Raw genomic sequence first — 461,373 nt, 5'->3', positions numbered from 1 at the left:
GCTGCACAGCCTCAGGTAGATGAAATACAATCACGGTATTTATTACAACAACAATTAACTCAATTACCTAATCGACGTATTGTTGTTACTGGCTTTATCTCCCGTAACCAGCAAGGCGAAACCGTATTACTCGGGCGCAATGGTAGCGACTATTCAGCCACACAGGTTGGTGCGCTCGCCGATGTTGATAAAGTCACCATTTGGAGTGATGTTGCAGGGGTGTACAGTGCAGACCCTCGTAAGGTTAAAGATGCGTGTTTATTGCCTTTATTACGTCTTGATGAAGCTAGCGAATTGGCGCGTTTAGCGGCGCCAGTTTTACATACTCGTACCTTGCAGCCCGTTTCTGTCAGTAACATTGATTTGCAATTAAGGTGTAGTTACCAACCAGAGCAAGGCTCAACCAAGATAGAGCGTGTATTAGCATCAGGAGCTGGGGCTAAAATTGTCACAAGTCACGATGATGTTTGCTTAATTGAACTACGTATTGCTGCAGGGCGGGATTTCAAACAAATCTGTAAGGATGTGGACTTACTATTAAAACGGGTCCAATTACGTCCATTAGCTCTTGGTATTCACCATGACCGTGCATTACTTCAATTATGTTATACCTCAGAACTTGTTGAAAGTGCGTTGAATGTCTTAGAGGAAGCCGGGTTACCGGGGTCATTATCACTGCGTGAAGGTTTTTCTTTGGTTGCTTTAGTGGGGGCGGGTGTTGGCAAAAAACCCCTGCATAGCCACCGTTTTTATGAGGAGTTGAAGGGGCAGCCTGTTGAATTTATTTGGCATTCTGAAGATGCGATTAGCTTGGTTGCCGTATTGCGTACAAACCAAACTGAACATTTAATCCAAGGTATGCACCAAAGCTTGTTCCGTGCGGAAAAACGTATAGGGTTAGTACTCTTTGGTAAAGGGAATATTGGCGCGCGTTGGTTGGAACTTTTTGCAGCGGAGCAACCTAATATTTCTGCTCGTAGTGACTTTGACTTCGTGTTGGCTGGTGTGGTGGATAGCCGCCGTAGTTTATTAAATTATCAGGGGATCGACCCTAGTCGCGCTTTGGCATTTTTTGATGACGAGGCGGTGGAACATGAAGATGACAACTTGTTTTTATGGATGCGTTCTCACCCTTATGATGATTTAGTTGTCTTAGATGTTACCGCCAGTGAAACTTTGGCTGATAGCTATGTTGATTTTGCCAGCTATGGTTTTCATGTTATTAGTGCTAACAAAATTGCAGGGGCCGCACAAACAGCTCAGTATCGCCAAATTCGAGATGCATTTTCAAAAACAGGTCGTCACTGGCTTTATAATGCGACAGTTGGAGCTGGGTTGCCGATTAACTATACGGTGCGAGATTTAAAAGAAAGTGGTGATGCCATCCTGACGATTAGCGGTATTTTTTCAGGGACATTATCATGGCTATTTTTGCAATTCGATGGCTCGGTTCCGTTCAGTGAGTTAGTTGAGCAAGCGTGGCAACAAGGTTTAACAGAACCTGATCCACGTATTGACCTTTCTGGGCAAGATGTGATGCGCAAGTTAATTATTTTAGCCCGTGAAGCTGGTTACGATATAGAACCTAATGACGTACGTGTTGAGTCATTAGTCCCTAAACAAGCTCAAACCGGCTCATTAGATGAGTTTTTTGAAAATAGTGCTGTGATCAATGAACAGATGCAACAGCGCTTAGAAGCGGCACAGGAAATGGGGTTAGTACTTCGTTATGTTGCGCGGTTTGATGCAGTAAAAGGTAAAGCTAAAGTGGGTGTTGAGGCAGTACAACCGAATCACCCATTGGCTTCATTATTACCGGGTGACAATGTATTTGCGATAGAAAGTCGCTGGTATCGAGATAACCCATTAGTAATAAGAGGTCCTGGGGCAGGGCGAGATGTGACTGCTGGGGCTATTCAATCTGATTTAAACCGCCTTTCTCAATTGTTGTAATCATTGTTTAAATGTATTGGTGCTTTAAATGTAAATTTGGCACCAATACATCATGAAAATTTTTAATCTACAGCCTTCTTTTCTGTCTTTTTATTCTGATGATTTAATTCTTAAGCATTATTCATGTCTTAAAAGTGCTGAATCGACGATATATTGCGCTGAAACAATACTTAAATAAGAAAAATTAATAAAAATGAATCTGTAATTAAATTTCAGAAAAATCCCCCAAAGTCATTTTTTTCTGATATGAATATACATTGAAGGGTAAATTTAGCGGTCTGCATCACAAAATGATAATTCTAACGCAGCCGACTGAAATTTTGTTACAGGAAACAGGTAGCAGTCTGTTAACCGTGAGTCATGCGGGATGCATTCTGCCAGAAGCACAAGGTCAGGAGTCTCATGAATCAGCAATATTCCGCAATGCGCAGTAATGTCAGTATGCTAGGTAAGTTACTCGGCGATACCATCAAGGAAGCTTTAGGCGAAGACATACTCGATAAAGTAGAGTCCATTCGTAAGCTTTCTAAATCTTCCCGTGCAGGTAATGAAGTTCAGCGCCAAAAACTGCTGATGACATTACAAAACCTCTCTAATGATGAGTTGCTACCCGTCGCAAGGGCATTTAACCAATTCTTAAACCTAACAAACGTCGCTGAGCAATACCACAGTATTTCACCTCATGGTGAAGCGGCAAGTAACCCTGTCGCATTGAAAAATCTGTTTGGCCGCTTAAAAGAAAAAAGCTTTACTGATACAGACATTCAAAAAGCAGTTGAACAGCTTTCTATCGAATTAGTTTTAACCGCTCACCCCACTGAGATCGCACGTCGGACGTTGATCCACAAACTGGTTGAAGTAAACACCTGTTTATCTCAGCTTGATCATGATGATATTGCGGACTATGAGCGCAATAATATTATGCGGCGCCTACGCCAATTAGTCGCTCAATCATGGCATACCGATGAAATTCGTAAAATTCGTCCAACGCCAATTGATGAAGCGAAGTGGGGTTTCGCAGTGGTCGAAAATTCACTGTGGGAAGGGGTTCCTGCATTTTTACGTGAATTTAACGAACAACTTGAAGACTCGATTGGCGCTGTTTTACCTGTCGAAGCCAATCCAATCCGTTTCACGTCATGGATGGGCGGTGACCGTGACGGTAACCCAAATGTGACGGCGGATGTTACTCGTCAAGTTTTACTGCTAAGTCGCTGGAAAGCAGCAGATTTATTCCTAAAAGACATTCAGGTTTTAGTTTCTGAACTGTCCATGACGGAGGCAACCCCAGAGTTACGTGCATTAGCTGGAGGCGATGATGTGGATGAACCGTATCGCCAAATTGCTAAAAATTTGCGTAGCCAATTATTCTCAACATTAGAATATTTAGAGCGCCGTGTAAAAGGTGAGCAAGCCTTGCCTCCCGCCGATTTATTGACAGATAATGCCCAGTTATGGGACCCGTTATATGCCTGTTATCAATCGTTAATTGCCTGCAATATGAAAATTATTGCCAATGGGCAACTGCTGGATACCTTACGTCGTATTCGTAGTTTTGGCTTACAGTTGGTACGTATTGATGTCCGCCAAGAAAGTACTCGCCATACAGAGGCTATTGCAGAACTCACACAATATTTAGGGCTGGGGGATTACTCACAGTGGTCGGAAGAGGAAAAACAGCAATTTTTACTGTCCGAGCTGCAATCACGCCGCCCATTAATTCCACAAGATTGGCAGCCTAGCCCAGAAACACAAGAGGTATTTGAAACCTGCCGTGTTATTGCGAATGCGAAGAATGATTCGATTGCGGCTTATGTAATTTCAATGGCTAAAGTACCTTCAGATGTCTTAGCGGTTAAATTATTGCTTAATGAAACTGGCGCTTCAGTTCGTTTACCTGTCGCACCATTATTTGAGACCTTAGAAGACTTAAATAATGCTGAAAGCGTAATGCAAAAACTGCTCAGTATTGAATGGTACCGCGAGCTGATCGATGACCGCCAAATGGTGATGATTGGGTATTCAGATTCAGCTAAAGATGCAGGGGTAATGGCAGCATCGTGGGCACAATACAGGGCACAAGATGCGTTAATTAAACTGTGTGAAAAAGAAGGTGTGACACTGACCCTGTTCCACGGACGTGGTGGCACTATCGGTCGTGGGGGGGCTCCGGCTCATTCTGCATTGCTGTCTCAGCCTCCGGGGAGTTTAAAAGGTGGCTTGCGTGTTACAGAACAAGGGGAAATGATCCGCTTTAAATTCGGGTTACCACAAGTCACTATCAGTAGTTTAGCAATGTATACAAGCGCAATCCTAGAAGCTAATCTCTTACCGCCACCAGAACCGAAAAACGAGTGGAAATCGGTGATGGATTCATTATCGGATGTTTCTTGTGCAATGTACCGTGACTATGTACGTGAACAGCCTGATTTTGTTCCGTACTTTCGTGCTGCTACGCCTGAATTAGAACTAGGCAAGTTGCCACTAGGGTCAAGGCCAGCGAAACGTCGACCTACTGGTGGTGTTGAAACATTACGTGCTATTCCTTGGATTTTTGCATGGACACAAAACCGCTTGATGCTTCCTGCTTGGTTGGGTGCGGGCGCAGCACTGAAACATGTTATTGAACAAGAAGGCAAACAAAACATTCTTGATGAAATGTGGCAGCAATGGCCATTCTTTAATACACGTATAGCTATGTTAGAGATGGTTTATGCGAAAGCAGACCTATGGCTGGCGGAGTACTATGATCATCGTTTAGTGGAAGAACGTTTATGGCCGTTGGGGCAAAAACTACGTGATCAGCTGTCGGAGGATATAAAAAGTGTGCTAGCGGTTTCGAAAGACGAAGCGTTAATGGCGGACTTACCGTGGATTGCTGAATCTATTGCACTACGTAATGTTTACACTGACCCGTTAAACGTTTTACAAGCCGAATTATTACACCGGTCTCGCCAACAAGAACACCCAGACCCACGCGTAGAACAAGCGCTGATGGTCACTATTGCAGGGGTTGCAGCTGGGATGCGTAATACGGGCTAGGGGTATTACAGCCGTATTTAAGAAAAAAGCTGCCAATTCATTCGGCAGCTTTTTTTTATCTTTATTTCATCTTACTTAGGGGAGTCACTATCTTGCTTATCATCATGCACTAGATGATAGGTAGAACGCGCTCTAGGGTGAATAAAGAAGTGGTTAACTGGTGCATTATGCGTTTTGATATGTACCATCGCCACATTGGTTTTCTTACCTTGCTTGCTATGGAATGCATAAATTACAAATGGCAGTAAGAAGATAATTATAAAGCTGACGGCAAGTAGCGTGACGTAAGTATTATCACTTGCTCCGCCGGGTAATGAGCTTGGTGGGAAGAATGAAACAATAAACGCTAAGATAGAAATAATAAACCCAGCGGAGGCAACAAGTAATTTAACACCTTTGCCACCAGGGATATTAAACGCTCGTTTCTTCTCAGGTTGCTTGCAGACTAAATGCATATAACCAAGGAATAACATAAAGTAGCTACAGAGATAAATAACGACCGTCAGTGCCAATGCAATAAGGAATGACATATTCCCGCCGCCGCCAGTATTGGTGAGGACGATAATCGCGACAGTTGTAATTAATAATTGAGAGACAACCAGTGTGACTGGGACGCCATTTTTATTCACTTTGGCGAAACTTTGCGGCAAAATTCCTTTCTGTGCCGCAACGTACATTCCTCGCGAAGGCCCTACAATCCATGAGGCTATTTCCGCTAAGACACCAAGCAATAATAAAGCTGCAATAATTCGCACTGCCCATTCAAGGGAAGAATTAAAGTGTGTAACAAGTACGTTGAATGTCTGAACTACACCAGCAGACAGGTTAATTTCACTATTTGGGATAGCAACAGCAACAGATAACCCGCCAATAGAGCTTAAACAAATGGCTGCTATCATCAGTAAAAACATGGCTGCTGGGTAGTCTCTACCTGGGTTTTTCATTTCGTTAACGTGGGTTGCGGAAGCCTCAACTCCCATATAACTCAAAATAAACGCAACAAAAACGACCAATGTCCCTATTTGGGTAAAATCAGGAATAAAGGTTTTTTCACTGATTTCAATGGCTAAAGGGGCACCGCTGGATAAATAACTAATGGCTAAAAACACTAAAATGAGTGCAGGAAGTAAAATACCTAAAAAGAAACCTACTTTAGCAATGGTCGCAGTATATTTGGTCCCGCCAAATTGAGTGAAAGCTAGCACCCATAAAATGACTAATGCCCCGATAGTTTTGGTTACAGGGTCCGTATTCAATTCTGGCCAATTTAGAATATAAGATAGGGCCCCTAGCACAAAGTACAGCATTGGGATAAAGCCAATAGCAATCTGTAGGTAACCAAATGAAATTGCAGCAAATCCCCAGCGCTCACCTAGTGTATTAGAAACCCATGCGAACACACCGCCTTCTTCCCAACCTTCCACTGTCGCCATTTCTGCGGCACATAATGCGACAGGAATGAACCATAACAATCCGCCTAACAATAGGAAAAAAACTAAACTAAAACCAGATGTTGCAAACGTTGGGTATTCATATACAGCCATTACCATTGAGGCTGTAATGGCAAAAAAACCCAGTAATGTGAGCTGTTTTGCGGCTGGAGCTGTCGTTGTTGTCGCCATACGAGTTCTCCTAAAGTCTATAAACAATCAGTCTTACAGGACTGATCCCAATAGAAGCCAAAGAACATGACATTCTTTGGCTAATAAATAATAGAGCTAATGACTAGCTAATTAACTGTGGTTAAAACCGCCGCCTTCATCTTCTGTTAGCGGTTTATTGACTGGATGTTTTTCGAAATAATCTAGCGTGCGTTTAAAATCTTCAATTAACAATGCGGCTAAGTCTAAACTTACTCCGTGACGAACTAAGATACGTTGAACAACGAGGTCTTCACGGTTTGCTGGCATTGAATATGCAGGGACTTGCCATCCACGACTACGTAGTTTATCTGCTATGTCATAGAGGGAATAATTGCTGGTGGTCTCGCCTTTTTTCAACTTCCAAGCCAGCGCTGGGATACCTTTTTGGCTATCACCATCGAAAATCATTTCAAATGGACCTAACTTTTCGATTTCGCGGGCTAGGAATTGCGCAGTTGCGTAGCAAGAATTATGAATTTTTGCATAGCCTTCACGACCGAGCCTCAGGAAGTTATAGTACTGAGCGATAATTTGACCACCTGGGCGAGAGAAGTTAAGCGCGAAGGTTGGCATATTGCCACCTAAATAGTTTACATTGAAAATTAATTCTTCAGGTAAGTCTTGCGCTTCACGCCAGACTACCCAGCCTGCGCCTAATGGAGCTAAACCAAATTTATGTCCGGAAGAGTTAATCGATTTTACGCGAGGTAAACGGAAGTCCCATTCTAAATCTGGCGCACAAAATGGTGCTAGGAACCCACCGCTTGCACCATCGACATGGATAGGAATATCTAAGCCCGTTTCTTTTTGTAACTTATCTAATGCATCATGAACTGCTTTAACAGGTTCATATTGGCAAGTAAATGTCACGCCTAACGTTGGTACTACACCAATCGTATTTTCATCTACACGTTTAAGCACTTCCTCAGGGTTCATAATCAGGCGATCGCCTTCAAGTGGGATCTCCCTGAGTTCAACATCAAAGTAGCGGGCAAATTTATGCCAACATACTTGAACAGGGCCACAGATCATGTTTGGTTTGTCTGTTGGCTTTCCTGCTGCTGCACGTTTTTTACGCCATTGCCACTTTAAGGCTAGCCCTCCAAGCATTGCTGCTTCAGAAGAACCGATGGTCGAGCAGCCAAGGGTATTTTCTGCATCTGGCGAATGCCAAAGATCCGCTAGCATATGTACACAACGGTTTTCAATTTCGGCAGTTTGTGGATATTCATCTTTATCGATCATATTTTTATCGATAGATAAGTCCATTAAGTCACGAATTTCATCATCTACCCAAGTTTGGCAGAATGTTGCTAAATTTTGACGTGAATTACCATCTAACATTAATTCATCTCGCACTGCACTAAATACATTGCGAGGTTCTTGTTCTTTTGATGGAAATTTAGTTTTTGGTAATGATTTTGATAACTCTAATGACGCATAAACGTCATCCATCCCATTATATTTTGGATTCAATGAACGATTACTCATATTTTAATTTCCTCAATAACCAAGTGGTAATTATGTGATATTTAATATTGAGAGCAATATTAAATATACGCGCTCTTCTTTAAATATCCAAAGATTTAAACTAAAAAAAATTAATTGAATAGCCATTATCTTAATTAGAATGAAATTAAGGTTATAACTATGGCAGATGGGGGGAAGTAATATATTTAATATTGGTTAGGTGTCTTTTTAAGTCATGTTTACTCTGAGATTTTAGCTGCTTAACTCATCATGAGTGAAAATTTTGGGGTTAACTTCTGTAAATTTATTCTTTATGAGTTAGTTTGTCGTTATCTGATGATGCTAATTAGTGTTGGGTTTTTATAACATATTAAATGGATTACATATTTCATAATTGTGATGATTATTAACGAATAATTCAAATTTAGTTTTCATTAAATTTAAATTTAATGTGATGCTCTAAAAAAGATTTAACGCTAAATTCCCCCTTTCTGCTTTATTTTTATATTCATTTTGTTGGATATAAACGCCAGAATGTATTATACCTTAAATAAGTCAGGTTAATTTATTAAATATCATGGGTTTTATTCATCGTAATTATGGTAATAGGCAAATATATTATTTGATAAGGCTGCTAACATGTTAGAAAAAAACACAAATCCTCGCGCGTTTGCTTGTACATCTCTGGCAATCACAGATAAAAATAATTACGTTTATCACGGTAGAACATTAGAGTTCTCTTCAGATGAACCTGAGTCAATTTTAACTTATTACCCGAAGAACCATATTTTTCAGCGTAAAGCCCCTGATGGCTCTTTAGGACTAAAGTATAAAGTGAAGTATCCTTTTATCGCAATTACTGCACCAGTGAGTATTTTAGGGGAAAGGGATGTGCTTGAGGGCGTTAACTCCGGAGGGTTAGCTTTTAGTTTAAATATGATCACAGATTCTGAATTAGCCCCCCTTAACCCCAAAAAATATACTAAAGCAGTACCGATTGCATCAATTGGTGAGTGGGCATTATCTCAATACGCCACAGTCGCTGAGTTGAAAAAAGCGATCCCTAAAACGGCATTTTGGTCACAAAAATTATTACTGCTGCGTAATATGCCAAGCCCTTTTCATTATGCTTTTTATGACAGAACGGGGGCGTGTATCGTGGTTGAAGTATCAAAGGGGGTTTTGCACGTTTATGACAACCCAACTCGCTGTATGACGAATGGCCCTGAATTTCCTTGGCATCTCACTAACCTTAATAACTATACCCAACTCTCAAATGTTGATGTGTCATCAAGCACGTTAGGTAATATGAAACTCTCCCAGCCTGATAGTGGTATCGCTCTTGCTGCAGTGCCAAATGCTGACACCTCTGTTGGGCGGTTTGTTCGGGCAGTTTATTATTCAACTTACTATCATAAAGTATCAGACCCCAATGTTCAGCTCGTAGAATTAGGGCACGTCATGAATAAATTTGACCGGCCTAAAAATGCCTCTGTTGATCCATTATTAGGGGAAGATGATATCTTCAAGCTTTACCTAACCGAGTTTTCAGTTTGGACAGTATTGACTGATTTGCAGCGGGGGATACTCTTATTTAGAGGGTATAACAATTTAAATTATCAAAAATTTACGATAGAACAATTTGAGAATGAGCAACAACCCGTATTCATTCACGTTAATGTTCCTAACCCAGCCTTGGTTTAGTCTATTTATAGGGTGAGGGGCAACTAGCCCCTTTAATGAACTTATGTGCTGTAAACTCGCCCTTTAAGGCCTAACTCCTAACGTATGACAGATTGCATAAGTAAGTTCAGAGCGGTTAAGGGTATAAAAATGGAAATCTTTCACGCCTTCTCTGCTCAAAATTTTGACCATATCCATGGCGATTGAGGCACCAACAAGGTTACGGCTTTCAGGGTCGTTGTCTAACCCTTCATACATTTTGCTCATCCATGCGGGAATGCGTACATTGGTTAATTTGGCAAAACGCTCTAACTGACGGAAATTAGAAACGGGTAAAATACCTGGGACGATTTCAACGTCGATACCTGTTGCAACGCAGCGATCGCGAAAACGGAGGTAGCTTTCAACATCAAAGAAAAATTGGGTGATTGCACGGCTAGCACCTGCATCAATTTTCTTTTTAAGGCTAATTAAATCTGCTTGGGCACTTTTCGCTTCAGGGTGAACCTCTGGATAAGCAGCGACTGAAATATCAAAGTCGGCTTCACCTTTTAATAGTTCAACCAAATCAGTTGCATACATATCGGGTTTATTGCTGTTATCGGGTAGGTCGCCACGTAGAGCTACGATATGGCGTATACCATTATTCCAGTAGTCACGTGCAATGCCTTTTAATTCATCACGGCTCGCATCGATACAGGTTAAATGAGGGGCTGCAATTAAACCTGTTTTATCTTTGATATCTTTAATAATGCTATGGGTTCGATCGCGTTCACCTGAGTTAGCACCATAGGTCACTGATACAAATTTAGGTTTTAAGGTTTTGAGTCTATCGATAGATTTCCAAAGTGTTTGCTCCATCTCTTCACTGCGAGGTGGGAAAAACTCAAATGAAACATTAATTTGGCCATCTAATTCAGCTAAGTTTTGATTTAGCGCTTCGCGCTGGTTTGCGTGAAAAAAACTCATACCCTGTAACCTCGCAATTTGCAGACTCATTATTATCTTTGTGAGTTATGATCTTTATAAATAATCACATCCATGTACGCGTCTATACGTTTAGACGGCTAAATAGAGATTACCGGATATTGGTCGATAGTCAACCCTTAAATTAAATATAGACGCTGAGGTTTTTTCAAAGGTAACAGGAAAAAAATTCATGATAAAAACGCATGGCGCTAAATATAGCCATGCGTTTTTAAGGCAATCATTGATTTTGTTTAGTAAAACAGAAGTGTTCTATCATTTGGCTAATTAGCTGACGAGTCGGTTCTATAAAACGCATATCAATAAACTCATCAGGTTGGTGTGCTTGCTCAATCGAACCTGGGCCAAGTACTAAGGTCGGGCACAGTTCTTGAATGAATGGCGCTTCAGTACAGTAATTTACGGTATCTGCTTTTTGCCCTAGTAACTGTTCAATCACAGCAACCATTTTGTGATCTGTTGGGCATTCATAGCCAGGAATTGGTGGATGCATTGATTCTATTGCTATACGGCCTGGCCATTTGGTGCTGACAGGCTCAAGGGCATGATTTAACATTTCATCCAGATCTTGCAATGTCAGCCCTGGTAGTGGGCGAATATCCATATGCAACTCACAACAGCCGCAGATACGGTTTGCCGCGTCCCCTCCATGAATGTGCCCAAAGTTCATAGTTGGGTATGGAATAACAAAAGCAGGGTTATTAAAACGCTCTTTCAATGTATTTCTGAGCGTCATCAAATGAGAAATCGATTCATGCATTAATTCAATCGCATTAACACCACGCTCTGGGTCACTGGAATGCCCTGATTGCCCAGTAATGCGAATGGCGTTCGATATATGCCCTTTATGTGCTCGTATAGGTTGTAAAGACGTAGGTTCACCAATAATAGCAAAATCAGGGCGTAGTGCTGTGTTAGCCGCAAAATAACGTGCACCTGCCATTGACGTTTCTTCATCAGCAGTTGCTAAGATATGCAGTGGGCGTTGGAGTTTTGTTAAATCCATATCTCTTAACGCATCAACAATAAAGGCGAAAAAACCTTTCATATCTGCGGTACCAAGCCCATATAACTTACCATCGTGCTCAGTCAGCTCGAATGGGTTTTTACTCCAACGGCCCTCATCGAATGGTACTGTGTCGGTATGGCCACATAACATTAGCCCACCGTTACCCTCACCGATAGAAGCGAGTAAGTTGTATTTATCACGTGTTTCCGGCACAGGTTGGATGTTAACCGAAAAGCCGAGAGTTTCTAACCAACCACCTAAAAGTTCCACAAGGGCTTTATTGCTTTGATCCAAATGAGAATCAGTCGCACTAATCGATGGAGTGGCAATTAATTGACGATAAATCTCAATAAATGCAGGTAATTTAATATTCACTGTTGACAGCCTTTATCCATAATAGTATCAATATTCATGCACTTTATTTGAATAAAAATACACATTAAACTGTTTGGGTCACGAGTACAAGGTAGAAAGCATATGTTGAACACACTCATTATCGGGGCCAGTGGCTATACTGGAGCAGAATTAGCCGCTTATTTGCAGCGTCACCCTGAAATAAATCTTCAGGGATTAATGGTTTCCGCGCAAAGCGCAGATGCAAATAAACGTTTTTCTGATTTGCATCCTCAGTATAAGGGTATTATTGACCTTCCGGTACAGCCATTAACTGATGTTGCAGAGGCTGCGAAAGGTATTGATGTTGTTTTTCTCGCTACTGCACATGAAGTGAGCCATGACATCGCGCCTCAATTTCTTGAGGCGGGTTGTGTGGTGTTTGACTTATCCGGTGCTTATCGCGTTCAAGACCCTGCGTTTTATACGCAGTACTATGGCTTTGAACATACAAATACCGAATGGTTAATGCAAGCAGTTTACGGTTTAGCTGAATGGCAGACGGATAAAATTCGACAAGCTCAGTTAATTGCTGTTCCGGGGTGTTATCCGACGGTGTCTCAGTTAGCGCTGAAGCCATTAATTGATGCGCAATTACTGGATGACGCAATGTGGCCAGTAATTAATGCAACTAGCGGTGTTTCAGGTGCGGGCCGTAAGGCATCGATGACCAACAGTTTTTGTGAAGTTAGCTTACAGCCATATGGCATCTTTACGCATCGTCATCAGCCAGAAATTGCGACTCATTTAGGTCGGGATGTCATTTTCACTCCTCATCTGGGCAATTTTTCACGAGGAATATTGGCGACTATCACCTGCAAAGTAAAAGCCGGTGTGACCGCAGAGCAGGTTGGTAAAACTTTTAAAGAGGCATATCAAGGCAAACCGTTAGTCCGTTTGTATGAAAAAGGTGTTCCAGCATTGAAATCAGTTGTTGGTACGCCATTTTGTGATATCGGCTATGTATTGAAAGGGGAACACCTGATTTTAGTCGGTACAGAAGATAACCTGCTTAAAGGTGCTGCTGCACAAGCCGTTCAGTGCATGAATATTCGTTTTGGTTTTAATGAAACTCAGTCATTATTTTAATAAGGATCAAACCCATGCAACCCTTAGTGATTAAATTGGGCGGAGTGTTACTTGATAGCACCGAGGCACTTGAAAAGTTGTTTACGGCAATCCAAAGCTATCGCCAGCGACATCAACGTGAGCTAGTGATTGTTCATGGTGGTGGGTGCTTAGTAGATGAACTAATGCAAAAACTACAATTACCTGTCGTGAAAAAACAAGGGCTGCGTGTCACGCCTGCAGACCAAATCGATATTATTACGGGTGCCTTAGCGGGAACAGCTAATAAAACCTTGCTAGCGTGGGCGATAAAATATCAGTTACCTGCGGTAGGTTTGTCGCTGGGTGACGGTCAAAGTGCCATAGTGACTCAATTAAATGAAGAGCTAGGGCATGTTGGAAACGCAAAGCCAGGTAACTCTAATTTATTGAAATTACTTTTGAATTCAGGTTATTTACCAATTGTTAGCTCGATAGGGATCACCCCAGAGGGTGAATTGATGAATGTGAATGCTGACCAAGCAGCCACCGCTATCGCGCAAGCATTAAATGCAGATCTGGTTTTACTGTCTGATGTGAGCGGTATTTTGGATGGTAAAGGCCAGAAAATTGATGAAATGACGACACAAAAAGCCCAAAAATTAATTGAGCAAGGCATCATCACTGATGGAATGATTGTTAAGGTGAATGCTGCACTTGATGCCGCAACGGCCTTACAGCGCTCGGTTGATATCGCAAGTTGGCGTCATGCAGAACAACTTCCTGAGCTGTTTAATGGGACAGCTATCGGAACTCGGATCTTGGCATCATAAATGAGCCATGGAAATAAATATTAATTGAGCGGAATAGGTACGTTATGAAAAAGGGCATTAAAAAAATCGTATTAGCATACTCAGGTGGTCTCGATACATCGGCAATTATTCCATGGTTGAAAGAAAACTATGATGACTGCGAAGTGGTTGCTTTCGTTGCTGACGTAGGGCAAGACAGAGAAGACTTAGTCGGTGTTGAGAAAAAGGCTCTGCAATCAGGCGCATCTGAGTGTTACGTTGTTGACCTGCGCGAAGAATTCGTTAAGGAATATATTTACCCAGTTCTTAAAACAGGTGCGTTATACGAAGGTAGTTATTTATTAGGTACCTCAATGGCTCGTCCTATTATTGCAAAAGCCCAAGTGGAAATTGCCTTAAAAGTAGGGGCTGATGCGGTTGCCCATGGCGCAACAGGTAAAGGGAATGACCAAGTACGCTTCGAAAGCACCTATACTGCGCTTGCGCCGCAATTACAGGTGGTTGCTCCATGGCGTGAGTGGGATCTTCGCTCACGTGAGGCGCTGCTCGATTATTTAAAAGAGCGCAATATCCCAACGACTGCTAGCCTTGAAAAAATTTATAGCCGTGATGAAAATGCGTGGCATATCTCTACAGAAGGTGGTGTATTAGAAAGCACATGGAATGCAGCAAACCAAGACTGCTGGGTATGGACAGTTGACCCACAAGATGCGCCAGATGAAGCTGAACTGGTGACCGTGGGCGTGAAACACGGCGAGGTAGTTTCAGTTAATGGTAAAACATTATCTGCACTAGGTTGCCTAGAAACACTGAATACGCTAGGGGCAAAACACGGTGTTGGCCGTATCGATATCGTTGAAAACCGTTTAGTCGGCATGAAATCTCGCGGTTGCTATGAAACCCCAGGGGGCACCATTATGATGGCGGCTCTGCGTGGTGTTGAGCAATTAGTTCTGGACCGCGATAGCTACAAATGGCGTGAGCAATTAGGCTTAGAAATGTCTTATGTGGTTTATGATGGGCGTTGGTTTGCGCCATTACGCCATTCGCTACAAGCTGCGGCAGAATCATTAGCACAAGATGTCACCGGTGAAGTTGTTCTGAAATTATATAAAGGGCAAGTCACGGCAATTCAGAAGAAAGCGGACAAGAGCCTATATTCTGAAGAATTCGCCACATTTGGTGAAGATGAGGTATATGACCATAGCCACGCAGGCGGGTTTATCCGTCTTTATTCCCTGTCTTCACGTATCCGTGCGTTGAAAGAACAGAATAAAGCTAAGTAACCTATACTCGTCATACTTCAAGTTGCACTGGCGTTGATTGTACACATTGACTTGTCGCTTAGCTGCACCTCGAATTATTGGGAATATAACAGGCTAGATCCCCGGCAGCGTTTAATGCTGTCGGGAGCAAAACTTATTTTATCAATCAGGTAGGGATTAGTTATGGCACTATGGGGTGGGCGTTTTAGCCAGCAAGCGGATCAACGGTTTAAACAGTTTAATGATTCACTGCGTTTTGATTATCGCTTGGCGCAACAAGATATTATTGGCTCAGTCGCATGGTCAAAATCATTAGTCACCGTTGGTGTACTGACTGAGAGCGAACAACAATCTTTAGAACAAGCGCTAAATGCATTGTTAAAAGAAGTGCAAGATAACCCTGAAATTATACTGCAAAGTGATGCAGAAGATATTCACAGCTGGGTTGAAGGTAAACTGATTGATAAAGTTGGTGATTTAGGTAAAAAATTACACACAGGTCGTAGTCGTAATGACCAAGTGGCGACAGATTTAAAATTATGGTGTAAAGACCAAGTCGCATTATTATTAGAAGCGGTCACTGAGCTACAAAAAGCATTAGTCATCACAGCCGAAAACAACCAAGACGCAGTGATGCCAGGCTATACTCATTTACAACGCGCTCAGCCCGTGACATTTGCCCACTGGTGTTTAGCTTATAGTGAAATGTTAGCGCGTGATGAAAGCCGCTTAAAAGACACACTAAAGCGTCTAGACGTTAGCCCATTAGGGTGTGGTGCATTGGCGGGGACAGCGTATGATATTGACCGAGAGCAACTTGCCTCTTGGCTTGGTTTCGCATCTGCGACACGCAATAGTTTAGACACCGTTTCAGACAGAGATCACGTACTCGAATTATTATCTGATGCCAGCATTGGCATGGTGCATTTATCGCGTTTTGCTGAAGATTTAATTTTCTTCAATAGTGGTGAGGCAGGCTTCGTTGAGTTATCTGACAAAGTAACCTCGGGCTCTTCATTAATGCCACAAAAGAAAAACCCAGATGCACTCGAATTGATCCGCGGTAAATGTGGGCGAGTTCAAGGCGCATTAACGGGTATGATGATGACGTTAAAAGGGTTACCGCTTGCTTATAACAAAGACATGCAAGAGGATAAAGAAGGCTTATTTGATGCATTAGACACATGGTTAGATTGTATGCATATGGCAGTGTTAGTCCTTGATGGTATTCAAATTCGTCGCCCACGTTGTGAAGATGCAGCAAAACAAGGCTATGCAAATGCGACTGAGCTGGCGGATTATTTAGTAGCGAAAGGCGTTCCATTCCGTGAAGCGCACCATATTGTGGGTGAAGCGGTTGTTACTGCTATTGCTCAAGGTAAAGCATTGGAAGAAATGGCATTAAGTGATCTGCAAAAATTCAGTGATACTATTCAATTGGATGTGTATGAAATTTTATCGCTGCAATCATGCTTAGATAAGCGGTTAGCAAAAGGTGGGGTATCTCAGAAGCAGGTGGCGAGTGCGATTGTGGAGGCAAAAACAAGGTTGGGGCTTTAATCGGTCATTGTCACCAGAAAATGGGGGGTAGCATGACTACCCCAATTCCCATAACACAGTTCTATTAAATATATTTAACGGTTAGCATGCCTAGTTGTTTCTCTTCGTTAACCCAATTGTATGAATATTCATTTCTGCCATCATTAATAACCTTCCAGCCACTTTTTTGAGTAATATTATTTAGCTCAATACTCTCGGTGGTTAATTCTGTATTATTATTCATACAATGTAATTTAATCTGTGTCTCACTGATATCATTTGTACAATTCGGATGGACAATTGCGCCATAGAAATTAATGGTGCCAGAATCTTGATTCTGAGCGGCATAAGCACTAAATATACTAGAGGCTGTCATTAATAATAAAGCTGTTATTGAACAATGAAATACTTTTTTCGCCATTGAATTTTTCATAATAGAATCCTATAATTTAATTTTGTTTAAAATCAGTTTGTTATATTATCTTGGTTATTTAATAAAAAAGTCGTTTAATGATTATGCATGTTGTACTGATAATAGTGCATGGCCTTTATCTTGATTAGTCCATTTAAATTGGTAAGTGCTATGGTTATTATCTAATTTTTTCTACTCTGTGGATTTTTGCTCTTTAGAGAAATTAATTTTGCTTGTTTCTGTTTTATTTTTTCATTATTAAAATAATTTAAATTTGTTTTATTATTGATGTCATAAGTACAGGGTGAAGCAAAAATAGCAGCTTTAAAATTAATTGTTGTTTGATTCTCTTTAGTTTATACATTTGCTGTGAATAATGAAGTAGCGACTAAAGTTAACGCTAATACTGAAGAGATATTTTTAATAGTCATGATATTAACTCCTAATTTAAAGTCTATATAGTTTGGTTGATTTTAATTTGCTCATGTCTTGCTATGGAAGAATTATAAAACGAAAAACGCGTTAAAGGTGTAAATGTGAAAATTCAAATGTGTGAAAATATAATAGAAATAGGGGATGTATAGAATCTATTCAGTTTAATGTTCTATAGTGGAATTTTTATCATCATCTATTAATTTGCCTTTTTAGGTTTTTAATGTTCTGAGTTTGTGGTTTTATCTCTCTTTTTGGTGGTTTAATCTGCTGTGGTTTTTTTGATAGTGACAGCGAGTAGAGCTCTATTTATATATAAAGTAGTCAGGTTACATTGAGATTTTGAATTAACTTTCAAACAGAAACTTACAAAGATTAATAATAAATGAAAACAAATATAACAAAATGTTTCTAAAAAAAGGCTAACCAAGCCCATTTTTAAACTTTTGGAGAGTAAAGCTACCTTGTTTTTCGAGTTATTTCGCTTAAAACTACATTGTGATTAATATAAATGTTTCAATATTACATCCAATTATATTGGAACTCTCCAAATTGATGTTTGACGTCTTTATTTTTGCTTGCTTGCCCTATTAGTTGTTGCTCATGTTAAGGCGTAATTCTTTTTTGTACTTACAAAAAGAGAAGGCTAAATGGGGTGTCTCTTTACTAAATTACATTGCTGATCTCTATTACGCCTTTTGTTGTTATTTGTTTTCAGCAGCTTCATTTGCTTACTTGGCCGTTTCAGCTCTCTTCAATACTCAGTTTTGTTATCATTAACATGCGGTATAGGGTATCGACAGTATGGCGACATTCTTTAATTATTTAATGAGGTATTTTTAACTTGTGAGGGGATAAAGTGTGGTAATAGTAGCATCCATAGTATTTTAGCTCCTCGTGTCATTATCACGGATGAAAGCTTTTTAGAAGCGACTAGACTGGATATAAACTATTATTTGGGGGAGGTTTGTTTATGTACTCATATAAAATTGAAGAAAGGTTTACTTTAATTTGATGTCATAAATACAATTTATAATTGTTTGATTCCTATTTTTTTTTGTGAAAAATGGAGGGAACAGAATTGAGTCATTTTATTTCTAAATGTTACTATTTATTTCAATGAGTGGGTTATTTATGCTGAAATGGGATGAAACACGGTGTTTTTTAATATATCAATAGATATAACAAACTAATATCGATATAGTGATTGGTATTATCTATCTTTGGTTTGGCAAAGAATTCACGAAAGGAAATAGGAATATGAATATTCGAGATTTGGAGTACCTTGTTGCACTAGCTGAACATAAACACTTTAGACGTGCCGCGGATTCTTGTCATGTTAGCCAACCAACATTGAGTGGACAAATTCGTAAGCTAGAAGAAGAGCTTGGTGTTATGCTACTAGAAAGAACTAGTCGTAAAGTTCTTTTTACTCAACAAGGTTTATTACTCGTTGAACAGGCTCGAACTATTTTGCGAGAAATAAAAGTACTGCAAGAAATGGCCGCGTTGCAAGGCGAGAGTATGTCTGGCCCATTGCATATCGGTTTGATACCTACAGTGGCACCGTACTTATTACCACATATCATTCCTCAATTGCACCAAGCACACCCTAAATTAGAAATTTACTTACATGAAGCACAAACTCAGCAATTACTGGCTCAGTTAGATAGTGGTAAATTAGACTGTGCAATTTTAGCGGAAGTGAAAGAAACAGATCCTTTTATTGTTGTCCCTTTATTTGAAGAACCCATGAAATTAGCTATCTATGAAAGCCATCCATGGCATGGGCGTGACACCATTGAAATGGGTGAATTATCAGGTGAAAAGCTATTAATGCTAGAAGATGGCCATTGTTTGCGTGACCAAGCTATGGGCTTTTGTTTCCAAGCGGGCGCTAAAGAGGATACACATTTTAGGGCGACTAGTTTAGAAACGTTACGCAACATGGTCGCCGCAGGAAGTGGGATTACACTATTACCTGATTTAGCGGTACCAAATGAAGTTTGCCGTGATGGCGTTTGCTATTTGAATTGTATTGAGCCAGAACCGAAACGTACGATTGTTTTAGTTTATCGTCCGGGGTCTCCATTAAGAGGTCGCTATGAGCAATTAGCAGAAACTATTTATAACTCGATGGATCACTATTATAAGAATCGAGTTTAGGAATAAAGCTCGCTAATTGTTTACATCTCAAAAAGATATGATGGTTGCCAGAAAAACAGGCAACCATAATTGCACATCATTAAAATAAGCGGTTTAAGCCATTTAATGCAGCGACACGGAAAGCTTCTGCCATAGTAGGGTAATTGAATGTGGTATTAACGAAATATTCAATGGTATTACCTTCACCTTTTTGTTCCATAATAGCTTGGCCGATATGAATAATCTCAGCCGCCCTTTCACCGAAACAGTGAATACCTAATATTTGTAGCGTTTCTCTATGAAATAGTATTTTTAAACTGCCGACATTCATCCCAGCAATTTGAGCTCGAGCTAAATGTTTAAATTGCGCTCGGCCAACTTCGTAAGGTACTTTCATTGCCGTCAGCTCTTGTTCTGTTTTACCAACAGAACTAATTTCAGGAATGGTATAAATCCCCGTTGGAATATCCTCAACTAAATGTGCATTACCTAAACTACCGCCGATTGCACGAGCTGCAATTCGCCCTTGGTCATAGGCAGCAGACGCTAGACTTGGGTAGCCAATCACATCACCAACAGCATAAATGTGTTCATTCGTTGTTCGGTAGGCTTTGTTGACTTTAACTAAACCACGGCCATCCGCTTCGATTCCTACATTGGCGAGACCTAAACCGTCAGTGTTACCTGTTCTTCCGTTCGCGTACAGTAAACAGTCAGCTTTGACTTTTTTACCTGATTTAAGGTGAACAATGACCCCGTCATCTAAACCCTCTATCTTTTCATATTCTTCATTATGGCGGATCACAATGCCACTATTCCAAAAATGATACGACAAGGCATCAGACATTTCTTGGTCAAGAAAAGCCAGTAGGTGATCGCGAGTGTTGATTAAATCAACTTTGACTCCCAATCCACGGAAAATAGATGCGTATTCGCAGCCGATAACCCCCGCACCATAAATAATGACATGGCGAGGTTCATGGGTTAGGTTGAGAATGGTATCGCTGTTATAAATTCGGGAATGGTTAAAATCTACGTCAGAAGGGCAGTATGGGCGAGACCCTGTTGCTATCACAATTTTATCTGCACTTAAAACATCGCAGCTTCCATCTGCATAGCGGACACTCACATGTTGCTCATCAATAAAAGTTGCTTCACCAGAAAACATTTGGCAACCATTACGCTCATAAAACCCTTGTCGCATACGCGTTTGTTGGCTAATAACTGTTTCGGCATGCCTGAGGATTTCAGAAAAAGAGGAGCTTAAGTTACGGGAATTATCACTATAAAGGGGGTTCTGGTTGAATTCGATAATACGGCTAACTGCATGGCGGAGGGCTTTTGAGGGAATGGTTCCCCAGTGGGTACAGCCTCCGCCGACATTATTATAACGTTCAATAACAGCAACGTTTTTTCCTTGTTTTACCAGTCCCATGGCAGCGCCTTCACCACCAGGGCCGGAACCAATGACTATTGCATCAAAATGGGTAAGTTGCATAAGGTAAGACCTGTTTTTAATACGAAGTGACTACATTATAGTAACATCAGTTGCTTCCTTAACCTAATTTCTCTTTTTCCATCGCCTTCTTTTGCATATTCAAAACACGGATTTATGTCTGTTTATTTAAACCCATTCGTTTGCCGTTTTGCGATAAATTAGAAATTCTGGGGGAACAATATCGAGTGCATTTTTGGTAAAACTATTTTTTCTTGTTCGGGTAGGGTGTAGTGGTGAAGATGATGGTTTCTATATAAGAAAACAGCAAAGATAGTAAGCGAAATTCTGAAAATGGCTAAATTGTAATAAAGAGTCGATTTTTCTCTCAACCAGATGAAGAAATTTCAGGTATGCTAGGGGGTGAATAGCACTCCTTATTTACATCTTTGATGTAATTATTAACGTTTAATGACATAGAAATTAGGATCACCGTGAGCAACACTATTGGCGTTAGAGCAAAACAAAAAGAAAAAACACGTCGTTCACTCGTCGAAGCTGCTTTTAGCCAATTAAGTGCTGAACGGAGCTTTACTAGCCTTAGTTTACGGGAAGTCGCTCGGGAAGCGGGTATTGCGCCAACTTCATTTTATCGCCATTTCAAAGACGTTGATGAACTTGGTCTGACAATGGTAGATGAGAGCGGTCTGATGTTGCGCCAGCTGATGCGTCAAGCACGGCAGCGTATTGCGAAAGGTGGGAGTGTGATCCGCACATCAGTCTCAACTTTTATGGAGTTTATTGGTAATAACCCAAACGCCTTTCGGTTATTATTGCGAGAGCGTTCCGGTACCTCGGCTGAGTTTCGTGCTGCAGTGGCAAGGGAAATTCAACATTTTATTGCTGAATTAGCGGATTACCTTGAATTAGAAAGCCATATGCCGCGTCATTTTACTGAGATGCAATCAGAAGCAATGGTGACAATTGTATTCAGTGCTGGTGCTGAAGCGCTTGATATAGATGAAGAAAAACGAAGAAAGCTTGAAGAACGGTTGGTATTGCAACTAAGAATGATCGCTAAAGGCGCCTACTATTGGTACCGCCGTGAACAAGAACGACAGAATCAAACTGACCCAGACCTAACCAAATAATAAGGAGAATCAATGACGGATCAAAAAAGTTACGAAAGAAGTACATTACTGCTGGCACTTGTAATTGGGCTTGCGACTCATGGGACTTTCTCTACGTTGTTTAACTCATTAGTCGATTTTTCTTTCTTTCCCATTTTAACATTAGTACTCGCTGTTTATTGTTTGCACCAACGTTATTTACACCAAGCTATGCCGATGGGGTTACCAAAATTTGTTGCTGGTAGTTTCTTTGTTGGGATATTTGGCTATGCCGCGATTTTACGTGTTCAAAATCCAGAGGTTGGCTCAAATTTTATTCCCTCGACTATCATTGTGATTTTAGCTTTATGGATGTATGTCAGTTGGAAAGCTCGTAAAAAAGAACAACAAGAATTAGCGTTAGAACAAGAAATTGAAAATTAAAGTGAATTAATAAACTAAAAAACGCCGTATTATACGGCGTTTTTTGTCGCTGCTATTTTCTAACGGCGGGTTAATAACACACCGCTTTCCATATGGTGGGTATAGGGGAATTGGTCAAATAACGCTAGTTTTTCAATTTTATGGGTTTGGGTCAGTTCATTGAGATTATCGCATAAGGTTTCAGGGTTACATGAGATATAGACAATGTGGTCATAACCTTGAACTAGTTTTACAGTTTCTTTATCTAACCCACTACGTGGCGGGTCAACAAAAATGGTATTGCATTGATAATCTGCAAGTGAAATTCCTTCAAGGCGTTTAAATTCACGCACACCTTGCATTGCTTGAGTAAAATCTTCAGCGGACATTCGGATAATCTGCACATTTTCAATATTATTTGCTTCTATATTATATTGAGCAGCAGCAACCGACGGTTTGGCAATTTCAGTCGCTAATACCTGTTTAAAATTTTGCGCTAAAGCCAATGAAAAGTTCCCATTACCACAATAAAGCTCTAATAAATCACCTGTTGAATTTTTTGTTGCACCAATAGCCCATTCCAACATTTTTATATTGACCTGTGCATTCGGTTGAGTGAAGCTATTTTCTACTTGGCGATAAACCATATTTTTACCATTTACAGGTAAAACTTCATCAACATAATCATTATCTAACATGATTTTTGTCTTTGATGCTCTACCGATAAGCTGTACATCAAATCCTTTTTTAGTCAGCGTTTCTTTTAACGCCTTAGCTTCAATGACCCACTCTTCACCTAATTTTTTATGATATAGCAGTGAAACAATCAGCTTATTACTCAGTGTGGATAAATAATCGATTTGGAATAACTTGTGGCGTAGCAACTCATTGGGCTGAATTAATGGTAACAGCGTTGCCATCATGTCATTAATTAGCTGACTTGCGACCGGAAATTGTTCGATACGAATGCGTTCTTTCGTCTCTTTATCAAACATAATATGAAACAGGTCATCGCCTTCGTGCCAAATTCTAAATTCTGCACGCATCCGGTAATGGGACGTCGGTGATGAAAAAATTTCAGGTTCGGGAGCATTAAAAGGAGCCATCATAGCTTTTAAGCGGTCAGTTTTCTCTGCGAGTTGCAGTTCGTAGTCTTCTGTATGCAACGTGTTTGGCATGTTTGGCCCCATAAAACAGTAAAAAATTCGTATCAGGGGCGAAATTGTAGGGCAAGCAGCGAAGATGTCCAGTTTTCATTATTCATCCGTAGACACTGATTGTTATTCCTCTTAGGATAATGCCTTGAGTGAGCAGGGAATTTGGTTGGAATCCAAAACTGACGCGCAACGGTAAAAGTCCGATACCTGCCACACATCTAATCGCTTCGTTGAATATTCGCGCGGATCTTATATTCAACCTCGCGGAATCTTAATTTAATTGATTTTCCGAGTGTAATCATAATGAATAATAAAAAGTTGCTGCCGTTATCGGCCGCTGCTCTGGCAGTGCTATGTAGTATTCCTTCTTTGGCAAGTGGAAATAGTCAATCTGATCAGCTAGTTGTGTCAGCAAACCGTTTTGAACAACCTATCTCTTCTATATTAGCTCCTGTCACGGTCGTGACCCGTGAAGATATTGACCATTGGCAATCTAATACCGTGATTGATGTATTAAGACGTTTGCCAGGTGTGGATATTGCGCAAAGTGGGGGAATGGGTCAACAAAGCTCACTATTTATTCGTGGAACTGAATCTCGCCATGTTTTGGTCTTAATTGATGGTGTTCGTTTGAATCAAGCGGGTATTTCAGGCTCATCTGATATGAGCCAAATTCCAATTTCTCTGGTACAGCGCATTGAATATATACGCGGAGCACGCTCAGCGGTTTATGGTTCTGATGCTGTTGGTGGTGTAGTGAATATTATTACTCGCCGTGATAACGATGGCACAACTTTAAATGCAGGTATTGGCTCACACAGTTACCAAAACTATAACGGTTCGACTCAGCAAAAGATTGGTAAAAATACAACCGTAACAGCTGCCGGAGCTTATACTCATACCAAAGGGTTTGATTTAGCGCCAAAAGATGTTAGCCCAAGACAATATGATAAAGATGGCTTCCTGAGTAAGTCATTATGGTTAGGCATTGAACATCAATTTTCTTCAGAAATATTAGCGTATGCAAGAGCGTATGGTTATGACAACCGTACAAATTATGACGTATCCGAGTATGCAGGATTAAGTGTGGATACCCGCAAGCTTTATAGCCGTACTTATGAAACCGGTTTGAAATATCATCAGGGTAAATATTCGTCATCATTGATGGGGAGTTATGGTTATTCAAAAGATTACAACTTTGATCCTAGAAAAGGACAATATAGTGAATCTGCAAATCTTGATGAGTCCAAACAGTACAATATTCAATGGGGTAATAGTTACCTATTAGATAAAGGTAATATTAGTGCGGGGGTTGATTATCAACGTCAAAGTATTGAGCCTAGCAGTTATGCGATGATCAGTGAAAAACAGACGTTAAATAACACCGGGATATACCTCACAGGGCAATATGCGATTATTGATTCTGTAACAGCAGAAGCCGCTATACGTTCTGACCATCACTCTGAATTTAATTGGCACACAACATGGCAATCGGGCCTTAGTTGGGAGTTTTATGAGGGTTATAAACTTATTGGTTCATATGCAACTGCCTATAAAGCACCTAATCTAACCCAATTATATGCGTATTCTTCATCGGCATACGGAACAACGCTAGGTAATCCGAACTTAAAACCTGAAGAAAGTAAGCAGTGGGAGATAGGGGTTGAAGGAACGACAGGACCACTCTTTTGGCAGGTCAATGCATACCATAATGATATTGATAACCTGATTGCATATAAATCAGGTTATCCGACTAGCACTTATGAGAACATTGGCGAAGCTGAAATTAAAGGTGTTGAATGGGTTGGTGAGTTCGAAACAGGTATCCTTCATCACCAAGTTACCTATCAATATGTTGACCCTCGTAACAAAAAGACGGATAAGGTTCTTGAGCGACGGGCTAAGCAGCAAGTTAAATACCAGCTAGATTGGGCTATTGATAAAGTAGATATGGGGCTAACCTACCAATATATAGGCTCTCGCTATGATAATGACTATAGCCAATTTCCTTCTAGACGTGTAAAACAAGGCGGTGTTAGCCTTTGGGATCTCACAGCTGCGTATCCAATCACTTCACATCTCACAATTCGTGGTAAAATAGCTAATATGTTCGATAAAGACTATGAGACCGCGTATGGTTATCGCACCGCTGGAAGAGAATATTTCCTCACTGGAAGCTACAACTTCTGATAACACCCTATCTGTTCGCCCGACCATTCTAGTGTTTGACTCTGGAGTGGGCGGGTTATCTGTCTATCGTGAAGTCAAAAAAATGATCCCGAATGCCCACTATATCTATGCATTCGACAATGAAGCCTTCCCTTATGGTGAAAAAAGTGAAGAGTTTATTATTGATAGGGTCTATCAAATCGTAAATGCAATTGCTGCAAAGCATCCTTTAACTATTGTGATTATTGCGTGTAATACCGCAAGTACGGTCAGCCTCCCTAATTTGAGAGCACATTTTACGTTCCCAGTTGTTGGGGTTGTTCCAGCCATTAAACCCGCAACTAAGTTAACGCGTAATGGCGTGGTGGGTTTATTGGCGACGAAAGGCACTGTAAACCGTGAATACACCAAAGAGCTGATCGAACGGTTTGCTACAGACTGCAAAGTGATTTCCCTCGGTTCTGCGGAATTAGTTCAACTCGCAGAAAGAAAGTTACATGGGGAAACCTTACCACTCGATGAAGTCGCTCAAACTGTTAGGCCATGGATTCGAATGCCAGAGCCGCCTGATACCGTTATTTTGGGTTGCACGCATTTTCCTTTATTAATAGAAGAACTCGAAAAAGTGCTACCAGATGGAACTCGATTCATTGATTCAGGTTCTGCAATCGCCAGAAGAACTATTTGGCTCATTAATAATCAAGCTGAAATCATCAATTCAGATGAGGAAAACTTCGCATATTGCTTATTAATGGATGACAACGTAAAAGGGTTACAACCAGTTCTCGAAGCCGAAGGGTTCAAAACGCTGCAAAAACTAGCTATTTAAGTTAAATTTGATGGAAAGCTGAGCGAACGAAAAAAAATATGAAAAAAAGGGTTGCCAGATTTTTCTGACTCCCTATAATGCGCCACCACTGACCGGGAACAAGACAACGCAAAGCGCGATGAACACTGAAACGGCAGCGAGAGATTCTGAAAAGAAAAAGCAAAAAATTGCTTGACTCTCACAGAGGAAAGCGTAATATACGCCACCTCGCGACAACGACCTAAGTTAATAAAAACTGAGTCGAATTTCCAAAAGAAATGTCGCAACGCTCTTTAACAATTTATCAGACAATCTGTGTGGGCACTCACAGGACACTATCAAAAAAATATTTGATTTTAAGTCTTGAAGAGTGACTAACACGTTAATTCATATATATGAACTAATAGGTAATCTGGTTTCTTCGGAAATCAGGCGACAGTAAACATTCTTTGAGCATCAAGCTACTTTTAATTGAAGAGTTTGATCATGGCTCAGATTGAACGCTGGCGGCAGGCCTAACACATGCAAGTCGAGCGGTAACAGGGGAAGCTTGCTTCTCGCTGACGAGCGGCGGACGGGTGAGTAATGTATGGGGATCTGCCCGATAGAGGGGGATAACCACTGGAAACGGTGGCTAATACCGCATAATCTCTTAGGAGCAAAGCAGGGGAACTTCGGTCCTTGCGCTATCGGATGAACCCATATGGGATTAGCTAGTAGGTGAGGTAATGGCTCACCTAGGCGACGATCCCTAGCTGGTCTGAGAGGATGATCAGCCACACTGGGACTGAGACACGGCCCAGACTCCTACGGGAGGCAGCAGTGGGGAATATTGCACAATGGGCGCAAGCCTGATGCAGCCATGCCGCGTGTATGAAGAAGGCCTTAGGGTTGTAAAGTACTTTCAGTCGGGAGGAAGGCGTTGATGCTAATATCATCAACGATTGACGTTACCGACAGAAGAAGCACCGGCTAACTCCGTGCCAGCAGCCGCGGTAATACGGAGGGTGCAAGCGTTAATCGGAATTACTGGGCGTAAAGCGCACGCAGGCGGTTGATTAAGTTAGATGTGAAATCCCCGGGCTTAACCTGGGAATGGCATCTAAGACTGGTCAGCTAGAGTCTTGTAGAGGGGGGTAGAATTCCATGTGTAGCGGTGAAATGCGTAGAGATGTGGAGGAATACCGGTGGCGAAGGCGGCCCCCTGGACAAAGACTGACGCTCAGGTGCGAAAGCGTGGGGAGCAAACAGGATTAGATACCCTGGTAGTCCACGCTGTAAACGATGTCGATTTGAAGGTTGTTCCCTTGAGGAGTGGCTTTCGGAGCTAACGCGTTAAATCGACCGCCTGGGGAGTACGGCCGCAAGGTTAAAACTCAAATGAATTGACGGGGGCCCGCACAAGCGGTGGAGCATGTGGTTTAATTCGATGCAACGCGAAGAACCTTACCTACTCTTGACATCCAGAGAATTTAGCAGAGATGCTTTAGTGCCTTCGGGAACTCTGAGACAGGTGCTGCATGGCTGTCGTCAGCTCGTGTTGTGAAATGTTGGGTTAAGTCCCGCAACGAGCGCAACCCTTATCCTTTGTTGCCAGCGATTCGGTCGGGAACTCAAAGGAGACTGCCGGTGATAAACCGGAGGAAGGTGGGGATGACGTCAAGTCATCATGGCCCTTACGAGTAGGGCTACACACGTGCTACAATGGCGTATACAAAGAGAAGCGACCTCGCGAGAGCAAGCGGAACTCATAAAGTACGTCGTAGTCCGGATTGGAGTCTGCAACTCGACTCCATGAAGTCGGAATCGCTAGTAATCGTAGATCAGAATGCTACGGTGAATACGTTCCCGGGCCTTGTACACACCGCCCGTCACACCATGGGAGTGGGTTGCAAAAGAAGTAGGTAGCTTAACCTTCGGGAGGGCGCTTACCACTTTGTGATTCATGACTGGGGTGAAGTCGTAACAAGGTAACCGTAGGGGAACCTGCGGTTGGATCACCTCCTTACCATTGAAGTGTTTTTGTGAAGTGCTCACACAGATTGTCTGATAGAAAGTAGAGCAATGGCTTTACGTGGGAGACTTATTCGAAAGGATAAGACTTACACGAAAATAGCAAAACGGTGTTTTGCAATTGAATTTTCGTGTCCCCTTCGTCTAGAGGCCTAGGACACCGCCCTTTCACGGCGGTAACAGGGGTTCGAATCCCCTAGGGGACGCCAATTGCGCCGATATCGAGTGAAAGACGATGTCCCCAATAATGATTAAGCCAATTACATTGTAGTTGGTTTAACAATTATGCTCTTTAACAATCTGGAACAAGCTGAAAATTGAAAACAACGCACATTGTTTATCGCTTAAACAATGTGAGAGTCTCTCAAAAATCTCAACTTGAAGTGTTTTTCAAACACACAAACGAGTGGCATGAGCGAGCAGTGTGAAATTCAAGGCGGCTAGCGCACAGCAAGCGCAGCGTACAATAGTACGTGAGCATTGCGAGCACTACCCAACGAAGAAGTTCACCACGCACAGCCATGACGTTAAGTGTTGTCTGATAAAAAGACACCTTCGGGTTGTGAGGTTAAGCGACTAAGCGTACACGGTGGATGCCTAGGCAATCAGAGGCGATGAAGGACGTGCTAATCTGCGATAAGCGTCGGTAAGGTGATATGAACCGTTATACCCGACGATTTCCGAATGGGGAAACCCAGTGCAATCCGTTGCACTATCGTTTGATGAATACATAGTCAAACGAAGCGAACCGGGGGAACTGAAACATCTCAGTACCCCGAGGAAAAGAAATCAACCGAGATTCCCCTAGTAGCGGCGAGCGAACGGGGAGCAGCCCAGAGTCTTAATCAGCATTAGTATCAGGAGAACGGTCTGGAAAGTCCGGCAGTAAAGGGTGATAGCCCCGTATCTGAAGATATTAGTGTTGTGAACTCGACGAGTAGGGCGGGACACGTGTTATCCTGTCTGAATATGGGGGGACCATCCTCCAAGGCTAAATACTCCTGATTGACCGATAGTGAACCAGTACCGTGAGGGAAAGGCGAAAAGAACCCCGGCGAGGGGAGTGAAATAGAACCTGAAACCGTGTACGTACAAGCAGTGGGAGCCTTGATTTATCAGGGTGACTGCGTACCTTTTGTATAATGGGTCAGCGACTTATATTCTGTAGCAAGGTTAACCGTATAGGGGAGCCGTAGGGAAACCGAGTCTTAACTGGGCGAATGAGTTGCAGGGTATAGACCCGAAACCCGGTGATCTAGCCATGGGCAGGTTGAAGGTTGGGTAACACTAACTGGAGGACCGAACCGACTAATGTTGAAAAATTAGCGGATGACTTGTGGCTGGGGGTGAAAGGCCAATCAAACCGGGAGATAGCTGGTTCTCCCCGAAAGCTATTTAGGTAGCGCCTCGTGAACTCATCTTCGGGGGTAGAGCACTGTTTCGACTAGGGGGTCATCCCGACTTACCAACTCGATGCAAACTACGAATACCGAAGAATGTTATCACGGGAGACACACGGCGGGTGCTAACGTTCGTCGTGAAGAGGGAAACAACCCAGACCGCCAGCTAAGGTCCCAAAGTCATAGTTAAGTGGGAAACGAAGTGGGAAGGCTCAGACAGCCAGGATGTTGGCTTAGAAGCAGCCATCATTTAAAGAAAGCGTAATAGCTCACTGGTCGAGTCGGCCTGCGCGGAAGATGTAACGGGGCTAAACTATGCACCGAAGCTGCGGCAGCGATATGTAAATATTGTTGGGTAGGGGAGCGTTCTGTAAGCCTGTGAAGGTGTGCTGTGAGGTATGCTGGAGGTATCAGAAGTGCGAATGCTGACATAAGTAACGATAATGCGGGTGAAAAACCCGCACGCCGGAAGACCAAGGGTTCCTGTCCAACGTTAATCGGGGCAGGGTGAGTCGACCCCTAAGGCGAGGCAGAAATGCGTAGTCGATGGGAAACGGGTTAATATTCCCGTACTGGTGATAATTGCGATGGGGGGACGGAGAAGGCTAGGCTGGCCGGGCGACGGTTGTCCCGGTTTAAGGATGTAGGCAGGTGAATTAGGCAAATCCGGTTCACTATATGCTGAGGTCTGATGACGAGTCACTACGGTGGCGAAGTAGCTCATGCCCCGCTTCCAGGAAAAGCCTCTAAGCTCTAGATTATCATTAATCGTACCCCAAACCGACACAGGTGGTCAGGTAGAGAATACTCAGGCGCTTGAGAGAACTCGGGTGAAGGAACTAGGCAAAATGGTGCCGTAACTTCGGGAGAAGGCACGCTGGCGCTAGGTGAAGTGGTTTACCCATGGAGCTGAAGCCAGTCGCAGATACCAGCTGGCTGCAACTGTTTATTAAAAACACAGCACTGTGCAAACACGAAAGTGGACGTATACGGTGTGACGCCTGCCCGGTGCTGGAAGGTTAATTGATGGGGTTATCCGTAAGGAGAAGCTCTTGATCGAAGCCCCAGTAAACGGCGGCCGTAACTATAACGGTCCTAAGGTAGCGAAATTCCTTGTCGGGTAAGTTCCGACCTGCACGAATGGCGTAATGATGGCCAGGCTGTCTCCACCCGAGACTCAGTGAAATTGAACTCGCTGTGAAGATGCAGTGTACCCGCGGCAAGACGGAAAGACCCCGTGAACCTTTACTATAGCTTGACACTGAACATTGAGCCTTGATGTGTAGGATAGGTGGGAGGCTTTGAAGTGTGGACGCCAGTCTGCATGGAGCCAACCTTGAAATACCACCCTTTAATGTTTGATGTTCTAACGTTGCCCCGTTATCCGGGGTGCGGACAGTGTCTGGTGGGTAGTTTGACTGGGGCGGTCTCCTCCCAAAGAGTAACGGAGGAGCACGAAGGTTGGCTAAGCATGGTCGGACATCATGCGGTTAGTGCAAAGGCATAAGCCAGCTTGACTGCGAGAGTGACGGCTCGAGCAGGTACGAAAGTAGGTCTTAGTGATCCGGTGGTTCTGAATGGAAGGGCCATCGCTCAACGGATAAAAGGTACTCCGGGGATAACAGGCTGATACCGCCCAAGAGTTCATATCGACGGCGGTGTTTGGCACCTCGATGTCGGCTCATCACATCCTGGGGCTGAAGTAGGTCCCAAGGGTACGGCTGTTCGCCGTTTAAAGTGGTACGCGAGCTGGGTTTAGAACGTCGTGAGACAGTTCGGTCCCTATCTGCCGTGGGCGTTGGAAGATTGAAAGGGGCTGCTCCTAGTACGAGAGGACCGGAGTGGACGCACCACTGGTGTTCGGGTTGTCATGCCAATGGCATTGCCCGGTAGCTAAGTGCGGAAGAGATAACCGCTGAAAGCATCTAAGCGGGAAACTTGCCTTGAGATGAGTCTTCCCTGACCCTTTAAGGGTCCTAAAGGAACGTTTAAGACTAAGACGTTGATAGGTTGGGTGTGTAAGCATAGCGATATGTTGAGCTAACCAATACTAATGAACCGTGAGGCTTAACCTGACAACACCGAAGGTGTTTTAGAGATTGAGAGATGAGGTTGATTCAATGAGCGTGAGAAGCCGAGAGGCGAGGGACACAGCAGCTTGTTCAAGATTGCAGTTCTGGTTTAGTGACGAAATGTACTAAACGGGAACAAACCGAATTTGTCTGGCGGCAATAGCGCGGTGGTCCCACCTGACCCCATGCCGAACTCAGCAGTGAAACGCCGTAGCGCCGATGGTAGTGTGGGGTCTCCCCATGTGAGAGTAGGGAACTGCCAGACATTAAATTTTAAGGTTGTGTCAGTACTGACTGACCGCACCATATTGCTGATATGGCTCAGTTGGTAGAGCACACCCTTGGTAAGGGTGAGGTCCCCAGTTCGAATCTGGGTATCAGCACCATATAATCGGCATTTAAAAAGAATTTACCTAGCGGCAATAGCGCGGTGGTCCCACCTGACCCCATGCCGAACTCAGTAGTGAAACGCCGTAGCGCCGATGGTAGTGTGGGGTCTCCCCATGTGAGAGTAGGGAACTGCTAGGTTTTAAATATAAAGAAGCCACCCAAAGGGTGGCTTTTTGCTATTTAAATTTTGCTAAAAAATAGCGGCCTCTATATAAAATATCTCAAATTATCTTATTTTATTATTCTAGCTACCCACGATTAAGTCTGACTGATAGACTTACTTTATTATCGTTATATTTTCCCTGAAGGTAGTAATGAATCCAACTTCTGAACTCAAGCCATTCAATAGCTTTGGTATTGATGCAAAAGCATTATCCGTTTTTATAGTAGAAAATAAACAATCGCTCCATCAGCAATGGCTCAAAGCGAAAAGTGATAATTTGCCTGTACTATTACTTGGAGGGGGAGCAATGTCTTATTTGTAGAGAATTTTGACGGTATTGTCATTATTAATCAATTAAAAGGCATTGAGATCGCAGAGTGTGGCGATTATTGGCACGTACATGTCCAAGCGGGTGAAAATTGGCATCAGCTATTGGAAACATTGTTGCAAAAAGGGGTTTACGGTGCAGAGAACCTTGCTTTAATTCCTGGGTGTGCAGGTTCCGCCCCAATACAAAACATCGGTGCTTATGGAGTTGAGTTAAAAGATATTTGTGATTACGTAGATATCTTGTCGCTTGAGACAAATCAAGAAACACGCATTACAGCCAGTGAGTGCCAATTTGGCTACCGTGATAGTATCTTTAAACATAAGTATCAATATGGCTATGCTATTGTCAGTATTGGGCTGAAATTCGCGAAAATGTGGGAACCTAAGTTGACTTACGGTGACTTGGCACAGTTTAACCCCGAAACGGTAACACCTAAGCAAGTCTTTGATGCCGTGTGCCAAACTCGTAGAAATAAATTACCTGACCCTAAAATTACCGGCAATGCAGGTAGTTTCTTTAAAAACCCTGTTGTTTCTGCTGAACAAGCTGCAAAAATTAAGCAACAAAACCCAAGTTGTCCTCAATATATTCAAGATGATGGTAGTGTAAAATTGGCAGCTGGCTGGCTTATTGACCAGTGTGGCTTAAAAGGGCATGAGATAGGAGGAGCAGCAGTTCATACTCAGCAGGCACTTGTTTTAATTAATAAACATCAAGCCACTGGGATGGATGTTGTTAACCTCGCAAAATACGTGAGTCAAAGTGTTGCTAAGCGTTTTGGTATTATCTTAGAACCGGAAGTTCGATTTATTGGTCGTCATGGCGAGGTTAACGCAATGGATTATATTCAATGAAAGAGGCATCAATCCCCTTACAGCTGATAGATATCTTAGCAGATGCTCAAATACACTCTGGTGAACAACTCGGTGATAAACTTGGAATGACGAGGGCTGCTATCAATAAGCATATTAAAACGTTGCGCTCTTGGGGCTTAAACATCGAAACTGTTACAGGAAAAGGTTATAAACTACCTCACCAAATTAATTTATTAAACCGAGCAGTCATTAAGCAGCAAATTAGTGATGTTAACATTATTGTTGAGCCTGTTATTAATTCAACAAACCAATATATGTTAGAGCGCATTCCAAGCCTAAAATCGGGAGATACTTGCTTAGCGGAGTATCAAAGTGCTGGGCGCGGTAGAAGAGGGCGGCAATGGGTATCGCCATTTGGCTGTAACCTTTATTTATCAATGTATTGGAAGTTGGACCAAGGTCCTGCTGCGGCAATAGGGCTAAGCCTAGTTGTGGGTATCGTAATTGCAGAAACATTAAATAAAATTAGCCAAGAAAAAGTAAAAGTGAAGTGGCCTAATGATCTGTACATGAATGATAAAAAACTGGCTGGGATTTTAGTTGAATTAACAGGTAAAACAGGGGATGCTGCTCATATTATTATTGGTATTGGAATTAATATTGGTATGAATAAAAACAATATTGAAAGTTCAAATACAATAACACAAGAATGGTCTTCATTAAGAGATGAAGTTGAAGATATAGAGCGTAATGAATTATCTGTAAATATAATTAAAGCATTAAGAGAGTCTTTGGTTATATTTGAAAACGAAGGGTTAAAACCATTTTTAGATAGGTGGTTTAAATTAGATAACTTTTTGAATAGGGATGTTAAGTTACTGATTGGTAATGATATAATTACGGGTGTTGAACGTGGGATTAATGAGCAAGGCGCATTATTATTACAAAAAAATAATGGTGAAATCATTCCTTATATTGGTGGTGAAATATCATTGAGGCCCAATGAGTAATATATTGGCCGGTAACAAACCGGCCAATATATTATTAACTATTTTCTTAGGCGGACATTTTGAATAGAATGGTTTTCGCCCTTAGTCATTATTAGGCTTGCTCTTTCTTTGGTGGGTAAAATATTTTCTTTAAGATTTAACCCATTAATTTCATCCCAAATTGACCCAGCAATATTAATAGCTTCATCTTCTGTTAATTTAGAGTAGCTATGGAAATAAGAATCTGGATCAGAGAATGCACCTTGTCTAAATTTCAAGAACCTACCGATATACCATTGTTTTAATAGCTCCGGTGCTGCATCAACATAGATTGAAAAATCAACAAAATCGGAGACAAATACGTGGTGTGGATCTTGTGGATAATCCATATCACTTTGTAAAACATTTAACCCTTCAAGAATTAAAATATCGGGTTGGTCAATTAGTTGTTCTTGATCAGGAACGATATCATAAGTCAGATGGGAGTACACAGGTGCCTTAACATTGCGCGCACCTGATTTTATTTGCGACACAAAGTTAACCAGTTTTCGCATATCATAAGACTGAGGAAACCCTTTTTTCTTCATGATATTTCTATCTTTCAAAACTTGGTTAGGGTGTAGAAAACCATCAGTGGTGATCAAATCAACCTTACGGTGTTCTGGCCAGCGCGTCAGCAATGCTTGCAATAGACGAGCCGTTGTACTCTTACCTACGGCAACACTGCCAGCAATACCAATAATGTATGGAACTTTTGCTCCGTTTGTTCCTAGAAACTGCTCTAAAACTGCTTGGCGTCGTAAATTTGAACTGATATAAAAATTCAATAGACGCGATAAAGGTAGATAAATTTCGATAACATCTTCCATAGAGAGCTCTTCATTAATCCCCTTTAATTCAAAAAGCTCGCTTGATGTCAGTGTCAAAGGAACTGAATCACGTAAAGTTGCCCAGTGTTCTCTATCAAACTCTAAGTATGGCGTAGTAATAAAATTTTCATTCTTTTTCATAAACCAACATCTGCCTATTTTATGCAGGTTGGACAGGTTGCCTAAACACCCGTATCCATAAAATTTGCTAGCATCATAGCGAGTGATAAAGGTGAGGCGTAGGTTTTTTTGTATTTTTTATGAGTTTTTTTTGAAGTGTGCAGAAAAAATGATACTGAATGATTAAAAAACGATCTGCTATTTGCTGGGATAAAACTGTGATTTTGAATAAAAAATAGCCCTTTGAAACTTTTTAAGTTTTTTTCCCCCTTTGCTGAACAAATAATAATGGATTATAGTTAATGGCTGCTGTTGATGTTTTAATCTTAAAAGAGCTAAAAAAACAGCAAAAATGCAAAAAGCGAACAAAATATAAGCAAATGAACAAAAAACTTAATTTTTTTGTTGCAACATGCGCTCACTCTTCCTAGAATGCGCAGCACTTGATGCCGGCATAGCTCAGTTGGTAGAGCAACTGACTTGTAATCAGTAGGTCCCGAGTTCGACTCTTGGTGCCGGCACCATTAAAAATTTGGATAGGTGGGATACCCAAGCGGCCAAAGGGAGCAGACTGTAAATCTGCCGTCACAGACTTCGAAGGTTCGAATCCTTCTCCCACCACCATCTCCAAGAAGTTTTCTTCCCAAAGAAAATTTTGAGGAACAGTTTAACAGCTGATAACTCAGGTAGCCGAGTTCATTGCGGGCATCGTATAATGGCTATTACCTCAGCCTTCCAAGCTGATGATGCGGGTTCGATTCCCGCTGCCCGCTCCAAGATGTGCTGATATAGCTCAGTTGGTAGAGCGCACCCTTGGTAAGGGTGAGGTCGGCAGTTCGAATCTGCCTATCAGCACCACTTCCCTTATGTTCTCAATTATCTCCCTGTTTTGTCTCCTGAAATAACAAGCGAAATTCTTGCTTGGTTGATGTGGTTTAACCACCGATTCCGTGTCTTAGAGGGACAATCTAATGTCTAAAGAAAAATTTGAACGTTCAAAACCGCACGTTAACGTTGGTACTATCGGCCACGTTGACCACGGTAAAACTACTCTGACAGCAGCTATCACTACTGTTCTGGCTAAAACTTACGGCGGCGCAGCGCGTGCATTCGATCAAATCGATAACGCACCAGAAGAAAAAGCGCGTGGTATCACCATCTCTACTTCTCACGTAGAGTACGATACTCCAACTCGCCACTACGCACACGTAGACTGCCCAGGACACGCCGACTATGTTAAAAACATGATCACTGGTGCTGCTCAGATGGACGGTGCAATTCTGGTTGTTGCTGCGACAGATGGCCCAATGCCACAAACTCGTGAGCACATCCTGTTAGGTCGTCAAGTTGGTGTTCCATACATCATCGTTTTCCTGAACAAATGTGACATGGTAGACGACGAAGAACTGCTAGAATTAGTTGAAATGGAAGTTCGTGAACTTCTGTCTCAATACGATTTCCCAGGCGACGACACTCCAGTTGTTCGTGGTTCAGCTCTGAAAGCGCTGGAAGGCAACCCAGAGTGGGAAGCGAAAATTGTTGAATTAGCAGAGCACTTGGATTCTTACATTCCAGAGCCAGAGCGTGCAATTGACAAGCCATTCCTGCTGCCAATCGAAGACGTATTCTCAATCTCAGGTCGTGGTACAGTAGTAACAGGCCGTGTTGAGCGTGGTATCATCAAAGTTGGTGAAGAAGTTGAAATCGTTGGTATCCAAGACACTGTAAAAACTACCTGTACTGGTGTTGAAATGTTCCGTAAACTGCTTGACGAAGGTCGTGCAGGTGAGAACGTTGGTGTTCTGTTACGTGGTACAAAACGTGAAGAAATTCAACGTGGTCAAGTATTGGCTAAACCAGGTTCAATCAAGCCACATACTCAGTTCGAATCAGAAGTTTATATTCTGAGCAAAGATGAAGGTGGTCGTCACACTCCATTCTTCAAAGGTTACCGTCCACAGTTCTACTTCCGTACAACTGACGTAACAGGTACTATCGAACTGCCAGAAGGCGTAGAAATGGTAATGCCAGGTGATAACATCAACATGATCGTTACCCTGATCCACCCAATCGCGATGGACGACGGTTTACGTTTCGCAATCCGTGAAGGTGGCCGTACTGTAGGTGCGGGTGTTGTTGCAAAAATTATTGCATAATACCTAACCACTAAAGGTTTTAATGAAAAGGCACCGTTAAGGTGCCTTTTTAGTTTTAGCACTCGTTAGGCTGAAAGAAATGCCTAGTGACCCCACAAGTCAATTCTAAATACGGCACTAAAGTATATTGTGTAAATAATTAGCAATGATAATTGAAATGCAAATCATTTTCATTTAAAATATTCGTATGTGATTTATACAGGTTAAGCATCATGTACGTATGCCTCTGTGAAGCAATTACTGATAAACAGATCAGAAATGTAGTAAGAAAATATCAGGTCACCTCCCTTAAAGGGTTACGCCAAATTTTACCTGTAGGCCTCGAATGCGGAAAATGTATTAGGCAGACGAAGGTAATCTTGCATGAAGAACAGGTTTTACTTGAAGAAATCTGTGCTGTCGAAGTTGCTTAGGTTGTAATCTAGTCACTCGTAAGAATTAAATTACTAACTTTTCATTTAAATCGTCGTATAAATATTACCCAGCTATCTATTTCAGTACTACACTTAAAATACTGGAAGCGATGGAGGGTACACATGAAAGGCGATAAAAAAATGATAGCCCATTTAAATAAATTATTGGGCAATGAACTAGTTGCAATTAACCAATATTTTTTACATGCCCGTATGTTCAAAAATTGGGGGCTAACTCGTCTCAATGAGATGGAATACCATGAATCAATTGATGAAATGAAACATGCCGATAAATACATCGAGCGTATTCTTTTCCTCGAAGGTATCCCTAATTTACAAGATCTTGGCAAGTTAAATATTGGTGAAGATGTTGAAGAGATGCTGAAATCAGACCTACAACTTGAGATAGACGGTGCAAAAAATCTAAAAGAAGCTATCAAATATGCGGACTCTGTTCATGATTACGTCAGTCGAGATTTAATGATTGAAATTTTAGCAGACGAAGAAAACCATATTGATTGGATTGAAACGCAACTTGAGTTGATCACTCGTATAGGACTACAGAACTACCTTCAAGCACAAATCAAAGAAGAGTAATGTTCAATAACATTGTTTAACTAAAAAATTATAGTTAATAAAAGCCCTCAATAATTGAGTTTTCAACATTGAGGGCTTTTTTAATACCAGCGCTCAGCGCCCACCTTAAAAAAATTCGCACATATTTTCCCCGATTGCTTGCGTTTAGCGATAATTTACGTATAATGCGCGGGCTTACTGATGAGTAAGCCCTATATTTTAGGACTGAAATCTCAGTATTGAGTTAACGATTTGTTACTCATTTAGACAATACTCCCGATTTGGGAGTTACATCAAGAACGATTACACTCTCCCATCAATCGAAATGGGTACGAGGAGTAATCATTTTACGTTTATAAATAGTTGGAGCTCTGGTCTCATGCAGAACCAAAGAATCCGTATCCGCCTGAAAGCTTTTGATCATCGTTTAATCGATCAATCAACTGCGGAAATCGTAGAGACTGCTAAGCGCACTGGTGCGCAAGTACGTGGTCCTATCCCGCTGCCGACACGTAAAGAGCGTTTTACCGTTCTGATCTCTCCGCACGTTAACAAAGATGCGCGTGATCAGTACGAAATTCGCACTCACAAGCGTCTGGTTGACATCGTTGAGCCAACCGAAAAGACCGTTGATGCTCTGATGCGTCTGGACCTGGCTGCCGGCGTTGACGTGCAGATCAGCCTGGGTTAATCAGGTCGTCGAACGATTGAGAGGTTGAAACAATGATTGGTTTAGTCGGTAAGAAAGTGGGAATGACGCGTATCTTCACTGAAGATGGTGTTTCTATCCCTGTAACTGTTATCGAAATTGAAAATAACCGTGTTACTCAGGTTAAAACTGCAGAAACTGACGGTTATAATGCAATTCAGGTTACTACTGGTAGCAAAAAAGCTAACCGTGTAACTAAACCTGAAGCAGGTCATTTCGCTAAAGCTGGCGTTGAAGCTGGCCGTATTCTGCGTGAATTCCGTACTGAAGAAGGTACTGAGTTTGCAGCAGGTCAAAGCATTAGCGTTGAAATTTTCGCTGACGTTAAAAAAGTCGACGTTACTGGTACATCTAAAGGTAAAGGTTTTGCCGGCACAGTTAAGCGCTGGAATTTCCGTACTCAAGATGCTACTCACGGTAACTCCTTGTCTCACCGTGTTCCGGGTTCTATCGGTCAGAACCAGACTCCGGGCAAAGTGTTTAAAGGCAAGAAAATGGCAGGCCAACTAGGTAATGAACGTGTAACTGTTCAAAGCTTAGATGTAGTACGTGTTGACGCTGAGCGCAACCTGCTGCTGGTCAAAGGTGCTGTTCCAGGAGCAACTGGTAGCAACCTGATCGTAAAACCGGCTGTCAAGGCTTAACGTCGAGGAGATAGGAATGGAATTGGTAATGAAAGACGCGCAAAGCGCGCTGACTGTTTCCGAAACTACCTTCGGGCGTGATTTCAATGAAGCGCTTGTTCACCAAGTAGTTGTTGCATATGCAGCTGGTGCTCGTCAAGGTACTCGTGCTCAGAAAACTCGTGCTGAAGTTTCTGGTTCAGGTAAAAAACCATGGCGTCAAAAAGGCACTGGTCGTGCACGTGCTGGTTCAGTAAAGAGCCCGATTTGGCGCTCTGGTGGTGTTAGCTTTGCAGCTAAACCACAGGACCACAGTCAAAAAGTTAATAAGAAGATGTACCGTGGTGCTTTAAAAAGCATCCTGTCTGAATTGGTACGTCAAGATCGTCTGATCGTTGTCGAGAAGTTCTCTGTAGAAGCGCCTAAAACTAAGCTGCTGGCACAGAAACTGAAAGATATGGCTCTGGAAGATGTGCTGATCATCACTGCTGAATTAGATGAAAATCTGTTTTTAGCAGCGCGCAACCTGTACAAGGTTGACGTTCGTGATGCAGCTGGTATCGACCCAGTAAGCCTGATCGCCTTCGACAAAGTGGTTATGACTGCTGATGCTGTGAAGCAAGTTGAGGAGATGCTGGCATGATCCGTGAAGAACGTCTGCTAAAAGTACTGCGCGCGCCGCATGTATCTGAAAAAGCTTCTACAGCGATGGAAAAAAGCAATACCATCGTTCTCAAAGTTGCGAAAGACGCGACTAAAGCAGAAATCAAAGCTGCTGTACAGAAACTGTTTGAAGTCGAAGTTGAAGGTGTTAACACTTTGCTGGTTAAAGGCAAAACTAAACGCCACGGTCAGCGTTCCGGTCGCCGCAGTGACTGGAAAAAAGCTTACGTTACGCTGAAAGAAGGCCAGAATCTGGACTTCGTTAGCGGCGCAGAGTAAGTCGGAGGAGTAAAGAACAATGGCAGTTGTTAAATGTAAACCTACGTCTCCGGGCCGTCGCCACGTTGTTAAAGTGGTTAACCCTGAGCTGCATAAGGGAAAACCTTATGCTCCGCTGTTAGAAAAAAACAGCAAATCCGGTGGTCGTAACAACAATGGCCGTATCACTACCCGTCATATCGGTGGTGGCCATAAGCAGCATTATCGTTTAGTTGATTTTAAACGCAACAAAGACGGTATCCCTGCGGTTGTTGAGCGTTTGGAATATGATCCAAATCGTTCTGCGAACATTGCACTGGTACTATATAAAGACGGTGAACGTCGTTATATTCTTGCACCAAAAGGCCTGAAAGCTGGCGACCAGATTCAATCTGGTGTTGATTCAGCAATCAAAGCTGGTAACGCACTGCCTATGCGCAACATCCCTGTTGGTTCTACAGTTCATAATATCGAACTGAAACCAGGTAAAGGTGGACAGTTAGCGCGTTCAGCAGGTACTTACGCTCAAATCGTTGCTCGTGATGGTGCTTATGTCACCTTACGTCTGCGTTCTGGTGAAATGCGTAAAGTTTTAGCTGATTGCCGTGCAACCTTAGGTGAAGTTGGTAACGCTGAACATATGTTACGTGTTCTCGGTAAAGCTGGTGCTAGTCGCTGGCGTGGTATTCGTCCTACCGTTCGCGGTACTGCGATGAACCCAGTAGACCATCCACATGGTGGTGGTGAAGGCCGTAACTTTGGTAAACACCCTGTAACACCTTGGGGCGTTCAAACCAAAGGTAAGAAAACTCGTAGCAACAAGCGTACTGATCAATTCATCGTACGTCATCGTTCTAAAAAATAATTAGAGGATAAGCCATGCCACGTTCTCTCAAGAAAGGTCCTTTTATTGACCTGCACTTGCTGAAGAAGGTAGAGAAAGCGGTGGAAAGCGGAGACAAGAAGCCTCTCAAGACTTGGTCCCGTCGTTCAACGATCTTTCCTAATATGATCGGATTGACCATCGCTGTCCATAATGGTCGTCAGCATGTTCCAGTTTTCGTAACCGACGAAATGGTTGGTCACAAACTGGGTGAATTCGCACCGACTCGCACTTATCGCGGCCACGCGGCAGATAAGAAAGCTAAGAAACGTTAAGGATAGGAGGAAGAGATGGAAACTTTAGCTATGCATCGCCACGCTCGTTCTTCTGCCCAGAAGGTTCGCTTAGTTGCCGACCTGATTCGCGGTAAGAAAGTGTCGCAAGCTCTGGAAATTCTGACCTACACCAACAAGAAAGCTGCTGGTTTAGTGAAGAAAGTACTTGAATCTGCAATTGCTAACGCAGAGCAAAACGATGGCGCTGACATTGATGACCTGAAAGTTGCGAAAATATTCGTAGACGAAGGTCCAACTATGAAACGCATCATGCCGCGTGCGAAAGGCCGTGCAGATCGTATTCTTAAGCGCACCAGCCACATTACAGTGGTTGTGTCCGATCGCTGAGACTCTGGAGACTAGCAATGGGTCAGAAAGTACATCCTAATGGTATTCGCCTGGGTATTGTCAAACCTTGGAACTCTACTTGGTATGCGAATACCAATGAATTCGCTGACAACCTAGACAGCGATTTTAAAGTACGCCAGTACTTAAATAAAGAATTGGCAAAAGCGTCAATCTCTCGCATCGTTATCGAACGTCCTGCGAAAAGCATCCGTGTGACTATTCACACTGCTCGCCCAGGTATCGTTATCGGTAAGAAAGGTGAAGACGTTGAAAAACTGCGTAAAACAGTAGCGGATATCGCTGGTGTTCCTGCGCAAATCAATATCGCCGAAGTTCGTAAACCAGAACTGGACGCAAAATTAGTTGCTGACAGCATTTCTTCACAGCTGGAACGTCGTGTTATGTTCCGTCGTGCTATGAAGCGTGCAGTACAGAACGCAATGCGTCTGGGCGCTAAAGGTATTAAAGTTGAAGTCAGTGGCCGTTTAGGCGGTGCTGAAATCGCTCGTACCGAGTGGTATCGTGAAGGCCGTGTGCCACTGCACACATTACGTGCTGATATCGATTACAACACTTCAGAAGCGCACACCACTTACGGTGTTCTCGGCGTTAAGGTATGGATCTTCAAAGGTGAGATTCTGGGTGGTATGGCTGCTGTTGAACAAGCTGAGAAACCAGCTGCTCAACCTAAAAAGCAGCAGCGTAAAGGCCGCAAGTAAGGAGAGTCGCTGATGTTACAACCAAAGCGTACAAAATTCCGTAAGGTGCACAAAGGCCGCAACCGTGGTCTAGCGCAAGGTACGGATGTTAGCTTCGGCACTTTCGGTCTTAAAGCTGTTGGCCGTGGTCGTCTGACTGCACGTCAGATCGAAGCGGCACGTCGTGCTATGACCCGTGCTATTAAGCGTCAAGGTAAAATCTGGATCCGTGTGTTCCCAGACAAACCAATCACTGAGAAACCACTCGAAGTTCGTATGGGTAAAGGTAAAGGTAACGTAGAATATTGGGTTGCCTTAATCCAGCCTGGTAAAGTTTTATACGAAATGGACGGTGTGCCTGAAGAGCTGGCTCGTGAGGCATTCTCTCTGGCAGCAGCGAAACTGCCTATCAAAACCACCTTTGTAACTAAGACGGTGATGTAATGAAAGCACAAGAGCTGCGCGAAAAAAGCGTTGAAGAGCTGAATGCTGAACTTTTGAACTTGTTACGTGAACAATTTAATTTACGTATGCAGGCTGCAAGTGGTCAGCTACAACAGTCTCATCTGTTGAAACAAGTGCGTCGTGATATCGCACGTGTGAAGACTTTACTGACTGAGAAGGCAGGTGCGTAATGAGCGATAAAATCCGTACTCTGCAAGGTCGTGTAGTTAGCGATAAAATGGAGAAATCTATTGTTGTTGCTATCGAGCGTATGGTGAAACACCCTCTGTATGGTAAATTCATCCGTCGTACGACTAAATTGCACGTACATGACGAGAACAATGAATGTGGAATCGGTGACGTGGTAGAAATCCGCGAAACTCGTCCACTGTCTAAGACTAAGTCTTGGGCCTTAGTTCGCGTTGTAGAAAAAGCTGTTCTGTAATAGAATAGACTTTTCTGATGAATAAACGGCTCTTATTTGATTGAGCCGTTTATTTTTTTCTGTCCAACTCGATGATGTGGTGTTATAATGCCGCGCCCTCGTAGTATGGGTATATTTGAACGGCCTCTTCATAATGAGGTGGCTCAGTAGTAGTTGACATTTAGCGGAGCACTAAAATGATCCAAGAACAGACTATGCTGAACGTGGCCGACAACTCCGGTGCACGTCGCGTAATGTGTATCAAGGTTCTAGGTGGCTCGCACCGTCGCTATGCACATGTCGGCGACATCATTAAAATTACCGTTAAAGAAGCAATTCCACGCGGTAAAGTTAAAAAGGGTGATGTCCTGAAAGCGGTAGTGGTGCGCACCAAGAAGGGTGTACGTCGCCCTGACGGTTCTGTCATTCGCTTCGATGGTAATGCTTGTGTGTTATTAAATAACAACAGCGAGCAAGTAATCGGTACGCGTATTTTTGGGCCGGTAACTCGTGAACTTCGTAACGAGAAGTTTATGAAAATTATCTCTCTGGCACCTGAAGTACTCTAAGGAGCGAACTATGGCAGCGAAAATCCGTCGTGATGACGAAGTTATCGTGCTAACTGGGAAAGACAAAGGTAAGCGCGGTAAAGTAAAGCAGGTTATTTCTTCTGGTAAAGTTATCGTTGAAGGTATCAATCTGGTTAAAAAACATCAGAAGCCTGTACCGGCTCTGAACCAACCAGGTGGCATCGTTGAAAAAGAAGCGGCTATTCAAGTTTCTAACGTTGCAATCTTTAACGCGGCAACCGGTAAGGCTGACCGTGTAGGCTTTAGATTCGAAGACGGCAAAAAAGTCCGTTTCTTCAAATCTAACAGTGAAACTATCAAGTAATTTTTGGAGTATACGATGGCGAAACTGCATGATTACTATAAAGACGAAGTAGTTAATAAACTCATGACTGAGTTTAACTACACTTCTGTCATGCAAGTCCCTCGGGTCGAGAAGATCACCCTGAATATGGGTGTTGGTGAAGCGATTGCTGATAAAAAACTGCTGGATAACGCAGCAGCTGATTTAACAGCGATCTCAGGTCAAAAACCTTTGATCACCAAAGCACGCAAATCTGTTGCAGGCTTCAAAATCCGTCAGGGCTATCCAATCGGCTGTAAAGTAACCCTGCGTGGCGAACGCATGTGGGAGTTCCTTGAGCGTCTGATTTCTATTGCTGTACCACGTATTCGTGACTTCCGTGGCTTGCCCGCTAAGTCTTTCGATGGTCGCGGTAACTACAGCATGGGTGTTCGTGAACAAATCATCTTCCCTGAAATCGATTACGATAAAGTGGATCGCGTACGTGGTTTAGATATTACTATCACCACTACTGCGAAATCAGATGACGAAGGTCGCGCACTGTTAGCAGCGTTCAACTTCCCGTTCCGCAAGTAAGGCAGGGTACTCATGGCTAAGAAATCTATGAAAGCGCGTGATGTTAAACGTGCTAAATTAGCTGAGAAGTTCTTCGCAAAACGCGTAGAATTGAAAGCTATCATCTCTGATGTTAAAGCATCCGATGAAGATCGCTGGGACGCTGTTCTCAAGCTGCAAACACTGCCACGTGATTCAAGTCCTTCTCGTCAGCGTAACCGCTGCCGTCAAACAGGGCGTCCGCATGGTTTCCTGCGGAAGTTTGGTCTGAGCCGTATTAAAGTCCGTGAAGCCGCAATGCGCGGTGAAATCCCGGGCCTTAAAAAGGCAAGTTGGTAATTCCATTTGAATCACGGGAGTAAAGACAGATGAGCATGCAAGATCCCATCGCGGATATGCTGACCCGTATCCGTAACGGTCAGGCCGCGAACAAAGTTGCGGTCACCATGCCTTCCTCCAAGCTGAAAGTGGCAATTGCCAAAGTGCTGAAGGAAGAAGGTTATATCGAAGATTTTAAAATTGAAGGCGACATCAAGCCAGAATTGGAACTGACTTTACGTTATTTCCAAGGTAAGGCTGTCGTAGAAAGCATTCAGCGTGTAAGCCGCCCAAGCCTGCGCATCTATAAGAAAAAAGATGAGCTACCACAAGTTATGGCTGGGTTAGGTATCGCTGTTATTTCTACCTCTAAAGGTGTCATGACTGATCGTGCAGCTCGCCAAGCTGGTCTTGGTGGCGAGATTCTCTGCTACGTAGCTTAATTCGGGAGGAAAGAATGTCTCGTGTGGCAAAAGCACCCGTCGTCATTCCTGCCGGCGTAGAGGTAAAACTCAACGGTCAGGTTATTTCGATTAAGGGTAAAAACGGCGAGCTTAGTCGTACTATCCATAATGCAGTTGAAGTTAAAAACGAAGACAATCAGCTGACTTTCGCACCACGCGAAGGTTTCGCGGATGCATGGGCACAAGCGGGTACTACTCGTTCACTGTGTAATGCAATGGTTGTTGGTGTTACCGATGGCTTCACTAAAAAGCTTCAACTGGTCGGTGTTGGTTACCGTGCAGCAATCAAAGGCAATGCTGTAAGCTTGTCTTTAGGTTTCTCGCATCCGGTTGAACACGCACTGCCAGCAGGCATTACTGCTGAATGTCCAACACAAACTGAAATCGTACTGAAAGGTGCGGATAAGCAAGTGATTGGCCAAGTTGCAGCAGAACTGCGTGCTTACCGTCGTCCTGAACCTTATAAAGGTAAAGGTGTTCGTTACGCCGATGAAATCGTGCGTACCAAAGAGGCTAAGAAGAAGTAAGGTAACACTATGGATAAGAAAGCAGCTCGTATCCGTCGTGCGACCCGCGCACGCCGTAAGATCCAAGAGTTGGGTGCGACTCGCCTGGTGGTACATCGTACTCCACGCCATATTTATGCGCAGGTTATCGCACCGAACGGTTCTGAAACATTGGTTGCAGCTTCTACTACAGAAAAAGCTATCAATGAACAAGTTAAGTTTACTGGAAACAAAGACGCAGCAGCAATTGTTGGTAAATTAGTTGCAGAACGCGCACTGGAAAAAGGCATCAAAGTTGTTGCTTTTGACCGTTCTGGTTTCCAATATCATGGTAGAGTCCAGGCACTGGCAGATGCTGCCCGTGAAGCTGGCCTTCAGTTCTAAGGTAGAGGTGTAAGATGGCTCACATCGAGAAACAAGCTGGCGAACTGCAGGAAAAGCTGATCGCGGTAAACCGCGTAGCAAAAACCGTTAAAGGTGGCCGTATTTTCAGCTTTACCGCACTAACTGTAGTTGGTGATGGTAACGGTCGCGTTGGTTTTGGCTACGGCAAAGCGCGCGAAGTTCCGGCAGCAATCCAGAAAGCGATGGAAAAAGCCCGTCGCAGTATGAAAACCGTTGCTCTAAACAACGGCACATTGTTCCACCCTGTGAAAGGTACACACACTGGTTCTCGTGTGTTTATGCAACCTGCTCACGAAGGTACCGGTATCATTGCCGGCGGTGCAATGCGTGCTGTTTTAGAAGTAGCTGGAGTTCGCAACGTACTGGCTAAAACCTACGGTTCCACAAACCCAATCAACGTGGTTCGTGCAACACTGGATGCTTTAGACAGCATGAAGTCTCCAGAAATGGTCGCAGCTAAGCGTGGAAAATCCGTCGAAGAAATTCTGGGGTAATCGGCCATGGCTAAGACTATTAAAATTACACAAGTTCGCAGTTCAATCGGTCGTCTGCCTAAGCATAAGGCAACACTGGTCGGTTTAGGTCTGCGTCGCATTGGTCATACAGTAGAGCGCGAGGATACTCCTGCTGTACGTGGTATGGTCAACTTGGTTTCCTACATGGTTAAAGTTGAGGAGTAAGAGATGCGTTTAAATACTCTGTCTCCGGCTGAAGGTGCCAAGCACGCGCCTAAACGCGTAGGTCGTGGTATCGGTTCTGGTCTGGGTAAAACCGGCGGCCGTGGTCACAAAGGTCAGAAATCTCGTTCTGGCGGTGGCGTACGTCGTGGTTTCGAAGGCGGCCAGATGCCTTTATATCGTCGTCTGCCGAAATTCGGCTTCACTTCACGTAAAGCAATGATCACTGCAGAGATTCGTCTGTCTGATTTTGCTGCTGTTGAAGGCGATGTTATTGATCTGAACGCACTGAAAGCCGCGAACGTTGTTGGCATCCAGATTGAATATGCGAAAGTTATTCTGTCTGGCGAAGTGAACCGTGCAGTTACTGTACGTGGCCTTCGTGTTACTAAAGGTGCTCGCGCTGCAATCGAAGCTGCCGGCGGTAAAATTGAGGAATAAGTGACAGATGGCTAAACAACCAGGATTAGATTTTCAAAGTGCCAAGGGTGGAACTGGCGAACTTAAACGCAGACTTTTGTTTGTAATTGGTGCGCTAATTGTATTCCGAATTGGTTCTTTTATTCCAATCCCTGGTATTGATGCCACTGTGCTTGCCAAATTGCTCGAACAGCAACAAGGCACCATCATTGAAATGTTTAACATGTTCTCTGGTGGTGCTCTTAGCCGTGCTTCTATCTTTGCTTTGGGGATCATGCCGTATATCTCGGCGTCGATCATCATCCAATTATTATCTGTGGTTAATCCACGATTAGCAGAGATTAAGAAGGAAGGAGAAGCAGGTCGTCGGAAGATAAGCCAATATACTCGTTGGGGTACTCTGGTATTAGCAATATTCCAATCTATTGGTATTGCAATGGGTCTACCGAATATGCCAGGGATGCAAGGATTGGTTATTGATCCGGGTCTTCCATTCTACTTTACGGCTGTTGTTAGCTTAGTCACAGGGACAATGTTCTTAATGTGGTTAGGTGAACAGATAACTGAAAGAGGTATTGGTAACGGTATCTCTATCATTATCTTCGCTGGTATTGTTGCGGGGTTACCGCCGGCTATTGGCCATACCATCGAGCAAGCTCGGCAAGGCGACCTGCACTTCCTCCTGTTGCTGTTGGTTGCAGTATTAGTATTCGCGGTTACTTTCTTTGTTGTGTTTATGGAACGTGGTCAACGTCGTATTGTCGTTAATTACGCTAAACGTCAGCAGGGGCGCCGTGTTTATGCAGCACAAAGTACACATTTACCGTTAAAAGTGAATATGGCGGGTGTAATTCCTGCAATTTTTGCTTCCAGTATCATACTATTCCCGGGTACAATAGCTTCTTGGTTTGGTGATGGAACTGGCTGGGACTGGCTGACGACTATTTCTATGTATTTGCAGCCTGGTCAACCGTTATATGTGTTGCTTTATGCATCTGCGATCATCTTCTTCTGTTTCTTCTATACGGCGTTGGTTTTCAACCCAAGAGAAACAGCAGATAACCTGAAGAAGTCCGGTGCATTTGTACCAGGAATTCGTCCGGGAGAGCAAACGGCCAAGTACATTGATAAGGTAATGACTCGCTTGACATTAGTTGGCGCATTATATATTACCTTCATCTGCCTAATCCCGGAGTTCATGCGTGACGCAATGAAAGTACCTTTTTACTTTGGTGGTACTTCCCTCTTAATCGTGGTTGTTGTTATCATGGACTTTATGGCTCAAGTGCAAACTCTGATGATGTCAAGTCAGTATGAGTCTGCATTGAAGAAAGCAAACCTGAAAGGTAAATAATCACTCTGTGTGATTATGGTTTGCTTAGAAGTTACGGAGAGTAAAAATGAAAGTTCGTGCTTCCGTCAAGAAATTATGCCGTAATTGCAAAGTTATCCGTCGCAATGGTAGCGTTCGTGTAATTTGCAGTGTTGAGCCAAGACATAAACAACGTCAAGGCTAAGAAAAAGCATTTTTTTCTTGCAAAGTTGGGTTGAGCTGGCTAAATTAGCCAGCCAATCTTTTTTATCTAAGATACATTATTGTTTGAGTATCCTGAAAACGGGCTTTTCAGCACAGTAATGTATATTTTAACTTAGGAGTGCATAGTGGCCCGTATAGCAGGCATTAACATTCCTGATCATAAACATACCGTAATCGCTTTAACATCGATTTTCGGAATCGGCAAAACACGTTCACAGGCTATCTGTGAAGCAACTGGTATTGCTGAAAATGTTAAGATCAGTGAACTGTCTGAAGAACAAATCGACAAGCTGCGTGACGAAGTTGCCAAGTATGTTGTAGAAGGTGACCTACGTCGTGAAATTACCCTGAGCATCAAGCGTCTAATGGACCTTGGTTGTTACCGTGGTTTACGTCATCGTCGTGGTCTTCCTGTGCGCGGACAGCGTACTAAGACTAACGCTCGTACCCGCAAGGGTCCGCGTAAGCCGATCAAGAAATAAGTCGGGGTACTGAATAATGGCAAAGGCACCAATTCGTGCACGTAAGCGTGTAAGAAAACAAGTCTCAGACGGTGTGGCTCATATCCATGCTTCTTTCAACAACACAATCGTTACTATTACTGATCGTCAAGGTAACGCATTAGGTTGGGCAACTGCCGGTGGTTCCGGTTTCCGTGGTTCTCGCAAATCCACTCCGTTTGCAGCTCAGGTTGCAGCAGAGCGTTGCGCAGAAGCTGTGAAAGAATACGGAATTAAAAACTTGGAAGTTATGGTTAAGGGACCGGGTCCGGGTCGCGAATCAACAATTCGTGCTCTGAACGCCGCAGGTTTTCGCATCACTAATATTACTGATGTGACTCCTATCCCTCATAACGGTTGTCGCCCACCGAAAAAACGTCGCGTTTAATACGTATCGTTTTTTAGGACTGTTGGAGAAAGAAAATGGCTAGATATTTGGGTCCTAAGCTCAAGCTGAGCCGTCGCGAAGGAACAGACCTCTTTCTGAAGTCTGGTGTTCGCGCGATTGACACCAAGTGTAAATTAGAACAGGCACCAGGCCAGCACGGAGCGCGTAAACCGCGTCTGTCTGACTATGGTGTTCAGTTACGTGAAAAACAAAAAGTTCGTCGTATCTACGGTGTTCTGGAGCGTCAATTCCGTAACTATTATAAAGAAGCAACACGTCTGAAAGGCAACACAGGTGAAAACCTGCTGACTTTGCTGGAAGGCCGTCTTGATAACGTAGTTTACCGTATGGGCTTTGGCGCAACTCGCGCAGAAGCACGTCAAATGGTTAGCCATAAGGCTATCATGGTAAATGGTCGCGTAGTTAATATCGCTTCTTATCAGGTTTCCCCGAATGACGTTATCAGCGTTCGTGAGAAAGCTAAAAAACAGTCTCGTATTAAGGCTGCTTTAGAGCTGGCTGAACAGCGTGAGAAGCCAACTTGGCTGGAAGTTGATGCTGCTAAAATGGAAGGTGTGTTCAAACGTATTCCTGAACGTACTGACTTGTCTGCGGACATTAACGAACACCTGATCGTCGAGCTTTACTCCAAGTAAAGCTTAGCACCAAAGAGAGGACACAATGCAGGGTTCTGTGACAGAGTTTCTAAAACCGCGCCTGGTAGATATCGAGCAAGTGAGTTCGACGCACGCTAAGGTGACCCTTGAGCCTTTAGAGCGTGGCTTTGGCCATACTCTTGGTAACGCACTGCGCCGTATTCTGCTTTCGTCTATGCCGGGTTGTGCGGTGACAGAGGTTGAGATTGATGGTGTACTGCATGAGTACAGCACCAAAGAAGGTGTACAGGAAGATATCCTGGAGATTCTCCTCAACCTGAAAGGGCTGGCGGTAAAAGTTCAGGGGAAAGATGAAGTTATTTTAACCTTGAATAAATCTGGCATTGGCCCTGTGACTGCAGCCGACATCATCCATGATGGTGATGTCGAAATCGTCAAGCCACAGCACATCATCTGCCACCTGACTGACGAAAGCGCATCTATTAATATGCGAATTAAAGTACAGCGTGGTCGTGGTTATGTGCCGGCTTCTGCCCGAGTTCATTCGGAAGAAGATGAGCGCCCAATCGGTCGTTTGTTAGTCGATGCTTGCTACAGCCCAGTAGAGCGTATTGCCTATAATGTTGAAGCAGCTCGTGTTGAGCAACGTACGGACTTGGATAAGTTAGTTATTGAAATGGAAACTAACGGTACAATCGATCCTGAAGAGGCGATTCGCCGTGCAGCGACCATTCTAGCTGAACAACTTGAAGCATTCGTTGATTTACGTGATGTACGTCAACCGGAAGTTAAAGAAGAGAAGCCAGAATTCGATCCTATCTTACTGCGCCCAGTTGACGATCTGGAATTGACTGTCCGCTCTGCTAACTGCCTCAAAGCAGAAGCTATCCACTACATCGGTGATCTGGTACAGCGTACAGAAGTTGAGTTGCTTAAAACGCCTAACCTCGGTAAGAAATCTCTTACTGAAATTAAGGACGTCTTGGCATCTCGTGGTCTTTCTCTGGGCATGCGCTTAGAAAATTGGCCACCAGCAAGTATTGCTGATGATTAAGATCACAGGTTAAGGTTTTACTGAGAAGGATAAGGTCATGCGCCATCGTAAGAGTGGTCGTCAATTGAACCGCAACAGCAGCCACCGCCAAGCTATGTTCCGTAACATGGCTGGTTCTTTAGTTCGTCATGAGATCATCAAGACGACTCTGCCTAAAGCGAAAGAACTGCGTCGCGTCGTTGAGCCGCTGATTACTCTTGCCAAGACCGACAGCGTAGCTAATCGTCGTCTGGCATTCGCACGTACTCGTGATAACGAGATCGTTGCAAAATTATTTAATGAACTGGGACCTCGTTTCGCAGCTCGTGCAGGTGGTTACACTCGTATTCTTAAGTGTGGCTACCGCACAGGTGACAATGCTCCGATGGCTTACATCGAGCTTGTTGACCGTGCTGTTGAGTCTCAAGAAGCAGCAGCAGAGTAATCTGTCGTCGCTTTCAAGAAAACCGGGTATATTGCCCGGTTTTTTTGTACCTGCTATTCTTACTTTTCCAAAGCAGATTTTGTGCTCTTGAATTTTTTGTTGTTAACCATTATTTATAGGTAAGCGTTCATGAGTATGTATAAGATTGGCGAAATAGCTAAATTAGCTGATGTCACTCCAGACACGATCCGTTTTTATGAGAAACAAGGTTTGATGGGACATAAAATAAGAACTGAAGGTGGCTATCGACTATTTACAGAACAGGATTTGCAGCGATTACGCTTTATTCGCTATGCAAAACAGTTAGGGTTTACTTTGGATGCTATTGCAGAGTTACTTTCAATAAGAGTTGATCCGGAACATCATACATGCCAAGAATCCAAGCAAATTGTTGATGTTAGGTTACTAGAAGTTGAAAAAAAAATACAAGAGCTTATTATTATGCGCGATTCACTGAAGATGCTTAGCTCAGCATGTTGTGGTGAGGAACATGCAACAACCTATTGTTCAATTATGGAGATTTTAGAAAAAGGTGCTTCTAAAGTTTATTAAGGATATAAAACCCACTAATTATATGAAGGTATATCATGAGTAAATATCAACATAAGCGTGGTGAGATTAAAGATAATGCAATTGTAGCATTACTTCATGACCCATTATTTCGTCAAAGAGTTGAGAAAAATAAAAAAGGTAAAGGAAGTTATACAAGAAAAGGGAAAAATAATAAGGCAGGTAACTGGGAGGCCAGTGGTAATAGGTTTATTTACTTATTACCACTGGCCTTTTAGTTATTTTTTATTCTGTTCTTTTAATAAATCACGAATTTCTGATAATAAGACTTCTTCAGTTGATGGTGGTGCAGGCTCAGCTGGAGCAGCTTCTTTTGCACGGCGAACTTTATTCATTGCTTTAATTGCCATAAAAATAGCAAAGGCGACAATAATAAAGTCAAATACAGTTTGTAAAAACATCCCATAATTAAGTACTACGGCTGGTAAGTCACCTTGCGCTTCTTTTAGAACAATACTAAATGATTTGAAATCAACACCTCCGATGATTAAACCTAGTGGAGGCATGATGACATCAGCAACTAGAGAAGATACAATTTTACCGAAAGCAGCACCAATAATAATACCGACAGCCATATCTACTACATTGCCTTTCATGGCAAATTCACGGAAATCTTTTAAAAAGCTCATTCGACGACCCCTTAATAAATACCTTAATTGAAACAAAATGTGTATTAGGTTAATAAATTATAGTCGCTAGAATTAATAAGCTACAAATATTTATACATTTTTATTTTTTATAAAAAGAATGGACTTGGCTGGAATAGTTTTTCAACATCAGGGACATGTTTTTTATCTGTAATAAACATGATGACATGGTCGCCTTGTTCAATAATATGGTAATCGCTAGCAATAATTACTTCTTCTTCGCGAACTATTGCCCCAATAATTGTACCTGGCGGAAGTTTAATCTCTGATATTTTTTTACCAACAACTTTAGATGTATTCTCATCGCCGTGTGCAATTGCTTCGATTGCTTCAGCAACACCTCTTCTTAATGATGAAACATTCACAATATCGGCTTTTCTCACATGACTTAATAAAGCTGAAATTGTCGCTTGCTGTGGTGAAATTGCAATATCAATAACCCCACCTTGCACAAGTTCAACATAAGCTGAGCGTTGAATAAGTACCATTGCTTTTTTAGCGCCCATCTTTTTTGCTAGCATGGCAGACATAATATTAGCTTCATCGTCATTTGTAAGAGCAATAAATACATCCATCTGTTCAATGTGTTCTTCCGTTAGTAACTCTTGATCAGATGCATCACCATAAAAAACGATAGTATCATGCAATAACTCAGCAAGTTCTGTTGCACGTTGTTGGTTTCGCTCAATTAATTTTACACTGTAGTCTTTTTCAAGCCTTCTAGCTAAACCTGCACCAACATTACCACCGCCAACAATCATTAAACGTTTATAAGGTTTTTCCAGTCTTTGTAGTTCACTCATGACTGCTCTGATATGTTGTGTTGAAGCGACGAAAAATACCTCATCACCCGCTTCAATAATAGTTGAGCCTTGTGGGCGGATTGGTCTGTCTTGACGAAATATTGCCACGACACGAGTATCGATATGAGGCATGTGTTCACGTAAACTGGATAAGGCGTTGCCTACAAGTGATCCCCCATAATAGGCTTTTACTGCCACAATGCTGACTTTACCTTCCGCAAAATTAACGACCTGGAGCGCACCTGGATATTGGATTAATTTATAAATGTAATCTATCACTAACTGCTCTGGCGATATCAAATAATCAATAGGGATCTGTTCAGGTAGAAAGAGCTTATCCGCTTCACGAATATATTCGGTTGCCCTAATACGAGCAATTTTATTAGGTGTATTAAATAGGCTATATGCAATTTGGCAAGCAATCATATTTGTTTCGTCAGAGTTAGTGACGGCAACTAGCATGTCTGCGTCTTCGGCTCCAGCATCACGAAGGACTCTAGGATGAGAACCATGGCCATTAACGACACGCAGATCAAACTGATCTTGTAGCTGACGTAGGCGATCTCCGTCTGTATCAACTACTGTAATATCATTGTTCTCATCAACTAAATTTTCAGCAAGAGTCCCACCAACTTGCCCAGCGCCTAGAATAATGATCTTCATTGCATATTCCTATATCAGGTAATTAACGACTTATTATTGTACTTTTTTTATTAAGCGTGCATAAAAAAAGCCATCACCACCATCGGTAGTTGGCAATATTTGTAACCCTAATTTGGTTCCATCATTTAGGCATGCATCAGTATGCTTAGTTAGGAAATTTTCTATTTGCTGGCTGTTTTCTTCAGGCATAATTGAACAAGTCGCATATAGCAAAGTCCCGCCTGGTTTTAAATAAGGCCAAATAGCTTCAAGTATTTGAGCCTGTAGCTGTGCAAGTTCATTGATATCAGTATCACGGCGTAGCCATTTAATATCAGGATGGCGCCTTATTACACCGGTTGCAGAGCAAGGTGCATCTAGTAAAATGCGGTCAAATTGCTGTTCTTTCGCCCATTTTTCTGGTTGAGTACCATCACCTTGAACAACTGTTGCATGTTGTTGTAGCCGTGTTAGATTTTCTTTTACCCTTTTAAGGCGAGCATCATCAATATCGACCGCGAGTACTTTCGCTTTTGGCGCTAACTCTAAAATATGTGTTGTTTTCCCACCAGGTGCTGCACATAAATCTAGGATGCTTTCACCATCTTGGGGTTGTAATAGTTCAGCACAACCTTGAGCGGACACATCTTGCACTGTACACCAACCTTCTTCAAAGCCCGGTAGTTTAGAAACTGCGGTTGGTTCATGCAAACGAATAGCACTGGTATGCGTGGCATGTACATCCGCAGCTATGTCAGCCTGTTTGAGTAAATCAAGATATTGAGTTGCGGTATGGTGCTGAGAGTTGACCCTTAACCACATAGGTGGGCGTTGGTTATTTGCATCTGTGATTGATTGCCATTCATCAGGATAGGCATTTTGTATGCGTTTCAATAACCAACTCGGATGTAAATACTGGCTATTGTTGTTAGCAATGCGTTCTTCTAATTGTGTTTGTTGGCGCTGGAATGAACGCAAAACCCCATTAACCAGCCCTTTTAGTTGTGGGCGTTTTAAGGCAACAGCGCCATTGACTGTTTCCGCCAATGCGGCATGCGCCGGAATTCGAGTATAAAGAAGTTGATAAATACCCACCATGATGAGGTAGTGAAGCGCTCTTTGCTTACCTGTTAATGGTTTTTCCATAAGCTGGCCAATGAGCCATTCTAGTTTAGGTAAGTAACGTAAGACACCAAAACAAATCTCTTGTAATAGTGCTTTATCTTTATCATTGATATTGCGTTGTAAATCGGGCAACACAGTATTTAAGGATTGTCCATTATCAAGAACTTGACTGATTGCTGTTGCTGCGATACTTCGCAAATTATATGTATTTTTCATAAAAGAAGATGAACTTTGTAGTTGCTAAAATAAAACTGCCTGATGATATCAGGCAGTTTACAGATTTATTAATCTAGAATTTGCTCTGGAGTAAACCATTCACGACGGGAATTTAGTATATCTTGCGCACTCATTGCTTTTTTGCCTGGTGGTTGTAACTGAGTGATATTCAGTATGCCATTACCCGTGGTAATGCTTATCCCTTTTTTATCGGCGCTAATGATTGTTCCTGGCTGTTTATTGTGAGTCCCAGAGATTACTTCAGCTTGCCATACTTTGATTAGCTGCTCTTCAACCGTAAAATGACTCATAGGCCAAGGGTTAAATGCGCGGATACAGCGTTCGATGTGGCTGGCATCTTGTTGCCAATCAATACGCGCTTCTTCCTTAGATAATTTTTCGGCATAATTAGCCAGCGAATCATTCTGCTTTTCTGGGACACATTGGCCTAACGACAACATATCTACGGTATGGATCAATGCTTGTGGGCCAGTTATCGCTAGCTTTTCATACAATGTAGCACTTGTATCGTGGGGGGTAATCGGGCAAATTGCCTTATAAAGCATATCACCTGTGTCTAAACCTGCATCCATTTGCATAATAGTGACGCCCGTTTCAGCATCGCCAGCCCAAATAGAACGTTGAATAGGAGCAGCTCCTCGCCAACGAGGTAGTAAAGAGCCGTGAACATTTAGGCAGCCTAAACGAGGAATATCTAAAACAGCTTGTGGCAGAATTAACCCATAGGCAACGACGATCATTAGGTCTGCATTTCTTTCTTTGATCCATTGTTGATTTTCAGCATCTCGAAGCGATACAGGTTGAAAAACAGGAAGTTGGTGCTCTTCAGCTAGAACTTTAACCGGACTTGGTGTTAGTTTTTTCCCTCTACCCGCAGGTTTATCGTGGCGAGTAAGTACACCAACAATTTGGTGATTCGTTTCTAAAAGCGCGGCTAAATGTTTAGCAGCAAAATCCGGAGTACCCGCAAAGATAATTTTTAATGGTTCTGACACGTTAATTTCCCTGTTTATAGTTACCAAACTAGCTATTTTTTAGCCTCTTTTGCTCTTTGTCTATCCAGTTTTTCAACTTTTTGGCGGATGCGTTGACGTTTTAAAGGGGATAAATAATCAACAAACAGCTTACCAACAAGGTGATCCATTTCATGTTGGATACAAATAGCTAATAAACCATCCGCTTCAAGCTCAAAAGATTCTCCGTTGTAATCTAAAGCCTTAACTTTTACTTGCTCTGCTCGCGGCACAAACCCATGCTGTTCAGGAATAGAAAGACAACCCTCTTCGATACCAGTTTCTCCTGATTTATCTAATAATTCAGGGTTAATAAGTACTAGACGTTCATCACGGGTTTCAGAAACATCAATAACAATAATACGCTGGTGGATATCGACTTGTGTTGCTGCGAGCCCAATACCTTCTTCTTCATACATGGTATCGAACATATCATCAATGATGCGCTGAATAGAGGCATCAACTTTTTCGACCGGCTTAGCAATTGTGCGTAAGCGTTCGTCTGGGTAATGTAACACGTTTAAGACTGACATAAATTTTTCGAGCAGTTTCCAAAAAGTGAATGGGAATTAATGACTATTCTAGACATTTCTCCGTCATATTGACAGTATTGGTTATCATTTGTTCACTGAAGAACCTATTTACTAATTTAGTCAGGATGACAAAATGAATACTCAAGAAATCTGGCTGAGAATGTCACAGGTAAAAAAGCTATTACCTCAGCGTGCAGTAAAAATAGTTAATGAGTTAACACTGTTAGATAAGGTTAGTCATCAAGCCTTACGAGACTGTGGTCTGAATGAGATGCAGCAATTGCAATTTCTTCATGTTCCAATGAATCGAATCGAAAAAGTACAAAAATGGCTCGCTAATCAAAATCATCAATTAATTACTTATCTTGACCCTAATTACCCACATCTCTTAAAGCAAATTTATCGTCCTCCCCTATTACTTTTTGTGGTGGGGCAAAGTGAATTGTTAGCAACGCCACAGGTTGCTTTAATTGGTAGCCGGCAAGCTAGCGAATATGGTCGAAAATGGACCAATATATTTACTAAAGACTTTGTGCAGCATGGGGTGACTATCACGAGTGGGCTTGCAATCGGTATTGATGGAATAAGCCACAAAGCTGCGCTTGACAATGATGGTAAAACCATCGCAGTTCTGGGAAGTGGTCTAGAAAATATTTATCCAAAACAACATTATGGGTTAGCTGAGCATATTAAAATGAATGGGGCACTAATTTCCGAATACTGGCCTAGCACTCCCCCATTACCCAAGCAGTTTCCGCAGCGAAATCGTATCATTAGCGGGTTAAGTAAAGCAGTTGTTGTGATAGAGGCAGGTATGAAAAGTGGTTCATTAATAACAGCGCGATATGCAATTGAACAAAATCGTGATCTTTTTACATTACCTGCTCCATTAGGTAACCCTGCGTTTGGAGGGAATCATTGGTTATTACAACAGGGGGCTTATTTATTAATAGAACCAAATGATGTTTTGCAGCATTTAGTTGATGGGTTAAATTGGATTCAAACGGAGTTACCTATAAATGAAAACCCACTTGAGTTTAATGTGGTAGAAAATAAAATTTTAGGTATGGTGGGGTACAAACCTACACCAGTAGATGTGATTGCAGAACAAACACAAGTCCCAATCACTCAAGTGATTTCTATTTTAACTGAAATGGAAATTAATGGAGTGATTTGCTCAAGTGCTGGTGGGTATATTAGATTAACTTAGCTTTATCGGCTAAAGAAAGTAGAGAATGATATGTCGAAACAGCTGCCTTTTGATACAGAAAAAAATGAATATTGCCCAGAATGTAACTCTATATTGGTGATCCGTAATAGTACACACGGCCCTTTTTTAGGTTGCTCAAGTTATCCTCAGTGCAATTATATGCGTCCACTTAGGGCAATGGTGGAAAGCCATATCATTAAAGTTTTAGACGGGCAATCTTGTCCGAAATGTGGTCATGATTTAGTGCTGAAACAAGGCCGATTTGGCATGTTCATAGGTTGTAGTAACTACCCTGAGTGTGAACATATTGAGCTAATTGATAAGCCGGATGAAACTAAAATTCCATGCCCACAATGCCAAAAAGGAAATTTATTGCAAAGAAAATCCCGTTTTGGGAAGACTTTTTATGCTTGTGATAATTACCCTAACTGTCAGTTTATATTAAATAATAAACCTGTGACTGGTAAATGTTTGTATTGTGAATATCCATTATTGATGGAAAAAAAGGGGGGACAAGGAGTAAGATTATTTTGTGCCAGCAAACGTTGCGGTAAGCAACAAGAAGAATAACGAGTTAAAACTATGCCAAATAAATCTACACCTGCAATTGAAAGTATTATTGTTTCATTACAAAAAGGGGAAGTTATTGCCTATCCAACGGAAGCTGTTTTTGGATTAGGTTGCGACCCTGATAACGAAAATGCAGTCAACAAGTTATTAGAACTAAAGCAACGCCCTTGGGAGAAAGGTTTAATTCTGATTGCTGATAGTTACGAACAATTAAAAGACTATGTTGATGATAAACAACTCACGGAAGAGCAAAAGCAAGCGATGTTCGCAACTTGGCCGGGCCCTGTAACCTGGGTGATACCCGCGAAAGCCTCTACACCAAAGTGGTTAACTGGCCAATTTGATACTTTAGCGGTGAGGGTTACTACTCACGAGTTAGTAAAAAAATTATGTCGTGAATATGGTAAACCGTTGGTGTCTACAAGCGCTAATTTAAGTGGGCTAGAGCCATGTAGAACAACAAATGAGGTTATTGCTCAATTCAACAAAAGTATTCCTGTTTTGGATGGGGTGGTTGGCGGTCGCCAAAACCCATCTGAAATTAGGGATGCTAAAACGGGTCAATTGTATCGTAAAGGGTAATGTTCATGGAAATGTTTGCGGTTTTTGGTAACCCGATTCAACACAGTAAATCACCATCTATACATAAAATGTTTGCGGAGCAAACAGGTATACTACTTGAATACGAAAAAATTTTAGCGCCTGTAGATAACTTTGAGCTCAGTTTAGCCGAATTTTTTTCTCAGGGGGGGAAAGGTGCAAACATTACTTTGCCATTTAAAGAAAGGGCATATCAGCTTGTTTCTGAGTTAACGGAAAGAGCCCAAGCCTGTGGCGCAGTTAATACTGTGATGAAGTTAGATGATAACCGCCTGCTTGGTGATAATACCGATGGCATGGGCCTATTGTTAGACCTCCAACGCTTAGAATTTATTCATCCGAATAGCAAGATACTAATGATCGGAGCTGGTGGGGCAACTCGGGGAGCGCTACTCCCCCTCTTGGAATATGGATGTAACATTACTCTAACGAATAGAACGTATGCCAAAGTAGAAACATTAGTTAATGAGTTTTCTTCACTAGGTAACATAAAAGGGATGCAGATCGAACAGATCACCTCTCCTGATTTTGATCTAATTATTAATGCAACTTCATCGGGTGTAAGTGGTGATATCCCGACAATAAACTCACTGATATTTACCAAAGAAGTTGCTTGTTACGATATGTTTTATCAATCTACATTGACGCCATTTTTATCTTTTGCATGTGAACATCAGGTGACAAAAATAGCGGATGGCCTTGGTATGCTTGTAGGGCAAGCTGCATTTTCTTTTAAGCTATGGCATGGTGTTCTCCCTGAAATTACGCCAGTTCTATCTGCTTTATATAAGGAATTGAAAGGGTGAACCAGCAAATTCAATTTCCTGATAGAGAAGAGTGGGATGAATTATCCAAGCAAGTACGTTTTCCTGTATTGATTAGCGGAATGCTTGCTGAATGTGCAGTTCCTCAGTCATTATTGTTTCAACGCTATGGTAAAGAAGAAACTCCTCTGAGGTTATTTCAGCAGCATCGATGGGATATAGAAGAAGAGTTTGAAGCCTTGATTGAACAAGGCCACGATGGCGCACATGGTCTTTACGTATTATCAGAGGCTAAATAGTTGTTTTTCCATTCGACATAGTTGTTTGCTGAATAACGTAAATGGCCTAACTCAGCATCAGTCAATTTTCGGATGGCTTTTGCTGGGCTTCCCGTATATAAGTAGCCAGATTCGAGTCTTTTCCCTTGAGTCACTAAACTGTTAGCACCAATAACGACATCATCTTCGATGATAGCCCCATCAATGATAATTGAGCCCATTCCAACTAGCGCTCTATTTCCTATAGTACAGCCATGTAGCATCACTTTATGACCTACGGTGACATCTTCGCCAATGATTAGCGGGTTACCAGTAGGATTGCTGCTTGATTTATGAGTAACATGCAAAACACAACCATCCTGAATGTTAGTCCTTGCGCCGATAGATATATAATTTACGTCACCACGTAAAACTGAAAGTGGCCAAATACTGACATCATTAGCTAAACGTACATCTCCAATCACAACTGCGGAAGGGTCAATAAAGACACTTGGTTCGACAGAAGGGGATATTCCTAGATAAGGGCGTAAAAGTTTGTTCATTTCTATGACCATTAAAAATATCAATATAAAGGTTAGAAACTAAAATAGTTAGTTCATCAACAATGGGAGTACCTAACAAGTTTCATTAAAGTAGAATTATAGGCAGAAATTAGCTTTTTTTATAACCATAATGAAGCTAAAAAACACAGAGTGATGATTTTATCCCCAAACGGCATTTTTTTTTAAAAAAAAGGTTGTGTAATTCTAATACCTCCCTATAATGCGCATCCGTTGTCACGATAAACCGGCTCGAAGAAAACCTCGAAGCCTTGTGATAACAGAGGTGAGAAAGAAAAAGTTGAAAATAAACGCTTGACTTTCTAAATAAAAAACGTAATATACGTCACCTCGCGACAACGACCTAAGTTAATAAAAACTGAGTCAAATTTCCAAAAGAAATGTCGCAACGCTCTTTAACAATTTATCAGACAATCTGTGTGGGCACTCACAGGACACTATCAAAAAAATATTTGATTTTAAGTCTTGAAGAGTGACTAACACGTTAATTCATATATATGAACTAATAGGTAATCTGGTTTCTTCGGAAATCAGGCGACAGTAAACATTCTTTGAGCATCAAGCTTTTTAATTGAAGAGTTTGATCATGGCTCAGATTGAACGCTGGCGGCAGGCCTAACACATGCAAGTCGAGCGGTAACAGGGGAAGCTTGCTTCTCGCTGACGAGCGGCGGACGGGTGAGTAATGTATGGGGATCTGCCCGATAGAGGGGGATAACCACTGGAAACGGTGGCTAATACCGCATAATCTCTTAGGAGCAAAGCAGGGGAACTTCGGTCCTTGCGCTATCGGATGAACCCATATGGGATTAGCTAGTAGGTGGGGTAATGGCTCACCTAGGCGACGATCCCTAGCTGGTCTGAGAGGATGATCAGCCACACTGGGACTGAGACACGGCCCAGACTCCTACGGGAGGCAGCAGTGGGGAATATTGCACAATGGGCGCAAGCCTGATGCAGCCATGCCGCGTGTATGAAGAAGGCCTTAGGGTTGTAAAGTACTTTCAGTCGGGAGGAAGGCGTTGATGCTAATATCATCAACGATTGACGTTACCGACAGAAGAAGCACCGGCTAACTCCGTGCCAGCAGCCGCGGTAATACGGAGGGTGCAAGCGTTAATCGGAATTACTGGGCGTAAAGCGCACGCAGGCGGTTGATTAAGTTAGATGTGAAATCCCCGGGCTTAACCTGGGAATGGCATCTAAGACTGGTCAGCTAGAGTCTTGTAGAGGGGGGTAGAATTCCATGTGTAGCGGTGAAATGCGTAGAGATGTGGAGGAATACCGGTGGCGAAGGCGGCCCCCTGGACAAAGACTGACGCTCAGGTGCGAAAGCGTGGGGAGCAAACAGGATTAGATACCCTGGTAGTCCACGCTGTAAACGATGTCGATTTGAAGGTTGTTCCCTTGAGGAGTGGCTTTCGGAGCTAACGCGTTAAATCGACCGCCTGGGGAGTACGGCCGCAAGGTTAAAACTCAAATGAATTGACGGGGGCCCGCACAAGCGGTGGAGCATGTGGTTTAATTCGATGCAACGCGAAGAACCTTACCTACTCTTGACATCCAGAGAATTTAGCAGAGATGCTTTAGTGCCTTCGGGAACTCTGAGACAGGTGCTGCATGGCTGTCGTCAGCTCGTGTTGTGAAATGTTGGGTTAAGTCCCGCAACGAGCGCAACCCTTATCCTTTGTTGCCAGCGATTCGGTCGGGAACTCAAAGGAGACTGCCGGTGATAAACCGGAGGAAGGTGGGGATGACGTCAAGTCATCATGGCCCTTACGAGTAGGGCTACACACGTGCTACAATGGCGTATACAAAGAGAAGCGACCTCGCGAGAGCAAGCGGAACTCATAAAGTACGTCGTAGTCCGGATTGGAGTCTGCAACTCGACTCCATGAAGTCGGAATCGCTAGTAATCGTAGATCAGAATGCTACGGTGAATACGTTCCCGGGCCTTGTACACACCGCCCGTCACACCATGGGAGTGGGTTGCAAAAGAAGTAGGTAGCTTAACCTTCGGGAGGGCGCTTACCACTTTGTGATTCATGACTGGGGTGAAGTCGTAACAAGGTAACCGTAGGGGAACCTGCGGTTGGATCACCTCCTTACCATTGAAGTGTTTTTGTGAAGTGCTCACACAGATTGTCTGATAGAAAGTAGAGCAATGGCTTTACGTGGGAGACTTATTCGAAAGGATAAGACTTACACGAAAATAGCAAAACGGTGTTTTGCAATTGAATTTTCGTGTCCCCTTCGTCTAGAGGCCTAGGACACCGCCCTTTCACGGCGGTAACAGGGGTTCGAATCCCCTAGGGGACGCCAATTGCGCCGATATCGAGTGAAAGACGATGTCCCCAATAATGATTAAGCCAATTACATTGTAGTTGGTTTAACAATTATGCTCTTTAACAATCTGGAACAAGCTGAAAATTGAAAACAACGCACATTGTTTATCGCTTAAACAATGTGAGAGTCTCTCAAAAATCTCAACTTGAAGTGTTTTTCAAACACACAAACGAGTGGCATGAGCGAGCAGTGTGAAATTCAAGGCGGCTAGCGCACAGCAAGCGCAGCGTACAATAGTACGTGAGCATTGCGAGCACTACCCAACGAAGAAGTTCACCACGCACAGCCATGACGTTAAGTGTTGTCTGATAAAAAGACACCTTCGGGTTGTGAGGTTAAGCGACTAAGCGTACACGGTGGATGCCTAGGCAATCAGAGGCGATGAAGGACGTGCTAATCTGCGATAAGCGTCGGTAAGGTGATATGAACCGTTATACCCGACGATTTCCGAATGGGGAAACCCAGTGCAATCCGTTGCACTATCGTTTGATGAATACATAGTCAAACGAAGCGAACCGGGGGAACTGAAACATCTCAGTACCCCGAGGAAAAGAAATCAACCGAGATTCCCCTAGTAGCGGCGAGCGAACGGGGAGCAGCCCAGAGTCTTAATCAGCATTAGTATCAGGAGAACGGTCTGGAAAGTCCGGCAGTAAAGGGTGATAGCCCCGTATCTGAAGATATTAGTGTTGTGAACTCGACGAGTAGGGCGGGACACGTGTTATCCTGTCTGAATATGGGGGGACCATCCTCCAAGGCTAAATACTCCTGATTGACCGATAGTGAACCAGTACCGTGAGGGAAAGGCGAAAAGAACCCCGGCGAGGGGAGTGAAATAGAACCTGAAACCGTGTACGTACAAGCAGTGGGAGCCTTGATTTATCAGGGTGACTGCGTACCTTTTGTATAATGGGTCAGCGACTTATATTCTGTAGCAAGGTTAACCGTATAGGGGAGCCGTAGGGAAACCGAGTCTTAACTGGGCGAATGAGTTGCAGGGTATAGACCCGAAACCCGGTGATCTAGCCATGGGCAGGTTGAAGGTTGGGTAACACTAACTGGAGGACCGAACCGACTAATGTTGAAAAATTAGCGGATGACTTGTGGCTGGGGGTGAAAGGCCAATCAAACCGGGAGATAGCTGGTTCTCCCCGAAAGCTATTTAGGTAGCGCCTCGTGAACTCATCTTCGGGGGTAGAGCACTGTTTCGACTAGGGGGTCATCCCGACTTACCAACTCGATGCAAACTACGAATACCGAAGAATGTTATCACGGGAGACACACGGCGGGTGCTAACGTTCGTCGTGAAGAGGGAAACAACCCAGACCGCCAGCTAAGGTCCCAAAGTCATAGTTAAGTGGGAAACGAAGTGGGAAGGCTCAGACAGCCAGGATGTTGGCTTAGAAGCAGCCATCATTTAAAGAAAGCGTAATAGCTCACTGGTCGAGTCGGCCTGCGCGGAAGATGTAACGGGGCTAAACTATGCACCGAAGCTGCGGCAGCGATATGTAAATATTGTTGGGTAGGGGAGCGTTCTGTAAGCCTGTGAAGGTGTGCTGTGAGGCATGCTGGAGGTATCAGAAGTGCGAATGCTGACATAAGTAACGATAATGCGGGTGAAAAACCCGCACGCCGGAAGACCAAGGGTTCCTGTCCAACGTTAATCGGGGCAGGGTGAGTCGACCCCTAAGGCGAGGCAGAAATGCGTAGTCGATGGGAAACGGGTTAATATTCCCGTACTGGTGATAATTGCGATGGGGGGACGGAGAAGGCTAGGCTGGCCGGGCGACGGTTGTCCCGGTTTAAGGATGTAGGCAGGTGAATTAGGCAAATCCGGTTCACTATATGCTGAGGTCTGATGACGAGTCACTACGGTGGCGAAGTAGCTCATGCCCCGCTTCCAGGAAAAGCCTCTAAGCTCTAGATTATCATTAATCGTACCCCAAACCGACACAGGTGGTCAGGTAGAGAATACTCAGGCGCTTGAGAGAACTCGGGTGAAGGAACTAGGCAAAATGGTGCCGTAACTTCGGGAGAAGGCACGCTGGCGCTAGGTGAAGTGGTTTACCCATGGAGCTGAAGCCAGTCGCAGATACCAGCTGGCTGCAACTGTTTATTAAAAACACAGCACTGTGCAAACACGAAAGTGGACGTATACGGTGTGACGCCTGCCCGGTGCTGGAAGGTTAATTGATGGGGTTATCCGTAAGGAGAAGCTCTTGATCGAAGCCCCAGTAAACGGCGGCCGTAACTATAACGGTCCTAAGGTAGCGAAATTCCTTGTCGGGTAAGTTCCGACCTGCACGAATGGCGTAATGATGGCCAGGCTGTCTCCACCCGAGACTCAGTGAAATTGAACTCGCTGTGAAGATGCAGTGTACCCGCGGCAAGACGGAAAGACCCCGTGAACCTTTACTATAGCTTGACACTGAACATTGAGCCTTGATGTGTAGGATAGGTGGGAGGCTTTGAAGTGTGGACGCCAGTCTGCATGGAGCCAACCTTGAAATACCACCCTTTAATGTTTGATGTTCTAACGTTGCCCCGTTATCCGGGGTGCGGACAGTGTCTGGTGGGTAGTTTGACTGGGGCGGTCTCCTCCCAAAGAGTAACGGAGGAGCACGAAGGTTGGCTAAGCATGGTCGGACATCATGCGGTTAGTGCAAAGGCATAAGCCAGCTTGACTGCGAGAGTGACGGCTCGAGCAGGTACGAAAGTAGGTCTTAGTGATCCGGTGGTTCTGAATGGAAGGGCCATCGCTCAACGGATAAAAGGTACTCCGGGGATAACAGGCTGATACCGCCCAAGAGTTCATATCGACGGCGGTGTTTGGCACCTCGATGTCGGCTCATCACATCCTGGGGCTGAAGTAGGTCCCAAGGGTACGGCTGTTCGCCGTTTAAAGTGGTACGCGAGCTGGGTTTAGAACGTCGTGAGACAGTTCGGTCCCTATCTGCCGTGGGCGTTGGAAGATTGAAAGGGGCTGCTCCTAGTACGAGAGGACCGGAGTGGACGCACCACTGGTGTTCGGGTTGTCATGCCAATGGCATTGCCCGGTAGCTAAGTGCGGAAGAGATAACCGCTGAAAGCATCTAAGCGGGAAACTTGCCTTGAGATGAGTCTTCCCTGACCCTTTAAGGGTCCTAAAGGAACGTTTAAGACTAAGACGTTGATAGGTTGGGTGTGTAAGCATAGCGATATGTTGAGCTAACCAATACTAATGAACCGTGAGGCTTAACCTGACAACACCGAAGGTGTTTTAGAGATTGAGAGATGAGGTTGATTCAATGAGCGTGAGAAGCCGAGAGGCGAGGGACACAGCAGCTTGTTCAAGATTGCAGTTCTGGTTTAGTGACGAAATGTACTAAACGGGAACAAACCGAATTTGTCTGGCGGCAATAGCGCGGTGGTCCCACCTGACCCCATGCCGAACTCAGCAGTGAAACGCCGTAGCGCCGATGGTAGTGTGGGGTCTCCCCATGTGAGAGTAGGGAACTGCCAGACATTAATTAAAAATTTATTGCTTATAAGAAGCAGTAAATTGCCGAAAGGCGAAAAGAATAAGTGGAGCGGTAGTTCAGTTGGTTAGAATACCTGCCTGTCACGCAGGGGGTCGCGGGTTCGAGTCCCGTCCGTTCCGCCACTTAATTTAGGGGCGTAGTTCAATTGGTAGAGCACCGGTCTCCAAAACCGGGTGTTGGGAGTTCGAGCCTCTCCGCCCCTGCCAGTTACCAATTAAGTAATAATAAAAGAAGTATCTATTGATAACCCGATTACCTTAATCGGGTTTTTCTTTATATACCATCCGGTTGCCACGTAATAACTCCTTTCCATTTATATTAATAATCCCCTTACTAATCTATGAATAGCTCAATACTTCTGCCTATTTATTTAATTTTTATTATTTAATTTTTAAACGCAAAAATTATCTACTTACCTATATCATTGTTTAATAATTGTGCTCTTTTGCTGTTTTAGTTAGCTAATCTATTAGTGGCTTAACTAATTATTTACTCTGAAATTTTTATACTGTGCTCACAGATAAAGGTTAAAGTTTCAGTTGAATAAAATCATAGTTATAAGACGGATAAGTTAGCTAAAGTAGAGGGATGCATGAGGTTTTTTGTTGTTTTAAGATAACTAGTAATCAATAGACTAAAAAAACGTTATAAACCATATGCTAATGGACGGTTACATTGCTTTTGGCTTTTGCCATTAATGACCAAGCGCTATTATTCTTAACTTTCATTGATGAGCTTTGACATAAATTTGTATTATTCACTAGAAGTGATTAAAGCAACGTTTATTCATATTAACCCTTTAGTTGATACCCGCTAGGCGTTATTAGTAAATACGGGCAGCTCAGCAATAGTATAGAGACGAGTAAAACTTACTCGTCTTTTGGGTTTTCTTCGGTCAATAGAGCGTTTTTTATTGGTGTTTTAATCAACTGATTAATAAGCGCTTGCTGATCATTTTTTTGTAACCAGACAGCATAGAGAGGTTTACTTATTGAAGTTTCTGAGAGAGTTTTTAAGCCTGGGTATTGATATACCCAATGTGCAGGTAAAAATGCAGCTGAAAGCGATACAGGAAGTAATTGACGGGTAATATGAGCAGAGGTGGTTATCATTACTGGCGTATCATCTTGCGTTAATATGGATTCACTTTTAGGCTGAAAATCGGCCCCCCACTCAAGCTTGATATAATTATATTTTGTTAATGCAACATTTTTTTGTGAAGCCATCAGTTGTAAGTCAATAGTACCAATAATGGTACTTTCGAACTCATCCATTTTGGGCGGTTCAGTTGCAATTAATAAATCTAATTCTCTTGAATGAAGCTGTTTGACTAATGATTGACGTGTAGAAACCCTTGCTTCAAGCCGTAACTCATCGTGTTGACTATAAAGAGCTTCTATCCAGTCTACTAAATAACCTTCCCAAAGAGATGCTGTTGCACCAATTGAAAGCTCTGTATGTTGTGATGCATGGGATATTTCTTTTTTGGCTTGTAACCATGTATTCATCAATGATTCAGCATATGGAACGAGTCTTTCACCTGCTGCGGTTAAGCGGATATTATTTCTATGGCGGGTAAAGAGACTTGTTCCGAGTTGAGTTTCTAATTGTCGAATACGAAAGCTGACTGCTGATTGTGTCAAATAGAGTGATTCTGCGGCTCTACCGAAGTGCCTAGTTTTACTAACTTCTAAAAAAGTTCTCAATAACTCGCTGTCCACACTCATCTCCAATTTTTTTTGTCGTGATGATTTAAATGTTTTGTTTTACAGATTGCTTATGCTGTCTAATACTCCGCGCCATATAGAGTTTGACTGTAATAAGTTAGGAGTGTGTCAGATGGCAGATAGCTTCATCACGACTAATCGTTTTTTTGATAACAAAAATTACCCACGTGGCTTTTCTCGTCATGGTGATTTCACCATCAAGGAAGCCCAGTTACTAGAACGCCTAGGCCAAGCTTTTAATGAGCTAGATACTGGTAAACGTGCGGCACAGACAGAAGAAGAAAAACTTTTCGTTGCTGTATGTCGCGGCGAGCGTGAACCAGCTACCCCTGAAGAAAAAGTTTGGGCAAAATATTCTAGTCGTATTAACCGTCCAAAACGTTTCCATACTTTATCAGGCGGCAAACCTCAGATAGACCCATCGGAAGACTACACCGATACAGATGATTAATATTGTCATCGTATGTTAAGAGGGACTTCGGTCCCTTTATTTTTATCCGATAATTAATATTCTCTTCTCTACCCCGCTCAGCTTACTTGTTTTTGCAAATGAAGCAATAACTTATCCATTGTCCTGTACCCAAGGGCTTCTAATAAATGTGCCCGTTCTATATGCTCAGATGCATTAAGATCGGCAATGGTCCTAGAAACCCTTAATACCCTGTGCCAAGCCCGAATAGAAAGCCCTAACTTATTTAACGCATGCTCTAAGAATAACGCATCTTTATCCTTTAGCGGGCAAAATTGTGTGGTTTCTCTCGACGTGAGTAAATTATTTATTTTTCCTGCACGCTCAAGTTGCCTATTTCTAGCCGTGATCACTCTTTGCCTGACTTGTTCACTAGTTTCACCTTGATAATTTTGATTGCTTAATGAGCCGATAGGTAATAATGGTATTTCAATCGAAATATCAAATCTATCTAGAAAAGGGCCTGATATATGCGAAAGATAGCGCAATATGCGGGCGGGAGATGAGCGGCTCATTTCACCTTGGTAGTGACCTGTTGGACTTGGATTAAGTGCAGCAATGAGTTGAAAGTTTGCAGGGTAGCAAACTTTTGCTTTTGCACGAGAAATACTCACTCTTTTTGACTCAAGAGGTTCTCTTAATGAATCAAGGACAGAACGACTGAATTCAGGTAATTCATCTAAAAATAAAATGCCATTATGAGCAAGAGAGATTTCGCCAGGTTTTGGAAGAGAACCCCCGCCGATTAATGCAGCTATTGATGTGCTGTGATGAGGCGTTCTAAAAGGCCTTATAGGCCAATTCACTTTATCACGAGTGGTTTCAGTCAGGCTATATAATGAAGCGACCTCTAGTGCCTCCTGAGGCGTTAATGGAGGCAATAAAGTCATTAACCTGCTGGCTAGCATTGTTTTTCCTGTACCAGGGGGGCCTAGTAGAAGTAAATTATGACCACCTGTGGCGCAAATTTCTAATGCACGTTTTCCTTGTTCTTGCCCAATAATATCATTGATATCACCTTCATATCGAGCCGATGAGGGGGCTTCGTGGATTTGTTGGTTACTGGCTAAGACCTGTTTACCATGTAAGAAGTGGCAAAGTTCTAACAAAGATGTTGCAAAATGGACGCTATTGTCAGCGAGTAAGCTTAATTGGTGCTGATTTTCAATTGAAAGTATTAATACTCGACGTTGTTCTAATGCTGATTGTGCTGCAGGAATGGCACTGTTGACGTAACGTATCAGACCAGATAATGCCAGTTCACCTAAAAACTCATGTTGATTTAATGTTTCATTAGGAATTTGTCCAGATGATGCAAGAATAGCAATTGCAATTGCAAGGTCGTAGCGCCCACTTTCTTTTGGTAAATCTGCAGGCGCTAAATTTACGGTCATTTTTTTAGCGGGATATTCAAACCCACTATTTAGTAAAGCACTTCTTACCCGATCCCTAGCTTCTTTGACGGCGGTTTCAGGGAGACCAACAAGTGTTAGGCCAGGAAGCCCATTACTAATATGAGCTTCAACAGTGACAAGTGGAGCTTCCATGCCAATCGATGCTCTAGTATAAACAATCGCCAATGTCATAAGCCCTCCAATATTATTTGAGTTAACAGAGTAATATTCTGTTGAGAATAAATTGATTTGTAGAGCTGTTTTGTTGTATTTGCGAAGCGGTTCGATAATTTAATTACTTAGTTTCATAGCTGTTTCAGTTTTTTAGAAAACGGCTCGAAATGTTGGTATAACAAAGGTTGCCGTTATTTAATAAAGAATTAAGAATGGAGATACCTTGGATAGGCATCAATAAAACTAATCAATGGGTAGGTGTATTTTTACCTGCTTTTATTTGTGGAGTCTGGATGATGTAGCTGATTGTGCTATCAATTACATTTAAAATTACTGTGAAATTACCTTTTTAATGGTTTTTTATTCTTATTTTTATTTAACATTATGATTTTAAAGTAGTTAAATATTTTGAAAATAAATAAATTAAATAAAAGTTGTCAAAGTGATTTTAAAATGATACCTCTTTAATAAAGATAATTAAGAATGTTGAAAAATTAAAACTCATGAACGCATTTATCCAAGCAGTTAGCCTAATTATTATTCGTGTGGTGGTGATTATTATCCCACCGTGCGGGGCTGCACTTGGACGACGAAGGCTAAAATAACAGCCAGATCTCACGAGAACCCCGCACCGAAAGGCGCGGGGTTTTTTTTGACACTAAAGTTTGTTAAAGCAAATAAAATAGATAAAACATAATAAATACAAATAGATAAAAAGTGGACGGACAGGAGATAAAGCATGAACGGAGCACAATGGTTAGTTCAAGCATTGCGAGCACAAGGTGTTGATACGGTATTTGGCTATCCTGGTGGTGCAATTATGCCAGTTTATGATGCGTTATATGACGGTGGTGTGGAACATCTGCTGTGTAGGCATGAACAAGGCGCAGTGATAGCAGCAATAGGTTATGCGCGCTCAACAGGTAAAACAGGTGTGTGTATCGCGACATCAGGGCCTGGGGCAACAAATGTTATTACAGGATTGGCGGATGCTTTGTTAGACTCGGTTCCGGTTGTTGCTATCACTGGTCAAGTTGCCTCTGAGTTTATCGGAACAGATGCTTTTCAGGAAATTGATGTCTTAGGGTTATCTTTGGCCTGTACTAAACATAGCTTTTTAGTTGAAGCGATAGAAGATTTACCTCGCATCCTTGCTGAAGCTTTCGCAATCGCAAATAGTGGACGTCCTGGACCTGTACTGATTGATATTCCGAAAGATATTCAACTACAACATGCTGAACTATCTCCATTCCTAATGCCTGTTGAACAAGAGACGACCTCTCCATTATCTGAAATCCAGCAAGCAAGAGCATTATTACAACAATCCGAAAAACCGATGTTGTACATTGGTGGCGGTGTTGGGATGTCTGGAGCTGTTAGTGAATTACGAAAATTTATTGAATTTACAGGTATTCCCTCTGTTGCAACATTGAAGGGCTTAGGTGCTGCACACCCATCTGATGAAAATTATTTGGGGATGTTGGGTATGCATGGCACTAAAGCAGCAAATATTTCCGTACAACGCTGTGATTTACTGATAGCTGTTGGTGCTCGCTTTGATGACCGAGTCACAGGTAAATTAAATACTTTTGCTCCGAATGCTAAAGTCATTCACCTTGACATCGACCACGTTGAGCTGGATAAGCTAAGGCAAACTCACGTTGCATTACATGGTGATGCGAAGGCTTTATTACCTGAACTGGCACTTAAAAAATCAATCGCTCCTTGGCAGCAGGAAGTTCAGCAACTGAAGAAAGAATTTGGTTGGCGTTATGATCACCCTGGAGAGCTCATCTATGCGCCACTCTTATTGAAACAACTATCAGATAAAATGAAGCCAAATACGGTGATTACGACGGATGTCGGACAACACCAAATGTGGTCTGCACAACATATCACCGTCGATGGCCCAGAGAATTTTTTAACATCAAGTGGCTTAGGCACGATGGGGTTTGGTATCCCAGCGGCAATTGGAGCCCAAGTTGCAAGACCTGAAGATGTTGTTGTCTGTGTATCTGGTGATGGTTCTTTTATGATGAATGTCCAAGAACTTGGAACCATTAAACGTAAACAGCTTCCCGTAAAAATTCTGTTAATTGATAACCAACGCTTAGGCATGGTTCGCCAATGGCAAGAACTGTTTTTTGAGCAGCGTTATAGTGAAACTATTTTGACAGATAACCCAGATTTTATCGCATTAGCTAGCGCATTTGGCATTAAAGGCCGACGTATTACTGACAAATCTGAAGTGAATGCTGCCCTTGATGAGCTGTTAAATAGTGAGGGCGCTTATTTATTACAAGTGTCCATTAATGAATTAGAAAATGTCTGGCCATTGGTTCCACCTGGGGCTAGTAATGAAAAAATGATGGAGAAACCATTATGATACAACATCAACTCTCAATATCGGCCCGTTTCCGTCCTGAGGTTTTAGAGCGTATATTAAGGGTCACCCGCCATCGCGGATTTCGTATTAGTGCCATGAATATGGGCCAGTCAATAGATGGCGATAATGTTAACATTAAACTGACCGTAAGTAGTCCGAGGCCGTTAACGCAACTTTGTGCTCAGTTAACTAAGCTCTCAGATATTACGGAAGTTGAAGTACTACAACAAGAATCACGACTATTAAGCACACAAAGTGCAATGTAAGGAATATACAAATGACTAAGAAAGCTGACTTTATTTGGTTTAACGGTGAAATGACGCCATGGGCTGATGCAAAGGTTCATGTAATGTCTCATGCTCTGCACTATGGTACATCTGTGTTTGAAGGCGTCCGTTGCTATGATTCACATAAAGGTCCTGTGGTCTTTCGCCATCGTGAACACATGCAACGTTTGCATGATTCAGCAAAAATTTACCGTATGCCTGTCAGCTATAGCGTTGAAGAATTAATGGAAGCATGCCGTGAGACGCTGCGTAAAAATAACTTAGTCAGTGCGTATATTCGTCCATTAGTATTTATTGGTGATGTCGGCATGGGTGTAAACCCACCAGAAGGCTACAACACCGATGTCATTTTAGCTGCTTTCCCATGGGGTGCCTATTTAGGTGAAGAAGCACTTGATCAAGGTATTGATGCAATGGTGTCTTCTTGGAATCGTGTCGCACCAAATACCATTCCTACAGGTGCAAAAGCGGGTGGTAACTACTTATCATCTTTGTTGGTTGGTAGCGAAGCACGTCGCCATGGCTATCAAGAAGGTATCGCACTAGATGTTCATGGCTATTTGTCAGAAGGTGCGGGTGAAAATATTTTTGAAGTGAAAGACGGTATCTTGTACACCCCACCATTTACCTCTTCAGCTTTACCGGGGATTACGCGTGATGCAATCCTAACACTAGCAAAAGATATGGGCATTGAAGTACGTGAACAGACACTGTCTCGCGAATCACTGTATTTAGCAGATGAAGTCTTTATGACAGGAACCGCAGCAGAAATCACCCCTGTTCGTAGTGTTGATGGCATTCAAGTAGGAATTGGCCGCTGTGGCCCTGTGACGAAAAAAATTCAGCAAGCATTCTTTGGCCTGTTCACTGGAGCAACTGAAGACAAATGGGGCTGGTTAGATCAAGTAAACCCTTAATAACTAAATTGAAATAGATGTTACAGGCGGACGTTCCCCGCCTGTTTTAAACACGGGAGTTAAAGATATGCCTAAGTACCGTTCAGCAACAACAACTCATGGTCGTAATATGGCTGGCGCTCGTGCATTATGGCGCGCGACAGGTATGACCGATGCTGATTTTGGAAAACCCATTATTGCAGTTGTTAACTCATTCACACAGTTTGTTCCTGGCCATGTGCATTTACGTGACTTAGGCAAACTAGTTGCAGAGCAAATCGAAAATGCGGGTGGCGTTGCGAAAGAGTTTAATACGATTGCCGTTGATGATGGGATTGCCATGGGGCATGGCGGAATGTTGTATTCCTTACCTTCCCGTGAATTAATTGCTGATTCAGTTGAATATATGGTGAATGCACACTGTGCGGACGCGATGGTGTGTATTTCAAACTGCGACAAAATTACTCCGGGTATGTTGATGGCGGCATTACGTCTAAATATTCCTGTTATTTTCGTTTCAGGTGGGCCGATGGAAGCTGGAAAAACCAAGCTTTCAGACCAAATTATCAAGCTCGATCTAGTCGATGCAATGATCCAAGGTGCTAACCCAAATGTTAGCGATGCAGATAGTGAACAAATCGAACGCTCTGCTTGCCCAACCTGTGGTTCATGTTCAGGGATGTTTACAGCAAACTCAATGAACTGTTTAACGGAAGCGCTGGGGCTTTCTCAGCCGGGTAATGGTTCATTATTAGCGACACATGCAGACCGCGAAACACTCTTTATTAATGCGGGTAAGCGTATTGTCGAATTAACTAAACGTTACTACGAACAAGACGATGAAAGTGCGTTACCACGCAATATCGCTAATAAATCTGCATTTGAAAACGCGATGACTCTTGATATTGCTATGGGAGGGTCAACGAATACGGTACTTCATTTGTTAGCAGCAGCACAGGAAGCCGATATTGACTTTACCATGGACGATATAGACCGATTATCACGTCAAGTTCCTCATTTGTGTAAGGTTGCACCAAGTACGCAAAAATATCATATGGAAGATGTTCACCGTGCTGGTGGTGTTATCGGTATTTTAGGTGAATTAAGCCGCGCAGGCTTGCTGCAAGAAAATGTAACGAATATTTTAGGGTTAACCTTCCAAGAGACATTGGCGCAGTATGATGTGATGTTAACCAAAGACGAAGGTGTGAAGTCGATGTTTTCCGCGGGCCCTGCCGGTATCCGCACGACAAAAGCGTTTTCACAGAACTGCCGCTGGCCGTCATTGGATACTGATCGTGAAAATGGGTGTATCCGTAGCATTGAACACGCCTATAGCTTAGATGGTGGCTTAGCCGTCTTGTCCGGTAATATTGCCGAAGATGGTTGTATTGTGAAAACAGCAGGGGTTGATGAAGGCAGCTTAACATTCCGTGGCCCAGCCAAAGTATTTGAAAGCCAAGATGACGCAGTAGAAGCCATTCTGGGTGGTAAAGTCGTTGAAGGGGATGTGGTTGTTATTCGCTATGAAGGGCCTAAAGGTGGTCCGGGTATGCAAGAAATGCTTTATCCAACCTCTTACTTAAAATCAATGGGATTAGGCAAAAGCTGTGCATTAATCACGGATGGCCGTTTTTCGGGGGGTAGCTCCGGTCTCTCTATCGGTCATATTTCACCAGAAGCGGCAAGCGGCGGGCTATTAGCATTAGTTCATGATGGCGATATTATTGATATTGATATTCCAAATCGGACAATGGTGCTTGATGTTAACGAAAGTGAATTGAACCAACGTCGTGAGGCTGAATTAGCTCGTGGTGATAAGGCCTTTACTCCACGTGGTCGTCAGCGTGAAGTTTCTTTTGCGTTACGTGCTTATGCTTCCCTCGCTACCAGTGCTGATAAAGGTGCGGTGCGTGATAAGTCGAAGTTGGGAGGCTAATTGTGGCTGCAGCAAAACCCTTACCCGCAACTCCAACTGGAGCGGATTACTTAAAAGCGGCGCTAAGTGCGCCGGTTTATGAAGCTGCGCAAGTTACGCCTCTTCAGCAAATGGATAAAATATCTTCGCGTTTAGGTAATACAATTTTAGTGAAACGTGAAGATAGACAACCCGTGCATAGCTTTAAGCTACGTGGTGCGTATGCCATGATCGCTAGCCTAACAGAAGAACAAAAAGCTAAAGGGGTAGTGACTGCTTCAGCAGGAAACCACGCCCAAGGTGTTGCATTATCAGCAAACCGTGTTGGTGTAAAAGCAAAAATTGTTATGCCTGTGGCAACGGCAGATATCAAAGTTGATGCAGTGCGCAGTTTTGGCGGTGAGGCTATTTTGCACGGTGCTAATTTTGATGAAGCCAAAGCTAAAGCTATTGCGATGGCGCAAGAAGAGGGTTATACCTTCGTCCCGCCTTTTGACCACCCTTCTGTGATTGCAGGCCAAGCGACCATTGCTCTGGAATTATTACAACAAGACGCGCACTTAGACCGTATTTTTATTCCTGTCGGTGGTGGTGGTTTGATTGCTGGTGTTGCTGTTTTAATCAAACAGTTGATGCCAGAAATTAAAATTATTGGTGTTGAATCGGAAGATGCTGCTTGCTTAAAAGCGGCATTGGAAGCTGGTCATCCTGTTGATTTACCTCGCGTTGGGTTATTCGCTGAGGGAGTTGCAGTAAAGCGTATTGGTGATGAAACTTTTAGGCTGTGCCAACAATATGTTGATGACGTCATAACTGTTGATAGTGATTCTATTTGCGCAGCCCTTAAAGATATTTTCGAAGATGTCCGCGCAATCGCAGAGCCTTCAGGCGCATTGGCTTTAGCTGGGTTGAAAAAGTATGTTCAGCAGCACAATATCAAAGGTGAGCGATTAGCGCATATTCTTTCTGGCGCGAATATGAATTTCCATGGCCTTCGTTATGTTTCTGAACGCTGCGAAATTGGTGAGCAACGCGAAGCCTTGTTAGCGGTGACTATCCCTGAGCAAAAAGGCAGTTTTTTACGTTTTTGTCAGTTACTCGGCCATCGGTCAATTACTGAGTTTAATTATCGCTATACGGATGCCGACCCAGAACGTGCTTGTATCTTCGTTGGGGTGCGTTTAAGCGGCCGTGAAGGGGAACGTGGTGAGATTATCCAAGAACTCAGAAATAATGGTTATGAAGTCGATGACTTATCTGATGATGAAATGGCAAAACTACACGTACGCTACATGATTGGTGGTCGTCCTTCTAAGCCACTAGATGAACGCTTATACAGTTTTGAGTTCCCTGAGTCTCCGGGGGCATTATTGAAGTTCTTAGAAACACTCGGAACATATTGGAACATAACGCTATTTCATTATCGTAGCCATGGTACGGACTACGGGCGTGTACTTGCCGCATTCGAACTTTCTGGGCCAGAAGTGCGCTTTGACCGGCACCTTGATGCGCTAGGTTATGAATATCATGATGAAACTGGAAATCCGTCTTTCCGCTTTTTCCTAGCGCCACAAGATAACCAAAAAGTTTTAGATTGATTGGTCTGGGAGCAGTTCCCAAAAGGCTTTAATCAATGGCTCGCTAAGGCGTTTGCTTAATAAACAGACGCCGAGCTCGAATGGTTCGACCATCGAGATATTATCGAGCTGTGAAATACGGCTACGGACTGGTTCAGGGCTGTTGTCGACAACCACACTGGGGATTAGGGCGATACCACAACCGAGAGCCACCATTGACACTATTGCTTCATGGCCAGAGACAGTTGCATAAATAACTGGGTTGTTTATGTTGTGGCGACGAAACCAGAGTTCAATACGTTTACGAGATGGCCCATGCTCGGGCAAGATAAACGGTACTGTTGACCAATCAGGTTCGGCTTCGGTTACCATCGTTCGTACGGCACATGGCAGTGATGGCGCAATCAATACCAGTGGGATTTCACCAATTTTAGTGAATCGGACGTTGTCAGGTAAGCGCTCTGGTTTCCCTGCAATACCAAGGTCGGCTTCATTTGTTTCGACCTTTTCGACTGCATCAGCGGCATCACCTGTTGTGAGTTTTATTTCCACTAGAGGGTGCAATGCTCGGAATTTATCGAGCACTTGAGGTAAGTGGCTATAAGCCGCGGTAACAGAACAAAATAGACGTAGTTCTCCACTCAGCGAGGGGCTTTGTTGGTTAAGGGCATGTCGAAGTTGTTGGTATTGCAATAATGTTTGTTGAGCAAACTGTTTCAGGTGCTCACCAGCCTGAGTTAGCTTTACGGAACGGTTATCCCTTACAAACAATGGATGGCCAAGCTGCTCTTCTAGGCGCTGTATTTGCCTAGAGAGAGTTGATGGGCTGACATGCATCGCTTTAGAGGTGCGCCCGAAATGTAAGCTCTCCGCCAAATGTAAAAATAGCTTTAAATCACGGATATCCATTTTGCCCTCGATGAAGTAATTAATGGTGTTGCAAATATCGCAACATTGTATTGTTAATATATCAATTTAAGCAATGCAAAACATCGCATATAGTAAATCCATAACCGCTCAAAATGAGCGACAGGCAAATAACTGCCTGACATAACGAACACAACAGAACAATGGAGTATGACAATGGCGAATTATTTTAATACATTGAATTTGCGTGAGCAGTTGGCTCAATTAGGCAAGTGTCGCTTTATGAAGCGCGAAGAATTTGCAGACGAAGCAGGTTATCTGAAAGGTAAAAAAATCGTCATCGTCGGTTGTGGTGCTCAAGGTCTGAACCAAGGCCTGAATATGCGTGATTCTGGTTTAGATATTGCTTATGCATTGCGCGCTGAAGCGATCAGTGAAAAGCGTGCTTCATGGCGTAAAGCAACGGAAAACGGCTTTAAAGTTGGGACTTATGAAGAACTTATCCCAACAGCAGATTTAGTTATTAACTTAACGCCAGACAAACAGCACTCTACTGTTGTTCGTGCTGTTCAGCCTATGATGAAACAAGGTGCGGCTCTGGGCTACTCTCACGGCTTTAACATTGTTGAAGTAGGTGAAGAGATCCGTAAAGATATTACTGTTGTGATGGTTGCTCCAAAATGCCCAGGTACAGAAGTTCGCGAAGAATACAAGCGTGGTTTCGGTGTTCCGACATTGATCGCTGTTCACCCAGAGAATGACCCTAAAGGTGAAGGTATGGCCATTGCTAAAGCATGGGCGGCAGCAACAGGTGGTCATCGTGCAGGGGTACTGGAATCTTCATTTGTTGCCGAAGTTAAATCTGACCTGATGGGCGAACAAACTATCCTGTGTGGTATGTTGCAAGCCGGTGCGTTATTAAGTTATGACAAAATGGTTGCAGATGGCGTAGAGCCGGGTTATGCAGGTAAATTGATTCAATTTGGTTGGGAAACTATCACTGAAGCGCTGAAGCAAGGTGGTATCACGTTGATGATGGACCGTTTATCGAATCCAGCAAAAATACGTGCGTATGCATTATCTGAGCAATTGAAAACCATTATGGCGCCATTGTTCCAAAAGCATATGGATGACATTATTTCAGGTAAATTCTCATCAGATATGATGGCAGACTGGGCAAATGATGATAAAAACTTGCTGACATGGCGTGAAGAGACCGGCAAAACACCATTTGAAAACTACCCTGAGTATGAAGGTAAAATTGCTGAGCAAGAATATTTTGACCATGGAGTTCTGTTAGTCGCGATGGTTAAAGCAGGCGTTGAGTTAGCATTTGATACGATGTTAGAAGCAGGTATCTATGAAGAATCAGCCTATTATGAGTCGCTGCATGAGTTGCCGTTGATTGCCAATACTATCGCACGTAAGCGTCTGTATGAAATGAACGTTGTTATTTCAGATACTGCAGAGTACGGTAACTATTTATTCTCATTTGCGGTTGTTCCAATGCTAAAAGATTTTATGACTAAATTGCAAGCAGGGGATTTAGCAAAACCAGTTGCTGATAATGGAACTGATAACGCGCAGTTACGTGATATCAATGAAGCAATCCGTAATCATCCTATTGAGAAAATCGGTAAGACATTACGTGGTTATATGACGGATATGAAGAAGATTGCGGTCGGCTAACTCATTTTTCGTCACTCTTCGCGTGATAGGCGCGTTGGCAGCACTCGGTTACCCAAGTCACATACTTAATATATGCTCCTTGGGATAACCTAATTTTTCGTCACTCTTCGCGTGATAGGTGCGTTGGCAGCACTCGGTTACCCAAGTCACATACTAATGTATGCTCCTTGGGCTAACCTCCTTTGCCGCCTTCCTCTAACACGAATAGTTTAGAAAAATGCATTATTGATATAACCACATTGTTCTAGTGAATAGTGTGGTTTTTTTGTTTTTTATAAATAGACGGGATCGTTGCTCAAGAGTTGGTTGGGTTTCTGCTACAATCTGTAGCGAGTTCCATTTTGAATAACTAGGTGATGTAGAAAAACCATGCGATTAAACCCAGGCCAGCAACAGGCAGTTGAATTTGTCGATGGCCCTTGCCTTGTATTGGCAGGGGCAGGATCAGGCAAAACACGTGTTATTACGAATAAAATTGCGCATTTAATTCGCCAGTGTGGCTATCAACCTCGGCAAATTGCAGCGGTGACTTTTACCAATAAAGCGGCTCGCGAAATGAAAGAGCGTGTTGCTCAAACATTAGGGAAAAAAGAAGCCCGTGGTTTGATCATTTCTACCTTTCATACATTAGGACTAGAAATTATTAAACGTGAATATAAGGCATTGGGTATTAAAGCCAATTTTTCATTGTTTGATGACCAAGACCAGCTAGCACTACTTAAAGAGCTGACTTTTGATTTGCTTGAAGAAGATAAGGATCTTTTACAACAGCTGATCTCTTCGATCTCTAATTGGAAAAATGATCTTCTTTCACCAGAAAAGGTGGTGGGGCAGGCTCGTAGTGAGAAAGAGCATCATTTTGCCGAGTGTTATCGCCGCTATGAGTTACATTTAAAAAGCTGTAATGTGCTGGATTTTGATGACCTTATCAGCAAACCCACTTTGTTGTTATATCATAATGAAGAAGTGCGTGAACGCTGGCAGCAAAAAATCCGTTACTTGCTGGTGGATGAGTATCAAGATACCAATACGAGTCAATATCAACTTGTTAAATTACTCGTAGGAAAGCGAGCAAGGTTTACCGTTGTGGGGGATGATGACCAATCAATCTACTCATGGCGTGGTGCTCGCCCACAAAACCTTGTTTTACTTAGCCAAGATTTCCCTAAGTTGAATGTCATTAAACTTGAGCAAAATTACCGTTCTTCAGAGCGAATTTTGAAAGCTGCGAATATTTTAATTGCGAATAACCCCCATGTGTTTGAGAAAAAGTTATTCTCTGAATTAGGATATGGCGCACCATTAAAAGTCTTAACTGCCAATAATGAAGACCATGAAGCGGAAAAAGTTATTGGGGAACTGATTGCTCATCATTTTATCAATAAAACAGAATATAAAGATTACGCTATTTTGTATCGTGGTAATCACCAATCACGTATTTTCGAAAAAATGTTGATGCAAAACCGCATCCCATATCGTATTTCCGGCGGGACATCATTCTTTTCACGCCCTGAAATCAAAGACTTATTAGCTTATTTGCGAGTACTAACTAACCCTGAGGATGATAGTGCATTTTTACGTATAGTGAATACACCGCGTCGGGAGATTGGCCCCAAGACAATTCAAAAACTAGGCGAATGGGCGAACCAACGAGGTAAAAGCTTATATCAAGCTAGCTTTGATTTGGGGCTAGAGCAAACACTAAAAGGTAAAGGCTTAGAAGCATTACAACGATTTACACATTGGATGGATGGAATTGTACAAACTTCGCAAAGAGAGCCTTTGATTGCTGTACGTGATTTATTGCGAGAAATGGATTACGAAAGCTGGTTATATGAAACATCCACGAGTACTAAAGCGGCTGAAATGCGAATGAAAAACGTCAACCAATTGTTCACATGGATGAGTGAAATGGTTGAAGGCGATGAACTTAATGACCCAATGACTTTGAGCCAAGTGGTAACACGTTTTACGCTACGTGACATGATGGAGCGTGGAGAAGACGATGAAGAATCCGATCAAGTTCAGCTTATGACATTGCATGCATCTAAAGGTCTTGAATTTCCATATGTTTTTCTTGTTGGTATGGAAGAGGGGTTACTGCCACATCAAAGTAGTATCGATGAAAATAATATTGATGAAGAGCGCCGTTTGGCTTATGTAGGGATCACTCGAGCACAAAAAGAGCTGTTTTTTTCTCATTGTCGTGAGCGTCGGCAATATGGCGAATTAATCCGCCCTGAACTGAGCCGATTTTTACTTGAGTTACCTCAGGATGATGTATTGTGGGAGCAGGAACGCAAAGTGGTTAGTGCGCAGGAGCGTATGCAAAAAGGGCAATCGGCATTAGCAGATATTAAAGCGCGCTTAGGGTTAAATAAGAAAACAGAAAATAACAATTAATTAGGTTCCACACTAGGTTTCCCCTAGTGTGGAAAGAACTCTCAATTTGAACTATTACGTTCTTCTAGCTCTAATAGCCAATTTACATAACCTTGCCATTGGACTTCTTGCTGTAAATTTTCTGCGCGCAAAGGGTGATCTGCTAACCAACGATAAGGCAGCATAATTGTTAACCCATTAGCATCCGTATTGAGTCTTAAAGCTGGCAATGTATCATCACGTCTACGGCTAGAAAAAATAATGGCTAGCCGCAGTAAACGGCATAAATAGTATGCCTGCTGTATGGGTAATGCATTTTGTTGGCTCAAAGATGCTAAGTCGACAGGGCCTTGTTGGTTTCTTAATAGTGCTGCGAGTAACCGTTTTTGCGCAGGGGTAAAACCGGGCAAATCAAGGTGTGTTATTAGATAGCTGGCGTGTTCAGGGCTTTTACGGAAATCAACGCTGAGGCCTATTTCGTGTAAAGCACAAGCACTTGATAATAAATCACGACAACGAGTATCTAACCCCCAATTTTTTGCCACTTGTAGGAAAAAGTACTCCGCAAGTTGACGAACTCGACTCGCTTGCTCAATGTCAACTTGGAAGCGGCGTTGAATATTACGAACAGTACGGGCTCGAATATCTTGCTCGATAGGTAATTGCAACATACCGTAGACGAGCCCTTCTCGAAGAGCGCCCCCAGCTAGTGTCATGTTATCAATCCCTAAAGCTTCGAAAATTGCGATTAGAATCGATAATCCACTTGGAAAAACAAGGGCTCGCTCAAAGGTTAAACCCTCAATTTCAAGTTCTTCAAGTTTTTGGCATTGAATTGCTTTACGCTTAAGCTGTTGTAACTTTGAGAGGGTGATTAATTCATCCATGCCTTGAGCAATCATAATTTCTTGAATTGCTTGGACTGTTCCTGATGCTCCAACACAAATTTTCCATCCATGGGTTTTTAAGGCGTCAGCAATTGGGGCGATGACTTCTTGTGCAGCGGTTTGGGCTGCAGAAAAATTTTCTTCTGTTAAACTTCGGTCGCTAAAATAGCGTTCAAGCCAAGTAACACAGCCCATTTCAAGGCTATAAAGTTGCTCCGCTTTAGCACCAGTCCCTGTGACTAGCTCAGTGCTGCCCCCGCCAATATCAACGACTAAACGTTGATCAGGGCCGCCTGTCGTATGTGCGACACCTTGGTAAATTAGGCGAGCTTCTTCTTCTCCTTGAATAACTTTAACGGGGTTTCCTAGGATATTACTGGCTTTCTCGATAAATAGGTCAGCATTTTTAGCTAAGCGTAATGTCGCTGTGGCGACGACTCGAATTTGCGTGTTCGGAATATCTTGTAGGTGTTCCGAAAATAGGCGCAGACACTGCCAGCCTCGTTCCATCGCTTGTTCAGAAAGAAGGTTGTTTTTATCTAACCCAGCCGCAAGCCGAACTTTGCGTTTAACCCTAGAAATAACCTGAATGCTGCCAGCAGTTTCGCGCACTACTAGCATATGAAAACTGTTTGAACCCAAATCGATGGCAGCATAAAGAGAAGAAGATTTCAGCATATCGTTTTTACTCAGCCTGGACGTTTATGGTTATTACGTGGGCCATTGTGGCGACGCGGCGAATTTGAATTGCGGCGAGGGCCCCCAGGGCGAGGACGATGACGGCGTTTTGGTGCCGGTAAATCATCCAATAGTGCTTCGCTATTATATTTACTCACAGGGATTGAGTGTTGAATATACTCTTCGATAGCCGGTAAGTTGAGTGCATATTCTTCACACGCGAGGCTGATTGAGCAACCACTTTCGCCAGCACGGCCAGTACGACCAATTCGGTGAACATAATCTTCACAATCGTCAGGTAAATCATAGTTAAAAACATGAGTTACAGATGGAATATGTAAACCCCGAGCAGCCACGTCAGTTGCGACGAGAATATCAAGGCTACCTTGTGTGAATTGCTCTAAAATACGTAGGCGTTTTTTCTGTGCGACATCCCCAGTAAGTAGCCCCACTCGGTGACCATCTGCAGCTAAATGAGCCCAAATATCATCACAACGATGCTTTGTATTAGCGAAAATGATACAACGTTCCGGCCATTCCTCTTCAAGTAAGGTTTGGAGTAAACGCATTTTTTCTTCATTAGAAGGGTAAAATAACTCTTCTTTGATACGATGACCTGTTTTTTGCAAAGGTTCTACCTCAACATATTCAGGGTTATTCATTTGTTCAAATGCTAATTCTTTGACGCGGTAAGATAGTGTTGCGGAGAACAGCAGGTTAAGCCTTTCTGTTGCAGCCGGAATACGGCGAAATAGCCAACGAATATCTTTAATAAACCCAAGGTCATACATGCGATCAGCTTCATCGAGAACAATGACTTGGATTGCGCTTAAATCGACGTAGTTTTGTTTGGCATAGTCGATAAGACGACCCGTTGTGCCAATTAAAATATCGACGCCATTTTGTAGAACTTTTAATTGTTCATCATAACCATCACCACCATAGGCTAGGCCCATTTTCAGGCCAGTATATTCAGCAAGCTCTTTAGCATCTGAGTATATCTGTACTGCCAGTTCACGAGTTGGTGCCATAATTAGCGCGCGAGGCTGGTTAGTTTTTTTCCCCTCAATAGCGGGATGAGTTAATAAATAATGAAATGTAGACGTTAAAAATGCTAACGTTTTACCTGTACCAGTTTGCGCTTGACCCGCTACGTCTTTGCCTTCGACAGTAAAAGGCAAAGTGGACGCCTGAATTGGCGTGCAATAATCGAAGCCTTTTTTATTAAGAGCTTCAATGACTTTAGGGTGCAATGCGAAGTCGGAAAACTTCTTTTCTGTCAAGTGTGCTTTACTCATAGTATGTTAGAATATCAGTTAACGGTTGGTTTACGAAAGTGTATCTTTTGAAATAAAGCATACTGCTGCCAATAATGTTACACTAAGTCTGCAAAAGATGAATTTTTGGAGTACAACATGAGCGATAAAATTATACATATAACTGATGCAAGTTTTGCAACTGAAGTTTTGAACGCAAGTTCACCTGTTCTCGTCGATTTCTGGGCAGCATGGTGTGGTCCTTGTAAAATGATCGCGCCTATTCTTGATGAAATTGCTGATGAATATACAGGCAAATTGACCATCGCAAAACTGAATATTGATGAAAACCCGGCTACCGCCCCAAAATATGGAATTCGTGGTATCCCGACACTTCTTTTATTCAAAAATGGTGAAGTTGCTGCAACCAAAGTGGGCGCATTATCAAAAACGCAACTGAAAGAATTTCTAGACGGAAATCTGTAAGTTATCGTTATATACAAGCCAAAACGTTTAGCGGTATATCTATTTTATCTAGAGAGCCGCTAGACGTCTTCACTTAAGCATGATAAGTTATCATTATTCCTCGTATAGCACCCATATGAATTACTTTGTATTCCATTGCTCTTATCTTATATATCTAGTTTGTTAGTTCTGTATTGTGATAATTGTTTCGTAATGATTGTTAATGATCAAAAACTGATGACACAATGATTTTAAATATGAAAATTGAGAATTTAGACGTTGAGTTCAAGCTACTGCTGCATTCAATATCATTTATTCCAATGTGTTTTTCATCTTAGTTAAAGATAGTGCATAAGCTACAGTAATGTAATCTAATGTTATTAGATCTTAGGGGATAGTAACAAACTGGGAAAAGTTAACGTTCAGTTCAAATGTGTTATTTAATGCGGTTCTGGCGTTAAATTTGCGATATTGGGATAGATGTTGTCCTAAATGTACAAAAAACTATTGCTAATGTTGTGTGTGTTTCTAATAATATACCGAACATCTTTCAGGTGAATCGTAGTCACATGTTAGAAAAATCATTAGTAATGACTAGCAAAAATTTTTATGCATTGTTGTGAGCGTATGATGAATCCGTTACCAACAGGGCTGTATAAAGTTAAACTGGCACTTAGTTATTAAGTTGCCGTCAATTTACGTTCATAGTTCGAGAATTACCCCGAGTTAAAGAACCCACCATTATGAATCTTACCGAATTAAAAAATACGCCAGTATCAGAATTGATTACGTTAGGCGAAAACATGGGGCTAGAGAACTTAGCCCGTATGAGAAAGCAGGATATTATTTTCTCTATTTTGAAGCAGCATGCAAAAAGTGGAGAAGATATTTTCGGCGACGGCGTACTGGAAATATTGCAGGATGGATTTGGTTTCCTCCGTTCAGCTGATAGTTCTTACCTCGCAGGTCCTGATGATATCTACGTTTCTCCTAGCCAAATCCGCCGTTTTAACCTACGTACAGGTGACACAATTTCAGGAAAAATTCGTCCTCCTAAAGAAGGTGAACGCTATTTTGCCCTCCTGAAAGTCAACGAAGTTAACTTCGACAAACCTGAAAATGCCCGCAGTAAAATCCTTTTTGAAAACTTAACACCATTACATGCCAATAGTCGTCTGCGTATGGAACGCGGTAACGGTTCTACGGAAGATTTAACTGCGCGTGTACTGGATTTAGCTGCACCAATCGGTCGTGGGCAACGTGGTTTGATCGTGGCTCCACCTAAAGCAGGTAAAACAATGTTACTGCAAAATATTGCAGCAAACATTGCACATAACCACCCTGATTGCGTTCTGATGGTACTGCTTATTGATGAGCGTCCAGAGGAAGTGACAGAGATGCAGCGTTTAGTTAAAGGTGAAGTTATTGCTTCGACTTTTGATGAGCCAGCTGCACGTCACGTTCAAGTTGCTGAAATGGTGATTGAAAAAGCTAAACGTCTGGTTGAACATAAAAAAGACGTTATTATCTTACTTGATTCCATTACGCGTCTTGCTCGTGCATATAACACCGTCGTTCCTTCATCCGGTAAAGTATTAACCGGTGGGGTTGATGCCAACGCATTACATCGCCCAAAACGCTTTTTTGGTGCTGCTCGTAACGTTGAGGAAGGTGGAAGCCTAACAATCATTGCGACTGCGTTAGTCGATACCGGCTCTAAAATGGATGAAGTTATCTATGAAGAGTTTAAAGGTACAGGTAACATGGAATTGCATCTTTCTCGTAAGATTGCAGAAAAACGTGTATTCCCTGCTATCGATTACAACCGCTCTGGTACCCGTAAAGAAGAGTTGCTGACGTCGCAAGATGAGCTACAAAAAATGTGGATCTTACGTAAGATTATTCATCCTATGGGTGAAATCGATGCGATGGAGTTCCTCATTAGTAAACTCGCAATGACTAAAACAAATGAAGAGTTTTTTGACTTCATGAAAAGAGCATAGCAGCTAAGATTTTCAAATCTTATAAATAGGTGCCATTATTGGCACCTATTTTTTTGCACCCATATCTTTGCTGAATACAAAAAATGAAGTTATAAAATAAGCTATAAATGATATTTATTGTTGTATGGTGTTAGTTTAGATAAATTAACCCTATGTTTTATTTCTTTATTTACACGCTGTATTAGTTAAACAAGTGTATATTCTCTACGCTACAATAATTAAAGACATACAAAACAATGGTTTTCTTTTAGTTCATTGAATTTAAAGAAATTAATTGGTTTTATATATTTTTGTGATTGAAATTAAATTTATTTAGGGCGTTTTATTATTTAATCTTTAAATGATTATTTAATGGTCAATTGATTAACTCTATTTTAGCGTATTGATTTTATGGCATGCATATTGCAGCTATAAAGTATAAACTTGGAAATGTTTCGTTATCGAATTAAAAACACACGTGTAGTGTGTATATTGATAATGTTATAGGAGTCTTTGTACGAATGAAGATTCGTCTTATAGCGGATTTTATTGCCAAGATGATAATGCATTGGCGCTTGCTTACTTATCGGCATTCACCAAAAAAAATTTAGTTTTGAAAGTTAAATATAAAGATTAAGAGAGTCGAACAGTGGACACCATACACTTTGTAACCAACCTCTTCTACGTTTTCTTGTTTTCGTTAGCCTTTATTTTTCTGGCCCGAGTTGTTGCGATAAAAATCGGGTTAGTTGATAAGCCTAACTTCAGGAAAAAGCACGTAGGATTAGTTCCTCTTGTTGGGGGAATTTCCGTTTTCTTTGGGATCTGTTTTGCGTTTTATATAACTGAAGAGTATATACCCCATAAATGGCTGTATATCAGTTGTGCAGGTTTATTGGTCTTTATCGGTGCGCTAGATGATAGGTTTGATATTAGTGTAAAATTAAGGGCAGGGATCCAAGCAATTGTTGCGGTTGTTATGATGACAGCAGCAGGGCTAAAACTTGAATCATTAGGCCATGCATTTGGGCCATGGGAACTCGTTCTTGGTCCATTTGGTTATATTGTCACTCTCTTTGCCGTATGGGCTGCAATCAATGCATTTAACATGGTTGATGGTATTGATGGGTTACTTGGGGGGTTATCTTCGGTTTCCTTTGGGGCACTCGGCTTTTTACTTTATCAAAATGGTAATTTTGCATTAGCCTTTTGGTGTTTTGCCTTTATTGCAGCTATCCTTCCTTATATTCTGTTAAATTTAGGCGTGTTAGGGCGTCGTTTTAAAGTATTTATGGGGGATGCAGGAAGTACTTTGATCGGTTTCACCATTATTTGGATCTTAGTCGCTTCAACTCAGGAAGAAGTTCACCCTATTAACCCAGTAACAGCTTTATGGATTATTGCGATCCCATTAATGGATATGGTTGCCATTATGTATCGCCGAATTCGTAAAGGTATGAGTCCATTCTCACCAGACCGCCAACATATTCATCATTTGATTATGCGTTCCGGTTTCACGCCAAAAGGTGCATTTGTATTGATTACTTTATCTGCAGCTATCTTGGCATGTATCGGAATTATTGGCGAAAGGTTAACATTTGTACCAGAGTGGGTAATGTTGGCATTATTTTTGCTTGTATTTATGATGTATGGTTATTGCATCAAACGAGCTTGGAAAGTCGCCCGTTTTATTAAACGAGTTAGACGTAGAGTCCGTCGAGGTGCAGTACGGTAACGACAAAACGAAAATAGAGGTTCTGTGCAGTGAATAACTCAGAAACACAACCGAGTCAGCATCAAACACCAATAGAGCCGGAATTGGATATCCGTGGTTTATGCCGCTCATTGTGGCAAGGCAAAATTTGGATCATTGCATTTGCAGTTATTTTTGCTGCAATTGCATTGGGAGCATCTTATTTTATGCAACCCAAGTGGAGCGCAACCGCAATCACGGATTTACCAACTGTAAATAATCTGGGAAGCTATTACTCTCAGCAGCAATTTCTGCGCAACCTCGATTCCCGTATAAATAATACCGGGCAAGAAGGGCAATTACCGACGATCGCAAAAGAAGCGTACCAAGAGTTTACAAAACAACTTGGTTCTTATGATACACGCCGTCAATTTTGGTTGAGTACTGATTACTATAAGCAACGCTTGGAAAATGACCCAAAAGCGGATGCTGCATTATTGGATGAACTCATCAATAATATTGAATTTACTCCCGCCGATGAAATCAAAAACCTAACAGATAGTATTAAGTTAGTGGCTGAAACATCAGCAGATGCGAATCAATTATTGCGCCAGTACACTCAGTTTGCGAATCAACGCGCAACAACGAACCTGAACGATGAAATTAAAGGTACTTGGGCAACTAAAATGCAATCCATGAAAGCCTTAGTTAAGCGTGAAGATATGGTTGCCAACGCGGCTTATGAAAGACGTCTGAATGTCTTAGAACAAGCACTTAAAGTCGCGGAAAAACAAGGTATTGTGCGTAATCAAAGTACAACACCAGTGGATGAACTCCCTGACTCTAAAATGTTCATGTTAGGTGCCCCATTATTACAGGCACAAATTGAAACATTGAAAGCTACAGGTCCTGATCATGATACCGATTATGATCAAAATATTGCCATGTTATCAACATTGAGCGTAGGACCAACTCTCCAAGATAATTTCCAAGCATATCGCTACCTGCGGACTCCTGAAGACCCCGTAAAACGCGATAGTCCTCGTCGAGCCTTTATGATGGTTCTTTGGGGAGCCATAGGGTTGTTAGTTGGTGCCGGAGTGGTACTTGCTCGCCGTCGCCCATCTTGATTTTGGGATATGCCACTGATGTTTTCATCAGTGGCATTATGAAGTCATTAAGATTACAAAAGCAGCACACTGCGAAAGATAAATATAAGAGAGTCACTGTGAAAGTATTGACTGTATTCGGCACACGGCCTGAAGCTATTAAAATGGCACCGTTGGTTCATGCACTTGCTGCGGATGAATTTTTTGAAGCAAAAGTATGTGTCACCGCTCAGCATCGTGAAATGCTAGATCAAGTACTGAAACTGTTTGAGATCACTCCCGATTATGATCTCAATATTATGAAACCTGGGCAAGATTTAACCGATATTACATGCCGTATTCTCGAGGGGTTAAAAGCTGTCTTTGCTGATTTCCAACCTGATGTTGTCTTGGTTCATGGAGATACAGCAACAACGATGGCGACTAGCCTCGCCGCATTTTATCATCGTATCCCAGTCGGGCATGTTGAAGCTGGGTTACGCACTGGTGATCTTTATTCACCGTGGCCTGAAGAAGCAAACCGTAAAATTGCAGGCCATTTGGCCATGTATCATTTTGCTCCAACTGAAAATTCGCGCCAAAATCTATTAAAAGAGTCAATCCCTGATAGCCATATTTTTGTCACGGGTAATACGGTTATTGATGCACTATTGTGGGTGCGCGATAAAGTGATGAGCGACCAGTATATGATGGAAAAATTGGCAGCTAATTATCCATTTATTGACCCAAACAAAAAAATGATTTTAGTTACAGGCCATCGTCGCGAAAGTTTTGGTGGTGGTTTTGAACGTATTTGCCATGCATTAGCAGAGATTGCCCAAGCACACCCAGATGTCCAAGTTGTTTACCCAGTTCACTTGAACCCTAATGTGGGTGAACCAGTTAAACGTATATTGCATGACATTGATAATATTATTTTAATTAGCCCTCAAGAATATTTACCGTTCGTTTACTTGATGAATCATTCCTATTTGATTTTGACGGATTCTGGCGGTATTCAAGAGGAAGCTCCTTCTCTCGGTAAGCCGGTTTTGGTTATGAGAGACACCACAGAACGCCCTGAAGCAGTTGATGCAGGTACAGTTCGCCTTGTGGGGACAGATACACAAAAAATTGTGGAAGAAGTTAATCGGTTACTGACAGATGACGCGGAATATCATGAAATGAGCCGCGCACATAACCCGTATGGGGATGGTCATGCATGTCAGCGTATTCTTGCAGCATTAAAAGGTAATCAGGTGAAATTATGAGTTTTGAAACTATTTCTGTTATTGGCCTTGGTTATATTGGTTTACCGACAGCAGCAGCCTTTGCATCACGTAAAAAGCAAGTGGTTGGTGTAGATGTTAATCAACACGCCGTTGACACCATTAATCAGGGGAAAATCCACATTGTCGAACCTGAGCTGGATGTTGTGGTGAAAAAAGCCGTTGAAGAAGGTCACCTGAAAGCCTTTACTACACCACAGCCTGCCGATGCTTATCTTATTGCTGTGCCAACACCGTTTAAAGGTGAGCATGAGCCTGACCTCACTTATGTTAGGGCTGCGGCAGAGTCGGTCGCTCCAGTGCTGAAAAAAGGCGATTTAGTGATCCTTGAGTCGACATCCCCAGTGGGAACGACTGAGCAAATGGCACAATGGATGGCAGAGGCTCGTCCTGATTTAACTTTCCCTCATCAAGCTGGTGAAGAGGCAGATATCGATGTTGCATATTGCCCTGAGCGTGTATTACCGGGGCAAGTCATGGTCGAATTGATTAAAAACGACCGTGTCGTGGGTGGAATGACGCCAAAATCTTCCCTACGAGCCAGTGAGTTGTATAACATTTTCCTTGAAGGTGAATGTGTTATTACCAACTCTAGAACAGCTGAAATGTGTAAACTAACGGAAAATAGCTTCCGTGATGTTAATATCGCTTTTGCAAACGAATTATCATTGATTTGTGCTGAACAAGATATCAATGTGTGGGAACTAATTAGCCTCGCTAATCGCCACCCTCGCGTTAATATTCTTCAGCCGGGACCGGGTGTTGGAGGGCACTGCATCGCAGTTGACCCATGGTTTATCGTATCGCAAAATCCAAAACAATCCCGCTTAATTCATACGGCGCGCTTGGTCAATGATGGCAAGCCTATTTGGGTAGTTGATCAAGTAAAAGCTGCGGTTGCAGATTGTTTAGTGGAAACGGGTAAAAAAGCCAACGAAGTGACGATTGCGTGCTTCGGTTTATCTTTTAAACCGAATATTGATGACTTACGTGAAAGCCCAGCGATGCACATTACTAAAATGGTGGCGAACTGGAACCCGGGTAAAACCTATGCGGTTGAGCCTCATATCCATGAATTACCAACCTCTTTAAAAGGTATTTCTGAATTAGTATCGATTGAACAAGCCGTTAATGAAGCGGATGTGATCCTCATGTTAGTTGATCACAATATGTTTAAAGGTATTCAAGGTTCAGCTATTCCACAAAAATGGGTTGTTGATACAAAAGGAGTGTGGCGTTGAAACGCATATTAATTACTGGGGGCGCAGGGTTTATCGGTTCTGCGGTTGTTCGTCACATCATTGAGAACACTGGCGACAGTGCGGTCGTGGTTGATTGTTTAACTTATGCTGGCAATTTAGAGTCCTTAGCGGCTGTTGCCAGTCACCCCCGCTATGCTTTTGAGCAAGTGAACATTTGTGATAGAACGGCACTAGACAAAGTATTTGAACAATATCAACCAGATGTAGTCATGCATCTGGCTGCTGAAAGCCATGTTGATCGCTCCATTGATGGCCCTGCTGCATTTATTGAAACCAATATAGTAGGGACTTACACACTGTTAGAAGCCGCGCGTTCCTACTGGTCTGCATTGGATGAAGAAAAAAAAGCTGCATTCCGCTTTCATCATATTTCCACTGATGAAGTGTATGGCGATTTAGAAGGCCCAGAAGGGTTCTTCACTGAAACAACACCTTATGCACCAAGTAGCCCATATTCTGCGTCTAAAGCATCGAGTGACCATTTGGTAAGGGCATGGGAAAGAACTTATGGTTTACCAACCATGGTCACTAATTGCTCGAATAATTATGGTCCATATCATTTCCCTGAGAAATTGATCCCATTAATTATTCTCAATGCATTAGCGGGCAAGCCATTACCTGTATACGGTAAGGGGGAGCAAATTCGTGATTGGTTATTTGTTGAGGACCATGCGCGTGCATTGCATTTAGTGGCAACAACAGCTGAACCGGGCACCACTTACAATATCGGCGGGCATAATGAGCGCCGTAATATCGAAGTGGTAGAAGCGATTTGTGAGTTATTGGAAGAGCTACAACCACAGAAACCACAAGGCGTTGCTCACTACCGTGATCTCATTACCTATGTAAAAGATAGGCCGGGCCACGATATGCGTTATGCGATTGATGCTGAAAAAATTGAGCGTGAATTGGGGTGGAAGCCCCAAGAAACATTTGAGTCTGGCATTCGCAAAACCGTGCAGTGGTATTTGAATAACGAAACCTGGTGGCGTCGTGTGCAAGATGGTTCCTATGCCGGCGAGCGCTTAGGTCTTGGCAATTAGGTGAAAGTATGAAAGGTATTATATTAGCAGGAGGGTCGGGGACGCGATTGCACCCAATCACTCGTGGCATTTCTAAACAGTTATTGCCTATCTACGATAAGCCCATGATTTATTACCCGCTATCAGTACTGATGCTAGCGGGGATCCGTGAGATTTTAATTATCTCGACACCTGACGATTTACCCATGTTCAAACGCTTATTAGGTGATGGACATGAATTTGGTATTGAGTTGAGCTATGCGGAGCAGCCATCACCGGATGGTTTAGCACAAGCCTTTATTATTGGTGAAGAATTTATCAATGGGGATTCATGTTGCTTAGTGCTGGGTGACAATATTTTCTTTGGTCATTCATTTAGCCCGAAATTAAAAACAGTCGCGCAAAGGCAGCAGGGGGCAACCGTATTTGGCTACCAAGTCATGGACCCTGAACGTTTTGGTGTGGTGGAGTTTACTGATGATTTTAAAGTGCTCTCCATCGAAGAAAAACCTAAAAAACCAAAATCTAATTGGGCTGTTACAGGGTTATACTTCTACGACCAACAAGTCGTTGAATTTGCTAAGCAAGTAAAACCTTCTGAGCGTGGTGAATTAGAAATTACTTCAATTAACCAAATGTATTTAGAACGCGGTGAGTTGAATGTTGAGCTATTAGGAAGAGGTTTTGCTTGGTTAGATACTGGTACGCATGACAGCTTAATTGAAGCGGGCACATTTGTACAAACTGTTGAAAAACGTCAAGGTTTTAAAGTTGCTTGTTTAGAAGAAATAGCATGGCGTAATGGCTGGCTTACTGATGAGCAAGTTCAGGCTTCAGCAGAGCAACTGAAAAAAACCGGTTATGGGCAATACTTAGAGGATTTATTACGTGTCCGTCCGCGCCAGTATTGATAGTTTGCAATGGGAGAGCGATTTTTTTCAGCGCTCGACCGCAAAATTAAATTTCACGGGGGAAAACGCCAATATTATTCTTGCTTATCAAATGGATAAGTTTGATATCGTACAGGCTAAAGTCATGGCGTCTGAAACGGGGCTAATCGATGACTTAACAAGTATGGGGTTTTCTTTTGTTGAAGGTGAAATTGACTTTGCACTCACTATTGGCACAGAAAATGCTTATCTTAAAGCAGGTTTAACAGCGGCAGATAATATTGTTACAGCGCAAGTGGATGATATCCCTGCACTGAAACAAGCTGCTGCTTCTGTCTTTAGCAAAAGTCGCTTCCGAGCACCTTGGTATAATGAAGGTGATAGCGGGCGGTTTTATGCTTTATGGATAGAAAAATCAGTACTTGGTACGTTTGATCACACTTGTTTATTAGTTAAAGACGCATCTGGCACAATTTTAGGGTTTGTGAGTTTACGCCATCTTGATGCAGACACAGCACGTATTGGGCTGTTAGCGAAAGTGCCAGAAGCGACAGGGCAAGGAGTGGGTCGTAAGTTGATGTCAGCCGCATTTGATTGGTGTGTGCAACACCAAAAAAGACAGTTAAATGTTGCCACTCAAATCAGTAATGTTGCTGCATTAAATCTTTATTCACGTAGTGGTGCTGCCATTGCAAGCACTGCATATTGGTTATACAGGGGACAACATGATTCCATTTAATAAACCGCCAATTGTAGGTACTGAATTAGAGTATATGAAACAAGCCATGGAAAGTGGCAAACTGTGTGGTGACGGTGGTTTTACTAAACGTTGTGAAGAGTGGATGGAAAAACGTTTTGACTGCCCGAAAGTTCAATTAACACCCTCTTGTACTGCTTCATTAGAGATGGCGGCGATTCTAATCGATATTAAGCCGGGCGATGAAGTGATCATGCCTAGTTTTACGTTTGTATCAACATCAAACGCATTTGTGCTGCGCGGCGCAAAAATTGTTTTTGTTGATATCCGTCCAGACACAATGAATATTGATGAAACTAAAATTGAAGCGGCGATTACAGAGCGTACGCGAGCAATCGTGCCAGTTCATTACGCAGGTGTAGCCTGTGAAATGGATACCATCATGGACATTGCCAAAAAGCATGATTTATTCGTTATTGAAGATGCCGCACAAGGTGTGATGTCAACCTACAAAGGTAAAGCGCTGGGTACCATTGGCCATATCGGTTGCTATAGTTTTCATGAAACCAAAAACTACTCTTCGGGTGGTGAGGGTGGGGCAACATTGATAAATGATAAAGATTTAATCAATCGTGCTGAAGTGATCCGTGAAAAAGGGACCAACCGTAGCCAATTTTTCCGTGGGCAAGTCGATAAATATACTTGGCGTGATATTGGCTCAAGCTATCTGTTATCCGACTTACAAGCTGCTTACTTGTGGGCTCAATTAGAAGAAGCTGACAAAATTAATGATCGCCGTTTACTGCTTTGGCAACGTTATTACGACGCGCTACGACCTCTGGCAGAAGCAGGGCGTTTAGTTTTAGCCACAGTACCGGAAGGTATGAAACATAATGCCCATATGTTCTACATTAAGCTTAAGGATGTGGAAGAGCGTACGGCGTTTAATGACTATATGAAATCTCACGGTATTTTGACTGTATTCCATTATGTGGCATTGCACACGAGCCCTGCGGGCTTGGAGTTTGGTCGTTTTCATGGTGAAGACCAATATACAACGTCTGAAAGTGACCGTTTAGTACGCTTACCGATGTTTTACAATATGACGGATGACGAGCAACAAGTCGTCATTGAGCGAATCAAAGCGTTCTTTGCCTAATGTCGTTAGCTAAAGCATCGGTTTGGACTGCTGGCTCTACCCTAATTAAAATTGGGGTAGGCCTGTTAATTGTCAAATTATTTGCTGTCTCGTTTGGTCCTAGTGGCGTCGGGCTGGCGGGGAATTTCCGTCAGTTAATTACGGTACTAGGGGTACTATCTGGTGCAGGGATCTTTAATGGTGTCACAAAATATGTGGCGGAACATCATCAAGACCCACAGAAACTGCGTGCAGTACTCGGGACGTCATCAACGATTATCCTTGGTTTTTCGACCTTATTGGCGATTGTTTTTTTACTTTGCAGTGTGCCAATTAGTGTAGCGCTATTTGATAGTGAGAAATATAGCTCTGTTATTCAAGTAGTTGCCTTGATTCAAATGGGGATAGGTTATTCAAATTATTTCTTGGCTATTCTAAAAGGCTATAGGGACGCATCTGCTAATGCATTAGCGATTATTTTAGGTAGCATAATTGGGGTTTTTGCCTATTATTTATGCTATTTAGTGGGTGGCTACGAAGGGGCACTCGCAGGGTTAGCATTGGTGCCAGCATTGGTCGTATTACCTGCGGCTGGTATGGTTATTAAACGCAAACAGTTTGCGTTGTCATCGCTAAAACCTGCATGGGACAAAGCGATTGCGACTAATTTGGGTAAATTTACCGTCATGGCAATGTTAACTGCGGTGACTTTGCCAGTTGCCTATATCATGATGCGAAATTTACTGGCCCAAACCTATAGTTGGGATGACGTTGGCTTATGGACAGGGGTTACTACTATCTCTGATGCCTATTTACAGTTTATTACCGCCACATTTTCGGTTTATTTGCTGCCAACATTATCTCGTTTGCAGCATAAAAGTGAAATCTCAGCAGAGATCATCAAAGCATTGAAGTTTGTCTTACCCGCAGTGGCCGCAGTGAGTTTCACTGTTTGGTTATTGCGTGACTTTGCGATTTGGTTGCTATTCTCTGAAAAATTTATAGGAATGAGAGACCTTTTTGCTTGGCAGTTAGTTGGAGATGTACTGAAAGTAGGGGCTTATGTATTCGGCTATCTAGTGATTGCCAAAGCCGCATTACGTTTTTATGTTTTAACTGAAGTGAGCCAGTTTGTGCTATTGATGGTTTTTGCACATTGGTTTATTCCAGAGCATGGCGCTGTTGGGGCCACGCAGGCATATATGGCCACCTATATTGTATATTTTACTCTCTGTTGTTGCGTATTTTTGATTTACCGTAGGCGAGCATGACAACCTTAATACATGTACTGGGATCAAACCTCCCACACCATAATCAGACGGTATTGACGTTTTTTAATAACGTAATTTGCCAAGAAATGGCACCGTCAACAAAACCGCATTTTATGGTCGTAAGTGATGATGCGCAGCTTGCTGACGCATATCCACAGCTCGAAATAGAAGTTTTTAGTAGTAAAAAGTCGGTTGCTAATTGCGTGATCCAGCGGGCAAAAGCTGAGCGCCGGACCCGGTTTTTCTTCCATGGGCAATTTAACGCACCAATTTGGCTAGCATTGCTATTTGGCCAAATTAAATCCCATCAGTTTTGGTGGCATATTTGGGGTGCTGATCTTTATGAGGAATCTAACTCATTAAAGTTTAAATTGTTTTATATTCTGCGCCGTTTGGCTCAGAAAAAAGTCGGCCATGTTGGGGCAACACGTGGCGATTTGTGTTATTTCCATCAATCGAATCCGAAAGTGCCTGCATCGGTCTTGTATTTTCCGACTCGAATGGACCCTGCATTGACGATTACTGAGCGTAAGCCCCGTGAAGGTGAGCAATTAACTATCTTACTCGGTAACTCAGGTGATCGTTCTAATCGCCATGTAGAGGCTCTGAGCGCGATTAAACAGCAATTTGGCGATAAGGTTAACGTTATTGTCCCAATGGGCTACCCAGCGAATAACCAAGGTTATATACAGCAAGTCGAACAAGCAGCAAACAGTGAGTTCACCGCAGGGCAAGTGCAAATTCTAAAAGACCGTATGGAATTTGATGATTACCTTAATTTGCTGAAGTCTTGTGACCTTGGCTATTTTATTTTTAATCGCCAACAAGGTGTGGGGACGGTCTGTTTACTTATCCAGTTTGGGGTTCCATTTGTGATAAGCAGGCAAAATACATTTTGGCAGGATTTAACTGCGCAGAATGTACCTGTATTTTTCTATGGTGATGAACTGACAACCTCGCTGGTGGATGAGGCTCAACGTCAAATGAGCTTACTTGATAAACAACATATTGAATTCTTTGCTCCTAATTTCACTGAGGGTTGGAAAGATGTTCTCAGTGCCGCGGAGGAGCGAGCATGACACATGCAGAATTAGGTGGCTTGGCGTTTGTCTACCTGATATCAATTATTTTTATTGGTACTTTGCTTTATAAAGAGTTTGTGCGTGTTCGCTTTAATTTCAATATTTTCTTTTCAATGTTGTATTTATTAACATTTTATTTTGGCTTTCCGCTAACTTGCGCTTTGGTATTCCAATTTGATGTCGCAGTGGTACCGGCGGATTATTTGCTTTATGCACAGTTAGCTGCGACCAGCTTTTATGCAATCTATTACGTTGCCTATAAAACGCGGATTTCGAAGCGTACAGAGGTATCAGGGCGTGCTCTGTTTAGCATGAACAAAGTTGAAACCAATCTAACGTGTATGCTGTTGATATTAATAGCTGTAGTAACAGTTGGTATCTTCTTCATGCAAAATGGTTTCTTATTGTTTAAGTTGAAATCTTATAGCCAAATCTTTTCTAGCCAAGTGTCCGGTGTCGCACTAAAACGCTTTTTCTATTTCTTTATTCCTGCGATGTTGATCGTTTATTTCTTACGACCAACCCAAAAGCGTTGGGTATTCTTCCTTGTGAGTACCGTTGCCTTTGGCTTTTTAACGTATGTTATCGTGGGTGGAACAAGAGCGAATATTATCATCGCTTTTGCTTTGTTTTTATTCATCGGTATCGTGCGTGGTTGGATCACCTTGTGGATGCTAGCTGCAGCAGGGGTAGCTAGTATTGTTGGTATGTTCTGGCTTGCTCTTAAACGTTATGGCCTTGATGTGAACGGAGCAGAAGCTTATTACACTTTTTTATATTTGACCCGAGATACTTTCTCACCGTGGGAAAACTTGGCTCTGCTACTCAGCCATTATGATGAAATGGATTTCCAAGGCCTTGCGCCAATTATCCGTGACTTCTATGTTTTTATCCCATCTTGGGTTTGGCCAGAACGGCCAGATACCGTTTTGAACTCTGCTAATTATTTTACGTGGGAAGTGCTAAATAATCACTCAGGACTGGCGATTTCACCGACGCTTATCGGCTCTTTGGTCGTGATGGGCGGTGTGATTTTTATTCCGTTGGGCGCGATAGCCGTTGGCTTAATTATAAAATGGTTTGACTGGATTTATGGCATGAGCCTAAAAGAACCGAACCGTTATAAAGCCGCCATTATGCAGGCCTTTTGCTTCGGCGCCATTTTTAACATTATTGTTTTAGCGCGAGAAGGGGTCGATTCTTTCGTCTCACGAGTGGTTTTCTTCTGCTTAATATTTGGACTTTGTCTGATTTTAGCAAAATTATTGTATTGGCTATTTGAAACTGCGGGGCTTATCCGCATAAAAACAGCTTCTCTTTTGAGAAGCCAACAGCGTGAAAGTCGCTAAAGGAGTATCATGGAACCGTTATCAACTCAGGCTTCATCCGTTCCACAATATTGCATTCGTGGTCATAATATTTGGGGCTTCAAAAATATGGCCCATTTTTTAGATTATTTGTTTGCAGATGGAGAAACCAAAACGGGAACGCTAGTTGCGATTAATGCGGAAAAAGTGATGATCGCTGAAAAAGATACCGCGTTAAATACCTTACTAGGCCAAGCAGAGTACTTGTATGCTGATGGTATTAGTATCGTACGTGCTATTCGCCGTAAATACCCACAAGCGGACGTTTCTCGTGTTGCAGGTGCCGATTTGTGGGAAGGCCTGATGGAAAGAGCAGGAAAAGAAGGCACTCCCGTTTTTTTAGTCGGTGGGAAACCTGAAATTTTAGAGCAGACAGAAAGTAAGCTTCGCGCTCAGTGGAACGTGAATATTGTCGGGTCTCAAAACGGTTATTTTACTGCAGAAGAAAGGGATGCGTTGTTTGAACGTATCCATGCGAGCGGTGCGAAAATAGTGACTGTTGCAATGGGCTCTCCAAAGCAAGAAATTTTCATGCGTGACTGCCGACAGGTACACCCTGAAGCTTTGTATATGGGCGTGGGAGGTACTTATGACGTGTTTACTGGTCATGTCAAACGCGCCCCTAAAGTATGGCAAAACTTAGGGTTAGAATGGTTATATCGTTTGTTATCGCAGCCATCACGGATCACTCGTCAATTTAAGCTGCTGAAATTTTTAGGCTACTATTACGGTGGTAAGTTGTAACTCTTCCAATAAAGAGACTTGCGTAATAGCTGGTCTCTTTCTTCAAATATTTCTATAATCCCTCAAAAATTAAAGCAATAACGTCGGTTTGTGCTCAATTTTCCTCACAATATGTTTTTAAAATTTGCCTAACTGACATTTTTCGACTGATTACAGTGGTGATGACTACTAAGCTTTAATTAACGCTGTAATTTAACCATGGTAATTTTTGACAGGGGTATTTATGGAAAATCCACAACAGGGACTTCAGCGTGGGCTAGAAGCTCGCCATATCGAGCTTATTGCACTTGGTGGAACCATTGGTGTTGGGCTGTTTATGGGCTCAGCCAGCACGTTAAAATGGGCAGGGCCTTCTGTTCTATTAGCCTATATCATCGCGGGTATTTTTGTTTTTTTCATCATGCGCTCGATGGGAGAGATGCTATTTCTTGAGCCTGTCACGGGGTCTTTTGCTTCTTTTGGTTATAAATACCTTAGCCCATTTTGGGGATGCCTGACTGCTTGGGGTTATTGGTTTATGTGGGTTGCCGTTGGGATCTCAGAAATCACCGCAATCGGTTTTTATGCGGAATACTGGTTTCCTGAGGTACCACAATGGGTTTTTGCTATTATTGCAGTGGTATTAGTTGCTTTAGCAAACTTAGCGGCTGTACGTTTGTATGGGGAATTAGAGTTTTGGTTTGCTATGATCAAGGTCACCACGATTGTGGTCATGATTTTGATTGGTTTAGGGCTAATATTCTTTGGTATTGGTAATAACTTTGAACCTATCGGTTTAGGGAACTTAACAGAGCATGGGGGCTTTTTTGCTGGCGGCTGGAAAGGTTTTCTATTTGCTTTGTGCATTGTTGTAGCTTCATATCAGGGTGTTGAATTAGTAGGGATTACAGCAGGGGAAGCGAAGAACCCCAAAGTCACGTTGAAAAAAGCCATTAATAATATCTTATGGCGTATTTTGATTTTTTATGTAGGGGCGATTTTTATCGTTGTTACGCTTTTTCCTTGGACTGAAGTGGGTCAACAAGGAAGCCCATTTGTTTTGACCTTTGCAAAAGTTGGTATTGTCTCTGCGGCAGCAGTCATCAATTTTGTGGTGTTGACCGCTGCGTTATCAGGTTGCAATAGCGGTATGTATAGCGGTGGGCGGATGCTATACGCATTGGCACAAAATAAACAATTACCAAGTTCATTTTTAAAACTCACAAAAAATGGCGTTCCTGGGCGTTGTGTGGGCTTTACTATCTTGTGTCTGGTTGCAGGCTCTAGTCTCAACTATATTATTCCAAACCCTGAGAAGGTATTTGTGTATGTATATAGTGCTAGTGTTTTGCCGGGGATGGTGCCATGGTTAGTGCTTCTTACTAGCCAGATCCGCTTTCGCCAGCAAAATAAAGAAAAGCTTGAGGGGCACACTTTCAAGTCGATACTATTTCCATGGGTGAATTATGCCACATTACTTTTTCTGGCTTGTGTGTTGATTGGAATGGCGATTAACCCAGATACACGCTTGTCATTAATCGTAGGGGCAATATTTTTATTGGTGGTTTCGGTTCTTTATTTTTTAATTCGCTGGGTGAATAGAGAAAATCAACAGGCCTAGCTAAAGTATTTTGGGGTATTTTTAGCGGAAATTGGTTGTCTGAGGGGGTGAATATGCTCTCTTTCTCAGCGAAATGGATAAAAGGCAAGCAATCGATATTTTTATTTCAAAAAGGACTAGACAGCGAGAGGATAAATCCGTACTATCCTCTCCCGCAACGGCGTTAAGCGCCCGTAGCTCAGCTGGATAGAGCGCTGCCCTCCGGAGGCAGAGGTCTCAGGTTCGAATCCTGTCGGGCGCACCATTTTTAGTACGCCGCTACGGTTGGCAAAATGACGTTGTATGTAGTAGAATAGCAACGCTTTGAAAAAAGTGAAGTTATGGTGGCTATAGCTCAGTTGGTAGAGCCCTGGATTGTGATTCCAGTTGTCGTGGGTTCGAGTCCCATTAGCCACCCCATTTTTTTGTGACATTGCGAGGGTGGCGGAATTGGTAGACGCGCTAGCTTCAGGTGTTAGTGTCCTATGGACGTGGGGGTTCAAGTCCCCCCTTTCGCACCACGAAAAAAGATAACTAATGCTATAAAAATCAGTACTACAAAAATTTCGGCGAGTAGCGCAGCTTGGTAGCGCAACTGGTTTGGGACCAGTGGGTCGGAGGTTCGAATCCTCTCTCGCCGACCAATTTAAAGAACCCCGCTTAATAGCGGGGTTTTTGCTTTTTATTGCCTGGTCTTTTTATTGGCTTCTTTGTCAAAACTTCTTTTCTTTCCCCTTCAGTTGGATCACTTTTGTTGATTGTGTTTTCACATAAGTTTTTTTAAAACAGGTAATATTTTGGAACTGTGAGAATTGCTATTTAACTTATTGTTTTTTCTTGAGAAGAAGATAAGTGTCGTGATCTTGATACAACCCTCTACTTACTTGTCTCCAAAAGGAGACATTTTAATCATTGATTTATAAGAAAAAATAAATAATGAATTTATGATGTCTCTAAATTGAGACAAGCAGGTGTAACGAAATATGAGAAGGGACACTCATAGAGAGAAATTATCTAGCTAGGTTGGATTGATGATTAAAAATAGCGAGTCAATCCGAGGGGTAGAGAGAAATAAAAAAAAATAGGCCCAAAAATATAGCTTTTATAAAAGTTGGCACGCATCCTGCATTATTATAGATGTAGATGCTCATCTCACTTCTTATGACAGCAAAGCTTCATAAACCCAGAGATGACGCAAAGCCGATTATCGGTGCCTATTGTCCAACTTAGATGATCAAGAGCTCATCCTCTTACCATCAACGAACGGGCGAAACGTTGAGTGAGGCACCATCCGTCTGTAGACCTGATTGTATTTTACACCTGCCTTGTGCAGGTGTTTTTTTTTCTGCAATACAAGCGACTTAGCCCCTTTACTGAAAACGTGAAAGAGGCTGTTAAACAAGATAAGAGACTATTTTTTGCCTTTACTAAACCATTTGCTGAACCAGCGAGTAATGTAGGTATAGCAGAGGATGATGAACGTAATAATAAAAATGTCTTTACTGAGGTCTTCTGTATTAAAGCCAATAAATAGGATAAAAACAAAAGGCGATAAAACTAGCAGAAGAAGATCAAAAAATATTTGTAAACGGTTTGGACTTGCAATAACCCAACGCCAAATAGTTTTAATTACATTCATATAGATATCCCACATTCATTCAAGCCAAGATGTATATTATGCTTTATACACTATGTATTTCCTTTATGACATAGTAATCACAAAATTTGTTTATACCTTGGCACATAAGTGGTTTTATTTTTTTATGATTATGTCACCTAGCGTGATATTTGTATTTTGTTTCTTTATTTTTGACAGTGTAAAACATTCGTTTGAATTAAAGTGAAACGCTGTTATTTTTCGCTTAAAAATACACATTACTAGTATTTAAATTAAACCTTAAATAAACAATTTCTTACTTTACCTTGTCAGTAAAAATAAATCATCTTTAACTGATGATTCATTTTCCCAAGGAAAGGTATTTAAAATGAAATTTTTATTTTTTGCATTGCTTTCTTTTTGTGCAGTCTCTTTTTCATCAACTAACCAGCCAAATTATTTATTAGATATGAGTGATGATTCTAAATTAGCATCGGATCAGATTATTCATAAAGTAATAATACCAAATCAAGGTCTACCCTATGGCAATCTTATTGATCAAGTTTCTAGTATTTTTCTGGGGATGCCGTATGTCGCCAACACATTAGTTGGTGGACCAAACGTCAGTGAAGTACTTGTTGTTAATTTAGAAGGTGTTGACTGTTTTACTTATCTGGATTATGTCGCGGCACTAAGCAAATCAAACAGTAGGAATACGTTTTTAAGCGCCCTTGTGAATACGCGTTATAAAGACAGTGATGTTACTTATTATAAAAGAAAACACTTTTTTACTGACTGGTATGCGGTATCACCACAAAATGCGACAGATGTGACAGCATTAATTAGCTCTGAGTCGGTTACAGTTGAAAAAAAATTAAATCAAAAAGCAGATGGTAGTGAGTTTATTAAAGGATTAGGTATTCACTCAAGAAAGGTAACCTATATTCCTACTCATGCAATTAATGAAATGGTTCTTAATAACTTAAAAACAGGCGATTATATTGGTATTTATTCACCAATTAAGGGGTTAGATGTTTCCCACACAGGTATTGTGATTAGAAAGGATAATCAGGTTTTGTACCGAAATGCATCATCACTTTCAAAGAATATGAAGGTTGTTGATACAAACTTCCTAGAATATATATCCTCCAAGACGGGTATTATCGTTCTTCGTCCTATTATCTAATTGGATATATGGGGCTAACAAATATGAATTAGCCCGTTATTTTACTTAACGATAAACTAACGGGTAGGTTTGTATACTAAATAAAATAGCCCCTAAGGTAACTTCTTGGGGGCTATTATAATTAATATAGCCTTTTATGAACGCTCTTGGTTCAATGAGTGTATTAAGGCCTCTTGGCGAATTTTTGCTGCTTCATTCGGTTTATGTAATTTGTCGAAAGCATCAGCTAACCATGATGCATCTTGTACATCAAAACGTTGAGCTAAGGCAGCTTTGAAATAAGTTTCTGCTTTATCCCATTGAGCATGCTGCAGTGACAAAACCCCCAATGTACTGTTTAGTAATGGCGTTGCCCCATTTTGCTTTTGCAGATGTAAAAGCGTTTTTTCAATAATTTCAGGGTGTTCGCTATTAAGCTTCGGCACTAACAATAACAAGCGCTCATCATATTGCTGCTTTAAGCCGTCAATGATCATTTTTTCAGCACTGTTAATGTCGCCACATTCAATTAAGTGTTCTGCTAAAAAAGCCTGCAATGCAGTTTCATGGCGGACGCGACGAGGCTGAGCTTTCCACCAAGCCTTCAAGCCATCACTCCCACCTTCAGCCATACATTGGTTCATTAACCCTTTGTAAGCTTTCAGTTTTAATGCGTCTAACTCGTCTTCAGTGTGTAATTGTACTTTGGCCATTACAGGTAATAATTCGATCAGTGCTTGGTAAGCCCCTGAACGTAAATAAGCTTGTTCGGCTAGGCGTAAAACCTCTGGGTGCCTCGGTGCTTTATCGAGAAGTTTATCAATGCCGTTACGAGCCGCGTGTACTTCGCCTTCAGCTAATTGGATGCGAACGCGACTAATATCAACAGGGAGTTGATCATTACCTGCGGCTTCTGCTGCCCTATCTAAGTATTGGTGGGTACGGTATTCATCACCGCGCTGTTGCGCCGCCTCTGCTGCCATTAAATAGTTGATTACAGGTTGTTGGGAAAAATCAGCATGCTTGCTCATCAATTTTTCAACCTGCTCAAAATCACCTTCAGCTAACTTGAGTAGGGCTTTTTGCGTTTGGGTGTGTGCTTTATGATATTTACGACCACTTACCCAACCTTTAGTCCGTGATGTGGTGCTCATAAAGCGGCGGTAACACCAACCAAGAAATAGCAACACGAATTGGAGTAAAATAAAGCCCAATATCAGGCTCGTTACACTGGTTGTAATGTCGTAGTTATCGGTGCGAATAAAAACATAGCCTTGGTGACCGGCTAATAGTGGCCCTAAGATGACACCTGCGATAAGAACAATAAATAGGAACAGTACCTTAATCATTGTTACCCCCTATTTCCAGCAGGCTCAGTTGACTCAAAAGGGTGTGGTGTATCTGCTGGTTCTGCTTTTTGTGTCTCAGTCGCGGGAACTGCGGCATCTGCTGCTGCATCAACAGCACCATCATTTGCCTTAGTATTGTCAGAGGATTGAGCAAGTAAGCTACGCACTCGCGTTTGCATAACTTTCTCTAGCTTTTCTTGGCTTTCTAAGGCGTCAGGCATTTCAACATCAATCGGTTGATTAATTAGCTCGTCAATGGTTGATAAGAACGCTTTCGTTTCCGGCGCTTCAGTATCAAAATAAGCTCTTACCCATGTTGAAGCCTGCTCAAGCGACTGTTTGTATGTTTCTTCTTGGAAGCGAGGAACGGCTTGAGCTGCGATTAGCAACTGTGAACGAATGTTTTCACGAAGGTAAATGTCTTGATTTGGGGCTAGTAGTGGTGCTTCAGAACCGTCACGAGCCCTGACGGTGATGAAATCGTTAGTGAAGCTTTTCCAACTACGAGATAAGTTTTGTTGCCAATCAGAAATGTCATCACTGACTTCGGCATTATCTTCATTTTTAGCATCACCACTGTTTAAGTCGGCTAAACGTAAGTTATCAACGTCGTTACTGAGTTGGTTTAGGCGTAAGATAATACCGTCATAGTCGACTTGATTGATGGCGGCTAATTTTGCCATGTCATTGTTAATTGACTTGCGAATATCGAGCAGACTTGGGTCGTTCATTTCAGCCAAACTAGAGTCTGCACTTTTTAATAGGACAGCTGCTGTGACAGGGTCGTGGTCGTTCCACAGTTTTCTTCCTGCCATTTTTACCATAAAGTCAGCTTGTGCAATCAGCCAGCTTTTAACATCACTACTGGAAAGGGCAGTCACGTGAGCTTGCAGTTCTTGCATGCGACGATTGAGCCTATCTTCATACTCGCGAGATTGGTTTTTCATCTCAGTATTTGCGGTAATTAGGGCATCTAAACGTTGTCTATCTGAATTTTGTTGTTCGATTAAATCACTCAATTGCTGTTTTAGTTCATTGTTTTCATTTACTAAAGTTGCATTGTTTTGTTGAGTGAAATAATAAAGACCACCACCAATGGCGATGATAATAGCGATAGCAATTACTCCGCCAATGAGACCAGAACGTTTTTGTTCCGAAGAGGTTTTTTTTTCGGAGTGCTGTTGTTTTGCACCTGTTTCTGGGGTAACCGTCTCGGTTGTTTTATCGTGTTCCGTCATAAATTAGCATCCCATGTCGGTTGAAATTAATGCTTCTAATAAAGCATTATTATCTGCACTATTAGCTACACAGACCCTCTGCCATCCAGCTTGGCGAGCTTGATCTGCAATCCGTTCACTGACAACGAGTAAGCGGCGGGTAAACCACCAATTTTGATACTCTTCAGCGATTAATTCTTCTAGTAAAGCTAACATTTGGCCACTGGTTATCACAATGTCAGTGATATCAACTTGAAACCATTTGCGATTAAATTCGTTTTTTTCGTAAGGGATTGGGTGCCTTGCATAACATTCACAATAGTCGACTTGCGCACCTCGAGCCCTTAATGTTGAAGCAAGAAGTTCTCGGCCACCATTTCCACGCAATAAAAGGGCGTGTTTCCCTTCGAGAAACTGGAGATCAGGAAGCGTGAGTAGCACTTCGCTGGTTTCCCCTTGTTCAGCCCAATGGGCTGGCTTCCCGGTTACTTTCTTGAAAAACTGGGCGGTAGAGCGACCAATACCATAGTAAGATAGCTTATCTGACCAGTTACGTCCCATTTGTTCAAGTGTTAAATTTGCGTACTCGACTGCATTTTTAGATAAAAGAAAGACTAAGTCGTTTGTATTGAGGTGATCAAGGCGTGAAACTAGCGTGTTTAATTCAGCGCCTGGTCCAATACTGATCAAAGGGGAAGAGTAGGCTTCTCCCCCTTTAGCGGTGATTGCCGTTATTAGCTCCGAACCTGTGGGTTCAGGGCGTGTAACAAGAACCCTCATGCAGGTGGGTTCCCGTTATAAACTTCGGCTAAAATTTCCCTTGCACCGCGTTCGAGGAGTTCTTCCGCGAGTGATACACCCGCTTGGCTTGCTTCATTTGGGGCGACAAGCCTTTCTCCACGAATAATAATACTCCCATCAGGTGCGCCAACAAGAGCACGTAGCCATATTTTGTCGTCTTGCCAAATAGCATAACTACCAATAGGGACTTGGCAGCCCCCTTCTAAACGCATATTCATTGCGCGTTCAGCAAGAACACAAATAGAAGTCGTATCATTATTAAGCTTAGCGAGCAGCTCTCGTGTAACACTATCGTTTAATCGACACTCAATGCCAACGGCCCCTTGACCAACAGCAGGGAGACATTGTTCCGGTGCAAGAGCTGTGCGTATACGTGCTTCTAACCCTAAACGTTTTAGCCCTGCTACCGCTAAGATAATGGCGTCATATTCACCATTATCGAGTTTAGATAACCGTGTGCCTACGTTACCGCGGAGATCCCGAATGACTAAATCCGGACGAAGTTCTCTTAATTGGCATTGGCGACGTAAGCTAGATGTCCCAACGATGCTGCCTTTTGGCAACGCATCAAGATTGTCATAGTGGTTTGAAACAAAGGCATCTCGAGGGTCTTCGCGTTCACAAATAGTGACTAGGCCCAAGCCTTCAGGAAATTCAACAGGAACATCTTTCATTGAATGAACGGCAATATCTGCACGCCCTTCTAATAAAGCCAGTTCAAGTTCTTTGACAAACAAGCCTTTTCCCCCCACCTTTGCGAGCGGAGTGTCAAGGATGATATCCCCTTTTGTCACCATCGGAACCAGCTCAACCTGCAAGTTAGGATGTAATTGCTCTAGCTTATCTTTGACAAAATGCGCTTGCCATAAGGCCAAAGGGCTTTTGCGCGTAGCAATGCGCACAATATTTGTTGATGTCATTTTACTGTTTTCTCTAGCGAAGAACGCCGTAGATTAACCATACAATTGACGTTAGTTTTAACATGTTAAGGATATTTTTTCCAGCTGAGCTCAAAGCCACCGCTGTGTGGCTATCTTAGTGTTTGCTGTTGTTTGGTTCATTCCACTACATTCTTTACCCACCTTCACTTACTCAACATGAAATTCGGCCCATACACTGACAAATCGTGATGTTACTTTTCGATGGTCTCTTGATAAATATTTTCCGGTGATGCGTGCTAACCAAAGAATTATTTTAGCTTTTCGTGCTGTTTTTTTTGTTGGGTTACCTGTAGGTTTCATCTGTTCATGTTGAAGCGTTCAAGCATAGATGCTGCATGTATTACGCTTACATGGCATTTTACATAGTGGTTTTGTTGTTCAATTTGCATCAAAAGTATTATTCCATTGAAAAACAAGGGATATTCTGATGCATTAAAAAATAAAAACCTTTTTATACAATATGTTGAAAAGCATTTAGTATCAAAAATAAGCACGTAAAATAATGTGATCTACTTTACCCTTTTGCTGCAAGGTGTTAAATTGATCACGTTTCCGACAATTCATTTGAAAACTTTTTTAAATCTATCTCTATCTGTTGGGTGCTGGGAAATTCCCAGATTTGTATTACATTCAGTCAGGCGTAACTCTTGTATCTCTATATTGAAACCTTAAAGCAAAGACTTGATGCGATAAACCAATTACGGTTAGAGCGCGCAACAGCATCTATGAGTGAAACCTTTTCGAAGGTTTATAACCTGCTGCCTGTCTTGTTTCATTATCATCATCCAATGATGCCTGGTTTTATTGAAGGTAATGTACCCCATGGCGTCTGCTTTTTCTCTCCAGATACAGAACAAATGAAGTGGTTGGGGCAATTTGAACGCTTCCTACCAATCGAAAAGCCCACTAATGGTGAATTACCCATAACTGGGATTTATTCAATGGGCAGTACCTCCTCTGTAGGGCAAAGCCATTGTTCAGATATCGATGTTTGGGTTTGTCACCCTTCTTGGTTAGATCACGAAGAAAAACGTTTTTTACAAAAGAAATGCACATTAATTGAACAGTGGGCAGCGTCTTTAGGCATTGATGTAACCGTTTTTCTAATCGATGAGAATCGTTTTCGCCATCATGCGAGTGGGCATATAGGCGGGGAAAACTGTGGTTCAACGCAACATATTCTATTGTTAGATGAGTTTTATCGTACTGCGGTTCGAATGGCCGGCAAACGCTTATTGTGGGCGATGGTACCTGTTGAAGAAGAACAACATTATGATGAATATGTTATGAGGTTATATGCACAAGGTGTATTAACGCCAAATGAGTGGTTGGATTTAGGCGGATTGAGTGAACTTTCAGCCGCAGAATACTTTGGTGCAAGCTTGTGGCAACTTTATAAAAGTGTTGATTCCCCTTATAAAGCAGTATTAAAAAGTATCTTATTAGAGTCTTATTCATGGGATTATCCTAATGGCAAACTACTGGCTATGGAGTTTAAGCGCCATTTACATGCCGGTGAAATCGTGTGTTATGGCTTGGATTCCTACTGTTTAATGCTTGAACGCGTCACAAGGTATCTTGTTGAAATTAACGACTTAACTCGTCTTGACCTTATACGTCGTTGTTTTTACCTTAAAGTTTGTGAAAAACTTTCTGAAGAAGATAGCAATGCTTTTTCTGGTTGGCGTCGAGATGTCTTATCCCAATTGGTGGCATCATGGGGCTGGGGAGCAGAACGTTTAACAGTACTAGATACACGCAGCCAATGGAAAATTGAGCGTGTCCGTGAAGCGCATAATGAGCTACTCGACACCATGATGCAAAGTTATCGTAATTTAATTCGCTTTGCGCGGCGAAATAATTTAAGCGTTAGTGCAAGCCCACAAGATATTGGGGTATTAACTCGTAAATTATACGCAGCCTTTGAAGCGCTTCCGGGTAAAGTGACGTTAGTTAACCCTCAGATTTCACCGGATTTAAGTGAAGAGCACCTCACTTTTATTTATGTGCCAGCAGGGCGTGCAAATCGTAGTGGTTGGTATTTGTACAACCAAGCCCCGAATATTGATGCGATTATTGGGCACCAGCCTCTGGAATATAACCGTTACTTAAATAAATTAGTGGCCTGGGCATATTTTAATGGCTTACTAACTGAAACGACACAAGTTTATATGCATAATGGGCAGTCGCAGTGTGACGAAAGAAAACTGCTTGAACTTATGCATGACGTCTCAAATCATTTCCCAATTAGGTTGCCGGCTCCAACACCAAAAGCGCTATATAGCCCCTGTGAAATTCGCCACCTTGCAATAATCGTTAACCTAGAAAAAGACCCGACTCAAGTTTATTCAGAGCAAGTGGTTCATGTCGATTTTAGGAAATTAGATATTTTCAGCTTTGGCGAGTCACAGCAGTGTCTCATTGGTAGTATTGATTTGTTGTATCGTAATTCATGGAATGAGGTAAGGACGCTCCATTTCAGCGGTGAGCAGTGTATGCTAGAAGCGTTAAAAACGATTTTAGGTAAAATGCACCAAGACGCTTCACCACCGGAAGCTGTTGAGGTCTTTTGTTATAGTGAGCACTTACGGGGGCTTATTCGTACTCGTGTACAGCAATTGATATCGGAATGCGTAGAACTGCGTTTATCAAGTAATAGTAATGACCCTGGGCGCTTTAAAGCGCTCCGCATAGCAGGGCAGACTTGGGGGCTGTTTTTTGAACGCCTGAATGTCTCAGTACAAAAACTAGAAAATGCGGTTGAATTCTATGGCGCAATTTCCCATAACAAGTTACATGGCTGGCCGGTCAAACTTCAGGCAAAAAGTGATAACCATTTGCCAGCTGTTGTTGATGGTTATGCGAGTGAAGGGATTGTACAGTTTTTCTTCGAAAATACGGCGGATAACACAGGTTTTAATATTTACGTATTAGATGAAGCTAACCGTGTGGAGATTTACTCTCACTGTGAAGGTTCCAAAGAAGACTTGGTGCGTGATGTCAGTAAGTTCTACTCCTCCTCCCATGACCGCTTTACCTATGGTGCTAATTTTATCAACTTCAATTTACCGCAATTTTACCAAATTATTAATCATGACGGTAAAAACCAAGTGGTTGCCTTTTCGGGCGCAACGTGGCCATTTACATCAGAGGATGATGACGAAGTGGGGCATGATATGCATTTAAGCCAATCAGGGCACCCACAAGCGCATTACTTTTAGTGATAGTTGTTTAAAACTAGAACGAAAATGGCTGTTGGCTTTGGAAAGCAATGGCTTCCGCTAACTGGTTTTTAAACTCATTGCCAGAACGGTCACAGACCCATTCCCCTTGTTTGTAATCATAATGGTATCCGCCTTGTTTGGTCGCTAGCCAAATTTGGTGAAATGCCTCTTGTTTGTTGATGATGATTTTGCTGCCATCTTCAAAACTGAGTGTCATAACACCGCCATTTATCTCACAATCGATATCGGCATCACCATCGTAATTGTCCAAATGCTCTTCAATAGAGCCCAGTAGCGCTTCTGCTAGCTGGTGAAATTCACTGTCATTCACGGTTAAAATCCTGTTTGCTCACAATTAGTTAATTAAAATTATAGGAGGGATCAAGCATTGGGGTCAATCTCAGTGCGCTGACTAAAAATTTCAGATTAAATTTAGCCTAGAGTATATAATATAAGCATGCTTGATAAACAGACGTGATTTGCTAGGTCACTCCTGTTATTGTGTAAAATATCAGATGTCAAAAGTTAGTATCACAGGCGAAAAAGAATGAAAAAAAGTTTATTTGGGCTTAGTGCACTTGTTATGTTATTTACCTTATCTGGTTGTGGCTTGAAAGGCCCTCTTTATTTCCCGCCGGAAGAAACTGTTGCTCCTGCTCAGGCGCCTGATGTGCAACCAACAGCGCCAAGCAGCTCAACCGAAGAGCCTGCTACAACAAATCATAACCAGTAAGTTGCCGCTATGGAGCGTGAAATGCAATTCTCTAAAATGCATGGCTTAGGCAATGACTTCATGGTTGTCGATGGTGTCACACAAAATGTGTATTTTTCGCCAGAACTTATTTGCCGGCTGGCAGATAGGCATACTGGTGTCGGTTTTGATCAGCTATTATTAGTTGAAGCCCCCTATGACCCTGACCTTGACTTTCATTATCGCATTTTTAATGCGGATGGCAGTGAGGTGTCACAATGTGGTAATGGGGCGCGTTGTTTTGCGCGTTTTGTTCGGCTTAAAGGTCTGACTAATAAGCAAAAAATTAAAGTTAGTACCCAATCAGGCCGGATGACATTAACCATAAATGAAAATGATGATGTCTGCGTTAATATGGGAGAGCCTGATTTTGAGCCTCAAAGGGTGCCATTTCGCGCTATTAAAGAAGAAAAAACCTATATTATTCGAGCTCAAGAACGTACAGTGTTATGTGGGGTTGTTTCAATGGGTAACCCACATTGCGTCATTCAGGTTGAAAGTATTCATACCGCAGAGGTTGAAATTTTAGGGCCAGCTTTAGAGAGCCATGAGCGCTTTCCCGAACGCGCTAATATTGGTTTCATGGAAATTATTAATGCTGAGCATATTCGCTTGCGCGTTTATGAGCGTGGTGCAGGTGAAACTCAAGCATGTGGTAGTGGAGCATGTGCCGCAGTGGCTGTTGGGATCACTCAAGGGTTATTGGCGAAACGAGTACGTGTTGATTTACCCGGCGGGTCGTTAAATATAACTTGGGAAGGCCCAGGGGCTCCGTTGTATATGACAGGCCCAGCAACTCATGTCTACGATGGGGTCATCCAGCTATAAAAGTCACACAGCGATAATTTTACCGAGTTGAAGAGGGGAATATGGATAAAACCGAAAAAGCACTGAAGAGAAAACATCAACTTGATGAATTCGATGTGGTGCAATATCTAAAGGAAAATCCTTACTTTTTTCTTCGTAATGCACAATTATTGGAGCAGTTGAAAGTTCCACATGTTGTACAAGGTGCTATCTCATTACCTGAATTAGTGATGAATCGCCAACGTTTGAAAATCAAAGAGCTTGAGCAAGATATCCGTTTTATGGTAGAGCAAGCGCATGAAAATATAGAGCTTTTTGATGAGTTATTGGTTCTGGTGATAGACATGTCATCAGCCAAAAGCTTACAAGAAATGTTACTTACTTTAAATCGCTGGGCAAAAAAATTAGGTTTATCAGGCGCATCGGTTCGTTTATTCAGTGATAGTTGGCATTTATCAGCCCCTTTAGATGCCCATCAACTGGTGATTTCGCGTCGTGTTTTTGAGCCTATCAGAATTCAACGATTTGGCGATAAACGTAACTATCTTGGTCGTTTAAATGGCCCTGAAATCCAATTGCTTTTACCAGATGCGCTCAATGTCGGCTCTGTGGCTATCTCATTATTTGGTCATCATGGTGAATCGGGCATGGTTATTTTTACTAGCCGCGACCGCGAGCATTATCAACATGGTATGGGGACGGTTATGTTGGAAAAAGTGGCTCAAATTCTCCCGAGGTTATTATGCCAATGGATAGAACGCCTGTAGAGTCTCAGCCGAAAGGGCTGATGATGCAAGTTGAGGCCTTCTTACGTTATCTGCGAGTTGAACGTCGGTTAAGCCCTGTCACTATTACTAATTATCATCGTCAATTGAGTGTTATTGTTGAAATGCTAACCTCATTGAAAATCACTGAATGGCAAAAAGTTGATACAGCTATCGTACGGAATATTGCGGCTAAAAGTCGCAAATCAGGCCTACAGGCTGCAAGTATGGCTTTACGATTATCGTCATTGAGAAGTTTTTTGGATTGGATGGTGCATCAAGAGGCGTTGCCTGCAAACCCAGCCAAAGCAATTCAAGCACCCAAATCCAAAAAACGTCTTCCTAAGAATATGGATGTAGATGAGGTCTCCCAACTGCTAAATATGGATAGCGGTGATCCACTAGTTGTGCGCGATCGTACTATGCTGGAAGTGATGTATGGTGCTGGATTGCGTTTATCTGAACTTGTTGGTCTTGATGTTCGTCACCTCGATTTAAGCACTGGTGAAGTTTGGGTGATGGGAAAAGGAAGTAAAGAGCGAAAAATTCCAATGGGAAAAACAGCGGTGAGCTGGCTACATCGTTGGTTAGAAATGCGTGAGTTATATGAGCCAGAAGATGATGCTGTTTTTATCTCAACCCAAAGTGGGAAACGAATTTCGAATCGAAATGTACAAAAACGTTTTGAACAATGGGGAATAAAACAGGGGGTTAATAGTCACATTAATCCTCATAAATTACGCCACTCCTTTGCGACACATCTCCTTGAATCAAGTGGTAATTTACGTGGGGTGCAAGAACTTCTTGGTCATGCGAACTTATCAACAACACAAATTTATACGCACCTTGATTTTCAGCACTTAGCCAACGTTTATGATGTGGCTCATCCGAGGGCAAAGAGGGAGAAACCTTAATGCATTTTTACCGCCCACTGTCACCAATTATGGCGATTACGTTTGATTTGGATGACACGCTTTATGATAACCACCCAGTTATTGATAAAACGGAAGAGGAAGTCTTACGTTTTGTTCGTGAATACGACCCTCGATTCAATCATTTTAGCAATGATGACCTCTATGCTTTTCGCCGCCTTGTGGAAGAACAAGAGCCTGAGATCTGCCATGATATTTCCCGTTGGCGCTGGCTTTCTTCAAAAATGATGTTTTGCCATTATGGCTATTCGCGAGAAGATGCACAAAAAGGGGCAGATGACATCATGGCACATTTCACTTACTGGCGTAATAAAATAGATATCCCTGAATCTACACACGCAACACTTGCCAAATTAGTTGAAAAATTACCGTTAGTTGCGATAACCAATGGTAATGCAGAACCTGAAGCGTGTGGGTTAGGCCAATACTTTCAGTTTGTTTTAAAAGCCGGGCCAGATGGCCGTTCAAAACCTTATTGTGATATGTACCGTTTAGCTGCACAGCGCCTTGATCTTGAACCGAAATTCATTCTTCATGTTGGGGATAATCTACTGACAGATGTTGAAGGCGCAATCAATAGTGGTATGCAAGCCTGCTGGATTAACCTTGACCAAAAAACCCTAATGGGGGAGAAAGACGTGCGTTTATTGCCGCATGTAGAAATTTCTCAGTTGGCTTCTCTTTTATCATTGGTATAATCATTTCTCTGTATAAAAACACAGTGGTATTTGCTATTGTCGTGCTGCTACCAAACCTATTAAGGTTGGTAGTAAGTCGAATAGGTCATTTAAAATAAATCAGGAAAATCAATTTATTGGTTTTTGATTGATAACACAAAGTGGGAAATTACGTTTTTATTCCCCTTTGTTAACAACCTCACAGTGGTATTTTCCACTGCTTTGCTTTGATGGTAATTATGGACGTCTCTTATCTGCTTGAAGGTCTCAATGACAAACAACGCGAAGCGGTTGCCGCACCGCGTACTAATTTACTTGTGCTCGCGGGGGCGGGCAGTGGTAAAACTCGCGTATTGGTACACCGAATTGCCTGGTTAATGTCGGTGGAAAATGCATCACCATTTTCTATTATGGCAGTGACGTTTACTAACAAAGCAGCGGCAGAAATGCGCCATCGAATCAATCAGTTGATTGGCAGTAGTGAAGGTGGGATGTGGATTGGCACATTCCATGGTTTAGCACACCGCTTGTTGCGCCAACATTATATGGATGCCAATTTACCGCAGGATTTTCAAATCTTAGATAGTGATGACCAATATCGCTTAATTCGACGTTTGCTTAAAGCAATGAATTTAGATGAAAAACAATGGCCCCCACGTCAAGGAATGTGGTACATCAACGGCAAAAAAGATGAAGGTTTACGGCCCCAACATATTGAAAGCTATGGTAACCCTGTTGAAGCGACGTGGTTGAAAGTATATCAGGCGTATCAAGAGGCTTGTGATAGAGCAGGTTTGGTCGATTTCGCTGAGCTGTTACTTCGAGCTCATGAATTGTGGTTGAATAAACCCCATGTATTACAACACTACCGTGAACGTTTTACTAATATTTTAGTGGATGAATTCCAAGATACTAATAATATTCAATATGCATGGATTCGAGTATTAGCAGGGGAAACAGGCAAGGTCATGATTGTTGGTGATGACGATCAATCAATTTATGGCTGGCGTGGTGCCCAAGTAGAGAATATCCAACGGTTTCTTAATGATTTCCCCGGTGCAGAAACAATTCGTCTTGAGCAAAACTATCGCTCGACAAATAATATATTAAAAGCGGCGAATGCTTTAATTGCGAATAACAGTGATCGGCTAGGCAAGAATTTATGGACAGAAGGAGGGGATGGTGAACCCATTTCACTCTACTGTGCATTTAATGAATTAGATGAAGCCCGCTATATTGTTGGGCGTATTAAACAATGGCAAGAAAATGGCGGGGCGTTAAAAGATTGTGCCATGTTATATCGTAGTAATGCCCAATCGCGTGTACTTGAAGAGGCGTTAATTCAAACTAACATGCCTTATCGCATATATGGCGGCCAACGGTTCTTTGAACGTCAGGAAATCAAAGATGCACTTTCTTATTTAAGACTGATAGCAAATCGTAATGATGATGCCTCGTTTGAACGCGTGGTCAACACGCCAACACGAGGAATAGGTGAACGTACTTTGGATACCGTTCGCCAAACAGCACGAGATCAACAATTAACTTTATGGGAAAGTTGTGAGTACTTACTTCGTGAGCAAGTACTTGGAGGGCGAGCTGCGGCAGCAATAGAGCGTTTTTTAGAGTTAGTTGAAGCGTTGGCGAAAGAAACGCAAGATATGCCATTGCATGTTCAAGCAGATAGGGTTATTCACGATTCTGGTTTGCGTGCAATGTATGAGCAGGAAAAAGGCGAAAAAGCCCAAGCGCGTATCGAAAACTTGGAAGAGTTGGTGAATGCAACGCGTGACTTTAGCTACCAAGAAGAAGACCAAGATTTAATGCCATTACAGGCATTTCTATCACATGCAGCTCTTGAATCAGGGGAAGGGCAAGCGGATGCCAACCAAGATGCTGTTCAATTGATGACTTTGCATTCAGCCAAAGGTTTGGAATTCCCAGTTGTATTCATTGTCGGAATGGAAGAAGGGATGTTTCCCAGCCAAATGTCAATGGATGAAAGCGGGCGTCTTGAAGAAGAGCGTCGGCTCGCTTATGTGGGGGTTACCCGAGCAATGGAAAAACTTACCATTACTTATGCAGAAAGTCGTCGGTTATACGGTAAAGAAGTCTATCACCGTCCATCACGCTTTATTGGTGAGCTACCGACTGAATGTGTCGAAGAAGTTCGCCTAAGAGCCACAGTTTCTCGTCCGGTTAGCCATCAACGCCTTGGTACACCAATCAGTCAAAATGATTCAGGTTATGCGCTAGGCCAGCGGGTAATGCACCCTAAATTTGGTGAGGGGACTATTATTAACCTAGAAGGCAGCGGTGAACATTGTCGTTTACAGATAGCCTTTCAAGGACAAGGGATTAAATGGCTAGTGGCTTCATATGCACGGCTAGAGAATTTATAGTTACCATAAATTTCAAATATAACACCACCGTTCTAGGTGGTGTTATATATAATATAATAATTATATTATGTATCTCTAAAACTATTTAGTTTATTTGTTTTGATTTTTTATATGATCTATTAATTTGTTTTTTTATTTTTATCTTTTAATATTAAATTGTAGTTCATGGCTAACGTAATGGTAATAAATGGAGCTTAATTATATGGATAGTAAACGTATTTCTGCACTAAATGAAAGATTGATAAATATAAAAAATAAAATTAAAGATATAAATGGCTTATTAAAGAGATATAAAAACAGTATAGATGAAATGTCAAATAATATGGAATTAGTAAAAATACAATTAGAGCAGTCTGAGCATCCTAATAGAGTCAAAATGAACAAAATTATGGATGAGGTTAAACAGAAAATAAAGGTCAGAGACAAAGAGCAGAGAGACAAGCTTAAATCACTAGGCGAGTTTTTTAACAGGAAAGAAAAAAATATAAAGACATTTATCAAACCAACAAGTACATATAAGGCAGTCAACTTCGTTAATATGGGTGGGTTAAAAAGTCGGATTTTTGATTTTATTGCAGTAGTTAATAGGAATAGTGAATTAGTGGAGAAGGAACTTAGTTCTCTTCAGATTGAACTGAGCGAAGTTAGCACGAAATATCCGGGTATTAAGGGTGATTGGTTAGAGGCGTTGCTGAAACCAGATGCACTTATTGGAACAGCGAAACCAGATGCACTTATTGAAATGACAGCGGCGCTAGAGCCGTCTCAGGAAATGACTTCATCTGTAGAGGCACTGGTTGAAACTCAACATAAACCTCTCGTTTTTGTTGCTAAACACAGTTGTTTTGGAAAGACGGCATGGTGTGGAATAACACACTGATAATATTGTTTGATTTTTAATCTGTAAAATAAATCAATCGAAATAATTTATTAGTGTAAGGTACTTATTTATATAGGTACCTTATTCAATCAAATGATTAAAAATACTTACATAATGAAAAATAAAGGGTTTTTAGTTAGAAAGATTGATTCGATAGTTTAATCAATAAGATTTAAGCTTTTAATTTTATTTTTTTGTTTTTTTAGCGTATAAAGTTTTACCGAATAACCTTTCTAGTATTTATCATGTCAATTAATAAACTTATTGATTCACTCTCTACACAGGGCTGGTATGTGTGGGACGGTTTCTTGATCCCGCCTAATATAAAAGCTATCAAGGATTGCATTCCAGAAACACTGCAAGATGCACGTATTGGTCACCGTAATTTGTTACAGGGGAATAAAGCAATTCGAGGTGACCAAACAGTTTGGTTAGAACCTGAAATGGGGGCTCCTATCTGTGATTATATGGAGAAAATGGAACAAATAAGACAGGAAATCAACCGTCAACTTTACCTAGGTTTACGCGGTTTTGAAACGCATTTTTGCCGATATTCACAGGGTGGTTTTTATAAGAGACATGTCGATAACCCTAGGGGTGTTGGGCGGCGTAAGGTCACGACGGTTTTATATATGAATGAATCATGGCAACCTAGTGATGGTGGTGAATTGGTGGTTTACGACCAAACAGGTAATCAACTGTTTACATTAGAGCCGATTGCGGGGCGTATGGTCTTTTTTATGTCAGAAGAGTTTCCCCATGAGGTTTTACCAACTAAATTGATACGTGAAAGTATAGCCGGTTGGTTTTTAACTGAAACAGTATCTTAATTAGTTTTTTCATATTCTAGATACTGTTAGATAGTAAGCTATCTTATCAAGATTTCAACAATAAACTTTTAAAACATACAAACTATAAATTTGTATTTTAACGTTAATAACGATATTTTATTTTACTACGTTAATAGTAGCTTAACTTTAAAAAGGAGTTTTATTATGAAATCTAATTATGGAACGCTTGATAACGTAAAAAATTTAATTCATGAATTAAGTGAATATAATGATGTTGCAGTAGATAAAAAGCTAATAAGTACGCTTGATAAGTTTCAGGAGGGGATAGGTAAAATATCGGATATAACATACACTCTACCTAAAATTTACGCCTCAAAACCGCCGCTTATTCAACATGCTTTTCTATCAAGCTTCAATAATAATATAGAAATGAAATATCTATTTAAAGAAATAAATAGTGAAGTCATTAAATATGTTGATTTCATCAAGAAAGACTACAATCCCCAAGAGCAAGTACAGATTTCATCGTTGATTAAAGCGAATCAAAGTAGCGCGTTTCTTCCCCAAAGCCCACCGCAAACTATAGAAGAGCAGGCTAAAGCCTATCGTAAAGCACTTGAGCCACAGAATTTAGCACCAGTTATCGAAGGGTTTAGAGAGGGTACACAAGAAACTTTATTATCGAACCACATGGCGGCACTAAAGCCAGTAGAAAGTCACTCTTTAGATAACAACCTGTCAGCAGATTTTACTATTCACGGCTGCCAGATCTTTATTCCACATCAATATCGTATGTAATAGGTCACGTTGGGGGGCCACCTTTCAGAGTGGGCCCCAATTAGTTAGTTAGTTCGCTTAAACTCTATTCCAACAAAAGTGATCGTAGCATTTCCCCTTTCTATTTGGTAATGGGAATGATGTCGCTGTTTGTCTAATGAGCTCAGTTGTTGTGAGTAATACTCACTGAGTTTCCACTGGATTAATTGCCTTGCGAGTCTCTTATTTGCGTGTTGGCTACGCTCAGACTGGACTTTAACCGCAATACCTGTGGCAATGTGTTTTGCTCTAACTGCAGAAGACGTTTTATTTACATGCTGCCCACCCGCGCCTTGGGCTTTAGTAAATTCAAACTCAATCTCACTTTCTTCAATAGGTTTGATCGCTGAAAAACGCGTGACATTGAGAAACCAATTTTTCCGTTTATGGCGAGGCCTGATGGGGCTTTGACATTGCCATTGAACAGTGCCACACCAAGTATTGGCTAATGTTTCTGTATTTTCACCTTCCAGGCAAACTAATGCAGATTTTAACCCTTGTTTCGATGGGACAGACTCTAACAAATTGACTGTAACTTGGTGTTTATTCGCTTCTTGTAGAAAACAGGCTAGTGCTTTTTCAACCGCAATACAGCATTCTTCAGGGCCTTGTGCAGAGGAAAATTGTAATAACATGATTAACACTCCCCACTGGTTTTGTAGGTAATGATAGGTTTAAGCCTAGCCACCACTTGGATTACTCCAATATTCACCATGCTTTCAATCACAGTATCAATTGATTTATACGATTGTGGGGCTTCTTCATAAATCAGTTGTTTATTGGCGCAAATGACACGACTACCTAGTTCTGTTCGAGATAATTGAACAGGTGTGTAGCGATGAGATAGGCGGCCTTTACACTCCCCTCGCATCCATTTGCGCCCAGCGCCGTGAGCGAGGGAATTCAGGCAAGCGTCATTTCCCTGTGGTGCGACTAAATAACTGTAATCGCCACGCGAACCAGGAATAATTACCAGCCCTCGGTCTGAAGGGGTTGCTCCTTTACGATGTAACCACCCAGTTATGCCATTAATTTGACATGCCTCGACTAAATTATGGTTAACATCTAGGCTTAGTTCACCAGTTGATTTAACCTGTTGCAGCATGCGTAGCCCTATAAGACGGCGATTTACCTGTGCAAAATGTAAAGCACCTTGATGAGCTTTAAGGTAATTATCAGCATCACGAGTGCCTGATAGAAGCCCATTGTGGTTATATTTTTCAACGTGTTGTCGAAGAATTGATTGGCCTAAACCACGCGAGCCGCTATGAACTAATAGCAGTAGCTGTTGCTTATTTAACCCACTCGTAGCAAATAATTCAGGGTGCAATACTTGGTCAATGGTTTGGAACTCTGCAAAATGATTCCCACCACCAATAGAGCCTAATGATGCCATAAATTCACATGTTCTCATTGTGTCTGGCACATGTTCTTCGAGCCATGCTAATGAGGCATGATCTGACATCTGAGATAGCTGTTTTTCTAATTTATCGAGGTTAACTTTTGATTGTTTAATATCTGTTTTAAACAGGCTCATACCGCAGCCGATATCATTACCAACTAATGCAGGATAGAAGCGTTTAGTAGAGAAAAATGCCGCACCAATTGGATATCCTCGGCCTGGATGAAGATCAGGCATACCAACAACAGATATCATATCTGGTAAGTTTGCCGTTGTTTGTAATTGTTGGATCGCTTTGCTTTCAATCCATGTATTTTTCGTTGCGATATAACTAACGTGTTCGCTAACGAAATGAAGGGTATTGCCCATAAGCTATTTACTCATTTAAATATTAAAAATAAGGTTATTTAGCGGGCCAATATGAATAGGATCTTTTTTTAAAGAATGGCTATTTTTGACAGTGCCCGCAAAGAGTTTGATTAATTTTTGACATTGTAAACCTCCTTGCAGTTAGTTGATGAATATAAAACGTTGTGAATACTAGCTATAACTTTTTTCTTTTGCAAGCGCTATTTTTACAAAGAAATATTTTTAGTCATTTTCTTATAATAATATATTCTCGTTAATATTTTTCGATAATTTATAACGAGATTGTTTATTGTTATATTATATGATTATTAATTTTAAAATATACTTTTTATTATCGTAATAACAGGTGTGAGGAATATAAAAGTTTGTTACGCTGTGATTCTGTGCTTGAGCCTTTCTGGTTCAAGCTTATTTTTTGGATCAGAAATGAAAAAGCCCCGTTAGTTATTATTAACCAACGGGGCTCGATCCAAACCTAGACAGTTAGGTTTGTGGTTTTAAGCACCTAATTAAAATACCCCAACGCTACTATTAGTATTGGGGTATTTATTCATTTAAATAATATAAAAGTATAATTAAGCGATATGAACGGTTTTTCCACCGATAATTGTGCGCAATACTTTTACATTTTCAATATCATCGGCTGGGATTTCAAATACATTGCGATCTAGCACTATCATATCGGCAAATTTGCCTGCTTCGAGTGAACCAAGTACATCTTCTCGGTGTTGCGCATAAGCAGAATCAATAGTTGCTGAGCGCAAAACTTCGATAACAGTAAGGTTGCGGTCATTATCCAGTCTTGGCGCTTTTTGACCATTAATATCACGCCCACGTCGTGTAGCTGCCACTTTTAAGTCATACCATTCGTCAAAATCATCAATTGGCCAGTCACTACCAAAAGCAACAACAGCACCTGCATCGACAAATTTAGCGATAGGTTCTAATTGTTCAAAACGTTCATCACCTAGCATTTTCTTTTCAAAAGCAGCGAGCTCAGGTGTTGGTGCTGCCCATTGGAAAGATAGGCAAGCGATGGTTTTCAAGCGGGCAAAGCGTGCATAATCATCTGCATGTACTAGTTCGTTATGGGCTAAGCCTGGGCGAATATCTTTTTCGGGGTGTGCCGCTCGCATTTTTTCAATCGCATCTAATACAATTGACACAGCACCTTCGCCGACAGTGTGTAAGTGTGGGTCATAACCTGCCGCTGCTATTTTTTCCATCAGTTCATCAAGGATTTCGGCAGTGAAGTAGAGGTCGCCATAGTTATTAGTTTCGACCCAATTAGGGGCATCATCAGTACCTTGATTAATACGATATGGTTGTAATAATGATGCGGTCATGGTTGGAAACTGCATCACGCCATCAACAAACATCTTAATATTATTCAATCCTATTCCTGGAGCCGGTGTCCAATCTGCTTGGTGCCATTTTTTGGCAAATGCAACGGCTTTATCCACCGCGCTAGCAACGGATGCCACATCAGGAGTTTCATCTGGGGTAATTTCACGAGCCGCTTGGAAACGGAGCGTTAAATCACCGCGTTGTTGTAATTGTGAAAATGCTTCGAGTTGTTGTTCAGAAACCCGAGCATCCATGACCATAGTCACGCCTTGTTGATTCAATACTTTTTGAACTAATTCAGCAACTTCAATAGCTTGGTCATCGCGAATAGAAGGAATGCTGTCGGCTGCACGCATGGCAGGGGCATCTTCTAAAATACCGTTTAACTCGCCATTTTCATATTTACCAATTTTACCATCAGGGGGCTCAGGGGTTTCTTTGGTAATGCCAAAGAGTTCGAGTGCACGGCTATTGGCGAGCAATGTATGGCAATCATTGGAAAACAGGACGACAGGGCGCTGAGTGTTCAGTTTATCCATGTCTTCACGGTACATATCAACCCCTGCAGGGAGCATTCCTTGGCGTAGCCAAGCGGTTACTTTTAGCCAATCATTTTCACCGGTACGAGGGTCTTTATCTAAATGGTCTTGAACGCGCTCTAAAATTTGATCGATAGTCAAAGATTCATAGTTCAAATGGCAGCCGAACAATTGAATGCCACCCCAAAATGGGTGCATATGGCCATCAATAATGCCAGGCATCATCATTTTGCCTTCTAAATCGATACTTTCTGTTTCAGGACCAACATATTGATGAAGTTCATCTGAGGTGCCTGTTGCGAGAATATAGCCGTCACGGAGCGCAATCGCATCAACTACGCGATTCTGGTTATCTGCGGTGTAGATATAACCGTTAAAATAAATAACATCAGCAAATGGATTATTCATAGTAAACCGTCTGTATCAGTAGTGCTTTAGAAGCAACAAAGCTAAAAAAACAACGGGGAAGGCAAATGCTCCCCCGTAATTATTTATAAAGTATGAAATGATTAGTTAATAATCATCTCAGTTTCGTCATCAGAAATTGCAGGAGGACGACGAGTGAAGCCATGGGTGAGCAGGGTGAGATAAACAGCACCAGCAGCTAACCACCATAAACCGACTTTAAAGGCTTCGCTATCAAGGCTTGTCCATAACCATAAGGTTAAGATAACACCAATGGACGGCATTATCAGGCATGTGACAATTTTTGTATTATCTAATGACGCTTTTCGGTCAATATAGAAATGTTTGATTACGGATAAATTCACGAAAGTGAAGGCAATCAAAGCACCAAAGCTTATCATCGATGCAACCATGCTTAGGGATAAAACTAACGAAAGCAGGGAAGCGATAGCCACAAAAATAATGGAATAAACAGGCGTATTGAGTTTTGGATGTAAATAAGCAAATAAAGAACGCGGCAGTACGCCCTCACGGCCCATCGCATAGAAAATCCGCACAATACTGGCCTGTGAGGTCATCGCTGAGGCAAATACACCAATAACATAGGCGGTGATAAAGCTCGATGCCATCATTGCGCCACCGACTTGTTTCATCACAGCAAGGCTAGCAACATCGGTATTAGGAATAAAGTCCTGCCACATTGGATAAACGAGGTGTGCGCCGTAGGAGATAACGACAAATAGCGTTCCAGCGATAAACACAGTGTATAGGATTGCTTTAGGTAATGCGCTGCGTGCATCTTTGGTTTCTTCTGCCATGGTTGAAATTGCATCAAAGCCAAGGAAGGCTAGGCACAGCACTGCGGCACCTGCAAACAGCCCAGAGGCTTGATCTGCCATAACCGTAATTGGCGCCAATAAGGCATCTGCATCTAATACAAATGATGTTTTAAAGCTTAGGTATAAAAATACAGCGATAAACACAAATTGCATTAAAATGATTAGCATATTCATTGAGGAAACTAATTTGATCCCCAATATATTCATAATGCTAACAATTGTGATGGTGCTACAAATAATCACATACATTGGAATATCAGGGAAAGCTTCATGAACGAAGATCCCAATCGCGATGTAGTTGATAATTGGTAGGAATAGGTAGTCGAGCAATTGTGCCCAACCAACTAAAAAGCCAAGTGTGCCGCCGAAAGTTTTTTGTACATATGAGTAGGCAGATCCAGAAAGTGGAAGTGCGCTTGTCATTTTGCAATAGCTCATGGCAGTAAAAAAGACAGCGGCTAATGTAATCAAATAAGCGACAGGCAAATGCCCTTCACTTAATACAGTAACTTGCCCATAGGTGGTGAAAATTCCGAGTGGTACCATATAGGCCAGCCCGAAAAAAACTAACGCAGGAGTGGTTAGTACGCGTTTCATTTGAACGGTATTCTGTTGCATTTTGAAGCCCTTCCCAAAAGCCCTTAACAACGTTAACTCTGTCTGAATACTCAGGGAGAGTGAACCTAAAATGCAGCCATATAGCTTGGTCTTTATAACATTGGCTATAGTACTACACTGTTTTTATTTAATACTTACGCGTCATATTCAATTTCAGAAAACCTCGCACCAGGACATTTTAATTAAATGTCATCGTGCGCACTTTAATGAAACGTCAGTGATGAATCGGACCATCACCATCCGCTGGGGTGAATACAAGCGGCGTACAATATAATTACCAAGTTCCTATTAAGCAATCATTAATTGAAAAAAATATAGAATTACTTTTATATCAATAAGTTGTTTATAGAAGAGTCAGTTAATTGATGAGAATTTAAGATAGGTTAAATGATAGCTATTTTTAGAATAAAATCAAGCCAAATGAGATTGTTGTAATTAATTGATTTATATGGTTATTTTTGATTTATTTATGGGGTGTGAGAATTAATCTATCTGGTTTTGATTAACTCTAAGTATTATTCATAATAAAAAATTAATATTCTTTTTATCATCATTGCATTAATTAAATTAATTATTTTTGTTCCATATAATGAAACACCGACTTTCTTTTTATATTAAAAACAAAGTCGGTGTTTGAAATTGGCACTGTTTATCCACTATGCAGCTTTATATAAATTGCGATAATTTATTTCTTCCTCAGCTTTTGTTGAGTATATAAAGCATCTAATGTAAACAAAACTAATGCAATCCAGATAAAGCCAAAAGTTACTAATAATTCAGTGGTCATGACTTCGCCATACACAAAGACCGCCAGCAAGAACATAATACTTGGCCCCATATATTGGAAAAACCCAAGGGTGGATAACCGTAAATGGTTTGCTGCCTCTGTGAATAATAATAATGGCACCGTCGTAATAACACCCGCGGCAATCAATAGAATATTCAAGTGCCAATCATTGACAGCCATGTTACTGGTCGGGCTATCTGCAAAAAATAATAAGAAAATAACGCCAACAGGTAGTAGCCATAATGTCTCGAATGTCATCCCTGTTTGAGCATCTACGCCAAGTTTTTTACGTAATAAACCATACGTTGCAAATGTTACAGCTAGACTTAAGCCGATAACGGGGACTGAACCGAATTGCCAAAGTTGGATTAATACCCCAGTTAAGGCAAGCGCGACGGCAAACCATTGCATAGGACGGAAGCGCTCTTGTAAAAATAACATACCAAACAATACGTTAACTAATGGGTTGATAAAGTAGCCTAAGCTTGCTTGTAACATATAACCATTATTAACAGACCAAATATAAATTAACCAGTTGCAAGCAATTGTTGTCGCTGTCACGCCGAGAAGTAATATTTTCTTGGGTTGCTTGAGTACTTGACGGACATAATTCCAATGTCGTGAAACGGTTAATAACAAAATCATAAAGAAAAATGACCAGATAATACGATGAGTCAGGATTTCTTCTGCGGGCACTTCTTGGATACTTTTAAAATAAATAGGTGCGACACCCCAAATAAAATAGGCGCCTAAGGCACATAATACGCCTTTGGTAGTATTTTGCTGGCTCATTGTTGGCTCTGAAATTGAATTAAAAACTAAAAGAAATTTATACAGAGATACCGAGCCGTTTTTTGTGCGGCTCGATTTTTGATGCCACTAATGTGACATTGCTCAGGTTTTTTTACAAGTTAATAGTTTACTAAGTGACTAATTATTTACAACACTAACTCAACCAACGAGATAAGTAGCGGTCGCAGTCGCAATATGTTGGTTATTTTCATTATGTAATTCACAACGGGTGACGGCTATTTTATTGCCGTCTCTTAATAAACTGGCACTCGCGGTAAATACTTCACCACGTCCAGGACGTAAATAATCCACGCGTAGATCAATTGTGCCCATTCGCGACATTTTATCCACAATTTCTGTATGTGATAGCGGGTCAATGCGCTGCAATATGCGGTTAATACACACCATTCCGCCAGCAACATCTAAAATAGAGGCAATCACACCACCATGTAGAATATTTTGAGTGAAGTTGCCAATGAGTTGTTGGCGGTTTTCAATTGTTAGCTGAACAAAATCATCATTCATATTGGCCAGTTTAATGCCGAGTAATTGGTTAAAAGGCATTTTGTAGATAAATGCATGGCTCATTAGCTCACTGGCTTCTTCTAAGGTATAGATACGGTCATTCATCATGTTCATCCTTTGAATAAAATGTAAATGATAAGTTAACATTATGTATAAAATATGTCTCTAACAAACGTATGAATAATCTTTCAACAGTCTGTGGGTTTTATGTGTAAAATAGGACAAACTTTTTTTTGACGATGTTGAAAATAGGAATGACTAATGCGTGCTTTAGCAGTGTTATTGAGTGCCGTGCTCTGTTTTTGGTCTGCTTCTCTATCTGCGACTGAAATTAATTCCCAGTCAAATCAGGATATAACGAGCAACACACCAATCAGAGGGAGCATTATTTCAGGGTTATTACAAAATTATGATAACCCTTTTGTGTTGTATCCGTATGAATCAAATTACATCATTTACACCTATACTTCCTCGATAAATAAAAATGCGATTTCGAGCTACAACTGGGGGGATGATGCATTAAAAGATGAAGTTAAATTTCAATTAAGTTTAGCCTTTCCTTTATGGGAGGGGATTGCAGGGGATGATTCCATTCTCGCGGTCTCGTATACACAACGTTCTTGGTGGCAACTGAGCAATAAAAAAGAATCTTCTCCTTTTCGTGAAACCAATTATGAGCCGCAGGTTTTTGTCGGCTGGCTAACCGATTATCAACTGGGTGGCTGGACTTTGCGTGAAATTGAAACTGGTTTTAACCATGAATCAAATGGTCGTTCCGACCCAACCTCACGTAGCTGGAATCGGGTATATGCAAGGATGATGGCACAAAATGGCAATTGGCAAGTTGACCTAAAACCTTGGTACCGTATTCATGAAAGCGAAGGTAGCGATGATAACTCAGATATCACAAAATATATGGGATATTACCGCCTGAAAGTCGGTTATGCACTGGGTGACAGTGTGTTTACAACCACGGGTCGTTATAACTGGAACACCGGTTATGGCGGTGCTGAATTAGGTTGGAGCTATCCAATTAGTAAACATGTGCGAATTTATACTCAGTTGTTTAGCGGATATGGCGAGTCAATGATAGACTACAACTATCGCCAAACTCGATTTGGTATCGGTGTTATGTTAAACGACATGTTGTAATCTAAGGTTAGCTCAACCTGATTTTGTTAGTTAGAGCTAAATATCTTTTGATGAATCAACAAATTCGCTGCTCAACTGGGCAGCGACTTGTTTTATAGATTGAGGAAGTTTGTGTCAACTGCTTGTGTCATTAACCAACTTTCGCTGGCTGAAAATGTGCTTAACAGTACATTTGGTTACCAGTCATTTCGCTCTGGGCAAGATGCAGTTATTGGGGCTATCCTTGATAATCGTGATTGCTTAGTGTTAATGCCAACAGGGGGCGGCAAGTCCTTATGTTACCAAGTGCCTGCTTTAGTAAAAGAAGGGGTTACCTTGGTGGTCTCTCCTCTTATTTCACTGATGAAAGACCAAGTAGACCAATTGCGGTTACACGGTGTCAGTGCGGCTTGTCTAAATTCATCGCAAACTTCCCAAGAACAGCGCCAAATCATGGAATTATGTAGCCGTGGTGACATTAAATTATTATATGTTGCCCCTGAGCGGTTACTGACTGATTATTTTCTGAGCCAATTATCGAATTGGAATATCAGTTTGCTGGCGGTTGATGAAGCGCACTGCATTTCACAATGGGGGCATGATTTTCGCCCTGAATATCGTTCATTAGGTCAGTTAAGGCAATCTTTGCCTGATATCCCCGTTATGGCATTAACGGCCACCGCAGATGAAACAACTCGAGCAGATATTATTCGCTTATTAGAGCTGCGTGATCCTTTGGTTCATGTGAGCAGTTTTGATAGACCAAATATTCGTTATACCCTAGTAGAGAAATATAAGCCTTTGGATCAACTTTGGTTTTTTATTAAAAGCCAAAAAGGGAAGGCGGGGATCGTTTATTGTAATAGCCGTAATAAAGTTGAGGAAACCACCGAGCGCCTGCAAAAACGAGGCTTGAGTGTTGCAGCTTACCATGCGGGGCTAGAGGCTTCACAACGAGAGTGGGTACAAGACGCCTTTTTAAAAGATAACTTACAAGTTGTGGTTGCAACAGTGGCTTTTGGAATGGGCATCAACAAATCCAATGTACGGTTTGTTGCTCACTTTGATATTCCTCGTAATATTGAAGCATATTATCAGGAAACGGGTCGTGCGGGGCGTGATGGCGTTGAAGCCGAAGCAATTCTATTTTATGACCCAGCAGATATGGCATGGCTGCGTCGTTGCCTTGAAGAAAAACCCGCAGGTATGCAGCAGGATATCGAGCGGCATAAACTGAATGCGATAGCCGCTTTTGCGGAGGCTCAGACCTGTCGTCGCTTAGTCTTACTGAACTACTTCGGCGAAAATCGACAGCAGCCTTGTGGTAATTGTGATATTTGTTTAGACCCACCGAAACAGTATGATGGGTTAATTGATGCACAAAAAGCGCTTTCTTGTATTTATCGTGTTGGTCAACGCTTTGGTATCGGCTATATTGTTGAGGTGTTGCGTGGTGCGAATAATCAACGGATACGGGATTTAGGGCACGACAAGCTGCCTGTTTATGGTATCGGTAAAGAACACAGTAATGAGCATTGGGTTAGTGTGATCCGCCAATTGGTACATTTAGGCATGATCACTCAGAACATTACGCACTTTTCTGCACTGCAACTCACCGAAGCCGCTAGGCCAATATTGCGAGGTGAAAGTGCATTACAACTCGCAGTTCCTCGTGTTTTAGTGGCAAAAAGCCGTAATCAACAAAACAAAATTTATCATGGTAATTATGATAAGAAGCTATTTGCGAAATTGCGTAAATTACGTAAATCGATAGCAGACGAAGAAAATATCCCACCATTTGTGGTATTTAATGATGCGACACTTATCGAAATGGCCGAACATACACCAACCTCTTCGGTTGAGTTACTGTTAATTAATGGCGTTGGTGAGCGTAAGCTTGAACGTTTTGGGGATGCATTTATGACGCTTATCCGAGACCATCTTGAAGGTTATGAATGAATAAATAAGGAAACTACCGGATGACGCCTGAAAGCCTAAAAGAAAGTTGGCTGAATCGAGAAACTCAATTTTCTGCCTTTACCAATGGCCCCCTTTTAGATTTCTGGCAGCACCGTGAAGAATTTAATTTCCTTGGTGTTGATGATATCCCTATTCATTATGTCCGGTTTATTCATCCTACCCACCATAAAGCGGTCGTCATTTCACCTGGTCGAAGTGAAAGTTATGTGAAGTATCCTGAAGTAGCATATGATTTTTATCATTTAGGCTATGACGTATTTATTATAGATCATCGTGGTCAAGGGCGTTCAGGCCGTATGCTGACAGACCCTCAAAAAGGGCATGTTGAAAAGTTCACTGACTATATTGATGATTTTGAAAAATTTATCGAATTAGAGGTTAAGTATCGCCATTACCCAAAATGTTACGCATTGGCGCATTCTATGGGGAGCGCAATTCTTGCAGGGTATTTATTGCGCGATAGCCTCACCTTTGATGCTGCGACTCTGTGCGCACCGATGATTGGTATCAATCTGCCAATGCCTCGTTGGATGGCGAGTTTTATTGTTGATAGGGCAGAATCACGTGAGAGTGTGCGTAATGATTATGCGGCATCAACAGGTAAGTGGCAGCCTTTACCTTATTTAATCAATGTATTAACACACAGCTCAGAGCGTTATCGGCGTTATTTGCGTTACTATGCGGATTACCCCGAATTACGTTTAGGTGGGCCAACATACCACTGGTTGCGTGAGAGTTTTGCGATGGGCGATGAGCTAATTGCGAAAGCGGGGGACATTGATGTACCACTGATGGTGTTGGAAGCCAGCGAAGAAAAAGTGGTCAGCAATAAAGAGCTACAAGCTTTTTGCCAAAGTCGGCAAAAAGCGCAAATAGGAAGAGAAGAAAAATTACCTCTCGTCATTGAAGGGGCACACCATGAAATCCTATTTGAAGTGGATGCGTTAAGAGCTATGGCACTCAACGCTATCTGTGATTTTTTTGAGCAGTATTAGTTAGGGTTTGAATATGAAATATCCAGTAGTTGCCTCCGATTTAGATGGGACATTACTATCTCCCAATCATGACTTAACGTCTTATACCAAAGACACATTAAAACAGTTAGTTGAAACACAAGATATTCATTTTGTGTTTGCTACTGGGCGCCATCACGTGGACGTTGCACAAATCCGCGATGGCTTAGGCATCGATGCTTATATGATCACTTCAAATGGTGCTCGTATTCATAACACACAGGGTGACTTGATTTTTGAGCACAATGTTGATGCCCAAATCGCCCATGAGCTTTGCCTAATGGAATTTGATAACCCAGAGCTCGTCACTAACTATTATCATGGTGATGATTGGTTTATTAACCGAGAAAGCCCAGAGCAAAAAGAGTTTTTCAAAGAATCGGTGTTTAATTATCAACTGTTTGATCGACATAACTTTAAAACCTCAGAAGTTTGCAAAGTTTATTACACCAGTGAAGATCATGATCTATTAGTGGATTTGCAGCAGCGAATTCAGGATCGCTGGAAAGATAAAGTGAATGTCACATTTTCTTTGCGTAGCTGTCTTGAAGTTATGGCTGGGGCGGTTTCTAAAGGTGAGGCCTTGAAGCAAGTTGCTGGGTTACATGGCTATGCTACAAATGATTGTATCGCATTTGGTGATGGCATGAATGACAAAGAGATGCTTACCATGGCTGGAAAGGGTTGTATTATGCAAAATGCCCACCAGTTACTGAAGGATGCGTTACCGACGATGGAAGTGATCGGTTCAAATAGTGATGATGCTGTTGCTCGTTATTTAAGAAACAAATACTTAAGTAACGTATAGTGTTGAGGTAAGCCCTTCAGTAATAAGTTGGGTAAGTATGGTATTTACCCAACTTATTTATACTTAATTTAGAAAGCTAGCCAGTTGGGACTGAAATTCGGCGAAACGTGCTTTTTAAGTCAATTAGGTCATTTTTCCTATTTTTTCTCACAAAGAGAAAATTTACACTAGGGGTCTAGGTGTTTGGGTCGATATTAATGGATATAGCACTGTTGAGGGTTTCTTAGGATGAAAAAAATTGCGTTAGCATTGTTGGTGAGTTCTGTTTTTTATAGCTCAGTATTAATTGCAACACCGAGTGCAGCTCCTACTGCTGCAACCACAGAGCAAGAACCCACGATAGAGCAGATTAAACAATTAGCGCAAAAAGGTGACCCTGAAGCTCAATTCCAACTTGGAGAACGTTATTTTAAAGGTAACGGGGTTTCTCAAGACTCGAAAGCCGCAGCGGATTGGTTTGTTCGGGCTGGGAACCAAGGGAATTCTGACGCACAGTTTAGGCTTGGCACCATGTTTGTGAATGGTTTTGGTGTTCGTCGTGACTATGATAAAGCGATGTTATGGTATGAGCAAGCGGCGGAAAATGGTGATACTCGCGCTGAAACCAATATGGCAATGATGTATGCCCAAGGCTTGGGTGTCCCGCAAAATTTAGAAAAGGCCGCTTTTTGGTTTAGAAAAGCCGCTCAAGGCGGTAATGTTATTGCCCAATTCCATATTGCTCAGATGTATTCGATTGGCAGTGGTGTTGATTTAGATGATGAAAAAGCTGTCTTTTGGTTTAGAAAAGCCGCCAAACAAAAAGATGCCAAATCCCAAGACCGTTTAGGGGTGATGTATTCAGAAGGGCGTGGTGTTAAGAAAAACTTACAGCAAGCTTATGCATGGTTATCTACCGCAGTTTATAGTGGCAATGCGGAGAGCCGCCGTTTGCAAAGTAAAATTGAAGAGCAATTAGAGAGCGCAGACTTACAACAAGCGCAGAAACTGGCTGAAAGTTATATTAAATCCTACGGGAAAAAAGCCAGTTGATTGTTAGTTTGATGGGCCGGAGATAATTCTGGCCCCTGCCATTATAAGTAGTGACAATATCAGGTAGCTCCAACTCAACCGATAAAAGCGGTTATAACCCCACCCCCGTCGGATACTCAGCTGTACCTCTTTAGAAGAAAGCGTCGCCGTCATCATGCGAAATATCACAATGTAGACTAAGCAATAAGCTTGCCATAGGTAGAGTGTATTAAATGCGAAACTTTTCCCAACGATTAATAAGATAATTAATGGGATCAAAAAGAATAAAATTGACCCAACTCGTTCAAGTTGGGCAATCCTCAGCTTAATTAGCTCATCTTGATGCTGTGGCTCTAGCGACATAATCGGTTTACAACTCCCCAGACTTACGAGCAGGATTACGCCCAGAGAGGTTGTTAGTTGCACTCTGCAGTGAGTTATCGCGCACATCGACCCTCGCTTGGAATGGTGGGAATGGTAAGGTAATCCCTTGTTCAGCAAAGGAAACTAAAATATTTTGGTGGATCTCATGACGAGCCGGTAAGCGGTGCCCCATCTCAGCTGCATAGACACGTAACTCAAATATTTGAATCCCTTGCTGTAAATCAACCAAATACACTTCTGGCGCTGGGTTATCTAAGATCATCGTAGAGCGATTCGCTGCACGTAAAATAGTGTTAGTCACTAACTCACTGTTGGCATCTGATGGTGCGGGGATGGTCATAACGATACGGGTGATAGTGTCAGAAAGTGACCAGTTAATAAATTGCTCGGTAATAAAAGCCTTGTTCGGCACAATAATTTCTTTTCTATCCCAATCTGTTAGGGTCGTTGCCCGGGTATTGATTTTGGTGATGCTACCCGTTAAGTTACGAATAGTCACGGTGTCCCCGATACGAATTGGTTTTTCAAATAAAATCATCAAACCAGAAATAATATTGGCAAAAATTTCTTGTAAACCGAAGCCAAGCCCAACCCCCATTGCCGCGATTAACCATTGAAGTTTTGACCAGTCAATCCCTAACATAGAGAAGCCGACAATGGTACCAATAAGGGTGATACCATACTTGGTTAGTGTACTGATAGCGTAGCCAGTACCTGGCGTTAAATCTAAATGCTGTAATACTGCAAGTTCCAATAAAGCTGGAAGGTTACGAACTAATTGAGCCGTTACAATAATCGTTAAAATGGCAATAAAGATAGAACCCATCGTGATAGGCTGAATAGTATCAACACCATTTACTGTGGAAGTCACATCCCATAAGCGAATATTTTCTAAGAAAGAAAATGCAGTGTGTAATTCTGACCACAGCCAAATAAGTGATACCAAGGCTATCATGGTTAAAATTGAGCGTACCAGCCCAACAGATTGGGTACTGATAGTATCAAGGTCAATGACCTGTTCTTCGATATCAATATTCCCTTCGCTACTGGCACTTGCTTGTTGGTTGTCATCTTCACCTTTGGCTCGTTGTGCCAAAATCTCTGCACGGCGCTGCTTAGCACGCTCAAACGCAAGCTTACGGCGTTGCATCGACATCCATCGACGAATGGTGTGATATATAATGAGGATCACAAACCAAATTGCCACGGAGGTTTCTAAGCGGGCGAGTAGGGCTTGTGATGTTGAAAAATAGCCTAAAATAGAGAAAAATGCGGCAATGATGGGGGCGAGTAATATCATCCACCATAGTGCTTTATTAACAATATTTTCCCCAGACCCATGTCTATCTATATACAGCGGAATTTGTGAGCGACGTAGGTTATTAGTAATTAGGCTTAATGCGATACACAAAAAGATGAAGCAGAAACGGCCAATACTTGCCGCAAATTCCCTATCACTATAATGTTCAAAGGTGATAATGGCCATAACGAGAGGGACGATAACAAAAATAGCCATACGGTAATAACGCATCGCTCGTTTGACAGCGTCTTTGTCCCAACCAAAGTGGGAAATAAATAACCCCGTTGGGCGAGAGAAGGTCTCACTGATCATAAACAGCCATAAAAGTGGTGTGGTTGCACTCACGCCAAAACCAATGGCAACGGCCATCGGATACTGCCATGCACTTTGTAACCCATAACCTATAGCGGACCACATCATTGGTAATGGCAGTGCCACAATAATCGACCAGAAAATAGTACGGATGGTTAAATAGAAGCGGTCTTGCGTCACTTTACCGATACGTAAACTGGAGCGATCAAGGAATGCTTGGTAATGTTTGCGAGTACTGATGCTAAAAATGACCAGTGCTATTGAACCTAAAAGATATAAAAAAGTATCTTGGGTTGTCACCATAACACTGAGTGCGCCAGCAAGCTGGGACAAGGTATCAAGTGACAGTAACTGGGTAATATCTGTGACTAGCAATACGGGATAACTGATGCTAATTGGCGGGACATCAGCTACCCAAAATAGGTAGCGGTTAGACGCATCTTTTACTTCTTTTAATGCATCTGTTAATTGCCCTGTCGCAACATTTAACTTTGTCAGTTCTAACATTTCAGCGTCAAGGCCTGAAATCAACGAGGTTAATAGCTCCCGACGTGTTTTGATTAAAGATTGATAAACCTGAATTTGGGCTGCATTTAGCTCATTAGCCGTTTCTTGTTCGCGGGTATCAATTTTAGTTAGTCTATCAAGGCTATCTTCGTAATTTAAGCGTTGGACTCGTAAATCAGCCATTTCACGGTCAAGTTGCTGGCTTTTAGGGATATCTGGCAAACGAGAAAGCTGTGTCCTCAATGCTTCCCCTAGAGTACTCGAACTACTGATCCATTGAGCTTGCTCGCGAATGGTTGTTAATGCTTGGCGAGCATCGCGAATACTGGTAGAGATTTCCGATTGGCTGGTGGTAATCGCACTCATACGTTGAGCTTGAGCCGTTAATTCTTGTGACATTTTACGGTTGACATCAAGCTGTTCTTTCAAAAAGGGCGTTAATTCACCTTGTTCAGCCAACATTTCTGTATGTTCTAAAGCTAAAATGGCTTTTTGTTGGCGTTGAGTATTTTGAAAGTCACGTAATTTTTGAAGCTCAAGCTCCATGCGTTGATAACGTTTTTTATATAACTCTAAAGTAATACGTGAAATTTCTTGGCGATTATTGGCGGACAACTGCGCCATTTCTAATTCATTAACGGCTGATTTGCGAGCACTTACTTCCGCTTGAGCTAAGGTATACTGGGCTTCAGCCAAAGGCGTTGATGGAGTACTAAGGGATTGAAAGCGTGATGTTGCTTCAGTGAGTATACGCCTTGCTTCAGAAAGTTGTTGTGGCAGTACATTTAATGACTCACTGATCTCTCGGCCTTTATCTTGCTCCTGTTGGGTTAGACGGCTTTGGTCCAGTAATTGGCTACTGAGTTGAATAATACGCTGGTCTAATTCCCCTAAACTAATCCCAACTGGGATAGGGGCAGGTTGATCACTTTCGTTAAGTAGCTTTTGTCTTAGCTCCTTAATAATATTAGGGAAATCATCAATAGCTTTTTGATAAGATTTTGCTTTAGCTTCAGAATCACGAGTTTCGTTTATCCAATTGAGTGCGCCTTGTAACGCTTGAGCTATTTCTGCATCTTTGGGGTTTTTACTCGAATCAAGTTGTTTGAGCTCCTGCTTAATCTGTGCTTCATCCTGCGCCGCCGTAGGCGCCGCAACGGAAGAAAAAACGATTAACAGACTAACAAAAAAACTGATAATCAAACGCACAGTAAGGAGCTCCTTTAAGGAATGAGTGATTTACTTAACTTCAGTTGGTTCTTCTGCTGGTTGATCTGCTACAGTTTCAGCGAGTAATTCACCCATACGTGTAGCATAACCAGGGATCAGCGATGGGTTAAAACTGATTTTATTGGCTTCAAATAAGTTAACCACCGTTGAACCAAGTTTAAAAAGCCCCATTTCTTCGCCTTTTCTCAGGAAAATAGCACCTTCAGAACCTAATTCAGGGTAAACCCAACGCTTGATTACACCTTCACGAGTCGCATTCACACAGCCGCTCCAGACTGTATCTATACTACCTACGATGGTTGCACCAACAAGAATTTGCACCATTAAACCAACTGGAGTGTCAAAAACGCAAATCAAGCGCTCATTACGCGCAAACAGATTCGGGACGTTTTGTGCCGTCAGTGGGTTCACAGAAAATAGGTCACCAGGGACATAAATCATTTCTTTGAGCAAACCATCACATGGCATGTGGACACGATGGTAATCACTTGGCGATAGATAAGTCGTAATAAATTGGCCACCGCGGAAATGCTCAGCTAATTGATATTGCCCAGCGAGTAATGCTTCAACGGTGTAATTGTGGCCTTTTGCTTGAAAAATAATGCCATCATTAATTGAACCAAGTTGACTCACCGCACCGTCTGCGGGCTGGGCAAGTTGATTATCTTTTTCAACGATTGGGCGTGCATCTTCTTTTAGCAGACGGATAAAAAACTCATTAAAGGTAGAATAAGCGGTCAATTCACTTTTTTGGGCTTCATTCATATCCACTTTATAGGCTTTTACAAACAGCTTAATTGCCCATTGTGTCAGAAACCCTGCATTTCGGCTCGCAAACCAGCCTGCGAATTCAGTAAGGCATTGTTTTGGAAGCATATATTGCAAGCGAATTTTAAATTTATCTAGCACGTTAACCTCTGGTTTTTAAAGGTATGTTAGCAAAAGGGCGGCTATTGTACACAGTTTACTCGCCATATTTCAAACGGTAGTAGGGGGTACCTAAGTGACAGGGAAATACATGTCTTTGGGGTTACCCAATTTTACTGCCGAACACTACTTAGAACTATTTAGAGCCGTAAACAACAAGGTTGTAAGCGCTCACTAACTTCACTTGTCTTTCGCTGTAAAGTTACCGCGGGGTTTGACCTGTTCCATACTCTCTAAGATGCGATGGTAGTTTTCAAAGCGTGATTCGGCAATTTTCCCTGTATCTACGGCTTCACGCAGCAAGCAACCAGGATCATCCAAATGTTTGCAATCACGGAATTTACAACCACCAAGGTATTCTTTAAATTCGACAAATCCTTTCGTCACTTGTTCCGTGGTTAAATGCCACAAACCAAATTCACGAACTCCGGGGGAGTCAATCACATCACCACCTAGCGGAAAATGATACAAACGCGCTGTTGTCGTTGTGTGCTGGCCTAACCCAGAGTTGTCTGAAACGTCATTAACGAGAATCGCCTCTTCATTATGCGGAAGTAACGTATTTAGTAAACTAGATTTACCGACACCGGATTGCCCTACAAATACCGACATTTTACCTGCTAGTATGTTAGTAAGTGCTTCCATTCCTTCATTAGTATGGCTAGAGACCTCGAGAACTTGGTAGCCAATATCACGATAAATAGCCATTAAATCGCTTATCCATTCGCGATTCTCTGTATCGAGTAAATCGACTTTGTTTAACACGATAATGGGTTGAATTCCGATGGTTTCACAAGCCACAAGATAGCGATCGATAATATTGAGAGACAGTTCAGGTAAAATCGCTGAAACCACCACGATTTGGTCAATATTTGCAGCGATTGGCTTTAAACCATCATAATAATCTGGACGAGTTAATACTGAGTGGCGGTCATGCACAGCTTCAACGATACCATTAACTTTAATGTCACTTTGTGTGTTTAAGGCAGGGCGCCATACCACTTTATCCCCAGTCACCAGAGATGAAATGGTCCTACGCAAGTTGCAGCGTTGTATTGTGCCGTCGAGAGCCTCAATATCTGCATGTTGCCCAAACCGGCTGATGACTAGGCCTTCTTGCGCTTCGCCTAATTGGCTATCATCAATCTCAACTGTTTTTTGCTTTTTAAGCCTTTTTTGATGATTTTCCTGAACGCGGCGCTGTTGGCCTTTGGAAAGTTTCTGTTTAGCCACCTGTCCTCTCTTCGCTATTGGTAGTCGTTTAGAATATCAATTATACAGTAAGTTGTTAGTAGAGCTTGCTAAGGCAATACCTGTCACTTAAGGCATGAACAGTGCTATCATACCTTAACTTCATAGAATGCAGTTAGGGTATATCATGCAAAAGAATGAGAATAATTTAATTTGGATCGATTTAGAAATGACTGGTCTCGACCCCGTTCGTGATCGCATTATTGAAATTGCCACTATTGTAACAGATAGTCATCTTAATATTTTAGCAGAAGGCCCCGTAATTGCAGTACATCAGACTGATGAGCAACTTGCGTTAATGGATGAATGGAACGTGAATACTCACACCAACAGTGGGTTAGTTGAGCGCGTACGTAAAAGTACAGTGAGTGAGCGTGAAGCGGAGTTAGCCACTATTGAGTTTTTAGAAAAATGGGTTCCTCAGGGGGCATCCCCAATTTGTGGCAATAGTGTTGGGCAAGATAGGCGTTTTCTGTTCAACTATATGCCTGAATTAGAACGCTATTTTCACTATCGTTACCTTGACGTTAGTACGCTAAAAGAGCTTGCTCGCCGTTGGAAGCCTGAGATTTTAGCGGGTTTCACTAAGAAAAATACTCACCAAGCCCTTGATGATATTCGTGAATCAGTCGCTGAGCTAGCTTATTATCGAGAGACATTTATTAAAGGATGAAAAGGTTTATAAATCTGCGGTCAATAGGCTGGTATAAGTATTATTGTTGAGTAAGTTACCAATGTTAATGTATTGAAATCAGATTTTTACAACGTTTGTTGATAAAATCACCATTGTGACTATTTTGTCGGCAAACGAATAAAAAAATTAAAAATTTGGGTCTAGGGGCTTGCTAGAATCTGAATTTTTCGTATAATGCGCTCCCCGTACCGATGAAGTTTTTGTAGTTAAGTCGGCACGTGGAATACCTAGAAATGGTGATGCGGGAATAGCTCAGTTGGTAGAGCACGACCTTGCCAAGGTCGGGGTCGCGAGTTCGAGTCTCGTTTCCCGCTCCAAATTTTCTTGGTGTTTTAGCTAAAGCACTATTTTCGTGATGCGGGAATAGCTCAGTTGGTAGAGCACGACCTTGCCAAGGTCGGGGTCGCGAGTTCGAGTCTCGTTTCCCGCTCCAAACTTTCTTAGTGTTTTAGTGATAGCAATACCCACCAAATGCGGGAATAGCTCAGTTGGTAGAGCACGACCTTGCCAAGGTCGGGGTCGCGAGTTCGAGTCTCGTTTCCCGCTCCAATATTTTCTTATCGTATTATTTTCTCTTATTACTCTTTCGTATTATTTACTCACACTTAAATCTAAGTGAAATCACGTATCGTTATAAATTCTGACGATCGGCTGCTTTTTGGTACATATAATTTCTACAAGCTAGGATCGACACGGCTTAAACGATCTTTTCCAGATCTTATTCCGATTTTTACTTGCATTCATCATCCGGTCGCCATAGAATAGCCACCCCTTGCTAATAGGGTGTTCTATTTGGTGTTTTATTTAAAAGTGGTTAGGTTAGCTTATTAGACAAAAAATTATTTTTTACCGGGTTTTACTCTTTTTTCATGGTAACTTGGTCTTTTAGTCACTTTATATCGATTAATCAACGTAAAATCAGTTTTTTTCTCTTATTACCTCATTGAAAAGTTATCCACAGCCTCGCCAATCTTAATGGACGATTATTGTCGTTTGAAATAACTTATTGCACAGAGTTATCCACAGAATGATAGGTTGTTTTTGTTTACATTATCAAGATATGACTTGTTAATTACTCTTTTGTAACCCATTGATTTTTAGTGGTGGGATATATTTTTCTAAAATGTGTTGAGCACGACTTGCAAATTCTTTACCTATTGGTAGCTAAGCCTTTTTTTATTTTATTCACATCTGTTTGACAATTCTTTTTTTTGAATATATAGCCGCGCTTTTTTTAGGCGTCTCTAGGCAAACCTTTAGTAATGGCGCGTACAAGACGCTTTTGTTGTGAAGTTTGAATTGTTACTTGATTTTCGTTGCGTCGATTGAGCTGCTGTTGGATTGCCCAGTGGAAGTGTTCATCCAGCATCCCGTTGATCCCTAAACGGTTTTGTAAGGCAAGTACAATGTTATCTTGGTAGGGGGCATTACCTAATGCTACGCTAATATTGCGTAACCATTTGATATAACCAATTCTGCGGATCGCCGATCCTTCTGTCAACGTTAAAAATTTATCTTCTGTCCATGAAAAAAGCTCAAGAAGTTCAGGGGTGTGCAACGCTCGTCTCGGGCTGAAATCTTCTTCATCGGTAAGCTGTGAAAAACGGTTCCATGGGCAAATCAATTGGCAGTCATCACAACCATAGATGCGATTTCCCATTAATGGCCTAAATTCTTCAGGAATAGCGCTATCTAACTCGATAGTAAGGTAAGAAATGCAACGCCTTGCATCTACGGTATAAGGTTCGACAATCGCGCCAGTGGGGCAGGTCGTCATACAAGCCACACAGCGCCCGCAACCCTCTTCGATAGGTTGATCAATAGGCACTGGTAAGTTAATCAATAACTCGCCTAGAAAAAACCAAGACCCTGCCTCACGATTTAATACGAGAGAATGTTTCCCTGTCCAGCCTAAGCCTGCTTTAACGGCAAGGGGACGCTCTAAGATAGGTGCTGAATCGACAAAAGGCCTAAAGTTAAGGTCGTCAACATGGATACCATTTGCTAGCATCATCCCATCAAATTCGCGACAATAGGCTAAAATACGGTCAGAAAGTACTTTTAAACGTTTTTTCAATAGCTTATGATAGTCACGGGCAAGAGCATAACGGCTAATATAGCCTAGCTCTGGGTTATTCAGTGTACTGGCAAATGCGGCTTTGGCTGGAAGGTAGTTCATGCGTACACTGATGACGCGTAATGTGCCGGGGTGTAATTCATGAGGTCTAGCACGCATCATACCGTGGCGGTTCATCCATTCCATTTCTCCATGGTATTGTTTGTCTAACCATGCTTGCAGCTTGGGTTCTTCTTCAGATAGATCTGTATCGCAGATCCCCACCTGTTGGAAGCCCGCTTCAATGCCCCATTGTTTGATATTCTGGGCCAGAAGATTGAGATCGAGGTATGTCGCCATAGATCCTATTATGGTAAAGGTTAAAACGGCAGGCACTCTATCATGTCCTGTGTTTTTCATCAAAATACAGGAAAAAAATGCCTCAATAATTTAGAACTATTATAGGATATTTCTGATCTCATCATTCAAGTCATGTTAATTAAGAAAAATGGCCCGGCTTGGGTTAAGATAAGCAGTAATAATGATATTAATTGTTATATCTGTTATCCATTATTGCGCTATGAACAATAATGCAAAAGATCTTAGGCCTAAACAGGCTAGATAGTTCACTAATGACGTAATCAAAGAACAATATGAAAGAACGTACAATACAACTTGCCAACGAAGAGCAAACTGTTGCGCTAGGTTGCACTATCGCTAAAGCTTGCCAGCAAAATACCGTGATCCACTTGTTTGGAGATCTTGGGGCAGGGAAAACAACCTTCAGCCGTGGTTTCTTGCAGGCTCTTGGTCATCAAGGTCATGTAAAAAGCCCAACTTATACATTGGTTGAGCCATATGAATTAGCGGGTCGTCAGGTTTTTCACTTTGACCTTTATCGCTTAGCCGATCCCGAAGAACTTGAATTCATGGGGATCCGTGATTATTTTTCTGAAAATTCGATCTGTTTGGTTGAATGGCCGCAGCAAGGTAAAGGTTTTTTGCCTGAAGCGGATCTTGAGCTCCATCTAACCTATCAAGGTGAAGGGCGTCAGGCTCACTTTATTGCTTTGTCTGCAAATGGGGAGTCGTTGTTAGAAGCATTATCCCTACTTTAAGGAAGCTATTGCTCATGTTGAATGCATCAATACATAAAATAACAAAAAAGGGTTTTTTTACTGTTTTCTTCCTGTTTATGTTATCGATAGTGTGGTTGTTTGTTGCGAAAGCACAGGCAGCGACGTTGTCTAATATTCAAGTCAGTAATAGCCCATCACAGGCAGAAGTGACCCTAAGCTTTACCGATGGTAAGCCTGATTACTCGTATTTTCCATTGCATTCACCTGAGCGCCTTGTTATTGATCTAAAACAACGGGGCGAGATCATTGGGCTCCCCCTTAAAGTCCCCGCGGGTGATTTAGTTAAATTGGTGCGCTCGAGCCAACCGTCAGATAATCAACATAAAAGAGTCGTCTTGGAGTTGTCTCGGGCTGCAAAAACTAAAGTGCAACTTAAGCAAGTTTCTGGCCAATACCAATTAATATTTACCATTTATACCGGTAATTCAGCAAATTCAGCATCACTAAATCGGACGAGTAGTGCAGCGGCTCCAGTGGCAAATAGTGCGTCGGATAAACCATTAAAAATGAATAAGCCAGCCCCTGTTGCAACACCTGTTCCCGTAAATAATAAGCAACTGCCAAAAGGCTCTAAACAAGTTGTAATTGCGATTGATGCAGGGCACGGAGGAAAGGACCCCGGGGCAATTGGTAAAAATGGTTACAGAGAGAAAGATGTTACGCTCAGTGTTGCACGCAAGTTATATCAGCGCCTTGAGGCGGACCCAATGTTCAAGCCCGCAATGACGCGTGATGGCGACTACTTTATTTCAGTCAGCGGTCGCTCTGAGGTTGCACGTAAAAAAAGCGCTAACATGTTAGTGTCTATACATGCGGATTCTGCGCCGAATAGCCGTGCTCGTGGGGCTTCTGTATGGGTATTATCTAACCGGCGTGCAAACAGTGAATTAGGTAGCTGGTTAGAGCAACGTGAGAAACAATCGGAACTATTAGGTGGGGCAGGTGATGCGCTTAGTGGTGCTGATCCTTACTTAAGCCAAGCGGTTTTAGACCTGCAATTTGGTCATTCCCAACGAGTTGGTTATGATGTTGCGGTTAAAGTTATCGAACAACTACGGAAAGTTGGCAATATTCATAAAAAAACACCAGAACATGCAAGCCTTGGTGTACTTCGCTCTCCTGACATTCCATCAATTTTAGTTGAGACAGGGTTTATCAGTAATACAGCTGAAGAGCAATTGTTGAAATCCAATGAATATCAAGACAAAGTTGCTGAAGCTATTCATTTAGGGTTACGCCAATATTTCCTTGCGAATCCAATACAAGCGGCACCACGCTAAGGGGTTTTGGGTCATGGCAATACACATTCTCTCTCCTCAACTCGCAAACCAAATTGCCGCAGGTGAAGTGGTTGAAAGGCCTGCCTCAGTAGTGAAAGAGCTTGTTGAGAATAGCCTTGATGCTGGGGCTACACGGGTTGATATCGATATTGAACGTGGGGGAGAGAAACTGATCCGCATCCGTGATAATGGCTGTGGGATTAGCAAAGATGAGCTGATCCTCGCTTTAGCACGTCATGCAACCAGTAAAATCGCAACGTTAGATGACCTTGAAGCGATTATGAGTATGGGGTTCAGAGGGGAGGCTCTTGCCAGTATTAGCTCGGTTTCACGTTTGACCTTAACATCAAAACCAGCAGATCAAACAGAAGCATGGCAGTCTTACGCTGAAGGTCGGGATATGGAAGTGTTAGTTAAGCCCGCGGCCCACCCAAATGGCACAACCGTTGAGGTGTTAGATTTATTCTATAACACGCCAGCACGGCGCAAATTTATGCGTACAGAAAAAACGGAATTTGGCCATATCGATGAAGTTGTTCGTCGTATTGCGTTATCTCGCCCTGATGTTGCTATTAACCTGACGCACAATGGCAAATTGGTGAAGCAATATCGTGCTGCCCATGATGAAACTCAACAAGAAAGGCGGCTTGGTACCATCTGTGGTACCGCTTTTATGCAAGGCGCATTGAGCTTATCTTGGGAACATAGTGACCTTGCTATTAAAGGCTGGGTGGTTTCACCATCGAATATGCCAGTTAGTGAAGCACAATATTGTTATGTGAACGGTAGAATGATGCGTGACCGGCTGATTAATCATGCAATACGTCAAGCTTATGAAGGGCATTTAGAAGAAAACCAGCAGCCTGCCTATGTCCTTTATTTGACCATTGACCCGAAACAGGTTGATGTTAATGTGCATCCGGCAAAACATGAAGTGCGTTTCCATCAGGCTCGCTTAGTCCATGATTTTATTTATCAGGCTGTTCGTACTGTACTACTAGAAGCAGCATCAATTGGTGAATTGCCTGGTATTGAACCTGCAAATGCAGAATTTGAAAACCGTACCTCAGCAGGGGATAATTATTTTTCTTCTGTATCTTCTTCAACGAAGCCTGCTGAAACTGAACATGACGCTCGGGAGCCACTGAAACCGTCGTACGAGTCGTACGGAAAGGAGAGCAGGGAAAAGCAAGTTGCAGAGCCTTTGCTATCACAGCCAAAAGCGACATATTCAGGGGCCATAAAGACAGAATCAAAAAACCTCGCACCGGCCTACGACAAAAAAGCAGGTAGCCTTTACCAAAGCTTAATGTCGATCCCTGTTGCCCCTGAAGATAAAAAAACGCTATTTCCAGAACGGCAAACTATAGATAACCCGCAAGTTACGTCACAATCTGTAGCAAAAAATGCGGATGACTACCTTTTTGGCAAAGTATTGACAATTTACGCAAAAAACTTTGCATTAATTGAGTCTTCATTAGGGTTAATCCTGCTATCCTTAACGGAAGCTAATTATTTATTGAAACTTGCGCAATTGTCACCTGCGGAAGGTGGTTTAAAGCCTCAACCATTGTTAATCCCTCTAAAATTGTCACTTAAAAGTGATGAAATAGAGGTTTTACAGCGGTACAAGGAACAATTGACAATATTTGGTATCGAAGCCACGATATTTCATGGAAAAGTAACAATTCATACGGTATCGTTACCATTAAGAACACAAAATTTATCACAGCTTTTTTCTGACTTGCTCGGTTTTTTATCGACAAAAGAAAGCGTAACCGATGAAGATATCGCACAATGGCTCGCTAAAGCGATTTCACAGGTGAAACCAGATGAAAGCTGGAGTTTAGCTCAGGCTGTCCAGTTGCTGGCTGATGTTGAGCGGGTTTGTCCGCAGTGGGTGAGAAATCCTCCATCAACATTATTACAATTAATTAATTTACAATCCGTGGTAGCTACACTAACAAATGAGTGATTTAGTAACTCAGAAAAAACCTGATGCAATATTCTTAATGGGTCCAACGGCCTCAGGTAAAACCGCTTTAGCGATAGAACTTCGCAAGCATCTGCCTGTGGAAATAATTAGTGTCGATTCGGCATTAATTTACCGTGGAATGGATATTGGTACAGCAAAACCAACGGCAGAAGAACTCAGCCAAGCTCCCCACCGTTTGATTGATATTCTCGATCCAGCTCTCCCGTATAGTGCTGCCGACTTTCGCCGTGACGCATTAAATGTAATGGGGGAAATTACAGCACAAGGTAAAATCCCATTATTAGTAGGCGGTACGATGCTGTATTTCAAAGCATTGTTGGAAGGGCTTTCACCATTACCTTCTGCAGATCCTGCTATCCGCTCAGAAATCGAACAAATTGCACAAAAACAAGGGTGGGATGAAATTCACCGTCGTTTGGCTGAGGTGGACCCGGTTGCGGCAGCAAGGATCCACCCTAATGATCCACAAAGATTATCCCGTGCTTTAGAGGTATATCTCATTTCGGGGCAAACTTTGACTGAAATGACACAAACAGCCGGTGAAGAATTGCCTTATAATGTGTTTCAGTTTGCTATTGCGCCACAAGATCGTAAAATTTTACATGAGCGTATAGAACAACGTTTTCATCAGATGATAAACGCGGGCTTTGAAGATGAAGTGCGAGCGCTTTATCAACGAGGTGACTTACATGTCGATCTCCCTTCAATTCGTTGTGTGGGGTACCGGCAAATGTGGTCATACTTAGATGGCGAAATTAGCCATGATGAAATGATTTATCGGGGGGTCTGTGCAACTCGCCAATTGGCAAAACGCCAGATTACCTGGTTAAGAGGCTGGGAAAATATTCACTGGTTAGATAGTGAACAACCTCAGCAAGCGCTTGACACAGTTATGCAGGTTGTATGTGCATAGGACTGATGTTTGTGTACAATTAGAACGTTAAGCGCAATTTTTGAGTAGTTAATTTTGGAATCTTAAAGATTCTCTTTTAAAAACAACAAAATAAGGAAAACATAGAATGGCTAAGGGGCAATCTTTGCAAGATCCGTTCCTGAACGCATTACGTCGTGAAAGGGTTCCGGTCTCTATTTATCTCGTTAATGGCATCAAATTGCAGGGGCAAATTGAATCTTTTGACCAATTTGTCATTTTATTAAAAAACACAGTTAGTCAGATGGTTTATAAACACGCTATCTCTACTGTTGTCCCTGCTCGCCCTGTCTCCCACCATAGCGGTACTGGTGGCAGCACTGGTACTGGTAATGGTAATTACCATTCAGGTGCTCCGGCAGCGCAAGATGGCGAAGTAACTGAGTAAGTTTGTACGCTAAAAGACAAGGAAAGCATGGGTAGGGAGACTATACCTATGTTTTTCCTTTGCAATTATTGTTTAGCCTAAGAGGTTACACCTTGTTTGATAGGTATGAAGGCGGTGAACTAGCGGTATTAGTCCATGTCTTTTTTTCTCAAGAAAAAGACGTTGATAATCTGGCAGAATTCGAGTCACTTGTGACATCTGCTGGGGTAAAGCCAGTACAAATAGTTACGGGCAGTCGTAAAGCTCCTCATCCAAAGTTTTTTGTTGGTGAAGGAAAAGCAGAAGAAATAGCCCAAGCCGTTGAGGAAAGTGGTGCAGATGTGGTGTTGTTTAATCATACTCTAAGCCCTGCTCAAGAACGTAATCTCGAAAGGATTTGCCAATGTAAGGTGGTTGACCGTACAGGGGTAATTTTAGATATTTTTGCTCAACGCGCACGCACGCACGAAGGTAAACTTCAAGTTGAATTGGCTCAATTACGGCATTTATCGACTCGTTTAGTGAGAGGATGGACGCATCTTGAGCGACAAAAAGGCGGGATTGGCTTACGTGGTCCCGGTGAAACTCAACTTGAGACAGACCGGCGGTTATTACGGGACAAAATCAAACAAATTTTATCTCGTCTTAGCCGGGTGGAAAAACAGCGTGAACAAGGGCGTCCAAGCGAGAAGCAAGGCGGATATTCCAACTATATCCCTTGTGGGTTATACCAACGCAGGTAAATCCAGCCTGTTTAACCGTATGACGGCCGCGGATGTTTATGCTGCTGATCAGCTATTTGCAACACTTGACCCAACGCTTCGCCGTATTGATGTAGAAGATGTTGGCGCCGTGGTTCTTGCAGATACTGTGGGTTTTATCCGTCATTTACCACATGATTTGGTTGCGGCATTTAAAGCAACCCTGCAAGAAACACGTGAAGCAACGTTATTGCTGCACGTTATCGATGCAGCAGATAATCGTTTGGATGAAAATATCCATGCAGTTGAAAGCGTGTTGGAAGAAATAGAAGCGGATGAAATACCCGTACTTTTAGTGATGAACAAAGTGGATATGCTGGAAGATTTTATCCCGCGTATCGACAGAGATGAGGATAACAAACCTGTTCGTGTCTGGGTCTCAGCACAAACGGGTGATGGTATCCCGTTGCTGTTACAAGCATTGACGGAACGTCTTTCAGGTGAGATCGCACATGTTGAATTGCGTTTACCACCTAATGAAGGTCGTTTGCGAAGCCGTTTTTATCAACTCCAATCTATCGAACGTGAGTGGTTGGAAGAGGACGGCTCAATCGGCCTTGAGGTGCGTATGCCAATGGTGGATTGGCGACGTCTGTGCAAACAAGAGCAGCAATTACCTGACTACGTTATATAATTGTATAGTTAGGCAATGGAATTGATATTAAGAGCCCTATCGCTCTTAGCCCTGAAAATCAATCATAAAGAATGGAGCTAAAACATGGCGTGGAATCAGCCCGGTAATGACGGACAAGACCGCGATCCGTGGGGAAGCGGCAATAAAGGCGGCAACTCTGGCGGGAACAAAGGTGGTCGGAAACGTGGGGCTTATGATCTCGACGATCTCTTTCGTAAACTAGGCAGTAAGCTTGGTGGAAATAAAGGCAGCGGTGGCGGTGATGGTGATAACAAACAATCATCACCAATTAGTGGCCGTTTAGGTATGTTAGCTCTTGCTGCCATCGTTGTTGTATGGGCCGGCTCAGGTTTCTACACCATTAAAGAAAGTGACCGTGGTGTAGTTTTACGTTTTGGTGAATATAGTGGCATTGTTGGGCCTGGTTTGAACTGGAAACCTACGTTTATTGATAGGGTTATACCTGTTAACGTAGAAACTGTTCGTGAACAAGCTACAAATGGCATGATGTTAACATCAGATGAAAACGTGATCCGCGTTGAAATGAACGTTCAGTATCGTGTTACCGACCCAGCACAATATTTATTTAGTGTAACGAACCCAGACAACAGTTTACGTCAGGCGTTAGATAGCGCAGTGCGTGGTGTTATTGGTCAGTCTGCGATGGAGCAAGTACTGACTACGAATCGTGCTTTTATCCGTGATGTCACACAAAAAGAGCTCGAAGCAACAATCGCACCATACAAAATGGGTATCACATTACTCGATGTCAACTTCCAAGCCGCGCGTCCACCAGAGGATGTTAAAGCAGCCTTTGATGACGTAATTGCAGCAAGGGAAGAAGAACAAAAAACAATTCGTGAAGCTCATGCTTATCGAAATGAAGTTCTTCCATTGGCAAAAGGTAATGCTCAAAAGCTGATTGAAGAAGCAGAAGCTTATAAAGCGAGTGTGGTCTTCAAAGCAGAGGGTGAGGTGGCAAGCTTTGCCAAAATGTTACCTGAATATCGTGCTGCGCCAGAGATAACTCGTGAGCGTCTCTATATTGATACGATGGAACGAGTTCTGAGCAATACACGTAAAATCATCGCGAATGATAAGAGCAACAGCATGCTAGTTCTGCCGCTTGATCAAATTATGCGTAATGGTAATGCAGCACAAGCACCAAAAGTGGCTCCATCAGCAAGAATGACGACACCAAGTAATAATTCGTCATCTTCAGGCGCAACTTCTACGCAGCCAAATAACGCTGTCCGTGGTGATGCAGTTAGAGTAGGGAGACAATAATCATGCGTAAATCGCTAATTGTTATCGTTATTGCCATTTTGGCAGTTGCATACGCATCTATCTTTATTGTGCCTCAAACGGATCGCGGTATTGTTTTGCGTTTTGGTAAGGTTCTGCGTGACTCCGAAAACAAGCCGATCATTTATGAGCCGGGTCTACATTTTAAAGTGCCATTTATTGAAACGGTTAAAATGTTAGACGCACGTATTCAGACGCTGGAAATTCAAGCTGACCGTTATTTGACGAGTGAAAACAAAGATTTAATGGTGGATTCATACCTGAAATGGCGCGTTACTGATTTCAGCCGTTACTATGTAGCGACGGGTGGCGGTAACCCATATCAAGCAGAAACACTATTAAAACGTAAGTTTAGTGACCGTTTACGTTCTGAGTTTGGTCGTTTAAGCGTTAAAGATATCATTACAGACTCTCGTGGTCGTTTAACTATTGATGTCCGTGATGCACTGAATAAAGGTTCTGCTACAGACGAAGCAACGAAAGATGCGGATGCAGCGATTGCTGATGCAGCAAAACGTGTAGAAGAAGAAACTAACCTGAAGCCACTGGTTGTTAATGCAAATAGTATGGCTGCATTAGGTATTGAAGTCGTTGACGTACGTATTAAACGTATTGAACTGCCAAATGAAGTTTCTGAAGCTATCTATGCTCGTATGCGTGCAGAGCGTGAAGCGGTAGCTCGTCAGCATCGTTCACAAGGCCAGGAAGAAGCGACTAAAATTCGTGCAGTTGCAGATAAAACTGTAACTGAAACCCTAGCAGAAGCTGAACGTACTGCTCTGACTTATCGAGGTGAAGGCGATGCAATGGCAACGAAACTGTTTGCTGATGCATTCAACCAAGACCCAGAGTTCTATGCATTTATTCGTAGCTTGCGTGCTTATGAGCAAAGCTTCAAGAGTGGTGAAGACGTGATGGTAATGAGTCCTGATACCGATTTCTTCCGCTTTATGAAAGCACCTACTAAGCTTCGCGCGACAGATTAATAAATAAGCTAAGTTGCGTGCAACCTAGCAAAATAACTGTTAAGCTATTAAAGAAAAGCCCGCTTCGGTGGGCTTTTTTTCGCCTGTCGTTTTAAGTGTAGGATTTTTCAGGGAAAATTTAAGCTGCTCAACTGATGATATTCACTTTGAGTTTACGGCAGAAATAAAAATACCATTTTACTTGCTTTCCAGAAAAAAATTTTTGTAATGCCAAAATATCACTGGAACAGTTCATTTTTGATGGTAGAATTCATTTTTAAGCAACCGAGTGTATTTCAAAATGGGTAAGAACGTTGTCGTACTGGGCACCCAATGGGGTGACGAAGGGAAGGGCAAGATCGTTGACTTGCTGACAGAGCGTGCTAAATATGTAGTTCGCTATCAGGGCGGCCATAATGCTGGCCATACTCTTGTTGTAAACGGTGAAAAAACCGTTCTCCACTTAATTCCATCCGGTATTCTTCGTGAAAATGTCATCAGTATTATTGCTAATGGTGTAGTTCTAGCGCCAGATGCATTAATGAAAGAAATGAAAGAATTGGAAGACCGCGGTGTTCCTGTTCGAGAACGCTTACGTCTTTCTGAAGCCTGCCCACTGATCCTGCCTTATCATATTGCATTAGATAATGCGCGCGAAAAAGCACGCGGTTCTAAAGCGATCGGTACAACGGGTCGTGGTATTGGTCCTGCTTATGAAGATAAAGTTGCACGTCGCGGTTTACGTGTTGGTGATTTGTTTGATAAAGCAACGTTTGCAGAAAAATTAAAAGAAATCGTTGAATATCATAATTTCCAACTGGTTCATTACTATAAAGAACCTGCTGTTGATTACCAGAAAACGTTAGATGATATTATGGCTGTTGCTGACATCTTGACTGGCATGGTAATTGATGTTTCTGATCTGCTCTATAAAGCCAATCAGAAGAATGAATTAGTGATGTTTGAAGGTGCGCAAGGTACATTACTGGATATCGACCACGGTACTTACCCTTATGTGACGTCTTCAAATACAACGGCTGGTGGTGTTGCGACAGGTTCAGGCTTAGGTCCGCGCTATGTTAACTACGTACTGGGTATCATTAAAGCTTACTCTACACGTGTTGGTGCTGGTCCATTCCCAACTGAACTATTTGATGAAGTGGGTGACTTCCTGCGTGAGAAAGGCCAAGAATTTGGTGCGACTACAGGTCGTAAACGTCGTACAGGTTGGTTAGATATCGTTGCTATTAACCGTGCGGTACAGATCAACTCATTGTCAGGCTTCTGTATGACTAAACTGGACGTGTTAGACGGTTTAGAAGAAGTTAAACTTTGTGTCGGTTACCGTCGTCCAGATGGCCAAATACTTGAAACTACGCCTTTGGCGGCAGACGAGTGGGATGGTTTAGAGCCAGTTTATGAATCAATGCCGGGTTGGAAAGAAACAACTTTTGGTGTGAAACAAAGAGAATTACTGCCACAAGCTGCTTTGAATTACATTAAACGTGTTGAAGACTTAACCGGTATTCCAGTTGATATTATTTCAACCGGTCCAGATCGTTCAGAAACAATGATCTTACGTGACCCATTTGACGTTGAGTAATAACACTGACAGCGCCTAATACAGGCGCTGTTTTTTTACTGCCTTATCCACATTTCCTGCCTTGTGATGTATCTTCTTTGATAAAGCATTCCAAATTTCACATAATATCCGCATAATGATTGATAAAATTGAATCTTCTGTATGTATTTTGTGCAATTAAGTGCATATTTGATTTGGGTAATACGCTAAACTGTATTTAAGTCTATATAATTTACTTACGTGCTCTATTTTATGCAGAAAGTAACGTTTCTGGGAGTAAAATAGAAAATATGCATTTTAAGGTAAGTCACATTTTTTAGGCCAAAAGCTTTTTTAGACTAATCGCTTTGTGGCCAAATGCGTTAAAGCCAAAATTTTGAGGTGATTGTGCAACTAACGAGTTTTACAGACTATGGATTACGAGCTCTGATTTATCTGGCTTCTCTCGGTGAGGGGAAGATGACCAGTATTACAGAGGTCACCGAAGTTTATGGTGTATCTCGTAACCATATGGTGAAAATTATTAATCAACTCAGTCACCTAGGTTATATAAAAGCCACCCGAGGTAAAAATGGCGGGATTACACTTGGGCAACCAGCTGAATCTATTCGTATAGGGGATGTGGTTAGGGCATTAGAGCCCCTAACACTTGTTAATTGTAGTGGTGAATTTTGCCACATAACACCTGCGTGTCGTTTGAAAGGTGTATTACACCAAGCAATACAGCAGTTTTTACAAGAACTTGATCAATATACGCTGGCGGACATGGTAAAAGATAACAGCCCGCTCTATCAATTACTGCTTGATTAATATTCGCAGTAGTTATGAATTCTGATGACAACGGAGGTAACGATGTCACAAGATCCTTTTCAGGAAAGAGAAGCAGAAAAATACGAGTCACCAATTCCAAGTCGAGAATATATTCTTGACCTTATCTCTAAACGTACAGCTCCTGCCAAACGCGAAGAAATCGCACAATTATTGAACTTATCAACTGAAGATGAACTAGAAGCTTTACGTCGCCGGTTAAGAGCGATGGAGCGTGATGGTCAACTGGTCTTTACACGCCGCCAGTGCTATGCGTTGCCAGAACGCCTAGATTTATTAAAAGGAAAGGTAATCGGCCACCGTGATGGTTATGGCTTCTTACGCGTTGATGGTAAAAAAGAAGACTATTATTTGTCTCAAGATGAAATGAAACGCGCTTTGCATGGCGATATCATTTTGGCTCAACCTTATGGGCAAGATCGCAAAGGGCGCACGGAAGTCCGTGTTGTCCGCGTGTTAGAACCCCGTAATAACCAAATTGTTGGCCGTTATTTTATTGAGTCAGGCATGGGGTTTGTTGTACCTGATGATAGCCGCCTTAGTTTTGATATTTTGGTCCCTAAAGACAAAATTAATGGCGCTCGTATGGGGAATGTTGTAGTTGTTGAGTTAGTCACTCGTCCACAACGCCGTTCTCAAGCTGTCGGTAATATTATTGAAGTACTGGGTGAAACGATGGGAACCGGAATGGCGGTTGAAATCGCATTACGCACCCATGAAATTCCACATTCTTGGCCACCTCAAGTTGAAAAACAAGTTGCTGACCTCAGTGAACATGTCCCTGAGTCAGCCAAAAAAGGGCGCGTTGATTTACGCGACTTGCCTTTAGTGACAATTGATGGTGAAGATGCCCGCGACTTTGATGATGCCGTTTATTGTGCACCGAAGAAAGGCGGAGGTTGGCGCTTATGGGTCGCAATTGCGGATGTTAGTTACTATGTTCGTCCGCAGACAGCTCTAGACACCGAAGCGCGTAGCCGCGGTAATTCGGTATACTTCCCATCTCAAGTAGTCCCTATGCTGCCTGAGGTGCTATCAAATGGTCTGTGCTCATTAAACCCAGGTGTTGACCGCTTGTGTATGGTGTGCGAAATGACGGTGTCTGCATCAGGAAAACTGTCTTCATACAAATTTTATGAAGCTGTTATGAGCTCTCATGCAAGGTTAACTTATACAAAAGTATGGAAAATCTTAGAAGGTGATGAAGAGCTACGTGAACACTATAAAGCACTTGTGCCACATATTGAGCATTTGCACCAACTATATAAAGCATTAGATTCCGCACGTATTGAGCGTGGTGCGATTTCTTTTGAATCTGAAGAAGCGAAATTTATTTTTAATGCTGAACGCCGCATTGAAAGTATCGAGCCGGTTGAGCGTAATGATGCACACAAATTGATTGAAGAGTGCATGATTTTAGCTAATATTGCGGCAGCTCGGTTTGTTGAGAAAAACGAAGAGCCCGCGTTATATCGCGTGCATGATCGCCCGAAAGAAGAGAGCGTGATGAATTTACGCTCTGTTTTCAGTGAATTAGGTTTAACTTTACCCGGCGGAATGAAACCTGAGCCAAAAGACTATGCTCAGGTCATGAATGAAGTGGCAGAGCGCCCTGATCATGAATTGCTGCAAACTATGATCCTGCGTTCAATGAAACAAGCTATTTATGACCCAGAAAATCGCGGTCACTTTGGTTTAGGTTTAAAATCGTACGCCCACTTTACGTCGCCAATACGCCGATACCCGGATTTAACATTACACCGTGGTATCAAGTATTTGCTGGCTAAAGAGCACGGTCATTCGGATAAACGTTGGACTGAAACGGGTGGCTGGCATTCTGATATGGACAGTATGCTACAATTAGGTGAGCATTGTTCAATGACTGAGCGCCGTGCTGATGAAGCAACTCGTGACGTCGCAGACTGGCTGAAATGTGACTTTATGCAGGATCAAGTTGGTCAAGTTTTCACAGGGTTAATTACCAGCGTGACCGGTTTTGGTTTCTTTGTTCGTCTGAATGATTTATTTATTGATGGCTTAGTGCATATTTCTACCTTGGATAACGATTACTATCGTTACGATGCTATTGGTCAACGTTTAATTGGTGAGTCATCGGGTACGACCTATCGTCTTGGTGATGAAGTGGAAATCCGTGTTGAAGCCGTGCACATGGATGAGCGTACAATTGATTTTGCTTTGATTTCAACAACTCGCAAGGCTAAAAACCCTGGTAAAACGACTCGGGACAGAATGAAGAAAGATGTCAAAAATGCGACGCGTTCAACCCGTAAAAAAGGGGATGCAAGCAAAGAGAAAAACTTCGAGCCTGATTCTGCATTCCGTCGTTCTGAGAAAAAAGCCAAAAAAGGTGATGCTAAGCCAGATGTGAAAGGTAAAGGAAAGAGTAAAAAACCTTCCGATAAAACCAAGAAAATTACGGCTAAATTAAAAGCAAAACGTGTTGCAAAGAAAATACCAAAACAAGATGGATAGGTCTTTCTTAGCTGTAATACTTTGTTAATTAACGAAAGTGGCGTAAACGCGCCACTTTTACATTTTTATCAATACATAAGAAATTTATGAGCGAAATGATTTATGGCATTCACTCTGTGAAAGCCTTACTTGAGCGTTCACCGCAACGCATTAAAGAAGTGTATATTCTGAAAGGCCGCGAAGACCGTCGATTAATGCCACTCGTGCGTGAAATCGAAGCCTTAGGTGTTGTCGTTCAAGTTGCCAATCGTCAGTGGATGGATGGGAAAACTGAAGGGGCGGTTCACCAAGGTATTATTGCGAAAGTGTTGCCGGGTAAGCAGTATCAAGAAGGTGACTTGCCCGACTTACTCGACAATACTGAGTCGCCATTCTTATTGGTACTCGATGGCGTGACAGACCCTCATAACTTAGGGGCTTGTTTACGTAGTGCGGATGCGGCTGGTGTTCATGCAGTTATTGTTCCGAAAGATAAGTCTGCTCAATTGAATGCAATAGCCAAAAAAGTTGCTTGTGGAGCGGCTGAAAATGTACCGCTTATCCGAGTTACAAATTTGGCAAGAACCTTGCGCTTGTTACAAGAGTACAATGTTTGGATTGTGGGGACAGCGGGAGAAACTGACCATAACTTGTATCAAAGCAAGCTAACGGGGGCTATTGCTCTAGTGATGGGAGCCGAGGGCGAAGGTATGCGCCGTTTAACTCGGGAACATTGTGATGAGCTAATCAGTATCCCGATGGCAGGTTCAGTTTCGTCACTGAATGTCTCCGTTGCAACAGGGGTTTGCTTGTTTGAAGCCGTTCGCCAACGTCTGGCGGGTGTTAGCAAATAAATATTATGGTAATAACTGCATCCATCACTTGAGTTTTATCTCAGGGATGGGTATAGTTACGCGTCAATTTTTTAGCCGCACTCAATAAGTTCCTTGCCTCCGCGGGCCGCGGTTAACCCAGACAGGAGGCTAATAATCCGTAAGGAGCAACTACTAATGCGTCATTACGAAATCGTTTTTATGGTCCATCCTGACCAAAGCGAACAGGTTCCGGGCATGATCGAGCGTTACAGTGCTGTTATCACTAACGCACAAGGTCAGATCCACCGTCTGGAAGACTGGGGCCGTCGTCAACTGGCTTACCCAATCAACAAACTGCACAAAGCTCACTATGTTCTTCTGAACGTAGAAGCTCCACAGGAAGCGATTGATGAGCTGGAAACTAACTTCCGCTTCAACGATGCCGTTATCCGCAGCATGGTTATGCGCTTAAAACACGCAGTAACAGAAGCTTCTCCAATGGTTAAAGCTAAAGACGAACGTCGTGGCCGTGACCTATCTGATGAATATCAGGAAGAAGAAGCTGAAGAAGCTGGGGATTCTGAAGAGTAATTGCGCAGGTGACCACCAATCGTTTAGTGCTCACAGGCATAGTCTGTAAAGCATTGATTCGAAAAGTGAGTCCGTCAGGCATTCCTCACTGCCAGTTTGTTTTAGAACATCGTTCGAAGCAACAGGAAGCGGGGTTGTCAAGGCAAGCATGGTGCAGAATGCCCATTATCGCCAGCGGACAAACCTTACAAGCCCATACTCACAGTATAACGGTCGGCAGTTGGATTACAGTAAGCGGTTTCATTAGCACTCATCAAGGGCGCAATGGAATTAGCAAGATAGTCCTCCATGCCGAGCAGATTGATTTGATAGATTCTGGAGACTAGCCATATGGCACGTTATTTCCGTCGTCGCAAGTTCTGCCGTTTCACAGCGGAAGGCGTTCAAGAGATCGACTATAAAGATATCGCAACGCTGAAAAACTACATCACTGAAAGTGGTAAAATTGTACCAAGCCGTATTACCGGTACTCGTGCAAAATATCAGCGTCAGCTCGCTCGTGCTATCAAGCGCGCTCGCTACCTGTCTCTGTTACCATATACTGATCGTCATCAGTAATTGGTACAGTCCATTAACGACTTAAGAGGATAAGGTAATGCAAGTTATTCTGCTTGATAAAGTAGCTAACCTAGGTAGCCTAGGTGATCAGGTTAACGTTAAATCGGGCTATGCTCGTAACTTCTTAGTTCCACAGGGCAAAGCTGTTCCTGCAACTAAGAAAAACATCGAATTCTTCGAAGCTCGCCGCGCTGAACTGGAAGCTAAATTAGCTGACGTTCTAGCAGCAGCACAGGCTCGTGCAGCAGCAGTTACTGCGCTGGGTTCTGTAACTTTAGCTTCTAAAGCTGGTGACGAAGGTAAACTGTTCGGTTCAATCGGTACTCGTGATATCGCTGATGCAGTTACTGCAGCTGGCGTTGCAATCGCGAAAAGCGAAGTTCGCCTACCAAACGGCGTTCTGCGTACTACTGGTGACCACGAAGTTCACTTCCAGTTACACAGCGATGTTTTCGCAGAGCTGAACGTTATCATCGTTGCTGAGTAATCAAAAATGATGGTATGCACTGTTGATTTATCAGTGGTGCAATAAAAAACACCGGCATAGCCCGGTGTTTTTTGCTTTCTAGGGGATCTATTTCCCTATAACCTATATTCTAAGTAATTCATTGGAATTAGCTTTAATGTATTTAAACGCTAAACTTTATTGATTTGCTAAACATTGGTAGTCGAGTATTTCCCCCGCTGAACCTAAATTCAACTCCGTGATATCCAACCGATTTGCTAGCAACACCTTTGAGCCATCTTTCAGCTGTACCATTGCTAAACCATAATTTCCCATCTCGTCGTGATGTTTCACAACATAATCATACAGTTGATTGAATGGATTTTTTGCATCGTTAAATTCAGATTGAAGTTTTTTTGCTAAGTAATGATGGCCAACGAGCTCAGTTGGTAGAAAAGCCCAGTCTGTTGTTATCGTTGACGAAAATTGGTTTAGTTTCTGGTGGACTTCTTGTTTTAAACAGGCAAGGTGAATATGTAATTGGTCTTGTGAACGCCCATATTGCGAATTAACGGCAATAGCTAATAAATCATCAGGGATCTCTTTTTTTGATTGTTGCAATAAACTGGCTCGTTCTTGCCAAGCTAAAGCGAAATAGTTAGGCACATTTACCGTTATTAATTGTTTTGCTTCAATCCCTTTAACCTTACTGGTAGGGATAACTAAGTTATGTAATGGCCCTTTTTTGTCTTTAAATAACACATACTGATTTTCCGTATCGACTTTTAGGCAAGGGGGAGTGATTGAGTGAGTTTGTTGTTGGGGAATGCATTGGCTATTAATGATATTCCAGAGTGCATTAGCATTGAGTTTAATCCAAGAAATATAACCAATAATGATGGCTAACAATAGGAAAAAAAGCCCCAAAAAAAGTTTAACCCATTTATTTTTTAGCATAATAATTTGTTAATGTGTATATTTTAGGTTGAAAGAACTTTAATTATACAGCAAAAGCAGGTAGGTTAGAGGGAAATAGTGGTTGGATGTCGCTTATCGGGCAGCTTAATGACAGTGAATTAAGCTGCCCATCGTTATTTACTATGGCGTACGGTAATAGCCACCGTCACTTAACCTAGCAAAGCTATAAGTTTTCCCATCAGATGCGGTAATTTCCAATAGTTGGACTTCGCCTTTTGCATTTGCTTTCAAACGAATTTTTTGCCCTTGGCGCAAATTACTTAATGGCTTTTCTGCGCCTTCAACGCGAGCCATGGTAAAGGCATCATTGGCTTGCAGGTTATTATCACGAAATAGTTGGGCGAGTGTTTTGCCTTTTTGTACGCGATAATTCTGCCATTTATTGGCTGATGGGCTCACCGTATTAGGTTCTTCACTTGGCGGTTGCGTGGTTGCCGTTGGTGGATCAACCGGTGCAGGGTCAATGGGTTCAGGCACTATTTCGGGCTCTGAGGGTAACGATTGTGGTGCGCTTTCTCCTTGGGTTTCAGGTTCTTGGGTTGGAGAGGGGATGACTGGGTCAGGTGTAATATCAGGTGTGGTTGGCGGTGGGACCACAATAGGTTGATTCTGTGCAGTTGTGTTTAACGGTTTATCTTCCGCGGGCCAAAGTAGGGCTACCACGACAATGAGAACTAAAGTAGCAATACCATAGCGGTGAAATTTTGAAAGTTTAAACATCACTCCTCCTTGATGAGGCAATGAGTAAATTTGTTCATATTTCCACGATATTAACACCATTTTATTGTATTTTAAGGGCCTGACTCGATTTTTCAGAGAACACTGAGTTAATTTATCGCTAATCAGCTGCTTTTATTATTTAGATCGATTGTTTGGGTTTACCCATAAGTGTCAGGCTGCTATCCTTGCTTTTTTCTCAAAACCATATGGGTGTTTTCATGGCAAACCAAAATTTCGATTCAGTAGAAGCACAAGCGAGTTATGGCATTGGTCTACAAGTTGGGCAGCAATTATTAGAGTCAGGCTTAGAAGGTTTAGTGCCAAATGCGATTTTGGCAGGGCTTGTTGATGCTTTAGAAGGCAATATGCCATCAGTGCCTGTTGAAACACTACATAAAGCACTGCGTGAAGTTCATGAACGCGCCGATGCTGTTCGTGTTGCACGTCAGGCTGCATTAGCAGAAGAAGGCCAACAGTTCCTTGATGAGAACCAAAAACGTGAGGGTGTTTCAACCACTGAATCTGGTTTGCAATTCTCAGTAATTAACCAAGGTGATGGTGCTATTCCTTCACGCACAGACCGTGTTCGTGTTCACTATACGGGTCGTTTAATTGATGGCTCAGTATTTGATAGTTCAGTTCAACGTGGTCAGCCAGCAGAATTCCCAGTGAGTGGCGTGATCCCTGGGTGGATTGAGGCATTAACACTGATGCCTGTAGGGTCTAAATGGGAGTTGTATATCCCTCATCAATTAGCATATGGTGAGCGCGGTGCGGGTGCTTCTATCCCTCCATTTAGCACATTAGTGTTTGAAGTAGAATTATTGGAAATCTTATAATTTAAGTAAATTTGCTTAATTTTTAGATAAATGCCTCATTGTTGGTTCAACGGTGAGGCTTTTTTTATAGCGTAAACTTTTCACGCTTGCTAATCTTGCTGTAAAGGGTGATTGAGAGGTGATTAAAATGCTACAACAAATTTGTGAACTAGCTCAAGAAGCAGGCTATGCCATTATGGAAACCTACAATGCACAAGAGCCTTTGCAGGTTGAACATAAAAGTGATAATTCCCCTGTAACAGAAGCGGATATTGCAGCTCATAAAGTCATTGCAGCAGGGCTCACTCGTATTGCTCCAGATATTCCACAACTTTCGGAAGAAGACCTTGTTGACTGGTCAGTTCGTCAACATTGGCAACGCTATTGGCTAATAGACCCACTTGATGGCACAAAAGAATTTATCAATCGCAATGGGGACTTTACCGTTAATATTGCATTGATTGAAAATGGAGTGCCTGTGATGGGGGTTGTGTATGCCCCCGCGAAAGGGCTGTTATATTACGCAGAGGGGAGCCAAGCATGGAAAGAAGAAGGTGGTCATAAACAGCGTATTCATGTTCAGGATATGAAACCCCCTGTCATTGTGATCAGCCGTTCCCATCAAGATAGCGAACTGATGGATTATTTAACCCAAATGGGCGAACACACTACGGTGGAAATTGGTTCCTCATTAAAGTTTTGTTTAGTTGCAGAAGGCAAGGCGCAGCTTTATCCACGCTTTGGGCCAACCAATATTTGGGATACTGCGGCAGGTCATGCTGTGGCTATTGGTGCGGGTGCGAAAGTGGTTGATTGGCATGGGAAAGTATTGGATTACACGCCAAGGGAATCATTTTTAAACCCAGGTTTTCGTGTTATTTTATTCTAGATAATTAAAACCAATAGTTGGCGCTTAAACATTCAAGTGCCAACTATTCGGAGTGCTAGTTGTCTAATTGCAGTACTTTAGCCGTTGCTGCCCGGATATCTAAACAGGCTTTTGCATCTTGTTTTAAATCAACCCCATAAGTTGGAATAATTTGTTTTAAGCGTGTTTCCCATCCCTCTGCTTTAAGTTGCTCATCGAAACAGGTTTTTAGTACGTTTATCGCAATAAAAGCAGCCGTTGACGCCCCCGGAGAAGCCCCCATTAATACAGAGAAGGATTTATCTGCACTGGTAATTAGTTCAGTACCGAATTCTAAAACCCCTTTCTTATCGTGATCTGGTTTTATAATTTGCACTCGTTGCCCTGCAACGACTTCTTTCCAATCTTCATGTTGAGCATCAGGGTAGAATTTTTGCAACATGGCAAACTGGTGAGCAGAAGTTTGTAGCACTTGCCCCACCAAATATTCAGCAAGTGACCAGTTATCTTTGGCGACCGCTAACATGGGTTCGATATTATTGAGATGAACCGATTCAAATAAATCGAGATAAGAACCATGTTTTAAAAACTTACTAGAAAAGCCTGCATAGGGCCCGAATAATAATGAACGTTTACCCCCAATTATACGGGTATCCAAATGAGGTACTGACATTGGTGGCGAGCCTTTATCCGCTTTCCCATAAACTTTAGCATGATGGCGCCCTGCAATTTGTTCGTTATCACAACGTAGCCAGATACCACTGACAGGGAAACCACCAAACCCTTTACCTTCGGGGATGCCTGATTTCTGTAATAATTCAATAGCACGCCCACCGGCTCCTACAAAAACAAATTTTGCCGAAGTAACTTGTTTTTCATGAGTAATTAAATTTTTTACTTCTACATTCCAGCGGCCATCTTTTGTTTGTTTAACATCAATGACTTCATGCTTATAGTGAAGAGAAAAACCGGTTTGTTCGCTAAGTTGTGCAATTAATAGGTGGGTGAGAGCGCCGTAATCGACATCGGCTCCTGTCGCGACACGAGTGACCGCAATTTTTTCATCGCCTTCACGCCCTTCCATTAATAATGGAGCCCAGTCATCGATCTGCTTGGGGTCATCACTGTACTCCATATTATGGTAGCAATGGTGAGCGGACATCTGGCGAAAGCGTTGCTGTAAAAATTTCACATTGTCTTCACCCCAAACGAAACTCATATGTGGGCAAGGGTGAATAAAATCGCGAGGGTTTTTTATTTTGCCTTTTGTGACAAGGTATGACCATAGTTGGCGCGATAAATCGAATTCGGTGTTAACCTCAAGTGCTTTACTTATATCTACAGTGCCATCAGGATTAGGTGGCGTATAGTTCATTTCGCAGTTTGCCGCATGGCCGGTTCCTGCGTTATTCCAAGGATGAGAGCTTTCCTGAGCACAATCGTTTAATCTTTCAAAAATAGAAATTGTTAACGAAGGCTCTAACTCTTTGAGAAATGTAGCGAGGGTTGCGCTCATAATACCAGCGCCGATGAGGGCTATATCGACATTCTCTACAATAGGTTTATCCATTATGACCTCTAATTTTTAGTCGGGGTGAAGCAAAGCTGAGTATCTTCTTGATAGACAACATAAGCACGACGCCATGGTTCATCACCAATAAGCCGCCACTTATGACCCGTCCCAGTATTATCTTGCGCTAACAGAATATCACCTGGGTTAATGACAAACTTAGAGCCATCTTTAGTTTCAAACTCTAAAGTACCGGTAAGAGTGATGACATAACGAGGAACGGGGTCCTTATGCCAATCGAAAGATCCGCCTGAAACGGTTTCACGAAAAGAAAGTTCACTAACAGCTATAGGAAGAGTTTGGTTATCACCATCTGCATTAGGAACACGACCAAGCTCTAGAGTTCCTTCTTCAAATAGAGAATTTCCATCTTCTCCCGTCCACATACGAACACAGCGTATCATTTTGTTTAGCTCCTTAATGACGTACAGAAATGTATCACAACTATTCGATATTCATTAGATATAACAAGCAAAGCTCTTAAAAAGATAATATTTAATTTTGATATAGTTTTAAATTTAAAGTGTTTTAGGCTTCAGGTCAAAAATATTATCTGATTATCTAAATATAGCTTAATAACAACAGTGAAACTTAGTTTTTTACCATTAATATTAAATAAATTTAATTTTTAAATCTTAATTTGATTGTCTTTTTAGGATTGTGTTAAATATATCTTGGATAGATTTTCTATGCTTAGAAAATATTTTTAAGTATATTTACTTTAGGTTTTTCTATGGTTGGGTTGTAGTTTGATTATACAAAATATAATATTTTTGATGTTTTATATAAGAATTTTTATATCCATAATGTATTGTAAAAACCAAATGTTAACTGATTTTTAAAAGTTAGATAATGGATAAAATATCATATAAACCCTCATTGCGAAGTAATGAAACTAGTATTTTTGATAAGATAACTAATGCAATTTCATCTTTTCCTTTAATAATTAAAAATATAACTAATACTACACATTTTCCTAACAGAATAAACTTAAATGGGAGAATAGTAAAAAAAGCCGAGAAGGTTGATGCTAATAAGGCATTAAAAGAAATTTTAGATATTGGGAAACATATCCATCGCGAAGCTATTGAGGTAACTCAACCTCCAATTCAAACTCAGCCTAATATTAATCATAAATTATCGTTGAAAGGTAACAAGGGGTTAATAGTTGGTAGCTTATTATTATTGGATCTGCAAAAAAATAATGCCATTCATCGTAGTGGTCATGAGGAGAATACAACAAATTTGATGGGGATGGAAAGGGGTGAAAGAAATTATAATGATACTATTCATTTTCATAGGAAAAGACGAAGTGTTTTCGAATCACTTAACCTAAAATTTGATATGAAAACAAATGCATACCTAGATCACTTAAGGGAAACAGAAACTGGTTTTATAGGTAAAAAAAGTTATATTGGCTCATTGGTTTTTAAGTTAGAGGCTAAAGGCTGGCCATTAGATTTTAACTTATTAAAAAATAGATTTGAAAAGGACAAGTCACGTAGAATAAAAATAATAAATAAGTCTAAAAATATGTTAAAAGAAGCAGAGGCTAAAGCTTTTAGCCATAGGTTTAAAGCATTATTTGGACAGCCAATAAACTATTTAGGTCGAGAAAATAGTAGGTTAGTAAACAATGAAGGTAAAATAAAAAAATTAAAGCAGCATATCGCTAGGGAGGAAGCAAGGTTAACCAAAGAAACTGAAAATTTGTCTGTGCTTAATTTATTACTTCACCCTGATAACCCCAATTTTTCTACAGCTTGGATGGGGTTCTATAAAAAAATAGATTACTTGTATGCAGAAAAAAATAAAATTGATTTAGAATGTAAGGAATATAGCCAGCATTTGGAATCATTGCCTAAAAATAGTAACCCAATTGCCTTTAGGTATATTAGCTCTGAAAAATATAGCACAGAAGTAAAGCTAGCTAATGCAAGAAAAGAATATAAATTGCTCACTGCTAAAATTAATTCTATGGAAGCAGCGGCAAGTATTGAGATGTCTCAAAATGATTTAAAATCGCAACTTAGTCTAGAGACTCAAATGGAAAGAATAGCTGCTGAATTAAAAGTAACGCAGGTAAATGAATTGGAGCTAGAAAATAATGTTAAGAATGCTAAAGAAGAGTTAGATAAGCTAATATTATCTGGTTTATTAGTTAATGGCATAAATATTGATTGTACTGATCTCGATAAAGTTTGGCAGGTTCATTTTTATCAGGGAGCTAACTTTAAAGGAAGTATTTCGTTTTCTAGTACAATAAAAGAATTTAGCTTAAGGGAGGTTCTGTTGGGGGAAGCAGATCGTTCTATTTTTATTCATGTGGGAGGCTCTCAAAGTATTTTAAAAATAAATAGTAAAAATAATGATGCGAAGAATGAAACATTACTCAAATTATTAAATGATAAAAAAAGCCGATTAAATATTGCGGACTCAGTTATGTCAGAAATTGAGAATTCTGCATTTAAAAAAATAGATGATATTGATTTTATTGATGATTTTAAATTCAGTGTACATGGTAAAATTTTGCATGTTTTATCAAAATCATCTCAACAATTATCAAAAGAACCTAAGATCTATCAACATATTATTGAAGGGTTTATTAGTGGATTAATCAAGCCTAGTGTCGTTTTATTTGAGGGTAAAGTTGTTCCTGGTTTACTTTCTCTTGGAAGTGAACATCATAACCTAATTTTTTCACTTCCAGATAATGACCTTATTATTTCTAGTACATTCCACGAAAATAAGAAGTTAGCTAAATTTATTCATAAGCATTTAACTAAAATTGACCAAGAGGGGTTTAGCAAAAATAATTTAGAAAATATTAAACATATAGATAACCGACTAAATCAGAAGTGGCAGCATAGGTTAACCTTTATTGAAAGAAGCCCCAATATTCAGTTTAAAACTGAGCCTGAGATTGACCCTTATCGATTGCTACTAAAAAGTGGAGTTGAAAAAAATTTTTCTGATCTAAACGGTGTTATTTATACATCATATGAAAAAACAGCAAAATTAAGTAATGACGTCAAGAAAATGTTGATTGAGTCTGCTGAAGTTATCATGATGTTAACAACTACAGGGGTATCATCACCTTGGATTATATCCGCTGAATTTATGGCGGGCATTTCTTTAAAATTAGCAAACATATATTTAGATATGCAGCTAATTGAAAACTCAGATCGTGGTGCCGATATAGAGCAGGCAAAGAAAAATTTGATGGTTGGAAAAATATATTTATCACTTAATCTTGCTAAAGCACCAAGGTTGATGGTGCAGGTTATCGGCAAATGGTTAGATTTAATTAATACATTAGAAGGTATTGCGGCAGAAAGATTATTCAATCCATTAGCTAAATATTCAAAGTTTAGGGTAAATCGAGGAGGAGACGATTTAGCAACAACCGCATTTCGATATGCTAAATTAGATCAATTTAGTTTCCCTAACCTATTAAAGAAAAAACACCCTGATGGCTTATGTCATGGGTTATCTTTAGAGATCTTGCAACGGTTAGAAGAAAGCGTTGACCCACAAAAACACTTATTTTCTGTTGTTGCTAGCTTAAAAGAGGATTTAAAAAAGCCTGCTTCTTTCTCAGGGAAGGTATTTGATAGTATAGAGAGAAAACAAACTCAGCCTTCTTTATTTAAAACCCAGAAATATCATAGAGAACCGACTGTAAGATATAGGGGAGAGCACCATGATTTAGTCAAAAAATTAGAGGATGATGTGATGGAGCTAAACCCGGGTGATACTGCACTAATAAGGGCGTATATAAGAAAGTCAGATGGTTCAATTCTTTCTGAAGGGCACATAATTATGGTTCAACGTATATCTAACCAACAATTTGAGTTGTTTGATTCTAATAATGGTGTTTTTTCATACTCGACAGAAACGGGGTTCAAAAAAGCATTAATGAATTATTTTAATTTGGCTTATCGTGACCACGGTTTGTTAATCCCTGGAAGTTTTACTCGTTTTATCTTATAGCTATAGTAATAAAGGCTTTTGGCACTTTATAAAAATTAATATTTTAGAATTGAATTCAATGCTAGGTGTTGTATTAACATAATAGTCTTACCATCAACAATTTCGCCAGTTTTGATAGCTTCTAACGCTTTAGGAAATGGCCATTCTAAGACTTCAATATCTTCACCTTCTTCAGCTAACCCGCCACCTGCATTGCTGCGGTTATTGTCGTTGTACTCAGCAATATAGAAATATAGCTTCTCGGTAACGGAACCGGGGCTCATAAATGCTTCGAAGACTTTTTCTATTTTGTCGACTTTAAAGCCAGTTTCTTCCTCTGCTTCGGCAATGATACGGGTTTCCGGTGAAGCATCGTCAAGCAAGCCTGCGGCAGCTTCAATCAGGAAATGCTGGTAACCATTTACGTACATAGGCATACGGAATTGGCGTATCAAGATAATGCTGTTTTTTATTTTATTATAGAGCAGAATGACTGCGCCATTGCCTCTATCATAGACTTCACGCTCTTGTTGTTGCCAGTTTCCATCTCTTCTTTGTAATTCATAGGTGTATTTTTTTAAGATATACCAATTATCGGAAAGTAGTTTTTCTTTGATATTACGTAGTTGGGGCTGTTTCAGTGACATTGGATGATCCAAAATAACAATTATATTTATGTCTAATCTAGCATTGTTAATATTGGTATAAAATAGGATTTTGGCGATGAAGTAATAGCATACTTCAGGTACAACCCTGAAGTATGCTAACGAAGGGATATGATGGGTTATTTAATGATCTGAATTTGTTTAACTTCAACTTCCCTTGAATTCCAATCTTTATCGATTTTACCGCGGATTTCGACTTTATCTTTTGGTGTGACATTAACACCATTCCAACGTTTTTCACTGATTTCAAGGTTGATGGTGCCTGTGCCATCAGTAAATTCATAATGTTTATAGTCAAGTTGTTTAACGATATTACCACGTAAAATAACCCAGCTATCATCAGACATCTCTAGTGCTTTTGCGACGGTTGTTTCTCCGCTATTAGGGCCAATAAAGCCCCCATTTTGATTGGTTTGCGTTGTATTATTAGTGACAGCACCCGGACCGTCAAAACCGCCATTTGCAGCAAAAACAGGGGCTGTTGCAAGAGCGGCAATTAATGTAATTAAAGGTAATTTTTTCATGATCAGTTTCTCCAAATAAGACGTAAACTTGTTTATATGGAAGTTATTAAAGCAGGTAAATCTTAACAGGATCTTAAGAAACTTAATTGATGCATTATATTTTTAATTTAATAAATAATAGCTAGTCATTTCATTACTGATGGGATAAATATAATAATATTCTGATACGGAGGGGTTATGCGTATTCTATTAATCGAAGATGACAGGCTAATTGGTGATGGGTTAAAAGTAGGGTTAACTCAACTGGGTTTTTCTGTTGATTGGTTTATGGATGGAAAACTGGGGCAACTTGCTCTTTTTGATGCTCCCTATGATGCCGTGGTACTTGACCTCTCATTACCCAATATTGATGGCATGGACATTTTGGCACATTGGCGCAAACAGGGGCGTGATGAACCGGTATTAATTTTGACAGCCAGAGATGCTCTGGAGCAGCGGGTACAAGGCTTACAACGTGGAGCGGATGATTATCTGTGCAAACCTTTTGCCTTAATGGAAGTTATGGCTCGTTTGCAGGCATTGATCCGCAGACGAAGTGGTCAGTTAACACCTAAATTGACTCATGGAGATGTGGAAATGGACCCGTCTGGGATGACGGTAACTGTTAAAGGGGAGCCTGTTCAACTTAAAGGGAAAGAATTGGCATTATTATCTCTATTTATGCATAACCCAAATAAAATTCTATCGCGAGGCTTAATAGAAGAGAAACTGTATAACTGGGAAGAGGAAGTATCGAGTAATTCAGTTGAGGTACATATTCACCATTTAAGACGCAAGTTAGGTAATACGTTTATTCGTACTGTTCATGGTGTCGGTTATCGATTAGGTGATGATGAATAATGAAAACATTTAGTCTTCGGCTAAAACTTACCTTAATGTTGCTGTTATTAGCATTGGTGACATGGGGTATCGCGAGTTCACTAGCTTGGTATCAAACGTATAAAACCATTAATGAGCTATTTGATACACAACAAATGGCATTTGCTAAACGTTTGTCTGTATTGCCTTCAGATCTTGAATTGTCTAAACCTTCATTAAAGAAAACAAAAAAATTATTACGGAAAAATCGAGGCGATCAAGATGATGATGCATTAGCTTTTGCTATTTTTACGCTTAAGGGGCAGATGGTTTTAAATGATGGTGATAATGGGAAAAAGATTGTATTTAACTTTGCAAGGGAAGGCTTTTCTGATGGGAGAGTTACAGGAAGCGATGACTCGTGGCGCTTTGTTTGGTTAAAATCTCAAGATGGGCAATATGTTATCGTGGTTGGCCAAGAGTGGGAATATCGGCAAGAAATGGCAACGGATATCATGGTGGCGCAATTTATGCCTTGGTTGGTGGCATTGCCGTTGATGCTAGTCGTATTTCTATGGCTTTTAACCCGTGCTTTGCGGCCTTTAAAAGAAGTTGCAAACCAATTACGCTATCGTCAGCCTGATGAATTAACACCTATTGAAGTATCACGTATTCCAACCGAAGCAAAGCCAATCATAGACTCAATGAATGGTTTGTTTGAGCGAATCAATAATATGTTTGCGCGTGAAAGGCAGTTTACATCTGATGCTGCCCACGAGCTGCGTAGTCCTCTCGCAGCCTTAAAAGTGCAAGCGGAGGTGGTACAAATTGCAGGGAATGACACTGATATTCGTCACCATGCAGTAGCAAACTTATCCGAAGGGATTGACCGTGCATCTCGTCTTGTTGACCAATTGCTCACATTATCGAGGTTAGAATCGATATCCCAACTTGAAGATATTACTGAATTATCTTGGTTATCTCTGATTGAAACTGCAATCAATGATATTCAGCCGGAGGCGCAGGCTCAAGGAACCACGGTGATCAGCATGATTAAAGGCGAACCGCCGACATTAAAAGGCCAAGCACTGTTATTGAGTGTACTGCTCAGAAACCTACTTCATAATGCAATACGCTATGGCAAAGCGAAAGGGCGAGTAACGCTAACGTTGTACGCAGACCACCTTGAAATTGAAGACGATGGTGATGGGGTGACCCCAGAAGTTTTACAACGCTTGGGAGAACGTTTTTATCGGCCTGCGGGGCAAGAAAAAACAGGGAGTGGTTTAGGGCTATCTATTGTTAAGCGAATTGCTCAATTGCATAACTTACAGGTTATTTTTGCTAACAGTGATAAAGGCGGTTTTTGCGTTAAAGTATATTGGTTGGTTTATTAAATTTATGTGAGTTACAGCGTCGCTAAGATATAACGCGTTAATATTAATTAGGTAGAATGGGGTAATGCAAAGAACACAACCACCTTGGTTATAAATTGTTTTTATTGGGAAGTTTTTAAAGCAATATGTGTTGGTTAATAAAACTATCAATAAACCATATAATAATGAGTAGTTATTAATGAAATAGTTATAATTATGCATATGGCATATTGAGGAATTTTAGAATAACTGACTATTTTTGTGTTCGCTGTTTTATGATTGGTAATGGGCTTATGTAGTGTGCACTTAAGGGACACTACATAAGATGTATGTCATGTTACTGATTTAAGCTGGAAACAAGTAAACTCATCACTTTTTCAATTTCTTGAGGGTTTAATTCACCATCTTTGAAAAATAATACTTTCCCTTGGTTATTCAATACGATAATTGCGGAGCTTTCAGGTTTTAACCCCCATGCATTTTTGACGACACCGTCACTATCAACAATAAATTGAGAGTAAGGAAACTCTTTTTTACTGTCTTCAACACTATTTTTAACAAATACACCTGTACCGAAAATAGCATCATCCGCATTCACGATAGTCGTGGTTTGATAGGCATCGTGAGGGAGTTTGGCTTGTTTGATAGCTTCTATTAACGGTGCATTAAGTTCTTTCGCTGAAGAGCGGCCTGCAATATGTTGGATAGTGCGTACCTTGCCAATTAATTGCTGGCTTTTCCATGGCTGATTATCCAGTTTCCCTTCATCGTTTATGATGAGCTCCCCCTTGTCAGATACAGAAACGGCAGGAACTGTTTGGTTTAACTGAATATTAGCAGCAGTGGCGGCGGTTGATATTCCGAGTAAAAAAATCGACACTAAAAGATTTTTAATCATATATACCCCTTAAATTTTGCTTTAGCCTTGTTAGAGAGGTGAACCTAAGTACCAATTCTATAATTGATACTTATAGCATAGCTCATCGGATGAGTTTCAAAAGAGAATTTAACATTTTTTTAAAATTCAGAATAAAGACAAGGTTTGTAAGGATTTAACAGTTATTTGACACTGTCATGTTATGTCAGCAAATTGAATAAAACTGCAATTTTAGAACCAAAATGGAAATTTCTGGTCTATGATTATTGTACGGTATGAGTTATTGAATATCGTAAGAACAAAGGGGAGGCTAAGTTCTAATGAAAATTTTTAACCGTTATAACCCATTTAAGATTGCTCTTTACGTCAAAACGTTATTCCGTGGCAGGCTCTATATTAAGGATTTTGGGGCATTTGAGTTTAATTATGGGAAAATTTTACCACCTAAAGTCAGTGATAAGCGCCATTACAATGTGATGAGTGAGGTTAACAAACAGGTATTATTATTACAGGTGGAGTTAGGGTAGCGTTAATCAAACTTAGGTTTGGTTAACAATAGCGCCACTCAAGGTGGCGCATTGAAATGAAACGGCTTTGCAACTAAATATTAGTGTTCAGTATCTTTGGTTTGTCGTTTTGCATCAGCCGTTTCAGTCGTGTTTTTTCCCGGTTGTACAATTACTGGTGCTGGTATTGCCGTGAGGCGAGTTACCAGTAGTTGGTCGATTTTGTAGTTATCAATATCGACAACTTCAAACTTATAACCCGCATATTTAACGTAATCTGTACGCTTTGGCATCCTTCTTAACCGGTACATCATAAAGCCTGCGATGGTTTCATAGTTACTAAAGTCAGGGAAATCATCGATATCTAAAATGCGCATGACATCTTCAATAGGGGTTCCCCCTTCAACTAACCAAGAGTTCTCATCACGTACCACAATTTGTTCTTCTTGCCCTGAGCCAACTAAATCGCCCATTAAAGTAATCATCACATCGTTGATAGTAATGATACCCATAACAAGCGCATATTCATTAAGAATAACGGCGAAATCGACAGCATTCGTTTTAAATGCTTCTAGTGTATCTGACAGGGAAAGGGTATCCGGTATCATTAGCGTATTACGAATATGTACACCGTCTTTTAAACTTAGACTTTGCCCATTCAATACGCGATTAAGTAGCTCTTTGGAATCAACGTAACCAATGACATGGTCAATACCCCCAGCACAAACGAGGAATTTAGAATGTGGTTGAGTTGAGATTTTATGTTTAATACTTTCTTCTGACTCGTCTTTATCAAAATAGATAATACTTTCACGTGGTGTCATCGCTGATGGCACAGTACGAGATTCAAGCTCAAAAACATTCTCAATTAATTCATGTTCTTGCTTACGTAATACCCCAGCGACCGCGCCTGCTTCAACGACGGCAAAGATATCATCAGAGGTGATATCTTCATTGCGCGATATAGGTAACTTGAATAGCTTGAAGATGAGGTTGGCAAGGCCATTAAAGAACCAGACAAAAGGGCTGAGAACCACCAAACAAAAGCGCATTGGATTGACAATACGGATGGCGATTGCTTCGGGTTTCACCATGCCAATACGTTTTGGTGTTAAATCCGCCACTAAAATAAATAAACTAGTCACAATGGTAAAAGAAATGATTGAAGCGATTTGTTGTGCCCAGTTAGGGGATAAAAACTGAATAAATACATCATACAATGCAGGTGAAAAAGCTGACTCGCCCACAATACCTGCAAGAATGGCAACGGCATTTAAGCCAATTTGCACGACGGTAAAAAACATACCAGGCATTTCTTGTAATTTGAGTACTCGGGCCGCGTTAATATTCCCTTCGTCTGCCATTAGCTTAAGTTTAATACGGCGGGAAGCCGCCAATGAAATTTCAGACAAAGAAAAGAATGCGCTAATTGCACATAATAAAAGAACGATCAATAAGCTGTTAATCATAGGTTTTCCTGACACCCTTCAACACTAAGATTGATTCATTTTTAATGATCTCAGTAGGTATCATCTCGGGTAGAAAATATATTCAATAAGTAAATATACAGTAGCGCACTATGCGCAAAATAATTGATATGTTCGATGAGTATAGCATCGGGTATATTTATCTGGCTAGATATTCATCATAAATCATGTTGTAGGGCGGTGTTTACTTTATTGCCTGAGCCGTGTACTCGATTATGCTCAGGTAATTTATTATCTATCTACAACATGATTTATCTAGAATGAAAAACAAATTAAAAACTAATAATTTATGTTTTAATTATTTAATGAGGGGGGTAAGCAAACACCAATACCCCCTAAGCCACAATAACCATTTGGGTTTTTGTATAAATACTGCTGGTGGTAATCCTCTGCGAAATAGAAGGTTTCCAATGGCGTAATCTCAGTTGTAATCTGACGTACATCATTTTGTGCTTTCATTGCTGCTTGGTATGCTTGCAAGGTCTTCATTGCTTGCTGGTCTTGTTCATCGGAAACCGTATAGATGGCTGAGCGGTATTGGCTGCCAATATCGCCACCTTGGCGCATCCCCTGAGCAGGGTCGTGATTTTCCCAAAATAAGGTTAATAATTGGGTGTAATCGATCGTTTGTGGGTCAAAAACGACCCGGACGGCTTCCGCATGCCCTGTTAACCCTGAACACACTTCCTCATAGGTTGGGTTTGGTGTTAACCCACCACAATATCCTGCTGAAGTGGAATAAACGCCAGATTGCTGCCAAAATAGACGCTCTACACCCCAGAAGCACCCCATAGCAAAATAAGCGATTTCCATATTCTTAGGAATAATCTCAATCGAATGATGGTTAACCGCATGATATGGTGAGTAAGTTATAGCGGTTGCTCTGCCGGGCAGAGGTTGTGCAATATTTGCAGAGTGAAATTTATTAAATGGCATAATGATTCCTATGTATATTGACCGCACAAAAAAACTAAAAATAGGGATAAAAACTTGTGTATCCGGCTAATTTTACTCAAAATAAATTGATATGAAGTATTTAGTCAATCGAATAACCACCTTAGGAGTAGGCGTGTCGAAATACCCACTAGCTTGTTTTCTCTGCCTAACTGCGGCACTACCAGTGGCACACGCAGCGAACCTTCGCCTTAATATTGAAGGGCTTGAAGGCCAACTTAATCAAAACGTGCGAGTACAACTTTCTAATATATCTCAAGATGAAGTTGTACCCAATGGTCGTTTTCGAGCCCGTGTTGAGAAAGCAATTCAAGAAGGTTTAAAGCCTTTAGGTTATTATCAACCTTCCGTTGAGTTTAGTTATGAAGAAAAAACCCCGCCTGCTCGTTCTGTATTGACTGCTAAAGTAACTCCTGGAGAACCCATTTTATTGAGAGGGGTGACAGTTGAATTACAAGGTGGTGCAAAAACCGACCCTGACTATGAAAAGATGGTTAAAAAATACACACCAAAACTGGGTATTATCCAAAATGATGGTGAATATGAAGATTTCAAAGGTCGTTTTAGCAGCCTAGCTATTCGTAAAGGTTATTTTGATGCAATGATGGAGAAAAGCCAATTAGGTATTTCTCTTGACCACCATGCTGCTTATTGGGATTTTGATTTTAATAGTGGGGAGCGTTATCGCTTTGGCGCCATTTCTTATCAAGGGTCGCAAATTCGTGAAGATTATTTGAATAATCTCGCTCCGTTTAAAAAAGGGGAATATTACACCTCCGAACAACTCGCTGAGTTTAACCGTCGGTTAGCAGAAACTGGCTGGTTCTCTTCTGCGATTGTCACTCCGGACATCGCAAAAGCGCGTGAGGCGGATTCCGATGTGTTACCTATGGAGGGTGTGATGGTCCCCCGCGCCAAAAACTTTATTGAACTTGGTGGCGGTTATGCAACTGATGTCGGCCCGCGCGTTAAAGCGACATGGAATAAACCTTGGGTCAATTCAAGGGGGCAAAGTTTTACATCAAGTATCAGCCTTTCTCAACCAGAGCAATTGATTGACGCTAGTTATAAAATTCCATTAAAAGCCAATCCTTTAGAGCAATACTATGCCGTTCAAGGCGGTTTTAAACGCACCGATTTAAATGATACACAATCAAATACTACGACTTTAAACGTATCTCGTAACTGGGACTACTCTTCCGGTTGGCAATATGGCGTGAATATGCGTTGGATGCTGAGTAACTTTACCCAAGCTGATGTCACTAATACGACAATGCTATTGTATCCAGGGGCTTATGTTAGTCGCATTCGTCAACGTGGTGGTGTGATGCCAAGTTGGGGGGATAGCCAACGTTATTCAATTGATTATTCGAATAAAATTTGGGGTTCAGATATCGACTTTGCTGTATTGCAAGCTAAAAATGTATGGATAAGAACCCCATGGGAGGGGCACCGTTTTGTGGTGCGAGGTAATATAGGTTGGATTGAAACCAATGATTTTGACAAAGTCCCGCCAGACTTGCGTTTCTTCGCTGGTGGTGATGGTAGTGTACGTGGATATGGATATCAAAAAATCTCCCCAGAAGACAGTAAAGGTAAACTGACAGGGGCATCTAAGCTGGCTGTTGGCTCTGTTGAATACCAATATAATTTCACGGGTAATTGGTGGGGCGCCACTTTTATTGATAGCGGCGAAGCAGTAAATGATATTAAAAAGAGTGATTTTAAAACTGGCGCAGGTATAGGTGTTCGCTGGGTTTCTCCAGTAGGACCGATTAAATTTGACCTTGCAACACCAATCGGTGATTCAAATAACGACAAAATACAATTTTATATCGGTTTGGGGACTGAATTATGAGGTGGTTGAAATGGCTAAAATGGATAAGTCTTTCCATTTTATTAATTCTAGTTCTTATTATTGCGGCATTAAGTTGGGTAATTGGCACCCAATCCGGTCTTCATTTTGCTTTAAATTCAGCGACTCGCTTTGTTCCTGAATTAACGATTGATAAAATAGATGGTGATATCAGTAATTTAACGTTGACTGGCGTGAAGTATCAAATGCCAGGCATTGATGTTAATGCAGGGGGATTACATTTAGCATTACGCCTAGGCTGCCTGAAAAGCCGTGAATTATGTATTGATAACCTTAGCACTGATAATGTAATGGTAAATGTTGATACGGCGCAGTTACCGCCATCAGAAGAAGCACCTGCTTCAGAGCCACTAACTGAACTCAAAGCACCGCTAACCATTCGTTTAAACCAGCTTTCGTTAGTTTCAACTCACGTCAATGTTGATGGTATGGATATTGATTTAGCTAAATTTACCACAGGGGTAACGTGGGAAGATAAAGCTATCACAATTATTCCGACAGATATTATTGACTTGGCAATTCATTTACCTGAAACGCAACAAGATCAGGTGACGGAAGACAAACAACCCGACCCTGTACCGATTAACGAGCAAAAATCGTTAGCAGATGAACTAAAAGAATTGTTCTCAAAACCGCTACTGGCTGAATTACCTGAAATAATTTTACCTGTTAATTTAAATGTTGAGGGGATTAATGCATCGAACTTTCAATTAACTGGTGGGGCTGACGTTAAGATTAACCAATTACATCTTAGCTTGTCTAATGAGGGGCAGCAGGTACTGGTTAAACAGTTAAAAGTTGATGCGCCACAAGGTAATGTGGCTTTATCTGGAACAGCAATGTTGAAAGATAAGTGGCCAGTATCTTTATCAATATTGGGAGAGAGCCGTTTAGAGGATTTAGATGGGCAAAAAATAGATTTGTCTTTAAAGGGCGGCTTAATTGATGAACTAAAATTGGCATTGAATCTGCAAGGCCCAATTAATGCGACGTTAGATGCAGAAACTGACTTATCACAAGCGGATTTGCCAATTTTATTAACACTAAAAAGCGATAAGCTGACATGGCCTTTAGTCGGTGATGCACAGTACCAGTTAGATGGCACACGCCTACGTTTAAATGGCCGCCCATCCGCTTATGATATGTCTTTGCGTTCTGCTATTACTGGGCAAGATCTTCCTCCATCAACCTTACTCTTAGACGCCAAAGGTAATGAAGAGCAAATTAACCTTACGCGTTTACGCTTATCCGCTTTACAAGGGAATGCGGACATCACAGGGGTGGCTGACTGGAGTAAAGCAATCAGTTGGAATGCGGTGCTAACCTTGTCAGGTATCAATACCGCTAAACAATATCCCGAGTGGCCAGCGAAGGTCGATGGTAAAATTGTTACGCGCGGTAGCCTATACGGTGGGAGCTGGCAATTGCAAGTCCCTGAAATTATGCTGGATGGTAATGTAAAAAATAACTTACTGAAAGCGCGTGGGCAGGCAAAAGGCAATGCAGCCGGTCAGTGGGACATCCCTAATTTTAATTTAGCACTAGGCAAAAATAATATTGATGTAAAAGGGACGCTTGCTGATAAATGGAATCTTGATGCAAAAATTAACGCACCTGGGCTCAATGGTCTACTACCCGGTTTAGGGGGGGTGATTGTTGGTGATGTGAAATTACGGGGTAATTTGCAAACGCCAGAAGCGTTAATTGACTTAACCGCTCGCGGTGTGAAATGGCAAAATGATCTCGCTATTGATAACGTGGTTATTAAGGGTAATGTTGCTACTGGTGAGCAGATAAAAGGCGATTTATCCGTTGTCTTACGCCAATTAAAGCAAGGTGATATGGTCATTAGTAACCTGAATCTTGACGCGAAAGGTAGTGAAAAGCAGCATACACTGAAGCTGAATGTTAAAGGTGAACCTGTCTCAGGGCAGTTATCACTCGCAGGGAGCTTTGACCGCCAAACAGAAGTGTGGAAAGGTAACCTGACCAATACGTTATTTGATACTGTTGTCGGTGAGTGGCGCTTGAATCAAGCCATGTCACTTAATTACGCTAATCAAACGCAAGAAGTGACAATTGGTCGTCATTGCTGGGTAAATCCAGATGCGCGTTTATGTGTGCCAAAACCAATTAAAGCAGGTAAAAGCGGCAGTGCTGACATTGTATTAGAACGCTTTGACTTAGCAATGATTAAACCGTTTATGCCTAAAGATACACGTGTTAGTGGTGTCTTTAGTGGCAAAGCAAACGCTATTTGGAAAGACGATGGTAGTATGCCGCAAGTGAAGTTAGATTTACGTGGCAATGACGTTAAAGCAACACAGTTTGTTGAAGGGACGCGCTTACCTATCGCATTTGATACCTTAACGTTAAGTGCAGGGCTCAAAAATGGTAAGGCAGACGTTAATTGGTTGTTTGGTTTGCAGAATAACGGCCAGATGCGTGGCAATATTCAAATTTCAGATATTGAAAAACGCCGTCTGTTAGCGGGTAATGTAGAAATCAATTCGATTACTTTAGATTTAATTAAACCGCTGCTTGGTCAAAAAGAAGTGGCTAATGGCCGCTTGAGTGCCAATTTACGGCTAGGGGGCTCAGCAAATAACCCATTATTAAATGGTAATTTATCGCTTTCTAGCTTAGAAGTTCGCTCAGCGATGATCCCATTTGATATTAAAAGTGGTCATTTAGGTATTAATTTTAATGGCACTAGCTCTGTGATGAATGGGCAAATCAATACACCGGAAGGTTATTTGAATATCGATGGTGATGCTGATTGGCGTAACATTGATGCGTGGCGAGCTAAAATAATGGCGCGTGGTAATAACTTACGGGTTTCTCTGCCACCAATGATTAAGATTGATGTACAGCCGGATATTGTGTTTGATGCATCGCCATCCTTATTAACCTTGAATGGTTCTGTGACAATCCCTTGGGCAAGAATTACTGTTCAGGAATTACCTGAATCTGCGGTTAGCGCATCATCTGATGTGGTTATGCTAGATAGTGATTTAAAACCAATAGAAGAAAAAGCGCCATCAATCCCAATTCAAACCAATCTAGATATTAAAATTGGTAATGATGTTCGGTTAGATGCGTTTGGTTTGAAAGCTCGTTTGACTGGCTTGTTGAAAGTTATTCAAAATAAGCATGGCCTCAGTTTGAATGGTCAAGTTGATATTCCTGCAGGGCGTTTCCGCGCTTATGGGCAAGACTTAATCGTCCGCAAAGGCCAAATACAGTTCTCTGGCCCTGCCGATCAGCCATTCTTAAATTTAGAAGCTATCCGTAACCCAGATAACACCGCTGATGATGTTATTGCGGGTGTTAAGGTAACAGGGCTTGCAGATAAGCCGAAGGTAGAAATATTCTCTGAACCTGCCAAAACGCAACAAGAAGCACTCTCTTATCTGTTAAGAGGGGAAGGGTTAGATAGTGGTGATGCAAATGGTTCACAAATGACATCAATGCTTATTGGCCTTGGTGTTGCACAAAGTGGGCAATTAGTTGGCAAGATTGGTGAAACATTTGGGGTATCTGATTTGGCTGTTGATACCCAAGGTGTGGGGGATAGCTCCCAAGTTGTGGTGAGTGGTAAGATCACTAATGATTTACAAGTGAAGTATGGTGTTGGTATCTTTGACTCATTGGCGACGTTAACGTTACGTTATCGATTGATGCCAAAACTGTATTTAGAAGCGGTGTCTGGTGTTAACCAGGCCTTGGATCTCCTTTACCAATTTGAGTTTTAGATTATGCGTGTAATTGTTTATGGCAGCTTAAGGCAAAAGCAAGGTAATCATCACTGGATGACTTATGCTCAACTGTTAGGGGAGCATAAGCTAGAAGGCTATGAACTGTATGATCTTGGGTTTTATCCTGCGGTGGTTAAGGGGGATGGGGTGATAGAGTGCGAGGTATATCGCATTAACCCATCTATCTTAACAGAGCTAGATGAGCTAAAGAAAAACTCCCAAGATTATGCGAGGGAGCTAATTTCGACGCCATATGGCAATGCTTGGATTTATCTATATAAACATTCTGTTGATGGTCTGCGCCGCATAAAAAGTGGTGACTGGCTTAAACGTAATGAAGAAGAATAAACGTTTAGCCATTTAGGCTTTGTAGTTTGTTAATAAAATAAAAAAGCTCTGGTATTTACCAGAGCTTTTAATAATGACCCTAAGGGAAAATTATTTTTTTGCAGCGCGTTCGAAAGAAGAAATAATTTCTGCTTTAGCGGCTTCTACGTTATCCCAACCGTCAACTTTAACCCATTTACCTTTTTCTAAATCTTTGTAGTGTTCAAAGAAATGGGTAATTTGTGCTTTCAGTAGTTCAGGGATATCGTTCACATCTTTAATGTGGTCGTATTCTTTGCTTAATTTAGTGTGTGGAACAGCAACTAATTTAGCGTCTTCACCTGATTCGTCAGTCATTTTTAAAACCCCAACTGGGCGACAACGAATAACTGAACCCGGCTGTAATGGGTATGGAGTAGGGACTAACACATCAACTGGGTCGCCATCTAAAGACAGAGTATTGTTGATGTAACCGTAGTTGCATGGATAGAACATTGCTGTTGACATAAAACGGTCTACAAACAGCGCGCCAGATTCTTTATCAACTTCATATTTGATAGGGTCTGCGTTAGCTGGAATTTCGATGATAACGTAGATATCTTCTGGCAGATCTTTACCTGCCGGTACATTGTTCAGGCCCATTTAAGTGTATCCTTTGTGTGAATAATGAATTTACCTACTGACTTTTAAGCTGCTGGTGGAAACGGTATTAATGACTTATTTCCATGCAAGTTAAATCTCAGGGTAGATAACGTGGGGACATTATAGCCGTAAAAGGGGGGAAAACTCACTAGTTGGAGAAAAAAAGGGGCAAAAAAGGCGGGAAGCCCCGCCTATTAGCTAGTTATATGAATTATTCGGTGTCAGGGAACTCACGCATGAATGATTCTGCTTTCTCCACCATTGACTCTGTTCCTACGAAGAAAGGAGCACGTTGGTGTAATTCACTAGGGATAATATCCAGGATGCGGTTAGCGCCATCGCTTGCTTTACCGCCGGCTTGTTCAGCTAAGAATGCAATAGGGTTGCACTCATACAGAAGACGCAGTTTACCATTTGGATGGCTTGCTGTACTTGGGTAAATATAAATCCCCCTTTAAGCAAGTTACGGTGGAAGTCTGCGACTAAAGAGCCAATATAGCGGGTGGTATAAGGACGGTTTGTCGCTTTATCTTCTTCTTGGCAGTATTTAATGTACTTTTTAACACCCATTGGGAACTTGATGTAGTTACCTTCGTTGATAGAGTACATTTTACCTTCTGATGGGAACATGACTTTCTCATGAGAAAGGCAGAAAACACCTAAAGAAGGGTCGTAGGTAAATGCATGGACGCCAACGCCAGTGGTGTATACCAACATAGTAGAAGAACCGTAAACAACATAACCGGCAGCAACTTGGCGATGACCTGGCTGTAGAAAATCCGCTTCAGTAACTGGTTGCCCAATTGGTGTAATACGGTGATAAATTGAGAAAATTGTCCCAACGGAAACGTTTACATCGATATTTGAAGAACCATCTAATGGGTCCATTAAAACGACATACTTTGCGTTTTCAGCACGATCTCCTTCGAAAATGACAATTTCGTCTTCTTCTTCAGAGGCGATACCGGCAACTTCTCCGCGGGCTTTTAAAGCCGCTTTCAGTTTTTCGTTTGCATACAGGTCTAGCTTCATCTGGACTTCGCCTTGAATATTCGAAACACCATTGGTGCCAAGAATATCTACCAGCCCAGCCTTGTTAATATCACGATGGATAATTTTAGCGCCCAGTTTGATTGCTGATAGTAATGATGTCAGCTCACCTGTTGCATGAGGAAAATCTTGTTGCTTTTCGACGATGAATTCGCCTAATGTTTTCATGACGAAGGTCCTGAATAAAATTGACAAAGGTTTTGCGGGGTATTGTACCCTCGCGCGCAGAGAGTTTAACTAAATAAAAAAAAGATTAATAGGTTAATGCATTTATAAACCTGCTATTGATGGGTAGAATAGTGACAAACCTCATGCTAATTGGATGAAAAAGAATGCACATACATATTTTAGGTATATGCGGTACCTTTATGGGTAGCTTAGCAATATTGGCTCGTTCTCTAGGCCATAAAGTCACGGGCTCTGATGCAAATGTGTATCCACCAATGAGCACTTTGCTTGAAAATCAAGGCATTGAACTCATTCAAGGTTATGACCCTTCACAACTCGACCCAGTACCGGATATGGTGGTTATTGGTAACGCCATGACGCGTGGTAACCCTTGTGTTGAAGCTGTATTAGAAAGAGGCTTACCTTACACTTCAGGTCCTCAGTGGCTACATGACCATGTATTACCAGAACGCTGGGTGCTCGCGGTGGCAGGGACGCATGGAAAAACCACTACCGCGGGTATGTTAGCGTGGGTGTTAGAAGATTGTGGTTATAAGCCTGGTTTCCTAATTGGTGGTGTCCCCGGTAACTTTGATGTGTCGGCAAAAATAGGGGAAAGCCCATTTTTTGTTATTGAGGCAGATGAATATGATTGTGCATTTTTTGATAAGCGTTCTAAATTTGTTCATTACAGCCCGAGAACGTTAGTCCTGAATAACCTTGAATTTGACCATGCGGATATTTTCGAAAGCCTTGAGGCGATACAAAAGCAATTCCACCATCTGGTTCGTATCGTTCCAGCCAGCGGCAAAATTTTCACACCAGATAATGACAATCACTTAAAACAAGTCATTGGTATGGGCTGTTGGAGTGAACAGGAGCTTGTTGGTGGTGAGCATGGTGAGTGGCAGGCAGTAAAATTGAATCATGATGGTAGCCATTTCGAGGTTTACTATCAACAAGAGAAAGTGGGTGAAGTCACTTGGTCACAAGTGGGCAATCACAATATTCAAAATGCATTGATGGCGATAGCCGCAGCACATCATGTCGGCGTCCCCGCCAAGGATGCTTGCCTTGCTTTGGATAAGTTTATCAATGCACGTCGGCGGTTAGAGCTGCGTGGTGTTGAGAATGGTGTGAGTGTTTATGATGATTTTGCTCATCACCCAACCGCTATCTTGGCAACATTAGAAGCATTACGTAGCAAAGTGGGGGGGACTTCACGCATTATCGCCGTACTCGAACCTCGTTCGAACACCATGAAAATGGGGATTAACAAAAATGATATTGCGCCAGCCTTGGGCCGTGCAGATGAAGTCTTTTTATTCCAACCTGCTAATATTCCGTGGATGGTAACGGATATTGCAGAGAAATGCGTGCAACCTGCTCGTTGGAGCGCTGATATTGACGCTTTGACAAATATGGTCATTGAGACGGCTCAACCTGGCGACTATATTCTCGTGATGAGCAATGGCGGGTTTGGTGGCATTCATGGCAAATTGCTTGCGGGTTTAAAGGCTAAAGCCGAAATAGAATTAGATGAGTAATGGTTTAAACCGTATTTATCTGTAAATAAGCCCCCTATCATAGTTTGTGAGATAGGGGCTTTTGGTTAATACTAACCTTCGTTAAAACCCTATTTTTTGCCGCCATTGTTGAACGCCGCGCATACTACGTTCATATTTCCTTAGCGGTGCCATAACAGTATTAAAAAACTGAAAATAGCCTTCACATAACTTGTTTTTCCCCATCGAATTGATATGCGCTGGGCATCCGCCTTGGCAAACCGCTTTTACCGTACAAGATTGGCATTCTCTGCGGGTGCTTTTATTTTGCCCAAAAGGTAGCTCTATAGAATTGAGGACGAGTTCACTCAAAGGTGTTTGTTCTAAGATGTTGCCAATGTGATGGCTACTATTGATTTGGTGGTCGCAGGCAAATATTTGCCCTTGAGCTTCCATGACCAAGTTAGTACCACAGCGTTCTGAGTGGACACAAGTCTGGCTAACATGGGTAAAATACTGGCTGTAAACGTGCTCAATGTTCATCACATGTACATTGCCAACGTGGCGTTGAGATTTCCAGTGTAAATAGATATCAGTTAAAAATTTTCCCCAATTAGGAGCCGTCAATGTAAATTGATGTTCAAGCGCACTACCTTCGGTCATTAATGGTTGGAATTGAATAAATTTTACACCAAGCTGAATAAAGTGCTCATAGATGGTTTGTGCTTGATTGGCTACGGCATCATGTACAACCGTCAAGATGTTGAATTCAATATCAAACTCTTGTAGAAGCCTTATGCCCTTTAGGACGGCGTTGTAACTACCTTGCTGGCCTTTTTTGTCTAAACGATAGCGGTCATGTATTTCTTTTGGTCCATCTAAACTCACACCAATAATAAAATTATGCTGCTTTAAAAAGCGGCACCATGCAGGGGTGAGCAAGGTACCATTGGTTTGTAGACTATTAGAGATTTTCACATGCTTTGGTGCATATTTTTGCTGCAAATCAATGGCTTTTTTATAAAAATCTAACCCAGCAAGTAGGGGCTCTCCACCTTGCCACACAAAATTAATTTCTTTGCTGTAGGTTGGTTGAGAAGCAATATAATTACGGATAAAAGGTTCTAACATCTCTTTTATCATGGGTTTAGGTCTAGGTAATTGGTCTTCTGGATAATAACAATAATCACATTTCAGGTTACAACCCGCCCCAACAGGTTTAAGCAAAATATGAAAAGGGACAACCGCCCTTGTGGGCGGTGAAAACGAAGAAAGGCTATCATAAAAGGCGATTTTCATATTATTCCCCTGATTGATTCACTGAGGGAATAATACGTTTATGCGTTTTGGGGTCGATACCAATATAGTTACCTGTTTTTTCATCATAACCAATATAATCAATGGCTTCTCCTTTGGCTTCAATCACCATGCCAGTTTTAGCAAATTGTTCATATTGCTGACGAAGTTTCTCAAGGATCTTCGGATGTTGTGTTGCAACGTTTTGCGTTTCTAGCGGATCATTTTTTAAATTAAACAGCTCCCATGGCGCCATTTCTGCTTTTGCCGAGTTTGGAACAAGGCGGCGTAGTTTCCAATCACCTTCAACCAAGGCTGCCTGATTATGTAATTCCATGGCAAATGAATAGCGGGTTTTAACGGGGATATCTTGGGTAAAATGTTGTTTAAAGCTAACTCCTCTAATGGGGACTGGGTTGATATTTTTAATTTTTTTATTGGGGTCAATATTGGCAAATTCATATAAGGTTGGCGCGATGTCATAAACGGCCATAGGGGTATTATCAATACTACCCGCTTTATGGATACCAAGGCCTTTGATAATGAAATTGGTATTAATGCCACCCTGTGCGCTAGTAGTTTTATGGTAATTGGCATACGGAGCATTGCTAACATTAGCCCAATGAGGGCCTGCTGAAATAAATGAATTTTTACGGCCTAAGTTTTCGTAGCTATTATCAAATTGCGTCCAAAATGCAGGGTCGCCCTCGTAATAAAAGCCTTGAGCAGGGTTAGCTCCATTATCAGTGGCAAAAATAATGATGGTGTTTTTATCTCGCCCAGTTTCTTTTAGCGTCTGGAATACATTGCCAATTTGCTCATCCATATTAGCTATCATGGCGGCGTAGACTTGCATGGTTTTAGCGGCATAGCGTTTTTCTTCGGGGGTGAGTTGTTCCCATTCTTTATCTAAATCAAGGTGAGGCATCGGCGTTTTATCTGTAATAATCCCGATTTCTTTTAATCGGTTGATTCTCTGCCGGTAAATTTTCCCATAGCCTTCATCATATTGACCGTCAAAACGCTGGGTCCAGTCATCTGGTGCTTGTAGGGGGTCATGGGGAGCCGTGAAGGCTAAATAAGCAAAAATGGGCTGTTCACTGGGTGTTTCTTTGATCCATTTTTCAAGTTGTTGTGCATAAGCTTCGCTGGAGTAAAAATTCGCAGGTAAAGCGGTTTTCTTACCATTTAACGTGTAATAGGTATGGAAACTTTCAACGGTACCAAGAGGAACTGCATCATCAAAATGGCTAGTGCCACCTCCCATAAAGGCAAAAGCTTGGTTAAAACCCCTATCGGTTGGCTTGGAGCCAGAACTGTAGCCTAAGTGCCATTTCCCTGACATCAGTGTGTTATAGCCAGCATCTTGGAAACGCTCGGCCATGGTAACAACGCGATCAGTTAGCCGTAATTCATAGCCTGGTTCACCGACTGTATTTTCGTACCACCACATTCCACCGATACCAGCTTGCTGATTGGTGGCGCCAGTGAGTAGCATGGAACGTGCAGGTGCAGACATTGGTGAGGTGTAATACTGGCTCATTCTGACACCTTGTTCTGCCATTGTTTGTAAATTAGGTGTCGGGATCTCACCGCCAAAAGGACTGATATCGGAATACCCCATATCGTCGGCGATAATGATTAAAATATTAGGTTTTTCAAGGGGGGCGCTGTAAGCAAAGTTTGATATTGCACTGCTTAATGCAACGGCTAATAGTGTTTTTTTGATCATTCCACGGCCTCAATTGTTAATAAATTGTTTCATTAACATTAAATATTGTTGCTATGGATGACTATCGTTCTTTGGGATTATATCTATGGTATAAATGAAAGCTTAATTAACACTCAAGGAAGGCACAGAAATAGGGCATTGTGTGACAGCTAAGCTCAACGTGATTGGGGCATTCATTTCTTTTTTGAGACTGCCCATATAACAATCTAATGAATCTGTAAAAAGATGGAATAAGCAACCTACAGCGACAGCCTTGAGCTTCCATGAAGGCATAAATAATAACACCACATAAGCAATAGCAGCCCAAAGGGAATGAAGAGGATGAAAGCCAATACCGCAACGCTCAGGGTCGAAAATTGGATCTGCTAATAGGTGGTCTAAATCGATAGCCATAGTCGCTATCATGATTAACGCTGCGATCTTCCAATTTTTTCGCCAAAATAAATAAGCAAATAGAATTGGCATCAAAAAATGGAAACCATAATGTACGAGGTTACGGAAAATGTCGAATAACACAGCGAAGTCCCAAAGCAGTTAGGGGGCAGAAAAAACAGAGGGAAATAAGACTTCCCTCTTCATATCAATGAATATCGATAAAATTATAATTCTTGTTCAAACAACGCTAAGATAGCTTCATACAGTTCTTGCGTTGTGAAGTTATTTGCAGGCGTAGAGAAAATCGTGTCATCTCCCGCGATACTGCCTAAAATCCCCTCCGCTTTCCCCAAAGAGTCTAGTAAACGTGCAATAAGTTGTGCGGCACCTGGGCTAGTTCTAATGACGACAACTGAAGGGTTATAGTCAATATCCAACACCAAATTTTTGAGAGGGCTGGTAGCAGTAGGAACACCGGGCTCTGTCGGTAGGCAATACACCATTTCCATTTTTGCATTACGGGTGCGAACCGCACCAAATTTTGTCAGCATTCTGGAAATTTTTGATTGATTGATGTTTTCGAAGCCTTCTTCTTGGAGAGCTGTGACAATTTCAGCTTGTGAGCTGAATTTCTCTTCTTTCAATAGGGCTTTAAAAGCCTTAACCAAGTCTTCTTGTTTAGACGGAGTGCGCATAATTAACCCATTCTTCGGCATTAAACTGAGTTGTATTATCCGTAAAAGTGCATTTTTATGCAACAAAATTGCGTTATGATGATTTTATAAACAGTATTCAATGTGCCCTTGAGTTAAAGAGCCATGGAGAGGTTAATGATAAACATTAATTTATCTTGTTTGCCCATAGTTAAGCGTCAGCATAATAGGCTAATGAACTTACGCAATAAATATTGTAAAATTATTGTTAATAAAAATGATTTTGTTTGAATAATAAACAGTAAAAACAACTTATTGTGCGAAAATCAATAGTAAGAAAAACTATTTGTTAAAAAAGTGCCCGTTATCTCATTAACAGATAAGGAATTTGTTTAGAATACTGGCAATTAGTAGACAAGTTCTCTAGCGTTAAACTCTCTCTCTATCTGTTAACAAATTGTTTTTTATACGTAATGTGTTAAGTGTATAACAAATAAAGTGATATCTTTTTAAAGTACAAATTAAGGAGTTTCAGAATGAAAGTTGCAGTCCTAGGTGCAGCAGGTGGTATCGGTCAGGCTCTAGCCCTTCTTCTCAAAAACCAGCTCCCAGCAGGTTCAGAACTCTCCCTCTACGACATCGCACCAGTAACGCCAGGTGTTGCTGCTGACTTAAGCCACATCCCTACTGATGTTAAAGTAACAGGTTTTGCTGGTGAAGATGCAAAACCGGCGCTAAAAGGTGCAGATATTGTTCTTATTTCAGCGGGTGTTGCGCGTAAACCAGGCATGGATCGCTCTGACCTGTTTAATATTAACGCGGGTATTGTTCGTAATCTGGTCCAACAAATCGCTGAAACTTGCCCGAAAGCGTTAATTGGTATTATTACTAACCCTGTGAATACTACAGTTGCAATTGCAGCAGAAGTACTGAAAAAAGCAGGTGTTTACGACAAGAATCGTTTATTCGGTGTGACAACACTGGATATTATTCGTTCTAATACTTTTGTTGCTGAATTAAAAGGCAAAAATGTCAATGACATCGAAGTTCCTGTAATCGGCGGCCACTCAGGTGTGACAATTCTTCCTTTATTATCACAAATTGAAGGTGTTAGCTTCACTGACGAAGAAGTTGCAGCTCTGACTAAGCGTATCCAAAATGCAGGTACAGAAGTTGTTGAAGCTAAAGCTGGTGGCGGGTCAGCGACTCTGTCTATGGGCCAAGCAGCAGCACGCTTAGGCTTATCTTTAATTCGCGGCCTACAAGGCGAAAGCAATATTGTTGAATGTGTTTACACCGAAGGTGATGGTGAGCACGCACGCTTCTTCGCACAACCAGTTGTTTTAGGTAAAAATGGTATCGAAAAACACTTACCAGTGGGTAAATTAAGTGCGTTTGAAGAAAATGCGCTAAAAGAAATGTTAAGTGTATTAAAAGCAGACATTGAGTTAGGCGAAAAATTTATTAACGGCTAATGCCAATTAATTTTTTCTAACTAAAAAAAGGTTGAGTTCAAGTCTATAGAACTCAACCTTTTTATTTTTTGTCACGCCACGCCAGGGTATTCTTCACCTCATGTACTGACTCCAATGAAGATCTATGAGTACTTATTTCCCATAGTAATGGATGCAAAATAGACGCCAGCCAATATTGTATAGGGGCTAATTGTTTTACTCATTTATAATCGATGATGTAAGCAAGTGGTTTTTGGCTGCTTAATGATATGGGGCATCTTATTGTTAGTTAATGGGCTGTAGGGGAAATATTGAGATTGCAAATCGAGTGAAGAAATATAGATGACTTAATATAACGCCCCATCAATAAGGTTTTTGGGTTTAGATAAAAATTGTCTCAACTTAATCAATTAGTATTAATCAGTTAGTATAAGAATATAAAGCCACCGATAATAACTCATAACAATGGCTTTATATTCATTATTTTTTTAGCTTTCTACTTGTGTTTTATCTCTGACTTTCCTTTCTAATAAGTTCCCCGAGATAGGGTCATAATACCGACTAGGCCAAATTTCAGAAGGATGGATACCTAAAAAATTGGCAATGATCCATTCCCCTTTAGGCCAAGGGCGTGATAGTGCATTCGCTAACGTAGAAGAGCTAAGACCTGCCTCTCTAGAAATAGCGGCCAGAGTTGTTCCACGCTTACGTAAAGCGGCGATGATGTCTGCTGGATGCCAGTCCGACTTCCGTAAAATCATTTTTTAGTCCTTTTTTCGCTCAGAATAATGTAGAGTTAATGGTACGAGTAACGGGAAACTGTGATACATTCAGTACAAACTCCCTGTTATTGGAAATAAAATAACAGAAATTTCCCAAAATAATTTCCAGTTTTTTCTAAAAACTTCATTTTATGAAACTGTCGGGGTTTTTGTGAAACTAAATAGAAAGTCAGTGTTAATAATTGTGAATTAGGATAAAACTTTGAAATTAAAACTAACTCTTTCGAGTTAGTAGTGGAAATGGCGTATTTAATGTTATCCGTTACTTGTATTAGTAATATATATAAATTACTCAATAAAATTAGTTAAATTATTAGCGAGTAAATCATTTAATTATCTGTTATTAAAAGAAATTAGAATACTAATAACAAATATTATTTGTATATTATTATTTGCAGTTATAAATAAAATGAATGAGTTAATGTTTTTAAGAAAATATAGATAGTTTTCAGCAACTAGAAATAAATTGTCATCATGACTAGGAGGGTCAGCATGTACAAGGAATGGCTAACTGCAAAGGAGTTGGTCGGGTTGCAAGGGCTTCCCATGACGACTCAAGGCATAAATGCGATGGCAAGGCGAGAAAATTGGGTCAGCCGTAAAAGGCGGGGGATTCAAGGAAAAGCGTTGGAATATCATATTAGTTCTTTGCCTATCGATATTTTTGAAAGCCAGTTTGTGAATGAAACTTCTGCACCTTATCAAGTCAAACGAAATGATAATTCGTTTATTTGGCAGGAGGCATATAACCAGCTTTCTAACGAGGAGCGTGACATTATTTTGACATTCATTATGCGTGAAGGGGCTTTAGCACTAATCGATTTAATTAATAATAAATAGTTTACAAATACTTAAGATGCAAATAATTAGTATATAAAAATAATATTATATTGAGTCTAAAATTTTTTTAACAGTTGACGATTTGGTAAAGCTGCAACAGCAGGTTTCATAATATAAGCGTGAAAGTGAAAATATGAAAAAATTGTGGTTCACTGCAAAAGAATTAGCAGGGCTAGAAGGTCTCCCTACATCGCCTCAGGGGGTAAACCTAATGGCAAGACGAGAAGGCTGGAAGCATCGTCGCAAACGGGGCGTTCAAGGTAAGGCTGTTGAATATTATGTAGAGAGCTTACCTGATGAAATTCAAGGGCAACTCAGTTTATGTGAGCCATCGGTGACTTACCAAAGCCAAAGAATAGATGCACTGCAAATTTGGTCAGAAGCCTATTACCAATTGACGGAGGCTGAACGCAATAAAATTGTCAAACATATCTTGCGTTACGGCTTATCATCACTTCTTGCTCAAATTGGTGAAGAAGAGAAAGAGGAAAAATAACTCCTCTTTCTCGCATCGCATGAGTGAATCTTAGGAATGGCGTTGTATGGCAATGTGCGCTAGGCCAATTAATGCTTCTTTATAGATAGAATCATCAATAACATCTAGCATATCAATGGCTTTTTGTGCCTCTTCTTGTGCGCGGGCATAGGTATACTCAAGGGAGCCACAACGTTTCATCGTTGCGAGGACGGTATCTAATAAGTGGCGTCCATTGCCTTGCTCGATCGCTTGGCGGATCAAAGCAGATTCTTCTTCATTACCATGTTGCATGGCGTGAAGAAGAGGGAGCGTTGGTTTACCCTCATCAAGATCGTCACCTGTATTTTTACCTAATTGCGCATTATCTGCATCGTAATCCAAAAGATCATCAATGAGTTGAAATGCCGTACCAATATAACGACCATAATCTTGCAAGGCTTTTTCTTGCTCTGGCGTCGCATTGGCTAAAATAGCAGAAGCATGAGCTGCAGCTTCAAATAAACGCGCCGTTTTACTGTAGATCACTTGCATGTAGTTTTCTTCAGTAATATTGGGATCGTTACAGTTCATCAACTGTAATACTTCCCCTTCGGCGATCACATTAGTCGCTTCAGACATCAGCTTTAACACCCGCATTGAATCAAGATCTGTCATCATCTGGAAGGATCGAGTGTAAATAAAATCACCGACAAGAACACTTGCCGCATTACCAAAAACGGCATTAGCGGTTTGTTTTCCACGACGCATATCGGATTCATCGACAACATCATCATGCAATAACGTTGCGGTATGAATGAACTCGATCAAGGCTGCGACTTGGGTATGCTTATGACCAGAATAGCCGAGTGCTCGCCCTGCAAGCACAGCGATCATTGGCCGGATCCTTTTGCCACCACCACTGACAATGTAATAACCAAGTTGGTTAATTAGCGCAACATCTGAATTCAATTGACTGAGAATAGCCTCGTTTACCGCAGACATATCTTCAGTTGTTAGTTCAATAATAGATTCTAAATTCATCGTAATTTATTCATATTATTAGTTTTTGGTTCATTCCCTGAATAAAAAATCGGGAGACCGATATAACAGTTATGGTATTAGCATAACATTATTAATAATAAGATTATCAGGTGTGATGCAAAAAATGTTTAAATAAGTAACAATTGAAGCAATAAGCGTGAAATCAATGCTCAAAAACGGTTATTGAGAAAAAAGTCGTATTTTTTGTCATCTAACCGCATTATAGGCTTGTGTTCTGATGCTTTTTTGCGTAGAATTCGCGCCCTATTGTGAATATTTTATAGCGTGCTCTGGAATTGAGATATTTAACGGGTACGCGGAAAGCGGAGTTAATATGTACGCGGTTTTCCAAAGTGGTGGTAAACAACACCGAGTTAGCGAAGGTCAAACTGTCCGCCTAGAAAAGCTGGACATCGCAACAGGTGAAACTGTTGAATTTGATCAAGTTCTGATGGTTGCTAATGGCGATGAGATCCAAATCGGCGCTCCTGTCGTTGAAGGCGTTAAAGTGAAAGCGGAAGTTGTTGCACACGGCCGTGGCGAAAAAGTAAAAATCGTCAAGTTCCGTCGTCGTAAACATAGCCGTAAACAACAGGGTCATCGTCAGTGGTTCACTGATGTTAAGATCACTGTCATCGCTTAAGATTTAGGAGAGCAGATTAATGGCACACAAAAAGGCTGGTGGTTCGACTCGTAACGGTCGTGACTCAGAAGCAAAACGTTTAGGTGTTAAACGTTTTGGTGGTGAAGCTGTATTAGCAGGTAGCATCATCGTTCGTCAACGTGGTACTAAGTTCCACGCAGGTAACAACGTAGGTTGTGGCCGTGACCACACTCTATTCGCATTAGCGGATGGTAAAGTTAAATTTGAAGTTAAAGGTCCAAACAATCGTAAATTTATCAGCATCGAAGCTGAATAAGTTTTCTGATCTTTAATTCAGAATTAAAGCCCTGCAAAAAACTTTTGCGGGGCTTTTTATATTCAGGCATTTTATTTCTAATGAAGTGCACTCGTATTAAAAAATACGCCATCTCTGAGTAAAACAGCCATCCAGCGTTATATGGCTCAGAAACGGAGAGAGAATTATGAAATTTGTAGATGAAGCCAAAATATTAGTCGTGGCAGGAGATGGTGGCAATGGTTGTGTCAGCTTCCGCCGTGAAAAATACATTCCGAAAGGGGGACCTGACGGAGGTGATGGTGGTGATGGTGGTGATGTTTACTTGCAAGCAGATGAAAACCTCAACACCCTGATCGACTATCGCTTTGAAAAATCATTTCGTGCAGAACGTGGGCAAAATGGTCAAAGTCGTGAGTGTACCGGTAAGCGTGGTCAAGATATCACGGTTAAAGTCCCTGTAGGAACGCGTGTACGCGATTTAGGCACTAATGAAATCCTTTGTGACATGACCCGCCATGAACAGCGCCATATGGTTGCTAAAGGCGGCTTTCATGGCCTTGGGAATACACGTTTTAAATCTTCAGTAAATCGAGCTCCACGTCAACGTACTATGGGGACGAAGGGCGAAACTCGCGAAATACTGTTAGAACTGATGCTATTAGCTGACGTAGGCATGTTGGGTATGCCAAACGCAGGTAAATCAACATTTATACGTTCTGTATCAGCCGCTAAGCCAAAGGTAGCTGATTATCCATTCACAACTTTAGTGCCAAGCCTAGGTGTGGTGCGTATGGATAACGAACAAAGTTTTGTGGTCGCGGATATTCCTGGGTTGATCGAAGGCGCTGCAGAAGGAGCAGGTCTTGGGATCCAATTCCTGAAACACTTAGAACGTTGTCGTGTTTTATTACACTTGATCGACATCTGTCCTATTGATGAATCAGATCCTGTCGAAAATGCCAAGATCATCATCAGTGAACTAGAAAAATACAGTGAAAAACTGGCTGCGAAGCCTCGCTGGTTAGTCTTTAATAAGATCGATATCTTAGGTGAAGAAGAATCCGCACAACGCGCAGCAGAAATTGCTAAAGCAATGGGTTGGGAAGATAAATATTACATGATATCAGCAGTTAACCATGAAGGTGTAAAAGCACTTTGTTGGGACATCATGGAATTTATGAATACTCAGCCACGCGATATGGCAACCACTGAAGATGCTCCGCAACCAGAAAAAGTCGAGTTCATGTGGGATGATTATCACAAAGAACAGCTTTCTGGTGCTGAAGATATTGATGATGACTGGGATGACGATTGGGATGAAGATGACGACGAAGGCGTCGAAATCATTTACCAGAAATAGTTATCGTTGAGACATAAAAAAGGCGCAAAGGCGCCTTTTTTAATTACCAAATTTTGATTGATCAATTTTTCTGGTACAGATCTTTATACAAACGGCTTTCGAAGCGCACTAACGGTACACGACGACTGCGTTGTTGGCTCTGTGGTACGGCATAAGCAGAAATAAACTGTACAAATGCTACGCGTTGCCCACTGGCTGTTGTAATAAAGCCGGCTAGGTTATAAACCCCCTGTAATGCACCTGTTTTGGCAGACACTTTCCCATTAACGCCCGCCTCATCAAAACCACCACGATAGCGTAATGTCCCATCATGACCTGCTAAGGGGAGCATAGAGATAAAATCGAGCTGTTGATCGTTTTTAGCGACAAACTGCAAAACTTCCATCATCGTTGCCGGGGTGATTAAATTATGGCGTGATAACCCTGAGCCATCGACCATGACAGTATTGCCAAGATCGATCCCCGCTTTTTGTTTCAAAACTTGCCTTACGGCATCAGACCCTGAGCGCCATGTTCCTGGAACACCATAATATTCGCGACCAATGGTACGAAAAACAGTGTCGGCAATCATGTTATCGGATTTCTTTAACATTACTTTCAATAAGTCATGTAAGGGCTTAGATTCTGTTTTGACTAACACTTGTGATTGAGCTGTTGGCTGAGTCCGTTTTTTTATATGACCGACTAATTCGATGCCTGCGGTAGTGAGCTCATTTTTGACAATTGCCCCTGAGTAGCTAGCTCCATTTTGCACCGCAAAAGCGAGAGGTAAGGGGTCACTACGTTGAGTAAGGCAACCTGTTAAAGTATAGCGATTTAACTCACCGGGTACGACGTCAAGTTCGCAATAACGGGCTTCGGGAGAGCCTTTTGCCAATGTTTTGACTTCACTGAACATGTTAACAGGATAAAAACTAGCTGTTTTGATAAAGGCAAAATCACCTGCTTTTTCAGCAGGGTATAGGGATACAGAAAAACAATTGCGGTCGATAATAGCCGCAGCAGGTGGCGCACTGAAGCATTGGGTCATATCATTCCATACCCAGCCAGGTGCTTTATCGTGGCTGGTAAATGCGGAAATATCGACGATCAAATCCCCATCAATTTTTTCGATCCCTAGCTGTTTTAACGCATTTGCCATGTTCCGAATTTGCTGGCGAGTTAACGTTGGGTCACCACTGAAGCGGATGACTAAGTCACCTGTCAGTGTATTGTTGCTCAGTTTTGCACTCGTTTCAAAATTGGTAACAAAACGGTAATCTGGCCCCAATTGCAACAATGCTGCAAGTGCCGTCACCACTTTTTGGGTGCTCGCTGGAAGAGCCATTTGCTGGGCGTTATAATCAATTAATGGGGTATTACTTCCCACCGTTTGCGCGACCAGAGCAAGGTTAGTGCCGTCAGGTAGATACTGCTTGTATTCATCAATTGGGATCGCCAAAGCTTGGCTACTGGCTAGGGTGATCCCTAAAGTGATTATCCATTTTCTGGTTAAAGTTAATAATGACATATATTTCACGCATTAGGGTGGACATACAGCACATACTAAAGTGTAATGCCTAATAAAGTAAACGGTGACCCGCTATTAAGTCTCAGTTAAAATAGCGTACATTATGATAAGATAAATGAGTACATAAGTCTGATTGAGTTTTTTTTACCTAGAACACCCCCCTGTTATACAGAGGTGTTCGGTGTGCTGTTGTTACAAAATCAGGAAGATACTTATTTTTAGATAGGATTGAACCGAGGTATTTATTAATGAAACAGATCCCGATGACAGTACTTGGTGCGGACAAACTAAGAGAGGAACTGGAGTTCCTGAAATCTGTTCGCCGCCCAGAAATTATCGCCGCAATTGCTGATGCGCGGGAGCACGGTGATTTAAAAGAAAATGCAGAATATCATGCGGCTCGTGAGCAGCAGGGCTTCTGTGAAGGCCGTATCCAAGAAATCGAAGGTAAACTTTCTCACGCACAAGTGATTGATGTAACCAAAATGGTTAATAACGGTCGAGTGATCTTTGGCGCAACAGTGACAGTATTAAATGTTGATACCGACGAAGAGCTAACGTATCGTATTGTTGGTGATGATGAGGCTGATATTAAAGTTAATCTGATTTCAGTCAATTCACCAATAGCACGTGGTTTAGTCGGTAAAGAGGTTGACGATGTCGTCTCAATCAAAACCCCAGGTGGGGATGTAGAGTTCGAAATTCTTAAAGTTGAGTATATCTGATTCCTATTTTACTGAATTGGTTATATTATTTCCCCGGATTTAAAGAAAAAGGCCGCAGGCGGCCTTTTTCAACATATAAAACATGCTTTCAATGGCATTTTTATATAAATGATGGGTTATTATTTAGGTAAAATGATTTTGCGATCCGCCGAAGGGCGGTAAATAACAAGAATTTTACCAATGATTTGTACATTTACTGCACCAGTTTCGCGAACAATCGCATCAGCGATCAAATTTTTAGTATCACGGTCTTCGCCTGCGATTTTGACTTTGATAAGCTCATGATGCGCTAGTGAGAGTTCAATCTCAGCTAAGACACCTTCGGTTAAACCGTTGTTGCCAATCATAACGACAGGGTTTAAGTGATGAGCGAGACTTTTTAGGTGCTGAATTTGTTTTTTATTAAGATTCATCGATTTTTTGCTTGGTTAGTATTGAAAATGGCTTATTCTACCGCCATCTGATATCTATCACCATCAATTATATCTGTTCGATGGTAAAGAAGCAGCAACATAGGTGTAGATCTTTTAGTATAGTTGGAAGACACAATGGCCAATAAAAAACGTTCGGCAAGCTCAAGTCGCTGGTTGCAAGAACATTTTAGTGATAAATATGTTCAGCAAGCACAAAAAAAAGGGCTACGCTCACGTGCATGGTTTAAACTGGAGGAAATCCAGCAAGGTGATAAAATATTTAAACCAGGTATGACCGTTGTTGATTTAGGAGCAGCCCCTGGTGGTTGGTCACAATATGTTGTCAGCCAAATAGGTCATAATGGGCGTGTTATTGCTTGTGACTTATTACCGATGGACCCAATCGTTGGCGTTGATTTCCTTCAAGGGGATTTTCGTGACGAGGCAGTGCTCGCCGCTTTGCTAGAACGAGTAGGCGACAAAAAAGTACAGGTGGTCATGTCAGATATGGCCCCAAATATGAGTGGGACACCTGCGGTCGATATTCCTCGCTCTATGTATCTGGTTGAATTAGCATTGGATATGTGCCGTGCTGTATTGGCGCCTGGGGGGAGTTTCATTGTTAAAGTGTTTCAGGGAGAAGGCTTTGACGATTACCTTAGGGATATCCGCTCCCTGTTTACGAAAGTAAAAGTTCGTAAACCTGAATCTTCGCGGGCACGGTCACGTGAAGTATACATTGTAGCGACAGGGCTAAAACTATAGTACCCTGAGCGTTATTTGTTAACACAGTTGTAATATGAGGTTAATCCCTTGAGTGACATGGCGAAAAACCTGATTCTCTGGTTAGTCATCGCAGTTGTTCTGATGTCCTTGTTCCAGAGTTTTGGCCCAAGCGATTCGAATAGTCGCAGAGTTGATTATTCTACGTTTATCAATGAGTTAGCCCAGGATCAGGTACGTGAAGTTCGTATCACAGGTCGTGAACTGAACGTCAGAAAGGCTGATAATAGCCGCTATACAACTTATCTTCCTATGCAGGATGAGAAGCTGTTAGACACCATGCTGAATAAGCATGTGACTGTCGTTGGTGAACCACCAGAAGAACCTAGCTTACTGACATCTATTTTCATTTCCTGGTTCCCAATGCTTCTGTTGATTGGTGTCTGGATTTTCTTTATGCGCCAGATGCAAGGTGGCGGCGGCAAGGGGGCAATGTCATTCGGCAAAAGTAAAGCCCGCATGTTGACGGAAGATCAGATAAAAACAACATTTGCAGACGTTGCAGGGTGTGATGAAGCGAAAGAAGAAGTCGGTGAAATCGTAGAGTTTTTACGTGAACCTGCTCGTTTCCAGAAACTTGGCGGTAAAATTCCTAAAGGCGTCCTGATGGTAGGGCCTCCTGGTACAGGTAAAACACTACTTGCAAAGGCTATTGCGGGTGAAGCAAAAGTCCCATTCTTTACTATTTCCGGTTCAGACTTCGTGGAAATGTTTGTGGGGGTTGGTGCTTCTCGTGTTCGTGATATGTTCGAACAAGCGAAAAAAGCTGCGCCTTGTATCATCTTTATTGATGAAATCGATGCTGTCGGTCGCCAACGTGGTGCAGGTTTAGGTGGTGGTCACGATGAACGTGAACAAACCCTGAACCAGATGCTAGTTGAAATGGATGGTTTCGAAGGTAACGAAGGTATTATTGTTATTGCCGCAACTAACCGTGCAGACGTACTTGACCCAGCGTTATTACGTCCAGGTCGTTTTGACCGTCAGGTTGTTGTTGGCTTGCCAGATGTTCGTGGCCGTGAGCAAATTCTGAGAGTGCATATGCGTCGTGTTCCTATCGACCCAAGTGTTGATACTTTCATCCTTGCTCGTGCAACCCCTGGTTTTTCTGGAGCAGAATTAGCCAACCTAGTGAACGAGGCGGCATTGTTCGCAGCTCGCGCAAATATGCGTGTCGTTTCTATGGTCGAATTTGAAAAAGCTCGTGATAAAATTTGGATGGGTGCTGAGCGTCGTTCTCTGATGATGACTGAAGAACAAAAAGAATCAACGGCTTACCATGAAGGTGGCCATATGATTATCGGTCATTTAATGCCAGAGCATGACCCTGTTCACAAAGTCACAATCGTTCCACGTGGTCAAGCGCTGGGTGTGGCATTCTTCTTACCAGAAGGTGATGAAGTTAGCCGTAGCCGCTTAAAACTGGAAGGGATGATTGCGACAGCATATGCGGGTCGTATCGCAGAAGAACTGATTTACGGGCGAGATAAAGTCACCACGGGTGCCTCTTCTGATATTCAGTTTGCAACGAATACAGCGCGTAACATGGTGACTCAGTGGGGCTTCTCAGACCGTTTAGGTCCAATGCAATACTCAAAAGAAGAAGGCCCTGCATTTTTAGGTCGTTCTGCGGGTAATGGTTCAGGTATTTCTGATGAAACAGCGCGTATTGTTGATGAAGAAATTAAGAAAATCTTAGACCACTGCTACCAATTGGCTTATAAAACACTGGAAGACAATATTGATATTCTGCATGCAACGAAAGACGCATTGTTGAAATACGAAACTATCGATATGCCAATGATTGATGATTTAATGAATCGTCGTCCAGTACGTGAACCAGCAGGTTGGGATGAGGACAAAAAAGTCAGTAACGTGACTGGAACATTTGGCAAAGGTGCGTCAAATAGCGATAAAGTTGCTGATAAACCTCAAACTGAAGAACCAAAAAATAATGCTGAAGAGCCAAGCAACAATACTGATGAATCAAACCCATCAGACAATAACGATAACAAGCCACAATAAGTTATCGGAAAAGTAAGGTAATCGAGAGCCCCAGTTCGCTGGGGTTTTTTTCGTTAAGGAAAATAACAATGCAAATCAAAGCGAGAGGCAGTGTCCTTGATTTATCCACACCGCAAGTGATGGGGATTCTGAATGTTACTCCTGATTCGTTCTCAGATGGTGGCACTCATAATCGTTATCATGATGCATTAGAGCATGTAGCTAGGATGGTGCAAGAAGGGGCAACCATTATCGATATTGGTGGTGAGTCAACTCGTCCTGGGGCAGCTGAAGTTTCTGTTAGCGAAGAACTTGATAGGGTGATCCCTGTAGTAGAGGCTATTGCCCAACGTTTTGATGTGTGGATTTCTGTTGACACTTCGAAAGCGCAAGTGATGTCTGAAGCGGCAAAGGCAGGGATGCATATGATTAATGATATTCGCTCACTTCATGAGCCGGAAGCATTAGATGTTGCTGCTCAAACTGGGTTACCTGTGTGTATTATGCACATGCAAGGCCAGCCACGAACAATGCAAGCCGCCCCAAATTATGAGAATGTTGTGCGCGAAGTTAAAGACTATCTAGAGGCCGAAATTGCACGTTGTGTGAATGCTGGAATCGATAGGCAGCAAATTATCCTTGATCCAGGCTTTGGGTTTGGTAAAAACTTGTCGCATAATTATCAATTATTGGCAAACTTAGAACAATTTCATAATTTCGGACTACCGCTATTGGCAGGTATGTCACGTAAATCTATGATTGGGCAATTATTGAATGTTCCACCTCAAGAGCGTCTCGCAGGCAGCCTTACTTGCGCAGTTATTGCTGCAATGCAAGGAGCGCACATCATTCGAGTTCATGATGTCAAAGAAACAGTGCAAGCGATGCAAGTGGTACAGATGACTCTGTCAGAAAAGGAAAAGTAAGCGTATGAGTGAGCGTAAATATTTTGGTACCGATGGTATCCGTGGCAAAGTGGGTGATAGCCCAATTACTCCTGACTTCGTTTTAAAATTAGGTTGGGCAGCAGGGAAAGTCCTTGCGCGTCATGGCTCACGTAAAATTATTATCGGTAAGGATACGCGTATTTCTGGTTATATGCTGGAGTCTTCTCTAGAAGCTGGGCTAGCGGCCGCTGGGCTATCAGCATCTTTTACAGGGCCAATGCCGACGCCAGCGGTGGCTTATTTAACACGTACTTTCCGCGCTGAAGCGGGGATCGTTATTTCCGCTTCCCATAACCCTTATTATGATAATGGCATCAAATTCTTTTCAATTGATGGGACTAAGTTACCTGATGAAGTCGAAGAAGCCATTGAAGCTGAAATGGAAAAACCGATCACTTGTGTCGAATCAGCAGAATTGGGTCGCGCTAATCGGATTGTAGACGCTGCTGGGCGTTATATTGAGTTCTGTAAAGGGACGTTCCCAAATGAGCAAAGCTTATCCAGCCTAAAAATCGTTATTGACTGTGCTAATGGTGCGACTTATCACATTGCCCCCAATGTATTTCGTGAGTTAGGTGCGGAAGTCATTACTATTGGTTGTGACCCGAATGGGATCAACATCAATGAAGAATGCGGCGCTACTGATGTTCGACAACTACAACAAAAAGTATTAGAAGAAAAAGCAGACGTCGGCCTAGCGTTTGATGGTGATGGTGACCGTATTATCATGGTTGACCATATGGGCGAAAAAGTGGATGGCGACCAAATCTTATTTATTGTCGCTAGAGAAGCTCTACGCCAAGGTCAATTAAAAGGCGGGGTAATCGGTACATTAATGAGCAATATGGGCTTAGAAATAGCCCTGAAACAGTTAGGCATTCCATTTGAACGAGCTAAAGTGGGTGACCGCTATGTGCTCGAAAAATTACAGGAAAAAGGCTGGCGCATGGGCGCGGAAAACTCAGGCCATGTAATTTTACTGGATAAAACCACCACGGGTGACGGTATTGTTGCTGGCCTACAAGTTTTGAGCGCTATGGTACGTAACCATATGAGTTTGCATGACTTATGTAGTGGTATGAAATTATTACCTCAAGTGCTGGTTAATGTTCGGTTCAAAGGCACACACGACCCTCTACAAAATGAGGGGGTTATTGCTGCTAATGAAGAAGTTGAAAAGCAACTGGCAGGTAAAGGCCGCGTGTTACTCAGAAAATCGGGTACAGAGCCGTTAATTCGTGTCATGGTTGAAGGCGAAAATGAAGCGGATGTAACTGCAATGGCGAATCGTATTGCGGATGCAGTTAAAGCCGCAGGTTGATTGTAATAAATAAAGCTGAGCAATATTTCGAATATTTGTTGTTTTTTTCCGCAAATAATCGATAGAGTTTAAAATAGACTTGCTTGTCGGCTCAGCTTTGGGTAGTATTCGCACCTGCTCAATCCTGTAAGAGTGTCCTTTTGCGGGGAATTGGGCGGGTGTGCAGTGATAAAGGTCATAGCATTAGGCTATGCACCGTAACTGAATAGGTAACTCAAATGTACATAGCTCTTTTAATTATTTTCCTGCTAGCAGCTATCGGGCTTATTGCTCTGATTATGTTACAGCAAGGTAAAGGTGCTGACATGGGTGCATCATTCGGTGCGGGTGCTTCTGCAACACTGTTTGGCTCATCGGGTTCAGGTAACTTCATGACTCGTATGACTGGAATCTTGGCTGCTGTGTTTTTCATCATCAGTTTAATACTTGGCAATATGACTGCAAATAAGTATGGAACTGGTAGTGGTAGTAAGTGGGAAAACATTAGTGAACCTGCGAAAGTCGAGCAACCAACAGACGTGCCGGCAGCACCAGCTACACCAACGAGCGATATTCCTCGTTAAGTGTTAAAGATTCCGAATGAAGGCAGTTATTGTCATCATTAAGTAGTAAGCTCAGAAATGAGCAAGAAGTTAAAAATTTGAGGTTATTGATTTTAAATTGATAACCTCGCCTCAGTGCCGAGGTGGTGAAATTGGTATACACGCTACCTTGAGGTGGTAGTGCCTACAAAACGGGCGTACGGGTTCAAGTCCCGTCCTCGGCACCATTATTTTGATAGCTTGTAGTTTACGAGTTATCAGTGTAGAATATGTCACGTTTTCGAACGCGGGATGGAGCAGCTTGGTAGCTCGTCGGGCTCATAACCCGAAGGTCGTCGGTTCAAATCCGGCTCCCGCAACCATTTCTTATTCAACATACCTTGTCAGTATCGTAGTCAGAGTTGTTGTCAGATGTAGCAATCAAGTGTAGTTATCTAATAGCTCCCAAAATTTCTCATCGATTTCTCTAGACTTTGCAGGTATAATAAGAATATGGTGAACCCGTGCACTACAGGGTCCAGTTGCATAAAGCCCCGAATTTCGGGGTTTTTTGTTATTTGACAATCGAATTAACTGGGCTTTTATAGCCCTTTTTTTATGTCTGGGGGTGGGCTTGTCCACATTAGAACAGCAATTAACAGAGATGATTTCAGCACCTGTGGAGGCGCTAGGCTTTGAATTTGTTGGCTTAGAGTTTGTCCGTGGTCGCACATCGACACTGCGTGTCTTCATTGATAGTGAAGAAGGCATCACTGTTGACGATTGTGCTGATGTCAGCCATCAGGTTAGTGCAGTATTGGATGTCGAAGATCCAATTTCTGTTATTTATAACCTTGAAATATCGTCACCTGGGCTTGAGCGCCCATTATTCACAGTCGCTCATTACGAGCGTTTTGTTGGTGAAGAGGTGGCGTTAACTTTGCGTATAGCAATGCAGAACCGCCGTAAATGGCAAGGAATTATCAAAGCCGTAGACGGTGAAATGATTACGGTTACTGTAGATGGTAAGGATGAGGTGTTCGCCCTCGGCAACATCCAGAAAGCTAACTTGGTACCCCACTTTTAATAAAGTTCAATGAGGCAACTAGGATGAATAAAGAAATTCTGGCTGTTGTAGAAGCGGTTTCTAACGAAAAATCCCTCCCTCGTGAAAAAATCTTCGAGGCTCTGGAAACGGCATTAGCGACGGCAACCAAAAAGAAATATGAGCAAGAAATCGATGTTCGTGTTGAGATTGACCGTAAATCCGGTGATTTTGATACGTTCCGTCGTTGGTTAATTGTCGATGAAGTGACAATGCCAACTCGCGAAATCACATTAGAAGCAGCGCAATACGAAGACCCTGCACTGCAACTAGGTGAGTATGTTGAAGATCAGATCGAATCTGTTGTGTTTGACCGCATTACAACACAAACTGCAAAACAAGTTATTGTTCAGAAAGTTCGTGAAGCTGAACGTGCTATGGTTGTTGACCAATTCCGTGAGCAACAAGGCGAAATTATCACTGCTCAAGTGAAGAAAGTTAACCGTGAAAACATCACGTTAGACTTAGGTAATAACGCTGAAGCGGTTATTCTGCGTGAAGATATGTTGCCACGTGAAAACTTCCGCCCAGGTGACCGCATACGCGGAGTCCTGTATGATGTCCGTCCTGAAGCTCGCGGCGCACAACTTTTTGTTACGCGTTCTCGCCCGGAAATGTTGGTTGAATTATTCCGCATTGAAGTGCCTGAAATTGGCGAAGAAATTATTGAAATTAAAGCCGCTGCGCGTGATCCAGGTTCTCGTGCAAAAATCGCTGTAAAAACTAACGATAAACGTATCGACCCAGTTGGTGCTTGTGTTGGTATGCGTGGTGCGCGAGTTCAAGCCGTTTCTAGTGAGTTAGGCGGCGAGAGAATCGATATTGTGTTATGGGATGATAACCCAGCTCAGTTCGTTATTAATGCAATGGCTCCGGCTGATGTTGCATCTATCGTCGTCGATGAAGACAAATGCACGATGGATGTTGCCGTAGAAAGCAGTAACTTGGCACAAGCAATAGGGCGTAACGGTCAAAACGTTCGTCTAGCTGCTCAGTTGCTGAAAAAACACCGTGGTGATGACAAATGGGAACTGAATGTCATGACCGCAGAAGAGCTAAATGCAAAACATCAGGCAGAAGCACATGCTTCTATTGATACATTCACCAAGCATCTTGATATTGATGAAGAGTTCGCCACTGCACTTGTTGAAGAAGGCTTCTCTACGTTAGAAGAACTGGCTTACGTGCCTATTAATGAACTTCTGGAAATTGACGGTCTTGATGAAGATACCGTTGAAGTTCTACGTGAAAGAGCGAAAGCTGCCCTCACCACAATTGAGTTGGCTCAAAAAGAGAGCCTAGGTGATAATCAGCCAGCAGAAGATTTGTTGAATCTTGACGGTATGGATCGTACTCTTGCCTATAACTTGGCTACTCGTGGAATCTGTACACTGGAAGATCTTGCTGAGCAGGGCATCGACGACCTGATTGATATTGAAGGTCTGGATGATGAGAAAGCAGGTACGCTCATCATGGCCGCACGTAATATTTGCTGGTTCGGTAACGATGCGTAAACACTGTAGCAGGAAGGAACGGCATGACAGAAACTGTAAAAACATTGGCAACGGAAATTCAAATCACAGTTGATCGCCTGGTACAGCAATTTGCTGAAGCAGGGATCAAAAAAAGTGAGAATGACTCTGTTAGCCAGTCAGAAAAAGAAGCTTTACTGAACCACCTAAACCGCGAACAAGGCGGGGCGGCGGGTCAGCCAAGTAAGTTAACACTACAACGTAAAACTCGTAGTACGTTGAGTGTTCCGGTCACCGGTGGCAAAAGCAAATCGGTAAATGTTGAAGTCCGCAAAAAACGCACTTATGTGAACCGTGACGCTGAAGAAGCGAAAGCGGAAGAGCAGGCACAGCGTGAAGCGGAAGAGCAGGCACAGCGCGAAGCTGAAGAACTGGCACAACGTGAAGCACAAGCTAAGCGATTAGCAGAAGAAGCTGCAAAACGCGAAGCAGAAGCAAACGCAAAACGTGATGCCGAAGATAAAGCAAAACGTGAAGCAGCAGATAAAGCTACGCGCGAAGCAGCGGAAAGAGAAAAAGTGAAACCAAGCGAAAATCATCAAAAAGCAGGCAAATCGTCTGAAACTAATGCCGACAAACAACGCCGTGAAGCTGAAGCTGCAGAGCTAAAACGCAAAGCTGAAGAAGAAACTCAACGTAAAGTTGAAGCAGAAGCGCGTCGTGTTGCTGAAGAAGCCCGTAAAATGGCTGAAGAAAATGGCGAAAAATGGACGGCTGAAACTAAAACTGAAGAAGACAGCGATTATCATACAACCACTTCTACGCACGCTCGTGCCGCTGAAGATGAAAATGATGCGAAAGAAGAAGGCCGTCGTTCTCGTAACCGTACCGCTAAAGCACCTCGCCAGAAAAAAGGTAACAAGCTTTCAGAGAAAGCTGATCGCGAAGAAGAGCGTGCAGCAGGTCGTTCAGGTCGTACTAAAGGTAAACAACGTAAAGGCAGTTCCTTACAGCAAAGCTTTACTAAGCCAGCTGCTGCGGTAAACCGCGATGTTATCATTGGTGAAACGATCACTGTAGGCGAACTTGCTAATAAAATGGCGGTTAAAGGCTCTCAAGTCATCAAAACAATGATGAAGATGGGCGCTATGGCGACTATCAACCAAGTGATTGACCAAGAAACTGCACAGCTTGTTGCAGAAGAAATGGGTCACAAAGTTATTCTGCGTCGTGAAAATGAGCTAGAAGAAGCGGTAATGAATGACCGTGATACAGGCTCTGCATTACAAGAACCACGCGCACCAGTTGTGACTATTATGGGTCACGTTGACCATGGTAAAACGTCTTTACTTGACTACATTCGTTCAACGAAAGTGGCATCAGGTGAAGCCGGTGGTATTACTCAGCATATCGGTGCGTACCACGTACAGACCGATAAAGGTATGATTACCTTCTTAGATACCCCAGGTCACGCCGCGTTTACCTCTATGCGTGCTCGTGGAGCACAAGCAACGGATATCGTAATCCTTGTTGTTGCTGCCGATGATGGTGTTATGCCACAAACAATTGAAGCTATTCAGCATGCGAAAGCAGCGGGTGTACCAATTGTGGTTGCAGTCAACAAAATCGATAAGCCAGAAGCTGATCCAGACCGCGTCAGAAATGAGTTATCTCAATACGGTGTTATTTCCGAAGATTGGGGTGGTGATACTCAGTTCATTAGCGTATCAGCTAAGAAAGGTACAGGTATTGATGACCTACTGGATGCTATCTTACTGCAAGCTGAGGTTTTAGAACTGAAAGCAGTTTATGCAGGAATGGCAAGCGGTGTTGTTGTTGAATCCTACTTAGACAAAGGTCGTGGCCCAGTGGCAACTATCTTAGTTCAAGAAGGTACACTGAACAAAGGCGATATCGTCTTATGTGGGTTTGAATATGGCCGTATTCGTGCAATGCGTAACGAATTAGGTAAAGAAGTTCAATCTGCAGGCCCTTCTATGCCAGTTGAAATTTTGGGGCTATCAAGCGTCCCATCTGCTGGTGATGAAGCGACAGTAGTTCGTGATGAGAAAAAAGCCCGTGAAGTTGCTCTATATCGTCAAGGTAAATTCCGCGATGTTAAATTAGCGCGCCAGCAGAAATCTAAACTGGAAAACATGTTTGCGAACATGGAAGAAGGTAAAGTTTCTGAACTGAATATCGTGCTGAAAACTGACGTTCAAGGTACTTGTGAAGCGATCACTGACTCTCTGATGAAACTGTCAACTGATGAAGTTAAAATTAAAATCATCGGTTCTGGCGTTGGTGGTATCACTGAGACAGATGCAACATTGGCAGCGGCATCAAATGCTATCATTCTTGGCTTTAACGTCCGTGCAGATGCATCTGCGCGTCGTGTCATTGAAAGTGAAAGCGTTGATTTACGTTACTATTCCGTTATCTATAGCTTGATTGATGAAATCAAACAAGCAATGAGCGGTATGTTGGCACCTGAATACAAACAACAAATCATTGGTCTTGCAGAAGTCCGCGATGTATTTAAATCACCGAAATTTGGTGCTGTTGCAGGTTGTATGGTTACAGAAGGTACCATCAAGCGTAATAACCCAATTCGTGTACTGCGTGACAACGTGGTTATCTACGAAGGTGAGTTAGAGTCTCTGCGTCGCTTTAAAGATGATGTTGCTGAAGTTCGTAACGGCATGGAATGTGGTATCGGTGTTAAGAACTACAACGATGTTCGTGTCGGCGATATGATTGAAGTCTTCGAAGTTATTGAAGTTAAGCGTTCGATCGACGGTTAATTTTATAGATACCCGTAATATCACTTTGTTATAAAGCGAAGCGGGTAAATATCTTCATACTTTATTTTCCATTGGGGGGCTTAGCCCCCAATTTGTCAGGAGATAGAACAATGGCAAGAGAATTCAGTCGTTCTCAGCGCGTTGCACAAGAAATGCAAAAAGAAATTGCAATCATTTTGCAACGTGAAGTGAAGGATCCTCGCATTGGTATGGCAACGGTTTCTGGTGTTGAACTGTCTAGGGACTTGGCATACGGTAAAGTATTCGTTACGTTTTTAAATATCTCTCATGAAGAACATGAGTCTGATATGGTAAAAGAAGGCATTAAAGCGCTGAATGAAGCTTCAGGTTTTATTCGTTCTTTATTAGGTAAAGCCATGCGCTTACGTGTTATTCCTGAACTGACATTCTCTTATGATAGTTCTTTGGTTGATGGTATGCGTATGTCTAACCTCGTTTCGAATGTCATTCGCGATGATGAAAAACGTCGTGCTGATGCAGATGATAAAGAGGAAAAATAATGGGGCGTCGTCGTAGCGGCCGTGATATCGACGGTGTAGTGCTGCTGGATAAACCTACGGATATTTCTTCTAATGATGCGCTGCAAAAAGTGCGGCGCTTTTTTAATGCTAATAAAGCTGGGCATACAGGGGCGCTTGATCCGTTAGCAACAGGTATGTTGCCCGTTTGCCTTGGTGAAGCAACGAAGTTTTCCCAATTTTTACTCGATTCAGATAAGCGTTATCGTGTAGTAGCTCGTTTAGGTCAACGTACTGATACATCGGATTCTCATGGCGAAATCATCAGCGAGCGTAACGTTGAGTTTACGCCGCAACAGTTAGATGACGCCTTAGCGTTTTTCCGAGGCGATACACTGCAAGTACCTTCGATGTATTCCGCATTAAAACACCAAGGTCGTCCATTGTATGAATATGCACGTAAAGGGATTACGGTTGAGCGTGAAGCCCGCCCAATTACTGTGTATGAACTACAGTTTATTCGTTTAGAAAATAATGAGTTAGAACTGGAAATTCATTGCTCGAAAGGGACTTATATTCGTACTATTGTTGATGATTTAGGCGAAATGTTAGGCTGTGGCGCTCATGTGATTTATCTACGGCGTATTCAAGTCGCTAATTACCCATATGAGCGCATGGTAACATTAGAGCAATTAGCCGCTTTGCGGGCACAAGTAGATGCAGGAGAAGGTTCTTTTGAATCATTACTGGATAGCTTGTTATTGCCAATGGATACCGCAGTTGTTCATTTTCCAGCTATCAATATAACTGAAGAAACAGCGGCTTACTTTAAACAGGGTCAACCTGTTAGGGCGAATGTTGAAGGTCTCATTGAAGGGGACATGGTCCGAGTGACTTGCGGTGAAGAGCAGCGTTTTATCGGTATTGCTCTGATTAGCGAAGATGGCCGTGTGGCACCAAAGCGTTTGGTTGTGGAAAATGAACAATCCGCATAGTGGCGCTTATTGCTTTGCTGTTATAAGCAGCGTAGAATAGCGGCGCTTAATCTTGAGATGCTAAATTAGAGATTGGCTCTCATCACTTACATTAATCATTTTGGAGTTTATTATGTCTCTAAGTAATGAAGCGAAAGCTAAAATCGTTGCTGAGTTCGGCCGCGGTGAAAATGACACTGGTTCAAGCGAAGTACAAATCGCTCTGCTGACTGCACAAATCAACCATCTGCAAAGCCACTTTGCAGAGCACAAAAAAGATCACCACAGCCGTCGTGGTCTGTTGCGTATGGTTGCACAACGCCGTCGCTTACAAGCTTACTTGAAAGGTAAAGATATCGCACGCTACACTGCTCTGATTGAGCGTTTAGGTCTGCGCCGCTAATCTTACTCTAGATAATTCCAGTTGCGGCTAGGCGACCAATGAGTGAGTGGCTAGGAATGTACATCAGTATGTGACTAGTACGAATGAGTGTAGTCAACAACGTTGCAACTTGAAGTATGACGAGTAGAGTCAGTTTCAGAGAAAAGGGGCCACAGGCCCCTTTTCTTCTAAAAGTTATTTTGAAAGTTGAAGTAATACTCGAATTGTTCTTAACTTAAATGTTAAGCTATGGTTTGTAATTAGTTGTTTTAATAATGCCTCTTCGCTACATCCGATTCGCGCGGCTAATGAGAACATTGATGACTTGAATATCAATCTTCTCATTAGTCGCGAGGCTGTAGGAAGAATAAGCCAATGCTATCCGAGATGCTCAGATAGCCTTACAAAAAGGGTAATATTGTGTTAAATCCTATTGTTCGTAAATTCCAATATGGTCAACATACCGTTACGATTGAAACGGGAATGATGGCGCGTCAAGCGACAGCCGCTGTTATGGTTAACATGGATGACACTGCGGTATTTGTTACTGCGGTTGCTCAGAAGAAAGTTAAAGAAGGTCAAGATTTCTTCCCTTTAACTGTTAACTATCAAGAACGTACATACGCAGCAGGCCGTATCCCAGGGAGTTTCTTCCGTCGTGAAGGTCGTCCTGGTGAAGGCGAAACGTTAATCGCACGCTTGATTGACCGTCCACTGCGCCCTCTGTTCCCAGAAGGTTTTTTAAACGAAATTCAAATCATTGCTACAGTTGTGTCTGTTAACCCACAAGTTAACCCTGACATCGTTGCGATGATCGGTGCATCTGCAGCTCTTGCGCTGTCTGGCACGCCATTTAATGGCCCAATCGGTGCTGCTCGTGTTGGTTTTATCAATGACCAATATGTTCTGAACCCAACAGCTGATGAGCTGAAAAACAGCCGTTTAGATTTAGTGGTTGCAGGTACCAATAACGCGGTCTTAATGGTTGAATCTGAAGCTGACTTGTTAAGCGAAGAACAAATGTTAGGTGCGGTCGTATTTGGCCACGACCAACAACAAATTGTTATTCAAAACATCAATGAGTTGGTCAAAGAAGCAGGTAAAGAAAAATGGGATTGGCATCCAGAGCCAGTTAACCAAGCATTAAATGACCGCATTGCGGCATTAGCAGAAAGCCGTATGGGTGATGCTTACCGCATTACTGAGAAACAAGAACGTTACGCGCAAGTTGATTTAATCAAAGATGAAGTCATTGCTACATTAGTCGCTGAAGATGAAAACGTTGATGTTTCTGAAGTTGCTGATATTTTAGGTAACTTAGAAAAACAAGTTGTACGTAGCCGTGTTATCCGTGGTGAACCTCGTATTGACGGTCGTGAAAAAGACATGGTTCGTGCACTTGATGTGCGTACCGGTGTTCTGCCACGTACTCATGGGTCTGCATTGTTCACACGTGGTGAAACTCAGGCACTGGTAACTGCAACTTTAGGTACAGAGCGTGATGCACAGGTTATCGACCAGTTAATGGGCGAATACACTGACCGTTTCTTATTCCATTATAACTTCCCTCCATACTCTGTTGGTGAAACTGGTATGGTAGGTTCACCGAAACGTCGTGAAATTGGTCATGGTCGTTTAGCGAAACGTGGTGTGTTAGCTGTAATGCCAGATCACGCAGATTTCCCATATACTGTCCGTGTTGTATCTGAAATTACTGAATCTAACGGTTCATCATCTATGGCTTCTGTCTGTGGCGCTTCACTCGCATTAATGGATGCAGGTGTGCCAATTAAAGCTGCTGTTGCTGGTATTGCAATGGGGCTGGTGAAAGAAGGTGACGATTTTGTTGTCCTATCTGACATTTTAGGTGATGAAGACCACTTAGGTGATATGGACTTTAAAGTTGCCGGTAGCCGTGATGGTATCAGTGCACTGCAAATGGATATCAAAATCGAAGGGATTACCAGCGAAATTATGCAGGTTGCTCTGAACCAAGCGAAAGGCGCACGTTTGCACATCTTGGGGACGATGGAACAAGCTATTAATGGTCCTCGCGAAGAAATCTCTGAATTTGCACCACGTATCTATACGATTCGTATCAATCCAGACAAAATTAAAGATGTCATCGGTAAAGGTGGTTCTGTCATCCGTGCATTAACGGAAGAAACAGGCACTACGATTGAAATCGAAGATGATGGTACAGTGAAAATTGCTGCAACTGATGGTATCAAGGCGAAAGAAGCCATTCGCCGTATTGAAGATATTACTGCTGAAGTTGAAGTTGGTCGTATTTACCCAGGTAAAGTGACTCGTATCGTTGACTTTGGTGCATTCGTTGCTATTGGTGGCGGTAAAGAAGGTCTAGTACACATTTCTCAAATCGCAGATAAGCGTGTTGAGAAAGTGACTGATTATCTGCAAATGGGTCAAGAAGTCCCAGTTAAGGTATTAGAAATCGACCGTCAAGGCCGTATCCGCCTTAGCATGAAAGAAGCGGTAGCAACTGAGGAACCAAGTTCGCAACCTCAGGACTCAGCAGAATAAGTTGACCTAGCTGCGCTCTATTTGTTTAGAGCGCTATCAGCCTAAATTTGCTGAAACCATAATTTGTTGTAAATGCGTGGTAATGTAAGGGCGGAGTATGTTGAACAGTATCTGTCTTCGGGTAAGAGATTATCGCACGTTACCGCGTGTGCTCTTGGCGCTTATCTTTTTTGTTATTATTGGATGTAGCAGCAAAGATTGGCGAAAGAACGAGGTTTTTGCCGTTCCACTTCAACCTTCATTGCAACAAGAAGTGATATTGGCTCGTATGGAACAAATCCTTGCGAGCCGGTCTTTAACCGATGACGAATACGCACAGCTTTTATATGAGCGCGGTGTGTTGTATGATAGTCTAGGTTTAAGGGCGCTGGCGCGTAATGATTTTTCAACTGCGTTAGCCATACGTCCTGATATTCCTGAAGTTTTTAATTTTTTAGGGATATATTTTACGCAGGCAGGGAACTATGATGCTGCCTATGAAGCGTTTGATTCTGTTTTAGAGCTTGATCCAACTTACAATTTCGCGCGGATGAATCGTGGCATCGCTTTATATTACGGTGAACGGTACAAACTAGCGCAGGATGATCTGCTGGCGTATTATCAGATAGATCCAAATGATCCTTTTCGTGTTTTATGGCTTTATCTTGTAGAAAAAGACATAGACCCGCGTACGGCACAAGATAATCTTGCTGCTCGTTACAACCAAGCGGAGAAAGGGCAATGGGGCTGGAATATCGTAGAATTCTATCTTGGCAATATCAATGAAACAACATTGATGGAGCGTTTGAAAGAAACGTCTACGGATAACACTTCGCTCGCTGAGCATCTCAGTGAAACTAACTTCTATTTAGGTAAGCATTACCTAAGTCTGGGGGATAAGAATAGCGCAGTTGCGTTATTCAAACTGACGGTAGCTAACAACGCTCACAGCTTTGTTGAACACCGCTATGCATTGTTGGAATTGGCGCTGTTAGGCCAAGAACAAGACGACCTTTTAGAATCGGGCCAGCAATAGCTGACGAACATTTCATGATTAATTTTTAAGTCATCATCCCTCGGGGTGACGGCCTATTTGTTCGTTTAATAAACACAATTTGAGCCAGTTCACATTTTAAATGAAAATGACCGAAATGATTTTCGCATGGTTATGTAAACTGGCTGCCATTATGTATGAGGCACCTTTACATGACTACTGAGACCGATATTTCTTTTGCTGATTTAGGTTTATCAGCATCTATTTTGACAGCACTGAACGACCTGGGATACGAAAAACCATCACCAATCCAGCAACAATGTATTCCATTGTTAATGGATGGTAACGATGTATTAGGTATGGCACAAACCGGTAGTGGTAAAACCGCTGCATTTAGTTTGCCATTACTGCAAAACATTGACCCAGATTTAAAAGCTCCGCAAATTTTAGTTCTGGCACCAACTCGTGAGTTGGCTGTTCAGGTAGCTGAAGCGATGAGCGATTTCTCTAAACATATGAGCCGCGTTAACGTCGTTGCTCTATACGGTGGACAACGTTATGACGTGCAATTGCGCGCGTTACGCCAAGGTCCACAAATCGTTGTGGGTACACCTGGCCGTCTTCTTGACCATCTGAAGCGTGGTACTTTAGATCTTTCTAAATTAAAAGGCTTAGTCTTAGACGAAGCTGATGAAATGCTACGAATGGGCTTTATTGAAGATGTTGAAAACATCATGGGCCAAATTCCAGCAGAGCACCAAACCGCATTGTTCTCTGCGACAATGCCTGAGCCAATTCGCCGTATTACGCGTCGCTTTATGAAAGAACCTAAAGAGATTCGTATTCAGGCAAGCATTACCACACGTCCTGACATTGCTCAAAGCTACTGGACTGTTTACGGTATGCGTAAAAATGAAGCGTTGGTTCGTTTCTTAGAAGCAGAAGATTTTGATGCGGCGATTATTTTCGTCCGTACTAAAAATGCAACATTAGAAGTCGCAGAAGCATTAGAGCGTAACGGCTATAACAGCGCAGCGCTGAATGGTGACATGAACCAAGCTCTGCGTGAGCAGACATTAGAGCGCCTGAAAGATGGTCGTTTAGATATCTTGATTGCGACTGACGTGGCAGCTCGTGGTTTAGACGTTGAGCGTATTAGCTTAGTCGTTAACTATGATATCCCTATGGATGCTGAGTCTTATGTTCACCGTATTGGTCGTACTGGCCGTGCAGGTCGTGCGGGCCGTGCCTTACTGTTCGTTGAGAACCGTGAGCGTCGCCTGTTACGTAACGTTGAACGTACGATGAAACTGACTATTCCTGAAGTTGAACTGCCAAATGCAGATTTGTTAAGTCAACGTCGTCAGGAAAAATTTGCTGAAAAAATCCAGCAACAATTAGAAAGCAGCGATTTAGACCAATATCGTTCACTGTTAGCGAAAATGTCTCCATCAGAAGATGTTGATATGGAAACTCTAGCAGCAGCGTTACTGAAAATGGCTCAAGGCGAACGCGCCCTGATCCTACCACCAGATGCACCTCGTCGTCCGCGTCGTGAATTCAACGACCGTGATGATCGCCGTGGTGACCGTCGTGACCGCAATAGCAATGGTAATGGTTTTGACCGTGCAGAGCGTGGGGAGCGTGGCGGTCGTCGTGAGCGCCGTGATGTTGGCGATATGGAAATGTATCGTATCGAAGTTGGTCGCGATGACGGTGTGGAAGTTCGTCATATTGTTGGTGCGATTGCTAACGAAGCGGACATCAGTAGCCGTTATATTGGTAATATCAAACTGTTTGGTACTCACTCAACCATCGAGTTACCAAAAGGTATGCCAAGCGAAGTGTTAACTCACTTAAGCCGTGCACGTGTATTAAATAAACCAATGCAAATGCAACTGATTGGTGATGCACAACCGTTTGAGCGTCGTGGCGGTGGTGAGCGTCGTGGTGGTCCTCGTCGTGAAGGTGGTAGCGAGGGAGGTTTCGGTGCAGGTCGTCGCAATGACCGTGGTGGTGAGCGTCGTAGCAACGGTGGTGGTGAACGCCGTGGCGGTGGTAACCGTGGCAATGCAGCACCTCGCCAAGATGGCACTAATGCGGTACCTCGTCGTCGTAGCAGCAGCCATAACGCGTAATAGCTAGGTTTTGGGGAGTTTAATCCCAATAAAACGAAACCCGTACTTTGAAGTGCGGGTTTTTTTATTAGTCATTTTTATTTAAGTATATAGTGGCGATAAAGCGTTTTTTCTAAATCTTGTGCTGTGCTAATAAAAAGTAGGATAACGACGTTATTTGTTTGCTTATCAAATTCATATAAACAGCGATATTGGCTAGTTATATCGATTCACTCTCGAATAAGTAGACCATTATTGGCTAACATTTGATTTGGGCGATAAGGTTTAGGATCTTCTGATATTGCTTTTACGGATGATAGAAGTAACTCATCAACAAACGCTGCAGCTTGAATACTACTCATAAAATTGATTTTTGAACGATTCTACATCCTGTAGTGACCATAATGCAGTTTCTGCGAGGGTGACCGTATATGGTTGTTCCATCACAATTTCCTTTCATTATTTTCTTGCTGCACGTAATTTTTCTAGCGCTTCTTCTGGTGATAAGGTTCTTTTATTTTTAACATCATCTTTTGCTGCCATCACCAATTTTAGCAGTGCATTTGCTTGGCGCTCTCTTTCTCTTTCTTTTAGCTCTATTTCACGTTCCACACTAGTTTGAATAAAAAGCTCAGACTGCCCATTTTTTGTTACAAAAACGCCCCCCTTAAAGAGCTCAGGGTTACCAAGGCCTTCACGTGCTGCTTTTTGCGACATTGTATTAGATATATTTTGTTCCTATAAATGGTGAACACACAACACGGAATACAGAATAACGTATTGTGTGTTTTTTGAACTTATGTTTCTGTTTATAGAAAAATTGTTTTGATGTACAAATTTATTATTAATTTATACACCAAGTGCATGTGTGAGAAGTCGAAGAGCCATTTAGACTAAACCCAATGCCTCTTTTAGTGGTTTGAGGTAACGGCGGCTAACGGGGATGCGTTCGCCAGAGCTAAGTACTAACTCGGCTTGCCCACTATCGCCAAATAAAATTTCATTTAATTGGGTCATATTGACTAAGTATTGGCGATGGCAGCGCACTAGCGGTGTACGAGTTTCTAAGGTGCGTAATGTGAGTTCAGTAAAGCCTTCTTGCCCTTGTGTACTCATGACGTAGACGCCACTCAAACGAGAAGTTGCATACAATACTTCATCGAGTTTCATCAAATAAATACGGCTATGACCAGTACACGGAATAAATTTAAGTGGTTCATTATTACCCAGTAGCTCAAGGTTTTGTTTTTGTTTACCTTGACGGAGCCGGCTTAATGTTTTCTCCAATCTTTCTGGTTCAAGGGGTTTTAATAAATAATCAAAAGCATGTTCTTCAAAAGCCTGAATAGCAAATTCATTAAAAGCGGTTAGAAAGACAATATAGGGGCGGTCTTCAGGATCTAACATGCGCACCATTTCAAGGCCAGTTAGGCGCGGCATTTGGATATCGAGAAAGACCACATCAGGCTTTTTTTTATGGATTATCCCAATAGCTTCTATCGCATTGGCACATTCGCCAATGATTTCAATATCATCGTGTTCTTCGAGGAGGCAACGGACGTTTTCCCGCGCAAGTGGTTCATCATCAACAATTAATACATTCATAGGGTTACATTATCATTATTATGGTGCCGCCAAATACGGTAGGCGGATTTTCATTCGTGTGAATTTTTCTGACTCATGCTCTACGCTAATGCCGTATTGTTCGCCATATTTTAAACGCAAACGTTTATCGACCAAGCCCATCCCTAAGCCATCACTTTGCTTCGTAGATTGGTAGAGCCCTGCGTTGTCTTCAATTTCAATATAGACGTGTTCGCTACCGATATAACTACGTATTGTAATATATCCCGTCTCTAATAACTGTGAGGTGCCGTGTTTAATTGCGTTTTCAACAAGAGGTTGTAAGGTAAATGCAGGGAGTTCAACATGTTTAACTTCCTCTGGAATGTCGATGTAAATCTGTAAGTTTTCTTGAAAACGAGCTTTTTCTATTTGTAAGTAAGCATTGATATGTTCAATTTCTTCTCCCAAAGTGGCATTTTGTTCCGGACGTTTTAAGTTATTACGGAAAAAGGTCGAAATATATTGCACTAATTGCCCCGCTTGTTGGCTGTCTTTGCGGATCACGGCCTGCAACGTGTTGAGTACATTAAATAAAAAATGAGGGTTTACTTGGGCATGGAGCAATTTTACTTCCGATTGTAGCAGCGATTGTTTATTGCGTTCGTATTGCCCTGCCAAAATTTGAGCTGAAAACAAGCTGGCAATCCCTTCACCTAATGTACGGTTGATTGAGCTAAATAGGCTATTTTTGGCTTCATAGAGTTTTATGGTCCCAATCACTCGGTCATTTTCGCCTCGTAGGGGAATGACGAGTGCCGAGCCAAGTTTACAAGTTGGGCTGAGGGAACATTTATACGGTGTTTCATTCCCATCGGCATAGACAACCTCATTATTATCAATGGCTTGTCTTGATTGTGTCGATGAGATTGGTGTTCCAGGTCGGTGGTGGTCTGCCCCAATACCAATAAAGGCGAGTATTTTTTCGCGATCGGTAATGGCAACAGCTCCAATTTCCAGTTCTTGGTAAATAATTTTGGCAACTTTCATGCTGTTATCCGCATTAAAGCCTTTACGTAGAATACCTTCGGTCGTTAAGGCAATTTTAAGGGCCTGTGCGGAAAAAGCGGTGGTGTATTTTTCAACAATTGCGCGTCGGTCAAGTAAAATACGAATAAACATGGCTGCACCAATGGTGTTAGCGACTAACATCGGTGCAACAATACTTCTCACCAGCTCAAGGGCTTCATCGAAAGGGCGCGCAAGTAATAGAATAATCAGCATTTGTAGGACTTCAGCTACAAAAGTCGCACAACTGGCAGTAACTGGGTTAAAAATTTTATTAATTTCGCCACGTTTCATATAGTAACGATGGACTAAGCCACCAATGAGCCCCTCGACAATGGTCGAAACCATGCAAGCAAATGCACTCATCCCTCCTAATGAATAACGGTGTATTCCGCCAGTAAAACCAACGGCAAACCCGACGGCAGGGCCGCCAAGTAGCCCACCTAATACCGCACCAATTGCCCGAGTATTGGCAATGGAATCATTGATATGTAAGCCAAAATATGTCCCGATAATACAAAATACGGAAAAAATCAGGTAGCACATCACCTTGTGGGGTAAGCGGATAGTGACTTTCAATAAGGGAATGACGAGTGGGGTGCGGCTGAGCGCCCATGCGATAACAAGGTAGACGCACATTTGCTGGAGTAGGAGTAATATTAAATCAAATTCGTACATGCTCGTCATATTTCACATTGTGGGGGTGTTGACTTTGTCATCTCGCCCTAGTCACATACTACTGTATGCTCCTAGGGTCTCGTTTCCTCGTCGCCTACCCACAATGCGAACTATTTAGAGCATGGCTCGTCATGTGCACGTTATGGGGTGTTGACTTTGTCATCTCACCCTAGTCACATACTACTGTATGCTCCTAGGGCCTCGTTTCCTCGTCGCCTACCCACAATGCGAACTATTTAGAGCATGGCTCGTCATGTGCACGTTATGGGGTGTTGACTTTGTCATCTCACCCTAGTCACATACTACTGTATGCTCCTAGGGTCTCGTTTCTTCGTCGGCCTACCCACAATGCGAATTATTTAGAGCATGGCTCGTCATGTGCACGTTATGGGATGTTGACTTTGTCATCTCACCCTAGTCACATACTACTGTGTGCTCCTAGGGTCTCGTTTCTTCGTCGCCTATCCACAATGTGAACTATTTAGAGCATGGCTCGTCATGTGCACGTTATGGGGTGTTGACTTTGTCATCTCACCCTAGTCACATACTACTGTATGCTCCTAGGGTCTCGTTTCCTCGTCGCCTACCCACAATGCGAACTATTTAGAGCATGGCTCGTCATGTGCACGTTATGGGGTGTTGACTTTGTCATCTCACCCTAGTCACATACTACTGTATGCTCCTAGGGTCTCGTTTCTTCGTCGCCTACCCACAATGCGAATTATTTAGAGCATGGCTCGTTATGTGCACGTTATGGGGTGTTGACTTTGTCATCTCACCCTAGTCACATACTACTGTATGCTCCTAGGGGCTCGTTTCCTTGTCGCCTACCCACAATGCGAATTATTTAGAGCATGGCTCGTCATGTGCACGTTATGGGAGGTTGACTACGTTCAGCTCTTTGGGTCATATACTGATGTATGCTCCCCAAGATGTCTTCTCTTGTCGCCTATCCACAATGTGAACTATTTAGAGCATGGCTCGTCATGTGCACGTTATGGGAGGTTGACTACGTTCAGCTCTTTGGGTCATATACTGATGTACGCTCCCCAAGATATCTTCTCTTGTCGCCTATCCACAATGTGAACTATTTAGAACATGGCTCGTCATGTGCACGTTATGGGGTATTGACTACGTTCAGCTCTTTGGGTCATATACTGATGTACGCTCCCCAAGATGTCTTCTCTTGTCGCCTATCCACAATGTGAACTATTTAGAACATGGCTCGTTATATTTTGCATTGCGGGAGTTATTCACTTTAGCGTCTATTTTTAGTCTTTATTTGGCGAGTGATTATACCGTAAGTCATTGGTTAAGTAATCGACATTTGAGTAAAGGACATTCATCATTATTTGACATAAGAAAAAAATCGATTCAATATTAGACAATGCCCTACCTTTTCGTGATCTTGCGCACGAATTTATTAACGCTGTATTTAATTTTCTTGTCATACTCTAGGGATGATAGTTTCCCCCGTTATTATTTAAGGTTCACATAAATAATGAAAAAAAGAACAATAGTACTGATTTTGCTGATGCTCATTTTAATAGCAGCAGCTGCACTTTTTCATTCCCATAATCAATATTTATTGTTGCAGGGAGAAGTGGATGCACCTGAAGTTATTGTCACCTCAAAAGCGAAGGGGCGAGTGGTTGAACGCCATGTCGAGCGTGGGGACGATGTCAAACAAGGGCAGCTTTTATTAACATTAGAAAGCCCTGAGTTGCAAGCGCAATACGAAGCCTCAAAAGCGGCAAGGGACCAAGCAAAAGCTCAGCTCGAACAATCGATTAACGGGACCCGAGCAGAGACTATTCGGGACCTTAAAGCCACATTAGCGCAAGCAAACTCACAATATCAAAATGCTTCTCGCGAATATGCGCGTTTGAGTAATTTAAAAAGCAAAGGGTATGTTTCAGCAAATGAACTTGATAATGCCCGTAAAGCTAAAGATGTTGCATATTCTCAAGTACAAGGTGCAAAAGCTCGGTTAGAAGAGGGGCAGAATGGGGATCGTGTTGAGTTACGAAAACAATACGAAGCAGCTCTGAATCAAGCAGAACAAAAACTTACAGAGCTACAAGTACAGGTTGATGACCTACAAGTCAGAGCGCCTGTTGATGGTGAAGTCGGCCCTATCCCAGCAGAAATAGGTGAACTATTCAATGCAGGCAGCCCGTTAATTTCATTAATTCGCTTACCTCAGGCTTATTTCATTTATAACTTGAGAGAAGATATTTTAGTCAATGTGAAAAAAGGCGATAAAGTTCAACTTGATGTGCCCGCATTAGGCAATAAGGTGATTGAGGCTGAGGTTCGTTATATTGCACCAAAAGGTGATTACGCAACAAAGCGTGCAACCCGTGCAACTGGTGACTTTGATTTAAAAACGTTTGAAATTCGTTTATATCCATTAGAGCCAATTGATGGGTTGCGGCCCGGTATGAGTGTGCTATGGCACTGGGATAAGTAAAAGGTGTTGCCATGAAATTAAAGTTCGCTTGGCAAGGCTTCGAGCATGCTTTTAGCCGTGAAACTAAAATGGCTATCCGTAGCCCTGTTTTTCACTGGTTGAGCTGGTTGTTTCCATTGATGTTGTTTACGTTGGTGAGTTCTAACTTTTCAGAAGGAACGCTGATGGATTTGCCTGTGTCAGTGGTAGATGACAACCATAGTCCAGTATCTCGGCAAATTATTCGCGACTTGAATTCAGGCCCTCACGCAGATGTAAAAACTATCGATGACAATCTGAATACATCCTTAAAAAGATTAGGCAGCTCAAAAGATTATGCATTACTGTACATCCCCCATGATTTTGAAGAGGATGTGTTAAGAGGGCGCCAACCTGAACTGCGTATGTACTACAACGCTTTATTTTACGCATCGGGAAGTTATGCAATTCAAGACTTTAGCGGCTTAGTTGCGGAGCTAAATGCAAAGTATCGCCAAGAACTGGCGAGGTCGATGGGAAAAGCACTACCGCCGTTGGCGCAAGTGACACTTTCTTATGACAGCTTGTTCAATCCGAGTGGTAGTTATATTTATTACCAGCAGTTTGCTGCGACTATTCATATGTTACAGCTGTTTGTCGTCACTGCGACTATTTATACTATGTCGCGAGGGAGCACTTTACAAAGCGTTAAACCTTTCGCTACTGCCCTATTAGGGAAGATGGCCCCGTATACGTTATTTTTCACGACATTGTTGGCAATTGAACTTGCTGCACTCGTGACCATTTTTGATGCTAAAGTGGTGGGTAACCCATTGTATATGCTGGTGGTAGGCTTCTTTTATGTGATAGCGGCACAAAGTATTGGGGTATTACTATTTAGCTTTACCTCTAGTGCTATTATGGCTTATAGCTTAATAGGGATGCTAGTGAGTATCGCTTTAGCGTTCTCAGGAATGGCTGTGCCTGAATTATCGATGATTTTACCCGCGCGAATTATTTCTAATATTGAACCCCTTACGCATACACTTAATGCAATGTTCGATATTTTCTTACGGGAAATTTCGTTTGGTCGAATTGTAGAAGTTTGTTTGTTTTTATTAATTTACCCTGTCGTAATTGCCTTTTTAGTTCGTAAACGCTTGGTTAAGCGGCTTGCAACTCAAGGAGGGGAAGTTTAATGGCGGTCTATTTTGCGACTTTCCGTAAAGTGCTACTGGGTATGTTAGAAAAGCCGATGTGGCTACTACTTTTAGTCTCATTGTGCGTGATGAGTTTGGTCTATGCAAAACCTGTTTTATGGGATTTGCCTGTTGCCGTGATCGATATGGACCATAGCACTGCTAGCCGCGAACTAATCCGTGATTTAGACGCGACGCCAAAAGTACAATTGCATGGTTATGATAACCTTGCGCAGGCTCGTCAGGATATGATTGCTAGAAAATTATTTGCGATAATTATCATTCCAACTGATTTTCAGCAGCATTTACTAAGTGGTAAAAGCATTACTGTCCCTGTCTATGGTGATGCGACTAACCGCCTCGCTAGCGGCCAAATTCAACAAGAGCTTTCAAAAGCATATCAAACTCTTTTAAACGCTTATAATACGCAATTACTAACAAAAGCAGGTTATAGCAAAGAACAAGCCAAAGTTATCATTACCCCAGTCCGCAGTGAAACTGAGCCGTTGTATAACCCGGGAGTCAGCTTTGCGGCCATTGTTTTCCCAGGTTTATTGGTGATGTTGTTACAGCACTCCTTGTTGATCGCTTGTGTGCGCGTCAGTATTGCGATCCGTTCAACACCGAAAGGTAAACCGCCTTTAGCCGTTTATTTGGGAGCATTATCTGCGTTAATACCCATTTGGTTGTTTTTATCTACGGTCTTTTTTGCACTTTGGCCATGGGTATTGGGCTTCCGGCAAGAAGCACCGCTGTACTTAATTTGGATATTTACCTTCCCGTTCCTATTAGCGGTTATTGGCCTAGGCAAGTTGGTAACAGAATGCTTGCGCAGTGTTGAAATGATCTATTTAACGTTAGCGTTTATCACTACGCCAGTGTTTTATATGTCAGGCACTATTTGGCCATTACAAGCGATGCCAGATTGGGTACGTATGATTGCTTCAGCATTGCCATCAACATGGGCCACAAACGCCATGGCAGGCCTTAACCAAATGGGATTGCCGTTTAGTGAGGTGTTGATGGATATCGTTATGATGCTAACACTTGGTGTAATTTATACGGTTATTGGTGTGTTTATTGGCATGCTAAGAGATGGAGAGTTACGCCATATTAGCTATATGTTTAACCGTTGGCGTAGGCATCGGCATTAATCGTTATTTTTGAGTAGGAAACCTATGGCTGAGTTAGGAACAACGGCTTTTGTTGCCATTTTTGCTTCTTGGCTTAAGGTTTCCCAGTCATCAGGAGGGCTTAGCATTGAGGCAAATACTTGATAGGCATCATTTTTGGAACTATATGAACGTAATGTACTGAAATCATTTACCCAACTAATAATGATGATTTTATCTTTTTCACTGCAACGAAAGAATAAACGGAACTGCTGTAAAAATTTAGCCCGAAACCAATGTTTGTGTTTCGTTCCTAAGGTATTACCTTGGTAAAAAATTGGGTCAAGTGGGTTGACTGCAATTCGTTCTGTTATCACTTTATTAATTGTAGCGAGTAATTTTGTGGGAGCTTTCTTTTTATAGCCTATTGGGGCAGATTTTTTTAAGGTTTGTACTGTACTGACTAATGCAACTAACTGTTCTAAGAAACATGAGTGAAAAAAATTTTCCATCCGTTAATTTCTAACATTCCCTGTGACTCCATGATTAACTATCAGTAAGTGGTGCATCTAAATCAATGTCGATATCCGCAGTAAGCTCATTGATCTTATTCCATAATGCTACAGGCACAGGATAAATGTATCGTGGATTTTCTTTCATATCTTTTTCTAGGAAATTGAGAAACTATAGGGTCCTCATGGGCGTTTGTTTGCCTAGAAATAATGACATTACCATCTGCTAATAGCGAATATTCAATTATTTCACTAGGTTGTAAGTGTAAAGCATCATGTATGGCCGCAGGGATAGTTGTTTGACTGCGTTCGGTAAGGCGGGATTTTGCACGTAAAGAAACAGTGCTTGGGTTTATATCAATCATTTTATTTACTTCAAAAATTTCCAGTCTATCCTCAGTGTAATGCAAATGCATTGTGCAATGCATTTGCATTACACTGAGGATAGGCGGTTATGAGGTGGGTAATAGGCTTAAGGCACCATCGACAACCCTGCAATTTGTCGCCAGTAACCATTGCAATTTTGGTTGATAATATTCAACGGGATCTCCCCATTTTCATTGGCTTTAAACTGCTTGATTACCTCAAGGGTCTCAATGCCTTCAGGTGAAATGCGCACAATATCCACAAGGTCATGCATTGAATACAGGTCATTGCCGAGGTTATAGCAAGCGCCACTGAGTGTTTGAATACCATTTAAGGTAAATACTTGCTGCTGTTCTTGAGAAAGAACCTTGCGCCCTTGGGGGTAGTTAATACAGCAAGTCTCACATTCGTCTTTTTGCCGATTTTCTGAACGAGCCGTAAAACAGCGGGCAGAGTAGGCCAGAGGTAAATGACCGTAGCTCATCACTTCCACCTCAAATTTACCGTGGATACCAATATCATCACATTGATTGAGCAAATTAATTAGCCAATCACGAGATAGCTCTACAGGCATACACCAGCGCGTCATACCTTGGCGTAATAAAATATTTAAAGTTTGTGCGTTATAGCAATTTAACCCGTGCCCAGCGACAAAAGGAAGGTTTTTTTCGACTAACATGTTGACCACACCAAAATCATGGGCTTCAACGAGAAACTCACCATTATCAACTAACTTGCTGATTTCTTTAAGTTCGGAAGGGGCTTGAAGAAGGGCAAGGGTACTCAGAACAATTTGTTTGCCGCTCTTGGCCAGTTGTTGGGCGAGCTCTATCCAATCATTGGGTTTCATTTCTCGGCGCTTACTGCAAACCGTTTCTCCAAGGTAGATAATATCGGCTTCACTTTCGATTGCGCACTGATAAAATTCACTTAATGTGTGTTTTGGCCAGTAATAAAGAACCGATCCTAATGAGTACTGCATAATATTTACCTTTTCAATTACTGCCACTTGCGATGATAAGCACCCAAAGTCGTCTGGCTGCCTTCTGAAAGCCCACCTAATACTTTTAGCCATTTAGGGTCGGTGGTGAAGTTATCAGGGTTGGCTTTGTAACGGTCAATCGCTTGGCGCCAAATCCGTGTTACCTCCGTGACATAAGCAGGGCTGCGCTGGCGGCCTTCAATCTTAACTGAAGCAATACTAGCGGCCATGAGTTCTGGTAACAGTTCAATCGTGTTGAGGCTAGTTGGTTCTTCTAGGACGTGGTATTTTTGACCATCGACAAGGTAACGCCCCTTACACAAAGTAGGGTAGCCTGCATTTTCATGTTCTTGGTAGCGGTCGATTAAGACGTCATTCAGGCGAGACTCCATACCATTTTCTGTTTGCTGCCAACGAACAAAACGAGCTGGTGAGCAAGCGCCTACGGTGTTTGGTGATTCGCCCGTTAAGTAGGAAGATAAATAACAACGGCCTTCAGCCATGATGCATAAACTACCAAAAGCAAACACTTCAAGCGGCACAGGGCTATTTCTAGCGAGTTGTTTTACTTGATGAATAGATAAAACGCGTGGAAGGACAACACGATGTACTTGAAAGTTTCGCTGATAGAAGCGGATCGCTTCTGTATTGGTGGCTGAAGCCTGAACCGATACGTGTCTTTCGATATGCGGGTACTTGTTTGCTGCATACTCTAACATCGCGATATCGGCTAAGATTAACGCATCAGCCCCTAAATCCGCAGCAAGATCGACGGAGTTTTGCCAACGTTCATAACCGGTAGGGTGTGCAAATGTGTTAATCGCAATATGCAATTTGCGATTATGGTTATGAATGTAGCGCTCTGCTTCATGCAGCTTTTTTTCAGTGAAATTGAGCCCTGCGAAGTGGCGCGCATTGGTATCGTTTTTTAACCCAATATAAACAGCATCTGCGCCGTTATCGACAGCGGCTTTCAACGCAGGCAAATTCCCTGCTGGGCAGAGTAATTCCATTGGCCTATCCCTGTATAAAATTTAACAACGGACATTCTAGTCAAGGGAACTGTTATAGATTTTGATTTAGAGCAGAGAAATTGTTAATGGATATCAGTATTCGTTAATTAAGGCTGTGGGTGACTGAATTAGTGAGTGACTTTTTTGTGAGTTAGGGCACTAAAGAATAAAATGAGACCCGTTTCATAAATCTGGATATTAAGTCATTTTTGGTTATTTATTGATCATGATTTGTGGTAAAAGCCACCAATAGAAACTATCCATTTTGTTAAAAATAAATATGGGTGACATGGGCAAAAATTGATATAGGATCAGACCAATAAGGTGTTTTTTTGGCAAGATAACTCATCGTGAGCTAAATAGTGTATTGATGATCTCAGTAATTGGGGTTATTAACTACAAATATTTTGTTTAACTAATTGAATATACAATATGTTACCCTAAATAATTCGAGCTGCTACTGTTGTTGAGTAGTTACCCGAAAACGGGCAGACAATTAAGACGGGAGTCAGTACTGTGCTAGGTAAAATTCGTTCTCAACTCATCACAAAAGGTCCTTCATTTTTGAAATTACCTTTAAAAGTGACCCCATTTGCTGTGCAACGCCATGTGCTTGAACAGCTACTAAGTTGGCAATTTCGTGAGTCAGTCAAAGAAGGGGAACTCGATTTTCTCGAGGATAAATGGCTAAAAGTTGAAGTTCGTGACTTATCATTGGTGTGGTTTATCAGTTTGCAAGATGGCCAATTAGCCGTTAAACAGAACGCACAAGCTGATGTCAGCGTTAGTGGTAATGCAAACGACCTTATTTTGATAGCAGCACGTAAAGAAGATCCCGATACTTTATTTTTCCAACGTCGCTTGGTGATTGAAGGGGACACCGAATTAGGTTTATACGTTAAAAACTTAATGGATGCTTTTGAATTGGAAAATATGCCGGCTCCGCTGCGTTTTGCTTTACTGCAATTGGCTGAGGTGATTAAAACGGTTCATGATAGCGAGGACGTAGAGCACAAATCGCCTGCGTTAACTTCATGTTAATTCGAGTTGAAATCCCAGTCGATGCAATGGGAATTGATAAGCTATTGCGTGAAACTTTTCCAACAGAAGCGGAAGCTAACCTTGTTCAGCACTTGCGAGAAGACGGCTTATTAACGCTTGGTGTTGTTGCGACCAATGACAACGGCGAAGTCATTGGTTATGTAGGCTTTACACCTGTTGATGTCAATGGTGAAGACGTACAATGGGTTGGGTTAGCTCCTTTAGCGGTTAGTAAAGCTCACCAAGGCCAAGGCGTTGGTGAAAAATTGGTTTATGAAGGGTTAGATAGCCTGAATGAATTTGGTTATGGTGCTGTCGTCGTTTTAGGGGATGAGCGTTACTATTCACGTTTTGGTTTTGAACCAGCCTCAAAACAAGGAGTGAATTGCCAATGGCCTGAACAACAACCCCATTTCCTGATATGTGGGCTCGAAAATGGCGAAATAGGGGCTCATCAAGGCCTAGTGACTTATTCTTCACACTTCAGTAATTTATAGTTAGCTAAGTAATCAATGAGATTATCAGGCTGGTCAATGACCAGCCTTTCTTTTACCTTTTTATTCAACTTCTTAATTTGATACTCCACTTGTGAGGCAGTTGATCGTGAACCGACAAAACACGAGAAAGCTAATATAAGTGGCGTTTTCCCTTTCAATGCTTTTGCGCCTGTACCCGCTTTATGTTGTTCAAAACGGCGTTGCACATCTGTCGTGATACCACAATACAAGGCATTATTTTTCTCTCTTACTAAGTAAAGATACCAATTACTTTGCTGATCTTCGCTTTTTTTGATGTGTTTTTTATCATTTTGTGCTGGCGTGTTGAGATAAAACAATAGGTTAACAACGAATATATTCGTTAAGAAAGATGTTTATAACATATTAAATTTTAAATGAAAAATGATATAAAACTGTCACAAATCCGTAACCTCAAGTTAGGTTTTGATTCAAATAATTTGAATAACTATAGCAAAATTAGCTAATTTTCATTCTGAGTTAAAGCGCATAATATGATCCATATCACAGAGGGACAGTAAAAATCCCAACTAAAAATCAAGTTTGTTAAAAGGAACATACCATGAAAAAATCAACATTATTCGCTGCTGCTTTAGCTTTAGGTGCTGTTTCATTTGGTTCAATGGCAGCTGATGAAGTTCAACATTCTAGCCAACCGGCTGCAGGTTATGTATCTGTAACAGGTGCTGTGAGCGTAAATGACCTTACCGCACAATTAGCCAAAAAAGCTGATGAAGCTGGTGCGACCTCATTCCGTGTCATTTCTGCTGGCGGTGAGAATTCAATGAGTGGTACAGCAGCTATCTATAAATAAATTTACTCGTCATACTTCGAGCCGTAGCGTTGTTGGCCGTGTTTATTCGCACTAGTCACATACTTATGTATGCCTCTAGCGCCTCGTTTACTTGCCGCCTAGCTACAACTTGAATTATTTAGAGTAAAGACTTAGGTGAGATAGCCTAAAAAGCCAAGTTAATTAGAACCATTTTCTAATTAGTTAGGCTATAGTAATAGCGAATTTACGCCTACGTTCAGAACATTTTAAGCAAGCTCACGGGGTTATCTCCAAGAGCTTGTTCTGAACGGGTTTATATGGAAACCGCTATGACCCCTGAACAAACCTTACAACACATCCAGCGCTATATCGCCCGCCAACACGTTTTTTCCTTATTTGCTCATCATCACAATGATATCTGGCCTGCCAGTTGTTATTATGCATTTGATGCGAAAACTATGTCGTTGATTTTAATGACTGATGCCAGTTCGAAGCATGGACAATTGATGGTAGCTAACCCACAAGTCGCTGGGACGATTTCGACACAATCGAAAACGGTCAATCAGATACAAGGTATTCAATTTATCGGCAAAATAGCAAGGTTGGAAAGTAAACCAGAACAACTAGCTAGAACAGAGTACTGCCGTCGTTTTCCTGTGGCATTGACAGCGAAACTGCCTATTTGGCAGCTTCACTTAGACAATGTCAAAATGGTGGATAATAAATTGGGATTTGGTACAAAATTACATTGGACCCGAGAAGCTTAGCGCAAATGGTGGATCACCTGATTTGCGCTGCCACGCCAAATTAAACGTGGGTCGTGCAAATTTTGCTCAAACTTACCGTCAATCAAGGTATTCACAAAACTGACCACCTTTTGTTGCTCAAGGGTAAGCTCATTCAATTTGTATCCCGTCCATACCCAAATGTCTTTATCTGGGCAGACTGTTTTTACTCGCTTCACTAGCTTGAGTATCGCTGGCAAATTGGCGGGATGTAGCGGGTCTCCACCGGACAGGGACAAGCCCTGCCGACGAATACGCGTGTCTTGCAAATCTTGAATGATTTGATCTTCCATTTCTTGGGTGAATGGTACGCCGGAATCCACCCGCCATGTGCTTTGGTTATAGCAACCGCGGCACTGATGCACACAGCCAGAAACAAACAGTGTACAGCGGGTACCTGGACCATTAACAACATCAACGGGGTAATATTGGTGGTAATTCATCATATTAACCTAATTGACCATTACCTAGATGCTTAATACGACGTTTCACCTCTTCTTGTTTCCCTGCATTGAAGGGCCTAGCATCTGGGCTACCTAAATAACCGCAAACTCGGCGAATAACAGAAACTCGGTTGGTGTCATGGTTTCCGCAAGCAGGGCAAGTAAACCCTTTACTGGTACAGGAAAACTCACCAGAGAAGCCGCATTCATAGCATTCATCTATTGGTGTGTTGGTTCCATAATAAGGGACGTGCTGATAGCTATAGTCCCACACATCTTCCAGCGCCCTAACATTATGTTGTAAGTTCGGGTATTCGCCGTAACAGATAAAACCGCCATTCGCGAGAGCAGGGTAAGGGGCTTCAAAGTCAATTTTGTCGTATGGGTTGACTTGTTTTTCAACATCTAAGTGGAAGCTGTTGGTGTAGTAGCCTTTATCTGTGACACCAGCAATAACCCCAAATTCAGCGGTGTCGATACGGCAAAAACGGTCACACAGGTTTTCACTTGGTGTGCTGTATAAGCTGAAACCGTAGCCTGTTTGAACTTTCCATTCATCAGTAGCTTGGCGTAAGCGGTTGACGATAGCCACTGCTTTTTCGCGCAGTTTTTCGCTGTCATACACATGCGTTTCTGAACCAAAGAGTGCATTGATTGTTTCATGTAACCCAATGTAACCTAAGGAAATTGATGCTCGTCCATGCTTAAATATTTCAGCAATATTATCATCAGCTTTTAACCTTACACCACAAGCACCTTCCATATAGAGGATTGGGGCAACGCGGGCTTTCACTGTTTCTAAGCGGGCAATACGAGTCATTAAGGCTTTTTTCGCGATAGCGAGGCGTTCATCCAGTAATGCCCAAAATGCATCTTCACTGCCTTGTGCTTCGATAGCAATACGAGGCAAGTTGAGGCTGATAACCCCTAAATTGTTGCGTCCATCATGAATTTGTTGCCCATTTTCTTCATATATACCCAGAAAACTGCGACAACCCATTGGTGTTTTAAATGAGCCAGTGACATCAACAACACGATCGTAATTAAGAATGTCGGGGTACATGCGCTTACTGGCGCATTCTAAAGCGAGTTGTTTGATATCGTAATTAGGGTCACTTAGCTTATGATTTAAGCCATCTTTAATCGCAAATACGAGTTTAGGGAAAACGGCTGTTTTACGGTTTTTACCTAACCCTGCAATACGATTTCTGAGGATAGATTGCTGAATTAATCGGGCTTCTTTTGATGTGCCAAGACCAAAACCAAAGGTGACAAATGGGGTTTGGCCATTCGCGGTGTGTAGTGTGTTAACTTCATATTCTAATGATTGGAAGGCGTCATAACATTCTTTATCGGTACGGCTTTGGGCATAGCCTTCTGCGTCTGCAATTCCCCATTCTTTGGCGACTTTTAGGTGTTTTTCGTAGCTGATTGCGACATATGGCGCTAAAATTTCGTCAATACGGTTAATTGTTGTACCGCCATAAATATGACTCGCAACTTGTGCAATGATTTGTGCTGTTACTGCTGTTGCGGTAGAAATAGATTTCGGGGGTTCTATTTCGGCATTTCCCATTTTAAAGCCGTTAGTTAACATGCCTTCAAGGTCAATTAACATACAGTTAAACATTGGAAAGAAAGGGGCATAGTCGAGGTCGTGATAGTGGATTTCGCCTTTTTCATGGGCAATCACGACATCACGAGGTAAAATATGTTGTTTAGCATAGTGCTTTGCGACGATCCCTGCGAGTAAATCACGCTGAGTTGGGATGACCTTACTGTCTTTATTTGCGTTTTCATTGAGTAACGAGACGTTGCTTTGTTCTATAAGGCCTCGAATATCATGAGTCAGCTGGCTACGTTTTTCGCGTTCGCTGTCCCTATCGTGGCGATATTCAATATAAGCGCGTGCTAAGTCCTTATACGGCCCAGCCATCAATTGGTTTTCTACGGCGTCTTGGATCTCGGCAATATCCACTTGGTTTCGGCTGCAAAGTTGCTCTTTAACTATAGTTGCAACTTGAAGACAGTAATCGTCATCCTTAACATTTACTGCGGCAGCAGCACGTTTAACGGCTTCCTGAATTCGTGGAAGGTCAAAGTTGACCTGACAACCATCTCTTTTAATCACAACCGTTCCCACTGTCATTCTCCTTGCTAAGTTATCCACAGCGTTAATCAAAGTATTTTTGATCTTGATTATTACGACTCTTCTGTGGATAAAATGTGAATAAATACTACATATTGTGCCAATTGATATAATTAAAGCACAATATGTAGGATATTGCTTTTTTTTAGCAGCAATAAGTTTGATCCAAAACAAGGAAAAAAATTAATTGTATGAATATCAAAAGCGGGGAAGTTAAAAATAAATACTTATCATCAGGGAGTGCTAATTTAACTTAAATTATAGTTTTGTTCGCTAGACTTAAGAAAGGATAAGCTGTATCGGTATTATCAAAATAACACCCCATATAAAGATGATGGGGTGTTTAAAGCAAATTAGCGGTTACTTACGAACAGCAATAGCTTCGATTTCAATTTTGACATCTTTAGGTAGGCGGGCTACCTCGACGCAAGAACGAGCAGGGAATGGCGCATTGTGTTGTTTGAAAAATTCTTCATAGGTGGCATTCACTGTCGCAAAGTCATTTAAATCTTTTACAAACACCGTTGTTTTCACGATATTAGCTGCACTTAAGCCCGCTTTTTCTAAAATAGCTTTGACGTTAGCTAGGGATTGACGTGTTTGTGCGGCAATATCTTCCGGGACTTCACCTGTTTTAGGGTCAACAGGAATTTGGCCTGATGTCATCACTATACTGCCCAAATCTACGCCTTGAACGTAAGGACCGATCGCTGCTGGTGCATTTTCTGTATTGATTTCGAATGACATAATTACTCCGTTTCATCACGTAAAGAGAAGATACTCATGTTATTTCAACCTGCGGCTATATGTGCGGATTTGAATATAATTTGAGTATAACTGTATGGGTCATCAGGCGCTATTATAAACATGGATCACGCCTGAACAACACCGCAGTCTACGCTGAAATATCCTATTGGTTATTGATCACAGCGTCTCTATCGAATTCTTTTTCGCAAAACTGGCAAGTCAGAGCCACTTCTTTGTCGATTTTTTTCACACGAAAACTGCTGGATACCGGCTCATTATGGCTAATACAGTTACTGTTTGGGCAAATCAGTACGTTATCGATATAGTCAGGCAAGGTGAGTTCTAATTTTTCCACCACTTGGTAGTCTTCAATACGATTGACAGTGGCTTCAGGGGCATACATTGCTAATTGGTTAGCTTGTTCTGGAGTTAAAAAGGTATTTTCAATTTTAATAATATCTTTTTTGCCCAGATTGCTAGAAGGCAGGTTTAAGCCAATAGTGATACGCTCATCGGTTTTTGTCAGTTTAAATAATTTCAGGAGCTTGAAACCAATTTGAGCAGGAATATGGTCGATAACGGTGCCGTGGCTGATCGCTTCAACTTGTAATTTATGGTCGTGTGTCATGGTGATTTCCTCCTCAGATAGCTAATTCTTTATTTAAAACCAGTGATAACAATGCTTGTCGTGCATAAATCCCATTGCCAGCTTGTTGGAAATAGTAAGCGTAAGGTGTGCTATCGACATCGACAGTGATCTCATCGATTCGTGGCAGAGGGTGTAATACTTTTAAGTTCGGTTTCGCACAATGTAAATCAGCAGCATGAAGAATAAATTGGGCTTTAACATTGGCGTATTCTGATGGGTCCAGACGCTCTTTTTGTACGCGTGTCATGTACAGAATATCGAGCTCTGGCATGACCTCATCAATATTATTATGCAGGCTATAAGTTGCGCCTTTCTCTTCTAATATATGCAAAATATGATTTGGCATAGACAGAGCTTCAGGTGCAATAAAATAGAAGTGGTTGCCTTCAAATTTTGATAACGCTTGGGTCAGAGAATGCACTGTTCTGCCATATTTGAGGTCACCAACCATGGCGACTTGTAGATTTTCTAACCTACCTTGTGTTTCTTGAATAGTGAACAGGTCGAGTAAGGTTTGAGTAGGATGTTGATTCGAGCCATCCCCTGCATTGATGACAGGGATATGCCCTGCAAACTGGCTGGCTAGTCGAGATGCCCCTTCCTGTGGGTGGCGCATTACAATTGCATCAACATATTGGCTAATCACCGAAATGGTATCTGCCAGCGTTTCGCCTTTCTTGCCTAATGATGTATTGGTACTGTCAGAAAAACCAACAACCGAAGCGCCTAAGCGGTGAATAGCGGTTTCAAATGATAAACGTGTCCGCGTTGAAGCCTCAAAAAAACAACTTGCGATGACTTTATGTTTTAGAAGTTCAGGTTGTGGCTGTTTTTTCAGTGAAGCGGCGACGTTGAGTACGAGTTCAAGGTCTGAACGATCTAAATCATTAATTGAAATGATATCGCGTTGGTATAAAGGGTTCGGCATTGTTGTTCTCCTGTGTCAGCAAGACATGTTAGGTCTATAGGCCAAAAAAAAGCCCCTCAATTGAGGGGCTTTCTTGGAAATACGAAGGGGAAAAACAGGCTGTCCAAACCGCCTGAAGGCAGTGTGTTGGAGGTGTTCTCTGTAAAAAATACAGCAGCAGCGTTCATAGTTTCTCCCGGCAAATTGTGGCGCATTATACGCATCTCATTCTTTGACGCAAGCGTTTGCATAAAGAAAAATAAATTTTTTTAATTTTTGCATTTAGAGCGAAAACTCGCCTACTGAATAAAAGCGGAAAAATCAGCGAGATGAGGGTGGAGTTACTGATTGTAGTTATTGTTTTTGTATTACGGGTAATCTACCGCTAAGTTCCCTGCAATGTTAAATGAGTGCTCACCGTAGTCGCCGGTACCATTAGGCGCAACCCTGATTATAGTGGCATCGATATAATAACTTTTTTGATTTTTTATCATCGTAATATCAACGCTTTTATTCGGGAGAATAGGTGCTCCTTGCCAACTTAATTTCACACCAAACGCATGACTTGAAGTTTGAAATAGTGTATTTGAATTGGCGGCCGGTGCTGCGTTAAACGATAGCTTCGCGTTGACGGTAGCATTACAGTCAATATTGAGTGCGATTTTATGTGGTGCGGTTTCTTCGCCTATACGATTACTATGGCTAACAGATAATGAGCGATGGCTTGCGACTGTGTTGTCAGAAATATGACATATAGTGGGTGTCATTGAAAATGAGCCATTAATATGGATAGGTACATTTTGCGTTGCCGCTTGTGAAATAGAAATAGCGCTAAGGAGTAGCCCAAAAGAGATGAAAACTTTAAAAAAAATAACGGAATTCATAATGTTTCTCAAATGATAAATCATGCATTTTATCTATTTTCATATAAATTATTATTACGTGGCTGAGTAATGAATTAACCCAGCCACAATCATATAGAGGAGTAATAAATATTACTGATAGGTAATTGCTAAGTTAGCCGTAATGTCAAAGGTATGATTACCAAAGTCATTGGGACCATTAGCGGTTAAACGGGTTAGGCTGGTAGAAAATGAAATACTGTTCCCACCTTTTACCACTTTAAAGTCATCACTTTGACCAGGTTTAACTATAATATTGTTATATTTTAATTTTACACCGAATGCATCACTTGATGTTTTAAATGTTTCAGGTGAATTTGGTGCGTTATTTGCGACAAAAGTGAGTTTAGCATTAGCAGGGAATTGGCATGTGAAGCTTAAATAGCCAGAACTATGGAATGCAGTTTCATCACCGACTTTTTCTAGTGTATTGATCGCACCAAAATCTGTTCTGTTTTCAAGCTTTGCATCATTACAAGGTTGGGTGACATTTGAGAAGGTGCCTTTAATATTAATTGGCATATTTTGAACAGCTGATAACGCAGGTAAAGAAACACACAGTAATAGCGCTAAACCACTTTTTTTTAGCAAGTGCATAATAAAAATCCTTTTATTGATTTTGAGAAGTATTTTATTTTAATGAAGTTATTAAAAATATTAAATAGACGATATTTAAATAAACATTTAATTTTGTTTTAAAAAATAAATCCCATTAAAAGACTCTTTTTAAACTGTAGTGGTTTATGTGTTTAATTATTTTAAGAGTAAATGCTTAGGTAATATTTTGATATAAATAATTTATACTTTAATAACTATGTTTGTTTACTTAAGTATTATATTTAATATTGCATTTGTATTTTTTAGTTAATAACCATTTTAATGTTAATGAATTTGTTATTAATGTTAATTTAAATGATGAACTGAATATATAATTATAATTTTGGTAATATCAAAATATTGAAAAATGAATAAAAGCTCATTGCGAGCTTTTATTGGGGGTTGCTCTTATTTTTGACTTAACTTAGTCGCTATTTTTTCTAGCTTGAACATTAATAATAAGGTGATGGCGACCAGTACAATGGTCAGTGCTGAGCCATCTGCGATATTACCACGGTCGGTTAAGCTAAAAATTGAGACGGGCAGGGTGGCCCAACCGGGGGGATATAACATCATCGTTGCGCCTAACTCCCCTAAAGATAGGGACAGGCTTAATGCTAATGCTGAGATCATCCAAGGCATCAAGAGTGGTAGAGTGACGTGACATAGTCGATACCAAGGTGAAGCACCTAAACTAAAGGCGACATTTTCAATATCAGGGGAAATGCGGGTTAGCCCAGTAGAAACATTGCTAAATGTGAAAGCTGAAATTAATACAAAGTGGGCACTGAATACAATCCAAAATGTCCCGTTCATTTGTAGATATCCTTGGCTAAATGCAACAAGGATACCAAGACCAATAGAGACTGAAGGTATTGCGCTTGGTAAGTAAAATGCGATACCGAGTAATTTTTGCCATTTCCCGCTCTGTCGTCTGAGCGCCAATGCGGCCCAAAGCCCACAAAATAGGGCAAATAGGCTGGCACAAAACCCAATAATTAAACTAGAAAGAATAGCATCCCAAGCTGGGCCACTGAATGCATTGACAAAATGCTCAAATGTAAACCCTGAAGGCAAGATACCATTCCATTGCTGGCTGAAACTCGACATTAAAATCATCACTAACGGTAGCAAAAATAATAATGAAAACAAGCTAATAGCAATCAAGGTTGCGACGGCTCGACCTTGTTTAGACCAAATCAACATAGTTAATTCCTTACTCCGAGGCGAGTTGTAGCCATTCTATAGAGAAAAAATAACCCGAGAGAAAGTAAGATGTTTACTAAAGCAATCATACAGGCAACCGCATAATCAGACTCTAGTATGGCTTTGCTGTACACCATCATAGGTAAGGTATTCACGCCTTTTGCGCCGATAAATAAAACGATCCCAAACTCATTGGTGGTTAATAGTAAGCAAAGACTGCCGCCAGCAAGTAAGGCGGGAAGTGCGGCTGGAAAAATCACTTGAGCAATAACACGAGCGGGGTGCGCACCTAAAATACTCGCAGCTTCTAATTGGCTTTTATCTATTTGCCGTAGAGCAGCCATCAATGGGCGCATAATTAACGGCGTGAATACGGTGATCTCGGCTAAAATGACCCCATTGATAGAATATAGGAAATCAACTGGCGGTAGTTCGAAATCAAATAATGCCATTAACGTGCCATTTAGTAGCCCAGCGGAACCATAAATAAAAGTAAACGCGAGAGTAATCAAAAAGGTGGGTAATGCAATAAATGTATCAATAACTTGGGTAATAAAACGGCTACCAGGAAAGGGGATAAACACTAATATCAGGGAAAGTATGCTCCCTACGATAAGGCAGCCTAAGGTAGCAAAAAACGCGATTTGCAGGGTGTTCCATAGACCATTAATGAAACGTTTAGATTCAATTAGTTGCCAGAGTGCATCTAGCCCCCAGACACCAGTTTCATTTTGTAGTGCTTGTTGGGCGATTAACAATAACGGATAGAAAAAGAGTGTGGCTAACACCAGCAATGGCGGTATTATCCAATAAATGGGTTTTAGAGAGATACTTGACCGTTTTGGCACACTGATATATGACATGTCATTCCTCAATCAATACGGTATCAGTAGGCGAAAACCATAAGGTGAGTTTATCGCCTACTTTGGGCTGTGAAGCTAAGTGCGTTACCGCAACACTGACTGTTTCGCCCGCAACATTACAGACTAAATGAGTCAAGTCCCCCTGCCAGCGAATTGATCGTAAAACAGCCTGCAATTGATTGCTCGTTTCGTTTCTTGGCGTTAGCGTAATATGTTGTGGGCGGATGCATACCCATTTGTGTGTGCTTGCTCGCATACCGGGGGTATAAGCTTCCAGCAATGTACCACTACAGCTCACATTGACAATTGCTGGGTTGGCTGAAAAACCGAGGGCGGTAGCATTTAAAATATTGGCACGGCCTAAAAACTCAGCGGAAAAACGGTTTGGTGGGCGGTGATATAAGGCATTCTTTTCACCATGGGCGACGAGATAGCCCTCCTTCATGATACCAATTTTGTCGCCTAGGGCGAGGGCTTCTGTTTGGTCGTGGGTGACATAAAGAATAGTTAATTCAGGTAGTTCACGGTGTAAGCGTGCAATTTCTTCTACCATATTATGGCGAATCTGTGCATCAAGCGCAGAGAGAGGTTCATCGAGTAATAAAACGCGAGGACGTACCGCAATCGCTCTAGCAATCGCCACCCGCTGTTGTTGCCCTCCCGATAATTGATGAGGGTAGCGAGTCGCATAATCTGTCATCCCAACAATCTTCAAAGCCTCGGTGACCCGTTCATTGATCAAGACTTTAGGTTGTTTCTGGGCGCGTAATCCAAACGCTACGTTATCCTCCACCTTCATATGAGGAAAGAGTGCATAGTTTTGTACCACCATCCCAAGCCCGCGTTGATAGGGAGGGAGATGAGTGATATCGGTATCACCTAATAATATCCTTCCACTATCGGGTTGAGCAAACCCTGCAATAGCACGCAATACAGTGGTTTTTCCTGACCCTGATGGGCCAATTAGTACTAATATTTCTCCGGGGTCAATGGTTAGGCTTAACGGCTTAAGCACGACATTGTTATGATAGGAAACACGCAAGGACTCTAGTGTGATCCCTGAGTGTTCTGTTTGCTGCATTGCGGCAGTGAGTTTACGTTTCATTAGCATCACAAATTACTCACCATCAGTGACTTTTTGCCAACGTGAAATATCGCTGGAAAGTGAAACTTCGACTTCATCCCAATTTGGTTGCCATGTTTTAACACCTTCAAGCATTTTCACAGCTGTACGGTATTGTTCATCGGAAGGCGTGATATCGGAACGAACAGGCATTCCCCATGACAACTCACTCACACGGCTTTGTGATTGTTTATCTAACAAAAAGTTAATTAATTTTTTGCCATTTTCTGTTTCAGGCCCGTTTTGTACTAGGCCAACAACATAAGGCAAAACGAGCGCACTACGCTCCCCATTATCATCTTTTGGCCAGAAAATTTGTACATTTGGGTTGCGCGCCATTTGGGATAAATTCATTTGTAAATCGCCATTGGCAATATAAAGCTCACCTTTGTTAACTAGTGCGGTCAGTTTACCGGTAGAGGCGGATGGGCCTACGTTATTAGCTTGTAATTTACCGAGGTAATCAAACCCTGCATCTTTGCCATTAAAACTATGAAAAACTTGCAGCATGACAGCCGTACCGTCACCGGCTTGCCCTGGCGTAGAGTATTGCAGCTTATTTTTAAAACGTGGGTCGAGAAGAGAAGCCCAATTTTCTGGTGGTGATTTTAGTAACTTAGCATTATAGATAAAGGTTAAATAATTATTGACCAATGGCGTGTAATAGTGATTTGAAGTTGGAATACTGGCCGCAGCCTCTGGAGTAAATTTTGCTAACAGTTGAGTTTTAGCGGCGCGTTGGATAAACGGAGGAACAGTGATTAGCACATCGGCTTGTGGGTTGGTACGTTCTTTCGCTAAGCGTTCAACTATTGCACCAGAGCCACTTTCAACATATTGCACTTTGATGCCTGTTTGTTTGGTGAAAGCTGCAAATTGGTTTTTATACCAACTATTATTACCGTCATGTAGGCCATCAGCTGAGTAAACCGTGACAACATTATCGGCAAATACTGCTGTTGAACAAAAGGTTGCCATCAATAGGCAGGCTAAGTGAGTTTGTTTCATTGTCTTCTCCTGTTAAGGTAAAATGCACTCTGGTATATACCAGATTCTTTTACGCTAACGGGTTTATATGACAAAAAGATGAAACAGAGCTAAATAGTGAAAATATTTTACTGATGTTGGTTTTACAATGTATCGACTTCAATTCTCAGGCTGTCATGACGCCAATATTCCACATCGTAATCTAGAACTCTTCCGTATTGATCATAGTTCAAACGCTGCAGTAGTAATGCGGGACGACCCACCGCGACCCCGAGTGCATAAGCGGCTTGAGGAGGCATGGCTGTTGGGTAGAATGACAAGTGCATACTGGTATATATCAACCCGAAATGGGTTTCATATACCTCGGTTAAACTGCCATTGAGATCATGGCGTAGTAACTCGGGGACTCGGGCTGGTAGGCAATGATTTTCACAATAACAAACAGGCCTTTCATCGGCAAAGCGTAGGCGTGTGAGTAAGTATATTTGCTCGAAAGGTTGGAGCTGCAACGGACTCATGGCGTCAAGGGGGACAGTGACAACTCGGCCATCTAACAAGGTCGTTTTAGGCTGGCGGTTTTGCTCAAGGCAAAGTTTATGAAAATTAGTATTTTGTGTTGGGTCTAACCAAAGGCGTTCAGGAGTGACAAACCAGCCACGGCGTTCAGAACGATAAATTGCGCCGCTTGATTCTAATTGCGCCAAACTTTCACGGATAGTGACCCTCGTGGTACCAAAAATAGCACAAAGCTCGCGCTCAGAAGGGAGCTTATCGCCACTTTTTAGTTCCCCATTCTGAATTCTTTTTTGTAATTGAGCCTTAATTAGCAGGTACTGAGGCATTTCATCCGTTGATAATTTCATTGTTATTTCCGCTGATTATTTCTTCCACATTATACATAGTTATATGAATTTTTTGTTGCACGGGCACTTTTCCTTTGACCTTTTGATCTCCCTAAGACCATTATAATAGAAATCTGGTATAGACCAATAGGTGAGTTGAATGACAACCAAAAATTATTTGCTGTTAACACCGGGTCCGCTAACTACCTCTAAAACGGTGAAGCAGGCCATGTTATTTGATAGTTGTACATGGGATGACGACTATAACTTAGAGGTAGTACAAAAGGTCCGCCAACAGCTAGTTGCCCTATCAACGGCGCAGTCAGGCTACTCATCGGTATTATTACAGGGCAGTGGCAGCTATGCGGTGGAAGCGGTTTTAGGAAGTGCGATACACCCAGAAGATAAATTATTGATTATCAGTAATGGTGCATACGGCGCACGGATGGCTGAAATGGCACAGCGTTTAGGGATTACACATCATCTCTATGATTGTGGTGAGGTGGTAAAGCCAGATATTGAATGGATAGAACAATTACTACAACAAGATAGCCAGATCACACACATTGCGATGGTACATTGTGAAACGACGACGGGGATTTTAAACCCGATAGAGCAAGTCGCCGCGCTAGCGAAGCAGTATCAAAAACGCTATATCGTTGATGCCATGAGTAGCTTTGGCGGTATCCCAATGGATATTGGGCAACTAAATATTGATTTCTTGATAAGTTCGGCAAACAAATGTATTCAAGGAGTACCGGGCTTTGCATTTGTGATAGCACGCACTGAAGCACTTGAAAATTGTAAGGGGCGCTCTCGCTCATTATCTCTCGATTTGTATGCCCAGTGGCGTTGTATGGAGGATTTCCATGGTAAATGGCGTTTTACCTCACCAACGCATACGGTATTAGCTTTTGCTCAGGCTCTTAAAGAGCTTGAAGCTGAAGGGGGCATTGCCGCTCGTTTCCAACGTTATCGGCAAAATCAGAGAAAACTAGTCGCAGGTATGCGAGCTCTCGGATTTAAAACATTATTAGATGATAGCAACCATTCACCGATTATCACCGCATTTTACTCACCAAGTTCAGTTAATTACCAATTTAAAGAGTTCTATCAGCGATTAAAATCGCAAGGTTTTGTTATTTACCCAGGTAAGGTGTCACAGAGTGATTGTTTCCGTATTGGAAACATTGGCGAAGTGTATGAAACAGATATTGACGCATTATTGTTAGCGATAGAAAAAGCCATTTACTGGAAACAATAAGGAAGAATTATGAACCGCATTCAGGCTGTTATTCTGGATTGGGCAGGTACTACGGTGGATTTTGGATCTTTTGCCCCCACACAAATTTTTATTGAAGCATTTAAGCGTGTGTTTGATATTGAGATCACCTTAGCACAAGCCCGTATTCCTATGGGGTTAGGTAAGTGGCAACATATTGAAGCACTTGGGAAATTACCTGAAATTGACACTTTATGGAAGGTGAAATTTGGGCGCTCAATGACCAGTGAAGATATCGATACAATCTATGCGGCATTTATGCCATTGCAGATTGCCAAAGTTGTCGACTTTGCAGCACCAATAGCTGGAGTTTCCGACACAATCACTACTTTACGCCAGCAAAATATTAAAATTGGTTCTTGTTCTGGTTACCCTCGCGCAGTAATGGAGAAATTAGTACCTGCAGCACAAAAACTCGGTTATCACCCTGATTACTGGGTCGCAAGTGATGATATCCCAGCGGGAGGGCGTCCGGGGCCTTGGATGGCATTGCAAAATGTGATTGAACTAGGCGTAGAAGCAGTATTTTCCTGTATAAAAGTTGATGACGCAGTGCCCGGTATTGAAGAAGGCCGCAATGCAGGAATGTGGAGTGTTGGGTTGTCTGTTTCAGGTAATGAATTTGGCAAAACATGGGAGGAGTACCAAAGTATGCCAGAAGAGGCAGTTAGCCAACTGAAACAGGAGGCGGCTGATAAACTTTTTGCCGCAGGAGCTCATTATGTTATTGATACTTTAAACGATTTACCTTCAGTTATCGATTCCATTAATCAGCGTTTAGCAAAAGGTGAGCGCCCTTAACGCTTGATTATGGCACCATCGGCATGATATTCGTGCCGATGGTGATTGCCAATCTTAGAAGATATTTACCGGTAGTTCAGGGGCTAATGTTGCGACCATTACGGCTTTGATAGTATGTAAGCGGTTTTCTGCTTGGTCAAAGACGATACTATAAGGGGATTCAAAGACTTCTTCCGTGACTTCTAGCCCACCATACATATTGAACTCTTTCGCTAGCTGAGCCCCAAGCGTGGTATCTTCATTATGGAAAGCGGGTAAGCAGTGCAGGAACTTCACATTCGGGTTGCCTGTAAGCTTAATCACATCCATATTCACTTGGTACGGCTTTAATAAATTAATACGCTGTGCCCAAGCCTCTTTGGCTTCTCCCATCGAGACCCAAACATCAGTATAGATAAAGTCAGCTCCTTTAACGCCTTCAGCCACATCTTCAGTGAGCGTAATTTTTGCACCTGTTTTTTTCGCTATCTCTTGGCAAGCATTGACCAGCTCTTCTTCCGGCCAGCAGCTTTTCGGGGCGACTAAACGCAAATCTAAACCTGTGAGAGCCGCAGCTTCTAACATCGAGTTGCCCATGTTATTGCGTGCATCGCCTAAATAGGCAAATTTAATTTCTGAGAATGGCGTATTTGGTCGGTGTTCTTGAATGGTCAGCAGATCGGCTAATAACTGTGTGGGATGGAATTCGTTGGTTAATCCATTCCATACAGGCACTCCCGAGTGCGCGGCTAATACTTCTACGGTTGATTGAGCAAATCCCCGATATTGAATGCCGTCGTACATCCGCCCTAGCACCCGTGCGGTATCTTTCATGGTTTCTTTATGACCGATTTGGCTACCAGAAGGCCCTAAATAGGTCACTCTAGCGCCTTGGTCGAACGCACCAACTTCGAATGCGCAACGTGTGCGAGTAGAGTCTTTTTCAAAAATGAGTGCAAAGTTTTTACCTGCGAGGAGAGGGTGTTCTGTACCGGCTTTTTTTTCTGATTTTAACCAAGCTGAGAGTTTTAACAGTGAATGAATTTCGCTAGATGTAAAATCAAGTAGCCTTAAAAAATGCTTGCTATATAAGGGGTTCATAAATTACGGCCTTTTTATGTTGAATTAATATTCAATTTATATCCATAAAAATTCAAAATCAACCCCAAGTGAAAAAGAAATTATTTTTAAATGTATGGTTTCACTGTCAACCCTATGGGAGAATGGGGCGAGACTAGCGATAATGGAACAAGGGGTGTGGATATGGTAGATAAAGCTGAACTCGATGCGCAGTATGAAGAAACTCGGTTAATTATCGAGGAACTGTTAGAAGATGGTAGCGATCCTGATGCATTGTATGCAATTGAGCATCATTTCTCTGCGGACAACTTTGCGTTATTAGAAAAAGCAGCAGTTGAAGCATTCAAGCTAGGTTATGAAGTGACGGATGCGGAAGAGTTAGAAATTGAAACAGGTGAAACGTTGATGTGTTGCGATGTGATCAGCGAAAGCGCATTAAACGCAGAACTTATTGACGCACAAGTTGAACAGCTAATGAAGCTGGCGGAAAAAATGGGTGTCAACTATGATGGTTGGGGCACTTATTTTGAAGACCCAGATGCAGAATATGATGACGAAGACGGTGATGATATCGAGCCCGAAGATCGCGTTCATTAATTCTAACATCTAAGACTGTGATAATGAGCCTGCCTTTGAAAAATGACCAAAAGCAGGCATTTTAAAATAAAATAGTTGAACTGGATGTACAAAAGGTTATTTCAACAAGGCGTTTGTTATTCATGCCCTTGAAGATTGACTAATATTCAATAACCTATTCGATTTTTCGCCAAACATAATATGTTTGTCTGCAGTCTGAAATATATTAGCTATTATTCCCTACTAAATTATTTAGGATCTGCCGGGTATCCCGCGGTGCTGAGCGCTGTACGGAAAATACTTTCATCTATATGGCTGGTAATTAGCACTTTTTTTGTCGTTGGGTCCGTTTCTACCTGTGCATTAGCATCAATATCTAACACAATTTTGGTAATTGATTTAGCGCAGCCACCACAAGCCATTTTAGGTATTGTAAGGTTAATCATTTTCTAACTCCTATTATTAACATTTTGATAAATATACAGCTTTACCCTATTGGAAGGTCAATCAGTTTTTTACTGAATAATTTGCGAGTTGTCCTTTTTTAGTGACTGGAGTTTCAAGGTATTCGGCTGGATTCACTAAGTTTTCAATGATAGGGCAGTCAGGATCACTATTACCGTGGCAATGTTTTGTCAGTACTTCGAGAGTATTTGCGATACCTTGTAGATCATTAATTTTTCTTTTTAATTCATGAAGATGAGTAAGTGCCATATTTTTAACATCAGCACTAGCACGTTCTCTATTGCGCCATAAGCATAGTAGAACTGAAATCTGTTCAGTCGGGAAACCTAGGGCTCGGGCGCGACGAATGAGGTTTAGGCTATCAATATCTGTTTGACTATAATAGCGATACCCTGCATTAGTCCGTTTTGCTTTGGGGATTAACCCAGTCTGCTCATAATAGCGGATCATTTTTGCTGAGATGCCAGAAAGTTTAGCGGCTTGACCGATATTCATAATCTTATCTCCTCAATAGAATAGGTATTTTAGAAATAAAATACCTAGCTATTTTCTTTAGGTAGTTTGAGTGCTGCTAATATGTTTGGTTTTTGCGATGAAAAAGTACCGTAAAAAATATGTTCCCCAATGATGATAATGGGAGCAACACGTACACCTGTTCGAGCTTTAGCTTCAGCCATAATTTTGGGGTCGGTAAGGTCTCGTTCTTCAAAAGAGAGCTGTTCTTTAGCTAACCAATCCTTAAGTTGTTGACAGTCAGGGCAAGTTGGCGTGGTGTAAATCAATATTTGTTCTTTTGATGAGAGTGTCATAGCTAACTCCTTTCTACGAGTAAAGCCAGACTTTATAAAGTCTGGCGATTAAGTCCTTTATTGAGTTTGAGCCATACTATCTTTCATAGGGGCTTGGAAGCGTTTTAGACGTAAGGCATTACCTAATACGAATACGCTAGAAAGTGCCATTGCGGCGGCTGCTAAAATAGGTGAAAGCAAAGTTCCGTTAATTGGGTATAGCAAGCCTGCGGCTACTGGGATCAATAGCGCATTGTAAGCGAATGCCCAGAACAGATTCTGTTTTATGTTACGAATAGTTGCTTGGCTTAATGCAATGGCATCAACAACACCGCGTAGATCTCCTGACATCAATACGACATCTGCGGCTTCAATAGCGACATCTGTTCCTGTACCAATTGCTAATCCAACATCTGCTTCGGCTAATGCTGGGGCATCGTTGATACCATCACCAACAAATGCGACTTTATTACCATTGTTACGGAACTGTTTTAGGGCTGAAACTTTACCATCTGGCAATACTTCTGCGGCAACTTCATCAATCCCAAGCTGTTTAGCGATAGCTGCGGCAGTCGCTGCATTATCACCAGTGATCATGGCAACTTTTAAACCTAATGCGTGTAACGCGTTAATAGCCTCTGGTGTTGTTTCTTTAATGGGATCAGCTACGGCGATAATTGCAGCTAAGCGACCATCAATAGCTGCGTACAATGGGCTTTTTCCTTGCTCTCCTAGTCGTAGCGCAGATTGCTGGAAGTGACTGACATCTAATCCGAGTTGTTTCATAAAGCGATCGGCGCCAACAGAGACTGCTCGACCATCTACTCTGGCTGAAATACCAAATCCTGGGACAGCTTCAAATTCTTCAATTGCCGCAAATGTCAGACCTTTTTCGTTTGCTGCGTTGACAATTGCTTCCGCAATCGGATGTTCAGAACGGGTTTCAATTGCAGCGACCAAGGATAAAACTTCATCATATTCAAAGCCATCTGCAGGGACTAGGTCAGTGAGCTCTGGACGTCCTTTTGTTAATGTCCCCGTCTTATCAAGAGCAACTACAGTGACATCGCGTAGAGCTTGCAATGCTTCGCCTTTGCGGAATAGAACACCTAATTCAGCCGCTCTTCCTGTTCCAACCATGATAGATGTCGGTGTTGCGAGGCCCATTGCACATGGACATGCGATAATGAGTACAGCAACAGCATTAATTAATGCGAAGGTCAGGGCTGGGTCTGGGCCAAATATTAGCCAAATAAAGAATGTGATCACGGCACCTGTCATAACGGCAGGTACAAACCACATCGTGACTTTATCAACTAACGCTTGAATAGGTAATTTTGACCCTTGTGCCTCTTCAACTAAACGAATTATCTGAGCTAATACAGTGTTTGAACCAATTTTAGTGACGCGAAAACTAAACGCGCCTGTTTTATTTATTGTGCCGCCAACAACTTCAGAACCTACTTCTTTAGATACAGGAACAGGTTCTCCTGTGATCATGCTTTCATCAACATAGGAAGCGCCTTCGATGACTTCACCATCTACAGGGATTTTTTCACCAGGGCGAACGAAAACAATATCATCCGTTATAACTTGATCCAGAGGGATCTCAATCATTTTTCCATCGCGTTCTACACGAGCCGTTTTAGCTTGTAACCCTACAAGGCGTTTAATCGCTTGGGAGGTTTTTCCTTTCGCTCGCGCTTCTAATGTGCGACCAAGTAGAATTAACGTTACGATAACGACAGCTGCTTCAAAATACACATTTGCGGTGCCAGCTGGGAGAACTTGGGGGATAAACGTTGCTACTACTGAATACCCATAAGCCGCGGCAGTACCTACAGCAACAAGTGAGTTCATATCAGGCGCAGCGCGTAATAGTGCTGGAACTCCTTTTTGGAAAAAGCGCAAACCAGGACCAAACAAAACAAGGGTTGCTAATATAAATTGGATATACCAATTGAGTTGCTGCCCAAGGTTTTCTGATACCCAGTGGTGAATACCTGGAATAAAGTGTGAACCCATTTCAATAATAAATACTGGTAAGGTAAATATAGCCGCAGTGAACAACGCACGACGTAGAGAGCGCTCTTCATTTTCACGGCGCTCATTGGCTTGGTCATTTGCATTGGTCGTTGTATCTGATAAACGGCGAGGTTTATAGCCAGCTTGAACAATGGCTTCTTCCAAAGTGGCGATAGTGACCACTTCAGATAAATGGCGAATACGGGCGCGTTCTGTTGCTAAGTTAACATTCGCTTCAATTACACCCGGTATTTGTAATAATGCTTTTTCAACGCGACCGACACACGATGCGCAGGTCATCTCTTCGATCGCCAGTTCGGTTGTTTCTTCCCGCACTTTATAACCTGAGCTTTCTATCGCGCGGATTGCTACGTCTGGATCAACATCACCTTTAAAGGTGATATCAGCACGTTCTGTTGCTAAATTCACCACAGCCGTATCAATATTTGTAACCGCTTTTAATGCCTTTTCAACACGACCAACGCAGGATGCACAGGTCATGCCTTCTACTGGCAAGCTTAGTCTATTGACTGAGGTATTAGAGATATTTGTTGTCATGGACCTACCCTCTTGAATGTCTTTATTGAGTAAAGACTAACGTTTACCTTAAGGGTAAGGTCAAGTGCTATTTTTTAATTTTTATTTATATTAATGATAATTTTCTTTATTTTTTTGTTTTATAATGAATTTTATTTGGTGATTAAATAGAAAACTCACCAAACTACTTGTGCTTAGTGAGCTTCCTTATCGGATAAAATATACGTTATGTTGATTTCTTGGACGTTAATCTCCGTATCGTCATATAAAATACAGGGGTTAGCAATAAGCCGAAGAAGGTGACGCCTAACATGCCGAAAAATACCGCGATCCCCACTGCTTGTCTCATTTCAGAGCCTGCTCCAGTGGCTAGTACCAGTGGAATAACTCCAGCAATAAAGGCGAAAGATGTCATCAAAATAGGGCGCAATCTTAGGTGCGAAGCCTCCAATACAGCGGTTAGTGGATCTTTTTCTTGCTTCTCTTGCACTATTGCGAATTCAACAATCAAGATAGCATTCTTCGCCGCAAGACCGACCAGTACAATAAAGGCAATTTGTGTGAAAATATTATTATCCCCGCCGAGCAACCAGACTCCCGTAATTGCTGACAGTAGTGCCATTGGGGCTATTAGTAATACTGAGAATGGTAACGACCAACTGTTATATTGGGCAGCTAATATTAAGAAGGCAAATAGTACTGCTAATGGGAAAATATAGAGAGCAGAATTACCCGCTAATTGTTCTTGGTAAGTTAAATCTGTCCATTCAAAATCCATTCCTTCAGGTAAGGTATCACGTAAGATTTTCTCCATTGCGTTAGTTGCTTGACCAGAGGTATAGCCTGGAGCTGCATTGCCAGTAATATCAACGGAAGGATAGCCGTTATAATGGATCACGCGGTCTGGGCCATTTGTACGAGTAATAGTCACTAATGCACTTAAAGGGATCATTTCGCCATGTTTATTACGCACTTTGATCAGTTCAATATCTTTTGGGTCCATTCTAAATGGAGTATCAGCTTGAACAACAACACGATAGGTACGACCGAAGCGATTGAAGTCATTGACGTAGAGAGAACCTAAATTGATTTGTAAAGCATCGAAGATATCGGTCAGTGTTATTCCTTGAGACTTGGTTTTCTCACGGTCAATATCTACATCTATTTGTGGGGAATTAGTCTGAAAACTAGCCATCATTCCTGTTAACTCGGGTGATTGCATCGCTTTCATAAGGATTTGTTCTTGCACTTGTGCTAATGCATCAAAACCTAGGTCAGCCCTATCTTCGATTTGTACTTTAAAACCCCCCATTGAACCAAGTCCAGGCACAGGAGGTGGAGGAAATATACCAACAAATCCGTCAGGTATCTGGCTGAATTTGCCCATTAAGCGCTCTGCAATCGCATTTGCAGACAAGGAGGGGTCAGTGCGCTCATCAAAAGGCTTGAGCATGGCAAACATGAGGGCAGAGTTAGGCAAATTAACAGGCCCATTCACTGAGAGGCCAGGGAAAGCCACTACATTTTCAACTCCTGGTTCCATCAATGCAAGGCGTGACATTTCTTTGACAACGGCTTCTGTTCTATCGAGAGATGAACCGGATGGTAATTGAGCAACGCCAATCAAATAGTATTTATCTTGTGCGGGAACAAAACCATTAGGCACTACTTTGAAGCCTAATGCGGTTAGCCCAACAAACCCCAGATATAGCACTAGAACAATTAAGCTTCCTCGAATACAACGGCGTACGATTAGAACGTATTTGTTAGATAATGTATTGAAAAAAATATTAAATTTTGTAAAGAAACGACCAAATATTGCATTGATAATACGAGTAAGCCAATCTAACTTTGTATTTTTATCATGGGATTTGAGCAAAATCGCGCTAAGGGCAGGGGATAACGTTAGCGAGTTAATTGCTGAAATAATTGTCGAAATAACAATGGTTAATGAAAACTGACGATAAAATTCTCCTTGTAGGCCAGACAAAAATGCGGTGGGAATAAAAACGGCGGCTAGAACTGAGGTAATCGCAAGGATTGGGCCTGTAACCTCCTCCATTGCCTTAAATGCGGCTTCTTTTGGGGCTAAGCCCTCTGAAATATGCCTTTCAACGTTTTCGACGACGACAATAGCATCATCGACAACTATTCCTATTGAGATAACTAAACCAAATAAAGATAACGTATTTAGAGAAAAACCAAACAGGTACATAAAGGCAAATGTGCCGATTAAGGATACTGGTACAGCGACTAATGGAATAATAGAAGCACGCCAACTTTGTAAAAACAAAACAACAACCAGGACAACTAATATGGTGGCTTCAAGCAGTGTGATGGCGACAGATTTTAAAGAAGCACTGACAAATATGGTTGGGTCATAGGCGATTTTATAATCGATTCCTTCGATAAAGTTAGCTTGTAAACGCGCCATAGTTTCTCTGACTGATTCGGCAACCTCTAATGCATTTGCCCCTGGGCTCATCACAATTTGTAGCCCGACTGCATTTTGCCCATTCAGCAAACTACGAAGTGAATAATTATCGGCACCTAGCTCTAGCCTAGCGACATCTTTTAAATAGGTGGCTTGTCCATCTTCTCCTGAGTGAATAATAATATTGCCAAATTGTTCTTCAGTTGTGAGTCGTCCAAGGGCGTTTATACTAACTTGAAATGATGATGTTGCATTCGGTTGTTGCCCAATAGAGCCTGTAGCAACTTGGACATTTTGTTCTCGAATAGCGGCAACGACATCATTTGCGGTTAGCCCTAATGAGGCTATTTTTGTTGGGTCAATCCATGCTCGCATCGCATATTCACCTTCACCCCATACTAATGCGCTTGCCACTCCAGGTAGTCTTGCGATTTCATCACGGACATTGAGTAATGCATAGTTAGAAACAAACAGAGGTTCGTAGACATTATTAGGCGAATACATATGGACAACCATTAGTACGTCCGGTGAAGTTTTCTCTGTGGTAACGCCAATTTGCTGAACTTCTTGGGGTAAACGGGGAATAACGCGTGATACTAAGTTTTGTACTTGGATCTGCGCGATATCGGGGTCAACATCTTGTCTAAACGAGATTGTGAGCACCATTTTTCCATCGGTTGACATCTGTGAGCTCATATAGAGCATGCCCTCGACGCCATTTACTGCTTGCTCAATGGGGGAGGCAACGGTGTCTGCAATCACTTTTGGGGTGGCACCAGGATAACTCGCAATAACTTGAACTGTCGGCGGTGTTACCGATGGATATTCGCTTAGGGGAAGCTTATAAAAGCTTAATACCCCAGCTATCACTATAAATATTGATAAAACCATAGCGAAAATAGGGCGCTGTATAAAGAAATGAGGAAACTTCATTATTGTTTCTCCTCGACTTCATTGACGGTCAGATGTTTGTTGTTCGTGGTTGACTGAGTTGCTTCTGCTGCTAATGAGGGATGCATAGGAATAGGATTAGGCATGACTTCCATACCGGGTCTAATAAGGCCTTTAATAATAATTTTCTCACCAGCAGTTAAACCGTGATTAATGACTCGGAGGCCGCCAATCATGGCGCCTAGTTCCACAGGGCGATATTCTGCCTTATTATTTTTATCTAGAACGAGGACGTAGTTCTGCCCTTGATTAGAAGCAATCGCTTGGTCATCAATTAAAATTGAAGGTGTTTTTTCTCCTATAGGCAGTTGTGCACGAATAAACGTACCGGGTATCAATTTGCCATCTTTATTGGCGATAACCGCTCTGACTTTTACTGTGCCAGTCGTTCTCTCGATTTGATTGCCAATAAAATTAAGGGTGCCAGTATATTGCGTATGTTTTTCATTTGGTAACCGTATGGTCACTGGAGGTAAAGCTGTCGCGCTATTTTTTATTGTTGACGGCTGTAAACTTGTTAGTTTATGAAAGGTAGTTTCATCAATATCAAAGTAAGCATATATTGGGTCAATAGAAACAATCGTGGTTAAGCGAGTCGCCTCATTCGTATCCCCACCAGTCACTAAATTACCTTCAGTAATAAATGCTCTATCAACTCGACCCGCAATCGGTGAACGGATTTGGGTATAAGATAAATTTAATTTAGCGGACTCTACGGCTGCTTTGGCGGATTTTACTTGCGCATTATTAGCCGAAAGTATAGAAAGGGCATCGTCATAGTCTTTACGGGAAATCGCCCCTTTATTGACTAATCCTTTGAGGCGCTGGTAATTTCGCTGAGCTTGTATGGCTAAAGCTTCTGCTTGGCTTAATTTTCCTTCTGCATCAAGTAGTGCTATTTGAAAGGGTCGCGGATCTATATGAAAGAGTAAATCCCCTTTTTCAACCAGTTTCCCCTCTGGAATTTCTATCGAATTAATGCGTCCACCAACCCGAGGGCGTAAATCCACGATTTTGGGAGACGCTAAATAGCCTGTAAATTCAGAGGAAGGGACAATTTCTTGTTGAATAACTTCTGCTACAGGCACTTTGGGAAGTATGGTGGAACTTGCTGTTTCTGATTTGTTATCATTATTTGCGTCTTGAGCAATAACTAGACCACTTATGCCCATGGCTACAACAAATGTAGCGTATATCCCGATTTTTATTTTCATAATAAACCTTACCTAATTAATTGATCTCATTGTTAGCTTAAAACTTGAATAAGAAATATTTGGGCAGGGTAAAGGTTACAGTAGTTGTAAGGTCAACCGTTTTAATATAATAAGGCTTTAATAGGATATTAAAAATCGAAAAGGAACCTTTAATTAATTCAATTATGATTAATTGACTAAAATATACTGTGCAAAAATAGAAATAAGCTATTGACCTTGTATCTACTTTAAGGTTTTTAATAATAATCATTAATTTAAATACATACTTAAATAAGGGTTAATGATGAAGAAGATGATAGTTTTATTAGCGTTAAGTTTATTTAGTTACCAGGGTTTGGCTTCCGGTAATAAGGTTAACTTTCAGCTGGTATCAAATAAAATAATTGAAAATAATTCCTCAACAGAACCTCACAGAAAAATATTAGTAACAAAGACTTTTGTTGGTGATGCTAGTTTGTCATCAATTGAAATGCAGGCTCAGCAAGAAGCTAAAAAGTTAGGAGCGAGCCGCTATAAAATTGTTGGCGCAAGCGGTGAAAATCAACTTCGAGGACATGTCACATTTTATCAGTAAAGCCATTCGGTTTTATTAAGGAGATGAGCGATGAGTCATCAAACCATTAGAGAAAATGTAATACAAGATATTCTTTTGTGGATCGATATGAATGTAGATAAACCACTACAGATAGCGGAAATCTCTGATAGAGCAGGATATTCAAAGTGGTATTTCCAACGTATTTTTAAAAATACGGTTGGTGTGAGTTTAGGACAATATCTTTTAATCAGCCGCTTGTTAAGGGTATCAACAGATTTGAAAGAAACCAATGATAAAATCATTGATATCGCTTTCAGGTATGGATTTGATGGTCAGCAAGGGCTAACACGAGCATTTAAGCGAGAATTGAAAGTGACCCCTGCTAAATATAGGAGAGAAACAATGCTAAGATATCATGCATAGTTTAGTGAATAGGTTTTAGAAGAAGGAATAGAATTAGCTAGTCATCTGGCTAATTCTATATACCAAAAGAACCAAAAAATACGATACTAATAAATTTAATTATATATTTTAATAATATAGTGGACAAATGAAAAAAATATGTTTTTTTCTTGACCTTACAATGATGGTAAGGATTAGTATTATTGAAAGTTTACAATGGGCTGTATCCGTTTTTAGGTGGTCAATAATGAAAATAGGTGAATTATCAAAACTATTCAACATTCCAAGGGAGACTATACGTTTCTATGAAAAAGAGGGGTTAATTATTCCTCCTAATAGAAATGATAATAACTATCGAAGCTATAGTGAAAATCACATTGAGAGACTAAGGTTTATTAAAAACTGCCGTAGTCTTAATATGTCTCATCGAGAAATAAAAAAACTATTAGACTTAGTGGATAATAATAGTAATGATTGCCAATTAGTTGAATCTGTTATTAATACGCATTTAATTAATGTGAGAGAAAATATTGAAAAATTAATTAACTTAGAGAAGGAACTAATTATTTTACAAGAACATAGTGATGAAATAGGTTCTCGATATAAATGTGGGATCATAAAAAATCTATTATCTAAAGAATATTAGATAAATAAGGATAGCATATTGACTACCCTTATAAGCTTTATAATTACAACGCTTTTAACATACGAATTTCACAGTCGCTATGGCCTGTATTACCTAAAGGGGCATCAATAAATTCAAAACCTAACTTTTCGTATAGCTTAATTGCGGCTTGTAAGTCTTTGGTGGTTTCTAAATAGCAACGGGTATAACCTTGTTGTTTCGCAAACTCCAGTGACATCTGCACAATTTTTTTGGCTAAGCCTTTGCCACGTAATACGGAAGATAAATACATTTTCTGTAATTCCGCTGTTTCGTTATCGCCGCCTGCCAGTTGTGAAACACCGCCGCCACCGACAATTTCCCCATCCATTTCTACCACCCAATAAGCGCTACGGGGTTTGTTGTATACCTCAAATAAGGTATCTAAGATGGGGTCTGCAACGGCAAAGCCTTTATCTGCAGTTAAACCATGTTCAGCAGAAACTTCACGGATCACCGCGGCAATCCCTGCATTATCTTGTTGTTCAATAAGTCGAACGTTATAGTTTTGTGTTGTCATGTGAAACTCTTGATTATTATTGTGTACAACTCAGTGTAGAGAGAACCAGAAGGGAACTTCAATCTGAGAACTGCGAACGCAGTCGTTTGATGATACTCGAATTATTCAGCAAGAAAAAGCCCTTATTAGTAAACCAATAAGGGCTTTCAAGTCGGCTAAATTAATGAACCGTTATAAAGAGGCAATTGTCACTTTTTGCGCTTCAATTTTCGCTTTCGCTTCAATATTAGCGGTTAAACGCTCACGCTCTTTTTCCACTACCGCAGCAGGTGCACGGCTTACAAAACCTTCATTTGCTAGTTTGTTTTCAATGGTTTCGATCTCTTTAACCACCTTTTCCAGCTCTTTATCTAAACGAGCCAGTTCGGCGTCTTTGTCTACTAGACCCGCCATTGGGATCAGTAACTCAGCACCACCAACTAGTTTGGTGACAGATATAGGCGCTTCTTCACCTTCAGTTAATACTGAGATGCTTTCTAAGCGAGCCATTGACTTGATAAAGTTCTGGTTTTCATCGACACGACGTTTCGCATCGGCAGAAGCACCACGCAGCATTACATCGAGCGGTTTACCTGGGGAAATATTCATTTCAGCACGAATATTACGCACGGCGATAATCGCTTCTTTGATCCACTCAAGGTCACTCAGCGCGAGTTGATCCACTTTAGCCGCATCGAACTCAGGGAACGCTTGTAGCATGATAGTATCAGCGTCGATACCTTTCACTACTTTGACGCGTTGCCAGATGGTTTCAGTGATAAACGGAATGATAGGGTGTGCAAGGCGCAGTAAGCCTTCTAATACCTCAATTAAAGTGAAACGAGCCGCACGAACTTGTGCTTCGTTACCTTTATGAACCGCAGGTTTAGACAGTTCTAAATACCAGTCACAGAACTCGTTCCATGTGAAATCATACAGAATACCCGCTGCGATATCGTAACGGTGAGTGTCTAACGCATCGCGGTAAGCTTTCACTGTCTGATTAAATTGTGCCATGATCCAGCGGTCAGCGAGTGAAAAGCTCATCTCTCCGCCGTTTTGGCCGCAATCTTGACCTTCCGTGTTCATCAACACGAAACGGCTCGCATTCCAGAGTTTATTACAGAAGTTACGGTAACCAGACAGGCGTTTCATATCCCAGTTGATATCACGACCTGTTGACGCTAATGCCGCTAAAGTAAAGCGCAGTGCATCGGTTCCGTGGGCTTCAATTCCTTCTGGATACTCTTTACGGGTGCGTTTAGCGATCTTTTCAGCCAATTGTGGCTGCATCATGTTGCCTGTGCGTTTTTCGAGTAAATCTTCCAGAGAAATACCGTCAATCATATCCAGTGGGTCAATAACGTTCCCTTTGGATTTCGACATTTTTTGGCCTTCTTCATCGCGGATCAGGCCTGTCATGTAAACAGTTTTAAATGGAACTTGTGGCTCGCCATTTTCATCTTTAATGAAATGCATGGTCATCATGATCATTCGGGCGATCCAGAAGAAAATAATATCAAACCCACTGACTAATACATCGGTTGGATGGAAAGTTTTCAGTGCATCTGTATTTTCTGGCCAGCCGAGGGTGGAGAATGTCCACAAGCCGGAAGAGAACCAAGTATCTAGAACGTCATCATCTTGACGTAGTGTGATATCTGCCCCTAGGTTGTTTTCACGGCGAACTTCGTCTTCGTCACGACCTACGTAGACGTTGCCTTTTTCGTCATACCACGCGGGGATGCGGTGACCCCACCACAATTGGCGAGAAATACACCAATCTTGGATATCACGCATCCACGAGAAATACATGTTTTCGTATTGGCGAGGAACGAACTGAATACGACCGTCTTCGACAGCTTTGATGGCATCACGGGCTAAAGGCTCAGTACGTACATACCATTGGTCAGTTAGCATTGGCTCAATAACGACACCACCACGATCGCCATAAGGGACGGTGAGGTCATGAGGTTTCACCTCAACGAGTAGGCCTAATTGCTCAAACTCTGCCACAATAGCTTTACGTGCTGCAAAGCGCTCCATGCCACGGTATGCTTCAGGCATTTCGCTGCTATAAGCGGTTGATGGGTTACCGTTAGTATCGAAAACTTCAGCTTCGCTACGTACGTTACCATCTAAATCCATCATGTTAATCATCGTTAACTGATGGCGCTTACCGACTTCGTAGTCATTAAAGTCATGAGCTGGGGTGATTTTCACGCAGCCCGTGCCTTTTTCCATATCTGCGTGCTCGTCACCAACAATAGGAATACGGCGGTTAACAATTGGTAGAATAATTTCTTTACCAATCAAATCTTTATAGCGAGGATCTTCTGGGTTAACAGCAACGCCAGTATCTCCCAACATGGTTTCAGGACGTGTAGTAGCAACGACTAAATAGTCTTTGCCTTCGGCGGTTTTTGCCCCGTCAGCTAATGGGTAACGCAGGTGCCACATAGAACCTTTAACTTCACGGTTTTCAACTTCTAAATCAGAAATTGCGGTGTGCAGTTTTGGGTCCCAGTTAACAAGGCGCTTACCACGGTAAATTAAGTTTTCTTTGTAGAGACGAACGAAAGCTTCTTTAACAGCTTTAGATAAGCCTTCATCCATGGTGAAGCGTTCGCGTTCCCAATCAACAGAGTCGCCTAAACGACGCATTTGTTGAGAAATAGTGCCGCCAGATTCTGCTTTCCATTCCCAAATTTTGTCAATAAACGCATCACGGCCGTAATCGTGACGGTTTTTGCCTTCTTCTGCCGCAATTTTACGCTCAACGACCATTTGAGTCGCGATACCTGCGTGGTCAGTACCTGTTTGCCATAAGGTATTTTTACCTTGCATACGTTGGTAACGGATCATGGTATCCATGATGGTTTGTTGGAAGGCATGCCCCATATGCAGGCTACCAGTGACGTTCGGTGGTGGAATGACGACACAGAAGCTATCTTGGGTGGTATCCCCATTAGGTTTGAAATAACCGCTTTTCTCCCAGTGAGCATACAGTGATTGCTCAATTTCTGCGGGGTTATAGGTTTTATCGAGCGAAGGCTCATTCATTGGGCTATCTGGTTTCTTTTCCATTATCTTTTGTATTCAGTAAGTTGGCGGCGCCGCCATAGTCAAATTGAAGCCGACGCTACGGTATATTTTGTACCGCTCACGCGCCAACTGTTTTAAAGTTTCATCAATAGGTACGAAGTCTATCACTTCATGGAAAGCCGTGGCAAAATCTGCGAACTGATTTTGTAAATTAATCAGTATATCACGTGGCGTATTTCCCCGTTTGGCAGGCCAACAAATTTCAATAGGCGCACCATAACGAGGGCCTTCACCCGCTAAATTATGGGGAACAAACTGATGTGGGTCACGCTGCCACAAGGTTTCATCTATTTTTTCTGCCTGTTGCTGCGTTTCGCAAGCAATCAGAACTCGCTTCCCATTACGCCACAATTGAGCAGCAAGCTCGCAAGCTAGCCATTCATGGGCTTCAAGATCAGGAAGCGGTGAGGCTTGTGTTAGTTGGTAAAATGTACCTTTTTTCATATACCCATTATACCCGTCATACTTCAGTTTGTAGGGGTGTTGGCTACGCTCTTTCGCCTTAGTCACATACTTAGGTATGCTCCTAAGGTCTCAGTCGCTTGCCGCCTACCTACAAACTGAATTATCTAGGGTATAGCTTAAATCGCTACCCTTCAATTTGCAGGGGTGTTAGCTATGTTTTTCGCCTTAGTCACCTACTTAGGTATGCTCCTAAGGTCTCAGTCGCTTGCCGCCTACCTACAAACTGAATTATCTAGGGTATAGCTTAAATCGCTACCCTTCAATTTGCAGGGGTGTTAGCTACGTTTTTTCGCCTTAGTCACCTACTTATGTATGCTCCTAAGGTCTCAGTCGCTTGCCGCCTACCTACAAACTGAATTATCTAGGGTATAGTTTAAATCGCTACCCTTCAATTTGCAGGGGTGTATTTTGGTAACCAAGCGCAGTATATATCTATGCTTAATTATATCCTTTTTTATAGCTGCCTCAAAATGGCTTTCTCAGTGCCTTGAAAACCAAAAAACAATATCCCGAATCACTATTGCTCATCGGGATATTTTTATGGACGAGATACAGCTAAATCATTTAAATGGGATTACTCATCACCATTTAAACCCGCGCGGTTTAGTAAAAACTGCGCTAGCATCGCAACCGGACGACCAGTAGCCCCTTTCGCGGCACCTGAACGCCAAGCGGTACCTGCAATATCAAGGTGTGCCCAGTTATATTTAGTGGCAAAGCGAGATAGGAAGCAGCCAGCGGTAATTGCACCTGCTGGACGACCACCTGTATTCGCTAAATCAGCAAAATTAGGGGTGATTTGGTCAAAATACTCATCCGCTAGTGGTAAGCGCCATGCACGGTCACCCGCTTGTTCCGAGGCATTTAACAGCTCATGAGCTAGTGGATTATGGTTTGACATCAACCCTGTATAATGGCTACCTAATGCAATTACACAAGCCCCTGTTAAGGTAGCGATATCAATAACCAGCTCAGGTTCAAAGCGTTCAACATAGGTGAGTGCATCACACAGAACTAACCGACCTTCCGCATCAGTATTAAGTACTTCAACGGTTTGCCCTGACATGGTAGTTAAAATATCGCCGGGACGATAAGCGCGACCACCAGGCATGTTTTCACAACCTGCTAGTACCCCAATCACATTGATTGGAAGTTGCAATTCAGTGATAAAACGCATCACGCCATACACACTTGCCGCACCACACATGTCGTATTTCATTTCATCCATGCCTTCGCCTGGTTTGATTGAAATACCACCTGAGTCAAAGGTTAACCCTTTACCGAGCAGAACAATTGGCTTGCTGTCCGCATCTGGGTTGCCTTTATATTCCATAATGGACATCAGTGATTCATTTTGTGAACCTTGACCCACTGCTAGATAGGCATTCATTCCCAGCTCTTTCATTTGCTCTTCACCAATCACACGAGTGGTTAGTTTGCTATCTGAAATATCTGCTAGTTGACGAGCTTGAGAGGCTAAGTAACCGGCATTACAAATGTTTGGTGGCATGTTACTTAAGTCTTTCGCAGCTTTAACCCCTGAAGCAATGGCTAAGCCATGGGAAATCGCGCGCTCACCACTGGTCAATTCACGGCGTGTTGGGACATTAAACACCAGTTTGCGTAGTGGGCGACGGTGCTCTGTTTTATTACTTTTTAGTTGGTCAAACACATACAGCGATTCTTTTGCTGTTTCGACTGCTTGACGTACTTTCCAGTAGTTATTGCGGCCTTTTACATGTAATTCAGTTAAGAAACATACGGCTTCCATTGAGCCTGTTTCATTCAGAGTACTAATTGTTTTCTGAATAATTTGTTTAAATTGGCGTTCATCTAATTCGCGCTCTTTACCACAACCGATAAGCAGAATGCGTTCAGACAGAACATTTGGTACATGATGGAGTAGCAGGGATTGCCCTACTTTACCCTCAAGTTCGCCGCGGCGCAGCAGGGCGCTGATATATCCGTCACTAATTTTGTCCAGCTGTTCAGCAATTGGGGACAGACGGCGTGGTTCAAAGACTCCGACAACAATACATGCACTGCGTTGTTTTTCCGGGCTACCACTTTTTACACTAAACTCCATGCGTTCTCCTGAATCTTAAAGACAAAGGCCGATGCTCCCGCTAGAATTAGCGTTTCGCATGATCTACCTCATAGAGAATGAACTCTTTATGTTAAACTGACCATCTATACGCGAAATAAACCAAGTTGTATGCTGTTTATCGCGATACAACTACGAAGTATGGCGAGTATATTTGGTTTCGCGAATATTAAGCATGTTCTGATATTTTAATCAGTATAGAGAATGCTTTTATATCATTCTAGCCATACAATAAACTAGAGTATATGTTAGTAAATGGCAGACATTGAACGAACTTAGCCATTTTCTACCCAAAAGACAAGTTTTCACAGGCGTAATAAGCGTGATCATTATTAGATATTTGGTACGGGAAACCCTGAAAAGTCAGTTAGCCATACTTTTTGTATTGATGCTAATCTTTTTTAGCCAGAAGTCGATAGATATTCTGGGCGCTGCCGTTCAGGGCAATATTCCATCAAACTTAGTACTTCCTTTACTGGGGTTAGGTGTGCCTGAAATGGCGCAACTTATCTTACCTTTAAGCCTATTTCTTGGGCTATTGATGACCTACAGTAAGCTTTATACTGAAAGTGAAATTACGGTAATGCACGCCTGCGGTTTAGGGAAAAGTGTTTTGGTCAAAGCGGCGTTAGTGCTGGCCATGATTACCGCCATGGTGGCAGTTGCCAATATTACGTGGATGCTACCGTGGTCATCTCAATATCAAGAACAAGTGTTAGCGGATGCTAAAGCTAACCCAGGTTTAGCCGCAATGGTGGAAGGGCAGTTTAAAACCACAAAAGACGGCAACTATGTTTTGTATATTGGTGATGTAAAAGGGAGTAATTTCAAAAATGTTTTCCTAGCGCAGTTACGTGCTGCGAATGAACAGCGCCCTTCTGTAGTGGTTGCCGAAAGTGGCTATATGAAGGAAGACCCTGATGGCCGTCAAGTGGTTATTCTTAATGAAGGGACCCGTTACGAGGGGACGGCATTATTACGTGATTTTCGTATCACTGACTTTGTCAATTACCAAGCCATAGTCGATCATCAAACAGGTGAGGCTCGTAATGACCGCGTTGAGCAAAAGAATATGCTGCAATTGTGGAATGAAAATACACCTGAAGTGAATGCAGAGTTTCATTGGCGTTTAACGATTGTTTTCTCGGTTATCGTCATGGCTTTAATGGTGGTACCTCTAAGTGAAGTGAACCCACGTCAAGGTCGGGTGCTAAGTATGTTACCTGCGCTGCTGTTGTACCTCATCTTCTTTTTGCTGCAAAGTACGTTACGCAATAGTGCAGATAAAGGTGATATTGACCCAAGGTATACCATGTGGGCAGTGAACTTAGGGTATTTAGTCTTAGCGGTGATCCTCAATGCATGGAACACTGTTCCTATGCGCCGTATGCGTCTTAAATTGAGTAAAGGGGTTGCCTGATGTTTGGTGTTTTAGATAGGTATATCGGTCGGACCATCCTAAATTCTATTTTGGTGACGCTTTTTTTATTGGTTTCACTCGCTGGGATTATTAAATTTGTCGAGCAACTGCGTAAAGTAGGTGATGGTGATTACACTGCGTTGAGCGCGGGGGTTTTTACTTTACTTACGGTACCAAAAGATATTGATGTTTTCTTCCCGATGGCGGCCTTATTAGGGGCGTTAATGGGCTTAGGTGCACTCGCTTCACGTAGTGAGCTGGTGGTCATGCAAGCTTCTGGTTTTACCCGTTTACAGATTGCCCTTGCGGTGATGAAAACGGCTATCCCTCTGGTTATCGTGGCGATGTTCATTGGTGAATGGATTGCACCAGCCGGTGAGCAATGGGCGAGAAACTACCGTGCAGAAAAAATCGTTGGTAATTCATTAGTGGTTACTGACGAGGGAATGTGGGCAAAAGATGGCCGCGACTTTATACACATTCAGCGTATTAATAACGCAACATCGATTCAAGATGTATCGATTTACCGTTTTGATAAGCAACAAAAACTTAACTCGGTGATGTTTGCTTCAAGTGGGGAGTATGACACGGCAAATAAACAGTGGGTGTTATCTCAAGTGGATGAGTCAATATTAAGCAGTGAGAAAAAAATTACGGGTTCACAGCGGTTGACGGTTGACTGGAAAACTAACCTTACCCCAGAAAAACTAGGGATAGTTTCTTTGAATGCGGATTCGTTATCTATTCGTGGCTTATATCAGTATGTTTCTTATTTGAAAGAAAGTGGTCAAGTTGCAGCTGTTTATGAATTAAGTATGTGGAAAAAAATATTGGCGCCACTCTCTGCCGCTGTCATGATGTTAATGGCCGTTTCGTTTATTTTCGGGCCATTACGCACCGTACCAATGGGGGTACGTGTTATTTCAGGTATTGTGGGCGGCTTCTTATTTTATGTGCTAAACCAAGGGTTTGGTAACTGGAGCCTTGTTTATTCAGTACCACCGATTATTGCAGCTATCTTGCCAAGCTTATTGTTCCTAATTGTCAGTATTGTTTTATTAGTGAAACGAAAATAGCGTTTTATAGGTCATTAAAGGCTGTGTATCTTCGGGTATCACAGCCTTTTTCTTTGTCGTCATTTACTTAGTAATAAGTTTCCTAACTTACTGATAATTCGTAATAGTTTATTCTGAGGACGGAATAAAACTTGTTGTTGCCTATTATCTGCAGATGTACTGATATATTCACCTTTAATCCCAATAACATTCAATCGACTTTTATTCGCTAACTGTTGAGCACAAGAAAAATACCGCCATTCGCCGTATATGACTGGCGAATAAGATAAGCTTTTTTCCATTCTTGCTCTGTGAATGCGATTTGTACTTCTTTTCGTGCTTCACTGACAAGTTTTTTATATTCAGGTGTTTGTTCTAATTTCTTTTGATTGTTTTTTAAAGGATGAGAATTGAGTGATCCAAGATTTATTTCTACTGATGTCGGTTTCTGCGGGGCAGGGAATATGTTTTGGTGGTTATGGATTCTTCTAAGTTGGAGAACCAACTCAGAAACGTTGCCCTGTTTAATGGTACAGGGCCGTGTTATATGATGTAAAAAAAATGGAGAAGTACGCATTTTAATTCCTATTCATCAAGTAGAAGAGGGATTAAGATTAGCCTTGAATCAGCTTACAACATTGCATAAAACGATTATAAATATAAGAAATAGCTTGAATAATAGGGCATTAATACTGTTATTATTAACCAACTATTGCGTAACCTAATGCACTGATAAAGGCGACTACCCTTGTTTGGGGTTGAAATAACTTTTTTCTGGCTCCTGAGATATGACTTTGGTTATCAATAGCTAAAATATTTTGGCGACTCCGGTTTGCTAATTGCTGAGCAAGTGAAAAAAATCCACCTTTCATACTATTTTGTCGTTTAAATTTAAAAGCCGTTTGGCACTTTTCCCGATATATTCGCCTTTCTTCTTGTCGGTAAGCTTTGATAGCTTGTAATTCTGAGCCATCTAAATATTTGTAGGGGTATTGAGTAGCAATAGACCTATTCTCTACGTACTCTGGTTTTTTAGTACAATGGCCTCTAATACTATTCAAAATTTCTATCAATTCAAATTGGCTAATTTTCGGGTATTGTGTAGCCTGACAACTTAATGTTATCGCGTGGTTTTTTGTTTTCATTTTAGCTCTGGATGTGTTAATGGAAGGCTAAAAGATTATCGGGAATTTGAATGAATTGATTTTAAAAATGGGTAGTAAAATTATCAAAAACAGCCTGAATATATCAGGCTGTTGTCGCAATTAATGCGATAATGCGGGTAAATCCACGTTTTAGGGTCGGGGTGTAACTCGCCATTGTTTGTAATGCTTTGGCGGTACTCCTTCAATGTTTCCCATATGCGTGGTTAGAAGATAGCGAAGCGACGAGTTCATTAACGCCAATAGTTAACTTACTAAATTTGCTGCTATCTTTTCGGGTCATGACGACAAATACCCCAATGTTTTGCTGTGGGATCATCGCCATATAGGTATTAAACCCACCGCCGCCGCCTGTTTTCTGGTAAATTCCTGGAGTGCCATTCTTCGGTTTCATATACACCCACCCAAGGCCTAACCCATCCGCATGGCCAGCGACGTCCATTCCTTTAATTTCTAACAATTTTTCGCGAGGGAAATAGATGCCTTGCTCACGAGCCGCGGTGACTTTCCTTAAGCTCTTATCTGTCGATAAAAATTGTTGCATCCACTTTTGCATATCTGCTGGGGTTGAATACACACCACCGCTTCCTGCTGCTGCAAGTGTATTATGGCAAGGGCTTGGTTTAGTGCCTTCCATTAAACGTGCACATTGAGCTTTATTGGGTGTATAGGTGGTATTGGTCATTTTGGCTGGGGAGGTGACATAATGACTAAACAATTGTGGGTAAGAATGACCTGATGCTTTCACCATGGCATCAGCTAATAAGTCATATGCAAGGTTAGAATAGGATGCCTCTGTGCCTGGCGTCGCATCTAATTTGCCTGTTTTTAACCATGTCCAGCGGTTATCTTGGGTTGGCCAAATAAATACAGGACGCCCCCATTTTCCGCCTGGTTGCTCACGAGGTAAGCCACTGGTGTGGCTTGCAAGGTGGTAGAGGCGAATCGGCTGCCCACTGGAGTTATCAGGCACAGTAACACCATGATAGGCATATTGTTGCAGCGGGTCAGTAATTAATAACTTTTTGTCTTGTTCAAGCTTGATTAATATTTCACTCGTCATCAATTTAGTAATTGATGCTATGCGAATGAGTGAATTTGGCCCCGGTTTTTTACCATTGCCGGGTGCTGTTTCGCCATAATAACGGGATAAAACTTGGTTATTATCAATAACAATTATTGCCATACCTCTGGCGTCGCTTTCGTTAAAAATACGATTGGCATATAAATCGACAATTTTAGCAACGCGTTCGTAGGTCCTTCTATCTCCTTCAAAAACCTGCCAGTCAGTAGATGCAATATCATTCGTTTGCAGAAATTTTGGTGTTTTTTTGGTCGTTGTTGAACATGCCATCAAGGCTAAAGACAACGCAGATACTGACAGAATTTTTAGTAATGATTTCTTCATGTTTGAAGCCAGCCGATATGATTGTTTGCAAATGGCTATTCAGCCAATCTTATTTTTTCTTAGCGAAAATTTTCATTACCACACCAATTAAGATGCCAATAAAGATCCCTGTCGCTATCCACCCAACAAAACCCATGATAAAGCCTTAATGTTTGTATTAGATTGCGGATAAACTAACAAAAATAATTGTCTATCGCCAGTGACCCAGCGTTGTGATAAGAAAAATAGTTAGGGAAAGCTACCATATCGGCTAATGAAGATATAAACAAAAGAAGCTTTCTTTCTCTTATCATGTGATTTTAGCAATATGCGTTTTTTTAATCGAACAGACTTGATCTTCAAGAATAAGTGTTGCCAGTAGACACAAGGCAAGTATAATGGCAGCGTTTTCCAAGAAACACATCACTTCAGTGCCGGAGTGGCGGAATTGGTAGACGCAGTTGATTCAAAATCAACCGCCTTCGGGTGTGCCGGTTCGAGTCCGGCCTTCGGCACCATAAGAACATCAAGAGACGTCAACTGACGTCTTTTTTTGTATCTGAAATCCCAGTTTTACAAGGCTTTTCCCCACTTTTCAGTCTTCCCAAGTATACTAAGGTCAACCCACATCAAGTACCTACTGTTGGTATATGTGTTGGTATCTCTCGATTCGATAATAGTTTGTACCAACGCAAGGAGATAAATCATGGCTCTTACTGATGCTAAAGTCAGGTCTGCCAAGCCTTTGGATAAATCGTATAAATTGACCGATGGTGATGGTATGCACTTGATGGTACATACCAACGGCTCAAAATATTGGCGTTTACAGTATCGTTTTGGCGGTAAGCAAAAAATGTTAGCTCTGGGTGTTTACCCTGATATTTCACTCGCAGAAGCCAGAGAGAAAAGAGATGCCGCCAGAAAGTTAATTGCTAATGGTTTTGATCCAAGCGAAAAACGCAAAGAAGTGAAAGAAGAACAACAAAAGGAATTTAATACCTTTGAGAAGGTTGCTCGCGATTGGCACGAGACTAATAAGAAGTGGTCTGAAGGCCATAGCCATCGAGTACTCAAAAGCCTTGAGGACAATATCTTTTCTACTATTGGTAAACGCAATATTGCCGAACTAAAAACTCGCGACCTACTTGAACCCATTAAAGCCGTAGAGATGTCTGGACGTCTTGAGGTGGCAGCACGTTTACAACAACGTGTGACAGCCATAATGCGTTATGCCGTACAAAGTGGTTTGATCGATTATAACCCGGCACAAGATATGGCGGGTGCTGTTGCCACAGGTAAACGAGTCCATAGAGCTGCATTAGAACTTAAACGCCTACCCGAGTTCTTACAACGCATCGATGATTATAAGGGAAGACCTTTAACTAAACTTGCAGTCAAACTTACCTTGTTAGTCTTCATTCGTTCCAGTGAATTGCGCTTCGCTCGTTGGGATGAAATCGATTTTGAAAATGCCATGTGGACGATCCCAGCTGAGCGCGAAGCGATAGAAGGGGTAAAACACTCTCATCGTGGATCAAAAATGCGTACTCCTCACCTAGTCCCTTTAAGCCGACAAGCTATTGAGATCTTAAAACAGATCTATCAATTCAGCGGCAATCACGAACTGATCTTTATCGGTGATCATAATCCAAGAAAACCAATGAGTGAAAACACGGTTAACAATGCGTTACGTGTGATGGGCTATGACACTAAGACGGAAGTCTGTGGACATGGTTTTAGAACGATGGCATGTAGCTCGTTGATTGAGTCAGGATTGTGGTCGAAGGATGCAGTAGAAAGGCAGATGAGCCACCAAGAACGCAACTCAGTGCGCGCGGCTTATATCCATAAGGCGGAGCATATAGAGGAAAGGCGATTGATGGTGCAATGGTGGGCGGATTATCTGGATGCGAACAGGGAGAGGGAGATTTCACCGTTTAGTTTTGCTAAGTTGGGTGACTCATTAAAGGAGATTTAAATTAGGTTATTGATTTATTAGAGTATAAAGAATGGTTTCCGCGGCATGATGAGTTGATATTGCATGAGAAGGAATTTAATTCAGTATGGATTGAAATTCAGCTCGTGCATATTGACAAGAATGTTATTCGTGGCGCGTATAACTATGCTCAGTATTTGGAGGGTGTAAAAATGATGCAATGGTATGTAGATTACATGGATGAGTTGGGGGAGGGGCGTAATTTGGGGGAACTTTTAACTAAAACTAGCTATCCTTATTTGTGGTAGTATACAGGTAAATATTTTAATCAAAATAAATTGTAATTAATTAGAAAAAATTAAGCTCAGATATATTTTAATTCTTTAATATATCACAAAATTAAATTCATCTTTAATGGACTAGTTTGAGGATATTGATATGAATGTGAGTGGTTTTACTATTAATTCTATTTTATGGCAAAGTCTTAGAAACTGTCAGAAAGAAAGTATTAGAACTGCACTTAGTTACTTGAGAAAACCATTAAATGAAGATATTAATTCTTGCTTAATTAGTTTACCTACAGGTGCTGGAAAATCTGGTGTAATCAGTATTTTATCACATAAGGCTACACAAAAAAGAGTCTTAGTACTATGTCATCGAAGAGCTGTATGTGATCAGCTTTTCAAGGAGATAAATGGAAAATTTTTTAACGATAGAGCAAAAAATGAAGAAATCACACTCAAGCCAGTATTTGATTGTGTAAATGATATTTCTAAAAATGGAATTTATGTTTCCACTTTCCAAAAATTGCAAACTTTTACCAGTGATCAACTTGAGCTGTTAAAGCAAAATATAGACCTTATTATTATTGATGAAGGACATGCTGAACCTTCACCAGTTTGGAGCACTTTAGTTCGAGGTTTTGATGCTCACAAAATTGTTATTACGGCAACTCCTTACCGTAATGATCTATTTCAATTCGATATTACGTCTGATGCTAGTTATATTTATACTTTTGAAAGAGCGCTGGCTGATAATGTTTTAAAAGATCCTACTTTTATATCTGTGGCCCCTGATAATTTAGTCTCAAATATTCGTCAGTTCTTAGATATAATGAAGGGATAAAATGCATAATAAAATGTGAAAAATTTGAAGATATAAGTCACTATTACCAGCTGTTAACTGATGAATTTAATGTTCTGGCAATTCATGAGCAGTTTATGAGAGACGAAAGGGAAAATGTAAAAGTTTCCGTTCCTGCAGATATTAAAAATTCTAGCTATGAAGTAATTATTCATCAGCGAAAACTTGATGAAGGTATCGATATCCCTCAAGCAAAATTGTTAGTATTGACTTATACGGTAAATAGTGGGAGAGAGTTAGTCCAAACTATTGGGCGGGTTGTTCGTTTATACGAGGAAGTGGAACCAATAGTTTTAGAAATAAATAATGATGCAAATGAAAAAATGTGGCAAAACTACAGACAATTTGATAGTTCACTTAATAGTTCAGCTGCGGTTAAAAAATTTATAGCCTCCTTAGATAGTAATAAACTGATTGAGCGGTATTTGGAAGCATTCCCTAATGCTAGCTATTATGGAAATCGTTTTGTAAGCAAGTTTGATTTAAACACATTTGATCCAATAAAATCATTAAATATTCCAACAGCTTCTATCTGTTTTCTAAACCAATCAACAGGTTTTTGTAGTCAGCTAATGTCTGATCAGCTTTATTGGCGTTGCAATAAAGAAGGTGAGCTTGCGAAAGAGTTTGATACTGAAATGGGTATTCGTGGCATTATATCTATTGCCTTTAATAAATCTAGATTTTTGACAGATCAGTTTTTCTTCGAACCATCGCTTGAGATTACATTGTTTAAACAACTATCAAATAATGTTGTTGCTATTTATGATAGCCGTGGACGTCGGTTTAGTGGCGATAAAGATTTAAATCTTGGTTCTGTATTGTCTCAAGATAAGTTATTTAATGTGATGTCATTGGGTGAGTCGTCATCAGCAAAGGAAACGAGCAGTAAATCAATCAGTTCTGCAAGAAAACGACCAGAGAGTATTGCTGTAAAAGGTCGTAATTTAGAGCAAATGATTGACATACAATCAAATGCATCATATAGGCTAGCGACTATGAGATGTGATACATATGATCAGTGGAAAAAAAAGAAAGGTAGTTATTACGTAGGTATTGATTCTGGTCGTATATCAGATCAAAAGGAATCATCATTTAGTTTAGCAGACTTGAATGACTGGCTTTTGGGTATTGATAATGTGATATCTGCGAATATAAATCTAAATAATGCATTGGTTCACTCATATGCAAAACCAATTCTAGTTGATGAAACTTTTGAAGTACAGAGTTTGATTTTTGATTTTTTAACTGATTTCAATTCACCTATTCATCTTTTGATAAATGGCAATAGATACTCTCTGGATAATTCATTTTTATATTTGGAATATAATGATGGTGCTTTACTTGTTGAGGGTATTGATGAGAGTAAAATATTAGTTAATTTACAAAGTGAAGAACCATTTTTAAATATAGTGCCAGAAACAGATATGCTTTATTCAATAGATGGTGAAAATTATCAAGAAATAAAAAATCTTCTCAATGAAAAATTATACAAAGCTTTGCTTGCTGATGGAATAGGATTTTCTCAAGGAAAATTTTATCAATTAAAGTTACCATTGGCGGAAACTTTTGAACTAGGTACTTCTAACCTTGCTAATGTAATTATAGGTCTTGATTCTTTGCTTGGAGATAATCTAGATGAGAAAGGCTATCAAAACAATAATTATCAAATTATAAATGAAGGTTTTTGTTCTGACTCTATTTTTTATTTGGTAGATCAATTGAAATCTAATGGTTTAGCTAATCCCACTCTACGTGATCTAGGTCCATTTGCTCCATATATCCCAGAAGCCGATTTATTAATTATTACTGACATGGGCACTGAACCTGCAGATTTTATTGTTTCATCTAAAAATAAGTTGGTTTTTGTTCATGTAAAATGCGGTAGTTCTGTTAATCCTCAATCATCTGCAGGCGCGCTTGCGGAAGTTGGTACTCAAGCTATTAAAAATATCGAAATGCTTATTAGCAGTGATGTCAACTTACGACCAAGTAATTGGGGAAGACTTAGTACTGCTTGGCCTTCATCAGGAGCGACTCAATGCATTCGTGAAAGGATTCGAATTTTTAACGGTAATTTGTTTAGTGCCCATAATGAACAGGATAGGCAAGAAAGACTCAACGAACTTTGGGATACTGTCGCTGCAAGAAGACGTTCTACTGCCGTTAAGAAAGAAATTTGGATTGTATCAGCAAATAGTTTTTCTGCTGATCATTTTGAAAATCAATTAAAACTTGGCCCAGAGGCAAATGGTGAAACATTACAAGCTTTTCAATTAATCAATAGTTGGTTAGCGACAGCTCATGACAATGATGTGGATCTTAAAATATTTGTTTCGCCATAGACGAATAACTATAAAAACAATATGTTATAAAATGATAATATAATTTATATATGTCACAAGTCATAACTATACTAGCCACTTTCGATTTGTGGCTATTTTTTATTGTGGCATTGTATTTTCTAACAATATTTTTTTATCCAATTGGATATGCTATTAATATCGAAAGCTCGCAGCCCGTATTCCTTGTTAAGTAATATTTCTGGTAAAAATTCATCATATTTTTCAAGGCATTTTTCTGAGATTTTTTCCGCTAAGACTGATTCTGTAGGTAATCCCTCTCGAAGAATGTTAGCTAGCATCTGTTTAACTTCAATAACTGTTGTTTTTTCAACTTCAATAACACCTGCGAATGAGCCTGCTTTAAAGCCATGTAGGATAAGCAATGCTGACAGAGTATTTACAGTTTGATCGCCCAACCAAGGGAAAATATAAACATGCTGTCCCTGTTGGATAAAATATTCCGAAGCTAGATTATTACTACGAAAACATTGTAGCCCCTCATCAAATAATGCTCTGGCTGTAGTATCAGCAAAATCAGCTTTACGATCATCAATAGCGATACGGTAGTCGCCTTCTTGATAAATCATAAACATTTCTTGGCGAACGATATCATGAATAGACATTCCTTCACCGCCAAAAATAGGTGGTTGCCCTCCCTTTGTTGTTTCGACATAAATAATTTTTTTTTCATCGTCGATATCAGTCACTTTCCAGCGTCGCCCACCAAAAATAATATGCTGTTCTGGCATTAGTGGTGAATCAACAGGAATGGAACCTAGTGTTTTATTTCCTGCAACAATACGAAACTCTTCTGGGGTATTGAATACGGCATAAAAAGTGTACTGATTAACGTGATATTCACCTTCTACTCCGAGAACTAATTCACCACTAGAAGTTTGCGTCAGAAATTGATGTTTCCCCATATGGTGTAACAGCATTTTAAAGTCATCGATGCAAACGTTTCGAAACGGTCCTTGTTGACATAACTGTAGCCAGAGTTGATCTGCTCGTACACCTCCCCATTGTGCAATAATCGCCAATATTTGGTGAAACAGCGTGGAATAATGCATTTGACGAATATCCGCTGGCTCAAACCATTTACTGCCAATAAGTAAGCGTATCATTGCCAATGACTGAACAAGCTGAAGCCTGAGTTGGTCAACTATACCTGATGTAGGCACCAGTTCATTCTCGGCAATTAACATTCTTAATATAGCGGGAGAACCACGTCGGCCTGAACGGCCCATTCGCTGGCGTAAACTAGTGACGGAGTGAGGGGCAGTAACTTGCACTACAGAGCTAACTTTACCAATATCAATACCGAGTTCTAAAGTCATTGTACAAATAGCGGTGGTAGGGATATTACCTTTCTGGAGCCGTTGTTCGAGCGTTTCTCGCAGTTCTTTTGATAATGAGCCATGATGAGGAAAGAACTCATTGGGGACGATATTCATTTCACTGAGATCGCTAAGTGTAGCTGCAATACTTTCTGTTCTCTTACGGCTATTAGCAAACACTAAATGGGAATCACCACGGCAAAATCGAAAAATATCGTGGCAGATTTGTATTTCGGCTGACATAGGGGGTTGCTTGCCTGAAATGACTAGAGGTTCCAAATAGCCCTTAACCTGTACCTTCAGTGTAGAGTGAGTTTGATTGTCAGTAACTATATCACAGGGCAAACTTTGATTCGGTCGGAGAGATAATGGTACTTGTTCCAGTTCACCTAGAGTGGCACTTAACGCGACTCTAGGTATCGGATTATTAATCCTTCCTAGAAGATGGTCGATACGGTTTAATAAAGAGAGAAGCTGCATACCTCGCTCGGATCCGATAAAGGCATGAAACTCGTCAATGACGATATAAGATAATGGAGTAAAAGCCTGTTTTAGCCATCCTGTATTACGGATAAGCATTGCTTCTAGTGATTCAGGCGTTATCAGTAAAATCCCAGAAGGATTTTTTTAATCTTTAATTTTTTGCTTTGTGTAACATCGCCGTGCCAAGGTGTGACTGGCATTTCTAGTGTATCACCTAAGCTTTCCAATCGTCGGTACTGGTCATTAATTAAGGCTTTTAACGGGCTAATATACAAAATTCCAAAGCCATTCCTAATGTTTGCAGTCACAGAGCAGGCTGGTAGAAAAAAAGCTTCAGTTTTACCCGCGGCGGTAGCCGCGCTGATTAACACATCTCTATCACTAGACAATATTGAAGGAATTGCTTTTTTTTGCAGCTCTCGGAGATCTGTCCAGCCTTGCCGATATATCCACTTTTGTATGCGTGGATCTAACAACTGATATTCAGCCGTCATAATTTGAAATCCGCGAGGCCGTCCTCATCAGTATTCCCTGTTGATATAATTTCATCCATATCACTCGGCTTCTCTTTCTCAATGGTGACATTTGAAATTAATTGAGTCCATTGAATGGAAGGGTTTTGTTCGAGTACAGCTAGCATGTCTAGGAAAGCTTTAATGGTGTTTCGTGGTGTACGAAAGTAAGCATCACCGATAGTATTACTACAATGGTGTAAAAATGCTGTTAATGCCTCATCAGGAACAAGATAGTTATCCATGTTTCCGCTGGAGTAAACGTGACGAAGATTTTTTAGCAAGATATATAATTCTTCGGGTGTCAGACTTGCTAAATGTAGTGATGGAGATGAATAATCAATAACCCCCGCTCGCTGAGCAAAACTATTTTCAGCTAATCGTGATTGGAGCGCTTCGTAACTGTATAATCCCTTACGTGGATCAAATAGGAACTCCGGTGTGCCGCCAAGTAAAAAACCAATATACTCAGCCGTTCCTTGTAGACAATCATTTAAAATACGAAGTATTTGCTCATAGTTAGCAACCCGGGCTTGGGTATTACTCAGTTTGTATAAATTAACTAGTTCATCCAAATTAATCAGCAAACCAGCATATCCAGCTTGTCGAACAAATAGACTCATTAGCTTTAGTGAGTCATAAAAGGAAGAGTCCGAAATAATGGAACGTACACCTAGGTCGATACGAGCGTCGGTTTTTGTCGTGTATTCACCCCTCAACCACCGGATAGCATTTGATCTTAATGTTTCATTATCTTGCTCATAACCCAGCCAGTAACTCTCAATAACTTTAGCAAAGTCATAGCCACCAACCATATCAGAGAGCTCAGAAAGTTTTTGATGAATGATTGTCGGAACTGAGGAGTTTTTACTATCGGCTTCCTTTCTAGCTTCGGTGATAAACCGCTCAACCACGGTTAATAAAGCATTGCCATCCGGTTTGCTTCGAGTGGATAGATTTTTCATTAGTTCTGAATAGAGGTTGCGTGCCTGCCCTCCTGTAGCATGAATACGGCGCTCTGGTGATAAATCAGCACTGACAGTTACTAGCTTTTTCTCTAATGCAATTGAACGAACGACACTTAGAAAAAATGTCTTACCTGAACCGTAATCTCCGATAATTAGTCGGAAACACGCACCGCCATCAACAATACGCTCGATATCTTGATACAAAGCTTTTATTTCGTTAACTCGACCAACTTGAATATACTGGATACCAATTTTAGGGGTCACGCCTGATTTCAATGAGTTAATAATGGCGTCTCGTTCTTTGAGTCGAATACGAATATCAGACATAAATTATCCTTTGAGTTCTTGTGCAATTTCTAAGTCGACGTAAATGCCATCATCGTCTTCATCAAGAAGAGGTGCATCAACCTGTTCGAAAGACCAATCATTAATAGCTTCGATTGCACCGATTAACATCAAATTAAGTTGCTGACATAGTTCAGCGACTTCATTTCTTTCCCAGCGATTTTTCTCTAACAAAAGTTGATAGAGTTGATGGTGTGTTTCATCAAGAGTAACTGTTGAATTTGATGGAATATCTTTTGGTCGCTCTTCTGTGGCACTATCTTCTTCAAAAATTGTGCTCAGCAACTGATGAACATTTGCTGTATCGGATTCATGACGGGCAAGAGCGTGTTCATCAAGTGAGAAAATATTATTTCTTTCCAATACTGTTTGTGTTCTGTGCTCTGAAGTTTTTCCTGTCATTGACAGATGATGGAGATCGTTAGTAACAGCTTTGCTGTCTAAGCCAAGGCTGGAGTAGATTTTTTCTAGTTGCTTAATTTCAGCTAAGTCAATTTTTCCATCAGCGCAAGCGACCCTAAGAATTACATTACCAATAGTAGATTTTTCTTTATCGTTCAGTTGTTCAATTTTATTTTTCAAGCCAGCCATATTGGCAGGTGTATTGAGTAACCATCTTAGGTAGGCATGTAGCGAGCGTTTTTCAGTTGGTGACAAGGTGCCATTATGATCAATCGTTTTTTCCAGTACAATCTGTTCAGTAATGTCTACATCTTGGTCCATTTGCGCAATCATTGCACCCAATCGAAGTGCTACAGACACTGACAAAAACTCTGTAGAGGGCGTGAAGAATTCACCATGACCCTCTAAAAATAAAACGATATTTCCGTCAGGCTCAGGTTTTACATGGTGATAACGTGTATCTGGTGCAACGCCGTAACCTGTGCGTTGAATAAAATTTTGTATCAATTCGGCTTCTTTTTTATTGATCTTATCTGGGGCAGGAATATCAAGTATTGCCCAAAAGCTAGCAACTTTTACTAATCCTGCATTTTCACTAATTTGTTCATCAGCCCAGCGTTTAAACTTCGTAAACGTATGTTCTGCATCTTCGTTTAGGACTTCATCAGGGAGAAGCATTATGGCGGCAATATCACTTCTTGACGCTTCTTTCTTACCGAGATAGCGGCTATAAGCATCCAAAGAATCGGTACAAGATTCTGCAATTTGTATTAATTTCTGTACCGGAGCTCTTAATACGCTAGGGTCAGGTAGATCAAGATGCTCAATGTTAATTCCACGTAGTGTACTGCTTGCTGGATAATAATTTAACTCCAAACGGGTCTTGTTTGGCTTGATGATAAGGCCATTGTTGAATTTATCTGCATAACGTTGTTTAAATAGAGCCGTAAATTCATTAACACAACGTCTTGCTGGAGTTCGTAGAGCATATTCGGCGTAATATTTTACCCAAGCCAAAGCCAGATCGACTGGCAATGGTTCCCCTTGTTCCACTACTGTAGCTAGGCGGAATCGGAACAAAAGTGAACTCCCTGATGCAAAGTAATCGCTCTCATTTTCAATTTTGATAACATCAGGTCGAAGAAGTAACATGGTTTCTATTAATTGAGTAGAATACCGATAGAAGGAGTTGTTTAATTTAAATATCGACCTTAAACGTGAAACTTCTCCAAATAATGATTTGAATTCATCGGCAGGTATTGCTTTCTGTGCTCCATCTACCAGTATGCGACGTTCAAGACCATAGAAATAGATAAAAACATAACCAATAGGGCAGCTTGCATCATTTCTATCGCTTGCTAACCAGCTAAGATAAGCCCCTCGAGAAAGTGGAGATAGTGTTGAAAAGCTAGGCCAGTATCCCAGTGATTCATCCTGATGATGTACCGAAGCATGTTGGATTGATAAAGCACTGTTAACTAGAGATGCATCGGAATTGTCGTTATAACGATAGTGATGCTCTCTTGATGAACCCGCTTTTAACTGTCCACCGAAATAAAAATAACCACCATTAATGACGATATTTTCAATTGTTACGCTTTCATCTGGTTTTATCCATCGTGCGGGTGTTGTATGGCGTTGGGATAAATTTTTTTGTGGTTGTTCTTGCCTAGCGTGAAAATCAACTACTTGCTCGTTAATGAAAGTAAAAGTTGCTAGTTCATCTTCGTCAGGTGCCCGAGAGTGTATATTTGATAAGTTGTTAGTTGATTTACCAGAAGATACTTTGTTAATTGGTTTTTTGTTATTCACCTTAGGAGCCACCGGTTTTTTCTTTTTGAAAAATAATGACCAAATAACGAACAGCGCAAAAATAAATATCCAGAAACTCATTTTCAATATCCTTAGCTGATAATGATGCTTTTCATTGCGCTTTATGAATAGTAAAGGCGGTAAGCATAATACGGCGAAACAAAGCATAAAATCATACCGTGTCAGTGAGGGAGTACAAGTATAAAAATTCACAATCTTGATTTGTGTCTCTCCGACAACATGGATAGATATTTAGATTATGTGTTCAATCATTTTTTTTCACATTTTTCTTTTGAATGTGAGTGCCATTATTTAATATCTATCCTGCTCTGCCATTCTAAAATAGATATGAACGATATTTTTTAATTCTTTCTGAATATAGGATTGTTTTTCGTGTACTTAGGTAACGCTGTTTTTAGTGTCTATTTTCCTAAAATTAAAGCCCTAATAATTTGTTTTAAATGTTTTTATTCCTAGTGAAGCTGTAGATTCATTGACGGACTAAGTTACTGTGGGGATATTCTAGGCGTTTTCTTTATCAACCAAACAACACATAATCATCCATTATCCTCGTCAGTCCCCAGTTCTCCATTTGCCTGCCAATTATCCGTTTCACCAACTGTTCTTCAGTTTTCATCTTCAGGGTATTCAGCCCATCATCTAAAGGAAAACCTAACATCAAATCATACCAGCACAACCACATCAGTTTGGGGCGTAGCTCAGGGTTATCGAACTGGTTAAACAGACTAATCAGTTTATTGGCAAATGAAAGTTGTCCAATCCTCACATATTCATTGAGCAGAATACCTTCCAGTATCTGATGGTAGCTTAGCAGGCGGTTATCGACGATTAAGCTGACATCCATATCAGTTTCGACAGATAACGGTCCAGGAAGCATTTTACAGTGTGTTAAACGGTACAAACATACGGGCACAACAGCAGGCACGTTGTCGGTGCCTAGAAAGCGTATATTCGCTACCATCAGTTTGTGGCTATTCTTGATATAGGGATGGCACATTCCCAGAGCAAGTGCGAGTTTGGTAAGGCTATCCAGTTAGTTCTAGTCGTGGCGTCACGATGCCTCATGAGAGTCATGATACTTTTTCATTGTTGAGTTTTTAGTGTGATTTAAATGTCGGTGTTATTAAAGCAGAATAGGGAGATGTGATGGTTAATCTCTGGATTCGGCAATGCGTGCCTGTACCCAATTCTCGACTTCGCTTTTTAACCAGCGAGAGCTACGCCCCAATTTTATTGGTTTCGGGAACTCTCCATCTTGGATCAATTTATAAAACCATTTATCAGTTAATCCGGTTAAGCGGGTTATAAATTTCATATCAACGAATTGGTCATCTAATAAGGGAATCGCATGAGTGCTCATTATTGAGCTCCTGTCTTTAAAGTTAAAAGGCAGAAGGGATATCGATAAATGTTTAGGGATATCTCTCTTCCAAAAGATATCCCCTTCATGTTTTTTATTGGTAGATTAACGGCTGCATCCAAAAGAACGCTCACCATCACCATAATATTTTGTATGTTCTTTGGCTAAGTAACGACAGCGTTGGTTTAATTCGAATATCGTACTTTCATTGTTGGCATTATTGTTATCTAGCCAAGTAACTGCATTGTCTGGGATATGAACTAAATAACGCTCGTCAGGGTGGTTAACACCTATGGCGTTACACCATGCCTGCTGTATGAATACATAGAGCGTCCCTTCGGTTTTAATAAAGTCGCCAAGACCCCAATAGATATCTTTATTTAATAGCAAAATTACATGGTAATGTTTTTTGTTGTTTATCTCACCAAACTCTCTGACCCATACATAAAACAAGGGGCATGAATGGTTACGTTTCCATGCTTTATTTTTACGTTTTAGGTCAGCATCTATTTTTGCTTTTAAGGATTCGAAGAATCGTGTGATAACTCTGGAGTCGCTAAAATAAAATATATCTTCTGATGGGAATCGCAAGTCAACGCGGATAGCTGTAATACGATTACATGTTAAGAGTGATTTACGAATAGTGTGGTTTATCTTCTGAATGTAATGCTCGTTGTGGGTGTTTCTAGACATGATTGATACCTTTGGTTAGTTTTATTTCATATCTAGAAAGGATGTTGTTAAAAATAAGAGTTCATCACTTTATAAAAATGATGAACATATGGATGAGTGAGTCAGTGACAGGGTAATGATTAATATTCTAGGTGTGGTTATGGGATAGGTTTTCTTTATTAATATAATACTATACCAACACGGCTGGGCTCTTCTCTATCTCATCACCGATACCGTGATAGAGCGCTTTTGAACAAAGGTGAACTGATGCTTTTTCAAGTAGATCAACTCTGATATTAATTTATCTAAAGATTATCCTTCATTCTAACTATAATTTTACTATTATAGTGATATTTAGCACGTAAATCCTGTTTCTTACATGATACAAGGTAACTATAAATGCTACGTAAAATACTGCGTTAATTGCTAGGTAAGGATAAAATTTTATGATAAAAATTGACGATGATTACTTAGGTTACAGGCAGATATATGCAATAGAGTTTTATTTGTTAAAAAATAAAATCGTAATAGATCAAAACTTTAATATTGGTCATTTTACTGATAATAGAAAAGGAAAGTCTAATCGTGATCTGTTAGATGAAATAAAATTGTATATGTCAGAAAGAAATACTTTTTTAAATTTTGCAAATTGCTTGTCTTGTTATAAAGAAAATTTAATTGAAATTGGAAAAATAAAATCTTTAAAGAGTGAACGGATTTTACTTATAGTAATGAATTATTTAATGATATTTTATAATGAAAAACTAAAAGAGAATGAAAACAATCACCAAATAATGACAATGAGTAGTTATTCTCCATTTGACCTTGATGAGATGATAGGGAACGATTCTTTATTAAAATATGTAATTTGTTTTATTGACTATATTTGTATGATGGTGAGTAAAAGCAATTTTGAATTTTTGTTTTTGGATTTTTTAAATAAAAGCATGTCATATGTTAATAAATATAAAGATGTATTTTCATTTATTAATAAAACCGATGATTCATTAGATTGGTTGATTAAGAGAATGGTGAAAGAAGATGTGGAGATTTCTCGCGACATAGCTCTTTTGATAAGGAATGAAAAATGGAAGGTAATTAACTCTTGCTTTGATTACTGGGCAATCACTTCAAATCCTAAACACGTGGATTATTTTCTTTCCAGAACAAGAAAAGCATGGAGTCAAAAGAAATTCCGTGATGGCGTTAAAGGTAAAGAGGTATTGAATACCTATATATCTAAAGAATCAAAGTTAAAATTAAAAAAAATAGCAAAGCTTCATAATAAAAATATTAATGAAATTATTGAAGCTATGATTGATCAAATTGACTTACCAGAGGAACCATTAAAAAAGCTAATATTGACAGCTAAAAAGGCAAATTAAAAAAACTACAGATATATATTATTAACTTGAATAGCCACAATGATTTTTCAAGGATGTAATATGAACCTACAACCCGAATTAGGAAGGGTGATATCCGCCTTTCCTGCTTCATTTAAAAATCTGTTTTTCAACCAACTCAATCACCTAATCAACTATTCCCCAACCATCGGCCTAATGGGTAAAACAGGTGCTGGAAAATCCAGCTTAATCAATGCCCTATTCCAATCCCAACTATCACCCGTCAGTAATGTCTCTGGCTGCACACGCCAAGCCCAGCATTTCAGTATGACGATGGGTAGCCATGCGATGACATTTATTGATTTACCCGGTATAGGGGAAAGCCTTGAGCGGGATCGTGAATATCACTCACTGTACCATAACTTATTACCAGAGCTGGATTTAATCATTTGGGTACTCAAAGCGGATGATAGAGCATGGTCTTCTGATGAACAGTGTTATCGCTTTCTCACTGAGCAATGTGGTTATCAACCAAGTCGCTTTCTATTTGTGCTGAACCAAGCCGACAAAATAGAGCCCTGTCGCCAGTGGGATGAACACAACCACCAGCCATCCCTTGAACAAGTGGCTAACTTAGAATTGAAGCAGCAAGCCGTGTTAACAACATTTAAACCGCATCATCCAGTGATGACGATTTCTGCGGCAGAAGGTTTTCAACTCACTGAATTAGCAGAGCAATTAATACAGGCGTTACCGGCACAAGCAAGTAGCGGGGTCGCTAGGCAACTGAACAACACTTATCGGACACAATCCGTAGAGAACTCTGCACGTAACGATTTTGGGCAATGTGTCAGTGATATCGTCGATACCATAATCGATATTATTCCATTACCCACATTGATAAAACATACGATCAGCACTGTCAAAAACAGCATCGTCTCCGTCGCTAAATCCCTGTGGAGCCTGTTCTTTTAGCTTATTAAATTAACGCAACATTGATGACATCTAGCGCCAGTCCTTAACGGGATTGGCGCTTTTTTATTTCTTTTTATTGGAGTATCAACTTATGAGCAACACAATTGAATCTACTATCACAATGGAATTAGTCCCTGATGAACAACGCCTTGATTTTTGGTTCAACCATTTTGGTGCAGTAAAAGGTTGGGCCACCTTTGAAGTAGTGATCTTCACCATGATGGGTCAATTCTGCGACGAGTATCATGGCGGTTACTGGGAGTACGGGATGTTAAGTAATGGCGGTGCCTTTATCTTCCCCGATATCAACGCAGACACCTTAACCTTATTCAACATGCACAACGGCAATGAAGCCACCGTGAGCCAAGAGGCGGCAGGCATTGCTGTGTGTCTGATCTTGTACAGCATCTGGTCATTCCAAACAGAAAGCGAAGTCATGGGCGACCGCTTTTATCAGTTGCGTGACTACGCTTCACAACATCCCGAATCCACTGCCATTTTCCACTTAATTGATTAATCAGGAATCTATCATGAGTTTATTAGCTTCGCGTTTTGGCTCTGCCAACAGTATTCGCCGTGACCGTCCACTGACCATTGAAGAATTATTCCGTACTGTACCGAGCGTATTTTCTGAAGAAAAACACGATTCACGCAGTGAACGCTATACTTACATTCCTACCATCAGCTTGTTAGACAGCCTGCAAAAAGAAGGCTTTTATCCATTCTTTGCTTGCCAAACTCGTGTACGCGATGCGAGCCGTCGAGAACACACCAAGCACATGTTGCGGTTACGTCGCCATGACCAAATTACAGGCGTACAAGTCCCTGAAATTATTTTGCTCAATAGCCATGATGGTTCAAGCAGCTATCAGATGTTGCCGGGACTCTTTAGAGCCGTGTGTTCCAATGGTTTGGTATGTGGTGATGTATTAGGGGAAGTGCGTGTCCCCCATAAAGGGGATGTGGTGGGGAAAGTGATTGAAGGGGCATATGAGGTACTCGATACGTTTGAGCAAGTGGCTGAAAAACGCGAAAGTATGCAGTCGTTATTGTTACCCCTACCAGCCCAGCAAGCCTTTGCTGAAGCGGCTTTGACCTACCGCTTTGGTGAAGAGTTCCAGCCCATCACGCGAGAGCAAATTCTACAGCCTCGACGCTTTGAAGATAAGAAAGAAGACCTTTGGACGGTGTACCAACGTTTACAAGAGAACTTGATTAAAGGGGGATTATCAGGCCGCACTGCAAAAGGTAAACGCGCTCGCACTCGTTCAGTGAATGGGATTGATGGCGATATCAAACTCAATAAAGCCCTGTGGGTGATGGCGGATACATTATTTAACCAACTCGCCCCTCGCCAGCCCAACTAATTTTCCCACCCTGACAGGTTATGTCGTTACGCGTTGCTTTCTTATCGTTTAAATAAAAAGCATAACGTTATTTATCAAATAATTAGATATAGTCATTTTTCACTAAAAAGCCCAATGAGAATTTTTCCCAACAGACATAACCTGTCAATTCACTAAGTTAAACTCCCTCACTTCTTAATTTCCTAACGTCTGTTATTGAGAGCAATACGTTATGTTTCAGATTAACCGAAAATATGACCGCATGGCTGTGCGACTCTCTGCGCTGATTGCCCGCTTAATGGCAGGAGAAAGCCTTGTGCTCTCGTGTTTAGCTCAAGAGTTCAACGTTTCTGAACGCACGTTACAACGGGATTTACGTGAACGCTTGGCTTATCTGGGGGTAGAAGGTCGGCAAGGTTGTTATCGTTTACCCATCAATACGCTAAAAGCTTACCGAGACAAAGATGTTCTAACTTTTGTGAAACAGATTGGGATGACTCGGTTGTTCCCGGGGCTAGACAGTCGCTTACTCGGGTTACTGTTAACCCAGCAGCCCCATGCACCTTGTTTGATTTGGCATCACGCCCATAAGATTTCGGCTTTGCATGCCGACCATTTCTATCAATTGGTGTATGCCATTACCAGTAAGCAATCTATTAGCCTACTTACGCCTGAACGTCGTTTTAATCCGCTACAACCCTATCAACTGATTTACCGTGAAGGCCAGTGGTATTTACTGGCGGAATACCACCAGCAAGTGCATGTCTTATTGTTAGATGATATCCAGCAAGTTCAACCACTCAATGCCCCCTTCACACCGAAACACGCAGTGATGCAATTGTCACAACAAAACAGTTTTATCGCAGCATTACCGCATTTTAGATTGATATCACAAGTACTTACCTCTCTTCCATCACACAAAGAAAGGAGCCGACCATGACGTTATTAGCCCCACTAGCATCGCATCCAACCCATTGCCCTCACTGTTCTTCTGGGCAAGACATCATTGCATGGGGCTCGGGGTGGATGTGCCGCGATTGCGGTCATGAATGGGCCATGCCTATTCAAAATCACCCTCATACCGTGAATTCATCATCACATAAGGAAGCTTAAAAATATGAATATCGTTTCACACTTACAACTGGGTTTAGAACGCATCGCTATCGTTATCAGTATCTTGTTATGCCTTTGGATCACAGGCGCATTGTTAACATATTTCCAGCTTATCGCCCTCATCATGAACCCATATGGGAGCACATTGATGTACTTCGTTTTATATCTTTTGGCTTTGGTTATCCCACAACTCTTGGCGCAATTGGGCTTATGGGTTTTGAGTGCCTTTAAGGGGATTGATTATAAAATCCATTTCAACCCCAAATTAATTGCCATTATCTCGTCCATCATTATCGGATTAGCCCTCTCTAGTCTACTGATTATCATGTCATCCGGTTGGCTATACGGTTTTACTGAAGGTATCGCCACTACGATATTGCTGGTTGATTTGCTTATCGCCACTGGTATTGCCTTTTATCTTCACCGACGAATTCGTCACTGGGTTTCAGTGCAACTAAACCGTCAGTCATCACATTAACCATGATCAGCAATTTTTGTTGTGAATGCCTTATTCACCCTTCATCAGATAACCATCGAATACGCCATATCAGGGAAAACCAAGCACCCATTAGACGGTGTTCATCAAGCGTTAATCTGACGTTTCTATTTATGTTGATAGGAATTTATAATGAAAAAATATGTAGTTGTAACTGTATTGGCCTCACTGTGGTTGATGACATCACCCGCCTCTGCCACCAGCCAGCCCCCTAAAAATACCATTTGGGAATATAAAGGGGATAGCGGTAAAACCTTATGGCAAGTGTGTGGGAGCCAAAATAGTAGCTGTAGGATTGTAGGCTCAACCAAGCATTATGTTGCTGTACTGAATCATAAATCTGCGTCAGGTTGCGCATTTGGTGATTTTTATATCGTGGCAAGAACTGACGGAAACTGGCAACAACGCGATACGGGCACTTGTAGCCCTAATGCCTATGTCCAAAAAGGGTACATTAATAACGGGCAATATTCGTCAGTTGATATTGGTGTCAACGGTACTATCGTCAAACGCTATCCGATAGGTTATTGGAACCAGCAAAAAGAATTATCAGGTAAAAAACGTCCACGCTGGAAAGAAAAAGACCGTACTAAAGGCGGGTTGCAAACCAATCAACAATAAATAATATTCTCGCTACCGTTACTTGCGGTAGCGAGGACAATAAAAGATAACAAAAGGTAACGTAATGAATAAGATAAAAAGTATATTTGCGATGAGTTTATTGGCAGCCAGTGCATTTAGTTTGGCTGAAGAACAACAGCGTTATGCGAGCATCACACATACCAGCTCAAATTTTATTAACCAAGGTTACTGTGGTTACTCATTTACTCTCGATAATGGCGGTAACCATATGGTTCTAGACCACGCAGAGTTTGGCGCGCTTGAGCTAACGCTGCGAATGAAAGATGGGCAAGGAAAAGTATTAGGGGATACGGTACTGGGAGTGGAACCTTTTGGCGATTCTAGTGCAACTCGTGCCACTTTTGCAGGATTGGAAATTCCGTGTGAGGATGTTGCTGAATTTGAAGTGGTTAAAGCGGTGGAAGATCAAAATGGTCGTAAGGTTGAATTGCCGCTATCGATCTTTGAGGCTAATAATCCAGAGCTGGCGAAGATGTCGGTGGTAGGGAGAAAATAATTGTAGTTGTATTCATTCTATCCTAAACGGAGATCACTACAATCAGCTTCTTATATTAAGTTGAGAGTCTGACTGGATAGTATCAATACTACCCAGTCAATTTTTGGTAGTGAAAACTAATATGTGTATTAGCTCAGATTTGCTCTGGCATAGTTGTAACGCAAAAATAAATTTAATCTGTCAGACCGCTTTGGGTCATGAGAAGTAGACTTTGCTTTTTTTTCGCTATATCAATCATAGGGAAATTAATGGGTACTATTAATTGTTAATCGGCATTACTATGTTTTGCTTATGCCTCATGAATCAAGTGACAGGAGTTATGACATGGATATCAATGAGTTTCCATCGGGAGTAATAGAACATCTTGGCTGGTATGTATACCGCCTAATTGATCCACGGGATGGAAGTACCTTCTACGTGGGGAAAGGGAAAGGGAATCGTGTATTTGCTCATATGCGTGGTGAGGTCGCCGCGGCTGACGATGATGAATTACTTAGCAACAAACTCAAGCAACTTCGAGAGATAAGATTGGCTGGTCTTGAGGTTATCCATGTAATCCATCGACACGGTATGGCTGATGAAAAGACAGCTTATGAGGTTGAAGCCGCACTTATAGACGCCTATCCCGGTTTAACTAACATCGTGAACGGTGCTGGCAGCAATGAATATGGTGCTGCGCACATCAAAGAGTTAATCGCAACATACCAACCTGAAACAGTCGTGTTCCAACATAAAGTCCTCATGATATCTGTGAACAGAAGTTCAAAGGATGTAGACCTATATGATGCCGTACGTTTTAGCTGGCGTGTAAGTGTTGAGCGTGCCCGTAAGGCTGAAGTTATACTGGCTACAGTTAGAGGAATCGTAAGGGGGGTATATGTGGCTGATGAGTGGCTCAAATCTACCCGTGAGAATTTTCCTGAGATATCTTCATGGGATGCAGATGATGAGTTTGAATCTACCCAAAGATCCCGTTTTGGGTTCCGCGGAAGAGTAGCATCTCCTGATATATTACAGCTATATCTAGGTAAAAAAATTCCGGATGATCTGAGGAAGAAAGGTGCTATATTTCCTGTGAAATATTCTCCTGGCTTTTGATTTCTGAATGGGGTGGATTTCTACTAATAGCCGCTTTTCGCCTTTGGTCGCTCATAGCAGTTTGTTCCGTGAAAAAAGCTGAAGTGTCGTAGTTTTAAAAGAATTCTCATGTAGTGGTCAACTTTTGTCGACCACTACCCATAACTATACCTCTTCAGAACCACGTCTCATGAGGATTTAGCACTAATCTTAACTCACTACCTGATCGAGTTGCTCAAGTGCTGAAATCATGGTTTCTACTGTTACTCGGTCAAATTCAGCCCTGCCATCTTCCTCATGCGTACCTTTATTAAGGTAGCGCCACTCACGTGATTCCCCACTAAGTCCGGTCAGAACATTAATTGGTACTAATACCGTATTTTTATTTTGATTATTAAAATCAGCTTTATTAATCTGCTTTTTTAACTGCTCAGACAGATTGCGCAACTCAATAGGCGCGGTTGCTGACCGTAGCTTTAGGCTTAGATTACCGTCACCATATTTATTTACATAGCGCCAAACTTTCCCCTTCATCAGCGATTCAAGTGACTGCCTGCATTTGGCAAGAGCCTCCCGAATTTCATTGCGCTCGTAATGTTCCCGCGCAGAAAGAATATAGTTCCTAGGTGCGCAGTGGAAATCCACGCGAATATGCAATTCGTCCTGACGTGGTAAGAAGCTGAAAGTTTTGGACTGAGCAGCAATCTGTGCTGGCAATAAATTCTGGATATCTTTGAAAAACTCCTCCCCATGGCAAGCCAGAATGATCTGCTTTTCGGCAAAGAAGGTGTCTTCAAATAGCGTTCTTCGAATAGATTCTCTGTGATCATCATCAATAGCATTAACTGGATCATCAAATATCAAAAGTGGGCATTTCTCATTAATGTTTTTTGCCAACAAAATTGCCAGCCCTATGCAGCGTACATGCCCTTCACTAAGAACGTGTAGGGCATCGAAATATCGCTCAGGATTATTTTGGAATGCCACCTCTAGCCGCTGATTTTGTATAAGGGGAAGTTTGATTCCCGATAGCTTTTCTCCAGGGGGATCATTACGGTTAAATGCATTATATAGAGTAACCACGATATCTCCGAGATTCTCTATCAATTGCTGAGGTAAACTCTCTTTATAGGAATTCAGTTGTAAAACAAACTGAGCATAAGCGATTGATATTGCATTGTTTTTCGTTACTATCACTCCCTCACTAACAACCTCATCAATAAGCTGCTTGTTTTCTGTTTCAAAATTATCAATCAACAACTGATCAGCTGCGATAGCCTTTTCTATCGTGCTTCTCTTTGTCTGTAATATAGTTATCTGCCGCTCTGATTCACGTAGCCTCTCGAGTTCTTGCTGTCGGGATTTTCGCAATTTTGCTGCTTCTTCTATTTCTTTATCACCTTCTTCCAGCTGTAATACCTGTTTTTCTAGAAGAGTCCAGGGAGAGATACCTTCTTCTGTTAACTGGTGCAGAGCACGCCATAAAGCAATGCCATTTTCTTCCCGGAATCTATCGAGAACATTTTCATGTGGAAGAAACTGGCAACAAGTACTAACAACTTGTGATACTCGGTACATTAGCTGGCTGATTGACTTTTCGAGTTTAGCTATTACGCCCTGTAAGACCGATAAAAACTCAAGCTTATGCAGTTCCTCGCCGGCATGGGTGTAAGGGTTTTTTACAGTTTGTTGGAGCGGGGTATTGCATGCAGGACACTGCTCAGGGCTGCTACTCTGTAGCTGGACGACTGCTTCAAATAAATTCTTAAACGAAACCTGCTGACTAGCTTCTACCAGTTGCTTTTGTTTCCCATCAAGATCTGTAAGTGCCATTTCAATAGAGTCTCTTAATTCCTTCAATATGACACTGGTCATGTGACTCTTGTTTGAAATGGGTGTCAGTAACTCTGTCTCAAGTTGCCGGATGACCCCGATAGTTTGATCAACTCCTTTTAATTCAGCTACCATTTGCTGAAATGATTGACCTTCTCGATAGCCAGAAGCCAGAGTTTGTTCTTCAGAAGTTAGTCCTTCCAGAGCTGCCTTACCCTTTTCCAATTGTTGGGTAGCCCCTTCGAGAGTGCGGCGTTTTTCTGCCAGCTGAGCGGCTTTTACACCAGTTAGATCGATATACCTGGCATCAATATCTGAAGTAAAATTTCGCACAAAATCATTAAATGCATCGAGTCCGAATAATGTTGAGATAAGTTCGGTCTGCTTTGCTGGGGCCAAAGCTGCAATTTTTGAGAAGCTATCGATTCTATTTTTTTCAACGAAGCAAAAACGGTACTGTGCTTCGTTAACTTCAATTGCAATATCTTTCCCTTGATCTCCTACACCAGTAATCACAGGAGCCGAAAACTGATTGACATGTGCATTTTTAAATAATCACTTTGATTACGAAAGCGCTTACTTTCAGCCTCAGCAACGCTGCCAAGTAATGTATATTCAAGCGCTTCGCAGAAACTAGACTTCCCAGTGCCATTGGGACCATATATCAGCACCAGACGTGAGTCCAGATCAAATTCTTCCTGCCTAGCAAATCCTCTAAACGGTCCAACTGACATTCTTCTGAGCCGACTAAAAGTGGAAAGATGTTCGGCGTTATGCTCAGGTAATGGCTGAACCTCTATACTGAGATTATCCCAGTTGGACTGTGCCAGATCGACAATGCGTCTAACTCGATGCCCCTGTGCCGTTCCCAGCGGCGTAATATCATCTAGATTATCCCACACAAGATTTGCCACTTTTCTGACGCCATCGGGTACATCTGCCGTGTTTAAGGTTTGAAAAAAGCGCAAAAATTCGCTGCTGATCATCATGAATCCTTTTTAACTTTTTGTTTTCTCGAATTGTTTTAAACAATAGAAGATACACTTTCAGCTTAAGGACTCAAGTGATCTGCAAAGCAAATTTTCAATATAGTCTGAATGGCTGGCGGATTTACATGGATATTGCATTAAAATACTTCAGGATTCCGCTAAAAGTATTATCTATTGATGAGCAAGAAAAATTGTATTAGCTACTGTCTCCTTTTATTTTTCTGAACTAACCACCAATAAAGGTCAGGTTAACCTTTTTAGTATTCGAGAAGGAGAGAATATATTGATGTTGCACAGACACTAATATCTGATAACTTATAAGCTTGTGCTGTTCTGCCAGCATCACGATTACTTGTATTAGATAGCCATCAGGAAAAGTAAGAATTTCATCTGTTGGTACATGCGTTGGTATAAATAAATTTATACTTTTTTATTTTAATTTAGATCATGAGGTTAAGTATTATGTGCGAGTCCGGCCTTCGCACCATAAGAACATCAAGAGGCATCAATCGACGTCTTTTTTGTATCTGAAATCCAGTGCTTGCAAGGCTTGTCCTTACTTTTGATGCTAAGATCAACTCAGATCGATTACCTGCATGCCCAATCATGTATCGGGTGATTTGGTGCTGAGTTTCAACAAAGCTTTGATAGCCTATTTATTATACCCATTCCGTTTTTAAGTGCCTAAAACGCGTTTGATTGGCGCATTGTCCCAGCAATTGCCTTGTTGAAATAAACTTTGCTTTAACTGGTTAACTTATTTATCCATAGTAAATTTACTAGCACTTATAGCGTTAGTAGCTTTGAGTACGGAATAGCTCTGGTCAAGGGAAAAACTAGTCTCAAATTAAATTCTGCACTGAAATTACGTCGAGTTTGCATTGTCATATAGGTCACCTTGAACTAATAACACCTCTATTCAGGTAGCCAATTGACTATGACACTTCAGTCCGTATATCTTCTCTCAATATGCTTTATTGATATCAGATAGGAGGCAACTCGTTTTCTTTTTGTTCCCCACAAATAAAGTAAGGGCCAAATGCACTGGAAAAGAGATACCTTCCAGGGGAGATTTGATTAATCTTCGAGTAACTGGTTGTACCAAAAGAAAATGCTTTTAAATAGTGATTGAATACTTCATCACTCACATTATCATTTTTTGCCTTTCTCACTAATGTAATTTTCGTTTTGATATTATCGATTTCATCAATAGTCGAGTTAGTATAGTGAACGACTCTATTCACGGAATAGGTTTTATCCGTGGAAATTGAACCAACCAACTTTATATAGCCGCTATTATCCTTTTGATGGACGATCCTTAAGTCAATTTCATATCCAGCTTTAGGGTATAAGGGAGACTCAAAATTTGAGTTAATTTGTGCACTACAGTATTTGTTGTCCTCTACAGTCACAGAATAAAAAAATAGGCCAACTGACAATAATGCAATGACACACAATAAAATAGTAATTTTTCTCATTCTTAACCTACCAATTTATTCGAGTTGAAATACATATTTTATTATCTTCGCACTTAGTCAGTAGGGTTTGTTTTTCTACTTGAGCATTACTATGGTTACTGTAGTAATAAAAAATGGCACTGTTATTACATTGTAAATTAAACTCTTTTACATGTTTATCAATATCTTTTGAATTACTTTTATCGTCAAAATTACTGTTAAATGAATAAACAGGGCATGACCCTATTGTACTGACAAGGTACGTATTAACTTTGTCAAAGCTTAATGCACCAAAAAATAAATTATACATTGAAGCCAGTGTTAAAATGACGCTTAAGCCAAGTATAATTTTCAATGAGAAATTACGCTTTAACGTATAACATACTCGGGGTTTAGCTATAACGGAAGATACCGCGACTTGATTATGTGTATTAAGCTCAATTAAAGGTAGTTTATCCCTTCCATCAAATTTTTCTGTATCTCCTTTTTCTTCACTATGGCGAACAAGCTCGGTGTTACGTTGTGTAATAATGAGTTCTGAAGATAAAATAACACCTTTTTTAGGAATATTTAAAATTGCATTATCTATCTCAAGGTGCTGATAAAGTAGTTTTCGCAGAGCACTGATATATTGGTTTAATGTATTAATTGAGGCAGTCAAACCATGCTCATCCCAAACTTTTTTTAAAAGTTCTTCTCTTGGGATGATCATGTTATTATTTTCGACTAATACTCTGAAAATACGATTTAAAATAGGTGTAAGCTTGGCCACTTCGCTGTTTGAGCCTAGCTGAATTATCTCACCAGTTTCAGAATCATATTCTATACAATTGTTCAATATATATATCATTGTTTATAATTTTTACTCTGTTAAAAATGATTTTTAAGTTTATAAATTTCACTTACAGTCAGTCTGTTAATTATATTAAGCACTACCTCACGATTTTACAACACATTGATTTGTGGTTTTCTTAATCTAAAGCATGAATGATTGATTTAACAATTAATATGAATAACAACCAAATTATTACACGAAAATGGAGTGATGTCAGTTAGAAAGGAAGGTTTTCAAAGAGGTGGGCTAGCTGTTTAGTCTAAAAAAATAAATTTTTTAGACTTATAGTCTTAAGTTTTAATAAAGTTTGGTTTTTTAATTCGATTTATAAGAAGTACTTTTTTACACCTAGAATACTATAGTCATATGATCCTACTCTGGGGAAAATTAAAGTTTAATAAACAATGGGTTACCTGTTTTCCGTGTTTGTATCTACTTTGAGTTACACTAAATAATCCCCTCTACATTCCAACATTTCTGTTGAAATGATTCATTTATTCCATTTCCTTGTTTTCTTTAGACAGAAAGAACGAGTAAGTAAAATCACCTTTATAGATGAGCTTTGTTAGGCTTTAAAATTTAGCTACGGTACTAATATGACAGAAAAGCAAAAGTCTTATTTACCCCTTCAGTTTCTTTGTAGGTAGTCTTAAAACAAATATCTATTTTATCAACTAAAACTAAAGGTAATATTTATTCTATAGTGTAATTGTCATATTTTGATTATCTATATAAGTTATTTTAATAAAGTTATCATATATCTTTTATTGAATAACTGTAACAAATTGCAAGTATGATAGGTGAAGATATGAGTACTAAATATTAAATCTGACAATGTTAACGAAAACATAATTTATAACGTGATTAACTAAATTTATTCAACCTATTGATATATAAGGTTATAATAACTTATAATTAATTTTAATAGGTTATAATATATATTTTTATATTTTTCAATAGGTCATACCTATCTAAAGGCTCGCTTTTCATTGCTTAAAACACTTTTACTCCAATATTGGATAAATCTATAGTAAGCGACATCAAATGAGTTGAGTTAAAAAATACTCCTCCGTTAAATGACTTATTATTATATTAGAATTTATTATTTAGAATCTGGCTATGGTTTTAAGCTAATCGATTATTGATTAAAATATATTTTTAGGAGACTTGGCTATGTTTGTAGAAAATGTAGATAAGATAAAAAGTGAAGTTAAATATATCAATGGATTAGATATTACAAAAGAAACAGGTAAGTTTTTAAAATCAGCTAGAATAGAAAAGTGTTTGTCTGGTACTGAAGTTGGAAAATTATTATACCTGAGTCAACAGCAAGTTTCTCGTTATGAGAATGGGTTGTGTAATATATCGATCGATATGCTAAATAACTATTTGCATGCACTTGGCAAGGATTGGTCTGATTATTATTACTACGTTATTGCAAATAATTTTTCGAACAAAATTTAATTGTCTAATTTTAAATTTTAAATTTTAAAATTGATTTCCTTAATTAGAGTAATTAAGGGTTTTACTCATGCCTATAAATAGGTATGAGCTTAGTGTCAATGTTAATAATCATTCGGTTATTAATTTATTTTAATTTATATAGGTAAATATATGAAAAAGTTAGTTATCGCAACAATGGTTTTTGGTGCAATGAGTGCGTCAGCATTAGCAGTTGATGCAGGTACTGGTAAAGTTCATTTCAGTGGTTCAATTATTACAGCGCCATGTTCAATTGCACCAGGTGATGAAAACCAAGAAGTACCATTAGGACAAATTTCTAATACAACACTTGAATCAGGTGGTATGTCTTCAGCTCAACCATTCGCAATTAAACTGGAAGGTTGTACTTTAAATGCAAAATATAAAGGTACAAATGAAGATGGTGAAGAAGTTGAATTAACTTACAATAATACTGTTAATGTAAAATTCACCGGTACTGAATGGGTTAATTCTGGTAATAATACTGGTTTAATTCAAATTACTGGTGATGGACAAGGTGCTGGTGTTAAATTAATGACAGTTTCAGGAAATAAAATTGACCTGAATAGCTCTACAACCCAAAATTTTGTTGCAGGAGATAATTCACTAAGATTCCAAGCTGCTTTGCAAGGTGTTTCAGGTGCACAAGTTAACCCAGGCAAATTTGAAGCAACTACAAACTTTGTTCTTTCTTATAACTAAGTTTCTGCAAAATATTAAGTGCTGACCTATCAGGAAAACACTAAATACTAAATAAAGGACATACCACCAATGATTGTTATCAGGAAAATCACGGGCTTCCTAATTTTATTAATTATAGGAGCCAATAACTCTTTGGCTGATAACAATACTATTATTGGTAAGGTAAATATGCAAGGAAGCATTTTAGAAACAGCATGTGCTATTTCAATGGACTCTTATGACCAATCAATAGATATGGGTGTAATTCCAATGAGTCTTATAAATCAATATGGTAATAGTCCAATAAAGTATTTTTCAATTAAATTAATTGGTTGCCATTTAGAAACGTTATCAGGAAAGCATTGGAATTATTTCACATTAACATTCGATGGACCAGCCAAAAATAATTTGTTCGAATTATTTGGTCACGCAAAAGGAATATCATTGTCTCTAGAAGATGAAAAAGGAAATTTAATATATCCCAGTATTCCTCTTAAAGAACACTCAATAATACCTGGGGAATCAAACTTAAAATATGGTGTGAAGCTTATGAGAAATGGTTTATCTCTAAAGTCAGGTGGATATAGAACAACAATAAAATTTAAAGTTGATTATCACTGAAGATATTTGAAATTTATTTTTGGGTAGTCAGGAAATTAATATGCCTATTAAGAAAAATAAAATACGACAATATATATTAAAAGGCTTGATCATATCAATGCTCTATAGCAGTATGCTGACTACCACATTTGCTAGGGTAATTGAATTTAATACTGATGTATTAGATGTAGAAGATAGAAACAATATTGATTTAGAACAATTTAATCGTATTGGATTTATTATGCCTGGTACGTATAACTTGAAAATTAATATTAATGGTCATTCATTATCTGAAATGTCAGTTATATTTAATGAAAGTGAAACTTCAGATTCAGGTAGTGTGGCTTGCCTTTCCCCAGATATTGTCGAAAGATTAGGGTTAACAAAAGAAGCCTTAAATAAAGCATTATGGGAACAGGGTGGCCAATGCTTAAATTTAAATAGTTTAGATGGTATGTCTGTTGAAGGGGATCTATCTACCTCTTCACTTAATATTAATGTCCCTCAGGCCTATTTAGAACAAATTTATGAAAACTGGGACCCTCCTAGTCGTTGGGATCATGGTATTTCGGCTTTATTATTTGACTACAATATAAATGGAGCAATTAACGATTCGCTTGAACAAGATCAAACATCATCATCTTTAAGTGGAAATGGTGTAGCGGGTGTTAATTTAGGAGCATGGAGATTCCGTGGTGAATGGCAATCTCAAATCAATCGTACAACTGGAGAACAAAAAACAACTCAACATAATTTTGATTGGAATCGTATCTATGCTTATCGAGCGATAGCCGCTTTGCAAGCAAAATTAACTCTAGGTGAGGATTTTTTAAATTCAGGTGTATTTGATGCATTTAAGTTTATTGGGCTTGGATTGCAATCTGATTTGAACATGCTGCCGCCTAACTTACGTGGTTATGCACCAGAAATAGTTGGAACAGCAAAGACAAATGCCACAATTACTATACGTCAGCAAGGAAGAGTGATTTATGAAACACAGGTCGCTCAAGGCCCATTTCGTATTCAAAACCTCAGTGATGCAATTACAGGAAAAATGAATGTTACAGTTGCTGAGCAAGATGGGACCACACAAACATTTGATGTTGATACCGCCAGTCTGCCCTTTTTAACACGGCCAGGTCAGGTTCAATATAAATTTGCAACGGGAAAACCTATTGATAACCAAGGCCACCGTCAAGGCGTGAGCTTCGGTATGGGAGAATTTTCATGGGGAGTCAGTAATGGCTGGTCATTATTTGGTGGAATATTAGGTAGTCAAGACTATAAATCAACATCTATTGGTATTGGTCGTGACCTGTTGGTTTTTGGCGCGCTTTCATTTGATATCACGCAGTCTATTGCAAATATTCCTAACGATGGTTCGTTAAAAGGTAAATCTTATCGTCTGAATTATTCAAAGCGTTTTGAGGAATATAACAGTCAAATTAACTTTGCTGGTTATCGTTTTTCAGAACGAGATTTTATGAATATGAGTGATTTTTTAGATTTTCGAGTAACAGGTATGCGTTATGGCTCTAGCAAAGAATTATATACGTTATCAATTAATAAGAACTTTATTGAAAGTGGTCTTTCTTTGTACTTTAACTATAACCACCAAACCTATTGGGACCGACCAGCCAATGATTATTACAGCTTAATGCTATCAAAATATTTTGATATAGGCAGTTGGAAAAATATTAGTGCAACTGTTTCCGCAAATAGGCAGCAAACAGACTCAAAAAGTGACGATAGCATTTATTTTTCAGTCTCTATACCTTGGGGAAGCTCTGCAAGCCTCGGTTATTCGATGGATATAAGTCATGACAATGTTTCAAATAATGCATCCTATTTCGATACATTAACAGAAAGAATGAATTATCAATTTAACATCGGAAACAATCGTAAAGGCGCGACAACAAGTGGGTACTTTTCATATCAAGGAAATGATGCTTGGCTTTCTACTAACGTTAGCTATGCGATGAATCAGTATCGTGCCGCTGGGTTTAGTGCAAATGGCGGATTAACAATAACACCAGAAGGTGGGGCATTCCATGGTTCTAGCCTTGCAGGGGGAACTCGGCTCTTGGTTGATACAGATGGTGTTCCTGATATTCCTATTCGTGGCTCAGGTATTGCAGTTAAAACGAATTTATTTGGTAAAGCAGTCATTAGCGACATGAGTAATTACAACCGAAATAATATACAAATTGATTTAAATAACTTACCCGATAATGCAGATGCGCAGCAGTCAGTGCAACAAGCAACATTAACGGAAGGAGCCGTCGGTTATAGACACTTTGATGTGTTATCAGGATTAAAAGGTATGGTCGTTATCAGGTTAGAAGATGGGACATATCCCGCTTTTGGTTCCCAAGTTAAAAATAGTAAAGGGCAAAACACCGGTATTGTCGGCGACGAAGGGAATACCTATTTGAGTGGAATTAATGCCGATGAAGTAATGCGAGTAAATTTATCTTCTAACCAAGAATGTAAAATTGTTTTTCCCAAAAAGTTGGATGACTTATCGGGAGGGTTATTGGCACTTTGTGTTCGAGAAAATCACCAATAATCTAATGTCTAAATAAAGAAAAAGTAAAGGTATATAAATTATGAAATATAAATTATCCCACAGTTTATTAATAGGGCTATCCAGCATTTTATTGGCAAACATGTCTTTCGCTGGTGTTTCTTTAGATCGCACTCGCATTATTTTTGACGGTAATCAAAAATCTGTCACTTTAAATATAAACAATAATAATCCTGAGCTACCTTACTTAGCTCAAGGTTGGTTAGAAAACCAAACTGGTGAGAAAATTACTAAGCCATTAGTTGCGTTGCCACCAATTCAACGTTTAGAGCCTAGTAAATCTAGCCAAATTAAAATTGATTTAATGCCAACGATAAACGAGTTACCACAAGATAGAGAAAGCCTATTCTATTTTAACTTGCGCGAAGTGCCACCTAAAAGTGATAAAGATAATGTATTGCAAATTGCGTTACAAACGCGAATAAAATTATTTTATCGCCCAGCAGCTATCGTTCCAAAAGATGATGAAAAACCATGGCAAGAAAAAATCACATTAGAGAAATCAGGACATGAGGTCATTGTCAAAAATCCAACGGCATATTACGTCACAATTTTAAATGCATTTTCAGACAGATTAAAAACCGATCCAAATGATTTTGCTCCAATAATGATCGCACCATTTGGTAGCGAAAAATTAGGTGTAAGTACAAGTGTTTTAGGTAATAACCCCGTACTGATTTATATCAACGATTACGGTGGTAGACCTGAATTACATTTCCGCTGTCAAGAAATGAACTGTCAAGTAGAAGAACAGAAATCCTGATACTCTTTAAGAAAAGGAATATAAGATGAATGTCTTTCAAAAAAAATGGAATCCTGTTCTATTACTATTTTCTATATCGGGAATGACATTTGCAGACAATCAATTTCCAATTAATCATTGGGATGTTGATGGGCAGCATGGGCAAGTGCATGTGAAAGGAATACTAACAGAAAGTCCGTGTCGTATTGCAATGCATTCAATGTATCAAGATATTGAAATTAGCGATTTAAAAACAGGAGATTTTCCCAGTATTCATTCTATGGGAAATGAGTATCCGTTTTATATTGAACTACTTGATTGCCTTGCAACACCCGTTAACATGCTAGATCCGTACTCTGGTAATATGACATGGAGTAATGACCAACCTGGGTTTTCAATAAGGTTCGTCACAACTAAAAGTGAAAATATGTCGAAGTATATCTCAATTAGAGGTATTGAAGGCTTAGGCTTAGTACTGAAAGATAAACAAGGAAATACTATTACTCTAGGGGAATATACAAAACCTAAATTAGTTCCACAAGGGCAAAGTATTTTAACTTACAGTGTGATTCCTGTTAGAACCTCGATGAATATGACGCCAGGTAAATTTTCATCGGTTATTAACTTCCAATTAAATTATGATTAACTCTGAGTAAAATTCATATGAAAGAGAGTATAAGTATTTTAATAATTTCGACACTAGTATCTATTTTGAGTATACAAATTCCATCTGCATTAGCAGCGAATTCTGTAAGGATTAATTTCAAAGGAAACTTAATTCAAAACCCACCTTGTGAAATTACAGGGTTAAATGGTAATGAAATTACTATTGACTTTCAAGATATGGTTATTAGAAATATAACTGGAATGAATTATATACAGGAGATTAAATATAAATTGACTTGTGATGCGCCAAATAATACAGGGCTTTCATTAAGTATAAAGGGGACTGCTGCTAGTTTTAATACAAATTTACTTACAACGAGCAATACAAATTTAGGTATTTCATTTTATAGTGGATCTACAAATTTATCTACAATTCGTGTAAATCTTGACCCTATAAAGTTTCCAAATAGCCGTCGAGACCCTATCTATGCTAATCCAGTAATTAATGCTAAAGCAGCTAATATTACAGCGGGTAGTTTTACTGCAACTGCAACGCTTTTAGCGGAGTATGAATAAGGTTAAAATTTATTATTCAGTGTATCTATAAAGGTTTTCCTATGATAAAAAAAGTTAACATTTTCGCTAAGATGATAAACTATTTCTTATTTATATTTTTAATATTAAATAGCCCTAATGTTTTTTCTAATAACTCTACGAGCTTATCATTTAAAGGAAATCTTATTGATACACCTCCATGCGATATTTATGGAACAGAAGGCATCAATAAACCAGTTAATATTCAATTTAGTAAGATAGCGATTCAACGTATTGATGGTAAACGGTTTCAAAAAAATTGGTCTTTAAATATTGACTGTGGAGCTAATTTAGGCAGTAACGTGTCTTTAGAGCTAAATTATATGGGGAACCCAGTATTATTTGATGAAAAAGCATTAGAAACTTCCCGAGCTGGTATAGGGATTCGTTTATATAACGCAACAGATAGTACCGTTATTGCTCCGAATGATAAGAAAAAACTTACTATGACAAATAATGGTAGATTACAGATTCCGCTATATTCTATACCCGTAAAAATAGCCAAGCCTATTACACCGATAATAGAAGGGAAATTTACAGCAACAGCAACAATTTCCATTAATTACCCATAAGGAAATTAATATGAAAAAAATAAACTCTGGCCTATTTTTGGGTTTTCTAATGATGCTATGCGCAGCCTCATTTGGAGATAATAATAATACAGTTCAGTATGAAGGCACGTTAATTTCATTACCTTGTACAATAGATGAGAGTACGCCAACTGTAGTTGAGTTTGGTGTTATTGTTGATAAACAGCTTTATTTACATGAAAAAACATCACTAAAACCATTTTCTATTATTTTACAAGATTGTGATGTATCTATTGCCAATACAATTTCACTATCAGTTCAGGGTACTGCTGGTAATGTAACTTCGGATGGCTATTTAATGCTAAATCCTAGTAGTACAGCGAAAGGTGTTGTCATAGGTTTAATGGATAGCTCTGGGAAAAAGATACCTATGAATTCAGTGTTATCTCCTATTGCCATTTCAAATGGAACAATGGCGATTCAATTAAATGCCTTTGTTAAAATTGAAAGTCAAAATGAAACAAAAATAATACCTGGTGAGTTTACGGCTATGCTCTATTACACCTTGGATTTCAATTAATATACAAGTAAATTTTAAAAATGTCGTATTTTAATTCTAATGAAAGACCAATAGGTGATTTAAATGAATAAATCTAGAAAATGTAAAAGGGGATTTGTAAATGGTATAACATCCATACTTATATTTCTTGTTAATTTTAACGTTAATGCTGCAATATTTAATACGAATGTTAGTGTGATTGTTTTACAGCAGACTTGTGATATCACATCATCGATAAATCCAAATCAACCTATTACTATTGATTTTGGTGATATTTCTGTACCTAAAATTAATGGTTTAGAATATCAAAGGGAAATTCCTTTTAATTTAAATTGTTCTGATGGTGCAAATAACCCTGCATTAAAGCTACGAATAGTTGGGAGTGATGGCATATATTCCACAATGTTAGGGACAAGTAGAGATAATTTATCAATTATATTCCGATTTGGAAATAATATATTAAATTTAAATGGCTGGGCTAATTTTAATTACAGCTTAAGACCCAAGTTGACAGCCGCGCCTTTTACAATGAGCCATAGCACATTGACTGGCGGCTCGTTTACTGCAAGCGCCACTTTGGTGGTTGAATACCAATAATAATTAAATGGTTATTGAAAATTGAAGGTAATATTTATTATGCCAAAAGTTATTTTTATTCTTATTTTTTTATTTTCGGGCATCGCTCACGCTGAGCGTACGATGCTTTCAAACGTCAGTCAATCAGCCGCTTTATTAGTTACCGCTTCGTGGTTTACAACTGGAAGCAATAATCCTGCTGAAAATACAGTAATACCTTGTGCAGGTTCTCTATGTAGCTATGGTGTGGTTTTATACTATGAAAATGGAAGTGTTACGGATTTTAATGGTCGAAGTATACCTGTTACAGCAGGAATGACCTGGAAGATGGCGAATGATGCGTTTATTCGTCGATTTGGTGCAACAGGAATAGCAGCATGGCAATGGAATTGGCAACCAAGCCAATGGGATGTTTGTATAGGCGCAATCCCTGCAAGGCCTGGTGGATTAGGACTAGGGAGGCCTTTTTCAATTTATAGTTCCCCTTGTACACCAGTACCGCCTGTTAATGTTCAATGTAATGTAAATGGTGATGCTAATATTACACACGGTACTTTAAATGCTGGGCAAGTTAATGGGCATACAGCAGAAGCAACTATTCAACTAAGCTGTAATCGAGCCGCAACAGTTTCAATTGAAGTCCCATCTCCAGATATTGATTTAGGTGGCGGTGTAAAATCTCGTGTTAGTGTCACAAACGGTAGTCGTATTTCGGTTGCCAATTCAGTGGCCTTAAAAATTAAATCGGTATTAAGCGGCACAGCTCCAACAGCAGGACAGCATTCAGGTAGCACAGTAATTGTATTCAATATTGTTTAGTTTAGAGAAAAAACACTATTTAGAAAATTGAATGCAATTCAAAACCAGCCCTACCTAAATATACCTACGATCCCCTCCTGATGAGGGGGGAATGTGAAATCCCTCATTAGGGAGGATGATGTATATCAGTACTTAATCATTTATTTTGGTGTGTATTTATGTAGCTAATGAATTTTCAATATGGGGAGATTTGTGGGTATAAAAATAATGACTAAAAATAGAGTATTTAAATAGCAAATACTCTGAATGAATATAGCTAAAAGCCCCTCTTTTTACTCTAATAACCTATATATACCTAGCCATGACCACCCCGCCTTAAAATCACATTCAGTTTTATCCTTAAAAATGAAGCGTTCGTAAATTAGATAAGAAATATTTAGCGCTCAATACTGAGAAAATTTAACCACTGTAGCAGTGAGGATTATCCTCTATATAACTATACAAATGAACTGTATATAAAACATAAGATAATCATGCTCAGGGTGGTTTTTATCGTCTTTAGGCTAAATCTTACCTGTTTCTCAATTTATTGGCTTTCAGAAAGTGAACATAGATCACATTAACTTTTACAATTGATAATGTATACTTTGCATATGTAAAGTATAAGGCGATTAAACAACAGTAAGGGGATTTGTTATGTTGGACTCAATTCCAGCAGGCTACAAGCCGCTGACGTGTGAAACACTACCAATTTATTTAGCTTCCAAACTGACTTCGTCATGCGAGTTAGGTGGAGAGCCTAATCAATGGAAAGTAAATGAAGTTGGTGATGGTAATTTGAATATGGTGTTTCTTGTTGAAGGGACACAAAAAACAATTGTGGTAAAACAGGCACTACCATGGGTCAGGGCTGGAGGGGAAAGCTGGCCATTGTCCCTGACTCGAGCAGGTTTTGAATACAATATTTTATCTCAAGAAGCTCGCTGTGCAGGCCATGAATTAGTTCCTGAAGTCTATTTTTATGACCAAGAAATGGCACTGTTTGCGATGGAGTACCTTTCACCTCATATCATCCTGCGTAAAGAAGTGATGGCAGGTAAAAAATTCCCAAAACTTGCTGAAGATATTGGGACATTTATTGCCAAAACTCTTTTTTATACCTCAGATATCGGTATGAAAGCCGATCAGAAAAAAGCGCTGACCGCTCAATTCTCTCTGAATCATGAGCTTTGTAAAATTACTGAAGATCTGATCTTCACTGAGCCATATTTCAATGCCGAACGTAATAATTGGCTATCCCCTGAGCTAGACCAAGCAGTAGAAAAGATGTGGCAAGATAAAGAAATGATCCAAGTTGCCATGCGTTATAAATATAAATTTATGACTGAAGCACAATCATTGTTACATGGTGACTTGCATTTAGGCTCAGTAATGGTCACCGAGAGTGATACAAAAGTTATCGACCCTGAATTTGGATTTATGGGACCAATGGCGTTTGATATTGGTAACTATATTGGCAATTTACTGATGGCTTTCTTTTCTAGACCAGCATGGGATGAAAATCCATCAAGTCGTGTTGAATATCAAAACTGGTTACTTGACCAAGTCGATTCAACTTGGTCTGTTTTTGTTCGAGAATTCCGCCAATTATGGAATACAAAAACACAAGGGGACGCGTGGCCTTCAGAACTCTATCAACATGAACTCGGCCGCCAAGCTTTACAGGAAGCCCAAAACCAATTCTTTGCCACACTACTTGAAGATTCCTTAGTCAATGCGGGAATGGAAATGAACCGCCGCATAATTGGGTTCGCAGGGGTGGCAGAGTTTAAACAAATTAAAGACATTGCTCTTCGTGCTGAATGCGAAAAACGCGCACTTACCATGGCTCGCGAGCTTATTGTCAATGCCAGTCTTTATAAAGAGATGGCTTCAGTTATTCAATTAGCTAAAAAACAGTAAGAGGAATTCATGAATATTGAAGGGAAACACTATCGTACAGTTTGGGTTTCTAAAGATGGAAAATCAGTAGAAATTATCGACCAAACTAAACTGCCTTTTAAATTTGAAGTACTCACGCTCGATTCCGCACAAAAAGTAGCAACTGCTATTCAAGAAATGTGGGTGCGTGGGGCGCCTTTGATTGGGGTTGTTGCTGCTTACGGAATGGCACTAGGTATGCAACAGGACCCGAGTGATAAAAATCTACAATCAAGTTATGACTTGTTAATCAAGACCCGACCTACTGCTATCAATTTAAAGTGGGCACTCGATAGAATGATGGAAAGCTTGAAGGATGCTCCTGAACAGACGCGTAGGGACATTGCTTGGGAGCTTGCCGGAAAACTGGCCGATGAAGATGTCGAGTTGTGTGAGCAAATTGGGCTCCATGGCGTAGAAATTATTCGGGAAATCGCGAGTAAAAAACCGGCAGGCAGTGTCGTAAATATATTGACTCACTGTAATGCAGGCTGGCTTGCCACGGTCGATTGGGGGACCGCACTTTCGCCAATTTATAAGGCTCATGAAGAAGGGATTCGTATTCACGTTTGGGTAGATGAAACTCGCCCGCGTAATCAAGGTGGCCTTACTGCATTTGAATTGGGTTCACACGGAGTTCCTCACACATTAATTGCTGATAATGCCGGTGGTCACCTGATGCAGCATGGCGAAGTGGACCTATGCATTGTTGGTACTGACCGAACCACAACGCAGGGGGATGTCTGTAATAAAATTGGAACATATCTAAAAGCGCTGGCGGCTTATGATAATCAAATTCCATTTTATGTTGCGCTCCCATCTCCAACTATCGACTGGACGCTTAAGGATGGGAAAACAATCCCCATAGAGCAACGCAATGGTGCTGAACAGTCACATGTATATGGGATCAACCCCGAGGGTGAACTAAGTTGGGTTAATACTGCGCCGGCAGGCACCACATGTGGTAATTACGCCTTTGATGTCACGCCTGCTAAATATATTACTGGATTGATCACGGAGCGTGGTGTTTGTGCAGCGAATGAACCTGCATTAACCAACATGTTCGCCGACCTAAAAAATTCGGTTATTTAATTGAGTGTGCATGGGGTATATGCACGCTTTCTAAGGAACTAAGATGGAAAGACTCAAATTAGCGGCAGATATTATCGTCACTTGCCAGGAAATGAATGCTTCTGGGTTGAATCAAGGGACGTCGGGTAATGTCAGCGTGAGGTATCTTGATGGAATGCTCATTACACCAAGTGGTATACCTTATTCGAAAATGACACCCGATATGATTGTTTTTGTTGATGGTCAGGGGGTATCAGAGTCTGGAAAAACACCATCAAGTGAATGGCTCTTTCATCTGGCTTGCTACCAAGCCAGACCTGAATTAAATGCGGTTATTCATACACATGCGGTGAACTGTACCGCGGTATCCATAATGAACCATGCGATCCCCGCAATTCATTATATGATAGCGGTGACAGGGACGGACCATATTCCTTGTATTCCATACCATACATTTGGTAGTGCTGAGCTTGCAAACAGTGTGTTTGAGGGAATTAAATCTAGCAAATCACTTTTGATGCAACACCACGGCATGATAGCGATGGAAACAACACTGGAAAAAGCGTTGTGGCTTGCTGGAGAAACAGAAACTCTAGCAGATCTCTACATCAAAATAGGCGGACTACACAGCAAAGTTCCCACTTTATCTAAAGAAGAAATGACAATAGTCATCGGTAAATTTAAAACGTACGGTTTAAAAACTGACGCTTAAATTCAACTTGTTCTCATCGATAGCAGCCATTTTATAAAATGGCTGCCAACCTCTACCTATAACGATTAATTATAATTATCCCAAGGAGTTATTCATGTTTATCGTGGAATCATATCCTATAGCAATAATTATGTGTTTTATCACGATGATTTGTTGGGGGTCATGGGCTAACACAACAAAACTAGTCAGTAATAAGAAATGGGAGTTCCCTCTCTTTTATTGGGACTATTCTCTCGGTGTTTTATTCTGTTCTCTATTATTTGCTTTTACTCTCGGGTCAATTGGTGAAGAAGGCCGTAGTTTTATTTCTGATATTCAGCAGGCGGATATCAATATTATCTTTCTTCCTATATTGGCAGGTATGATTTTTAATGTTTCAAATATTCTTCTTGTTGCTTCAATTAGTTTAGCTGGTATGGCTGTTGCATTCCCTGTCGGTGTTGGGCTTGCATTAGTTCTCGGTGTTATCACAACTTATATTGGTAGCCCTCAGGGGGACCCAACTATTTTGTTCTTAGGGGTTGCTTGTGTAGTCGCCGCAATCATCCTAACTGCGATTACTTACAGCCGTGTTACTCAATCATCGGATAAAAGTCGCCGTAATAAAGGCCTGATAACTGCTATTTTTGCCGGTATCATTATGGGGTCATTTTTCCGTTTCCTCGCTCAATCGATATCAGGTAATTTAAGTGAACCAGAAGCGGGGTTGATGACACCTTATTCTGCACTTGTATTATTTGCTTTAGGTTTGTTTTTATCTAACTTTGTCCTTAATACACTGGTAATGAAAAAACCAATCGTAGGAGAACCAGTTAAAGGGAAAATGTATTTCTCTGGTAGCTTAAGGGACCATCTCTGTGGTTGGTTGGGCGGAATCATCTGGTGTATTGGTTTAGGGCTGAGCCTAATCGCATCAGGGCAAGCAGGGTATGCAATATCCTATGGATTAGGGCAAGGAGCTACTATGATTGCCGTGATTTGGGGGGTATTTGTTTGGCGTGAATTCGCCAGCGCACCAGCTGGCACGAATAAGTTACTCTTAGCTATGTTTTTGCTGTATATCGCCGGTATTGTCCTTATCATAGCGGCAAATCAGTAAATATTTTGCCCCATTATGTCTATAGTGGGGTAAATATTCTTTTTTATTAGGTGAGCCGTAAAAAGTGCGGCACCTTGCTTTTTAGGATGGGGATGAATCAACGTTGGGCAGCTCGCAGGATAATAAAAACTCAGCTGTTCCCTCATCAACAATAAGGTCTGTGACATAACCGCCGAGTAATGCCCCTAAGGTTGCAGCATAGCCATTCTCGCCCCCAGCCAGAAATATTTTACGCTCAATTTGCCTTAATTGGGCAAGGCTTATTCCTAGTATCCGTTGGTCAACTTCAGCAATAACAGGTACTCCATTTTTGTCGTAGAACCGGCCACAAATGACGCCGACGGCCCCTGCATCTCGGTAGTTTTGCATTTCTTTTTTGCTTAGGACACCGACTTGAATTAACGGGTTTTCATCCAGTGCGCTTCCTACAACAAAGAAGGCTTTTGTGCAGTGAGTTAATACTTCAAAATTAGCACGAATGATGGGTTCAGCTTGTAATTCCATGGCTAACCTTGCACTGGAGACAACCGCTGGGACATGAAGAGAAGCCACTTTCCCTGACAGTTTAAACGCTATTTGTGACGACGATTCGAGGATTGTCAGGTCTGGCTGAGAAGGCATGGAACCTAGCATCTGGATCACGGTGACATTTTTACATGAATTTGGTGTCATCGTTTTGCTCATCTCATGGATGGTTCTTCCCCAAGCAACCCCAAGAACGTCATTGTTCTCGATAACTTGGTTTAAATACATCCCTCCAGCACGGGAAAGTCTGGAACGCATCAATTTTGAGTCTGTTCGTTTTCCGGCATGCTCGCCATCAGGCACAATGATAACTCGATACAAACCAAATTTATCACGAATACGTAAAGCGGCATCAATTGAGCCAAAGACATTGGTATCTAAATTGATCTGAACTAAACCATTTTCTCTAGCAGTTTGTAGATATTTGACGACGGTGACACGCGAAAGGCCCATTAGGGCAGCGACTTCAGTCTGGCTTTTGCCTTCCTGATAATATAGCCATGTTGCGTGTAATACAGGATCATCATTGAACAAGCTGCTGTTTACTTGCTCTTTACTCATTATTGTCTCCTGGCATCATTTGGAAAAGCCTAGTTTAAACTATAAGAATATTACAGCCAGTCTTTCTCAAGGTTGTTTGCTTTTTTGAGCGGGCAAATCATTATTGGGTTAATTCGTGAATAGAACAATAAAATTTATAAACGATGCTTTGTATTATAAGGAAAAAAATGGTGATGCCCTAACTTCTATTTAAATATAATTTCCACTATCCACTCTCAATGTAAAATACATAATAACCTAACAAATACTAACCTGTTGTCAGGAGCGGATTTTTTGCCATATTGAGCAAAATGTGGTGAATCAGCTAGGAAAGTAATTTGCATCAGACATAGGAGAGGTTTTTGTTTAATGGATTTGTAAAGCGCGACGGAGTGCCGCGCTCGATAAGAAGTTAGAGGTTAAAATAGTTTTTTCTGCGGGGGGCCCGAGAAATTCATTTTACCGATATGATTCATTAATACTTCAACGACAACTGGCCGCTTTAAAGCAACAGCTTGATGAAGTATAGGTTGGAATTCGCTGGGTTTATCTACCGTTAGGGCGGTGATCCCCATCGATTGTGCTAGTTGGCTAAATGATGGTGTTAATAATTCATTATAATATTGGCGACCTGAGAAATATTTTTCCTGAATACCACGCATGACACCATAACCTTGGTCATTCATGATTATCAACACAATCGGTAGTTGTTCTTGAGCCATAGTCGCAAGCTCACCGACCCCTAACATCAAGCCGCCATCCCCAACTAAGCCAATCACTGCGGTATTTGGGTTGGCTTTCGCACTACCAATGGCCATCGCAAGGCCTAAGCCAATGGCACCCGCTAAGGAATGAATATTGTGCATCGGCTGTGTAGCTTTTAATAAACGGCTGCCCCATAAGCTGCCTGATACAGTAATGTCCCGCACAAAAATACCATGTTCGGGTAAGGCTTGCTCGACAGCATCACTGAGTTCACTGTATGGCCCGCATTGTGCCCTTAATTGCTGTTCTGCCAACTGAACGGCTTGTTGTATTTGCTGTTTCCATGCAGAAGAAACTGGGCGGTTAGCTTGCTCAATTTTATCGGCAAGCGCATTAAGCAGGCCTTTACAATCCCCTGTGATATTGAGGTCGGCTAAGTAATTGCGGTTTGCCGCTAACGGGTTAATATCAATTTGGATGATGGGGTGAGGTAATGGTAATGACCAAGTTTTAGTCTCATTACTGCGTAACCGGGAGCCCGCGACCAGCGTCAAATCACATTCACGCATTAATGTATCAATTGAGTCCGCATTATGAAAAGCACGCAGGCTGAACGGGTGATCATCCGATAAAATACCTCTTCCATGGGTGCTGCTGATTACGGCGACACCTTGATTAGCCAAGCGTTTAACGGCTTCTACCGCCTGCAATGCACCGCCACCGACCCACAATAATGGGCGCTGTGCATGCTGAAGTTTGTCCCAAATGGCTTCTATCTGTGATGAGCAAATTGCGGGCAAAGTTGGCACAGAAAGCGGGGCACTTAATAAGGACAATGGCACTTGAGCACTTTGAATATCAATGGGGATTTCAATCGAAACAGGGCCACATGGGGCGGTTTGCGCAACTTGGATTGCTTTATGCAGTGTCGCCACCGCTTGTTCTGGTGTATGTACACGGAATGCTTGTTTAGAGCTTGAACGCAAGAAACCCAGTTGATCCGCTGTTTCATGAATAAACCCTGCATCCATATCTAAATAGGCTTTTTCAACCTGCCCAGTAATGTGGAGCATTGGTGAACAAGCATTCATAGCTTCAATCATTGACCCCACTGCATTTCCTGCTCCAGCCCCCGTACTCGTTAGCGCGACGCCTAAGCCACTAAAACGGCTGTGTGCATCGGCCATAGTTACTGCTCCGGCTTCTCCACGGCTTGGGGTAAAGTCAATTTTAGCACGACGGCCAATCGCATCGGCAATAGGTAAATTGTGAATAGAAATAACCCCGTAAACCGTTGTGACTTGGTATTGTTCAAGTGTTCTGGCGATAGCTTCGCCAACTGTAATCATTTCAGACATTGTATTCTCCTAAATGCAGCCGTAATCCTTTAACGGATAAGCTATTCACACCAACGGTTTGGTTGTGGGTTAAGTGCCAAAAAAAGGCTTTTTTGTTGCATATAGGCTTTTAGGCTTTCTAAGCCTTTTTCTCTGCCAATGCCACTTTCTTTAAAGCCCCCAAATGGGGTTGAGATGGAAAAAACTTTGTAGGTATTGACCCAAACTGTTCCTACATCAAGGGCATCCGCCAGTTTAAAGGCGCGAGTATAGTCGCGAGTCCAAATCCCCGCAGCCAGCCCATAAACGGAATCATTAGCTTCTTGGATCAATGTGGCTTCATCATCAAAGGGGATCACCACTAAGACGGGGCCGAAGATTTCTTCTTGGCAAACACTAGATTGATTACTGAGGCCTTCAATAATGGTCGGTAAGAAATAATTGCCATTTTGTAGTGCGGGGTCTGTGGGAACGGTACCGCCAAGGCGAATATGACCGCCTTGTTGGACGGCTTGTTCAACGTAGGTTTTGACGCTATCACGGTGAGCCGCTGAAATTAAAGGCCCCACATGGATGCGTTCTTGCCTTGGGTCGCCAATAATCAAGTTCTGGGTTAATTGGGTTAATTTTTCCATAAAAGGTTGGTAGATATCGCGGGCAACAAATAAGCGAGAACCTGCGATACAAGCTTGTCCCATTGAACTAAAAATACCGTAACAGACTCCATGAGCGGCAATGTCTAGGTCAGCATCTGCTAGCACAATTGTTGGGGATTTCCCACCCAGTTCGAGGGAGGTCGTGATCAGTTTATCAGCCGCAATATGAGCCAGTTGGCGACCCGTGTTTGTCCCCCCGGTGAAAGAGATTTTTCGCACTAACGGGTGGCGAACCAATGCATCACCCACAATAGAGCCTTTTCCCGGTAATACGCTGAGTAAGCCACTTGGTAACCCTGCTTGTTCAAAGAGTTCTGCCAATTTTAATGAAATTAGTGGCGTGGCTTCCGCAGGTTTTAAAATAACCGCATTACCTGCGGCAAGCGCCGGAGCAATTTTTTGCATATCGCTGGCAATGGGGGAGTTCCACGGTGTGATGGCGGCGATCACTCCGATGGGTTGGTAAGTGCTTATTGTCATCAAGTCTGGTTGGCGTCGAGGTGGAAGCTCCCCTCCAGAAACCTCACAAACGGCGGCAAAATAACGTGCGGTGGCGGCTGCGCTCATGACTAAACCACGCGCTTCAGCCCACGGCTTCCCGTTGTCCAAAGTTTGTAATTGCGTTAAGGTTTCACGCTGCTCATCAATCAATGCGCTGACGTTATATAAGATAGCCGCGCGTTGATGTGCAGGCATATTGCGCCAGGTAGGTTCTCGCCAAGCTTTGTCCGCCGCGTTTACGGCGTCTTGGACATCTTCAAGGCTGGCACTGTTGAGAGTAGCAACGACATGGTTATCACCCGGAAAACGTGATTGCATTTCAGGTCCACGACCTTGTTGCCATTTTCCCCCCACAAAAATATCCATTTTATTCATGATTAGGCTCCTATTAGCTTACCTGTTGCTCAGCAATACGGCGGCAAATTTCAACGGCACTTAGGGCTGCAAGCATAGATGTCTTTGGGTTTGAAGGTAGGGGGTTGCCATTTAACTCAATAGAAAAATGCCCGAAATCCCCTCTTACATCAATTTGATGCGAATTTTTGGTGGTGTCCGGATCAACGATGAGTTGTACCTGAGTTGCATCCATACCTATGCCATACAGTGCAACGGTAGCGGCAACATTAGCATTGGCTGGGAAGTTCAAGGCAGCTTCTCGCGCACTACCACTAAAAAAGGCGGTAGCTTCAGAGACACTCGATAAGTCGATATAACGCTCAGCAGCACCATTGCGCCAACTGGCAGGGCTTTTACGTGACTGATAAATGACGTGGGTAATGTTCGCCTCTTTGGCTGCTCGTAAACCATCAAGCCCAGCAACCGCGCCTGAGAGAGGAATTAGTTGGCTTTGATGACGCTTTGCTAATGTGGTTAGTGTGTTTTCGAAAGTGGCATCAGCCAGTACACCAGTGGAAATAATGGCAAGAGTCCAGCCCCTTTGTAAAATGGTTGGCGCATACTGCTGTACCGCTTGATGACCAGCACACTCCAACACTAAATCGGGGTGTTCGTTAAAGTCATCAAGTCTATCAATAGGGAGCACCGCGCCCTTGAAGCGTTCTTGTATTGCGTTATGGTGATGAGGGCGAGCCACAACCCAGCGAAGGGTTATTCCACTAGGTAAACGAGCAATCACTTCTTGTGCCATTGCACCATAACCAATCAACATTAATGTTTTCATAATTAACCCTTTAAATGTGATGGCTAAAGCCACCCGAAATATCTAAAGCGGCACCGGAGGTAAACGAAGCCATCGGTGAAGCTAAAAAAACTAAGGCACGGGCTGGTTCTTCTGGTTTCCCCAAACGTTGCATCGGGATCCCTCGCTTGTTAGCGATATCGCCAATCCATTGCTGCCAATCCAAGCTTTTATCACTCCGGTTTTCGAAACGACGCCGCCATTGGTCTGATTCGACCATACCGAGCAAAATTGAGTTAACGCGTATCCCTTTGGGTAGCAATGTTTTCGATAAATTTAATGTCATGTTCAACAGAGCAGCGCGTGCGGCAGATGTGGCGACCATATGGGGCTCGGGTTGTAACGCTAATAACGAATTAACACAGGTAATTGACGCAATATTGGATTGTTCTAAGAAAGGTAAAAAAGCATTTACTGGGTTAATGACACCAAATAATTTTAATTGTGCTTCATGTAACCAAGCGGCTTCAGGAGTGTCAGCATAGCTTGCAACATAGCCTTGACCCGCATTGTTAATCAGAAGATCAACTTGCCCATAGTGTTGATAAACATGTTGAGCGAAGTTTTCTGTTTGTGCCTTATCGAGGACATCACAGCGCTGTGCGATAAATTCCCCTTGAGGGTAGAGAGACCGTAATGTATTGAGAGCGTGTTGTAGTTTTTCAGTATCTCGACCACAAAAAGCAACTTTACAACCTTCGTCGAGTAACAGTTTGACTGTTGCAAAACCAATACCAGAGCTCCCTCCAGTCACGACAGCAATACGGTTATTTAACTGTAAATTCATAAGGATTCCTTTATTCGACTGGGTTGTATACCGTCTCTAAAAATTGTTTCAAATGGTGATTAAACTGTGTGGGGGTATCAAGGTAACTGGCATGTCCCGCTTGTTTAATCAACCAAAAAGGGCACTCTTGTTGTATCGCGAGCTGCTGTACTTGTTGTGGTGGCGTAATGGTGTCATCAGCGCCTGCCAGTATTTCGATTGGCCCGTTATAACCCTTTAAATACAAACTAATATCGTCATGGGCTAACATCCATGCTGCCGCAAGAAAGCCTTGGGGATTAAGTTTTTCCATATTTTGTTTCACCCAATCGATTTTTTCTGGGGTTGCATTGGGTGATAGTAGGGCGGCGGCTCGGTTTTCAGCATAGGCTTGTAACCCTGAATTAGTTACAATCATCTGCCGTTGTTGATACACGGAAGCTTGCTGTTCAGGGCTTTTAGAGGCATAGCCTTGAGCTGGATTAGCTAAAAATAACCCTTTTACTTGCTGAGAATATTGTGCGGCAAAAGCGCTAGCCATCAAGGCTCCGAGTGAATGCCCGACTAAAACGACCTGTTGTATTTTTAGGCTATCTAAAAAAGCTTTTAATGCTGTAGCATAGTCAACAGCAGTTGGTTTCGCTGTGTTGAGCATTGAGCTGCCCGAATAGCCGGGAGCATCCCAGCTATACAGTCGATAGTGGTCGGTCAGTGATGAAGAAGCCAGTTGGCTTACCCATGAGGCCGAGCCAGAGCTGATCCCGTGCAATAAAACGACGGCATGCCCATGACCTGAACAGCGCCAATTAAGGCGGTATTGGCCAAAATCAGCCAGTTGTTGTGCAGGAAGTTTTTCGATTGGCAAATTCATCACTGATAACTCCGGTTAGTTACGTTTCACTTTAGATAACGGGTGGTCTTCTGGGTAAGTCGGGATTGCAGGCTTTTGTGTGCCAATCATCACGCACATTAATGCCTCTTCCTCTCCATGATTAAATAGACCACGGTAAATCCCCGCTGGAACAGAAATTAGGTCACGTTCTTTGAGAACCGTTTCATACTCTTCGTCACCATCACGAACAAATAGCGTAATAGTGCCCTTCAGCATGAAAAACACTTCTTCAACATCAGGATGTAAATGTAAGGGGCCTTCACATTTGGCGGGTAATACCATGGTGGAGAAAGTGAAGTTCTCTGCGGGGACGGTATTCACGTCATTAGCAACACCTGTTGCACCAGTACCGATGTAGCGCATTTGGGCACGACGATATTTAGGGTCGTAATCAGCTTGGAATTTCAAGGCGTTCCAGTCATATTTACGGCCTTCAAGGCGAGCAATTCGTGATTCTATCCATTGTGCCATTGGGATATCTTGGGGTTTGATTTGAGGTTGTGACATAGCGTTATCTCCTACACAGAGTGATTAGTATTTTTTCAGTAGAGGCAGAAGTAGTAGGCTGCCGACTAAACCAATAATTACGATAAATAACAGCCCGCTATCCATAGTGTGAGTGGCGGTGATCAGCACCCCCATCAGCAGAGGTGCAGCCGCGCCAGCGAGGTTTCCTAGGCCATTGAATATGCCACCGGCCAATGCACTGACTTGTTTTTGTGTGACTTTAGCGAGTAGAGCGAAGATATTGGGAGCTCCTGCTCCCCACATAAACATGCTAAATGCCATCATGAGGATGATGCTGTAGGTATCAGTGAGGAATAGCACTCCAGCTAAGCCCAATACCGCACCTAAGAGAGATACAAAACACACTAAAGCTCTACGGTCATAGCGGTCAGACAACCATGCGCCTATTCCTTCGCCAAACAACATGGCGATAAAGGGGAGAGAGGATAAGACCCCTGCATGCTCTAAGTGGATTGATTTCCCTTTAATTAAATAGCTTGGTAACCAGCCATTCATCCCCCAAAGATAAACAAGAAAAGCGATGTTAAACAGGCAGATAATCCAAAAATGGCTGTTTTTGAATAAGCGTTTTTTATGGGCTTGTATGGTCGCGAGCTGTTCGACTGATCGTTTTTCACCCGCTGAGTTTTTGGTTTGAGCCTGACGATTTACTAAGTTAGGGTGACGGATACCAATCACGACTAGCCACCAAACGGGTACGGTAAAGGCCGCCATCACAAAGAAGGTACTTTGCCAGCCAAAATTATTCAGAAGATATAGGGCGATAGGGAAGCCTAGAGCCGCTCCAATTGGAGTTCCAAGTAACCACATCATAGTGGCGCGAGCCTGCATCTTAGGTGGAAATGTGCGGCGTACAATGGCGTAAGCAATGGCTAGTAGGGGGCCTTCAGCAATACCGAGCAAGATCCTCAGAAAAACCATCGTGCCGTAATGATGGGTAAACCCCATGAAAATCATTAAGAAGCACCAACTGCTAATCATAAACAGTAGCATTTTGGTTGGGTGGAATCGGTCGCCAATTCCACTAAGTAACATTGAGGAAACGCCATAAGCAAATAAAAATGCGCTCATCAGCAGACCTAAACGTGTTGGATCAAAGTCAATGCCAAGTGCCTGCTGAAACTTTTCATCTGAAAATAGAGCTGCAATACTGATTTTGTCGAAGAAAGCGAGCAATACACAGGAAAATAAGCCAATTGGGATTAACCAATTAATTTTTTCAGGGATGTCTTGGGCTTGTTGGTCATGTTCCTTGGCTTGTAAGGTAATGCTTTGATTAGCCATGTTATTTCTCCTTGCTGTACACTATTTCAGTGACATCAGTGAAAATGTTGGATCAGCAAGTTCAGAAGGATCCAGTTTGCGGTGACTTTGCATCCAACGCTTACCTAGCTTGATAGCGCGTGCATCATTGAAAGCAATCATTTGCACCAATTCATTAGTGTCATTCAGGGAAAAATGGACCTCTGAGTTTGGTGTATAGCGCTGGATGTGTTGTTGCGCTTGCGAAGTTGGTATGCCCAATATTTGAATATTATCTTGGTATTGATCCGACCATAGCCAAGCTGGCTCATCAAACCCTTCTGATTGCGGGTTTAACATGGCTTTTGCCGTCGTGATGGCTTGGTTTTGTGCGTAAGCCCAAGATTGCAGACATAAAGAAAGTGTTGGATGACAAGCCACGTCGCCAGCAGCGTAAATATCAGGGTGTGAGGTTTGCCCTTGGTCATTGATAACAATACCATGGGTGATATCAAGCCCAGCCTGTTTGGCGAGTTCAAGGTTTAATTCAACCCCAATCCCCATTACGGCTAGGTCGAATGTTTGCCATGGTTGCTTCTGGCAAGTGATTTGTAAGCGAGTCACTGACTCCCCAAGCTTAATGTCACCACAATCCGTAATGATATGTACGCCAGCTCGGGTATGGCGCTGTGCCAATGCTTCAGAGACATTTTGTGGAACGCTGCGTTCGCATAGGCGGCTTTGACGCTCAAAAATTGTGACATCTATTCCCATTTGACGTGCAGAGGCAGCGACCTCCAAGCCAATCCACCCGCCGCCAATGATGGCAATTTTCTTTGCCTCAAGGAGTGCTGAGCGTAGTTGTTGTGCATCGTTCCATGAGCGTAATGCGAAAACTTGTGGGTGTTTTTGCCAATCATTGGAGAGGTAACGGGGGCGTCCACCTGTGGCGAGTAACAGTTTTTCAAACGTTACAATACGACCATCATTGAGGTGAACATATTTTGTTTTTGTATCAATCTTAGTGGCTCGCACTGGGCGAAACCATTGCAAATGTAAGGCTTGGGTGGCTTCTTCACTAAATAACCGCGACAGCGCAAAGCTTTCTAGTGTGAGTGCGGCCTTTGATAGCGGTGGGCGTTCATAAAAGTCATGATCTTCATCGCTGATAACAGAGATTTGGCCTTGGTAACCTTCATCTCGTAAGGTTTTTGCCGCCCAGCCACCTGCTTGCCCACCGCCAATAATGACAATACCACCTTGGATTAAGGAATTCATAGGGTTACTCCTTTACCGGTTTGACTTGACGACGGGTTTCATAATCTAGACCGCCTTCCACCGCCCACTCGGTGAATGAAACCAGTGAATGTTCCAGTTCGCGAGGCTGCCATTTATCCGTCAAGAAATCGTCATTAGTGTAATATTCAAAGGCGCCACCGGTCGGGCTGTTAACGTACCAAAAATAAGCCGATGAAATCGGGTGGCGACCAGGACCAATAAAGGTGCTCCATTGCTGCCGGTTCATTGCTAAGCCACCGCCAATGACTTCATGGATATCACGTACGGTAAAGGCAACATGATTAAGGCCGCTGCCACGGTGTGGTAATTTGAGTAGGAATAAATTGTGATGACAACCATTAACTTGAGCACGTAAAAAGACAGCACGGTCGATATAACGGTCAGAGACTTGAAAACCCAGCTTTTGGCAATAAAAGGCTTCTGTGGACGGTAAGTCGTCGACAAAAAATACCACATGGCCCACATTAATTGGCGTTGCTTTTTCGTAAACAGGGCTAGGTTGATCAATACGGCGAATATCCCCCCATTGGTTGATTGGTGAGATTTCTATTTCGACGCTCTGTTGCTGAGTGACGGTAAAAGCCACTGTCATACCATTCGGGTCACGGCATTCGGCGCCATCTCCAGTAAGTTTGAAACCATCACAACCCTGAATGTTTTCGATGATTTTATTGAGTTCAGTGGCATTTTCCGTCCCCCAAGTTATTCGACGCAGGGTTGAGCCTGTTTCAAAAGCAGGTGGAAGTGTAGGGTCTTGATGGTCAAAAAGTTGTATTTTTGCCCCAGAGAGCGTCGAAAATAATGACGGGTTGACCGCGGTAACCTGTAGGCCAAAATCATGTAAAAATTTTTGGCAGTTAGGGATGTCTTCGACACCAAATTCTAATTTTTCTATTCCAATCACTGGCATAGCAAAGTCCTCTGTAGATTGGTGTTATTGCCAAAGGCACCTTTTGGGCAAAAGGAGTCTGAGGCTTATGGCAATAAACCTAAAAATGTAGGGTAGATAATTGCTTAACGCTAAACGGCTTTTGCTTGGTTCATACCACCAATAAATTCAGTCAATCTTTGCGCGGCATAACTCACTTCATTTTGTAATCGCTGGCGTTCCTGTGCCGGAATACTGTTCATCGGTACCATGATGCTAATCACCGCCTCTACGCCATTAGCTTGGTTGTAGACGGGGTAAACAATGGATGAAATCCCCCGACGATAAAATGATTCGCCGATCACGTAGCCACGCAATTTGTCGGCTTGGATCATTTGCCAGAATTCGTGTTTACTGCCTGCATTGTCGGGTAACTCATCGTGAGGGTAGAGTGCATCAAATTCCGCACGGTTCAGCCCACTAAGTAGCATGCGCCCAAGTGAGGTACGATGCGCGGATAAACGTGTTCCGACACTGACGTGGTTAATTTTTGATTCGGCACCACTAACCCGAGCGATATAAATAATATCTGTGCCATCGCGGATAACTAAATGGCTGTTACATTGGCTACGGTCTCTCAATTGTTCGATAATGGGTTGACCTAATTGAGTTAAATCTAACGATGCAATATAACCAAGACCAAGGCTTAATACTTTTCGCCCCAGAGAAAAGGCCCCTGTGCGTGGGTGTTGGACGAGAAAATCCAAATGCACCAATGTTTGGATAGCCCGATATGCCGTAGCCTTTGGCATATCGACTAAGCGCAAGATTTCAGCAAAAGTTAACTCACGATGTTGCTGAGCGAGGAGAAGAAGAAGTTGTAACCCTTTTTCCAAACCCGGTATTAAATATTTGCATGTTGAACTCATTGCCTTAACCCCTTAGCCAACTTGGTTAGTTAATTAAAAACAAAGCCACCATTAACGGGAATTAATTGCCCTGTGACAAAATTAGCCATTGGTGAAAGTAGATACAACGCGGTGCCTGTTACGTCTTCAGGGATTTGTTCACCTTGTAGTGCTCGGCCATTTTCATAAAGCTGGTGGCGCTCAGCAGGGACATATTCTGTTGCTTCAACTTTGGTAAGCCCCGGTGCAATAGCATTCACACAAATGCGGTGAGTACCAAGTTCGCGAGCCATTGAACGAGTCATACTGATAATGGCCCCTTTACTGGCGACATAAGCCATTAGCTTTGGTGCACCCCACAGTGCAGTATCGGAGGCAATATTGACGATTTTTCCATGGCCACTGAGTTTTAAAAATGGCAAAGCCGCTTTTGTGACTAGCCATGTTCCTCTGACATTGACGGTCATGACGTTATCCCACAGTGCTATGTCATACTCATCCAGTAACTTGCCGCCTACACCTGTTGCAAGAGCTGCGTTATTGATCAAACCATCAATAACCCCTTGCTGACCGATGATATCGAATGCATGCGCTATTGAATCAGGGGAAGCAAGGTCAAGCTGAACACCTTGTGCATCAAGGCCTTGGTTACGGAGTGTTTCAACGCTTTCTTGTAATCGTTGTTCTAGGATGTCACATAAGACAACATGAGCCCCTTGCTGTGCTGCGGCTTGGGCAAAACTAAAGCCAAGCCCTCTGGCTGCCCCAGTGATAACAATCCGTTTGCCCACTAATAAGTCACGCATTTTCAGCTACCTTGCTGTTTATTAGGTCAAATTGTTTTTTCGCTTCACGCTGCATTATCCGGCGTAGGCGCGATAGCCCCACATCATGTTGGTAGAGGAATTCTTTATTACGTGCGTTAGGCGCAAGGTTTTCTAAAATAATGCGGTCTTGTTCTAAGACATCCCAGTGCAACCCTTCTAGACGATTGCGGTACATAAAGCGCCATAAATCACGTTGCCAATCTTTGACTTTGCGGATGCGCCAGAAGAAGACCCGAGTATGATCACGGTCTTCAGGAACGACCATACCGATAATCCAAAAATGCCCACCCGGCCCAAAACGTTTTTGATAAGGAATGGATAAGCGCATCCAATTTGCGCCTGTGCTCGCAAATTCGACCCAATCGAAGTTGACGCCAATTTGGTCATTTTTACGGAAAATGAAACCATTTTTTGTCGCTTCAAGGATCATCTCTGACTGTTTGTCTCCTTCAGCCATTGAATGTGATGATGAATGGAGGTAGGTTCCGTGCATGGGGTCCATTACGTTTTCTAACGCATACTGGTAATTGCATTTCCATGAGGCAGTACATAGGAAATGACTGTGATTTTCGTCATCCGCTAATTCTTCAGGGAACTCAAGAGCGGGTGGGGTTTCACCTTCAATGACAGCAAAGTAGAGAAAAATAGCCCCATGAATTTCTTGAACTGGATAGGTCTTTAAGCATTTTTGCCCTTCAAGCGGACATTGGCTGACCGCTGGAACATCTTTAACGACACCGTCGCCACCGACTTCGACGCCGTGGTACCAGCAAGCAATGCGTTCACCTAGGTTCCACCCCATTGATAATCGAGCGCCACGATGTGGGCATCTATCTTCAAGTGCGTGAAGTTGGCCTTTATCATCTCGCCATAAAACGATTTGTTCTTCGAGCCGAGTGATGCCAATAGGGTTACTGCTTACTTCCCAACTGGATAATACGGGATACCATTGTCCACGTAACCCAACATCTAAATATTCTTGAGAGTTTTGAAGTTGTGTATTGGTTGTCATGATTTGCTTCCGTTTATCAAAGGCGTTTTAATTATATTTTCTGAGTAATGCCAAGGTGTTAATAACCATTGACGAGAAGAAATTCTCGGAAACTGCTGGAAGACCAAAGGTGACCTTGTCGGTCATATATTTGCAGCTGGTTTAATGCGCTAACTAATTCATCAAGGGTTTCAGTGCCTGCTGCAAATAGAGTCTCAAGTGCCGAAATTAGAGTGGTCTCATATTCATCAGGTATACGTGAACGGGTTTGCCAAACAATATTGGGGGCACTTCCCGGTGCTTGAATACTGCCTTTACCCCCTTCACGGGCAGGAATGATTTGGTTATTTGCAGGTAAATAAGGATTAAAATTCTGAATGGGTTCCATTTCTACTCCTCAATTAAACTGATTTCGATTTGGTTTTCGTGAACTCGCGTTTGGTAGGTTTTTAAGTCACGACCTCCTGGTTCACGTAAACATTTTCCGGTTTTGATATCGAAAATGGCTTCATGTAGTGGGCATTCAACTTTTCCATCTTCTACAAAACCTTGACTTAAAAGGGCATAAGCATGCGGGCAAACATCTTCCAAGGCGTAATATTGGTCCTCAACCAAGAAGATCCCAATCTCGGCATTATCAACTTTGGCGGAAAAAGGAAATTCTTCTTGAACCTGTGATACATCACATACCGCAATCCAGCTCATTGTTTTCTCCTTTTAAATGTGGGTAACATTTTGTTTCATATATAAAACATTGTTTATTATTTAAAACCAGATTAATTGTATGGACGATTATTAGTCAATCAAATGTTGGTTTTATGTAAAATAATCGTTTCAAAATGTGGGGTGTGTCTAGGTTATGGTGATGTTTTGTTTCATATAAGAAACCCAAGCTGACATACGCAGAGTAAAGTGCAGACTAAGCTGGTCGTGTTAGAAAAGGTGAGAGAATAGGGATGAGAGAAGAGGGGGAATAAAATTAAAATGGCGCCTTATTTAGACGCCACTAAAAAAGCGTTTCACGTATAGTTAAAACTGATTGAAGAAATAACTTAATGACGTTTAAGTACAAAACCACTTATATACAAAGTGGTTCTATACTTACTATTGTCAAAAATGAAGCGTTAACTTGCTACTGGGGTTTGATGGTTGTTATTTAATGGTGCATGGGTCGTAAAGAGTTGTAATATAACGCCTAATAATGCGCATGCAGCCATCGCAAAGAAGGTATAAATATAGCCTAAAGAACTATTCCAACCCCCGCCTAAATTGATTAACCAGCCCATTAATAACGGTGATAACGCACCGCCAATAAACATTGATGTGGTAATAATACCATTTGCTGTGGATATGGACTGGTCATTTGCATTATCTGATGCCATGGCATAGTAAATAGGCCAAACAGCATTTGCGACTAAGCCAAAAAACAGTTGTATTGCGATGATTTTTGGCATTGAGGTTGCGAAGTAAAATAAAGCAATCCCGATACTCATCCATAAACCACAGATGATCAATGTTCTTTTTCTGCCTAAGATATCCGATAACCATGGCCAAACAATTTGCCCAACCACGCCCGTCAATGTAAAAATAATACTCAAACCCGCAGAAGCCGCTAAAGATAACCCCGAAACATGATATAGATAAGAAGGTAATACCATGCTTATCCCCATATAGACGATTTGAGTTAATAGGGTATTCCCGGCGGTTAAGGCAATATTTCTATTTTTTAGTGTTTTCAGGAAAATTTTTAACCCTTCACCTTTTTGAACTTGAGTACTGCTATTCTCAGCAGGTTTTGTCATCCCTGACTTTTCAATATGTTGATATAATATTGAAATCCTTGCAGCGGTAGAATATTTTGCCCAAAAAATCATAATAGGCAGTGCGACGATTAATGGAATAAAGAAACTATAGCGCCAATTTGCTTCGCCAAATTCAGAAATAATAAAGCTTGCGACAACGCCACTTAATAAAGCCCCAATAGGATAGCCCGTATGGTGTACACCGAGAGCAAACCCTCTTTTTTCTTTAGGCCACCATTCAGCAGTATTACTGACGCCAACAGGTTCACCCCAGCCTGCACCTAAATTAACCCCAAAACGCAATAGAATAAAATAGGTTAAGTTATGGCTAATTGCTTTAAAACCTGAAACAAATGAAATTGCGGTATAACCTAAAACTAAAGGAACTTGAAAACGAGCTCGTTTCCAACCGGAGCCATATCGGTCACTTAATACAGAACCTGGTATGTCAAGAATAGCGAGAGCTATCATGATAATAGCAACAATATTACCCCACTCTTCAGGGCTTAAATTAAACTCTTGAGAAATAACCGGACCTAACCTTAAAATCATTTCTCTATCATAAGCATTCAATAACCAAATAAGCCAACATATGAATAATGAAACCCATGAATAGCGATGTATATTCTTAAAGGATATTTTATTATTTGAAACATTATTTTTAATCATAATTATAGCTCTTTTATAAGTATAATAATTTGAGGTTAATTGATATTAAATTTTGATTAGCAAATTGTTTATCTACCCACCAAATCTTTTTTCAGCTATGCCCTTTACACCAAGATTATGTATTGAGAATACGCTTCCTCTTAATTGACCATCTTCAGGGAAGCGAGGTAATGGTGGCCTTGCCATTGAAGTAACATATAAAATATCTAAATTTTCGCCGCCAAAAGCGACGCTGGTGACCTTTTTAACTGGCATTTCGATAATTCTGTCAATATCGCCGTCGGGGTTATATCTCACGATTTTCCCTGCATAAACGAGTGCATTCCAAAGGTAGCCTTCACTGTCAACAGTTGCTCCATCTGCAGCGCCTCCTGTTGATGTATCGACTTTGCAGAATGTCTGGCGATTATTAATATTACCTGTCGATACGTCATAATCATATTTCCATATTTCCCCTGTCCATGTATCAGCAAAATAAAAATATCACCGTTTGGTGACCAACAAGGTGCATTAGAAACAATAATGTTTTGTTCTATTTTATGGAGTGAGTGGTCTGTATTTAATCGATATAACGCCCCTGATGGGTTATCTTCTTGCATGTCCATAGAGCCGACAACAAAGCGTCCTTGTCTATCGACTTTTCCATCATTAAACCTATTGTTAGGTTTGTCACTTTCAGGTGCGTGCAGAAGATGAGTTTCACCTGTTATAAAGTCAAGAATATATATTCCTTTTTCTAGGGCGACTATAGCCGAATGACCGTCTTTGCATAAAGCCATTGAGCCTATTTTTTGCCTAACATCCCAACATTTAATTTCAGTTCCTTTTTCTGTACATGAAAATACTCGTCCATCTAAGCTATCAATCCAATATAAACGTTGTTGTTCTACATCCCATATAGGGCCTTCCCCTAAATTGTTTTTTAAATCCAATAATATATTTATTTTCATTTTTCAAATCCTACTAATGACATTATTTAAACTAGGGTTATTTAATGGGTTTCGGGAGTGTGATTACTTACACGATTGGGTTAATTAGTTATAGAGAATCTTAATAGTAGGGGAATAACGCTGGAATAATGTGAAGATGGCAATGTTTATTATATATTCAATTGTTAAATCATTTGTTCATTTGCACAATGAAATAAAATTTAATATTGAGGAGGGTTCTTATATTTTTTTATTCTAATAGTTATCTAAAATAAAATCAATTGACTTAAATTAAATGTATAGTTAGGCATATTAACTAATACTTCTTAATAAAGGTAATAGATTAATCGATATTAAATTAACTTTTTAACAGAAAGTGGATTAACTTTATAAATTTAACTTTAGTTATTTTTTGTGTCAATAAACCTTACATTTTGTAATGGATTATTGATCGCGCACAAGGCTCCATTCTGACCTGTCTATAGAATAACCATTGAAATTACATAACTTAGCTAAATACAAAAAAATTTTAATAAAGCTATTTAAACTTTAAGAAGCAATGTTAAGTGAGGCAGATATGGATAAAGCATTATCTGATAGGTTGCTCCAATCGGAAATCAGCCGTAGGAAATTAATGCAAACAGGTACTGCAGGTGGGCTAGCGCTTGCCAGTGGTGCATTAAGTTTACCCTTTTGCAGTGCCGCGAATACGAATGAAACTGCATCACAAACAATGACACCCAAGGAAAAAATTGTTTGGAGCGCATGTACGGTTAACTGTGGTAGCCGTTGCCCGTTACGGATGCATGTGGTCGACGGTGAAATTAAGTATGTCGAAACCGACAACACAGGCGATGATGTTTACGGAGACAAACATCAGGTAAAAGCGTGTTTACGTGGTCGCTCTATGCGCCGCCGTGTGTATAACCCTGACCGCTTGAAATACCCAATGTTGCGTGTTGGTGCGCGAGGTGAGGGGAAGTTTAAGCAAATTAGTTGGGAAGAGGCCTACGATTTAATCAGTGACAATCTAAAACGTATCATTGCCGATTACGGTAATGAAGCGGTCTATTTGAACTATGGTACGGGGACTCTAGGGGGGACGGTTGCTCGTTCGTGGCCGCCGGCCAACTCACCTATTGCACGCCTAATGAATTGTACAGGTGGTTATTTAAACCACTATGGCACATACAGTACGGCACAAATTAGCTGTGCGATGCCTTATACCTATGGCAGTGGGGCAGGAAACAGTGTTTCTGATATCGAAAACTCTAAGTTAGTGGTGCTATTTGGTAATAACCCAGCTGAAACGCGAATGAGCGGTGGTGGTATTACTTAATCAATTAGAGCAAGCGCGTGAGCGTTCGAATGCACGCATGATTGTTATTGACCCTCGCTATACTGATACGGCAGCAGGGCGCGAAGATGAATGGATACCGATCCGACCTGGTACTGATGCTGCATTGGTCGCGGGGCTTGCTCATGTGTTAATCACAGAAGACATGGTTGACCAACCTTTCTTAGATAAATACTGCGTTGGGTATGATGAGAAAACCCTCCCTGCGGATGCGCCGAAAAATGGCCACTATAAAGCGTATATTTTAGGTCAAGGGGATGATGGTGTAGAAAAAACACCACAATGGGCTGCGCAAATCACCGGTATTCCGGCTGATAAAATCATTAAACTCGCGCGTGAAATCGGTTCAGCAAAACCAGCTTATATTAGCCAAGGTTGGGGGCCTCAGCGCCATTCAAATGGTGAGCAGACAGCGAGAGCTATTGCGATGTTGCCGATTTTGACTGGCAATGTGGGAATTAGCGGGGGGAATACAGGGGCCCGCGAAGGGAATTACGATATTCCATTTGAACGCATGCCAACCCTTGAAAACCCAGTTAAAACCAGTATCTCTGTATTCTTATGGACAGATGCTATTGAACGCGGCCCTGAAATGACCGCAACTCGCGATGGTGTTCGGGGTAAAGACAAACTAGATGTGCCAATTAAATTTATTTGGAACTACGCGAGTAACAGTTTAATCAATCAACACTCAGATATTAATAAAACACATGAAATTCTTCAGGATGATAAAAAGTGTGAAATGATTGTTGTGATTGATAATCATATGACGGCTTCGGCAAAATACGCAGACTTAGTCCTGCCAGACTGTACGGCCTCGGAACAAATGGATTTTTGTTTAGATGGTGCTGCCAGTAATATGGGCTATGTCATTTTTGCCAGTCAGGCAATTGAACCTCGCTTTGAAAGTAAAACTGTGTACGAAATGTGTACGCAAATTGCACGTCGTATGGGGGTGGAAGAGAAATTTACCGAAGGGCGAACACAAGAAGAGTGGTTACGCCATTTATATGAAATTTCAAGAGAAAAACTGCCAGAACTCCCTGATTTTGAGACCTTCCAGCGACAAGGGATCTACAAAAAAATGAATCCGCAGGGACATGTGGTGGCACACCAAGCCTTCCGACAAGACCCTATTGCTAACCCACTAAATACGCCATCGGGCAAAATTGAGATCTATTCATCACGCTTAGCGGATATCGCGAAGACATGGACATTGGATGAAGGCGACCTGATTTCTCCTCTCCCAATGTATTCTCCTGGCTTTGAAAGCCATGATGACAAACTTACGGATAAGTATCCTTTGCAACTTAGTGGTTTTCACTATAAATCACGAGTTCACTCAACTTATGGCAACGTCGATGTGCTTAAGGCAGCTTGTTTACAAGAGATGTGGATTAACCCGATTGATGCAAAACGTCGCAACATCAAAAATGGCGATATGGTGCGTATTTTTAATGATAGGGGTGAGGTTCATATCAATGCCAAAGTAACACCAAGGATTATACCGGGGGTGGTGGCGATGGGGGAAGGGGCTTGGTATGCACCAGATGAAAACAAGATAGACCACGGTGGGAGCCTTAACGTATTGACCACGCAGCGTCCGTCACCGCTGGCAAAGGGTAACCCTCAGCACAGTAATCTTGTTGAAGTGGCTAGGGTATAGGGAGGAGATAAATCATGACAACCCAATATGGTTTTTATATTGACTCAGCCCGTTGTACGGGGTGTAAAACATGCGAATTAGCCTGTAAAGATTACAAAAATTTATCTCCTGAAGTGAATTTTCGACGTATTTACGAGTACACAGGGGGAGATTGGCAAGAAGATAACGGTGTATGGCATCAAAACGTCTTTAGTTACTACCTGTCAATCTCCTGCAACCACTGTGAAGACCCTGCGTGTGTCAAGGTGTGCCCGAGTGGTGCGATGCATAAACGTGAAGACGGCTTTGTGGTCGTAGATGAAAGTGTCTGTATTGGCTGCCGTTATTGCCATATGGCTTGTCCATATGGTGCACCACAGTTTAATGCGGAAAAAGGTCATATGACAAAATGTGATGGCTGTTATGAGCGAGTGGCAGAAGGGAAAAAACCGATTTGTGCAGAATCTTGCCCACTGCGAGCCCTCGATTTTGGTCCTATTGACGAGTTACGTAAAACTCACGGCAATTTGGCTGAGATAGCGCCATTACCTGAAGCGCATTATACCAAGCCAAATATTGTGATTAAACCTAACGCCAATAGTCGCCCTGTCAATGATACGACGGGTCATTTAGCCAATCCACGGGAGGTCTAAGATGGGCAACGGATTACATGAATGGCCGCTGATTTTATTCACCGTTTTAGGCCAAAGTATAGCAGGTGGTGCGATTGTGACCGGACTTGCATGGCTATCGACTGATGATAAACAGCAAAAACAGCGCATTGTTAATGCCATGCTAGTGCTATGGGTGCTAATGGGGCTAGGCTTCTTAGCCTCTATGATGCATATGGGGTCACCATTACGGGCCTTTAACTCGATGAACCGTGTATTTGCATCTTCATTAAGTAATGAAGTGCTGTTTGGTTCAATCTTTTTTGCCCTCGGGGGGCTTTGGTGGCTGCTATCTGCGCTGAAGAAAATGCCTGAGGGGTTAGGTAAAATTTGGTTGATCCTTACAATGCTAATGGGGTTAGTCTTTGTCTGGGCTATGACTCGCGTCTATATGATTAGTACTGTACCGACATGGGACACGCCACATACCACTATCGGCTTCTTTATGACGGTGTTTGTGGTGGGGCCTATCTTAGGGACATTGTTACTGCGAATCGCTAAATTTCCCCTTCATAGCGGTAAGTTAGCGGCAATCAGTATTATTGCCTATATTGTGACTATCGCATCGGTGTTACTACAAAGTGGTGAAATAGCGCTAATCGCTAGCTCAGTACAAAAAGTGAGTGATTTAGTCCCTGACTACGGCTTATTGCAAATGATCCGTTTAGTGGCTACAAGCCTTGGCTTGTTGTTGTGGATCTTGCCAATTTTCCGTCAAAGTCAACCTTCTGCGGTAAGTTTGTTGATCGGCACATTATTGGTGTTGTTTGGTGAATTGATTGGACGTGGACTATTCTATGGTTTACATATGACAGTCGGTATGGCTGTTGCTTAATAGTAAACTTTTCAGCGTAGGGGGGTCCCTACGCTGACCACCGCAGAGACAATGAATATGCAAGACACGCGATTTCTTGAACAGGTAGCAATTACTGGACGCGTTCTCGGTTCTTTATTTTATTTCGCCCCAGATAGTGAAAATAATACGGATATTGTTGCTATTTTGCAGGAACCGACATGGCATGAAGAATGGCCATTTGACTTACCGTCTTTAACTACCATAAGTCAATTTTTTCAGTCCAGTATTCACGATGAAGAACCCTTGAACGAAGCCTGGCAGCGTTTATTTATCGGGCCTTATGCTTTACCAGCTCCCCCTTGGGGCTCAGTTTGGTTAGATAAAGAAAATATTATTTTCGGTGATTCAACTGTTGAGCTTCGTCAATGGATGCGTACAAAAGGCATTGAACCTGTGACGACCCAAAAAGAGCCTGAAGACCATATTGGCTTGGTCTTGATGTTAGCGGCTTGGTTAGCAGAGCAAAATAGGCGAGACGATCTTGAAGAGCTACTCGCGTGGCATCTTTTACCTTGGTCTGAACATTTTTTGGATACTTTAGCGGATACAGCAGACAGTGCTTTTTATATTGCAGTAGCGAAATTGACCAAAGAGACGCTTGCTGGCTATCAGCAACAAATCACACAGCCTGTTTTAGCAAAAACAGTGTATTACAAGGAAAACGCCGAGTAAAAAAATAGCACCATCCAGTTATAGGGTTGGTGCTATTGGTTTCTATTAATTGTTATTGTAGCTTAGGGTGTTGTTTCGCCTTGTTGTACATAAGGTGTATACACACCCGTTAAACTTTTCAAGAAGGCCACAATATCATCGACATCTTTTTGTGGGAGTTCTTTACCCACTTGATAACGCAGCATCAGTTTAACGGCTTCGTCTAAGGTTGCCACATCACCACGGTGGAAATAAGGTGCGGTTAGCTCGACATTACGCAGTGTTGGGACTTTCTGACGTAGCTTATCGCGTTCATCGGAAGTCACATTCATACGGCCAATATCTTGTGCAGTTATTTCACCGAATTCATAATCTTTCTTCAAGCCTAGAGGTTCGAAAGAGCGACCGCCGAGAATAATTCCCCCATGGCAAGTTGCACATTTATTCTCTTTAAATAGTTGGTAGCCATGTAATTGTTGAGCGGTTAGTGCACCGTTATCACCTCTTAACCAATTATCGAATGGAGAATCTGGGGTAATTAATGTTTTCTCAAACTCGGCAATGGCATCGGTAATGGTATCGCCTGTAAAACCTTCAGGATAGACGGCATTGAAATCGCTTTTTAAAACAGGGTCCTGATCCAATTTAACAATGATTTCATCCCAAGATTTTGAGGCCATTTCAATTGGGTTTAATGGCGGCCCACCGGCTTGAGCTTGTAAGTCAGGTGCTCGTCCATCCCAGAATTGCTCAACGTTAAATACGGAGTTAAATACCGTTGGTGCATTGATAGGTCCTACTGCACCGCCAACACCAATTGATGTTTTACGACCATCAACCCCGCCGGCATTTAACGCATGGCAATGGGCACAAGAGATAGTACTATCGCCAGATAGACGCGCATCATGGTAGAGGCGGAAACCTAAAGCGACTTTTTTGTCATCGACTTCCAGTGATTTGGGAATAGGCTGGATTGGTTCATTACGATGTTCAGCAGCCATATCTTCACTTGCGTAATGTTCTGCTCGTTGCTTGGCTATCCAATCAAGAAGTTTAGTTCGTTCTTCATCACTGACACTGCTCGCCCAATGAAGTGCGACATAGCGAGTTGGCGGCATCGTGTGGTTCTGCATAACCCACTCAATTTTGTTTAATTCACTTTGTGGAACTGGTTCTCCAGCGATAAGAGCAGCGCGTGCGGCTTCGAGGTTAAATGATTTATAGCCGAGTTGAATATCATATTCCATCAATTGTTTTGCGATGGGGAATGATGCATAGGCGGGTAAATCAGCTGATGGAGTATGGCAGTAATCGCATCCTTTTTCGTCAAAAAAACGGAGGACTTGATTATTTTCTGCAATTTTAGATGTCTGAATGTCATTATTTTGTCTACGTTGATTATCGTGATACCAAACGTAACCAGATAACCCAAAATATCCGAGTAAAAGCAAAAATATGACAGCGACCGTAATGCGAGTAAGCTTTTTCATTACACTATCCTTGGAAGATTGCGGTCAAATATATTTAAATATTTTTAATTAATATAATTCTACAGCCGGACTATGATGGATAAATAAAGCTGAAAGGTTCTTGATTTTTATCAACGATGGCCATCGGTTTAAACGATTGCTGAAATAAGATTTGCCTATCAATCAAACTAAAAAGAAAAATAATCAATTTTAATTATTGTACTTGATTGAATTATATGTGAATTAATTTTTAGCTTACATCATGATGTGAGAAAGTCTAAATTTTAAAAACAAGTTACCTTTAATGATGGCTTCCCCTTTATTTTTAATTAATCTAAGTAAATGCAAGTAGAAAAATATATTTTTATGCTTTTTTGATATTGTTGTAAATTAAATGCATATTTTAATATTGAATATAATATGTAAATTTTTTCTAATTTTTAAAATAAATTCTATTTTCTCTCGTTATTGTTGTATCGGAATAATTGTAAAATATATTCATTAACCCCCACTGACATTATCTTTTTTTATCGCTTCATTATTTTGTCATAAAAAAGACATTTCATTGTCATGAGCCTGACTTAAGTTCCTTGTAACTAAGCTAGGAGATAGCATTATGTTTAGTGTCGATACCTTGCTCCACGATATTTACCCACAGCAGCTACCTTCAGTATGGAAGCGTCGTATATTGAAGCGCTTGCTTTTCGAAAAGGAATTTAATCAATTTGCGCTTAATTACCCACATTTAAAAGGTTTTGACCTGATAGAACAGGTTATGGAGTACTTTGATATTCGCAGTGAATTTGCCGAAAGAGATTTAGAAAATATCCCTACTCAGGGGCCAGTTGTTTTAGTGGCAAATCACCCGATTGGTTCTTTGGATGGCCTCGCGATATTACGAGCGGTGGCTACAGTTCGTCCCGACGTTAAAATCGTAGCTAACCAATTTCTGAGTTATATTGAGCCACTAAGTAGCTTGTTTATTCCTGTTGACAATATAAAGAGTAGAACTAGTCGCCAACAAGTTTCCAATATGCAACAACATTTGAATAACCAAGGGGCTTTGATTATTTTCCCTGCGGGGGAGGTTTCTAGGGTTAGCCGCAAAGGTATACGTGATGGACATTGGCGTAGTGGTTTTTTGCGTTTAGCAGCGAAAGCCCGAGCTGTTATTGTTCCCATTCATGTTCAAGGGCGTAATAGTTATTTATTTTATCTCACCTCGATGGTTTATCGCCCTTTATCAACGTTAATGTTAGTCAGGGAAATGTTTAAGCAACAAGGTAAACAAATAAAAATACGGATTGGTGGGCGTATACCATTTACACATTGGCATAATGGGCATATGAAGGCTCATGAATTAGCAGAACGATTTCGTCGTCATGTGTATTTACTGGGTAAGGGTAAAGCGGGATTATTTACTAGTGAATCAGCCATTGCACTACCTGAAGACCGTTCAGAATTAAAAAAAGCGTTAGTTGCTTGCGAGCATTTGGGGACATTGCCTGATGGCAAAATGATTTATCTTTATCAACGAAATCAAGATATCAGGTCGCCTATACTTCGTGAGTTAGGCCGATTACGGGAAATTGCTTTTCGTGCTGTCGGTGAAGGATCTGGAAAACGTCGTGATTTAGATAGCTACGATGATGACTATTGTCATCTGATCCTTTGGGATGAAGATGAGCTGGATATTGTGGGTGCCTATCGTTTTATCCCAACTGAGAAACAATTGGCTGTGAAAGGGTTAGCCGGTATTTACAGTTATAGCTTATTTCACTATGACCAAAAAATGTTACCTATTCTTGCTCAAGGGATTGAGTTAGGAAGAAGTTTTATTCAGCCTAAATATTGGGGCAAACGAGGTTTAGATTATTTATGGTTGGGAATAGGCGCCTATTTAGCCAAGTACCCACAATATCGTTATTTATTTGGTCCAGTGTCTATTTCTGGTGCGATGCCAGTAGCTGCAAGGGATTTATTAATTGCATTTTATCGGCTCTATTTTTCTGCAAAACAGACAATGGCACAATCACGCCAGCCTTATCCCGCTTCCTTACCGCAAGTGCTTGCCCAATTTGCGGGAGATAACTACCAAGAAGATTTAATTAAATTAAAGAGCTTACTCAATAATATCGGCTGTTCGATTCCGACACTTTATAAGCAATATACAGAACTGTGTGAGCCTGGGGGCGTACAGTTTATGGATTTTGGTTCAGACCCAGCTTTTAATGACTGTGTTTGATGGTTTGATATTAGTCGACTTAACTAAATTAAAGCCTACACGCTATCAACGGTATGTGGGGGGACATTTAACAGGGAAAAGAGTCGCCACATCATTGTAATGAATCATAATTAAATGAATCCGATTTGAGAGGGGGATTGGGGGAATAGTTCTCCCCCAATTGTGTTTATCTATTTAGTGAAATTATGGCCAATAAGGTAGATGAGCGAAGAAGATATTAACCCTGCAACCACGACTGATAACTCAGGAGCGTAGGCATTCACAATTAATGCAATTCCTGATGCTAATATCCAAGAGATAAAAGCTAAAGGTTGCCAATTTTTTGACTCATCATTTTTTCTTTTTAAGACTAATTGGTCCATGATAATAATTGCCGCAATAGGTGGAACAATCAATCCAAGTAAATTTAACCAAGTTTGGAATGCATTCCAAATCCCTGTCACCGCAACGATAATCCCAATCACACCAAGGATAATCGTTAAGGTTCTCATTTTTCCTTTTGTAATATGTGACCAACCAACAGCACCATTGTATAAACAATGAGTACAGCCCACGCCTAAGTTAACAAAAACAAAAATGATAGCCAAAATAGAAAGTAACGGGCTAGCATTGGCTAGGATCGTAATAAAATCTCCGCCAGTCACTTCTGGGTGCAATACCACTCCGGTGGCTACAATTATTGCGCCAATCACTTCTGCAAAGAACTTGGAAATTGGGAAGGCGGTAAATGCAGCTAAAAAACCTTGTTTACCATTTTTTGCCCAGCGGGTGAAATCTGCGGTCATGGTACCTGAATCGGTAAAGGTGGAGAAGATCATCGTTACAGCGACACCGAATGAAAGTACGCCAGCACCAACCGCAGGCTGATAATTAATAATATCTGATGAGCCATTTTTCATAGCAATAACAACAGAAATAATGCCGAGGATTAAATACATCGGGGCTGCAATATAGCCCAGAAAGGCTAATGCTTTTATGCCTATGAATGTGGCTCCAACATAAAGCACACCACCTAAGATAGTCATCAGTAATAGGTTCTGTCCAAATGAACGAAACATTGTGTCGCCAGTTAGGCCAACCATCAGAGCAAACCAACCTATAACGACGGTTGCCAGCAACCCTGAAACTGCAATATATCCACGCTGTCCAAATGTTTTTTTAGCCGAAATAGCAAAGTTTTCCCCGGTTTTTCCTGCTAAATAACTTAAGGAACCAATAACTAAACATAAAAGTAAATTACCCACGAGGATTGCAGTGACCCCCATTTTGAAACCGAGCATTGCTGTAACGACACCGCCAATCACTGCGCTGGTTAATACTAGAGGGAAGCTGTACCAAACGGCAGAAACGGAGGCAAAGCTTTTTCGATGTTCAATAGGGACTGGGACATGTTCATATTCGGAATCTAATAGAGCATTTTCTTTTTCTTTATTTGACATATTAGGTGAACCTCATTTTATTAAAAATAATTGGAGTACCTATAAAAATAAATTTTTAAATATTTATTGTTCTAATATTTATGGTTTATTAATAATGGCGAAATAGAATCTATTGTTAATAAATAAATTTATTAACTTGTAATAAAAATGTTTTTCTTGGTTTTTTTATGATAAATCAAGCATATCAATAGTCAGTAGTGAATAGAATCCATTTGAAATTAATTCATCAATAAGGTGGGTGATTGTTGATCTTTTTTCAATAAACAAGGTTTTATGTGATTGCTAACATCATTAAATAAGAAATTAATATTGTTTTTAGATGGTTTGTAAAAAATTCATTAGAGTTAATATTACTCTCATTAAATAATAATGTTTAAATTGTGATTAATATCAAATTGCGTGTTTTCTTATTGTTATTTAACTGTGTTTTTTATGTTTCTTTTAATTCGTAAAAAGTACTTTTATTCTGTCAAAATGGAATATTAATTTTTTATGATGCCATATGAAAATGCGATCTTTGCATGAATTAGGCTGTCATCATCCAATCATAAAATTGTCATCAATTTGACGTATTCAAGCCGTAGCATCATCCATAACGATTAAGTCCCAAAGAGGATACAAATAGTTATGCGACAAACTCTCTCTTCCTTGAGTGAGTCTCCCTGTCTTTTGCCATGTAGGCAGGAAACGGGGGGCTTACCGATGATCTCAATTCAACGTTTATCTCAGGCATTTTCACACCAATATGTACTAAATGGCATCGATTTATCTGTAGAAAAAGGCACGATCCTTGCGCTACTAGGGCCTTCTGGTTGCGGTAAAAGTACTTTGCTTAAATTATTAGCGGGTTTATTACAACCTTCTGGCGGTGCGATTTATTTTGGTGATCAACTGGTGGCGAATTCTCAACGCCTTGTTCCTCCTGAAAAGCGCAATCTTGGCATGGTATTTCAGGATTATGCGTTATGGCCGCATATGAGCGTATTTCAAAATGTGGCATTCCCTTTGCGTATGCGCGGTTTCAGTCGTCCAGAAATCGAAAATCATGTTATGGAAGCTTTAAAGCGTGTGGGGTTAGTGGATTTTGCTAAGCGGAAACCCGCTGATTTATCAGGGGGGCAGCAACAACGTGTTGCCTTAGCTCGCGCCATTATTGCTGAGCCTAAAATTTTGTTATTCGATGAGCCTTTGTCAAATCTTGATGTTGCATTACGCCAATCACTTTGTGCAGAAATGGCTCAATTACTAAGAGCATTAGGGACTACCGCTGTATACGTAACACATGACCCCGCAGAGGCTAATGCACTAGCACATCAAGTTGCACATATGCGCAATGGAAATATTGAAAGTTTGACCACATTATGAAGAGAGAGACCGCTATGCAAAATTTACTGTCAAAGAACCGATTTTCACTAAAGGGTATCACAATGAGTCTTGGCCTTTCCTGTGCATTATTTTCCATTCCTTCCCAAGCAATTACGGTTTATACCGCAGGGCCTGGCGCTATGGCGAAACAATTGGCGGCGGGGTTTGAAAAACAAACAGGCACTAAAGTGAATGTTTTTCAAGCTACAACCGGGAAAGTAATGGCAAGGCTTGAAGCTGAACAAGCGAATCCCCGTGCTGATGTGTTGATTTCTGCATCATGGGATACGGCAGAGGATTTGCAACAAAGAGGTTGGCTGTTGCCTTATGAAAGCGCAAATGCCCAGCAAGTGCCTGCACGTTTTAAAACACCTTATTATGTCGCCCAAGGTGTTTCTGCATTGGGTATTGTGTGGAATAGCCAAAGTGGCACACCAAAACCTACAGATTGGCAGGATCTTGCTCAACCTGCTTTTAAAGATAAAGTCACGATGCCTGACCCTGCACTTTCTGGTGCATCATTAGATTTAGTCTTAGGGTTACAAAATGCCAAACAACAGGCTGCTTGGACATTATTTTCTGAATTAAAAGCCAATGGAATGGTGATTTCTGGGCCGAATGCGCAGGCGCTTACTCCTGTATTGCAAGGGGCAAAAGCGGCAGTATTTGGTGCGGTAGACTATGTGGCATATAGCAGTATTGCCAATGGTGAGTCGATTGAAGTCATTTTCCCTAGTAGCGGTACGGTAATTGCGCCTCGCCCGATGATGATTTTAAACAGTACTAAGCAACCTGATGAAGCCAAAGCCTTCATTGATTATGTATTATCTCCAGAAGGGCAAACGATAGTCGCTAACGCTTGGTTAATGCCTGCTAGGGCTGATATTGAAGGGAAGCGGCCTGATTTTTCAACACTCAAATTATTACCAGAAGCAACAGTAGATAACGCAGAACGTAGTGAAGTGCTAACGCGTTTAAGCGCACTTTTCCGTTAAATAATGCAACAAGGTAATTTTAATTAGCAAACCGCTGGGTATGCATAATACCCGGCAGGAGTGTTGTTTCTAATGATAAAAATTCGTTTTTTACCTTTATTGGTGCTCATTGCATTAATCATTTTAGTCGTGATCCCTTTGAGCTTCATTATTTTACAGGCGGTTTTCCCCCAATTAGGGCAGGGAATATTTGAACAACCATTCGAACCAATTATTCATTTACTGAATGAGCCAGAGCTTCCACTGTTATTGCAAAATACTTTGTTGTTAGGTGGTGGGGTCGCTGTCATCAGCGCAATGATTGCTATCCCTTTAGGGGCACTACGAGGCTTATTTAATATCCCTTTCGCAAAAGGCTGGGATTTACTGTTTCTAATCCCTTTTTTGATACCACCTTATATTGCGGGGTTATCATGGATGTTAACTCTGCAACCCAATGGCTATTCTCAGCAGCTTTTTGGTCTGAGCCCAGGAAGTGCCATTTTCTCATTAGGTGGCATGATGGGGATTATGGCTTTAAATTTATTCCCCGTATTGTATTTTGCCGTATCGAGAAGCATGGCTGCGAATGGTAATAGACTTGCTGATGTGGCTCAGGTTCATGGCGCTACCCCTTGGCAGGCCTTTTTTAAAGTGACGTTGCCGTTATCATTACCATCGATTACCGCTGGGTTACTACTCATTTTTACTCTAGCGATTGAAGAATACGGTATCCCAGCAGCAATTGGTGCGCCTAATGGTATTCGAGTATTAACGACGGATATTGAACAACGCTTAGCGGATTGGCCAATTGATTTACCCGGTGCAGCATCGTTATCACTGGTGCTGGCGAGTATGGCAATTTTGGCTTATACCTTACAGCGTTCTATTGTTTCTGGGAAAAATGTTGTCACGACGACAGGAAAAGCGGCAGCACAAGTGACTCGCTCGTTAGGTGGCTGGCGTTGGCCAGTTGTTGGGATATTTACATTTACTGCTTTTTTGGCGGTGGGAATGCCTTTATTAGCGATGTTTGGTACTGCATTTTCCGCCACGGTTTCAGGTGGATTGGCTTGGGATAACCTGACGTTAAGGCATTTCTCAGGGCTAATTGACTCGCAAACAGAGGCTCTTTCAGCATTGTTGACCAGCGTTTCTTTAGCGACTGTAACAGCAATATTGACAGGGATATTAGGTTTCTTATCGGCTTGGATCGTTGTATCACAACGTATTCGTGGTGCTGCTGTTATCGATGCGCTTTCTTTACTGCCAATTTCTATTCCTGGCATTGTTATTGCGGTAGGGATGATTTTGGCTTGGAACCAGCCCTTTTGGCCTATAACACCCTATCATACATGGGGGATCTTACTACTTGCCTATAGTTGTTTGCTTCTTCCTTACCCTGTACGTTATTGCAGTGCCGCATTAACCCAAATCGGCGGAAGTTTAACGGATGCTGCAAGGGTACATGGTGCTTCAGCTATCACGACATTACGTTTGGTACTTTTCCCGTTGGTATTACCGAGTTTAGTCGCAGCCATGATGTTAGTTTTTGCCGTGGCTTCTCGAGAGTTAGTTTCTTCATTATTGCTAGCCCCAGCGGGTATGCAAACCGTATCTATTTTTGTTTGGCGTCAGTTTGAACAAGGCTCGATAGGTAGTGGGATGGCAATGGCCTGTTTGGCGGTATTAATTAGCTTAAGCTTAATGCTGTGCGCACAATGGGTAGAACAGCGATATAGCAGAAAGTCATAAAATAAAGCGCAATTAAGTTTGTGAGTACTTACTTGCGCGTAAGAGTCATTTAATACATTACTCGCTAATATCACTCGCATCGTGGCGTTCGCGGACTTGTTGTGCCGGGTCACCTTGTAGACGGTTCACTCGGCGTCCACGTTGCACGGCTGGGCGTGCATAAACTTCATCAGCCCAACGAATAACATTTTTATATTCATGGACAGATAAAAACTCAGCCGCATCGTATAACCAGCCTTTTACTAGAGCACCATACCATGGCCAAATTGCAATATCTGCAATCGTATAGCTGTCACCGGCGACATATTTATGGTTGGCTAAGCGCTTGTCTAATACATCGAGTTGGCGCTTGGTTTCCATCGCAAAACGGTTAATTGGGTATTCGAATTTTTCAGGAGCATAGGCATAGAAATGCCCAAAACCGCCACCTGCGAAAGGCGCTGAACCCATTTGCCAAAATAGCCATGAGAAGGTTTCGGCACGCTCTGGTTGGGTTGTCGGTAATAACGCAGAAAATTTTTCGGCTAAATACGTCAGAATCGAACCTGACTCAAATACTCTAATAGGTTCTTCGCCACTTCTATCTACTAATGCGGGAATTTTTGAGTTAGGGTTAACTTCAACAAAACCAGAACTAAATTGGTCGCCTTCACCAATATTAATTAGCCAAGCGTCGTATTCAGCCTCTTTAATGCCAAGGGCTAGTAGCTCCTCTAACATGATAGTGACTTTTTGTCCGTTCGGCGTTCCTAAGGAATATAGCTGTAGTGGGTGCTTACCTACAGGTAATGCCTTTTCGTGAGTAGCACCAGAAATTGGGCGGTTTATATTCGCGAATTTTCCACCATTGCCTTGTTCCCATTGCCAGACTTTAGGGGGAACATAAGGGGAGTTTGCCATGAGTTATCTCCTTAACCGTTTTAAAGGGGGCGATTTTTCTCTTCAATAATCTTATGTTGAATGATCTTCACTGTAGCAATCTGCGATGAATTCGCCACCTTTTTATCGTATTTTACTGCGGGAGGTGCTTGAACCGCACAGAATGCATGAAATAGCCACCTAAGAAAGTCAGTTAGTCATTTACACAAAGATTACCTTTAGGTGGGGGGATTGTTCATGCGCACAATAGCGAGTCAATAAATGGGATGAATATACTTAAGACTGAGGTTTGAAAATCATACCCAAAGTCAAATAGTTCAATTTATCATCATCTTTAACGCCAAAAAAGGCACTTAAGTAAAAAATAATTAACAAACCGATTGTGCAGATAGCTAACTTAAATAAAAAAAAGGTGTGAACAATATGTGAACATTGGCACTAATTTATGAGGTGGCATTTTATACATTGATAGTATATCAGCCATATTCAGTTGTGTTGGAGTGTCTCATGCTTGCATCAAATTCAAATATTTATCAAAGCTTATTAAATAGAGCAAAAATACAACCAGATGCTATAGCCATTGTATTTGAAGAGCAAAATTGGAGTTATCACCAGCTACTGGTTAAAGTAAACCAAACGATGCATTGGTTAACATCCAGTTTGCAATTGAATAAAGGTGACCGCATTGTATTAGGTTGGGGAAATACCATTGAATTCTGCCAATTATTTTATGCTGCTGTGGGGTTAGGGCTGCAAGTTATTCCTTTAAGTACTAAAATGAAAGAGTTTGAAGGAAAAGAACATGTACTGAATATCAATGCGAAGGCAATTTTTTGGGATGACAGTTATCAACCTTGGTTAGCTCCATTAAGTGTAAAAGGTATGAGCCTTTCACAATGGCGTGCCTTAACATTAACTGATGAAATTAACTTTATTAATCAGGTTGACAATGATGACCCTGCTGTAATTATTTTTACTTCAGGTACAACGGGTGCCCCTAAAGGTGCTGTTATTACCCATAAAAATATATTATCTGCAATATATGCATATCAGGAAACATTACAGTTATCTGAGAAAGATAAAACAATACTTGCTGTGCCTATTTACCACATTACAGGGCTTTCGGCTATTTTAGCCTTATTTATTCATATTGGTGGGACAATTTATCTACATAAAAAATTTAATGCACAAGAGATTATTTCCACAATTGCGAAGTCGAATATAACATTTTTACATGGTTCACCAACAGTATTTATATTATTAATTCAAAAAATAAAAGAAAATAAAAGTATCAATTTAGAAAGATTTAATACATTGCGAATGATTGCATGTGGTGCGGGCCATTTAAATGAAGGTACAATTAAAGAATTATCATATATTTTTTCAAAGACATCTATTCATTCTATATATGGCTTAACGGAAACATCGTCTCCTGCAACAGTTTACCGTGACGATATTCGTAGCAGTAATAAAAAAGCAAGTTCTGGTACGCCGGTACCGGGGATTCAAGTGGCGATCCGTAATGAAAAAGGTGATGATCAACCCGCAAATAGTACCGGTAATATCTGGGTTAAAGGGGATGTTGTGATCCAGCGTTATTGGCCTGATTGCCCTGCGAATAAATCTTCATTTAAAGATGGTTGGTTTTTTACTGGGGACATCGGTTATATGGATGATGAGGGCTACCTTTATATTCAAGATAGAATCAAAGATATGATTAACCGAGGTGGTGAAAAAATATATTCCATTGAAATGGAGGACCTTATTTCTAATTACCCTGGTGTCAATGAGGTTGCTGTTATCCCTATAGAAAGCGCAATTTATGGTGAAGAACCGATCGCATTTATTATTCCAGAAATGCAAGTGTGTTTAACCAGTAAAGAAGTTATTGAATGGCTAAAGGAGCGGGTTCCAAATTATAAAGTTCCTATAAAAATTATATTTACACGTAATTTCCCTAGAACTTGGAATGGGAAAATAAGTAAAAAAGATTTGAAAAAACGATATTACTCTTTAAATAACTAACATCTAAATTAGTTTTTAATTAATCAAATAAAAGGCTACGAAATATTAGCCTTTAGGCAGGTTTTTATCATGAATAATAAATTTATCTCTAAACAGGAAGCCGCTAAATTAATTAATGATGGCGATACAGTTTGTACTGTGGGAATGACCTTAACGAGTGCTGCTGAATCTATTTTATCGGCAATTGAGCAACGTTTTTTATCTGAAGGCTCTCCAAAACAATTAACTTTAGTCCATGCGGCAGGGCAATGTAACCGTATTCGGGGTAATCAACATTTTGCTCATCAAGGAATGGTGAAACGCATTATTGGTTCACATTGGGGGTTAGCCCCTCGCTGGATGCAGATGATCAACGATAATCAGGTTGAGGCTTACTGCCTTCCTCAAGGGCAGATGGTGCATTTATATGGTGCGATGGCGGCTGGTCTACCGGGGCGCTTGTCCAAAGTTGGGCTAGGGACTTTTATCGACCCTGACTTAGAGGGGGGAAGAATGAATGCGAAAACATTAGCGCTTCCGTCCCTTGTGGAGAAAGTTAATTTCAAAGGGGAAGCGTGGTTATGGTATCCCGAAATTCCATTGGATGTTGTCGTGATCCGCGGTACACATGCGGATACTAAAGGTAATTTGACCACAGATGAAGAAGCCATGTCGTTGGAGGTATTGCATGCTGTTTTAGCGGCAAAACGCTTTGGTGGGAAAGTCATTGCTCAGGTGAAGTATTGTGTTGAAGAGGGGACTTTGCACCCGAAGCGTGTCACTGTTCCAGCCAGTTTTATTGATCATATTGTGGTTTGTGATAACCCTGAAGAAGATCATCGTCAGTCCTCAAGTTGGTTCTTTGATCCCACATTGTGCGGCGATATTCGAACGCCAGTGCAGCAAACCACGCCGTTACCTCTTGATATTCGTAAGTTGATCGGGCGCATTGCTTGCCGTTATCTCACGGAAAACTGTGTGATCAACTTAGGAACAGGGATACCTAACGATGTGATCGGTTCAATTATCCAAGAAGAAAATGCGACCAAACGCGTAGATATCACTGTGGAATCTGGTATTTGGGGCGGTGTTCAAGCGGGGGGAATCGATTTTGGTATTGGCCGCAACCTTTCTGCCATGATCAGCCACCAAGACCAAATGTTGTATTACAACGGTGCAGGGGTAGATATCACCTATATGGGCGCGGGGGAAATGGATGCCAGTGGCCATGTTAATGCTACTTTGCTTGGCAATATTTGCCCGGGTGCAGGTGGGTTTATCGATATCACGCAGAATGCTCGTCACGTCGTTTTTTGCTCAACATTTACGGCTAAAGGGTTAGATATTCGTTGTGAAAATGGGCAGTTAAAGATTATTCGTGAAGGTGATATCCGCAAGTTGGTGGATAACGTTAGGCAGATTTCTTGGAACGCAGATGTGGCGCGTCAGATTAACCAAACTATGCATTTTGTCACGGAGCGTGCGGTATTTACCTTGGGTGAGAAAGTCCCTGTGTTAGTAGAAATCGCCCCGGGAATTGACCTTGAGCGTGACATTCTTGCTCATATGGATTTTGTACCAGAAATCTCCCCTGATTTAAAAGTGATGTGCTCTTCATTATTTAAAGAAGCGCCTTTTGATCTGATTTCATATTTATAGTCTCAATATTAAAGAGGGATTTACGCATGTTAGTCAAAAATAAAGTTGCCATTGTTACAGGATCAGCGAGAGGGATAGGGTTTGCCATTGCACAAGTATTGGCAGAAGAAGGTGCAAAAGTGGTGATATCTGACCTTTCGATGTCCTCTGGCGAAGAAAGTGCGAAGCAATTACAAGAAAAGGGTTATGAAGCTGTTTTCATCCCATGCGATATATCGAAGCGTGACCAGGTTAATGAGTTGTTTTCAAAGACAAAAGAACATTTTGGCACCATTGATGTATTGGTCAATAACGCAGGGATAAATCGTGATGGCATGCTGCATAAATTAACCGATGATGATTGGGATAAAGTTATCGATATCAATCTAAAAGGTACGTTTAATTGCATGCAAGAGGCTGCAAAACTCATGCGCGAACAAGGCAGCGGACGCATTGTAAATATTTCATCTGCAAGCTGGTTAGGGAATGTTGGGCAGGCAAATTATGCGGCATCGAAAGCAGGTGTCATTGGCCTAACGAAAACGGCCTGCCGCGAATTGGCACGTAAAGGGGTCACTGTGAATGCGATTTGCCCAGGGTTTATTGATACCGATATGACTCGTGGTGTTCCCGAAAAAGTGTGGGACATCATGATCAGTAAAATTCCAGCAGGCTTTGCAGGCGACCCGCGTGATGTCGGCCAATGTGTGGCATTTTTGGCTTCCGATAAAGCGCGTTATATCAATGGCGAAGTGATTAATGTTGGCGGCGGCATGGTGCTGTAGGAGGAAATATGAAACAAGCAAATGACATTGTGATTGTAAGTGGTGTGAGAACGGCAATTGGGACGATGGGTGGTAGCTTTGCGAACACTCACCAACATGATTTAGGTGCGTTAGTTATTCGTGAAGCGGTAAAGCGTGCAGGGATCGCCCCTGAAGATGTTAATGAAGTGATTGTGGGGAATGTGGGGCAAATCGCAGAAAGTGGGTTTATTGCTCGTATTTGCCAATTGCGAGCAGGCTTACCAAAAGAAACGACCGCGTATTCTGTTAATCGCCAATGTGGTTCAGGGTTACAAGCGTTAGCTGATGGCATGATGTTGTTACAAACTGGTCAATCAGATGTGGTTGTGGCTTGTGGTACAGAAAATATGACCATGCTGCCTTATTACCTGCGCAAAGCGCGTTACGGTTATCGCATGGGGAATGATGTTTTAGAAGATGGCTTAACGTCAATTCTTACTTGGCCTGAAGGCCCATATCATAATGGTATGACCGCAGAAAATGTGGCCGAACAATTTCATATTTCCCGTGAAGAAATGGATGATTTCGCATGGAACAGTCAGCAAAAAGCATTGAAAGCCATTGAAGAAGGCTATTTTCAAACGCAAATTTTGCCAGTTGAAATCGCAGAAGGGCGTAAGGGAACGCGTATTTTTGATACGGATGAACACCCGCGCGATACACCACGTGAGAAGCTTGCCAAATTACGTCCCGCATTTAAGGCAGATGGCGTGATTACAGCGGCTAATTCATCAGGGATTAATGATGGAGCCGCTGCGTTAGTCATGATGCGACGCGAAGAAGCTGAAAAACGGGGGTTGAAACCTAGAATGAAAGTGGTTGATTGGGCCGTTGCGGGCTGTGAGGCTGCCATTATGGGGTTTGGCCCAGCACCTGCAACACGCCGCTTGATGGATAAACTCAAGATGGACGTCAAAGATATTGACCTTATTGAGTTAAATGAAGCTTTTGCCGCACAAGCAATCGCAGTGATGAATGATTTGTCGTTAGACAGTTCTCGAGTCAATGTGAATGGCGGCGCAATTGCCCTTGGTCACCCTGTTGGCGCTAGTGGAGCAATCCTACCTGTAAAATTAATGTACGAAATGGAGCGTCGTCAGGTTTCTACTGGGCTAGTGACCATGTGTATCGGTGGTGGTCAAGGGATATCAATGTTGTTTGAAAAAGAATAAGAAATATTGCAAGCAGAAAGCCCGACGTGGGGCGTCGGGCTGTTGCTGAAGTAATAACAACAGGTAAGTCACTTATGACGAAGAACTATACCTGTTTCACCACAACATGAGGATCTTATCTATGTTTTCTACAAATGCAAATTTAGATTATGTTGCGCAGGGTAAAAAAACGAACGCAAAGATATATCGCAACCTGATGCCTTTACTGATCTTAGCTTATATTATTAGTTTTATTGACCGAACAAATATTGGGATGGCAAAGCACGCCATGTCAATTGACTTAGGGCTGTCAGCAACCGCATTCGGTATTGGTGCAGGGCTGTTCTTTCTGACCTACTCGATTCTTGAGATCCCAAGTAATTTGATTATGGAAAAAGTGGGAGCGCGGTTTTGGATCACACGGATCATGATCACTTGGGGGTTATTATCTGCTGCGATGGCATTTGTGACCGGGCCTACCTCATTTTATATTTTACGCTTATTACTTGGTGCGGCTGAAGCAGGGTTATATCCCGGTGTTATCTTGTATATGACATATTGGTTTAGCCAAGAAGAGCGTGCCAAAGCAACAGGGCTATTTTTACTTGGTGTCTGTTTAGCCAATATTATCGGTGCGCCGTTAAGTGGCTTATTATTAAGTATGGATGGCTTATTAGGTTTCCATGGTTGGCAATGGATGTTTGTTATTGAAGGTTTACCTGCGGTGATCTTAGCTTTTGTTGTCTGGTTTGTTTTACCCAATAAACCTGAAGATGCAAAATGGTTAGATGAGGATGATCGCAATTATATTAAATATAAACATGAACAAGATAAAAACAGTATTAGTGTGAGTAATAGTAAATTTTCACTGATGGCAGCATTTAAAAATAAAGCCTTCATGATGATTGTCGCAATTTATTTTACTCATCAATTTTCAGTTTATGGCTTAAGTTATTTCTTACCAACAATTATTGGAGAATATGGCAAGTTAACACCAATTCAAATTGGGTTATTAACAGCTATACCTTGGATCTCAGCAGCGATTGGTGGCATTTTTGTGGCAAGAAAAGCCAATACACCTCGTCGTTCATCGCGCATTTTAATTTCAGGTTATGCCGTTATGGCTATCGGGCTAGTGATTGGCGCTATGGGCGGGCCTGTTGTCGGTTTAATTGGATTCTGTTTAACCGCATTTATGTTTTTTGTTGTCCAATCTATTATTTTCTCGCTTCCACCAACCTATATGAGTGGCAGTATGCTGGCAGGTAGCTTGGCATTGTTAAATTGTCTGGGGTTATTTGGTGGTTTTCTTGGCCCATTTATTCTCGGATTTTTTGAGGACTATACTGGTACTGCTACATCTGGATTATGGTTTGGTGTTGGTTTACTTGTTATCGGCACCATTATCGCCTCACGGGTCAATACTGGTAGTATAGGGGATAGTGCAAAAGTGGAAGCTACTACCTCAATACAAGTAAAGTAATACAACATCGCCATTTACAATAGGAAAGTCTGCATGAAAATTGTTATCGCACTTGATTCCTTTAAAGGAAGTTGTTCAGCACAGCTTGCGTGTCAGGCTGTTGCAGAGGGTTTCGAGCGTGTATCCTCCGAGTTGGATGTGACGTTATTACCTATCTCTGATGGTGGAGAAGGTTTGTTGGAGTCACTAGAGCACAGCCCAGTATTATCAGGTGTCACACCTTATACTTTTAATTGTACTGGCCCATATGGAAGTAAGGTTGATGCACGATTATTAGTATTAGAAGGAAAGACGGCCTTTATTGAAATGGCGCAATGTTGTGGTTTAGAACTGGTTCAAGCAGAACATCGTCAAGTTGAAAAAGCGTCGACTTATGGCTTAGGTGAAATGGTAAAACATGCACTCGATTTAGGGTGCACACGCATTATTATCGGTATTGGTGGAAGTGCAACTAATGATGGTGGTGCGGGTTTTGCACAAGCTTTAGGCGCAGAGTTTTATGATAATGACCAACAGCTTATCGAATTTCCCATTAATGGCGAAAATTTGATAAATATCGCAAAGATTAACTTTGATAAATTCGATCCTCGTGTAGCGGATGTCGAATTTAATGTTTCTTGTGATGTTGAAAACCCGTTATTAGGTAAAAATGGCGCAACCTATATTTATGGCTCACAAAAAGGCGCTGATAAAGCGATGTTAGATAAGCTTGAGCTAGGCATGGCTCATTATGCTCAATTAATGACAAAAATTACAGGGAAGGATTTTTCATTGGATGCGGGGAGCGGCGCTGCTGGCGGATTAGGGGCTGGGCTACGTTGGTTTGTTTCCGCTAAGCTTGAGAAGGGGATCGACTTGGTGTTGGGGCTACTTGGTGCGGAGTCGTATATTCAGCAAGCCGACCTTGTTATCGTTGGGGAAGGGCGGCTTGATAGCCAAAGTGCCAATGGTAAAGCTCCTGTTGGTGTCGCTCGTATGGCAAGTCATTATGGGGTACCAACAATCGCACTATGTGGGGGGTACAGTGAAGATAGCCGTATTTTATATCAACATGGTATCACTGCCATGTGGTCACTTTGTCCGGGGCCAGTTTCCCTTGAGCAGGCAATGGTTAATGGAGAACGTTATTTAGCTGATACGGCTGAAAATTTGTTACGTACTGTATTATCTAGCCATAGTAAGCAAATAAAACATTAAGATGAGGCGGTAATATGCTACTGACTGAAAAATTAGCTAATGATATTGTCACTCGTGCAATGGGGATAATCCATCACAACGTCAATGTGATTAATAGTCAGGGTGTAATTATCGCCTCAGGTGAAAAAAAACGTATTGGTGAGACTCATGAAGTCGCGGTGGAAGTTATTCGCTGCGGTAAACGGATCACCATTTATAATGAAAATGAGGCGAGTCGCTATTCCAATGTCGCGCCTGGTATTAATCATCCAATTATGGTGGCAGATAACGTTGAATTAGTGATTGGTGTCAGTGGTGACCCGGTTATTATTCAACGTTATGCCGAATTAGCAATACTCACAGCAGAGTTATTAATTAAACAGGAAATTGAGCGGCGTAGTATTAATTGGCAACATCGTTTACGTGATATGCTATTTGTGCAATTTATTGAAAGCACTACGCCAATGCAAGGTCGTAGTGCTTTATTGAAATTACACAATTCGGGTTTTTCATTTTCGTTGCCTACAATCCCGGTCATTATTAATATAGAAGCGATTCAATATCGGCCAGAAATTCTGGATTCCATTATTACTGAATTGTCAGCAATGGAAAAAAGTGATGTATTACTATTAAATAGCCGTGAAATTTTGATGTTATTTCCATCAACATTTTATAAAAACGAATCCTTTATTTCTCATCTACATTTTATTTTAGATAGTCAACTTAGCCAGTACTATATTGGTGTTGGGGTTCAAGCTGATACGGAAGAACATGTGAGAGATGCTGTTCATTTCGCACGTTCAGTCATTGATGTAGGGCGGTTAACCGTTCCTGAGAAACAAGTGTTTTTATTTAAAGAAATGGCCTCTCTGTGTTTATTTAATGAGTTGGAGAATAGCTATTTATTTAATTTTTTCTTAGATATTTGCAATAAAATATTATTACATGACTCGGGGGATATCTTGCTTGAAACCCTAGAGTTATTTTTATCGCAAAATGGCGAGGTTGGCAGCACGGCGCAACAGTTAGGTATTCATAGAAATACATTAAGTTATCGATTACAACAAATTAAAAAGCAAACAGGCTTAGACCCGACAAAGTTTACTGACCTTATTCAACTGTCTGTTGCTATGCATGGCTATCGTCGGCGTTATCCGAAACAACAGCCATGGTTGGATGCGTTAACTTGATCTTAATGGGCATTATTTTTGCTGTAAAACAAATATTGCAGCTTCGACCCGTGACTTTAAATTTAGTTTTTTCAATAAATGTTTTACATGTACTTTTACTGTACTTTCTGTGATTTGCAATTTATTAGCGATCAGTTTATTTGAAAGGCCTTGTGCTATTAAGTTTAAAATACGGGTTTCTCTTGGGGTCAACGACGACAAATTATGGTCCGCAGAGGTTCGATTGTCTCTTAATGATTCAGCTAATACGGTGGCAAGAGTAGGGCTAACTACCATTTTACCGCTGGCGGCTTCTTTTAAGGCAACAATCAGTTTTTCAGGTTCCATATCTTTTAATAAGTAACCGTCCGCCCCCCGCTTTAAAGCATTAATTAAGTCTTCGCTGTAGTTTGAGACAGTAAACAATATAATTCGGCCAGAAAGTTCTCGGCTACGCAAATCATCAAGTACTTCAAAACCATTCATACCGGGCATATTGAGGTCTAATAAAATTAAGTCAGGGTCTTGTTCTTCGGCAATTTTAATACCTGTCACCCCGTCATCAGCTTCACCAATTACCCGTAATGTGGGCTCTAAACTGATTAATTGCTTAACTCCGTTACGTAGCATTGGGTGGTCATCAATAAGTAAAATGGTGGATTGCCCAATGGTGGTATTTTTATTTTTCATGAACGAGTTGCTCCAATTTGGTTAAGACACACTCACAGGGAATATGACATTAACAATGGTTCCCCCTTGAGCTCTTGGGGTAATAGAATATTCCCCGTTTAAGCTTAGGGCTCTTTCCCTCATAATAATCAGCCCATAATGATTATTTTTTGCAGGCTGAAGTTGAATGCCTTCCCCATTATCTTCAATCATTACCGTAATTAGCCCTGCATTTTCGACTAATGAAACCTGAGACCAATTAGCATTAGCGTGCTTTAGGATATTACTCAAGGCTTCTCGAATTATTTGTATAATATGGATAGCTTGATGTGGTGAAATACTTTTTGCTGGGATCTGATAATTTAAACCAATGTCAAAACCAATGCGTTGGCTAAATTCTTGAATGGTGCTCTCTAAAGAGGGCAGTAACCCAGGCTCTGTTAGTTTTAACCTAAAGGTTGTGAGTAATTCACGTAATTGGCTGTAAGCCGAGTTAATTTCATTGCGCATTTCATGAAGTAAATCTTGATGCTGTTTGGGGAGTGGTCCGGGTTGCATTTGCAGGTAGCTAATTTGCATTTTTAAACAAGATAATGATTGGGCAATAGAATCATGCAGTTCTCTTGCGATAGCGGAACGTTCATCCATAATGAGCAATTGTTGCTGTTGTTCTAGTTGGTGCTCCATCGCTAACATACCCGCGATTTGCTTTACTAGCATGAGAACTAAATTATTTTGTTCATCAGATAATTGCTGATCTATTGCGATCTCCGCCAATATCACACCGTAACGGTGTAAGTTATCGGAGATATCCCAAGACATTATTGTTGTGGGTTGTATGGTTTCTGGTGATAGAAGGCCGCCACAATGGAATTCATGAAAGCAACGGTCATTATCTTCTTCATATAATCGTAAACTAATATTTTGTAATGGTGTTAGGTTCTTGAGTTCAACCAAGACTTTTTCTAATCGGTTTGCTAATGGTTCAATGGAATGTAATATGCGATTAGATTGATACAAATACAGTAGTACTTTGTTTTTACTTTGGAGATCGGCGGTTTTTTCTTCGACACGTGATTCTAGCTGGTGGTAACTTTGTGCTAACTCGTCTGACATTTGGTTTAAAGTTTGCCCAAGGGAGCTTAATTCATCTTGTTTTTTACCCGCAGAAAAACGCTGACTAAAGTCCTTATGGCTAATGGCATTGACCATATTTAATAGTTTCAGCCAAGGGTAGTAAATTTTTTTTCTAAGATGGCATATGGTAAGCAAAAGTAGAAATGCGACGAGGGCAATAAAAACCATTTGTGTTATTGAGACATAAGTTATTTTTCTCTCTGTTTTTTCATCAATATTACGGACTAACTCGTCGAGTTTATTAACAAACGTAATGACTTCAAAGCGGGCATCATTTGGTGACGTTGCATTAATAAGTGCGGGTTTTAAATTTGTTTCCCAATAATGATAAAGCTGAGTAAATTGGTCTGTTAAATTTTCTACCTCGATCACTTGAGTTAATTCTTGGCTTAATAAGTTGTTTTCGAGTTCGTTTAAATAGGTATCGGAATATGGGGTTAATGGGGTGAGAGAAAGCAAATGGTAACTTTGCATTCGTAATGCGCCTGATTTATTAATTGCGTGAGCATTTCCTTGAACGCTGGTAATCATGCTATTAGAAATAGCCATGCCAATAATACCGAGTACGGCAATCAATAGCATTAACCCGATGACTTGGTTAATGATTGAAAATCGGTGATAAGTCGTTGGCATAAATAATTCGTTCCTTTTTATTTGGTTATTCATTCTTTTCTATAACGTGGGTATTGTTCCTCTATTGTGCAAAATTGAATATGCCACTTCGGTGTTACTCCTTAATATCCCGCTGAGTCATTTCGCCTAAATTCAAACAGTAAAAACGGCCATTTAACGAATTTTATTTATTTAATTCAAATGATTAAATGGTTGTACTCCCCATACTCCTCTGGTGGTTTATCCAAAAAACACACAAAATTTGATTTAAATCTGTCTTGATTTAGATCAGCTTCGCGGCGACATATTCGCCACACACTGCGATAAGAAATTGTGTTTATCGGGGTGATTTATGTCTCAATGAGATAATGTTAATAGTGGAGTTGCACAGCAAAATGCCAATAGTGTTATTCAGGACTGGCGTCCTGAAGAAACGCAATTTTGGCAGCAAACAGGAAAACGAATTGCAGAGCGTAATTTGTGGATTTCTATCCCTTGTTTGTTGCTCGCATTTTGCGTCTGGATGTTATTTAGTGCCGTTGCAGTGAATTTAAACAAAGTGGGTTTTAACTTTACCACTGACCAATTATTTTTATTAACAGCATTGCCTTCAGTGTCAGGGGCTTTATTACGAGTACCTTATTCTTTTGTTATTCCTATTTTTGGTGGGCGACGCTGGACAGCCATTAGTACGCTATTTTTGGTGATCCCTTGTATTTGGCTTGGCTACGCTATCCAAGACCCAACTACGCCTTATCAAATATTTGTCATTATTTCCCTTCTTTGTGGTTTTGCTGGGGCTAATTTCGCATCGAGCATGGCGAATATCAGTTTCTTTTTCCCAAAAGCGCGTCAAGGGGGAGCACTAGGTCTGAATGGGGGGTTAGGTAACTTAGGTGTAAGCGTAATGCAATTGGTAGCACCATTTATCGTCGGGGTGGGTGTTTTTGCCTTTGCGGGTGGAACTGGGGCATTACAGCCCGATGGTTCAACCTTATGGCTAGAAAATGCCGCTTGGGTTTGGGTGCCATTTTTATTGTTATTTACAGTGATGGCATGGTTTGGCATGAATGATTTAGCGGCGAATAAAGCGTCATTAAAACAGCAATTGCCAGTGCTTAAACGCGGCCATTTATGGATTTTGAGCCTGTTGTATCTTTCTACCTTCGGTTCATTTATCGGTTTTTCTGCTGGTTTTGCCATGCTTTCTAAAACCCAGTTTCCCGACATTATTATCCTCAAATTTGCCTTTTTTGGCCCTTTCCTTGGTGCATTAGCTCGTCCATTAGGCGGCATGCTGTCAGACCGCTTTGGTGGAGTCAAAGTGACTTTCCTTAACTTTATTGTGATGGCGATTTTCTCTGGCTTGCTATTTTTTACCCTACCTGAAAACGGACAAGGTGGTTCTTTTGGCGCTTTTTATGGGGTGTTTATGGTGCTGTTTTTAACCGCTGGGTTAGGCAGTGGCTCTACTTTTCAAATGATAGCCGTGGTCTTTCGTAAATTAACTATGGATAAAGCCATTGCCCGAGGTGCTTCAGAGCAAGAAGCACAAAAAGAAGCAGTAACAGAAAGTGCCGCAGCATTGGGTTTTATCTCAGCAATAGGTGCCATCGGTGGTTTCTTTATTCCAAAAGCGTTTGGGACCTCCTTAACGTTGACTGGGTCTCCCGCCGATGCAATGAAAGTGTTCTTTGTGTTTTATCTTTCCTGTGTGTTTATCACCTGGCTAGTTTATGGGCGTACACATAAATAATAACAAGCAATAAAGATTAATTTTAAGCAATGTACGGCGCGAGTCGCCGTCTCTTTGGAGGCAATCCGAATGAGCAAGTTTTTAGATAGATTTCGTTATTTCAAGCAATTAGGTGATACCTTCTCAGGTGAACACGGCCAAGAGTTAAACGTAAACCGTGACTGGGAAAATGGTTATCGTAGCCGTTGGCAGCACGATAAAGTGGTGCGCTCTACTCATGGCGTTAACTGCACAGGTTCTTGCAGTTGGAAAATTTACGTCAAAAATGGTCTTGTCACGTGGGAAACACAACAAACTGATTATCCTCGCACTCGCCCAGATCTACCCGACCATGAACCAAGAGGCTGCCCGCGTGGCGCGAGCTATTCATGGTATTTATATAGTGCTAATCGCGTGAAATATCCGATGATGCGTAAGCGCTTACTTAAACTGTGGCGCGAAGCAAAAGCTGAACATCAAGACCCTGTCAATGCATGGCTTTCTATCATCAGTGATCCGCAAAAGGCGCAAAGCTATAAGCAGGCGAGGGGACGCGGGGGCTTTGTGCGTTCAAGTTGGCAAGAGGTGAATGAACTGATTGCCGCAGCAAATGTGGCAACTATCAAGGAGTTTGGTCCCGATCGCATTGTCGGGTTCTCTCCAATACCTGCGATGTCAATGGTTTCTTATGCGTCGGGAGCACGCTATTTATCGTTGATCGGTGGTGCATGTTTGAGCTTCTACGACTGGTACTGTGACTTGCCGCCTGCATCACCCATGACGTGGGGTGAACAAACAGACGTACCAGAATCCGCTGACTGGTATAACTCGTCTTATATTATTGCTTGGGGATCTAATGTTCCGCAAACTCGGACCCCAGATGCCCATTTCTTTGCAGAAGTACGTTATAAAGGAACAAAAACGGTCGCAGTGACGCCAGACTACGCGGAAATTGCCAAATTATGTGACCATTGGTTGAACCCGAAACAAGGGACAGATAGCGCCATGGCAATGGCGATGGGGCATGTGATCCTCAATGAATTCCATGTCAAGCGTGAAGCCGAGTATTTCCGTGAATATATACGCACATATACGGATATGCCAATGCTGGTTATGCTCGATAAACGTGATGATGGCTCTTATGTGGCAGGCCGGATGCTGCGAGCATCTGACTTAGTTGATTCTTTGGGAGAAGAAAAAAACGCCGAATGGAAAACTATCGCCTTTGATGAAGAAACAGGCGAATTGTGTGCACCACAAGGGTCGATGGGGTTTCGTTGGGATGGTAGTCAGAAATGGAATCTAGAACCTAGGGCAGGGCAAGATGCTCATGACATTAAAATGAAACTTAGCCTTGCAGATATGCATGATGAGTTGGTGAATGTAGGGTTCCCGTATTTTGGTGGTTTAGAAAGTGAACATTTCCAAAGCGTTGAACTGAAAGACGTCTTACTGCACAAATTACCCGCGAAACGTATTCAGCTGTCCGATGGTCGTGAGTCTTTGGTGACCAGTGTCTATGATTTGATGCTTGCTAACTATGGTATCGACCGCGGGTTTGGTGATGAAAACTGTGCGGTTGATTACGATGATATGAAAGCCTATTCACCTGCTTGGGCGGAAAAAGTCACCGGTGTTAGCCGCCAAAACATTATTCGTATTGCCCGTGAATTTGCAGATACTGCTGAGAAAACCCATGGCCGTGCGATGGTGATTGTGGGGGCAGGGATTAACCATTGGTATCACATGGATATGACCTACCGTGCGATTATCAACATGTTGATCTTCTGTGGTTGTGTTGGGCAAAGCGGCGGCGGCTGGTCACATTATGTTGGGCAGGAAAAATTACGTCCACAAACAGGTTGGTTGCCATTAGCATTTGGACTTGATTGGCAGCGTCCACCACGCCATATGAACAGCACGTCATTTTTCTATAATCACTCAAGCCAATGGCGTTATGAAACGGTAAGTACTGAGGAATTATTATCGCCTTTAGCAGATAAAAAAGCCTTTAATGGTAGCTTGGTGGATATGAACGTACGTGCCGAACGTATGGGCTGGCTACCCTCAGCACCCCAGTTGAATGTGAACCCACTGAAGATTGCCAAACAAGCACAAGAAGCGGGGCTTTCTCCCGTTGATTTTACTGTTAACCAGTTGAAAGAAGGAAAGATCCGCTTTGCTTCGGAACAACCGGATGACTCACAAAATTTCCCTCGCAACTTGTTTATTTGGCGCTCTAACTTACTTGGTTCTGCTGGGAAAGGTCATGAATATTTATTGAAATATTTATTGGGAACTGAAAACGGTATTCAAGGCAAAGACTTAGGTCAACAAGGAGGCGTAAAACCACAAGAAGTTGAATGGCAAGATAAAGCAGCTGAAGGAAAAGTTGACCTTGTTGTGACATTAGATTTCAGAATGTCGAGTACTTGCTTATTTTCTGATGTCATTCTCCCTACAGCGACGTGGTATGAAAAAGACGATATGAATACATCAGATATGCATCCGTTTATTCATCCGTTGTCAGCTGCTGTTGACCCAGCTTGGGAATCAAAAAGCGATTGGGAAATCTATAAGGGTATTGCTAAAGCCTTCTCGGCGGTTAGTGAGGGGCATTTAGGTCAGGAAATCGATGTGGTGACTCTGCCTATTCAGCACGATAGTGCGGCAGAAATGGCCCAAGCTTTGGATGTTAAAGATTGGAAAAAAGGCCAGTGTGACCTGATCCCAGGTAAAACAGCACCGCATATTATGTGTGTTGAACGTGATTATCCAAGTACTTATGCACGCTTTACCTCTCTTGGCCCACTCATGGATAAATTGGGTAATGGGGGTAAAGGCATCAATTGGAATACACAAGATGAAATTGATTTCCTGAAAAAATTAAATAAAACCCAGCCAGAAGGTGCAAATCAAGGCCGCCCTAAAATTGAAACGGCAATTGATGCTGCAGAGGTCATTCTAACCTTAGCGCCGGAAACCAATGGGCAAGTTGCAGTGAAAGCGTGGGATGCGTTAGGTAAGGTGACTGGGCGTGACCACACCCATTTAGCGCGTTATAAAGAAGATGAAAAAATCCGTTTTCGCGATATTGTTGCACAGCCACGTAAAATTATTTCCAGCCCCACATGGTCAGGCTTAGAAGATGAACATGTGTCTTACAATGCTTGCTATACCAATGTTCATGAAATGATCCCTTGGCGTACGCTAAGTGGTCGCCAACAACTTTATCAAGACCATGAATGGATGCGTGCTTTCGGGGAAAGCCTCGTCGTGTATCGCCCACCAATTGATACGCGGGCGGCTCAGCCATTAATGGGCAAAAAGCCTAATGGCTTCCCTGAAAAAGCACTGAATTTCTTAACTCCGCACCAAAAATGGGGTATCCACTCAACTTATAGTGACAATTTATTGATGTTGACATTAGGGCGTGGTGGGCCAGTGGTTTGGCTTAGCGAAGAAGATGCTCTCGAACTGGGTGTTGAAGATAACGATTGGATTGAAGCGTTTAACAGTAATGGTGCATTAACCGCCAAAGCGATCGTTAGCCAACGTATTCCTGATGGCATGATCATGATGTATCACGCCCAAGAACGGTTGATCAACTTACCCGGGTCTGAAATTACGGCTCAACGTGGCGGAATTCATAACTCTGTCACGCGTGTTTGCCCGAAACCGACCCACATGATCGGCGGCTATGCGCACCTTGCTTATAGCTTTAATTACTACGGAACCGTGGGTTCTAATCGTGATGAATTTGTGGTTGTTCGTAAAATGAAACAGGTTGACTGGCTGGATGGTGAAGGTGATGACTACCAGCAGACCTTGAGCGGAAAGGAGAAAGCATAATGAAAATTCGTTCTCAAGTCGGCATGGTATTAAACCTTGATAAGTGTATTGGTTGTCACACTTGTTCAGTGACCTGTAAAAACGTGTGGACCAGCCGCGAAGGTGTTGAATACGCTTGGTTTAATAATGTCGAAACTAAACCGGGTATTGGTTATCCCCATAATTGGGAAGATCAGGACAAATGGAAAGGCGGTTGGATCCGTACTATCAAAGGTAAATTAGTGCCGCGAATGGGTAACAAAGTTGGGGTTTTATCCAAAATTTTTGCCAATCCCGATGTCCCTGCATTAGATGATTATTATGAGCCATTTGATTATGACTATGGCCATTTAAAAAATGCCAAAGAAGGTAAACATGTGCCAACGGCACGTCCGCGCTCTTTGATCACGGGCGAGCGAATGAGCAATGTAAAAATGGGCCCCAATTGGGAGGATGATCTGGGAGGCGAGTTTTCTAAACGTGCACAAGATAAAAACTTTGAGCACATTCAGAAGGAAATGTATGGGCAGTTTGAAAATACCTTCATGATGTATTTACCTCGTCTTTGTGAACACTGTTTGAACCCTGCTTGTGTGGCCACGTGCCCAAGCGGTGCCATTTATAAGCGTTCTGAGGATGGCATTGTACTGATTGATCAAGATAAATGCCGCGGCTGGCGTATGTGTTTAACTGGTTGCCCATATAAAAAAATCTATTTCAATTGGAAAAGCGGTAAGTCAGAAAAATGTATTTTTTGTTATCCACGCATTGAGTCTGGGATGCCAACTGTTTGCTCTGAAACCTGTGTTGGTCGCATCCGTTATTTAGGCGTGTTGTTATATGACGCAGATAAAATTGAGTCAGCAGCTAATGTGGAAAAAGAGACCGATCTTTATCAAAGCCAGTTGGATGTTTTCTTAGATCCCCATGATCCGCAAGTGATTGCCGAGGCGGAAAAACAAGGGATACCATTGAGCGTGATTGAAGCCGCACAAAAATCCCCAGTGTACAAAATGGCAATGGAATGGAAGTTGGCACTGCCATTACACCCTGAATATCGTACATTGCCGATGGTTTGGTATGTGCCGCCTTTGTCACCCATTCAATCTGTTGCAGATTCAGGGCTATTGGCAAGTAATGGGGTATTACCCGATGTAGAAAGCTTGCGCATTCCTGTGCAGTACCTTGCCAATTTATTAACGGCGGGGGACACCGAGCCGGTATTATTAGCACTGAAACGGATGTTGGCGATGCGCCATTATAAACGTGCAGAAACCGTTGAAAACCAATGTGATACTAGTGCACTAGAGCAAGTGGGTTTAACTGAATCACAGGCTCAAGAAATGTACCGTTATTTGGCGATTGCGAATTATGAAGACCGTTTTGTGATCCCATCTAGTCACCGTGAATTAGCACGTGAAGCTTTCCCTGAAGCTAAAGCTTGTGGTTTTAGCTTTGGTGACGGTTGCCATGGTAGTGATAGCAAAACAAATCTGTTTAACAGTAAACGTATTGATGCCATTGATATCACACCAAAAACAACACAGGAGAAAGCACTATGATGACGTTAAAAGTGATTTCTCGTTTATTAGAATACCCTTCAGAGGCGCTTTGGTTACATCGTGATGAACTGATTGAGGCATTAGAACAAGCAGATGAATTACCGATAACTCGGGCGATCCAATTGATGATGTTTGTACGTGAATATCTTAATGAAGAATTGTTGGATATGCAGGCACAATATTGTGAATTATTTGATAGAGGCCGGGCAACATCATTATTGTTATTTGAGCATGTTCATGGCGAGTCTCGTGACCGTGGCCAAGCTATGGTCGATTTAATGGCGCAATATCAACAATATGGTTTACAGATTGATTGCCGCGAACTTCCTGATCATTTACCTATTTATTTGGAGTATCTCACGGTCTTACCCACAACAGAGACCGTTGGCGGTTTACAGGATATCGCCCCTATTTTAGCGCTCCTTGGTGCAAGGCTGAAGCAACGTGAAAGTCGTTTTGCCACATTGTTTGAAGTATTACTCGAATTATCAAATAGTGAAATTGCCACCGAGCAATTAACCGAAAAAGTGGCTTTGGAAGCGCGTGATGATACTCCACAAGCACTGGATGCAGTTTGGGAAGAGGAGCAAGTGAAATTTTTTGCTGATGAAAAAAACTGTGGTGGGGAAGTTACTGCCCATCAACATCGTTTTGCCAATGCCGTCACCCCACAATACTTGGATCTCGGCTCTAGCAGCCATGTAGGAGTGCAAAAATGAATTTTCTCAATCAATTTTTCTTCGACATCTATCCATATATTGCTGGTACTGTGTTTATTGTGGGTAGTTGGTTGCGTTATGACTATGGGCAATATACGTGGCGAGCAGGTTCTAGCCAAATGCTCGATAAGAAAAACATGCGCTTAGCATCAAATTTATTCCACGTGGGTATTATTGGTATTTTCGCAGGGCACTTTTTAGGGATGTTAACCCCACATTGGATGTATGAATCTTTCTTGCCAATGCATATAAAGCAATTAATGGCGATGATTGGTGGGGGCGCTGCAGGTGTGATGATGTTAATTGGTGGCGCGATGCTATTGAAACGCCGATTGACTAACCCTCGTATTCGCGCAACATCTTCTTTTGGTGACATCATGATTATGGTGTTGCTAGTGGTACAAGTGTGTTTAGGGTTACTGACTATTCCATTTTCAGCGCAACATATGGATGGTAGCGAGATGTTGAAACTTGTGGGATGGGCGCAGTCCATTGTGACATTCCATTGGGGGGCTTCAAATTACCTTGAAGGCGTTGGTATCGTGTTCAAGCTGCATATTGTGTTGGGGATGACGATATTTTTACTCTTCCCATTCTGCCGTTTAGTGCACATTTGGAGTGCACCTATCGAATACCTGACTCGTCGGTATCAATTGGTGAGAAATCGCCATTAAGTTCAGGCTTCACAAGGATGTGAGCCAGTACATTGCTCTTGTGTAACTTGTTCTTATATCAACAACAAATGTGGCCATTTTGGCACCCCATCTCATATGAGATGGGGTTTTTTGTTTGTGTTTTATTTGCTCTCTACTTTAAATCCATTCAATCGTTAGCGTATTGATGATAATAGAGAAATCCTATTGAACAAGTAAGCCTCTTTATAATACTTATAATTACTTAATTTGATGTATATTAAAGGTTCAATGTGATTAGCTTATAATATGTGTTTAAGGTTAGGTAATGAAATAATCATGACTTATAAAGTAAGTTACGTGTTTTTTCTTAGTTGTGATAATATGTATTAATGATTTCTGATATTTTTATCATGTAACTATTAATTAATATATAAACATTACGCCTATCTGTTGTTTTATATATTATGTGGTAGTGAGATGAAACTAATTAAATTAAGTAATTTCATTATAAAATTTTAAGCTAAAATAGAGTATTTTAAATTTTCACTAATAAAGATATAGTAATAATGTATCATATATGATTGTGAGGAATTACTTTTAATTACTTTTTGATAAGCCTTGTAACATATTTAATTTATCTTAAATATTAATCCTATCCTTTAATTTGACATGGTGTTAATTTTTTGTTCTAAAGTTACATACCTAATAATCTATGTAATTTTATACTGAATTGTTTCCTGTTATATATTTTATTTAGTACTTGTTTTCTTTGTTGTTTGATTTAACTTGTTGATTTTATTTTTACTTTTTTTTGTTTTATTTGCGTTGGTAAATGTGACAAAAAGTAAAAATAGAAATATTATGAAATTATTTTATTTATGATTTTGAGATGTTTCTCATTAATTATTATGCGATATAAATATCGTTTTAATTTACTTAACTTCTCTATAATTTAACTTTTTCTTTAACAGCATTTTTTTCACTAATGAAAACCTGTTTTATGAGTATAAAAAACTTTATTAATAATATTTGGGTTTATTTTGTGTTTTTTTAATGAAAAAACTACGGTTCAATTAGATTTGTTATATCAATTTATCCTATTGCAGTGTATTAATTAGTGTGTTTTTTTTGAATATTATATATATATCACCAGCTTACGGGTAAAGTTATTAATTAAACCTGAAATTTGACATAACTAAAATGAGGTATAATAATGGCGACGTATTGATACGTTGCTTAATTATTCATTTTATTAATGGAGTTCGATAAAAGGGAATAATTCTCGGTATCAATTTTTTAATGTTTACTTATCAAACATATTTTAAGAAAAAATTAAAATAATCGGATTAATGATAACTCATTATTTTAATTTGTGTTGTCTTTTTATCTAATGGAAATGTATAAAATGAAATTAAATAAACTTGCTTTAGTATTAGGTTTAGGTATGGCTGTTGTTGCTGGTTCTGCAGCTGCAGACCAAGGCTCAGGTGTTATCAATTTTAAAGGTTCTGTCATTGATGCTCCTTGCTCAATCCCTAGTGAGTCTTTAAATTTAGAAGTTGGTTTAGGTGCTATCTCTACTGCTGCATTAAAAGATGGCGGTAAAGGTATTGCCAGCGATTTCAAAATTGAGTTAGAGCAGTGCGACATTTCAGTTATGAAATCTGTACAAACTACATTCACTGGTACTCCAAGTACATCTGTGCCTGATGGTTTAGCTATCGTTGGTACTGCGAAAAACGCAGGTATCGTTATTACTGATGCTAACGGTGACAAAATCAAGTTAGGTGAGAAATCTCCATCTCAAGTTTTATTCTCTGGTAAAAATACTCTGAACTTCCAAGCGTATTTACAAGGCGATGCAGACCAAGCTAAACCTGCAACACCAGGTGAGTTTACTGCAATTGCAACATTTGCACTGAGCTACCAGTAATAAGTATTGCCCGTACAAGGATGTATGGGCCTTAATTTTAATGAATTGTAATAGGTCATTAAGTTGAAATGGAGTCACTATGAATCACTTTGGCATATTTGTCATGGTGCTTTCAGGAATGATATTTGCCCCAATAGCAAGTGCGCAAAGTCAAATTTCTCGGGCACAAAACCAGTTTGAAGGAACTGTGACGATGGACGGCTCAATCATTGAAAGTCCTTGTGCAATTGATGCAGACAGCCGAGATCAATCAGTTAGCATAACGACTGTACCAGTTAGCCAAATAATTCATGACAGAGAAAGCCCCGCAAGTAATTTCTCTATTCATCTGATTAATTGTGTTCTAACGCCGGTAACGCCTGGAAGCTCCAATTGGCAAACTTTCAATATTACATTTGATGGCCCGACAGATAGTCGCAATTTTGATGTTTTCGGACATGCAAATGGGTTATCAATAAAAATTTCTGACATGGCTGGAAATATTGCTATACCTGGGAAACCTATGCCTAGCTTACCCATAACTGTGGGTGATTCTATTCTGCATTATAACGTTCGAGTCGTGCCAAATAATAAGCGTTTAAAACCAGGAAACTATCAGACTACTATCCGTTTTAAGATGGATTATTACTGAGTTATTACTAAGGGACTATTATGGCTCTGCTATTTAAAAGTAAAAATAAAGTATTTAATAACTCAGTAAGTTATTTTTTAACGCCAGTTGCTACTATGGTGTTTATAGCCATTGCTCAGCTAAATTTAGCTAATGCAAATAATGATAGTATTGAGTTTAATACGGATGTTTTAGATATTCAGGACAGAGAAAATATTTCCTTAAATGAATTCTCTCGTGTTGGTTATGTTATGCCAGGAACATATCCATTTAAGATTAACTTAAATGGCCGTGATCTATCGGAAACTTTTGATATTACTTATATTGCTGACCCTAATGACGAGAGTATTTCTAGACCTTGTTTAACACCTGATATCGTTAACCATATTGCTTTACGTAGTGAGTGGAAGAAAAAGATCCAGTTTGATAATAAGGGGAAATGTTTAATCTCAGAAAGTGTTCCAGGTATGACTATGCTTGGCTCTTTAGCAAAAGAAACTGTTTCGATTACTATACCTCAAGCATACCTTGAGTATACCTCTGATAACTGGGAGCCACCTTCTCGCTGGGATGAGGGAGTGCCTGCCCTAATTTTTGACTATAACTTGAATGCTAATGTGACAAGACCTGCTGATTCAGCAAATAGCCAGTCGTTAACAGGTAATGGTACGACTGGATTTAACCTCGGTGCTTGGCGTTTTAGGGGGGATTGGCAAGCAAGTTATAATCGTACTAATGGGCAGTCGACTAATCGTACATGGGATTGGAATCAATATTATGCTTATCGTGCAGTAAAGGAATTGAACGCTAAGCTGACGATGGGTGAGCAATTTTTACGTTCAGGGTTATTTGATTCATTCCGTTATCTAGGGGCAAGCTTGGTCTCTGATGAGAGAATGTTGCCGCCAAACTTACGTGGATATGCGCCTGAAGTAACTGGTGTGGCAAAAACGAACGCAAAAGTGATTATCACTCAGCAAGGGCGTGTTATTTATGAAACCCAAGTTGCTCCTGGGCCTTTTCGTATTCAGGATCTAAATGATGCTGTAAACGGTAAGTTAGATGTACGCGTTGAAGAGCAAGATGGTTCCATACAAGAATTCCAAATGAATACCGCCTCTATTCCTTATTTAACTCGTCCAGGCTCTGTGCTGTTTAAGATCGCAGGTGGTCGACCGAATAATATGGAGCATAAAACTGAGGGCCAAGGGTTTGTTACGGGGGAGTTTAGCTGGGGGGTTTCGAACGGTTGGTCATTATTTGGTGGTGCGCTTACTGCAGGTGATTATAACGCATTATCACTGGGGGTTGGTCGAGATTTACTCGCCTTTGGTGCAATCTCATTCGATATTACAGAATCACGCGCAAAACTAAAAACCGAAAACAAAATTTATACAGGTGCTTCTTATCGGTTAAGTTATTCAAAACGCTTTGAAGATTATGACAGTCAGGTCACATTCGCAGGGTATCGATTCTCTGAACGCGACTTTATGAGTATGAATCAATACTTGGATCGTCGCTATAGAGGTGTAGCACTCGATAACAGTAAAGAGTTGTATACGATTACCTTTAATAAGTATTTTACCTCGGCGGATTTGACTGCATATTTGAACTATAGCCATGAGACCTATTGGAATAAACCGGCAGCAAAACGTTATAACCTATCGATTGCTAAATATTTTGATCTTGGTCGTTTTAAAAATATTAACTTAAGTTTAACGGCATTCCGTAACAAGTTTGATAATAGAAATAACGATGATGGCGTCTACATGAATTTATCTATCCCTTGGGCAGATAGAGCTTCAATTAGTTATAACAATATGATTACGAAAGATGGCAACTCACATACTGTCAGTTATTTCGATTCAGTTGATGACAAGACGAACTATCGTGTTGGAACTGGGGTGAGCAGCCGAGGCCGTGGAACCGTTGATGGTTTCTACACTCGTTATGCTGATTTAGCAACGGTTACCGCCAGTACAAGTTATATCAATGGTGATACCTCTTCAGCAGCACTTTCTTTGCAAGGTGGGGCTACGGTTACAGGTCACGGTGCGGCATTACACCGTATTAGTACCCCTGGTGGAAGCCGTGTGATGGTAGGCACTGAAGGTGTCAGAAATGTTCCGGTCCAAGGTTTTGGGCCAAATACAGAAACCAATATTTTCGGTAAGGCGGTAGTAGCGGATATTAGTGATTACTATCGTACGAATACCAGAATTGATGTCACTAAATTACCTGAAAATGTAAATGCGATTCGAACATCTCAAACGGTTACGTTAACTGAAGGTGCAGTTGCCTATCGCGAGTTTGAAGTTTTATCTGGCGTGAAAACAATGGTGAGATTAGCTTTAGCGGATGGTAGCTATCCACCATTTGGTGCAACCGTAAGAAATGAGAAGAACAGAGAATTAGGTATCGTGACAGATAACGGCTCTGTTTATATCTCTGGTGTGAATCCAAATGAGGAACTCGATGTTTATTGGGATGGAAGCGTGCAATGTAAAGTCCAAATCCCAGAAAACATTATGAGGGCAGAATTTAACTCATTGTTATTACCTTGTACAAATAGCCCAAGCGTTGAACCCGGTTATCTGCCTGCAAAAACGGTTCCGGTTGGCCAATCGACGCCAGTTTATAAGCCAGTTTCAGCCCAACAAGGTGTGGAGCCTAGCCAGCGCTGGTTATTGAAGCCACCAGATATTGCTTACAGTACAGATTATACCGAGTAACCCGAGCTATTCGATTTTTAAACAGTTGGTACATATGAATATTAAAAAAATTGCATTTTTCACTACAACAATTGCGTTATCTACAGTGCTATGTGGCCAAGCAATAGCGGCCATTGCACTGGATAGAACTCGTATTATTTATAATGGTGCCGAAAAAACCATTAGCTTGACCATTAAGAATGAAAACACGGAGCTACCTTATTTAGCTCAAGGTTGGATTGAAGATATTAATGGTAAAAAAATTGAAAGTCCATTAACGGTATTACCCCCCGTTCAGCGCATAGAGGCTGGGGAAAGCAGCCAAGTTAAAATTCAGTCTCTTCCTGATGTTTCTACATTACCTCAGGATAGGGAGAGTGTTTATTATTTTAACCTGCGTGAAATTCCACCACGTAGTAAGGAACCAAACGTATTACAAATCGCTTTACAAACTCGGATTAAATTATTTTATCGTCCAAAAGCCTTGTATGCGACACGTACGGATTTAGAAAACCCATGGCAGGAAAAGATTACGTTAACCCGTAAAGGTGATACGTATGAGGTAACAAATCCAACCGCTTATTTCGTGACTATTATAGATGCAAGTTCAAAAGTTGGGGGCGATACGATCAAACAATTTGAACCATTAATGGTAGCACCAAAAAGTAACGGAACACTTAAAGGAAGTGCAAGTGCACTGGGTGTAAAGCCTGTTCTGACGTATATCAACGACTACGGTGGTAGGCCTAAGTTGACGTTTGGTTGCACAGGGAAAACTTGCAAAGTTGAGTCTGCAACTGACAGATAACGGGGAATAACGTATGAAAAGGACTCTCCTGTTTAGCGCTATCGTATTTAGCTTTGCACCAGTGATTGCATCTAGTCTTGATAGCTGGAATATCGATGGTTTACATGGAAAATTGACAGTCAATGGCATGATGACAGAAGCACCTTGCACGATGGATGTGACTAATTCAATGCGCCAAGAAGTGTCTCTAGGGGAGATCCCTTCTTACTCATTGCGTAAACCGGGGGATAGGGCGGAACCTGTTTCATTCAATTTAGAATTTAGAAACTGCATTCGTACCGAAAGCCGAATGCGAGATGTTAGAACTGATACACCACTTTGGGATGCGATGCAACCAGTGATTTCAGTTTCATTTATTGCGGTATCAGACGAACATTTTCCAGAGATGTTGAGTGTAAAAGGTGTTTCAGGATTGGCATTAGAAATTACTGACGCGCAAAGAGAAGATATTAGATTGGGAAGCCAAGGTCGTCCGCAGTTTCTAAACTCACCACAGGGCACGCTTCAGTATTTTGTTACACCAGTGAGAACTCCCGAAAAACTGACGGAAGGAAGTTTCAGCGCCGTAATGGACTTTAAGGTGGATTATGAGTGATTTAAATAAGCAACGATACCTGCTTGCACCATGTCTTGCTGGGATATTTTTTACGTCAATTTCATATGCAGGGTTGCCCGATTCGCGCATGAGTGGATTAGCAAGCGTAAGGAATACAATAACGCCAGGTATGGTAACCATACCCATTACAGGGGTTGTTTTAGCGCCACCACCTTGTGTGATTAATAACAATCAGATTATCAAAATCGATTTTAAAGAAGTGATGAGTACGCGAATCGATGGTTTAGCATACGCAAAACCAGTTAATTATAATATTGATTGTTCTAAAAGACCAACATCACAAATGAAAATGTCTTTAATAGGAAATCCCGCAATATTTGACGCAACGGGAGCAGTAGCAACGAATATTCCAGGGCTAGGGATTGGTTTTCGTTATAACGGGAATAAACTTCATTTAAATGAAGAGATTAAATTTGTTTATCCAAATGCCCCCCAATTTGAAGCGGTACCTGTTCGTGATTTATCGAAACCACTGACTCAAGGTGGAGCTTTTCAAGCTGGCGTTACTATTAAACTCGATTACCAGTGAGGAAAAATATGATGCAAAAAATAATGAAAAAAATTCCTCTGTTAATGAGTTTACTTACTATATCAGTAAGTCCAGCTATGGCTGATGATGTAGAGTTTACTGGCACGTTACTCATACCACCACCTTGTACTGTGTTTGAAAATAAAGTGCATATTATTGAATATAAAGATATTGGTTTACATAAAGTGGATGGTGTCAATTTTACGAAGCCAATTAACTACGCCTTAAAATGTGAAGACAACCTAAAAGGTTGGGATTTAGTGCTAACGATCATTGGGACGCCAACAGATTTTGATAAATCAGCATTACAAACCAATATACCGAATCTTGGCATGCGTATTACACAAAATGGTTTGGGCTTTGAAATAAACAAACCACTTAAAATCGACTATGGACAAGCGCCAATTCTTGAAGTTGTACCAGTAAAAAAATTAGGTATGACTTTGCCTGAAGGAGGCTTTACCGCAACAGGGACATTGCTAGCGGAGTACCAATAATAATGAACAAATTAATTCAATGTGCAGTAGCTGGTGCTCTACTTATTAATATCAGTAGCGCGTTCGCTATACCTGATAACCTAAGAATTATAGGTAATTTAGTGGAAGAACCTTGCACTATTTTGCCCGGTGATGAAAACATCACCATGGATTTTTTTGATACACCCGAGAAGAACTTTTATGCCTATGGTGAAACTCCAGGCAAAGAATTTATGGTTAAGTTAGCTGACTGTGATATCAGCATCGGGAAAACTGTGGAAGTGACTTTCTCTGGGACACCTAATCTTGCGCTTCCAGGGTTTTTGGCTTTATCGACTAGCAGTGTCGCTTCTGGTTTTGCCATTGGCCTACAAAGCTCAGATAGGACACCGTTAGCTCTCGAACAAAAGGGTTCGAAGATAAACCTACAAGATGGCTCTAATCAGTTACGGTTCTATGCATATTTAAAAGGTGAGCCAGATGCTATTACAAATAAGTCAATTAAAGTAGGCCCTTATAGCGCAGTGGCCACGTTTAAATTAGATTATGAATAATAAGGCTGTGACTAATATGAAAGTTTTGTTATCGCTATTAATTGGTGCAGTTATGTTTTTATCTACTGCATCAGCCTCTGTTTTTTCCTATATCACGGAATCAAGACCCGGTAATAGCCCAAGTAATGGGGATGCAGACTATAAGTATGTTATTGCTCGCTGGGACCCTGAATTGCCAACTACGCTTAATCCTTGTTATGGGTGGCCGACATGCTATCTCACCATAAGCCATAAGCATACAGCTGCTGGAACACCGGGGGCTGCAACAGTCGAGTTGGCCGAAATTTCTAAGTATCGGTATATGCGTGATGTTCAGAATATACCTGGTGTTTGGGCAAAGGCGACAGCTCCAGCAGCTCAGTGGGCTGTTCATACCGGAGTTAGGTTACAGAATAATCAAGAGTGTGTGGGGCTGTTTTACCAAGATCAAAAAGGGGTTACAGATAAGGGTGGGTTAATTCCCGGCTCATTATGTGGTATTGCGCCTCCACCGATTGGAGCTTGTAAGATCAACAATACGATCCCAGATATCAACTTTGGTTCCATTAGTGAAGCAGATCTTGCAGGTCAAACAAAACAAGTGAATATTGATGTGACATGCAATTTGGACATGGACGTTTTAGTTATTGCTACAGGGATTAACGTAACTAATGGTCATGTGAAGTTACGCCCAGATGGTAGTTTATATGCTGATTTATATCTGGGCTCAAATGATACTCCAGGAGAGAATGGTTACAAAATTCATATTCCCGCTGGTGGAGTAAGTACTGTCAACCTTAAAGCAGTATTAGGCACCAATGGCAGAGTTGAAGCCGGTAGGTTTGATGGTGCCGCAGCCCTTATTTTAACTGTACCTTAATAAATGGTGAAAATATGTATTCAGAAAACGGTAGTGAAAAAATCCATTATATGGTAGGTCAGAGGATCTTAGAAAAACGTCGGGAGTTAGGCTATACAGGCTTTCAGTTAGCTCAATTGTTAGGTGTCAGTCAGCAGCAGATCTCTCGCTATGAAAGAGGTAAAATTAAGATTGATTTATTTCATTTGTTTAAACTTTCATTTTTAATGAGGACACCCATTGATTGGTTTCTTGAAGATATCAGTTCTCAGCTCACTGAAAATGGTCAATTAGATGATATACAATAATGAGCATTTTAATGCTTGTTAATAGTAAATAGGTTGAAGTTGAGGTTTATGTGGTCTGCTGTAATCGAAATAGTTAAGCAACTACAGTCGAAAATTCAACCTATTTATTTTTATTTAATCATAAAAATCAATCTGTTATTAACTTAAACTTCCTCTGTAATATTTACCCTCGTGGACTTATTCTCTTCTTTTATGTGCAAAAAATATTGAAACAGTCAAATTGATGTTTTTGTGCGTTCTGACAATTTTTTAGTGAATGCAAATGCAAACTAATATCATTTGCGCTTGATTGTGTGTAATATACTTCCCATCTTTAAATCACCGAATTTTATCATCAGTATTTTTATAGACGGATGGAGAAAATCAGATGTTTGCAAAATCATTAGTTTCAGGTATTGCCTTGTTATCTGCTTTAGTATTAGTTGGTTGCGATAACGCTAAAGAAAAGACAGAAACAACTCAGGTTGCAGAACAACAAACTATCACAATTGAACATGCCCAAGGCAAAACTGAAATTCCTCGTCATCCGCAAAAAGTCATGGTGATGAACATGGAAACATTGGACATTATGGATGCACTCGGGGCACCAGTTGCCGGTGTTCCACAAACCAATGTTCATTTCCCAGATTTCCTAACCAAATATAGCGGTTCTGAGTTTGTTAATGGGGGAACATTATTTGAACCTGCCTATGAAACACTCAGTAATGCTAAACCTGACCTAATCTTAGGCGGTAGCCGTGCACGAGATGCGTATGACAAACTCAGCGGTGTAGCGCCAACTATTTCATTAGATATTGATAACAAAAACTTTATTGGTAGCTTAACTGAGCGTACTAATGAACTTGGTATGTTATTTGGTAAAGAAGATAAAGCCAAAGAACTGATTGCTAATTTCAATAATAAGATAGAGGGTATTAAAACTAAAGCACCAACAGCGGGTAAAGCGATGGTGATCTTGGTTAGCGGCGGTAAAATTTCTGCTTATGGTCCAGGTTCACGCTTTGGTTTTATCTTTGATGTGCTAGGTTTTGAACCTGCGTATGTGTTTACAGAAAATACGGGCCGCCATGGTAATATTGTGAATGCGGAATTACTGGTGAAACTAAACCCTGATTGGTTGTTTGTTATCGACCGTGATAGCGCGATTGGTAAAACAGACGCCCAACCTGCTGCTGAAGTATTAGATAACGCTTTAGTGAGAAAAACAGCAGCATGGCAAAAAGGCCAAATTACTTACCTTGACCCAACAGCGGTGTATATTTCAGGCGGAATTCAGACTTATTCTAAGTTAATGGATGACATCAATAACGCGTTAGAGAAGAGCCAAGCAAAATAACCCATGAAAACGCTTTATCTTTTTTGTGGAATTATCGCGTTATTGGTTTTAGCGGTATTAAGCTTGTTTATTGGAGCGGGTGACGTGTCACCCGTTTCGCTTTTCACCGACCCAGAGATGCAAGACATCTTTTTTATTAGCCGAATTCCTCGAACTCTCTCTTTAATTTTAGCGGGCAGTGCAATGAGTGTTGCAGGCCTCATCATGCAGTTACTCACACAAAACCGTTTTGTCGAGCCTTCTTTAGCCGGAACAACACAGTCAGCGAGCTTAGGTCTGTTGGTCGTGATGGTGTTATTTCCTGCTGCAAGTATTATGACCAAAATGGTGGTTGCTAGTGGGTTTGCGTTGATGGGGACGATGCTGTTTATGGTACTTTTACGCAGAATTATTTTAAAATCTGCATTAATTGTGCCGCTTGTCGGGATTATGCTTGGTGCAGTCATTAGTGCATTAACTATTTTTACGGCTTATTACTTTGATTTGTTGCAATCACTAGGCGCATGGATGAGCGGGGACTTCTCTAGCATTATCCAAGGTCGTTATGAATTGCTGTGGCTAGTAGGAATTCTTACGCTAATTGCTTGCTGGATTGCCGATAGTTTTACCGTTGCAGGTATGGGGCGTGAGTTTTCGATTAATGTTGGGTTAAATTATCGCAAAGTAATGACAATTGGCTTATCCATCATCGCATTAATTAGTGGTGTGGTTGTCGTCGTCGTTGGGGCTTTACCTTTCCTTGGTTTAATTATTCCAAATCTTGTCAGCTTAGTGATGGGGGATAACATTCGCAAAACTATCCCGTGGATCTGTATTGCGGGTGGGGGCTTAGTGCTACTGTGCGACATTATTGGGCGCTTAATCCGCTACCCATTTGAAATCCCCGCGAGTGTGATTTTAGGTGTTGTGGGTGCGGTGATTTTCTTATATTTATTGTTGAAGCAGCAACGTTATGCAAAAAGTTAACTCATCAATGGCATTACCCAAAAAAGGGGTAACACCATTGCAAAGAATATGGATATTACTGGCATTGTCGCTGTTATCTATCATTCTTTATATGACGGTAAATCTCGGCAGTAATCTTGCTTATATTTTACCGCACCGCGGGTATATTGTTCTAACCATGGTTGTGGTTGCTTTTGCCGCAGGGGTTTCGACGGTTCTGTTCCAAACCGTTGCAAACAATAAGATACTTACGCCCTCTATCATGGGGTTAGAGGCCTTATTTGTTTTATTACAAACCATTTTTATCTTTTATACAGATAGCTTTCCTGCCTCTTGGCTACTGAATATCGGTAAGTTTTTATTAGAGTCAACATTATTAGTGTTGTTCTCCGTCCTGCTTTATCGCTGGTTATTCGTGTCTGTTAAAATGAATATCAACCTAGTTTTAATGGTGGGTATTATCTTAGGGACTTTATTCCGTAGCGTGGCTACCTTGCTACAACGTTTGATGGACCCTAATGAATTCTCTATTTTACAGAGTCGTATGTTTGCAACCTTTACTAAAGGGACGCCGGAGCTGATTTTATTCACATTACTGATTACAGTCGTGGTGGGTATCTTACTATGGCGGATGCGCTATTGTTTTGATGTTATTGCATTAGGGCAAGCTAATGCGGTGAACCTTGGTATTAATTATCGTCAGCAAGTAACGGTTATTTTATTGCTAATCTCAATATTAGTTGCAGTTTCGACCGCACTGGTTGGGCCCCTGACCTTTTTAGGGTTAATGGTAGCAAACTTAGCTTACTTGGTGAGTGGTAGCAGCCAACATCGTTATTTACTTCCTGTTTCGTTTTTACTTGGGGTAATAGCGCTGATTGGTGGGCAATTAATCCTAGAGTATGGCCTTAATATGGCAGGGACATTATCGGTTGTTATCGAGTTTGTCGGTGGGATATTCTTTATTTATATGGTGTTAAGAAGGTTTTAGTATGATTGAAATTAGTCAGATATCGAAAAGTTATCAGGGTACTAAAGTCTTAGATGACGTGACAACATCAATTAAAAATAGCGGCATTACCTCAATTATCGGCCCTAATGGCGCGGGTAAGTCAACACTATTATCGATTATTGGGCGCTTATTGGTGCCAGACGATGGTGGCTATGTCAAAGTCAATGAGTTAGACGTATCGACAACGCCAAGTGATCAGCTAGCTAAATGTTTGTCAGTACTGCGCCAAGAAAATCAATTTGCCAGTCGGTTAACTGTTGAAGAGTTAGTTGGCTTTGGGCGCTATCCTTACACTAAAGGTCGTTTAAATATTGAGGATAAAAAGAAAATTGATGAGTCACTCTCTTTTCTTAATTTATCGAATTTACGCCATCGTTATTTAGATGAGTTATCGGGGGGCCAGCGCCAACGGGCTTATGTGGCAATGGTTTTATGTCAGGATACTGAATATGTTTTACTTGATGAGCCTTTAAATAACCTCGATATGAAACATGCGGTAATTATGATGAAGTTGCTGCGCAAAGCGGCTGATGAGCTGGGGAAAACTATTATTTTAGTTATCCACGATATTAACTTCGCTTCGGTATATTCTGACTATATTGTTGCCTTAAGAGACGGAAAACTGTCTTATCATGGTAAACCTGAGGATATTATGAAATCAGATATTATTGAGGATATTTTTGATACCCCAGTGGATATAAAGCGAGTTGATGATCAGTTCATTGCGCTGTACTACTAAATATTCGTCCTCATTTAGGCGGTAGTGGTTTAGCTACTCGGGTCACATACTGACCCGAGATATCGTCGCTATCCGCCTTGCTACAAGCTCAATTGGTTACAATATTCGCAGTGAAAATTACTGTGGTGTGATTTCAATATCTTCATCAGTCGCTAATAAATCCAAAGACTGTAATACTTCCAAGCGTTTAATCCCATCAGCATTTACTACCAAACGCGCCAGCTCATTGTAAGTTTTCTTGTTAATGGTGACGCGGCGGCAGAGATAAATATGGTAAACCTTTTCACCAATAATAGCGGGTTCATCTTCATTAACGGTTAATTCTTCATAGCTAATATCAATGTATTTCAAAAAGTCAGAAATATTAAAGCGGGTGATATCAGCAATAGAAGACTGGTTTTTCTCAAAAACAGAATGGCGGTTATGGAGTAATACGTCCTTTCGATAATATAGAATATCTTCCATACGCTGTACATTGACCAAATTCACCCAGTGAGATTGCTGGCGCATTTCACGAATATCTGGCGATAGCATGTTTTCGCTGATAAACCGAAAGGATTCCTTACATACCCCAACAGGGGCTTTAACGCCTTCGCGATAAATACGTAATTGCCTGTCAGGTATCCATTTTTGGAAGAGCCGGTACAATTGCTCCCTACCGATTTCTTTTAGCCTATCTTTAAAAATATAACCGATGACCATAGCCAAAAATAAGTTTGCACTTAATGCACCGTATTTGCCCTGCCAAAGAAAGGCAATTAGCGTGGCAAAAATCATCGAAATAGCCGCAGCAATACCATAAATAGAATGCAACAGTAGCGGTAAACCGCGCTTATGGCGGATTTCTAAGTAGAGATAGCGATTAATATATTTTTTTAATAGGTTGCGTCGGTAGGTAACCAATTCAGCATCTGTTTCGTCACTGGGAAAGCAATCAGGGTAGTGCTTCTTCAAGTAACGCATTTCTTGATACCAAAAATGGTGTATTTCTTCACGTATCGGTATTTGTTTATCAGCCAATAAACCACGTAAGTAATTGATGGTGTAATAAGTCATAAACTCATCGCAATAGGAAAATGCATTGGAGTGAATGGCTTCTTCTATATGAGCTGCAAGCGGTAACAAGGCACGGTAAGCGTTTAGGCATTTCCCAATATCAGCAACTAGCTCGGTTAGATATTCGGGAGTTTGTCGCTGCGGGTTTTTGCTGACCATTTTGATATTGAGACGCACGGTTTTCTTGATGGTGAGCGCATAGCGTTTTAGTTTATTTTCATACTCATCTAGCGATGGGGGATTCAGCGGGTCACATTGTTCTAACCAGCGCTTTAAATCGTTTAGCTCCCCGTTTTCATCTGGTGAGGCAGACAGTTTAATCGCAGGAGGGCTGAGGCGAATATAATTTTTGAGGCTACGTTGAAGGTTTGACGGTGTGTATAAGTCAGGGTTAACTTGCAATGAAGAAGGCAGAAAGAAAAATGTTTCAACTTGGTAGCGGATCTCTTTAGATTTGCGTGGAAATAAAACTTTTTGTTTTATTTCAAATTGCTTTTTCCCGTGGATCTTAAGAGACTCTCTGATCATATTGCGCCTTTATAAGTAACTTTTTATATTTTTTATTTTTCTATCAATCAGTGAAGCATAACATGGTTTGTCAAAACCCTAAAATAGCGGAAATTACGATGACAATCTGTGAAAGATAGTGAAAAAGTATGATGAAAGGAAAGGGGAAGGAACAAGAAAATATAACGAGGCATAAATAAGTTATGCCCCATTATCGTGTTGTTACTCGTTAGAATAACTTATTTTTTTGCAGCTGGACGAACTGCGGTAACTTCAATTTCAACTCTCCAAGCTGGGTTTGCTAGCTTAGCGACTTGGAAAGTAGAACGAGCTGGCAGATTAGTAATTTTCTCAGACTCATAGAACTTGTTATAACCCGCCATGAAACCAGCGAAGTCCATAGTGCCTTGAGTTTCTTCACCACCAACTAAGAATACTTGCATTTTAACAACATCATTCATTGTCAAACCCATGTCAGCTAGGTTTGCTTGAATTTGTTTTAGCACGTTGATTGTCTGTGCTTCGGTATTACCATAAGACTCTAAAACGCCTTCTTTAGCATCTGCAGAGATTTTTGAAGGGACTTTTCCGCTTAGGAAAATAAGGCTATTGCCCGCGCTGATTTCTACTGATTCAGAGATAGGAAATCCTTTCACTGGAACGCGTTTAACATCTTCAGCTGCATTTGCACTCGCTACCCCTAAAATTAACGGTAGAGAAAGCAATAAAGTTTTATAGCGCATGTAAACTCCTTAACATTATCAAAGTAAAAAGGATCTGTTAGTGTTATTTAAAACTAAATTTAAGTTTAGCTTAATTCCATTGACTCGCAGATCCCAGTAAAAAAAAGCGTATTCTCGGTTATTAATTAAAACGAGAAAGTTTATACGGCGTTGGGTCGATAAATGGTGTTTCGCCCATTAATAGTTCTGCCGTTAATCGACCAGATGCTGGGCTTTCAGTCATACCCCAACCTGTTGCGGTGTTGATGACCAGACCTGGGTACTGTTCGATTGTTGAAATAATTGGAATTTCATCATCCGTTGGTGCCACCGTACCACCCCAACGTTCAACCACTTTAGATTCTTTAAATACTGGGAATTCTTTTCTCAGTCTTTCTAGGACGCCATCTAAGTGATCATTGTTTGGTGTATTGGTCGCGGTACGGAATTCTTCAAATGGTGTTTTCTCATCTAAATTCCAAGACGTTGCCATCATGAACGAGTTAAATAAGTCTTTACCGATAGAGAATTCTAATGGTAATTCACCACCTTGCAACAGGTGCATAAATTTAGGACCTAACAGGAAGCTGTCTTTAACGATAGAGCTGGTAAAGATACGTGGTGCAACGGCATAGGTGCCATCAGCTTGTTCACGGAAGTGAATACCATTAGGTAAGTGGACGTTGCCTTTCGGTGCGCCCGGAACGCCGGTAATGCGTTGTTGTGACAGGTAAACGTTCAGCGTTGGAACGTCGATACCTAAGTTGCCCATAAATAGACGAGACCAAATACCACCAGTTAGAACTACACGAGAGGTTTTGATTGCGCCTTTTTCAGTGACAACATCAGAAATTTTGCCGCCTGCGGTTTCAATACCGCGTACTGCGCAGTTGGTATAGATGCGAATACCAATTGATTTAGCGTAGTTAGCCATGGTTGGGGTGACAACCTCAGGGTCTAGACTACCTGAGTCTTCTTCAAACCCACCAATTTTCCATGGTGTTTGAGCGTCGACTAGACGATTAGCTAACTCAGTACCTTCGATCATTCGGGTACGTAATGGCGTATCAAAACCTGGGTTTTCAGAAGCAGATTTAATCCATGCTCTTGAAATTTCTAAATCTTCTTCGCTTGAAGGAACTTCAACACGGCCTTGAACACGGTAGCTGGTATCAGCACCAATTTTTTCGTTCATACCGAGCCATTGAATTTTCCCATAGTGGTGTAAAGGGAAAATTGCTGGAGAGGTTTTGTAACTGATAATTTGGCTGTATGCGCGGCCTGATTGCTCACCACCGACAACACCTTTTTCACAGATAACAACATTAAGACCTTTTTCCGCAAGGTTTATTGCCGTCATGATCCCTTGAAGACCAGCACCGATAATAACTGCATCAGCAGATTCCGGTAGTTTGCCTTCGGTACCTGCAACCGCAGGTACTCGTGATTTAGTCGATTCGAAACGACCTTCACGATTGATCATAGGAACAACCGCAGCACCCCCTGCTAGAACCCCAGCAGCACCAACCCCTAATAATAGCTTTCTTCTCGAGATTTTCATCTATAACCTCAATAACAATCTTGTTTTTTATATAGTAAATAATTTCAAATTGAGATAATGATCTTATCATATATTTTGAAATTGTTAAGTAGGGTTAGCATTTGTTAATAATTGTCGATTAAATGAAAAGTGAAGTAAATTGATATAGTCAGTGCTGTAAAGGGTTTGTCGCGAGTAGCTCTATTTTATCTATACATCAATTCTTATTTTAAAAATGTAAATGTCATTAAAAGTGTACAGGTGTAAATATTGGTATTTTGCTTAAGTTGAATAATTAGTAATTAATTATCAGCGAGAGGTTAATTATTAATCGTAGATGAAAATGCTAAATATCATTTAAGTCCTAATAATCAAATATGATGTAAAAAAAGGCTTAGTTAAAAAGAATGAGCTATTTTTTGGTCAGTTGATTATTAATTAGTCTTTATGGTTACCTTTCAATCAATATATAGCTTTGTGGGACTGTTTTGTTTTTAAGTTTTAGTTAATTAATTGATATTTATGATTTTATTTTATGATGGGCGTGGTGAGTCTAATTTAATTTATTGTTGGTTTTTCTAAATGGAGAATAATATTTCATTTTAATAAGATAAAATTATTTTATAGATTAGACATTACCTTGTCGTATAAGTCAGATAGGCTAGTTAATAAAATATAATTCTAAATGTAGACAATAATTTATTTTAACTGGTTGATAAAAATAAACATATAATTGTACTAAATAATAATTGGCGATAATTTTGATGTCGTTGGGGGATTTATATTACGATGCAGATGTAATTAGAATATTAAATATACATTTAATTACTGGGTGTATATTATTAAGAATATTTACATTATTAGTTAATATACACCATCGTGATGTTAATTTTCAGTTTTATATTCATTCCCAGTTGGGATTTGAGCAAAGAAATTAGCATAATCCTCGGAACGAACCTGTTGAAGGACCAAATAAAGCTCAGTTAACGGGGTTTCTGACCAGTCACAGCGAATATCAATATCTGCATATTGCCGGTTATTCCATATTTTTAATGCAGCAGAGCGTATCCCACGGTAATCACCACCTTCATTTGCCCCTGCTTGCATGGCGAGTAATAGCCTGTCTGCAAGCTCAAGATGTGAGTTTTGCTGATAACTTTGGTGTATTGCTTGAAGAACCTGCTCACCGGTTAGCATATTCCCTGCTGTAGCGAAGTTTTTTTCAGACAAACTACCACACCAAGGTAAGCATTTACTTCCTGTCCAGTCTGCACTTTCCCCATATTTATCAATAATGATCAGTTGCCGTAATTCACTGTTGGTATCTTCCATCAGAAGGAAATCTAAGCTCTGTTTGGCGTGGTCACTAAGCCGTAAATGTTCAATACCTTTTAAACCTGCTATCGGGTTGGTCATGGCTTGGGTTGCGATAGCTCCCACTTGGCTTGCACCATGCAAAACAAGGGCACCGACAGCGGGCCCGCCTGTTGCTGTTGCTGCGCCAATTTTCCCTGTTTGCGGACAGTGAGCCACAATTGAAAATGTCATTTCACACCTCATAAATTAGACATCGATCAAATTTATCATTATAAATTGTTGCGTGAAACATAATTTATCATCATAAATAGGATAAAAGATAAAATAATTAACAAAATTGACACAAATCACATTTAAAAATCACATAGCAATGTCAACGCTCGGGGAGGGCCGTATGAGGATGCGTTTATGCAGGTGGATAGCCAGTTTTTGGTTTTTCTGCTTTATTTCTACACCGACATTGGCGGCAAACCATAGTGATGTACTATTGCTTGGGCAGGTTGCGGAGCCGCAATCACTCGACCCGCAAGTGGCGACTGCGGCCAATGATTCTCGGATACTCGTGAATATATACGAAGGGTTAGTTCGCAATGCCGATGGTACATTGACACTTGAACCTGCATTGGCAAAGTCATGGTCAGTCAGCGATGACGGTTTGACTTACACATTTCATTTACGTGAAAACATCAAGTTCCATGATGGTAGTGCGTTTGATGCGCAGGCAGTTAAATTTACGTTTGACCGCATGCTAGATAGCCAACATCCTTACTATCATACTGGTCCATTTCCTTTATCATTTTTTTTCTCTGCGATAGATAAAATTACCACCCCAGATAATTTAACGGTGGTATTTACCTTAAAAGAGCCATTTGCACCGTTCTTATCAAATTTAGCTACCCCCGCAGGGCTGATTGTGTCACCGGCAGCCGTCAAGCAATATGACAAGGACTTTAGTCGTCATCCAAGCGGGACAGGGCCGTTTAAATTTGACGAATGGACGGCAAACCAGCGCGTTGTGGTCTCGGCAAATGAGCAGTATTGGGATGGAAAACCACACTTAAAAAATGTGGTTTTCCGACCAATAACTGACGCCAATACACGGGTAGCAGAAATGCTATCAGGTGGGATTGACTCGATGGTTGAAGTGCCTGCGGATAACGTCCCTTTATTTATCAAGGATGAGCGTTTTAAGGTTTATGAAGCCGTAGGGCCACATGTGTGGTACGTGATGCTAAATGCATCACAACCTCCTTTCGATGATGTGCGTGTAAGGCAAGCGGTAAATTATGCGGTTAATAAGCAAAATATCGTTAAGTATATTCTCCAAGACTCAGCTGGTGTGGCTGAAGGGCCTATTCCATCTGCTTTTGACTGGGCGTTTGACCAAGAAACAGAGGCTTACCCTTATGACCCTGAAAAAGCGCGGCAATTAATTGCAGAAGCGGGAGCACAAGGGCAAAAAATTGTTTTTTATGTTACGGAAGGGGGCTCAGGTATGTTAGACCCTATCCCGATGGCAACCGCAATCCAAGCAGACCTCAAAGCTGTTGGGTTATCTGTTGAAATTCAAACCTTTGAGTGGAATACCTATTTATCTAAAGTTAATTCAGGCTTACAGCAAGCCCACATGGCTGAAATGGCATGGATGACGAATGACCCTGATACCTTGCCGTTCCTAACCTTACATTCTGCATCTTGGCCCGATAAAGGCGGCTTTAATTCCGGTTATTACAGTAATCAACAACTCGATAGGTTGTTAGATAAAGCGAGAGTCACGAATGACCTTGAAGAACGCGCTCAACTGTATAAACAAGTACAAAAAATTGTTCACCGAGATGCGCCTTGGCTGTTTGTTGCTAATTGGAAGCAAAATGCAGTCGCGAATGAGCATGTTAAACATTTTAAATTGCAGCCGAATTTTAATTTATTACTTAAAGATGTTCGCAAAGATTAATTAACGTGAATATTTTCAGTTGGTTAATAGATTTTATGGGGAAAAACTATGTGGTTATACTGCTTTAAACGCCTGTTAGCGACGATACCCATACTGATTGGTCTAACATTAATTGTCTTTTTTATCATGGCAATGATCCCTGGGGAGCCAGCTCAAGCATTGCTTGGGCCTTGGGCAACACCAGAGAACGTGGCTCGAGTGAAAACTGAGCTTGGTTTAGATAAACCGTTATATCAGCAGTATTTTATTTGGATGAATAATTTGATTTCAGGGGACTTAGGGCGTTCTTTTGTGCTGAATCGTCCTGTGGTTGATGAGGTCCTTGAGCGTTTTTCTGCCACCTTAATTTTGGGGGGAAGTGCGTTATTGCTCAGCTCAGTGCTGGGGCTATTAGCTGGGATTATTTCTGCGATCCGTCAATTTAGTTGGAGTGATAGGACGATCACATTGGCAGTTTTACTCGGTATTTCAATGCCATCCTTTTGGATTGGGTTGTTGATGATCATGCTTTTTTCGGTACAGCTACAATGGTTCCCCGCATCAGGAATGTATGATATTTGGCAGGGTGGCGGCTTTCGCGACTTATTGCATCACCTTGTTTTACCCGCAATAACCCTTTCGCTAGTTGCGACAGGCGTGATAGCGCGTTTGACGCGAACAGCAATGTTAGAGGTTCTACGCCTTGATTTTATTCGTACTGCACGCGCAAAAGGGTTGAGTGAACGCAAAGTCATTTTCCGCCATGCATTTCGTATGGCATTGGTATCGGTGATCCCTGTTATTGGTATTCAGGCAGGGTTTGTGTTTGGTGGTGCGGTTTATATTGAAACGGTTTTTCAATGGCCGGGCTTAGGGGCAATGTTGGTCAAAGCGGTAGCTACCCGTGATTTATTTTTAGTGCAAGGGGGCGTGTTAATTGCTGCTGCGTCCTATGTGTTTATCAATTTGCTGGCTGATGTGGTGCAAGCAATGTTAGATCCGAGGTTGAAATCATGAGTCATAATACCGCCCCAGTTATTCAACATCGTCATCGTCAATCAATAGGTTCTTTATTGCTCGCTAATCGCCTTGCGACACTAGGGCTGTTTATTTTAACCGTTATTATGCTACTTGCCTTGCTTGCGCCTTGGTTGCCTTTGGCTAATCCAGATGAAACGGACTTAGTGAACCGCTTGCTCCCAGCTTTTTCACCGGGGCATATATTAGGCACTGACCATTTAGGGCGGGATATCTTGTCTCGATTATTGTGGGGAACTCGTGTTTCGCTGATGGTGGGTATTTCAGCGACGTTAATCGCTGCAATACTTGGAACCCTAATTGGTTTAATCGCCGGCTATGTGGGCCACCGAACTGATACCTTATTGATGCGCTGTATTGATATGTTGATGGCATTTCCATATATCCTATTAGCGTTAGCGATTGTAGCTGTACTTGGCCCCGGTTTATTAAATGCGCTATATGCTATCGCATTAGTGAATATTCCTTTTTTTGCGAGAAATATCCGTGGGTTAACGGTTGGGCTGCGAGATAGAGACTTTATTCAGGCCGCAAGGTTATCAGGTAAAAACCATTTACAGGTCTTACTGACTGAGGTTTTACCGAATGTATTGCCAATCATTGTTGTCACAATGTCGACGACCATCGGGTGGATGATTTTAGAAACCGCTGGCTTGTCATTTTTAGGATTAGGAACCCAGCCACCGAATGCTGATTTAGGGTCGATGCTAGGTCAAGGGCGTGCTCAGATGTTTGTTGCACCACATGTTGCTCTGGTTCCTGGAATTATGATTTTCCTGATTGTGATTAGCTTTAACTTACTGGGGGATGGGGTACGTGACATCCTTGACCCTCGCCTAAAATCAGGTGCCTTACATCGTTCACAACCGATGACACAAACAGACCGTATAAATATTCCTGCCAAAACCGAGGGAAAACAGGCGATATTGGAAGTTAAAGACCTTTCTGTCGCCTTTCGTCAGGGGGGGCAATTACGGCCTACCGTTAAAGGTATTAGCTTTAATGTTGGTGCGGGGGAATGTTTGGGGTTAATTGGTGAAAGTGGTTCAGGGAAAAGTGTAACTGCATTATCTGTTATGGGGCTTTTGGCTTCGCCGCCCGCGGTGATCACCGCAGGTGGCATCTATGTTGAGCATGAAGAAATGTTGTCTTTACCTTTATCCGTTATGCAAAGACGCCGTGGTGCTAAGGTGTCATATATTTTCCAAGATCCTCTGACTACGTTACACCCCCAATTTACCGTGGGTGTACAGCTTCGTGAAGCGATCACGGCTCACCAAGCGTTATCGAGTTATGATGCCAAAATGAAAGCGATTGAACTACTTGATAGCGTCGGTATACCGGATGCAGCGGAGCGTTTTGATGCTTATCCTCATGAGTTATCCGGTGGGCAACGCCAACGAGTTGGTATTGCGATGGCATTAGCGAATGACCCTGTTTTGATTATTGCCGATGAACCGACAACCGCACTAGATGTCACCGTACAAGCGCGAATTTTAGAATTGCTCGATCAACTACGTCGTGAACGAGGGGTAGCATTGTTATTTATTACTCATGATTTTGCGGTGATTAACCAAATTTGTGACCGAGTGGCCGTTATGCAGCAGGGCGTTATCGTAGAAACCGGTAATACACAAGACGTGTTACAACAACCTCAGCACCCTTATACACAGCGGCTGATAGCCAGTGTTCCAAAATTGGGAGAGGGCAGAGCGTTTTTGACTCAGGTTGAGCAGCTTTATGGAAATAATTCCGCACAGGAGGCCTAATGAACAAGGTTATTGACGTTAATCAACTGGTGAAAACCTTTGGTCACCCTCGCAGCTTATTTCATCCCCGAGGGAGAGAAGTTCAGGCGCTGAAAAATATTTCATTGTCATTGTACGAAGGGGAAACGTTAGCCGTCGTAGGGGAAAGCGGCTCAGGGAAAAGCACTTTAGCCCGTATTCTAGTTGGGTTAGAGAAAGAAACCTCAGGCGACATTACGGTACTCGGGCAAACTCGTGCTCAGTGGCAAAAACAGGGGGCTCGTGCTTTCGGTCAAGCTATTCAATATGTATTCCAAGACCCTGTTGCTTCTTTAAATCCACGCAAAACCATCGGTGAAACATTGGCGGTGCCTTTAAAATATTTAAAGCATATGAATCAAACACAAAGACACGGGCGGTTGGCTGAATTGCTTGAGGCTGTCCATATGCCAATGGATGCATTAGCCTGTTACCCTCACGAGTTTTCAGGGGGGCAAGCTCAGCGCTTAGCGATTGCGCGAGCGCTTGCCGCAGATGCGCGAATCTTAGTTCTTGATGAGCCTGTGAGCGCATTGGATGTGTCAGTACAAGCCCAAGTTTTGTTGTTACTCGAAGAACTAAAGCAACAGTTTTCACTGTCTTACTTATTTATTAGCCATGATCTGGCGGTGGTAGAGTCTATAGCAGATAGGGTGGCCGTACTCTATTTAGGTGATTTGCTAGAATGTCGTGATACTTGTGACTTATTTGCGGCACCAGAACACGACTACACTCGTAACTTACTGGCGAGTGCGCCGCGTATTCGCGTTGAAGCTTAGAAATATATTTAAAATCAGTTGGGGTCCTAATATGAGCACGGATAAGACAGCGGCTATCGAGCCAGTTCGCATTAAACGTACTGATGAAATTGTTAATGCGATAAAAGAAACGATTATGGCGGATAACCTGATACCGGGTGACCGCTTACCCCAAGAAAAAGAGCTAATTGAGCGTTATAGCGCGAGTAAAAGCACGGTAAGAGAAGCCTTAAAATCATTGGAAGTGCAGGGGTTAATTAAAACCAAAACGGGCCCAGGCGGGGGGGCGTTTATTGATTCAATGACCGAATCCCGTGCGATGAGCTTGTTATCAAACTATTTATTCACGCGAGATATTTCCATTAAAGATATCTATACATTGCGTAAATTATTAGAGCCAGTTGTTGCAGTGAGTGCCATTGATAATATCGATAATGCGGGAATTCAAAAACTGTATGACACCATTGCGATTTACGACCATGAGCCTGCTAATGAAGAGGAACGCTGGCAACAGCGAATGGCAGAGTTGGATTTCCATGCCGTCGTTGCCAGTTACTCTGATAATGTTCTCTTAGTGTTTATCTGCCATTTTTTACAGCGTTTACTTAAAGATTTAGCGGTTTGTAAAGACATTTACCTGAAACCCGAACCAGTAGATAGATGCCAAGGCATTGAATATCAGTATCAATTAATAGAGGCATTACGCCGTAAAGATGCCGCTAAGGTACAGGCGGTGATGGAAGAGCACATGAATTATGCCGAGCAAGCAATGTTGGCTCTACAAGCCACACTGCAAGAACGTTTTTTAAGTGAAGATAGGTAACATAATGATAGATAAAGCATATCTAACCTCAGTATTAAAGACACTTTTATGTACACCTAGCCCGGTGGGTATGACTGAGAAAGCGGTCGCACAAACGCACCAATGGTTGACTGAGTTGGGTTTTATACCGCAGTATACACGCCGTGGAGTGTTATATATTACATTCGGTAATGATGAACCCAAACGGGCACTTGCAGCCCATTTGGATACCTTAGGGGCAATGGTTACTCAGCTCAAACCTAACGGGCGGTTAGCGTTACGTAATACGGGCACTTGGGCTGCGCGCTTTGCTGAAGGCGCTCGAGTCACCGTGTATGGTGATAATCACCAGTATCGCGGCACCATTCTACCGTTAAAAGCATCAGGTCACCGCTTTAATACCGAAGTGGATACTCAAGTGGCTGATTGGGATAACTTAGAAATTCGCCTTGATGCCCCATGTTATAGTGCGGAAGATCTACAATCTCATGGTCTGAATGTGGGGGATATGGTGGCAGTTGATGCCCAACCTGAATTTATTGACAATGGGTTTATTGTTTCTCGTCATTTAGATGACAAAGCAGGCTGTGCGGTGATGTTAGCGGCATTAAAATCGCTAGTGGACGATGGTGTGCTACCGGCTGTTTCTTGCCAATTGATGTTCACGATTTCTGAAGAGGTCGGGATTGGAGGGACTCATGGCTTTGGTGAGCAAGTTCAGGAATTATTAGCGATTGATAATTCTGTTTCAGCGCCTGATCAAACAACACGTGATGACGCATTAACATTGGCATTTCGTGATAGAACGGGGCCATTTGATTTAGCGATTACGCGCCACTTACTGCAATTATGCCAGCAATATAACATCCCTCATGTGCGCGATACATTTAAACATTACCGTTCTGATAGTGCGGCAGCTATTGATGCTGGGTGGGATATTCGGGTTGCATTAGCATGTTTTGCCTTAGATAGCTCCCATGGTTGGGAAAGAACGCATATTGATTCACTGGTTGCGTTAGCAACATTGGTACGACGTTATATTGAAAGTGATTTAGTGCCATTACCGGGGCAGTAATTTTAAAGCCATCTTCTGATAAAAAAAGAAGATGGCTTTAATCCTATGTATCACTAGCTTAGTTTGGCTTGCGATAAATATTTATCCATCTCATCTTGCGGTACCATACCGCCACCGGTCGCCCAGACAAGGTGGGTGGCATTGGCCATGACTTCTGGTGTCAGTGACTTAGACTGTAAATAGTCTGTGTTTTGGGTGACATGAACACTGCCGGTCATACCTGCTAGTGCGGAAGGCTCGAGCTTAATCGACTCCGTTTGATTAAGTAAGCTTAATAGGTTGTACATCTCGGTATCATCAATCGTGTAATAACCATCAATTAAACGTTCCATTGCACGCCCCACAAACCCTGACGCGCGGCCCACTGCAAGGCCATCAGCGGCCGTGATGTTATCAATGCCGATTTCTTGTACTGAAATGGCATCATGGAGCCCTGTATGCACGCCAAGCAACATGCAAGGTGAATGTGTGGGTTCGGCAAATAAGCAATGTACTGCATCACCAAAGGCTAACTTCAAGCCAAAGGCAACGCCACCCGGGCCTCCGCCGACACCACAAGGCAGATAAACAAACAGCGGGTGTTGGTTATCAACAATAATGCCTTGCTCTACAAATTGTTTTTTCAAACGTAAACCTGCAACCGCATAGCCTAAAAATAGTGTGGTTGAGTTTTCGTCATCAATAAAGAAGCAGCGCGGGTCTTTTTCAGCTTCTTTGCGGCCTTGTTCGACCGCAATGCTATAATCCTGTTGATATTCAACAACATTTACGCCGTGAGAACGTAACTTATCTTTTTTCCACTGACGTGCATCCGCCGACATATGTACACTGACACTAAAGCCTAATTTTGCACTCATAATGCCAATAGACATGCCTAAATTGCCGGTTGAGCCAACGGCGATACTATATTGGCTAAAGAATTGTCGAAACTTATCTGAGGATAGAATTTCATAATTATCATCAATTGATAATAAACCGGCTTCTAAAGCGAGTTTTTCCGCATGGGTCAAAACTTCATAGATACCGCCTCGCGCTTTTATTGAGCCCGAAATAGGTAGGTGGCTATCTTTTTTGAGTAACATTTCCCCAGTAATTGGCGTTTCATAACGTGTTTCAAGAGCACTTTGCATATTGGGAATAGCAACCACGTCGGATTCTATGATCCCTTGTGTGGTTTGCGTTTCAGGAAACGCTTTCATTAAATATGGGGCGAAACGTGTTAAACGTGCCTCGGCGTCTTGCACATCCTCGAGGGTCAACCCCACATAGGGTAAACCCGCTTGTGTGGTGGTTGAGTTTGGGTTAAACCAAGTAACTTGCTTTAAATCGATTAAGTCCTGAACTAAAGGGGTGTCAGCAATTAACTTATCAATATTTATCTGAGTCATAATTACTCTCTTTTAAATCACAAATGAAAGTGCAAAGGTGCCTGCCAGCGCAACGAGGGATGCGATAAGTGTGGCGACACTGTAAAAACGAAATGTTTCAGCCAAGGTGGCATTACAATATTGTTTGACCAGCCAGAACAAGGAGTCCGTCACGATGGTACAGCCAATTGCGCCTGAGCCGATGGCTAATGTCATGATCTCAGGGCTGATATGCGGGTACATTGGCATTAATGGGGCAACAATTGCAGTGGCGCCCATCATGGCAACGGTCGCAGAGCCTACCGCAGCATGTAGAATGATAGCCACTAACCAAGCCAATAGGATTGGGTGCATATCAATGCCTGAAAGAACCAGCGCAAGGGAATCGCTTAACCCACTTCCTTTTAAGATGCCATTAAACGCCCCTCCCGCACCAATGATTAATAAAATATTGGCGATGGAACTAAAGCTTTCTTCCGTTTTACTGAGTAGCACGCTCATGCCCATATTACGGCGAATGCCCAGTACGTAATAAGCGACAAATGCGGCAATAAACATGGCAGTGATTGGGTTACCAATAAACTGCAAAAGGGTAAATAATTGATTGTCTTTGCTCATGTTCAAATCTGCTGCGGTTTTGATCAACATGAGAATAATTGGCAGTAAAACGGTAAATAAAGTGGCACCTAGCGAGGGTAAATCTTTTTCTTCACGGACTTCTAAGTCAGAAAAGGCTTCTGGTACCGTTTTAAAAGGTAAGCGCTCACCTAAGAACTTTAGGAATAATGGCCCGCCGACCAGTGAGGCGACTAAACCAACGGCTAAGCCCGCAACAATCACAGTGCCAATATCTGCCCCAAGTTCATTAGTGACAAATAGTGCAGCAGGGTGTGGCGGAACGATACAGTGTACGGCCATCAGCGCAGTACATAGCGGGATAGCCAGTTTTAATAAAGAGGTATTGGTTTTTTTGGCGATGGAAAATGCCAGTGGGATCAACAAAACAACCCCCACCTCAACAAATAGAGTGATACCACAGATTAAACCAATTAGTACCATGGTGACGTCTGGAGTTAACCAACGGCTTTTCTGTAGGGTGATCCCGATGCGCTCTGCTGCACCTGAAATCTCCATCATTTTCCCTAGTATGGTGCCTAGTCCAATAATAGCGGCTAAAAAACCGAGTGTACCGCCAATCCCATTTTCGATAGCATTCACCATCTCTAACGGGTTCATTTTCATTGCAATACCGACAAAAAAGCTGGCGAGTAACAGGGCTAAAAAAGGGTGAAACTTAAATTTAATAATTGAGACTATGATCAGCAAGATACTAATAACCAGAGTACCGAGCATCCACATTGTAGAGTCCATATCCTACCCCTAATCATTTTGTTGTTGTACTTCTATTGGATAATAAATATGCAAGGGTGACAAACGATGAAACCTAAGCTTTAGATGAATTCAATTAACTCAAGTGCGTGATATGGGTCATATAAAATACCAATATTAGGATTTGCATCATATAAATTCACCTTAAAGGCGCTATATTGTTGATAGCGACGAGCTGGGTCATTTCTCAAATAAGGGGGGAAGAGGTTGGTGTCATCGAATTTGAATCAATTTGAACAATCCGGTTTTATTCAATGGAATAAGCGGTTATCGAGCTATCAATTATCCCGCCTACATACCTTTGAAGCTGCGGCGCGACATAGCTCTTTTGCCCTAGCGGCGCAGGAGCTTTCCCTCACACCCAGTGCGGTAAGTCATCGTATTAATACCTTAGAGGGGGAACTGGGTTTTAAATTATTTGAGCGTTTTCATCGGCGTATTGAGTTAACTTCCGATGGTGAGCGTATTTATTGGGCGTTACGTAAAAATCTGGATGATATTAACCAAGAAATTATTGATATCAAAAACCAAGAAATTTCTGGGGAATTAACGGTTTACTCACGCCCATCGATTGCCCAGTGCTGGCTGATCCCGAAAATTGCAGATTTTGCTAATCAATACCCATCGATTCAATTAAATTTATTAACAGGGAACGATGATGTTAATTTTCGCGGCTATGGTATTGATGTGGCAATTTATTATGATGATATGACAAGGTCTAATCTCTATTGTGAAGACCTGATGTCAGAGTCGATGGTTCCAGTGTGTAGTCCGAAATATGCCCAGCAATATGATTTGCTGAATAATATTCATCAACTAAAAAACTGTACGTTACTGCATGACCGGCAAGCATGGAGCAGCAATTCCGACTATGATGAGTGGAAAGCATGGAGCGAATACTATCAGCTACCCTTGTTTCCCCACCGCCGAAACCTGTGTTTTGACCGTTCAGACTTAGCTATTGTAGCCGCAATGAACCACGCAGGTGTAGCAATGGGGCGCAAGCAGTTGGTGGAAAAGCGGATTAAAAGCCGTGAGCTCGTGATGCCTTTTGGCGATACGCCATTAACCTGCCAACAGCGGTATTACTTTGCGATGCTTAATGATAAGCGGCACCCAAAAGCGGATATTTTTATTCAGTGGTTAAAACAGCAGGTTAGCTGAATATTGCAAGTAAAATAGCCTTTTTTCCGGTAAGATAACAGCAACAATTATTTCTTCGAGATGGGTAAACACTGGGTTATGGTTCCGAAAACACCAAAAGTTGCAACGATCAAAGATGTGGCTGCCAAAGCTCAGGCAGGGAAAACCAGCATCTCACGTTATTTGAATGGTGAATTTCATTTGCTTTCCGATAACCTTCGTCAACGTATTGAAACGGCGATTCGTGAATTAAATTATCGGCCTAATCAAATGGCGCGGAGCTTAAAACATGGTCGCACGGGGTTAATTGGTTTGATTATTGCGGATATCGGCAACCCGTTTTCTGTGGAAGTATTGAAAGGGGTTGAAGCTGAGTCCATCAAGCAAGGCTTTATGACAGTTGTCTGTAATGCGGATAATAGCATTGAGCGTGAATGCCAATTTATTCAGTTACTTAAAGGTTACCGTGTCGATGGGCTAATCATTAATTCAGCGGGTGTTAATGAACAATTCATTGATGTTCTTAAACAAACCACGTTGCCTTTTGTTTTATTAGATAGAAAAATTGATAACTTTCCCTGCGATATGGTGGGGTTAGACAATCCTGCTTCGGCTCAAATGGCTTTCAATCATTTACTTGAGCAAGGCTTTGAAGCGATTTGCTTTGTCACTGAACCCATCGTGTATAACAGCGCTCGCCAAGAACGCTTACAAACCTTTCAAGCGCTGTCACAGGATAACCCGCAAATCAAGAGTGAGTTCCATGAAGTCACGTTACCAAACCCTGAAAAATTAGCATCGATTGTTGCTGAGTTTTGTATTTCTCACCGAGGAATGCGTAAAGCCATTGTGGCAGCTAATGGGGTTTTAACTTTACAGTTAGCTTATGCGATGAATCAGCAAGGGTTGCGCTGGGGGGCAGATATCGGTTTTTTAAGTTTTGATAACCTTGAATGGGCTGCATTTGCTGGGCAGGGGGTGACGTCGGTTTCACAACCCACTGCCGAAATGGGGCATAAAGCAGTTACATGTTTACTTGAAAAACTCGAAAACCCAGAAAAAGAACCAACTCAGCATTTGTTTCATGGTGAGTTGATTATTCGAAATTCAACTACACTGTAGAAAGCTATTAGGGCTGTATGGCATTTAAATTAGCGCAGTTTTGGCTAAAATCGCCATTAAGACCTGCAATTAAATTATCGACGGCGCATTCCACCATAGCATAGCGAGTCTCATGGGTGGCAGAGCCGATATGCGGCAAGGCGACCACATTCGGTAATTTAAGTAACTTAGAGTCTACGGGTAAAGGCTCTACTTCAAAGACATCTAAACCTGCACCGCGGATCACGTGGTTTTCTAGTGCATCAATCAACGCTGCCTCATCGATAATTTTTCCTCTGGACCCATTAATCAAAAATGCACTGGGTTTCATTTTTTCGAGTTCATTTTTGCCAATTAGTTTTTCTGTTGATGGCACTAAGGGCAGCACGACACAAACAAAGTCAGACTCAGCAAGTATGGTATCTAAATCACAGCGACGAGCCTTGAGCAGGTTTTCCGCTTTAGAATGCGAATGGTTGCTGTAATAGAGAACAGACATCCCAAAACCAGCATAGGCTCGTGTTGCTACGGCATAACCAATTCGGCCCATACCTAAAATACCAATCGTTTTACCACTCACATTGCTACCGTACACATTTTCGCCAATACTTTTCGTCCACTGGCCATTTTTAACCATTTCAGCCATTTCAATAATGCGACGAGCGCTGCATAGCACTAAGGTAAAAATGGTATCTGCGGTAGTTTCGGTTAAGACATTCGGAGTGTGCATCAATGCAATTTTTCTTGCGTTCATTGCCTCCAGATCAAATTGATCGATACCCACAGAAATGGTGGAAGCTACCGTTAAATAAGGGGCGAGAGCAAGGTCGCTCGCAGTGATGGGGTAGCTGGCTCCGATAATACCGTTGGCCGTTGCAAGGGCTTGCCTAAAACTGGCGATATTGTCTGCTGTAATGCTATCAAATTGAGTGACGTTGAATTGCTGTTGTAAGCGCCCAAGTTGATCCGCAGGGATCGTTTTATACAAAATAATATTTTTTTTCATTATGTTCCCCATTATGCGTGTTTAGCGAGGGCAGTAGTGCCGTCTTGTTCTTGATTAGGTTTGACAATTAAGGTAAAGAAAACAGAAGCTAACAATGCGAGCCCCATAAACATATAGGATGCACTCGGGCTACCTGTTACACCATTTAAATAGCCTACAAACCATGACCCAAAGAACGAACCTAGTGCACCCATACTGTTGATTAATGCCATTGCACCTCCCGCAACGTTTTTGGGGAGCATCTCAGGGATGATGGCGAAGAATGGCCCATAAGGTGCATACATCGCGGCGCCGGCTATCACCAATAACATATAGGATAACCAGAAATTTGTACTACCTAACAGGTATGAACCAAGGAAACAAATAGCACCTAACAGAAGCATTGGCCAAACAAACAGTTTACGATTATGCATTTTATCCGATGCCCAAGATACCAACACCATCGCTAATGTCGCAGCAAGGTAAGGGACTGCAGAAAGCCAACCTGTCTCAACCATACCGAGATTTGATGCACCACGAATAATTGACGGTAACCACAGCACAAAGCCATATACCCCGATACTCCAGCAGAAATACTGTGCACACAGTAAAACTACATTACGTGATTTAAACGCTTCACGATAATTACGTATAGGTTTGATATTTTTCTGTTCGTCACTAAGAATTTTATCAAGGGTATCTTTTTCTTGTTGGCTTAACCAGTTTACTTGGTTAGGTTTATCACGTGCAGTTTTCCACCAGAAGAAAGCCCATAACACAGCGGGAACGCCTTCAATGATAAACATTTCGCGCCAACCAAATGCTTGAATTAGGTAGCCTGATAGTACAGACATCCATAGGACGGTCACCGGGTTACCTAAAATTAAGAAAGTATTCGCACGTGAACGCTCTGGTTGAGTGAACCAGTTACTGATGTAGATCAGCATTGCGGGCATGACTGCGGCTTCAACTACTCCTAAGCTGAAACGAATAATCACTAACATGGGAATATTGCTTACCATTCCCGTCAAGCTAGCGAATATTCCCCATAAGAAAATACAGGCAAAAACCAGTTTGCGAACGCTACGTTTTTCGGCATAGATAGCCCCAGGGATTTGGAAGAAAAAGTACCCTAAGAAAAACAACGAGCCCAACAGGGATGACATCCCTTTGGAAATACCTAAATCTGCGTTGATCCCTGCGGCAGCGGCAAAGCTATAGTTGGCTCTATCTAAGTAAGCAAGGCTGTATGTGATAAACACGATTGGCATAATGCGCCACCAACGTGACATTGCCGGAGTATTGATTGTCATAATATATTCCTTCTTAGCATGCCGCGTTGACGGTAGGTGAGGATAATAAAGCCATTTCTTGCTGTAATTGCACCTTAGTAGGCAAGCCTTCGCTATCACCAATGACTTGGATAGCCCTAGCACCAATAAAATTACCTCGTTTAATGGCTTGAGGGAGGGATTGCCCTTCTAATAATGCGCTGATCACCCCGACCGCGAAGCCATCACCTGCGCCGACGGTATCAACCACATTTTTGACAACTACTGCATCGACAACCCCTTGTTGATTAGTTGCTGTTTTATAGTAAGCCCCTTGTTCACCTGTTTTAATGATCACAGCATCGACACCATGGGCGAGATAAAAGTCAGCAATGGCTTCAGGTTTATCGAAACCAGTTAAAATCTTGCCTTCTTTTAAACCGGGTAATACCCAGTTTGCTTGGAATGCTAATTGGTTTAGCTGGGTGACCATCTGTTGTTCATTTTGCCAGAGTGAAGGGCGTAAATTTGGATCAAATGATAGGCTTTTCCCTGCATTTCGCATCCACTTTGCTGCGTATAGTGACAGTTGATAGCTGGTGGTAGAAAGCGCAGCAGCGACTCCGCTTAAATGTAAATGGCGAGCAGATAGAAAATAGTCTTCATTAAAATCAGTTAGGTCTAAATGACTTGCTGCTGACCCCTTACGGAAATATTCCACGATGGGATCGGTTCCATTTTGAGCTTTAGATTTTAACTGAAAACCAGTTGGGTAATTTGCATCAATAGTAACACATTGAGTATCCACCAATTCTTTATGTAAAGTCGATTGAATAAAGCGACCGAAGGAGTCATTACCAAGACGGCTAATCCAACCACTTTTTAAACCAAGACGAGCGAGGCCGATGGCTACGTTTAGCTCTGCTCCTGCCGCACGACGAATAAAACTTTCTACCTCGTGCAATGTCCCTGTTTGTGTTGCCACAAACATCATCATAGCTTCACCAAGGGTCACCACATCTAATTGATTTTTCATGATATTAAACCCCTTTTAATAGCGAAACATAGTGTTCAGTAATGGCACGTAAATCGTGACCTTCTAGTGGAAACTCAATGCCACGTGGTACATTATTAGGCAAAATCTGTAGCACTTCTTCCCATGAACCATCACTGTCATCAAGGGCGACCGCCACATGCTTATCAGTACGTAACTGACAGGCCTTGACGTGAATATAGGCCACTTGCTTAGTAAATATGTGGGCGGCTTTGAGAGGATCTTCGTGTTGCCAGTACCAGTTGGCCATATCGAAAGCCATCTTAATGGGGATGTTTTGTGCTGCAACACCCCTAAAAAAGCGCTCTAATGGGGCAATATGACCACCTGCTTCCGTCTGGTCATTCTCAATCACGAGTTGTGTTGTATATCGATTGATAACGTTAATGACTTCAGACAAGTCATAATTTTCAGGTGGTTCACCGAGTGACAGTTTTAAGAAACGTGCATTAAGTTGTTTGGCTTCGTCGAAATAACCTTGTAATTTGCTGATTATGATAGGTTCACGTTGCTGAAATAGGGTATCAGGAACGGAATAGACAGCGGTTAATTGCCTTGATTTCAGCTGATTGCTAATGTCAGCTAGCCTATCATTAGGCAGCAAAAGCTCTTGGCGGATCTCTACGCCATCAGCGCTAGCCCCTTGAATAATATTCAGCAAAGCTTGCTGCCCACCCAGCTGTTTTACTGCCTGTGTGCTATAGGCAGCAGTGACAACAATAATATCTTTGCTCATGATTTTCCTCTGCCTTATTTTAGGTAATGGTTTTAGTCTTTCTGAGAATAAATCATTATGGAACCGGTTCCATTTTGTTTTCTAGCAATGAAAGATAAAAATAAGAGCCACATCACTAATCAAACTCCGATGAATGCTTAATAACTGATCCCTATCACAGTTCATTATGTAAAGGATGTAACGTTTTTTAAGCTGTATCTGATGAAAATATATTGATATAACACTTTGTTTTTAAATACATTTATTTTTCACGGATAAGAAATTATAGGGAAGTATGAGATAACTGTGTGAATTCTCGTGTTTTATTATTGTTATCTGTATCCCAATTTCTTATTTATAGTCTTTCAATGAAATATTATTTCAATATATTAATATTTGAGTGAAATTTCAGTTCAATTATTAACTGATTTCACAAGCTCTGCCCTGACTACACCACAGCAACTCAAAAAATAATAAGTTATGAAGATGAGGTTCTGAACATGAAAGTAATTAAAATGACTGCACTTTATAGTGCACTTTTGTTAGCCAGCGTTTCGTTGGCTCAAGCGAATAACAGTGAAAACACAGGTGTGTATAAGAAAGCCTGTACTCCAGAATTAATACAAGGCGCAAAAACCAATGCGGACTTATGTTTTGGGGTGGAAACGGCTAGCGATATTCAGATCACCAAAAAAAATGACCCTAAATATAAAATCAAAGTGGTGATTATTGGCGAAAGTACCAATAAAAATTACATGAATACGTATGGCTACCCATTGGAAAATACGCCATTTTTATCTTCCGTGAATGGACGTTTCTTTAACAACTTTATCAGTGCAGCGTCCAATACGGTGCCCACATTAACCCGCGCTTTAGCGAAGAATGATTTAAATACCATTACAGAGCATCATGAAAAGCCTTACTACAATAATAATTCGATTGTCGATTTAGCCAATAAAGCGGGCTATGAAACTTATTATATTGGTAACAACGGTAGTTTTGGGGATGATGAGATAGGGTTTACTAACTATTTCTTAAAAGCTGACTATTTTTTACCTGTAAGAGACAATAAAACAGGGTTTGATAACCTATTTGTTCAAGAAAAATTTGTCGTTGATGATAGCGTAAATAAGCTGACCAATGATTTTAAAATGTTACCTGCATTTAAAGCTGCATTAAATAACCCTTCAGATAAAGAAAAAGTCATTTTTGTCCATATGTGGGGACCTCACCATGACGGCTGGCCAAAAGGAGCTTGCGAGCTAGTTAAAAATAACTACAACATTAATCCAGAACAATTCGATACAGGCTGGGGAAGTTTGGTGAATTGTTATGTTTCTGCCATCAAACTGAGCGATGATTTTATTGGCGATATTTATAAAACCTTGCAAGAAAATAATAAAAATGGCGAACATCCTTTCTCCATTCTTTATTTTGCCGACCATGGGCAAGGTTTGGTGAAAGCGAATAAGCAACACGTGGCTGCTCTAGAGGCGGAATATAACGGATTCATTAAAGAAGGGAACTTGTATTTGCGCCATGGCCAATTAGTCAAAGGAGCGTATCAAATTCCATTAGTGGTTATGAACTCTGATGATACTCAACGTGAGTTCCGTGATGAGACCTTGAGTGAATGGAATTTATTTGATTACTTCGCGTCTTGGTTAGGGGTTGAAACTAACCTGACATCCCCAGATAAAAGCATTGTAGCGGATACCATCACACCAGAAAAAGATATTGATGTATTTGTTTTTCCACGAGATGAATTTGTAAAATACGATAGCTTACCGCAGGACACAGTACTTTCCCCTGTAACCGTTAATACAAAAATTATTGCGGATTAACTAAACAAAAAAGGCAGGGCCTAATGTCAGCGCTGCCTTTTTATCGATATAAAACCTTAATTAGCGGCTCAGAGCATCCGCCACGGATTTAAAACGAGCAAATTTATCGCGTAATTGCTGATGCCCAACGGCATTGGGTTGGTAAGTTGTCATTTTCGCTGTACTGGCTGAAATGGCGACATCGAAGCCGGAATAATAACCTGTTCCAACGGCAGCACACAGCGCCGCCGCTTGGCAGCCAGACTGTTGTATGTTGACGACATCTAACGGTAAATTACTCGCATCACAGAACATTTGCATCCACAATGGGGAGTGGGTTGGGCCACCCGTAAAGCGAATGGACTCAGTGGTATTATCGAGCCCAACAATGCGGTCTTGATGCAGCAAGTGAGAGAACACAATACCTTGGTAAATCGCGTAAACAATATCTGCATCTGTATGGTGAGAACTTAAACCTAATAGGCCGCCATGCAGGTTACTATGGTAATTAGAGCCATATAGCCAAGGGAAAAATAGGATATCATTTTGCCTTGTTGCCCCTTCGGCTACGCAATGGTTAAGTACCTCATAGTCCTGTAAGCGTTGATTGAAGAAATGGCGCGTAAACCACGCGAGGTTACTGGCTGACGTTGGGCTTCCTTCATGGACAAAATAAGTACCTGGAATACAGTATTTGCTCCAAACATACGGGTAATCTGATGGGATAATTTCATCAAAAACACGGGTGGAGATTGTCCATGTCCCAGCAACTGCACTCAGTTTATCTTTTTGATTGACGCCCGAAGCCAAGGCTGCACCGACAACATCGAAGAAACCACCAAAGACAGGCGTCCCTTCTGTCAGGCCACATTCTGCTGCTGCTTTATGCGTTACAGTCCCCGCTAGTTGGGCTGAATTGATCACTGGTGCTAATTTGTCATTGACCTCGTCAATACCAAATAGTTTGCATAAGCTAGGGTCGTAACTTGATTTAGTTTGGTTAAATAACTGGCTACCTGAAATATTAGTTTCTTCACAGGCAATTTGGTCAGTAAGGCGATAGCGAATATAGTCATGTACCATTAAAACATGACCTGTACTCCGGTAGTTATCGGGTTCGTTTTCTTTTAACCAGCGTAGTAATGCGACAGGGTGAGAAGCCCAGAGCTGCTGTAAACTCAGCGGATAGGCTTTGTCTGCCGTGCCATTTTTATGCCATTCATCAACAATGGCCTGAGCGCGGGAATCCGAAGATACAATCCCATTTCTAACGGGTTTGCCGTGTTTATCGAGTAAATAGAGGCCCTTACCGTGCGAAGAAAAGCTAACGCCCGAAATTTGTGAAGCATTCAAGCGGCTATTTTTAATCGCTTCGCGGATCACGCTACAGGCTGCTTCCCATAGCACATCCATATTTCGTTCACTAAACCCTGCTTCAGGGCTCTCAGTGGGGAAAGGGTGCTCTGCAACAACAATTTCTTGGCCTTCAGGTGTGTAGACTCCCGCTTTAATAACAGTACCACCAAGGTCGACACCCATAAAAAATGCATTCATTGTGGGCTCCTTTAAGCGTTGTACCAACCAGCTTGTTGCATTTTATCTTCTATCCAATGACGAGCCTTAATGATTTCAATCAATGGTTCTTCTGCTTTTTCTGTCCACATTTCAATCAAAAAGGTACCGCGATAATTTAAACGCTTTAATAGTTTGAATAAATTCACAAAATCGACACAACCTTCCCCAAAAGGGACATCACGGAATTGGCCTTGGCAGGTTTCTGTTACCGCGTAGGTATCTTTCAAGTGAATAGCCGTGACGTGCTCAATGCCTTGTGTGAATTCCTGTTCGACATTATTCCCCCATGCGGTCAAGTTACCCACGTCAGGGTAAACAGAAAACCATGGAGAGCGAATTTTGTCAGATAGGGCTTGCCACTTAGTGATGGAATTCATAAATGGCGTATCCATGATCTCTACGGCACACATTACCTGAGCCGCTGCGGCAACTTCACTGACCCATTGCATCCCTTTTTCAAAATGGGCAATGGTCTGTGCATCTTGCTCTTCATAATAGACATCGTAACCTGCAAGTTGGATAGTCCGGATCCCAAGGTCTTGCGCTAATTTGATGGCTTTTTCCATCAAGGAATAAGCCATCATGCGAGTTGCTTCATCGTGGCTACCGAAAGGGAAACGGCGGTGACCAGATAAACACATTGTTGGAATACGCACGCCAGTTTGCTGGATGGCTTTGACAATGTCTAGGCGCTCAGCTTGGTTCCAGTCCAAGCGTGCAAGGCGTTCGTCGGTTTCATCCACTGACATTTCAACAAAATCAAATCCAGCGGCTTTAGCTAACGCTAATTTCTCTAACCAACTGCTATCTTTAGGTAATGCTTTTTCATAAATTCCAATTGGATGCTTGCGCATGGTGTTCTCCCTGAAAAATTTAACTTTGTGGTGATGTTTTATTAAGGCGCTGGTTGCGGGTCATGGCTCGTTTAGCACTCCATCTTTCTTTGAAGAATTTGAACGCCAGTGCCAAAATTAGGGTGATCCCCCAAACCGCAAGGTTAAAGTGCAGGCTGACTCCCAGTAGGCTTAAACCCGTTGCGATGACTTGTAAAACTAATAAAGCGCAGAATACACGGCTAACTTTCCCAACTCCGCCAAATGGGTTAGTCCCACCTAATACAATGGCAAGGATGGTGAGTAATAAATAAGAGTCACCATAGCCCATACGTGCAGAGTTAAAGCGTGCCATCATAATGAGGCCTGCAAGTACGCACAGAAGGCTAGAAATGGTATAGATGGCGATCATTACGCGGTCTGTACGAATACCGCTGAACCATGTGGCATTGATATTACTGCCACTCATGTAAATGTTTTTCCCTAAGCGTGTACAACCTAAAAATAGGGCTAACAATATAGCGGTGACAATAAAGATAATCATAGCAATAGGGACACCAAATACAGTGTCAGCACCAATAGCACGTACAATCGGTGGCATACCGCTGAGTGCGGCACCTTTAGTAAGGTAAACCCCAATACCACTGATAATGGTCATCGTACCAAGTGTGACTAGAATTGGGTGGGCACCGATATGGGAAATCATTAGCCCTGTGAGTGTGCCAATAATTACCGCGATGACCGTTGCACCGACTAATGCCAATAATAACCACATTAATTGCGTACCAGTTCCTGCCTCCACGGGTAGGTAATTAATAAAGACCCACGCCATAAATAAGCCCGTTAAGTTAGCGGTGCTGATAATCGCAAGGTTTAAACCACCGCTTAACATCGGGACAAACATGGCAAAAGTGAGTAAACCTAGCTCAGGTAATTGGAAGGTAATACTTAAAAAAGTATTTTGCGTAAAAAAATGCCCCGGCATAGCGATGCTGAATGCAGCAATCGCCAATAAGAAGATTGAAAGCAGTCCGATAACAGAGCCATCAATTTTAAAAAAAGCGTGTTTTTTCATGGTGATATTCCTGTTAAACAAAACCTACGTCCGTCTCTTTGCGTTTTTTGTAGTGAGTAATACAAATCGCAATGAGGATAACCATGCCGATGACGATATTGACGAAATAGTTAGAGACGCCAATCAAGTTGAGGCCATTCTTTAAGATACCGATCAGGAAAACCCCCATGAGCGTACCGATCACCGTACCGCGTCCCCCCGACAAACTTGCCCCTCCTAACACCGCCGCAGCAAGTACATCGAGTTCTCCTCCTACGAGGGCACTGGGTACCACTTCACTCATTCGGTAAGTTTGCAACATGCCACCAATGGCTGCCATAGCACCTAGATAGCCATAAGCGAACAAATAAATGACGGAAACTCGAATACCAATACGAGTCGCAGACTCTTGGCTGCCCCCAACCGCATATAACTGGCGGCCAATATGGGTTTTATTCATTAAAATCCAAGTCAGGAAGGCAATACCAAGCATCACTAAAAGAGGTAGGCCAACTTGGTAGTATTCCCCATCGACTTCGAACGGCAAGATAGTCACAGGGTCTACCCACCAATCGGGTAAATCATAAATACTATGGCCATTTGTTAACCACATCAGCATGCCAAATAACAATGATTGCATGCTGATGGTGATAATGATGGAAACCACATTGAGGGAGTAAATTAATATTGCATTGATTAAACCAAAAGCGATACCAATGACAATCGCCAATGTGATACTCAGGGCTGGGCTAGCAATAATTCCTTGTAATAACCATGTTGCTATGACGTATTGAACGACGGAAGCTACGGCCGCAAAAGAAATATCTATCCCACCAGTGACTAAGACGACAAATAACCCTAAAGCAAAGACACCTGTCACTGCATAGCTTTCACTTAGGTCGAGTAAGTTTTGAATAGTCAGAAATTGTGGGCTCATAGCAGTAAAGAAAACCACCATAATGATAATGACCCAAATTAACCAACCTTCAACTGATTGTGGTCGAAGTTTTTGCCAATTAGCCATTGATGATTTCCTCCAACTGTTGCTCATTGATGGAATCTGTCATGATTTCTTTGACGATAGTTCCTTGTTTCATATGTAAAATTCTGTCGCAGTTATAATAAGCTTCGGAGGCTTCATCGGTAATTAGAAGAATTGAAATACCCACACCAGATAAACGGTGAATTAATTTATAAATACTGTCTTTTGCACCAATATCGACACCCACAGTTGGGGAGTCTAAAATCAATACTTTTGGGCGAGTTAAAATCCATTTAGCAAGAACCACTTTTTGTTGGTTACCGCCAGATAGCGTGGAAAGGGGGTTATTGGGGTCAGTTACTTTAATATCTAAGTCAGCAATCCACTCTTGGACAATGTCTTGACATTGTTTTTCATCAATCAAATGCAATGGGGTTTTTAAACGATCAAGAATGGAAATGACCATATTATCGGCGATAGATTGCTGTAATATCGCACCTAACGTTAGGCGGTCTTCGGATACATAGCCAATACCGTGTTTAATCGCTTCGGTATTGTTCTTCAGCTTAACGGGTTTACCTTCAATACGTAACTCACCATTATCGGGGTGAGTAATACCAAATAAAGAGAGCGCTAGTTCAGTACGGCCGGAACCGAGCAAACCACATAAACCTAATACCTCACCGCGTTTTAAACTCAACGAAATATCTTGATATTGGCCTGAGCGGCTGAAGTTTTTAACTTCTAGAACCGTACGTCTATCTTCCGCATTGTTTGGGGGTTTGCGTTCATGAACGATGTCTAAACCGGTCATGAGTTCGGTAATTTTGCGGGTGGTTAAGCCTTCAGCAGGCCATGTGCCAATTTTTTGCCCATCACGGATCACCGTAATGCGGTCAGATATTTCCTTGACTTCTTCAAGTCGATGACTGACAAAAACGACGGTGATCCCTTTGTTTTTTAAGTAGTTCACTGTCGATAGTAATTGATTTACTTCGGTTCGAGTGAGGGACGCCGTTGGCTCATCCATAATTACTAGGCGAGCATCCGCGACTAAGGCACGGCAGATAGCGACTTGTTGGCGCTGAGCAATGGGTAAAAATTGAACTGGCGTATCTGGGTTAATGGAAAAAGCGAGTTCATTGAGTATTTCTAACGCTTTTTCGCGCAATTTCTTTTTTTGGAACCAACCAAAATACCCTTTGAGGTTCAGCTCAAAAGCGATATTTTCAGCCACCGTTAAGTTAGGGAATAGCGATAAGTCTTGATAGATAACCTGTACGCCTAATTCACGAGCTTTATCGGGTGTTAACCGGTGGTAACTTTTGCCATCAATCTCGATTTTACTGCCATTATCAGGAGCGTACACACCGCTGATAGTTTTGATCAGGGTACTTTTTCCACACCCATTGGTGCCTGCTAAACAGTGCACCTCACCTTTGTTTAGCGTCAAATCAATATTGCGTAATGCACGATGACCCCCAAAGCTTTTGGAAAGGTCTCGTAAGGTGATGAGTGGGTCGGATTTGTCAGCTTTTGAGGTGGTTGTCATAGGTATAATTCCTACTGCAAATAAATTGGTGTTGGCTTGTTTGTCATAGCGCAAGCTGTTGCGTTGTTGGCTACAACTCGCGCTATACAAAACAGTAAATTCAAAATGCTAATTAATATTGTATTTTTGTTTTAAATGTTATTTTGCTAGTGAAGAATTACAGGCCGACTTCAACCAATTTTTTGGTGTTTTCGATATTCAGATTGACAGGGTTATCACTTAAAATGGTATTGCCACTGACTTTAATTTCACCCATATCACCGATTGAAACGCCATCTTTAATTTCTTCACCGTTCATCATTGCAGTCGCAACTTGAACGAAGACTTGTCCTGCAACTTTAGGATTAGAAATGTAGCCACCATCAATAGCGCCTTTTTCTAGTAACTTAATGCCTTGGCCTGGGGTAAAGGTGCCGAATACACAGGTGGTATCATTTTTGCGGCGCTTATCAATAGCACGACCTGCACCGATAGGGCCTTGCGAGCCAAATGACATAATGCCTTTTAAGTCTTTGTGCTTAGATAACAGGTCATTAGCGGTACGCATTGAATCATCAACGGATTCTGCAACACCAAAACGGTCATCTACCATTTGCATTTTTGGGTAATTGGCTTTTTGATAAGCAATGGCAGCATCCGCCCACTCATTAACAAGAGGGACCGTTAAACTGCCGACGAACATGGCGTATTTACCTTCTTCACCCATACAAGCTGCCATATCTTTCATATGGTTAGCTCCCATGCTTTGGGTATCAAGTAATTCAAAGTCCCAGTCTGCGTTGGTTTGATTTGGAGATTCGTGAGTAATGACTTTAATACCAGCTTCTTGAGCGCGTTTTAATACAGGCTCAAGTACTTTTGCATCGTTAGGAACGACACCAATGACATCCACTTTTTTGGCGATTAAATCTTCGATGGCACGAACTTGTTCTGCTGGATCAGCCGTTGTAGGGCCAACTTGGAATGCGTTAACGCCCAGTTTTTTACCTTCTTCGGTGATCCCTTGTTCCATAACGTTAAACCAAGGAATACCACCGACTTTAACGACTACGCCCATCGTGAATGGCTTTTGTGCTTTTTGTGATTCGGCCATTGCGACATTGGAAAACAGTGCAACGCTCATTAAACAAGGTAAAACTAATTTTTTCATGTTCATAGTTGTATTCCTTAGTGTAGATGGATACTAAATCGAGATCTCTCATCAACATAGGGTCAATGTTATTATCTCATTTAGGTATGCCTATAATTAAGCGCTAAGGAATTATGGGTACATAATATCCCTGCACTTTTTAATACAGAAAATAAATGAATGATTATTATTTTACTTACATCACGGTTACGGACTTTTTATATTTTAATAAATTACTTATCACACTCGATAATATTTAAATTCGGGAATTGTTTTTGAAAATTAGTATCATTAAGCTTGTTAGTAATGAGTACGTTAATATCCTCAAAGGTACAAACTTGGCTAAAAGCATATTTTCCGAGTTTACTGTTGTCGGCGAGTAAAACTTTATTCTCTGAAACTTGCAACATAATATTTTTCAGCTTTGAATTTATTTCGCTACCATCACGAATACCATTTTCAATATTAAAACCTTGGCATGATAAAAATAAGGTTTTTATCTGAAAGCTACGAATAATACTTTCTGCAATAGGGCCATGAAAATCATCATGACGTTCTGAGTATTCACCACCAATCCCAATCACTCGTACACGATCACGGCAAGCCAGTGCTTGGATAATTTTGACCGAATTAGTGACAACAGTAATATCGATATCAGGTATTTGTCGTGCTAAAAACCAGCAAGTACTGCTGTTATCTAGCATAATACAGTCGCCGGGTTGGATAAACTTCAGTGCAGCCTTAGAAATTTTCATTTTCGCATCAGGGTGTTCTTCGGTTCTTTTGCGAAAGGATTCTGCACCATCGACCATTTGACTGAGTTTGACCGAAGAAGGTATTACATTGACCATTGGCATTTCTTCTTGGTCAATGGCAACGGCACCGCCGAAGCTACGAATAATTCGGTTTTCTCGCTCTAGTACTGTTAAATCACGACGGATTGTTTCTTGGGAAACAAGACATAACTGAGCTAATTCACGCACTAACGCCGAACCATTTTGTGAAACATGAGAACAAATTAATTTATGGCGTTCGGCTTGTAACATGTTTAACTCCTATTTTTTCCACGATATTTATTCTGCCTGTGTTGCTTTTTTTTTGTCGTGATTAGATTCAAGTATTCCATTCTTGAAAAAAACAAAGCCGTTTAAAGTGATCTTGTATAGCTATATTTGAAAGTAATATGTAATCGTTACATTTTAGTTGTGATGCATGGCGCATTATTTGCAGTATCTTTCTGTGTTACTCATAAGAAACAAAAAAAAATGGGCTAACTCGGTCATATTTCCACGCCTCGATATTGACTTAATATGACCGATTGTGACCGGTTATGACCGATTGACTGTGGTTTGTTGCGAGTTTGTAAATGTGACCGCTTTTTAAATCAGCAAAATCTGTTTACCTTAATAGGTAGAGACAGGTTATCAACACACAAAATATACCCAGAGAATAAATTTTTGTTGTTGATATTAAAGCAAATTTTATAGCTAGGGGATTATTATGTTAGAACAATTGAAGCAACAAGTCTTTGAAGCAAACCTCGCATTACCAAAACATAACCTAGTGACCTTTACTTGGGGAAATGTCAGTGGCATTGATCGCCAAGCAGGGTTAATGGTAATTAAGCCATCCGGTGTGGATTATGAAACCATGAAAGCAGAAGATATGGTGGTTGTCTCACTGGAAACGGGAAAAGTTGTTGAAGGTAATTTTCGACCATCTTCTGATACAGATACCCATCTGGCACTTTACAAGGCATTCCCTGAAATTGGCGGTATCGTGCATACTCATTCGCGTCATGCCACTATTTGGGCACAAGCGGGGCAGCCATTAAGTGCATTAGGCACCACACATGCAGATTATTTCTATGGTGAAATTCCGTGCACGCGTTTAATGACAGAAAATGAAATTGCTGGGGATTACGAAAGGGAAACGGGTAATGTCATCATTGAAACATTTAAAGAAAAAGGTATCACAGCCAAAGATGTTCCCGCAGTATTAGTTAACAGTCACGGCCCATTTGCATGGGGGACAAACCCTGATAATGCGGTGCATAATGCGGTTGTCTTAGAAGAAATCGCTTATATGAATTTATTTACTCGTCAATTACAGCCTGCTGTAGGGGCAATGCAGCAAGAACTGTTAGATAAACATTATTTACGTAAGCATGGTAAAAATGCCTATTATGGGCAAAAGTAAAGAATTAAATGTAGTGTAACTGACATAATAAATTGATTAAAAATAACAAATACTATTTCTTGATTTTTATTATAGTCAAGGAAGGGGTTATTATACAAATAACCACAAAGAAATGCAGTGTGGTTATTACTGTTATTAAAATAATACCCCTTAAAGAGATACCATCATAAAACTGTTCATTAAAGTTTAAACATAATGTTTATATACCCATATCCTAAAATAGAAAGTAGGCGGTAATTAATTATTATCTATAAGGAAATGAAATTAAGATAATAGAATAGGTTAGAAGCGCCCTTATTGTTTCCTAATAGCGAAAACAATAGGGGCAGTTTATTCTAAAGTGTGACGCCCATTTTAAAAATGGCTAATTCGCGGAAGTCATTCACTTCATTTTTGGTTTGCTCTCCATTTACGACCTTAACCACATGTTGAATAAAGTCAGCCAATAACTGATCCATGGATTTACCGGTTAATAAGGCACCTGCATTAAAATCAATCCAATGGGGTTTTTTGGCGGCCAGTTCATTATTAGTGGCAATTTTTAATGTTGGTACAAACCCACCATAAGGAGTTCCACGACCCGTAGTAAATAGCACTATATGGCAGCCTGCGGCACCTAATGCACTGGTTGCAATCGCATCGTTACCTGGAGCACTTAATAAGTTAAAGCCCGGTTTTGTTAGGCGCTCGCCGTATTTTAATACATCCATTACTTGGCTGGTTCCCGCTTTTTGAGTACAACCAAGGGATTTTTCTTCTAGCGTAGAGATACCGCCTGCTTTATTACCCGGAGAGGGGTTCTCATAGATAGGTTGATCATGAGCAATAAAATATTGTTTGAAGTCATTGATCATATTTACTGTTTTTTCGAAGGTTTGTTGGTCATGACAATGGTTCATTAAAATCTGCTCAGCACCAAACATTTCTGGCACTTCGGTTAAAACAGTCGTTCCATTATGGCTGACAAGGAAATCAGAAAAACAGCCTAATAGTGGGTTGGCGGTGATCCCTGATAACCCATCAGAGCCACCACACTCAAGGCCAAATTTCACTTCACTAAGCTTGCCTGACACACGTTTATCTTGTCTAACTAATTGATAAAGTTCATTAAGGTGTTCAACGCCCGCTTCAATTTCATCTTCCAATTGTTGACATACCATAAATTTAACGCGATCAGTATCGAAATCACCTAATGTTGCTTTAAACTCAGCCACTTGGTTATTTTCACATCCCAACCCAATCACCAGAACGCCCCCTGCATTAGGGTGTTTTACCATATCTTGCAAAATAGTACGGGTGGTTAAGTGGTCATCGCCTAATTGAGAGCAGCCTAAGGTATGGTTGTAAAGATAGACCCCGTCAATATCAGTCGCTTCATTGTGCTGTTTATTGAAGCGTTCGATCATTTTTCTTGCAAGGGCATTGACGCATCCAACTGTTGGGATCACCCAAATTTCATTACGGACGGCAATGTCACCGTTATTGCGGCGATAAATTTGTACTTCAGGGTCAGGGAGAGTTGCCGCAATTAGGTTACATTCTGGGTCATATTCATAGTCATTTAATGCACTTAAATTTGTTGCAATATTATGAGTATGCACATGTTCACCAGCACTAATTGCAGTGGTTGCATGACCAATTGGGGAACCGTATTTTAAGATATTGTGATCTTTTTCAATCGGCACTAATGCGATTTTATGACCGCGGGCGACATCCTGTTTTAGGGTGACGGAGTGGTTATCAATAGTGATAGTTTCTCCTACTTGCCTATCAGTTAGCGTAACAGCGACATTGTCATTGGCATGTATTTTAATTATATCTTTTATCATGTTTAGTTCCCTGGGCTGGAAATCGGATGTAATGGGATCAACCAATCATATCAAGGTGTGATCAATCATTTTATTGACTAAATTTCAGGCATTATACTATTTGGTTTATATCTTTTAAAGGTGTTATACCAATTTAACTGTAATTTCTTTTCTTAACATTTTCTATTTCACCCAGACATGGTAAATTTCGTTATACTTAGAGCGTTTAGATGCTGGTTACACAGGGTTGTATTGCGAAAGGAGAAAATGATGAGCTCACAAGAGAGTGAACCACGCTTATATCAGCAAGTTGCCGCTTTGGTTAAAGATAGAATTGAAAATGATGCGTACCCAATAGGGACAAAACTCCCCGCAGAACGCTTACTTGCAGACGAAATGAATGTCAGCCGTACGGTGATCCGTGAAGCCATTATTATGTTAGAAGTCGAAGGTTATGTGGATGTTCGCAAAGGCTCAGGTATACATGTTATTAGTAATCGGTCTAACAACTCGGTCAATACGGACAGCGGGCTCGAGTTTAGTCGTTGTGGCCCATTTGAATTACTACAAGCAAGGCAATTGATTGAAAGCCATATTGCAGAGTTTGCCGCGACTCAAGCAACTAAAGAAGATATTTTAAAACTGGTTGATATACAAAAAAATGCACGGAAAGAAGACCGCTTTCGTGATTCAACGTGGGATTTAGCATTCCATATGCAAATTGCAGCATCGACTCATAACAGCGCCATGGTAATTATTGTTGAGCAGATGTGGAGCCAGCGCTTGCGTAACCCATACTGGTTAAAACTTCATGAGCACATTGATAATAGGTCGATTGAAAGTTGGTGTGATGAACATGACCAAATTTTACAGGCACTTGCACGCCGTGATGCAAAGGGGGCAAGGCAAGCAATGTGGCAACACTTGGAAAACACTAAAAAAATGTTGTTTAATGCCACTAGTGATGACTTCGAATTTACCATGGATCGTTACTTTTTTGCGGATAGCCCAACCGTCGATCATAACGATTAGTTATTCCTCATCATCTTCAGAGATTTGCTTTAATGCGGGAAGATTCACTAAGATAATTTTCCCGTATTTTGCATCGATCCAACCTAATTTTTCCCAAGCAACCAAGCGCTTATTGATGGTTTGTCGAGTGGTATTAATGATCGTTGCTAGGTCATCTTGTGTTAGGTATAGGCTAAGTTGGATGCCTTTCTCATGGGGTTCTCCGTACCCTTCGGCTAAGCTAAGCAGCCGTTTAGCTAACCGAGCAGAAACTGACAATAAAGCGCTGTCATTGATAATGGTAAAAGCGTTGCGAATGACCTTACACAGTAAGATATTCAATGATTGATAAAAAACAGGGTATTTCTCTAAGATTGTAGCTAAGTCTTTTGGTGAAATCGTCAACAAAATTGTTGGGCTAATCGCTTTTGCATCGTGAGTACGGGCGGATTTATCTAACATGGCAATTTCGCCAAACCAGTTCCCGGGGGAAAGATAGCGGAATACACATTCACGCCCATCGGTAGAGATGGAACTCACTTTAACGGAGCCTTGAATGACGGCGTATAGCCCTCTAGCTGGGTCGCCTTGGTAGTGAACCATTTCGCCATCGTTATAAAAACGTAGCGTTGCGCATTCCATTAATATACTAATCAAATAGTCAGGTAAGTTATTAAACCAGCTATTGGTTTGTAAAATTTCAAGAATGTTTGCATGGGGCAAAACTAACTGGCTATTTTGTACTGCAATGTTCATCTGAATGCTCCCTGCATGAAATAAGCTGACTTTATCATGACATTTGGTAGGGGTATGTTCAATCCTGAACCACCGCAATATTTGATTAAACCTCTTTGTGTAATAAATGAAAGCTAATGTTGCCATTAATTAAGTAAAAACGAGCCACCGATGGTGGCCCGGGAACAAAGATTTAATCTTCGAATCGTTTTTCAATACCTAATCGTTTTAATGTCAGTATTAAAAGACCGCCAATAAAGGCAACGAGCGCGATAAAGTACAACCCAGCTCGCGCAGATTCAAACGTCGTTTCTGCCCAGACTCTTAAGTTTGGTGCCACAAAACCGCCTAAGTTGCCCACGGAGTTAATTAAGGCAATACCGGATGCCGCAGCGGTTCCACCTAAGTAAGCCGATGGGAAGCTCCAGTACAGAGGTTGCATCGCTAAGTGACCTGCTGCTGCCACACACAGTGCAATAATGGCAATGACTGGAATGCTATCGAACAAGCCGGATACAGCAATCCCCGCAGCCCCTAACATAAAGGTAATCGCAGCCACTTTACGACGCTCTTTTAGGCGTTCAGAAATGCGCGGGACATAGTAAACTGCGATAGCCGCACACAGAGGTGGAATTGCCGTCACGAAGCCGACTAATATTCCAACTTTACTGCCTAATAGCGTCCCGATTTGGGTTGGCAGGAAGAAATAAATACCGTAACCACATACTTGAACAGTGAACCAAATTAAGCATAAATAGAGAACTCGCATATCTAATAGCGCACTTAAAGCGCCTTTTGGACTATGCCCTGCTTTGGCATTTTCTTCTGTGGCTAATTTAGCGGAAAGCGCACTTTTTTCTTCTGCTGTCAGCCATTTTGCTTTTTCTGGACGGTCATCAAGGTAGAAAAATACCCAAATCCCGACGAGAGAGGCGAGTAACCCCTCGACAACAAACATTAACTGCCAGCCATATAAACCGAATGCGAATGATGAGCCTTCTAGTGCGAGTAATGAACCGGATAATGGTCCTCCAATAATAAAGGCTAATGGTGCACCAAATAAAAAATAGCCAGTGACACGGGCACGAATATTTTGTGGGAACCAGAAAGTTAAATACAGAATAACCCCTGGAAAGAAGCCCGCTTCACTCACGCCTAATAAGAAACGCAAGACAATAAAGGTAGTTTCATCGTGAGCGAACATCATTGCCGCTGAAACTAACCCCCATGTGACCATAATGCGTGATAGCCATACACGTGCACCTATACGGTACAGTAAGATATTGCTTGGTACTTCAAATAGTGCATAACCAATAAAAAAGATCCCTGCACCGAATGCATAGGCGGCGTCACTTAACCCTGTTGTTAATTGAAATTCTTGCTTTGCAAAACCGATATTTGAACGGTCTAAATACGCTAATATGAACATTAATACCACCATGGGTATTATTTTTCGTATTGCTTTGCTGGTAGCCGATGATAAATGATCAGTATTGGTGGACATGGTTCACCCCAGTTTTGTAAGGTAATAATGTTATCTATTCATTTTTATTACGTGTTTAGCCCACCGCTGAGTTATCAGCAGGGTAGAGTATAGAGCTAATGAATAAGTAACTTAAAATGAATAATTCTTGTTATTTATTTCCCTTTCTCGTGGTGTTAGTGATGAAATAGCGAAAAAGGGAATTATTATTATTTCACGTTAAATTTAGCCAATGCTTCCGGTCTTAACGTCGTACCGGCTCCCGGAGCCGTTGGGGTGGTATAAACACCATCAATGACTTCAACTGGGTCAACAAAGCAATCCAATGTCCATGGAATAAATTCCAGTAATGAACAGGCTGGATGTGCCATGACTAAGTGCAATTGTGCTTGCATCATATCGCCATGGTGCGGTGTTACTGGTAAGTTAAATGCCATACCTAAATCCGCAATTTCCCATACTGCAGTTAAACCACCACAACGGGTTGCATCTGGTTGTAGGTAATCAACCGCGCCAGCAAGGACAAATTCTTTAAATGAATCATTGTGATACAGTAATTCACCTAACGCGATTGGTGTATCCATGTAAGCTGCTAGCTGCTTGTGACTTGCCACGTCATCGTGCCACAGTGGCTCTTCAAACCATTTAATGTTGAAATCATTTAAACGGTGGCCATATTGTTTGGCGATGCTGATATCCCATTTACCGTTAGCATCGACCATTAGGTCAATATCATCGCCAATTGCATGGCGAACGGCTTCGATTCTTTGTAAATCTTCACGTGGATCTGGCTTGCCAATTTTCATTTTGATCGCTTTAAAACCTTCTTCGAAGATCATTTTTTTACAATCATCAACGAGATCGTCTTGGCTACGAACCAGCCAACCGCAGTCAGTATTATAAGCGTTCACTTTATTGTGTTTTGAACCGCCAAACAGTTGCCATAGTGGCTGATCGGCAGCTTTCGCTTTGAGATCCCACAAGGCAATATCAATGGCAGAGATAGCCATTTGCATCAAGCCACCACGACCTACCCAAATATTGGTCGAACTACGAGTGAGCTTACGATGTAAATAACGTACTTCAGTTGGGTCTTCACCCAGCAGCATGGGGCCAAAAACATCTTCAATGATGGTGGTAATTAAACGATCTGTAGTGATATCCGCATGTGTTCCTGTATGACCATAACCGACTAACCCACATTCAGTTTTGATCATGACACCCGGCATTCCCCAATGGGTAATGCTATGCGTCGAATCACCAATTAGATCATTAGTGACCGGAACGTGCATGATAAAGGTACTAATTTCTTTTATTTTCATTGTTATTCCCAGGTGTTGAAAGGTGGTTGATTGCCAATCTAACAGTGGGAAATGGAATTAACTGTCAAATGATTTACAGATCGTACCTTGAAAACGTTTTTTACTGATAAACATGAGCTAGATCTCTTTATTTTGTATGATACATCAAGGTTAAACTACCTAATTGGTATAATAACTTTTGTAAGAAATAAACACTGATTAAAATGAGTATTGGGGCTAAGCTGTAAGGGGGGTTAGTTGCTTGATAAAGAAAGTGAGGTAACAGGGGGGCGACCTCTCAATAAAAATTTTTCATGGGGTATAGGGTTAATTCTTGAGTAGGTTTAGAATAATTAATGCAAACTTTGTTGGTAATGGATAAAAAATGTGTAAACAATTACTTGTTTTATTTTTAGTCTTATTCATAAATTCTATTTCCCCATCTTTAGCCACAGTTGTTGAGCATAATACGCAGGATTGGCGGTTAGCCGATATTCCCCCTAAACTAATCCAAACCCAAAAAACAGAAATTATTTTTTCAAGGGTCGCGGGTGAAATGCGTGCGGTGGCTGAACTTAACCATAATCATGGGTTCTATGCTTATAACTCTTCAGGGGATTATAGCGCGATGCAATTTGGTAATGATTATGCGTTTGTAAAGGCAACAGCACTTGCGAATAAACCCCCTCGTTATATTCCAGATATTGATAGGTTAAATGACTTACAAAAACCCGTTTATGATTATCTAATCACACGGCAAAAAACGCCTGTTTATCAATCAGCTGATAGCAGTGGCCGGCAAATTGCCTCTTTATGGGCAAACTTACGTTATCCGGTCGTCGCTAGAATGATAAAAACCGATAAAATAGGTACAAAGACAGCTTGGCTGACAATTCGCTTAGGTGACAGACTAGGGTATGTTCATCTGGATGATGTTGCGTTGGATAAAGGTATTCCAATCTTAACTTATCACCATATTTTACAAGATAGTGAAAATAAACTGTTTCGTGAAACATCGACAGCCACTTCAGTGGAAGCATTCAGTGAACAAATGAATTACCTCAAGCAAGCGGGTTATCAAACCCTTTCTTTGCAGGATGTGGAAGATTATTTGAATAAATCAGCTAACTTGCCCGGCAAAGCCGTGGTATTGACTTTCGATGATGGTTTGAAATCCGTATACCGTTATGCGTTACCGATTTTAAGGCAAAATCATCAGCAAGCAACTTTGTTTGTTATTTCTTCAAGGGTCAAAACTCATCCAGAAAAGTGGTCTGCAGATTCGTTACAGTTTATGAGCAAACAAGAAATAAAAGATAGCCAAGATGTATTTAATATTCAATCACATACGCACTTTTTACATCGTTTGGATAACCATAACTCACCGATTATTTTTAGCCGTAAACAACACACGGCCATGTTGGATTTTAAACGCTCAATGAGGCTACTTAGCCATTTTGAGCCAGAGCAGCGCTATTTAGCCTACCCCTTTGGTGGCTATAACCAATCTGCAATGGATGCCGCAAAAGAAGCGGGCTTACACCTAGCTTTGACGACAATTCAAGGGAAAGTGAAGCTAGGGGATAACCCATATGCCTTAAAACGCTTGTATGCATTTCGTACCGATCCCCTCGACAAATTTTCTCAGATGGTTGGGAATAGCGAACAGAATGTGGTTAATCAAAATATTATTATCGACAGGTGATATCCCGTTTAATGCACTGAATTCCTTTCTATCGGTATTCAGTGCATATCGGCTTGTTTGCCAGTTCCCATTTCCTTTAAGAACCGCTGCTGGTAGATAAACAGTTCCTTGGCATTGATACAGTGATATTCCATTGAGAACTGCTTTGCCGTTTGTTCGATGATCTTTGCAAGGGCAGGGTAGTGGCGGTGATTCCAGTTGGGAAACAAATGATGAGTTAAGTGCAAGTTTAAACCACCTAGCCAATAGGTGAGCCAACGAGGCGTGGTATGCCAATCATAAGTGGTTGAAAATGTATGTGTATAAAACCCGTGGGGCATATTACCTTCTTGGGGTGGGGTGTAGAAGGTTGCCTTTGCCCAGTGTGTGCCGAGTATCAAAATAACAAATATGAGTGATGCAAACATTTGGCTAAGCAAATAAGTGAGCAGCAATGTACCTAAGCTGATATCACTAACAACTAAGATAGGGATAATAATAGCGATAAACAGATGGAGAAATTTTGCCAATAAAAAGGTACTAAGCCCTTTCTGCCCTTGATGGCGCATATGTGGGGCGACTCTCGTGAAGTGAAACCTATCTAACCAATCAAAAAACCAGATCAACGCCGGAAATGTCATGGCTGCAACCAAGGGCCAGTACAGATGTTGCGCCCGCATAAAAGGGTACCAGCGTTGGTATGGGGTCTGCCGTAGCACAAAATTTTCTTCAATGTCTAGGTCATAGTGACGAATATTCGTGTGGGCGTGATGAAAAATAATGTGTCTAACACGCCAACACTCAGGGTCTAGGCCAAGTGGGATAGTGACCCAGAAATTAAGCCAATAGTTGGCTTTCCCATGTTTAAAAATCGCATTATGGGAGGCATCGTGGACCAAATTAATCGCCAACAACAGGGCAAAACAGATAAAGAGCGGATAAAAAGTGAAAAAAGCCCATTGCGCATTCGCGCACAAGGCTACGATGTAACTGCCGAAACAGCACAATACTAAAACTAGGCTTTTTAAATAGAAGCGTAGATCTGCAAAACGGTGATCTGAACGGTCTTTTAAATACTGCATAGCAGCATTGTTTAATGCTTTTTGAAAAGCCTGATCATGGCGATGTTGATAACCTAATGGTCTTAGTGGCTCATTAGACATTGAGCACCTGCACTGGTTTACGACCAATGCCAATGAGCATCAGCAAACTATGTAACCACAGCGCACTGGTCGAAATTATCCAAAATGGGCTTGTCCATTGCCAAATAAATAGAATACAAATAAGTAATAAGCAGGCTATAAAAAACCAGCTTATTAAGCCACTTTTACGGCCATCTGATATCCCTGATAGGGCAATAGTTCCCAGTGCTAATAAAACAAATAAAATGACTTGTTGCAGTGTTGTACCTTGATAACCGTAGCCGTATAGGTAGACATAACCAATTACTAATATAAATAGCAGAAGTGTTCCTATCACAAGAGCAAATTGGTTGGTGCGAAATAACGGTGATGGTTTTTGGGTTGTCTGCCGGCGGCGATTAATAATTTTCCAAAAAGGTAAATTGCTATCAATAAATGGGTTCTCGGATGCTGGTGCACCCTTGATACCAAAATGGTGCTCTGTTTCTGGTAGCTTGGAAAAAGTGCCAAATAGCTTATCCCAAAAAATAAAACTACCTGCAAAATTACGGTTCGAGTAGTGCCCTTCCTTTACATGATGAACTCGGTGATGCTGTGGTGTCACCATAAACTTTTCTAACCAACCAAGGCGTGGGATCAACGCGCTATGGTTAAAAAATTGGATGGTATAGTGCAAAATGGAAACAGTAATAAAGACTTCTAAAGGCACCCCGATAAGAGCCAATAACATAAAAAATGGGATTGAGGTTAGAGATGAATACCATGAATTACGTACACCTAATGATAGGTTGTAGTGTTCTCCTTGGTGATGTACTACATGTACTGCCCATAATAGGCGGTAAGTATGGTGTAAGCGATGCAGCCAGTAAAAGCCAAAGTCCCACGCTAAAATAGCAAATATCCAAATTAAAGCTGTTGGCCAGTTTTCAACAAGGTTGAATGAGTAGTGTGTAACGACAAAGCCATAACAAAAAAGCTCTAACCCTCTAAATAGCCACAACATAATATGACCAGAGTTCAGGTTAAAAACCAATTCCTGCCAACTTACCGACCCCTTTTGTGTTTTGGCGATCACTAAGCCTTCAGCAATGACGACCGCTAACATAAAAATAATCGGAAAGGTTAATTCATTCATGAGCGTTTTCTCTCTAAGCCGTATTTTGCCATGTGGACAACCAACAGCACTCCACAAGCGGTTACTGCTCCAGTGATAACATCAATAAATAAGTGGCGTTTTAGTACCAACACAGACACACAAATGGCTGCGGCCCATAAAAAGTACAACAGTGTTCGAAATTTATATTTTACCGACCATAATGCATTCAGTACGACAAGAGTCAATGAGACATGTAGAGAAGGTAATAAATTTTGAGGGCTATCAATATTGATTAAAGCGGATAAAGCGTGAGCCGAAAATGAGGTTAAATCATAATCGTAATATTGCATTGTGGTTGGATACAGTAAATAAACAGCGCCAGAGACTAAGGCACATAATTGCATAGCAAACATTAATGACCGAGTTCGTTCTATTGGGCTGCAAAAATAGCCTAATGGGATAAACAAAAAGAAGGATAGATAAAACCAAACCGCACTAGGGGAGAACGGCACCGCGCTATCAACCGCACTTGGAGCCAGTAGATGGACATTATCTGTATTTTGACCAGTATAACTATACACAATGCCGACTGTTCCCCAGCCGATTAAACAATATAACGCCCTAATGAATAACGTTTTAGTATTCATTGCTCTTCCTTTCGAATAATCCGGCGTTTTTTAATAGAGAGAGCTTGTTGAATTGGCTCAGATGATAATTGCCAGCGTAACTGAGTGATATCGACTTGCTGACGAGTGAAATAGTTTTCGAGTTGCTGTTGGCAATCATTTAATTCAAGCTGTGTACATTCCGCTTGTAAAATTAATAACTGGCCTTGCTGGGTCAACCGAAAGTCAGCGGTAAGGGGAATGCTATTGGCAATGACTCGGGCGCAGGGGTCTGCAAAGATAGTCACCGTATTCCCTTTTTGGTCGGGGAGTTGGAGTAAGTCATCACAACGGCCTTCGATACGTTCAATCGCTAATTCAGGGGAACCGCAGGGGCAAGGTGTTTTTTTCACAACTAAAACATCATCGAGTTGATAACGGACAATCGGCTGAGTTTTCCGCGTGAAATCAGTGATAATCGGAGAGAATCGTTCATCATCGATCCAGTTAGGTTCAATATGAATAAAGGCTTCATTTAAATGTAGAGTTCCATGCGAACAAGTACAGCCTAAAAAACCTTCAGTGGCTTGGTAGACCTCACCAACACTCGGGAAGCAGTTCTGTAATTTTTGTTTATCATGTTGTTCAAGCACTTCCGCCACTGAAATGACTTTTTGTACTTTTAATTGAATTTGTTGGCGGCTAATCGCTTGGGCAATAGCGCACAGCACTTGAGCTGGGGCAACAATAATAGAAGGTTGATATCTTTCTAGTTCGATTAATTGTTGTTGAAAATCCGCGAAAAGGTCATAAAAACGCAGGGATATCCAGCGGTTATTGACGCTTTCATACAGGTTATTATTGGCTCTAAGAAATAACGCAATACGCTCACCGTTGAACAGCCCACTCGGTAACATTTTGGCTAACATACTGCCAGACCAGATATTTTGCTCCTCAGGGCTAACAACAAAAAGGCCGCGGCGACCTGATGTCCCAGAGGATAACCCAACACTATATTTCCCTACTTTAGGGGCAAAATCGCGAGATTGCTCACTTTTTTGTGCACAATCGAGTAATGTTTGGCGAGAAAGCCCTGCGGTATTCATCGTATCAAAATGACTCATCATGATGTGTTTATTCATGATGGGAAAATCATGGAGTGGTTGATGAATATACGGGGAAAAATAGCGGCTATTAGCCAATGTTTTTTGCTTGAATTGTGTTAAGCGCTTTTGCTGATAGGCTTTAAGTTGTTCACGGTTTTCAAATTTTAGACGGCGTGCTCGCCAATAGTGCCAAAGCATGGAAAAGATCACTGCAATTCACCCTCGTGACAAAGTTGGATGACAATATTTTGCTTATCAATTTCATGTAATTTATTCAGCGTTTCATAATACGCTTGCTTATCATCCATGATGATATTAGCAATCGCCATTGGCCCACGTAATTGTTTATAGTTGGTTGGTGACCACGCGGCATCCCCCGCAAGGAGCACCCAACCTGTATTCGTTAAAACGCATAAACCAATGTGACCTGCTGCATGACCAGGAAGCGGTACAATTAATAAGGTCTTTTGCTTATTTACGGCGTAACCTTCGCCTAATATTTGCAATTCATGAGGCAAAGAAACACGCTCAAACCCTTCATAAAACACAGTGCGTTGTTCAAAATCATCGGGTAATAACCCGCTGACAAAGGCATTTTTTAAGGCGGCAAAACCAGTTAAGTGACGTGTTTTTGCCCACCCATCACCAGAGCAAATAATGGGGATCTCAGGGAAGTCACGTAGCCCTGCGATATGGTCACCATGAAAGTGAGACAAAATAACGGCATTAATATCTGCGGGTTTTATTCCATCATCAGCCAGTTGATTAACTAATGCCTGTTTACTGTCGAAGTAAACTGGGGTAATGGCTCGATATAACCGCATAATTCCGTGGCGGGTATGATCATAAAAATGCGTCGCATAACCAGTATCAAATAACCAACGTTGGTTTTCATCGTTAATTAACCATGCTCTGGCAGGAAATTTACAGGATTTAAAGCTCGCACCTTTAAGGGCGACGCAACCTGGGTGTGTGCAATACCCCACTTCATACTGGTGGATGGTTAACATAAATTCTCCTGCTGTTTTAACCATTTCGCCGTTAATTTGACCCCTTGTTGCATCGTATATAAAGGGTAATAACCGAGTTCTTGTTGTGCTTTTTGGTTATCAAGTGTCATGGTGAAATAGGCGGCTCCAAGGCTATAACGCGTCAGTAAGGGTTCTTTTCCTGTTATATAGCCAATCGCTTCTAAAAGAGTTGCCAGACCATACAGTAACGGGTAAGGCGCAGAACGAATTTCACACTTTAAATTCAATTCACTAAACAATTGTTGAAGCGTTTGCTTTAGCGCTTGAGGCTGTTGATTAGTGATATTGTAGGCAGCTCCACTTTTAAGTCCATTTTTAACAGTCGCTAATTGCATACTGTGAACCACATTTCCCACATAAGTGAGGTCGAAATGGTTATTTCCCCCATTAGGTAATATCAATTTACCTTGGCGTGATTTTATTTGTGCTAATAACCTCGGTAAAAGTACACGGTCATGAGGTCCAAATAACCCCCTTGGACGTAAAATAGTGTAGCGTGTTGTTGGAAACTGGCTCACACACTGTTCGATAACGGTTTCTGCTAAATATTTTGTTCTTGCATATTGATTGGCAAAATGGGTATTAACCGTCGATTCACTAATATCTTGCTGGTGTGTGAAATTGAAATAAATTGCAGGGGTAGAAATATGAATAAAGCGCGAAACGTTAGCTTCAGCAGCGGCAGTTGCTAAGGTTTGAGTCGCATGTATATTTGTTTTTTCAAAGTCTTGGCGCTTTCCCCAAGGCGAAGAAAGTGCGGCACAGTGCCATATTGCATCACAGCCGGCCATTAGTTTTTTGGCATCTTGCTGGGTTAAATCGGCCAATTCTACTGAAATAAATTTAGCACCCATTTGGCTCAGTTGTTGACCTGCTTGTTGATTACGACCACAAGCAATGACTTCAATACCCCTTTGCAGTAAATATTCGCTAGCATTGCGTCCTAGCCCACTGGTTGCGCCGGTGACTAATATTTTCACGGGATAAGTACCATTGCACATAGTGCTAATCCTGCTGCTGTTCCGATTAACATTGCACTTTGCTTTTCATAAAACCGACCGCTAATAATCGCCTCATGTAATGCTGAGGGGATAGATGCTGCGACTTGGTTACCACGATATCGATAGATATCAATCAATTGGTCTGTTGTTACCCCGACACGTTGGCGCATATGCTCTAACGATAAATGACTAGCTTGGTGTGGAATAACTGTCTCTATTTGCTTGAGTTGTAAGCCTGATTCATGAAAAACCTGTTGCATAAAGTCTTCAATTAAAGAGGAGGCTAAGCGGAATAGTTTTTTACCTTGCATATGGAAAAGGAAATCATCCTCAGTCATACCTGAACGCGGATTACGCCTTGTACCGCCAGCTCGGATTTCACAAAAATCAATGCCAGCAGTATAAGTTGTATGGGTATAAGAAATAATACCGCTAGTTCCATCGCCTTTTTCAACGATCACACAAGCTGCACCATCCCCAAAAATCAATGATGATTCCTTGTCCTGCCAATCAATTCCCCGTGAAGCAATATCTGCAGAGACGATAGCAATTCGCTGATAAGCACTGGTTGCGAGTAAGCCCGCGGCAACTTGTAATGCGGTAATAAAACTAATACAACTGGCATTGACATCAAAGCATGCAATGCCTTCCCTTAAGTTTGATTGCTCCAGGATATGCGCTGCGGAGCAGGGTAACGCTTGAACAGGGATAGCAGAGGCATTTATTAGCATATCAATACTTTGAGGATTGATATGACTAGCGTCCAGTGTGTTTTGGATCGCCTGAGCTGCCAGCTCGGCTTGCGAATCAGTATTACTGGCATGATAGCGGTATTCAATGCCTGAATGTTTTTCAACAAACCCTATCGATTTATTGAGTTTTTCATCAAGCATTGAAGAAAAAATTTTATTCTTAGGCAGTGCTACACCAGAAGCTATGATTTTAAGTGGGGTGATTAAGCTATTACCAGACATATAAAGTAGTGCCTATCTAACAAAGATGGGGGTAATAAATATCAGAGTTCTACCATTTAATATATAGGAATTATGGAGTTATTGTTATCGGTAAACTCTTTATGAACCTCGTCAATTAGCGCGTAAATAACTGTTTGCCATGCTTTAGGTAATGACGATTGCCAAACAACGTCAATTTGCCATTGGGCTTGCTTGTGATGTTGAATAGGAATAAAGCAGATATCTTCCCGGCTAATATGCCTCGCACTGTATGGAACAAGGCTTACGCCTACTTTAGCGGCAACCAATGCAATAAGAGTCTGAATATCATTAGCTTCCTGCAATGGGGTAATTTTAACCCCCTCAGATTGCAGGTAGCGCTGAATTTGCTGATATAGACCTAAACCGCGTTGAGCTCGCAATGTGAGTAATGGATATTGCGCTAAGTAGTCATTTATTGTGCTTTTCTTCTGATGACCTTGGGCTATAGCAAGAGCGAGTACTTCCTGTTTTAATTTCTGGCTTGTAAGTGTTTTTGTAGCGGCTGTATCAAGGTGGCGAGTAAAGGCAATATGCAGTTGATGTTCTTGAAGCTGTTTTTCCATTTCATGGGAGGGCATATCATCTAGTTGAATCGCAATATTAGGTAATTTTTCACGAAGCCGTGCAACAAAAAAAGAAGCTTCCTGAAAAGTTGAAATCCCAAAGCCGACATTTAAGGACAATGGTGGTTTTTCTCCAAGAGCGATAGCTTGGTTAAGCAACTCCATTATTTGGCTAATAGCTTGTTTTGCATAAGGTAATAATGCTTGGCCCGATTCGGTGAGTACAGCACCGTGGCGACCACGCTGAAATAATATTATACCTAATTGGTTTTCTAATAATTTTATTTGCTTTGTTAAAGCCGGTTGGCTAATACAGAGGCGTGACGCGGCTTCACGATAGTTTGCCGTATCAGCGAGGGTAATAAATGCACGAAGAAGCCGAGTATCCATTATGGTTTGCTGCACACCTCTTAGTTGAAATGTATTAACTCTATAATATCCACCTTATTAATAAGATACTATAGAGTTTCCGGTCTTATGGTTTAGTGCTTTTACTTGGGTTAGGCACTGAAGGTGGTGTCTGGCAAGCAAAACGAACACGACGAATATCCGTTTCATTGCCTATTGTTTCATTGATCATTCGGTAAAGTTCTGGCCGTCTTCCCGTTAGCCAACGTCGACCACTTGATGTTGGCAGTAAGTTGAGGTCAAGATCCGCAATGACCATATCATCGTCAATGGCTAAGCTTTCGTTGATAATCCGCCCATAAGGGTCAATTATCATCGCATTTCCAGTACGAATTTCATCATCATCTAAACCTACGCCATTACTGAATAGGTAAAACACACCGTTATCATGGGCTCTAGCTGGTAGCCAGCGCATCAGCCATCCACGCCCATGTTCCCCTTGAAATGCATCAAATAATGCTTGTGGGTTATTTTGCCTATTTTCCCAAAGGTTCAGGTCGAGTGGTTTCATTCCATATGGGCTACTTGAATGAGTTCCTCCTGTTTGATGGGGAGCAAGAATAATATCAGCACCTAGCAGTGCGTTGATCCGCGGGTTTTCTATCAAATTATTATCCCAGCAAATTAAGATCCCCGCTTTAACCCCCCATGGGGTATCGAATACCGTATAGCTATCTCCACTATGGATAACGGGGTGTTCAAAGGCATGTAATTTTCGATGAGCATGGTATTGCCCATCCGGCATGCAGGCAACCCAAGTATTGTAGCATTGCCCATCTAAGCCTCTTTCAATTAACCCGACACCGATGAGCATATCTAATTCTTTAGCCCGCTGGCGGATTAGGGACAATGATGGGCTATCGTGTAGTGTTTCACTGAGCGCATAAACGGCAGGATCAGCTAGTTTAGGAACATGCCAGTAACCAGTTATGCACATTTCAGGCAAAACAAGTATTTTTACTTTTTGTTTTGCGGCTTGGGTAATGAAATGGTGAATACGCTCTAGGTTATAAGCTTTGTCGCCAGGTTTATGTTGGAATTGCACTGTTGCAACGCGAAGTAATGATTGTGTTTGCATAGAATCTCCTTGGTTAAGGAGATCAAAGCAGGTTATTCGCACAAAAAATAATGAGTTATTTTCTTGTTCAATTACTATTTGTTATCGGAAGGGTGTCCTTAGTTGTTATCAAATATATATATCGATAAATAAATATTTTTAAATATATTATTTCGTACAGTATTCAAAAAAAGACTTTTCTTGGTGTTGATATCTTTATAGCGTTATTGATCTTAGTTTAACCCATTGACTAATATATTTTCTGCCAAGCTATGAATTTTATAAATAAACGATGAAAGTGATAGCTATTCTAAGTATTGACTCACTGAATTTCCCCTAAAATGCATTGAGGAGCAGCCATATTCTGTGTTTTATGAATGGTTTTTACTGTTTAAGAGATATCTTACAAGAATAAACATCGATTTTATGCACTTTTTACCAGCTAAGGTGATAATTATTATGTTTTATTTTTGTTAAATTGTTTTTTTATAGCTCTTCTGGCAATAATATTTCTTATTTTGTTACATTTGGAAATAAATATAACCGATTGTTATTTAAAGGTTATTTTTTCAATATTAATTTATTAAATCTAAAAAATGGGGTATTTAACTATTTGATAATAGTATTACTCGCTAAATGAGAATTACACGGTTTTTATGAGTCAAAAATAGATGTTTTAACCTATTCTCTGATTTTTTATCTTTCGCACTCTTAATGGGAGTATGGAAAATTGACTATCAATTCCATTATAAAAAATGATAAAAATAAAAATACCACTGACAATGGTTTTTTTAAAATAAACTAAAACAATGTAAAAATTAAATTAATTTATAATTTTTTATATAAAAATACTTATTAATCAATGGCTATATTATTAAATACCTAAAAATCATCTGAAACTATCAAGTAAGGTTACTTGAGTCTCATTTTTATATATTACCATCATGGGTTGTAATATAGTCTAATTTTACTTAAATCAACGTGTTAGGATTATAAATATCATATGAATAATAAAGTGAAGTTGTATTATTTAGGTGATTTTCTTCTTAGTGATAAAGCTAAATTTAAATGAACAAATATTGATAGGTTTCACTGACTTGAATTGATTAAATTGATCGTTAGAAACAGTTTTACTTTTATATATTGAAATTTATAATTAACTCAAATTACGAGTTTTAATTAATTTGTTCTATTTTAATTTGCATTTGTAAGTACAAATTTTATTATACTAAAGGTTTTTGATCTGTTATATAGTTTAGCCGTTTAATATTTTAGGTTATCTTGGGCTATCGTTGATGACAAACGTTAATAGAATAGTAGGAAAAGAGATTAGAAAAAGAAGAAAGCACTTGGGGCTTTCTGGTTTTGAATTGGCAAATCTTGTTGGTGTTAGCCAGCAACAAATTTCACGCTATGAAAGGGGGGAATGTAACATTAATATCGAAAATTTACATGTTCTCGCTAATGCGCTGGAAACGGAGATGATTTGTTTTTTCATTGATGATGTATTTATAAATAAAGAAAATAATCATATATAAATATTAAAATTAGTCTAATTATAAATGCTAAAATAACCATCCATTAGTATGGATGTATTAAGATAAATTCACATTTCATAAAAATAATTATTTTTAATAACGGTGTATTACTATATTTATTGTATATAGTAAATGCCTGCTTTTTTATTACACTCTTAGCAAAAAAATATCAACTTAATAATTATCTTGATTATTAGGTGATTGGTACATCTGTCGTCTTTTTATAGGAAAATATAAATGAAATTAACCAAAATTGCATTAGCTACAATTATCGCATCTTCATTTGGCATTGCAAATGCAGCACCAGTAGACCAAGGTAGCGGTATTATTAACTTTACGGGTAAAGTTATCAATGCACCTTGCTCACTTCCTGGTGATGGCACAATCAATGTAGACCTCGGCCAAGTTGCAAATAAAGTATTAGAAACCGGTAATAAATTTAGCCAAAGCGTTCAGTACAATATTGCTTTAGAAAACTGTGACTTAGGTGAAGTTAAAGATTCTAACGACCAAGTTGTTTTCCCTGCGGTTAGCAAAGTTAAAGTCACTTTCACAGGTACTCCAGACACTACGGCTAAAGAATTATTAGCAAATACAGGTACTTCTAAAGGTGTTGGTGTTCGTTTAATCAACGCTGATGGTGCGACAATGAAAGTAGGTGATACAAGTGTTGAGATGCCATTAGCTGATGGTCCAAACAAACTGGCATTCAGTGCTCGTGTTGAAGCAAATGGTGACAAAGTTGAAACAGGTAGTATCATTTCTCAAGCAACTTACGCTTTAAACTACCTGTAATTTATATTTTTAATAACAGGCATGTATTTGCCTGTTATTTTTCCTTTGTTATTTGCTTTTTATTTTTTTGGCAGGGAACTCCATGTCTTTATTGCCTCATTTTAAAATGAATAAAATATTATTTTCTATTGTATTGGCATTTTCTATTTCAGAAATATCCAATGCTGTGGAATTTAATATGAATATTATTGATGCAAAGGACAGAGATAATATTGACTTGAGTCAGTTCTCAAACCCTGATTTTATTCCAGCCGGTGAATATCTGACTGATATTACGTTGAATGGCCGAAAGTTATCTGGTCAACACTTAATTAAGTTTATTGAAACGAGTAAAGATAATTCAACACTCTGCATTACACCAGAAATGGTAGATATTTTTGCACTAAAAAAGAAGGTTAAGGAAGAACTTCTGCAAAATAATAATGGCCAGTGTGTTGAACTATCTAAAAATTTAGATATTACATATCGCTTCGACAAGGCGAATCAAAATATCTTATTTTCTATTCCTCAAGCTTGGTTAGAGTATGACGACCCTTATTGGGTTCCACCATCTCAATGGGAGAATGGCATTACAGGGGCTTTTCTTGACTATAACCTATTTGCGAACTATTCCTCTCCTAAAAATAATAGTGAAACATTTAGTGCCAGTAGTAATGGTACCACTGGTATCAATTTAGGTGCTTGGCGTTTTCGTGCAGACTATCAATATCAATATAATCGTTCTCAAGGGAAAACAAACGAACGTTTCGATTGGACCCAACTTTATGCTTTTCGTGCATTACCAGAAATGGGTGCGAAAGTATTGTTAGGGGAGTCTTATTTAAAAACAAACCTATTTGATAGTTTCCGTTTTATTGGTGCTTCTGTTTTCAGTGATAATCGCATGTTACCGCCTTCTTTGCGTGGGTATGCGCCACAGGTAACAGGGATTGCAAAAACAAATGCAATGGTGATTGTTTCACAAAATGGGCGAGTGATTAAGCAAGCAAGGGTAGCTCCAGGGCCATTTAATATCCAAGATATTACAGAAGCTGTACAAGGCACCTTAGATGTGACTATCGAGGAAGAGGATGGGTCAAAAACGACGTATCAAGTGACTGCGGCATCATTGCCGTTTTTAACTCGCCAAGGGCAATTTCTGTATAAATTTACGGTGGGTCAGTCCGATTCATTTGGCCGCTCGCAGAAAGTCGACCCGCGGTTTATTGCGGGTGAGATATCCTATGGGTTATTTGGAAATACCTCTCTTTTTGGGGGCTTAATAGCGACTATTGATAATACTAATTACCAAGCTGTAAACCTTGGTATTGGGCAAAATATGAATATGTTTGGTGCGATCTCACTGGATATTACTCGCACACACACAAACTTAGATAATTTTGGTTCTTATTCAGGTAATAGCTACCGTTTAAATTATTCTAAGCGCTTTGAGTCTACGAATTCCCAAGTGACATTCGCTGGCTATAAGTTCTCTGAAAAAGAATTTTTAACTATGCCGCAATATATTGATGCAGCTAATGGAGCGCTGGACTTTAGACGCGATAAAAACGTGTATACGGCATCTTTTAATCAATATATCAGCCCATTAGATTTAACTATTTATTTTAATGCATCACATCATCAATTTTGGAATAGTGAATCTACAACTAACTTTGGGATGAGTTTCAGTAAATTGTTTAGTGTTGGGCAGATTAAAAATATTTCTGGGACATTGTCACTTAATAAAATTAAATATGAAACGACAGATGATAACCAAATTTATTTATCATTTTCTATCCCATTAGAAGGCGGTAGCTCCATCAGTTATGACGCGCAATATGCTGATAATGACCACAGTTTTGGGCAGTCTGTTGCGTACTATAGCGAGAATGTGAATAACAACTATTGGAGTATGCGTGTTGGCGGTTCTCAACATGAACTTGGACGCGCAGAGCCAAATATTAGCGGTAGCTATCAGCATTCATCTCCTTACGGCGTATTAAACGTCAACGCGACGGAAAATATTAATTCTTATCGTGCATTTGGTGGTAGTTGGTATGGTTCGATGACAGCCACGAAATACGGTGCAGCAATGCACCGCAATGGAACCAATAATGAGCCACGAGTCATGATTGATAGTGACAATGTTGCTGGTATTTCTATTAATAATGGCGAGTCAGTGACAAACCGTTTCGGGATTGGAGTGGCGACAAGTTTGAACAGTTTCTCCAATTCAGATGTATATATTGATATGAATACATTACCAGATGATGTTGATGTTAATGACAATATCATTGGTAAAACATTAACCGAAGGTTCGATTGGTTATCAAAAAATAAAAGCAAATCAAGGGAAACGTATTTTAGCGGTTATTCGCTTGAGTAATGGTAATTATCCACCATTAGGGACGAGTGTTATTGAAGTGAATACCGGTAGGGAAGTAGGCATCATCGCAGATAGTGGGGTGACTTATTTGACCGGTGTTAACCCAGAAGAAAACTACTTTGTTAAATGGGCCAGTGGCGCGAATCAGTGTCGTTTAAATTTACCTAATATTGCCGAAAAAAACCAGGGGAAAGTCCTGATCCCTTGCCAATAAAGGAATGATGTATGAGTAAAAAGTATGTAGTAGCTTTAGGGCTTTCACTCGTTTTTGTCGGTATGCAATTTGCGTCCGCAGCAATCAATATTGACCGTACCCGAATTATTTTTCCGGGCAAAGATAAGTCGATTAGTTTGGTTATTAATAATCAAAGTAAAACAATGCCATATTTAGCTCAGTCTTGGATGGAAGATGAAAAAGGGAATAAGGTTTCAGAGCCTTTTACGGTACTCCCTCCTATGCAACGGGTTGAACCAAATGCGAAAAACCAAATTAAAATCATCAAAACAGAAGGTGTTGATTTACTTCCCCAAGATAGAGAGTCGCTATTTTATTTAAATGTACGTGAAATTCCGCCTGTCGCTGATAAAGAAAATGTCGTGCAAATTGCGATTCAAAGCCGTTTGAAAATGTTTTATCGTCCACCTCAGATTGAAAATAATAGCGATAAGGTTTGGGCAAAAGAATTGAAATATACTCATAAAGGTAATCAATTACTCATTGAAAACCCAACAAAATATTATGTGACATTAGGTTATTTAAGTAACAACAATAGAAATAATTTCCCCGGTTTTGAAAGTGTTATGGTGGCACCTCTTTCGAAAGAACGTGTTGTCGTACCGAGCGAAGGGTTTACTCAATTGTACACCGGGTACATGGATGATTACGGCGGTATGAAGATGTTGACTTACCGATGTGTTGCTTCGACATGCCAATTGTCAAAAGAGAGCCAATAGGATTTTAGAAATGAGAAATTGTTACTTTTCAATATGTTTTTTCATGTTGTCTTTGGTTGGAAATCATTCTTACGCAGACAGTAGCATGATGAGAGGAGACCTTAATTTTACAGGGAATGTTATTTCATTACCTTGCAAAATCTCATTTTCCTCTATTGATCAAAATATTGAACTTGGCCCAATTTCTCTGAACTATTTTAATGAGATCGGGGATCGAAGCCCTAAGCATGAGATCAAATTAAAATTTGATGATTGTATTTTTCCCAAACGCGACCGTGATGATAGAGACCCTGTTGTTCAGCTTATGTTTATTTCAGAGCCAACTAGCAGTACAGACCGTAATTTATTTGGTGGCAAAACTATTCTAAATGGTTATGGGATTCGATTAATGGATAAAGATGGCAATATTGTCCCCAATGGTAAATACCGCAGTTATCCAATTTATTTTGATGATAACCAGCAAATTACGATTTATTCCATGCTAGAGAGTTATCTACCAAGAAATGAATTAACAGTGGGTAATATTAAAACGCAAATTACCTTAAATATTACTTACATATAAGGTGTATAAATCATGATACACAAGTTTATTCAAAAATATGGTTTTTATATTTTATTTCTATTTGTTTTTATTAGCCCAAAAACCTTCGCATTAGATTGTGTGGAAAAGGGGACAGGAGATGTCGAAAAACCGGCAGTCCCTGTAGGTCAATTGGCTATTCCTGCTGATACAATTGCAGGCTCTATTATTTGGCAGTCCGACCCTTTAACTGTGACCGTTTATTGTGACAATGTACTTGGTAATGCTGTTGACGTTGTACATATGTATTTTAATCCGAAATCTCAAAAACTTGGGACGGGGTTATTACTAGGCGCGAATTACCAAGGCCAACAATTAGAACAAAATGAGCAGCGTGTCAACTTAGGGACTCGTCCTATTCGCCGTGGAGAGAGTGTCACGGTAACAGTGACTTTTACACTATATATCAAAGTGACGGGTATTATTCCTCCTTCAGGTAACTACACAGGGGATAACCAATTTACGGTTTTCCAGTTTGATGGAAGTGGTGGGATAAATCATACCAATGGTGCAAAAAACTTGAAGTATTCTATTATTGGGTTACGTGGTATTCGCTTCCTCAAGTGTGGGGCTGATATAAAAGTGTACCCTGAATCACAGCAGATTGATTTTGGCCAGATGATGATCACTGAGCTGAACCAAGGTAAAGAGTTTAAAAAAAGTTTTCAAGTTCAAGCTGTGAAAAGAGGCTGCCTCGATAATTTTTCCATGAATATTAATTTTGAAACCACCGATCCGTTAAATGGTGAATATGCGATTGATTTAAAAAACGGAACCAATCTAACGATTATGGATGATAAAAGTAACCGTATAAAATTTAACTACTTTCAATTTTTTGGGAGCTTGCCTCAAGGAAGTACATCTGTAACTCGTGACTACAGTGCGTCGATTAAAAAAGTTAGCTCAGTGAAAACAGGGGCATTTAACGCCTCAACTATTGTTCGTATTAACTACTATTAATTTGCATATATGTGAAAAGAGCAGGCTTTGAACCTGCTCTTTTTCTATGGTGCACAAAGAGACAAACTAACGAAAGTGAATGTAATTCATTACTTAGTATAGAGAGTCTTATTTAACACATTTACGGCAGCTTTTATCTTGAACTTGCTCAAAGAAATTATTTCCTTTGTCATCCACAAGAATAAAGGCTGGCAACCCTTCAACTTCCATTTTCCAAATCGCTTCCATTCCTAATTCTGGATACTCAAGGCAATTTAAACTTTTCACATATTCTTGAGCGAGGATCGCAGCTGAGCCCCCGATACTGCCTAAATAGAAACCGCCATGTTTTTTACACGCATCAGTCACTAATTGAGTCCGATTACCTTTTGCAAGCATCAACATGCTACCACCATGGGACTGAAACAAATCTACATAAGGGTCCATGCGGTTGCCTGTTGTTGGGCCTAAAGAACCGGAGACCATGTCTTCTGGTTTTTTCGCTGGCCCTGCGTAGTACACCATATGGTCTTTAAAGTATTGCGGTAACTCTTCGCCGTTATCTAAACGTTCTTTAAGCTTGGTATGAGCAATATCACGAGCAATAATGAGTGGACCACTGAGGGAAACTCGAGTCGATACAGGGTGTTTACTTAGCTCGGCCAAAATATCTTTCATTGGACGGTTAAGGTCGATATGAACCACTTTCCCTTCTGTTTGGTTACGCATCGATTCAGGGATATATTGGGCTGGATTATGTTCCATTTTTTCAAGCCACAAACCGTCTTTAGTGATCTTAGCCTTGATATTACGGTCAGCAGAGCATGAAATGGCTAACCCGATTGGGCAAGAGGCTCCGTGGCGTGGTAAGCGAATAACACGGACATCATGAGCAAAATATTTACCGCCAAATTGTGCACCAAAGCCAAGGTGACGTGAGGCTTCTAATAACTCATTTTCTAACTCAATATCACGGAAAGCACGGCCGTACTCATTACCTGTTGTCGGTAAGTTATCGTAGTATTTAGCAGAAGCCAATTTGGCTGTTTTCAGCGTAGTTTCAGCAGAAGTACCGCCAATAACGAATGCGATATGATATGGAGGGCAAGCGGTTGTCCCCAAATTACGCATTTTATCAATTAAGAAGTCTTTTAATTTAGCAGGAGTTAGCGTTGCTTTGGTTTCTTGATAAAGGGCTGACTTATTAGCAGAGCCGCCGCCTTTGTTGACGAACAGGAAATGGTATTCATCACCTGTAGTCGCAAAAATATCAAATTGTGCAGGTAGGTTCGTGCCTGTGTTGACTTCATTGAACATATCAAGTGGGGCATTTTGAGAAAAACGTAGGTTTTCATGTTGGAATACGTTATAAATCCCTCGAGAGAGGTATTCTTCGTCATCGCAGCCCGTCCAAACTTGCTGGCCTTTTTTACCAACAACAGCAACTGTTCCGGTATCTTGGCAGTTTGGTAAAATGCCTTTTGCAGAGATATCAGCGTTACGCAGCAATTGTAGTGCTACGTATTTATCATTTTCACTGGCTTCTGGGTCATGCAATATAGCTGCAACTTGCTTTTGATGAGCAGCCCTTAGAAAAAATTGTGATTCATAAATTGCGCGTTCAGCAAGAAGTGTTAGTGCTTCAGGCTCTATTTTTAAAATTTGTTTACCCGCGAATTGCTCGACAGAAACATATTTATCAGAAACTTGGGTATATTCAGTTTTATCCTCAGATAAAGGATATGGTTCTTGATAAAAAAACTCTTTATTAGCCATTTTGATCACTCACATATTAATTTCAGTGGAATATCCAAAAAATCACCCGTAGGCTTATGTTTATTCTTAATTAATTCAATTTGAAAGACACAAAGTAAAATTTATAGGTGTAATAATAAAACTAAGCTTACAAAACAAGTTACTAAAGGTTACAATTTAAGCTGATATTATATCAATTTGGCCCTTATATTCAAAGGGATGCATGAGATTATATGACGCGGATTAAATTTATAGGGATAAAAGTCATTGATTAATAAAAATTAGATTCAAATCACATAATATTATTAATAACTAAGGTTTTAACCATTTGTTATAGATGTTATCGATTATTGACTATTTAAGTGCTTAATCATGATAAATAGCTATGGCTACATTTTTTCAATTAAAACGATTCAGTTAATTCAATGCTTATTTTCATTTTATTTTTTGCAGGAATATGTGATTTAAAATCATACGGTATTTATAATCCAAGGGTTTTAAATAAATGAAAATGATTATTTACATAATTAAGTTCTATTTCCTATTAGATATTTTAAGCATATGAAAAGCATTGAATTTAACTTAAGTTTAGTGTGTGAATATACTAAGAAAATCTATAGATATCGATAAATTGATAGCATATACCTCTATGTTGCTTATTTTTATCAGAAATCTGATTTATTTATTGATAATTCATAATGAAAGGCAAACGAAATGGCGAAAATGGCTTTCAATTTACAAAAACTGTGTTTATCATGCAGGGCTTATGAACTATAAAATGGCGCTACTGGTTTTGGGCTTTGCTGGGGAAGGATGAAGAGTATATCTCCGACAAGCTTATACAGTCTTTAACGGTGGCGGTTCTATCTGCATTATTCCTAGGGATAGAGTGTATAATAAATGACTGAGACAACCTCTCTGACACCACTCGTCGAATTAAAATCTTTGAATAAAGGTTTTGATGGCAAACAAATTATTTCTGAACTTGACTTAACTATTCAAAATGGTGAGTTTTTAACCATTCTTGGGCCTTCAGGTTGTGGCAAAACGACGGTTTTACGTCTTATTGCTGGGCTAGAAGACGTCGATGATGGGAAAATTATTCTTGATGGTCAAGATATTACGGATATTCCCGCAGAGCAGCGCTTTGTGAATACCGTATTCCAAAGCTATGCTTTATTTCCTCATATGACCGTGTTTGAAAACGTAGCCTTTGGTTTACGCATGCAGAAAACACCTGCGGCTGAAATTCAAAAGCGCGTTGACCAAGCCTTGCGTATGGTTCAATTGGAAGATTTTGCTGAGCGTAGACCCAACCAACTGTCTGGTGGTCAACAACAGCGCGTGGCAATTGCTCGTGCCGTTGTTAATCGGCCGAAAGTCTTGCTGCTGGATGAATCATTGTCCGCGCTAGATTATAAACTACGCAAACAAATGCAAAATGAGCTAAAAGCCCTTCAGCGGAAATTGGGGATCACGTTTATTTTTGTTACCCATGATCAAGAAGAAGCTTTAGCGATGTCTGATCGGATCATTGTTATGCGTGAAGGGAAGATTGAGCAAGATGGTACGCCTCGTGAAATTTATGAGGAGCCCAAAAACTTATTTGTTGCTCAATTTATTGGCGAAATTAACATTTTCGATGCAAAAGTCTTGTATCGCCTTGATGACAAACGCATTCGTGCCAACGTCGAAGGCCATGAATGTGATATTTTCACCGAACTTTCTGTCGAGGAAGGGCAGCATGTTAATGTGTTATTACGCCCAGAAGACCTACGAGTTGAAGAAGTGAATGATGCCGATAATTACCCAGGGCTGATTGGCTACGTGCGTGAGCGTAACTACAAAGGCATGACGTTAGACTCAGTGGTTGAGATGGAAGATGGCAAAATTATCATGGTAAGCGAATTCTTCAATGAAGATGACCCTGATGTTGACCACTCCCTTAACCAAAAAGTTGCTGTGACTTGGGTCGAAAGCTGGGAGGTAGTTCTGGATGATCATTCGTAAACATAAAATTTTGCAGAATGTCATCATCACCGGTGTCGTTGCTTGGTTAGTCCTATTTGTCTTTTTGCCAAATGTCATGATTATTGGCACCAGTTTTTTGACACGTAGTGATACTAATTTAGTTGACCTCGTTTTCACATGGGATAACTACATTCGCTTATCTGACCCAATGTATGCAGAAGTGATGCTTCATTCGCTTAATATGGCGCTGATTGCGACCTTCTTCTGCTTAGTCATTGGGTACCCGTTTGCTTTTATATTGGCTAAGTTACCAAAGCGTATCCAACCCCTGATGCTATTTTTGTTGATTGTACCTTTTTGGACTAACTCACTAATCCGTATCTATGGTTTGAAAGTTTTTCTTAGTACCAAAGGGTACTTGAATGACTTTTTACTTTGGGTTGGCATTGTTGATAAACCTTTGAGAATTATGTACACGCCAGAAGCGGTAATATTGGGGCTTATCTATATATTACTGCCGTTTATGGTAATGCCGCTTTATTCAAGTATCGAAAAACTGGATAAATCATATTTAGAAGCGGCAAGGGATCTTGGTGCGAATAAATTCCAGCGGTTTGTAAAAATTATCATTCCATTAACGATGCCTGGGATTATTGCGGGCTGTCTATTAGTTCTGCTGCCTGCAATGGGGTTATTTTATGTTGCAGATTTAATGGGCGGAGCAAAAAACCTGTTAATTGGTAATGTGATTAAGAGCCAGTTCTTGAATATTCGTGATTGGCCATTCGGGGCAGCAACCAGCATTTTCCTAACTGTGATGATGGGGTTATTGCTGTATGTGTATTATCGAGCGGCTAAGCTTCTGAATAAAAAGGCATATGAAGAATGATCGGACGTACTTTGCGTGGTGGCTTTATGGCCATCATTTACGCTTATCTTTATATTCCAATTATTATTTTGATTATTAACTCTTTCAATGAATCTCGTTTTGGTATTCAGTGGCAAGGGTTTTCAACAAAATGGTATGAATTACTCAGTAATAATGACAGCTTATTGGAAGCAGCAGGGCATTCGTTGACAATGGCTATCTTGTCAGCAACTTTTGCCACAGTTATTGGCACATTAACGGCGGTTGCTTTGTTTCGCTACCGTTTTAGAGGAAAGCCTTTTGTGGGGGGAATGCTGTTTGTGGTGATGATGTCCCCCGATATCGTGATGGCCATTTCCTTATTAGTGCTATTTATGATACTAGGTGTTTCACTGGGCTTTTGGTCATTGCTGTTTTCTCACATTACTTTCTGCCTGCCGTTTGTGGTTGTTACCGTATACGCAAGGCTCAAAGACTTTGATGTGAAGATGCTCGAAGCGGCACGTGACCTCGGTGCGGGTGAATTTACTATCTTACGTAAAATCATACTGCCTTTAGCATTACCTGCCGTTGTTGCTGGGTGGTTACTGAGTTTCACATTATCGATGGATGATGTGGTGGTTTCGTCATTTGTTACGGGGCCGAGTTATGAAATTTTGCCATTAAAAATTTATTCGATGGTGAAAGTGGGTGTTTCTCCTGAAGTGAATGCATTGGCAACCGTGTTGCTGATAATGTCCCTATTGCTTGTCTGTTTAAGTCAGTGGGTGATGCGGGATAAATACTCAAAAAAAGCCAAGTAATAAGTTAAACGATGGTGCTGTGTTTTGTTGTATTGCAGCATTTTTTTTAATGCCATTAGGCGAGAGGGTGGGCTCCAATTGAGTCCATAAGATACATACCCTAAATAATTCAAGTTATTGCTTGAGATATGCGGGGGTAAAAACACGTTGTTGAGGGAAGCTCAGTCATGAAAAAATGGTCCTATCTACTGGCGGCAGGCTTAATGGCTGCAAGTATTGGCACGGCAACCGCCGCTGACGATAATAAAGACGTACTGTATTTCTATAACTGGACAGAATATGTTCCCCCCGGTTTATTAGAGCAATTTACCAAAGAAACGGGTATCAAGGTAATTTACTCCACCTATGAATCAAACGAAAGTATGTATACCAAATTAAAGACCTATAAAGAAGGTGCTTATGATTTGGTTGTACCATCTACTTACTTTATCGCCAAAATGAGCAAAGAAGGGATGCTGCAAAAGATCGATCAAAGTAAATTAAGTAATTTCAAAAACCTTGATCCAAATTTAATTCATAAAGAATTCGATCCAAATAACGATTATTCCGTGCCTTATATTTGGGGCGCTACGGGGATCGGGATTAACGGTGAAGCGGTTGATCCAGGCTCGGTGACTTCGTGGGCTGATTTTTGGAAACCTGAGTATAAAAATAGCCTACTAATGATGGATGATGCGCGCGAAGTATTCCAAGTCGCGTTGACTAAACTGGGCTATTCAGGGAACACGACCGACCCGAAACAAATTGAAGAAGCTTATAAAGAGCTACAAAAACTTCGTCCGAATATTTTAGCCTTTAACTCTGACAACCCAGCGACACCATTTATCGAAGGTGAAGTGGATGTGGGTATGTTATGGAATGGCTCTGCATTTGTGGCAAGGCAAGCAGGTCTACCTATTGAGGTCGTATGGCCAAAAGAGGGTGGGATTTTCTGGATGGATAGCTTAGCCATCCCAGCCAATGCAAAAAACGTTGAAGGTGCCCATAAGCTAATTAATTTCTTACTGCGCCCTGAAATTGCGGCACAAGTTGCTGAATCTATTGGTTACCCAACACCAAATTTAGAAGCTAAGAAAATGTTACCTGCGGAAATTGCTAACGACCCATCCCTTTACCCAAGTGAAGAGGTGCTGAAAAAAGGCGAGTGGCAAAGCGATGTCGGGAATACCAATATTCTGTATGAAGAGTATTTCCAAAAGCTAAAAGCAGGCCGTTAATAATCTGATTATTAGGTTTATTTTATGTAAAGGGCACTGGTTGAGTGCCCTTTTTTATGGGCGGCATATTGCCAACCCACTTATTTACTCACAATATTATGTGCCACAAACTTTGCAAAGGTATCGGCCCAAGGTTGTAAGAAATCTTTGCTTTTTGGTGAGATATTTCCCTGCTCATCCACCATGCCGTCATACCATTTCAGGTAACATTCGGGTTGGTTCATGGTAGGCATATTTAAGAATGCAAGGCTATTGCGTAGGTGCTGTTGGGCTATCGCGGTACTGATATTACCAATAGAAACACCTAAAATGCCTGCTGGAATGCCATCCCATGAATTATCACCCCAAGGGCGGGAACCTTGGTCAATGGCATTTTTCAACACGCCGGGGATTGAGCGGTTATATTCTGGGGTAGCAAAAATAATTCCGTCACAAGCTTTAATCTGCGATTTAAAATTTGCGACCACAGTTGGCACACTTTGGTCTGCATCTTGGTTGTAGAGAGGTAAGTCACCGATGTTGATAAACTTAAAGGTAAAGTTTGCTGGGAACAACTTGGTAATGGCCTTAGCCACGGTTAAGTTGTAAGAATCTGCACGTAAGCTACCAACAATAACACCAATACTATATTGATTTGACATGATAAAACCTCTTCTATCGACAGTTGATCATTAATACTTCATATGATTTGTATTTTGTCAGAACGTTGTTTCTTTTATTAAACATCATAATATGAACAGGTGCAAAATCTAAGTTAAATTAAAACGACAGAATAAGTGAAACAAATATCAAAAAAATTGAATTTTTTAAATTAATTATAGTGATATGAATTATTACGATGGGATATTGTGAGTCCTCTTCCAGTATTTCTATTTACCCACTGACAAATCATAGTTACTTGATTTTAGTCAAAATGAAACATACCGACTGGTCGGTATCATTCGTTTCATGAATAAAACGGCACAGCATAGAAAAAAAGATCCCGCCAAACTCCAAGTTGAGTTACTCAAAGCGGCTCGCATTATTGCTGGTAGAGAAGGGATTTCTTCGTTATCTCTTAATGCTGTGGCAAGAGAAGCGGGTGTCAGTAAAGGCGGGTTGATGCACCACTTCCCAAGCAAACAGGAACTCATCCATGCGTTGTTTCTCCAATTATTGGGAATTATGGATGAGCGAATTCATTTGATTATGGAGAATGATCCGAATCCGTATGGGCGTTTCTCTCGTGCATATTTGCACTATATTGGTGAACTTAAAGAATCGGATGAAAGTTTTCAACTTGCTTTGCTGTCTTTAGCTATGCCAACAGAGCCGGTATTACGTCAATGTTGGCGAGATTGGGTGTTAGGCCATTTAGCAAATGGGGATGAATTTGATAATAGTTATTTAGGGGCATTAGTCAGGTATGCCGCTGATGGGTTATGGCTTTCGTCATTGACTGAAGGGGAAACATTATTACAACAAGAACGCGCTGCTATTGTAAGTCGGTTGACACAAATATCATTTGAAAAACTACCTGAGGAGTAACGGTAATACCAGCAGTGTAATTTTATTAATATAATAAGCACATGAGGCGATAGTGAAATATAAAATCAATGCCTTCATTATATATGATGCAGTTGATGGCACTTTATCTTTGAAAGAAGGTGAGGTGGACACGCAATTGTCTATCACTGCTAATGCATTATTATTTTATTTTATACAACATAATGGTGTTTTATCCCGAGACGATATATTGAAATCTGTATGGGATGATAATGGCTTAGTGTCATCGAACAGTAATTTAAATCAATACTTAAGTATTTTAAGAAAAGCATTCCGTCAATATGGTATTGAAAATATTATCGTTACTGTTGGTAGAGGCTTATTAGAATTCAATTCTGAAGTCTCCTTAGAATTAATTGATGATATTAAAATCAACCCTCTTGAGTTAATTAGTAATCTTAATGAAATTGATGGCGCAGAGATCGTTTTATCTTCTGTTGCGAATTCAGCCCCACATCCCCTTGAAGAACCACAGATTATTACTTCACTAACCCCAGAAAAAAAAGAAATTTGTTGGTATTTAGCTAGTGCAGCCTTATTGCTTTGCTCAATTTTATTAGCCGTGATGGCTTATCTATCCAAGCAACCATCATCACCAATTAGTATGACGGTGTTGGAACACAATAATTGCGATGTCTTGTCAAATGAGAAAATGATTAATGGCACTGTTGCCCTCAACTATATACAAAATTTTGACAAGGTAAGAAATAACTTGAAACTAGACTGCATAGAAAAGGAGCGATTTGTTTTTTTCTATGGTGATAAGTTACAAACGAATGGATTAGGGCGAGTTTTTCTGGCCCATTGTGCTGTGAATGAAGATAACCCATTTAGTTATTGTGATAATTACTTCTACTATTCATGGAATCCATCATGAAGATTTCAGGCAAGGTATTATGCTTACTGAGTGGTTTACTATTTATCATAGTAGCGGTTTATACTCAGTCAGTGTTATTTTCAAATCAACAAGATGGTTTGATGGTCTGTTCGACTAAAGGCATTATGCGCTTTGAAAATATGATAGATGAAAATGTTAATGGCAACATTCATTTCAATTTTGGTTCTAATGGCAAGGGCTCGATTGTTGTGGAAGGTTATACAGACTCCAAAGCAGGGTGGCTATATTTACAACGTTACGTAAAATTTAGTTATACTACCCAACGAGTATCCCCAACAGAAAGGCATTATAATATCAGCCAATGGGAATCACGAGCATCTTCTATTGATGAATCCCCCGATGTTATTTTCGATTACTTTATGCGAGAGATGTCAGATAGCCATGACGGTTTATTTCTTAATGCCCAAAAGCTCAATGACAAAGCATTATTGTTAAGCTCAATAAATTCCCCGCTTTATATCTGCACACTTAAACCTGGCAGTAAATTTGATTAATGGTCTGAAAATAGCTTAAAGAAAAGGGCGCTATGGGCTCTTTTCTTTCGGTATTTTATGCGTATAGAGATGCTCCCCCGCGTTTTATCCAATAGCTCATTGGAGCTTTACTTAGTTTAAACTAATTATGCCTATGCAGGGTTCCTCATAGTGGTTTCGTGAATGAGATTAGCCAAGTTGGTATTGAAGTTGGCAGTTGCCCAATCGCTATCTCACAAATAAATACTTAGCTAAGCTTATAAGCAAGTGAGCCCTTCCACAGTTATCACTCCCTAAATTACCCCGCCTTATCAGCTCAATAATATCTTGTTAACAATTCCTTTGATTAATCGTAAATCAACTTTTAGCCCTTTTTTCATCTCCAGATAGAAACGTGAATTTTTGGTTTTTTTAGTGAGGTTACATAAAAAATTAAATAAATCACACTAATTTTTAGAGTAAAACACTAAGTATTAATCATTCATGGATTTATATTTTGTTTTGTTTTTTAGGCTCTATAGTGAGTTTGAAGCCAAAGGCTGCGTTCAATAAATCACCGCGCAGACACCCTTGGCGCAAATGATTACCCCGATATTTCAAAGGACATGTACTCGGACACATCAATTTGAATTATCAGTGGTAAAGAAAAACAAAGAAGGTTTCTCGGAGGAAATAACAATGGGTGATGCATTAGGTCTTATTGAAACTAAAGGTTTGGTGGCTTGCATCGAAGCAGCGGATGCCATGTGCAAAGCGGCGAATGTTGAGCTAATTGGTTATGAAAATGTCGGTTCCGGTTTGGTAACTGCAATGGTTAAAGGGGATGTAGGCGCGGTTAAAGCGGCTGTCGATTCCGGTGTTGAGTCTGCTCAGCGTGTTGGGGAAGTTGTGACCTCTTTGGTGATTGCGCGTCCACACAATGACATCAACAAAATTGTTATTAAACATAAAGCATAACTTTTTCCGGAGGAAAAAACATGGGTGACGCATTAGGTCTTATTGAAACTCAAGGGTTAGTGGCCTGTATTGAAGCCGCAGACTCGATGTGCAAAGCCGCAAACGTTGTGCTGATTGGTTATGAAAATGTTGGGTCAGGGTTAGTTACCGCCATGGTCAAAGGCGATGTAGGTGCAGTGAAAGCTGCAGTGGATTCAGGTGTTGAATCCGCCTCTCGCGTTGGCACCGTCGTGACATCTTTGGTTATCGCGCGTCCTCATAGCGATATTCAAAAAATCGTCGCCCAGTATAAAGTCACGGAATAAAAAAGGAAATCACTTATGAAAGAAGCACTTGGTCTAATTGAAACCAAAGGTTTAGTGGCTTGTATTGAAGCGGCTGATGCGATGTGCAAAGCGGCGAATGTCGAGCTAATCGGTTATGAAAATGTTGGTTCAGGGCTCGTGACAGCAATGGTTAAAGGTGATGTGGGTGCCGTTAATGCTGCTGTTGAATCCGGTGTTGAGGCTGCAAAACGTATCGGAACAGTGGTGACTTCACGCGTTATCGCAAGACCACACAACGATATTGGCAAAATTGCGCAGCAACACAAAGCGTAATTATTGGCTAATAAATCAATAAAACAACAAGTTAATGAGTTAATTTTGACTCCGATACGGGGGAAGACATGGTTGCATTAGACAAAGATCTGCAATCCAGACAGCTAGCAAGAGAGCTAGTTCGAAACGCGAAACAAGCGCAGAAAGAATTCGCGACATTTTCGCAGGAAAAAATCGACAGTATTGTTAAACACATTGCTATTGAGTCTGCACTTCATGCAGAAGAGTTGGCAAAAATGGCCAATGAAGAGACAGGGTTTGGGAAGTGGCAAGATAAAGTCCTGAAGAATACCTTCGCTTCAATGCGTGTTTATGAGCACATCAAAGATCTAAAAACCGTTGGCATCATTAATGATGACAAAGTCAACAAAGTTATGGATGTGGGGGTACCTCTTGGTGTTATCACAGCGTTAGTACCTTCTACTAATCCGACATCAACCATCATCTACAAAACGTTGATTGCCTTGAAGGCTGGTAACGCAATCGTCTTCTCCCCTCATCCAAATGCTAAAGCATGCAGTTTCCGTACGTTAGAAATAGTCAAAAAAGCCGCACTAGAAGCGGGCGCACCAGCAGGTATCGTTGATGCAGTCACTATGTTGACTCTTGAAGCAACGAAAGAACTGATGCACAGCAAAGACGTTTCATTAATTTTGGCAACGGGTGGTGAAGGCATGGTACGTGCAGCCTATGCATCAGGCACACCAACCATTAGTGGCGGCCCGGGTAATGGCCCTGCATTTATTGAACGTAGTGCTAATATCAAGCAAGCGGTCAGTGACATTATCACCAGTAAAACTTTCGATAATGGTGTGATCTGCGCATCCGAACAATCCATTATTGTTGAGCGTTGTATCTATAACGAAGTCCATCGTGAACTCCTTGCCCAAGGTGCTTACTTCATGAACGAAGAAGAAGCGAAGCGTATGGCATCCATGTTGCTTAGAGCGAACGGCACTATCAACCCTGAAGTGGTAGGTAAAGATGCGATTACTTTAAGCCAACGAGCAGGTTTCGCTGTCCCTGCGAATACCCGTGTATTAATTGCATTACAAGATACCGTTTCCCCTAAAAACCCGTACTCCCGTGAAAAATTGTGCCCAATTTTAGGGATGTATATCGAAGAAGACTGGCAATCAGCTTGTCATCGTGTGGTTGACTTACTGACCAACGAGGGCTTAGGCCATACCTTGGTTATTCACACTCAAAACGAAGATGTTATTCGCCAGTTCTCTCTCGAAAAACCCGTTAACCGCATTTTAATTAACACACCAGCGGCGCTTGGTGGTATCGGGGCAACCACCAATATTACGCCTGCATTAACATTGGGGTGTGGCGCAGTGGGTGGGGGTTCTAGCTCAGATAATGTAGGGCCAATGAATCTACTGAACATCCGCAAAGTGGGTTATGGCGTACGTTCAATTGAAGATTTAAGGCAACCCACTCAGCCTTGTACAACTGCACAACCTGCGGTGTCAGCAACGGTAACTCAACCGCAAGTCAGTATTTTTGATGATAACCGCTTCCGTAACCCTGTTGCGGCGACAACATCACCCGTAGCTGTCCATCCAATAGGTGATGACCGATTTGGCGGTGCGGTGACAACGGCTGCGGTTACTGAGGCTGTCGTTTCTCACGGTGATATCAGTGAAGAAAATGTTGAGCAGATCATCAAGGCCGTTCTCGGACGCCTAAATAAGTAACTCATTGGAATAAGGCGGTATAAACCATGATCCTTGCAAAGGTAGTCGGGCATGTTGTTGCAACGCAGAAATGCCAAGAACTTAGCGGCAGTAACTTACTGATGGTAACAAAGCTAGGGGATGACCTTGAACCGTTGAAAAACAAAACGTATGTGGCAGTCGACAGTGTTGGTGCTGGTATCAATGACATTGTTTTAGCTGAAGCTTACTTCGCTTTGAATAAAGACAATTACAAAGCCATGTCAGTGGTTGCCATTGTGGAAAAGGTTTATACCAAGGAGTAAAAACAGCATGAACCAGTTTTTGATTAAACCTAAAGTCCAATTCGGTGCTAACGCATTGGATTTTATCTCACAAATGAGTGCTCACCATGCATTTATCGTCACTGACAAAGCGATGGTGAAGTTTGGCTTAGCTGATGAAGTCACTCGCAGGCTAACCCAAAGTGGCATCACCTTTTCGATTTACGATGATGTTGTGCCAGATCCAGACATTTCAGCCATCGTTAACGGCATGAAAATAATGGATAGGCAATACCCAGATGTGGTGATTGCACTCGGTGGTGGGTCGGTGATTGATGCTGCGAAAGCTGTTATTTACTCCCTTTGGCACACGAAAAAAGACCCCAATCGAGTTAAACCGCAGTTTATCGCTATTCCAACCACCAGTGGAACAGGCTCTGAAGTGACATCATTTTCCGTGATCAAGTCTCAGTCTGAAAAACTGGTTTTGGTTGATGAGTTTATGTTGCCAGATGTAGCTATTTTAGACCCCGCACTAGTGAAATCTGTGCCAGCTTCTATTACTGCGGATACAGGAATGGATGTGCTGTGCCATGCATTGGAAGCGTATGTTTCGCGTACCGCTTCTGATTTTTCCGATGCATTGGCAGAAAAAGCCGTGCAATTAGTCTTTGGTCATTTAATTGATTGCTACCGTGAAGGAAGCAATTTAGTGGCTCGCGAAAAAATGCACAACGCGTCATGTATTGCAGGAATGGCTTTCACTAATGCCTCCCTTGGGATAACGCACAGTTTGGCTCATGCATTAGGTGGTGTGTTCCATATCCCACATGGCCGCGCCAACGCTCTGTTAATGGCACAAGTGGTTGCTTTCAATGCAGATTTAGAAGGCCGTTGTGACACTGAGGCAGCGAAACGCTACGCCAATCTTGCGAAAAATTTAGATTTACCCGCGTCATCAATACGTGAAGGCGTTGAAAGCCTGATGGTGGCGATCAACGTATTGAAAGATGAAATGAACCTGCCAAAAGGCATTCAAGCAACAGGTATCAATGAATTCGATTTTAACGCCCGTTTAGGGGAAATGGTTGGGCAAGCACTGCGCGATAGTTGCACGCCGACCAATCCACGGGATGTGAGCAAGGTGCAACTGGAAGCGCTGTATAGACAGTCTTTTTAACAGTTAACGCTTTATGTGATGAACAACAAACTAGAAAGAACATCAGGATAGGCTAACATGAATAAATATGCTTTGACCCCACGCGTAAAAATGCTGGCTGAACGCTTAAGTGCCCGCAACAGTTCAATTATTACTGAACGAGCTAATATTTTAGAAGCATTGGGTAACCAATTATCCGGTGCGCCGCAGGCGATTAAACCTGCTCAACGTTTTTATGAGTTTATCCGCCATTTTCCAGCCTTTATCGGGCAAGACGAGTTGATTATTGGTAGCCAATCATCAACCCCACGTGGTGCTATTTTCCATACTGAAAATGAAATTAATAGCCACAGTATTTATACCTTTTTAGCAGGCGACAGTAACGTCGATGCGCCAGATTACTTAGCAGTATTAAACGTAGGCTTTTTAGCTATCAAAGCGCAGCTAGAAAATAAAGTGAGAAATATTGGTAGCGCAGTGAGTCGCAATAGCATTGATGAGGCAAATAATTGCCGCTCTGCGATTTATGCGTGTGATGCAGCAATCCACTTTGCGCAATCTTTAGCGACGAAAGCTGAAAGCATGGCAGCAATCGAATCGAACCAATATCGCCGTGCGGAGCTGCAAGAAAGCGCAGCAATTTTGCGCAATGTGCCTGCTAAACCTGCGCAAACTTTCAAGGAAGCTTGCCAAGCCTTTTATTTATTACAGCTGATCTTGCACTTAGAAAATGGCAGCTATGCGGTTAATCCAATGGGATTTGATAAAGCCGTTTATCCATTCTACCAACGCGATATTGAACAAGGCCGTTTAACTCAGGCGCAAGCTTATGAAATTGTAGAAAGTTTATGGCTGAAACTGGCTGAGCTTTCTGAAGTTCGCTCAACCAAGCAAGTTGATGGCTACCCAATGTTCGATGCATTAAAAGACGGTATCTATCTGAATGATCCTCGTGTTTGCATTAACGAGTTGTCTGGCATGATGTTATCCGCTAATGAAAATATCAGTGCTATCAATAATGGGTTAAAAGTCCGTTTATATTGCGGTAAAAACAGTGTTCAGCCGCAATACGCAGCGCCAAATGCGAATTATATTGCTCCAACAGCACAAGCGGAAACTGAATTCAAAGTTATGGAAGGTTTAACGCCCCGCTTACAACGCTTGCGCAATCGCTACTTAGAAGCGCGTCCAAGTGTGTCTATCTACCGCGCACTCGCCTTCACTGAGGTTGTCAAAAATAACCCAGGTTTACCGCCAATTTTATTGCGTGCGAAAGCGTTCCGCCGAGCTTGTGAAACGGCACCAATCCTAATTCAACCCGAAGAGCTGATTGTGGGTCATCCATGTGGTAAAGCCCGTGCGGGTGCATTCTCACCGGATATCGCATGGCGTTGGGTAGTCGAAGAACTCGATACCATGAGCACGCGTCCACAAGACCCATTTGTTATCTCAGAAGAAGACAAAAAAGTGATCCGCGAGGAAATTGCCCCGTTCTGGGAAGGGCGCTCTCTGGATGAAATTTGTGAAGCACAATATCGTGAAGCGGGGGTATGGGAATTCAGTGGTGAAACATTTGTCAGTGACTTGTCTTATCACCAAATCAACGGTGGTGGTGATACCTGCCCAGGCTATGACGTTTTATTATTCACCAAAGGAATGAATGGCATTAAAGCGGATGCTCAGGCGAAATTAGCTGAGTTGAGCATGGAAAACCCAGATGACATTGACCGCATTTATTTCTATAAAGCGTCAATTGAAACCTGTGAAGGGGTTGTTGCTTATTCACATCGTATTGCTGCACATGCGCGTGAATTAGCCGTACTTGAATCAGACCAAAAACGCCGTGAAGAATTACTGACTATCGCGCAGGTGAATGAAAATGTACCTGCTAATCCGCCGGTGACATTACAAGAAGCATTACAAAGCATTTGGACGGTTGAGTCATTATTTGAAATTGAAGAAAACCAAACCGGTCTTTCTTTAGGGCGTCTCGACCAATATTGCTTACCAATGTATGAAAACGACATCAAAACAGGCCGTTTAACTGAAGACCAAGCATTAGAGATGATGCAGGCATTTATCATCAAGTGTGCTGAGTTAATGTGGATGTCGAGTGAGCTAGGTGCGAAATACTTCGCAGGTTATCAGCCATTTATCAACTTAACTGTTGGTGGACAAAAACGTTCTGGTGGTGATGCTTGTAACGATTTGACCTATTTAATAATGGATGCGGTTCGCTTTGTGAAAGTGTATCAGCCATCTCTGGCATGCCGTATTCATAACCAATCACCACAGAAATACATGGAAAAAATCGTTGATGTGGTGAAAGCCGGTATGGGCTTTCCAGCCTGTCACTTCGATGATTCCCACATCAAAATGATGCTACGTAAAGGCTTTGATTTTGAAGATGCGCGTGACTACTGCTTAATGGGGTGTGTAGAGCCACAAAAATCAGGCCGTATTTATCAATGGACATCAACAGGTTATACCCAGTGGCCAATTGCGATTGAATTTGTGCTAAACCGTGGTCGCATGGTGTTATTTGATAGCTATCAAGGCTTAGATACGGGTGACTTACGTGAGCTGAAAACTTTCGAAGACTTTGATAATGCAGTAAAAGCACAGATTGGCCACATTGTTCGTTTATCGGCTATCGGGACTGTTATCAGCCAGCGTGTACATCGCGATGTAGCTCCAAAACCCTTGATGTCTTTACTGGTAGAAGGTTGTATGGAAAAAGGGAAAGACGTTGCAGCTGGCGGGGCGATGATCAACCACGGCCCAGGGCTGATTTTCTCAGGCCTTGCCACCTATGTTGACTCCATTGTTGCTATTCGTAAATTGGTTTATGAAGAGGGCCGCTACACGCTTGAGCAAATCCGCGATGGCTTACTCGCAAACTTTGAAGGCTATGACGAATTACGTCGTGACTGCTTAAATGCGCCTAAGTTTGGTAACGATGATGACTATGTTGACCAATATGCGCTGGATATCACCGAGTGGACAGAGCGTGAGTGCCGTAAATATGACATGTTGTATTCAACATTGAGTCACGGAACCTTATCCATTTCCAACAATACCCCAATTGGTGAATTGACCGCAGCAAGTGCTAACGGCCGTTTAGCGTGGATGCCACTCTCGGATGGTATCAGCCCAACACAAGGTGCGGACAAACAAGGCCCTACTGCCATCATCAAATCAATCAGCAAGATGAATGTTGAGACGATGAACATCGGTATGGTGCATAACTTTAAGTTCTTAAAAGGCTTATTGGATACACCGGAAGGGCGTCATGGCTTAATCACGTTACTGAGAACCGCCTCTATTTTAGGTAACGGGCAAATGCAGTTTAGTTATGTAGATAACGAAATGCTGAAAAAAGCACAGCAAGAGCCTGAAAAATACCGAGATTTAATCGTTCGTGTTGCAGGTTATAGCGCATATTTCGTTGAGCTTTGTAAAGAGGTTCAAGATGAGATTATCAGCCGTACTGTAATTGAGAAGTTCTAAACCAGCGTTGGCAGGTATGGCTTCATACCTGCCATTTCATAATAACAATAATAAATTTGAACTGATTTTAGAGGTGTAATGATGAGCGCGGCAGAGATTAAAGGTCGGATATTTAATATCCAAAAATACTCAATTTATGATGGCGATGGCATTCGAACGCTGATTTTCTTAAAAGGGTGCAATATTCGCTGCCCATGGTGTGCTAATCCAGAAGGACTAAGTAGCCAGTTTCAAGTGATGTTTTCTCACGACAAATGTGTGAATTGTGGGAAATGTGTCGATGTTTGCCCTACCGGTATCCATTACAAAACCATTAATGAACAAGGTGAACAGATTCACCGTGTCAATCGCAGTATTGACTGTATTGGTTGTCGTAAATGCGAAGAAGTGTGTATTGGCGGTGCGTTAGACATTATGGGCAAAGATGTCACGGTAGCCGAAATGATGGAAATCATTATGCAAGATTATGATTTTTATATCTCTTCCGGTGGTGGTGTAACAATCGGTGGTGGCGAAATGAGCCTACAAACCGACTTTGCTGTTGCCCTACTGCGTGAGTGTAAAAAAATGATGATCAACACCGCCGTAGAAACACAAGGAACAACCTCATTAGCCAACTATGAAAAGCTAGCTGAAGTTGTCGACCTATTTTTGTATGACATTAAACATATCGATACGGTACAGCATAAAAACTTATTCGGTATTGGGAATGAAAATGTTCGCCGTAATCTTGAAAGGTTGGTGGAACTTGGCGCTAACATCGTCGTTCGTATGCCGTTAGTCCGTGGATACAACGATTCATTTGATGCCATTACTGGTGCGATTAATTATGCGATGGAATTATCCAAACGCGGCAATGTAAAGCGCATCGATATTTTACCTTATCACCAGTTGGGTCGTGGCAAATACGACAAGTTAGAGATGATTTACCCGGTTAAACAAGACCCAACCTATAGTGCTGAAGAGTTAGATCAACTTGAAGCGTTCTTTAAGCAATTCGATTTCGATATTCGACTGGTTCGTCACTAAGTCACAAAGTAGGAGAGACAGATGAAAAGTTTAGGTGTGATTGAAACTCGGGGGCTGACATCCGCCATACAAGCCGCAGATGCAGCATGTAAAGCCGCTAGTGTAGAAATTATAGGTTATCGGAAAATAGGTTCTGGGTTGGTATCAGTTTGTTTTCAAGGTGAAATTAGTGCAGTTCGCACTGCGGTTGATCATGGCATTGACGTGATAGCGAATAGCCAACTGCTTGTCGGCTCATTAGTGATTGCTCGCCCAGAAGAAAGTGTGACGGCTAAATTGTTAACGGTGAAAAGTAAAAAGGGTGAATTAGAAAAAAGCATTGAAAAGACAGAAAAAGGACAAAGTTCATCAGAAAGTGAAACGGTTGAAGCAAAACCTCAACATACTGCGCCTGAAGTAAAAGAGGATACCAGTGTAAAAGAGACCAAAAATGACCTACGCAAAGGTAAAAAATCATGATTAATGAGCAGTTGATGGGCAAAATTTTATCCCGTCTTTCAACCAATAGCTTTGCTCAAGGAATACAACCGAACATTGCAATTCCTGTCGGTATTTCAAATCGTCATGTTCACCTGTCACAGCAAGATGTTGAAGCGTTGTTTGGTCAAGGATATCAACTGACACCATTCAAAGATTTAAAGCAGCCAGGGCAATTTGCAGCCAAGGAATGTGTCATGGTGGTTGGGCCAAAAGGGTCGATAAGCAAAGTGAGAGTCTTAGGGCCTGTTCGTCCAAAAACGCAACTTGAAGTGTCCAAAGCGGATTGTTTTGCACTGGGTATTAAAGCGCCAGTGAGAGAGTCAGGAGATTTAACGGGCTCAGGTAACGCTTTATTGATCGGCCCTGCTGGGCACGTCAACCTTGAGTCGCAAGTTATTTGTGCTCAGCGTCATATTCATATGAGTGTGATGGATGCGAGGTCACTCAATGTGGTGAATGGGCAAAAGGTAAATATCCGTACTGAGGGTGAGCGTAGCTTAGTATTTGATGAGGTTATCGTGAGAGTGGATGAGCGGTTTTCTCTTGAATTTCATATTGATACAGATGAAGCGAATGCTGCGGGTTTACGTAATAACGATAGCGTATTTATTGCGGGTTAAGGAACGGTGGCAAAATGAACGAAAAACTGATCGAGCAAATTGTGCAACAAGTTTTACGTCAGTTAAAACGACAAGTTTTGGTTGTGTTATCACCGGTTGAGGGCTATCAGCAAGCTATTTACCAAAGGTTAGCGCAGCTAGATTCTGTTTGTTTTTCCTTTTATGCCACCGCATCAATGCTTCAGTCTTCGAATATGGAGAAATGGGCTGAGCTAGGACATGTTATAGACAAAAATACGTTATCAATAAATAAGTTAAGCCGCTATAGCTGCCTATTTTTACCTTTTATTGATGCAAAAGTTGTCGGTGAAATTGCCAGTGGTTTATTTGTTAGTGAGGAAAGTGAATTAACTTTACACGCACTATCACAAAATATTCCTATATTGGCATTGAAATACCATTGCTGCCCAGAAAGTGAATTAAGCCATATCTTAGGTTTAAATAAAAATGAAAATTATAATCATCTTATTAAAGAAAATATCAGTAAAGCAATTAACTTAGGTATTCAGTTTTTTCCATTAAATGAAATTGAAAAAAAGTTACTAACTCATGATATTTCTAAATATTTAAAACCTGAAATAACTAATGAAACTCCAAGTCGCTATATTACTTTAAAAGAAGTAATGAATAACCCTAGGGGGTATTGCGCGAATGAAAATAAATTAACAGATTCTGCAATTGATTATTTAAAATCATTGAAATAATAAAATAAATTTAGCGTATTAAAAATCATCTTAATTTTCTATTTATTGTAGGAGTATTATCTATGTCCCCTAAAGCAAAATCATGGCTTTGGATGTTGGCGGTTATTATTTCTGAAACCTCAGCAACATCAACGCTAAAAATGTTTGATAATAGTGAAGGAATGACAAAATCGTTATTATTGGCATTAATCGTCGTACTGTATGTTATTTGTTATTATTCACTTTCTCGGGCTGTTAAATATATTCCGGTGGGTTTAGCTTATGCAACATGGTCAGGAACAGGGATATTAATGGTTTCTACTCTTGGCATGTTATTTTATGGTCAGCATCCAGATACTGCCGCAATGATAGGCATGGCTGTAATAGCAAGTGGTATTGTAATTATGAATCTATTTTCCAAAATGGGTTCTGATGAAGAAGCCGAAGAGCCTAAAGCTGAAGCTTCATTATTATCAGCAAAAAATAAAGCAGCTCATTAATTTAAATTTAAGGGGAATATTATGTTTACTGGATTTTTATGGTTAGCGCTTTCTATTGGCTCAGAAATAACAGGCACATCCATGATTAAAAAGACCAACAGCTTTAGTAAGTTGGGGCCTTCAGTATTAGTCATTATTGCATATTGCTTATGCTATTTTGCATTGACTCGCGCAATGGGGTATATCCCTGTCGGAGTCGCTTACTCATTATGGTGTGGGTTTGGGATTGTCGGTGTAACGTTAGTTTCTATGGTGTTATATAAACAAAAGCCTGATTTTCCTGCTGTCTTTGCGATGGGGTTAATTATCTCTGGCGGGATAATTATGAATACATTCTCCACTATGTAATTAATACATTAGTTTAATTGCTACTCTCAGAACTTTATTATTATTTTGCTCATTACGTTGCCTTCATTTTAGTGTGAGGGCTTTTTTTTAAGTAACCGAAGCTATTGATGCTTCTACAACATAAAATGATTGCCTAGCGATAAAAAGCTAAATCCGTTCTATGTTACTTTACAGAAGATAAGTGAATTAATTCAGGAATAGATTTATGCAAATTATTGAGTGGGATGATTTTACTCGGGTAGAAATGCGAGTCGGTACGATTATTCGTGCCGAAGTGAATAGTAAAGCTAAAAAGCCAGCTTACGTAATGGACGTGGATTTAGGCGAGTTGGGAATTAAACGTTCCAGCGCACAAATTACCGTCAACTATACACCAGAAGATTTGATTGGTAAGCAGGTGCTATGTGTCTGTAATTTTGAGGTGAAACGGATAGCAGGGATCAAATCCGAGGTATTAATCACGGGTGCACCGGATGAAACAGGGGCGATTGTTCTTGCAGAATTTAACCTGCCTCTACCGAATGGTGCGCTTTTAGCATAATGCTCATCATTCTTTGTATTATCGTGTTGTTGGCTTCGCTCACTCGCCCTAGTTACATACTTTTGTATGCCCCTAGGGGCTCGTTTGCTTGCCGCCTAGCATAGTCGGCGCCATCGCTGCTATTTATCAGTAAAAAGGTTATACTACTATCATCTGTATCAGTAGGAGTGTGACCTTTTGCTATTGCCTGAACTTCATTTTCGCCAATATTCAGACGAAGTCATTTCTCATCAACATGATGGGCAGTGGCAAGTCGTTTTGTCGTTATCTGGGCAAATGGAAATCAATATGCATCGCCAACATTTTTTACTTAATGCAGGCAATGGGGTAGTGATCCCGCCAAGTGTTAATCACGCTTTTAGTGGGCAAGTCGGCAATCAAAATTATGTATTAGAAATGCCCGCCACAGCTCAGTGGGCATTGAGTGAGAAAATGACGCAGTTCACTTTGACTCCTGCCGCTGTCGGTCTTTTGAATTGGTTGCAAAGTTTCCCGCAAGCACCTGAACATAATTTTACGGTTGCCCGCTTATTATTGGCTCAACTAAAGCCTGAAAATAAATGGATTGATGAAGTTTCTCAGTGGGTTGAACTACGCTTACATCACCCTATTAGCTGTGAAGATATGGCGACAGCTTTTTGTATGTCGATAAGTACGCTCCAACGCAAAATAAAGGCTGAAACACAATTAACGGCGATGCAGTTTTTATTACATAAACGGATGGAAGCTGCGGGGAGCTTATTGCTAACAAATATTCCGATAGAACAAATCGCATTAACAGTCGGCTATGATTCACATTCCGCATTTAGTCATGCATTTCGTAAATTTTATGGTAAAACGCCGAATGAATATCGTATACAGAAATTTCACTTACGGTAGGTTACGACTCAGCGGCTTAGGTTAACTATTTAGAAATCGAATTATCACAACACGATGATAAAAATTAGCTACTTTTAAGCCGCCATTTTATTTTTCTGCCGCTATACCATGCGTATCCCTTCGAATGGGTTCCAACCATCTAGCCCTTTAGTTTCTTTAATATAGTAAGCATAGTTAGCAACCATCGCCCACATCACTGAAATACCTACCGATAACCCAGTATAAGCACCATTAGGGATAGTTCCACCTACCATAAAATCAATAATATTTAAGACAAGGCCTATCGCTATAGAAATACCAAGCATCACCAGACCTTTCTTCCAAAGCCCTAATATTAGGAAGTAAATAATACCGAAGAAAAAAGCAAAAAAATTCATGTTAATTAAAAGGCGCTCGCCAAAGGACGCTGCTTTTAATGCAGTTTTAAATTCAGGTGTACTCGGTGAGCCATACTTTTCAAAAAAGTCGAAACGTTTTTGCCATTTATTAGAGTATTGTTTTTGTTCCATTTCCCATTCCTTGTTGATATATAATATAAAATAGGGATTGATAATACTTATATGTTTATATAAAAACAGTGGGAAATAGTCTTAATATGACTATTGCAGAGCTTTCTTAATACAGTATGCAGAAGCTATAAATAGAAAAGATATTAAGAAGATAAAAGGCTAGTGGCTATTTACTAATCTATTTACGTAAAGTTACTTTGTTTCTGAATTATTGGTTATTTTCTCAGAAATAGAGTTTGAGTAATTACCGTGCAAGAAGTCAGTATTTACATTGGCTTGTCTAAGTTTTAATTCAAGTAAAGCAAGTTGTTTGCTAATGCTTGAATAATTGGGGTCGTCGGTTGAAAGACTTTGCAACATATTACTTAATGTCAGAGCATCTTTTCTTTGCTGTAATTCTGGGGGTAAATACCCCGAATTTTTCAAGAGCCGATACCCAGCCTTAAGCTCTGGTGGAACCAAACTATCATCTTCAAGCTGCAACGGCTGACCTTCTCCCTTTAAACTCGATAGTTCACCTTTGTTTAACGCTTCTTGAATATGGCGTTCAGCCCAAAGATCGATAACTGACATAATAGTGACCCCGAAAATTGATTTTATACCATTATAGCCTTTCATATTCGCTGAATGAAGGCTGGTATATTATGCTTCATTAGCGTTGTTATTACGAATAATCAATAAGGTTTTATCGAGTATTGATAAATGGAGGTTTAACTATTTATATAAAATAAAACTGCTAAAAATTGATATATATTTAGTGATAAATGATGAAAAATGGTTATTAATAATGTGTAAATTGTTATGTTGAGCACATTTATAGAAATTAATTTACGAGGCTTTCTTTGGTGTTATATCTCTAGTTTAATTAAATTAATAGTTTTAATGGCTGATTAAGTGATTGCACTCCTGATTTTTATGAATCTTATGTCTAATTTGTATAAATTTTGTTGATTTGCAATTATCTATTTGTAAATAGCAAAAAAGAAAAACATTGTGTAATGTCCGTTTTTCTTGTTTATAAGGAGAAAATATGGAACAAAAAAAGCAAGAGGGAAGCCGTTTTTTGCGAACGGTAGAGTGGTTAGGTAATGCTTTACCACATCCCGTTATTTTATTTATTATTTTGATTGCCATTTTATTAGTTTCTTCAGCAATTGGTCAGTACTTTGGTGTCAGTGTGGTTGATCCTCGTCCAGAAGGCGCAAAAGGGCGCGCGGAAGATGGTATTATTCACATTGTGAGTCTATTGGATGCCGAAGGGATCCGAAAAATTATTGCCAATGTTGTCACAAACTTTACAGGGTTTGCACCATTAGGGACGGTGCTTGTCGCACTATTAGGGGTTGGGATTGCAGAACGGGCAGGCTTACTATCTGCTGCTATGCGCTTAGTTGTGACCAAAGCTCCACGAAAATTAACCACTATGGCGATTGTGTTTGCCGGGATCATGTCAAACACCGCTGCAGAGTTGGGCTATGTGGTTCTTATTCCACTGGCTGCCATTATTTTCCATTCATTAGGTCGTCACCCTTTAGCGGGTCTTGCTGCTGCATTTGCTGGGGTTTCAGGCGGCTATTCAGCAAACTTATTATTGGGTACAGTTGACCCGTTACTTTCTGGTATCACTCAGCAGGCTGCACAAATCATTGACCCAACGTATATCGTGGGTGCAGAAGCAAACTGGTACTTTATGTTTGCCAGTACGTTTTTAATTACTATTTTAGGTTATTTAATCACTGAAAAAATTGTTGAGCCGCAACTCGGTCCCTATACCGGTGGTGCGGTTGATGAGGATGAAAATAGCCTCTATGCTTCGGCAAATGTCACCCCACTAGAGAAAAAAGCATTATTTTGGGCCTCTGTGACTTTTTGGGGATTGGCGGCGATTCTGGCGTTAATGGTAGTACCAGAAAACGGAATATTACGTAACCAAGATACTGGGTTAGTTAGTAACTCTCCTTTCTTGAAAGGAATTGTGGTCTTTATTTTTGTTTTCTTCGCGGTTCCAGGGATTGTGTACGGCTATATTGCCAAAACCATGCGCTCAGATAAGGATATTGTTGACGCAATGGCAGGGGCAATGAGTACACTTGGTTTATACCTTGTTATTATTTTCTTTGCAGCACAATTCGTCGCTTTCTTTGGCTGGACAAACATTGGTCAAGTTATTGCGGTTAAAGGTGCTAACTTCTTAAATAGTATCGACCTTCACGGTGGTGTTCTATTTATTGGCTTTATTCTTATCTGTGCATTTATTAACTTAATGATTGGCTCTGCATCCGCTCAATGGGCTGTTACTGCGCCTATCTTCGTACCGATGTTGATGTTGGCGGGTTATGCGCCAGAAACTATCCAAGCGGCATATCGTATTGGGGACTCAGTCACTAATATTATCACCCCAATGATGAGCTATTTTGGGTTGATTATGGCGATTGTCGTGAAATATAAAAAGGATGCAGGTATAGGGACATTGGTTTCAATGATGTTGCCATACTCTATTATCTTTTTTATCGGATGGTCAATATTCTTCATTGTCTGGGTATTTGTATTAGGTATTCCAGTCGGACCGGGCTCTCCAATTTATTTTACTCCGGGTAGTTAGTCTTTTTATTAGGTATAACCTGTCTTAAAGAGGGTTATACCTTTTTACTTTTAAGCGATAGGCTACAATACGCGTTTGGCTTAGCCAGTGCAGTCAATTTATGGTGAGGAGGATGTGAATTTCAGCGTGTAGGTTTTTGTTTAGGAATTAATCAAGCCCTTCCCATAAATAGTCTTTCAATTTTATCTTATCGTTCAAACCAAAAATAATACCTTCATCTATCAGTGCTTGTTTATGGCGCAGATAGCACTCGCCCTTAACGGATAATTTCCCCTGACCATTAATGATACGGTGGCAAGGTAAAGTACTGCCCGCCGGAATGGTTCGAATTGCTTGGCAAACTTGGCGTACATGGGCTGGGTAACCCGCCATTTTCGCCAGCGTTCCGTAAGTCACGACCCTACCTTTAGGGATGCTTCCTATGAGGCTATAAATGATGTCTCGAAAAGATGGCGCATTGTTCATGGTTATGGTCTCAATTACGATGAGTGTTGGGTTTCAGTTGTGTGGACGTAATTTAACGGGGGTGATTAATCCTATGTTAAATTTTAAACTAACAAAGCTGGTGATTAATCGAGTGTTTATTTTTTATTGTATTTCTAATTAAAAAAATAACTAATATCATTCCTTTATATTTATAACAGATGACCCATCCTAAATAAAGTAGACACTTTTCCAATCTAAAATTGGATAACGTAATGAAAACAATCAATAAACGAACTCAACGCGATTATTCCCTTGTCTTTAAATTGCAGGTTGTTGACCAAGTTGAAAAAGGCGAAATGAAGTATAAACAAGTCCAAGAGCACTATGACGTATAAGGTTGCTCTACTGTAAGCATGGTAGGTTAAATTAGTTGGGCGGTACCCTTAATACTCTTTGTAGAGGTTCAGTTATGACCCAATCTTCTGAACAACAAACGCCTGAACAACGCATTAAGGCAGTAATGGCTGGAGCTTTACGTTTTGCCTCTGCAAGATCTTTAGTTTTTAGTGAACGTTTAAGCTCACCTTTTCCGAGGGTGTCTTTAAGTTCGGCAGGTACTGCCATTCTGAGGGTGTAAACCCCGTGCCGGTTCTTAGTTGGCTGTATCATCGTACTCATGAATGTACCACCATTCTGTACCACCGCGAAGCGGATACGGTGATAAGTG

411 protein-coding genes, 19 tRNA genes, 7 rRNA genes and 9 pseudogenes (1 of these 446 only partly in view) are annotated in these 461,373 nt (G+C 41.2%); 287 read left to right on the top strand and 159 right to left on the bottom strand.

What is annotated here, in order from left to right; all coding sequences use genetic code 11:
- The 3 genes from RB151_RS21435 to ppc all read left to right on the top strand — a co-directional run.
- Window positions 1–1,953, top strand: the 3' portion of a protein-coding gene (locus tag RB151_RS21435; RefSeq protein ID WP_042846666.1) for a bifunctional aspartate kinase/homoserine dehydrogenase II. The gene continues 489 nt to the left of window position 1, outside the view; 1,953 of the gene's 2,442 nt are visible here — the last part of the coding sequence; its start codon lies beyond the left edge, outside the window; the stop codon is at window positions 1,951–1,953.
- A 290-nt stretch (window positions 1,954–2,243) separates the two neighbouring features.
- Complete coding sequence (locus tag RB151_RS24495; RefSeq protein ID WP_155405705.1) at window positions 2,244–2,387, top strand: hypothetical protein; 144 nt, start codon at window positions 2,244–2,246, stop codon at window positions 2,385–2,387.
- A complete protein-coding gene (gene ppc / locus RB151_RS21430; protein ID WP_042846665.1) occupies window positions 2,356–4,995 on the top strand; it encodes a phosphoenolpyruvate carboxylase in 2,640 nt (879 codons plus the stop codon). The genes RB151_RS24495 and ppc overlap by 32 nt, the downstream gene beginning before the upstream one ends.
- Before the next feature lie 71 nt (window positions 4,996–5,066).
- On the opposite strand, the gene gadC is transcribed toward ppc, so the two are convergent.
- Together gadC and RB151_RS21420 are read right to left on the bottom strand one after the other, a co-directional pair.
- Complete coding sequence (gadC, locus tag RB151_RS21425) at window positions 5,067–6,617, bottom strand: glutamate:gamma-aminobutyrate antiporter (RefSeq protein ID WP_042846664.1); 1,551 nt, start codon at window positions 6,615–6,617, stop codon at window positions 5,067–5,069.
- Window positions 6,618–6,728: 111 nt separating this feature from the next.
- Entirely contained in the window at window positions 6,729–8,129 is a 1,401-nt protein-coding gene (locus tag RB151_RS21420; RefSeq protein ID WP_042846663.1) for a glutamate decarboxylase, read from the bottom strand.
- Between the two features lie 618 nt (window positions 8,130–8,747).
- On the opposite strand from RB151_RS21420, the gene RB151_RS21415 reads away from it, so the two are divergent.
- The gene (locus RB151_RS21415; RefSeq protein WP_042846662.1) at window positions 8,748–9,812 is read left to right on the top strand and encodes a linear amide C-N hydrolase; all 1,065 of its coding nucleotides are present in this window, start codon (window positions 8,748–8,750) and stop codon (window positions 9,810–9,812) included.
- Between the two features lie 63 nt (window positions 9,813–9,875).
- Here RB151_RS21415 and metF read toward each other — a convergent pair whose 3' ends face one another.
- Window positions 9,876–10,760, bottom strand: coding sequence for a methylenetetrahydrofolate reductase (metF, locus tag RB151_RS21410; protein WP_042846661.1), 885 nt, complete (start codon window positions 10,758–10,760; stop codon window positions 9,876–9,878).
- Between the two features lie 238 nt (window positions 10,761–10,998).
- Window positions 10,999–12,162, bottom strand: a complete 1,164-nt coding sequence (argE, locus tag RB151_RS21405) for an acetylornithine deacetylase (protein WP_042846660.1) — start codon at window positions 12,160–12,162, stop codon at window positions 10,999–11,001.
- Between the two features lie 102 nt (window positions 12,163–12,264).
- On the opposite strand from argE, the gene argC reads away from it, so the two are divergent.
- The 4 genes from argC (at window position 12,265) to argH (ending at window position 16,864) form a co-directional block, all read left to right on the top strand.
- Window positions 12,265–13,269, top strand: a complete 1,005-nt coding sequence (argC, locus tag RB151_RS21400) for an N-acetyl-gamma-glutamyl-phosphate reductase (RefSeq protein ID WP_071548719.1) — start codon at window positions 12,265–12,267, stop codon at window positions 13,267–13,269.
- Window positions 13,270–13,283: 14 nt separating this feature from the next.
- Entirely contained in the window at window positions 13,284–14,060 is a 777-nt protein-coding gene (gene argB, locus RB151_RS21395; protein ID WP_042846658.1) for an acetylglutamate kinase, read from the top strand.
- A 44-nt stretch (window positions 14,061–14,104) separates the two neighbouring features.
- On the top strand, window positions 14,105–15,325 hold the full coding sequence (locus tag RB151_RS21390) for an argininosuccinate synthase (protein ID WP_042846657.1): 1,221 nt from the start codon (window positions 14,105–14,107) through the stop codon (window positions 15,323–15,325).
- Between the two features lie 162 nt (window positions 15,326–15,487).
- Window positions 15,488–16,864: an argininosuccinate lyase gene (gene argH / locus RB151_RS21385; protein WP_071548718.1), complete on the top strand. Its 1,377-nt coding sequence runs from the start codon at window positions 15,488–15,490 to the stop codon at window positions 16,862–16,864.
- Between the two features lie 64 nt (window positions 16,865–16,928).
- Here the strand turns inward: argH and RB151_RS21380 are convergent, their stop codons facing one another.
- On the bottom strand, window positions 16,929–17,276 hold the full coding sequence (locus RB151_RS21380) for a hypothetical protein (protein WP_042846655.1): 348 nt from the start codon (window positions 17,274–17,276) through the stop codon (window positions 16,929–16,931).
- Between the two features lie 1,671 nt (window positions 17,277–18,947).
- On the opposite strand from RB151_RS21380, the gene oxyR reads away from it, so the two are divergent.
- Window positions 18,948–19,853, top strand: coding sequence for a DNA-binding transcriptional regulator OxyR (gene oxyR / locus RB151_RS21370; RefSeq protein ID WP_042846654.1), 906 nt, complete (start codon window positions 18,948–18,950; stop codon window positions 19,851–19,853).
- Between the two features lie 79 nt (window positions 19,854–19,932).
- Here oxyR and sthA read toward each other — a convergent pair whose 3' ends face one another.
- Window positions 19,933–21,330 carry a Si-specific NAD(P)(+) transhydrogenase gene (sthA, locus tag RB151_RS21365; protein WP_042846653.1) on the bottom strand — a complete coding sequence of 466 codons (1,398 nt, stop codon included), beginning with the start codon at window positions 21,328–21,330 and terminating at the stop codon, window positions 19,933–19,935.
- Window positions 21,331–21,761: 431 nt separating this feature from the next.
- On the opposite strand from sthA, the gene fabR reads away from it, so the two are divergent.
- The gene (fabR, locus tag RB151_RS21360; protein ID WP_042846652.1) at window positions 21,762–22,418 is read left to right on the top strand and encodes an HTH-type transcriptional repressor FabR; all 657 of its coding nucleotides are present in this window, start codon (window positions 21,762–21,764) and stop codon (window positions 22,416–22,418) included.
- Between the two features lie 12 nt (window positions 22,419–22,430).
- Window positions 22,431–22,820 (top strand): YijD family membrane protein, encoded by a 390-nt coding sequence (locus RB151_RS21355; RefSeq protein ID WP_042846651.1) that lies wholly within the window; start codon window positions 22,431–22,433, stop codon window positions 22,818–22,820.
- 59 nt (window positions 22,821–22,879) lie between these two features.
- Here RB151_RS21355 and trmA read toward each other — a convergent pair whose 3' ends face one another.
- On the bottom strand, window positions 22,880–23,977 hold the full coding sequence (gene trmA, locus RB151_RS21350) for a tRNA (uridine(54)-C5)-methyltransferase TrmA (RefSeq protein ID WP_071548717.1): 1,098 nt from the start codon (window positions 23,975–23,977) through the stop codon (window positions 22,880–22,882).
- Window positions 23,978–24,259: 282 nt separating this feature from the next.
- On the opposite strand from trmA, the gene btuB reads away from it, so the two are divergent.
- The 10 genes and pseudogenes from btuB (at window position 24,260) to birA (ending at window position 35,127) form a co-directional block, all read left to right on the top strand.
- Window positions 24,260–26,146, top strand: coding sequence for a TonB-dependent vitamin B12 receptor BtuB (gene btuB / locus RB151_RS21345; protein ID WP_042846649.1), 1,887 nt, complete (start codon window positions 24,260–24,262; stop codon window positions 26,144–26,146).
- Window positions 26,091–26,954, top strand: a complete 864-nt coding sequence (gene murI / locus RB151_RS21340; RefSeq protein WP_042846648.1) for a glutamate racemase — start codon at window positions 26,091–26,093, stop codon at window positions 26,952–26,954. Before btuB ends, murI begins: the two co-directional genes overlap by 56 nt.
- A 447-nt stretch (window positions 26,955–27,401) precedes the next feature.
- A 16S ribosomal RNA gene (locus RB151_RS21335) occupies window positions 27,402–28,941 on the top strand.
- Window positions 28,942–29,079: 138 nt separating this feature from the next.
- Window positions 29,080–29,155 (top strand) — tRNA-Glu (locus RB151_RS21330).
- A 357-nt stretch (window positions 29,156–29,512) separates the two neighbouring features.
- Window positions 29,513–32,421 (top strand): 23S ribosomal RNA (locus tag RB151_RS21325).
- A gap of 146 nt (window positions 32,422–32,567) precedes the next feature.
- Window positions 32,568–32,683: ribosomal RNA gene (gene rrf, locus RB151_RS21320) — 5S ribosomal RNA — on the top strand.
- 45 nt (window positions 32,684–32,728) lie between these two features.
- Window positions 32,729–32,804 (top strand) — tRNA-Thr (locus RB151_RS21315).
- A 26-nt stretch (window positions 32,805–32,830) separates the two neighbouring features.
- Window positions 32,831–32,946 (top strand): 5S ribosomal RNA (rrf, locus tag RB151_RS21310).
- Together the 16S, 23S and 5S rRNA genes with 2 tRNA genes alongside form the textbook arrangement of a ribosomal RNA operon.
- 176 nt (window positions 32,947–33,122) lie before the next feature.
- Window positions 33,123–34,156, top strand: a pseudogene (gene murB, locus RB151_RS21305) (UDP-N-acetylmuramate dehydrogenase).
- On the top strand, window positions 34,153–35,127 hold the full coding sequence (birA, locus tag RB151_RS21300; protein ID WP_042849050.1) for a bifunctional biotin--[acetyl-CoA-carboxylase] ligase/biotin operon repressor BirA: 975 nt from the start codon (window positions 34,153–34,155) through the stop codon (window positions 35,125–35,127). Before murB ends, birA begins: the two are co-directional and overlap by 4 nt.
- Before the next feature lie 38 nt (window positions 35,128–35,165).
- Here birA and coaA read toward each other — a convergent pair whose 3' ends face one another.
- Window positions 35,166–36,116 (bottom strand): type I pantothenate kinase, encoded by a 951-nt coding sequence (gene coaA / locus RB151_RS21295; RefSeq protein ID WP_042849049.1) that lies wholly within the window; start codon window positions 36,114–36,116, stop codon window positions 35,166–35,168.
- Between the two features lie 281 nt (window positions 36,117–36,397).
- On the opposite strand from coaA, the gene RB151_RS23920 reads away from it, so the two are divergent.
- The 38 genes from RB151_RS23920 (at window position 36,398) to RB151_RS21105 (ending at window position 54,091) form a co-directional block, all read left to right on the top strand.
- Window positions 36,398–36,526: a hypothetical protein gene (locus RB151_RS23920; RefSeq protein WP_257786024.1), complete on the top strand. Its 129-nt coding sequence runs from the start codon at window positions 36,398–36,400 to the stop codon at window positions 36,524–36,526.
- A gap of 17 nt (window positions 36,527–36,543) precedes the next feature.
- Window positions 36,544–36,619 (top strand) — tRNA-Thr (locus tag RB151_RS21285).
- A 15-nt stretch (window positions 36,620–36,634) separates the two neighbouring features.
- A tRNA-Tyr gene (locus tag RB151_RS21280) sits at window positions 36,635–36,719 on the top strand.
- A gap of 77 nt (window positions 36,720–36,796) precedes the next feature.
- Window positions 36,797–36,871, top strand: a tRNA-Gly gene (locus RB151_RS21275).
- Window positions 36,872–36,877: 6 nt separating this feature from the next.
- Window positions 36,878–36,953 (top strand) — tRNA-Thr (locus tag RB151_RS21270).
- Window positions 36,954–37,066: 113 nt separating this feature from the next.
- The gene (gene tuf, locus RB151_RS21265; RefSeq protein ID WP_042847578.1) at window positions 37,067–38,251 is read left to right on the top strand and encodes an elongation factor Tu; all 1,185 of its coding nucleotides are present in this window, start codon (window positions 37,067–37,069) and stop codon (window positions 38,249–38,251) included.
- Between the two features lie 212 nt (window positions 38,252–38,463).
- Window positions 38,464–38,664, top strand: a complete 201-nt coding sequence (bfd, locus tag RB151_RS21260; protein WP_042847577.1) for a bacterioferritin-associated ferredoxin — start codon at window positions 38,464–38,466, stop codon at window positions 38,662–38,664.
- A gap of 123 nt (window positions 38,665–38,787) precedes the next feature.
- On the top strand, window positions 38,788–39,261 hold the full coding sequence (bfr, locus tag RB151_RS21255; RefSeq protein ID WP_042847575.1) for a bacterioferritin: 474 nt from the start codon (window positions 38,788–38,790) through the stop codon (window positions 39,259–39,261).
- 358 nt (window positions 39,262–39,619) lie between these two features.
- A complete protein-coding gene (rpsJ, locus tag RB151_RS21250; protein WP_001181005.1) occupies window positions 39,620–39,931 on the top strand; it encodes a 30S ribosomal protein S10 in 312 nt (103 codons plus the stop codon).
- 32 nt (window positions 39,932–39,963) lie between these two features.
- Complete coding sequence (gene rplC, locus RB151_RS21245; RefSeq protein ID WP_042847572.1) at window positions 39,964–40,593, top strand: 50S ribosomal protein L3; 630 nt, start codon at window positions 39,964–39,966, stop codon at window positions 40,591–40,593.
- Window positions 40,594–40,609: 16 nt separating this feature from the next.
- Window positions 40,610–41,215, top strand: coding sequence for a 50S ribosomal protein L4 (rplD, locus tag RB151_RS21240; RefSeq protein WP_042847571.1), 606 nt, complete (start codon window positions 40,610–40,612; stop codon window positions 41,213–41,215).
- The gene (rplW, locus tag RB151_RS21235; RefSeq protein ID WP_042847569.1) at window positions 41,212–41,514 is read left to right on the top strand and encodes a 50S ribosomal protein L23; all 303 of its coding nucleotides are present in this window, start codon (window positions 41,212–41,214) and stop codon (window positions 41,512–41,514) included. Before rplD ends, rplW begins: the two co-directional genes overlap by 4 nt.
- Window positions 41,515–41,533: 19 nt before the next feature.
- Window positions 41,534–42,358, top strand: coding sequence for a 50S ribosomal protein L2 (rplB, locus tag RB151_RS21230; RefSeq protein WP_006657016.1), 825 nt, complete (start codon window positions 41,534–41,536; stop codon window positions 42,356–42,358).
- A 14-nt stretch (window positions 42,359–42,372) separates the two neighbouring features.
- Entirely contained in the window at window positions 42,373–42,651 is a 279-nt protein-coding gene (gene rpsS / locus RB151_RS21225) for a 30S ribosomal protein S19 (protein WP_004265426.1), read from the top strand.
- Between the two features lie 15 nt (window positions 42,652–42,666).
- Complete coding sequence (gene rplV / locus RB151_RS21220) at window positions 42,667–42,999, top strand: 50S ribosomal protein L22 (protein WP_004265430.1); 333 nt, start codon at window positions 42,667–42,669, stop codon at window positions 42,997–42,999.
- A 17-nt stretch (window positions 43,000–43,016) separates the two neighbouring features.
- Window positions 43,017–43,718, top strand: a complete 702-nt coding sequence (gene rpsC / locus RB151_RS21215; RefSeq protein WP_004907131.1) for a 30S ribosomal protein S3 — start codon at window positions 43,017–43,019, stop codon at window positions 43,716–43,718.
- A gap of 12 nt (window positions 43,719–43,730) precedes the next feature.
- Window positions 43,731–44,141, top strand: coding sequence for a 50S ribosomal protein L16 (gene rplP / locus RB151_RS21210; RefSeq protein ID WP_004265436.1), 411 nt, complete (start codon window positions 43,731–43,733; stop codon window positions 44,139–44,141).
- Window positions 44,141–44,332: a 50S ribosomal protein L29 gene (gene rpmC / locus RB151_RS21205; RefSeq protein WP_004265442.1), complete on the top strand. Its 192-nt coding sequence runs from the start codon at window positions 44,141–44,143 to the stop codon at window positions 44,330–44,332. Before rplP ends, rpmC begins: the two co-directional genes overlap by 1 nt.
- Complete coding sequence (gene rpsQ, locus RB151_RS21200; RefSeq protein WP_042847566.1) at window positions 44,332–44,586, top strand: 30S ribosomal protein S17; 255 nt, start codon at window positions 44,332–44,334, stop codon at window positions 44,584–44,586. The genes rpmC and rpsQ overlap by 1 nt, the downstream gene beginning before the upstream one ends.
- A 176-nt stretch (window positions 44,587–44,762) precedes the next feature.
- Window positions 44,763–45,134, top strand: coding sequence for a 50S ribosomal protein L14 (gene rplN / locus RB151_RS21195; RefSeq protein ID WP_004265449.1), 372 nt, complete (start codon window positions 44,763–44,765; stop codon window positions 45,132–45,134).
- A 10-nt stretch (window positions 45,135–45,144) separates the two neighbouring features.
- Entirely contained in the window at window positions 45,145–45,459 is a 315-nt protein-coding gene (rplX, locus tag RB151_RS21190; RefSeq protein WP_042847564.1) for a 50S ribosomal protein L24, read from the top strand.
- Window positions 45,460–45,474: 15 nt separating this feature from the next.
- Window positions 45,475–46,014 (top strand): 50S ribosomal protein L5, encoded by a 540-nt coding sequence (gene rplE, locus RB151_RS21185; RefSeq protein ID WP_006816328.1) that lies wholly within the window; start codon window positions 45,475–45,477, stop codon window positions 46,012–46,014.
- Window positions 46,015–46,026: 12 nt separating this feature from the next.
- Complete coding sequence (gene rpsN, locus RB151_RS21180) at window positions 46,027–46,332, top strand: 30S ribosomal protein S14 (protein WP_004265458.1); 306 nt, start codon at window positions 46,027–46,029, stop codon at window positions 46,330–46,332.
- 29 nt (window positions 46,333–46,361) lie between these two features.
- On the top strand, window positions 46,362–46,754 hold the full coding sequence (gene rpsH / locus RB151_RS21175; RefSeq protein WP_042847562.1) for a 30S ribosomal protein S8: 393 nt from the start codon (window positions 46,362–46,364) through the stop codon (window positions 46,752–46,754).
- Between the two features lie 14 nt (window positions 46,755–46,768).
- The gene (rplF, locus tag RB151_RS21170; RefSeq protein ID WP_042847560.1) at window positions 46,769–47,302 is read left to right on the top strand and encodes a 50S ribosomal protein L6; all 534 of its coding nucleotides are present in this window, start codon (window positions 46,769–46,771) and stop codon (window positions 47,300–47,302) included.
- A 9-nt stretch (window positions 47,303–47,311) separates the two neighbouring features.
- The gene (gene rplR, locus RB151_RS21165; protein WP_042847557.1) at window positions 47,312–47,665 is read left to right on the top strand and encodes a 50S ribosomal protein L18; all 354 of its coding nucleotides are present in this window, start codon (window positions 47,312–47,314) and stop codon (window positions 47,663–47,665) included.
- Between the two features lie 14 nt (window positions 47,666–47,679).
- The gene (gene rpsE, locus RB151_RS21160; RefSeq protein ID WP_004265471.1) at window positions 47,680–48,180 is read left to right on the top strand and encodes a 30S ribosomal protein S5; all 501 of its coding nucleotides are present in this window, start codon (window positions 47,680–47,682) and stop codon (window positions 48,178–48,180) included.
- A 6-nt stretch (window positions 48,181–48,186) separates the two neighbouring features.
- Window positions 48,187–48,366 (top strand): 50S ribosomal protein L30, encoded by a 180-nt coding sequence (gene rpmD / locus RB151_RS21155; protein WP_004265475.1) that lies wholly within the window; start codon window positions 48,187–48,189, stop codon window positions 48,364–48,366.
- Between the two features lie 3 nt (window positions 48,367–48,369).
- On the top strand, window positions 48,370–48,804 hold the full coding sequence (rplO, locus tag RB151_RS21150; RefSeq protein WP_004265478.1) for a 50S ribosomal protein L15: 435 nt from the start codon (window positions 48,370–48,372) through the stop codon (window positions 48,802–48,804).
- Between the two features lie 7 nt (window positions 48,805–48,811).
- Window positions 48,812–50,137, top strand: a complete 1,326-nt coding sequence (secY, locus tag RB151_RS21145; protein ID WP_042847554.1) for a preprotein translocase subunit SecY — start codon at window positions 48,812–48,814, stop codon at window positions 50,135–50,137.
- A gap of 46 nt (window positions 50,138–50,183) precedes the next feature.
- Window positions 50,184–50,300 (top strand): 50S ribosomal protein L36, encoded by a 117-nt coding sequence (gene rpmJ, locus RB151_RS21140; protein WP_071548716.1) that lies wholly within the window; start codon window positions 50,184–50,186, stop codon window positions 50,298–50,300.
- 145 nt (window positions 50,301–50,445) lie between these two features.
- The gene (rpsM, locus tag RB151_RS21135; RefSeq protein WP_004907144.1) at window positions 50,446–50,802 is read left to right on the top strand and encodes a 30S ribosomal protein S13; all 357 of its coding nucleotides are present in this window, start codon (window positions 50,446–50,448) and stop codon (window positions 50,800–50,802) included.
- A 16-nt stretch (window positions 50,803–50,818) separates the two neighbouring features.
- Entirely contained in the window at window positions 50,819–51,208 is a 390-nt protein-coding gene (gene rpsK, locus RB151_RS21130; protein WP_002919257.1) for a 30S ribosomal protein S11, read from the top strand.
- A 35-nt stretch (window positions 51,209–51,243) separates the two neighbouring features.
- Complete coding sequence (gene rpsD, locus RB151_RS21125) at window positions 51,244–51,864, top strand: 30S ribosomal protein S4 (protein WP_004265487.1); 621 nt, start codon at window positions 51,244–51,246, stop codon at window positions 51,862–51,864.
- Window positions 51,865–51,889: 25 nt separating this feature from the next.
- Entirely contained in the window at window positions 51,890–52,879 is a 990-nt protein-coding gene (locus RB151_RS21120) for a DNA-directed RNA polymerase subunit alpha (RefSeq protein ID WP_004265491.1), read from the top strand.
- Between the two features lie 37 nt (window positions 52,880–52,916).
- Window positions 52,917–53,303, top strand: a complete 387-nt coding sequence (rplQ, locus tag RB151_RS21115; RefSeq protein ID WP_004907152.1) for a 50S ribosomal protein L17 — start codon at window positions 52,917–52,919, stop codon at window positions 53,301–53,303.
- Between the two features lie 135 nt (window positions 53,304–53,438).
- Window positions 53,439–53,855, top strand: a complete 417-nt coding sequence (gene zntR, locus RB151_RS21110; protein WP_042847794.1) for a Zn(2+)-responsive transcriptional regulator — start codon at window positions 53,439–53,441, stop codon at window positions 53,853–53,855.
- A gap of 35 nt (window positions 53,856–53,890) precedes the next feature.
- Window positions 53,891–54,091, top strand: a complete 201-nt coding sequence (locus tag RB151_RS21105) for an alternative ribosome-rescue factor A (protein WP_042847548.1) — start codon at window positions 53,891–53,893, stop codon at window positions 54,089–54,091.
- Here RB151_RS21105 and mscL read toward each other — a convergent pair whose 3' ends face one another.
- The 5 genes from mscL to def all read right to left on the bottom strand — a co-directional run bounded on the left by mscL (window position 54,092) and on the right by def (window position 58,873).
- Complete coding sequence (gene mscL / locus RB151_RS21100; RefSeq protein WP_042847544.1) at window positions 54,092–54,502, bottom strand: large-conductance mechanosensitive channel protein MscL; 411 nt, start codon at window positions 54,500–54,502, stop codon at window positions 54,092–54,094.
- A gap of 107 nt (window positions 54,503–54,609) precedes the next feature.
- Window positions 54,610–55,986, bottom strand: coding sequence for a Trk system potassium transporter TrkA (gene trkA / locus RB151_RS21095; RefSeq protein ID WP_042847541.1), 1,377 nt, complete (start codon window positions 55,984–55,986; stop codon window positions 54,610–54,612).
- A 33-nt stretch (window positions 55,987–56,019) separates the two neighbouring features.
- Window positions 56,020–57,306: a 16S rRNA (cytosine(967)-C(5))-methyltransferase RsmB gene (gene rsmB, locus RB151_RS21090; protein ID WP_042847538.1), complete on the bottom strand. Its 1,287-nt coding sequence runs from the start codon at window positions 57,304–57,306 to the stop codon at window positions 56,020–56,022.
- A 68-nt stretch (window positions 57,307–57,374) separates the two neighbouring features.
- Complete coding sequence (gene fmt, locus RB151_RS21085) at window positions 57,375–58,322, bottom strand: methionyl-tRNA formyltransferase (RefSeq protein WP_071548715.1); 948 nt, start codon at window positions 58,320–58,322, stop codon at window positions 57,375–57,377.
- Between the two features lie 32 nt (window positions 58,323–58,354).
- Entirely contained in the window at window positions 58,355–58,873 is a 519-nt protein-coding gene (gene def / locus RB151_RS21080) for a peptide deformylase (RefSeq protein WP_042847534.1), read from the bottom strand.
- A 133-nt stretch (window positions 58,874–59,006) separates the two neighbouring features.
- Here def and dprA point away from each other — a divergent pair, with 133 nt between their 5' ends.
- Genes dprA through RB151_RS21055 form a run of 5 tightly spaced genes read left to right on the top strand, consistent with a single transcriptional unit; the run spans window position 59,007 to window position 62,316 of the window.
- The gene (gene dprA / locus RB151_RS21075; protein WP_042847533.1) at window positions 59,007–60,083 is read left to right on the top strand and encodes a DNA-processing protein DprA; all 1,077 of its coding nucleotides are present in this window, start codon (window positions 59,007–59,009) and stop codon (window positions 60,081–60,083) included.
- 30 nt (window positions 60,084–60,113) lie between these two features.
- On the top strand, window positions 60,114–60,653 hold the full coding sequence (locus tag RB151_RS21070) for a DNA topoisomerase family protein (protein WP_042847532.1): 540 nt from the start codon (window positions 60,114–60,116) through the stop codon (window positions 60,651–60,653).
- Between the two features lie 12 nt (window positions 60,654–60,665).
- Window positions 60,666–61,235 carry an L-threonylcarbamoyladenylate synthase type 1 TsaC gene (gene tsaC / locus RB151_RS21065; RefSeq protein WP_048605774.1) on the top strand — a complete coding sequence of 190 codons (570 nt, stop codon included), beginning with the start codon at window positions 60,666–60,668 and terminating at the stop codon, window positions 61,233–61,235.
- 5 nt (window positions 61,236–61,240) lie between these two features.
- Complete coding sequence (gene aroE / locus RB151_RS21060; RefSeq protein WP_071548714.1) at window positions 61,241–62,059, top strand: shikimate dehydrogenase; 819 nt, start codon at window positions 61,241–61,243, stop codon at window positions 62,057–62,059.
- The gene (locus RB151_RS21055; RefSeq protein ID WP_042847529.1) at window positions 62,056–62,316 is read left to right on the top strand and encodes a DUF1488 domain-containing protein; all 261 of its coding nucleotides are present in this window, start codon (window positions 62,056–62,058) and stop codon (window positions 62,314–62,316) included. Before aroE ends, RB151_RS21055 begins: the two co-directional genes overlap by 4 nt.
- Here RB151_RS21055 and RB151_RS21050 read toward each other — a convergent pair.
- Complete coding sequence (locus RB151_RS21050) at window positions 62,292–62,837, bottom strand: gamma carbonic anhydrase family protein (protein ID WP_071548713.1); 546 nt, start codon at window positions 62,835–62,837, stop codon at window positions 62,292–62,294. The genes RB151_RS21055 and RB151_RS21050 overlap by 25 nt on opposite strands.
- A gap of 586 nt (window positions 62,838–63,423) precedes the next feature.
- On the opposite strand from RB151_RS21050, the gene RB151_RS21045 reads away from it, so the two are divergent.
- The 6 genes from RB151_RS21045 to RB151_RS21020 all read left to right on the top strand — a co-directional run bounded on the left by RB151_RS21045 (window position 63,424) and on the right by RB151_RS21020 (window position 68,928).
- A 16S ribosomal RNA gene (locus RB151_RS21045) occupies window positions 63,424–64,963 on the top strand.
- A gap of 138 nt (window positions 64,964–65,101) precedes the next feature.
- Window positions 65,102–65,177, top strand: a tRNA-Glu gene (locus RB151_RS21040).
- Between the two features lie 357 nt (window positions 65,178–65,534).
- Window positions 65,535–68,443, top strand: a 23S ribosomal RNA gene (locus RB151_RS21035).
- A 146-nt stretch (window positions 68,444–68,589) separates the two neighbouring features.
- Window positions 68,590–68,705 (top strand): 5S ribosomal RNA (gene rrf, locus RB151_RS21030).
- A 62-nt stretch (window positions 68,706–68,767) separates the two neighbouring features.
- Window positions 68,768–68,844, top strand: a tRNA-Asp gene (locus RB151_RS21025).
- 8 nt (window positions 68,845–68,852) lie between these two features.
- Window positions 68,853–68,928, top strand: a tRNA-Trp gene (locus RB151_RS21020).
- A 663-nt stretch (window positions 68,929–69,591) separates the two neighbouring features.
- Here RB151_RS21020 and hdfR read toward each other — a convergent pair.
- Entirely contained in the window at window positions 69,592–70,449 is an 858-nt protein-coding gene (gene hdfR, locus RB151_RS21015) for an HTH-type transcriptional regulator HdfR (RefSeq protein ID WP_042845915.1), read from the bottom strand.
- A 112-nt stretch (window positions 70,450–70,561) separates the two neighbouring features.
- On the opposite strand from hdfR, the gene RB151_RS21010 reads away from it, so the two are divergent.
- Window positions 70,562–70,900 carry a DUF413 domain-containing protein gene (locus RB151_RS21010; protein WP_042845913.1) on the top strand — a complete coding sequence of 113 codons (339 nt, stop codon included), beginning with the start codon at window positions 70,562–70,564 and terminating at the stop codon, window positions 70,898–70,900.
- 77 nt (window positions 70,901–70,977) lie between these two features.
- On the opposite strand, the gene RB151_RS21005 is transcribed toward RB151_RS21010, so the two are convergent.
- Complete coding sequence (locus RB151_RS21005; RefSeq protein WP_042845911.1) at window positions 70,978–72,504, bottom strand: YifB family Mg chelatase-like AAA ATPase; 1,527 nt, start codon at window positions 72,502–72,504, stop codon at window positions 70,978–70,980.
- A gap of 485 nt (window positions 72,505–72,989) precedes the next feature.
- On the opposite strand from RB151_RS21005, the gene RB151_RS21000 reads away from it, so the two are divergent.
- The 6 genes from RB151_RS21000 to ilvA all read left to right on the top strand — a co-directional run bounded on the left by RB151_RS21000 (window position 72,990) and on the right by ilvA (window position 79,571).
- Window positions 72,990–73,091, top strand: coding sequence for an IlvGEDA operon leader peptide (locus RB151_RS21000; protein ID WP_071548712.1), 102 nt, complete (start codon window positions 72,990–72,992; stop codon window positions 73,089–73,091).
- 134 nt (window positions 73,092–73,225) lie between these two features.
- Window positions 73,226–74,872: an acetolactate synthase 2 catalytic subunit gene (ilvG, locus tag RB151_RS20995; RefSeq protein WP_048605782.1), complete on the top strand. Its 1,647-nt coding sequence runs from the start codon at window positions 73,226–73,228 to the stop codon at window positions 74,870–74,872.
- Complete coding sequence (gene ilvM, locus RB151_RS20990; RefSeq protein ID WP_042845909.1) at window positions 74,869–75,138, top strand: acetolactate synthase 2 small subunit; 270 nt, start codon at window positions 74,869–74,871, stop codon at window positions 75,136–75,138. The genes ilvG and ilvM overlap by 4 nt, the downstream gene beginning before the upstream one ends.
- 11 nt (window positions 75,139–75,149) lie before the next feature.
- Window positions 75,150–76,076, top strand: a complete 927-nt coding sequence (locus tag RB151_RS20985; RefSeq protein WP_042845908.1) for a branched-chain amino acid transaminase — start codon at window positions 75,150–75,152, stop codon at window positions 76,074–76,076.
- Between the two features lie 67 nt (window positions 76,077–76,143).
- Complete coding sequence (gene ilvD / locus RB151_RS20980) at window positions 76,144–77,994, top strand: dihydroxy-acid dehydratase (RefSeq protein WP_042845907.1); 1,851 nt, start codon at window positions 76,144–76,146, stop codon at window positions 77,992–77,994.
- Window positions 77,995–77,996: 2 nt separating this feature from the next.
- Window positions 77,997–79,571: a threonine ammonia-lyase, biosynthetic gene (ilvA, locus tag RB151_RS20975; protein ID WP_042845906.1), complete on the top strand. Its 1,575-nt coding sequence runs from the start codon at window positions 77,997–77,999 to the stop codon at window positions 79,569–79,571.
- On the opposite strand, the gene ilvY is transcribed toward ilvA, so the two are convergent.
- Window positions 79,563–80,459, bottom strand: coding sequence for an HTH-type transcriptional activator IlvY (gene ilvY, locus RB151_RS20970; RefSeq protein WP_042845904.1), 897 nt, complete (start codon window positions 80,457–80,459; stop codon window positions 79,563–79,565). The genes ilvA and ilvY overlap by 9 nt on opposite strands.
- Before the next feature lie 174 nt (window positions 80,460–80,633).
- On the opposite strand from ilvY, the gene ilvC reads away from it, so the two are divergent.
- Together ilvC and rep are read left to right on the top strand one after the other, a co-directional pair.
- Window positions 80,634–82,106, top strand: a complete 1,473-nt coding sequence (gene ilvC, locus RB151_RS20965) for a ketol-acid reductoisomerase (RefSeq protein WP_042845903.1) — start codon at window positions 80,634–80,636, stop codon at window positions 82,104–82,106.
- A gap of 369 nt (window positions 82,107–82,475) precedes the next feature.
- The gene (gene rep / locus RB151_RS20960; protein WP_042845901.1) at window positions 82,476–84,509 is read left to right on the top strand and encodes a DNA helicase Rep; all 2,034 of its coding nucleotides are present in this window, start codon (window positions 82,476–82,478) and stop codon (window positions 84,507–84,509) included.
- A 41-nt stretch (window positions 84,510–84,550) separates the two neighbouring features.
- On the opposite strand, the gene gppA is transcribed toward rep, so the two are convergent.
- Window positions 84,551–86,053: a guanosine-5'-triphosphate,3'-diphosphate diphosphatase gene (gene gppA / locus RB151_RS20955; protein WP_042845899.1), complete on the bottom strand. Its 1,503-nt coding sequence runs from the start codon at window positions 86,051–86,053 to the stop codon at window positions 84,551–84,553.
- Between the two features lie 11 nt (window positions 86,054–86,064).
- Window positions 86,065–87,351 carry an ATP-dependent RNA helicase RhlB gene (gene rhlB, locus RB151_RS20950; RefSeq protein WP_042845897.1) on the bottom strand — a complete coding sequence of 429 codons (1,287 nt, stop codon included), beginning with the start codon at window positions 87,349–87,351 and terminating at the stop codon, window positions 86,065–86,067.
- 117 nt (window positions 87,352–87,468) lie between these two features.
- Between rhlB and trxA the strand changes: the two genes are divergently transcribed.
- The 19 genes from trxA to RB151_RS20855 all read left to right on the top strand — a co-directional run bounded on the left by trxA (window position 87,469) and on the right by RB151_RS20855 (window position 105,522).
- On the top strand, window positions 87,469–87,795 hold the full coding sequence (gene trxA, locus RB151_RS20945; RefSeq protein WP_042845895.1) for a thioredoxin TrxA: 327 nt from the start codon (window positions 87,469–87,471) through the stop codon (window positions 87,793–87,795).
- A 722-nt stretch (window positions 87,796–88,517) separates the two neighbouring features.
- Window positions 88,518–89,777 carry a transcription termination factor Rho gene (gene rho, locus RB151_RS20940; protein ID WP_042845893.1) on the top strand — a complete coding sequence of 420 codons (1,260 nt, stop codon included), beginning with the start codon at window positions 88,518–88,520 and terminating at the stop codon, window positions 89,775–89,777.
- Between the two features lie 628 nt (window positions 89,778–90,405).
- Entirely contained in the window at window positions 90,406–91,491 is a 1,086-nt protein-coding gene (gene wecA, locus RB151_RS20935) for a UDP-N-acetylglucosamine--undecaprenyl-phosphate N-acetylglucosaminephosphotransferase (protein ID WP_042845892.1), read from the top strand.
- Between the two features lie 29 nt (window positions 91,492–91,520).
- Entirely contained in the window at window positions 91,521–92,579 is a 1,059-nt protein-coding gene (gene wzzE, locus RB151_RS20930; protein ID WP_042845890.1) for an ECA polysaccharide chain length modulation protein, read from the top strand.
- A 98-nt stretch (window positions 92,580–92,677) separates the two neighbouring features.
- On the top strand, window positions 92,678–93,808 hold the full coding sequence (wecB, locus tag RB151_RS20925; RefSeq protein WP_048605856.1) for a non-hydrolyzing UDP-N-acetylglucosamine 2-epimerase: 1,131 nt from the start codon (window positions 92,678–92,680) through the stop codon (window positions 93,806–93,808).
- Window positions 93,805–95,067, top strand: coding sequence for a UDP-N-acetyl-D-mannosamine dehydrogenase (gene wecC / locus RB151_RS20920; RefSeq protein ID WP_042845888.1), 1,263 nt, complete (start codon window positions 93,805–93,807; stop codon window positions 95,065–95,067). Before wecB ends, wecC begins: the two co-directional genes overlap by 4 nt.
- Complete coding sequence (gene rffG, locus RB151_RS20915; RefSeq protein WP_071548711.1) at window positions 95,064–96,131, top strand: dTDP-glucose 4,6-dehydratase; 1,068 nt, start codon at window positions 95,064–95,066, stop codon at window positions 96,129–96,131. The genes wecC and rffG overlap by 4 nt, the downstream gene beginning before the upstream one ends.
- A gap of 8 nt (window positions 96,132–96,139) precedes the next feature.
- Window positions 96,140–97,021: a glucose-1-phosphate thymidylyltransferase RfbA gene (rfbA, locus tag RB151_RS20910; protein ID WP_048605787.1), complete on the top strand. Its 882-nt coding sequence runs from the start codon at window positions 96,140–96,142 to the stop codon at window positions 97,019–97,021.
- The gene (rffC, locus tag RB151_RS20905; protein ID WP_071548710.1) at window positions 96,999–97,739 is read left to right on the top strand and encodes a dTDP-4-amino-4,6-dideoxy-D-galactose acyltransferase; all 741 of its coding nucleotides are present in this window, start codon (window positions 96,999–97,001) and stop codon (window positions 97,737–97,739) included. Before rfbA ends, rffC begins: the two co-directional genes overlap by 23 nt.
- Window positions 97,726–98,856 (top strand): dTDP-4-amino-4,6-dideoxygalactose transaminase, encoded by a 1,131-nt coding sequence (gene rffA, locus RB151_RS20900; RefSeq protein ID WP_042845881.1) that lies wholly within the window; start codon window positions 97,726–97,728, stop codon window positions 98,854–98,856. Before rffC ends, rffA begins: the two co-directional genes overlap by 14 nt.
- Window positions 98,856–100,106, top strand: coding sequence for a lipid III flippase WzxE (gene wzxE / locus RB151_RS20895; RefSeq protein WP_042845879.1), 1,251 nt, complete (start codon window positions 98,856–98,858; stop codon window positions 100,104–100,106). The genes rffA and wzxE overlap by 1 nt, the downstream gene beginning before the upstream one ends.
- A complete protein-coding gene (locus tag RB151_RS20890) occupies window positions 100,103–101,185 on the top strand; it encodes a TDP-N-acetylfucosamine:lipid II N-acetylfucosaminyltransferase (protein WP_042845878.1) in 1,083 nt (360 codons plus the stop codon). The genes wzxE and RB151_RS20890 overlap by 4 nt, the downstream gene beginning before the upstream one ends.
- Window positions 101,182–102,537 (top strand): ECA oligosaccharide polymerase, encoded by a 1,356-nt coding sequence (wzyE, locus tag RB151_RS20885; RefSeq protein ID WP_042845876.1) that lies wholly within the window; start codon window positions 101,182–101,184, stop codon window positions 102,535–102,537. The genes RB151_RS20890 and wzyE overlap by 4 nt, the downstream gene beginning before the upstream one ends.
- 9 nt (window positions 102,538–102,546) lie before the next feature.
- Complete coding sequence (gene wecG / locus RB151_RS20880; RefSeq protein ID WP_042845875.1) at window positions 102,547–103,299, top strand: lipopolysaccharide N-acetylmannosaminouronosyltransferase; 753 nt, start codon at window positions 102,547–102,549, stop codon at window positions 103,297–103,299.
- Window positions 103,300–103,522: 223 nt separating this feature from the next.
- Window positions 103,523–104,899: a bifunctional threonine/serine APC transporter ThrP gene (gene thrP, locus RB151_RS20875; protein ID WP_042845874.1), complete on the top strand. Its 1,377-nt coding sequence runs from the start codon at window positions 103,523–103,525 to the stop codon at window positions 104,897–104,899.
- 167 nt (window positions 104,900–105,066) lie between these two features.
- A tRNA-Arg gene (locus RB151_RS20870) sits at window positions 105,067–105,143 on the top strand.
- 79 nt (window positions 105,144–105,222) lie between these two features.
- Window positions 105,223–105,298, top strand: a tRNA-His gene (locus RB151_RS20865).
- Window positions 105,299–105,313: 15 nt separating this feature from the next.
- Window positions 105,314–105,399 (top strand) — tRNA-Leu (locus RB151_RS20860).
- 46 nt (window positions 105,400–105,445) lie between these two features.
- Window positions 105,446–105,522: transfer RNA gene (locus tag RB151_RS20855), tRNA-Pro, on the top strand.
- Window positions 105,523–106,289: 767 nt separating this feature from the next.
- Here RB151_RS20855 and RB151_RS20850 read toward each other — a convergent pair.
- Window positions 106,290–106,517: a hypothetical protein gene (locus tag RB151_RS20850; protein WP_042845873.1), complete on the bottom strand. Its 228-nt coding sequence runs from the start codon at window positions 106,515–106,517 to the stop codon at window positions 106,290–106,292.
- A 346-nt stretch (window positions 106,518–106,863) separates the two neighbouring features.
- On the opposite strand from RB151_RS20850, the gene RB151_RS20845 reads away from it, so the two are divergent.
- Window positions 106,864–107,661, top strand: coding sequence for a DUF1460 domain-containing protein (locus RB151_RS20845; RefSeq protein WP_071548709.1), 798 nt, complete (start codon window positions 106,864–106,866; stop codon window positions 107,659–107,661).
- Window positions 107,662–107,795: 134 nt separating this feature from the next.
- Here RB151_RS20845 and hemY read toward each other — a convergent pair whose 3' ends face one another.
- The 4 genes from hemY to hemC are packed head-to-tail and all read right to left on the bottom strand — an operon-like array spanning window position 107,796 to window position 111,927.
- A complete protein-coding gene (gene hemY / locus RB151_RS20840; RefSeq protein WP_042845871.1) occupies window positions 107,796–108,989 on the bottom strand; it encodes a protoheme IX biogenesis protein HemY in 1,194 nt (397 codons plus the stop codon).
- A gap of 2 nt (window positions 108,990–108,991) precedes the next feature.
- Entirely contained in the window at window positions 108,992–110,227 is a 1,236-nt protein-coding gene (gene hemX / locus RB151_RS20835) for a uroporphyrinogen-III C-methyltransferase (protein ID WP_048605790.1), read from the bottom strand.
- A gap of 3 nt (window positions 110,228–110,230) precedes the next feature.
- On the bottom strand, window positions 110,231–110,986 hold the full coding sequence (locus RB151_RS20830) for a uroporphyrinogen-III synthase (RefSeq protein WP_042845868.1): 756 nt from the start codon (window positions 110,984–110,986) through the stop codon (window positions 110,231–110,233).
- Window positions 110,983–111,927 (bottom strand): hydroxymethylbilane synthase, encoded by a 945-nt coding sequence (hemC, locus tag RB151_RS20825; protein ID WP_042845867.1) that lies wholly within the window; start codon window positions 111,925–111,927, stop codon window positions 110,983–110,985. Before hemC ends, RB151_RS20830 begins: the two co-directional genes overlap by 4 nt.
- 668 nt (window positions 111,928–112,595) lie before the next feature.
- Between hemC and RB151_RS20820 the strand changes: the two genes are divergently transcribed.
- A complete protein-coding gene (locus tag RB151_RS20820) occupies window positions 112,596–115,169 on the top strand; it encodes a class I adenylate cyclase (RefSeq protein ID WP_071548708.1) in 2,574 nt (857 codons plus the stop codon).
- A gap of 16 nt (window positions 115,170–115,185) precedes the next feature.
- On the opposite strand, the gene cyaY is transcribed toward RB151_RS20820, so the two are convergent.
- The gene (gene cyaY / locus RB151_RS20815; RefSeq protein WP_042845862.1) at window positions 115,186–115,503 is read right to left on the bottom strand and encodes an iron donor protein CyaY; all 318 of its coding nucleotides are present in this window, start codon (window positions 115,501–115,503) and stop codon (window positions 115,186–115,188) included.
- A 216-nt stretch (window positions 115,504–115,719) separates the two neighbouring features.
- Here cyaY and lptM point away from each other — a divergent pair, with 216 nt between their 5' ends.
- From lptM to RB151_RS20770, 9 genes are all read left to right on the top strand, one after another.
- Window positions 115,720–115,905: an LPS translocon maturation chaperone LptM gene (gene lptM, locus RB151_RS20810; protein WP_042845861.1), complete on the top strand. Its 186-nt coding sequence runs from the start codon at window positions 115,720–115,722 to the stop codon at window positions 115,903–115,905.
- A 21-nt stretch (window positions 115,906–115,926) separates the two neighbouring features.
- Window positions 115,927–116,751 carry a diaminopimelate epimerase gene (gene dapF, locus RB151_RS20805; protein ID WP_042845859.1) on the top strand — a complete coding sequence of 275 codons (825 nt, stop codon included), beginning with the start codon at window positions 115,927–115,929 and terminating at the stop codon, window positions 116,749–116,751.
- 41 nt (window positions 116,752–116,792) lie between these two features.
- A complete protein-coding gene (locus RB151_RS20800) occupies window positions 116,793–117,497 on the top strand; it encodes a DUF484 domain-containing protein (protein WP_042845857.1) in 705 nt (234 codons plus the stop codon).
- Window positions 117,479–118,408, top strand: a complete 930-nt coding sequence (gene xerC / locus RB151_RS20795) for a tyrosine recombinase XerC (RefSeq protein WP_042845855.1) — start codon at window positions 117,479–117,481, stop codon at window positions 118,406–118,408. Before RB151_RS20800 ends, xerC begins: the two co-directional genes overlap by 19 nt.
- On the top strand, window positions 118,408–119,124 hold the full coding sequence (yigB, locus tag RB151_RS20790) for a 5-amino-6-(5-phospho-D-ribitylamino)uracil phosphatase YigB (RefSeq protein WP_071548707.1): 717 nt from the start codon (window positions 118,408–118,410) through the stop codon (window positions 119,122–119,124). Before xerC ends, yigB begins: the two co-directional genes overlap by 1 nt.
- Before the next feature lie 218 nt (window positions 119,125–119,342).
- Window positions 119,343–121,505: a DNA helicase II gene (uvrD, locus tag RB151_RS20785; protein WP_048605792.1), complete on the top strand. Its 2,163-nt coding sequence runs from the start codon at window positions 119,343–119,345 to the stop codon at window positions 121,503–121,505.
- A 202-nt stretch (window positions 121,506–121,707) separates the two neighbouring features.
- Window positions 121,708–122,385, top strand: coding sequence for a hypothetical protein (locus RB151_RS20780; RefSeq protein ID WP_071548706.1), 678 nt, complete (start codon window positions 121,708–121,710; stop codon window positions 122,383–122,385).
- Between the two features lie 245 nt (window positions 122,386–122,630).
- On the top strand, window positions 122,631–123,215 hold the full coding sequence (locus RB151_RS20775; protein ID WP_042845847.1) for a 2OG-Fe(II) oxygenase: 585 nt from the start codon (window positions 122,631–122,633) through the stop codon (window positions 123,213–123,215).
- 165 nt (window positions 123,216–123,380) lie between these two features.
- Complete coding sequence (locus RB151_RS20770; protein WP_042845845.1) at window positions 123,381–123,974, top strand: hypothetical protein; 594 nt, start codon at window positions 123,381–123,383, stop codon at window positions 123,972–123,974.
- Between the two features lie 44 nt (window positions 123,975–124,018).
- On the opposite strand, the gene prfH is transcribed toward RB151_RS20770, so the two are convergent.
- The 6 genes from prfH to RB151_RS20740 form a co-directional block, all read right to left on the bottom strand.
- Window positions 124,019–124,630, bottom strand: coding sequence for a peptide chain release factor H (gene prfH / locus RB151_RS20765; protein WP_173424813.1), 612 nt, complete (start codon window positions 124,628–124,630; stop codon window positions 124,019–124,021).
- On the bottom strand, window positions 124,630–125,763 hold the full coding sequence (locus RB151_RS20760) for an RNA ligase RtcB family protein (RefSeq protein ID WP_042845842.1): 1,134 nt from the start codon (window positions 125,761–125,763) through the stop codon (window positions 124,630–124,632). Before RB151_RS20760 ends, prfH begins: the two co-directional genes overlap by 1 nt.
- A gap of 575 nt (window positions 125,764–126,338) precedes the next feature.
- On the bottom strand, window positions 126,339–128,057 hold the full coding sequence (locus RB151_RS20755; RefSeq protein ID WP_042845840.1) for an amidohydrolase: 1,719 nt from the start codon (window positions 128,055–128,057) through the stop codon (window positions 126,339–126,341).
- A 101-nt stretch (window positions 128,058–128,158) separates the two neighbouring features.
- On the bottom strand, window positions 128,159–129,511 hold the full coding sequence (locus RB151_RS20750; RefSeq protein WP_042845838.1) for an APC family permease: 1,353 nt from the start codon (window positions 129,509–129,511) through the stop codon (window positions 128,159–128,161).
- Window positions 129,512–130,196: 685 nt separating this feature from the next.
- Window positions 130,197–131,090 (bottom strand): EamA family transporter RarD, encoded by an 894-nt coding sequence (gene rarD / locus RB151_RS20745; protein ID WP_042845837.1) that lies wholly within the window; start codon window positions 131,088–131,090, stop codon window positions 130,197–130,199.
- 159 nt (window positions 131,091–131,249) lie between these two features.
- A complete protein-coding gene (locus RB151_RS20740; RefSeq protein WP_042845835.1) occupies window positions 131,250–131,720 on the bottom strand; it encodes a thioesterase family protein in 471 nt (156 codons plus the stop codon).
- 156 nt (window positions 131,721–131,876) lie between these two features.
- On the opposite strand from RB151_RS20740, the gene pldA reads away from it, so the two are divergent.
- The 5 genes from pldA (at window position 131,877) to RB151_RS20715 (ending at window position 137,579) form a co-directional block, all read left to right on the top strand.
- The gene (gene pldA / locus RB151_RS20735; protein WP_042845834.1) at window positions 131,877–132,767 is read left to right on the top strand and encodes a phospholipase A; all 891 of its coding nucleotides are present in this window, start codon (window positions 131,877–131,879) and stop codon (window positions 132,765–132,767) included.
- A gap of 111 nt (window positions 132,768–132,878) precedes the next feature.
- The gene (gene recQ, locus RB151_RS20730; RefSeq protein ID WP_048605799.1) at window positions 132,879–134,705 is read left to right on the top strand and encodes an ATP-dependent DNA helicase RecQ; all 1,827 of its coding nucleotides are present in this window, start codon (window positions 132,879–132,881) and stop codon (window positions 134,703–134,705) included.
- A gap of 20 nt (window positions 134,706–134,725) precedes the next feature.
- The gene (gene pldB / locus RB151_RS20725) at window positions 134,726–135,721 is read left to right on the top strand and encodes a lysophospholipase L2 (protein ID WP_042845831.1); all 996 of its coding nucleotides are present in this window, start codon (window positions 134,726–134,728) and stop codon (window positions 135,719–135,721) included.
- Between the two features lie 13 nt (window positions 135,722–135,734).
- Window positions 135,735–136,547 carry a sugar/pyridoxal phosphate phosphatase YigL gene (yigL, locus tag RB151_RS20720; RefSeq protein WP_042845830.1) on the top strand — a complete coding sequence of 271 codons (813 nt, stop codon included), beginning with the start codon at window positions 135,735–135,737 and terminating at the stop codon, window positions 136,545–136,547.
- Window positions 136,548–136,775: 228 nt separating this feature from the next.
- Complete coding sequence (locus RB151_RS20715; RefSeq protein ID WP_042845828.1) at window positions 136,776–137,579, top strand: tetratricopeptide repeat protein; 804 nt, start codon at window positions 136,776–136,778, stop codon at window positions 137,577–137,579.
- A 3-nt stretch (window positions 137,580–137,582) separates the two neighbouring features.
- Here RB151_RS20715 and RB151_RS24490 read toward each other — a convergent pair whose 3' ends face one another.
- From RB151_RS24490 to rsgA, 4 genes are all read right to left on the bottom strand, one after another.
- Window positions 137,583–137,921 carry a hypothetical protein gene (locus RB151_RS24490; RefSeq protein WP_048605800.1) on the bottom strand — a complete coding sequence of 113 codons (339 nt, stop codon included), beginning with the start codon at window positions 137,919–137,921 and terminating at the stop codon, window positions 137,583–137,585.
- A 7-nt stretch (window positions 137,922–137,928) separates the two neighbouring features.
- Window positions 137,929–141,270 carry a miniconductance mechanosensitive channel MscM gene (gene mscM, locus RB151_RS20705; RefSeq protein ID WP_042845826.1) on the bottom strand — a complete coding sequence of 1,114 codons (3,342 nt, stop codon included), beginning with the start codon at window positions 141,268–141,270 and terminating at the stop codon, window positions 137,929–137,931.
- Window positions 141,271–141,300: 30 nt separating this feature from the next.
- Window positions 141,301–142,200 (bottom strand): archaetidylserine decarboxylase, encoded by a 900-nt coding sequence (gene asd / locus RB151_RS20700; RefSeq protein WP_042845825.1) that lies wholly within the window; start codon window positions 142,198–142,200, stop codon window positions 141,301–141,303.
- Between the two features lie 198 nt (window positions 142,201–142,398).
- Window positions 142,399–143,451: a small ribosomal subunit biogenesis GTPase RsgA gene (rsgA, locus tag RB151_RS20695; RefSeq protein WP_071548705.1), complete on the bottom strand. Its 1,053-nt coding sequence runs from the start codon at window positions 143,449–143,451 to the stop codon at window positions 142,399–142,401.
- Window positions 143,452–143,596: 145 nt separating this feature from the next.
- Between rsgA and orn the strand changes: the two genes are divergently transcribed.
- The 4 genes from orn to RB151_RS20675 all read left to right on the top strand — a co-directional run bounded on the left by orn (window position 143,597) and on the right by RB151_RS20675 (window position 144,712).
- Window positions 143,597–144,142 (top strand): oligoribonuclease, encoded by a 546-nt coding sequence (orn, locus tag RB151_RS20690; RefSeq protein WP_042845823.1) that lies wholly within the window; start codon window positions 143,597–143,599, stop codon window positions 144,140–144,142.
- 262 nt (window positions 144,143–144,404) lie between these two features.
- A tRNA-Gly gene (locus RB151_RS20685) sits at window positions 144,405–144,480 on the top strand.
- Between the two features lie 40 nt (window positions 144,481–144,520).
- A tRNA-Gly gene (locus RB151_RS20680) sits at window positions 144,521–144,596 on the top strand.
- 40 nt (window positions 144,597–144,636) lie between these two features.
- Window positions 144,637–144,712: transfer RNA gene (locus RB151_RS20675), tRNA-Gly, on the top strand.
- A gap of 685 nt (window positions 144,713–145,397) precedes the next feature.
- On the opposite strand, the gene queG is transcribed toward RB151_RS20675, so the two are convergent.
- Window positions 145,398–146,579, bottom strand: a complete 1,182-nt coding sequence (gene queG / locus RB151_RS20670; protein WP_071548704.1) for a tRNA epoxyqueuosine(34) reductase QueG — start codon at window positions 146,577–146,579, stop codon at window positions 145,398–145,400.
- Between the two features lie 293 nt (window positions 146,580–146,872).
- Here queG and tsaE point away from each other — a divergent pair, with 293 nt between their 5' ends.
- The 16 genes and pseudogenes from tsaE (at window position 146,873) to rplI (ending at window position 162,930) form a co-directional block, all read left to right on the top strand.
- Window positions 146,873–147,337: a tRNA (adenosine(37)-N6)-threonylcarbamoyltransferase complex ATPase subunit type 1 TsaE gene (gene tsaE / locus RB151_RS20665; RefSeq protein WP_042845821.1), complete on the top strand. Its 465-nt coding sequence runs from the start codon at window positions 146,873–146,875 to the stop codon at window positions 147,335–147,337.
- Window positions 147,338–147,351: 14 nt separating this feature from the next.
- Complete coding sequence (gene amiB, locus RB151_RS20660) at window positions 147,352–148,638, top strand: N-acetylmuramoyl-L-alanine amidase AmiB (protein ID WP_042845820.1); 1,287 nt, start codon at window positions 147,352–147,354, stop codon at window positions 148,636–148,638.
- Window positions 148,639–148,651: 13 nt separating this feature from the next.
- The gene (gene mutL / locus RB151_RS20655) at window positions 148,652–150,613 is read left to right on the top strand and encodes a DNA mismatch repair endonuclease MutL (protein ID WP_042845819.1); all 1,962 of its coding nucleotides are present in this window, start codon (window positions 148,652–148,654) and stop codon (window positions 150,611–150,613) included.
- The gene (gene miaA, locus RB151_RS20650) at window positions 150,606–151,547 is read left to right on the top strand and encodes a tRNA (adenosine(37)-N6)-dimethylallyltransferase MiaA (RefSeq protein WP_042845818.1); all 942 of its coding nucleotides are present in this window, start codon (window positions 150,606–150,608) and stop codon (window positions 151,545–151,547) included. The genes mutL and miaA overlap by 8 nt, the downstream gene beginning before the upstream one ends.
- Before the next feature lie 106 nt (window positions 151,548–151,653).
- The gene (gene hfq / locus RB151_RS20645; RefSeq protein WP_042845817.1) at window positions 151,654–151,953 is read left to right on the top strand and encodes an RNA chaperone Hfq; all 300 of its coding nucleotides are present in this window, start codon (window positions 151,654–151,656) and stop codon (window positions 151,951–151,953) included.
- Window positions 151,954–152,045: 92 nt separating this feature from the next.
- A pseudogene (hflX, locus tag RB151_RS20640) lies at window positions 152,046–153,327 on the top strand (ribosome rescue GTPase HflX).
- Between the two features lie 84 nt (window positions 153,328–153,411).
- Window positions 153,412–154,614, top strand: a complete 1,203-nt coding sequence (gene hflK, locus RB151_RS20635; protein ID WP_042845813.1) for an FtsH protease activity modulator HflK — start codon at window positions 153,412–153,414, stop codon at window positions 154,612–154,614.
- 2 nt (window positions 154,615–154,616) lie between these two features.
- A complete protein-coding gene (gene hflC / locus RB151_RS20630) occupies window positions 154,617–155,618 on the top strand; it encodes a protease modulator HflC (protein WP_042845811.1) in 1,002 nt (333 codons plus the stop codon).
- A gap of 280 nt (window positions 155,619–155,898) precedes the next feature.
- Window positions 155,899–157,200, top strand: coding sequence for an adenylosuccinate synthase (locus RB151_RS20625; protein ID WP_042845810.1), 1,302 nt, complete (start codon window positions 155,899–155,901; stop codon window positions 157,198–157,200).
- A gap of 366 nt (window positions 157,201–157,566) precedes the next feature.
- Window positions 157,567–157,989: a nitric oxide-sensing transcriptional repressor NsrR gene (gene nsrR, locus RB151_RS20620; protein ID WP_004907407.1), complete on the top strand. Its 423-nt coding sequence runs from the start codon at window positions 157,567–157,569 to the stop codon at window positions 157,987–157,989.
- 42 nt (window positions 157,990–158,031) lie between these two features.
- A complete protein-coding gene (gene rnr / locus RB151_RS20615) occupies window positions 158,032–160,500 on the top strand; it encodes a ribonuclease R (RefSeq protein WP_042845806.1) in 2,469 nt (822 codons plus the stop codon).
- A gap of 86 nt (window positions 160,501–160,586) precedes the next feature.
- Entirely contained in the window at window positions 160,587–161,333 is a 747-nt protein-coding gene (gene rlmB / locus RB151_RS20610) for a 23S rRNA (guanosine(2251)-2'-O)-methyltransferase RlmB (protein WP_071548703.1), read from the top strand.
- Between the two features lie 156 nt (window positions 161,334–161,489).
- Window positions 161,490–161,885 carry a 30S ribosomal protein S6 gene (rpsF, locus tag RB151_RS20605; RefSeq protein ID WP_042845804.1) on the top strand — a complete coding sequence of 132 codons (396 nt, stop codon included), beginning with the start codon at window positions 161,490–161,492 and terminating at the stop codon, window positions 161,883–161,885.
- 8 nt (window positions 161,886–161,893) lie between these two features.
- The gene (gene priB / locus RB151_RS20600) at window positions 161,894–162,211 is read left to right on the top strand and encodes a primosomal replication protein N (RefSeq protein WP_042845802.1); all 318 of its coding nucleotides are present in this window, start codon (window positions 161,894–161,896) and stop codon (window positions 162,209–162,211) included.
- Between the two features lie 4 nt (window positions 162,212–162,215).
- On the top strand, window positions 162,216–162,443 hold the full coding sequence (gene rpsR, locus RB151_RS20595; protein WP_000135199.1) for a 30S ribosomal protein S18: 228 nt from the start codon (window positions 162,216–162,218) through the stop codon (window positions 162,441–162,443).
- A 37-nt stretch (window positions 162,444–162,480) separates the two neighbouring features.
- Window positions 162,481–162,930: a 50S ribosomal protein L9 gene (gene rplI / locus RB151_RS20590; RefSeq protein ID WP_042845797.1), complete on the top strand. Its 450-nt coding sequence runs from the start codon at window positions 162,481–162,483 to the stop codon at window positions 162,928–162,930.
- 156 nt (window positions 162,931–163,086) lie between these two features.
- Here the strand turns inward: rplI and RB151_RS20585 are convergent, their stop codons facing one another.
- Both RB151_RS20585 and RB151_RS20580 read right to left on the bottom strand, forming a co-directional pair.
- Window positions 163,087–163,845, bottom strand: coding sequence for a CDP-diacylglycerol diphosphatase (locus tag RB151_RS20585; protein WP_071548702.1), 759 nt, complete (start codon window positions 163,843–163,845; stop codon window positions 163,087–163,089).
- A 141-nt stretch (window positions 163,846–163,986) separates the two neighbouring features.
- A complete protein-coding gene (locus RB151_RS20580) occupies window positions 163,987–164,586 on the bottom strand; it encodes a LysM-like peptidoglycan-binding domain-containing protein (RefSeq protein ID WP_042845792.1) in 600 nt (199 codons plus the stop codon).
- Window positions 164,587–164,804: 218 nt separating this feature from the next.
- Here RB151_RS20580 and RB151_RS20575 point away from each other — a divergent pair, with 218 nt between their 5' ends.
- Window positions 164,805–165,425: a peptidylprolyl isomerase gene (locus RB151_RS20575; RefSeq protein WP_042845791.1), complete on the top strand. Its 621-nt coding sequence runs from the start codon at window positions 164,805–164,807 to the stop codon at window positions 165,423–165,425.
- Window positions 165,426–165,552: 127 nt separating this feature from the next.
- On the top strand, window positions 165,553–166,293 hold the full coding sequence (gene cysQ, locus RB151_RS20570; protein ID WP_042845789.1) for a 3'(2'),5'-bisphosphate nucleotidase CysQ: 741 nt from the start codon (window positions 165,553–165,555) through the stop codon (window positions 166,291–166,293).
- A 55-nt stretch (window positions 166,294–166,348) separates the two neighbouring features.
- On the opposite strand, the gene mqo is transcribed toward cysQ, so the two are convergent.
- Together mqo and RB151_RS20560 are read right to left on the bottom strand one after the other, a co-directional pair.
- Window positions 166,349–167,842, bottom strand: coding sequence for a malate dehydrogenase (quinone) (gene mqo / locus RB151_RS20565; protein ID WP_042845787.1), 1,494 nt, complete (start codon window positions 167,840–167,842; stop codon window positions 166,349–166,351).
- An 8-nt stretch (window positions 167,843–167,850) separates the two neighbouring features.
- Entirely contained in the window at window positions 167,851–168,246 is a 396-nt protein-coding gene (locus RB151_RS20560) for a cupin domain-containing protein (RefSeq protein ID WP_042845785.1), read from the bottom strand.
- Window positions 168,247–168,694: 448 nt separating this feature from the next.
- Between RB151_RS20560 and RB151_RS20555 the strand changes: the two genes are divergently transcribed.
- The gene (locus RB151_RS20555; protein WP_071548701.1) at window positions 168,695–171,835 is read left to right on the top strand and encodes a hypothetical protein; all 3,141 of its coding nucleotides are present in this window, start codon (window positions 168,695–168,697) and stop codon (window positions 171,833–171,835) included.
- Between the two features lie 35 nt (window positions 171,836–171,870).
- On the opposite strand, the gene nudK is transcribed toward RB151_RS20555, so the two are convergent.
- Both nudK and RB151_RS20545 read right to left on the bottom strand, forming a co-directional pair.
- Window positions 171,871–172,461 carry a GDP-mannose pyrophosphatase NudK gene (nudK, locus tag RB151_RS20550; RefSeq protein ID WP_071548700.1) on the bottom strand — a complete coding sequence of 197 codons (591 nt, stop codon included), beginning with the start codon at window positions 172,459–172,461 and terminating at the stop codon, window positions 171,871–171,873.
- A 137-nt stretch (window positions 172,462–172,598) separates the two neighbouring features.
- A complete protein-coding gene (locus tag RB151_RS20545) occupies window positions 172,599–173,003 on the bottom strand; it encodes a YgiW/YdeI family stress tolerance OB fold protein (protein ID WP_042845781.1) in 405 nt (134 codons plus the stop codon).
- Window positions 173,004–173,180: 177 nt separating this feature from the next.
- Between RB151_RS20545 and qseB the strand changes: the two genes are divergently transcribed.
- Both qseB and qseC read left to right on the top strand, forming a co-directional pair.
- Window positions 173,181–173,843, top strand: coding sequence for a quorum sensing response regulator transcription factor QseB (qseB, locus tag RB151_RS20540; RefSeq protein WP_042845780.1), 663 nt, complete (start codon window positions 173,181–173,183; stop codon window positions 173,841–173,843).
- Window positions 173,843–175,198: a quorum sensing histidine kinase QseC gene (qseC, locus tag RB151_RS20535; RefSeq protein WP_071548699.1), complete on the top strand. Its 1,356-nt coding sequence runs from the start codon at window positions 173,843–173,845 to the stop codon at window positions 175,196–175,198. Before qseB ends, qseC begins: the two co-directional genes overlap by 1 nt.
- Window positions 175,199–175,514: 316 nt before the next feature.
- Here the strand turns inward: qseC and RB151_RS20530 are convergent, their stop codons facing one another.
- Window positions 175,515–176,075 carry a YtfJ family protein gene (locus RB151_RS20530; protein ID WP_048605818.1) on the bottom strand — a complete coding sequence of 187 codons (561 nt, stop codon included), beginning with the start codon at window positions 176,073–176,075 and terminating at the stop codon, window positions 175,515–175,517.
- A gap of 299 nt (window positions 176,076–176,374) precedes the next feature.
- Here RB151_RS20530 and RB151_RS20525 point away from each other — a divergent pair, with 299 nt between their 5' ends.
- A complete protein-coding gene (locus RB151_RS20525; RefSeq protein ID WP_071548698.1) occupies window positions 176,375–176,581 on the top strand; it encodes a DUF1107 domain-containing protein in 207 nt (68 codons plus the stop codon).
- 80 nt (window positions 176,582–176,661) lie between these two features.
- Here the strand turns inward: RB151_RS20525 and RB151_RS20520 are convergent, their stop codons facing one another.
- The gene (locus RB151_RS20520) at window positions 176,662–178,029 is read right to left on the bottom strand and encodes a hemolysin family protein (protein ID WP_042845776.1); all 1,368 of its coding nucleotides are present in this window, start codon (window positions 178,027–178,029) and stop codon (window positions 176,662–176,664) included.
- A 312-nt stretch (window positions 178,030–178,341) separates the two neighbouring features.
- On the bottom strand, window positions 178,342–178,983 hold the full coding sequence (gene msrA / locus RB151_RS20515) for a peptide-methionine (S)-S-oxide reductase MsrA (RefSeq protein WP_042845775.1): 642 nt from the start codon (window positions 178,981–178,983) through the stop codon (window positions 178,342–178,344).
- A 133-nt stretch (window positions 178,984–179,116) separates the two neighbouring features.
- Here msrA and tamA point away from each other — a divergent pair, with 133 nt between their 5' ends.
- From tamA to RB151_RS20500, 3 genes are read left to right on the top strand one after another with little or no spacing between them, the layout of a single operon-like run.
- Entirely contained in the window at window positions 179,117–180,859 is a 1,743-nt protein-coding gene (gene tamA / locus RB151_RS20510) for an autotransporter assembly complex protein TamA (RefSeq protein ID WP_071548697.1), read from the top strand.
- The gene (gene tamB, locus RB151_RS20505) at window positions 180,856–184,632 is read left to right on the top strand and encodes an autotransporter assembly complex protein TamB (RefSeq protein ID WP_071548696.1); all 3,777 of its coding nucleotides are present in this window, start codon (window positions 180,856–180,858) and stop codon (window positions 184,630–184,632) included. Before tamA ends, tamB begins: the two co-directional genes overlap by 4 nt.
- Before the next feature lie 3 nt (window positions 184,633–184,635).
- The gene (locus RB151_RS20500) at window positions 184,636–184,983 is read left to right on the top strand and encodes a gamma-glutamylcyclotransferase family protein (RefSeq protein ID WP_042845772.1); all 348 of its coding nucleotides are present in this window, start codon (window positions 184,636–184,638) and stop codon (window positions 184,981–184,983) included.
- Between the two features lie 90 nt (window positions 184,984–185,073).
- Here RB151_RS20500 and ppa read toward each other — a convergent pair whose 3' ends face one another.
- Together ppa and fbp are read right to left on the bottom strand one after the other, a co-directional pair.
- Window positions 185,074–185,604, bottom strand: a complete 531-nt coding sequence (gene ppa, locus RB151_RS20495) for an inorganic diphosphatase (RefSeq protein ID WP_042845770.1) — start codon at window positions 185,602–185,604, stop codon at window positions 185,074–185,076.
- A gap of 211 nt (window positions 185,605–185,815) precedes the next feature.
- A pseudogene (gene fbp, locus RB151_RS20490) lies at window positions 185,816–186,822 on the bottom strand (class 1 fructose-bisphosphatase).
- Between the two features lie 164 nt (window positions 186,823–186,986).
- On the opposite strand from fbp, the gene mpl reads away from it, so the two are divergent.
- Window positions 186,987–188,369 carry a UDP-N-acetylmuramate:L-alanyl-gamma-D-glutamyl-meso-diaminopimelate ligase gene (gene mpl, locus RB151_RS20485; protein WP_071548695.1) on the top strand — a complete coding sequence of 461 codons (1,383 nt, stop codon included), beginning with the start codon at window positions 186,987–186,989 and terminating at the stop codon, window positions 188,367–188,369.
- An 81-nt stretch (window positions 188,370–188,450) separates the two neighbouring features.
- Here mpl and RB151_RS20480 read toward each other — a convergent pair whose 3' ends face one another.
- The 4 genes from RB151_RS20480 to argR all read right to left on the bottom strand — a co-directional run bounded on the left by RB151_RS20480 (window position 188,451) and on the right by argR (window position 192,425).
- On the bottom strand, window positions 188,451–189,626 hold the full coding sequence (locus RB151_RS20480; protein WP_071548694.1) for an anaerobic sulfatase maturase: 1,176 nt from the start codon (window positions 189,624–189,626) through the stop codon (window positions 188,451–188,453).
- A 1-nt stretch (window position 189,627) separates the two neighbouring features.
- Window positions 189,628–191,352, bottom strand: coding sequence for an arylsulfatase (locus tag RB151_RS20475; RefSeq protein ID WP_071548887.1), 1,725 nt, complete (start codon window positions 191,350–191,352; stop codon window positions 189,628–189,630).
- Window positions 191,353–191,457: 105 nt separating this feature from the next.
- A complete protein-coding gene (locus RB151_RS20470; RefSeq protein ID WP_052219328.1) occupies window positions 191,458–191,871 on the bottom strand; it encodes a DUF6122 family protein in 414 nt (137 codons plus the stop codon).
- Between the two features lie 83 nt (window positions 191,872–191,954).
- Complete coding sequence (gene argR, locus RB151_RS20465; RefSeq protein ID WP_042845763.1) at window positions 191,955–192,425, bottom strand: transcriptional regulator ArgR; 471 nt, start codon at window positions 192,423–192,425, stop codon at window positions 191,955–191,957.
- A gap of 494 nt (window positions 192,426–192,919) precedes the next feature.
- Between argR and mdh the strand changes: the two genes are divergently transcribed.
- Entirely contained in the window at window positions 192,920–193,858 is a 939-nt protein-coding gene (gene mdh / locus RB151_RS20460; RefSeq protein WP_042845761.1) for a malate dehydrogenase, read from the top strand.
- Between the two features lie 467 nt (window positions 193,859–194,325).
- Here the strand turns inward: mdh and RB151_RS20455 are convergent, their stop codons facing one another.
- Window positions 194,326–194,598, bottom strand: a complete 273-nt coding sequence (locus tag RB151_RS20455) for a helix-turn-helix domain-containing protein (RefSeq protein ID WP_042845755.1) — start codon at window positions 194,596–194,598, stop codon at window positions 194,326–194,328.
- A gap of 513 nt (window positions 194,599–195,111) precedes the next feature.
- Between RB151_RS20455 and RB151_RS20450 the strand changes: the two genes are divergently transcribed.
- Together RB151_RS20450 and RB151_RS20445 are read left to right on the top strand one after the other, a co-directional pair.
- Window positions 195,112–195,459, top strand: coding sequence for a DNA-binding protein (locus tag RB151_RS20450; protein ID WP_042845753.1), 348 nt, complete (start codon window positions 195,112–195,114; stop codon window positions 195,457–195,459).
- A gap of 133 nt (window positions 195,460–195,592) precedes the next feature.
- A complete protein-coding gene (locus tag RB151_RS20445; RefSeq protein WP_042845752.1) occupies window positions 195,593–195,955 on the top strand; it encodes a DNA-binding protein in 363 nt (120 codons plus the stop codon).
- A 30-nt stretch (window positions 195,956–195,985) separates the two neighbouring features.
- Here RB151_RS20445 and ispB read toward each other — a convergent pair whose 3' ends face one another.
- Window positions 195,986–196,957: an octaprenyl diphosphate synthase gene (gene ispB / locus RB151_RS20440; RefSeq protein ID WP_042845751.1), complete on the bottom strand. Its 972-nt coding sequence runs from the start codon at window positions 196,955–196,957 to the stop codon at window positions 195,986–195,988.
- Between the two features lie 334 nt (window positions 196,958–197,291).
- On the opposite strand from ispB, the gene rplU reads away from it, so the two are divergent.
- The 3 genes from rplU (at window position 197,292) to cgtA (ending at window position 199,219) form a co-directional block, all read left to right on the top strand.
- Window positions 197,292–197,600: a 50S ribosomal protein L21 gene (gene rplU / locus RB151_RS20435; protein WP_004905925.1), complete on the top strand. Its 309-nt coding sequence runs from the start codon at window positions 197,292–197,294 to the stop codon at window positions 197,598–197,600.
- A gap of 19 nt (window positions 197,601–197,619) precedes the next feature.
- Window positions 197,620–197,877, top strand: a complete 258-nt coding sequence (gene rpmA, locus RB151_RS20430; protein ID WP_004905922.1) for a 50S ribosomal protein L27 — start codon at window positions 197,620–197,622, stop codon at window positions 197,875–197,877.
- Between the two features lie 166 nt (window positions 197,878–198,043).
- Window positions 198,044–199,219, top strand: coding sequence for an Obg family GTPase CgtA (gene cgtA, locus RB151_RS20425; RefSeq protein ID WP_042845750.1), 1,176 nt, complete (start codon window positions 198,044–198,046; stop codon window positions 199,217–199,219).
- A 61-nt stretch (window positions 199,220–199,280) separates the two neighbouring features.
- Here cgtA and dacB read toward each other — a convergent pair whose 3' ends face one another.
- Window positions 199,281–200,729: a serine-type D-Ala-D-Ala carboxypeptidase gene (dacB, locus tag RB151_RS20420; RefSeq protein ID WP_042845749.1), complete on the bottom strand. Its 1,449-nt coding sequence runs from the start codon at window positions 200,727–200,729 to the stop codon at window positions 199,281–199,283.
- A gap of 248 nt (window positions 200,730–200,977) precedes the next feature.
- On the opposite strand from dacB, the gene greA reads away from it, so the two are divergent.
- On the top strand, window positions 200,978–201,454 hold the full coding sequence (gene greA / locus RB151_RS20415) for a transcription elongation factor GreA (RefSeq protein WP_042845748.1): 477 nt from the start codon (window positions 200,978–200,980) through the stop codon (window positions 201,452–201,454).
- Window positions 201,455–201,573: 119 nt separating this feature from the next.
- Here the strand turns inward: greA and yhbY are convergent, their stop codons facing one another.
- Window positions 201,574–201,867, bottom strand: coding sequence for a ribosome assembly RNA-binding protein YhbY (gene yhbY / locus RB151_RS20410; protein WP_004905914.1), 294 nt, complete (start codon window positions 201,865–201,867; stop codon window positions 201,574–201,576).
- A gap of 135 nt (window positions 201,868–202,002) precedes the next feature.
- On the opposite strand from yhbY, the gene rlmE reads away from it, so the two are divergent.
- The 16 genes from rlmE (at window position 202,003) to RB151_RS20330 (ending at window position 220,314) form a co-directional block, all read left to right on the top strand.
- Window positions 202,003–202,632 (top strand): 23S rRNA (uridine(2552)-2'-O)-methyltransferase RlmE, encoded by a 630-nt coding sequence (gene rlmE / locus RB151_RS20405; RefSeq protein WP_004905912.1) that lies wholly within the window; start codon window positions 202,003–202,005, stop codon window positions 202,630–202,632.
- A gap of 57 nt (window positions 202,633–202,689) precedes the next feature.
- Entirely contained in the window at window positions 202,690–204,675 is a 1,986-nt protein-coding gene (gene ftsH, locus RB151_RS20400; protein WP_071548693.1) for an ATP-dependent zinc metalloprotease FtsH, read from the top strand.
- A 68-nt stretch (window positions 204,676–204,743) separates the two neighbouring features.
- Window positions 204,744–205,580, top strand: coding sequence for a dihydropteroate synthase (gene folP / locus RB151_RS20395; RefSeq protein ID WP_071548692.1), 837 nt, complete (start codon window positions 204,744–204,746; stop codon window positions 205,578–205,580).
- 4 nt (window positions 205,581–205,584) lie between these two features.
- Window positions 205,585–206,922: a phosphoglucosamine mutase gene (gene glmM / locus RB151_RS20390; protein ID WP_048605844.1), complete on the top strand. Its 1,338-nt coding sequence runs from the start codon at window positions 205,585–205,587 to the stop codon at window positions 206,920–206,922.
- 218 nt (window positions 206,923–207,140) lie between these two features.
- The gene (gene secG / locus RB151_RS20385; RefSeq protein ID WP_042845742.1) at window positions 207,141–207,485 is read left to right on the top strand and encodes a preprotein translocase subunit SecG; all 345 of its coding nucleotides are present in this window, start codon (window positions 207,141–207,143) and stop codon (window positions 207,483–207,485) included.
- 116 nt (window positions 207,486–207,601) lie between these two features.
- Window positions 207,602–207,691: transfer RNA gene (locus RB151_RS20380), tRNA-Leu, on the top strand.
- 58 nt (window positions 207,692–207,749) lie between these two features.
- Window positions 207,750–207,826 (top strand) — tRNA-Met (locus RB151_RS20375).
- 251 nt (window positions 207,827–208,077) lie between these two features.
- Window positions 208,078–208,530: a ribosome maturation factor RimP gene (rimP, locus tag RB151_RS20370; RefSeq protein WP_042845961.1), complete on the top strand. Its 453-nt coding sequence runs from the start codon at window positions 208,078–208,080 to the stop codon at window positions 208,528–208,530.
- A gap of 23 nt (window positions 208,531–208,553) precedes the next feature.
- Window positions 208,554–210,062 carry a transcription termination factor NusA gene (gene nusA / locus RB151_RS20365; protein WP_042845741.1) on the top strand — a complete coding sequence of 503 codons (1,509 nt, stop codon included), beginning with the start codon at window positions 208,554–208,556 and terminating at the stop codon, window positions 210,060–210,062.
- A gap of 23 nt (window positions 210,063–210,085) precedes the next feature.
- Window positions 210,086–212,824: a translation initiation factor IF-2 gene (gene infB, locus RB151_RS20360; RefSeq protein ID WP_042845740.1), complete on the top strand. Its 2,739-nt coding sequence runs from the start codon at window positions 210,086–210,088 to the stop codon at window positions 212,822–212,824.
- 110 nt (window positions 212,825–212,934) lie between these two features.
- Complete coding sequence (gene rbfA / locus RB151_RS20355; protein WP_042845738.1) at window positions 212,935–213,345, top strand: 30S ribosome-binding factor RbfA; 411 nt, start codon at window positions 212,935–212,937, stop codon at window positions 213,343–213,345.
- The gene (gene truB / locus RB151_RS20350) at window positions 213,345–214,298 is read left to right on the top strand and encodes a tRNA pseudouridine(55) synthase TruB (RefSeq protein ID WP_042845737.1); all 954 of its coding nucleotides are present in this window, start codon (window positions 213,345–213,347) and stop codon (window positions 214,296–214,298) included. Before rbfA ends, truB begins: the two co-directional genes overlap by 1 nt.
- Before the next feature lie 112 nt (window positions 214,299–214,410).
- Window positions 214,411–214,680, top strand: coding sequence for a 30S ribosomal protein S15 (gene rpsO, locus RB151_RS20345; RefSeq protein WP_004905890.1), 270 nt, complete (start codon window positions 214,411–214,413; stop codon window positions 214,678–214,680).
- A 399-nt stretch (window positions 214,681–215,079) separates the two neighbouring features.
- Complete coding sequence (gene pnp, locus RB151_RS20340) at window positions 215,080–217,203, top strand: polyribonucleotide nucleotidyltransferase (protein ID WP_042845736.1); 2,124 nt, start codon at window positions 215,080–215,082, stop codon at window positions 217,201–217,203.
- A 97-nt stretch (window positions 217,204–217,300) separates the two neighbouring features.
- On the top strand, window positions 217,301–218,218 hold the full coding sequence (nlpI, locus tag RB151_RS20335) for a lipoprotein NlpI (RefSeq protein ID WP_225833090.1): 918 nt from the start codon (window positions 217,301–217,303) through the stop codon (window positions 218,216–218,218).
- A gap of 170 nt (window positions 218,219–218,388) precedes the next feature.
- Window positions 218,389–220,314 carry a DEAD/DEAH family ATP-dependent RNA helicase gene (locus RB151_RS20330; protein WP_071548691.1) on the top strand — a complete coding sequence of 642 codons (1,926 nt, stop codon included), beginning with the start codon at window positions 218,389–218,391 and terminating at the stop codon, window positions 220,312–220,314.
- A 209-nt stretch (window positions 220,315–220,523) separates the two neighbouring features.
- On the opposite strand, the gene RB151_RS24485 is transcribed toward RB151_RS20330, so the two are convergent.
- The 4 genes from RB151_RS24485 to RB151_RS20315 form a co-directional block, all read right to left on the bottom strand.
- Window positions 220,524–220,655, bottom strand: a complete 132-nt coding sequence (locus RB151_RS24485) for a hypothetical protein (RefSeq protein ID WP_257786023.1) — start codon at window positions 220,653–220,655, stop codon at window positions 220,524–220,526.
- 97 nt (window positions 220,656–220,752) lie between these two features.
- Window positions 220,753–221,022 carry a hypothetical protein gene (locus RB151_RS20325; protein WP_071548690.1) on the bottom strand — a complete coding sequence of 90 codons (270 nt, stop codon included), beginning with the start codon at window positions 221,020–221,022 and terminating at the stop codon, window positions 220,753–220,755.
- 159 nt (window positions 221,023–221,181) lie between these two features.
- Window positions 221,182–221,898: a two-component system response regulator BtsR gene (gene btsR / locus RB151_RS20320; protein ID WP_042845734.1), complete on the bottom strand. Its 717-nt coding sequence runs from the start codon at window positions 221,896–221,898 to the stop codon at window positions 221,182–221,184.
- Between the two features lie 18 nt (window positions 221,899–221,916).
- Complete coding sequence (locus RB151_RS20315) at window positions 221,917–223,602, bottom strand: sensor histidine kinase (RefSeq protein WP_071548886.1); 1,686 nt, start codon at window positions 223,600–223,602, stop codon at window positions 221,917–221,919.
- Window positions 223,603–225,103: 1,501 nt separating this feature from the next.
- Between RB151_RS20315 and RB151_RS20310 the strand changes: the two genes are divergently transcribed.
- The 3 genes from RB151_RS20310 to RB151_RS20300 are packed head-to-tail and all read left to right on the top strand — an operon-like array spanning window position 225,104 to window position 228,386.
- Window positions 225,104–226,075: an HlyD family secretion protein gene (locus tag RB151_RS20310; RefSeq protein WP_042845733.1), complete on the top strand. Its 972-nt coding sequence runs from the start codon at window positions 225,104–225,106 to the stop codon at window positions 226,073–226,075.
- An 11-nt stretch (window positions 226,076–226,086) separates the two neighbouring features.
- Window positions 226,087–227,232, top strand: coding sequence for an ABC transporter permease (locus tag RB151_RS20305; RefSeq protein WP_042845732.1), 1,146 nt, complete (start codon window positions 226,087–226,089; stop codon window positions 227,230–227,232).
- Entirely contained in the window at window positions 227,232–228,386 is a 1,155-nt protein-coding gene (locus tag RB151_RS20300; RefSeq protein WP_042845731.1) for an ABC transporter permease, read from the top strand. Before RB151_RS20305 ends, RB151_RS20300 begins: the two co-directional genes overlap by 1 nt.
- Here the strand turns inward: RB151_RS20300 and RB151_RS20295 are convergent.
- The 4 genes and pseudogenes from RB151_RS20295 to ubiU form a co-directional block, all read right to left on the bottom strand.
- Complete coding sequence (locus tag RB151_RS20295; protein WP_410054830.1) at window positions 228,383–228,856, bottom strand: type II toxin-antitoxin system YhaV family toxin; 474 nt, start codon at window positions 228,854–228,856, stop codon at window positions 228,383–228,385. The genes RB151_RS20300 and RB151_RS20295 overlap by 4 nt on opposite strands.
- Before the next feature lie 34 nt (window positions 228,857–228,890).
- A pseudogene (locus RB151_RS20290) lies at window positions 228,891–229,221 on the bottom strand (type II toxin-antitoxin system PrlF family antitoxin).
- Between the two features lie 107 nt (window positions 229,222–229,328).
- Window positions 229,329–230,204: a U32 family peptidase gene (locus tag RB151_RS20285; RefSeq protein WP_071548689.1), complete on the bottom strand. Its 876-nt coding sequence runs from the start codon at window positions 230,202–230,204 to the stop codon at window positions 229,329–229,331.
- A gap of 17 nt (window positions 230,205–230,221) precedes the next feature.
- On the bottom strand, window positions 230,222–231,217 hold the full coding sequence (gene ubiU, locus RB151_RS20280; RefSeq protein ID WP_042845728.1) for a ubiquinone anaerobic biosynthesis protein UbiU: 996 nt from the start codon (window positions 231,215–231,217) through the stop codon (window positions 230,222–230,224).
- Between the two features lie 516 nt (window positions 231,218–231,733).
- Here ubiU and ubiT point away from each other — a divergent pair.
- Entirely contained in the window at window positions 231,734–232,258 is a 525-nt protein-coding gene (ubiT, locus tag RB151_RS20275; RefSeq protein WP_042845726.1) for a ubiquinone anaerobic biosynthesis accessory factor UbiT, read from the top strand.
- Entirely contained in the window at window positions 232,252–232,755 is a 504-nt protein-coding gene (locus RB151_RS20270; RefSeq protein ID WP_071548688.1) for a GNAT family N-acetyltransferase, read from the top strand. Before ubiT ends, RB151_RS20270 begins: the two co-directional genes overlap by 7 nt.
- Here the strand turns inward: RB151_RS20270 and RB151_RS20265 are convergent.
- Window positions 232,728–233,051: a GIY-YIG nuclease family protein gene (locus RB151_RS20265; RefSeq protein WP_071548885.1), complete on the bottom strand. Its 324-nt coding sequence runs from the start codon at window positions 233,049–233,051 to the stop codon at window positions 232,728–232,730. The two genes, RB151_RS20270 and RB151_RS20265, sit on opposite strands and share 28 nt — an antisense overlap.
- A 284-nt stretch (window positions 233,052–233,335) precedes the next feature.
- Here RB151_RS20265 and RB151_RS20260 point away from each other — a divergent pair, with 284 nt between their 5' ends.
- Window positions 233,336–233,587 (top strand): DUF1471 domain-containing protein, encoded by a 252-nt coding sequence (locus tag RB151_RS20260; protein WP_042845722.1) that lies wholly within the window; start codon window positions 233,336–233,338, stop codon window positions 233,585–233,587.
- A 290-nt stretch (window positions 233,588–233,877) separates the two neighbouring features.
- On the top strand, window positions 233,878–234,315 hold the full coding sequence (locus RB151_RS20255; protein WP_048605889.1) for a YhbP family protein: 438 nt from the start codon (window positions 233,878–233,880) through the stop codon (window positions 234,313–234,315).
- Here the strand turns inward: RB151_RS20255 and nrdG are convergent.
- The 12 genes from nrdG to phnR form a co-directional block, all read right to left on the bottom strand.
- Entirely contained in the window at window positions 234,312–234,776 is a 465-nt protein-coding gene (gene nrdG, locus RB151_RS20250; RefSeq protein WP_042845954.1) for an anaerobic ribonucleoside-triphosphate reductase-activating protein, read from the bottom strand. The genes RB151_RS20255 and nrdG overlap by 4 nt on opposite strands.
- Window positions 234,777–234,780: 4 nt before the next feature.
- On the bottom strand, window positions 234,781–236,925 hold the full coding sequence (gene nrdD / locus RB151_RS20245; RefSeq protein ID WP_410054829.1) for an anaerobic ribonucleoside-triphosphate reductase: 2,145 nt from the start codon (window positions 236,923–236,925) through the stop codon (window positions 234,781–234,783).
- Window positions 236,926–237,285: 360 nt separating this feature from the next.
- Entirely contained in the window at window positions 237,286–237,672 is a 387-nt protein-coding gene (gene ridA / locus RB151_RS20240) for a 2-iminobutanoate/2-iminopropanoate deaminase (protein ID WP_042845718.1), read from the bottom strand.
- Between the two features lie 163 nt (window positions 237,673–237,835).
- Window positions 237,836–238,300 carry an aspartate carbamoyltransferase regulatory subunit gene (gene pyrI, locus RB151_RS20235; RefSeq protein WP_042845717.1) on the bottom strand — a complete coding sequence of 155 codons (465 nt, stop codon included), beginning with the start codon at window positions 238,298–238,300 and terminating at the stop codon, window positions 237,836–237,838.
- A 13-nt stretch (window positions 238,301–238,313) separates the two neighbouring features.
- On the bottom strand, window positions 238,314–239,249 hold the full coding sequence (gene pyrB, locus RB151_RS20230) for an aspartate carbamoyltransferase (protein ID WP_042845716.1): 936 nt from the start codon (window positions 239,247–239,249) through the stop codon (window positions 238,314–238,316).
- A gap of 347 nt (window positions 239,250–239,596) precedes the next feature.
- Entirely contained in the window at window positions 239,597–240,112 is a 516-nt protein-coding gene (locus RB151_RS20225; protein WP_071548686.1) for a fimbrial protein, read from the bottom strand.
- Window positions 240,113–240,223: 111 nt separating this feature from the next.
- Entirely contained in the window at window positions 240,224–240,727 is a 504-nt protein-coding gene (locus RB151_RS20220; protein ID WP_042845714.1) for a fimbrial protein, read from the bottom strand.
- Between the two features lie 408 nt (window positions 240,728–241,135).
- On the bottom strand, window positions 241,136–241,933 hold the full coding sequence (gene phnV / locus RB151_RS20215; RefSeq protein WP_048605876.1) for a 2-aminoethylphosphonate ABC transport system, membrane component PhnV: 798 nt from the start codon (window positions 241,931–241,933) through the stop codon (window positions 241,136–241,138).
- 2 nt (window positions 241,934–241,935) lie between these two features.
- Window positions 241,936–242,796, bottom strand: a complete 861-nt coding sequence (gene phnU / locus RB151_RS20210) for a 2-aminoethylphosphonate ABC transporter permease subunit (protein WP_042845711.1) — start codon at window positions 242,794–242,796, stop codon at window positions 241,936–241,938.
- A 1-nt stretch (window position 242,797) separates the two neighbouring features.
- Window positions 242,798–243,907, bottom strand: coding sequence for a 2-aminoethylphosphonate ABC transport system ATP-binding subunit PhnT (gene phnT / locus RB151_RS20205; RefSeq protein WP_071548685.1), 1,110 nt, complete (start codon window positions 243,905–243,907; stop codon window positions 242,798–242,800).
- A gap of 6 nt (window positions 243,908–243,913) precedes the next feature.
- Entirely contained in the window at window positions 243,914–244,927 is a 1,014-nt protein-coding gene (gene phnS / locus RB151_RS20200; RefSeq protein WP_042845706.1) for a 2-aminoethylphosphonate ABC transporter substrate-binding protein, read from the bottom strand.
- Window positions 244,928–245,049: 122 nt separating this feature from the next.
- On the bottom strand, window positions 245,050–245,769 hold the full coding sequence (gene phnR, locus RB151_RS20195; RefSeq protein WP_042845704.1) for a phosphonate utilization transcriptional regulator PhnR: 720 nt from the start codon (window positions 245,767–245,769) through the stop codon (window positions 245,050–245,052).
- Window positions 245,770–245,908: 139 nt separating this feature from the next.
- Between phnR and phnW the strand changes: the two genes are divergently transcribed.
- The gene (gene phnW, locus RB151_RS20190; RefSeq protein ID WP_071548684.1) at window positions 245,909–247,012 is read left to right on the top strand and encodes a 2-aminoethylphosphonate--pyruvate transaminase; all 1,104 of its coding nucleotides are present in this window, start codon (window positions 245,909–245,911) and stop codon (window positions 247,010–247,012) included.
- Window positions 247,013–247,021: 9 nt separating this feature from the next.
- A complete protein-coding gene (gene phnX, locus RB151_RS20185; RefSeq protein ID WP_071548683.1) occupies window positions 247,022–247,831 on the top strand; it encodes a phosphonoacetaldehyde hydrolase in 810 nt (269 codons plus the stop codon).
- A gap of 54 nt (window positions 247,832–247,885) precedes the next feature.
- Here phnX and argF read toward each other — a convergent pair whose 3' ends face one another.
- Complete coding sequence (argF, locus tag RB151_RS20180) at window positions 247,886–248,911, bottom strand: ornithine carbamoyltransferase (RefSeq protein WP_048605881.1); 1,026 nt, start codon at window positions 248,909–248,911, stop codon at window positions 247,886–247,888.
- Window positions 248,912–249,073: 162 nt separating this feature from the next.
- Here argF and rraB point away from each other — a divergent pair, with 162 nt between their 5' ends.
- Complete coding sequence (rraB, locus tag RB151_RS20175; protein ID WP_042845698.1) at window positions 249,074–249,487, top strand: ribonuclease E inhibitor RraB; 414 nt, start codon at window positions 249,074–249,076, stop codon at window positions 249,485–249,487.
- A 227-nt stretch (window positions 249,488–249,714) separates the two neighbouring features.
- Here rraB and RB151_RS20170 read toward each other — a convergent pair whose 3' ends face one another.
- The 6 genes from RB151_RS20170 to RB151_RS20145 all read right to left on the bottom strand — a co-directional run bounded on the left by RB151_RS20170 (window position 249,715) and on the right by RB151_RS20145 (window position 257,880).
- Complete coding sequence (locus RB151_RS20170) at window positions 249,715–249,912, bottom strand: heavy-metal-associated domain-containing protein (RefSeq protein ID WP_034782721.1); 198 nt, start codon at window positions 249,910–249,912, stop codon at window positions 249,715–249,717.
- Window positions 249,913–249,973: 61 nt separating this feature from the next.
- Window positions 249,974–250,426: a Cu(I)-responsive transcriptional regulator gene (gene cueR / locus RB151_RS20165; protein WP_042845696.1), complete on the bottom strand. Its 453-nt coding sequence runs from the start codon at window positions 250,424–250,426 to the stop codon at window positions 249,974–249,976.
- 44 nt (window positions 250,427–250,470) lie between these two features.
- Window positions 250,471–250,740, bottom strand: coding sequence for a glutaredoxin family protein (locus RB151_RS20160; protein ID WP_042845694.1), 270 nt, complete (start codon window positions 250,738–250,740; stop codon window positions 250,471–250,473).
- Between the two features lie 57 nt (window positions 250,741–250,797).
- Window positions 250,798–253,302 carry a heavy metal translocating P-type ATPase gene (locus RB151_RS20155; RefSeq protein WP_042845693.1) on the bottom strand — a complete coding sequence of 835 codons (2,505 nt, stop codon included), beginning with the start codon at window positions 253,300–253,302 and terminating at the stop codon, window positions 250,798–250,800.
- Between the two features lie 205 nt (window positions 253,303–253,507).
- Window positions 253,508–256,648, bottom strand: coding sequence for an efflux RND transporter permease subunit (locus RB151_RS20150; protein WP_042845692.1), 3,141 nt, complete (start codon window positions 256,646–256,648; stop codon window positions 253,508–253,510).
- Window positions 256,648–257,880, bottom strand: coding sequence for an efflux RND transporter periplasmic adaptor subunit (locus RB151_RS20145; protein ID WP_048605884.1), 1,233 nt, complete (start codon window positions 257,878–257,880; stop codon window positions 256,648–256,650). The genes RB151_RS20150 and RB151_RS20145 overlap by 1 nt, the downstream gene beginning before the upstream one ends.
- A gap of 280 nt (window positions 257,881–258,160) precedes the next feature.
- On the opposite strand from RB151_RS20145, the gene RB151_RS20140 reads away from it, so the two are divergent.
- From RB151_RS20140 to RB151_RS20130, 3 genes are all read left to right on the top strand, one after another.
- Window positions 258,161–258,454 carry a DUF1471 domain-containing protein gene (locus tag RB151_RS20140; RefSeq protein ID WP_071548682.1) on the top strand — a complete coding sequence of 98 codons (294 nt, stop codon included), beginning with the start codon at window positions 258,161–258,163 and terminating at the stop codon, window positions 258,452–258,454.
- Between the two features lie 30 nt (window positions 258,455–258,484).
- Window positions 258,485–258,838, top strand: a complete 354-nt coding sequence (locus RB151_RS20135; protein WP_042845689.1) for a helix-turn-helix domain-containing protein — start codon at window positions 258,485–258,487, stop codon at window positions 258,836–258,838.
- A gap of 226 nt (window positions 258,839–259,064) precedes the next feature.
- Window positions 259,065–259,463 carry a MerR family transcriptional regulator gene (locus RB151_RS20130; RefSeq protein WP_042845688.1) on the top strand — a complete coding sequence of 133 codons (399 nt, stop codon included), beginning with the start codon at window positions 259,065–259,067 and terminating at the stop codon, window positions 259,461–259,463.
- Window positions 259,464–259,506: 43 nt separating this feature from the next.
- Here the strand turns inward: RB151_RS20130 and RB151_RS20125 are convergent, their stop codons facing one another.
- The 4 genes from RB151_RS20125 to pepA all read right to left on the bottom strand — a co-directional run bounded on the left by RB151_RS20125 (window position 259,507) and on the right by pepA (window position 265,636).
- Complete coding sequence (locus RB151_RS20125; RefSeq protein ID WP_042845687.1) at window positions 259,507–260,001, bottom strand: GNAT family N-acetyltransferase; 495 nt, start codon at window positions 259,999–260,001, stop codon at window positions 259,507–259,509.
- Between the two features lie 171 nt (window positions 260,002–260,172).
- Window positions 260,173–263,043 (bottom strand): valine--tRNA ligase, encoded by a 2,871-nt coding sequence (locus tag RB151_RS20120; RefSeq protein ID WP_181469352.1) that lies wholly within the window; start codon window positions 263,041–263,043, stop codon window positions 260,173–260,175.
- 36 nt (window positions 263,044–263,079) lie between these two features.
- Entirely contained in the window at window positions 263,080–263,529 is a 450-nt protein-coding gene (locus tag RB151_RS20115) for a DNA polymerase III subunit chi (RefSeq protein ID WP_034782118.1), read from the bottom strand.
- Between the two features lie 595 nt (window positions 263,530–264,124).
- Window positions 264,125–265,636, bottom strand: coding sequence for a leucyl aminopeptidase (pepA, locus tag RB151_RS20110; protein WP_042845685.1), 1,512 nt, complete (start codon window positions 265,634–265,636; stop codon window positions 264,125–264,127).
- 340 nt (window positions 265,637–265,976) lie between these two features.
- Between pepA and lptF the strand changes: the two genes are divergently transcribed.
- Window positions 265,977–267,074 (top strand): LPS export ABC transporter permease LptF, encoded by a 1,098-nt coding sequence (lptF, locus tag RB151_RS20105; protein WP_042845684.1) that lies wholly within the window; start codon window positions 265,977–265,979, stop codon window positions 267,072–267,074.
- A complete protein-coding gene (lptG, locus tag RB151_RS20100) occupies window positions 267,074–268,150 on the top strand; it encodes an LPS export ABC transporter permease LptG (RefSeq protein WP_071548680.1) in 1,077 nt (358 codons plus the stop codon). The genes lptF and lptG overlap by 1 nt, the downstream gene beginning before the upstream one ends.
- Before the next feature lie 208 nt (window positions 268,151–268,358).
- Here lptG and RB151_RS20095 read toward each other — a convergent pair whose 3' ends face one another.
- The 3 genes from RB151_RS20095 to ampH form a co-directional block, all read right to left on the bottom strand.
- Window positions 268,359–268,706 carry a hypothetical protein gene (locus RB151_RS20095; RefSeq protein WP_071548679.1) on the bottom strand — a complete coding sequence of 116 codons (348 nt, stop codon included), beginning with the start codon at window positions 268,704–268,706 and terminating at the stop codon, window positions 268,359–268,361.
- A 124-nt stretch (window positions 268,707–268,830) separates the two neighbouring features.
- Complete coding sequence (locus RB151_RS20090; protein ID WP_071548678.1) at window positions 268,831–269,274, bottom strand: hypothetical protein; 444 nt, start codon at window positions 269,272–269,274, stop codon at window positions 268,831–268,833.
- Between the two features lie 202 nt (window positions 269,275–269,476).
- A complete protein-coding gene (gene ampH, locus RB151_RS20085; RefSeq protein ID WP_071548677.1) occupies window positions 269,477–270,700 on the bottom strand; it encodes a D-alanyl-D-alanine-carboxypeptidase/endopeptidase AmpH in 1,224 nt (407 codons plus the stop codon).
- A gap of 412 nt (window positions 270,701–271,112) precedes the next feature.
- Here ampH and RB151_RS20080 point away from each other — a divergent pair.
- From RB151_RS20080 to RB151_RS20065, 4 genes are all read left to right on the top strand, one after another.
- Window positions 271,113–271,197 (top strand) — tRNA-Leu (locus RB151_RS20080).
- 188 nt (window positions 271,198–271,385) lie between these two features.
- On the top strand, window positions 271,386–272,657 hold the full coding sequence (locus RB151_RS20075) for a tyrosine-type recombinase/integrase (RefSeq protein WP_071548676.1): 1,272 nt from the start codon (window positions 271,386–271,388) through the stop codon (window positions 272,655–272,657).
- Window positions 272,658–273,053: 396 nt separating this feature from the next.
- A complete protein-coding gene (locus tag RB151_RS23535; protein ID WP_197679464.1) occupies window positions 273,054–273,740 on the top strand; it encodes a DEAD/DEAH box helicase in 687 nt (228 codons plus the stop codon).
- On the top strand, window positions 273,737–276,103 hold the full coding sequence (locus tag RB151_RS20065; RefSeq protein ID WP_197679474.1) for a helicase-related protein: 2,367 nt from the start codon (window positions 273,737–273,739) through the stop codon (window positions 276,101–276,103). The genes RB151_RS23535 and RB151_RS20065 overlap by 4 nt, the downstream gene beginning before the upstream one ends.
- A 119-nt stretch (window positions 276,104–276,222) precedes the next feature.
- Here RB151_RS20065 and RB151_RS20060 read toward each other — a convergent pair.
- From RB151_RS20060 to RB151_RS20035, 6 genes and pseudogenes are all read right to left on the bottom strand, one after another.
- Window positions 276,223–278,417: pseudogene (locus RB151_RS20060) on the bottom strand (DEAD/DEAH box helicase).
- Complete coding sequence (locus RB151_RS20055; RefSeq protein WP_071548674.1) at window positions 278,414–279,730, bottom strand: ATP-binding protein; 1,317 nt, start codon at window positions 279,728–279,730, stop codon at window positions 278,414–278,416. The pseudogene RB151_RS20060 and the gene RB151_RS20055 overlap by 4 nt, the downstream one beginning before the upstream one ends.
- A gap of 3 nt (window positions 279,731–279,733) precedes the next feature.
- On the bottom strand, window positions 279,734–282,043 hold the full coding sequence (locus tag RB151_RS20050; RefSeq protein ID WP_071548673.1) for a TerB N-terminal domain-containing protein: 2,310 nt from the start codon (window positions 282,041–282,043) through the stop codon (window positions 279,734–279,736).
- A gap of 457 nt (window positions 282,044–282,500) precedes the next feature.
- Window positions 282,501–282,944: a hypothetical protein gene (locus tag RB151_RS20045; RefSeq protein ID WP_223844730.1), complete on the bottom strand. Its 444-nt coding sequence runs from the start codon at window positions 282,942–282,944 to the stop codon at window positions 282,501–282,503.
- A 189-nt stretch (window positions 282,945–283,133) separates the two neighbouring features.
- Complete coding sequence (locus RB151_RS20040; RefSeq protein WP_071548671.1) at window positions 283,134–283,343, bottom strand: helix-turn-helix transcriptional regulator; 210 nt, start codon at window positions 283,341–283,343, stop codon at window positions 283,134–283,136.
- A gap of 105 nt (window positions 283,344–283,448) precedes the next feature.
- Window positions 283,449–284,036, bottom strand: coding sequence for an inovirus Gp2 family protein (locus tag RB151_RS20035; RefSeq protein WP_071548670.1), 588 nt, complete (start codon window positions 284,034–284,036; stop codon window positions 283,449–283,451).
- 425 nt (window positions 284,037–284,461) lie between these two features.
- On the opposite strand from RB151_RS20035, the gene RB151_RS20030 reads away from it, so the two are divergent.
- From RB151_RS20030 to RB151_RS19990, 10 genes are all read left to right on the top strand, one after another.
- Complete coding sequence (locus RB151_RS20030) at window positions 284,462–285,400, top strand: hypothetical protein (protein WP_071548669.1); 939 nt, start codon at window positions 284,462–284,464, stop codon at window positions 285,398–285,400.
- A 60-nt stretch (window positions 285,401–285,460) separates the two neighbouring features.
- Entirely contained in the window at window positions 285,461–286,333 is an 873-nt protein-coding gene (locus RB151_RS20025; RefSeq protein WP_071548668.1) for a GTPase family protein, read from the top strand.
- 91 nt (window positions 286,334–286,424) lie between these two features.
- A complete protein-coding gene (locus tag RB151_RS20020; RefSeq protein ID WP_071548667.1) occupies window positions 286,425–286,850 on the top strand; it encodes an antirestriction protein in 426 nt (141 codons plus the stop codon).
- 13 nt (window positions 286,851–286,863) lie between these two features.
- Window positions 286,864–287,700 (top strand): DUF932 domain-containing protein, encoded by an 837-nt coding sequence (locus tag RB151_RS20015; RefSeq protein WP_071548666.1) that lies wholly within the window; start codon window positions 286,864–286,866, stop codon window positions 287,698–287,700.
- Window positions 287,701–287,911: 211 nt separating this feature from the next.
- A complete protein-coding gene (locus RB151_RS24480; protein ID WP_071548665.1) occupies window positions 287,912–288,619 on the top strand; it encodes a helix-turn-helix transcriptional regulator in 708 nt (235 codons plus the stop codon).
- On the top strand, window positions 288,616–288,792 hold the full coding sequence (locus RB151_RS23495) for a hypothetical protein (RefSeq protein ID WP_164717596.1): 177 nt from the start codon (window positions 288,616–288,618) through the stop codon (window positions 288,790–288,792). The genes RB151_RS24480 and RB151_RS23495 overlap by 4 nt, the downstream gene beginning before the upstream one ends.
- A 4-nt stretch (window positions 288,793–288,796) precedes the next feature.
- Window positions 288,797–289,270, top strand: a complete 474-nt coding sequence (locus RB151_RS20005; protein WP_071548664.1) for a hypothetical protein — start codon at window positions 288,797–288,799, stop codon at window positions 289,268–289,270.
- A gap of 150 nt (window positions 289,271–289,420) precedes the next feature.
- Window positions 289,421–289,909, top strand: a complete 489-nt coding sequence (locus RB151_RS20000; RefSeq protein ID WP_071548663.1) for a hypothetical protein — start codon at window positions 289,421–289,423, stop codon at window positions 289,907–289,909.
- A gap of 64 nt (window positions 289,910–289,973) precedes the next feature.
- Complete coding sequence (locus RB151_RS19995) at window positions 289,974–290,426, top strand: IrmA family protein (RefSeq protein WP_071548662.1); 453 nt, start codon at window positions 289,974–289,976, stop codon at window positions 290,424–290,426.
- A 324-nt stretch (window positions 290,427–290,750) separates the two neighbouring features.
- Window positions 290,751–291,524 (top strand): LEM-3-like GIY-YIG domain-containing protein, encoded by a 774-nt coding sequence (locus tag RB151_RS19990; protein ID WP_071548661.1) that lies wholly within the window; start codon window positions 290,751–290,753, stop codon window positions 291,522–291,524.
- A gap of 189 nt (window positions 291,525–291,713) precedes the next feature.
- On the opposite strand, the gene RB151_RS19985 is transcribed toward RB151_RS19990, so the two are convergent.
- The 5 genes and pseudogenes from RB151_RS19985 to RB151_RS19975 all read right to left on the bottom strand — a co-directional run bounded on the left by RB151_RS19985 (window position 291,714) and on the right by RB151_RS19975 (window position 296,632).
- Window positions 291,714–293,852 carry a chromosome segregation protein SMC gene (locus RB151_RS19985; protein ID WP_237071492.1) on the bottom strand — a complete coding sequence of 713 codons (2,139 nt, stop codon included), beginning with the start codon at window positions 293,850–293,852 and terminating at the stop codon, window positions 291,714–291,716.
- On the bottom strand, window positions 293,849–294,325 hold the full coding sequence (locus RB151_RS24475) for an AAA family ATPase (protein WP_237071489.1): 477 nt from the start codon (window positions 294,323–294,325) through the stop codon (window positions 293,849–293,851). The genes RB151_RS19985 and RB151_RS24475 overlap by 4 nt, the downstream gene beginning before the upstream one ends.
- Before the next feature lie 596 nt (window positions 294,326–294,921).
- Window positions 294,922–295,076 (bottom strand): annotated as a pseudogene (locus RB151_RS23800) (IS3 family transposase); the annotation flags it as partial.
- A 232-nt stretch (window positions 295,077–295,308) separates the two neighbouring features.
- Complete coding sequence (locus tag RB151_RS19980) at window positions 295,309–295,803, bottom strand: FidL-like protein (protein WP_042845652.1); 495 nt, start codon at window positions 295,801–295,803, stop codon at window positions 295,309–295,311.
- Window positions 295,804–295,810: 7 nt separating this feature from the next.
- Window positions 295,811–296,632, bottom strand: coding sequence for a winged helix-turn-helix domain-containing protein (locus RB151_RS19975; protein WP_080972687.1), 822 nt, complete (start codon window positions 296,630–296,632; stop codon window positions 295,811–295,813).
- Window positions 296,633–297,790: 1,158 nt separating this feature from the next.
- Here RB151_RS19975 and RB151_RS19970 point away from each other — a divergent pair.
- The 15 genes from RB151_RS19970 (at window position 297,791) to RB151_RS19900 (ending at window position 311,195) form a co-directional block, all read left to right on the top strand.
- Window positions 297,791–298,081: a helix-turn-helix domain-containing protein gene (locus tag RB151_RS19970; protein WP_048605919.1), complete on the top strand. Its 291-nt coding sequence runs from the start codon at window positions 297,791–297,793 to the stop codon at window positions 298,079–298,081.
- Window positions 298,082–298,231: 150 nt separating this feature from the next.
- A complete protein-coding gene (locus tag RB151_RS19965; protein ID WP_042845650.1) occupies window positions 298,232–298,801 on the top strand; it encodes a fimbrial protein in 570 nt (189 codons plus the stop codon).
- A 132-nt stretch (window positions 298,802–298,933) separates the two neighbouring features.
- Complete coding sequence (locus tag RB151_RS19960) at window positions 298,934–299,401, top strand: fimbrial protein (protein WP_129466554.1); 468 nt, start codon at window positions 298,934–298,936, stop codon at window positions 299,399–299,401.
- A 40-nt stretch (window positions 299,402–299,441) separates the two neighbouring features.
- Window positions 299,442–301,949 carry a fimbria/pilus outer membrane usher protein gene (locus RB151_RS19955; RefSeq protein WP_071548660.1) on the top strand — a complete coding sequence of 836 codons (2,508 nt, stop codon included), beginning with the start codon at window positions 299,442–299,444 and terminating at the stop codon, window positions 301,947–301,949.
- A gap of 40 nt (window positions 301,950–301,989) precedes the next feature.
- Window positions 301,990–302,730, top strand: a complete 741-nt coding sequence (locus RB151_RS19950; protein WP_042845648.1) for a fimbria/pilus periplasmic chaperone — start codon at window positions 301,990–301,992, stop codon at window positions 302,728–302,730.
- A gap of 25 nt (window positions 302,731–302,755) precedes the next feature.
- Window positions 302,756–303,355: a fimbrial protein gene (locus tag RB151_RS19945; RefSeq protein WP_071548659.1), complete on the top strand. Its 600-nt coding sequence runs from the start codon at window positions 302,756–302,758 to the stop codon at window positions 303,353–303,355.
- Between the two features lie 17 nt (window positions 303,356–303,372).
- Window positions 303,373–303,891 (top strand): fimbrial protein, encoded by a 519-nt coding sequence (locus RB151_RS19940; RefSeq protein ID WP_042845646.1) that lies wholly within the window; start codon window positions 303,373–303,375, stop codon window positions 303,889–303,891.
- Between the two features lie 41 nt (window positions 303,892–303,932).
- Window positions 303,933–304,481, top strand: a complete 549-nt coding sequence (locus tag RB151_RS19935; RefSeq protein ID WP_048605923.1) for a fimbrial protein — start codon at window positions 303,933–303,935, stop codon at window positions 304,479–304,481.
- 10 nt (window positions 304,482–304,491) lie between these two features.
- A complete protein-coding gene (locus RB151_RS19930; protein ID WP_048605925.1) occupies window positions 304,492–305,019 on the top strand; it encodes a fimbrial protein in 528 nt (175 codons plus the stop codon).
- Between the two features lie 63 nt (window positions 305,020–305,082).
- Entirely contained in the window at window positions 305,083–305,595 is a 513-nt protein-coding gene (locus RB151_RS19925) for a fimbrial protein (RefSeq protein ID WP_081363975.1), read from the top strand.
- Between the two features lie 39 nt (window positions 305,596–305,634).
- The gene (locus RB151_RS19920) at window positions 305,635–306,393 is read left to right on the top strand and encodes a hypothetical protein (RefSeq protein WP_042845642.1); all 759 of its coding nucleotides are present in this window, start codon (window positions 305,635–305,637) and stop codon (window positions 306,391–306,393) included.
- A 636-nt stretch (window positions 306,394–307,029) separates the two neighbouring features.
- Window positions 307,030–308,295, top strand: coding sequence for an S-methyl-5-thioribose kinase (mtnK, locus tag RB151_RS19915; RefSeq protein WP_071548658.1), 1,266 nt, complete (start codon window positions 307,030–307,032; stop codon window positions 308,293–308,295).
- Window positions 308,296–308,304: 9 nt separating this feature from the next.
- A complete protein-coding gene (gene mtnA, locus RB151_RS19910) occupies window positions 308,305–309,405 on the top strand; it encodes an S-methyl-5-thioribose-1-phosphate isomerase (RefSeq protein WP_048605932.1) in 1,101 nt (366 codons plus the stop codon).
- Between the two features lie 43 nt (window positions 309,406–309,448).
- Entirely contained in the window at window positions 309,449–310,096 is a 648-nt protein-coding gene (locus RB151_RS19905; protein ID WP_042845637.1) for an L-fuculose-phosphate aldolase, read from the top strand.
- Window positions 310,097–310,190: 94 nt separating this feature from the next.
- Window positions 310,191–311,195 (top strand): multidrug DMT transporter permease, encoded by a 1,005-nt coding sequence (locus tag RB151_RS19900; RefSeq protein WP_042845635.1) that lies wholly within the window; start codon window positions 310,191–310,193, stop codon window positions 311,193–311,195.
- Window positions 311,196–311,276: 81 nt separating this feature from the next.
- On the opposite strand, the gene RB151_RS19895 is transcribed toward RB151_RS19900, so the two are convergent.
- The 17 genes and pseudogenes from RB151_RS19895 to RB151_RS19815 all read right to left on the bottom strand — a co-directional run bounded on the left by RB151_RS19895 (window position 311,277) and on the right by RB151_RS19815 (window position 328,399).
- Entirely contained in the window at window positions 311,277–312,281 is a 1,005-nt protein-coding gene (locus RB151_RS19895) for a sugar-binding transcriptional regulator (RefSeq protein WP_042845634.1), read from the bottom strand.
- A gap of 398 nt (window positions 312,282–312,679) precedes the next feature.
- The gene (locus RB151_RS19890; protein WP_042845633.1) at window positions 312,680–314,323 is read right to left on the bottom strand and encodes a thiamine pyrophosphate-binding protein; all 1,644 of its coding nucleotides are present in this window, start codon (window positions 314,321–314,323) and stop codon (window positions 312,680–312,682) included.
- Window positions 314,324–314,364: 41 nt separating this feature from the next.
- Window positions 314,365–315,834 carry an aldehyde dehydrogenase gene (locus RB151_RS19885; RefSeq protein ID WP_042845632.1) on the bottom strand — a complete coding sequence of 490 codons (1,470 nt, stop codon included), beginning with the start codon at window positions 315,832–315,834 and terminating at the stop codon, window positions 314,365–314,367.
- Window positions 315,835–315,847: 13 nt separating this feature from the next.
- Window positions 315,848–316,639, bottom strand: a complete 792-nt coding sequence (locus tag RB151_RS19880; protein WP_071548657.1) for an aspartate dehydrogenase — start codon at window positions 316,637–316,639, stop codon at window positions 315,848–315,850.
- A gap of 10 nt (window positions 316,640–316,649) precedes the next feature.
- Complete coding sequence (locus RB151_RS19875) at window positions 316,650–317,444, bottom strand: SDR family oxidoreductase (RefSeq protein ID WP_042845628.1); 795 nt, start codon at window positions 317,442–317,444, stop codon at window positions 316,650–316,652.
- 10 nt (window positions 317,445–317,454) lie between these two features.
- Complete coding sequence (locus tag RB151_RS19870) at window positions 317,455–318,294, bottom strand: alpha/beta fold hydrolase (protein ID WP_048605943.1); 840 nt, start codon at window positions 318,292–318,294, stop codon at window positions 317,455–317,457.
- A 15-nt stretch (window positions 318,295–318,309) separates the two neighbouring features.
- The gene (locus tag RB151_RS19865) at window positions 318,310–318,822 is read right to left on the bottom strand and encodes a cupin domain-containing protein (RefSeq protein WP_042845626.1); all 513 of its coding nucleotides are present in this window, start codon (window positions 318,820–318,822) and stop codon (window positions 318,310–318,312) included.
- 24 nt (window positions 318,823–318,846) lie between these two features.
- On the bottom strand, window positions 318,847–320,127 hold the full coding sequence (locus RB151_RS19860) for an MFS transporter (protein ID WP_042845625.1): 1,281 nt from the start codon (window positions 320,125–320,127) through the stop codon (window positions 318,847–318,849).
- Between the two features lie 21 nt (window positions 320,128–320,148).
- Entirely contained in the window at window positions 320,149–321,363 is a 1,215-nt protein-coding gene (locus tag RB151_RS19855; RefSeq protein WP_071548656.1) for an NAD(P)/FAD-dependent oxidoreductase, read from the bottom strand.
- A 4-nt stretch (window positions 321,364–321,367) separates the two neighbouring features.
- Window positions 321,368–322,294: a VOC family protein gene (locus RB151_RS19850; protein ID WP_071548655.1), complete on the bottom strand. Its 927-nt coding sequence runs from the start codon at window positions 322,292–322,294 to the stop codon at window positions 321,368–321,370.
- Window positions 322,295–322,404: 110 nt separating this feature from the next.
- Complete coding sequence (locus tag RB151_RS19845; protein ID WP_042845622.1) at window positions 322,405–323,181, bottom strand: IclR family transcriptional regulator; 777 nt, start codon at window positions 323,179–323,181, stop codon at window positions 322,405–322,407.
- Window positions 323,182–323,210: 29 nt separating this feature from the next.
- Window positions 323,211–323,966, bottom strand: a complete 756-nt coding sequence (locus RB151_RS19840; protein WP_042845621.1) for an SDR family oxidoreductase — start codon at window positions 323,964–323,966, stop codon at window positions 323,211–323,213.
- Window positions 323,959–324,999 carry an aromatic ring-hydroxylating oxygenase subunit alpha gene (locus RB151_RS19835; RefSeq protein ID WP_042845620.1) on the bottom strand — a complete coding sequence of 347 codons (1,041 nt, stop codon included), beginning with the start codon at window positions 324,997–324,999 and terminating at the stop codon, window positions 323,959–323,961. The genes RB151_RS19840 and RB151_RS19835 overlap by 8 nt, the downstream gene beginning before the upstream one ends.
- 58 nt (window positions 325,000–325,057) lie before the next feature.
- On the bottom strand, window positions 325,058–325,366 hold the full coding sequence (locus RB151_RS19830) for a recombinase-like helix-turn-helix domain-containing protein (RefSeq protein ID WP_042845619.1): 309 nt from the start codon (window positions 325,364–325,366) through the stop codon (window positions 325,058–325,060).
- A 2-nt stretch (window positions 325,367–325,368) separates the two neighbouring features.
- Window positions 325,369–325,683 (bottom strand): Rieske (2Fe-2S) protein, encoded by a 315-nt coding sequence (locus RB151_RS19825; RefSeq protein ID WP_042845618.1) that lies wholly within the window; start codon window positions 325,681–325,683, stop codon window positions 325,369–325,371.
- 419 nt (window positions 325,684–326,102) lie between these two features.
- The gene (locus RB151_RS19820; RefSeq protein WP_048605950.1) at window positions 326,103–327,449 is read right to left on the bottom strand and encodes an MFS transporter; all 1,347 of its coding nucleotides are present in this window, start codon (window positions 327,447–327,449) and stop codon (window positions 326,103–326,105) included.
- A 72-nt stretch (window positions 327,450–327,521) separates the two neighbouring features.
- Window positions 327,522–328,399 (bottom strand): annotated as a pseudogene (locus tag RB151_RS19815) (SMP-30/gluconolactonase/LRE family protein).
- Between the two features lie 556 nt (window positions 328,400–328,955).
- Here RB151_RS19815 and RB151_RS19810 point away from each other — a divergent pair.
- From RB151_RS19810 to dmsD, 4 genes and pseudogenes are all read left to right on the top strand, one after another.
- Window positions 328,956–331,401 (top strand): annotated as a pseudogene (locus RB151_RS19810) (DMSO/selenate family reductase complex A subunit).
- Window positions 331,402–331,415: 14 nt separating this feature from the next.
- Window positions 331,416–332,033, top strand: coding sequence for a DMSO/selenate family reductase complex B subunit (locus RB151_RS19805; protein ID WP_042845616.1), 618 nt, complete (start codon window positions 331,416–331,418; stop codon window positions 332,031–332,033).
- Window position 332,034: 1 nt separating this feature from the next.
- Window positions 332,035–332,886 carry a DmsC/YnfH family molybdoenzyme membrane anchor subunit gene (locus RB151_RS19800; protein WP_071548654.1) on the top strand — a complete coding sequence of 284 codons (852 nt, stop codon included), beginning with the start codon at window positions 332,035–332,037 and terminating at the stop codon, window positions 332,884–332,886.
- Between the two features lie 57 nt (window positions 332,887–332,943).
- Entirely contained in the window at window positions 332,944–333,579 is a 636-nt protein-coding gene (gene dmsD / locus RB151_RS19795) for a Tat proofreading chaperone DmsD (RefSeq protein ID WP_042845935.1), read from the top strand.
- A 62-nt stretch (window positions 333,580–333,641) separates the two neighbouring features.
- On the opposite strand, the gene RB151_RS19790 is transcribed toward dmsD, so the two are convergent.
- Window positions 333,642–335,048 (bottom strand): cytochrome c peroxidase, encoded by a 1,407-nt coding sequence (locus tag RB151_RS19790; RefSeq protein WP_042845614.1) that lies wholly within the window; start codon window positions 335,046–335,048, stop codon window positions 333,642–333,644.
- Between the two features lie 595 nt (window positions 335,049–335,643).
- On the opposite strand from RB151_RS19790, the pseudogene RB151_RS19785 reads away from it, so the two are divergent.
- Window positions 335,644–337,372: pseudogene (locus RB151_RS19785) on the top strand (lysophospholipid acyltransferase family protein).
- Between the two features lie 70 nt (window positions 337,373–337,442).
- Here the strand turns inward: RB151_RS19785 and RB151_RS19780 are convergent.
- Window positions 337,443–338,711, bottom strand: coding sequence for a cytosine permease (locus RB151_RS19780; RefSeq protein ID WP_042845612.1), 1,269 nt, complete (start codon window positions 338,709–338,711; stop codon window positions 337,443–337,445).
- A gap of 702 nt (window positions 338,712–339,413) precedes the next feature.
- On the opposite strand from RB151_RS19780, the gene RB151_RS19775 reads away from it, so the two are divergent.
- The 3 genes from RB151_RS19775 to RB151_RS19765 all read left to right on the top strand — a co-directional run bounded on the left by RB151_RS19775 (window position 339,414) and on the right by RB151_RS19765 (window position 342,805).
- On the top strand, window positions 339,414–340,076 hold the full coding sequence (locus RB151_RS19775) for an ABC transporter ATP-binding protein (protein ID WP_048605956.1): 663 nt from the start codon (window positions 339,414–339,416) through the stop codon (window positions 340,074–340,076).
- 62 nt (window positions 340,077–340,138) lie between these two features.
- Entirely contained in the window at window positions 340,139–341,071 is a 933-nt protein-coding gene (locus RB151_RS19770) for an ABC transporter substrate-binding protein (protein WP_370661197.1), read from the top strand.
- A gap of 72 nt (window positions 341,072–341,143) precedes the next feature.
- Window positions 341,144–342,805, top strand: coding sequence for an ABC transporter permease (locus RB151_RS19765; protein ID WP_071548653.1), 1,662 nt, complete (start codon window positions 341,144–341,146; stop codon window positions 342,803–342,805).
- A gap of 57 nt (window positions 342,806–342,862) precedes the next feature.
- On the opposite strand, the gene yghU is transcribed toward RB151_RS19765, so the two are convergent.
- Window positions 342,863–343,705 (bottom strand): glutathione-dependent disulfide-bond oxidoreductase, encoded by an 843-nt coding sequence (gene yghU, locus RB151_RS19760; protein WP_042845605.1) that lies wholly within the window; start codon window positions 343,703–343,705, stop codon window positions 342,863–342,865.
- A gap of 486 nt (window positions 343,706–344,191) precedes the next feature.
- On the opposite strand from yghU, the gene RB151_RS19755 reads away from it, so the two are divergent.
- The 7 genes from RB151_RS19755 to RB151_RS19725 all read left to right on the top strand — a co-directional run bounded on the left by RB151_RS19755 (window position 344,192) and on the right by RB151_RS19725 (window position 353,132).
- Window positions 344,192–345,709 (top strand): class I adenylate-forming enzyme family protein, encoded by a 1,518-nt coding sequence (locus RB151_RS19755; RefSeq protein WP_042845604.1) that lies wholly within the window; start codon window positions 344,192–344,194, stop codon window positions 345,707–345,709.
- A 69-nt stretch (window positions 345,710–345,778) separates the two neighbouring features.
- Complete coding sequence (locus RB151_RS19750) at window positions 345,779–347,347, top strand: acyl CoA:acetate/3-ketoacid CoA transferase (RefSeq protein ID WP_042845603.1); 1,569 nt, start codon at window positions 345,779–345,781, stop codon at window positions 347,345–347,347.
- Between the two features lie 26 nt (window positions 347,348–347,373).
- On the top strand, window positions 347,374–348,111 hold the full coding sequence (gene fabG / locus RB151_RS19745) for a 3-oxoacyl-ACP reductase FabG (protein ID WP_071548652.1): 738 nt from the start codon (window positions 347,374–347,376) through the stop codon (window positions 348,109–348,111).
- 8 nt (window positions 348,112–348,119) lie between these two features.
- Complete coding sequence (locus RB151_RS19740; protein ID WP_071548651.1) at window positions 348,120–349,304, top strand: thiolase family protein; 1,185 nt, start codon at window positions 348,120–348,122, stop codon at window positions 349,302–349,304.
- Between the two features lie 121 nt (window positions 349,305–349,425).
- Window positions 349,426–350,766 (top strand): MFS transporter, encoded by a 1,341-nt coding sequence (locus RB151_RS19735; RefSeq protein ID WP_071548650.1) that lies wholly within the window; start codon window positions 349,426–349,428, stop codon window positions 350,764–350,766.
- 33 nt (window positions 350,767–350,799) lie between these two features.
- A complete protein-coding gene (locus RB151_RS19730; RefSeq protein ID WP_042845597.1) occupies window positions 350,800–351,963 on the top strand; it encodes a glycerate kinase in 1,164 nt (387 codons plus the stop codon).
- A 14-nt stretch (window positions 351,964–351,977) separates the two neighbouring features.
- On the top strand, window positions 351,978–353,132 hold the full coding sequence (locus RB151_RS19725; RefSeq protein WP_042845596.1) for a CdaR family transcriptional regulator: 1,155 nt from the start codon (window positions 351,978–351,980) through the stop codon (window positions 353,130–353,132).
- Window positions 353,133–353,144: 12 nt separating this feature from the next.
- On the opposite strand, the gene narL is transcribed toward RB151_RS19725, so the two are convergent.
- Both narL and narX read right to left on the bottom strand, forming a co-directional pair.
- The gene (gene narL, locus RB151_RS19720) at window positions 353,145–353,801 is read right to left on the bottom strand and encodes a two-component system response regulator NarL (RefSeq protein WP_042845594.1); all 657 of its coding nucleotides are present in this window, start codon (window positions 353,799–353,801) and stop codon (window positions 353,145–353,147) included.
- Window positions 353,802–353,822: 21 nt separating this feature from the next.
- Window positions 353,823–355,550, bottom strand: a complete 1,728-nt coding sequence (gene narX / locus RB151_RS19715; RefSeq protein ID WP_048605964.1) for a nitrate/nitrite two-component system sensor histidine kinase NarX — start codon at window positions 355,548–355,550, stop codon at window positions 353,823–353,825.
- Window positions 355,551–355,938: 388 nt separating this feature from the next.
- Here narX and RB151_RS19710 point away from each other — a divergent pair, with 388 nt between their 5' ends.
- The 19 genes from RB151_RS19710 to RB151_RS19620 all read left to right on the top strand — a co-directional run bounded on the left by RB151_RS19710 (window position 355,939) and on the right by RB151_RS19620 (window position 377,426).
- Complete coding sequence (locus tag RB151_RS19710; RefSeq protein WP_071548649.1) at window positions 355,939–357,285, top strand: NarK family nitrate/nitrite MFS transporter; 1,347 nt, start codon at window positions 355,939–355,941, stop codon at window positions 357,283–357,285.
- A gap of 69 nt (window positions 357,286–357,354) precedes the next feature.
- Entirely contained in the window at window positions 357,355–361,116 is a 3,762-nt protein-coding gene (locus RB151_RS19705) for a nitrate reductase subunit alpha (protein WP_071548648.1), read from the top strand.
- On the top strand, window positions 361,116–362,657 hold the full coding sequence (gene narH / locus RB151_RS19700; protein ID WP_071548647.1) for a nitrate reductase subunit beta: 1,542 nt from the start codon (window positions 361,116–361,118) through the stop codon (window positions 362,655–362,657). The genes RB151_RS19705 and narH overlap by 1 nt, the downstream gene beginning before the upstream one ends.
- Window positions 362,654–363,376, top strand: a complete 723-nt coding sequence (gene narJ / locus RB151_RS19695; protein WP_048605970.1) for a nitrate reductase molybdenum cofactor assembly chaperone — start codon at window positions 362,654–362,656, stop codon at window positions 363,374–363,376. The genes narH and narJ overlap by 4 nt, the downstream gene beginning before the upstream one ends.
- Window positions 363,373–364,050 (top strand): respiratory nitrate reductase subunit gamma, encoded by a 678-nt coding sequence (narI, locus tag RB151_RS19690; RefSeq protein ID WP_042845582.1) that lies wholly within the window; start codon window positions 363,373–363,375, stop codon window positions 364,048–364,050. The genes narJ and narI overlap by 4 nt, the downstream gene beginning before the upstream one ends.
- Before the next feature lie 1,366 nt (window positions 364,051–365,416).
- A complete protein-coding gene (locus tag RB151_RS19685) occupies window positions 365,417–365,944 on the top strand; it encodes a fimbrial protein (RefSeq protein ID WP_071548646.1) in 528 nt (175 codons plus the stop codon).
- 79 nt (window positions 365,945–366,023) lie between these two features.
- A complete protein-coding gene (locus RB151_RS19680) occupies window positions 366,024–366,575 on the top strand; it encodes a fimbrial protein (protein WP_048605971.1) in 552 nt (183 codons plus the stop codon).
- A 20-nt stretch (window positions 366,576–366,595) separates the two neighbouring features.
- Entirely contained in the window at window positions 366,596–369,286 is a 2,691-nt protein-coding gene (locus RB151_RS19675; RefSeq protein ID WP_071548645.1) for an outer membrane usher protein, read from the top strand.
- A 34-nt stretch (window positions 369,287–369,320) separates the two neighbouring features.
- Complete coding sequence (locus tag RB151_RS19670; RefSeq protein ID WP_042845559.1) at window positions 369,321–370,073, top strand: fimbria/pilus periplasmic chaperone; 753 nt, start codon at window positions 369,321–369,323, stop codon at window positions 370,071–370,073.
- A gap of 13 nt (window positions 370,074–370,086) precedes the next feature.
- Window positions 370,087–370,668 carry a fimbrial protein gene (locus RB151_RS19665; protein ID WP_071548644.1) on the top strand — a complete coding sequence of 194 codons (582 nt, stop codon included), beginning with the start codon at window positions 370,087–370,089 and terminating at the stop codon, window positions 370,666–370,668.
- Window positions 370,661–371,218: a fimbrial protein gene (locus RB151_RS19660; RefSeq protein WP_071548643.1), complete on the top strand. Its 558-nt coding sequence runs from the start codon at window positions 370,661–370,663 to the stop codon at window positions 371,216–371,218. Before RB151_RS19665 ends, RB151_RS19660 begins: the two co-directional genes overlap by 8 nt.
- A gap of 23 nt (window positions 371,219–371,241) precedes the next feature.
- Entirely contained in the window at window positions 371,242–371,715 is a 474-nt protein-coding gene (locus RB151_RS19655) for a fimbrial protein (protein WP_225833082.1), read from the top strand.
- Window positions 371,716–371,717: 2 nt separating this feature from the next.
- Window positions 371,718–372,248 (top strand): fimbrial protein, encoded by a 531-nt coding sequence (locus RB151_RS19650; RefSeq protein WP_071548641.1) that lies wholly within the window; start codon window positions 371,718–371,720, stop codon window positions 372,246–372,248.
- Window positions 372,241–373,107, top strand: coding sequence for an adhesin (locus RB151_RS19645; protein ID WP_225833079.1), 867 nt, complete (start codon window positions 372,241–372,243; stop codon window positions 373,105–373,107). Before RB151_RS19650 ends, RB151_RS19645 begins: the two co-directional genes overlap by 8 nt.
- Window positions 373,108–373,121: 14 nt before the next feature.
- Entirely contained in the window at window positions 373,122–373,394 is a 273-nt protein-coding gene (locus tag RB151_RS19640) for a helix-turn-helix domain-containing protein (RefSeq protein ID WP_042845554.1), read from the top strand.
- Window positions 373,395–373,761: 367 nt separating this feature from the next.
- A complete protein-coding gene (locus tag RB151_RS19635; protein WP_042845553.1) occupies window positions 373,762–374,730 on the top strand; it encodes a siderophore ABC transporter substrate-binding protein in 969 nt (322 codons plus the stop codon).
- A gap of 3 nt (window positions 374,731–374,733) precedes the next feature.
- A complete protein-coding gene (locus tag RB151_RS19630; RefSeq protein ID WP_042845551.1) occupies window positions 374,734–375,696 on the top strand; it encodes an ABC transporter permease in 963 nt (320 codons plus the stop codon).
- Entirely contained in the window at window positions 375,683–376,666 is a 984-nt protein-coding gene (locus RB151_RS19625; RefSeq protein WP_042845549.1) for an iron chelate uptake ABC transporter family permease subunit, read from the top strand. Before RB151_RS19630 ends, RB151_RS19625 begins: the two co-directional genes overlap by 14 nt.
- Before the next feature lies 1 nt (window position 376,667).
- Complete coding sequence (locus tag RB151_RS19620) at window positions 376,668–377,426, top strand: ABC transporter ATP-binding protein (RefSeq protein ID WP_042845548.1); 759 nt, start codon at window positions 376,668–376,670, stop codon at window positions 377,424–377,426.
- Window positions 377,427–377,543: 117 nt separating this feature from the next.
- Here RB151_RS19620 and RB151_RS19615 read toward each other — a convergent pair whose 3' ends face one another.
- From RB151_RS19615 to RB151_RS19600, 4 genes are all read right to left on the bottom strand, one after another.
- Complete coding sequence (locus RB151_RS19615; RefSeq protein ID WP_042845546.1) at window positions 377,544–379,010, bottom strand: hypothetical protein; 1,467 nt, start codon at window positions 379,008–379,010, stop codon at window positions 377,544–377,546.
- Window positions 379,011–379,228: 218 nt separating this feature from the next.
- Window positions 379,229–379,732 (bottom strand): RidA family protein, encoded by a 504-nt coding sequence (locus tag RB151_RS19610; protein ID WP_042845544.1) that lies wholly within the window; start codon window positions 379,730–379,732, stop codon window positions 379,229–379,231.
- Window positions 379,733–379,853: 121 nt separating this feature from the next.
- Complete coding sequence (locus tag RB151_RS19605; protein WP_042845542.1) at window positions 379,854–381,272, bottom strand: NAD(P)/FAD-dependent oxidoreductase; 1,419 nt, start codon at window positions 381,270–381,272, stop codon at window positions 379,854–379,856.
- An 864-nt stretch (window positions 381,273–382,136) separates the two neighbouring features.
- Window positions 382,137–382,799, bottom strand: a complete 663-nt coding sequence (locus tag RB151_RS19600) for a DUF1028 domain-containing protein (RefSeq protein WP_042845541.1) — start codon at window positions 382,797–382,799, stop codon at window positions 382,137–382,139.
- A gap of 163 nt (window positions 382,800–382,962) precedes the next feature.
- Here RB151_RS19600 and RB151_RS19595 point away from each other — a divergent pair, with 163 nt between their 5' ends.
- From RB151_RS19595 to RB151_RS19570, 6 genes are read left to right on the top strand one after another with little or no spacing between them, the layout of a single operon-like run.
- Entirely contained in the window at window positions 382,963–384,522 is a 1,560-nt protein-coding gene (locus RB151_RS19595; protein WP_071548640.1) for an ABC transporter substrate-binding protein, read from the top strand.
- A gap of 48 nt (window positions 384,523–384,570) precedes the next feature.
- Entirely contained in the window at window positions 384,571–385,518 is a 948-nt protein-coding gene (locus tag RB151_RS19590; RefSeq protein ID WP_042845538.1) for an ABC transporter permease, read from the top strand.
- Window positions 385,515–387,308 (top strand): dipeptide/oligopeptide/nickel ABC transporter permease/ATP-binding protein, encoded by a 1,794-nt coding sequence (locus tag RB151_RS19585; RefSeq protein ID WP_042845535.1) that lies wholly within the window; start codon window positions 385,515–385,517, stop codon window positions 387,306–387,308. The genes RB151_RS19590 and RB151_RS19585 overlap by 4 nt, the downstream gene beginning before the upstream one ends.
- On the top strand, window positions 387,308–388,105 hold the full coding sequence (locus RB151_RS19580) for an ABC transporter ATP-binding protein (protein WP_071548639.1): 798 nt from the start codon (window positions 387,308–387,310) through the stop codon (window positions 388,103–388,105). Before RB151_RS19585 ends, RB151_RS19580 begins: the two co-directional genes overlap by 1 nt.
- 31 nt (window positions 388,106–388,136) lie before the next feature.
- The gene (locus RB151_RS19575; protein WP_042845532.1) at window positions 388,137–388,907 is read left to right on the top strand and encodes a FadR/GntR family transcriptional regulator; all 771 of its coding nucleotides are present in this window, start codon (window positions 388,137–388,139) and stop codon (window positions 388,905–388,907) included.
- A gap of 4 nt (window positions 388,908–388,911) precedes the next feature.
- Window positions 388,912–389,961: an osmoprotectant NAGGN system M42 family peptidase gene (locus tag RB151_RS19570; RefSeq protein WP_071548638.1), complete on the top strand. Its 1,050-nt coding sequence runs from the start codon at window positions 388,912–388,914 to the stop codon at window positions 389,959–389,961.
- 53 nt (window positions 389,962–390,014) lie between these two features.
- Here the strand turns inward: RB151_RS19570 and RB151_RS19565 are convergent, their stop codons facing one another.
- Together RB151_RS19565 and dsdX are read right to left on the bottom strand one after the other, a co-directional pair.
- Entirely contained in the window at window positions 390,015–391,349 is a 1,335-nt protein-coding gene (locus RB151_RS19565) for a D-serine ammonia-lyase (protein ID WP_042845528.1), read from the bottom strand.
- Between the two features lie 12 nt (window positions 391,350–391,361).
- Window positions 391,362–392,699: a D-serine transporter DsdX gene (gene dsdX / locus RB151_RS19560; RefSeq protein ID WP_042845526.1), complete on the bottom strand. Its 1,338-nt coding sequence runs from the start codon at window positions 392,697–392,699 to the stop codon at window positions 391,362–391,364.
- A gap of 228 nt (window positions 392,700–392,927) precedes the next feature.
- On the opposite strand from dsdX, the gene dsdC reads away from it, so the two are divergent.
- Together dsdC and RB151_RS19550 are read left to right on the top strand one after the other, a co-directional pair.
- A complete protein-coding gene (gene dsdC, locus RB151_RS19555) occupies window positions 392,928–393,881 on the top strand; it encodes a DNA-binding transcriptional regulator DsdC (protein ID WP_048605985.1) in 954 nt (317 codons plus the stop codon).
- A 78-nt stretch (window positions 393,882–393,959) separates the two neighbouring features.
- The gene (locus tag RB151_RS19550; protein WP_042845923.1) at window positions 393,960–394,982 is read left to right on the top strand and encodes a LacI family DNA-binding transcriptional regulator; all 1,023 of its coding nucleotides are present in this window, start codon (window positions 393,960–393,962) and stop codon (window positions 394,980–394,982) included.
- A 7-nt stretch (window positions 394,983–394,989) separates the two neighbouring features.
- Here RB151_RS19550 and RB151_RS19545 read toward each other — a convergent pair whose 3' ends face one another.
- From RB151_RS19545 to RB151_RS19530, 4 genes are read right to left on the bottom strand one after another with little or no spacing between them, the layout of a single operon-like run.
- The gene (locus RB151_RS19545) at window positions 394,990–395,967 is read right to left on the bottom strand and encodes an NAD(P)-dependent oxidoreductase (RefSeq protein WP_042845525.1); all 978 of its coding nucleotides are present in this window, start codon (window positions 395,965–395,967) and stop codon (window positions 394,990–394,992) included.
- Between the two features lie 11 nt (window positions 395,968–395,978).
- Entirely contained in the window at window positions 395,979–397,259 is a 1,281-nt protein-coding gene (locus RB151_RS19540) for an MFS transporter (protein ID WP_042845524.1), read from the bottom strand.
- Window positions 397,260–397,272: 13 nt separating this feature from the next.
- The gene (locus RB151_RS19535; RefSeq protein ID WP_071548637.1) at window positions 397,273–398,253 is read right to left on the bottom strand and encodes a sugar kinase; all 981 of its coding nucleotides are present in this window, start codon (window positions 398,251–398,253) and stop codon (window positions 397,273–397,275) included.
- A 4-nt stretch (window positions 398,254–398,257) separates the two neighbouring features.
- A complete protein-coding gene (locus RB151_RS19530) occupies window positions 398,258–399,007 on the bottom strand; it encodes a sugar phosphate isomerase/epimerase family protein (protein ID WP_071548636.1) in 750 nt (249 codons plus the stop codon).
- Between the two features lie 479 nt (window positions 399,008–399,486).
- On the opposite strand from RB151_RS19530, the gene RB151_RS19525 reads away from it, so the two are divergent.
- Window positions 399,487–400,830, top strand: a complete 1,344-nt coding sequence (locus RB151_RS19525) for a phosphoethanolamine transferase (protein ID WP_048605993.1) — start codon at window positions 399,487–399,489, stop codon at window positions 400,828–400,830.
- A 60-nt stretch (window positions 400,831–400,890) separates the two neighbouring features.
- On the opposite strand, the gene RB151_RS19520 is transcribed toward RB151_RS19525, so the two are convergent.
- The 7 genes from RB151_RS19520 to RB151_RS19490 all read right to left on the bottom strand — a co-directional run bounded on the left by RB151_RS19520 (window position 400,891) and on the right by RB151_RS19490 (window position 408,980).
- The gene (locus RB151_RS19520; RefSeq protein ID WP_042845518.1) at window positions 400,891–402,363 is read right to left on the bottom strand and encodes an FGGY-family carbohydrate kinase; all 1,473 of its coding nucleotides are present in this window, start codon (window positions 402,361–402,363) and stop codon (window positions 400,891–400,893) included.
- Between the two features lie 11 nt (window positions 402,364–402,374).
- Complete coding sequence (locus RB151_RS19515; protein ID WP_042845516.1) at window positions 402,375–403,238, bottom strand: L-ribulose-5-phosphate 3-epimerase; 864 nt, start codon at window positions 403,236–403,238, stop codon at window positions 402,375–402,377.
- Between the two features lie 19 nt (window positions 403,239–403,257).
- Complete coding sequence (locus RB151_RS19510; protein ID WP_042845514.1) at window positions 403,258–404,292, bottom strand: ABC transporter permease; 1,035 nt, start codon at window positions 404,290–404,292, stop codon at window positions 403,258–403,260.
- A 13-nt stretch (window positions 404,293–404,305) separates the two neighbouring features.
- A complete protein-coding gene (locus RB151_RS19505; protein ID WP_048605995.1) occupies window positions 404,306–405,295 on the bottom strand; it encodes an ABC transporter permease in 990 nt (329 codons plus the stop codon).
- Complete coding sequence (locus RB151_RS19500) at window positions 405,288–406,805, bottom strand: sugar ABC transporter ATP-binding protein (RefSeq protein WP_042845511.1); 1,518 nt, start codon at window positions 406,803–406,805, stop codon at window positions 405,288–405,290. The genes RB151_RS19505 and RB151_RS19500 overlap by 8 nt, the downstream gene beginning before the upstream one ends.
- A gap of 157 nt (window positions 406,806–406,962) precedes the next feature.
- Window positions 406,963–407,955 carry a substrate-binding domain-containing protein gene (locus RB151_RS19495; protein ID WP_042845921.1) on the bottom strand — a complete coding sequence of 331 codons (993 nt, stop codon included), beginning with the start codon at window positions 407,953–407,955 and terminating at the stop codon, window positions 406,963–406,965.
- Between the two features lie 212 nt (window positions 407,956–408,167).
- Entirely contained in the window at window positions 408,168–408,980 is an 813-nt protein-coding gene (locus RB151_RS19490) for a DeoR/GlpR family DNA-binding transcription regulator (RefSeq protein ID WP_042845509.1), read from the bottom strand.
- A gap of 454 nt (window positions 408,981–409,434) precedes the next feature.
- Here RB151_RS19490 and araD point away from each other — a divergent pair, with 454 nt between their 5' ends.
- Window positions 409,435–410,133 (top strand): L-ribulose-5-phosphate 4-epimerase, encoded by a 699-nt coding sequence (araD, locus tag RB151_RS19485; RefSeq protein ID WP_042845508.1) that lies wholly within the window; start codon window positions 409,435–409,437, stop codon window positions 410,131–410,133.
- A 335-nt stretch (window positions 410,134–410,468) separates the two neighbouring features.
- Here the strand turns inward: araD and RB151_RS19480 are convergent, their stop codons facing one another.
- On the bottom strand, window positions 410,469–411,962 hold the full coding sequence (locus tag RB151_RS19480) for a UxaA family hydrolase (protein ID WP_042845506.1): 1,494 nt from the start codon (window positions 411,960–411,962) through the stop codon (window positions 410,469–410,471).
- Between the two features lie 249 nt (window positions 411,963–412,211).
- Here RB151_RS19480 and exuR point away from each other — a divergent pair, with 249 nt between their 5' ends.
- A complete protein-coding gene (exuR, locus tag RB151_RS19475; RefSeq protein ID WP_042845504.1) occupies window positions 412,212–412,973 on the top strand; it encodes a transcriptional regulator ExuR in 762 nt (253 codons plus the stop codon).
- Here exuR and RB151_RS19470 read toward each other — a convergent pair whose 3' ends face one another.
- From RB151_RS19470 to RB151_RS19460, 3 genes are all read right to left on the bottom strand, one after another.
- On the bottom strand, window positions 412,974–413,708 hold the full coding sequence (locus tag RB151_RS19470; protein WP_042845502.1) for a Crp/Fnr family transcriptional regulator: 735 nt from the start codon (window positions 413,706–413,708) through the stop codon (window positions 412,974–412,976).
- 172 nt (window positions 413,709–413,880) lie between these two features.
- Window positions 413,881–415,191 carry an MFS transporter gene (locus RB151_RS19465; RefSeq protein WP_042845500.1) on the bottom strand — a complete coding sequence of 437 codons (1,311 nt, stop codon included), beginning with the start codon at window positions 415,189–415,191 and terminating at the stop codon, window positions 413,881–413,883.
- Between the two features lie 188 nt (window positions 415,192–415,379).
- Window positions 415,380–416,492 (bottom strand): mandelate racemase/muconate lactonizing enzyme family protein, encoded by a 1,113-nt coding sequence (locus RB151_RS19460; protein WP_042845499.1) that lies wholly within the window; start codon window positions 416,490–416,492, stop codon window positions 415,380–415,382.
- 364 nt (window positions 416,493–416,856) lie between these two features.
- Here RB151_RS19460 and RB151_RS19455 point away from each other — a divergent pair, with 364 nt between their 5' ends.
- The gene (locus RB151_RS19455; RefSeq protein ID WP_042845498.1) at window positions 416,857–418,176 is read left to right on the top strand and encodes a polysaccharide deacetylase family protein; all 1,320 of its coding nucleotides are present in this window, start codon (window positions 416,857–416,859) and stop codon (window positions 418,174–418,176) included.
- 38 nt (window positions 418,177–418,214) lie between these two features.
- Here RB151_RS19455 and RB151_RS19450 read toward each other — a convergent pair whose 3' ends face one another.
- The 9 genes from RB151_RS19450 to RB151_RS19410 all read right to left on the bottom strand — a co-directional run bounded on the left by RB151_RS19450 (window position 418,215) and on the right by RB151_RS19410 (window position 427,180).
- A complete protein-coding gene (locus RB151_RS19450; protein WP_042845497.1) occupies window positions 418,215–419,318 on the bottom strand; it encodes a fatty acid desaturase family protein in 1,104 nt (367 codons plus the stop codon).
- On the bottom strand, window positions 419,311–420,432 hold the full coding sequence (locus RB151_RS19445; protein WP_042845496.1) for a sterol desaturase family protein: 1,122 nt from the start codon (window positions 420,430–420,432) through the stop codon (window positions 419,311–419,313). Before RB151_RS19445 ends, RB151_RS19450 begins: the two co-directional genes overlap by 8 nt.
- Complete coding sequence (locus RB151_RS19440) at window positions 420,429–421,040, bottom strand: phosphatase PAP2 family protein (protein ID WP_042845495.1); 612 nt, start codon at window positions 421,038–421,040, stop codon at window positions 420,429–420,431. Before RB151_RS19440 ends, RB151_RS19445 begins: the two co-directional genes overlap by 4 nt.
- A complete protein-coding gene (locus tag RB151_RS19435; RefSeq protein WP_094301241.1) occupies window positions 421,037–422,302 on the bottom strand; it encodes a F390 synthetase-related protein in 1,266 nt (421 codons plus the stop codon). Before RB151_RS19435 ends, RB151_RS19440 begins: the two co-directional genes overlap by 4 nt.
- An 8-nt stretch (window positions 422,303–422,310) precedes the next feature.
- Complete coding sequence (locus RB151_RS19430) at window positions 422,311–423,114, bottom strand: MBL fold metallo-hydrolase (RefSeq protein ID WP_042845493.1); 804 nt, start codon at window positions 423,112–423,114, stop codon at window positions 422,311–422,313.
- Window positions 423,108–424,115 (bottom strand): NAD-dependent epimerase/dehydratase family protein, encoded by a 1,008-nt coding sequence (locus RB151_RS19425; protein WP_042845920.1) that lies wholly within the window; start codon window positions 424,113–424,115, stop codon window positions 423,108–423,110. The genes RB151_RS19430 and RB151_RS19425 overlap by 7 nt, the downstream gene beginning before the upstream one ends.
- Window positions 424,112–425,110, bottom strand: a complete 999-nt coding sequence (locus tag RB151_RS19420) for a 3-oxoacyl-[acyl-carrier-protein] synthase III C-terminal domain-containing protein (RefSeq protein ID WP_042845492.1) — start codon at window positions 425,108–425,110, stop codon at window positions 424,112–424,114. Before RB151_RS19420 ends, RB151_RS19425 begins: the two co-directional genes overlap by 4 nt.
- Window positions 425,111–425,166: 56 nt before the next feature.
- Entirely contained in the window at window positions 425,167–426,084 is a 918-nt protein-coding gene (locus RB151_RS19415; RefSeq protein WP_071548635.1) for a LysR family transcriptional regulator, read from the bottom strand.
- 85 nt (window positions 426,085–426,169) lie between these two features.
- On the bottom strand, window positions 426,170–427,180 hold the full coding sequence (locus tag RB151_RS19410) for a nitrilase family protein (protein ID WP_048606007.1): 1,011 nt from the start codon (window positions 427,178–427,180) through the stop codon (window positions 426,170–426,172).
- Between the two features lie 1,274 nt (window positions 427,181–428,454).
- On the opposite strand from RB151_RS19410, the gene RB151_RS19405 reads away from it, so the two are divergent.
- The 6 genes from RB151_RS19405 (at window position 428,455) to RB151_RS19380 (ending at window position 434,350) form a co-directional block, all read left to right on the top strand.
- Window positions 428,455–428,697, top strand: a complete 243-nt coding sequence (locus RB151_RS19405; RefSeq protein WP_042845488.1) for a helix-turn-helix domain-containing protein — start codon at window positions 428,455–428,457, stop codon at window positions 428,695–428,697.
- A gap of 237 nt (window positions 428,698–428,934) precedes the next feature.
- The gene (locus RB151_RS19400) at window positions 428,935–429,492 is read left to right on the top strand and encodes a fimbrial protein (RefSeq protein ID WP_042845487.1); all 558 of its coding nucleotides are present in this window, start codon (window positions 428,935–428,937) and stop codon (window positions 429,490–429,492) included.
- A gap of 82 nt (window positions 429,493–429,574) precedes the next feature.
- Entirely contained in the window at window positions 429,575–432,070 is a 2,496-nt protein-coding gene (locus tag RB151_RS19395) for a fimbria/pilus outer membrane usher protein (protein WP_071548634.1), read from the top strand.
- Window positions 432,071–432,081: 11 nt separating this feature from the next.
- The gene (locus RB151_RS19390; protein WP_042845483.1) at window positions 432,082–432,810 is read left to right on the top strand and encodes a fimbrial biogenesis chaperone; all 729 of its coding nucleotides are present in this window, start codon (window positions 432,082–432,084) and stop codon (window positions 432,808–432,810) included.
- A gap of 85 nt (window positions 432,811–432,895) precedes the next feature.
- Window positions 432,896–433,372, top strand: a complete 477-nt coding sequence (locus tag RB151_RS19385; protein WP_225833076.1) for a fimbrial protein — start codon at window positions 432,896–432,898, stop codon at window positions 433,370–433,372.
- A 12-nt stretch (window positions 433,373–433,384) separates the two neighbouring features.
- Window positions 433,385–434,350: a fimbrial protein gene (locus tag RB151_RS19380; RefSeq protein WP_071548632.1), complete on the top strand. Its 966-nt coding sequence runs from the start codon at window positions 433,385–433,387 to the stop codon at window positions 434,348–434,350.
- Window positions 434,351–434,458: 108 nt separating this feature from the next.
- On the opposite strand, the gene RB151_RS19375 is transcribed toward RB151_RS19380, so the two are convergent.
- Window positions 434,459–436,105, bottom strand: a complete 1,647-nt coding sequence (locus tag RB151_RS19375; protein ID WP_042845480.1) for a fumarate hydratase — start codon at window positions 436,103–436,105, stop codon at window positions 434,459–434,461.
- An 879-nt stretch (window positions 436,106–436,984) separates the two neighbouring features.
- Here RB151_RS19375 and potA point away from each other — a divergent pair.
- From potA to potD, 4 genes are all read left to right on the top strand, one after another.
- Window positions 436,985–438,094 carry a spermidine/putrescine ABC transporter ATP-binding protein PotA gene (gene potA, locus RB151_RS19370; protein ID WP_042845479.1) on the top strand — a complete coding sequence of 370 codons (1,110 nt, stop codon included), beginning with the start codon at window positions 436,985–436,987 and terminating at the stop codon, window positions 438,092–438,094.
- Entirely contained in the window at window positions 438,081–438,944 is an 864-nt protein-coding gene (gene potB, locus RB151_RS19365; protein WP_042845478.1) for a spermidine/putrescine ABC transporter permease PotB, read from the top strand. The genes potA and potB overlap by 14 nt, the downstream gene beginning before the upstream one ends.
- Window positions 438,941–439,726 carry a spermidine/putrescine ABC transporter permease PotC gene (potC, locus tag RB151_RS19360; protein ID WP_042845477.1) on the top strand — a complete coding sequence of 262 codons (786 nt, stop codon included), beginning with the start codon at window positions 438,941–438,943 and terminating at the stop codon, window positions 439,724–439,726. Before potB ends, potC begins: the two co-directional genes overlap by 4 nt.
- A 167-nt stretch (window positions 439,727–439,893) precedes the next feature.
- Window positions 439,894–440,943 carry a spermidine/putrescine ABC transporter substrate-binding protein PotD gene (potD, locus tag RB151_RS19355; protein WP_042845476.1) on the top strand — a complete coding sequence of 350 codons (1,050 nt, stop codon included), beginning with the start codon at window positions 439,894–439,896 and terminating at the stop codon, window positions 440,941–440,943.
- An 80-nt stretch (window positions 440,944–441,023) separates the two neighbouring features.
- Here the strand turns inward: potD and RB151_RS19350 are convergent, their stop codons facing one another.
- Complete coding sequence (locus tag RB151_RS19350; RefSeq protein ID WP_042845475.1) at window positions 441,024–441,584, bottom strand: NADPH-dependent FMN reductase; 561 nt, start codon at window positions 441,582–441,584, stop codon at window positions 441,024–441,026.
- Window positions 441,585–441,891: 307 nt separating this feature from the next.
- Here RB151_RS19350 and RB151_RS19345 point away from each other — a divergent pair, with 307 nt between their 5' ends.
- The 18 genes from RB151_RS19345 to RB151_RS19260 all read left to right on the top strand — a co-directional run bounded on the left by RB151_RS19345 (window position 441,892) and on the right by RB151_RS19260 (window position 457,109).
- Window positions 441,892–442,470: a TetR/AcrR family transcriptional regulator gene (locus RB151_RS19345; RefSeq protein WP_042845473.1), complete on the top strand. Its 579-nt coding sequence runs from the start codon at window positions 441,892–441,894 to the stop codon at window positions 442,468–442,470.
- A gap of 52 nt (window positions 442,471–442,522) precedes the next feature.
- Window positions 442,523–443,365 (top strand): transcriptional regulator, encoded by an 843-nt coding sequence (locus RB151_RS19340; RefSeq protein WP_071548631.1) that lies wholly within the window; start codon window positions 442,523–442,525, stop codon window positions 443,363–443,365.
- Complete coding sequence (locus tag RB151_RS19335) at window positions 443,362–443,880, top strand: FidL-like protein (RefSeq protein ID WP_042845470.1); 519 nt, start codon at window positions 443,362–443,364, stop codon at window positions 443,878–443,880. Before RB151_RS19340 ends, RB151_RS19335 begins: the two co-directional genes overlap by 4 nt.
- Before the next feature lie 657 nt (window positions 443,881–444,537).
- Window positions 444,538–444,816, top strand: coding sequence for a BMC domain-containing protein (locus tag RB151_RS19330; protein WP_004249182.1), 279 nt, complete (start codon window positions 444,538–444,540; stop codon window positions 444,814–444,816).
- 20 nt (window positions 444,817–444,836) lie between these two features.
- Window positions 444,837–445,121, top strand: a complete 285-nt coding sequence (locus RB151_RS19325) for a BMC domain-containing protein (protein ID WP_042845468.1) — start codon at window positions 444,837–444,839, stop codon at window positions 445,119–445,121.
- Between the two features lie 15 nt (window positions 445,122–445,136).
- Complete coding sequence (locus RB151_RS19320; protein WP_004259063.1) at window positions 445,137–445,415, top strand: BMC domain-containing protein; 279 nt, start codon at window positions 445,137–445,139, stop codon at window positions 445,413–445,415.
- A 68-nt stretch (window positions 445,416–445,483) separates the two neighbouring features.
- Window positions 445,484–447,118, top strand: a complete 1,635-nt coding sequence (locus RB151_RS19315; protein ID WP_053083841.1) for an acetaldehyde dehydrogenase (acetylating) — start codon at window positions 445,484–445,486, stop codon at window positions 447,116–447,118.
- A gap of 26 nt (window positions 447,119–447,144) precedes the next feature.
- Complete coding sequence (locus tag RB151_RS19310) at window positions 447,145–447,402, top strand: EutN/CcmL family microcompartment protein (protein WP_004259057.1); 258 nt, start codon at window positions 447,145–447,147, stop codon at window positions 447,400–447,402.
- Between the two features lie 7 nt (window positions 447,403–447,409).
- Window positions 447,410–448,540: a 1-propanol dehydrogenase PduQ gene (locus RB151_RS19305; RefSeq protein ID WP_071548630.1), complete on the top strand. Its 1,131-nt coding sequence runs from the start codon at window positions 447,410–447,412 to the stop codon at window positions 448,538–448,540.
- A 57-nt stretch (window positions 448,541–448,597) separates the two neighbouring features.
- Window positions 448,598–452,029: a choline trimethylamine-lyase gene (gene cutC, locus RB151_RS19300; RefSeq protein ID WP_048606016.1), complete on the top strand. Its 3,432-nt coding sequence runs from the start codon at window positions 448,598–448,600 to the stop codon at window positions 452,027–452,029.
- A gap of 78 nt (window positions 452,030–452,107) precedes the next feature.
- Window positions 452,108–453,058 (top strand): choline TMA-lyase-activating enzyme, encoded by a 951-nt coding sequence (gene cutD, locus RB151_RS19295; protein ID WP_042845465.1) that lies wholly within the window; start codon window positions 452,108–452,110, stop codon window positions 453,056–453,058.
- Between the two features lie 21 nt (window positions 453,059–453,079).
- The gene (locus tag RB151_RS19290) at window positions 453,080–453,517 is read left to right on the top strand and encodes a BMC domain-containing protein (protein WP_042845463.1); all 438 of its coding nucleotides are present in this window, start codon (window positions 453,080–453,082) and stop codon (window positions 453,515–453,517) included.
- Window positions 453,514–454,158 (top strand): phosphate propanoyltransferase, encoded by a 645-nt coding sequence (pduL, locus tag RB151_RS19285; protein WP_048606020.1) that lies wholly within the window; start codon window positions 453,514–453,516, stop codon window positions 454,156–454,158. Before RB151_RS19290 ends, pduL begins: the two co-directional genes overlap by 4 nt.
- Window positions 454,159–454,172: 14 nt before the next feature.
- Window positions 454,173–454,862 (top strand): hypothetical protein, encoded by a 690-nt coding sequence (locus RB151_RS19280; RefSeq protein ID WP_042845458.1) that lies wholly within the window; start codon window positions 454,173–454,175, stop codon window positions 454,860–454,862.
- A gap of 62 nt (window positions 454,863–454,924) precedes the next feature.
- Window positions 454,925–455,341, top strand: a complete 417-nt coding sequence (locus RB151_RS19275; protein ID WP_042845457.1) for a DMT family transporter — start codon at window positions 454,925–454,927, stop codon at window positions 455,339–455,341.
- Between the two features lie 21 nt (window positions 455,342–455,362).
- Entirely contained in the window at window positions 455,363–455,689 is a 327-nt protein-coding gene (locus tag RB151_RS19270) for a DMT family transporter (RefSeq protein ID WP_042845455.1), read from the top strand.
- A 205-nt stretch (window positions 455,690–455,894) separates the two neighbouring features.
- The gene (locus RB151_RS19265; RefSeq protein WP_042845453.1) at window positions 455,895–456,230 is read left to right on the top strand and encodes a tRNA-binding protein; all 336 of its coding nucleotides are present in this window, start codon (window positions 455,895–455,897) and stop codon (window positions 456,228–456,230) included.
- 177 nt (window positions 456,231–456,407) lie between these two features.
- On the top strand, window positions 456,408–457,109 hold the full coding sequence (locus RB151_RS19260) for an AraC family transcriptional regulator (protein WP_042845451.1): 702 nt from the start codon (window positions 456,408–456,410) through the stop codon (window positions 457,107–457,109).
- 101 nt (window positions 457,110–457,210) lie between these two features.
- Here the strand turns inward: RB151_RS19260 and RB151_RS19255 are convergent, their stop codons facing one another.
- Entirely contained in the window at window positions 457,211–457,618 is a 408-nt protein-coding gene (locus RB151_RS19255; RefSeq protein ID WP_048606024.1) for a DUF2628 domain-containing protein, read from the bottom strand.
- Window positions 457,619–457,810: 192 nt separating this feature from the next.
- On the bottom strand, window positions 457,811–458,191 hold the full coding sequence (locus RB151_RS19250; RefSeq protein ID WP_042845917.1) for a DUF1992 domain-containing protein: 381 nt from the start codon (window positions 458,189–458,191) through the stop codon (window positions 457,811–457,813).
- Window positions 458,192–458,648: 457 nt separating this feature from the next.
- Here RB151_RS19250 and RB151_RS19245 point away from each other — a divergent pair, with 457 nt between their 5' ends.
- On the top strand, window positions 458,649–460,220 hold the full coding sequence (locus RB151_RS19245) for an AbgT family transporter (RefSeq protein ID WP_042845449.1): 1,572 nt from the start codon (window positions 458,649–458,651) through the stop codon (window positions 460,218–460,220).
- 147 nt (window positions 460,221–460,367) lie between these two features.
- Here the strand turns inward: RB151_RS19245 and RB151_RS19240 are convergent, their stop codons facing one another.
- Complete coding sequence (locus RB151_RS19240) at window positions 460,368–460,616, bottom strand: MGMT family protein (protein WP_230233197.1); 249 nt, start codon at window positions 460,614–460,616, stop codon at window positions 460,368–460,370.
- Between the two features lie 302 nt (window positions 460,617–460,918).
- On the opposite strand from RB151_RS19240, the gene RB151_RS23910 reads away from it, so the two are divergent.
- Window positions 460,919–461,041, top strand: coding sequence for a hypothetical protein (locus RB151_RS23910; protein WP_257786029.1), 123 nt, complete (start codon window positions 460,919–460,921; stop codon window positions 461,039–461,041).
- 31 nt (window positions 461,042–461,072) lie between these two features.
- On the opposite strand, the gene RB151_RS19235 is transcribed toward RB151_RS23910, so the two are convergent.
- Window positions 461,073–461,324 carry a DUF6538 domain-containing protein gene (locus RB151_RS19235; RefSeq protein WP_052219319.1) on the bottom strand — a complete coding sequence of 84 codons (252 nt, stop codon included), beginning with the start codon at window positions 461,322–461,324 and terminating at the stop codon, window positions 461,073–461,075.
- Between the last annotated feature and the right edge of the window lie 49 nt (window positions 461,325–461,373).

This window comes from Providencia rettgeri (assembly GCF_001874625.1).
GTDB lineage: Bacteria > Pseudomonadota > Gammaproteobacteria > Enterobacterales > Enterobacteriaceae > Providencia > Providencia huashanensis.
This window is presented reverse-complemented; position numbering and strand designations above follow the sequence as displayed.

What these genes read in the sequence shown, in the direction of transcription:
- RB151_RS24495 (WP_155405705.1), top strand. Translation starts at nt 2,244, where the DNA reads ATGATAATTCTAACGCAGCCGACTGAAATTTTGTTACAGGAAACAGGT.
- ppc (WP_042846665.1), top strand. Translation starts at nt 2,356, where the DNA reads ATGAATCAGCAATATTCCGCAATGCGCAGTAATGTCAGTATGCTAGGT.
- gadC (WP_042846664.1), bottom strand. Translation starts at nt 6,617, where the DNA reads ATGGCGACAACAACGACAGCTCCAGCCGCAAAACAGCTCACATTACTG.
- RB151_RS21420 (WP_042846663.1), bottom strand. Translation starts at nt 8,129, where the DNA reads ATGAGTAATCGTTCATTGAATCCAAAATATAATGGGATGGATGACGTT.
- RB151_RS21415 (WP_042846662.1), top strand. Translation starts at nt 8,748, where the DNA reads ATGTTAGAAAAAAACACAAATCCTCGCGCGTTTGCTTGTACATCTCTG.
- metF (WP_042846661.1), bottom strand. Translation starts at nt 10,760, where the DNA reads ATGAGTTTTTTTCACGCAAACCAGCGCGAAGCGCTAAATCAAAACTTA.
- argC (WP_071548719.1), top strand. Translation starts at nt 12,265, where the DNA reads ATGTTGAACACACTCATTATCGGGGCCAGTGGCTATACTGGAGCAGAA.
- argB (WP_042846658.1), top strand. Translation starts at nt 13,284, where the DNA reads ATGCAACCCTTAGTGATTAAATTGGGCGGAGTGTTACTTGATAGCACC.
- RB151_RS21390 (WP_042846657.1), top strand. Translation starts at nt 14,105, where the DNA reads ATGAAAAAGGGCATTAAAAAAATCGTATTAGCATACTCAGGTGGTCTC.
- argH (WP_071548718.1), top strand. Translation starts at nt 15,488, where the DNA reads ATGGCACTATGGGGTGGGCGTTTTAGCCAGCAAGCGGATCAACGGTTT.
- RB151_RS21380 (WP_042846655.1), bottom strand. Translation starts at nt 17,276, where the DNA reads ATGAAAAATTCAATGGCGAAAAAAGTATTTCATTGTTCAATAACAGCT.
- oxyR (WP_042846654.1), top strand. Translation starts at nt 18,948, where the DNA reads ATGAATATTCGAGATTTGGAGTACCTTGTTGCACTAGCTGAACATAAA.
- sthA (WP_042846653.1), bottom strand. Translation starts at nt 21,330, where the DNA reads ATGCAACTTACCCATTTTGATGCAATAGTCATTGGTTCCGGCCCTGGT.
- RB151_RS21355 (WP_042846651.1), top strand. Translation starts at nt 22,431, where the DNA reads ATGACGGATCAAAAAAGTTACGAAAGAAGTACATTACTGCTGGCACTT.
- trmA (WP_071548717.1), bottom strand. Translation starts at nt 23,977, where the DNA reads ATGCCAAACACGTTGCATACAGAAGACTACGAACTGCAACTCGCAGAG.
- btuB (WP_042846649.1), top strand. Translation starts at nt 24,260, where the DNA reads ATGAATAATAAAAAGTTGCTGCCGTTATCGGCCGCTGCTCTGGCAGTG.
- murI (WP_042846648.1), top strand. Translation starts at nt 26,091, where the DNA reads ATGGTTATCGCACCGCTGGAAGAGAATATTTCCTCACTGGAAGCTACA.
- birA (WP_042849050.1), top strand. Translation starts at nt 34,153, where the DNA reads ATGAAAGAGGCATCAATCCCCTTACAGCTGATAGATATCTTAGCAGAT.
- coaA (WP_042849049.1), bottom strand. Translation starts at nt 36,116, where the DNA reads ATGAAAAAGAATGAAAATTTTATTACTACGCCATACTTAGAGTTTGAT.
- RB151_RS23920 (WP_257786024.1), top strand. Translation starts at nt 36,398, where the DNA reads ATGGCTGCTGTTGATGTTTTAATCTTAAAAGAGCTAAAAAAACAGCAA.
- tuf (WP_042847578.1), top strand. Translation starts at nt 37,067, where the DNA reads ATGTCTAAAGAAAAATTTGAACGTTCAAAACCGCACGTTAACGTTGGT.
- bfd (WP_042847577.1), top strand. Translation starts at nt 38,464, where the DNA reads ATGTACGTATGCCTCTGTGAAGCAATTACTGATAAACAGATCAGAAAT.
- bfr (WP_042847575.1), top strand. Translation starts at nt 38,788, where the DNA reads ATGAAAGGCGATAAAAAAATGATAGCCCATTTAAATAAATTATTGGGC.
- rpsJ (WP_001181005.1), top strand. Translation starts at nt 39,620, where the DNA reads ATGCAGAACCAAAGAATCCGTATCCGCCTGAAAGCTTTTGATCATCGT.
- rplC (WP_042847572.1), top strand. Translation starts at nt 39,964, where the DNA reads ATGATTGGTTTAGTCGGTAAGAAAGTGGGAATGACGCGTATCTTCACT.
- rplD (WP_042847571.1), top strand. Translation starts at nt 40,610, where the DNA reads ATGGAATTGGTAATGAAAGACGCGCAAAGCGCGCTGACTGTTTCCGAA.
- rplW (WP_042847569.1), top strand. Translation starts at nt 41,212, where the DNA reads ATGATCCGTGAAGAACGTCTGCTAAAAGTACTGCGCGCGCCGCATGTA.
- rplB (WP_006657016.1), top strand. Translation starts at nt 41,534, where the DNA reads ATGGCAGTTGTTAAATGTAAACCTACGTCTCCGGGCCGTCGCCACGTT.
- rpsS (WP_004265426.1), top strand. Translation starts at nt 42,373, where the DNA reads ATGCCACGTTCTCTCAAGAAAGGTCCTTTTATTGACCTGCACTTGCTG.
- rplV (WP_004265430.1), top strand. Translation starts at nt 42,667, where the DNA reads ATGGAAACTTTAGCTATGCATCGCCACGCTCGTTCTTCTGCCCAGAAG.
- rpsC (WP_004907131.1), top strand. Translation starts at nt 43,017, where the DNA reads ATGGGTCAGAAAGTACATCCTAATGGTATTCGCCTGGGTATTGTCAAA.
- rplP (WP_004265436.1), top strand. Translation starts at nt 43,731, where the DNA reads ATGTTACAACCAAAGCGTACAAAATTCCGTAAGGTGCACAAAGGCCGC.
- rpmC (WP_004265442.1), top strand. Translation starts at nt 44,141, where the DNA reads ATGAAAGCACAAGAGCTGCGCGAAAAAAGCGTTGAAGAGCTGAATGCT.
- rpsQ (WP_042847566.1), top strand. Translation starts at nt 44,332, where the DNA reads ATGAGCGATAAAATCCGTACTCTGCAAGGTCGTGTAGTTAGCGATAAA.
- rplN (WP_004265449.1), top strand. Translation starts at nt 44,763, where the DNA reads ATGATCCAAGAACAGACTATGCTGAACGTGGCCGACAACTCCGGTGCA.
- rplX (WP_042847564.1), top strand. Translation starts at nt 45,145, where the DNA reads ATGGCAGCGAAAATCCGTCGTGATGACGAAGTTATCGTGCTAACTGGG.
- rplE (WP_006816328.1), top strand. Translation starts at nt 45,475, where the DNA reads ATGGCGAAACTGCATGATTACTATAAAGACGAAGTAGTTAATAAACTC.
- rpsN (WP_004265458.1), top strand. Translation starts at nt 46,027, where the DNA reads ATGGCTAAGAAATCTATGAAAGCGCGTGATGTTAAACGTGCTAAATTA.
- rpsH (WP_042847562.1), top strand. Translation starts at nt 46,362, where the DNA reads ATGAGCATGCAAGATCCCATCGCGGATATGCTGACCCGTATCCGTAAC.
- rplF (WP_042847560.1), top strand. Translation starts at nt 46,769, where the DNA reads ATGTCTCGTGTGGCAAAAGCACCCGTCGTCATTCCTGCCGGCGTAGAG.
- rplR (WP_042847557.1), top strand. Translation starts at nt 47,312, where the DNA reads ATGGATAAGAAAGCAGCTCGTATCCGTCGTGCGACCCGCGCACGCCGT.
- rpsE (WP_004265471.1), top strand. Translation starts at nt 47,680, where the DNA reads ATGGCTCACATCGAGAAACAAGCTGGCGAACTGCAGGAAAAGCTGATC.
- rpmD (WP_004265475.1), top strand. Translation starts at nt 48,187, where the DNA reads ATGGCTAAGACTATTAAAATTACACAAGTTCGCAGTTCAATCGGTCGT.
- rplO (WP_004265478.1), top strand. Translation starts at nt 48,370, where the DNA reads ATGCGTTTAAATACTCTGTCTCCGGCTGAAGGTGCCAAGCACGCGCCT.
- secY (WP_042847554.1), top strand. Translation starts at nt 48,812, where the DNA reads ATGGCTAAACAACCAGGATTAGATTTTCAAAGTGCCAAGGGTGGAACT.
- rpmJ (WP_071548716.1), top strand. Translation starts at nt 50,184, where the DNA reads ATGAAAGTTCGTGCTTCCGTCAAGAAATTATGCCGTAATTGCAAAGTT.
- rpsK (WP_002919257.1), top strand. Translation starts at nt 50,819, where the DNA reads ATGGCAAAGGCACCAATTCGTGCACGTAAGCGTGTAAGAAAACAAGTC.
- rpsD (WP_004265487.1), top strand. Translation starts at nt 51,244, where the DNA reads ATGGCTAGATATTTGGGTCCTAAGCTCAAGCTGAGCCGTCGCGAAGGA.
- RB151_RS21120 (WP_004265491.1), top strand. Translation starts at nt 51,890, where the DNA reads ATGCAGGGTTCTGTGACAGAGTTTCTAAAACCGCGCCTGGTAGATATC.
- rplQ (WP_004907152.1), top strand. Translation starts at nt 52,917, where the DNA reads ATGCGCCATCGTAAGAGTGGTCGTCAATTGAACCGCAACAGCAGCCAC.
- zntR (WP_042847794.1), top strand. Translation starts at nt 53,439, where the DNA reads ATGTATAAGATTGGCGAAATAGCTAAATTAGCTGATGTCACTCCAGAC.
- RB151_RS21105 (WP_042847548.1), top strand. Translation starts at nt 53,891, where the DNA reads ATGAGTAAATATCAACATAAGCGTGGTGAGATTAAAGATAATGCAATT.
- mscL (WP_042847544.1), bottom strand. Translation starts at nt 54,502, where the DNA reads ATGAGCTTTTTAAAAGATTTCCGTGAATTTGCCATGAAAGGCAATGTA.
- trkA (WP_042847541.1), bottom strand. Translation starts at nt 55,986, where the DNA reads ATGAAGATCATTATTCTAGGCGCTGGGCAAGTTGGTGGGACTCTTGCT.
- rsmB (WP_042847538.1), bottom strand. Translation starts at nt 57,306, where the DNA reads ATGAAAAATACATATAATTTGCGAAGTATCGCAGCAACAGCAATCAGT.
- def (WP_042847534.1), bottom strand. Translation starts at nt 58,873, where the DNA reads ATGTCAGTCTTAAACGTGTTACATTACCCAGACGAACGCTTACGCACA.
- dprA (WP_042847533.1), top strand. Translation starts at nt 59,007, where the DNA reads ATGAATACTCAAGAAATCTGGCTGAGAATGTCACAGGTAAAAAAGCTA.
- RB151_RS21070 (WP_042847532.1), top strand. Translation starts at nt 60,114, where the DNA reads ATGTCGAAACAGCTGCCTTTTGATACAGAAAAAAATGAATATTGCCCA.
- tsaC (WP_048605774.1), top strand. Translation starts at nt 60,666, where the DNA reads ATGCCAAATAAATCTACACCTGCAATTGAAAGTATTATTGTTTCATTA.
- aroE (WP_071548714.1), top strand. Translation starts at nt 61,241, where the DNA reads ATGGAAATGTTTGCGGTTTTTGGTAACCCGATTCAACACAGTAAATCA.
- RB151_RS21050 (WP_071548713.1), bottom strand. Translation starts at nt 62,837, where the DNA reads ATGAACAAACTTTTACGCCCTTATCTAGGAATATCCCCTTCTGTCGAA.
- hdfR (WP_042845915.1), bottom strand. Translation starts at nt 70,449, where the DNA reads ATGAGTGTGGACAGCGAGTTATTGAGAACTTTTTTAGAAGTTAGTAAA.
- RB151_RS21010 (WP_042845913.1), top strand. Translation starts at nt 70,562, where the DNA reads ATGGCAGATAGCTTCATCACGACTAATCGTTTTTTTGATAACAAAAAT.
- RB151_RS21005 (WP_042845911.1), bottom strand. Translation starts at nt 72,504, where the DNA reads ATGACATTGGCGATTGTTTATACTAGAGCATCGATTGGCATGGAAGCT.
- RB151_RS21000 (WP_071548712.1), top strand. Translation starts at nt 72,990, where the DNA reads ATGAACGCATTTATCCAAGCAGTTAGCCTAATTATTATTCGTGTGGTG.
- ilvG (WP_048605782.1), top strand. Translation starts at nt 73,226, where the DNA reads ATGAACGGAGCACAATGGTTAGTTCAAGCATTGCGAGCACAAGGTGTT.
- ilvM (WP_042845909.1), top strand. Translation starts at nt 74,869, where the DNA reads ATGATACAACATCAACTCTCAATATCGGCCCGTTTCCGTCCTGAGGTT.
- RB151_RS20985 (WP_042845908.1), top strand. Translation starts at nt 75,150, where the DNA reads ATGACTAAGAAAGCTGACTTTATTTGGTTTAACGGTGAAATGACGCCA.
- ilvD (WP_042845907.1), top strand. Translation starts at nt 76,144, where the DNA reads ATGCCTAAGTACCGTTCAGCAACAACAACTCATGGTCGTAATATGGCT.
- ilvY (WP_042845904.1), bottom strand. Translation starts at nt 80,459, where the DNA reads ATGGATATCCGTGATTTAAAGCTATTTTTACATTTGGCGGAGAGCTTA.
- ilvC (WP_042845903.1), top strand. Translation starts at nt 80,634, where the DNA reads ATGGCGAATTATTTTAATACATTGAATTTGCGTGAGCAGTTGGCTCAA.
- rep (WP_042845901.1), top strand. Translation starts at nt 82,476, where the DNA reads ATGCGATTAAACCCAGGCCAGCAACAGGCAGTTGAATTTGTCGATGGC.
- gppA (WP_042845899.1), bottom strand. Translation starts at nt 86,053, where the DNA reads ATGCTGAAATCTTCTTCTCTTTATGCTGCCATCGATTTGGGTTCAAAC.
- rhlB (WP_042845897.1), bottom strand. Translation starts at nt 87,351, where the DNA reads ATGAGTAAAGCACACTTGACAGAAAAGAAGTTTTCCGACTTCGCATTG.
- trxA (WP_042845895.1), top strand. Translation starts at nt 87,469, where the DNA reads ATGAGCGATAAAATTATACATATAACTGATGCAAGTTTTGCAACTGAA.
- rho (WP_042845893.1), top strand. Translation starts at nt 88,518, where the DNA reads ATGAATCTTACCGAATTAAAAAATACGCCAGTATCAGAATTGATTACG.
- wecC (WP_042845888.1), top strand. Translation starts at nt 93,805, where the DNA reads ATGAGTTTTGAAACTATTTCTGTTATTGGCCTTGGTTATATTGGTTTA.
- rfbA (WP_048605787.1), top strand. Translation starts at nt 96,140, where the DNA reads ATGAAAGGTATTATATTAGCAGGAGGGTCGGGGACGCGATTGCACCCA.
- rffA (WP_042845881.1), top strand. Translation starts at nt 97,726, where the DNA reads ATGATTCCATTTAATAAACCGCCAATTGTAGGTACTGAATTAGAGTAT.
- wzxE (WP_042845879.1), top strand. Translation starts at nt 98,856, where the DNA reads ATGTCGTTAGCTAAAGCATCGGTTTGGACTGCTGGCTCTACCCTAATT.
- RB151_RS20890 (WP_042845878.1), top strand. Translation starts at nt 100,103, where the DNA reads ATGACAACCTTAATACATGTACTGGGATCAAACCTCCCACACCATAAT.
- wzyE (WP_042845876.1), top strand. Translation starts at nt 101,182, where the DNA reads ATGACACATGCAGAATTAGGTGGCTTGGCGTTTGTCTACCTGATATCA.
- wecG (WP_042845875.1), top strand. Translation starts at nt 102,547, where the DNA reads ATGGAACCGTTATCAACTCAGGCTTCATCCGTTCCACAATATTGCATT.
- thrP (WP_042845874.1), top strand. Translation starts at nt 103,523, where the DNA reads ATGGAAAATCCACAACAGGGACTTCAGCGTGGGCTAGAAGCTCGCCAT.
- RB151_RS20850 (WP_042845873.1), bottom strand. Translation starts at nt 106,517, where the DNA reads ATGAATGTAATTAAAACTATTTGGCGTTGGGTTATTGCAAGTCCAAAC.
- RB151_RS20845 (WP_071548709.1), top strand. Translation starts at nt 106,864, where the DNA reads ATGAAATTTTTATTTTTTGCATTGCTTTCTTTTTGTGCAGTCTCTTTT.
- hemY (WP_042845871.1), bottom strand. Translation starts at nt 108,989, where the DNA reads ATGATTAAGGTACTGTTCCTATTTATTGTTCTTATCGCAGGTGTCATC.
- hemX (WP_048605790.1), bottom strand. Translation starts at nt 110,227, where the DNA reads ATGACGGAACACGATAAAACAACCGAGACGGTTACCCCAGAAACAGGT.
- RB151_RS20830 (WP_042845868.1), bottom strand. Translation starts at nt 110,986, where the DNA reads ATGAGGGTTCTTGTTACACGCCCTGAACCCACAGGTTCGGAGCTAATA.
- hemC (WP_042845867.1), bottom strand. Translation starts at nt 111,927, where the DNA reads ATGACATCAACAAATATTGTGCGCATTGCTACGCGCAAAAGCCCTTTG.
- lptM (WP_042845861.1), top strand. Translation starts at nt 115,720, where the DNA reads ATGAAAAAAAGTTTATTTGGGCTTAGTGCACTTGTTATGTTATTTACC.
- dapF (WP_042845859.1), top strand. Translation starts at nt 115,927, where the DNA reads ATGCAATTCTCTAAAATGCATGGCTTAGGCAATGACTTCATGGTTGTC.
- RB151_RS20800 (WP_042845857.1), top strand. Translation starts at nt 116,793, where the DNA reads ATGGATAAAACCGAAAAAGCACTGAAGAGAAAACATCAACTTGATGAA.
- xerC (WP_042845855.1), top strand. Translation starts at nt 117,479, where the DNA reads ATGGATAGAACGCCTGTAGAGTCTCAGCCGAAAGGGCTGATGATGCAA.
- yigB (WP_071548707.1), top strand. Translation starts at nt 118,408, where the DNA reads ATGCATTTTTACCGCCCACTGTCACCAATTATGGCGATTACGTTTGAT.
- uvrD (WP_048605792.1), top strand. Translation starts at nt 119,343, where the DNA reads ATGGACGTCTCTTATCTGCTTGAAGGTCTCAATGACAAACAACGCGAA.
- RB151_RS20780 (WP_071548706.1), top strand. Translation starts at nt 121,708, where the DNA reads ATGGATAGTAAACGTATTTCTGCACTAAATGAAAGATTGATAAATATA.
- RB151_RS20775 (WP_042845847.1), top strand. Translation starts at nt 122,631, where the DNA reads ATGTCAATTAATAAACTTATTGATTCACTCTCTACACAGGGCTGGTAT.
- RB151_RS20770 (WP_042845845.1), top strand. Translation starts at nt 123,381, where the DNA reads ATGAAATCTAATTATGGAACGCTTGATAACGTAAAAAATTTAATTCAT.
- RB151_RS20760 (WP_042845842.1), bottom strand. Translation starts at nt 125,763, where the DNA reads ATGGGCAATACCCTTCATTTCGTTAGCGAACACGTTAGTTATATCGCA.
- RB151_RS20755 (WP_042845840.1), bottom strand. Translation starts at nt 128,057, where the DNA reads ATGAATAATCCATTTGCTGATGTTATTTATTTTAACGGTTATATCTAC.
- RB151_RS20750 (WP_042845838.1), bottom strand. Translation starts at nt 129,511, where the DNA reads ATGCAACAGAATACCGTTCAAATGAAACGCGTACTAACCACTCCTGCG.
- rarD (WP_042845837.1), bottom strand. Translation starts at nt 131,090, where the DNA reads ATGAGCCAGCAAAATACTACCAAAGGCGTATTATGTGCCTTAGGCGCC.
- RB151_RS20740 (WP_042845835.1), bottom strand. Translation starts at nt 131,720, where the DNA reads ATGAATGACCGTATCTATACCTTAGAAGAAGCCAGTGAGCTAATGAGC.
- pldA (WP_042845834.1), top strand. Translation starts at nt 131,877, where the DNA reads ATGCGTGCTTTAGCAGTGTTATTGAGTGCCGTGCTCTGTTTTTGGTCT.
- pldB (WP_042845831.1), top strand. Translation starts at nt 134,726, where the DNA reads ATGACGCCTGAAAGCCTAAAAGAAAGTTGGCTGAATCGAGAAACTCAA.
- yigL (WP_042845830.1), top strand. Translation starts at nt 135,735, where the DNA reads ATGAAATATCCAGTAGTTGCCTCCGATTTAGATGGGACATTACTATCT.
- RB151_RS20715 (WP_042845828.1), top strand. Translation starts at nt 136,776, where the DNA reads ATGAAAAAAATTGCGTTAGCATTGTTGGTGAGTTCTGTTTTTTATAGC.
- RB151_RS24490 (WP_048605800.1), bottom strand. Translation starts at nt 137,921, where the DNA reads ATGTCGCTAGAGCCACAGCATCAAGATGAGCTAATTAAGCTGAGGATT.
- orn (WP_042845823.1), top strand. Translation starts at nt 143,597, where the DNA reads ATGCAAAAGAATGAGAATAATTTAATTTGGATCGATTTAGAAATGACT.
- queG (WP_071548704.1), bottom strand. Translation starts at nt 146,579, where the DNA reads ATGGCGACATACCTCGATCTCAATCTTCTGGCCCAGAATATCAAACAA.
- tsaE (WP_042845821.1), top strand. Translation starts at nt 146,873, where the DNA reads ATGAAAGAACGTACAATACAACTTGCCAACGAAGAGCAAACTGTTGCG.
- amiB (WP_042845820.1), top strand. Translation starts at nt 147,352, where the DNA reads ATGTTGAATGCATCAATACATAAAATAACAAAAAAGGGTTTTTTTACT.
- mutL (WP_042845819.1), top strand. Translation starts at nt 148,652, where the DNA reads ATGGCAATACACATTCTCTCTCCTCAACTCGCAAACCAAATTGCCGCA.
- miaA (WP_042845818.1), top strand. Translation starts at nt 150,606, where the DNA reads ATGAGTGATTTAGTAACTCAGAAAAAACCTGATGCAATATTCTTAATG.
- hfq (WP_042845817.1), top strand. Translation starts at nt 151,654, where the DNA reads ATGGCTAAGGGGCAATCTTTGCAAGATCCGTTCCTGAACGCATTACGT.
- hflK (WP_042845813.1), top strand. Translation starts at nt 153,412, where the DNA reads ATGGCGTGGAATCAGCCCGGTAATGACGGACAAGACCGCGATCCGTGG.
- hflC (WP_042845811.1), top strand. Translation starts at nt 154,617, where the DNA reads ATGCGTAAATCGCTAATTGTTATCGTTATTGCCATTTTGGCAGTTGCA.
- RB151_RS20625 (WP_042845810.1), top strand. Translation starts at nt 155,899, where the DNA reads ATGGGTAAGAACGTTGTCGTACTGGGCACCCAATGGGGTGACGAAGGG.
- rnr (WP_042845806.1), top strand. Translation starts at nt 158,032, where the DNA reads ATGTCACAAGATCCTTTTCAGGAAAGAGAAGCAGAAAAATACGAGTCA.
- rlmB (WP_071548703.1), top strand. Translation starts at nt 160,587, where the DNA reads ATGAGCGAAATGATTTATGGCATTCACTCTGTGAAAGCCTTACTTGAG.
- rpsF (WP_042845804.1), top strand. Translation starts at nt 161,490, where the DNA reads ATGCGTCATTACGAAATCGTTTTTATGGTCCATCCTGACCAAAGCGAA.
- rpsR (WP_000135199.1), top strand. Translation starts at nt 162,216, where the DNA reads ATGGCACGTTATTTCCGTCGTCGCAAGTTCTGCCGTTTCACAGCGGAA.
- rplI (WP_042845797.1), top strand. Translation starts at nt 162,481, where the DNA reads ATGCAAGTTATTCTGCTTGATAAAGTAGCTAACCTAGGTAGCCTAGGT.
- RB151_RS20585 (WP_071548702.1), bottom strand. Translation starts at nt 163,845, where the DNA reads ATGCTAAAAAATAAATGGGTTAAACTTTTTTTGGGGCTTTTTTTCCTA.
- RB151_RS20580 (WP_042845792.1), bottom strand. Translation starts at nt 164,586, where the DNA reads ATGTTTAAACTTTCAAAATTTCACCGCTATGGTATTGCTACTTTAGTT.
- RB151_RS20575 (WP_042845791.1), top strand. Translation starts at nt 164,805, where the DNA reads ATGGCAAACCAAAATTTCGATTCAGTAGAAGCACAAGCGAGTTATGGC.
- cysQ (WP_042845789.1), top strand. Translation starts at nt 165,553, where the DNA reads ATGCTACAACAAATTTGTGAACTAGCTCAAGAAGCAGGCTATGCCATT.
- mqo (WP_042845787.1), bottom strand. Translation starts at nt 167,842, where the DNA reads ATGGATAAACCTATTGTAGAGAATGTCGATATAGCCCTCATCGGCGCT.
- RB151_RS20560 (WP_042845785.1), bottom strand. Translation starts at nt 168,246, where the DNA reads ATGATACGCTGTGTTCGTATGTGGACGGGAGAAGATGGAAATTCTCTA.
- RB151_RS20555 (WP_071548701.1), top strand. Translation starts at nt 168,695, where the DNA reads ATGGATAAAATATCATATAAACCCTCATTGCGAAGTAATGAAACTAGT.
- nudK (WP_071548700.1), bottom strand. Translation starts at nt 172,461, where the DNA reads ATGTCACTGAAACAGCCCCAACTACGTAATATCAAAGAAAAACTACTT.
- RB151_RS20545 (WP_042845781.1), bottom strand. Translation starts at nt 173,003, where the DNA reads ATGAAAAAATTACCTTTAATTACATTAATTGCCGCTCTTGCAACAGCC.
- qseB (WP_042845780.1), top strand. Translation starts at nt 173,181, where the DNA reads ATGCGTATTCTATTAATCGAAGATGACAGGCTAATTGGTGATGGGTTA.
- qseC (WP_071548699.1), top strand. Translation starts at nt 173,843, where the DNA reads ATGAAAACATTTAGTCTTCGGCTAAAACTTACCTTAATGTTGCTGTTA.
- RB151_RS20530 (WP_048605818.1), bottom strand. Translation starts at nt 176,075, where the DNA reads ATGATTAAAAATCTTTTAGTGTCGATTTTTTTACTCGGAATATCAACC.
- RB151_RS20525 (WP_071548698.1), top strand. Translation starts at nt 176,375, where the DNA reads ATGAAAATTTTTAACCGTTATAACCCATTTAAGATTGCTCTTTACGTC.
- RB151_RS20520 (WP_042845776.1), bottom strand. Translation starts at nt 178,029, where the DNA reads ATGATTAACAGCTTATTGATCGTTCTTTTATTATGTGCAATTAGCGCA.
- msrA (WP_042845775.1), bottom strand. Translation starts at nt 178,983, where the DNA reads ATGCCATTTAATAAATTTCACTCTGCAAATATTGCACAACCTCTGCCC.
- tamB (WP_071548696.1), top strand. Translation starts at nt 180,856, where the DNA reads ATGAGGTGGTTGAAATGGCTAAAATGGATAAGTCTTTCCATTTTATTA.
- RB151_RS20500 (WP_042845772.1), top strand. Translation starts at nt 184,636, where the DNA reads ATGCGTGTAATTGTTTATGGCAGCTTAAGGCAAAAGCAAGGTAATCAT.
- ppa (WP_042845770.1), bottom strand. Translation starts at nt 185,604, where the DNA reads ATGGGCCTGAACAATGTACCGGCAGGTAAAGATCTGCCAGAAGATATC.
- mpl (WP_071548695.1), top strand. Translation starts at nt 186,987, where the DNA reads ATGCACATACATATTTTAGGTATATGCGGTACCTTTATGGGTAGCTTA.
- RB151_RS20480 (WP_071548694.1), bottom strand. Translation starts at nt 189,626, where the DNA reads ATGAAAATCGCCTTTTATGATAGCCTTTCTTCGTTTTCACCGCCCACA.
- argR (WP_042845763.1), bottom strand. Translation starts at nt 192,425, where the DNA reads ATGCGCACTCCGTCTAAACAAGAAGACTTGGTTAAGGCTTTTAAAGCC.
- mdh (WP_042845761.1), top strand. Translation starts at nt 192,920, where the DNA reads ATGAAAGTTGCAGTCCTAGGTGCAGCAGGTGGTATCGGTCAGGCTCTA.
- RB151_RS20455 (WP_042845755.1), bottom strand. Translation starts at nt 194,598, where the DNA reads ATGATTTTACGGAAGTCGGACTGGCATCCAGCAGACATCATCGCCGCT.
- RB151_RS20450 (WP_042845753.1), top strand. Translation starts at nt 195,112, where the DNA reads ATGTACAAGGAATGGCTAACTGCAAAGGAGTTGGTCGGGTTGCAAGGG.
- RB151_RS20445 (WP_042845752.1), top strand. Translation starts at nt 195,593, where the DNA reads ATGAAAAAATTGTGGTTCACTGCAAAAGAATTAGCAGGGCTAGAAGGT.
- ispB (WP_042845751.1), bottom strand. Translation starts at nt 196,957, where the DNA reads ATGAATTTAGAATCTATTATTGAACTAACAACTGAAGATATGTCTGCG.
- rplU (WP_004905925.1), top strand. Translation starts at nt 197,292, where the DNA reads ATGTACGCGGTTTTCCAAAGTGGTGGTAAACAACACCGAGTTAGCGAA.
- rpmA (WP_004905922.1), top strand. Translation starts at nt 197,620, where the DNA reads ATGGCACACAAAAAGGCTGGTGGTTCGACTCGTAACGGTCGTGACTCA.
- cgtA (WP_042845750.1), top strand. Translation starts at nt 198,044, where the DNA reads ATGAAATTTGTAGATGAAGCCAAAATATTAGTCGTGGCAGGAGATGGT.
- dacB (WP_042845749.1), bottom strand. Translation starts at nt 200,729, where the DNA reads ATGTCATTATTAACTTTAACCAGAAAATGGATAATCACTTTAGGGATC.
- greA (WP_042845748.1), top strand. Translation starts at nt 200,978, where the DNA reads ATGAAACAGATCCCGATGACAGTACTTGGTGCGGACAAACTAAGAGAG.
- yhbY (WP_004905914.1), bottom strand. Translation starts at nt 201,867, where the DNA reads ATGAATCTTAATAAAAAACAAATTCAGCACCTAAAAAGTCTCGCTCAT.
- rlmE (WP_004905912.1), top strand. Translation starts at nt 202,003, where the DNA reads ATGGCCAATAAAAAACGTTCGGCAAGCTCAAGTCGCTGGTTGCAAGAA.
- ftsH (WP_071548693.1), top strand. Translation starts at nt 202,690, where the DNA reads ATGGCGAAAAACCTGATTCTCTGGTTAGTCATCGCAGTTGTTCTGATG.
- folP (WP_071548692.1), top strand. Translation starts at nt 204,744, where the DNA reads ATGCAAATCAAAGCGAGAGGCAGTGTCCTTGATTTATCCACACCGCAA.
- glmM (WP_048605844.1), top strand. Translation starts at nt 205,585, where the DNA reads ATGAGTGAGCGTAAATATTTTGGTACCGATGGTATCCGTGGCAAAGTG.
- secG (WP_042845742.1), top strand. Translation starts at nt 207,141, where the DNA reads ATGTACATAGCTCTTTTAATTATTTTCCTGCTAGCAGCTATCGGGCTT.
- nusA (WP_042845741.1), top strand. Translation starts at nt 208,554, where the DNA reads ATGAATAAAGAAATTCTGGCTGTTGTAGAAGCGGTTTCTAACGAAAAA.
- infB (WP_042845740.1), top strand. Translation starts at nt 210,086, where the DNA reads ATGACAGAAACTGTAAAAACATTGGCAACGGAAATTCAAATCACAGTT.
- rbfA (WP_042845738.1), top strand. Translation starts at nt 212,935, where the DNA reads ATGGCAAGAGAATTCAGTCGTTCTCAGCGCGTTGCACAAGAAATGCAA.
- truB (WP_042845737.1), top strand. Translation starts at nt 213,345, where the DNA reads ATGGGGCGTCGTCGTAGCGGCCGTGATATCGACGGTGTAGTGCTGCTG.
- rpsO (WP_004905890.1), top strand. Translation starts at nt 214,411, where the DNA reads ATGTCTCTAAGTAATGAAGCGAAAGCTAAAATCGTTGCTGAGTTCGGC.
- nlpI (WP_225833090.1), top strand. Translation starts at nt 217,301, where the DNA reads ATGTTGAACAGTATCTGTCTTCGGGTAAGAGATTATCGCACGTTACCG.
- RB151_RS20330 (WP_071548691.1), top strand. Translation starts at nt 218,389, where the DNA reads ATGACTACTGAGACCGATATTTCTTTTGCTGATTTAGGTTTATCAGCA.
- RB151_RS24485 (WP_257786023.1), bottom strand. Translation starts at nt 220,655, where the DNA reads ATGAGTAGTATTCAAGCTGCAGCGTTTGTTGATGAGTTACTTCTATCA.
- btsR (WP_042845734.1), bottom strand. Translation starts at nt 221,898, where the DNA reads ATGAATGTATTAATTGTTGATGATGAACCACTTGCGCGGGAAAACGTC.
- RB151_RS20315 (WP_071548886.1), bottom strand. Translation starts at nt 223,602, where the DNA reads ATGTACGAATTTGATTTAATATTACTCCTACTCCAGCAAATGTGCGTC.
- RB151_RS20310 (WP_042845733.1), top strand. Translation starts at nt 225,104, where the DNA reads ATGAAAAAAAGAACAATAGTACTGATTTTGCTGATGCTCATTTTAATA.
- RB151_RS20305 (WP_042845732.1), top strand. Translation starts at nt 226,087, where the DNA reads ATGAAATTAAAGTTCGCTTGGCAAGGCTTCGAGCATGCTTTTAGCCGT.
- RB151_RS20300 (WP_042845731.1), top strand. Translation starts at nt 227,232, where the DNA reads ATGGCGGTCTATTTTGCGACTTTCCGTAAAGTGCTACTGGGTATGTTA.
- RB151_RS20295 (WP_410054830.1), bottom strand. Translation starts at nt 228,856, where the DNA reads ATGGAAAATTTTTTTCACTCATGTTTCTTAGAACAGTTAGTTGCATTA.
- RB151_RS20285 (WP_071548689.1), bottom strand. Translation starts at nt 230,204, where the DNA reads ATGCAGTACTCATTAGGATCGGTTCTTTATTACTGGCCAAAACACACA.
- ubiU (WP_042845728.1), bottom strand. Translation starts at nt 231,217, where the DNA reads ATGGAATTACTCTGCCCAGCAGGGAATTTGCCTGCGTTGAAAGCCGCT.
- RB151_RS20270 (WP_071548688.1), top strand. Translation starts at nt 232,252, where the DNA reads ATGTTAATTCGAGTTGAAATCCCAGTCGATGCAATGGGAATTGATAAG.
- RB151_RS20260 (WP_042845722.1), top strand. Translation starts at nt 233,336, where the DNA reads ATGAAAAAATCAACATTATTCGCTGCTGCTTTAGCTTTAGGTGCTGTT.
- RB151_RS20255 (WP_048605889.1), top strand. Translation starts at nt 233,878, where the DNA reads ATGACCCCTGAACAAACCTTACAACACATCCAGCGCTATATCGCCCGC.
- nrdG (WP_042845954.1), bottom strand. Translation starts at nt 234,776, where the DNA reads ATGAATTACCACCAATATTACCCCGTTGATGTTGTTAATGGTCCAGGT.
- nrdD (WP_410054829.1), bottom strand. Translation starts at nt 236,925, where the DNA reads ATGACAGTGGGAACGGTTGTGATTAAAAGAGATGGTTGTCAGGTCAAC.
- ridA (WP_042845718.1), bottom strand. Translation starts at nt 237,672, where the DNA reads ATGTCATTCGAAATCAATACAGAAAATGCACCAGCAGCGATCGGTCCT.
- pyrI (WP_042845717.1), bottom strand. Translation starts at nt 238,300, where the DNA reads ATGACACACGACCATAAATTACAAGTTGAAGCGATCAGCCACGGCACC.
- pyrB (WP_042845716.1), bottom strand. Translation starts at nt 239,249, where the DNA reads ATGCCGAACCCTTTATACCAACGCGATATCATTTCAATTAATGATTTA.
- RB151_RS20225 (WP_071548686.1), bottom strand. Translation starts at nt 240,112, where the DNA reads ATGAATTCCGTTATTTTTTTTAAAGTTTTCATCTCTTTTGGGCTACTC.
- RB151_RS20220 (WP_042845714.1), bottom strand. Translation starts at nt 240,727, where the DNA reads ATGCACTTGCTAAAAAAAAGTGGTTTAGCGCTATTACTGTGTGTTTCT.
- phnV (WP_048605876.1), bottom strand. Translation starts at nt 241,933, where the DNA reads ATGTTGATTTGGTCTAAACAAGGTCGAGCCGTCGCAACCTTGATTGCT.
- phnU (WP_042845711.1), bottom strand. Translation starts at nt 242,796, where the DNA reads ATGTCATATATCAGTGTGCCAAAACGGTCAAGTATCTCTCTAAAACCC.
- phnT (WP_071548685.1), bottom strand. Translation starts at nt 243,907, where the DNA reads ATGCTAATGAAACGTAAACTCACTGCCGCAATGCAGCAAACAGAACAC.
- phnS (WP_042845706.1), bottom strand. Translation starts at nt 244,927, where the DNA reads ATGAAACAAACTCACTTAGCCTGCCTATTGATGGCAACCTTTTGTTCA.
- phnR (WP_042845704.1), bottom strand. Translation starts at nt 245,769, where the DNA reads ATGAAATTATCAACGGATGAAATGCCTCAGTACCTGCTAATTAAGGCT.
- phnW (WP_071548684.1), top strand. Translation starts at nt 245,909, where the DNA reads ATGACAACCAAAAATTATTTGCTGTTAACACCGGGTCCGCTAACTACC.
- phnX (WP_071548683.1), top strand. Translation starts at nt 247,022, where the DNA reads ATGAACCGCATTCAGGCTGTTATTCTGGATTGGGCAGGTACTACGGTG.
- argF (WP_048605881.1), bottom strand. Translation starts at nt 248,911, where the DNA reads ATGAACCCCTTATATAGCAAGCATTTTTTAAGGCTACTTGATTTTACA.
- rraB (WP_042845698.1), top strand. Translation starts at nt 249,074, where the DNA reads ATGGTAGATAAAGCTGAACTCGATGCGCAGTATGAAGAAACTCGGTTA.
- RB151_RS20170 (WP_034782721.1), bottom strand. Translation starts at nt 249,912, where the DNA reads ATGATTAACCTTACAATACCTAAAATGGCTTGTGGTGGCTGCGCTAAA.
- cueR (WP_042845696.1), bottom strand. Translation starts at nt 250,426, where the DNA reads ATGAATATCGGTCAAGCCGCTAAACTTTCTGGCATCTCAGCAAAAATG.
- RB151_RS20160 (WP_042845694.1), bottom strand. Translation starts at nt 250,740, where the DNA reads ATGACACTCTCATCAAAAGAACAAATATTGATTTACACCACGCCAACT.
- RB151_RS20155 (WP_042845693.1), bottom strand. Translation starts at nt 253,302, where the DNA reads ATGACAACAAATATCTCTAATACCTCAGTCAATAGACTAAGCTTGCCA.
- RB151_RS20150 (WP_042845692.1), bottom strand. Translation starts at nt 256,648, where the DNA reads ATGAAGTTTCCTCATTTCTTTATACAGCGCCCTATTTTCGCTATGGTT.
- RB151_RS20145 (WP_048605884.1), bottom strand. Translation starts at nt 257,880, where the DNA reads ATGAAAATAAAAATCGGGATATACGCTACATTTGTTGTAGCCATGGGC.
- RB151_RS20140 (WP_071548682.1), top strand. Translation starts at nt 258,161, where the DNA reads ATGATGAAGAAGATGATAGTTTTATTAGCGTTAAGTTTATTTAGTTAC.
- RB151_RS20135 (WP_042845689.1), top strand. Translation starts at nt 258,485, where the DNA reads ATGAGTCATCAAACCATTAGAGAAAATGTAATACAAGATATTCTTTTG.
- RB151_RS20130 (WP_042845688.1), top strand. Translation starts at nt 259,065, where the DNA reads ATGAAAATAGGTGAATTATCAAAACTATTCAACATTCCAAGGGAGACT.
- RB151_RS20125 (WP_042845687.1), bottom strand. Translation starts at nt 260,001, where the DNA reads ATGACAACACAAAACTATAACGTTCGACTTATTGAACAACAAGATAAT.
- RB151_RS20120 (WP_181469352.1), bottom strand. Translation starts at nt 263,043, where the DNA reads ATGAATGAGCCTTCGCTCGATAAAACCTATAACCCCGCAGAAATTGAG.
- RB151_RS20115 (WP_034782118.1), bottom strand. Translation starts at nt 263,529, where the DNA reads ATGAAAAAAGGTACATTTTACCAACTAACACAAGCCTCACCGCTTCCT.
- pepA (WP_042845685.1), bottom strand. Translation starts at nt 265,636, where the DNA reads ATGGAGTTTAGTGTAAAAAGTGGTAGCCCGGAAAAACAACGCAGTGCA.
- lptG (WP_071548680.1), top strand. Translation starts at nt 267,074, where the DNA reads ATGTTTGGTGTTTTAGATAGGTATATCGGTCGGACCATCCTAAATTCT.
- RB151_RS20095 (WP_071548679.1), bottom strand. Translation starts at nt 268,706, where the DNA reads ATGCGTACTTCTCCATTTTTTTTACATCATATAACACGGCCCTGTACC.
- RB151_RS20090 (WP_071548678.1), bottom strand. Translation starts at nt 269,274, where the DNA reads ATGAAAACAAAAAACCACGCGATAACATTAAGTTGTCAGGCTACACAA.
- ampH (WP_071548677.1), bottom strand. Translation starts at nt 270,700, where the DNA reads ATGAAGAAATCATTACTAAAAATTCTGTCAGTATCTGCGTTGTCTTTA.
- RB151_RS20075 (WP_071548676.1), top strand. Translation starts at nt 271,386, where the DNA reads ATGGCTCTTACTGATGCTAAAGTCAGGTCTGCCAAGCCTTTGGATAAA.
- RB151_RS23535 (WP_197679464.1), top strand. Translation starts at nt 273,054, where the DNA reads ATGAATGTGAGTGGTTTTACTATTAATTCTATTTTATGGCAAAGTCTT.
- RB151_RS20055 (WP_071548674.1), bottom strand. Translation starts at nt 279,730, where the DNA reads ATGTCTGATATTCGTATTCGACTCAAAGAACGAGACGCCATTATTAAC.
- RB151_RS20050 (WP_071548673.1), bottom strand. Translation starts at nt 282,043, where the DNA reads ATGAGTTTCTGGATATTTATTTTTGCGCTGTTCGTTATTTGGTCATTA.
- RB151_RS20045 (WP_223844730.1), bottom strand. Translation starts at nt 282,944, where the DNA reads ATGGTAGCGAATATACGCTTTCTAGGCACCGACAACGTGCCTGCTGTT.
- RB151_RS20040 (WP_071548671.1), bottom strand. Translation starts at nt 283,343, where the DNA reads ATGAGCACTCATGCGATTCCCTTATTAGATGACCAATTCGTTGATATG.
- RB151_RS20035 (WP_071548670.1), bottom strand. Translation starts at nt 284,036, where the DNA reads ATGTCTAGAAACACCCACAACGAGCATTACATTCAGAAGATAAACCAC.
- RB151_RS20030 (WP_071548669.1), top strand. Translation starts at nt 284,462, where the DNA reads ATGATAAAAATTGACGATGATTACTTAGGTTACAGGCAGATATATGCA.
- RB151_RS20025 (WP_071548668.1), top strand. Translation starts at nt 285,461, where the DNA reads ATGAACCTACAACCCGAATTAGGAAGGGTGATATCCGCCTTTCCTGCT.
- RB151_RS20020 (WP_071548667.1), top strand. Translation starts at nt 286,425, where the DNA reads ATGAGCAACACAATTGAATCTACTATCACAATGGAATTAGTCCCTGAT.
- RB151_RS20015 (WP_071548666.1), top strand. Translation starts at nt 286,864, where the DNA reads ATGAGTTTATTAGCTTCGCGTTTTGGCTCTGCCAACAGTATTCGCCGT.
- RB151_RS24480 (WP_071548665.1), top strand. Translation starts at nt 287,912, where the DNA reads ATGTTTCAGATTAACCGAAAATATGACCGCATGGCTGTGCGACTCTCT.
- RB151_RS23495 (WP_164717596.1), top strand. Translation starts at nt 288,616, where the DNA reads ATGACGTTATTAGCCCCACTAGCATCGCATCCAACCCATTGCCCTCAC.
- RB151_RS20005 (WP_071548664.1), top strand. Translation starts at nt 288,797, where the DNA reads ATGAATATCGTTTCACACTTACAACTGGGTTTAGAACGCATCGCTATC.
- RB151_RS20000 (WP_071548663.1), top strand. Translation starts at nt 289,421, where the DNA reads ATGAAAAAATATGTAGTTGTAACTGTATTGGCCTCACTGTGGTTGATG.
- RB151_RS19995 (WP_071548662.1), top strand. Translation starts at nt 289,974, where the DNA reads ATGAATAAGATAAAAAGTATATTTGCGATGAGTTTATTGGCAGCCAGT.
- RB151_RS19990 (WP_071548661.1), top strand. Translation starts at nt 290,751, where the DNA reads ATGGATATCAATGAGTTTCCATCGGGAGTAATAGAACATCTTGGCTGG.
- RB151_RS24475 (WP_237071489.1), bottom strand. Translation starts at nt 294,325, where the DNA reads ATGATGATCAGCAGCGAATTTTTGCGCTTTTTTCAAACCTTAAACACG.
- RB151_RS19980 (WP_042845652.1), bottom strand. Translation starts at nt 295,803, where the DNA reads ATGAGAAAAATTACTATTTTATTGTGTGTCATTGCATTATTGTCAGTT.
- RB151_RS19975 (WP_080972687.1), bottom strand. Translation starts at nt 296,632, where the DNA reads ATGATATATATATTGAACAATTGTATAGAATATGATTCTGAAACTGGT.
- RB151_RS19970 (WP_048605919.1), top strand. Translation starts at nt 297,791, where the DNA reads ATGTTTGTAGAAAATGTAGATAAGATAAAAAGTGAAGTTAAATATATC.
- RB151_RS19965 (WP_042845650.1), top strand. Translation starts at nt 298,232, where the DNA reads ATGAAAAAGTTAGTTATCGCAACAATGGTTTTTGGTGCAATGAGTGCG.
- RB151_RS19955 (WP_071548660.1), top strand. Translation starts at nt 299,442, where the DNA reads ATGCCTATTAAGAAAAATAAAATACGACAATATATATTAAAAGGCTTG.
- RB151_RS19950 (WP_042845648.1), top strand. Translation starts at nt 301,990, where the DNA reads ATGAAATATAAATTATCCCACAGTTTATTAATAGGGCTATCCAGCATT.
- RB151_RS19945 (WP_071548659.1), top strand. Translation starts at nt 302,756, where the DNA reads ATGAATGTCTTTCAAAAAAAATGGAATCCTGTTCTATTACTATTTTCT.
- RB151_RS19940 (WP_042845646.1), top strand. Translation starts at nt 303,373, where the DNA reads ATGAAAGAGAGTATAAGTATTTTAATAATTTCGACACTAGTATCTATT.
- RB151_RS19935 (WP_048605923.1), top strand. Translation starts at nt 303,933, where the DNA reads ATGATAAAAAAAGTTAACATTTTCGCTAAGATGATAAACTATTTCTTA.
- RB151_RS19930 (WP_048605925.1), top strand. Translation starts at nt 304,492, where the DNA reads ATGAAAAAAATAAACTCTGGCCTATTTTTGGGTTTTCTAATGATGCTA.
- RB151_RS19925 (WP_081363975.1), top strand. Translation starts at nt 305,083, where the DNA reads ATGAATAAATCTAGAAAATGTAAAAGGGGATTTGTAAATGGTATAACA.
- RB151_RS19920 (WP_042845642.1), top strand. Translation starts at nt 305,635, where the DNA reads ATGCCAAAAGTTATTTTTATTCTTATTTTTTTATTTTCGGGCATCGCT.
- mtnK (WP_071548658.1), top strand. Translation starts at nt 307,030, where the DNA reads ATGTTGGACTCAATTCCAGCAGGCTACAAGCCGCTGACGTGTGAAACA.
- mtnA (WP_048605932.1), top strand. Translation starts at nt 308,305, where the DNA reads ATGAATATTGAAGGGAAACACTATCGTACAGTTTGGGTTTCTAAAGAT.
- RB151_RS19905 (WP_042845637.1), top strand. Translation starts at nt 309,449, where the DNA reads ATGGAAAGACTCAAATTAGCGGCAGATATTATCGTCACTTGCCAGGAA.
- RB151_RS19900 (WP_042845635.1), top strand. Translation starts at nt 310,191, where the DNA reads ATGTTTATCGTGGAATCATATCCTATAGCAATAATTATGTGTTTTATC.
- RB151_RS19895 (WP_042845634.1), bottom strand. Translation starts at nt 312,281, where the DNA reads ATGAGTAAAGAGCAAGTAAACAGCAGCTTGTTCAATGATGATCCTGTA.
- RB151_RS19890 (WP_042845633.1), bottom strand. Translation starts at nt 314,323, where the DNA reads ATGTCTGAAATGATTACAGTTGGCGAAGCTATCGCCAGAACACTTGAA.
- RB151_RS19885 (WP_042845632.1), bottom strand. Translation starts at nt 315,834, where the DNA reads ATGAATAAAATGGATATTTTTGTGGGGGGAAAATGGCAACAAGGTCGT.
- RB151_RS19880 (WP_071548657.1), bottom strand. Translation starts at nt 316,639, where the DNA reads ATGAAAACATTAATGTTGATTGGTTATGGTGCAATGGCACAAGAAGTG.
- RB151_RS19875 (WP_042845628.1), bottom strand. Translation starts at nt 317,444, where the DNA reads ATGAATTTACAGTTAAATAACCGTATTGCTGTCGTGACTGGAGGGAGC.
- RB151_RS19870 (WP_048605943.1), bottom strand. Translation starts at nt 318,294, where the DNA reads ATGAATTTGCCAATCGAAAAACTTCCTGCACAACAACTGGCTGATTTT.
- RB151_RS19865 (WP_042845626.1), bottom strand. Translation starts at nt 318,822, where the DNA reads ATGTCACAACCTCAAATCAAACCCCAAGATATCCCAATGGCACAATGG.
- RB151_RS19860 (WP_042845625.1), bottom strand. Translation starts at nt 320,127, where the DNA reads ATGGCTAATCAAAGCATTACCTTACAAGCCAAGGAACATGACCAACAA.
- RB151_RS19855 (WP_071548656.1), bottom strand. Translation starts at nt 321,363, where the DNA reads ATGAATTCCTTAATCCAAGGTGGTATTGTCATTATTGGCGGTGGGCAA.
- RB151_RS19850 (WP_071548655.1), bottom strand. Translation starts at nt 322,294, where the DNA reads ATGCCAGTGATTGGAATAGAAAAATTAGAATTTGGTGTCGAAGACATC.
- RB151_RS19845 (WP_042845622.1), bottom strand. Translation starts at nt 323,181, where the DNA reads ATGAGTTCAACATGCAAATATTTAATACCGGGTTTGGAAAAAGGGTTA.
- RB151_RS19840 (WP_042845621.1), bottom strand. Translation starts at nt 323,966, where the DNA reads ATGCGTGACTTATTAGTGGGCAAACGGATTGTTATCACTGGGGCAGCC.
- RB151_RS19835 (WP_042845620.1), bottom strand. Translation starts at nt 324,999, where the DNA reads ATGACAACCAATACACAACTTCAAAACTCTCAAGAATATTTAGATGTT.
- RB151_RS19830 (WP_042845619.1), bottom strand. Translation starts at nt 325,366, where the DNA reads ATGGAACCCATTCAGAATTTTAATCCTTATTTACCTGCAAATAACCAA.
- RB151_RS19825 (WP_042845618.1), bottom strand. Translation starts at nt 325,683, where the DNA reads ATGAGCTGGATTGCGGTATGTGATGTATCACAGGTTCAAGAAGAATTT.
- RB151_RS19820 (WP_048605950.1), bottom strand. Translation starts at nt 327,449, where the DNA reads ATGATTAAAAATAATGTTTCAAATAATAAAATATCCTTTAAGAATATA.
- RB151_RS19805 (WP_042845616.1), top strand. Translation starts at nt 331,416, where the DNA reads ATGACAACCCAATATGGTTTTTATATTGACTCAGCCCGTTGTACGGGG.
- RB151_RS19800 (WP_071548654.1), top strand. Translation starts at nt 332,035, where the DNA reads ATGGGCAACGGATTACATGAATGGCCGCTGATTTTATTCACCGTTTTA.
- dmsD (WP_042845935.1), top strand. Translation starts at nt 332,944, where the DNA reads ATGCAAGACACGCGATTTCTTGAACAGGTAGCAATTACTGGACGCGTT.
- RB151_RS19790 (WP_042845614.1), bottom strand. Translation starts at nt 335,048, where the DNA reads ATGAAAAAGCTTACTCGCATTACGGTCGCTGTCATATTTTTGCTTTTA.
- RB151_RS19780 (WP_042845612.1), bottom strand. Translation starts at nt 338,711, where the DNA reads ATGTCAAATAAAGAAAAAGAAAATGCTCTATTAGATTCCGAATATGAA.
- RB151_RS19775 (WP_048605956.1), top strand. Translation starts at nt 339,414, where the DNA reads ATGATCTCAATTCAACGTTTATCTCAGGCATTTTCACACCAATATGTA.
- RB151_RS19770 (WP_370661197.1), top strand. Translation starts at nt 340,139, where the DNA reads ATGAGTCTTGGCCTTTCCTGTGCATTATTTTCCATTCCTTCCCAAGCA.
- RB151_RS19765 (WP_071548653.1), top strand. Translation starts at nt 341,144, where the DNA reads ATGATAAAAATTCGTTTTTTACCTTTATTGGTGCTCATTGCATTAATC.
- yghU (WP_042845605.1), bottom strand. Translation starts at nt 343,705, where the DNA reads ATGGCAAACTCCCCTTATGTTCCCCCTAAAGTCTGGCAATGGGAACAA.
- RB151_RS19755 (WP_042845604.1), top strand. Translation starts at nt 344,192, where the DNA reads ATGCTTGCATCAAATTCAAATATTTATCAAAGCTTATTAAATAGAGCA.
- RB151_RS19750 (WP_042845603.1), top strand. Translation starts at nt 345,779, where the DNA reads ATGAATAATAAATTTATCTCTAAACAGGAAGCCGCTAAATTAATTAAT.
- fabG (WP_071548652.1), top strand. Translation starts at nt 347,374, where the DNA reads ATGTTAGTCAAAAATAAAGTTGCCATTGTTACAGGATCAGCGAGAGGG.
- RB151_RS19740 (WP_071548651.1), top strand. Translation starts at nt 348,120, where the DNA reads ATGAAACAAGCAAATGACATTGTGATTGTAAGTGGTGTGAGAACGGCA.
- RB151_RS19735 (WP_071548650.1), top strand. Translation starts at nt 349,426, where the DNA reads ATGTTTTCTACAAATGCAAATTTAGATTATGTTGCGCAGGGTAAAAAA.
- RB151_RS19730 (WP_042845597.1), top strand. Translation starts at nt 350,800, where the DNA reads ATGAAAATTGTTATCGCACTTGATTCCTTTAAAGGAAGTTGTTCAGCA.
- RB151_RS19725 (WP_042845596.1), top strand. Translation starts at nt 351,978, where the DNA reads ATGCTACTGACTGAAAAATTAGCTAATGATATTGTCACTCGTGCAATG.
- narL (WP_042845594.1), bottom strand. Translation starts at nt 353,801, where the DNA reads ATGAAAAATAAAAATACCACCATTGGGCAATCCACCATTTTACTTATT.
- narX (WP_048605964.1), bottom strand. Translation starts at nt 355,550, where the DNA reads ATGCCAACGACTTATCACCGATTTTCAATCATTAACCAAGTCATCGGG.
- RB151_RS19705 (WP_071548648.1), top strand. Translation starts at nt 357,355, where the DNA reads ATGAGCAAGTTTTTAGATAGATTTCGTTATTTCAAGCAATTAGGTGAT.
- narH (WP_071548647.1), top strand. Translation starts at nt 361,116, where the DNA reads ATGAAAATTCGTTCTCAAGTCGGCATGGTATTAAACCTTGATAAGTGT.
- narJ (WP_048605970.1), top strand. Translation starts at nt 362,654, where the DNA reads ATGATGACGTTAAAAGTGATTTCTCGTTTATTAGAATACCCTTCAGAG.
- narI (WP_042845582.1), top strand. Translation starts at nt 363,373, where the DNA reads ATGAATTTTCTCAATCAATTTTTCTTCGACATCTATCCATATATTGCT.
- RB151_RS19685 (WP_071548646.1), top strand. Translation starts at nt 365,417, where the DNA reads ATGAAATTAAATAAACTTGCTTTAGTATTAGGTTTAGGTATGGCTGTT.
- RB151_RS19680 (WP_048605971.1), top strand. Translation starts at nt 366,024, where the DNA reads ATGAATCACTTTGGCATATTTGTCATGGTGCTTTCAGGAATGATATTT.
- RB151_RS19675 (WP_071548645.1), top strand. Translation starts at nt 366,596, where the DNA reads ATGGCTCTGCTATTTAAAAGTAAAAATAAAGTATTTAATAACTCAGTA.
- RB151_RS19670 (WP_042845559.1), top strand. Translation starts at nt 369,321, where the DNA reads ATGAATATTAAAAAAATTGCATTTTTCACTACAACAATTGCGTTATCT.
- RB151_RS19665 (WP_071548644.1), top strand. Translation starts at nt 370,087, where the DNA reads ATGAAAAGGACTCTCCTGTTTAGCGCTATCGTATTTAGCTTTGCACCA.
- RB151_RS19660 (WP_071548643.1), top strand. Translation starts at nt 370,661, where the DNA reads ATGAGTGATTTAAATAAGCAACGATACCTGCTTGCACCATGTCTTGCT.
- RB151_RS19655 (WP_225833082.1), top strand. Translation starts at nt 371,242, where the DNA reads ATGAAAAAAATTCCTCTGTTAATGAGTTTACTTACTATATCAGTAAGT.
- RB151_RS19650 (WP_071548641.1), top strand. Translation starts at nt 371,718, where the DNA reads ATGAACAAATTAATTCAATGTGCAGTAGCTGGTGCTCTACTTATTAAT.
- RB151_RS19645 (WP_225833079.1), top strand. Translation starts at nt 372,241, where the DNA reads ATGAATAATAAGGCTGTGACTAATATGAAAGTTTTGTTATCGCTATTA.
- RB151_RS19640 (WP_042845554.1), top strand. Translation starts at nt 373,122, where the DNA reads ATGTATTCAGAAAACGGTAGTGAAAAAATCCATTATATGGTAGGTCAG.
- RB151_RS19635 (WP_042845553.1), top strand. Translation starts at nt 373,762, where the DNA reads ATGTTTGCAAAATCATTAGTTTCAGGTATTGCCTTGTTATCTGCTTTA.
- RB151_RS19630 (WP_042845551.1), top strand. Translation starts at nt 374,734, where the DNA reads ATGAAAACGCTTTATCTTTTTTGTGGAATTATCGCGTTATTGGTTTTA.
- RB151_RS19625 (WP_042845549.1), top strand. Translation starts at nt 375,683, where the DNA reads ATGCAAAAAGTTAACTCATCAATGGCATTACCCAAAAAAGGGGTAACA.
- RB151_RS19620 (WP_042845548.1), top strand. Translation starts at nt 376,668, where the DNA reads ATGATTGAAATTAGTCAGATATCGAAAAGTTATCAGGGTACTAAAGTC.
- RB151_RS19615 (WP_042845546.1), bottom strand. Translation starts at nt 379,010, where the DNA reads ATGATCAGAGAGTCTCTTAAGATCCACGGGAAAAAGCAATTTGAAATA.
- RB151_RS19610 (WP_042845544.1), bottom strand. Translation starts at nt 379,732, where the DNA reads ATGCGCTATAAAACTTTATTGCTTTCTCTACCGTTAATTTTAGGGGTA.
- RB151_RS19605 (WP_042845542.1), bottom strand. Translation starts at nt 381,272, where the DNA reads ATGAAAATCTCGAGAAGAAAGCTATTATTAGGGGTTGGTGCTGCTGGG.
- RB151_RS19600 (WP_042845541.1), bottom strand. Translation starts at nt 382,799, where the DNA reads ATGACATTTTCAATTGTGGCTCACTGTCCGCAAACAGGGAAAATTGGC.
- RB151_RS19595 (WP_071548640.1), top strand. Translation starts at nt 382,963, where the DNA reads ATGAGGATGCGTTTATGCAGGTGGATAGCCAGTTTTTGGTTTTTCTGC.
- RB151_RS19590 (WP_042845538.1), top strand. Translation starts at nt 384,571, where the DNA reads ATGTGGTTATACTGCTTTAAACGCCTGTTAGCGACGATACCCATACTG.
- RB151_RS19585 (WP_042845535.1), top strand. Translation starts at nt 385,515, where the DNA reads ATGAGTCATAATACCGCCCCAGTTATTCAACATCGTCATCGTCAATCA.
- RB151_RS19580 (WP_071548639.1), top strand. Translation starts at nt 387,308, where the DNA reads ATGAACAAGGTTATTGACGTTAATCAACTGGTGAAAACCTTTGGTCAC.
- RB151_RS19575 (WP_042845532.1), top strand. Translation starts at nt 388,137, where the DNA reads ATGAGCACGGATAAGACAGCGGCTATCGAGCCAGTTCGCATTAAACGT.
- RB151_RS19570 (WP_071548638.1), top strand. Translation starts at nt 388,912, where the DNA reads ATGATAGATAAAGCATATCTAACCTCAGTATTAAAGACACTTTTATGT.
- RB151_RS19565 (WP_042845528.1), bottom strand. Translation starts at nt 391,349, where the DNA reads ATGACTCAGATAAATATTGATAAGTTAATTGCTGACACCCCTTTAGTT.
- dsdX (WP_042845526.1), bottom strand. Translation starts at nt 392,699, where the DNA reads ATGGACTCTACAATGTGGATGCTCGGTACTCTGGTTATTAGTATCTTG.
- RB151_RS19550 (WP_042845923.1), top strand. Translation starts at nt 393,960, where the DNA reads ATGGTTCCGAAAACACCAAAAGTTGCAACGATCAAAGATGTGGCTGCC.
- RB151_RS19545 (WP_042845525.1), bottom strand. Translation starts at nt 395,967, where the DNA reads ATGAAAAAAAATATTATTTTGTATAAAACGATCCCTGCGGATCAACTT.
- RB151_RS19540 (WP_042845524.1), bottom strand. Translation starts at nt 397,259, where the DNA reads ATGACAATCAATACTCCGGCAATGTCACGTTGGTGGCGCATTATGCCA.
- RB151_RS19535 (WP_071548637.1), bottom strand. Translation starts at nt 398,253, where the DNA reads ATGAAAAATCAATTAGATGTGGTGACCCTTGGTGAAGCTATGATGATG.
- RB151_RS19530 (WP_071548636.1), bottom strand. Translation starts at nt 399,007, where the DNA reads ATGAGCAAAGATATTATTGTTGTCACTGCTGCCTATAGCACACAGGCA.
- RB151_RS19525 (WP_048605993.1), top strand. Translation starts at nt 399,487, where the DNA reads ATGAAAGTAATTAAAATGACTGCACTTTATAGTGCACTTTTGTTAGCC.
- RB151_RS19520 (WP_042845518.1), bottom strand. Translation starts at nt 402,363, where the DNA reads ATGAATGCATTTTTTATGGGTGTCGACCTTGGTGGTACTGTTATTAAA.
- RB151_RS19515 (WP_042845516.1), bottom strand. Translation starts at nt 403,238, where the DNA reads ATGCGCAAGCATCCAATTGGAATTTATGAAAAAGCATTACCTAAAGAT.
- RB151_RS19510 (WP_042845514.1), bottom strand. Translation starts at nt 404,292, where the DNA reads ATGAAAAAACACGCTTTTTTTAAAATTGATGGCTCTGTTATCGGACTG.
- RB151_RS19505 (WP_048605995.1), bottom strand. Translation starts at nt 405,295, where the DNA reads ATGGCTAATTGGCAAAAACTTCGACCACAATCAGTTGAAGGTTGGTTA.
- RB151_RS19500 (WP_042845511.1), bottom strand. Translation starts at nt 406,805, where the DNA reads ATGACAACCACCTCAAAAGCTGACAAATCCGACCCACTCATCACCTTA.
- RB151_RS19495 (WP_042845921.1), bottom strand. Translation starts at nt 407,955, where the DNA reads ATGAAAAAATTAGTTTTACCTTGTTTAATGAGCGTTGCACTGTTTTCC.
- RB151_RS19490 (WP_042845509.1), bottom strand. Translation starts at nt 408,980, where the DNA reads ATGTTACAAGCCGAACGCCATAAATTAATTTGTTCTCATGTTTCACAA.
- araD (WP_042845508.1), top strand. Translation starts at nt 409,435, where the DNA reads ATGTTAGAACAATTGAAGCAACAAGTCTTTGAAGCAAACCTCGCATTA.
- RB151_RS19480 (WP_042845506.1), bottom strand. Translation starts at nt 411,962, where the DNA reads ATGATAAAAGATATAATTAAAATACATGCCAATGACAATGTCGCTGTT.
- exuR (WP_042845504.1), top strand. Translation starts at nt 412,212, where the DNA reads ATGAGCTCACAAGAGAGTGAACCACGCTTATATCAGCAAGTTGCCGCT.
- RB151_RS19470 (WP_042845502.1), bottom strand. Translation starts at nt 413,708, where the DNA reads ATGAACATTGCAGTACAAAATAGCCAGTTAGTTTTGCCCCATGCAAAC.
- RB151_RS19465 (WP_042845500.1), bottom strand. Translation starts at nt 415,191, where the DNA reads ATGTCCACCAATACTGATCATTTATCATCGGCTACCAGCAAAGCAATA.
- RB151_RS19460 (WP_042845499.1), bottom strand. Translation starts at nt 416,492, where the DNA reads ATGAAAATAAAAGAAATTAGTACCTTTATCATGCACGTTCCGGTCACT.
- RB151_RS19455 (WP_042845498.1), top strand. Translation starts at nt 416,857, where the DNA reads ATGTGTAAACAATTACTTGTTTTATTTTTAGTCTTATTCATAAATTCT.
- RB151_RS19450 (WP_042845497.1), bottom strand. Translation starts at nt 419,318, where the DNA reads ATGTCTAATGAGCCACTAAGACCATTAGGTTATCAACATCGCCATGAT.
- RB151_RS19445 (WP_042845496.1), bottom strand. Translation starts at nt 420,432, where the DNA reads ATGAATGAATTAACCTTTCCGATTATTTTTATGTTAGCGGTCGTCATT.
- RB151_RS19440 (WP_042845495.1), bottom strand. Translation starts at nt 421,040, where the DNA reads ATGAATACTAAAACGTTATTCATTAGGGCGTTATATTGTTTAATCGGC.
- RB151_RS19435 (WP_094301241.1), bottom strand. Translation starts at nt 422,302, where the DNA reads ATGCTTTGGCACTATTGGCGAGCACGCCGTCTAAAATTTGAAAACCGT.
- RB151_RS19430 (WP_042845493.1), bottom strand. Translation starts at nt 423,114, where the DNA reads ATGTTAACCATCCACCAGTATGAAGTGGGGTATTGCACACACCCAGGT.
- RB151_RS19420 (WP_042845492.1), bottom strand. Translation starts at nt 425,110, where the DNA reads ATGTCTGGTAATAGCTTAATCACCCCACTTAAAATCATAGCTTCTGGT.
- RB151_RS19415 (WP_071548635.1), bottom strand. Translation starts at nt 426,084, where the DNA reads ATGGATACTCGGCTTCTTCGTGCATTTATTACCCTCGCTGATACGGCA.
- RB151_RS19410 (WP_048606007.1), bottom strand. Translation starts at nt 427,180, where the DNA reads ATGCAAACACAATCATTACTTCGCGTTGCAACAGTGCAATTCCAACAT.
- RB151_RS19405 (WP_042845488.1), top strand. Translation starts at nt 428,455, where the DNA reads ATGACAAACGTTAATAGAATAGTAGGAAAAGAGATTAGAAAAAGAAGA.
- RB151_RS19400 (WP_042845487.1), top strand. Translation starts at nt 428,935, where the DNA reads ATGAAATTAACCAAAATTGCATTAGCTACAATTATCGCATCTTCATTT.
- RB151_RS19395 (WP_071548634.1), top strand. Translation starts at nt 429,575, where the DNA reads ATGTCTTTATTGCCTCATTTTAAAATGAATAAAATATTATTTTCTATT.
- RB151_RS19390 (WP_042845483.1), top strand. Translation starts at nt 432,082, where the DNA reads ATGAGTAAAAAGTATGTAGTAGCTTTAGGGCTTTCACTCGTTTTTGTC.
- RB151_RS19385 (WP_225833076.1), top strand. Translation starts at nt 432,896, where the DNA reads ATGATGAGAGGAGACCTTAATTTTACAGGGAATGTTATTTCATTACCT.
- RB151_RS19380 (WP_071548632.1), top strand. Translation starts at nt 433,385, where the DNA reads ATGATACACAAGTTTATTCAAAAATATGGTTTTTATATTTTATTTCTA.
- RB151_RS19375 (WP_042845480.1), bottom strand. Translation starts at nt 436,105, where the DNA reads ATGGCTAATAAAGAGTTTTTTTATCAAGAACCATATCCTTTATCTGAG.
- potA (WP_042845479.1), top strand. Translation starts at nt 436,985, where the DNA reads ATGACTGAGACAACCTCTCTGACACCACTCGTCGAATTAAAATCTTTG.
- potB (WP_042845478.1), top strand. Translation starts at nt 438,081, where the DNA reads ATGATCATTCGTAAACATAAAATTTTGCAGAATGTCATCATCACCGGT.
- potC (WP_042845477.1), top strand. Translation starts at nt 438,941, where the DNA reads ATGATCGGACGTACTTTGCGTGGTGGCTTTATGGCCATCATTTACGCT.
- potD (WP_042845476.1), top strand. Translation starts at nt 439,894, where the DNA reads ATGAAAAAATGGTCCTATCTACTGGCGGCAGGCTTAATGGCTGCAAGT.
- RB151_RS19350 (WP_042845475.1), bottom strand. Translation starts at nt 441,584, where the DNA reads ATGTCAAATCAATATAGTATTGGTGTTATTGTTGGTAGCTTACGTGCA.
- RB151_RS19345 (WP_042845473.1), top strand. Translation starts at nt 441,892, where the DNA reads ATGAATAAAACGGCACAGCATAGAAAAAAAGATCCCGCCAAACTCCAA.
- RB151_RS19335 (WP_042845470.1), top strand. Translation starts at nt 443,362, where the DNA reads ATGAAGATTTCAGGCAAGGTATTATGCTTACTGAGTGGTTTACTATTT.
- RB151_RS19330 (WP_004249182.1), top strand. Translation starts at nt 444,538, where the DNA reads ATGGGTGATGCATTAGGTCTTATTGAAACTAAAGGTTTGGTGGCTTGC.
- RB151_RS19325 (WP_042845468.1), top strand. Translation starts at nt 444,837, where the DNA reads ATGGGTGACGCATTAGGTCTTATTGAAACTCAAGGGTTAGTGGCCTGT.
- RB151_RS19320 (WP_004259063.1), top strand. Translation starts at nt 445,137, where the DNA reads ATGAAAGAAGCACTTGGTCTAATTGAAACCAAAGGTTTAGTGGCTTGT.
- RB151_RS19315 (WP_053083841.1), top strand. Translation starts at nt 445,484, where the DNA reads ATGGTTGCATTAGACAAAGATCTGCAATCCAGACAGCTAGCAAGAGAG.
- RB151_RS19310 (WP_004259057.1), top strand. Translation starts at nt 447,145, where the DNA reads ATGATCCTTGCAAAGGTAGTCGGGCATGTTGTTGCAACGCAGAAATGC.
- RB151_RS19305 (WP_071548630.1), top strand. Translation starts at nt 447,410, where the DNA reads ATGAACCAGTTTTTGATTAAACCTAAAGTCCAATTCGGTGCTAACGCA.
- cutC (WP_048606016.1), top strand. Translation starts at nt 448,598, where the DNA reads ATGAATAAATATGCTTTGACCCCACGCGTAAAAATGCTGGCTGAACGC.
- cutD (WP_042845465.1), top strand. Translation starts at nt 452,108, where the DNA reads ATGATGAGCGCGGCAGAGATTAAAGGTCGGATATTTAATATCCAAAAA.
- RB151_RS19290 (WP_042845463.1), top strand. Translation starts at nt 453,080, where the DNA reads ATGAAAAGTTTAGGTGTGATTGAAACTCGGGGGCTGACATCCGCCATA.
- pduL (WP_048606020.1), top strand. Translation starts at nt 453,514, where the DNA reads ATGATTAATGAGCAGTTGATGGGCAAAATTTTATCCCGTCTTTCAACC.
- RB151_RS19280 (WP_042845458.1), top strand. Translation starts at nt 454,173, where the DNA reads ATGAACGAAAAACTGATCGAGCAAATTGTGCAACAAGTTTTACGTCAG.
- RB151_RS19275 (WP_042845457.1), top strand. Translation starts at nt 454,925, where the DNA reads ATGTCCCCTAAAGCAAAATCATGGCTTTGGATGTTGGCGGTTATTATT.
- RB151_RS19270 (WP_042845455.1), top strand. Translation starts at nt 455,363, where the DNA reads ATGTTTACTGGATTTTTATGGTTAGCGCTTTCTATTGGCTCAGAAATA.
- RB151_RS19265 (WP_042845453.1), top strand. Translation starts at nt 455,895, where the DNA reads ATGCAAATTATTGAGTGGGATGATTTTACTCGGGTAGAAATGCGAGTC.
- RB151_RS19255 (WP_048606024.1), bottom strand. Translation starts at nt 457,618, where the DNA reads ATGGAACAAAAACAATACTCTAATAAATGGCAAAAACGTTTCGACTTT.
- RB151_RS19250 (WP_042845917.1), bottom strand. Translation starts at nt 458,191, where the DNA reads ATGTCAGTTATCGATCTTTGGGCTGAACGCCATATTCAAGAAGCGTTA.
- RB151_RS19245 (WP_042845449.1), top strand. Translation starts at nt 458,649, where the DNA reads ATGGAACAAAAAAAGCAAGAGGGAAGCCGTTTTTTGCGAACGGTAGAG.
- RB151_RS23910 (WP_257786029.1), top strand. Translation starts at nt 460,919, where the DNA reads ATGAAAACAATCAATAAACGAACTCAACGCGATTATTCCCTTGTCTTT.
- RB151_RS19235 (WP_052219319.1), bottom strand. Translation starts at nt 461,324, where the DNA reads ATGAGTACGATGATACAGCCAACTAAGAACCGGCACGGGGTTTACACC.